Here is a 461373-nt window from a genome sequence, read left to right on the forward strand (position 1 = left end):
CTTACGGAAGAGGAACAACTGCAGATGTTTGGCATGCTGAAGAAAATTGAGCTGAAACTGCTGGAAAAAATGAAAACGTTGGAACAAACGCATCGCTAAATATATGGTGTGTAAAACGCCAGCCTTCAAGAATTTGAGCCCGCTTTGGGACTTGAATCTTGAAGGCTGGCGTTTTAATTTTTTCAATTAAAGATGGAAACGTTGAATGTGATCGGTCAGACCTTCCTGGATCAGAATTTCCTTCTGTTTTTTACCGAGCAGGTCAAAATGGGGGAAAGGCTGACGCCGATGGATGTAACGTGGGTCGAGTCCATGCTCTCTACACCAGTCCTCAAGCCGTTTCAGATCCGAACAGCCCACTTTGGTCACACTGGTAATGCCCGGAAAACGGTTGTCGATCCAGAAATGAGTGAGATAGGCAAGGTCGCCACGAGATACACGTTCTTTCCACTCGGTCAGCTCCTGTCGTTTAATTCCAAATGCCATAGACACCAAGTTCCTTTCCAAACGGGTATTGTCCTGAGCATATTGTAACATCTTATAAACAGAACCAATCAGAAATCTGCAATCGGACTGTTGTCCATTCGCTTTGGACGGGTATTAATATGACAACATTTTTATAATAAACTTTGGTTTATGTTAAAATAAGGTACACAAAATGGTTTTCACCACTTCATTATACGGAAAGGGATTGTCATCATGGAACTATTTATCGCCGTGCTTGTTTTGCTGGTACTGATCGGTTTATCGAATATTTTGAACCGATTTGTACCCTTTATCCCCATTCCGTTGATTCAGATTGTTCTCGGTGTAGCCATTGCACTATTACCTGCGGGTGTGCATCTGCCACTGAATCCGGAATTGTTTTTCGTACTCTTTATCGCTCCGTTGCTGTACAACGACGGGAAGCGAACACCGAGGCACGAGCTGTGGAATCTAAGAGCGCCCATCCTTTTGCTGGCCCTGGGCCTTGTATTTGTAACGGTTGTCGTGGCAGGATATGCCATTCACTGGCTCATTCCAACCATTCCGCTTCCTGCGGCTTTTGCACTTGCGGCAATTCTGTCCCCGACAGACGCTGTGGCTGTAGGCGCTATGGCAGGTCGTGTGCATTTACCCAAGAGCATACATAGGCTTCTTGAGGGAGAAGCATTAATGAATGATGCATCCGGTCTGGTTGCATTCAAATTTGCGATTGCCGCCACGGTTACAGGGGTATTTTCCCTGGCTCAGGCGTCATTTAGTTTTATACTTATCGCGATTGGCGGGTTGCTGATTGGTGCCTTATTATCGTTCCTGTTGATCCGATTGGGTGTCTGGATTCGGCGTCTGGGGATGGAAGATGTAACGATTCATATGTTATTGCAAATTCTAACGCCCTTCGTCATTTATCTGGTCAGTGAAGAGGTCGGTGTTTCGGGCATTCTTGCGGTCGTCGCTGGCGGGATCATTCATGCAATTGAGCGTGATCGGACCGAGTCTGTACAACTGAAGATGCAGGTGGTATCTGCCAGTACCTGGTCTGTCATTTTATTTATTTTGAACGGATTGGTCTTTGTCATTCTGGGGGTACAGATCCCGGATGTGCTGAGTACCATCTTCGAGAATGTCTCGTTTGATAACCTTCAAGTACTCGGATATGTGGGCCTCATTTCAGTGCTATTGTTGGTACTTCGTTTTGTCTGGATCTATCTGTTCTGGAAAGGAAATGAAAATTCCGGTGAGGCGTTGTCGAGCGGGAAGCCTCGGCTGAAAGAAGTTACGATCATTACTCTTTCGGGTGTGAGAGGGGCTGTAACGCTGGCGGGGGCCTTCTCCATTCCTTATGTTCTCCAAGACGGGTCTCCTTTTCCTGAAAGGGATCTGATCATTTTCCTGGCCGCAGGTGTGATACTGTTCACTCTGATTGCTGCAAGTGTGTTCCTTCCTATTCTTGCGAAGAACGAAGATAAAGCGGAAGAAGGTACACCGCAAACGACGGAACGAAAAGCACAGGATATTATGCTTAATGCTGCCATTCGTGCAGTGAAGTCGGAAATGAACGACCAGAATAAAGCTGCTGCGCTTGCGGTTGTTTCCGATCTGTCGAAGTATATCAGGCAGGCGGCTGGCGAGCTTACTGCCGGTAAGCGCAAGGACATTTTAAAACAGGAAACAGCAATTAATCTCATCGGTACACGGGCTGAACGCAAAGAAATTGAGAATATGATGGATGAAAATGTAATTGCTTCGGAAGCCGCCTTTAGATGTAACAGTTGGTTGGATCGAAAGGAAATGATGCTTGCAAACCGCACGAATACACAGATGATGTTCTCACTCAGTGAAATTGGACGATTGTTTGGACATGTGTTTACGAATCGTTCACGGAAGCCGGATCAGCCATTTATGATTGAAAATGCAGATCTGTTCCGTCAAGTGAAGATGCGTACCTCTGAAGCAGCGATCAAGGCGATTCGTGCTCATATGAACGATAGTAACCGGATTGTGGCTCTGTCGGTCATCTCCAGATATGAGCGGGTAATTGCCAAATTACGCACCTGGAATCAGGGCAAAACGGAAGATCCATTTGATCAGGAAAAGCTGGAATTGCAAATGGTGGCGATGCAGGAGCAGCGCAATACCATACAGCAGCTATACGAAAATGGCGAAATTAACCGCGATGTGGCTGCAAAACTCCGCCGTTTCATCAATGATGTGGAAGCTACAGCGCTGAAAAACACCTAATCCGATAAACCCGATATTTTAAATATGCTTAAGCCTCTGATATAATATATGTGAGTTACCAACGCTCAGAAAAGGAGATGGATGAGACATGGCAGAACAACGTACTCGCTTGGGCAAAACCGAACTGATTGTTAACCCGATTGGATTGGGGGCTAATGCAGTAGGAGGACATAACATCTATCCGAATATGCTGAATGATGAGACAGGTAAGGATGTCGTTCGTACAGCTTTGAAACAGGGCATTAACTTTTTGGATACTGCTTTCATCTATGGACCTGAGCATTCAGAACGCTTAATTGGTGAAGTGCTGAAAGAAACGGGTCAGCGTCAAGATACTATTATAGCAACAAAAGCTGCACATAAATTCGTGGATGGTAACGTAGTCTTTGATAACTCGCCTGCTTTCCTCAAAACCTCTGTAGATGAGGCATTGAAACGCTTGCAGACAGATTATATTGACTTGTTCTATATTCATTTCCCGGATGAACTTACACCGAAGGATGAGGCTGTAGGTGCGCTGAAACGTTTGAAGGACGAAGGTAAAATCCGTGCCATCGGAGTTTCCAATTTCTCCATTGATCAGCTGCGTGAGGCAAATCGGAATGGAGATGTGGATGTGCTGCAGTCTGAATATAATTTGTTCAAAAGAGAAGCGGAGAAGGAATTGCTGCCCTATACGGCAGAGCATGACATTTCTTTTGTACCTTACTTCCCTCTGGCAGCAGGTCTGCTGGGTGGCAAATATAATCGTGATACAACCTTCCAGGATGGACGGGCGAAGAACCCGTTATTCACAGGGGAAGCCTTTATTCAGAATCTGGACAAGGTGGAACAACTACGCAGTATTGCACAGTCCAAGGATGCTGAGGTCGCCCATCTCGTTCTGGCCTGGTACCTGACTCAGCCGTCCATTGATGCGCTCATTCCTGGTGCCAAGAAACCAGAGCAGGTCATCAACAATCTGAAAACACTGGATGTTGAGCTCACAGCTGAGGAAATTGCAGTCATTGATCAAATATTTCGTTAAATAGTTCTGGTGAATCGGGAAATGCTAACAGGGAGTTTACGTTTGAAGATAAAGAGAGGACATAAACATGAACCTGAAGGCAGCCCGATGCATCGGATTGTGTACGCTGGTTTTTTTGCTTGGCAGCAGTTCTGCCTACGCCAAACCTGTGCAGAAGAACCGACAGTATTATGAGGAACGGGGAGAGATTGTGTGGGAGGTTCCCACACATGACAAACTCATCGCACTGACCTTTGATGATGGGCCAGATCCGGTCCAGACCCCGCAAATTCTGGCTTTACTCGAGCAGTATCAGGCCAAAGGCACTTTTTTTGTGCTTGGCAAATGGGCGGAAAAGTTTCCTGACCTGATCAAACAGGAGCAGCGGGAAGGACATGAAATCGCCAATCATACGTATGCACATACGTACGCGGTCAGGTCAACAAGGGCGGATAAGTACAGCCATGAAATGAACATAGCGGAGAAATCCATTGTTGGAGCAGGGGCGCAGCGTCCGACGTTGTTTAGACCCCCGGGAGGCTATTACAATGACATGGTCATTCAGGTCGCCAAGCAGCAAGGCTATACGATTGTGCTATGGTCCTGGCATCAGGACACACGTGATTGGGCTTCACCAGGCGTATCAGCCATTGTGAACAAAGTGCTGAAGAACGCACGTAACGGGGACATTGTTCTGTTTCATGACAAGGTGGAGGGCAAGTCCCAGACGGTTGCTGCGCTAAAAACGATTCTGCCTAAGCTGCAGGAGCAAGGTTATCGTTTTGTAACCGTATCGGAACTGCTTGCTGTTAAGGCGAGAGAGGCTGCCAAGGATGACAATTCATCCTTACCCCAGCATCCATAGCGCAAGCCAAAAACCGCAGGTCTCTGGATTAAAGAGACTTGCGGTTTTTTATTGTTTCAATTGATCTAAGTGAAGCTTGCGGATCTGATCTGTGATACAGGGTTGTATAGGGGATATAGGGTGGTCCAACGCCATTTTAGCGTTCAGTTTTGACTTTACGAGGACGGGAGCGAGCCCGCCGCAGGAATAACGACAGAAACAGACCAATGATCGAAATCCAGGTCGCTACAATGAAAGCATCATTAATGCCTTCAATGGTTGACGTCTGAACAGCGATACCATAGAGCTGCTGTAATGCTAGACTGGTGCCTTGTTCAGGCGGCATTCCTGCCGCAGTAGCCATTTGCGTGCCAAGCATACCGACTTGTTCTGTCAGTGCTACATTGGTTGTAGTCACGGTGTTGCTGTAATCCGCCAAATGAATACCTGCACGTGTCGCCATCACAGTAATGAGCAGGGCGGTCCCGATTGAACCTGCGACCTGTCTGACCGTATTGGACATGGCCGTACCATGACTGGTGAGATGAGGCGGCAATTGATTTAACCCCTCTGTCTGTACAGACATCATCAGCATGGACATGCCGAAGCTCCGGAACGTGTATAGCATCATGATGTGACCATAAGGCGTCTCCCCCGTCAACTTACTAAACTCAAAGGTGGTGATGGCAGTAATGATCAAACCGACAATGGCTAGGGGGCGAGAGCCAATCCGGTCAAACAGCGCTCCTGAGATGGGAGACATGACGCCCATTAGCAATGCACCAGGCAGTAACAACAACCCGGATTGCAGGGGAGAGAATCCCCTTATATTTTGCAGATAGATCGGTAGCAGCAGCATCCCGCCAAAGAGTGCCATGTTAATCGTTGCACTGACCAGCGTCGAGATGGTGAAGATGTCGTATTTGAATACACGAAATTCCAGCAGGGGGTTCTTCATAGCCGTTTCTCGGAGAACAAAGAAGACGATGAAGAGCACGCCGATAATGAGTGTCAACAGCACTGTCGCGCTGGTCCAGCCTTTATCTCCGGCAGAGCTGAATCCATATAACAGAAAGCCGAAACCGATGGTGGAGAATAATGCGCCAAAACCATCAAATTTCGGCGAAGTAAGCTTGGACACATTTCTCAGCCAAATGAAGGCAAACAAAATATCAAGCAAGGCAAGCGGAATGACCATATAGAACAGAATGCGCCATGTATAATGTTCCACGATCCATCCAGATAATGTCGGGCCAATAGCCGGAGCAAACATCATGGCAATACCCATCGTGCCCATGGCAGTTCCCCGTTTCTCAGGAGGGAAAACAGTCAGAAACACGTTCATAACCAAAGGCATAATAATACCAGCCCCACTGGCTTGTACGATACGACCGATGAGCATGACCGTAAATCCAGGACTGATGGCACAGATCAGCGAACCTAACGTAAACAACAGCATCGCAGTCACGAATAATTTGCGGGTTCCGAACGATTCAATCAAGTAGGCGGTAATCGGAATGAGTACCCCGTTCACCAGCAAATAGGCTGTGGACAGCCACTGCACGGTCGTTGCTGATACGTTAAAGTCATTCATCAGATGGGGGATGGCTACATTGAGCAAAGTCTGGTTCAGAATGGCGATAAAGGCGCCGAGCAGCAGGACAGCGATGGTTTTCCCAAGAGGTACTTGATTATCCATCAGCAGCCTTAGATATGAACGCGCACGGTAGCGCTCATGCCGGGAACCACACCCAGTCCTTTATATCCTTCGATCGTAATGATGATCGGGATGACTTGTGTTACTTTGGTGTAATTCGCATTGGTATTGGACGACGGCAGTAGTGAAAAGGAGGACGCAGTGGCAAGTCCGATCTGGTCTACTTTGCCAGTCAATGTGGTGTCTGGAAAAGCATCGACATATACATCGACGATCTGACCCGCTTTAATTTTATCAATCGCGGTCTCGTCTACATTGGCCGTCACGTACAGGTTATTGAAATCATAGGCCCGTGCGAGGGGCGTACCTGCAGATACTAGTGAATTTTCGACGGCGGTCTGTTGTACAATGGTGCCATCAACAGGCATCGTCACGGATGTTGATTTTCCCGCAGCGGTGACGGTGGCAACGGTATCGCCTGCATTAAATGTTGTACCTACCTTGCCTTTCCAGGATCGAAGCTCACCGCCTACTGCGGAAGCCACGGAGATAGGCTGCCCGGTAACAAGCGCATTATCGGTTTTAACGTAGCTGGTGGATTGGTTGTAATAGTAGATCCCGGCAGCCCCGGCTCCCAAAATCACCAGTATAACAATGATATTGATCAAAATGGCACGTGAATTCATGCTGATCATTCCTCCTCAATTCGGTTTTCTGTAAACCTTCTCTTTGATTGGTGCTGAAAGTCTTCTGCTGACAATCCTGTTTGGAGCATTCCCGCTACTTTGTCGCTCTATACGAAACAAGGTGAAATATTATTCGCAGAATAGGGCACCAATATATTGATTAAGGCTGCCTACAGGCGGATGATAAGGAGGATGCTCATATGTTGATCATTTTGGTGGTAATTGTTGTTATTGGGGTTGTGTTTCTGATGATTTATAACTCCAGATCGTCCCGCAAGGCTGCAGAAGCAAGAGCTTCCAAAATAACAGAGATGGATGAAGGGCCTGTCCTGCTGCATGAAGAAGATCGATCCCGGAAGGAAGACAGAATTTACGAACAGGCAGAGCATAAAGAAGTTTTGGAACATGAGGATCGTAGGCAAACAGAAATTCATCAGATGGATTCTACATCGGAAGTGACCCCTTCACCACAGAAAAGAGAGACGCAGACTACAGATGGTGATCAAGCTTATCGCCAAGCATTGCTTCATTTCCGTAAACCTGCCGAAGTGGAAGACGAAACGGTGCTGACGGAGACAAAAGAACCTGAAAAGAGTGCAGATGAAGTCTATCGATCGGCTCTGAAAGTGATGAAAAGCAAATCTTCTGATCCCTCTTCAAAGCGGAAATAACAGTTCAGTTATGTTTTTGAACATTGGTCATGGCTTTCGTTTTCAATCCAAAACGTCTACAATAGATGAAGCTTTCTAAATTATGGCTACATGACATGGAATACGTTGAAGAGGAGAGGGAAACCCATGAATGGACAACAACGAGTAAATATCAAACCGGGTCTTGAAGTGGATATCGTGCTCAAGCAAGATCAGCCGACAGGCAAACTGACACGCGGTATCGTGAAGGATTTGTTGACCAAATCGCCCACACACCCGCATGGGATCAAAGTGCGTTTGACCAGTGGACAGGTGGGTCGAGTGAAACAAGTCGTTACAGGAGCGTCAGAATGAGCCGCTACCCGAGGGTGTGACATGATTACAACTACGGATGTAATGGCACATTTGGCCTCGGGGAACGAGCGTCAGCAGGATGCGTATAAGGTGTTGCAATCCAGTGGATTGTTAAGCATATTGGCAGCTTATCAGCCTTATCCGGCTGGAACAGTGCCGATTGATATTGATATTCCTGGAAGTGATCTTGATCTATTATGTGAGGCAGCGGATCTCGAGGCGTTCCAAACATTGGTGCACCAACATCTGGGCGGAATGCAGGGTTTTCGATGCGACAGGGGGGATGGCCATGCTGGCCAGCGTCCTTATGTGACCTGTAGTGTGGAAATTGGAAACTGGCCTGTAGAGATTTTCGCTCAGTCCCTATCTGTACGCAGGCAGAATGCTTATATTCACATGCTGGTAGAGTGGGGATTGTTGCAACTCTGGGGTGCAGCAGGACATCGGGAAATTCGCAAACTGAAGCTGGAAGGCTTGAAGACGGAGCCTGCATTCGCTACTGTATTAGGACTTCAGGGAGACCCGTATGAGGAAATGCTTCATCTGGCCGCAATGAGTAAGGATGAGCTTTGGCAATGGGCCCGCTTGCGTACGTCTTTTCACTTCGAATAGCACGGTTAAGTAATCAGATTAGAAAGATAGCAACGATAGTAGTAACTGTTAATCCCAGCAGTACCGGTTTCAGATTGCGTCGTGCCAGTTCAAATGGACTGACTCCACAGATGGCAGCAGCTGGAATTAAGGCCCATGGAATTAAGGTCCCACCGCCTACCCATATGGCGGCGACCTGACCCAGTGCCGTCAATACAGGTGCGGAATCTGCCGAGCCTGCAAACATGGACGCAATGGAGCCGACCAGGGATATTCCAGAGAACCCCGAACCATCCATTCCCGTGACCGCTCCGGTCACAGTCATCGTTATAGCACCTACCGTATTATTCAATGGCACTAGCCCTGCAAGAGCAACCCCTAAATCATTCACAATCCCGTGTGATCCAGCAGGCAGCGGGTTGTTGAACAGTTCTGTGATCGCAGCATCCCCAAGATAAAAGAAAGCGGCAATCGGGATAACAGGACCAAACACCTTGAATCCGAACTGAAATCCTTCAATTAAATAGTTTGTTGTTTCTTCCGGACCTGTATGACGATGCGCGGCAAGTGATACGGCAATCAGAATGAGCACGGCCGTTCCACCAATTAGTGCTGTGGCATCACCGCCTTGTAATTTAAGTAAAAACATCAGAATGACGTCGACTAAGAATAACAATGGGATGATCAGAGCGAATGCCTTTTGCAAACGTGGGGGCATTGCTTGACGTTGAACGGCTGGCTCCTCGGAAATCGGCGCAGAGTCTGACGAAGGTGGATGAACGGTTACTGCTTCACCAGAGATCGGATCACTGAGTTTAACGGGGGAACCTGACTTCATCTCCTTGCGCAGCATCCAGAATGCCGTTACGGTAGACACCGTCCCCATCACTATGACAAGTGGGATACTTGCAGTCATAACAGCGGTAACGGGAAGGCCAGCTGCATCAGCTGTCAGTTTGGGTGCCCCTTGGATAATGTAATCCCCTGATAAGGCAATGCCGTGACCGAACAGATTCATGGCAATGGCAGCGCCGATGGGAGGAAGTCCGACTCGTACTGCTACCGGAAGAAGTACAGCTCCAACCAGGGCAACGGCAGGAGAGGGCCAGAAAAACAATGATACGATCATCATAATGAATCCAATTCCCCAATAGGCGACCTGTGGAGAACGGATGAACCGGGTGAGTGGTGTCACCATGACTTCATTGATCCCCGTCCGGATTAATACCCGGCTCATGGCGACAATGATCGAGATGATAAAAATGGTGCTGAGCAGCTCCTTGGCTGCGTAGATAAAACTGCTGAAGATTCCGGAAACCGATCCGCTTAATGTTTCAGTCGCCAGGAGTCCAATGGTCATGATACCTGCGACACAAATGATGGTTGTGTCTCTACGCCGAACCATGACGGCGATAATCAAGACGATAAAAGCCAGATATACATAATGCAATGGGACGAGTTGTATATTCATCGGACATGCCTCCTTACATCCTTGATGTCAATCCAAGGAGTGATATATCGTATGCATGTCATCACCGGGCGTTCGTGGAGTGTGGAGCAGGATTTTTTTTACAGATGGAGAACTAATTAGAGCATGGACCCTCGAACACGTACTGAAAGCCAAAAGCAAGTCACCAGAATTGACACTGACAGGTCACGGAACCACATAGACAGATGCAAGCAAGTATGACTACAATAAACATGCCATTATAAGGAAGAAGATGGAAGAAATACAGTGGTGGAGCATCAAAAAAAACAGGAGAAATCGCTTGATCTTGATAGCGGTTACAACAATGTGCAAAAGAACTGAAATCTAGATTAAACAAAAGGGCGGGAATTCATGAATTTCATCCGTTCACTGCGCTTTAAGTTTATTGTGGGTCTGACATTGATCATGCTGCCACTATTCATGCTGCTATATTACAACAACGTATATGCCATGAAAGTTGTACGTGATCAAGTGTCTCTCACCAATATGAATCATCTTGCAAAAAGTGTGGAGCAGAACGAGCGTGTGCTGCAGGAGACCAATCGGTATTTATACAGTCTGGGCGAGCGAGACCCGGACATTATTTCCCTGTTTTTTCTCAAATACGGCAGCGGCGATTATATTATTGCCAAACAGCGTATTATGAACAAATTCATGACCGATATCGGATTTTATAATCTGATCGATTCATTTTTTCTGTACGATGCCGTGAATGACGATCTGTTACTCGCTACCTCGGGCAATTATGATGTCAAAATGTCGATTGTGCAGGAGAGCATGCCGGTCCAGATGCAGCAGCTGGAGGGGGAAATCCAGAAGCCAGAGTGGAGCATCGTTCGGGGAGGCACATGGAATGCCTTGGTCAAAACGGTGCGGATCAACGCCCAGTTCTATGCGGGGGCGCTGGTGGACATGAATGCACTGAATCACCCCGAGCAATTCACGGAGTCCGGTGACCGGGGAGGTGCAGTCATCGTGGGAGCAGATGGCGGGGCGCTGTCCGATTCAGCCCTGAACTCGGCACAAATCAAACTGGCCGCAGCCCATATCACTGGATTGAATAATCCGTACCAGGTGATCTCTGAAGTGACGTCTATAGGCAGTGCACGTCAGTACCTGATGCTTGGCATTCCCTCAGCCATGTCTGAGATGAACTATGTTGTCCTGCTGCCCGAGGAGGATATGATGCGAAACCTGCCATTTTTTCAGCAGATCATTCGCCTGCTTCCAATTGGTGCAGCGGTCATTCTGATCACAGCTATGATTTTTCTCAGGCAGCTCCTATTCCGTCCGATGAATGTGCTCATACGTGGGATGAGAAGGGTTAGCCGAGGAGAACTTGATGTGAGGCTTGAGACGCCGTCTTCATCTGAACTGGAGTTTGTCACGCACAGCTTCAATCAGATGACAAGTGAGATCCAGCATCTGAAGATAGATGTGTATGAGGAACAATTGCGCACAAGAGAAGCAGAGTTTAAACAATTGCAGATGCAGATTAATCCTCACTTTTACCTGAATTCATTGAATATCATTCATAGCCTGGCTTCGTTGCAAAAGCATGAGCTGGTGCAGCAGATGGCGGGGCATCTGGCAGATTATTTCAGGTTCAGCCTGCGTGCAGGCAAACGTGTTATTCGATTGGATGAAGAATTGGAACATATCAGTCATTATTTGGAGATCCAGAAGCTGCGGTTTCCAAACAAGCTGGATTTCGTTCTGGATGTCGGACCGGATCTGGGGCATTATGTGCTGCCGCCTTTAACGATTCAGCCTTTTGTGGAGAACGCCATTATTCATGGCTTCCAGCGGCGCAAAGAGCCTTTTGTTATTTGCATAAGAGCATGGAAGTCGAAAACGTTATCTGATCCTGAACCGTCTTCGGTTCTTCAACTTTCAATTACAGATAACGGTGTTGGATTTGAGCAAGAAATACTGGAGCGCCTGCAACAGGGGCAATACGCCGAAGATCCGGGTGGACAGCACATTGGCATCTGGAACGTTATTCATCGGCTGCTTGTAAAGTACGGCGAACATGCCGGATTGCAGTTCAGCAATCAGACTGAAGGAGGGGCAGCAGTCCATATTCATATGCCCGCTCAGACGGAAGAAGAAGAAGGGAGAGCCTATGCGGAACCTGTTGATCGTGGATGATGAAGTATACGCCTTGCAAGCGATGGTGGAAGGGGTGAACTGGAGCCTGGCCGGAATCGACCAGGTATTCAGTGCTGGTGATGCGGAAGAAGCGAGAATGCTGATGAAATCCCATCCCATTGATATTATGATCTGTGATATTGAGATGCCGGGTGAAACGGGACTGGATCTGCAAAGCTGGGTGTTAAAGCATGATCCCGGCATGCAGACGATTTTTCTTACAGGTCATGCCCTGTTCGATTATGCCCAGACGGCAATCAAGCTGAACAGCTTCGATTATGTGCTGAAGCCTGCTCCCGCAGACCAGCTGATCAAGGTTGTTAGCCAGGCAATGGACAAAATCAAGGATGACGAGAAGCGTTCCCGCACCAATGAAGTATATGAGACGGTGTACAAACGCTGGCAAACGCATAAACCACTGTTGACCGAGCGTTTCTGGAAAGACGCCATCTCACAGCGCGTAACCTTAACCCAGCAAAAGCTGCAGGAGCTGGCCGAGGTCTATGGAGCCGAGATTGATCCGCACGTGCGCGTGTTGCCGATTGTCATTTCCGTCGAAGAATGGGTGCGAGACTTCGATCTGCGTGACGAGGAGGTGCTGGAATATGCGCTCCGCAATGCTGCCAAGGAAATGCTGCTTGGTGACAAACCTGGGGAAGTGTTTCAGGATCACAGTGGACTAAATATTGTGCTTGCATACGAACAGGACGGGATCATACCTACGGCGAGTGAGATGGCACAAGGATGTCAGAGTTATATTCAAGAGTGCGGTACCTACTTTTATTGCCGATTGTCCTGTTACGTCGGAGTCCCGGTAGCAGTTACAGATTTACAGGGGATGCTGAATGAGCTGATGGACATGGAGCGTCGCAATATCAACGAGCTTGAAGGGGTCTTTATCTATGACGAGGTGGGCCGAGATACGGAGGATCGTTTTCTGCCAATACCGTGGTTCTCCGAGCTGTCCATCCTGTTCGAAACGGGAAAGTTTGACGACCTGCGCGAGCGTGTGGACGAAATCTTTGAATTACTGGCTTCACAGGAGCGTTTGTCACCGGAAATTCTGCGCTTGTATTATCATGCGATGCTGCATGTAATCTACCCGTTGCTGCATCAGAAAAATGTATCTGTACGCAGCCTGTATCCTGGAGAACGGGAGCCGGAAGAAAACGTTGTGACACGTTCGCTGCCCCAACTGAAACAGTGGACATCAGATCTGATTAGTCGTGCCATCCCGGTATTGTATCCGGACGATCACAGTCCAATGACGATTGTGGACCAGTTATGCATTTACATTGAAAATCATATTGGTGAAGAGCTGATGCGAGAAGAACTTGCATCCTTTGCCGGATTTAATCCGGCCTATCTATCCCGCCTTTTTCGTAAAGAAAAGGGCATGTCACTTTCCGAATTCATTCTCCAGCGCAGAGTAGCCAAAGCGAAGACATTATTGTCCCAGTCTACTGTGAAAGTGACGGATATCGCAGGCAAGGTCGGTTACTACAATTACTCTCATTTTACGAAAATGTTCAAAAAGTGCACGGGCATTACCCCACAGGAGTTTCGCAAACAGTCCCGAACGGTACAGATTTGACGCAGCATGCTGCGTCTTTTGTTTTTTTGTGCCCTAAAGTCATAATTTGATCAATGAACAGGTCACCACAGCAGATAGTGGACCTGAACGCCTCGCCGTATACTTGAACCACAGGAGACACAGCGGTGTTTCATCCTGAGGATGAAATTCAAGAGGAGTGAGGGAGAACAAGTTATGAAGACACAACCCCAGGCGGGTAAGGCAGCACGTCTATCGGATGAAAGGGACATAACGGTTCGAAAACGAAAGTCTGTCCTATACAATCTAGGTAAATTCAAGGTTTTGTATCTCATGTTTTTGCCAGGCATTCTGTTTCTGCTGGTGAACAACTATATGCCGATGTTCGGCGTTCTGATTGCATTCAAAAATGTAAACTATGCCGACGGTATTTGGGGCAGCCCGTGGAGCGGCTGGGATAATTTCAAGTATTTGTTCTCCACCAGCGATGCTTGGGAGATCACACGTAATACGCTCGCCTATAACACCGTATTTATTGCGCTGAATTTAGTTGTAGGTGTAGGGCTTGCGATATTGTTGAATGAAGTGAAGAACAAGGCAATGTCCAAATTGTATCAGTCACTCATGCTGCTTCCGTATTTTCTGTCGATGATTGTAGTCAGCTATTTGGTGCTCGCGTTTCTAGGCAAGGATTCGGGCTTCATGAACTCAACGATTCTTCAGCTCTTTGGCGGACAGCCCATTGACTGGTATTCGGAGCCTAAGTATTGGCCGTACATTTTGCCACTGGTGAACACATGGAAGAATATCGGTTATTATGCCGTCATTTATCTGGCAGCAGTGGTAGGCATCGATGAGGAATATTATGAAGCAGCCGTGCTGGATGGCGCGAGCAAGTGGCATCAGATTCGCTTCATTACCGTTCCGTTTCTCGTACCGCTGATCGTGATTATGACATTGCTGCAGATCGGTCGTATTTTCTACGCGGATTTCAGTCTGTTCTACCAGGTTCCGCTGGAATCGGGCGCATTGTTCCCGGTTACGAACGTTCTGGATACTTATGTGTACCGAACCTTCCTTATTGGAGGCGATATCGGGATGTCCTCGGCAGCCGGGCTGTATCAGGCTGTTGTCGGATTTGTACTTGTTCTCGTATCCAATACCATCGTTAGGAGAATGGACAAAGATAATGCATTATTTTGAGAGGAGGCAAGCCAGCTGTGAAATCACGTGATCCATTAGCCGTGTCGCGGCGTTCCGCGTCTATCATACACGCTATGTTTATATTCTATGCCATTGCCTGCATTGTGCCGATCCTGCTTGTCTTCGCGATCTCATTCTCGGACGAGACGACGGTCATTGCGAACGGGTATAAGCTGATTCCGGAGAAGTTTAGCCTGACTGCCTATGAGTTTCTGTTCAAGGACATGGATCAGATCATCCATTCCTATGGCATTTCAATTATCGTAACCGTGATAGGTACAATAACGAGTGTTGCGCTGACTGCATTGTACGCATATCCGCTTTCCCGAAGAGATTTGCCGTATCGCGGGTGGTTCGCCTTTTTCATCTTTTTCACCATGCTGTTCAATGGCGGTCTGGTCCCGTGGTATCTCGTCTATGTAAACGTACTGGATTTGAAAAACTCGATTCTGGCACTGATCATGCCGCTGCTGTTGTCACCGTTCTTCGTGCTGGTCATGCGTACGTTCTTCGCCAATTCCATTCCGGTATCGATTCTTGAATCGGCACGGATTGATGGAGCGGGTGAATTGAGAACGTTTACACGTATCGTGCTTCCGCTCTCCCTTCCGGTGATGGCGACTGTTGCACTGTTCAGCACATTGAATTACTGGAACGACTGGTATCTCAGCATGATTTTTATATCTGATAACCGGACGATCAGTCTTCAGTACCTTATGTACCGGACGCTGCTCGATATTCAATATTTAACATCCAACTCCAATGTCTCTTCACAGATTTCGTCACAGGGCGGATTGCTGAATCTGCCGAATAAAACACTGCAGATGGCGATGGCTGTTGTCGGTATTGGTCCAATCGTACTGGCATATCCATTCTTCCAGCGGTATTTCATCAAAGGCCTAACCGTAGGCGCAGTGAAGGGGTAACTCCGGCCGGTTAGCGGAGAGGGCAACGGATAATCGAAGATGGACCTGAGAGGGCATATACAAAAAGCAGCGAGTACAGACACGCCGGAGGGCCGGCAAGCGAACGGACTTTTGCAGATTGGGGAACATTGCGAATTGGGGCAATCGGTTGCAGGGTCCAACATATGACGGGAGGGGTTCACTTGGTTAGAACGTTTAAGGTATGGCCGCGTTTCGCGGCAGCAGTTATGGCGCTGAGCCTGGTGCTGGCAGGTTGCTCATCAGACAAAGGCGGAACAACACCGGAAGCACAGGGTGGCGGTGGAGCGGAGACTGGGGGCAAGCCCTATGAAGTGACGTTGTATTATCCAGGGACACCACAGAAAGATGTAGCTCTGGTGGAAGCCGAGATCAACAAAAAGATGGAGCCAAAGATTGGGGCAACACTCAAGATTAATGCGATCGACTGGGGTCAGTGGGATAACAAGCTGAATCTTATGATCTCTTCCGGCGAAAAATCAGACATTATTTTCACAGCGGCTTGGCAAAATTATACGGTCAATGTGGCAAAAGGAGCTTTCTTGCCGCTCAATGATCTGCTTGACAAGTATGGGCAGGATATCAAGAAAAATCTCGATCCAGCCTTTCTGGAAGGTTCTCAGGTGGATGGCGTAAACTATGGCGTTCCTACCAACAAGGAGTTAGCTGCGACGCGTGGTGTACTCGTACGCAAAGATCTGGCTGACAAATACAAGCTCGATCTGACCGCAGTAAAAACATGGGCTGACCTGGAGCCGCTGCTCAAAACAATCAAGGAAAACGAACCAGGCATCACTCCATTCTATATGTCCAATACCAATGGTAACGGGCTGTTAGAAAATCTGGACTGGGATTATCTTGGTGATGCATCCGTTCCAGGCGTCATCTCCAAAACAGCGGGTACAACGACGGTACTGAATGAAGTGGAGACCCCTGAATTCAAGGAAGCGGCTGAGCTTGCACGCAAGTGGTATCAGGCTGGATACATTAACAGTGATGCAGCAACTTCCAATGTATTCCCGAAAGATCAGGCGAAGGCAGGCAAGGCCTTCCTGTGGACCGATGGCATGAAGCCGGGCAAGGATAAGGAAGAAGAAGGGTATGTCGGATATCCATTGACCCAGATCGAGATGACACAGCCTACGATTACAACCGGGGATGCTTCCGGTGCGATGCTCGCGATCTCCCGCTCCTCTGAGCAGCCTGAGAAGGCGATGCAAGTCATTAACTTGCTGCATTCCGACAAAGAAATCAACAACCTGCTCAACTTCGGAATTGAAGGCACACATTATGTGAAGAAAGACGGCCAGGACAACATTATTACCTTGCCGGAAGGTGTAGATGCGAACAGTCGCACATATAATCCTGGTGCACAATGGCAGCTGGGTAACCAGTTCCTGAACTACCTCTGGGATAATGAAGATCCGCAGAAATGGGAAAAGTTCAAAGAGTTTAATGCCAAAGGCGTTAAGTCACCTGCACTGGGCTTTACGTTCAATAGCCAATCCGTAAAAAACGAAATTGCTGCGGTCAACAACGTGAACAAACAGTTCAAACCGGGTATGACATCGGGTGCAGTAGATCCGAACGAGATGATCCCGAAATATCTGGAGAAGCTGAAAGCCGCAGGTATTGATAAAATCATTGCAGCTAAACAAGAACAGCTCGACGCATTCCTGTCGAAAAAGTAGAATTGAGTTGCAAAACCAAAGACGTTTTCGGTTAAAAACCGGAGCGTCTTTTTTTATTTGGATCGTAAACCATAATAAGGAAATATATGATATAATCAGGTGGTTGATTAGGGGGTGTTCGTGTGTCGAGAACCAGACTTGTGTTCTCTGCGATGTTATTGCTGTTTGGCATCATTTTTACGTTTAAGCATCACCTCGGTTTCTCTGTGGGGGACACGATGTTGTCTGCTATAGGCATGTCGCCTTATACCACATCCTATGTAAGTGGTGTGCATATCACGTTATTTTTTGGAATGGGTATATTAGCGTGCAGCTACTATCTTACACGCAAAGAAATCATGCCATTATATCCGGTTCTGGCCAAACGGCTCTGGCTGATCGTTCTCGCTATTGTTCTCAGTTATTCCTACATGACGGATAAATTGATGTATGTAGCCAAATGGGGGGCATCCGGTATCAATGGTGTTTCCTATGTCCAAAACGATAGCTCCTGTACCTATGATGTACTGGAAAATGGCATTACACGAGTAAACTGTGACCTGACACTCAAAAATTACACCAGAGAGCCTGTAGCAGCTGTGCTTTTGCCTGACTTGGCCCGCAGTTACAAACACCAGGATGATCCGCTCTATGAATCCCTGCAATCTGTCCAGCTGAAGCCTGTGCATATAGAGATTGAGCCGCATGGAACATTTAAAGGTCAACTGGCGTTTTCCGGTTTGGCTGCCTCCCCGCTGCAAGTCAAAGGAAAGCTAACCGATATTGTAATGGATGTCGCCGTAGATGGAGAGAACACTGTGTTTGACTACGATATTCCATAATGATTTTGCGTTAGCAAGATAGAATGAATACATAAGAAGAGCATTGCGAATTAGAAGAAATTAATCAATATATAGTGTTTAGAAAAGAGCTGGCGGTTGCCAGCTCTTTTTTGCGTGGAAGTTGCAATTAGTGCAGAAAAGTTGGTTTTGTCACCTTTATGTATGTATATGGTAACGCTTACGATATATAGAGAGTCTCTTTAAAGAGATTAAGTCAGGAATAACAGATGAGCTGTGGAGCGGATCCGCCCAGAAAAAATAGTTTATGTTTAACGCTTTCATCGTTAAAATTAGATTCACTGACTAATGAAGGCAAGGTGAGGTAAGCAGATGTCATACCGGACGAATCTATTTTCCAAAATGGTCATTTTAATTCTAATTATGCTGGTTCCAGTCGTACTGCTGTACTGGTATTCCAACCATAAAACGACAGCAGTTCTGCGAGATGAACTCAATCGCTCCAACAGTAACCAACTGGAATTTTTTCAGAATCAAGTGAACACACACATCGAGTTGTTATCCTCGTGGCCGAATCTGCTCATCCATGATCCCGATATTGCGAGCTTCCGTCGGATCTACGCCGACAGTAAATATTTCGATCTGGATACGATCAATTTGGTTAAACGTATTCAGAACAAGCTGAGCATTCAGGAGAGTTCATCCAACTGGACAACGAAATTGTATCTCTATTCGCCGACGCTGGGCAGAGTCATCTCTGAAAGAGATGCTGGCTATTATGATCAGCAGACGCTGAGAGGCAACATATCATCCGGATGGAATGTTCGAAAGACTCAGGAAGGTGAAGATGATAAATTCATCTTCAGCTGGATCACCGTATCTCCGTACGGCATTAGCGATCCCGCAGCCAATGCGCAAACCGTGATTAAACTAGAATTCGACAGTGACAACATTCGAGATATGTTGGACAAATTCAAGGACGATGGTCGCCATGATCCATTTTATTACCGGGAAGAGACGGGGGTCATCTATAACCGCACCTCGGATCGTGCCCTGACAGGTCAGCTCATGGACAAGCTCGCCATTGATAAGCTTAAGGATGTGGATAACCGGACGGTAGTCATTAACGGCGAGCCTTATATGGTTAATACGGTAAAGTCCAGCACGACCGGCTGGTATCTGGTCGATTACATGCCACTATCAGCTATTCTGAAGCCGATTCATCAATCCAATATATTGTTTTATTCCGCAATGATCTGTCTGCTATTGATGAGCTTTGCCGTAGCCTATCTGTTATATGTACAGGTCCAAGTCCCTGTCAAACAGTTGATTCGTGGATTCCAACGATTGAAGCAGGAGGATTATTCAGTCCGAATTACACCCAAAGGACGCAATGAATTCAGCTTTTTGTCCGAACGATTTAACTCCATGGTGGCGCAGATTCAGCAGTTGTTTGAACACGTGTACCTGGAACAGATTCATGTGCGTGAAGCCCGTCTGAAACAGCTGCAATCGCAGATTAATCCACACTTTTTCTATAATTGTTTCTCATTCATTACGAGCATGGCCAAGCTGAAGCGTGTCGATGCCGTCGTTGCCATGTCGCATAATCTGTCCCGATACTATCGGTATACGACGAGGCAGGAGCGTGATGTGGTACCGCTCACAGAGGAAATTGAGTTCGTCACCTGTTATCTGGAGATTCAGCAGATGCGTATGGACCGAATACGTTTCAAAATTGACTTACCGGAAGACCTCTTAAGGCAAGAGGTGCCTCCTCTAATCGTACAGCCACTGGTGGAAAATGCGGTCATTCATGGAATTGAAGCCGATGCCGAAGCTGGGGAAATACGGGTGTCCGGAGAACAGAGAAATGGCATGATGATTCTTACCGTAGATGACGACGGGCAAGGTATGGATGACTTGGCCCGGCAGATGCTGCTCCACAAACTCACAGGCGGTATGGACCAAGAGATGGGATGTGGGTTGTGGAACGTTAACCAGCGTCTTCAGCTCAGGTATGGGGAGCAGGCGGGAATTAGCGTCACGGAATCACCGCTTGGTGGGCTGCGTGTTACCTTGTCCTGGCCTACTGACGAAAAACATCTTATTGAATAGAAGGATAGAAATAGAGACGCCATATGACCACAGAATTAGAACTATAGAAAGAATGCATTGCATAACGAAGCAGATAGGGAGTGACTGTCTTGATTGATATCTTATTGGTGGATGATGAAACGTATGTAACGGAAAGTCTGGAATTGACCATTCCCTGGGGAGAGCTCGGTGTTACGACGGTTTTGCGTGCAGCATCTGGCAAGGAAGCGCTGCAGATCTTGGAAGAGAATGCAGTGGACCTTGTGGTGACCGATATTCGAATGCCGGGCATGTCCGGGCTGGAACTGGTGGAGGAGGTAAGCAGTCGATGGGCGCATATCCGCTGTATTCTGCTGACCGGGCATAGTGATTTTCAATATGCCAAAAAAGCAATTCAGCTGCAAGCTGCCGATTATATTCTCAAGCCAGTGAACGATGAGGAATTCATGGCTTCGGTCTCCGCTGCCATCACGTCCCTTCGGGATGATTGGGATGAATTTGATAAATACCATCGGTTGTTATATAGCCGGAAGTCAGATTATAAAATTTTGCGGGAGAATCTGATGCATGATCTGTTGCTGGGCCGCGAGATTACAGCACGGGCACTGGGTGAACAGCTTGAAAAGTATGAGATTGTGCTTCAGCCGGATCAACCGGCAGTTATGATGTTGGTTCGCCTTACAGGCCGGTTCTCGGCAATGGACCAGCAATCACTGGATTTGATGGAGTTTGCGGTTGGCAATATTGCCGAAGAGGTGTTTGGTCCCCAATTCAACGTATGGTTTGGACGAGGTCCTCATGAGAGTTTGGTCATGATGATACAGAGTCAGGACTGGACGGAGCCTGCTCAGACGAATGTGGATGAGCTGAAGCAGCCAGTTGGGACTTTCCGCGAGCATGTCATTCGATATCTGCAAGGTGATCTGTCCATGGTGGTCACTGCACCGTTTCAATTTGCCGAACTGACGACCGCTTATCGTAAAGGTTTGGGATCACTCGTACTATCGGGTCCAGAGGAAAATACAATCATTTACATGGATAAAGAGCTGTCCAAACGATCGGAGAACGATGCGGCACAAGCGCTTGAAGAGCTCTATAAGCCACCCGTTCTGCCTCAATTGCTTGAAACCAAACAGTGGGAGGCTGCGGCACGTAAACTGAATGCTGTCTTTGATGCAGCGGACCGTGTATGTCTCTCCAGAGAGCATGTATATGAGATGTATTTGTCTGTAACGAATGCTTTTATGTACATTGCGCACAAGCAGGGGCATCTCGTACATGAGATTGATCATGCGGGATTTGATCTGCTATTGGCACATCAGTTGATTCAATCACCTGACAAGCTTCGACGCTGGGCGACTGAGATGCTTGCCAAGTTGCAGGAGGAACTGTCGGATCAGGAAGGCGTGCAGAGCCGCAGACACGTCATCAAGCAGGTTCAGGAGATGGTAACCAGAGACGCAGGACAGGATCTATCCGTGAAGATGATCGCAGACAAGGTGTATTTGCATCCCGTTTATTTGTCCAAGATCTACAAAGCCGAGACAGGTGAGGGGCTGGGCGATTATATGATTCGCATGCGGATGGAGCGTGCATTGTATTTGCTCAAATACACCAACAAAAAGATATACGAGATTACCAGTGAACTTGGGTACCAAAATCCGCAATATTTCAGCAAAATGTTCAAAAAACATTACGGCATGACACCGAATGAATATCGGGATCAGGCATAATTTCAACATCATTCCAATATATAGGTTGCCAAAGGTGCAGAAATCTTGTTTTCGTGACATAGGCTGAAAGACCCGGCAGGCCTATAATGAAAGGGTAACCAAAATGATTGAAGGGGGAACAACATTGAGAGCGAAATCCACGAAAAAGAGATTACTGTCGCTTCTCGCAACGGCGGTGTGTCTGACCGGCGTCCTTGCAGGCTGTACAGGAGGAAATAGCGGAGGAGATAGCGAGGCATCAAGTACGCCAGCTATTGAAAACGAATACAAAGAAAAATATGATCCTGCAGTAACGATTACAACGGCATGGGGAATTGATCCTGAGCTAAAATTCAAAAATGGCGAATCGATGGAAAATAACGTAGCAACCAAGTGGGCCAAAGATCAATTTGGCATCGACATCAAATCCTTGTGGTCTGTAACGGATACGAACAACGCATTTGCGACAAAACTTCGTCTTGCTATGTCATCCGGTCAGGAGATGCCTGAAGTGGTAATGGTAGGGGACAACCTGCTTGCACAGGATCTGATTGATTCTAGCATGTACCAGGAAGCGGGTCCGCTGTTCGACAAATACGCTTCCGACACATGGAAAAAAGCGATGGAGCAGGATCCCAATGTATGGAACCAGTATAGCCGTGACGGCAAAAGAATGGGTATTCCCGTACTGGACTATGCGTACAACAATGATTACCTGCTGTGGATTCGCCAGGACTGGCTGGACAAGCTGAATCTGGAGGCGCCAAAAACAATCGATGAACTGGAAAAAGTCATGGATGCGTTCAAAAATCAAAATCCGGATGGCTTAGCTCCAGATAAGGTCATTCCGCTCAGCATTGGTTTCAAAACATCCATGAACACATGGATGGGAGATCCATCCTGGATCTTTGGTGCATACGGAACATTGCCGTTCCAATGGAATGTAGCTGAAGACGGCAAGCTGGAGTATGGTTCCATCAATCCTGGCATGAAGCAAGGTCTGACCAAATTGAGCGAATGGCTCAAAAAAGGTTACATCCCGCAGGAAGCAGCATTGTGGGATGAAAACAAAACAGCCGAGCCAGCAGTGGCAGGTACAGCCGGTATTATCCCAGGTCCATACTGGATGAGTGGATGGCCGCTTCTGGATACAGTGAAAAATGTGCCAAGTGCCGTTTGGAAACCGATTGAAATCCCGACCGGTCCAGAAGGCAAAGCTATGCGTCATGGTACACAGTTTGTTAACGGCGTCATTCTGATCAAGAAAGACATGGAGCACCCTGAAGCGTTCTTCACGTATGAGAACTACCTGTTCGACAATTATGCAGACCCGGCACCGGGTAGCCAGTATGATAACGGTCTATTTGCAAAGTATGACTATCAATTGGATGCCAATGGCAAACAATTGCCGATTGACCAAATTGAAGGCGGATATGTGAACGTTGTACGTTATTTGCTCGTTCGTGACGGCGCCCGTATTCCCGATGCTCAGATGAAAGCCCTGCTCAATCTGGCAGATGGCAAAGAGCCTGAGACGAAGCTTGAGAAGGATGTTGCTGTCAACTACGGTAAAGAGACCCCTGCCGCAGCGAAAGTGTTGCTCAGTCAGGAAGAAATCTCCTACAAAAACATGTTCACAGGTCCTACAACAGCGACAATGAAATCCAAGCTGGACTACCTGAACAAAATTGAGAATCAAGCCTTCAACGAAATTATTTATGGCAAAAATCCGGTAGATGCGTTCGATACATTTGTACAAACGTGGAAATCGGGTGGCGGCGACCAAATCACACAAGAGGTCAACGAATGGTATGACAGTGTGAAAAAATAAGGATACAGCAGCGTGCAGACCAACCAGGTCTGTGCGCTTTTTTGTCGTTATGAGAGCCTGATTTGCTTCGGGGAGTTGCGGGTCAGCAGTGGATGAATGACTGGAATGACAGCGAGTCCAAACTGGTTGCTTTTGTGCCATTTATATTGCTTTTATGTGCTGTTTGACCTATGCAAACGGTTGATATAATCGCAGTATAAGCCGCTCAGGGAGCACTTGAGTAGGAAGAATTACAGGGGGAGCAATCATGAGAACTTTAAAACGAACTTGGCCATTTCACGTAATGCTGCTGCCAGCCATCATCTTTTTGATCATATTCAGCTATGTGCCTATGGGCGGAATCGTTATGGCATTTCAGAACTACAAACCATGGCTCGGCATCAGCGGCTCGGAGTGGGTCGGGCTAGATAATTTTAGATATTTGTTTGAACGCGAAGACAGCCTGCAAGTCATATGGAATACTCTGATCATTGCTGTACTCAAACTCATTTTTAACTTGTTTGTCCCGTTTGTGTTCGCGATTTTGTTGAATGAAGTTCGCAAGATGGCGATCCAGCGAACGATCCAAACCTTGGTGTATCTGCCTCACTTCTTGTCTTGGGTTATCCTGGGCGGAATTCTGATTGATCTGTTATCCACCGGAGGACTGGTGAACCGGGTACTCGGAACATTCGGACTTGGGCCATATTTCTTCCTTGGAGATAACAGCTGGTTCCGACCGACGATCATTCTAACGGATGTGTGGAAAGAATTCGGCTATAACATGATTGTCTTCTTGGCTGCCCTTGCCGGCATTAACCCAGCGCTGTATGAAGCAGCAGAGATTGACGGAGCGGGTCGCTGGAAACAGACACTGCATATTACCATCCCGTCTCTTGTACCGATGCTGATGGTGGTTGGAACACTGGCACTGGGTAACGTGCTTAACGCTGGGTTCGATCAGATTTTCAATCTGTACAACCCGCTCGTATATCAAACGGGCGACATTATTGATACATTCGTTTATCGCTCGGCGCTGGAAAACGGAGAGATGGGCTTCGCGACCGCAATTGGATTATTTAAATCGGTCATCAGCATGGTCTTGATCCTTGTATCATACAGCTTAGCCAAAAAATACGCCGGATACCGCATATTCTAATCGAATGAACAGAGAAAGAAGGGACCACGATGTATCATAAATCAACGCCTTATCGCGTGTTCAATGTCATCAATATTTGTTTTCTCATTTTGGTTGCCATTATGTGTATTGTACCGATGATTCACGTTCTGGCTGTATCCTTCAGTAACAAGGCTGCCGCAGATGCCAATCTCGTTAACCTCTGGCCGGTAGGGTTCTCACTTGAAGCATACAAAAAAACGATGAATAACCCCATTTTCCTAAACTCTCTCTGGATTTCCTTGCTTCGGACAGTCATTGGTACGGGAATTACGTTGCTGATCACCTTTTTGGCAGCGTACCCGTTGTCGAAAGAAAATAATGAATTTAAAGGAAGAACCGTCTATTCATGGATTTTTGTTTTTAGTATGATCTTCAATGGGGGACTCGTTCCCTTCTATATGGTCATCCAGAAGATCGGCCTGATGGATTCCTTCTGGGTGCTGGTGCTTCCGGGAGCGGTTAACACCTTCCTCGTTATTCTGATGCTAAACTTCTTCCGGGGTATTCCGAAAGAGCTTGAGGAAGCGGCGCTGATGGATGGAGCCAATCACTTCAGAACGTTGTTCAGTATCTTCCTGCCGATTTCCATGCCATCTATCGCAACGATTGCATTGTTCAGCATGGTGTTCCACTGGAACTCATGGTTTGACGGATTGCTCTACATGAACAATGCCAAGGATTATCCGCTGGCCACTTTCATGCAGACCGTAATTATCAAACGTGATATGAGTACGATGGCCATGAACCCGAAAGAGATGGAAACCATTTCTCAAACCACAGTAAGAGCGGCACAAATTTTTATTGGAAGTGCGCCAATCCTCATTGTGTATCCATTCCTGCAGCGCTTCTTTGTCAAAGGTATGACCTTGGGTTCAGTTAAAGGCTAAACCTGCATCTAAATTAAACGGAGGTTGATGAAGTGAGCAATTTAAAGGAAGAGGCATTCATTCTCGGAATGGATGTGTCATTTATGGATGAAATTGAGCAGCATGGTGGGACCTATCGTGATGAGCATGGGCAGCAGGCGGACTTGCTGACCCTTCTCAAGCTGGGTGATGCCAATGCAATCCGGTTGCGAATCTGGAATGATCCTGTAGGCGGATTCTGTAATCTGGAGCGGACGGTAGCGGTAGCCAAACGGATCAAGGAACAAGGATTACAATTTTTGCTGGATTTTCATTATTCGGATCGCTGGGCTGATCCAGCCAATCAATGGAAGCCGAAGGCATGGGAGAAGCTGTCCTATGAGGAACTACAACGTGAGGTATGTACCTATACGGCGGATGTGCTGAGAACACTCAAGGAGCATGATGCATTGCCGGACATGGTGCAGGTGGGGAACGAAATAACACCTGGCATGTTATGGGATGAAGGACGTGTTGGTGGGGAAGAGCATGATACCGATGAACAGTGGGAGCGTTTTGCTGGACTTGTGAAGTATGGCATCGCTGCTGTTAAATCGGTTGATTCGGAAATCAAAATTATGATTCATATAGACCGCGGTGGTGATAATGCGGAGAGTCGCAAGTTTTATGATCGGTTTGAGGCGCTAGGTGTGGAGTTCGATATCATTGGGCTCTCATATTACCCTTGGTGGCATGGAACACTGGATGCACTGCGGGATAATCTGCATGACTTGGCTGAACGCTACGGCAAACCAATCAATGTTGTTGAAACCGCTTATCCTTGGACATTGGAGCAGCCTGAAGGTCACGAGTGGATTCTGAATCAGGAAGAACTGTTGCTGCCCGGGTATCCGGCAAGTGTGGAAGGACAGACACGTTATTTGAAGGATTTGCTGCAGATTATTCGTGAGGTTCCCGGAGGTCTAGGAGCGGGATTCTATTACTGGGAGCCTGCCTGGATTCCTAGCAAGGAAGAGTGGTCTGTTGGACATCCGAATAACTGGGGCAACCTGACGATGTTTGACTTCAAGGGTCAGAAGTTGCAATCGTTTTCAGCGCTGAAGGCTGGAGAGGAAAATGACACTACATTGGATGAGCAGCCGAGTGCTGCATTGATCAAATAGATAATTAAAATGAAATGAATAAGGAGTTGTCAGCATGACATACAAATATCCACCTGTGAGTTCCAAAGCACCTCATATGTTACATGGTGCAGATTATAACCCGGAGCAATGGCTACGCTATCCTGAAGTCCTTGAGGAAGATATCCGATTGATGAAGCTTGCCAAATGTAATGTGATGTCCATTGGCATCTTCTCATGGGTATCCCTTGAACCGGAGGAAGGCGTGTACACGTTTGAATGGCTGGATCAAGTGCTGGATCGTTTTGCGGCCAATGGAATTTATGCATTTCTGGCTACCCCAAGCGGTGCAAGACCTGCCTGGATGTCGGCCAAGTATCCAGAAGTGTTGCGTGTTGGGGCCAATCGGGTTCGCAACCTGCATGGCTTCCGTCACAACCATTGTTACACATCTCCGGTATACCGAGAGAAGGTTACTGCAATCAATACAAAACTTGCAGAACGTTACTCGGATCATCCGGCAGTAATTGGCTGGCACATTTCCAATGAATTTGGCGGGGATTGCCACTGTGATTATTGTCAGGATGCTTTTCGCGGCTGGGTGAAAAACAAATATGGCACACTGGACGAGTTGAATCACTCTTGGTGGACGACATTCTGGAGCCATACCGTGACAGACTGGAAACAAGTGGAGTCTCCTGCCCCGCATGGAGAGACACAGGTCCATGCGATGAATCTGGACTGGCGCAGGTTTGTCACCGATCAGACCGCTGATTTTATCGTGCACGAAACGAAACCGCTGAAGGCCAAAAATCCCGATCTGCCGGTAACGACCAACCTGATGGAGTTTTATGAAGGATTGAACTACTGGAAATTCGCTGACATTCTGGATTTTCTGTCATGGGACAGTTATCCGACATGGCATGATGCGGACGAAGAAGATACACTGGCATCCAGAGTGGCGATGATGCATGATATCGTTCGTTCCATCAAGGGCGGGCAGCCGTTTTTATTGATGGAGAGCACACCAAGCTCAACTAACTGGCAAGAGACCAGCAAATTGAAACGTCCAGGTATGCATTTGCTGGCATCTCTGCAAGCTGTAGCACACGGCTCGGACAGTGTACAGTACTTCCAGTGGAGGAAGAGTCGGGGTTCCAGTGAAAAGCTTCATGGAGCGGTTGTAGATCATGTTGGTCATGAACATACCCGCGTGTTCCAGGATGTAACTGACGTAGGAGCGGCACTAGAAGGAATGCAAGCGGTGGTTGGAACGTCCGTTCCGGCTGAGGTTGCCATCATCTTCGACTGGGAAAACCGCTGGGCAGTAAAGGATTCCCAAGGGCCGCGTAACATCGGAGTGAAGTACGAGCAGACGGTCGAATGGCATTATGATGCCTTTTGGAAAGAAGGTGTGCCTGTGGATGTCATCGACATGGACGCTGATCTCTCCAAGTACAAACTGCTCATCGCACCTATGCTCTATCTGGTACGTGAAGGCGTGGGCGAACGCATTGAGCGATTCGTGGAAAATGGCGGTACATTTGTGGCCACGTATTGGTCAGGTATCGTAAATGAGAATGATCTGTGCTTCCTTGGAGGATTCCCTGGACCGCTTCGCAAGACACTAGGGATCTGGTCAGAAGAGATCGACGGCTTGCATGACCGTGATCTGAATGGGGTTGTGCCTGTGAAGGATAATGAGCTTCAACTGAATGCCGAATATGATGCTTTCGAATTATGTGACCTGATTCATCTGGAAAGTGCAGAAGCTCTGGCGACATATCGCTCCGACTTCTATGCCGGACGGCCTGCTTTGACCGTTAATCGTCTTGGCTCAGGTAAAGCCTATTATATGGCTACACGTTTCAAAGCTCCATTTTACGATGATTTCTATGGCAGTCTAATCGCTGATCTGGGTATAGAGCGTGCTCTTGAAACTCAGCTTCCTGCTGGTGTTACGGCACACATTCGTACAGATGGCACAGCGGATTATGTATTTGTGCAGAACTACACACCGGAGACGAAGCAAGTACAACTGGACAACCAGTCCTATCGTGATCTGCTGAGTGATGATGCTGTAGAGGGCAGCCTGGATTTGCAACCATATGATATCCGAGTACTGCGCAGAGCGGCTGAGCGTAAATAATATATTTGTTACTCATTTGGCTGAAAAATGTAGGGATAACAGCGATCGGAAGGTTGTTCTATCATCGGAGTGGCAAGTGTAAATATTCTTTAGTTTAACTTATATAGTGTGCAGAAGGGCCACCCTTAACGTCTCGATCAGACGGAGAGGGTGGCCCTTTTTGTCGTATTTAGATCACACTGAGCACTTTTTTTGGGCAAGATAAAGGATAAACGTGTCCGCGCAGCGAAGACAAACAGGTAACATTGCAACTCATGACTTTCAGTCTGGGAGGAATTGGAATGAATCAAAGGAATTTAGACGGTAACAGCTTTATTATTCGGCTGGAAATGACAACAAAAGACATCAAGTTTGGTGAAGTGGCCTCGGCCATCTCGGAAGCTGGCGGAGACATTATCGCCATCGACGTAATTTCGACCAATCAGGATGTAAGTGTGCGCGACTTAACTGTCGCTGTAACGGATGCACAAGATAATAGCAAAATTATAGAAGGGGTGCGCCAGCTTAAAGGAGCATCCATCATAAACGTATCGGACCGGACGTTCCTGCTGCACTTGGGCGGCAAGATCGAAGTTACGCCGAAGGTCCCGATTCATAACCGTGAAGACCTGTCACGTGTATATACACCGGATGTGGCCCGGGTATGTTCGGCTATATCAGAAGAGCCTGGAAAGGCATTTTCGCTGACAATCAAGCGGAATACGGTTGCCGTAGTATCCGATGGTAGTGCCGTGCTTGGCCTTGGCAACATTGGACCACGTGCCGCGATGCCAGTCATGGAAGGTAAAGCGATGTTGTTCAAACAGTTTGCAGGAGTGGACGCTTTCCCGATCTGCCTGGATACACAGGATACCGAGGAAATCATTCGAACTGTGAAAGCGATCTCACCAGCGTTTGGCGGGATTAACCTAGAGGATATTTCTTCACCACGTTGCTTCGAAATTGAGCGTCGCCTGAATGAGGAACTGGACATCCCGGTATTTCATGATGACCAGCACGGTACAGCAGTTGTGTTGTATGCAGGTCTGATCAATGCGCTCAAGCTGGTTGGTAAATCCATCACGGATGTCAAAATTGTCGTTTGTGGTATCGGTGCAGCAGGTGTGGCATGCAGTAATATTCTGCTGTCCGCGGGTGCGAGTCGGGTTGTCGGGGTGGATCGTGATGGTGCGCTGGTACGGACGAATACCTATGAAAATGAAGTATGGAGCGACTATGCGGCTCGTACCAATCCGGAACTGGAGACAGGTTCACTTCGTGACGTGATTCGCGGAGCAGATGTCTTCATCGGTCTGTCGCGCGGTAACCTGTTAACCCGTGAAGATGTGCAAACCATGGCCGCTGATCCAATTGTTTTCGCCATGGCGAATCCGGTACCGGAGATTATGCCGTCTGTGGTGGAAGACATCGTGGCTGTCATGGCGACAGGCCGCTCAGATTATCCGAATCAGATCAATAACGTATTGTGTTTCCCAGGTATGTTCAGAGCCGTTCTGGATTGCCGTGCCAGTGAGATTAATGAAGAGATGAAGCTCGCAGCAGCTCAGGCGATTGCTTCAGCCATTTCCGATGAAGAGCGCACCCGCTATTATATTATTCCGAGTGTGTTTAACGATAAAATCGTCAAATCGATGCGCAATCGCGTGATTGAAGCAGCGGTCAAAACGGGTGTGGCAAGACGTATACCACGTGAACAAACTCGCGAAGGCGGGGACGTGTAAGATGCAAGAGAATTCCCCTCAACATCTGAACCTACACACGCAACAATTAGGGCATGGGGATCAGGTTGATGGAACGTTAACAGGAGAGGCTATTCTTCGGGCGGCTCGTGCTTTTGTACAGGGAGATGCGGCCGCACATACGGATGGTCATGACTGGCCGCATATCGAGCGGGTGACCGCACTTGCGGTCGAGCTTGCACACCGTATGGGTGCCGATCCCTTTATCTGTGAACTCGCTGCATTGCTTCATGATGTGCCGGATGAGAAGCTTAACGAAAGTCTTGAAGCCGGAATGGCGAAGCTGAATGCATGGCTGGATACCCAGCCGCTTGAAGCGGGTACACGGGAAGCTGTGGTACGCATCACTAGTTCCATTTCCTATGCAGGAGGGCAGCGACCTGCCGTCTCATCCCTGGAAGCCCAGGTGGTGCAGGATGCGGATCGCCTGGATGCGCTGGGCGCTATTGGTATTGCGCGTACGTTTGCTTTTGCCGGCGCGAGAGGTCGTGAGATGTATGATCCCGCCCTTCCGCCACGAGAGCAGATGACGCGGGAGGAATACCGGAATGGACGCAGTACAACGATCAATCACTTTTACGAAAAGCTGTTTAAACTAAAAGATCTGATGAATACGTCCTATGGCAAGGAACTGGCAGAGCAGCGTCATGACTTTATGGTGCAGTTTGTGGAGCAGTTCAAGCGTGAATGGGAAGGAAGGTTTTCATAACTTTCTCCGTTTGAGTTAAACATACAATACCCCCTACTTCCGAGAGTGGAGTGTGGGGTATTGTTTTGTGTACATAGAAGTAGTAGGGAATGGAATTTAACTCATCAACAGGATACAGGGCATGGTAACCCAAAGGCTTCCATGATACAATAAATCGTTCTCCTGAATTGATTTCGGGCAAAAAAAGAAATATGGGGTAATAATGATAATGATCATCCAACGAATGAAATCAGTTTCGAAAAAGAGGAGGGGTCACCATGTCATTTGGTGCACGTGTACTTAAGACAGGGATTGCGGTCACGCTGGCCCTGTACCTTAGCAGCATGTTCCTGAACCCGCAATCCCCCGTTCCCGCCGCAATTGCGGCCATCTTTGCGATGCAGCCATCCATTTATCGTTCCTGGAAGTATTTCCTGGATCAGCTGCAGACCACCACACTTGGGGCAATTGTGGCTCTGCTGGGAGGCATGGTGCTGTCCAATGAGCCCATCGCCGTCGGGTTAATTATTGTGCTGGTTATTATGATTTGTCTTAAATTGAATATGGGCGAAACGGTTGGCCTGACGCTGGTAACCGTTGTATCAATTATGGAAGCGTCGGGTGACTGGCATTTTGCATTGAACCGTTTCCTGCTGACACTTGTCGGCATTGTATCTGCTTTTCTTATTAATATTACCGTATTTCCACCCAAGCCGAAGATTCAGTTCGTGAAACAGATTCAGAGTGTGTTCAGTGGCATGTCACTGCTGCTGCGGACATCGATCTCGGATGAGATTAAGGAAGTGGTGTTCCGGGATGAGAAAAATAATCTGGGCGGTTCCATTAAATCTTTGTCAGATAAATATAATTTGTTTGAAGAAGAACAGAAGAAGATGAAACGTTCCAAATTCAGCGAGACCCGGCAGATGGTCGTATACAAACAGATGCTGCTGAGTCTGCAAAAAGGATTCGATGTGCTGGATTCGGTAGAACGCCATTATTTCCAGGCATCGCGAACACCGGAAATGGATCAGTTCTTTGATACACATCTGGAGCTTGTCATCAAATTCCATGAACATGCGCTGCTCAAATTCGAGGATAAGCTGAAACCGAACGGGGAAGAGGCGGCACAGTTCATTTTGGATAATGATCGCTTCATGGAGCAGGCCATTTCCCAGTTTGATATTGATCAGGAAGGGATGCTGAGACTGTCCATCGTAGCTGCCGCGATCTATGACTATGGCTATCAGCTGGAACGATTGAACCGGCTTGCCGAACATGTGCATAGTGCCAGTGAAGACAAGGAGTCACAGGATAAAATTCTGAATTGGCTTAAATGGCCGTAAACATGGTAATACGGTTTGCGGTGATGTGGTTTCATCATATACAATGGAACCACAACCAGCCCGGACAGCATGTCCGGGTTGTTTTGCATACATAGCGCAAACCTTGCGCAACCAACTCAATCGAACCGAGGTAGATACGTATGAATTTAACACAGCTTGACCCTAAATGGACGCAGTGGTTCAATGGACAGGATCTGGAGCAGAAGCAGCACGAAGCGATGCAATTACTGACTGTGTCCGAAGATGGCTGGACACATCAGGCGATGATCAGTATGGGGGAAGTTATTGCCGTCACGCCCAACCTGCTGAGACTGGCTTTATGGCCGGGAACACAGACAAGTATGAATATGAGTCGAACAGGCAAGGCTACCTTGATTGCTGTCCATCAGCAATGCTTGTTATCTATTCGTCTGGATGTGACTTCACTGCCACAACTCATGGCAGCTGTGCATCCGAGAGATCGTTTCGAGGCTCAGGTGTTAAACGTTCGTGTAGATCATGCACCTTATGCGGAGATTACTTCAGGGATAACATTTCAGTTAAAAGATGAGTCTGGGGCCATCACACGCTGGAGAGAGACCATTGAAGAATTACGACAATAGTATAGGAGCGTTCTATATTCAACCAATTTGAGGGTAATAATAGAATGAAGACAACAAAAAACGCCTCCGCTTGCATCGGGACGTTGTCACTGGTACAATAAAAAATGGTTTTCAGAAAATTAGAACTAATTAACATAAAATAAAAATGTTTACTTTCTAATTAATTATACCATAGCCTTTTCGGGCTTGTCAAATGGGCTTTTGAGGACACAATCCGGGGAAAGAGGGGCGTATTAATATATGAGTACAGACCAGCAATGGAGCGAGGAGCAACAGCGGGTCAACATTGTAACAGAACAGATCGATCGGAAAATCGACATCCTAGAAAAAGAGGTAGGTTCCTTCAGGGACGAAGTTGTGGGGATGAGAAAAGATTTCTGGGACGAAGTCACCATGAACTTCAGCGAAGCGGATGACGTGGGTGAGACCTCCACCAGTATGAGGCAGCAATCACAGGTTCTATCGGATCGGGAGCGCAGTCATCTGAATACGGCAGCAGCGCTAGACAAAATGAAACGGCTGCATCATTCACCGTATTTTGGACGCATTGATTTTAAGGAAAGTGGCTATCCAAATGCAGAGCGAATCTATCTAGGGATCGCATCATTGCTGGATGAGAAGGAGGAATCCTTTCTTGTCTATGACTGGCGTGCACCCATATCGAACCTGTATTACGATGGTGCGCCAGGTCCGGTCACGTATCATACACCGAGTGGTGAGATCCGTGGCGATATTGAGATGAAGCGGCAGTTTGTTATTCGGGACGGACGTATCCGTTTTATGTTCGACACCGGAGTTACGATTGGGGACGAACTGTTACAGGCCGTTCTCAGTCGAACCTCGGATGCACAGATGAAAAGCATTGTGGCGACCATCCAGAAGGAGCAGAATCGGATTATCCGTAATGACCGGACTCGCATGCTGATCGTTCAGGGAGCTGCTGGCAGTGGTAAAACATCCGCTGCACTCCAGCGTGTGGCGTATCTTCTCTATAAATACCGCGAGCATCTGCAAGCGGATCAGATGGTCCTTTTTTCGCCAAACCCAATGTTCAACAGTTATGTTTCTACCGTACTACCTGAGCTTGGGGAGGAAAATATGCTGCAAACGACCTTCCAGGAGTATCTGGAACGCCGTCTGGGTCGTGAATATCAGCTGGAAGACCCATTCATTGAGCTTGAATATGTACTGACCGGAACAGAAGATCCTCAGTATGAAGCACGCATGTCCGGCATTCGATTCAAGTCATCCGAATCTTTCCTGAAGGTGATAACGCGTTATAAGGACAGCATGATGTCGGAAGGCATGAAGTTCAAGCCGGTTCGTTTCCAGGGACGGGCTGTGGTTACAGCTGAGGCCATGGCAGAGAAATTCTATAGCTTCGGGCCATCCGTCAAACTGGTGAATCGATTGGAAATCCTGCGGGACTGGATGCTGAAAGAGTTATCGGCCTTTGGCAAAGGTGAATTGGAAGCCCCTTGGGTAGATCAACAAATGGATCTAATGGAGCCGGAAGATCTGCAGCGGGCCTATCAGCGCCTCAAGCGAAAGCAAAAAGGGAAGGCGGACACGTTCGATGATTTCCAGCAGGAACGGGAGATCCTTGCCCGGATGGTGGTCAGTGATCGGCTCAAGCCTTTACGCAAATGGATCAAATCGCTACGTTTTGTCGATGTCCGTCAACTGTACGCGCACTTATTCAACGACCGGGCCCAGATGGTTCGCCTGTTGGGAGAGGAAGAACTGCCTTCACATTGGGAAGAGATTAGTGAGATGACACTTCGCAGACTGAAAGTACAGGAGCTGGCCTATGAGGATATCACACCTTATTTGTATCTGCGTGAGTTGCTGCTTGGTTTCCATATTAACTCCAATATCCGCCATGTGATCATAGACGAGGCGCAGGATTACTCTGCCTTCCAGCTGGCCTTTATGAAAAGATTGTTCCCGAGATCGAAAATCACCGCACTTGGAGATTTTAATCAAGCTATCTATGCTCACTCTTCGGTATTGAGTGGTACGGGACCGCTGACTAACCTGTATGGACCGGAAAATACGGAAGTGATCGAGCTGACGAGAAGTTATCGTTCAACACAGGAGATCGTGGAGTTTACACGCGGCATGGTTCCCGGTGGAGAAGAGATCGTTCCATTTAACCGAGGCGGGGAGAAGCCGAAAGTGATCGTTTCTTCCAATGAACAGGAGCATCTGGATGTTATTACAGCCGATCTCAAGCATCTGATTCAGGAAGGGTATGAATCAGTTGCGGTCATCTGCAAAACCGCGGAAGAGAGCAAGGACATTCATGAGGCGTTAAGCAAAGTACTGCCTGCGGCACCGAAACTGATCAAGAAAACAACACTTGCCTTTGAACGGGGTGTTCATGTCATCCCGGCGTATCTGGCCAAAGGTGTGGAGTTTGATGCCGTTCTGATCTATGACGGATCTGCATCACAATATGCGCAGGAACATGAACGTAAGCTGTTCTATACGGCATGTACCCGTGCAATGCATTTACTGCATGTCTATTGCATGGGTAAACCGAGCCCATTTATTACATCCCAGTCCGAGGAATTGTATGATATGGGCAAGGTATCTGCGGCTCAGGCCGATTGACTTCGTCTTTCAGGTTCATGAAGAAGGCTTCCGTTCGATGGGACGGGAGTCTTTCTGTGTATTGCGGAATATGATGTGGGGAATAAGAAGCTCCATGGGGATGGTCTTTGGTGTGAGAAGTATGGAGTAGAACACTGGACATAATTGGACATAGTAATTTCATCTCTTCTGACATGAGATCAGGCGGATTAGGTTTCATGGATAAAAAATGATCCATCCTTTGTGTTCATGTACAATAGGTGTGAATTTTCTTTACACATGACGGCGAGACTCATATAATCGTAACAATCTATTTTTTTTTGGATCGTTTATTTAATGAAGGAGGCAGCAACATGAACACACCATCTTTTGAACGCCCATTAATGGCGGATTGCGTACCGGATCTGGTGGCAACAGCACGGGGAGACTTGCCTGCTACCTTGGTCATTCGGGGCGGAACGCTGGTTAATGTGGTTTCGGGTGAAATTTTGCCGGGCATGTCTGTAGCGGTACAGGGAGCCCGGATTGCATATGTTGGTAAAGATGTAAGCCATACCATTGGAGAGAATACACGCATCATTGAGGCTGAAGGCAAATACATTGCTCCCGGATTGCTGGATGGGCACTGTCACATTGAAAGTACACAAATGAAAGTAACGGAGTTTGCGAGAGCCGTTCTACCTTCCGGTACAACGGGAGGGTTCTTTGACCCGCATGAGATCTCCAATGTGCTTGGACTCAAAGGTCTGCGATTGATGCTGGATGAAGCACGGACGACGCCAATGGCTGCTTATATGCAGGTGGCTTCCTGTGTTCCTTCCACACATCCTGGACTGGAGACAACAGGCGCTTATATTGGACCGGAAGAAGTGGCGGAAGCCCTCTCCTGGGGTCCGGATATGATTGGTCTCGGTGAAGTGATGAACTTCCCTGGGGTCGTGTACGGGGACGAGACGATGATCGGTGAGATTCAGGCGACGCTCCGAGCGGGCAAGGTGGCAGACGGTCACTTCACCTGGGCAGCGGATGACTGGCGTCTGCCAGCCTACGCAGCAAGCGGCGTTACGGGGGATCATGAATGTGTTACGAAGGAAGATGTAGTGGAACGCCTGCGGCTTGGCATGTACGCCAAAATGCGTCAGGGCTCTGCTTGGCATGACGTTGCGGAAACGATCAAAGCCTGTACAGAGCTTGGCCTGGATACACGTCGCATGATGCTGGTGACTGATGACCGGAGTTCGGAATCGCTGCTCAAAGAAGGCCATATGGACTTTGTTGTGCGTTTGGCCATTTCTCAAGGAGTGAAGCCGGTTACCGCTTTCCAGATGGCAACGATTAATACGGCTGAACGTTTCGGTGTAGCACGCGATATTGGTGCGGTTATTCCGGGGAATATCGCCGACATTATTTTGCTGGATGGACGCTTGGCTGATGTCCGTGTAGGCATGACGATTGCCGCAGGGCATATCGTGGCAGAGAACGGCAAAATGACAGCGGTCTGGGACAGCTTCACATATCCGGAAGAGGCGCTGAACACCGTGAAACTGGAAGCCAACATCCGGCCGAAGGATATGGAGCTGTCTGCGCCGATTACCGAAGGTACGATTGGAGCGAAAGTCATTCATGTGACGGAGAATCATGTGGATACCAAGGAGAAGCATGTTAATGTCACGGTAGAACATGGCAATGTCGTCGTTTCAACATCAGGTGAAATCTGCAAAATTGCAGTGCTGGAGCGTCACAAACAAACGGGCAATCGCGCCGTTGCTCTTGTTGGGGGCATAGGCTTCACAGGTCCTGCGGCCATTGCGATGACCGTTGCGCATGACAGCCACAATCTGCTCATTATCGGGAATGATGACGCATTGATGGCTGAAGCGGGCAACCGGGTCATTGGAATGCAGGGCGGCGTAGCTGTCGTGACTGCCTCTGGTGTGACTGAATTCCCGCTGCGCATTGCAGGCTTGATGTCCACGGAATCTTTTGAAGTGGTAGCAGCTCAATCTGCGGCTGTCAGTGAAGCGTTACAGTCTGCGGGCTGTACGTTAAATAATGCGTTTATGACGCTATCTCTGCTGGCACTTGTTGTTATTCCGGAATTGCGCTTGTCTGATAAAGGACTGGTACGCATTTCGGCAGAAGGCATTGAGCTGGTATCCCTGTTTGATGAGATGGTGGAGAATACACCGGCTGCTCCAGCTGGTAATTAATGAATAATAGCGTATCCATTCTTCCTTGAAATGGGAAGAGAAGTGTAGGTCGCCTTTGGGCGGCCTTTTTTTATTTTCAGAGGAAAACGCTTACTAGGTCTTGAGTCGTCTGTTGTACATATGCAAAAAATGACCCATGTTAGGGTGGAATTAGGCTTAAATTAAAAATCTTTTCATAAATGAGACTTTAGAACTATAAATACAGAAGTGTGAATACCCGAAATAATGTTATATGATTCTTTCGTCGTGAGTCTAAGAGATGATGTTGCATATAAAAGCAATGTAAATAGTCGTACATCGAAATCGTATCTAATGAATGAATATAAAACGACAGAATTTCATCGAGATTTGCACGATAGAGCTGCATAACATCAAAGGGAGTGTACAAATATGAAAAGCAAAAGAAGATACCAATTCATCTTGTTAATTAGTTGTTTCATGCTGTTTGTAGGGAATACTTATGTTTGCAAGGCCACTGCACTTGGCTCAGTCGACAGTTATGAAACCATCCATGGAACGGTACAGGGAACCGTAAGAGCAACCTGGGTATGGGACACGACGCAGATTCAAAGTAACCCTCAGCTAGTGCTGAAGTTTGCCACAACGAACAAAATCAATACGATCTACCTACAAATGAATCGGGATGTAAAGCTTCCGTACTATACGGATTTCATTCGTAAGGCCAGAGAGAAAAATATTGCCGTGGACGTTATGGATGGAAGACCTGCTTGGGGACTGACGGAGAGCCGGGATCAAATTGCAGATTTTCTGGACTGGGTTGAAGCGTATCAAAATCAAGTAGAGCCCAATGAGAAGTTTGCCGGCATCCATTTGGACATTGAACCTCATGTACATCCAGAGTGGAAAACCAATCAAGCCAGTGTGATTACGCAGTGGCAGGGGAACGTTCAATACATTGTCGATCGAGCCGCACGGATGAAGATGCCTGTTGCCGCTGACCTGCCTTTCTGGCTGGATGGTTATAAAATTCCGGGTTCCACGATGAATGTAAGCAGCTGGATGATCCGCAAGTTTGACTCGATTACCATTATGGCTTACCGGGATACCGCTACGGCCATCTATAATGTAGCGAAGGATGAGCTTGAGGAAGCGTCACTTTTGGGTAAAACGGTATCGATCGCCGTGGAGACCAAGCAAAGCAAGGAAGGCGATTTTATTACCTTTTATGAAGAGGGTACATCGTATATGGAAGCACAGCTTAAGCTGGTCGAGAAAATGGCAAGTGTGCACTCGTCCTTTAACGGATTCTCGGTGCATGAGTATAGCTCATGGGAAACATTAAAAAAGTAAAATGGAATTCCATTCATCAGAATGATAAAGAAGGTGCTTACGGCCGAACAGGCTGTAGCACCTTCTTTGCATCTTCTATCTGAAATATAAGTGGAGAGCATTGAACAATCGTCAATTCAATGTGCTGAGTGCCGCACCGGATAGGAGTTTAAGCTTAGACCAGTGCAGGTTCCATCGCCACTTTCTCATAAAACATTTTGCGATATTGGGACGGGGTAATGTTCTTGTGTTTCTTGAATGTTGTAATGAAATAGCTCAAATGCTCAAACCCGACGTCCATGGCAATATCCACAATTTTGTGATCGGTATTCTCAAGCTGAACACAGGCCTGTTGGATACGATAATAGTTGATATAGTCGACCGGACTTTTCTGCACCATCTGTTTGAAAAAGCGGCAAAAATGTCCTTCGCTCATGTTGGCCTCATCTGCCAGTTCTTTTAACTTGAGTGGTTCGGGGTAACGATTGTGAATATAGCTTAGCACTGATTTCAGGCGCTCCACTTTATCGTGGCTGCCTGACGGAACGGTCCCTTTGAGTGCAGCAGGTCTCATATGTTCAAACATTTGTGCAAATATTAAATAGAGGTAAGCTTTGGTTGTCATCTCGCAGGTTGGTGTGCCAGCGGCATGATCGGCGAAAATTCGTTTCAAATGAAAAATGATTTCTTGCCCCCACGCTTCATCGGTTTGGATATGGTAAGGGGGAAGAACTGTTTTGTGCACTAGCGGGCCAATGAACTTCTCCTGTACGGCATCAAACGTCCGACTGCCTAACAGCTCCGGATTAAATACAATGGATGAAAAAACACAGGGGACATCGCCTTTAAGGTAGCCTGCGTGAATTTCCCCCCGATTAATAAAGATGGCTTCTCCCGCCTGAACCTCTACCGTATTCATATCAATTTGAAAAACAGCACTGCCCTGAGTCACCATGGTGAACTCCATCTCGTCATGCCAATGGCAATCGAGAATGCTGTCGCCATTCAATTGTTGAATATCCGGGTACACACTGACGGGATACATGGCATTGCCGTGAATCCGGTCTTCCCGTAATCGTTCACGTTCCATATGAGAATCTCCTTTTGCATCATTATTAATGTAAACGTTCCCATAGATTGGTGGTGTTTATAAAGAATCGGATATGAAATATCAGAATCGTGATATATTTGGTCAAAATATGAGAAGAAATTCGTTATTAATGTCAATATTATTATAGTATAACCGAAGGGGGAAAGAAAACATGAAATTTACTGATGGATTCTGGATGACTCGTGAAGGGTACCACGTTCAAAACCCGACTGACATTCGTGATATTGTGCAAAAAGAGGATTCTTTAACCGTACATGCGGCTACTAAATATATTCGTACCAAAGGCGACACGTTGAACGGTACATTACTTAAAGCAACATACAGCTCCCCTATGCCTAACGTTATTCGCGTAACCTTGAATCACCATAAGGGCAGAGTGAAAAAAGGGCCTGAATTTGAGCTTAACCATCAAGATGTGAAAGTAGACATCTCGAAAAATGAACAAGGCGCTGTTTTGAAAAGCGGCAATCTGGAAGTTCAAATCGACAAAACGAACGGTTGGGACGTCAGCTTCCTGTATGGAGGAAAACGGATTACAGGTAGCGGTCAAAGAGCGGCTGGTTATATTACTGGTCCAAGTAAGGAAGCGTACTTCCGCGAGCAGCTTGATCTCGGCATTGGTGAATACGTTTACGGACTTGGTGAGCGCTTCACACCATTTGTTAAGAATGGCCAAGTGGTGGACACTTGGAATGAGGACGGCGGTACAAGCAGTGAGCAGTCCTATAAGAACATTCCTTTCTACTTGTCCAATAAAGGATATGGCGTATTTGTAAATCATCCTGAACGCGTATCGTATGAGATTGCATCTGAGAATGTATCTAAAGTGCAGTTCAGCGTAGAAGGCGAGACTTTGGAATACTTCATTATCGGTGGGGACAATCCAAAGGATGTACTTGATAATTATACGAAATTAACAGGTAAACCAGCGCTTCCACCGGCATGGACGTTTGGTCTGTGGCTGACAACATCATTCACTACGGATTATGATGAAGCAACGGTTAACCATTTCGTAGATGGCATGGCTGAACGTGATCTTCCGCTTTCTGTATTCCATTTTGACTGCTTTTGGATGAAGGAATACCAATGGTCTGATTTCGTATGGGATGAAGCGATGTTCCCAGATCCGGAAGGTATGCTTGCACGTCTGAAAGAAAAAGGACTCAAAATCTGCGCGTGGATCAATCCATACATTGCAGAAAAATCCTACTTGTTCGATGAAGGTATGGAGAACGGTTATCTGGTAAAAACAGCGGATGGCAGCGTATGGCAATGGGATTTGTGGCAAGCAGGTATGGCACTGGTTGATTTCACGAACCCAGATGCTGTTAATTGGTATAAGAGCAAGCTGGAAGTCCTGCTTGATCAAGGTGTTGATTCATTCAAAACAGACTTCGGTGAAAGAATTCCGACAGATGTCGTGTACTTCGATGGCTCTGATCCGGTTAAAATGCACAACTATTATACACAGCTCTATAACAAAGCTGTATTTGAATTGCTCGAAGATAAGATTGGCAAAAACGAAGCTGCCCTGTTTGCACGCTCTGCAACAGCAGGTGGTCAACAGTTCCCGGTTCACTGGGGCGGAGATTGCTCTTCTACTTATGAATCCATGGCTGAATCACTTCGAGGCGGCCTCTCACTTGGACTTTCCGGTTTCGGGTTCTGGAGCCATGATATTAGCGGCTTTGAAAGTACAGCGACCCCTGACGTATACAAACGCTGGGTACAATTCGGACTTTTATCTTCTCACAGCCGCCTACACGGAAGCACTTCGTATCGTGTGCCTTGGCTGTTTGACGAGGAATCCGTGGACGTTGTTCGTGACTTCACCAAACTCAAAATCAGCCTGATGCCGTATCTTTACAATTCTGCGGTCGAGTCGACTGTAAAAGGTATTCCAATGATGCGCGCTATGCTGCTTGATTTCCCAGAGGATCCAACAACATACAGCCTGGATACACAATACATGTTTGGTGATTCGATTCTGGTGGCTCCAATCTTCAACAAGGAGGGTGATGTTCGTTATTACCTGCCTGAAGGTACATGGACCAACTATCTGACAGGTGCCAAAGTTGAAGGTGGACGCTGGATAAGCGAAAACCATGACTTCAAAACACTGCCAATGATGGTTAAGCCAAACAGCCTGATTGCTGTTGGTGCTGTGGATAGCAAACCGGATTATGACTTTGCGGACAATGTGTCCCTTCACTTGTTCGAACTGGCTGACGGCAACTCCGCTCAAGCGGTGGTTGTAAACCAAAGTGCTGAGCAGGAGCTGGTTGTTAACGTATCACGTAACGGTTCTGTTCTGGAAGTTCGTGCTGAAGGTGCAGGCAAACCATGGAATCTCGTGCTGCGTGGCATTGAGAGTGTATCCGGCGTAGAGGGTGGTTCCCAAATGTCTGGTGCAAATGGTGTTGTCGTTACGGCAGCAGCAGGTGCTAGCTCGCTTACAATTCAACTGTAATGTTTATTGGATGAACAGAAGGACGGTACCGCAAGGTGCCGTCTGTTTGTCTACTGTCTACTGTCGTGCCATGGAAGTATGGTTCTAACAAAGAAATGGTAGTATCATTTAGTTGCTAGCGACAGATAAAGATAGGGGATTATATCAAATGAGTACAACGAAATCAGGTTTACACCAAACCATTACAGCAGAGATGCTACATCAGTTGGTTGAGAATACTTTTGGAACCGCTACCATTGTGAAGAGTTTTGCACTGTTGCAGGGTGGACTTTTTAATACAACGTATCGAATTCAGCTTGAACATGCGTCGTACACGGATGTGATATTACGTTTGGCTCCAGAGCGTGTAGAATTGCCATTGGGCTCTGCTGGAGATCCGTTATTTTCATTTGAACGGACAATGATGTCTGCTGAACCTGTCGTTTATGAATATTACCGTAAAGCAGGCATTCCTGCTCCAAACATTATTGCCTGTGATGACAGCAGATTGATCATTCCGAGAACCTACATGTTTATGGAGTTTATACCCAGTAAGCAATTGGATCATCCATCGATTTCGGAGTCAGATAAAGAGCAATTATATCATCAGCTCGGCGCTTATACCGCTGTCATGCATCAGATTGAGGGTGCATCGTTTGGCTGGCCGCAAGGGAATGGGACGATTAAAGGCTCGGATCATTGGTCCGAGGTGCTACACTCTTTTGCAGAAGAGACGGCACTCAAAGCTTCACAAGCCGGGTATATGCCAGGTGTGGGAGAAGAAATCGCAGATATGTTCATAACCAATAAGGATTTATTTGATCAGGTGAATGTTCCGGTTCTTGTTCATAATGATCTGTGGGAAGCCAACGTGCTTGTTCATGAGGAGAACGGGCAGCTAAACATAGCCGCCATCATTGATGGGGATCGTTCCATGTTTGCGGACAGGGCGTTTGAGGCGATTTTATCGACAGAATCATCAGCTGGTTTTCATGAAGGTTATGGCCGGCCACAGGATATGTCCGATAAGGGACAGGCACGCCTTCTTGCCTATCGCATACTTTCCTCTTACTTTAACGCATATGTGCATGAACATCAGGTGGATCAGCCGGAGGCAGGAGAGAAGTATCGTGAGCGTACACTGGATCTATTGAAAGAATGGAAGGGACTCAAACTTAACGAATAAGAAGGAGGGTTTAGTATGAAAGAGTATATGCAATATCCGATGTGGGACGCAGCATTACCATTGGAAGAACGATTGAATGACTTGATTGCGCGTCTGACAACGGAGGAGAAAATCCGGTTAATTCCTACACGCGAAGCCGCAGTACCCCGATTGGGAATACCCGGTTACAATGTGGGAGGCGAAGCGGCTCACGGGGTTGCCTGGATAGGTGAGGCTACCGTTTTCCCGCAGCCACTCGGTCTGTCGAGCACCTGGAATACCAAGCTCATGCGCGAAATTGGTTCCGTCATCGGAGATGAAGCCAGAGCATACCACCATCGTGCACCGGAGCGTCACGGCTTGACCTTATGGGCGCCAACTGTCGATCTGGAACGTGATCCCCGTTGGGGGAGAACGGAAGAAGGATATGGTGAGGACCCCGTACTGACAGGTGAAATGTCGGCAGCTCTTGTGAAGGGTATGCAGGGTAATCATTCTTTCTATCTTAAAATGGTAGCGACGTTGAAGCACTTTTTTGCCAACAATAACGAGAAGGATCGGTTGAATTGTTCATCCAGCATCGATCCGAGGAACTTGCGTGAATATTATTTAAAAGCATTCGAGACGCCTTTCGTAGAAGGCGGGGCCTTGTCCATGATGACAGCCTACAATTCGATCAACGGTACTCCCGCCATTGAAAGTCCTTACGTGAATGATGTGGTCAAGAGTGAGTGGGCTATGCCTGGATTTATCGTGTGTGACGGGGGAGATTTGTCTCAGACGGTCAATTATCACGGTTATCATGCTACGCATGCGGAATCGGCAGCAGGGGCTATAAAGGCAGGTGTGGACTGTCTGACGGACGAGGTTGACTTGGTAGTATCTGCCTTGGAAGAGGCGCTTGAGCGTAACTTGCTGGAGGTCGAGGATCTTGACCGGGCCATTCGTAATATTTTTGGCGTGCGGATGCGGCTTGGACAACTGGATCAGACGGGACTTAACCCGTATGCTTCAATATCGGAATCTGTATTGTGTGCGCCTGAACATGCCAAATTAAGTTATAGAGCAGCAGCCGAGTCTATCGTTTTACTCAAAAATGACGGACTGCTTCCTCTCCAATCGGAAAGATTGCAGAAGGTTAGCGTAATCGGTCCCCTCGCGGATGTGGTCTATACCGATTGGTATAGCGGCACACTGCCTTATCGTGTTACCGTTTTGGAAGGACTGCGCAAGCAGCTTGCTGGAGCTGAAATATCTTTTGCAGATGGGAATGATCGCATCAGCCTGAAGACAGCCGATGGAAAGGTGATCACGCTCGGTGCTGAAGGAAAGCTTGTAGCCGTGCCGGAAGGTAGTGCGGAGGCCGCTGAGTTCATCCATCAGGACTGGGGCTGGGGAAGTCATACGCTTCGCAGTGTGAAAAATAATCGCTATGTTTCGTTAACCGAACAGGGCATCTATCAGGCGAATGCGCCGGAGATTGGTGGCTGGTTCGTCAAGGAAGTGGTACAGATTGATTCACAAGCGGATGGAACCAGCACGTTGCGTACGTGGAACGGACTGCCACTGAGGCTGGATGAACATCAGGGGCAACTGGTGCTGTCCCCAACGCCGGAACAAAAAGACGAGGACTTGAGTTCATCTGGTAATCCGGATGCCGTAGAAGGGAAGCAGAAACCTCCTGTGTTCAAGCTGGACATTGTTGCTAACGGAATAGAGCAGGCGAAAAAAGCTGCTCAGAATAGTGACGTTTCTATCGTTGTTGTAGGTAATAGTCCATATATTAACGGCAAAGAGGAGATCGATCGCCCAAGTCTGCTGCTTCCGCCTGAGCAGGCCCGACTGGTAAGAGAAATCTGCCAAGTGAACCCGAATACGGTCGTTGTCATTGTTGGCAGTTATCCATTTGCACTGCAAGAGTTAAAAGACGTGGCTCCGGCAATCGTATACCTGACGCATGCAGGCCAAGAATTGGGGAATGCGGTTACGGATGTTCTGCTCGGTAATTATGCTCCTGCTGGTAGACTGAATATGACATGGTATGAGGATGAATCACAGCTGCCTGACATCATGGATTACGACATTATTCATAACGGTACAACCTATATGTATCATGAAGGTCCAGTCCTGTATCCCTTTGGTCATGGGTTGACCTATTCGGAATTTGAGTATAAGGCGATTCGAGTGGAGCGGGCACAGGGATCTTCTGGAGATGATGTGCTGAAGATTGAAGTGCAGGTCGAGAACAAAGGGGCACGTGCCAGCGATGAAGTGGTGCAGCTGTACGGGCACGCCCAAACTTCACGGGTAAAGCGACCACAACGTCAGTTGATCGCTTTCCGACGTATTCATCTTGCTTCAGGCGCCGTGGAAACTCTATCTTTCGAAATTCCTGTTCAAAAACTGGTCTTCTGGGATGTCACTCGTGACAGATATTGTCTTGAAACAGCCATCTGGTCGATCATGGCTGGACGTTCCTCGGCAGATATTCGTCAGACCGCAGAAATTCTCATCGAGGGTGAAACTATTCCTGCACGCGCGCTGAATCTGCCTACGTTTGCGGAAAATTACGATGCATATGCAGGCGTTCTGTTGGATGAGTGTCTGGAAGGTCGTTCAGCCGTCCGAGCCATTGCTTCAGGCGAACCGCTGTATCATGAAGGTCGTTCTTCCTGGATTTCATTCCACGACAATGTTTTCCGGCAAGCTAGTGCGTTTGAGGGTCGGGTGGCAGCCTTCGGAGAGGGTGGCGAATTGGAGATTCGGGCGGAAGGTCCGGAAGGCCCACTGCTCGGCACTTGTGTCATTCCTGGTCCCGCTGGAACAGTCAACGGGAAGAATCTTCAGTGGAGCACAGTTCGCTGTTCCCTGAAGGGAGAGCGTGAGATTGACCAGCTCTGCATTGTTTTCAGGGGCGGTGCAGCCCTTCAGCAATTTGTGTTGAAATAAGTTGATTTGCTGATCTTCATAATGCATGGCCAAAAGGCTGTCCTGGCACTGAATTTAGTGCGGCAGCCTTTTTGCGCTGTTATCCCCAGTGACCTTTTTTACATAGGCCGTATATTCAACTGCAGAACAACCCACAATAACGTTGTTGTTTTCTGATTCTGTAAAGGTGGTTGAGGTATGAAAGATAAAAAGTGGGACCTCGTCGCACTCGCTTCCATCCCGGTTATTATGACACTGGGTAACTCTATGCTGATCCCCATCCTTCCGCAGATTGAGCGTGAATTGAAAGTGTCCTCATTCAAGGTCAGCATGTTAATTACGGTTTATGCGGTCGTCGCAATCCTGCTCATTCCACTTGCAGGATATCTGTCGGATCGATTCGGCAGGAAAGCCGTTATTATCCCCAGTCTCATCATTGCAGCCGCAGGAGGCGCGGTAGCAGGAGGAGCAGCCTGGATGCTGGATGGAAATGCGGCATATTGGAGTATTCTCGGTGGCAGACTTTTGCAAGGGATAGGAGCAGCAGGGGCTTTCCCGATTGTCATTCCATTGGTGGGTGATATGTTCGATGATGAAAACGAGGTAAGTAAAAGCCTTGGCATTATTGAAACCTCGAATACCTTCGGCAAGGTACTAAGTCCGATTTTGGGTGCAGCTTTGGCTGTATGGATTTGGTATTTGCCTTTTATGGCTATTCCGGTACTTTGTGTGCTTTCATTGGTTCTGGTTATTTTCCTGGTGAAAACACCCAAGAGGAAGGAAGAACCAAAGAGCTTTCCCGAATTTGTTGCTTCCATCCGCAGTGTGCTGAAAGAAAAGGGCCGCTGGCTGTATGCGATTTTTGCGATTGGCGGTATTTGCATGTTTGTTCTCTTTGGTGTGCTCTTTTATCTATCGGAGACGTTGGAATCGGAGTTCAAATTAAAGGGTGTACTTAAAGGACTTGTACTTGCTATACCACTGGCAGCCTTGTGTCTGGCGTCTTTCTTTGCTGGAAAATGGATAGGAAAGAACAAGACACGGATGAAATGGCTTGGTTTTATCGGACTTGCTGTTTTAACTGTATCTCTTGGCGTGATCGGGCTTTTTGACAACATTTATGTAGTTGTTGGTTTGTTCACCCTTGGTGGAGCGGGAATAGGCGCTACACTGCCATGTCTGGATGCTATGGTTACTGAAGGGGTGGACAAGGAACAACGCGGCACCATCACGGCGTTATTCAGCAGCATGCGTTTTATCGGTGTGTCTCTCGGTCCTCCTGTCGTGTCATTGTTGATCTCTTCCCACCATTTCCTTCTGTTTGGTATTCTCGCCGCGTCGGGGGCGGTGGGAGGTCTACTCACGTTATTGGCAGTCAAGCCAGATAAGGGAAATCAGCCCACATCAGGCAGTGGTCAAAATCAACGTGAACGTGATTATGATGAAGTGAAACAGCCCAGTGGTTATCTGCCGGGGCGGAGAAAGAAAAGTCCACTCTGAATTAAAATATAAAAACGCGTTTACTCTGAGGGATGTATCTTTCCTCACAGAGTAAACGCGTTTTAATGAATCGAAGGATAACAGTGTAGTTACATCAATTATCTTTTTGCTGAGTAGTTGTGTTATTCTCGGTTGCAGTCTCGGTAAGCTCATGCCGATCGGAATCCTGGGCAGCGATATGTGTATGCGTCAATAACGGATGCACAGGCACCGCAAACCCTCCATTTCGTTTCCCTTGAATCAGGTATATCAGGAGGAATAGAATCATGAACACAATGGAATAACGGTACATATCGGTATAACTGGTTATGGAAGCAATAGCGCCCAGCAGAAGTGCTCCCAGAGCAATCCCCAGATCCAGCGTATTCAGAAACATGCCGTTAGCCATACCGCGCTGTGAAGGGGAGACAATCTGAATCATCCAGGTCTGCATGGAAGACTGTATTGAACCATATCCAATTCCATATAAAAATGCAGCGACAAACAAGATGGACATCGACGAAGCGTAAGAGAGCGTGATCAGTCCAGCAGCGATGAATATCGCTCCGGGAATCAGTAAGGCTTTTGGACCTTTACTGTCATAGATCCGACCTGCAAACGGTCTAACCAGCAGTACAGCGAGAGCATTAAACAAAAAGAACAGTGCAGGGTTAGCCAGGTTGGCTTCCTTTCCGTACAAAACGATGAATCCGACCAGTCCGCCATACGTGATGGACAGTAAACAATTCAGTACACTTGGCAGAATCAGTTTGCGGTTGAAAGGCGTCTTTACTTTGGTGCCTGATATCGCAGCTGTTCCAACAGGAGGTGTTGGTATCACCTCATCATTGACCCTACGAGCTTTCTTGCGTGTCAGTGAATAGCTGAGCGGATAGATGACCACAATAACACCTGCCGTACATAACATGAGTGTCATGAACCCGGCACCCTGAAGCAACGTGACCCCAATAATGGGACCCATGGACATGGCCAGACTTGTAGACAGGCCGAAATAGCCCATACCTTCACCCATCCGTTTCACAGGCACAATATCCGACGCCATAGTCGGGAAAGCCGTGCTACTCATACCGAATCCGATACCGAACACCATGCGCAGCAATAACAGGACCGCAATCCCGGCAGCAAAATAATATCCAAGTGTAGCGAGTAAGGCAACTGTCAGGCCAATATAGATCATGGCATTACGAAGACCCTTCTCCAATGCTTTGGCTGAATAGAGCCGGGCAGCAATGGCGCTAAGGGCAAAAAGACAGGTAAAGAGGCTGACTTCAAAGGCATTGGCGTGAAAACGGTCCTGCACATAAGAAGGCAGTGGGGATACAATCATGTGGAGTTGTAGAAAGAGTAGAAAGTTACATAACATGAGCAGGATAAAATCGGTGGTCCATAGTTTGACTTGCGATGATTGTGATTTCATTAGTTGTTCATTCCCCCTGGTGTAAAATTCGTTACAGGTTGCTGTTCATGAGGGAAAGAGTATGTCTAAATGCTTCCATCTGGTCTTCGGGTATACCTTCAATCAGATTTTTATTCATTTCTCTTTCGAGCGGAACAAGCTGGTCAAGCAATATCTTTCCTTCATCGGTCAAGTAGAGCAAGTAGGCTCTGCGATCCTGTTCGCTGGTCCGGCGTTCGACCCAGCCTTTCTTTTCCAACAGATCAATAATGCGGGCAGTTGTGGGCTGGTCCTTATAAACGCGATTGGCGACTTCCTTCTGGTTCACGCCTTCGCCTCTGCCGATATTGAACAGAACGGAAAACTGCTCTGTCGTAATATCATATGGTTTGAATCGTATGGCTAGTACAGCCGACGCCTTGCGATGTGTCATGCCCAGCATGAATCCAATGGATTGATCGAGTGAATAATCGTTCCCCATATAATCCTCTCTTTCTTAAAATAAAAATAGTCTCAATTCATTTACTTGTTATAACAACTATATGCTAAACAATTAATTTTGTCAAAACGGATTTATGAATATCGGCGTCATGATAATACCCTTTCATATGAGATTGGCAGTGGAATAATGTTTTATGTGAACATTGAAATATGCAAACGTTGGTAAATACTGATAAAATAGAAGTGCCGCTGTATCGCGGTAATTGGGCCACATGATGGTTGAGGTTACGAAGACGAATCCGCTCCAGCTGATTCTGGAGCTGACTGAGGAGAGCTGAGTATGCTGAAGAACATTCCCGCAATAATACCTCCGGAACTGCTGAAGATCATGTCTGAAATGGGTCATGGAGACGAACTAGTACTGGCTGATGGCAACTTCCCCGCAGCCAGTCATGCCCAGCGGTTGATTCGCTGTGATGCGCTGGGTACCGTGGAGTTACTGGATGCCATTTTAAGTTTGTATCCACTCGATACGTACGCTGAGCGGCCGGCAGCCGTTATGCAGGTCCTCAAGGGGGATCAGGTGGTGCCCATCATCTGGGAAGACTATCGCAGGCTGATCCTTGACCATGAGGGCATCACGGATGCCTTTGATCATGAAGAGCGTTTTGCTTTTTATGAGCGGGCTTCTCGCGCCTATGTCATTGTTGCAACCGGTGAACGTGCGCAGTATGCCAATTTGATTTTGAAAAAAGGTGTCATTTTTCCAGATACAGAGCCTTACCCACAAGCGAAAAAAGTTGAACTGAACTGAATCAAACTCAAGGCGACGGGGCGGCAGAAGCCTCGCTTGCCTTTTTGCTTTTCCCAAATCGCAGCCAGTAAACAACAACATATAATATAGGCATACTCTCGATAAGCACGGCATATGTAGCAATGGCATAAGAACGAATGGCTAATTCATAGGAAGCCGCGTCTTTTGCATATTGAAGCACATAAGAAGCCGCAGTTCCGGCTAGCAAGTAAACTACCGTTTTTTCCTGCCGAACTCCGGTAAGTTTAGCAAGACAAACGGAGGCGACGTATAACAGAAACGAGCTGCGAGTAAACATGGTCGTAGACCAGATGGCAATTAGGAAAGGGTCCAGGTTATCCAGAAAATCGCCGTAACGGGCAAAACGTATCATCTCCAGCAAAGGGTAGCGAAGACTGCTGGCTTCGTAAGGTCCAAAATTCATTAACGTAAACATCCAGAACACGATAATGAATAATGCAAGCGTAGAACCTGCAAATAACATACTTCGTAGAAGCGGCCGCCTGAAAGCAATGGCAGGGGCGAGGAACAGGAACATCATCCATTCGGAAAACCAGGGCATGGTTGAAATCGAGCCTGTTAAAATTTCTTTCAGATCATGATGCGTTACCATGGCAAGCAGTACATCAGGATTCCCCCCACCCATTACAGCAGGCATGAGAAAAGTAGAGGTGAAGATTTGCACCAGAAATATCCCTTCTGATAAATAGACAATGGTAATCAAACCTGAGCGCGCTGAAAGACTAATACATAAAATAGTTACGGTTGCTGTCAGCCATATGGGTGTCTCGGGTAAATACATGGATTGCAGAAAAACGATGAAATTCTCTACGTCAACGGATATCAAATACAGGCACAGTAACACAATGAGACCGAGGAACAGCTTGTGAACGGCCTTGCCCACAATTTCTTCACCGAAATCAATCCAGGGTCGATCCGGGTAAACCGCTCCCAATCTGTATGTGAAAAAGAGAAGAATCAGACTGATCGCAAACCCGCCAAGGATGGATATCCATCCTTGATAACCGCTCATTTTGAACAAGCGCTGCAGAAGGAAAGCGATGGGTTCGGAATACAGGTAGACAAACATAAAACGGTACGCTTGTCCGGCAGACAATTTGATCATGGCGTGCTCCTTTCTTAGCCAAACAAGCGGTCTGCCCAGCCAAAGACCAGCCTGATGACATCATTGGGATTAGGCCAGCCCGGTACAGAGACAGCCAACGTATTCCACAGCAGAAATATCCCCAGCAGAATGAAATAGGCCCGTTTCATCCCTTTTTTGCTGGACTTGATCATGGGCCACTCCAGTATGTACAGTACGGCAAACAAAACAACAGCAATCATTGGTTTACCTCCTAAAGTGGCCTGAAGCTTTCCTCTGTTCCTATCAGTAGCTGGATTCCGAACCTACGAACTGGATGTTGATTTGGGCATGCACGTTAAACTGCAATTCGTTTTTGACATAATCATTCCAAACGGGACGCAACTTTTCCCAGATCTGAGGATATGCCCATTCCAGGCGATAACCGAGCATTAGAATATCGGCGTTCTTGCGTTGGCCACTCCTTATTGCGTCGGTTAGATAGGCACTCACTTTTTCATTGGCCTTTTGCTCGATCTGATTCACGCCCACAATATCTTTGACCTTGAGAATCGGAATCACGGAATTCAGTTCTGCCTGCCCCCGCAAAGTGATGTCGAAGAAAGGCTGTCCGTTGACAAGCCTGACCTTAATTTTGGAATTCATATTATAGATCGTCATGCTCGCTTTTTCTTTATCGGTTTCCACGGAAAGGGCCACGGAATCCAATTTGCGATTGGCCCAGGCTATGGTCCTTGCTTCATTCGCCGAGATTGAATCGACCATCTTCATCTGTTTGAAAAGAGCACCACCTATTTGACTGGTCCATTGCTTTCGTTTATTATCCTCACTTGCCATCGAGGTTCCTTTCGATTCCAGAAAGGGGGCGGCAAAGCCCTGATTCATTTTGTCAGCCATAAGTACACTGAGCATTTGCGTCTTTAACATGTTTTCTTGGGTTGCAAATTCTCTTAACACATCACTAGGTGTTTCCTCGAAAACGGGAGTCAGATCAGCCACGTCTCTGGCTCTGCCCTTCGCAACCATGACGTAACTGCTAAGATGGAACAAAGGTTCACGTGAGATCCATTCCATCGCATCTTGAATGCCCTCTCTGGCGTATGCCTCACCGAATACCACTACCCGTGTGTGCCCCCAGGAAATCTTTCGTGTGAGATCGGTTTGGATTTTCTCTATGGCGTCAGCGATGGTGGATGCGGTAGCTGAAACGAGAGCATATGGATTTTTTCCGGGTCCGCCCGTACCTTCCGGAGAGAGACGGTTGGGAAGTGGCATACTTAATGAAATATCGATTTCACCCGGTTTTTCACCCTTATCCACATACATGGTTGTAATAAACGTACGTTCATTTATTTCAACTTTGGACCAGCAGCCACTGCAAAGTAACACGCATACCAAAACGACACTCAGTTTGGGCATAATCATCCACGTTTTCATGTTTTTTGCCTTTTCTTATTCGCATCTTCGTAAGCTGCTGGTCGCTTCTTCATTAGGAACCAAGGCACACGAACGATAGTATCCTTGATATCACGCAGCACGAGGGGGGCAAATGGCTGCATGTATGGCACGCCAAATGAACGCAGACTAACCATATACCAATAGATCAGATAGATCGAGATCACGATACCGAACAGACCCAGCGTTCCACCCATAAACAGCACCGGAAATCGAAGCAGCCGGAAGGCCAGTCCGAGCTCGAAGTGCGGGATGATAAAGGCGGCAATACCTGTGATAGATACGACAATAACCAGTGGTGCTGAGACAATTCCAGCCTGTACAGCCGCCTGACCAATAACAATCCCACCGATAATAGACACCGTTTGGCCCAGTGGCTTCGGAATACGAATCCCCGCTTCGCGCAAACCTTCAAAGGTCACTTCCATAATGAGCGCTTCAATCAAGGCAGGGAAAGGAATGTTTTCTCTAGCAGAAGCGATCGTAATCAGCAGGTTGGTCGGAATGATTTCCGGGTGAAATGTAGTTACGGCGACATAAAAGGATGGAAGCAGGAAGGCTATAAAGGCAAACAACAGACGAATAAGTCTAATAAAGGAGGCAGAATAAAATCGTTGATAATAGTCTTCCGAAGACTGCATTAAAGAGAAAAAAGTAACCGGAATGAGCAGGGAGAACGGTGTTCCATCCTGCATGACCCCAATCCGTCCTTCAACCAGTGCAGCAGCCACCGTATCCGGTCTTTCCGTATATTGATATTGTGGAAACGGAGAGAGAGGATGGTCCTCCAGAAATTCAGATAGATAACTTACACCCAGGCTGCTATCCATATCGATATTACCAAGACTTTCCAATACATTTTCCAGAATGTCTGGCTTGCATAACCCTTGGATATATACAACGAACACCTCGGTTTTGGTGTATTTTCCAATGGTGAATTTGATCATCTTCAAATCAGGGTGTTTGATTTTGTGCCGAAGCAGAGACATGTTCACATGAATATCTTCAATGAAGGCTTCCTGAGGGCCAACAATTACAACTTCATTGGTTGATTCCGCTACGGAACGCCTTTGATAATTTTGAAGTGCAAAATGAATCATTCCCGAAATACCCTCGATATATAAGGCTGCATTACCTGACACGATATCATCCACAATTGCTTCTGGTGAATTCGAGTGGTGGCTGTTAAGGGTGAAAAATGATCCGGTCAGGACTCGGGTAATGAATTGATGATCTATTTCATTTCTCGAGGCTTCCTCAAGCAGTGGTTTGACGATGGCTTCCCGCATAGTAGGGGTATCTACAATGGACTGAATATAGATGAGTTCACAATGGAAAGGTCCAATTTGAAAAGGCTGATAGATTATGTCGGCAACACCCAACAGATTAGCTCTAACCTGTTCATAGATATTGTCTTTTTCCATTTCAGTTTCGCCTCCCTATGCTGTAATGCCGAGCCTGTAATCTGACTATAGTGTGCGACGCTTCCAATGAAATATACTTTTAAGTTTGGATTATCGAAATATATTACAAACTTTGATGCAGATGATGAATGGGGAGATCATCAGATCTGCCTTAAAATAAGAGGATGGAATGAAGTAAGTAGAGGATTTATATAGGAGTTGAGGGAAGATGGCGTATCGGATCAGACTTGCTGAGCTTAGCGATGTTAACGGAGTGGCACAGTTGTTCAATGACTATAGAATGTTTTACGATCAGCCGACAGATCTGAAGGGAGCAAGTGAATACATAAAAGAACGAATGGAACGGAATGAATCCGTTATTTTGGTTGCCGAATCGGAATTGGAGACAGAAAAGGAAGAGGAGTGCAGTTTGACGAATAAACCCTTAGCGGGTGAGTTTGGTGGATTTATACAGCTCTATCCTAGCTTTAGTTCAGTGTCCATGAGGCCAATCTGGGTACTAAATGATCTGTACGTACATGCGGATCATCGCAAGCGAGGAATTGCGCGTAAGCTGCTGGAAGCTGCACGACTATGGGGAAATGAGAGTGGGGCTGTACGAATAGTGCTCTCTACGGCGATAAGCAACAAGAAGGCTCAGGTATTATATGAGTCGGAAGGCTATACGCTGGACACCAAGTTCATGTATTATGAACTTCATATATAAGATAGACTTTGAGAAACCTGAAGTTGAGGATAAGCAGGAGGGATTAGCACAAGATGATGCAATGGATAGCCATGATTACGATGTTGATCGATCATATAGGAGCCGTCTTTTATCCACAGGTCGGTGAGCTGCGAATCATTGGTCGAATTGCTTTTCCAATCTATGCTTTTGCCGTTTATATCGGTTATAAACATACTCGCAACGTACAAAAATACATATGGCGTTTGTTCTGGATTGCAGTGATTTCTCAATTGCCGTTTATGGTGGCTTTTAATCATTTTTCGCTGAATGTGGTATGGACATTGTGGTCTGCCCTGCTTGTATTGCTTGTGCTCGATAAACTTCCGGTCCGTTTGCTGGGAATTCCGATTGTGATCGTGGCTGGTTTGGTCATGGAGATGACCCATATGGATTATGGTATGTATGGCTTACTGCTTGTATTGCTATTCCGTTACTTCCAGGGCCCAGTACTGGTAATGGCTCATTTGCTCTTAAATGTGCTGTATATTTACCTGCACAGCAGCTCTATTCAGATGTACAGCGTGATTGCTACAGCAGGAATTGCAATAGCCCAGTATTATAACGCAGGCTTCCGTCTGAAAGGTCCGCGTTGGATTTGGCGTTATTTTTATCCTGCACATTTGGCTGTCATTGCTTTGATCCGCTTGATTTGAGAATTCTTCACGAAGAAAAGAAGCCACCTTATCCGTCATCACTGACGTTGAGGTGGCTTCTTTATATTCATTAATGGATGCAATACAGGCATTCACTTTATTGGAGTTATTCCATTGTTGGCGAAGTACCAAACTGCGGTCGGACGGCCTTAGGGAAATAACCAATCTCGATGGCATGTTCCAGCATTTTTGAGATGAAACGATCATCAGTTTTGGCGCATATAATGCCGGCTGGTTCTACATAGGCGGTTGTTACAGGAGAAGCATATACGTAGGCAGAATCCTTGGCACCGTCTCCTTCAAGCTGGGCGATAGCCAGTTGAAGTGCCTCAGGGTCCTTGCTGACACTGCCATCGAACAACCAGTTGGTGTATTCTGCAAAAGGCAGAGTCTCTACTTCATAACCGGCCCGATTCACAGAACGAATCAGATCATCGTAGCTGATAGGTTCCGGATTACAGATATGGAATACACGTCCTGCTGTGTCCTGGCGTAATGCCAGATGCACAATGGCCTGACTTGCATAATCAATAGGTGTAAAATCAACCATCCAGTCGGCTGCCGGTGCCTTGCCCAGCAATAACATTGCTTTAATCATGCGATAAAAGGCGTTGCTATCAATATTAGACTGGAAACGTCCCGTCTCGGAATGACATGTCAGGTTACCTGCACGATAGATGCTAACAGGTACACCTTCTTCAGCAGCAATCATAAGCACTTTCTCGGCTTCAAGCTTGCTGTCCGAGTACAGGTTGTCCACGTGCAGGTCCGCTGGGAAGCGATCATATTGCAATGATGACTCCCACTGTCCACTGAGTGCAAGATCTTCCGGTATCCCCATCGTGGATACATGGTGGAAGGAGGCACCTGGTTTGTTGCGAACGAGTTTGAGCAATGCAGTGGTTCCATCCACATTGGTTTTGGCGAATTGTGCTGCATCCCCGAAATGTCGTACATCCGCGGCGCAGTGTATCACACGGTCAATTCGTTCTTGCACGTAAGTTGTCTGCTCGACTGAAAGACCAAGATTCGGTTGCTCCAGATCGCCTTCAATAATCTCGACGCGGGATGCGAGGAGAGGTAGAAGCTCCGGTCCAAAGTAACCTTTCATGACGCTGCTTAGTCGTTCCATCGCAGAGCTTCCGTCTGCGGGACGGCGCACAAGAGTATAGATGCGTGTATTCGAAGTTAGAATCAACTGTTGCAGCACATGGGATCCAAGATATCCGGTAGCCCCGGTGAGGAGTACATGCTCGGGATTCAGAATTTCAGGATATCCAATCTGGGATCTCAGCTCTACAGGATGTTCTGACAATTGGGTGATCATGCCCTCATTCACTGAGGAATGGGCAGTTTCTTCTGTAGTTTGAGCCAGCTTCTCCACACGTTGTGCCAAGGCACGAACCGTCTTCTCGGCAAAAAAGTCGGCAATTTTCAGCTGCGGATAATGCGGCTTCAGAATAACCAGCACATGGATGACCCGAAGAGAATCACCGCCAATGGCGAAGAAGCTATCCTCCACACCAAAGTCATCGTGCTGAAGAATTTCTTTCCATGCTTCCAGAATAATCGCTTCGGTTTCCGTCTCCGGCTGTACCCGATCAGGTCGATCTTCATGACGCTCTACGTGAGGCAGAGCTACCATCGCTTTACGATTGATTTTCCCTGTCGGTGCGATTGGCATTTCATCGAGCTGACAGATCCATTTGGGTACAAAATAGGAAGGAAGCTTCACCGTTAGCTCCGCTTTAATATCCGCAACGGAAAGTGTACTGCCGTCCTTGGATGTAAAGTATCCTACGAGCATGTTTTGACCATCCGATTCCTTCTTGGGAATCACGGCCACATCCTGAACCTGATCCAGACGGGCAAAATGATCCTCGATCTCTCCAATCTCAATCCGGTGACCCCGGATTTTTAACTGGGAGTCGCTGCGTCCGACATATTCCAGCAGTCCGGTATCGAGCATTTTGGCAATATCGCCAGACTTATAGATTTTCTCATCGATGGCAAATGGATTATCAATGAATGCCTGCGCTGTACGCTCTGGCTGGTTCAGATAACCTTTGGCCAGGGCGGGTGTTGCTATATATACCTCGCCGGGAACGCCTACCGGGCATAATTGCTGTTCTTCATTGACGATATACACTTTATAGTTATGAATCGGTCTGCCGATTGGAATGTTAACAACACTTTCCGGAACTTGCTCACTAATTCGGTGAGTCGCTGTCGCTACTGTACATTCCGTAGGTCCGTATACATTGACGATATCAATCTGGTTGCCGAATTTGCGCTGGAAGGCACGAACCTGTTCACCGTACAGTGCTTCTCCAGCCACGGTAATGATTTTGACTTTGGCCAGCTTGTGGAAGCCTTCATCAGACAGGAAGGAAGCAAGCTGGTTGAAAAAGATGGTTGGCAGTATCGTAATAATTGTTGTGCCTGTGCGCTCAATTGCACTCGCAAATTCTTCAACGGATACACGTTCTTCCGCCGACAACAGGTACAGTTCTGCTCCGTAGAACAAGGCGCCAATCGTATCCCACACTGATGCATCGAAGCTGTATGTAGCAAACTGGGTTAATACGTCACCTGGTTGAATATCGCAATCTCGCTGCACCACACTACCAAGATTGGCTACACCCCGATGGGCAATAAGCGCACCTTTGGGCTTGCCGGTAGATCCCGAGGTATAAATGATATATGCCAGGTCGTCTGGCTCAATATCGAGATTGGGGTTACTTGCAGCGAATCCGGCAAGGCGTCCATCTACGGCCAGGATTTGGCGAACGCTAGTAATTCCTGAGAATAACCGTGAAGCTTCAGGTAAAGAGGACTCTTTGGTCAGGACAAAGGATGAAGCTGTATCTTCGACAATATAACTGTTGCGTTCTTGTGGGTGCTCAGGATCGACAGGAACGTATACTCCGCCAGCTTTGAGAATACCGAGCAAAGAAATAATTGTTTCCAAACTCCGCTCCATAAAGATGCTGACGAATTCTCCTTTTTGCAATCCGTTGGATAACAGCACACGGGCAACCTGATTGGCACGTTCATTCAATTCTCTATAGGTGTACCTGCCAGTTGGTGAAGTAATTGCTGGAGATTCAGGATATTCGGCTGCTGTTGCTTCGAACCAGCCATGAATCGTCTGATGTTCTGGTTCGTGAACGGCGGTATCATTCATTTCTCGGTATAGCAACCGGTCTGAAGCGGATAAAATGTCCACTGTGCCGATGGCCTTGTCTTGGTCACGCAACATAGCCAGTAAAAGAGTCTGATAATACTCTGCATATCTTGTGACCGTAGATTCATTTAGAAGTGAACTGTCATAGAACAGATCCAGCGTGAGCATATTCTGATCATCACGAATATTCCAATTTAACAATTGAGGAGCTTTAGGGAGCTGTACACTGTTAAACATGAACAGCGTTTCCGGATTACCTCCCGCTTGCAGCGTGTAATGCAGCTGGAGTTGATCTGAAATCTGATGAATCAGTTCGATAAAGGTTAATTTTCCTTGAATCTGCAATAACACATGGGAGGCTACCTGATCGGGAGCCAGCGTGCCGATGGCAAGTTCCTGCTCAGCTGATAAACGGAACAACAAGGCTGCGTAGGCAGACAATAATGCTGGATAAACGCCCTCTGAACCGAATTTTTGTTTCAGTTCCCGACCCAGGGACGATTCCAATGAAATATGAGCAGACTCATAAGTGAATGCTTGTTGACGGCGCCCAAAATCCAGTGGAATCTGAAGAACCGGCAGGCCAGATTCCACTGTTTGGGTAGATGATGATTGATTTTCGACCACTTCAGTTGTTCCTCCTTGGTTCAAACCGTTCAAGTTGTGGGTTGAATTATTGTTTACTTACATTAAAATGCGAAATCAGTTCTTGCAGTTCCTCAGACATGTTGTTCAAACGGGTAGAGGAATCAACAAGTGTAATCAGAGATGCTTTTTGTTCATCTACGGATGAAGAGATCCGTTCACTGTTGTCAGCTGTCTTACTCACACTCGCAGACAAATCATCCGCAGTTGCGGTCATTTCTTCTGTACCTGCAGAGATTTCTTCTGTAGCACTCGATACTTCTTGAATCTGATTCGATACTTTCTTGGCTGCTTCCAGAATCTCTTTGAACAATTGACCGGTTTGATCAGCTACGCTGAGTCCGGTATCCACTTCAGACGTTCCTTGTTCCATCGCACGAACGGCTTGTCTGATTTCAGCCTGGATCTCTTGGATCAGTACAGCAACCTGGCTCGTGGATTGTTCGGACTGCTCAGCAAGCTTACGTACTTCACCTGCTACAACTGCGAATCCTCGACCTTCTTCACCAACACGTGCTGCTTCAATAGATGCGTTGAGTGCAAGCAAGTTCGTCTGGCTGGAAATGCCTGAGATGATATTCAGAATATCGCCAATTTCCTGAGAGCGGCTCTCCAGAACCTGAATGGCCGAAGCGGTGTTTTTAACAGATTCCGTAATCAGATTCATCTGTTCGGATACCTGACGAACCACACTGTTTCCTTGTTGGGATCGACGTTCCATCTCATAGGCCTCGTCAGCTACACTCGCTGAACTGCTGGCAATAGTCTGAATGACGATAGCCATTTCGGACATCGCACGGGCACTATCCCGGGTTGCCTGTTCCTGTGCACGAATGTTGGATGTAATCTGAGTAACGTTGCTATTGATAGAATCAGCATTCTCGCTGTTTCTCTCCGAGACTTCATACAGTTCCTTAGCAGACTCGTTAACTTCTTGCGAAGTGATTTGCACTTTGACGATGGTATCGTTGATCTTGCGAACCATTGTATTGAACTTTTCGTTCACAATGCCCAGATCGTCTTTGCCTGTCGGAATTTTGACATTCAAATTACCCCGGCTTACGTCATCAATCCCTTTGATCAGGTGACGAATAGGGGAAAGCGTGTTTTTAACAACAAGATATTGGATAATCAGGAACAACAGTAGGAACGCTACCAGGATGATAATTCCGTTCTTGAGCAATTTGTTCAGTCCGGCAGGTACTGCTGATGCGTCTGCATCGACTGCAAAGTAAGAGTAAATCTTGCCGTTGCTATCCTTGATAGGGTAAGCAATGGTTGTCCAGGTTCCGAAATCATCGGAATAAAATGTGGTGAACGTTGGGCGATCGGTATTCACCATTTCTTTCAGTGCATTTGCCACAACGACTGGCTGTTCATACATGTCGCCGATATTTACATTTTCACTCTGGAAGGCTTCCTTCAGATTGGTTGGCATGGCAACAAGGGAAGTTAACCGTTGGTTATCTCCACCCAGCTCGACGCCAAAGATGTAGGCTTGTGCAATGTTAGGATAATATTGCTGCATTTCATCGAAATAGGCACGCAATTTGGTTTGGGTTTTTCCATCATAATTGGCTTCTGCAATAGCAGCCTGCACTTCGGTGGAATCAATGCCTTCTGCCCATTTTTTAGTAATTTGTTCTACCTGACCATGTAGTTGGTCTACGAGGATTGTTTTTTGAAAGTAATAGCTGCTGGCAATAAGTGCCACGCCGATGATAATAATGTTAGTAAATGAAAGCAACAGATTTTTGGAGAAAAAAGACATGCTTTTCCAACTTAATGATTTCACTAAAGTCCACTCCTGATCTTCTTTGAATTGATAATATGTTGGTGCCTTCATGTTGCAAATTAAGTCATTCCAGTATCCCCTCCAAAGGCATAATGTGCGACCATGGTCTTGGGTTCCTGGTCGCTATGTAGAGATATTTTTACCTAGATACCCATAGGTGTCTAATTATTAAAACACATCTATACTTAATATGTCGTATAAAATGTCGTCAAATTGAATAGTTTTGTTAAAACTTTTTTAATATTTTACGTACTTATGGACATATGAAAGTGAAAAGTAGGTATTTAGAACTGTTTATTTAAAATAATTCCCATTTTTTAGTTTCATTCTGTATTCTATAACATGGTGGGTTAAAAAACATCCTAAAACATTGAAAAAATAGTGAAAACGACAGAAAACGGACTTTCTTTTGCCACACAAATCAGATATCAGGGAGGAGAATCTAACCAAGAATGTACATAAGCAACATTATTGATACATGTGAAGCAGAGAAACAGGCCAAGTTTCCCAGTTGAACACGTCATGCACAGATATACATCGGAAGCGGTTTTATCTATAATAACTACAGTATGCATTTCTCAAATCATGAGCAGGCGGGGGTTTATAGATGAATCTTAAACAGATAGCAGCTGAGCGCGCGGCAGAGTATGTTCAAGATGGAATGAAGGTTGGATTGGGTACAGGGTCAACGGCGTATTACGCTATTTGTCGAATTGGTGAGCGAGTACGTGAAGGGTTGAACATTCAGGCTGTAGCTACTTCGGAAGCATCGGACAAGCTTGCCAAAGAGTGGGGAATTCCGATCGTTCCCTTTGATCAAATTGGACGTCTAGATCTGACCATTGACGGTGCAGATGAAGTAGATCCTGAGTTTAACCTGATCAAAGGTGGCGGCGGTGCGCTTTTGCGTGAGAAAATTGTAGCTGCAAACAGCGACAAACTGATTATTGTAGCGGATGGCAGTAAAGCCGTACAAAAGCTAGGAAAATTCCCGTTGCCAGTTGAAGTGGTTCCGTTTGCTTCAGAGTGGACCTTCCAAGCGCTGGAGAAACTCGGGTGTCACCCAGAATGGCGTATGGATGGGGATCAACGTTATCTTACGGATAATGGCAACCTCATTGCAGATTGCCGCATGGAAGCCATAGAGCATGCTGCAGAGCTTAACATTCAGTTAAATATGCTCCCAGGTGTTGTCGATAATGGACTGTTTATTAAAATGGCGGACACCGTCATTCTTGCGAAGGATGATGGTAGCATCGATGAGCGTCATCGTTCATGAACGGAAAGTGAGGTCATTGCATAGATGAGGGAAAACCCGTTAGTGGATGGTGAGATTGTTCTTCGATGTGTGGAGAAAGAGGATCTGACTGAACTCTATGAATTGATCTACAGTGAAGACGTACCGGAATGGAAACAATGGGATGCGCCATATTATGCCCTTGAACATGAGAGCTACGAAGACTTCGAACGGAGCATGTTAAAAAGACTTGAAGCAACTCAGAACAATTCTGATCCGGACTCCATTCGAATTATTGAGCTGAATGGCCGAATCATCGGTACAATCAGCTATTATTGGGAACATCGTCCATCCATGTGGCTGGAAATGGGAATAGTGTTATATCGATCAGCCCAATGGGGGCGCGGGATCGGCACGCGAGTACTTCAGATGTGGTCCAGTCACTTATTCGAGCAATTGCCCGTGGCCCGGGTTGGATTGACAACCTGGTCGGGCAATGAACGGATGATGCGTTCAGCTTCGAAGGCGGGAATGCAGGTGGAAGGACGTATGCGCAAATGCCGCATCGTGGATGGCAAACATTATGATTCAATTCGTATGGGAATGCTGCGCGAAGAGTGGGAGCAGATGCAATCTGCAGGAGCAGGTCGAAATGTAAACAACTGATGGAGGATTAAGAAATGCCGAACAACGAGGACAATCGGGAACTGTCTTTACAATTATTTGTGGTTCTCGCTCGCGCATACAATTCCGTTACATCCAGGTCCAACCGGGATATCCAGAGTCATGGACTGAATACAACAGAATTTGGCGTGCTTGATTTGTTATACCATAAAGGGCCGCAGGCGTTGCAAAAGATCGGTGAGAAAGTGTTAATGTCCAGTGGCAATATCACGTATGTGGTGGACAAGCTTCAGAACAAAAATCTGCTGATTCGTCGAGCGTCCAAGGAAGATCGACGTGTCATATACGCTGAATTGACGGAGGAAGGAAGACATCTGTTTACACAAATCTTTCCTCAGCACCACCAGGTGATCATTGATGCGGTGGATGGGTTGGAACCTTCGGAAAAGGCAGATGCGATTCGTTTGTTAAAAAAGCTTGGACTCGCCGCAGAGGGGAAAACTGACTTGCGTTAATAACGCAGGTCAGTTTTTTTATATGAATGTATGCCATTCGTCGTTCATGTATAATGAATAGATGGATTGTATTTGAACGGGGAAGATCGAAGCTGCCGAAGCTTTTGCAAACGATTGGATGAGTGAAGCCTTCGTATAAGCAGTATGGCATAATTCGCGATTAGGAGAGTGATCATGTGATGTCTAATGAACATGGAAAGATGAAATCATCGCACAGAACGATTGAATCGTTATCCAATCAGATGATTCGCGGTAAGGAGAACCAGAAGCAGATTCGTACATCCCTTCCGATATCAATCTTGCTAGCAGACGATAACGTCATCAATCGGCAGGTTGTGCAGATGCAGCTCAAAAAGCTGGGCATGACCGAAGTGCATACCGTCTCCAATGGGGAAGAGGCTAGTGAAGCTTTTCTCAGCAATAAATATAGTATGATCCTGATGGATAACATGATGCCTGTAATGGATGGACTGGAGGCGACACGCCATATCAGAGCTTTAGAACAGGATAAGATGTGGCATCCCACTCCGATTATTGCGATGACAGGAAATGTGATGGATGGAGAGAAAGAGAAATGTTTTGAAGCCGGGATGGATGATTTTATTGGTAAACCCTTCACCCTTGAAGCTCTAAACAACGTGATTCAGAAGTGGCAACCATCATCCGTGTCTGAAGAAATTACGAAACGATAAATAATATACATACATGTTTCACGTGGAAGATCGACTGAAAGAGAGGAAAATGTTCATGTTATTATACAGCCTTGCCGTTCTGGTCCTAATCGTTCTTGCCTTACTATGGTTAGGTGGACTTTACTTCTTCAAAACCGCCATTCGGCGTGCTCCAAAATCATTTTTGGTTGATAATCCGAATCTGATGCCCGAACCGGATAACGAAATAATCAGCAGTGCTTCTGACTTGACGTGGCTTGATACGCAGCCAACCGAAGATATATATATTGAATCACATGATGGATTAAAGCTGCATGGAACATGGCTTCCTACCCACTACGGATCGCAGCGACCAACGGTTATCCTGGCCCATGGCTATTCGGGAAAAGGCAGAGAAATGGCGGGTTTTGCCCGCTTTTATGCTGAAAAACGGGGCTACAATGTGTTGATGCCGGATGATCGGGGTCATGGCCAAAGTGAGGGCAATATCATCGGATTCGGCTGGCTGGATCGTAAAGATTATGTTCAATGGGTCCATTGGGTTCTGAGCAAGGTTGGTACGGAGACGGAGATCATTTTGCATGGAATTTCGATGGGAGGCGCTACAGTATTGATGACAGGTGGTGAAGCTCTCCCTGATCAGGTAAAGGCCATCGTATCGGATTGTGCTTATACCTCCGTGAAGGAGGAGCTGACCTTCCAGCTCAAGCAGCTATACAAGCTGCCCGCATTTCCGTTTATTCCCGTTACAAGTTTCATTTCCAAATGGAAGGCGGGCTACTTCTTTGGGGAGGCATCGGCACTAAATCAACTCGCCAAAGTTCAAGTTCCGGTTCTTTTTATTCATGGTGAGGCAGATACGTTTGTACCGACGGAAATGGTCTATAGACTATTTGAAGCATGTCCGACAGAAAAGGAACTGTTGACTATTCCCCGTGCGGGTCATGGAACAGCATTTCAAGTGGATCGTACCCGATACGAGCAGGTACTTGAATCCTTTTTGACCAAGAACCAGCAGCATTCTTCTGATTCCAATTAAGCATCCTGGGTATTAAGTAGAAGATGTACTTAAGGGGAGGTGCGAGATGCCATATACACCTAGAGTTTGTTCATATTGTCATGAAAAAATGGCAGAGGATGAGTTCAAATGCAAATCTTGCGGCAATCTGGTTACTACCAAAACGGTTCAGCCTGAACAACCGTACATGATTGAAAATGATGAATTTATATTGGATCGATATTCAATTGTGTTACTTGTTCTGATGACACTGTTTCTTCCTCCCGTAGCCATGACCATTGGCGGCCTGATGTTATTTAATGACAATACGTATAAGCAGGATACAGGTAAATTGCTCGTCACCGGGGCATTTGTAGTGATGGTTATTCTCACCGTTATTCTGTTTGCAGGTTCGGGGACATTGACGATTAACATCTAAGCTATGGAGGTGCTTGTATGGCAAATGAACAATTTGAGGCTGCACGGAAAGCAGAGGCAGGTTACCATTCTAACTTCTATCAGAATAATGAATTATTCGCGTCCGGTACCTGGATGGCGAGACCCATGCCGATGGTTATGGATATGCTTGAGCGTTTGCTTACCCATAAGACAGAGCTGCGTGTTCTCGATTTGGGATGTGGTGTAGGCAGACATACGATACCCATTGCGCAGCGTCTTGGGCAAACAAATAGTGAAGTTATCGGGGTGGATTTGCTGGATGAGGCTGCAGATGGACTTCGTAAATATGCGAAAGAATATCAGGTTGATCATATGGTGCAAGTAGAGAAGGCGGATGTTGAGCATTACGCTGTCAAGCCGGATCATTTTGATTATATTGCTGCTTGCTCTTGCCTGGAACATGTTTCAAATAAACAAGCCTTAGTGGAGGCTATTGAACGTTTGCAAGTGGGAACTCGTACAGGCGGCATTCATTGTATCACGATGAGTACGAGTGTAGAGGAAAAGGAAATCAACACAGGCCGGGAGATTGAGCCGTTGATTGAATTGAATCTGCCCACAGCTGAGGCTATAGCATTACTGGAGAAGGCTTATGCTAATTGGAACATTCTGCTTCAGGAACATGTAACACAGACGATCGAAGAGGAAAAATATGATGAACCGACACAGTTCCGTTGTGAACTGCTTCGTTTCGCTGCACAGAAGCAATAGTAGCCTGCCGGGATCGCGTAGTAAGGTCCCGGTAGTTCGTATTACTCCGCAGCTTAATAGAACATCACGAGAAGCATCATGGGATAGGGGACATCATCACACCAGAACATGGGGGATCAGAATGAGTACATATGTGATTGGCATGGATGGCGGGGGAAGTCATACACGTGTGGCATTGGCCGATGAGAACGGAAAGGTTTTGTCTTATGTGCAAAAAGGCGGTTGCAACCGCTATCATGATGCCAATGCAGAGCAGAACGTATTGGAGGGCATCGCTGAAGCTATTCGCAGAGCTGGGCTAGAAGTGGATCAGATTGCTTCCATTCAGGCGGGGATGGCAGGCCTGGATCAGCCAGAAGATACAGTCTGGGCTGAAGCTTTACTCGCTCAAACCGGGATATTAGGCAGAATCAGCGCAGTAAATGACACGCATATTGCACATACGGCAGCCTTTGGCGGTGAGCCAGGCATCGTAGCTATTGGGGGCACAGGCTCTCTGATTCTCGGTAAAACGGAACAAGGGAACTGGCTTCGCAATGACCAGTTCGGCCACTATGCGCCAACAGCAGCTCGTTTTTTGGCTTATGACGCGGTGCATTCCATCCTTGCGGGACGTTATGGTCCGCAGGACCAACCCTGGATCGAACAGATATTAGCCTATTGGAATGTAACTTCGATTCAGGAGCTTGCTGCACTAGGCGTATCAGGTTTTGCTGAAAATAGACAGGCCATCAATCGGATATTTGGTCAAATGGCTCCTTTGGTTACCGAAGCAGCAGCCGAAAATATTCCCCTTGCGGTCAGAGTATGCGATTCAGCAGCGGATACGGCCGTTGTGGGTATTCTCATGCTTTTTAAAGATCAGCAGGTGCGCATGACGCTTACAGGAAGTTGTCTGAGTACACCTTATATGGTGGAGGCCGTTCGAAATGGGCTGAATGCAGCCTATAAACCGGGTGGACAACAGATTCATTACATTACCAGCCATGTGCCGGCAGTCGGTGGTGCGCTGCTGGATGCATATCATTTGGCAGGAATTCAGGTGCCTGAAGGTATCACGTCTGATCTCCAATCGGAGCTGAAACGGCATACGACTTGAACTTTTAAAGGCTAACGACTACAATACGATAACGGAATCAAGCAAGTTATAGGAGGAATCAGGGTGTTAATTCAATTGAAATCACGCATACAGGAGCCGGAAGTGCAGGAGCTGTTGTCCTACTCGGTCTTTCCCGACCCGGATCACCTGAATCGTGCGTTACAACAGTATGTTAATAAGGACGAGCTGCATTTGGACGGTTATGAAGACGAAGGCCAGCTGATCGGTCTGATTGGATATGAAAGTACAGGAACGAGTGAGATCACTATTCATCACATCGCTGTCCTGCCTGAGAACCGTTTTAAAAATTATGGTCGTGGCATGATTTCACAGGTGCTGGCCAAATATAACCCCGACAGACTAATCGCTGAGACCGATGTGGAAGCGGTAGAGTTTTATCGAAATACGGGATTCGTAGTGTACAGCCTGGGTGAGCTGTATCCGGGTGTGGAGCGATTCCGCTGTGTATTAGAGAAGGACGAGGAGCAAGACGAAGACTAGTAACTGTCTACTACTGTGTAACGTAAAGAGAGCATAATCATAACAGGATGTTGGATTTGGCGAAGCAGCTGAGTCGGACGTCCTGTTTTTTTGTCGTTTGTTTGAAAAAATAGGAAAAACGTATTGCTTTGCAATATAGTTTCATTATAGAATAGTTTCATTGAAGAATAGTTCTATGAGTGAACTATATTTTTAGGGAAGGAGAATGAAGAATGAACACACCGGATGCTAGAAGTTTGGTTAACCGCTATTTGGATGCTTCTTTCCTGGTAACCAAACGGTTTGATACCCAGATACGTGAACGCCTGGGCCAAACCATTACCACAGATCAGTTCTGTGCACTTCGTATGATTGAGGAGAAACCGTTATGTACGCCTTCTGATCTGGCAGAGCTTTTGTGTGTAGGCAAGAGCAGTATCACTGCTCTGGTCAACAAGCTGGTGGATCGGGATCTGGTCCATCGGGCCGGGGATGAGCGTGACCGCAGAGTTGTTTATTTGACCCTGACGGACAATGGACGTGAAGTATACAGGGAAACGGAACAGGAAATACAGCAGCTTCTGGAGCCGTATTTGGTCCATTTCAAACCGGAAGAGGTTCAGAATTTCATTGAATCTTTTGAGAAGCTCGCAGCTTTGCTAACGCATGAAGGAGGACAGGAGAACGAATGAGAACGATTTTGAAAGCGCGATGGTGGTTGATGGGGCTATGGGTCATTGTGGCCGCCGTATTAATGTTCACCGCCCCTAACATGAGTGAATTGATTCGGGAAAAGGGACAGTTTTCGGTTCCTGAAGGACACTCTTCCACCCAGGCAGCGGCGATTCTGGAAGAAGCCGCTGCACAAAAGGGTGAGCAGCAGGGCAGCCAGTTGGCTCTTGTATTTTATAATCCGGATGGTTTGGGTGCCGAGGGTAAAGAAGAGGCAGAACAGGCCGTTAAGAAACTGGAGGCAGAAAAGGAGAAGCTTGGCATTCTGTCCATACTGGAACCTTTCTCTCAGCCTGAATTATCAGACAAAATGATCTCTGCGGATGGCAAGACGATCTTGACGTCGCTTTCTATTGATCAGGGAGACCGTACAGTCAAGGAAATGCGCGAAGACCTCAATGAAGCTTTGTCATCGGTCAATGTGGAGCATTACATAACCGGTAAAGGTTTGATTGATGAGGATACGGTGGAAAGTTCCCAAGAAGGACTCAAAAAATCGGAGTACATTACTGTAGTATTTATTTTGCTCATCCTATTCCTTGTATTCCGCTCTTTTGTCGCTCCATTTGTTCCACTGCTTACGGTGGGGATCAGCTACATTGTTTCACAGCAGATTGTCGCGTTCCTTGTGGACGGTCTAGACTTCCCTATTTCGACATTTACGCAGATCTTTATGGTGGCAGTCATGTTCGGGATCGGTACGGACTATTGCATCCTGTTGATTAGCCGGTTCAAGGAAGAATTGGCTCATCATGAAAATACGTGGGATGCCATTATTGCTACGTACCGTACAGCAGGCAAAACGGTATTCTTCTCCGCACTCGCCGTGCTGGTTGGATTCATTGCCATTGGTTTTGCACAGTTTATGTTGTATCGTTCCGCGGTAGCGGTTGCTGTCGGTATTGCCGTGATGATGCTGGCATTAGTCACGATTGTTCCATTTTTCATGGCAGTGCTGGGCAAAAGACTGTTCTGGCCTTCCAAGGGTTCACTGGAACATGCCGAGAGCAAGATTTATGGTGCAGCCGGTCGTTTCTCCCTAAAACGTCCATGGGCAGCCCTGCTCATCGTTGCAGCGGTATGTGTGCCATTGCTGGCAACTTACGACGGCAAACTGTCGTTTAACAGTCTTGATGAGATTGGTGAGAAATATGATTCGGTCAAAGCATTCAATATCATTTCGGACAGCTTCGGTCCGGGTGAATCCTTGCCGGGTCAGGTCGTTATTCAAAATGATGAAGCTATGGATAACGCCAAGTATATGGCGCTCGCCGAAAAGATTAGCCGGGAAGTGGAGAAGGTGCCAGGGATCTCTGGTGTCCGCAGCATGACACGTCCAACCGGTGATGAGATCAAAGATTTTGAAGTGACACAACAAGTAGGGACATTATCTGATGGTTTGGGCGAAGGCAAATCGGGTCTGGATAAAATCCGTGATGGTCTGAGCGAAGCCAGCAGTCAGTTAAGCAAAAATGAACCACAACTTAAAGAAGCTGCGGATGGGGCTGGAGAACTGACCAAAGGTACTTCCCAACTGCAGTCTGGTATTACACAGTTGTCGGAAGGACTTCAGCAGATTGAAAAAGGAATTCGTGACGGCTCCTCGGGCGCCGGTGATCTAAAAGCAGGTCTGCAGAAAGCCAAAACGAGTGCAGATCAACTTGCACAGGCCAACAATCAGCTGCTTCAAGCCTATCGTCAGGCAGGAGCAGGTGTCGCAGCGCTGGGTGATGGTGTAGGTGAACTGCAACAACAACTCAAAGGTGTATCTACAGCGTTGACCAGCTTGAATGAATCGTTCACAGCGCTTGAAGAGCGCTATCCTGATTTGCTGCAAGACGCCGATTATCAGCGGGTCAAAGGCACCCTTGGTGAAACAGGTACCGGCACAGCACAGCTCGCTCAAGGTTTGGGTCAAATTCAAACCAAGCTAGGCGAAGCCGCGGCTGGAATCAATCAGGCTAACAAAGGCTATGCCTCCGCAGCTTCCGGACAGAAGGCACTTGCCGATGGTCTGGGTCAGATTGTGACGGGAATCAGTCAGTTACAATCCGGTCTCAAACAGGCCGCTGACGGTCAAGGTAAAGTGATTAGTGAAATTCCTTCCATCCAGAACGGACTTGGTCAGCTTCAGGGTGGTCAGGAGAAAATTCAGCAAGGCTTCTCGGATCTGAGTGGTCAACTGACTCAATTGACAGATGGTCTTAATCAGAGTGTAGATGGAATCGAACAGGTTTCAGGTGGACTCGATTCAGCACAGGACTACCTGACACAATTGCAAAACTCTCCTGATTCGGATCTGGCAGGCTGGTATGTTCCTGAAGAAGCACTGAATAGTAAGGACTTCACACAGGTATTCGATACGTATCTGTCCAAAGATCGGAAAACGATGACGATTGACGTTATTTTTGCCGAGAATCCATATGGAACTGAAGCGATTGATCGTGTTCCGGATATCGAAGCTGCTGTACATCGTGCTGTACAGGGAAGTGCGCTTGAAAAAGCAGATATTGCCATTGGCGGGGTAACCAGTACATTTGCAGATCTGCAGGAAGTCTCCAACAATGACTACACACGCACAGTTATGCTGATGCTTGCAGGAACGTTTATCATTCTGGTCCTGCTGCTCCGTTCGGTTATTATGCCGCTGTATCTGATTGTCTCGTTGTTGCTGGCTTATTTCACATCCATGGCCCTGACGGAAGCGATCTTTGTGAATATACTTGGGTTCGCGGGCATCAGTTGGGTTACGCCGTTCTTCGGCTTTGTCATGCTGATTGCACTGGGAGTGGATTACAGTATCTTCCTGATGGACCGTTTCAATGAGAACAAAGGTATGAGAGTACAGGACGCCATGTTGTATGCCATGAAAAACATGGGTACGGTTATCCTGTCTGCAGCCGTCATTCTGAGTGGTACCTTTGCCGCAATGTATCCATCGGGAGTTCTTTCGATGATGCAGATTGCGACGGTTGTACTCAGCGGACTGATCTTGTATTCTCTGTTGTTCCTGCCATTCTTCGTTCCTGTAATGGTGAAAATGTTTGGCCGTGCCAACTGGTGGCCATTCCCGAATAAGGAACAGGCAGATTCCGTTGATTCGGATCGTAACATAGGCATGTAATTAAATGATATATGAACAGCCCCACTGGATTCCCGGCGGGGCTTTCTGTATGGTTTTGAACAATCCTTTATGAAACGGACAAATAAATGTGTATGCCTACGGACACCATCCCGCGCCTTGTCTCCGTTCCTCTCATACGATATATAGGAATTGTATATGGAGTAGTTTATAACACAGCAGAGAGGGGCGGCGGGATGGTATATCGATATGTGGCTATAGGAGATTCATTAACGGTAGGTACAGGAGCGCTGCTGGGCACCGGCTTTGTTCCTTTATATCGGAGAATGGCAGAAACGAATGTGCGTACGTTTGTATCCATGGATAATTTGGGCGTGAATGGACTTACGTCAGGGGAAATGCTGCAGATGATATCCAACAATCCAAGAGTGCGGCAATCGCTGCGTGAGGCGGATATTATTACGTTGTCGATTGGTGGGAACGATCTGATTCGTACATTCAAAGCGAGTGGCGGGATCCCGAATGCAAGTAAGATGACACAGGTGCTTGGGGATACTCGCAGTAACGTGTCCCAGATTATGAGGCATATCCGGCAGTTGAAAGGAAACAGTGTATATATGGTCCGTACGATTGGGTTGTACAACCCATATCCGCAAGCGGCGGAAGCTGCATATTGGGTGCGGCAATATAATTCCTTTCTGAATAGTGCAGGATCGGGGAACTATGCCTGTGCTCAGGTCTATGACCGGTTTGAAGGGCGTGAACGTGAACTGTTATTTTGGGACAGGGTTCATCCAAATGCAAAAGGATATCGCGTGATTGCAGAACAGTTGAATCGTACAGGATACTATCCATTTGCCTAATCAGCTGGCAGTGAAGCTTAGAATGACTATTACCTCGAAGCTGACTAGACCGAAAGAAATACTTCCGTTAAGATGAGGACATATAGAGGTTGTATTACGTGAGATAAAGGAGTTATTTTTGGTGCACATCATCGATTCAGGTTCCCTAAACGATTCAGAACAGCAGCTCATATCCACCGTTTTATCCTCATATGGCTTCACGTCCAACTGGAAAGCTCAGCGTGGAAAGGGAGGCATGAACAACTCTACCTTCATGGTAGAGATGGGCCAAGAATGTTACGTGCTGAGGCAGTATGAAACGCATAATGATCAAATGAAAATTGCTTTTGAACACGAGGTGCTGTCTGCCTTGTCACGTTCAGAGTTTGAGCTTGATGTGCCTGCGCCCGTTAGCCTTCCTGATGAGAAGCATGCAACATTTCTTGCTGTGCAGGATCATTCCTCGGGCCGGAGCAAAATCGTGACGTTGTTCCATTATCGTGAGGGTCATAATCCCGTGTGGAATACACCCGATCAGCTCAGTGGGCTGGGCAGGGCGGGTGGCATGCTGTCTTCCGTTATGGCGCGCCTTCCCATAACCCTGGATCCCGTTTATCCACCCTATTATCAGATTCAGGAGGCTTACCCGCTCTGTTCACCGGAGAAATTGTTACAACTATGCACCTCACCCCCGGATACGCTGATGGCATGTGCAGATGACTTGCAGAAGCTGAAGGTTGTATTGCCAGACTTATTCAATACGCTGCGAGGCATGGAGCTTTTACCACATCAACTGGTACATGGGGATTTGAATGCATCCAATGTATTGGCAGACTCTCAGGATATCATATGTGCCATTTTGGATTTTGAATTCGTCACATGGGATCTGCGGGTAATGGAGCTTGCTGTGCCCATGTCTGACCTTCTGACGATGGACAAGGAGCAGGCATGGATGTGGGAGGCTTTGGAGGGATTGATTCAGGGATTCAGGCAACAGGTCAGCCTGGAACCAGAGGAGCTGAGCGTGATTCCAGCGCTTATTTTGCTTCGAAGTCTGGATGTCGTGATGCATTTTATCAGTCGATTGTTCGAAGGTACAGATGAGCCTGATGTGGCTGTGCAGCAAATCAGGAAGCTGAGAGAACGGATAGACTGGATGAAAGGTAATGAGGAACGACTGCGTGAGCTGCTGACCTAGCTCTGCAACATGGGATGTATGACAAAAGTGCACTGATTTCTGCCTTGAGGCAATTATCAGTGCACTTTTTATTTGGTGAAATTTTTTATCACGAATGAATGGAATGGATGCGTACATTTCAAATTCACGACGTCGAATCCATTGCTCAATCTGACGTAATCAAACAGCTTTACAGTCCACGCTTGCGGAACCAGCTGCGAACAGCCCAGCGACGTTCCTGGCGCTTCTTATATTTTGGCAGGGAGCGATACACGTTCAGTGATTGCTCGTAGGCTTGTTTTGCATCAGCAGTACGTCCAAGGGAGCGGTACACCGAGCCGAGCAGATAATATGCTTCACTGGATGAAGAATGAATCTCCTGGAATTGCTGAACGTATGCCAGCGCTTTGTCCCGGTGAGTATCCTTGAAAGCACCTGCAAGTGTTAGATAAGGACGTCCATATTTCACTCTTGGATTAATATCCAGTGCCTGCAAAATATGACGTTCGCCTTCTTCCGTTTGGCCCAGATGAAGTTCAGTTGTGCCCAGCGCCTCCCAATATTCGGCTGATTGCTCGTAAGGACGTTCCAGTTCCAGCAGCAAGGCATGAGCTTCGCTATAACGTTTGCGTTCAATCAACAGACGCGCCAAATCCAGCTTGGAAGAGACTTCATTCGGACTCATGGCAAGCTGCTGCCGGAGCCGTGAGATGTTACGCATACGTTTAAGTGGCTTCATGAAGCTTGGCATCACCCCAACATAGCGACGATCCAGGAAATACAGAATGATGAGGAAAATAATAACCGCCAAGAACGGATTGCCTACAATCCGCCACAGCAGGCCAAAGATTAGAAATTTAATCAGCACGACAAAGTCAACTCCAATTATGATGTAATCGCATTTCGAACACTTAAAATATATTTGGATTGGTCCAGCGGGTTAACTCCTCTGCGTTTCCGCGTATGGGTCTGATCCGAAGGACAATCCTGGTACCCGGCAAAAGAAGTCGTGAGCACCCCGCGTCCGCTCGTCTCTGAGCGGAGCTTCACCGGATAATCCATGGAGCTTGCCAGAGGCATACGTCCTTCAACGATGCATCGACCGCCTCCGATGATCGGCGCTTCAAAGGTTGCTCGCATATGTACCAGATCACTGAGCGCTTTACCGCCGTACTCCTCGGGGACCGTTAACCGGAAATTAAGAATGGGTTCCAGCAGGGTCGTGCCTATGCTTGCCAACCCGTCCATAATCCCCATCGGCGTGGCTACCACAAAATCCAGTGGATGGGTATGCCAGACATGATGCTCACCTTCGATTAGCGTAATGCGCAGGTCGGTAACCTCCCACCCCAATAACCCCTGAGATAGCGCTTCGGGAATGCGGCGCTCCACTTCATTCTGATAACGAAGCAGAAGATGATCCGTCCGGACGGTGGATGAGTAGATCAGACCGCTACCACGTGGCAAAGGCTCAATGCTGAATCGAAGAATGGCCCAGCAAGGCTTGGGCATCGTATACGCAATGAATCCTTCCCCTGAAGAACGAGGAGTCTCCTTATAGATGACGGACGGCGGGTCAAATACGACATCCAGTCCGAAACGACTCATCAGCAGGCTGGACAGAATTTCAAGCTGGATGGTTCCCATGACTTTAAGATGCAGTTCCCGTTCTTCAGGCAACCATTGCAAATCGAGCAGGGGATCTTCATCCGTCAGCTCTTGCAGTGCCGCTACAAGGTCAGGATAACGAGCCGTGTCTTTACCATGTACCTGCACGGTCAACAAGGGAACAGCCAGCTGGGGTACAGGAGGCACACCTTCGGGGCTGCCAATAATATCACCAACATGGGTTTCGCTTAGTCCGTACAGTGCGGCGATCTGTCCAGCATGAACAGCACCCGTATCCGCCCATTTCCGACCATCCATTCGGCGAATCTGTGTCACTTTCTCTTCCAGCTCCCGAGTGGAGTTATAGATCGTATCCCGATTATACACACTGCCACCATACATGCGAACATAGGCTGTACGGCCCATCGTTTTATCCCGTTCAATTTTGAATACAACCCCGGATACTGAAGGTTCTTGAGGCTGCGCAGGTGCAGGAAGAAATTCGATGATGGCATCCAGCAGCTCCGTTATGCCGATTCCTTTGCCCGAAGCACCATAACAAATGGGGAACACTTCGCCCTGATGCACCTTTTTGCAAAATGCTTCATCTAGCTGGTCAGCTGGCAGCGTTTCACCATTAATGTAGGCTTCCATCAGATCTTCGTCGAGTTCGGCCAATAATTCAAAAAGGCCGGGGATAGAAGAAGAACCCTGCACTTGCGCTTGGCTCTCATTCCATAAAGAGTCAATGCCCTCGAACACCTCTTCATTCATCCGAAAGGTTTGGATTTCGCATACGAAGGGAGAGAGACTGGAGCGGATCTGATCGATAACCGTCTCAGCAGAAGCGCCAACCCGATCCATTTTGTTAATATAAATCAGGGTAGGAATTCCAAGCGAGCGGAGAGCATGCCAGATGGTCTCGCTTTGGGATTGGACCCCTTCCACGGCGGACACAATCAGTACGGCTCCGTCCATAACGCGCAGGGATCGCTCTACCTCAGAGCTGAAATCGATATGACCCGGCGTATCAATCAGATCAATAATCGTATCTTTCCAGATCAAAGAGGTCATAGCCGCCTGTACGGAAATGCCTCGTTCCTTTTCAATATCCAGAGAGTCTGTGGCTGTTGTTCCATCATCTACGCGACCTGGACTACGTACGACACCGCTTTGAAATAACATATGTTCTGTCGTTGTTGTTTTCCCTGCATCGACGTGTGCGAAGATGCCGATATTTCTGCGATTCAATTCGTTTAACATGGGATGTAAGGCTCCTCTGGCAGCAGAAACGCATCGTTTCCGACATTGTAATTCAGTATTATAACATACCACACGAATAGTATGGAAGAATATGTTACACACAGACAAATCTCTACATTTCAGGATGTTGTGACAATCACGTTTGATGCTGATTCTTCATGGTTTTACGGTAGGCAGCGGGTGTGGTACCCGTCAGTTTCTTGAATTGTCGATAAAAATGGGGCAGGCTCTCAAAGCCGCAGGCATCGGCAACAACGGTCATTGTCTCATCACTTCGAAGCAGGTGCTCTTTCGCCATAATGACCCGGCGGGCCAACGCATAGTCAGTTAGTGTCATACCAGTATACCTTTTGAACGCACGGCTGAAGTGCGCCGGGGATACGGCTGCCTGCCGTGCCAGTTCCGGCAAAGAAAGGCCACTGCGCAGCTCTTCATCCATATGAGTCAGCGTAGAGGAGAGCCAGCTTGGTCCAGGAACACTTCTGGCAGGACTTGCAGGACCAACTGCCTCCAATCGCTCCAGATAAATAAGTAAGAGTTGCAACCGCAGCAGAGCGGCGTGGGCACTCAGGTGATGTTCTAACTGGAATTCTGCATGAATGTCGTCAATTAATGCAGCAACCTGGGCTTGCTCCTTGGCATCCAGATGTCTCTTGTACACCCTGCGTTTGCGGCAGCGTTCAAATAGAGAGAGCATGGCTGACGCATTGCCTCCCGCTGTGGAAGCCAGTAATCCTGGACTGAAGAATAAGGCCGACGAAGTCACCAGATTCCCGGCATCAGGCAATGCGCGATGTACCGTGCTGCCAGGAATGATGAACAAATCACCCTCCTGCATGTCTTCAAGACCGTTATCAATGAAAATGGTGCCTTGACCCCTATATACATAAATAATTTCATGCCAGTCATGAAGATGATCCGGCAACTCGTTCTGGGGGGACTTGGTATCTGCATACACCAGACGAAAGGGAATCCCCGATTCCGCCTGAATGGTTGTACGAACGGGCGAACGTTCCATTCGATCTCCTTTCAAAACAGTGCTTACAAAAAAAGTGGTTATTTCTGATCATGAAAGAGTACATTTACCGCAATATAAGCAATTAAATTTCCTTTTATTGATGATACAATGAATTTAAAGCGTTTTCAATGGAAGCTAAGCGGCTGGGTACCGTGCAGCGGGACATCTGATGTTGACAAATAAAACGATGAGGTGAGTGTTCATGTCGGCGAGCACGAAAAGACCAAGGCTAAAGCTGAATCTGCTTGGAAGTGATAGCCAGCGCAAGTGCAAAGAAGTGATGGAACGTCCCGTAAAGGTACTACAGATTGGGGAAGGCAACTTTCTGCGTGGGTTTGCAGATTGGATGCTTCATGAGAGTGCCAGACAAGGCAAATTCCATGGTAGTGTTGCGGTGACCCAGCCTCGGCCTGGGGGAAAGGCAAAGCTGGAACAAATTCGTGATCAGGACGGATTGTATACGATGATTACCCGGGGGCTGTCTCAGGGAGAAGCAGTGGAACGGACGGAAATGATCTCGATTTTTTCACAGTGTATTAATCCATACGAAGAATGGCAGGATTTTCTGAAACTAGCGGAATTGCCCTCCCTGGAGTTTGTCATCTCCAATACAACCGAATCGGGATTGAAATATACGCATTCAGAGTACACGCAGGGTGAACCGATACTATCATTTCCGGGTAAGCTGACGGTCTTCTTGCATCAACGTTATCTGCGGTTTGATGGGGACCCATCCCGAGGGTTGATTCACCTGCCGTGTGAGTTGCTTGAGGGCAACGGGGATGTACTGCGCAGTTGTGTGCTGCAGCATAGTGAAGATTTCGGTTATTCTGAAGGCTTCCGTTCATGGATTGAGAACCATAACTTGTTCCTGAACAATCTGGTTGACCGGATTGTCACGGGTGCACCGACTTCGGAAGAAGCCGATTCCCTGACCAATCGCTGGGGATACGAGGATCAACTGGTCAATACGGCAGAGCCATATCATTTCTGGGCCATTCAGGCAGATGAAGCACTGGATAAGAAACTCCCCCTGAAACAGGCGGGACTCAACGTACATTGGGTGAAGGATTTGAAACCTTTTCAGCTGCGCAAGGTTCGTATTTTGAATGGTGCTCATACCCTCATGTCTTCGCTCGGCATTCTGCAAGGCAAGGAACATGTGAGAGAAACGATGGAAGACCCAGAGTTTGGCTCTTGGGTCAGAGAAGCGGTACATCAGGAGATCGTGCCTGCACTGGATATGCCGGATCATCATCTGGATCAGTACGCAGGGGAAGTGTTTGAACGTTTCCTCAATCCGTATATTAATCACAAGCTGCAGGATATTGCATTAAATACAGTAGGAAAGTTCAAGGTCCGTGTGCTGCCTACACTTTTGGCCTATGAGCAAAATCAGGGAACCTGGCCGGCTCGGCTCGTGAAAGGATTTGCGGGATTATTGTGTCTGTATCGTCCAGTGAACACGCCGGACGGTTATATGGCACAACGATTGAACGGTGAGTCTGTCCTGCTTCGGGATGATGCGGATGTACTGGCTGCACTCGCCATACATTGGGATCGTTATGATCCTCTGAAGAGGGATACGCAGCAATTAGACCAGAGTGTCGCTGCTGTATTATCTGATGTATCGATCTGGGGAGAGAATCTGGATGATCGACAGGGGCTTCGCGAAGCACTCGTTCACGAAATTGGTTTGCTGGAAGGTGAGAGTTAATGAACACAACACGTACAGTCAATGACTGGATTGCGATTCAACCGCAGGATGATGTCATTATAGCTCTTCGGGATTATGTAAAAGGGGAAAGTATTATACTGCCAGACAGCACTACTTTTACACTAAGGGATGATGTGCCCAAAGGTCATAAAATTGCTGTACATACCCTCGCACCGGGCGAGGATGTGATGAAATATGGTTTTTCCATTGGGATAGCCAAGGAACAGATCGAACAGGGGAGCTGGATTCACAGTCACAATCTGAAAACAGGACTTCACGGTTTACTTGAATACCAGTATCAGCCGGGACCATCTGTCCAGACGGACATGCCTCCGGAACATCTGCGTTCATTTGATGGGTATCTGCGCCCTAACGGTGAAGCAGGCATTCGTAATGAAATCTGGATTGTGAATACGGTCGGCTGCATTAATAAAGTATGTGAGGCTTTGGCTCGGATGGGCCAGTCGCAGTTCGGCAGCAGGGTGGATGGTGTATATCATTTCCCACACCCATTCGGATGCTCGCAGCTTGGAGATGACCTGAAATATACGCAGCAGGTATTGGCTTCCCTAGTGGAACACCCGAATGCTGGCGGCGTGCTGGTCATTGGTCTGGGTTGCGAAAATAATCAGGTAGACCAGTTCCGCGAATGTATCGCACCCGAATATCAGGGGAAAGTCCGTTTTCTCAAAGCGCAGGAAACAGATGACGAGCTTGAGGAAGGACTGCGTCTGATGGAAGAGCTCGTGGAGCTCGTCGAACATGAACAGCGTCAGCCGCTGCCTCTGAGCAAGCTCAAAATTGGATTGAAGTGCGGCGGTTCGGACGGTCTGTCCGGGATTACGGCGAACCCGCTCGTTGGCTCTGTTGCCGATATGCTGGTTGCTGCCGGAGGTACGGCTATTTTGACCGAAGTTCCCGAGATGTTTGGTGCAGAGACCATTCTGATGAATCGGGCGGCCAATGAGCAGGTGTTTGATAATTTGGTAGACTTGGTGAACGGCTTCAAGCAATACTTTGTGAACCACGGTCAGAATATATATGAAAATCCTTCACCAGGGAATAAAGCAGGCGGGATTACCACGCTGGAAGAAAAGTCTTTGGGATGTACGCAAAAGGGAGGACGTTCTTCCGTAGTTGATGTACTTCGTTACGGCAAACGTGTCACTCAAACCGGCCTGAACATCGTGGAGGCTCCGGGGAATGATCTCGTGTCTGTTACAGCACTGTCAGCTGCGGGTGCGCACATTGTTCTTTTCACGACAGGTCGCGGAACGCCGTTTGGAGGCCCGGTACCTACTGTCAAGATTGCAACCCAATCTGACCTCGCAAATCGGAAAAAGCACTGGATCGATTTTAACGCAGGTCAACTGCTGGAAGGTAAGACGATGGAAGACGTGAAAGTGCAGCTGTTCAGTCAACTGATCGATATTGCTTCAGGACGGGCGCATACGCTTAGCGAGCAGCATGGATTTCGGGAAATTGCGATATTCAAGGATGGAGTTATCCTGTAATTGTACTCGTTCGTTGCTTTATATCTGTTGCATGTATGGTAAAGGTATATACAGCAAATCCCGGTGGCCCTCTTCGGCTTCCGGGATTTGTCGTTTATAAGTATTTCAATCAATGTATCGCAAAAGATTTTTTGATTTTGGTCAGTGCGGCAGCAGAAGTGTGTTTCTCCAATTGCTGTACCAGGAGTTCGCTCGCATCTGCAACGCTGCCCTCAAACGGTTCAATACCTTGACGCTTCATCCAGCAGCCTGAGGTCTCATAAGCAGAGCTGTTCCAAGCGACCTTGCCTTCAGCGAGGCCTTCTTTTTCTTTGGTGCCGCAGATGACAATGGCGCTAATGCCTTGAAGGTCCAGCAGCCCCTGGTCAAATGCTTTTTTGTCCTCTTTGGCTCCAAAACCTGCTTGTGAACGCAGCGTCCGTCCATCAATCCCCTCATGCTTCTCGATTATCTCATACAGTTTGAATGCTTCTCGAGAGAGCAAACCCGCGTCATATTGTTCCTCCATGACTCTGGAGTCCGCTAGCAGACGGTGTACCCATGGGAAATATTCGCGTGAGACAAGAATGGCTTTCTTTTTGAGAAATTTGCCATAAGCAGCGATCCCTTCCTCAGCCAGACGTGAACGCCACAACCAGGGATCAAGCGCGTTATCTTTGTGCCAGTTTTCTTGAGGCGTTATGGAGGACAGTGAAGGGTATTCAGGAAATAAAGGGGCGAGTGGGAGCAGTCCCACAGCCTCTATTCGCTGCACAGCTTCTTCGTAAGTTACGATCGATTCATGCTCATTCATCATGATTTTGGCAAGCTCCTTTTTAGCGTGTGCTACAACGATTATTGTTGGAGGTAAGATACATCTGGTATACTTCCTCGGCATGTTTGCGAATCTCGCAGCGAAGGTTCTCGGGTTCAAGTACTTCTGCTTCACTTCCAAGTCGATAAAAGAATCGTACGGCCCAAGCCCACTCACCGGGAGGGCAGAGAAAGGACAGTTCCCATACATCCGGAGCAATCTCGGTCATCCGTTCGCCAATATGCTTGTCCTGTTCTGCCTCGATCATTCCGCTGTAACTCAGACGTGCGGTAACACGTGTCGGAGAAGGTTCGGGAGATTTCGGCTTGCTGCGCTGTCGCTTTGCCTGTTCTGCCAGCTGTTGTGATTCAAGCATCTCAACCGGTGTAATGTCCAGAATGCGGTCTGCCCTGAACAGGCGCTGTTTACCGTGCTCCTCTGAATACGCTTCACAATACCAGAAACCGGCTGAAGCATACACTCGAATGGGGCAGATCGTTAGCCAGCGTTGACGGGAAGCAGAGCGGTACAACATACGCAGCCACCCTTGTTCCGGGATACAAGCCATAAGCGGTTCCAGATGATGAAGGATGTAGTTTCGTTCGGGAACATCATGCTTCAGTTGTTTGAGCATAGGATCCATCCTTGCTTTGACATCATCCGGAATAATGCTTTTGATTTTGTCCATTAATGTCCAGCGTTTCTCTTGAAAAGGGGTATCTGCATAATGGCTTAGGCCTTCGAGAGCAAAGATGAGAGTAGCTGCTTCAACCGGGTCTAATTGCAGTGGGGGCAGTACAAACCCCTCCATAAGTCTGAAGCCGCCTCCGGGACCGGAGATAGCAATGATCGGGACATTCATCTCTGAGAGAGATTGGATATCCCGCAGGATGGTACGGCGGGAAACTTCAAACTTTTCTGCAAGTGAATGTGCCGTTTCGTGACCGTGCTGCAATGCCATAACGATGGCGGCAAGCCGATTTGTTCTATTCATGTCAGCCACTCCGTTTCGAGGGTTGCGCCGCCGGAAAGGATGCTGGAGTGTTCCTCCCATTGTAGCAGTGTATAAGTGACATCATGATTGTCACCAATATTTCGCAGCAATATATTATTTATTCTATACAGTGCAGCGACTACTTTCGAAGGGGCGCTTCCTTTTCCCGGCGGGGCGTCGTTAAATTGTGTGTCTCGTCCAATTCGCTTCGCTTCTCGGTATTTCCTTCTAACCGATAGCCTCACAAATAATGACAAAAACCCGTATCCGGTCTAAACGGATACGGGAAGTAGCAGATTGAAACAAGTTCAATCATATAATACTTTAAATTTTAACAATTGACACGCTTTTAAGCCACAAATAACGATCAGTGCGATCTCCATGTAACATGTTGTATCATCGATTTTCGAATATTATTTCATTTCAAGCAGTTGTACACCGCGTCCTTCAATCTCGATCGTACCTGAAAGGGACCGATCTGTGAGCAAATCATGAGCCTCTGCTTTACCCAAATCATAGGATTGAGCGGTAGCATTGTGATTCATGACAAACAGGTACTGTTGTCCATCCTTGGTACGAGCAGTCACTTCGACACCTTCCGGAGTATCCAGAAGAGAAGCAATATTTTTGGTTGCAGCCAGTTGTCCCAGCAAGCCGTCCAGGAATCGATCTTCCGGGTCGGAAGCTACGTACCAGGCTTCACCTTGACCAAATGTGTTACGGGTTACCGCAGGCATGCCTTTGTAGAAGTCGTCTCCATACTCGGCAATGATCTCTGCACCTTCACTGTGCAGCAAGTCACACAACATGCCGCAACCATAGTCTCCTTGAAGATCGCCATAAGCCTCTTTCATGACCATACGGTTTCTTTGCTCAGGCAGCAGTGCATCAATTTCTTCAACCCAGATACCGAGCAGTTTGCGAAGTTCACCCGGATAACCCCCGGTTGTTACGATATCACTCTCATTGACGATACCACTGAAGAAGGTTGTCAGGAATGTACCACCTGCTTCAACGAACTTCTCCAGTTTGGCCGCAAAGCCTGGTTTAACCATATAGAGCACCGGAGCGAGCACGATGTCGTATTTGCTGATATCGGTATCCACACTAACGATGTCCACCTGAATGTTGCGGCGGAAGAAGGCAGCGTAGTATTTGTGAATTTGATCTACATAGTTCAGTGCAACCGTAGGTCCGCTGGATTTCTCGATTGCCCACCAGTTATCCCAGTCAAACACAATCGCGACTTTGGCATCCACAGTAGCATCCAGCGTTTTGTCTCCCAGCAACTGTAACTCCTTGCCCAGCTCCGCGACTTCACGGAATACACGGGTATTCTCATGTCCTACATGTTCAATGACTGCACCGTGATATTTCTCGCAGGCGCCCACAGAGCGGCGGAGCTGGAAGAACATGATCGTATCCGCACCATGGGCAACGGACTGGTAGCTCCACAGACGCATGACGCCGGGGCGTTTCAATGAGTTATAAGGCTGCCAGTTCTGCTGGCTTGGTGTCTGCTCCATGAGCATGAACGGCTGTCCGTCCTTCAATCCACGCATCAGATCATGAGCCATAGCTGTGAAACTTACCGGAGTCGCAAGACCCGGATAGCTGTCCCAGGAGACGATATCCATATATTTGGCCCATTTGAAATAGTCCAGCTGTTTGAAGAATCCCATCAGATTGGTCGTAACGACCGAATCCGGGATATGTTTTTTGATCGCATCATATTCCAGACGGTAACAATCGAGCATACTGTCGGAGTTGAAGCGGGAGTAATCAAGTGAGATGCCCTGGAAGGTGGAATTGTTGTTTCCCCAGTGCTCGCTCAGGTTACTTGGCAGTACAATCTCATCCCAATCGTAGAATGTATGCCCCCAGAAATTGGAGTTCCATGCTTTGTTGAGCTGCTCCAGGGTCCGATAACGTTCTTTGAGATACACGCGGAACGCTTTCTCGCAGTTATCACAATAACAGTCGCCGCCATATTCGTTGGAGATATGCCATACAAGCACACCAGGGTGATCCTTATAACGTTCCGCCAGCTTGTCTGCAATTTTCTCGGAGTATTTGCGGTAGGTTGGGCTATTCGGACAGGAGTTATGCCGTCCACCGAATTTGCGTTTACGTCCATCTGCATCCACACGCAGTACATCCGGGTATTTCTTCGCCATCCATGCTGGATGAGCAGCAGTGCTTGTCGCTAGGCAAATGTAAACGCCGCTTTCATAGAGACTGTTAATTAACTGGTCGAGTCCTTCAAAATTATAAGTGACTTCATCAGGCTGAATCAGTGCCCATGAAAATACGTTGATGGTCGCAATATCAATACCTGCCAATTGGAACATGCGCAGATCTTCAAGATGAGTCTCATGATCCCATTGTTCAGGGTTATAGTCGCCGCCGTAGAACATTTTGGGTAACTTGCTGCTAATCAAATGTGTTCACCTCTTGTATAAGAATAAATCTATACTATATGATGGATATGACTTTTAAAATATAAGAAAAGTAATGAGACATATAAGAATACGGAACTGTAATTTTGCTTTTTGTTCAAAGGAGAGAATCCCTATGCTCATCACACCCGATCATCGGCGCTATTTTATGACCCCACGGGATCAGCCGCTTCCGCTCTACATCGAGAGTATAGGGTATAACGGCAATCAGGAGAATGTGTATAGACCTGCCGGATATCCTTGTTATCACTGGCTTCAGACGGTGAAGGGGGCTGGAGAGTTCAGGTTTGCAGGTTCAACTGTACAGCTAGGGGAGACATCCGGCATTTTGCTGCCGCCGAATGAGCCTCACGAGTATGTACGGTCGCAAGGAGAATGGGAGACCCTCTACATTACATTTGGAGGCTCCCAGTGCCCGGCCATTACAGAGTCGCTTGGTTTGGGGGAGGCAGCCCTTCACCAGTGGGACTCAGAGAGCCCGCTTGAACATTATGGCAGGGAAGTGCTGGGTTCCATCAGCAGTGACCAGGATTTATCCGGTTTGGAAGCGTCAGCGGACATGTACCGATTTCTGATTTTGCTCAAAAAACATGGCATGACGGGCAGTCGTTCTTCGATCTCCCATGCCGTGGAACGGCTGGCTCCGTTAATTTCATTTATGAATGAACACTATGCCGATCCCGAAATCGGTCTTGAACAGATGGCCGCCATACCAGGCATTACGCCTAGGTATCTGAATACCCTTTTCAAACAATCCTTTGGCATGACCGCCTACAGTTATTTCATTCTCCTTCGTATTCGCAAATCGAAAGAATGGATGACAGGGGACAGCAAACTAACCGTCAAGGAAACGGCAGCGAAGGTTGGTTTTCGGGATGCGAGTCATTTTGTGGCTACGTTTCGGCGGATTGAGGGCGTAACTCCTGAGCAGTATCGAACGTTATATTAATCATTCTGAGGTTTAAATGTGCTATAAAACACTGTTCAAGTATGAGGATTCCGTGTAACCTGTTACAAATTGAACAAAAAGTGATGCCAGGAAGGTATTGATGCGCAAGGGTGCTTCCCGTTATGATGATATCGATTCCTTAGATTGGAAAATGACTATACGGATCAACGTATCCGTTCAACTTAGAGAGGATGATAGAAGTGATAACAACTATACCATTGTGGGACCATGCAGCACCTTATGCGGCCAAGGGTCATGAGGATGAAATGCCCCATCTGATTCCATTTATTCAGCCGGGTTCCGAGAGCGCTGTCATTATATGTCCGGGTGGGGGTTATGGATTTTTGGCCGATCATGAAGGAGCCCCAATCGCTGAATTGCTGAACCGTGCTGGAATTAGCGCATTTGTGCTGAAGTACCGTGTGGCGCCCCACCAGCATCCGGCACCCATGACAGATGGTCAGCGTGCGATTCGTTATGTACGGGCTCATGCCGAGCAATATGGTATTCAACCTTCCAAAATTGCCGTACTTGGTTTCTCGGCGGGCGGTCATCTTACAGCCACGTTGGGAACCTTGTATGACGAGGGTCAACCAGATCACGAGGACCCTATTGAAAGGGAGAGTTCACGCCCGGATCGGGTTATTCTTTGTTATCCGGTAATAACGATGGACTCCTATGGACATGCCGGTTCTCGTGAAAATCTGCTTGGGTCAGATGTGTCTGCTGAACAGATCAAGGCTTTCAGTGCAGAGCAGCAGGTGAAAGCAGACGCTCCTGAAGCATTCATCTGGCATACGAGTGATGATCAAGCGGTCCCTGTAGAAAACAGTTTGCGTTACGCGCTTGCTCTGGGTGCACACGGCATTCCTTATGACTTGCATGTATTCGAAAAAGGTTCACATGGTCTGGGATTGGCAGAGGATGATCATGCCGTTCGGGCTTGGTCTGATCTGTGCCTGACCTGGCTTAAGAATCAAGGGTGGTAACCCGGCACTTGGCTGATCTATGTCTTTCCTGAATATGAAATGTGAATACGAGTGATCTCACATATTTTAACGCTTATGAGAGCGAAGGAGAAAACGACAATGAAATTGCAAAAGAATGATAAGCTGCTTTTTATCGGAGATTCAATCACAGATTGTGGCCGTGAACATCCTGTTGGTGAAGGGAGTTCTGGACTGGGGCACGGCTATGTGGCGCAAGTGTATGCCTTGCTGCGTTCCATATATCCGGAATTGATGCTGCGGATTCAGAATGTGGGTAATAGTGGGAATACAATCCGGGATTTGAAGCAGCGCTGGGACCGTGATGTGCTTGATCTCAAACCGGATTGGCTAACGATTATGATCGGGATCAATGATGTATGGCGTCAATTTGACAATCCGTTATCCACAGAATCGCAAGTTTTTCTGGAAGAGTATGAATCCACACTACGAGATCTGGTTGCTTCTGTTCGTCCTGGGTTGAAAGGACTTGTTCTGATGTCTCCTTATTATTTGGAAGCCAATCCGGAAGATCCGATGCGGGCTACGATGGATATATACGGTGAGGCTGTTCGTAGAGTAGCCGCTGAAAATGACGCCATTTTCGTGGATACACAGGCTGCATTTACTCCATTCTGGGATCATTTCTATACGTCTGTGCTGACTTACGATCGGGTTCATCCCGATGCAACAGGCCATATGGTTCTTTCCAAAGCGTTCTTGGATGCCATTGGTTTCGAATGGTCAGGCGGCGTCAAATCTTAAAAAGGACGTGATGGCATGAGCGATTTGAACATTGCAGTACATACCCCGGCACTGTTGGGCGAAGGTCCTAGCTGGGATGCTGAACACAATCGATTATTATGGGTGGATATTGAAAGCTACAAGATCCATGTATACGTTCCAGCTACAGGAGAAGATCGGACTTATGATGTTGGCGAGCATGTAGGTGCGGTTGTGCCATACCATGATGATGAGGTTGTCGTTGCTTTGCGCAGTGGCTTCCACAGCTATAACTTGCTCACGGGAGAGTTACAGCCGATTGAAGATCCGGAGAAAGGCAAGGACAACAACCGTTTCAATGACGGGAAGTGTGACGCTCTTGGACGCTTCTGGGCAGGGACGATGAGCATGAACAATGAAAGCAAGGCAGGGGCATTTTATTGCCTGGAGGAAGGACAGCCTGTTCGAACGTTGTTCAGGGATGTATCCACATCCAATGGTTTGGGCTGGAGCCCGGATCAACAGAAGATGTATTACATTGATACGCCGACACGATCCATTGACCGTTTTGATTTTGATCTGGCTGCTGGAGAGATAACGAACCGGACAAGTGTAATTGCTATACCGGAGGAATTTGGCTATCCGGATGGAATGACTGTAGACAGTGAGGGAATGCTGTGGGTTGCCCACTGGGGCGGAGGAAGAGTTACTCGCTGGAATCCGCATACAGCAGAGCTGATGCAACAGATTGAGGTACCTGCAGATCAGGTGACATCCTGCTGTTTCGGAGGGCCGGAGTTGGAGGACTTATATATTACGACTGCCCGAATCGGTATTCGAGAAGAGCGGCTGACGGAGACGCCGAATGCTGGATCTCTATTTGTAATTAAACCGGGTGTGAAAGGGCAGAAAACCTACGCTTTTGGCGGGGGAGCACAGTCGGATACCGAATAAATGAAGGACATAGTGTTACTAGAATTTTGTTCTTCGTCTATAAAATATTTATCAATGGAGAAGGGTGCTGTTTAAACAGCATCCTTTTTTTATGTTTTCAAAAGCGATATGCAGAAAAAAATACAAAAAATAGAATTTGGGCAGAAGGGGTTTTTTAATTGCCATCGAATGTTATTTATTGCAAGGTTAATCCAATGAATGGTAATCAAAATTGATTTATGAAAGCGTTTTATAAAAATAGAGAGGAGGTGGGGCTGGTTGCCTGTTCCAATGCATTAAATGTCTGACACTGCACTCATCAACATGATGACACAGCGGGGTTTACCGGATGCGATGAACATATTGAAGAGGAGGCTAAGTAATTATGAAAACGTTTTTGGGAAAGCTGCGGGTGATGAGTTTGACGGTTGCTGTTGCAGCAGTTTCGTTGGGAGTACTCGTTGGAACAACAGATGCGGCACCGAGTGATTCATACCAGTGGAAAAATGTCGTGACCGGGGCTGGTGGGGGTTTTGTGCCGGGGATTATTTTCAATGAGTCAGAGAAAGATTTGATCTATGCCCGGACGGATATTGGGGGAGCCTATCGCTGGAATCCTGCGAATGAGAGTTGGATTCCACTCACCGATTTTGTTGGCTGGGATGATTGGAACAAAAACGGTGTCGATGCGCTGGCAACAGACCCGGTTGATCCGAATCGAGTGTATATGGCTGTCGGCACGTACACGAATTCATGGGACAAAAACAACGGCTCCATCCTGCGCTCTACGGACCGCGGTGATACTTGGCAGACCACTACTCTTCCGTTCAAAGTCGGCGGTAACATGCCGGGACGTTCCATGGGGGAACGCCTGACCGTTGATCCGAATAAAAATAGCATTTTGTATTTTGGTGCACGTAGTGGCAACGGACTCTGGAAAAGTACGGATTACGGCGTAACCTGGAACAAAGTAACGAGCTTCCCGAATCCCGGTACGTATGTAGAAGACCCGTCTTATGAATATACCAGTGACATCGTGGGTCTTTCTTGGATCACGTTTGACAAATCATCAGGTTCTGCTGGACAGGCAACACAGACCATCTATGTCGGGGTAGCCGACAAAAATCAAAGCATATACCGCAGTACAAATGGAGGCGCAACGTGGACTGCTGTTGCTGGACAGCCTACAGGGTATTTACCTCATCACGGAGAACTGGATGCCAATGGAAATCTCTATATTTCATACAGCGATGGTGCAGGCCCTTATGATGGGGAAAAGGGAGACCTCTGGAAACTAAATACGACTACAGGGGTATGGACCAACATTAGTCCAGTGCCGAGCAGCAGCTCGGACAATTATTTTGGATACGGCGGACTGGCTGTAGATGCTCAGCATCCTGGTACACTGATGGTGGCAACCCTCAACTCTTGGTGGCCTGACGCGAATCTGTTCCGCAGTACGGACAGTGGAGCTACTTGGACCCGCATTTGGGAATTTGAAGGATATCCAAACCGTAAAATGCGCTATACACAGGATATTTCGGCCGCTCCTTGGTTGACCTTTGGGACGAATCCTGCACCGCCTGAAGTTTCTCCAAAGCTGGGCTGGATGATTGGCGATCTGGAGATTGACCCGTTTGACTCTGACCGCATGATGTATGGAACAGGTGCGACCATCTACGGCACGAAAAATCTGACAGACTGGGATGACGGCAACAAAATCAATATTTCAGTGATGGCCAAAGGGGTCGAGGAGATCGCGGTTCTGGATCTGATCAGCCCGCCAAGCGGTGCACATTTGTTAAGTGGGGTAGGGGATGTCTCGGGATTCCGTCATAACAATCTGGATCAGTCACCAGCTACGATGTTTACCAGCCCCAACTACTCTTCTACGGAAAGTCTGGATTTTGCAGAGTTAAGTCCGAATACCATGGTTCGCGTTGGTAAAGCAGACTATACTGCTGATCCGAATGCAAAATCCATTGGTTTATCCAGCGATGGTGGGACCACGTGGTATAAGGCAAACGCAGAGCCTGCCGGTACAACCGGAGGAGGAACCGTAGCTATCTCGGCAAATGGTAATCGACTTGTATGGAGCACGTCGGACAAGGGTGTGCATTATTCCACTGGCGGCAACTCATGGACAGCGAGTTCAGGTATACCCGCACAGGCAAAAGTGATCTCCGACCGGGTAAATCCGAACAAATTCTATGGATTTGCTGCCGGTAAAGTCTATGTGAGCACCAATGGTGGTGCCTCCTTCACTGCATCTGCGGCAACGGGGCTTCCGGTAGAAGGTAACGCGGATCTGGACGCTGTTCCAGGAACGGAAGGCGAACTTTGGTTTGCAGGCGGCAGTGAAGAGGAAGGGCCATATGGTCTGTGGCATTCCACCGATTCAGGAGCGACCTTTACCAAGCTTGCAAATGTGGAGGAAGCGGACAGCATCGGTTTTGGTAAAGCTGCACCTGGGCAGAACGTGGTCGCGCTGTACACGATTGCTAAGATTGATGGAACACGTGGATTTTTCCGTTCCGATGACGGCGGGGCGAATTGGGTACGGATTAACGATAATCAGCATCAATATGCACGTGTGACCACGATTACAGGTGATCCACGTTTGTATGGAAGAGTGTATCTGGGTACGAATGGACGAGGCATTTTATATGCTGACCGTATTGGTGGGAACAATGGCGGTGGAGAAGGTGGAGGCGAGACTCCGGTGAACAGTTCGGCCATCACACCAGTGAATGCGGAATTTGATAAAAATACAGGCAATCAGGTAGATATTCCTGTAACGTTGACACTGAACGGAAACACTTTTAGTGCAATACGTAATGGCAATACAACGCTGGTTTCAGGTACGGATTACACATTATCGGGCAATCAGGTCGTGTTGAGTAAAACCTATCTGGCTTCTTTGTCCAAGGGAAGCGCCGCGTTAACCTTTCATTTCAGTGCAGGCAATGATGCGATCCTAAATCTGACGATCAAAGACACGACGGCTGTACCCGCAGGAGCCATTCGAATTGAGATGTTTAATGGAACGACTTCAGCAACGGGGAACTCCATTAATCCTAAGATCAAATTAACGAATACAGGTACTTCGGCCATTAATCTTTCCGACGTCAAAATTCGTTACTATTATACGATCAATGGCGCTCAAGCCCAAAACTTTTTCTGTGACTGGGCAACAGCTGGAAACGACAATGTTACAGGGGCGTTTAGCGCACTGTCGACCCCAGTGACCGGAGCAGATTCCGTGCTGGAGATTGGCTTCAAAACTTCTGCGGGTTCATTGGCAGCGGGGCAAAGTACTGAAATTCAGGCACGGTTCTCCAAAACAGACTGGACCAACTACACTCAGACGGATGATTATTCGTTTGCTCCAAGTCAAACAGCCTATACTGACTGGAACAAAGTAACGGGATATATTGCCGGAAGTCTTCAATGGGGTATCGAACCTTAGACCTGAACTTGAAATGAAAGTATGACTTAATTTAAACGTATATCGATAAGAAGTCCTGGCTCGCCGAAAATGATTCATGGCGGGCCGGGGCTTCTTATTTTGTCGAAATATAGTGTACACTAAAGTGAGTTTCCGTTAGCATTTTGCATTATTCGAATCAACTCACTCCCGGGTACAAGATAAAGACGAATAGATGCATTTCGATCTATATCTTGCTGATTGAAAGTCGCTCTATGGATTTATGCAAAATGCCTACCATTGCTTAAACGTTCATTTTGAGATATAAAAAGAAGTACAAAACTTTTAAATTAATGTAACCGCTAACACGGGGAAGCCATTCTATCCGATATATGATGGTATATCTTGAACAGACATAGAAGAAAGATTAGACAAGGGGGTCAAGGGTCATGAACCGGTTGTGTAAGGTGCTGATTGTTGACGATGAGTTTCTTGTAAGGCAAGGCATTAAGCACCATATGAACTGGGAAGCTGAAGGTTTTCAGATTGTAGGTGAAGCTTCCAACGGGGAAGAAGGGCTTGAACAGGTACACTCATTACAGCCGGATATTGTCATTACGGACATCGTAATGCCTGTGATGGATGGGGAAACATTTGTCAGGACGTTAAAAGCCAGTCATCCGCAGATTGAGGTTATCGTACTTAGCAGCTTCAGTGAATTTGAATATGTACGTTCAACGCTCCAAAATGGAGCAGCAGACTATATATTGAAACCGAAACTGGATACTAATGAATTATTACAAGTACTTCAGCGTACGGCTGGCAAAATTCCCGAATTGCAGTTTGAGCCTTCTCATGATGGGTGGAGGCTCGGACAACTGATGGAGAAAATGCTGTCCGGTTTTACGTTGGATGAGGATAATGAGTTGCTTATGATTAGGGAGACGTTTCCTCACCGATGCTTCCGCTTACTCGTATATAAGCCGCAGGATACACAAGTACGTGTGCACAAGCTGGATAACGAGCAATTGGAGTCCAGGTTACGGGATCTGCTCCCCGACGTGGAGTGCGCAATCGTTCCGGCCGAAGGTACCTCGCCAGTGGTGCTCCTTAATGTTGAGTCTGCGAAGGATGAGTGGATGGTGCAGCGAATTAAGGAGTTGGCGAGCGAGAATAAGGACGGGCAGGACGGACCTTGCTGGGTGCTGAGCGACAGCTTCTCTTCATTTGAAGAGATGGGGGACGTATATCGAACACGTCTGATCAAGCTAATGGAGTATCGCTTTTATTATGAGGACCGATCTATTCTGGTGTATGGCGAACTTCCGCCTCTTCACCCTGCAGGATATCAGTTCAATGTGAACATGTTTTTGCAGCATGTGAAGCGAAATCGAACAGAAGCCGCAAGAGAATATTTGCAGGAGCATGCCCTTACGTTGGGGCGGGATTATATTGCGGATGTGTTTGAAATTAAGTCCTTTCTGGGCAATCTGATCTTTAACGTGACCATTACCTTGGCTGATATGGATGTGCAGTCCGCTGCACTGGAAGAGAGCAAGTATGCCTATTTCAAACATGTGGATGGCGCCTCTAGTCTAACAGAAGCGATGAATGTGCTGGATCAGTTCATGGCTGAGGTACAGGAGTGCACGACTGGAGAGGGCGCAAGACGAAGTGATCCGAATATGAAAATGCTGCTGGAATATATGCATCAGCACTTTGATCAGCCGCTCGGACTTGCCGAAGTAGCCAAGCATTTTCATTTTAATCCATCGTACTTGTCCAGTTATTTCTCTTCACACAAAAAAGAAGGCTTTAACGAATATTTGAATAAGATTCGGATTGAAAAGGCAGAGGAACTGCTCCGCTCAGACGATGTTACCATTTCCGAAATTAGCAGCATGGTAGGGTATTCCGACCACAGTTACTTTTGCAAGGTGTTCAAAAAATTTACTGGACTGTCACCGAGCCGATACCGGCGAAAATTCTGGGCATAACGTCAGAAGGAAGAAATAAATGAAGAAATGGATGAATGCATTCTCAAGGCTTGGACTTTTCCCAAAACTGTTCCTCGTTATGTTCGTTAGCATCATTCTTGTCTCCGTGCTCATTCTATGGACATCGATTCATATGTCGACCAAGCTGTTTACCGAGACGTTCAGTATTACGAACTCCAAGGTACTTAGCCAGATCAAAACGAACTTTGAATCCTTCAACGATGCGATTGCTGCTGTATCCAATAATGTTAGCCAAAGCGGGGCAATTCGTGGTTATCTGTCTGAGGGGGAGGGTGACTCCCTCACGATGGCAAAATCCTATTATAATATGAGAGAAACGATGGACCGGATTCAATCAATTACGGAGTCCTATGAAGTTGGTATAACGATTAGCGGTATTAATGGGCGTACGTATTCCACCGATCGATCTCATCTTCGTTTATCAGCAGATGAATTGAAAGAGCAGCCGATTACGCTGGAAGCAGCGGCCAGTCCGAACCGGATCATTTTTGACGACTATCAGACGAATGATGAGACTGCCCAGCAGATGATCTCAGCGACCAAGGCATTGACGGATCGTGCTGAAAACCGACTCTATGGTACGTTGTATGTCACCATGAGAGAGAACGCATTTCGTCAGTTCTATAGCAGTTTCACGAGCAGGGGCAATGATGTGGTTATTCTGAATGATACGGGTGAGATTGTATCGTCCAATCGTGAAGAGTGGATCGGCACCACTCAACTCGAATTGCTGACCTATGCCAGAGAAATGAATAACGAAAGTGTAAAAGGTGTAAATGCACGGGTCATGGATCAGGACAGTGTGGTATTGTCCGAGTACTTACCATTTTATCGGTTTTATATTGTAAACGTCGTCGATAAGGATCTCGCGATGGGGCAGCTGATTGACATGAAGACAATTGCTCTGATCTGTGCAGCCATTGTAGCCGGAGCTCTCATACTCGTGTTCCTTATTACGAATCAGATCACGAAGTCGCTGCGCAGACTTGTGAAGCAGATGTCCAATATAACCAAAAGTGATCTGGACAACTATATTCCAGTCAGTGGGAGTTATGAGAGTCGACAGTTAGGTCACGCCTATAACTACATGCTGGACGAACTTCATGACTATGTGGATCAGCTGGTACTTACACAGCGGGAGCAACGAAATGCCGAGCTGGCGGCGCTGCAAAGCCAGATTAATCCTCATTTCCTGTACAATACCCTGGCTTCCGTGAAAGTTCTGGTTCAGCAAGGCAACAAGGATAGGGCTGCCGAAACCATCAATGCGTTAATCTCCTTATTGCAGAATACGATTAGTAACGTGAGTGAGACGATAACGGTGGAGCAAGAGGTCGAAAACCTGAAAAACTATGTATTCATTAATCATGTCCGATACGGAGGGCGCATTAAAGCAGCCTTCTACGTAGCTCCGGATTGTACACATTATCATGTACCCAAACTGGTGATTCAGCCCTTTATCGAGAATGCCTTCTTCCATGGATTCATTTCCAAGGAAACAGGCACTATTCATGTGATGGTCTCCAGAGCCGGAGAGTCATTGATTTGCGAGATTATGGATAACGGGGACGGGATAGAAGGATTCTCCATGGGTGAGTCGCTGCCCAATCCGAAGAATAATCGGCAATTGTTTAGTGGTATTGGTATCCGGAATGTACATGATCGCATAGAGCTATTGTACGGGGCACCTTATGGTGTAACCATAATGAGCAAACCGGGAGAGGGTACAAGGGTTACTGTTACACTTCCGTTGATTACGAGCTAATAATAGCTTTTGAGTGAATACAAGGTCGTTATTTTTATGAAAAGGTGGCTTTATAGAAGGTCTTCCTGGGTTGTCGTTGACAACACGGGAGGGCCTTTTTGGTGCTCAGAGCGTAAGAATTCAGCCAGACTTGTAAAATATTCAGATTAAAAAAGTACAAAATCAAAAGAAATTACAAAAAAACAAATTTAATGCAAGCGGTTTCTGTAAAGGTTTTCATTGTGGCAATAATATGACAAATCAACACAAAATTATTACTAACGAATGAAGATTTGGGAATGATAAGATGAATTCATCGAGAGCAAACGCTTTCAGAAAACGCAAACAAATTACACACAAAGAGGTCGAAGGGGAGTTGAATCGTTTGAAAAAAATGTGGGTACTGATGCTCGTTACTGTCCTGCTGTTGTCTGCATGTTCTTCCGGTGGTGGAGGGAACAAGGCAAGTGAGGGTGAAAAAACCGCTAATGAAATTACGATCTGGGCTTGGGATAAAGCGTTTAACGTCGCTGCATTAGAAACAGCAAAAGAAGCCTATCAAAAACAAAATCCTGATCTGAAAATCAACATCATTGAATATGCTCAAGCTGATATTATCCAAAAGCTGAATACAGGTTTGAACTCGGGAACAAGCAGCGGCCTTCCGAACATTGTTCTGATTGAAGATTACCGTGCACAAAGTTTCCTGAACGCTTACCCTGATGCATTTAAAGATATGTCCTCTACAATCAAAGCTTCCGATTTCGCAGAGTACAAACTGGGACCAACCGCTTTTGATGGCAAACAGTTTGGTGTTCCGTTTGACTCTGGTGTAACAGGTCTCTACTACAGAACAGATTTGCTGGAGCAAGCAGGCTACAAAGCAGCTGACCTTCAGGACATCACATGGGATGATTACATCAAAATCGGTAAAGATGTGAAAGCCAAAACTGGCAAAGATCTGATCACACTTGATCCTAACGATTTGGGTCTGATCCGTATGATGATTCAATCCGCAGGTTCATGGTATTCCAAAGAAGATGGTAAAACACCTGATCTGGCTGGCAATGCAGCACTGAAAGAAGCATTTGTAACGTACAAAGCAATGATGGATGCAAATATCGTTAAGTTGAACTCCGACTGGAGCCAATTCGTGGCAGCATTCAACAATGGTGATGTTGCTACCATTCCTACAGGAAACTGGATTACACCATCCGTGCGTCAAGAAGCATCGCAATCTGGCAAATGGGCGGTAGCACCACTTCCTAAAATGGCTGGACAATCGAATTCTGTACACGCATCCAACTTGGGTGGCAGCTCTTGGTACGTCATGAATAATGTTGCTGGTGCAGACCAAGCGGCTGACTTCATGGGTAAAACATTCGGTTCTGATAAACAATTGTATCAAGATTTGCTGAACAACATTGGTGCAATCGGCACGTACAAACCGGCGGCAGAAGGCGAAGCATTTGATAAAGCCGACGAGTTCTTCGGTGGACAAAAAGTGTTTGCTGATTTTGCAAAATGGACACAAGAAATCCCTAGCGTAAACTACGGTATCAACACATATGCCATCGAGGACATTCTGGTTGTTGAAATGCAAAACTTCCTGAACGGCAAAGCGATTGATGACGTTCTGGCTGATGCACAGAAACAAGCTGAAGCACAATTAAACTAAGATGATCCACGGTAACTTATAGAACCCAAGGAAGCATCGGAGCCGTTCCACTGTCTGGCACAAGCAACAGCCGACCCGGACATGGTGGAGGCTCCCTGGGTTCTATCCATGTTACACGGAGAGAGAGGAGCCATACTGTGAAAGCCAAAGCCATGAATACAGGAGACAGTCTGCAAAAGAAAAATAATTTGACTGGATGGGCTTTTATATCGCTCGCTGTTATCGGGATCGTTGCATTTTACTTCTATCCGATGCTGCAAGCGCTGCTCTTATCGTTCAAGTCTGGTGTAGGAGCCAATCTTGAATTTACGGGCCTGGATAACTATAAAAGATTATTCATTGATACAACGTTCCGTACTGCTGTATCCAATACATTTCTGTACTTGATCATTCAAGTGCCTGTCATGATTATTCTCGGTTTGTTTATTTCCGTTTTATTGAATGACAGTACGTTGCGCTTCCGTAGCTTCTTCCGTACTGCTATCTTCCTACCTTGCGTAACCTCATTGGTTGCCTACTCTGTCGTATTCAAATATCTGTTCTCTTCTGACGGTATGGTTAACCAATTCCTGATGAATTTGCACGTGATTGCTGAACCGATTCAATGGATCACTGACCCGTTCTGGGCTAAAATTACGATTATAATCGCTGTTACTTGGCGTTGGACCGGATATAACATGATTTTCTATCTGTCATCTCTTCAGAACATTGATCAGTCGATCTATGAAGCTGCACGGATTGATGGAGCAAATGCTTTCACGCAATTTTTCAAAATTACCGTTCCATTGCTCAAACCGATTATCCTGTTCACCTCCATTACATCGACGATTGGTACATTGCAAATTTTCGATGAGATTATGAACATCACAAAAGGTGGTCCGGGTAATGCGACGATGTCCATCTCCCAGTACATCTATAACCTTTCGTTCAAATATTCACCGGACTTCGGATATGCGGCAACCGTTTCGTATTCCATCGTGCTGATGATTATCGTATTGTCCATTATCCAGTTCAAAGTGGCAGGTGAGAGAAATGGCTAAAGCAAAAGCAAAACGTATATTCACATATGTCTTCTTGTCCATCGTTGCATTTGTGTCCATCTTCCCATTCTTCTGGATGCTTGTCAGTTCGACCAATGCTTCTGTAGATGTCACCAAAGGCAGACTGCTTCCTGGATCTGCTTTCCTTGATAACTTCAACAAATTGCTGGATTCGACCAATCTGGTACAGGCTCTTGGAAATTCGGCGATTGTTTCCGTTATTTCCACGATTCTTGCTTTGCTGATTGGTTCCTTGGCCGGTTATGGATTCGAAGTATATCGGACGAAATCACGTGATATCGTATTTAACATTCTGTTGCTGTCGATGATGATTCCTTTCGCAGCGCTGATGGTTCCTTTATACCGGATGTTTGCTACGATCTCTGGTTTTGCACCGTTCATCGGTATCAACACCATGGCCGCAGTTATTCTGCCGACCATCACAACGGCGTTCCTAATCTTCTTCTTCCGTCAGAACACCAAAATGTTCCCGAAAGAGATGCTTGAAGCTGGCCGGATTGATGGTTTGAGCGAAATTGGGATCTTCCTGAAGATCTACATGCCAACGATGAAAACAACATATGCAGCCGCTGCGATCATCACATTCATGAGCAGCTGGAATAACTACCTGTGGCCTCTCGTGGTGCTGCAAACGCCAGACCAACAGACGATTCCGTTGTTAATCTCGAACCTCGGTTCCAGCTATTCACCGGATTATGGTGTCATCATGACCGCCATCGTCATCGCGACATTACCGACAGCCATTGTATTCTTCATTATGCAAAAACACTTTGTCGCAGGTATGGTTGGTTCCGTTAAGTAATGCATCATCATTAAACCGTCTGAATGGACGTCAATGTAGAAGAGAGAGAAGAGGACGCCAGACATGGCGTGCCTCTGTCTTTCTGTTTGTTTATGTTTGTTTCGTAAAAGGAAAATAAGAATCTGTACTGAATAAGTAATAAATATATTTGTTTCAAGAGGGAGAGAGAGCCGAATGAAAGCAACACAAGCAGATATTAACTGGCTGGGCGATGTAAGCGTTTTTGAAGTAAACCGCCTTAACGCTTACTCGGATCATCGCTATTACCGTACTATGGAAGAAGCGAAATCATCCGGTGCAATGGCTATGCGCTACAACCTTAACGGAACGTGGAAATTTAATTATGCGATCCGTCCGGATTGCCGCCCCGAAGCTTTTTACAAGCAGGAATTCTCCAGTGGCGGTTGGGATGATATTGAAGTACCGGGGCATATTCAGCTCCAAGGGTACGGTCAGATCCAATACGTAAATACTCAGTATCCTTGGGATGGGTTAAACGAATTGCGTCCACCTGCATTACCGCAGGACCAAAACCCGGTAGGCAGTTATATTCGCACATTCCATTTGCCAACAGGCTGGCAGAACAGTCCGGTATATATTTCGTTTCAGGGTGTAGAATCTGCATTCTATGTATGGCTTAACGGACAGTTTGTCGGGTATGGGGAAGACAGCTTTACACCATCCGATTTTGATCTGACACCATTTCTCCAGGACGGAGAGAATAAACTGGCTGTGGAAGTGTATCAACGCAGCACAGGCAGTTGGTTGGAGGATCAGGATTTCTGGCGGTTCTCAGGCATTTTCAGAGATGTGTATCTGTATACTGTTCCGGCTGCGCATATTCGCGATGTGCGGGTTGTAACGGATTTGGACAAGTCTTATACCCATGGTACGTTAAACGTGGATCTGAAGCTTGAAGGAAAAGCTGCTGCTGGAGCCAAAGTGAACGCTGAACTAAGGGATGCTGAAGGCAACACGGTGAAAACATTTGGCGGGATTGAAGTTACCAATGGTCTGGTGAGTCTTCGTGAGGAGATTGGCCAAGTAAACCTGTGGAGCGCGGAGATTCCTTACCTGTATCGGCTGTACATTCAAGTATATGATGCAGCGGGCGAGCTGTTGGAGGTTGTACCTCAGGCGGTTGGCTTCCGTACATTTGAAATGATCGATAAAGTGATGCACATCAATGGTAAACGTATTGTCTTCAAAGGGGTAAACCGTCACGAATTCAATCCGCGTCGCGGACGCGCTGTAACCAAGGAAGATATGCTGTGGGATGTTCAGACGATCAAACAAAACAATATGAACGCTGTTCGTACATCTCACTATCCAAACCAAAGCCTATGGTATGAACTGTGTGATGAATATGGATTGTATGTGATTGATGAAATGAACCTGGAGACACACGGATCATGGCAAAAACTGGGTGCAGTTGAGCCTTCGTGGGTTATTCCTGGCGACCGTCCAGAGTGGCATGATATCGTTATGGATCGTGCGGTGTCGATGGTAGAGCGGGATAAAAATCATCCGTCCATTCTGATCTGGTCTTGTGGTAACGAGTCTCATGGTGGTGAAGTGATTTATAAAGTTTCGCAATATTTCAAATCGGCTGATCCTACACGTCTTGTTCATTATGAAGGTGTGTTCCACGATCGTCGCTTCAACGACACGAGCGATATGGAATCACGTATGTATGCCAAACCGGCCGACATTGAGGAATTCTTGAACGCGAATCCGGAAAAGCCATATATCAGCTGTGAGTATATGCATGCCATGGGTAACTCCATTGGCGGTATGCATAAGTATACGGAACTCGAAGACAAGTATCCGATGTATCAGGGCGGATTCATTTGGGATTACATTGATCAAGCCATATACAAAAAAGATCGTTACGGCAAAGAGTTCCTTGCTTATGGCGGAGATTTCGGTGATCGTCCTTCGGACTATTCGTTCTGTGGAGACGGCATTGTGTACGCAGACCGCAGAGTGTCTGCCAAGATGCAGGAAGTCAAATTCCTGTACCAGAACATCAAGCTGTTCCCGGATCGGGAAGGCGTGAAAATCGTTAACGATAATTTGTTTGCAGACACATCTGAATTCGAACTGGTATACAGTCTGGATCGGGAAGGTCACGAAGTGCTGCATGGAACGTTTGAGGTAAACGTGGGTCCACAAAGCGAGACCGTTGTGAAACTTCCACTTGATGTGGAATCTCTTGCTGGCGGGGAATACGCAGTGAATACCGCGTTTGTATTAAAAGCAGCAACATTGTGGGCAGAAAAAGGCGAGGAAGTTGCTTTTGGACAGTTTGTATTTGCTCAGGAAAAGTCGGAAATTGTAGAGTCCGATCTGAACCTGACAAATGAAATTCAGGTCGTTGAAGGGGACGTTAATATCGGGGTAAGGGTAGGTCAGACCCATGTCCTGTTCTCCAAGGCTTTCGGAACATTGGTATCCCTGAAGCTGTCAGGTCAAGAGACGATTGCACAGCCTCCAATGCCATTGTTCTGGCGTGCGACCACCGATAATGATAAGGGTACTGCTATGGGCTTCGAGCTTGGGGCTTGGTATGCTGCAAGTCTGCTGCCTAGATGTGTGAACTGGAAAGCGGAACAAAACACGGATCAATATCGGATCGAATTCACGTACAAACTTAATATTTCGGCAGATGTACAAGTGAAAGTGGCTTATACCGTCCGTGCAGATGGTAGTGTGCATGTGCATAATACGTATAAAGGAACGGCAGGTCTGCCAGATCTTCCGATTCATGCGCTTTCCTTCAAAACTTCACCGGAATTTGAAAATGTTGAATGGCTGGCGATGGGACCTGAAGAAAATTATGCGGACCGTGCATTTGGCGCTCGTCTGGGTATCCATGACAGCAAGGTAGCAGATACCGTTGCTCCATATCTTGTACCGCAAGAGTCGGGCAACCGTACGGGTGTACGTTGGGCCAAATTGACCGACAACGCGGGACGTGGCTTCAAAATTGAATCGGCTGGAGTTCCGGTCGAGCTGAATGTATCTCCATATACGGCATTTGAGCTGGAGAATGCAAAACATGCATATGAGCTGCCTCCGGTGCATTATACGGTTGTAACGGTAGCCGGCAAACAAATGGGCGTTGGTGGTGACGATAGCTGGGGCGCACCGGTTCATCCGGAGTACCGCATCGACTCGGACGGCGAACTGCAATTTGAATTTGTCATTCGTGCGCTGTAATAGCGCTATATAAGATGTAGCTAAAGGACAGAGGTCTCCAAAACTGGGGGCCTCTGTTTGCTGTTATCAGATGATGAGCTATGAAACCGCTACCGTACCTGTCTCGTACTGTACTGGACATGGATAAAGGAGGGGTTTATTTTGAGCAGAAAAGCAAAGACGGGTGTATGGGTAACGGTACTCGTTATACTAGGCATCATTGTGGGATGCTTCATCTGGTATTTCAATACGGCTTCAGGTGAACGTGCGCTGAAAACGATGCGATCCAACAACTCCGGGGGTCTGGAACGTGTGGTTAACGTATACAGTAATTCGGGAGAATTGATTCATACGTATGAGGGTAAGATTGATTTGCAAGATACGGAGTATGGAAATAAGGTACTTTTTGATCTGGATGGCAAACGGATTGTGATCTATAACGCGACAGTGATTAGTGAAGAGAAGTAAATGAGGGGCGGTGCAAGAGTTCAGGCAGGAGCATTCCGATGACACTCTTTCGCTCATATGGTAAAATTAAGGAAATGAAGTGGAGAGGTGATGAGAGGCATGTTCATGGAGATGTTGTTGGCCCTGATTGCCATACTCGGAATGGTCGCATTCTATTGCTTAATCGCTTATTTCCTAATTCGTCTTATTTCCAGAAAAGCATTCAAGCGTACGTTAACCAAGTATGAAACAATTGAAATATTGGTATGGGCAGCAATGGTGTTCTTTGCTATTGTGATGATTAAGAATCAGTCATGGAATATGTTGCTGCCTGTAGTTCTCCTTATGGTTTCAATGATTAACCTGCACCGTTCAAATCGGAAATACAGAGAGATGAGCAAAGAGATGAACAAAGAGGGACTTTAATATGATACTGGATAAGTCGACAGACACCTCAGGGTTAACACAGGTTGCCGCACTTTCGGATGAATTGCAGCCTGTGTTTGATAAAGCAGAAAGTAAATATCAAGCGTGTGGCATTGAGCTGTTCTTTGTTTTCAGATGTCTGCCTGAAGAATATGAAAGAAAATCGACGGTCAGATACGCTAAGAAGGACAATACGATTTACTTTGATATGACAGTCGGTGAGGATCAGTATAAAACGTTTAGCAAAAACAGACAGCGATATGAGCTGAGTCATTATTTCTATGCTTTTCTGAACGACAAACTAAAGAAATATAAGATCAAACACTTGGATCATACGGAATTTATGAATGACATGGAAGAATGGCTGAAAGATATTGGATGGTTACAATCGCAATTCGAGGCCAGTATGGATGAATATGGGCAATAGGTTGTCTGAAGGCGGTTTTATAATTAGTCAATGGGGTTATGGTACATAATAAAGATAACAAAAAGAAGCTCTCTTTCGAGAGCTTCTTTTTCATGGGAGAGGAGAAACCGGACGAAGAGCTTATGGGGAAACGTAAGTCTTCTCCGCGGTTGTCTACGACACTTGTGATGTCGATAATTACAGGATGGCCGGAAAGTTTCCTTTTTATACATATCCGTCAACAATTGCGTCAACAATTTTCTAGAGAGAAAGCAGACGCACTATTTTTCAAACTGAACCCGATTGTGGTACGATAGCTTTATCAATAAACTTACATAGAGAGAAAAGGTGACTCATCAGTGAGAGTGGTATCTGGGAGTGCGAAAGGCAGACCGCTGAAGGCTGTTCCTGGCACAGGGACGCGGCCGACCACCGACAAGGTGAAGGAAGCGTTGTTTAGTATGATTGGCCCTTATTTTGAGGGCGGTACAGCATTGGATCTGTTTGCAGGCAGTGGAGGTCTCGGTATTGAGGCGCTGAGCCGCGGCATGGACAAGGCTGTTTTTGTTGACTTGGAATCGAAAAGTATTGAAGTGATCCGTGCAAATCTGAAAGCAACCAAGCTGGAAGATCAGGCGGCCATATACCGGAATGATGCCAGTCGTGCATTGAAGGCGCTCGCCAAGCGAAACACACAATTTGATCTCGTATTTCTTGATCCACCCTACCGTATGAAAAATGGGGACGAGTTAATGCTTACGATGCACGAACTGGATCTGCTTGAACCGGAAGCGACCATTGTGCTTGAATATGAATCCAAATATAGTTACCCTGAGCAATTCGGCCCGTTTGAACAAACGCGCAAGGCATTGTATGGGGAGACAGCTGTATCCATCTATTATTATGCACCTGCTGCAACAACAGAAGATGGAGAACCTAGCGCAGCGGAAGGGGAGGCTCCTCATGAGTGAAATGATACATCGTCAGGAACGAATTGCCGTATATCCAGGCAGTTTTGATCCCGTAACTATGGGCCATCTGGACATTATTGCCCGGGCGTCGAAGCAGTTCGATCGCGTCATCGTGGCTGTGTTGAATAATATGAGCAAAAATCCATTATTTACGGTGGAAGAACGCAAGAGTCTTATTACGGAAGTCACGAGTCATCTGCCTAATGTGGAGGTGGACAGCTTCCGTGATCTGACGGCAAATTATGTACGGCAAAAAGATGCTCAGGTCATTGTCCGTGGTATCCGCTCGGTGACGGATTTTGAATATGAGCTTCAGCTGGCTTCGACGAACAGCAAGTTAAATCCGGATGCGGAAACCATTTTTATGATGACCAATCCGAAATATTCTTATCTGAGCTCCAGCATCGTCAAGGAAATTGCCCACTACCACGGAGATGTCACCGATCTGGTCTCACCTGAAGTGGAAGCTGCGCTGCGTCAGAAAATTAGCGAGAAAACCGGCGGTTAAACCAGAAGGTCAGCCCGGATAGGCAGATCATGACGGTGAGCAGCAATGCCAGACCGATACAGGCAGCAGGGAAACCATTCCAGACGGCATCGATGATGTCGGAGGTGTTCATGCCTACCAGGGACTGCTTGGTTAGGAAAGGTGCCAAACCATTGCCCGGATTGTTCTGAAACGTAGCCCAGACTTCGGAACTGTAACGGCTGAATGGCAGCCACAGCAGCAAGCTGATGAAAAATGCAACCAATGCATGAAGCAGGCGGATTCCGGCAAAATACAACATGGACGTTGTGGCAAGTCCCGCAGCTTTCAGCACGGCGGAGACTTGCAGATGAGAGCACAGACCACCCCAGCCGAGAACAGCTGCAAGCAAAGACATTAGCAGAACGGGTGTCAGTGGGCTCTGACTCAGATGATAAGTTCCGAGATGCAGTTCCAGCAGTGAGGGCCAAAAAGCAACTGAAGTACCGGGGGTGATATAGAGAGTGAGCAGCCGAACAAACACGGCAAACACAATCATATATCCTCCGGTCATCATTAAAGTTTGTACAGCTTGGGAGACCGTGTCTCCAAGCAATTTGCCGAACCCGCGTCCGTCACGTTTCTGGGCTTCGCGGGCTGCAAACATCATTTGTGACCATAGGCTCCGTCGTTTATACGAAGAAGGGTTTGCAGTTGGGAATTCTTCCTCTTTTGATTCCTTGGGTAGGAGTCGTACTCCGATCATGGCTGCAATCCATCCACTAACCCAGTGAACGATCAGAAGGAAATATCCAGCAGTAGGCTGATGAAGAAAAGCTGCACCGATGACAAGTATAATCATCAATGGATTGGCAAAATGAGATGCTGATGCGACAATACCCGCCTGTTTGGCGGTAATTTGTTGATCCTGCACTAGGCGGGAGGCGGTATCTGCTCCTGCCGGAAAGCCGCCACACATGCCGACAACAATGGCCAGTCCGGCTTTGCCCGGCAGACGGAACCAGCGCTGCATTAATGGCCCTAATAAGACGCCAAGTGCGTGGGTAAAGCCGAATGCAGTCAGCATTTGGGATAACATCAGAAATGGAAGCATGGCAGGAAAGATGATTTTCCACCAAATGTCTAAACCTTGAATAGAGGCATCGAATGCATCTTTCGGAGATACAACTACTGCAATTACCAGCAATAAAGCGCCTGTACTCATAAGTACCGTTCGTAACGGTCCAGAGACCGTAACTTCGCTCTGCATTGTCATTGTTTCACCTCATATGGATCGTGCCGCATACACTCGGCCAGGATTAGTTGTGGACGGCCGAATGACGTCCGTGGACGCTTCGGCCTTGGCCGGATAAGCTACTGTAAACAGCGGCCTATCCGGCCTGTACCATTGTATGCAAAAGCATGAGAGTGTTAGACTTATAATTATTGAAAGATACGCAAAGAACGGGGGCTCATGCAATGAATCGGATTCGGAAATCTGGCGGATTCAGAGCTTCGATCTTTGTGATCGTGGTGGCTCTGGTCGTCTATGTTGCGGTATATATGCCAACGCCATATATCATTTATATGCCTGGTAGTGCCGACGAAGTAAAACCCATGGTTACCGTGAAAGAGGGAGATAAGGAAGAACGTGGTGTGTTTATGATGACGACAGTGTCGGCAACATACGCCAATGTGTTTTTGCTAGGAACCTCCTTGTTTAACCGAAATGCACAAGTGGATAAAAAAGAAGATCGGCTGCGTGGCAAAAGCGAAGCAGAATATTCTGCCGAACAGGTCTGGTTCATGAGTGATTCACAATCCTCGGCAATGGAGGCGGCTTATGAGCAGGCGGGAGTGAAATACTCCATTGTTCCTGAGCATATTTTTGTATTTGGGCTGTCCGAAGATCCAAAACCTAAGGGAGATATTGAGCCCGGAGATATTATTTTGGGTGTAAACGGAACGGCAACACCGGACAATACAGTGCTGTCTGAGCAGTTAAAGAACAAAAAGGTCGGAGAAACGGTTGAGATGCAATTAGAGCGAGGCGGAGAGACCATCAGCCGCGACGTTCAACTGATTGAAGTGAAAGATAGCAAAACCGGTGAAGTTCGCCCGGCACTGGGTGTTATGATCGGAGCGGTTCAGAAAGTGAAAGCAGAAGATCCGGATAAACAGATTTCCTTCACGGATACTCAGGTAGGTGGTCCATCTGCCGGACTGATGTTCACCCTGGAGATTTACAATCAGTTGACCCCTGGAGATTTGACGAAAGGTCACCGGATTGCTGGCACTGGAACTATTAACAAAGAAGGTGTGGTTGGCGCAATTGGTGGCGTTGTGCACAAAATTGTTGCGGCAGACCGGAAAGAAGCGGAGTTTTTCTTTGTGCCGAAGGATAATTATAAAGAAGCTGAAACTAAGGCTGAACAAATTGGCACCAAAATGAAACTCATTCCTGTTAGCACAGTGGATGATGCGCTGGCTTATCTGAAAACCTTGTCTGTCAAATCCTAAAACAATTATTCGCAACGAATAATGCTTGAACCAATATGAGAATGATGTGAAATCCCCCTATTGCAACGATGCCGAATCGGTGTGCGATAGGGGGATTTTGTTTGAGTAGTCGATATTAAACAACGCATCATCAACAGAGTTTGATTAATCTTATACCCGTAGATCAGGATTGCATCAATCTATGCGTAAGCGTTGGCTCCCGCAAAAACTTGTGAGTCGATCCATTGAACTTGGGGCTTCGAAATCGTTTATGTTGAACCAGCTATGGATATGACTGAACGTAGAGTTAAAGTCTCACAGGTGGTTCATAGTAGTCGCTGTACATCATGCGTGTATCGATGTGTTCACAGGCGAGTGCATATGCTGCCTGAGCTTGGACATCCAGTTCCAACTGGTTATGGACAAAGGTTGATGGTTTCAGCAGAACGGGCAGAGAAGCCGTCTTTTTCATCTGTTTCAAAAGGCCCTGTCCTTGTGCATTAAACCCGAGCACTCGAAGATACGCTGGCCCTTCAGCCAGCTTCTCGGGCGAACATTCGGCCTTGGTATGATTCAGCAGGATATGGGTCAGCATGCGCTGTAGCTTTGTGCGTGTGTACCGTTTCGTTTTAAGTGCGTTCAGCAACGCCTCGACTGAAGGCTCCGGGAGCTGAGCAAGTGAACGGCTCAGCCTGTGTTCGAGTCCTTCCGTGACCTCGGCGATCTGCTCCAGCTCGGAGGCACGGCGTGTGGCCGCGATGTGCAGCAGCGGCTGTGCAAAGCGCTCCCAGTGCACGGGAGCGCGCCCTTCCTGCCATTCGCGCCGCAGAATGGCAAGGGTTGCCGCCGGCACGTATGGCGCGGCGGCTTCGGGCCCGTCCGCCATCAGCAGGCGGCGGACGGCGGTTGCACTGGCGATCGCCCCCGGTCCGGGCGTCGCCTCATGATACGCGGCACCGGTACGCGCCGCCGTAAAGGGCTTGATCGCGCTGCCCAGCCGTTGCAGCGCGATCAGGTAATGCAGCCCAAGCGAATTGTTGGGCTGCCCCAGCAGTGCAGCGGCGTCGTCTGCATCGACGCCGCCAGGCGCCAGCGCTGCCGCCGCACCTGCGTATGCGGCGGGGTAGCTGGCGCCTTCCCGCAGGCGGCGCGCGATATCCTCGCGCAGCCCTGCGGGCTCCACAGCCAGCACGCGCGCAATGCGCTGCAGGCTGTCCAGGTCGCCGGACTCGCTGCCAAAGCAGAGCGAGTCCACCACGCCTGTGCGGTGCAGAAGTGACACCGCACCAAAGGCGAACCACTCGGCCGGTTGTACAGCATAGGCAACCGGCAGTTCAAGCACCAGATCGGCGCCAGCATGCAGCGCCATCTCAGTGCGTGCCCTTTTGCCCACGATGGCGGGTTCGCCGCGCTGGAGGAAAGGGCCGCTCATCACAGCCACAACAACGTCTGCTCCACTGAGCCGCCTTGCTTCACTCAGATGGTAGACATGTCCGTTATGTAAAGGGTTATATTCAACAATGACGCCAACGGCTTTCATATGAGAACGCGCTCCTTTCGGTAAATATTCAAATGGGGATCAATCTTTCTCTTCCTAGCCCGATAATATGTGAGCTCATCTTGTTCCATAATAGGACATGGATATACCTTTGTTCAAATCATATCGCAGTGTGTACAACGAAAAAGAAAAGAATCCTTCAGATCGATATAGCCCGAACCCGCCTTCAAAATGCATGACTTGTAGTTTAACTTACAGTAAGCCTATAATGTATCAGAGATCGAATGCGGATTAGGATCGTCAATTTCAAAAAGGGTGTAAAGTTAAAAGTGTTGACAAACGTCTTGGAAAATCGGTATAATGATTTTTGTTTGTTAAGTCAATTTCATAATACTTTTAACGATGAATCGTCAGATTACATACAGTCAGGAATTTGATGTGTTGCAAGAGTCAGGTTTGACCTGTATAACTGTCGTTAGGCGTTTAACTTTAATTATGAGATTGGTTTCGTTTGGAGTGATGGGAAATGTTAATGCCATTTCGCAAAGTGGCTACCAGTGATGGTCCCCTGCAGTTTAATGAACAGTGGGATATCAAGGAACTGGTTTCTAACCGACAAGATATCACAGCCGTTACCCCGCTGACTGCAGATTTATCTGCAGAGTTCAGAGAGGGAGACGTTGTGGATGTTCATGGCAAGCTGACAGTAGGAGTGGACATGTTGTGCTCCCGGTGTCTTAAGCCGATTAATGAACATTTTCATATTGATTTTCATGAGCAATTCAAGAAGGGAAAGCAGCCAGAGGAATTGCACGAAGACGACGATACTTTCTATGTGGATGGAGATAGCGTTGATCTGAAGGGTTATGCTGAGGAAGCTTTTCTGCTGAATCTTCCGTTTATACCGCTGTGTAGCGATACATGCAAAGGGTTATGCCCCAAGTGTGGCCATGAGCTGAACGAAGGTGACTGCGGTTGTGATAACCAAGTTATCGATCCGCGGCTTGCAGGGCTCAAGGATTTTTTTAAATGAGCATGATTGAAAATCGAACATTGTAACAACTACCTGCAAAGGTTTATTTTGATAAGGAGGTGGGAATAATGGCAGTACCTCAACGGAGAACATCCAAGACGCGTCGCGACAAACGTCGCACTCACTTTAAATTGGCAGTACCGGGTATGGTGAAATGTGAACAATGTGGCGAGCTGAAGCTTAGTCACCACGTATGCAAAGTGTGCGGAACGTACAAAGCAAGAGAGATCATCTCTCAATAATAGCTAGACATCAAGTAGCACTTCATTTCGATGAGGTGCTACTTTTTTTAGACTATAGCATCGCAAAAATAACTACCTTTACCTGTATTCTATCTTCGTGAATATAGTTCAATATACGTTTTTGATATTTTAGTAAGGCTCGTTACTGGTTGTGTTCGGGGCTGTGAAGCCAGGCTCCGCAAGGCAGGATTGTTTTTGTTCACCCAGCCTTTCTTTTTGACACGGGATGAGATATACTATAGTTTAGTACCAGGTTCTAAGATTTGACGTTACATAAACATGAACCATGATTCGTGTGAGAACGACCCTGCTGAACAGGGATGCAACTATAGAAGCAACGTGAAAGAGTATTGAACTGACCGGATTGGGCGGTTCCTTAAACGATACAGCGGGGGGTGTCAGGCATCGAACGTGTACCGAAGAGACAGAGGCAGCAGCAGTTAACCAAAATGATCGAAGACAACCCGTTTGTGACGGATCAGGAACTTACACGCCAATTGAAGGTGAGTATTCAGACGATTCGTCTCGACAGACTGGAGCTTGGGATTCCCGAGCTTCGGGAGCGGATGAAACTGATGGCGGAGCGTTCCTATGATCAGGTGCGCTCGTTGCCCCTGCATGAGATTATCGGTGATATTGTGGACTTGCAACTGGACAAGAGCGGGATTTCCTTGTTTGAGATTAAGGAAGAACACGTATTTTCGAGAACGGGCATTGCTCGAGGACACTATGTTTTTGCACAGGCCAACTCGTTGGCTGTAGCCGTTATTAATGACGAGATTGCTTTGACGGCGTCCGCAGACATTCGTTTTGTTCGTTCGGTTCATTTGGCCGAGAAATGTATTGCGAAGGCCTATGTGAGATCGATTCCGGGTCAAAAGGGCAAAGCCAAAGTAGAAGTGTTCACTTATGTGGGTGAAGAAATGGTGTTTCAAGGCAACTTTGTAATCTACCATTCAGGTGGAGAAGACAGCGTAGAAGGAGGTCATTTGGGATGAAAATCGTCATTGATGCCATGGGAGGCGATAACGCACCTGCGTCAACAGTAGAAGGTGCGATCGCCGCGGCTACGGAATGGGCGGATACACAGATCGTCCTGGTCGGCGATGAAGCCAAGCTGGAACCTCTTCTGAGTCAGTCAGGTGCCAAACCTGCTAATCTGACGATTCGGCATGCTTCCGAAGTGATCGGTTCGGATGATGAACCAGTAAAGGCAGTCCGTCGTAAGAAGGATGCCTCCATGGTGGTTGCAGGTCGTATGCTTAAGGAAGGCGAAGCAGACGCCATGATCTCTGCGGGCAATACCGGAGCGCTGATGACAGCCGGCTTGCTTGTGGTAGGTCGTATGGAAGGTATTGAGCGCCCGGCGCTTGCACCCATGATTCCAACGATCGATGATGTGGGTGTACTTGCACTTGATCTTGGTGCGAATATGGATGCCAAACCGGAACACCTCGCACAGTATGGTCTGATGGGGAGCTTGTATCGGCAAAAAGTGCAGGGAATCGCGTCACCAAGAGTGGGCCTGCTCAATGTGGGAACGGAGCCCGGTAAGGGGAATGAGTTGACCAAACATGCCTATCCTTTGCTGGAGCAACTTCCGATTCGTTTTGTTGGTAACGTAGAGGCCCGTGATGTGCTTACAGGTGCGTGTGATGTGCTTGTATGTGATGGATTTGCCGGAAATATATTGCTGAAATCGCTCGAAGGCACAGCAGGTGCCATTTTCGCTCTGCTTAAGGAACAATTCTCATCATCGCTCAAAAGCAAACTGGCTGCTGCTGTGCTCATGCCTGAGCTGCGCGGTTTGAAACGGAAACTGGATTATACCGAGCATGGTGGTGCACCACTCCTCGGCTTGAGCAGACTTGTGGTGAAAAGTCATGGATCGGCTGATGGCAATGCCATCAAAAATGCTGTGCGCCAAGCACGGATTGCAGTACAGAACCAGCTGGTGGAGAGCATATCTAAGGAAATTAGCGGGAAGTGAGTGAAGACATGAATAATTTGCGCCCGGTAGGGGTTATCGGTACTGGTAAATATGTACCTGAGAAAATTTTGACAAACAGCGATTTGGAGAAAATGGTAGATACGAATGATGAGTGGATCGTCAGTCGTACAGGAATCAAGGAGCGTCACATCGCTGCACCGGATCAGGCGACTTCAGATCTGGCATACGAGGCAGCTATCAAAGCACTTGAGTCTGCTGGCATGACTGGCAGCGATCTTGATCTGATTATTGTGGCAACTATTACACCGGATTCTTCATTCCCTTCTACTGCTTGTATTTTGCAAGATAAGCTTGGTGCCAAGGGCGCTGCGGCATTTGACTTGTCTGCTGCCTGCTCCGGATTTGTATACGGTCTGGCAACAGCAACGAGCTTTATCCAAAGCGGCATGTACAACAATGCACTTGTTATTGGTGCAGATTGCTTGTCTCGCATTACTGACTATACCGACCGTAATACCTGTGTGCTGTTTGGCGATGGCGCCGGTGCGGTTATCGTTGGTGAAGTGCCGGAAGGCCGTGGATTTAAATCATTCGATCTCGGAGCTGAAGGTGCGGGCGGAAGCCTGCTTCAAATGGAGGGCGGAGGTTCCCGTCTGCCTGCATCCGTAGAAACGGTTGAGAACAAAAAACATTATATTTACATGAATGGCCGTGAAGTGTTTAAATTTGCAGTACGGGTGATGGGTACAGCGACGATCGAAGTTCTGCGCAAGGCTGGCCTGGAACGTACGGACGTGGATCTGTTTGTTCCTCACCAAGCCAATATCCGGATTATCCAATCTGCAATGCAGCGACTTGAGCTTCCTGAAGAGAAAGTTGTAGTCAACGTGGATAAATACGCCAACACATCTGCAGCCTCCATTCCGCTTGCTCTGGTAGAAGCTGCTGAAGAAGGCCGCATGAAAGCCGGAGATACTGTGCTCATGGTTGGTTTCGGTGGCGGATTGACGTGGGGCGCATCAGTACTCGTTTGGTAAACTAGACAGCTGGGAGAGATGAATTGGATGGGTAAAATAGCATTTGTATTTCCCGGACAGGGATCGCAGGCTGTGGGCATGGCCAAGGACGCGTATGAGTCTGTGCCTGCGGCAACAGAGATTTTTCGCACAGCCGATGAAACGCTAGGTTTCGCGCTGAGCAATCTTGTTTTTGAGGGACCAGAGACCGAGTTGAAACAGACATCGAATACACAACCGGCTCTGCTGACAGCAAGTATTGCATTGCTTGAGGCTTTTAAAGAAAAAGGAATTCAGCCTGATTATACGGCCGGACACAGTCTGGGTGAATACAGTGCACTGGTCGCGGCGGGCGTTCTTTCGTTCGCGGACGCGGTAAGCATTGTGCGGGCACGCGGTCAATATATGGAACAGGCTGTTCCTGGTGGACAGGGTGCAATGGCTGCGGTATTGGGTGCGGATCGGGAAGCGCTGGGGGTGCTTTGCCGGGACGTATCCGAAAGTGGTCATGTGGTTGAACTTGCCAACATCAACTGTCCGGGACAAATCGTGATTTCCGGTGTGAAGGAAGGGGTATCTGCTGTCGCTGAACGGGTCAAAGAAGCGGGCGGCAAACGTGCCATCACACTTGAAGTAAGCGGTCCGTTCCATTCTTCCTTAATGAAGGATGCAGCAGAGAAGCTGGCTGAGAAACTGAAAACTGTTTCGTTCTCACCTGGGGATGTCCCTGTAGTTGCAAATGTGACTGCAAGACCTGTGGAGGACGGTAAGGTTCAGGATTTATTGACAGCTCAGGTCTATTCTCCGGTTTTATGGGAAGACAGTGTGACATGGCTTATTGAGCAAGGTGTAGATACCTTTATCGAGATTGGTTCTGGCAGTGTGTTAACAGGTTTGATTAAAAAAACAGATAAAACCGTTAAACTGTACAATGTAAACAGTCTTGAGACGCTCGAAGCAACGGCAGCTGCACTAATTTGATTAACCATGATTAGATTTGGGGAAAGGAGGAATGATTATGTCTAAACCATTACAAGGCAAAAATGCGCTCGTTACCGGTGCATCCCGTGGTATTGGGCGCAGTATTGCACTCGCTTTGGCCGAGGCTGGCGCCAACGTGGCCGTGAATTATGCGGGCAGTCAAGCGGCAGCTGAGGAAGTAGCGGAAGCGATTCGTGCCAAAGGTGTCCAGGCAATTACGATTCAAGCGAATGTGGGCCAGATGGACGAAGCCGAACAAATGGTCAAAGCTACCATTGAGGCATGGGGCAACGTTGATATTCTTGTCAACAATGCTGGAATTACCCGTGATAATCTGATCATGCGTATGAAGGAAGAGGAATTTGATCAGGTGATCGAAACCAACCTCAAAGGGGTGTTTAACTGCCTTAAGGCGGTTACACGTCCAATGATGAAGCAACGGTCTGGTAGAATTATCAATATCTCCTCTGTTGTGGGTGTGCTCGGAAATGCTGGACAAGCAAACTATGTTGCTGCCAAGGCAGGGGTCATCGGTTTGACGAAGGCATCTGCTCGTGAGCTTGCCTCCCGCGGCATCACAGTTAACTGCGTTGCACCAGGATTTATTGAGACCGATATGACGAAGGAATTGTCCCAGGAGATCGTGGACAACATGTTGAACGGTATTCCGTTGTCCCGTCTGGGCCAACCGGATGAAATCGCCGGTGTTGTCACGTTCCTGGCTTCAGAAGCTTCATCTTATATGACAGGGCAGACACTGCATGTTGATGGTGGCATGTACATGTAATTCTTCCCGGACTTGAACAATAGTCGGGGAACAGGCGCTGGACGATCCGAAATGCCGGAAAAAGGCCGGGTTCCCCGGCCGGGAGCCGCATATGTCTTCTATGGCATTTTGCCTGCGATTCTCGTATAATACCAAGGAGGAGGTGAACCGGATGTCCGATGTATTGGAGCGTGTAAAACGCATCGTCGTCGACCGCTTGGGCGCAGACGAAGCTGAAGTTACACTTGAAGCATCTTTCAAAGAAGATTTGGGTGCTGATTCTTTGGATGTAGTGGAATTGGTCATGGAATTGGAAGATGAATTCGATTTGGAAATCTCTGATGAAGATGCAGAAAAAATCACGACCGTAGGTGAAGTTGTAAACTACATACAATCTCATACCTAAAGTCAATTCAGTCCCGCACCTGTTTTCGAACAGGCGGGACTTCTCATCATTCATTGGTTTTTCTCATTCCGCAAGCGGCGCTGGTCAAACGGATCTCCGGGTCCTGCTTGGCTAGACGTCTGCTTGCGGATATTCCCACAAAATAATTGCGTAATGCAGTCGATATAGAGGTGAGTCGGTTTGAAACAAAGAGTTGTAATTACCGGAATGGGCGTAATGACATCGCTCGGAAAAGATTTGGAAACGTTCTGGGGCAGTTTAATGGCAGGTAAGTCCGGAATCTCTCAGATTGAGGCGTTTGATGTAAGTGAATATACCACTCAAATTGCAGCCGAGATCAAGGATTTCAACCCGGAAGAATACATGGATCGCAAAGATGCACGTAAAATGGACCGTTTTGTTCAGTTCGCTGTAGCAGCTGGTTTCAAAGCCGTTGAAGACAGTGGTCTGAAAATTGACGAGAACATTGATGCAGAGCGTTTTGGTGTGTCGATCGGATCGGGTATCGGTGGATTGGGTACTTGGGAGGACCAACATAATGCATTGCTGCAAAAAGGTCCTAAACGCGTAAGCCCATTTTTCATTCCGATGATGATCTCCAACATGGCTTCTGGCCAGATGTCGATTTCTCTCGGGGCGAAAGGTCCTAACATCAACGTGGTAACGGCATGTGCTACAGGAACACACTCCATTGGAGATTCCTTCAAGCTGATTGCAAACGGTGATGCGGATGCAATGATTTGTGGCGGTGCGGAAGCAACCATTAGACCAACTGGTCTGGCTGGGTTCTGTGCAATGCGTGCCATGTCTACACGTAATGATGATCCGGCTAAGTCGAGCCGTCCTTTTGATACAGAACGTGACGGGTTTGTTATGGGCGAGGGCGCGGGAGTTCTGATCCTTGAATCCCTTGAACATGCTCAAAAACGTGGTGCTCGTATTTATGGCGAAGTAATTGGTTACGGTCTCACTGGCGATGCACATCACATGACGGAGCCTGATCCGGACGGAGCAGCTCGTTGCATGAAGATGGCTCTGCGTAATGCGGGTATCGAACCAGAAGAAGTGGACTATATCAATGCACATGGTACATCAACACCTGTAGGTGACAGATCCGAAACGCTTGCGATCAAAAAAGCGTTTGGCGATCATGCGTACAAGCTTGCTGTGAGTTCAACCAAATCGATGACAGGTCATATGCTCGGTGCTGCTGGTGGCGTGGAAGCTGTAATCTGCGGATTGTCGCTGACACATCAGACGCTTGCTCCAACAATCAACCTGGAAAATCAGGACCCGGAATGTGATCTGGATTATGTTCCAAACGTTCCACGTCAAACTAAAGTCAACATTGCCATGTCCAATTCATTTGGGTTCGGCGGTCACAATGCCACCATTATTCTCAAAAAATTTGAAGCATAAGGGGCTAGTTCGTTTGAGTGAAGATCTGAAGCAGTTACAACACAAACTTCAAATCAAATTTGACAACAGGCAGCTTTTAAAACAAGCGTTTACCCATGCTTCTTATGTAAACGAACACCGGTTCAGTCAGCATCAGGATAACGAGCGTCTGGAGTTTCTGGGCGATGCGGTACTGGAACTGACTGTGTCGGAATACTTGTATCACTTGTTTCCTAACCGGCCGGAAGGTGAATTAACTAAGCTGCGGGCATCCATTGTCTGCGAGCCTTCCCTCGTCAAATTTGCTGAAGCGTTGGGTTTTGGGCAGTATGTACTTCTTGGTAAAGGTGAGGAACTGACGGGAGGACGAACTAGACCGGCTTTGTTAGCGGATGTGTTTGAATCTTTCATCGGTGCATTATATCTGGATCAGGGATTGGCGCCTGTCCGGACATTTCTGGATCAGCATGTATTTCCGTTGATCGTTCTGGGCAGCAAATTGCAAATGAGCGATTACAAAACGGAATTGCAGGAACTCACTCAGCATCACAATATGGGAGCTCTGGAATACCGTATTGTTGAGGAACGGGGCCCTGCCCATGAACGGGAGTTTGTCTCCGAGGTCCATATGGGTCAAGAACGGCTTGGCAGAGGTACAGGACGTTCCAAAAAGGAAGCCGAACAACAGGCTGCATCCGCAGCACTGGATCGACTGAAGCTTCCGGAAGCCTGAGCTTTACCGTAAGCGCATAGACAAACGAAGAGCAAAGAGCAGCCCGCGGGTCCGCCTGGCGGAATTTATCGGCCGGACTGCTTTTTGCTCTTTTTTTTGTAAGGAGGATCAGGATTTTCTTTTCCTGTTCGATAACTAGGCGCTGAATGCAACATTTGAAATTTGCAAGAGGAGGTGACGGGAAACCCTATGTTTTTGAAACGGATTGAACTGGGTGGATTCAAGTCATTCGCCGACAAAACGGAAATGGAATTCGTTCGTGGCATAACCGCTGTTGTGGGCCCGAACGGAAGTGGCAAAAGTAACATTTCAGACGGCATACGCTGGGTTCTTGGGGAACAAAGCGCCAAATCACTGCGTGGTGGCAAGATGGAAGATATCATTTTTGCCGGCAGTGATGCACGGAAGGCTGTTAATTTTGGTGAAGTTTCGTTAACGCTGGATAACGAAGATCATGCGCTTGCTTTGGATTTTGGTGAAGTAACGGTAACGCGTCGTGTACATCGCAGCGGAGACAGTGAATATTTTATCAACAAGCAGTCGTGTCGGTTGAAGGATATTACCGAATTGTTTATGGATACCGGGATCGGAAAGGAAGCTTACTCGATTATTGGACAGGGGCGAATCGAAGAGATTCTGAGTACCCGTTCAGAGGATCGCAGGGGGATCTTTGAAGAGGCATCAGGTATTGTTAAATATAAATCTCGCAAACGGGATGCTACTCGCAAACTGGATGAGACGGAACAGAATTTATTGCGTATTCATGACCTTGTCACCGAGTTGGAAGACCAGATTGGTCCGTTAAAGGAACAATCGGAGAAAGCAATCCATTATAAGGAATTACGTGGACAGCTGAAATCGCAGGAAATCTCTATGTATGTGTATCAGATTGAACAAATTCACGCTTCCTGGAGCAAAGCAAACCAACGACTTGAATCGTTGAAACAGGAAGAAGTCGGATTGGCGGCTATCGTCTCCACTCATGATGCCAAGCTGGAAAGTGACCGGAATGCACTGCGTACGCTGGAGACGGAGACGGAACAGCTGCAATCGGCCTTATTGCAATTCAGTGAAGCAACGGAGAAGAGCGAAGGGCTAGGAGAACTGCTCAAGGAGCGTTCGCGTCATCTGCAGACGAACCAGGAACAGCTTAAAGTGACGCTTGCAGCGAGTGAAGAGAGACATCGGGAGCGTGAAGCCGAGTTACTTGCATTACGCGAAAAGTTTGCCAAGCTTGAACTGGAATTGAGTGACGTAAGAAACCGCCTATCCGAAGAAGAGGCTAAACTTGTCGGTGTTACTGGCGGCATTAGCCAACAGCAGGAGGAAAGCCTTAAGGGCAACTTGCTGGAACTGATGAATCAGATGGCTCAGACACGAAATGAAATTCGTTACGCGGACCAACAGAAAGAAACGCTGGAACGGCGAATGAATCGCGCGACAGAGGAATCCGGCAAGTGGGAAGGCCAGAAGGAAACGCTGGAAGCCCGCAAATCGGAGATTGAGAAAAAAGTTGTTCGCTTGGGCAAGGAAATCAGTGATCTGCGCGGTGGTTACATTACGGAAAGTGAACGTCTCCAATCGTTGCAGAAGCTGCTCGAAGAAAGCCGGGGAACTGTTCGTAAATGGGAGCAGAAGCGTGAAGCCCAGGTCTCCCGTCGCGATACAATGAAAGAGATGCAGGATGATTTTGACGGTTTCATGTTGGGTGTCAAAGAAGTTCTTAAGGCATCACGCAAAGGTACACTGAACGGGGTTCATGGAGCCGTTGCAGAGCTCGTTAAAGTGCCTGAAAAGATCGAACTTGCGGTAGAGACAGCGATGGGCGCTTCCCTGCAGCATGTCGTCATGGAGAATGAATCGGTTTCCAGACAGGCGATCGCTTTTCTGAAACAACGTCAATTGGGCAGAGCTACGTTCCTCCCGCTGGATGTTATTCGTGCACGTACCATTGGTGCGGGTGAACGTTCGATGATCGAAGGCATGGATGGTTTTGTGGGAATTGGTGCGGATCTCGTACAATACGAAGAACGTTATGCTGCGATCATTGGAAGCTTACTCGGAAATGTCATTATTGCGGAGAAGTTGGAGGATGCCAATAAGATCGCGGCTCGCTGCCAATATCGTTTCCGGGTCGTAACCCTGGAAGGCGATGTGGTTAACGCGGGTGGTTCGATGACTGGTGGTAGCCAGCACAAGAAAAATGTAAGTCTGCTCAGTCGCAAACGGCAGCTGGACCAGCTGGACCAGGATATTTTGGATACCGAAAATCAGATCGTAAAACTTCATCGCAGTGTGGATGATGTAAAAACTCAACTGGAGCAGTGCCAGGACAAGCTGGACGAGCTGCGTCAGTCTGGAGACGACACCCGGAATGCAGAACAGCAGGCTTCAATGGAAATGAAGCAGGTTGAGCATGAGCTGCGTCACGTGCTGGAACAGGTTGCCGTAGCTGGGCAGGAGAAGAGTGGCTTTACCGAAGAAATCAAAGAGATGGATACAGCTCGCGATGTTGCCGTGAAGAAGCTGGAGCAGCTTGAGGAAGAAGAGAAGGCGACCCATAGGGCCATTCATGCCGCAGAATTTGCGCGTAAAGCGAATGAATCGGCGAAGGAGGAATTGCAGACCCAACTCACTGATCTGAAAGTCCGAGAGGGGAAACTGGATCAGGAACGATTCTCCAACGAGGAGCAATTGCGTCGTCTGGAGCGCGAAGTGGATTCACTGGTGAAGGATCTTCGTCAAAATCGTACGTTGCTAGCCTCCATGGAAGCCGATCTGAAGAAAACAGAGACTGAGAGTGTTAAACAGATTGAAGATCTTAACCAATACAAGCTGAAAAAAGCGGAATCTGCACAGGAGCTGGACTTCAAGCGTGCTGCCCGAAGCGAGCTGTCGAAGAAGCTTGAGCTTGCCGAGAGCGAAACGAAGGAACAGCGCACACAGCTGAAAGCTGTGGAGGAACAGATGCGACAAACGGAAATTTCCGTGAACAGACTTGATGTTGAGTTGGAAAATATCCTGCGCAAACTGATGGATGAGTATGAGCTCGGTTATGAACTCGCCAAAGAGCGTTATCCAGTACCGGAAGATGTGGAGAGCACACAAGCTGAGGTTCAGAAACTGAAGCGCAGCATTGCAGCTCTTGGCGATGTCAATCTGGGAGCCATCGAGGAATTCCAGCGGGTTAACGAACGGTATGAGTTCCTCAGCACGCAGAAGAATGACCTGGTTGAAGCCAAAACAACGTTGTATCAGGTTATTCGAGAAATGGAAGACGAGATGGCCAAACGATTCAAGGCAACATTTGATGCGATTCGCCGGGAGTTTGGGGCTGTCTTCACCAAGCTGTTTGGCGGAGGTCGCGCGGATCTTGTATTGATGGACCCTGAGCGTTTGCTCGATACGGGCATTGATATCGTCGCACAGCCACCAGGCAAAAAGCTGCAAAACCTGCAGCTATTATCCGGTGGGGAACGAGCGTTGACCGCGATGGCTCTCTTATTCGCTATTCTGCATGTTAAGCCGGTACCGTTCTGCGTACTGGATGAAGTGGAAGCGGCGCTGGATGAAGCCAACGTGGTGCGTTTTGCCCAGTATTTGCGTGAGTTCTCGGAACAAACACAATTCATCGTTGTTACACATCGCAAAGGCACAATGGAAGAAGCGGATGTGCTGTATGGTGTCACGATGGAAGAGGGCGGAGTATCCAAGCTCGTTTCGGTTAAACTGGAAGATGAGGAAGCTGTCATTGCCTAATCTTTGAGTTTGTTGTCACGCATGAACTCATCTAATATCATTTAAACTAAGAAATGTACACGATGGAGGGGCTTTATGAGTTTTTTTAAAAAGCTGAGAGACAGCATTGCAAGCAAAACGGAGTCGGTTACCAAACAGTTCAAGGACGGATTGGAAAAGACGCGTAAAGGCCTTGTAGAGAAAGTATCGGATCTCGTTATCCGTCGCAAAAAAATCGACGAGGAATTCTATGAAGAGTTGGAAGAGATTCTGATTGGAGCCGACGTAGGTGTCAATACGGTCATGAAACTGATTGAAGATCTGCGTGATGAGGTCAAAAAACGTAAAATTGAGGATGCGGCTGAACTACAGCCTGTATTGTCCGAAAAACTGACGGGTTTGCTTCGTGGCGAGCAGAATAATGAACTGAAAATGAATCCGGATGGCATTACGGTCATTTTGTTTGTTGGTGTTAATGGTGTTGGTAAAACAACAACGATTGGTAAGCTGGCCCATCGCTTCAAACAGCAGGGTAAAAAGGTCATTATGGCAGCAGGTGATACGTTCCGTGCCGGAGCGATCGAACAACTCGAAGTATGGGGACAACGTGCTGGTGTGGAAGTCATCAAGCAACAATCAGGTTCTGACCCTGCAGCTGTAATGTATGATGCTGTACAGGCTGCAAAGCAGCGGGGTGCTGATGTATTGCTCTGTGATACAGCAGGCCGTCTGCAAAATAAATCCAATCTGATGGACGAACTCAACAAAATCTATCGTGTCATTCAACGTGAAATTCCGGAAGCGCCTCATGAAGTATTAATGGTGCTGGATGCAACTACAGGTCAGAATGCACTGAATCAGGCCAAACTCTTTGGAGAGAAGAGCGGGGTAACTGGACTTGTACTGACGAAGCTGGATGGTACCGCCAAAGGTGGTATTGTTGTTGCAATTCGTCAGGAGTTGGATCTGCCTGTGAAGCTGGTCGGACTGGGTGAGAAAATTGATGATCTGCAGCCATTCGACTCGGAGCAATTCGTACATGCGTTGTTTGCCGGATTGATTCAAGAACAGCCAGCTGAAAGTGCTGAAGAAGAGGAAGCTAATTCCTAGAATCATTAATAAATAGGATAGCGTTAACCGTATTGCCAGTGATATACGTGATAAGTGTCACGTGTAATGTCACTGGCAATACGTGTATAATGGGAATAAAGCAGGCAATGCTAAAGGGTTAGAAAGGACGGTTGAAAATGGCCAATACTCATACCTATTCTCGCCGTGAAGAAGTCGCCAATGCGGTGACACATGGAATCGGCGCTGCACTCAGTGTAGCTGCACTGGTGATATTGATTGTATTTGCAAGTATGAAAGGCACGGCTTGGCATGTGGTCAGTTTCACGATCTACGGGATCACCATGCTGCTGCTATATACGAGCTCTACACTCGTGCATGCATGGAAAGATGGAAAAGTGAAAGACTTATTTGAGATTTTCGACCATTCTTCCATATATTTGTTTATTGCGGGATCGTACACTCCACTTTTGTTTATTGCTGTTCGCGGCACACTTGGATGGACCCTGTTCGGTATAATCTGGGGAGTCGCATTATTCGGCGTAATCTTTAAGGCGTTTTTTACGAAAAGGTTTCTGTTCATGTCCACGATTTTCTATATTGCGATGGGCTGGCTCATCGTTATTGCCTGGCAACCGCTTATGACTGCCATCCCTACAGGGGGAATTGTGCTGCTGGTTGCTGGAGGTCTGATGTATACACTGGGGACGCTTTTTTATGTTTGGCGTGGATTTCCGTACCACCATGCGATTTGGCATCTCTTTGTGCTCGCAGGCAGTATTCTTCATTTCTTTATGGTACTTCTGTACCTGACACCACTTCGGTAGGCCACGGTAGATAGCGTAAAACGAATCGGCTCCATCTGTGGAGACCCATTCGTTTTTTTTGTTCTATATAAATGACACAGCAGGCTGAATTCTACTGTAGATGAATGGCTAAGATCAACCTTGTAGGCACGAAAAATGAGTGTAAAATGAACGTTTTTATCGTGACAAGTATTTTTGCTTGACAACCTGATTTGTTTTAGGTATTATTAGGAACGTTGCAAGAGTGTAAAGTGTTTTTCCTTGACGAAGGGAGTGCCCCGTTATGAGTCAAGAAAACCGGCTTGAGAAGACAAACCGGATTAACTTGCTGTTTGCTTTCTATGAACGGTTGCTTACCGAGAAACAGCAGACTTTTCTAAAGTATTACTTTCATGATGATTTCTCGCTGGGCGAGATTGCAGCCGAGTTCGAGATCAGCCGCCAGGCGGTATACGAGCATATCAAGCGTGCCGAACAAGTGCTGGAAAATTACGAAAGCAAGCTTGGCTTGCTGGAGAAGCACGAACGGCGTAACCGTAATCTTGAAGATTTGCAAAATGCATTGGAGCGCGCAGGCGTTTTCATTGATAACAACAAACAAATAAACGATATTATTCATCAACTCAGAGAGTAGTTCGTAAGAGTTGAATGAAACGTATCGGTCCTGAAAACAGTATTACAGCTTAAGGAGGTGGGATCATGGCATTTGAAGGATTAACGACCCGATTGCAGAATGTGTTCAGCAAGCTGCGTGGCAAAGGCAAGGTGTCTGATGAAGATGTTGCCGAAGCTATGCGCGAGGTACGTCTGGCATTGCTCGAAGCGGATGTAAACTTCAAAGTGGTCAAGGAATTCATCGCCAAGGTGAAAGAGAAGGCTGTTGGCAAAGAAGTGATGGAGAGCTTCACGCCAGGAATGGTCATTATCGACATCGTAAACAAGGAACTGACGGATTTGATGGGTGGAAGCCAGTCGAAGCTGGCTAAAGCGAACAAACCGCCTACGGTACTGATGATGGTTGGTTTGCAGGGTGCAGGTAAAACGACCACATCCGGTAAACTGGCTAAAATGCTGCAAAAGCAGAATAGTAGACCGTTGCTTGTTGCAGGAGATATTTATCGTCCAGCAGCGATCAAGCAGTTGCAAGTGCTCGGCGAGCAGATCAAAGCGCCAGTATTTACCCTGGGAGATCAGACAAGCCCTGTAGAAATTGCACGTCAGGGTCTGCAGCATGCCAAGGACAACGGCAATGACTATGTCATTATCGATACAGCTGGACGCCTGCATGTCGATGAAGAACTGATGGAAGAGCTTCGTCAGATTCACAGCGTAGTAAATCCCGATGAAGTATTGCTTGTCGTAGACAGCATGACAGGTCAGGATGCAGTTAATGTGGCAGAACACTTTAACCAGCAGCTTAATCTGACGGGTGTCGTTCTGACAAAGCTTGACGGAGATACTCGTGGTGGTGCCGCGCTTTCCGTTAAAGCAGTCACCGGTTGCCCAATCAAGTTTGCTTCCCTTGGTGAGAAACTTGATGCACTGGAACCTTTCCATCCGGAGCGTATGGCTTCACGTATTCTTGGTATGGGTGATATGCTCTCTCTGATTGAGAAAGCACAGTCCAACATTGATACCGATAAAGCCAAGGAAATGGAACGGAAGATGCGTAATGCAGAATTCACGTTTGAAGATTTCCTGGAGCAAATGGATCAAGTGAAAAAGCTGGGGCCAATCGATCAGATCATGGATATGATTCCTGGTATGGGCAAGATGAAACAAGCCAAGGACCTGAAGGTTGATGATAAACAGATGGGCCGGATCGAAGCGATCGTGTACTCCATGACGACCGAGGAGAAACGTAACCCTGATATGATCAACCATAGCCGCCGGAAGCGGATTGCTACAGGTAGTGGAACATCCCTGGCCGAAGTAAACCGTCTGATCAAGCAGTTTGATGAGATGCGCCGCATGATGAAACAGTTCTCAGATATGATGGGACCTAAAGGCGGCAAGAACAAAGCGATGAAGCAGCTCAAGGGTTTGGGCAAAGGAATGAAGTTTCCTTTCCGTTGATTCTGGGAGCAGCTGAACGATATACAGATTTCATTGAAGGAGGTGAATTTTCAAATGGCAGTTCGTATTCGTCTGAAACGTATGGGTGCTCACAAAGCTCCTTTCTACCGCGTAGTGGTATCGGATTCCCGTTCCCCACGTGACGGTCGTTTTATCGAGGAGATCGGTTACTACAACCCGGTTGAACAACCGGCTGTTGTTAAGATCGATGAAGATAAAGCATTGCAATGGCTTCAAAACGGTGCACAAGCATCTGACACTGTCCGCAACTTGCTGAGCAAAGCGGGCGTGATGAAGAAGTTCCACGAGTCTAAATTGACTAAATAAGGTGCTGATTCGGAGGGTCCTCTATGGAAGAATTAGTAAGCATAATTGCTAAGGCTTTGGTCGATCATCCGGAAGATGTGGCGGTTCGGACGGTTGAGAAAGACCGGCTTGTCGTTTATGAGTTAACCGTTCATCCTGACGATGTTGGGAAAGTGATTGGTAAACAGGGGCGAATCGCAAAGTCTCTTCGTACAGTCGTCACATCAGCAGCAGTTAAGATGGATAAACGGGTAACCGTTGATATCATATCTTAAAGATATACGAAAGGGGGTTAGGATGCATGTCCTAGCCCCTTTTCGTGCATGCTGAAACTTAAATAATAGGATTGAAAAAGCTCGTCAAGTATGATTATCTGCGGAAGTAGTGAAGGGTACGGAATCGATCCCAAGAAGCGTTAGGATAACAGCGATGCGAAGAACGATCCGTAACCAGAACGGCTGCGGGAGATCATCACATATAAGTACCAATATGAATGGATTGTAGGAGGAAAGTATGGCAGAGTTTATGAATGTAGGTAAAATCGTCAATACGCATGGAATTCGTGGCGAGGTGAGAATCATGCCTTTAACTGATTTTCCGGAAGTGCGTTTTGCGAAAAATGCAGAGTTGTTTTTCTTTACACCAGATAATCATCCAGTTATGGTTAACGTGGAATCTGCACGTTTGCATAAGAATATGTATATTCTTCGTCTGAAAGAGTATGGCAACATTAATGAAGTAGAGAAGTTTAAAGGCGGCATGGCCAAAGTGTTAAAAGAGAATCTGGCAGAGCTGGAGGAAGGTGAATACTACTTCCATCAAATCGTTGGGTGTTCTGTCATCACCGAAGAGGGTGAAACACTTGGAACCATCTCTGAGATCTTGACTCCTGGAGCGAATGATGTATGGGTTGTCAAAACGCCGGCAGGCAAAGAAATTCTGCTTCCGGTTATTGATGATGTTGTTCTTGATGTGGATGTTACAGAGAAGCAAGTCAAGGTTCACCTGATGGAAGGGCTGCTATAACATGAAAGTGGATGTATTAACCCTATTCCCGGAAATGTTTGACGGTGTATTCGGAACCAGCATTCTGGGCAAAGCCCAAACCAAAGGGCTTGTATCTCTGGGAGCAACAAACTTTCGGAATTTTGCGACCAATAAACATAATACAGTTGACGATGCACCTTACGGCGGTGGGGGAGGGATGGGATTAAAGCCAGATCCGATCTTTGCTGCTGTTGAGGATGTATTAGAACAACGGGGCGAAGCTGCGGCAACGATGAAACCGCCACGTATCATTCTAATGTGCCCGCAAGGTGAGACGTTCACACAGAAAAAAGCAGAAGAACTTGTACAAGAAGATCATCTGATTTTTATTTGCGGACATTATGAAGGCTATGATGAGCGTATCCGTGAGTTTCTCGTGACGGACGAATTGTCGATTGGTGATTACGTGCTGACGGGTGGCGAACTGCCTGCGATGGTGGCGATTGACAGTATTGTACGCCTTATTCCGGGTGTACTGGGTAATGAGACAAGTGCTGTAACGGATTCATTCAGTACCGGATTGCTCGAGTACCCGCACTACACACGTCCTCCGGAATTCAGAGGTATGAAGGTGCCCGATATGTTGTTATCCGGACATCATCTGAATATTGAGGCATGGCGCAGGGAGCAATCCTTGCTTCGTACGCTGGAACGTAGACCGGATATGTTGGAGACGGCGGATTTGACGGACAAAGAACGAATTTGGTTAAACAAGCTTCGTTCCGATCGTGAAAAGAATGCAGAGTAATTTGATATTATCTCGTTTGAGCTCGTAAAATAATCTCATTCGAAATCTTGAAAGACCAACCTTGTGATATGAAGGTTGGTCTTTTTCTGTATTGAACACTTTTGCCGCTTTGAACATTTTTGCATGTTCCGAAATAGGGTTGTATAAATTGAAAAATTTCTTCATGGTGATCTCAGCTAGAAGCGTATGAAGACGACATGCTGAGGAGGAAGATTATGAATCATCAGCCTTATGAAGTTGGCAGAGTGGATATTAGCGAAGCTGGAGAGCGTTGCAAGATGCTTCTGGGAGATCTAAATGGAGATGGCAGGCTTGAGATGCTGTTGGTGCAGGCAGATGGGGGCATAGACGACCGTTACGTTCCGCATCAGGTATGCTGTTTGTCGGCATATGATCTGGATGGAACATTAATGTGGCAGGTCGGAACACCGGACCCGGATGCAGGTGGTCCAGGATCAGACTATCCCGCTCAGATTGTAGATTGGGATGGGGACGGAAATAATGAAGTGCTGTGTGTAATGAACAAACAATTTCTTATTCTGGACGGAAGAACCGGAGAGATAAAGAAACGTCATGATTTGCCTGGAGAGCAAGCGCATGACTGTCTTATTCTTGCAAACCTGACTGGTGACCAACACACGATGGATATCCTGCTGAAGGATCGGTATAAGACGTTATGGGCATTAGATCACGATTTCAATTTGCTATGGAAGCATGAAGGCAATATAGGTCATTTTCCGTGGGTCTACGATATCGATGGGGATGGCAAGGATGAAGTGATGGCCGGGTATGACATGCTGGATCATGATGGAACATTATTATGGTCCTGTCAGAATCTTGATGATCACGCAGACTGTATATGGTTTGGCGATGTGGACGAGGACGGGGAGGTTGAAATTGTTATCGGTGGCAGTGTCACGGTGATGATGGATCGGTACGGTAATGAAAAATGGCGTTATGAGGATTCGATTGAATCACAGCATATTGCACTGGGGAAATTTTATAGAGAAAGACAAGGATTACAGATTGCTGGCCTGGATCGGATTATTCGTGGAGATGAGAATGGCAAGGATGGAATTTTTATGCTGGATAGCGACGGAAAAGAACTGTGGAAAGAAGATCGTAAAACTCGCGGCTGGTTAACCATTATTGAGCCTGTACGCAACTGGGATGACAGCGAGCTTGACTATATCATGGCTTATCGCCGAGGTGGGGGTGTCCTGCCATCTTTGATCAATGGTAATATGCAAACGGTTGCAACGTTCGGAAAAGATGGCTATGCCGTACATGCCGACTTGTGTCAGAGCGGAAGGGAACAGATCATCATCTATGATGCACATGAAGCCGTAATCTATTCCAGCTCAGTGATGGATGTAATCACTCCAACCTCTTTGGACATAAAAAGAGCCCAGCTTCAGCCAAAAAGGCTGTATAGCTCGACTCTTTATCCAGGCGGGGAAGTTTCAATCTAGCTTAATGACTGATCTCTACGACAGGAAGGATTTCCTGTTGGTCTGATTCAGGATGGAGCAATGCAGCCAAATCGGTTCCTGTCGTAACCGTTAATCGTGGGAGCTTCATAGGATTATCCCCAGGTCGAACAAAGCCTGAACGTACGGAAAAGGCCATACGATAGCCGTTTTGCTGCAGTTGATAGATCATCTGCGTGCTGGTATAACCGAAAGGGTAGGCAAGATACGGCGTATCAATACCAGTTTCTTTCATTAGCTTGACGTCATTATTCAGCAGTTTTGTGTCGAGTCCGACGGGCACGTTGTCGCCGCAACGCATATATCCCTTGTGATGCAGATTATAGGTATGGCTGTTGAACTCAAAGACGTCTTTAGCGGCCTGCATCTCCTGTTTGGAGATAAACGTTTTTTTGGCTGGATCAAAAGCCGAAGGCTGATCCTGAATTTTGCTGCCGATTACAAACAGGGAAGCATGGAAATTATATTTTTTGAGCACAGGGTAGGCTAAAGTATAATTGTTCTGATACCCATCATCAAAGGTGATGACAATCGACTTTTTGGGTAGGGAGATCTGTCCATTCACGTATTGTTCAAGCTGCTCCAGTGTAATTGTGTTGTAGCCTTCTTCATGCAAATATTTCATGTTTTCTTCGAAGTCTTCCAGATTAATGATCGATTTGTTGTTTGTTTCATGATTATTAATTTTGGGCTGTATGTAATGATACATCAGTACAGGTACTTCAGTAGCTGAACCTTGTGCGATGTGAAAGGTAGCCAGATCAAGTGCAGGTTTGCTGGAATAATCGGAGTGAGACATTAGAAATGCCTTACGTTTGACCATATCCCAGGACGTGCATGCTTTGTGAGACATTGCATTGGTAGGATGAGTTACCGCATACGCATACATTGTAATGGTACAAGTGAGTAATGCGAGTGCAGCAAGAGCAATTTTTTTGAAGTATTTCATAATTCGTTTGGTTCTCCTTTTGCCATTTCATTTCTGCGTGGAATTACATTTAGATGCATCAGCACGTAATCCAACAAGCTATATCATAGACGATCTTTCTTGACAGAAAGTTACAGTATTTTTTCCGTCTAATGCTTGACTTATTCAAGAATACTAATTATGACAATCCGAGGGGCTGAAGCTTTTATGTGCATAAAGGAATTGTGTAGAAAAGCGCATGGACAGGTGTATTTTAATGGAATTGTAATGACACTATAATAAAATTCAGGACGTATTTAAGATGAACGTATAGCGGATAACGTCTAATTGGAGTAAAGGAAAATAATGAGGATTAAAGGGCATTGAAGAACCAAAGAGTTCTGTCAGCAATTTGTTTATTTTTCCTTGTGTTTTGTTATGGTGCGTGATACAATAAGTCTGTTATGTGGAATACGGCGGTCCTCTATGGATAATGAAGGAGACAAGGTGTTCTCTGGAAGAAGTATGAACGCCTGTACGGAAGGAGGGAGTCATAGATGAATATCGTTCAAGCGATTACACAAGAACAACTTCGTAAGGATATTCCGAGTTTTCGTCCTGGTGACACTTTGAAAGTGCACGTTAAGGTAATCGAGGGAACTCGTGAGCGTATCCAATTGTTCGAAGGTGTTGTGATTAAACGCCGTGGTGGTGGAATCAGTGAGACTTTTACAGTTCGTAAAATTTCTTACGGTGTAGGTGTGGAAAGAGCTTTCCCGCTTCATTCCCCTAAAATCGATAGAATCGAAGTGGCTCGCCGTGGTAAAGTGCGTCGTGCGAAGCTTTATTATCTTCGTGAACTACGCGGTAAAGCAGCGAGAATTAAAGAAATTCGTTAATATAACGGATACCGGGGAGGGCTTGGAGACAAGCCCTTTTCGTTTTTGTCCGGGAAAAGTTGAACCGGAGGTGCACTTCCGAGTAAAATGGTATGGCGGCACACGCGCGAATAGTCCGGGAGGCTTGTGAAATCAGTTATTGAGGGACATTTGAATTGTGGATTAAATGTACTGGTAATGCTTGCGTGTAAGATTACATAACTGATGATGTGTAAAAACTGCTATAACATGTACTGTGAAGAGAGGAAGATCATTAATGGAACAGGAAGTTCAACAGGACCAGGGCAATACTGCCGAAGAGAAAGGCAGTCGATCCAAAAAAGCCAAAAATGAAATTTTCGAATGGCTCAAAGCCATCGTGATCGCACTAGTACTTGTCATTTTGATTCGGTGGTTACTGTTCAAACCGTTTGTTGTGGACGGGCCTTCCATGCAGCCGAATTTTCATACAGGTGAACGTGTGATCGTCAATGAAATTTTATATGATATCAGAGAACCACAGCGCGGAGAAGTAATCGTATTCCACGTTCCAACCGAAGGCCGTGATTTCATTAAACGTGTCATTGCTGTCGCTGGTGATACCGTTGAGGTTCAGGACGATACAGTTCTCGTCAATGGTAAAAAAGTCGATGAGACTTACATTCAGGGAGCAATTGATGCTGCTGAAGCGAACGGTGGAACCTATAACGTGAAGGACTTCCCTAATGAGCAATTCCCGGATGGGAAAGTACCTGAAGGTCATGTTTTTGTAATGGGGGACAACCGTCCGAACAGTACAGATAGCCGTATGATCGGTTATGTGTCACTGACGGATATTGTAGGTCGTGCAGATGTGATTTTCTGGCCGATCGGCGATATCAAATGGATTAACCATTAATATGAATGCAGGATATATAAGCAAAATATAAAGTGTACACCAAAACGTAGAGGGCAGAACTAATCTGGGGATAATAGAAATCTAAGATTGTTTTGCCAGCGAAATGATGCGGTGTGCATGTCGTAGAAAAAGCTTGTATATCAACAAATAATGAGGTGAAGACAAGGTGACGATTCAATGGTTTCCAGGTCATATGACCCGAGCCAGACGCCAGATTCAGGATAAGTTAAAGCTGATTGACGTGGTCATCGAACTGCTGGATGCCCGTCTGCCTGTCTCCAGCCGCAACCCGATGATTGACGAGATTTTACAGGGCAAACCCCGGATGATTTTGTTGAATAAGTCCGACTTGGCGGATGCGAAAGTGACGCAAGAATGGATTGAATATTTCAAAAAAGAGGGAATCAATGCTTTCCCTGTAGATGCTTCAACAGGTACCAACGTGAAAGACATCCCAACGCAAGCGAAGCTTCTCCTTAAAGAAAAAATTGATCGTCAAATAGCTAAAGGGATTAACCCGAGAGCGGTTCGTGGACTGATTGTTGGTATTCCAAACGTGGGTAAATCCACGCTAATTAACCGACTAGCTGGACGGAACATTGCGGCAACGGGAGATCGTCCTGGTGTGACGAAGGGACAACAGTGGATCAAAGTTGGTAAAGAAATGGAACTGCTGGATACCCCGGGTATTCTTTGGCCGAAATTTGAAGATCAAAACGTGGGTTATCGTCTTGCGGTAACAGGTGCAATTAAGGAAGAGATTCTGAATGCAGAAGACATCGCCTTTTTTGGCATCAGTTATCTAATGCGTTATTACTGGGATTCTCTTGAAGAACGCTATGGTCTTCAGGAGTTCTCCAAGGATGCGGATGATTCGGACAGCGTTGTTGCGATTATGGAACAGGTTGGTCGTATACGTGGTTGTGTGGTAAGTGGTGGGCGTATCGATTTGGAAAAGGCATCGCGAGCATTTCTGCGTGAATTGCGTGCGGGCAAAATGGGACGTTTCTCTATGGAAGCTCCTTATTAAATAAGAGACAACTGCCGAAAGAAGCGGCCGTTACCGGATTACCGGGAGCGGTCGCTTTTTGCCATACTGGAATTTAAAATAAAGGAACTTTGATTGATCTGGAAGGTGATTCTAGAAAATTGCACTTTATGGGATTGTATTGAACGTATATCTGGGTCTCTTAAATCATGCTATGATGAGTGATGAAGATTTAGCCTGCTCAATGCTGAATATCTTCAATTTAAGCGATCAGATACCGATAAAATAATATCTCATCATCGTATTATCATATATGCTTTACAGAATCTTATTTCTTATTTAATAGGATCTGATACAACAAAAATCGGGAATCTACGTCTATATAATAAAATGATATAAAAGTGATGTGTTGAAGCAAGAGTGGGCAGAGGAGATGACACCGTAATGAATGAAATGAATGAGTTAATTGAATTGACGCAACTGGATGCCCTGGTTGAACCGAAAAAGAAGAAAAAAGAAATGGTGGAGTCCAAAGATCTGCTGATTTATGAGCGTGAATATTGGGAAAGTGGATTTGAAAGTATTGCCGGAATTGATGAAGTGGGACGCGGTTGTTTATTTGGAGATGTAGTAGCGGCAGCCGTTATTTTACCTCGTGATCTGATTCTGGAAGGGGTTAATGATTCCAAGAAATTAACGGAGAAAAAGCGCGATGCATTATATGACATTATAATGGAAAAGGCGTTGTCAGTGGGAATCGGTTATGCAGATGCGGAAACGATTGATCAATTGAATATTAAACAGGCTGCAAGGCTTGCCATGAAACGTGCGGTAGAAGCACTTGAGGGCGTGCCTGACTACCTGTTGGTAGATGCCGAAAAGGTAGATGTGAATATACCGCAGTTGTCCATTATAAAAGGCGATGCAAACAGTCAATCCATTGCGGCAGCATCCATTATTGCGAAGGTTACCCGGGATAGGCTTTGCAAGGAGGATTGGGATACGTTATATCCGGAATATGGTTTATCGATACATAAGGGATATGCAACGAAATTTCATCGTGAACAAATTATGGCTCGTGGTGCTACACCCATGCATCGTCGCAGTTTTCTCGGCAATCTGCTCGGAGAACAGCACACTTTATTTTAATTAAACCATTCACGGAGGGAGGGGTAAGGGTATGAATATAAGTTCCGTGATTCGTGGGCTGCTGGGAGATAGTAAACCGGGAAATGCCAAGCCACTGGAGTTAAAGGAAGGTCAGGTTGTAAGGGGTTCTGTGGTTAGTGTATCCGATGATGGAGCAGATGCGGTTCTTCAGATTCAGGGTGTACAGGTGCGTGCAAAATTAGAAACTCCGCTTCGGCCAGGTGAAACAACACTGCTTCAGGTCCAGCCTCCAGGTGAAAATGGCGTAACGGTAATGAAACCGCTGACGGGTACATTGGCAGAACTGCCACAGGCATCTTTGAACAATTTGCTTCAGGAGGTAGGTTTGCCAGATACCAAGGGGAATCGGGAACTGCTGTTAGCTATGCAGCGAAGCGGATTACCTTTAACCAAGGATAATGTAGCCATGGTTCAAAATATGATGACAACCAAACCTGCACAGGTGCCTGTTGAAGAATGGGTGCAGGCAACAGGTATTGCTTTTCAGCGTGGTCTTCCGGTTACAGCGGAAACGGTAAAGGGTCTACATCAAGCTGTTTTTGGCCCGCCACTACATCAGTTGTTGAAGGGTTTGGCTGAACAGCTGGAGTCCATGCTGACACAAACCGCGGGTAAAACGCTGCCGACTGGTGAACAGGCAGCTACGGTTAAGAATAACATTATGGCTGGAGTGCCTGTACCGTTAAACGGAGAGCTGGCGGGAGAAACGGTAGCTGCGTCAGGCAGTAACCGTCAGGTAGGAGGGGCAACCGGATTGTCCGCGCAACTCGTGCCTGGTGCAGTCGCTGGTGATGCTCAAATGGCAGATGGATCTGTGGATACTGCTGGTGGCGCGGTTAAAGGCAATGGACAGACTGGTGCAGGAAATGCAGAGAATACTGGGCTTAAAGCAGGGGCCAGCCATGTTGAAACTGCTGGCAAGGTGGGTACAGGTATTCCGGCAGGAACCGGAATACCTGGTGAGAGCCCGCGTGCAACTGACGCGGGCGTTGCTGGGACCCGCCCGGGCACGACGGGGGCGGCAGTGGATGTTGCGGCTGGCCGAGTGATAGCGGGCCAGCCTGAGGGTGGCGCGGCCGGGCGAACCGACGGCCGCGCTGAAACGCCTGCTGCTGCGGGGCATACCGCTTCCGCAGCAGGGCAGGCGGCGCCAGCAGCTCCATCGGCAGCGCAGCTGGCGCCCAAGCTGCTGGCGCTGCTGGACGCGCTGCGCAGCGCGTCCACAGCCGCACCGTCACAGCCGGGTGCGGCGACACATGCCGCCCCTGCATCGCAGGGCGGCTCGGTGGCTGCGGCTGCCGGAGGCGTGCCGCAGCCTTTGCCAGCCGGCGCGGATGCGCTGCCGGCTGGCGGTAGTGCCGCAGCACCTGCGGGAGCTGCGGCGGCGCCTGTCACCCACGAGGGGGACCCGTGGGTGGGGCGCGTGTTGAAGCTGCTCGGTGCGGAGCACGAGCAGCAGGCAGTGCACGGCGCGGCTGCGCAGGCGCGCGTGGGGGATGTGGCGAGTCCGGGAACCGCGGACACGCTAAAGGGCTTGCTGCTGCAGCTTGCCAGCAGCGAGGGTGCACCTGCGGCGCTCAAAGATGCCGCCGGACAGGCTGTGCAATTTCTAACAGGTCAGCAGTTATTGCTAACAACAGATCGCAGTGCTACCTTTGCCCAGATGCACTGGTTTATCCCCATTACCGGTCCTGACGGAGAAGAGACGGCTTCCGTTCAGATTCAATCACGCCGTGGGCAACGCGGTGAATTGGATGCATCCAACTGCCGCCTTTGGTTTGATCTGGACATGAAAAGTCTTGGTCCAACGCTGGTGGATGTGCATGTTGTTAATAATATCGTCAGTCTGCGTGTACTTAATGACGGCGAAGGAATGGGACCGCTCTTGGAAAGTGGGCGCGAAGAGATCCATAAGGCGCTGGACAAGCTGGGTTATCAGTTGTTGACTTTCAAGGCGGAACCCTGGCCTGTTGGCCAGGAACCGGGTGCCGAACGGAAAATGACTGCCTCGGACTACAGTCCTGAACGATACAAAGGGGTGGACATGCGGGTATGAAAGAGGATTCGCAACCGGACCTGATGTCCAAAAAGGCCGTTGCTTTAAAATATGTACCTGGTGAGAGCGAAGCACCAGTGGTCGTAGCCAAAGGCCGTGGCAAAGTGGCAGAAGCCATTCTGGATAAAGCCAAGGAAAATGGTGTGCCTGTTCAGGAGGATGCTGCACTTGTCGAAGTGCTTTCCAAACTGGATTTGGATGAACAGATCCCGTCGGAACTGTATCAACTGGTGGCCGAAGTGTTGACCTACATTTATCGTGCTGACCGTCTGGCTTCTGGACGAGAGGAAGAGGAATCATGGTAGAGCACAGATCAGAACAGGGTCCAGCTTCAAAACTGACACGTCAGCAAAAAGGGCGATTGGGTGAAGAAGCTGCTTGCGACTGGCTTCGTGAGCATGATTATCGCATTTTGAAGCGCAATTGGCGCTGCCGAAGCGGAGAGATTGATATCGTTGCTTCCCATGAAGGCATGATTATTTTTATTGAAGTCCGCAGTAGAAGTGGAACTGGACTGTATGGAACACCCCAGGAGTCGGTAGATATTCGTAAAATGCAGCAGGTACGTGCAACTGCATCTGTATATTTGCAAATGACGGGAGAGACAAATCATCAAATTCGTTTTGATGTGATCGCAGTCATGTTGGATAAAGCAGGCGAAGCCGTTTCGGTCGATCATATCATTAATGCATTTTGAGTTCCTACTATACGCGATTCTTCTGATGTGTTAACCCACAAGAAAGACACTTGAAAAAGTGACTCTCTTGTGGGTTATTTTTTTGGCAGGTTATAGGATAGAAAGAAATTAAGGAAATAGCTATTTCACATGCAGTAAAAATGATACAATTCGTATCTATAAGTGCAGGTAATTAAAATTATATTTGGAGTTAATATTTCCTTTTTCCGATCGTTAATGGACTACATCTAATTAATAATTCTCTAAATAAGAGCTCAAACGATATGTTTGAATTCAGTATACGAAAATGAGTTGCCTGTTATAATGTGCACTCTTTCTCCTTACCATGTATGCCCTTTTACAAGTTCTTTCTATTCCATAAACAATGAAGCCTTGCTGTGTTTTCTAACACTGTTGCTAGTCGACAAAAAGACTGGAGCACTTAAAATAAATAGATACAAAATGTATCGTTTATAATAGAATGAGAAAAGTAAATATGAAAAAGAGGTGTGAACTATGAAAGAAATTCAATCTGCTGCGGCAAAGAAAATGAAACAGGAGTGGGTGACACCGCAATTGGAAGTGCTGGATATTAGCGAAACCATGAACGGTGGTGAAGGAATTTGGCAATATGTATGGGGCGGGGAATTTTGGAAGCTCGAAATGTTGGTCAGTTAGATAGATAAAACGAGTTCATAGGGTCACCGGACTTACTACTATATTTGGATGAGGTGAACGATTGTCATGAGTATTCAATGGAAATGGATGATTCGTTTAAGTGTGTTTTTAATATTTTTCGGGGTGTGTGGTCTGCTGTATTCTGGAACGACATATGCTGCATCCAAAAATGTTTCTGCGGAGGGGCAAGTTAATAATCTTGCTCAAACTTCAAAAATTTATGGAAAAATTACTGATATGGATGGTTTTCCGGTGAAAGATGTAAATGTAAATATTAAGATGTACACATTCGAAAACAGCGAAATAGCAACCAAAACAATTAAAACCAATTCCAAGGGAGAGTACAATTTTGAAACAACGTTAAGTGAAGGCATACGCATCAAGATTAGTCTGGTTGCCAAGGGGTACTTGGACACCGACAAAAATTATATTAGCTATTATTTGATTCCGGGAGAAACAAGGGCATTTAATTTTTCCCTCTATGAACCAGCAACAGTTGTAGGCAAAGTTACTGATCAATCAGGAAAACCAGTTGTGGGTGCTGTCATTAAAGCAACAACTGTCAGCCAGTCTGTGAAGACGGACAAGGATGGAAACTACGCAATTACAGGTATTAATCCTTATTACGCCCCTGATATTGTGGTTTCGGTTGATGCAGATGGGTATGTTCCTTACACAAAATATCTTTTTCTATATACCGGTGTTACAGAGAAGTTGAACATAACACTTCAAGAGGCCGCCAAGGTGAGTGGCTTGGTGCAAGATGAACAGGGGAGGCCAGTGGCTGGGGCCACGGTATCTATTAATAATCTTAAGATGATAACAGACAAACAAGGCAAGTATTCAATGGATCGACTGTCTCCGGGAATAAGCATAATCTCTGTTGAAGCGGATGGTTATATCAAGCAAACGATTAGGGTAACTTTGGTCAAAGGACCTAAAAATACTTTTGATTTTATTCTCAAGAGTAATGTAGACAAAACCCCTCCTGTAACCAAATATGCTTTAATTCCTCTAACAGAGGTATCCAACGGAAAACAATATATTAATGGATTTAATTTTAAGTTAAAGGCAACGGACGAAGTTGACGGATCTGGCTTGAAAATGACCCAGTACAGAATCAATGGTGGGCAATGGATCACGTTTACCGGACCAATAAAAATCTATGCTCCTGAAGTCAAAACAGTGGAGTATTTCAGTACGGATGTCGCCGGGAATCAGGAAAAGATAAACAAAATGGATTTTGTGAATGGGAAGTATGAAGGAGCAGGATCATACCCGTATTGATTAAATAGCTATCTATAATGAAAAAAAAGGCGACGTTGACTCTAAGAATTCCTCCGCTGGGGAAGAGTCGAAGTCGTCTTTTTGCATCCTAAATAACTAGAACGAGATAATGTTATCCACATTCCTTTGAATCCAATGAACCGATCAGTGTATAATCAGGATTGTAATCTAGTTTTGTTGCACTGTTTGATTTTTCATAAATGAGTTGATTCGCATCGCAGGCTTGAACTGCGGTCATGGATAATTTTTTATAATCTGGGAGGCATGGTCATGAGTAAATCTACCCAAACGGGTAACGTTGTAAGAGAAGCCATTCAAAATCGTCGTACCGTCAAAAAGTTTAAAAAAGAAGCTGTCCCCACACAGCAGATTATTGATTTGTTGGATACAGCCGTATGGGCACCCAATCATAAATTGCGTGAGCCGTGGCGGTTTTTATTGTTTAGCGGAAGTGGACTGAACAAGCTGGCAGACGCTATTGATGCAGAGATGGGAGAGGATAACAAGTTCTCTGCCAATATCAAACAGGTCCCTTCCGTCATGCTTGTCGTTATGGAAGAAGATCCGCGCCAGAATATCTGGGATGAAGATTTTGCTGCAGTGAGTGCATTGGTACAGAACTTTCTACTCGCTGCATGGAGTGAAGACATTGGTACGTTCTGGGTAACCAAGCCTTTCTTGTACGGACCAAAATTCCGTAAGTCCCTTGGCGTTCAGGCTGGGGAAAAAATTATCGGCATGGTTTACATGGGGTATCCAGATGTTATTCCTTCTGCCAAAGAACGTACACCAGCCAAGGATAAGCTGACTATATTTGAATAATTGATATCTTGTTCGCCACTTATTCAAAAGAAGATGTTCTATGAAAAACCCCTGCACATATCCCTCCTATACAGAGGAAATTTATGCAGGGGTATTTGACTTGTTAATTTATATAACCTTAAGTTTGAAATCTACAGATATCTCGTTTGAACCTATCATAATGTTGAATGGTGAAGGCACGTATTTCCCCTTATAGCATTTATCGCCTGGATGACTCTCGCTCAAAATAAATTCAAATCCAGTTGACGATACTGTATCGCCTCAGCCACATGAGCTGTCAAAATGACGCCTTCATGGTCCAAGTCTGCGATCGTCTGGGCCATCTTAATAATTCGATCATGTGCACGCATGCTCAGGTTCAGTGCTTGCAGTGTCTGCTGGAGCAGTTGGTCTGCTTCTTCAGGCAGACTGATCGTTCGGCGCAGAAGAGTTCCTGATAACTGACTATTCCAGCGAACTGAACTATTAACATATCTTGCAGCCTGAATATGATGAGCATGAATGACTTTGGCCTGCATTTCCGCAGATGAAGGAGACGCGCCAGCCTTGCGCCACTCCCCAGGAGGAGGAACTTCGACCTGAAGGTCGATGCGATCTAGTAGTGGTCCCGAAATTTTGGCACGGTACGCAGCCACGCGTGCAGGACTGCATATACATCTTTGATCCTCCGATTGGGCAGAGAGATATCCGCAAGGACAGGGATTCATAGAGCAGGCGAGCATAAATTGTGCTGGAAATGTGAACGCGGCTCTCGCCCGACTAATGGTGACTTTACGATCCTCCAATGGTTGTCTTAGCACTTCTAGGACTTGCCGCTGAAACTCAGGCAGCTCATCCAGAAACAATATCCCCCGGTGAGCAAGACTTACCTCGCCCGGTTTGGGGATGCCGCCGCCTCCAATCAGACCTGAAGTAGATATCGTATGGTGTGGAGAGCGAAAGGGTCTATCTGCGATGAGACCATTCGAGGTATCTTTAAGCTTGCCTGCGGCACTTAGCACTTTGGTTACTTCCAGCGCTTCGTCTTCGGACAATGGTGGGAGAATCGTAGGCAGTCGTTTAATTAACATCGTTTTCCCTGTTCCTGGTGGTCCGACGAGCAGAATATTGTGCATGCCTGCTGCGGCAATCATGAGTGCACGCTTTACGTGATGTTGTCCCAGAACATCACTATAATCATCGTCCAACGATGGAGATCGCATTGGACGCTCATGGCGCTCCATATCACCGACATTGGGATGCAGAGCAGACAGATGGGCGTAATCTTTTAAAACAACAGGCCCGGTATTCTGCAGCAGTTCTTCCTTGTTCTTTGAATTCGTTTCCTGTTCAGGTACGATATCTTGCAAGTGACGAATACCATATATCTGGATACCCCGAATTAGCGAAGCCTCTTCCAGATTATCGGCGGGCAGAAGAAAGGAGGGAAAACCTAGCCGTTTCGCCAAATCTACCATGGATAAAATGCCAGGCACAGATCTCACTGAACCGTCCAATGCCAACTCACCCACCACCAATGTCCGTTCCTGTGCAGGAAGTACTAGCTGACCACTTGTCGTAAGTAAACCAATAGCAATGGCAAGATCAAAAGAAGATCCTTCCTTGCGCAGATCAGCGGGGGCCAGATTAATCGTAATCCGCTGCAAGGGATACTGGTAACCACAGTTTTTTATAGCGGCACGAACACGTTCAACCGCTTCACGAATAGCCGAATCCGGCAATCCGATAATAGACGTCTGGGGTAGCCCATTCGACAAATCTGTTTCCACTTCAATTAAAACGCCGTCAATTCCATATAAACAGGCACTATGCAGTTTTCCGTACATAATAAAAGAAACACCTCACTTCGTCCTTGGCGCGCATAATACACGCCAGTCTACGAATTAAGGTGCTTCCTCAGCTTCTAACAAGCATTTTATATAAAAGAAATCAGGGCGTCAACCCGTCATTGTCATAGCTGCTGTATATCTATCCCTGACTCCTAAATTTTTTGCAGTTACCGCATGAAGTTTCTAGCAGAAGTATAGAATGTTCAGTTCTGAATCAATGTCGCACTGTTAGGAAAAAAGGATGTAGACGCTGGTTTAGTTGTTTCAACATATCAATAGTTTTTTGTTACGTTGTCATATGATTTCGATCGTATATACCCCAAATTATATTTTATACAATTCAATTTAACACTATTAAATTGAAAAGTAAAATCATTTGTGCTCAATTATTCTGTTTTTCTTCTAATTTATGATAAGATAGATGAAGGGCTCCTTATAATTCGCCGAATTATAGCGGATATAACAGTTGTAAGCCTCTATTATTAAGGTATATAGAATGCACAATAGGTAGGTGAGACAGTTATATGCAGAATGAAAGTTTGAAGCTGGATAACCAATTATGCTTTGCCATATACGCTTGTTCACGTGAAATTACGAAGATGTACCAGCCCTACCTTGAGGTGCTTGGTGTAACTTATTCTCAATACTTGGTCTTGATGGTATTGTGGGAACGTGAAGAATGTACGGTTAAGGAAATCGGAGAGGCACTTTACCTCGATTCAGGGACTTTGACGCCTCTTCTGAAACGTTTGCAGTCAGCAGGACTTATTCATCGTGAACGTTCAGCTCAGGACGAACGGAAAGTATTGATTACCCTTACAGACGCTGGGCGGGAACTTCGCCATAAAGCCTTGTCTATACCTGAAGCGATTCAGGAAGATGCATGTCTGAATAGTTCAGAGTTTGAATCTCTACTGGGACAGTTCAAAGGCCTTCTGGAGAAAGTCCATCAGACCAATACCAAAGTAGCCAGAAAATAAAATGCATCATTAGTAATACTATTAAAAAAACCTTGGCTTATTAGCTAAGGTTTTTTCCATTAATATCCAAGCATTCACAATATGGGATCATACCCATATCAAAATACTGTCTATTAACCATTACTTTTTTAAGGAAAGCGTTTTAAAAACATGTTACAATGAATTGGGTTTAAGTGAAAATAGTCAACATTTGTCTTTTGTTAGTCTACCAACCCGCCTTGTTGCAGTCATGTTGATAGGAGGATTCGAGAATGAATATCCATGAATATCAAGGAAAAGAAGTACTGAAACAGTATGGAGTCACCGTTCCAAACGGAAAGGTTGCTTATACAGTCGATGAAGCGGTTGCGGCCGCAGAGGCACTGGGCAGTCCAGTGACTGTAGTCAAAGCGCAAATTCATGCAGGTGGCCGGGGGAAAGCCGGCGGTGTGAAAGTAGCGAAAAGTATCGACGAAGTTCGTGCTTACGCATCCGAAATTTTGGGGAAAGTATTGGTAACACACCAGACTGGATCTGAAGGTAAAGAAGTGAAGCGTCTTCTGATTGAAGAAGGATGCGATATCCGCAAAGAGTATTATGTGGGTGTTGTTGTGGACCGTGCCACAGGCCGCGTCGTAATGATGGCTTCCGAAGAAGGCGGTACAGAGATCGAAGAAGTAGCTGAAGCTACACCTGAGAAAATTTTCAAAGAAATTATTGACCCTGCAATTGGATTGCAAGTGTTCCAGGCACGTAAACTGGCCTACAGCATTCGTATTCCGAATGAATTGGTGAACAAAGCAGTTAAGTTTATGCTTGCGTTGTACAAAGCATTTGTCGAAAAAGATTGCTCCATCGCTGAGATCAATCCACTTGTTGTTACCGGAGATGGAAACGTTATCGCGCTGGATGCAAAATTGAATTTTGATTCCAACGCCTTGTTCCGTCACAAAGACATTCTGGAACTGCGTGACCTGGATGAAGAAGACGAAAAAGAAATCGAAGCTTCCAAATACGACCTGAGCTACATAGCACTTGATGGCAACATCGGCTGTATGGTCAATGGTGCGGGACTTGCGATGGCGACGATGGATATCATCAAATACTATGGCGGCGACCCGGCTAACTTCCTCGATGTTGGGGGCGGTGCTACAACAGAGAAAGTGACCGAAGCTTTCAAAATCATTTTGTCTGACGCCAAAGTGGCGGGTATTTTCGTTAACATTTTTGGCGGCATTATGCGTTGTGATGTCATTGCCAATGGTGTTGTTGAAGCCGCGAAGCAGCTTGGCCTGACTAAACCGCTGGTTGTTCGTCTTGAAGGAACTAACGTGGAGCTTGGTAAACGTATTTTGGGTGAATCCGGCCTGAATATCGTTCCTGCTGATTCCATGGCCGATGGTGCACAGAAAATTGTTGCCCTCGTAAAATAAGTTCATTCCTGGGCAAATTGCTGCCTTAGTTCCGGAGCTGTCCGGCACTTGAAAAATAACCGTAAGGATGTGAAGCAACGTGAGTATTTTGATTGATAAAAATACAAAAGTCATTACGCAAGGCATTACGGGTTCAACGGGAATGTTCCACACGAAGGGCGCATTGGACTACGGAACCCAGATGGTAGGTGGCGTTACACCGGGTAAAGGCGGAACCAATGTTGATATCACGCTGGAAGATGGCAAAGTAGTCAGTCTGCCGGTGTTTAATACAGTACAGGAAGCGAAGGAAGCTACTGGCGCAACAGCGAGCGTCATCTACGTTCCTCCGGCATTTGCAGCGGATTCCATCATGGAAGCTGTTGACGCAGAGCTGGATCTCGTGATCTGTATTACAGAAGGTATCCCGGTACTTGATATGGTCAAGGTTGACCGCTTCATGGAAGGAAAAGATACCGTTCTGATCGGACCAAACTGTCCGGGTGTTATTACACCAGGTGAATGCAAAATCGGCATCATGCCAGGTTATATTCATATGCCTGGTCACGTTGGCGTGGTTTCCCGTAGTGGAACACTCACCTATGAAGCCGTTCATCAATTGTCTGCGCGTGGAATTGGACAATCTTCTGCTGTGGGAATCGGTGGTGACCCGGTTAAAGGATCCGAGTTCATTGATATCCTGAAACGGTTCAATGAAGATCCGCAGACACGTGCTGTTATCATGATTGGTGAAATCGGTGGTACGGCTGAAGAAGATGCTGCAGAGTGGGTACGCGATAACATGACCAAACCGGTAGTTGGCTTCATCGGTGGTGTTACGGCGCCTCCAGGCAAACGTATGGGTCATGCGGGTGCTATTATCTCTGGCGGTAAAGGTACAGCCAAAGAAAAAATTGCAAAACTGGAATCTTGCGGAATCAAAGTTGCTCCGACGCCAGCTGAAATGGGCTCGACTCTTGTGAGCGTACTTGAAGAACGCGGAATTCTGGATTTGTGCACGACACATTAATTCTTTTTCGTTATAATAGAAGAAACGGTGCAGGGAAATTATTTTTCTGGTGAGCCGACTATTGATAATGCGGAAAAGGTAAGCAACCTTTTGTCCTGAACAGGGCGAAGGGTTGCTTTTTTGCGTTTTTTTACGGGGTATAAAAGGGAGCTGTTGTCTGCCTGTAAGAGTAAACGCTTGCAATCCGTTGTCACTTAACACACAATATGAGGGAAGATTTTCTTCCCGCTATGGGAGGTTTCTGATTATGGAAGAGAGATGGATTTTGGTTGGACTGCATGAAACGGATGGTATTGGTAAGAAAACAATCTCGAAACTGCTATCAGGACAACATCAATTGACGGATTTTCTAGATTATAAAGAAGGAGATTGGATTGCCGCGGGTTTACGCAAGGATCAGGCTGTGCGTCTAACCAAGCAATTCAATATCGACTGGATTGAGCAGAGAAAAGAGGGTGTTTATAAACAGGGAATTGAGATCGTTACATATCTGGATCAAGACTACCCCATATTAATGAAGGAAACCGTTCAGCCACCCTGGGTAATGTACGGTCGAGGAGATATGAATCTGTTGCACGCTCAATCCATTGCAATGGTAGGAACACGTATGCCTACTGTATACGGACGTAAAATTGGTGAAAAGCTGGCAGAGCAACTATGCAAGGCAGGGCTGACCATTGTAAGCGGGCTTGCCAGAGGAATAGATAGTGTGTGCCACGATGCAACTCTTCGTGCAAACGGCAAAACCATTGCGGTATTTGGGACAGGAATTGATAACATCTATCCGCCGGAAAATACAAGTCTTGCCGAACGAATTGCCGAAACAGGGCTGCTTTTATCAGAATATCCTCCGGGTACACGTGCGCGTCAGGGATTATTCCCGGAACGTAATCGGATCATTGCAGGGTTAACTCTCGGTACGCTAGTCGTTGAGGCTGATATCCGAAGTGGATCACTCATTACAGCAGATGCTGCACTCGAAGCGGGAAGAGACGTGTTTGCAGTCCCAGGTCCCATTACATCTCCCAAAAGCCGAGGCTCGCACAATCTGATTCGTCAGGGGGCAAAATTGGTGACCTGTGCCACAGATTTATTGGAAGAGTTTCGATTGGACTTGCCAAAAGCCGAGCAACTTCCTTACAATAGAGGACGTTCGGCGGAAAGCAGTGAAACTTCCAATCAAGGAATATTCCCTGTCGTAAAACTATCTTCAGATGAACAACGTGTTATTTATCTGCTAGAGCAGGAAGAGCAATCACTGGATCAACTTGTGGAACAGCTCAACTGGGATTTTGGACATTTGCATTCAGTTCTGTTATCTTTAATCATAAAAAAGCAGATTAGCCAATTACCTGGAACCAAATACGCGAGGGTATGACGATGCTGCGATCAAGGCAGCATGTGAAAATAGATTATTAGCGGAAGTTAGTCCTGCTGCTAATGAAGTATGAATCATAAAAACAAGCAGCAGTTTCATGACTGAGAGGAGGATGGACCTATGGCGGATGCACTCGTAATCGTGGAGTCGCCCTCAAAGGCGAAGACGATCGGCAAATATTTAGGCAGCAAGTTCATCGTCAAAGCTTCGATGGGGCATGTACGCGATTTGCCAAAGAGTCAGATCGGCGTTGAGGTAGAGAATGATTTTAATCCGAAATATATTACGATCCGCGGTAAAGGTTCAATTTTAAAAGAACTGAAGGATGCACGAAAGAAAGTGAAAAAAGTGTATCTCGCAGCTGACCCGGATCGCGAAGGTGAGGCTATTGCTTGGCATTTGGCCCATGCACTTGAACTGGATGAAACTGCGGATTGCCGAGTAGTATTTAATGAAATTACGAAACAGGCTGTCAAAGATGCGTTCAAAACGCCGCGTAAGATCAATATGGATCTGGTTAACGCGCAGCAGGCCAGACGTATTCTGGATCGGCTTGTAGGATATAAAATTAGTCCGTTATTATGGAAGAAAGTCAAAAAAGGATTGTCCGCTGGCCGCGTTCAGTCTGTGGCCGTCAAAATCATTTTGGATCGTGAAAATGAAATTAATGATTTTGAACCGGAAGAGTACTGGAGCATTACTGCCAAACTGACAGCGGACGGAAATCCGTTTGAAGCCAAGTTCCATCAGTTGAACGGTACCAAAACCGAACTTGGCAGTGAGGCAGAAGTGCAGGCCATTTTAAAACAGATCGAGGGCGCTTCTTTTACAGTCAAAGAAGTTAAAGAGAAGGAACGCAGCCGTAACCCTTCTGCTCCGTTTACAACGAGTTCCTTGCAGCAGGAAGCCGCACGTAAATTGAATTTTAGAGCTTCCAAAACGATGTCTGTCGCCCAACAGCTGTATGAAGGCGTAGACCTCGGAAAAGAAGGCACAGTCGGTCTCATTACGTATATGCGTACGGACTCTACCCGAATTGCAGCATCGGCTCAGGAAGAAGCCAAGGAATACATTATTGGCAAGTACGGTGAGCCATTTGCACCAGAGACGCCTAGAAACTATTCCAAAAAAGCAGCCAATGCTCAAGACGCGCATGAAGCGATTCGTCCAACGTCGATTTTGCGTGATCCGGATTCCATTAAATCGTTTATGAGTCGTGATCAATTCCGGTTGTACAAACTGGTTTGGGAACGTTTTATAGCGAGCCAGATGTCATCTGCCGTTCTGGATACACTCTCCGTGGACATTGCTGCAGGAGATACGATTTTCCGGGCAGCGGGTTCGAAAGTTCGTTTCCAGGGATTCATGAAGGTGTATGTAGAAGGTAACGATGACGGTACAACGGAAGAAGATCGTCTGCTGCCTCCGCTGAAAAATGGAGATGTGCTGGAGAATCGGGAGATCGAGCCGAAACAGCACTTTACACAGCCGCCACCACGTTATACGGAAGCAAGGTTGGTTAAAACACTTGAGGAGCTGGGCATAGGGCGTCCGAGTACATATGCGCCAACGCTGGAGACCATTCAGAAGCGCGGATATGTTGCTATTGAAGAGAAGAAATTCATGCCAACGGAACTGGGCGAACTGGTCATCGAACAGATGGAGGAGTTCTTCCCGGAGATCCTGAATGTGGAGTTTACCGCCAACATGGAAGGTGATCTTGACCATGTGGAGGAAGGGTCGGAGGATTGGGTCAAAGTACTCGCAGAATTCTACGAATCTTTTGAGAAACGGCTTGAGTTTGCAGAAGAAGAAATGAAAGAAATCGAGATTGAAGATGAAGTATCGGATGAAATATGTGAGAAGTGCGGCAAACCGCTTGTTTATAAGCTGGGTCGTTTCGGCAAGTTTCTCGCATGTTCCGGGTTTCCGGATTGCCGGAATACCAAACCGATCATCAAGGATATCGGTGTGACTTGTCCGAAGTGTAAGGAAGGGCATGTTGTTGAGCGCCGCAGTAAAAAGGGACGGATTTTCTATGGTTGCGACAAGTATCCTGAATGTGATTTTGTATCATGGGATAGACCGTCAGCGAAACCATGTCCAAGTTGTGGATCACTAATGATTGAGAAACGGAACAAACAGGGAACACGATTACAGTGTACTTCATGTGATCATCAAGAGCCGGTAGAGGAACCGGAAGAAGATTGAGCGGATTAGCATAATGGGGGTAAATGATTTTGACGAATGAACAACAAGTAACCGTTATCGGTGCCGGGTTGGCAGGAACAGAAGCAGCTTGGCAGATCGCAAGTCGCGGTGTGCGCGTAAAACTATACGAGATGAGACCGGTTGTGAAAACACCGGCTCACCATACAGATAAATTTGCAGAACTGGTATGCAGCAACTCGCTTCGTGCGAATGGGTTGACTAACGCAGTCGGTGTATTGAAGGAAGAAATGAGAATGCTCAATTCTCTGGTATTGGGTGCAGCAGACCGTCATGCTGTTCCAGCAGGTGGAGCACTTGCTGTGGACCGGGACGGATTCTCAGGCGAGATCACATCTACACTTCATGAGCATCCACTCATCGAAGTAGTTAATGAAGAGCTGACTTCTTTGCCGGAAGACGGAATCGTTGTTGTTGCAACGGGGCCTTTGACTTCACCAGCATTGTCAGAGCAAATCAAGGCTCTTATGGGTGAAGAATACTTCTACTTCTATGATGCGGCTGCGCCAATTATCGAAAAAGATTCCATTGATATGAATAAAGTTTATCTGGCTTCACGTTATGACAAAGGCGAAGCAGCGTACTTGAACTGTCCGATGACAGAAGAGGAATTCGATGTATTCTATGAAGCGTTAATCACAGCGGAAGTTGCTCAACTGAAAGAGTTTGAGAAAGAAATTTACTTCGAAGGCTGTATGCCAATTGAAGTCATGATGAAACGTGGTAAACAAACGGCTTTGTTTGGTCCGATGAAACCTGTAGGACTCGTCAATCCGCATACTGGAGAACTGCCTCATGCTGTTGTTCAGCTTAGACAGGACAATGCAGCAGGAACGCTGTACAATCTGGTCGGATTCCAGACGCATCTGAAGTGGGGAGAACAAAAGCGTGTCTTTTCTTTGATCCCTGGACTTGAAAATGCGGAATTCGTCCGTTATGGCGTTATGCATCGTAATACATTTATCAATTCTCCCAAACTGCTTCGTCCAACGTATCAGTTCAAAGAGCGTCCGAACCTGTTCTTTGCAGGTCAAATGACGGGAGTAGAAGGTTATGTAGAATCTGCGGCATCCGGTTTGATCGCGGGTATGAATGCAGCCAAAGCAGCGCTTGGACAGGAACTGGTGGTATTGCCGGTGGAGACCACGCTGGGCAGTATGGCACAATATATTACAACAGCTGATTTCAAACACTTCCAGCCAATGAACGCAAACTTCGGATTGCTGCCGAAGCTGGAAACTAAAATACGCAACAAAAAGGAAAAGAATGAAGCACTTGCGCAGCGTGCACTGGACGGCATTGCCCGTTTTGCAGCAGCAGAAGGTCTAACCATTCCGGAACGCGTGTAAATTAATCGTGGGAGGAGACTGATATCATGGATATGTCATTTCATGCTACAACGATCTGTGCAGTTCGTCATAATGGCAAAGCAGCCATTGCCGGTGATGGTCAGGTGACCATGGGGCAAAGTGTTGTGATGAAAAATACAGCCAAAAAGGTAAGACGTTTATATCGTGGACAGGTTGTGGCCGGTTTTGCCGGTTCCGTGGCGGATGCCATTACCTTGTTTGAGAAATTCGAAGGCAAGCTGGAGGAGCACCATGGTAATCTGCAGCGTGCAGCGGTAGAACTTGCCAAGGATTGGCGCCAGGATCGGATTTTGCGCAAACTGGAAGCACTCCTTATTGTTATGGATAAGACAGGTATGCTGCTGATTTCTGGTGGTGGCGAAATAATCGAGCCGGATGATGATGTTATCGCTATTGGCTCGGGAGGAAACTTCGCGTTATCTGCTGCGCGTGCGTTAAAACGTCATGCGGTGGATCTGGAAGCAAAAGACATTGCTCGTGAATCACTCCAGATTGCTTCAGAGTTATGTGTATATACCAACAATAATATTATTGTTGAAGAGTTGTAAGGAAAGCAATCTCCCGTGATGGGGCATGATGATTAAATCGGCTCCAGTTACTCCGTGGAGATTCTTTGTCCTTGTAGGTAAAATTTATAACGTTATATCTCATAAACAAGGTTCGCATACTGGTAGGAGGGAAGCTATATGGATACTCAAGCATTAACGCCAAGACAAATCGTTGCAGAGCTTGATAAGTACATTGTAGGTCAAAAACAGGCTAAAAAATCGGTAGCGGTCGCCCTTCGCAATCGTTATCGCCGTAGCCTTTTGCCCGAAAATACCCAAGATGATATTGTACCTAAAAATATTCTGATGATTGGACCTACTGGTGTTGGTAAAACTGAGATTGCACGCCGACTGGCTAAGTTGGTAGGAGCTCCATTCGTAAAGGTGGAAGCTACGAAGTTCACGGAAGTGGGCTATGTTGGCCGTGATGTGGAATCTATGATTCGTGATTTAATTGAAACATCGCTGCGGATGGTCAAGCTGGAACGCACAGAAAAGGTCAAGGACAAAGCGGAAGAGGCTGCCAATGAGCGGATCGTACATATTTTGGCCCCTTCACAATCCAAATCCAAAAATCAGCGAAATCCGTTCGAAATGATTTTTGGCAATAATGGCAACAACACGCCAGAAACCGATGAGCAAGAACCGGATACGGGAGTAGCTGAACGGCGGCGTAAAATCAAATTTGATTTGTTATCTGGCAAGCTGGAAGATGAATTGATCGAGATTGATGTGGAAGATACCACGCCTAACATGATGGACATGTTCGCTGGTCAAGGAAATGATCAGATGGGGATGAATATGCAGGAGATGTTTGGCAGTTTATTGCCTCGTCGTACCAAAAAACGTAAACTAGCGATTAAGGAAGCTCGCAAAGTATTAATTCAGGAAGAAGCGGGCAAGTTGATTGATATGGACGATGTTACTCAGGAGTCCATCCGCCGCGCAGAACAGACAGGTATCATATTCATTGACGAAATTGATAAAGTTGCCAGTCAGGGACGCGGCAGCGGCCCCGATGTATCCCGTGAAGGTGTACAGCGTGACATTCTGCCAATCGTGGAAGGATCTACGGTAATGACGAAGTATGGCCCTGTCAAAACGGATTATATCCTGTTTATGGCAGCCGGTGCATTTCACGTAGCCAAACCCTCGGATCTCATTCCAGAGCTCCAGGGGCGTTTCCCTATCCGTGTAGAACTGAACAGCCTGACGCTTGATGAATTTGTATCAATCCTTACGGAACCTAAAAATGCGTTAACCAAGCAGTATGTGGATTTGCTGCGTACAGAGAATATTGAGATTGAATTCTCGGATGATGCCATTCGTGAGATTGCCAAGCTGGCTGAGAACGTGAATCAGAATACGGAAAATATCGGTGCACGGCGTTTGCATACTATTCTGGAGAAACTTCTTGAGGATCTGTCTTTTGAAGCGCCAGAACTTACGCTGGAGCGTATGGTAATCACTCCGGAATATGTACGTGAGAAATTGAATGATATTGCACTTGATCGTGATTTAAGTCAATATATCTTGTAACACAGGTGTAGTAGAGCTCTGTTCATGGTGTGATTGTAGGTTGGATGACGGTATACAATGGATGAATAAAGATCAAACAACTACACGGAAATAGGATATTTGGTCCTGGTTCTGACTGTAGAAGACTTTATTCGATCCAGATGTATGCCGTTTATTTTTGTTTTAGCCTAATATAATGCCGTATTGCAACCGATAAAAGAGATGAAGTTGTATAAGATGAAAGATAATCTAGGACTTGTGCCGCAGAGATAATGTAATTAAACCCTAAAGACGTGCTGACAACTCATATTTGATAATTCTATAAATTCCAATAAAAGGATTTTGTTTTTCCAAGTCTGGTTATCGGTTTAATCAGAAGCTTGAGAAAGATTTGCATAAATACGCAAAAAGTGAACGAGATGGTATTACGGATGTGACAAAATATTCTTGTGAAATTTAAATAAGCTTGCTCTGTTTAAATGTTAAAAAAGTGTTTTAGATATTAAGCTGAAACAATTAAATCGAAATGGATATTTTGTCAATTAGCATTTTCATAGAATAGAAAAGTTTCCAAGGAAAATTATAAGAAAGCTTATTATATCGGTGAATATTTCTAACAGGAAATCGTTTGAAGCTTTTCGTTGGATTCCTTGTTTGTATTATTATGATGTACTGAATCGTATAGAAGCATAGTATAAATTTTAAGAATGTTTAAGAGCTCATATTGAGCACTTAAGCTTATTTTTGTTTTGGGCCCCAACATTTACGAAAAAATTCATAATTTGCAGAAAATACACAAAAAGCTCTGTCTTTCAGAAAAGATAGGGCTTTTTTCTTATTGTAATATATCCCAATCTCGAAGAAACTTATGTTATACGACAACATCAGAGTTAATTCTACTTAAGTCCTAGAAAACCGTGTAAAAGCGAATGTTTTTTGTCGAAAAAACATAAGCATCCTGACGGGAAAAGATTGAATCTATTTCCATAATTTCTAAAGAGAGGAGGGCGATTATGAATCTTTTGAATGATATTAGTTTTCAAAGGTTACAAGGTGCACTCGATGCCTCCAACATTAGACAACGAACGATTGCTGACAATATTGCGAATGCGGACACCCCGTATTTCAAGCGTTCGGACGTTGCTTTTGAAGAAATGCTGCAGGAACAAATGAATGGAGACATGCCTGTTCTTAAAGGAAAAGTAACGGATTCAAGGCATTTTGTCATAGGTCCTTCCTCTTCCATACCTACACCAGTAGTTAATATGGACCAGTCAACATCCATGAATAACAACCAGAACAACGTCGATGTAGACAAAGAAATGAGTCTTCTGGCGGAGAACCAGCTGCGTTACAACGCTTATATTCAGCAAGTGAATGAACAGATCAAAATGATGCGTGTTGGAGTCGAAGGGAGATAACTTAGGTGAACATCAGTAACAGTTTCAGTATTAGTGCATCGGCTCTAACGGCTCAGCGTTTGCGGATGGACGTTATATCTTCCAACATTGCCAACGCGGAGACGACGCGCGCGAGTGTAACCAACGGCGAGGCAGTTCCTTACAAGCGCAAGATGGTTGTGCTTGAACCTAACAAAACTTCTTTCAACAGCTTGCTTCAAAATCAGATGAAAAGCGGTGGGTCTGGAGAGGGAGTTAGAGTGTCGGAGATTCGTGAAGATCAGTCCCCTCTGAAACCGGTCTACGACCCTACACATCCGGATGCCAACGCTGAGGGGTATGTGTATATGCCTAATGTGGATATCGCGAAAGAAATGGTGGACATGATTTCGGCTTCACGCTCATATGAAGCAAACGTCACAGCTTTGAACTCAACCAAAGCAATGATATCCAAAGCATTGGAGATTGGAAGAGCCTAGTTAACGGCTTAAAGGTGGAAATATCCATAAAACCAAAGAACAGAAATGAAAGGGAGGGACATTAATGATTCAGAACAACATGTTTAGCACACAGGGGATTCAACCGCTTCAGATGCAAAGTACGGCACAAAGTAAACCATCTACACCAGCCGAAACCATTCAGAGCTTCGGTACATACCTACAGGATGCGCTAGGGTCTGTAGCTGCACAGGAGACCCAAGCACATGAAATGTCAAATCAATTCCTGGTTGGAAAAGTGAACGTTGATCAGGTGATGATCGCTTCTGAACAGGCCCTGTTGAGTCTTCAACTTACGACTCAAGTCCGAAACAAAGTAGTCGAAGCATATCAGGAGATTATGCGTACGCAATTGTAAATTGGCTTAAATGCGCTTCGACAACAGCGCTGATTACTACAACAAGCAGCTGCGATGCTGCTCCTGACCGTTAAACTTTAGAACCTATAGAGATTGCGGAGGGACAGACCAAGCAAAGTTTCGGATGGGGTGACAGAGTGAATGAGAGAATTGCCCAATACAGGGATAAGGCATCCCAGTATTGGAATAGTTTTAGCAAAAAGCAAAAAGTATTATTTATTTCCACATTCCTGTTTTTAATTTTGGCTGCAGTTGTACTAACCATGCAATTGTCAAAGACGGAATATGAAGTTGCTTTCACGGATTTGAATGCAAGTGACTCTGCAGGCGTCATTAGTTATCTTGATTCCTCCAGTATTCCATACAAATTAAGTGCAGACGGTAAGACCATATCTGTACCGAGCACGGATGTTGCTATTGCAAAAGTAAATATCGGATCACAAGGAATTATTCAGAATGGTTCATTAGGATATAAGTCATTTGAGGAGTCATCATCTCCAATCGGGATGACGGATAAAGAGTTCGATGTGAAGTATAACAACGCATTGAACGGAGAAGTGGAGCAGTTGCTTCAACGGATGCAAGGCATACAGGATGCTAAAGTACTGGTCAATATGCCAAAAGATAATATCTTTGCTGGCCTAGAAGAGCAGGATAAAGCATCAGCATCAGTGGCCCTGCAGTTTAAACCGGGTTATCACCCCAATCAGGCTGCGGTAGATGGATATTTTAATTTGGTCAAAACAGCCATTCCCAATCTACCTATAGAAAACATAACGATTACGAACACGGATGAAGCGGAACTGATTCCTACGGCCCGAGGTGGTAGCGGGGGATTATCTTCTGAAGTCCAAGAAAACATGGCGTTACAGAAGAAATTCGAAAATGATGTTCGCAATAATGTGAAACAATTTCTTTCACAGATTGTGGGTGACGAGAACGTCAATGTTCTGGTTGCTTCCAAGCTTAATTTTGACAAGGAAACACGGAAAGAAAACCTGGTTGAACCGGTCGATGTAGATAATATGAAAGGCATCGAGATTAGTGTGCAAGAGATTCAAAAGAGTTACACTGGGGCAAGCAATCCGACAGGTGGTGTTGCTGGCACAGGTCAAGAGGAAGTTCCGGGTTATCCATCATCGGATGCATCAGGCAACTCAACCTCGGAGGAAACATCCAGCACCAAAAACTACGATGTCAACCGAATTGTTAAAGATATCGTTTCTAGTCCATATACTGTAAAAGATTTAACCATTAACGTCGCGGTTGAACCACCTGCAGGACAAACAGAATTACAAGCTCCGGTTCAGGATGCAATTGAAAATATCTTGGTTAACATTGTTCGTGCATCATTGGCGGACTCAGGCACTGTAATAAGTGACGCAGACTTGGCCAAAAAAGTTTCGGTAATGTCTCAAGGTTTCCAGACTGCTGCGGCAACAAATACAGGCTTCAAGCTTTCCACCGGAATGATGTGGGGCATAGGAGCACTGGTGGCAGCATTGATTGCAACGGTTGTTATTTTGTTAGTGCGCCGTCGTCGCAAACAAAACGAAATAGAAGAAGAGGACATTCCTCTTCCAGTAGCAACAGAGTTTCCGTCCATTACGTTGGACAGTGTAACGAACGAAAGTCAAGTGCGCAAACAATTGGAGAGTTTGGCCAAGAAAAAGCCAGACGAATTCGTCAATCTGCTGCGTACGTGGCTGGCTGACGAATAGAGGTGAACGCATTGGCGAAGGCAAGCAGTCAAGGTCTGACTGGAAGACAAAAAGCAGCAATTTTGTTGATTACATTAGGTCCGGAAGTATCCGCGCAAATCTTCAAACATTTGCGGGACGAGGAAATCGAACAACTGACGTTGGAAATTGCCAATGTTCGCAAAGTGGATGCTTCTGAAAAAGATATGATTATGTCTGAGTTTCACCAGATCTGTTTGGCACAGGAATATATCTCTCAGGGCGGTATTACGTACGCGAGAGAAATTCTGGAGAAAGCACTCGGGTCGCAAAAAGCACTTGAAGTTATTAACCGTTTGACAGCTACGCTGCAGGTTAGACCCTTTGACTTTGCGCGTAAGGCGGATCCGAATCAAATATTGAACTTCATTCAGAACGAAAGCCCGCAAACGATTGCTCTGGTATTATCGTATCTGCAATTTGAGCAGGCAGCAGCAATCTTGTCCTCGTTACCACAAGAGAAGCAGGCCGATGTAGCACGCAGAGTTGCTGTTATGGACAGTACGTCTCCAGAAGTCATTTCTCAAGTGGAACGGGTGCTCGAGCAGAAATTATCTTCTACTGTTACGCAGGATTATACAAATGCGGGTGGTATCGAATCCATCGTTCAGATCTTGAACGGCGTCGACCGTGGTACGGAGCGTACTATTCTCGACTCGTTGGAAATTCAAGATCCGGAACTTGCAGAAGAAATCAAAAAACGCATGTTTGTATTCGAAGATATCGTCAATGTGGACGATCGTTCGATCCAGCGTATTATCCGGGATATCGACAACGCAGATTTGCAGTTGGCACTCAAAGTGGCGAGCGAAGAAGTACGGGATGCTATATTCCGAAATATGTCGAAACGGATGTCCGAGACATTCAAGGAAGAAATGGAATTCATGGGACCCGTTCGGTTGCGTGATGTTGAGGAAGCTCAGACCCGTATCGTAGGAACGATCCGTAGATTGGAAGAAGCTGGTGAGATCATTATCGCTCGCGGTGGAGGAGATGATATCATTGTCTAATTTGATTAAATCTTTCCAGTATGTACCGGTTGATGACCGCAAACGACTCGAAAATCATCATCATTATGGTGGACCGGAGTCTGATGCGGAGTTAGATGGTGAACGAGCTGAAGGTTCTGAAGCTGAGATGCTTCAGGCACGCGTGGACGAAGAAACACAACGTCTTACCGCGGAGATGCTGGAGGATGCCAAGGAGTTTGCAGAAAAGCAGGTACGTGATGCTTCGGAGGAAGCGGAGCGATTGCTTCAAGAAGCCCGTGAACAGATAGATAGCTGGTGGCAGGAGCAGCGTCAGCAGGATGAACATCTGACTGAAGCGCTTCGTTCACAAGGTTTCCAGCAGGGTTTTGAAGAAGGCAAAGTACAGGCTGAACTGGATCTCCAGGTGAAGATCGAAGAGATGATGAAGGAAGCACGCGGGGTGCTTGAAGAAGCTTACGTTGCCAAAGATCAGATTATTCAGGAAGCAGAGCCTTTCCTTGTGGATCTCGCCTGTGGTATCGCTGAGAAGGTGATTGACAAACAACTTTCGGTTGAACCAGAACACACGCTTGAACTAATTCGTCAGAGTTTGTCTCGCAAACGTGAACAGGGGATGATCACCTTATGTGTGGCACCTGATCAATTTGCTTTTGTGCAGGCTGCACGTGAAGAGTTGGCTATGGCAATTGACTCTCAGGCAGAATTGCAGATTTTGCCTGATGCTACGGTAAAGGATAAGGGATGTGTTATACGGTCGTCGTTTGGAAGCGTAGATGCCAGAATTGATACCCAGCTCGCTGAAATTAAAAAAGAACTGATCCGCATAGCACTTGAGGATGAGGGGCGAAAAAATCAACATGAAGATTCTTAGCTCACAGCGATACATGGAACATCTTAAGCAATTTGATCCCGTTCGCATTAACGGTAAGGTCACTCAGGTCATTGGTCTTATGGTTGAGTCGGAAGGTCCGGATGCCAGCATTGGTGATGTATGTTACATCTACCCTGGAAAATCTGCCAAGCCACTTCAGGCAGAGGTTGTCGGGTTTCGGGATAACAAAGTTTTGCTCATGCCACTTGGTGAACTTCAATCCATTGGTCCTGGGTGTGATGTGGTCGGAACGGGTAAACCACTTGGGGTACAGGTTGGATCAGAATTGCTTGGTAAAGTGTTAGATGGATTGGGACAACCTTTGGACGGTTCCTTGTTACCCTCCAGAATGCCGATGTACTCCACATCCAATAGGCCAGTGAATCCGATGGACCGACCACGGGTACTCGAAACGATGAGTGTAGGTGTGAGAGCCATTGACGGTCTGTTGACGGTTGGCAAAGGACAAAGGGTCGGTATTTTTGCCGGATCAGGTGTTGGTAAAAGTACGCTTATGGGTATGATCGCCCGCAATACAGCAGCAGACGTCAATGTAATTGCTTTGGTAGGCGAGCGGGGCCGTGAGGTTCGTGACTTTATTGAACGGGATCTGGGTCCGGAAGGACTGGAACGATCTGTCGTTATTGTCGCTACCTCTGATCAACCTGCTCTGATTCGAATCAAGGGCGCGGTCATCGCAACTACGATTGCGGAGTATTTCAGAGACAGAGGCATGAATGTCATGTTGATGATGGACTCCGTTACACGTTATGCCATGGCACAGAGGGAAGTGGGACTTGCCGTGGGAGAACCTCCTGCAATGAGAGGATACACTCCTTCTGTTTTTGCGAGTTTACCCAAGTTGCTTGAGCGAGCGGGGACTGGACCCACAGGTTCGATTACTGCTTTTTACACCGTCCTTGTCGACGGGGATGACATGAACGAGCCGATTGCAGATGCGGTGAGAGGTATTTTGGATGGTCATATTGTACTGAATCGGTCCATCGCAAACAAAGGTCATTTCCCTGCCATTGATGTGCTTGCGAGCATTAGTCGGGTTATGAAGGATATTGCCCCTGAAGAGCAGCTGGAAGCAGTTAATAATATGAAGAGACTGATGGCTGTGTACAAGGAATCAGAGGATTTAATCAACATTGGGGCTTATCAAAGAGGTTCAAATGCTGCCATTGATGAATCGATAGACCAGATTGATAGCATCTGGAATTTTACAAGGCAGAAAGTCGATGAAAAAGTAACGCTGAGTGAAGTGCAGGAACGTTTGATTCTTGAATTTGCAAGGAGATGAATGGGTAAACGATGAAATTTCGATATCATTTCCAGAAGGTTGTTGACCTGAAAAGCAATGAAAAAACGCAAGCGGAGTGGATGTTATCCACAGCGATCGGGAAACTTCAGACTGAGGAAGAGCATCTTTTACAACTATTGAATGATAAAAAGGAACTGATTGATGTCATTCAATCCACTACGGAAAGTACGGCTTCCGTATCCAGCTTGCAGGAGATGCAGCGTTATGTCCATCACCTTGACGAGTGCATTTCACGCAAAAGTAGTGATGTCAGACATGCTGAGGTCAATGTGCAACGGAATCAGACGTTTCTGAACGGCAAAATGATGGACGAAAAAGTATGGCTTGGGGCGAGAGACAAGGCCAAAATCAAATTTCAGCAGGAGATGCTCCTCCGGGAACAGAACGATCTGGACGAGATGGCTACTGTACGCTTCGCTGCCAAAGCCGGACGCGCGAATTGATGTGGCCGGACGCGAAGTCGTCTCGTGAAGGAGGAAAGAACAATGGCTGTTAAAGACACAGATATGGAAAAAGAGTCGAGCGGCGGTTGGGAAAAGTTTCTGATGATTTCAATCCCAATTGTGTTCACTGTGGTTTTGTTGGGTGTTTTGCTCACTCTATTTAATGTAGATATTCGCAACAACCTGCTTGGAGTAGCTAACAAAATTCCTATCGTAAAGGACTGGGTGCCTGATCCTGTGCTAGATCCGGAGAAAAAGAAACTGGAGAAGAGCGAGCAGCAGGTCGAGAGTGCAGAAGCGACAATAGATAAGCTGAAGGCACAAGTAAGCGAGAAAGAAACAGAGCTTAAAGCAGCGAAGGATGCCACGACCACAGAGGCGAAAAAAGCAAGTGATTTGCAAAAGAAATTGGATGATGCGGAAAAAGCGGTTGAAACCGCTGTGCGGAATCCAGAGACCGAGTCTGATTATCAGAAACAAATTAAAGATTTGGCTAAGATGTATGCGGACATGAGTCCCAGTAAGGCCGCACCGATTTTGCAAAATATGACGAATGAAGAGATGGTGCTGCTTCTGAGTGCGATGCAATCGGCTGCACGAACCAAGGTGCTGGAAAAAATGGACCCAAAAACAGCGGCTGATGTCACGATGATGATGAAGGATGCGAAACCATCCGGTGATCTTGCCCTGGACGCACTGCAATCCCGCTTAAAGAAAGAGACTGCAACTACATCTACAGCATCTACGACTAACTCCAAAAATTTGGATAAAAATCAGCTTAGTCAAACGTTTGCTTCCATGTCGGCCTCTAGTGGAGCCAAGCTGTTACTCGAAACTTATAAGCTGAGTCCGGACAAAACCTTGACCATTTTAAATTCTGTAGATGATGCTACACGGTCTCAATTGCTTGAAAATATGTCGACTGAAAATTCAGTTGAAACTGCAAAAATATTAAATAAATTAATGGGTAACAAGTAAGAGTAGTAGCGTCTGTTTATTAAGGAGAGGAGGTGAAAACAAATGTCGATTGTATATCAAATGACATCCACATCATCCGCCAAGACAACAGGAGCAGCTCAGACAGCTGGAACTGGTTCCAAAGGTGCAACTGCTGGTAGCGGTGATTTTCTACAAACTCTTGCCCAATCATTGAATGGTGGTGCAACGGGGGAGAATAGCTCGGCTGCAGCAGGGAGCTTAACAGCGAATCCGCTTATGTTTACCTTTGCAGCTAGTGAAGATGGAGAACAAACATCGATCACCGATATCTTGAGTTCGTTATTCGCAGATTTGGATTCGCTAGATGAAGCTTTGGAAAATGATCCGTCACTACTAGGGGATTTACAAAGTCTGATTCAGCAGATGTATGCTCAATTAGATGCTAATCCTGGTACTCAAGCCGAAGGTTCTGATGAGCCTACAAGTGAAGCGGGTAATGCAGCATCAGCAATTGATCTGGCGGAACATCCAGCAGCAGTGCGCTTTGTATTACAGGATGTGCTTACACAGTTAATTGCGGGTATGAATGAGCCTGATAGTACTGTTGTCAAGAACGCTCCAGAATTCAAGCACCTGCTTCAATCTCTTCAAAGTCAGTTGCAAGATTCTGGCGTTGACACCAGTCTTAACAAAGGGTGGACTGAACTTAAATCCATTCTGGATACATTAGCGGTGACTAAGGACCAGGCTGTGCAAGTGGCTCCAACGCATCCCGTTCAAACATCCAAGCAAGACTCAGTGGTACCACAAGTTCTTGTTGCAGTCGCTTCAAATACTGGAACTAAAGTTTCAGTTGAAACGGATTCAGCACCTACAGCGAATGAAGTAGGAGAAGTGGACCATTCAAGTATCATTACGGCAGGAGAGTTGTCCTTACGTTCATCAGGTACATCAGCGGGTAAACCGGCTGAACCTGTCATGCAAGCATCCCAGTTTGCAAAAGAGATGACACAATTTGTTGTGAACAAGCTGGATATCGTGCAGCAAAAGGGTTTTTCAGAGGCAACTATCTCACTACGTCCGGAGCATCTAGGTAAGCTGGATGTACAAATTACTTTGCAAAACGGACAATTGGTTGCACGGTTTATGACTGAGCATACGATGGCGAAAGACATGCTGGAACAGCAAATGATGCAACTGCGTAGCTCGCTTCAAGCTCAAGGCATTCAAGTGGAACGACTTGAAGTTACTCAGAACAGCTCACTTGGTTCACAAATGTACCAGGATGGGGGACGCCAGCCAGGAAGCAATTCTCAGCAGCAACGTCGCTCACGCGAACGTGAAGAACAATCGGATGATGCTGTAACTACAGCAACTCTCCAGGAAGAATTGCGCAACTGGCGTAGTGAACATGAGGAAGGCAACGACCTGCGGAGAGACACGTTTACAGCAGAAGCTTAAATAGAAATGAGGTGAAAATATGGCTAATGAAGCGATTTCTACCAATAATACCTGGCCTAACTATTCGGCAGCGAATAAAGCTACAACAAGCGCTGCAACAAAAGAGCTGGGCAAGGATCAGTTTCTTAAAATATTGATCACTCAGCTACAAAATCAGGATCCGATGCAGCCAATGGAAGATAAGGAATTTATCGCTCAGATGGCTCAGTTCAGTTCGGTAGAACAACTGGTGAATATCTCGTCTCAGCTCAAGACTTTGAATCAGTCTCTTGGGACAGTGTCTGGCATGATTGGCCGCGAGATCAGTTGGCTTTCTTCTAATAAAGAGGATAACGGAACACTCCGTCAAGGTATTGTGGATTCTATTATCGTACGAGATGGTGTTCAGTACGCAAAAGTGGGCAAAGACGAAATTAAGCTGGATGAAATTATTCAGGTAACCAATCCAACACAGGCTGAGGAAAATGAAAATCCTGTTCAGAACGCTGAAGATTCAGCTGAAACGAACGAAACCAATGAACAAGAACCATCAGCACAGCCTGAAGATAACGGAAACACGTTATGAGTGATCGGATAACAGTAGGCCAACTGTATACAGGTCCAATTACACCGAATTTGCATAATCGCTCCAAAGCAGGAGAAACGTCTAATGTACCTGAACGCCCTTTTGCACAGGTATTGGAAGACAACCTCCTGAAATTGAGTAATCATGCTGCCAAAAGGTTGGAACAGCGCGGTATTGAACTCAAGACTGAGCAGATGCAGCAGATTGGAACTGCACTGGATAAGGCTGCTGCCAAAGGAGCCAAGGAATCCTTGATTTTGATGAAAGATATGGCTTTTATCGTTAATGTCAAAAATCGTACTGTCGTTACAGCCATGGATAGTGAAAGCATGAAGGATAATGTATTCACCCAGATTGACAGTGCTGTAATCATTTCTTGACCGGCTGGCCCTTCTCGGGAGCCGGAATGCCGCTGACCGACTGACGCGGTAACCAAATTAAGGCTGGGAGGATTTTTAAAAAATGTTGAAATCAATGTACTCAGGCGTTTCCGGGATGCGGGGTTTTCAAACGAAACTTGATGTTATCGGTAATAATATTGCGAACGTGAACACGGTTGGTTTTAAAGGTAGCCGTGTTATGTTCAAAGATATTATGAGCCAAACAACGGCGGGGGTAACAGCGCCTGGAGATGATAACGGTGGTGTAAATGCAAAGCAGATTGGTTTGGGTGTATCGGTAGGATCGATTGATACGCTGCATCTTGCGGGCAGCCCAATGACAACTAATAATCCAACTGACCTGCGTCTAAATGGTGATGGTTTCTTCCTGGTGACCCTAGGCGGGGAACAAGAAGTTCCTTTTTTGACCCGTGCAGGAGATTTCCATGTGGATGCTAACCGTAACCTCGTGACATCCGATGGTCTGTTCGTTGTTGATAGTGGTGGAGAACCTATCACTTTGGATGAAGCAGTAGTTTCTTTCACTATTGGTCAAGATGGAATTATCAACCAGACGATGGATGATGGAACAACTGAAGCTGGAGCACAACTGGGCATAGGGAAAGTAACAAATCCAGAAGGTCTAGAAAAAATCGGTGGTAACTTGTATCGTATTACTGCAAATGCCAATGCTGACGGGGAATTCGAAATTGTCACTGCAAATAGTACTGAATTTGGTACAGGCTCCGTTATTGCAGGACAACTTGAAATGTCCAACGTGGATCTAACAGGTGAATTCACAGAGATGATCGTGGCTCAACGTGGATTCCAGGCGAACTCACGTATTATTACAACGTCCGATGAAGTGCTTCAGGAAGTTGTTAACCTGAAACGTTAATAACTGATTAGCAATTTTTAATGCGTGGGGGGGCTTGCTCCTCCACTCTGATCGAGGGGGCTTAGCATGATTTCGGTTACGCGGTTAAATGGTTCTCCCATGTGGTTAAATGCGCTGATGGTTGAAATTGTGGAAGAGACACCAGACACGTATATTACTCTGGTAACCGGAAAGAGACTTATTGTGCTTGAGAAGGCCGATGAGGTTATTTCCAAAATTAAAGATTACAACCGTGAAATCGGGGTTCAGGCAGCCACTATTAAAGTGCAGCAAACGGAGGAGTCCTGATGAAAAAGATGTTGCCATGGCTTGCAACAAGCTTGCTAGCTATAACACTGATTGTGGTGGTTGTGTTTGTATTTATGACAGGACAGAACGGAAATAAGAATGATACACATACGGCAGCCGCTGCTGCAGAGAAGAAGATGACTGCGGATGAGATTGTTGCAGTTTCCTCAGAGCTTGGAGAAATTAAAACCAATTTGGCTGATATAGACCATGTTGTAGTTGTAAGTTTTTCTTTCAAATTGTCCGACAAAAAGGCTAAAGAAGATTTTGAGAAAATCAAGGAAATTACAGTGAAGCCTATTATCATCCAGACTTTTGCGGATACCAAGTCGGATGAGCTGGCAACAGCGAAAGGTCGCATTCAATTTAATAAAAAATTGACCGAGCTTATTAATGAAGCTTTGCCAGAAGGTAAGCTGGCCAGCACTAGTTTTTCTGCTTTTGTGATGGCGCCAATGTAATGAACAGGACACGCTGTAAATCTGTAAGGGGGTGAGAACATGGTGGATGTATTATCACAAAATGAGATTGACGCCCTATTAGCTGCCCTTTCCTCTGGTGAGATGGATGCCGAGGAATTGAAAAAGGAAGAAACTCAAAAGAAAATTAGATCGTACGATTTTAAGCGGGCAGTTCGTTTTTCTAAAGATCATATTCGAAGCTTGACCCGTATTCACGAAAACTTTGCACGCTTTCTCACCACTTATTTTTCAGCCCAACTGCGGACGTTCGTTCAGATCAATGTCGTTCAGGTTGAACAGTTGCCTTATGACGAGTTTATCCGTTCTATTCCGAAGATGACGATATTGAACATATTTGAGGCGGAGCCATTACAGGGACGGATGGTGATGGAGGTTCATCCCAACGTGGGTTATGCAATGCTGGATCGTCTGCTTGGCGGAACAGGAAATGCACCGACAAAGATCGCATCGATGACGGAAATTGAGACGACGATTATGGAGCGGATTTTCAGCCGTGCGTTTGAGAGTTTGCAGGAAGCATGGAAGACGGTGCTGGATATTTCTCCAAGGATGGAAGCGCTGGAGACCAATCCGCAATTTATGCAGATTGTATCTCCCAATGAGACCATTGCTTTGATCTCACTGAGTACCAAAATCGGTGACACCACAGGCATGATCAATTTGTGTATCCCGCATGTCGTTCTTGAACCTATTATGTCTCGGTTGTCGACTCATCAGTGGTTTGTTTCGGAGAAAAAGACGAGAGCTCCGGAAGAATATGATGCTCTCAAAGAGCGTGTGAACAAAGCCAAATTACCCGTTGTTGCGGAGTTGGGAGAATCCAGAATTTCGATTGCTGAATTTTTGGGTCTGTCTGTTGGCGATGTCATTACGTTGAACAAACCCGTTGATGAGGGACTGTCCATTAAAGTTGGAGACAGGCTGAAGTATATGGGTAGCCCGGGAACGATCAAGGATCGTGTGGCTGTGCAAATAGACAAGATTGTCACCGAAGGAGTTGAAGAATTTGACGAGTAAGGATTATTTATCCCAAGAAGAAATCGATGCTTTGCTCAGACAATCGGAATCGATGAATAGTTCGGAACCGGCTGAGAAAACAGTTGATGATTTTTTGACCGAGCTGGAACAGGATGCCTTGGGGGAGATTGGTAACATTACATTTGGTAGTGCGGCTACAGCTTTGTCCACGCTCTTGGGCCTAAAAGTAGATATTACAACACCTAAGGTGTCCATCATCAGTCGGACACAGTTTGATGAAGCCTTTCCTAAGCCTCACGTTGCAGTACATGTGAATTATGTGGATGGATTTGAAGGGATCAACTCGCTAGTCATCAAAAAACGGGATGCTCAAGTCATAGCCGATCTGATGCTTGGCGGCGAAGGAAATCCGGTTGATGAAGAACTAAATGAAATCCATATCAGTGCAGTACAGGAAGCAATGAATCAGATGATGGGTTCGTCTGCTACTTCCATGTCCACAATCTTTAACCGTTTCGTGAATATTTCTCCTCCGGGAATTGATATTCTCAATATGGAAAGTGGTGAGGGAGTCAGCAATCTTCCAGAAGATGAGACGTTGATCCAGGTATCATTCCGTCTGTTGATTGGCGACCTGATTGATTCCAATCTCATGCAGCTGCTTCCAGTGCATTTTGCCAAAGAAATGGTAGAGATGTTGATTGGAGGGGCTCAAGAGTCTACTGCTAGTGCACCAGTTGCGTCTACTCCAGAGCCAGTACCAGCAGCAGTACCGGTTGCCCCTGAGCAACCTCCGGTTCAGCAACAGGCACCGTCACAGGCACAACAGCCGCCTGTTCAAGATTATAATGGCTATGGACAGGCTCCAATGGGGATGCCGCAAGGAATGCCGCCACAGCAGCCGTATGGCATGCCTCCGCAGCAACCTTATGGTGTACCGCAGCATTACGGCGGTGTGCCGAATAGGAATGTAAACGTACAACCGGTTCAATTCGCCAATTTGCAAAATGGGGCGTTCGGCCAGGTAGACGAAAACAATTTGAATTTATTGATGGACATTCCCCTTAAAGTCACCGTAGAATTAGGAAGGACCCAGAAGCAAATTAAGGATATTTTAGAACTGTCACAAGGTTCAATTGTCGAGCTGGACAAGCTGGCCGGTGAACCTGTCGATATTTTGGTGAATAACAAGTTAATTGCCAAAGGTGAGGTTGTCGTAATCGACGAAAACTTTGGTGTTCGTGTTATAGATATCGTAAGCCAATGGGACCGAATTCAGAAATTACAATAAGCACAATTTAGGGAGGACTTGAATCAAGATGGCAAACCGAATTTTAGTCGTGGACGACGCTGCATTTATGAGAATGATGATCCGGGACATTTTGTCCAAAAACGGATACGAGGTCGTTGGCGAAGCACAGGATGGATCACAAGCAATTGAGAAGTTTAAGGAGCTTCGTCCTGATCTGATTACAATGGATATTACCATGCCTGAGATGGATGGTATTGCAGCTTTGAAAGAAATCAAAAAAATTGATGCTAACGCAAAAGTGATTATGTGCTCTGCGATGGGTCAACAAGCGATGGTTATTGATGCAATCCAAGCTGGAGCTAAAGATTTCATCGTGAAACCGTTCCAATCTGACCGCGTTATCGAAGCAATCAGCAAAACGCTGGGCGTTTAAGAGACATGATGATGGCTCAGGATAAGATTCCAGATGATGTGGGCACGGGAGTCAATTATTATTTTCAGCTTGTATGGGTGATTGTTGTCCTGGCCGTCATTCTGGTTCTTATAGTCTATCTGATTCGTTTTCTGAACAAACGGAATCAGCGATGGTTCCGGAACGGCACAATTCGTATTTTGGGTGGGGTCGGACTGGGACCAAACAAGTCGCTGCAAATTATAGAAATTGGCGGTAGTGTTTATCTACTCGGTGTGGGTGATGACATACAGCTGGTGGATAAGGTTTCGGATCTTGAAGAGGCACAGCGAATCATTGATTCATTTGAACGGGATGCTTCAGCTCAACAGGGAAGCCTTTCGCCTCTCATTGCAAAGCTGGCAGCCCGCTTGCGCAAAGATGAACCGCCACGGGAAATGGAACTCGAGGATACAACCTCTTTTCACGAACTGTTTGAATCTAAACTTCGGCAGATGCCTAACCGTAAAGAGAAGATGGAGAAGGTCCTGGAAGAAGACAATACTACAGATCGGTCGAGGGATTCATGAAGAAAAAGATTTGGTTGGCGTGTTTTTTCATAGGACTCATCAGTCTGGCCTCGGTCACTGTTGCCTTTGCCGAACCGATTCCGAATATTGATATTCAAATTGGTAACGGGGATGGGGGTACACCAAGTACGAGTTCACTGTCCATTATCCTGTTGATCACAGTACTTAGTATCGCACCAGCCTTGCTGGTACTGATGACCAGTTTTACACGGATTGTTATCGTTCTCGGTTTTGTGCGGACATCCTTGGGTACGCAGCAAATGCCACCCAATCAGGTGCTGGTCGGTTTAGCACTTTTTCTGACACTTTTCATCATGTCACCGACGTTGTCGTCCATCAATCAGGTAGCGCTTCAGCCCTATCTCAAGGGAGACATCACACAAACCGAAGCGTTGGAAAAAGCTGCGGATCCCATGAAGAAGTTTATGTTCTCTCACACTAGGGAGAAAGACCTATTGCTGTTTATGAAGTACAATCAAACCGAAAAGCCAAGCACATACCAGGATATTCCGATTACTGTGATGGTACCGGCATATGCAATCAGTGAGTTGAAGACAGCATTCCAGATGGGATTCATGATCTTTATTCCATTCTTGGTTATAGACATTGTAGTTGCGAGTACACTCATGGCTATGGGGATGATGATGCTTCCACCTGTCATGATCTCATTACCGTTCAAAATACTGTTATTTGTACTTGTCGATGGCTGGTATCTGGTCGTGAAGTCACTGTTGCTGAGTTTTAACACTTGAGCCGGCATATTAAAGGAGGACGGTCATGACTTCGGAGTTTATTATCGGTCTGGCCGGGAAAGCGGTCTATACTTCACTGCTGGCCAGCGCACCCATGCTTATTCTAGCTCTGGTTGTAGGACTCATTATCAGTGTGTTTCAGGCAACCACTCAAATTCAGGAGCAAACCCTGGCCTTTGTGCCTAAAATCATTGCTGTACTTCTGGCAGTACTTTTGTTTGGTCCTTGGATATTGAATATACTGGTCGATTTCACGTATAACATTCTCGATAATTTATACAGATACATAGGGTAGGCTGTTGCAGATGGAGACATTGTTGCAAAGTTTTCCTGTCGCTCTGCTTATGTTTTGTCGAATAGCATCATTTTTTGTAACTGCGCCGGTCTTCTCGGCTCGGAATGTGCCGAATTCTCTTAAAATTGGTTTATCGGCATTCGTAACCTTTACGGTGTATATGGTATACGGCATAGACCAGGTTGTACCTACAGATCTGAGTTATATCCTGCTGGTTATCCGAGAGATATTGATTGGCTTGCTCTTAGGCTTTGTTGCTTATCTGTTAATGACGGCTATACAGACCGCAGGAACCTTTATTGATCTTCAGATTGGTTTTGGTATGGCCAACGTATATGATCCAATGACAGGCGCTTCTGCACCACTTACAGGTAACTTCAAATATGCTTTTGCGGTATTGCTCTTTCTGACAATGAACGGACATCATTATCTGCTCGATGCCATTGTATACAGTTATCGCTGGATTCCGTTGTCGAATGTATTCTTTCTACGATTGGCAGATGGAAGTATTGCTGAATTTTTGGTGCGTACCTTAGGTCAATCATTTATGTTGGCTTTTCAGATGTCTGCGCCGATTGTAGTTGCTCTGTTTTTGACAGATGTAGGATTGGGATTCTTGGCGAAGACGGCTCCTCAATTTAACGTATTTGCCGTCGGAATGCCACTGAAAGTACTCGTAGGGCTTGCTATTTTGCTTTTGCTGGTTCCCAGTTTTGCCTTTGTGTTTAGTCAATTGTTCGAAGTAATGTTCAGATCCATGGAAAACTTGCTTGGGACCATTGGACAGAGGCCGGGCTGAGTGAAACGGAGGACAAGATTCGAATGAAATATCAACTCGACCTCCAGATGTTTGCGGGGGAAAAAACAGAGAAGGCTACCCCGAAAAAAAGACAGGATACGCGAAAAAAAGGACAGGTTGTCAAAAGTATGGAGCTGTCCGGCGCATCCATTCTCCTATTCACGTTTTTGATCATGATGATGTTCAGTAACTTTTATAAAGAACGAATAGTTCGACTGTTTACGGACATCTTCATAAATCGACTCAGTATGGAGATCACGGGGGAGAATGTTGTCGCTCTGATGATGCGATATGGTATCGAGATAATGCTGTTGCTTGCTCCTGCTTTGCTAGGTGCGGTACTTGTTGCGTTAATCGTTAATTACATGCAGGTTGGTTTTCTTCTTGTAGGGGAAGGTTTGAAGCCAAAACTTGAGAAGTTGGATCCGATCAAAGGGTTCAAAAATATTTTTTCTCTCCGCTCTTTGGTGGAATTCGCTAAATCGATTCTAAAAATGTCAATTATCGGTTTTCTCGTTTACAGTACAATCACAAGTTACCAATCAGATATTGCTTCACTATCACATTTTTCACTGGATGCTATTCTTCATTTTGCTGCTTCGATTACCTTAAACTTGGGAATTAAAATTGCCGTAGCACTCCTGGTACTTGCAGTATTCGATTACATGTATCAGAAGTATGATTATGAGAAAAACATTCGGATGTCCAAGCAAGACATCAAGGACGAATACAAAAAAATGGAAGGTGACCCACTGATCAAGGGGAAAATCAGGGAGCGTCAGCGTCGTATGGCTGTTCAGCGTATGATGCAGGAAGTTCCCAAAGCGGATGTGATTATCACCAACCCGACTCACTTTGCCGTTGCGCTTAAGTATGAAGGCTCGGAGATGGAAGCGCCGCAGATTATAGCTAAAGGTCAGGATTACGTCGCCTTGCGTATTAAGGAAATTGCCAAAGAGCACGGTGTCATTACAATGGAAAACAAGCCGCTGGCACGGGCATTGTTCCAGAGAGCCGAGATTGGTGACGCCATACCGGCTGATTTGTTTCAAGCGGTAGCCGAAGTGCTGGCTTATGTATATAAATTAAAGGGCAGAACGAAATAACAAGGGATCGGAGGCCGTACATTCATTGAAAACAAAAGATATAGCTGTCCTTGCGGGTATCATCGGCATCGTGTTGATGATGATTCTCCCGATCCCAACCTGGTTGTTGGATATGTTGCTTGTCATCAATATCTCAATTGCACTGATGATATTGCTTGTTGCAATGAACAGCAAAGAGGCACTGCAATTTTCCATCTTTCCTGCATTGTTGCTGATCACGACGTTGTTTCGATTAGCACTCAATATATCGACAACGAAACTGATTCTGGGAGAAGGAGACGCAGGTTCGGTAGTCGCTACCTTTGGTAGCTGGATAGCTGGTGGACAGATCGCAATTGGATTCATTGTGTTTCTGATTCTCGTCGTGGTTCAATTTATCGTTATTACGAAGGGATCAGAGCGTGTAGCTGAAGTCGCAGCACGATTCACCCTCGATGCGATGCCTGGTAAACAGATGAGTATTGACGCAGATTTGAATGCTGGTCTGATCAACGAGCAGCAAGCACGTGAACGTCGTTCCAAAATTGAACGCGAAGCTGACTTCTACGGCGCCATGGATGGAGCGAGTAAATTTGTAAAAGGAGACGCTATTGCGAGCATCATTATTCTCCTGATTAATCTCATTGGTGGATTTATCATCGGAATGACGGTTCATGGTCTCGATTTTGCAGAATCACTGTCTACCTACTCTGTGTTAACGATCGGGGATGGACTGGTCAGCCAGATTCCTGCACTCCTGATATCTACAGCAGCAGGTCTTATTGTAACTAGAGCATCATCGGAAGGGAATTTGGCCGATGACATTACGGGACAATTGTTTACATACCCGACGCTCCTTTATATTGTAGCTTTTGTAATAGCAATGCTCGGTTTTTTCACACCGATTCATATTATTACAACGTTGCCGCTTGCAGGTTTGCTGGCTTTTGCTGGATGGAGGATGCAGAATAATCTGAATCAGAAGCAAGAGGCAGAGGAGCAAATGGAAGAGGAGCAGCAGATTGAAGAAGTTAGAAGTCCGGAGAGTGTAATCAACCTTCTTCAGGTTGACCCTATTGAGTTTGAATTTGGTTACGGTTTGATTCCTCTGGCAGACAACCAGCAGGGCGGAGACTTATTGGATCGGATCATTATGATTCGTAGGCAATGTGCTCTTGAACTGGGGTTAGTCGTTCCGGTTATCCGGATTCGGGATAATATCCAATTAAGACCGAATGAATATGTCATCAAAATTAAGGGTAATGTTGTTGGCGGCGGAGAACTGTTGTTGAATCATTATCTGGCCATGAGTCCGGGTTATGAAGAAGAATCTGTTACAGGGATTGAAACGACAGAGCCAGCTTTTGGCCTTCCAGCCTTATGGATAGATGAAGTAAACAAAGACAGAGCTGAACTTGCAGGATATACAGTTGTAGATCCTCCTTCAGTAGTAGCCACACATCTGACTGAATTGATTAAGAAGCATGCGCATGAGTTACTTGGCAGACAAGAAACGAAAGCACTTGTGGATAATCTCAGAGAGAATTATGCTGCGCTGGTGGATGAACTCATCCCATCCGTCCTGTCCATCGGAGATGTACAGAAAGTACTCGCCAAGTTGTTGCGTGAGAAAGTTTCCATTCGTGATATGGTTACAATCTTCGAGACACTGGCGGACTTCGGAACGTATACCAAAGACCCGGATGTGCTGACGGAATACGTGAGACAATCCCTATCTCGTCAGATTACCCAGCAATTCTCCCAAAAAGGGGAGACGCTCAGAGTAATAACTGTTGGACCTGGTCTAGAGAAGAAAATTGCTGAGAGTGTACAGCAATCGGATCAAGGCAGTTACCTTGCATTAGATCCAGCTTCAACACAAAGTGTATATCAAAAGTTGACTGAACAAGTTAATCGATTGATCCAGTCGGGCCAGCAGCCTGTTGTATTAACTTCTCCAACCATTCGTATGTATCTGCGTCAGGTGATTGAACGCACCATGCAGGATATACCAGTTCTTTCCTATAGTGAGTTGGAGCCGAATGTTGAAATCCAAAGTGTCGGGGTGGTGAACTTATGAGAGTAAAACAATACGTCGTTGAGACCATGCCCGAAGCTATGCTTCAAATTCGCAAAGACCTGGGAAGTGATGCCGTCATTCTGTCCACCAAGGAAATCAAGGTAGGCGGTGTGCTGGGGATGTTCCGTAAGAAAAGGATCGAAGTTGTAGCAGCAGTGGATAAGGAAGAAAAAAAACAGGCAACAAAGCAAGTGCAAAACCAATTTACACCGGTACCTCGCGCATTTGTACCTGAGGCATATCGACAAACGGCTCGTTCGTTTGTCGTTGCTTCTGACGAAGCGGCTGCCAGTATCGCTGAAAAAAATGTGCAAGAGAAAACTACGGATGCCACAGCTGTGTCTGAATCGAGTAAACTCGGTTCAGACATGAGCAACGGCAGATCTTCTTTGAGTATCGAGCATAAACCGCGACCGCAAGGGGCGGATTTTTCGGGTTTAACATCTGCCAGTGGGCAGCAGGAGCAGGCGAACGATCCGCAGCAGGGCCAACTGATGTCTGAATTGCAGGAGCTCAAACTGATGATGACCAAGTTGTCTAAGCAAGGAGCAACGGCAGATCCGTTACCAGAGGAGTTCCACGCTCTTCGAGAAAGGTTAATGGAGCAAGACATTTGGCCAGAAGTATGGGAATCTTGGTTTGACGTTGTTCAGACGAAGCTCTCTGAAAAAGAATTAGATGAAGCAGAAGCCGTTCAGGCAGTGCAACTGGAAATATCAAATTTTTTGGAGAAACGTATCGACGTGGGTATTTTGCCAACTACACGCATTGTATATGTAGCTGGGCCAACTGGCGTTGGTAAAACAACGACCATTGCCAAACTGGCTGCTGAACAGATGTTCAACTATCAGCGAAAGGTAGGGTTCATCACTTCGGATACTTATCGTATCTCAGCGGTAGAACAACTTAGAACGTACGCATCCATTTTAAATGTCCCGCTAGAGGTCGTACAGTCCCCAGGTGATACACAACGTGCAATCTCCCGTCTTGAGGAATGTGATCTAATCTTCATGGATACAGCCGGAAGAAACTACAGAAATGAGTTGCTTGTTTCAGAACTGCAAAGCCTACTCGCGCCTGTGGAAAATAGTGAAACTTTTTTGGTTTTGAGCATGACTTCCAAAAGTGCCGATATGGTTCAAATAACGGAGCATTTCAGCAAATATGGGCTGGATAAGGTCATTTTTACGAAGATGGATGAGACCGGAAGCTGTGGCCCGATGTTTAACCTGCTGCATCGTTTTCCACTTAAACTTGCTTATGTGGCTAACGGACAAAATGTACCGGATGATCTACTCAAGCCTGATGCGGATTCGCTGACCAAACAATTGTTAGGAGAGCTTGTACGATGAAGGACCAGGCAGCCTCACTCAGAAGTATGGTCTCCATGCCTAACGGAGTGGAGGGAAGAGGACGTGACTCACGCTCCTCCAAAATCATAACCGTTGCCAGTGGAAAGGGAGGGGTTGGTAAATCCAACTTTACACTTAACTTTGCACTGAGCTTACAGGCAATGGGGCAAAAGGTATTGGTGTTTGATGCAGATATAGGGATGGCTAATATCGATGTCCTAATGGGAGCCTCTTCTCCTTATAATCTGTACCATCTGTTATACCGACAGAAATCCATACAGGAAATCATACAGCTTGGTGCAAGCGGGTTGCCTTATATCGCCGGAGGTTCGGGGATGAAAGAATTGTTCTCATTGTCAGATCGAGATCTGGAGTTTTTTGCTGGACAAGTTGAAGAGATTGCACAGGAGATGGACTATGTCATTTTTGATACAGGAGCAGGACTTTCCAGAGAAAATATGAAATTCATCGGTGCAGCCGATGAATGTCTGATCATCACCACACCTGAACCGACTTCAATAACCGATGCTTATGCTTTAGTTAAAGTTATGCATGGCCAGGAAAATGCCACACCCTTTCGGATGATCGTTAACCGGGCTGAAGACCAGCAAGAGGCGGAACGGGTGGCGGATAAAATAGCTGGAGTGGCAAAGAGATTTTTACAGATCGATATCCCGCTGCTTGGATATATTTCCGAAGATGCTCAGGTTGTAAAGGCAGTTAAAAGGCAAGTGCCATACAGTCTGGCATATCCGAATGCAAAAGCTTCCAGGGATATAGAGAAACTCGCACATCACTATTTGGCTGTACCTGCTGCTCCGGGATCCGAAACCTTGACAGGAATCAGAGGATTTATGAAAAAGTGGCTGAAGCGGACAACATGATTTCTGAATAAAGGAAACAGGGGTGGAAACAACATGGCGGTGTATCAAGTATTGGTTGTCGATGATTCCGCTTTTATGCGTAAAATTGTTTCAGATTTAATTGAAGCAGATTCGGAGTTTAAGGTTACGGCAACAGCATCAAATGGTAAGGAAGCTATTCAAAAAGCAATAGATTTGAAGCCCGATGTCATCACAATGGACGTTGAGATGCCTGAAATGAATGGATTGGACGCATTAAAATCGATCATGAAGCAATCTTTCGTCCCGGTGATTATGCTCTCGGGTATCAATGAACAAGGCATGAAAGAGACCATCATGGCGCTCGAGGCCGGTGCGTTTGACTTCATTCGTAAGCCATCGATTGTGCATGATCAGGATATTGCCCAAGTAGGTAAAGCATTGGTTGAGCGGATGCGAGCAGCTATGGATGAAATCAAGCGAAAAGCCGATCGTGAAGCATCGATGAAGAAACGGGATGAAGCACAGAGCAAACTGCTGCAACAGTCCCAGCGAGTTCAGGTTGATCCACCTCCTTTACAAGACCGAGAAGGTGCTTTGAAGAAAAAAATAGAACCTGCCCAGCCAGAAGCGCGGTTTGGCAGTGGACAAACTGAATCCTTACGAGCAAAACCGAAGCAACCTACTGTTCCACTGACGAAGCAGAATACGGGACGTCTGGACAAAAAGTTGGAGCCTTTGCGAGATTCAAATCGAGCTTCGAATGCCAGTACTGACAGAATAGCTAAGGCAAACAAGCCAACGCAATCTCCCAAGGAAAACCGTTTGTCTTCTCGATTGGCAGAACAGGAGACAGCTGCAGCTTCAGCTGAACCATCCAAAGATATTGCCAAGGTAATTCCGTCTCATAAGGGAGCAGGAGGACCGGAAGGATCATTTAACAAACTTGTGGCTATTGGTTGTTCAACTGGGGGACCGAGAGCCCTCAAAACTTTGCTGGAACAACTGCCAGGTGATTTACCTGCTCCAGTCATTATTGTTCAGCATATGCCACCCAACTTTACCCGATCCCTTGCCCAGCGATTGAATACGTTCAGTGAACTGCATGTGGTTGAAGCTGAGGAAGGCATGGTTCTACGAAAAGGAACGGCCTATATTGCTCCTGGCGGCTTTCATGTCAAAGTCAACAAAACTGCAGATGGAAGGTTCACCATAAAGCTGACAGAGGAAGAACCAGTCAATGGACACAGGCCTTCAGTCGATACAATGTTTGAGTCGCTGCTGCCGTACACGTCATTGCAAAGACATCTGGTTTTACTGACAGGGATGGGCAGTGATGGCGCTCGTATGATGAAAAAATTGTATGAAGCGGGTGTCACTTCAACCTTTGCAGAGAATGAAGAAACTTGTGTTGTGTATGGTATGCCGCGTTCTGCTGTAGAGCTGCAATGCGTGCGTCATCTTCTGCCATTGCAGGAGATTGCGCCTAAACTTGTTCAAGCTGTGAAATAAACGGAGTTAACTCATGGAGGAGGTGCCTCACAATGGACATGAATCAATATTTATCTATGTTTATTGATGAGTCTAATGATCATCTGCAGTCCCTTAACGAAAATATGCTTCAACTCGAAGGCAGTCCGGAGGATCTGGGAATTGTTCAGGTCATATTCCGCTCTGCTCATACGTTGAAGGGTATGGCTGCTACAATGGGTTTTGAGGATTTGGCATCATTGACGCACAAAATGGAAAATGTGCTGGATCTGGTGCGCAACGAAAAGTTGAAAATGCAGGATTTCATTTTTGATACCCTGTTCAAGAGTTTGGATGCTTTGGAAACAATGGTTCAGGATATTACCGAAGGCGGAGAGGGTAAAGCGGATGTTTCCTCCATCGTAGCTTCTCTCCAAGCCATTGAGAGTGGTGAATGGACGGGAGGTACTGCTCCCGTAGCCGCAGTAAACCAATCACCAAGTACAGCAACACCAAGTGCGGTTGAACTGGACGAATTCCAGTACTCCGTATTGGATCAGTCCATAGCCGAAGGCCACCGTGTGCTCTATGTTGAAGTTCTTGTCAGCGAGCAGAGCCAGCTGAAGGGCGTACGTGCTTATATGGTCTTTGATCTATTAGAACGCTCGGGTGAGGTTGTTAAATCGTTCCCAACAGTTCAGGATATTGAGCAAGAGAAGTTTGAGCGCAGTTTCTCGTTGTATTACATAACGACCAAAGAGGCGCAGGAACTTGAAAAAGGCATTATGAGCATCTCAGAAATTGAGAGTGCCAAAGTCATTCAGCTGGATCAAGAGACTCTTCAGCAGATGACCAATCAGGCAGCGGCAACAGCTGAAGTGGAAGCTGCACCTGTTCCTGCTCCAGTAGAAGCATCATCGGAACCGAGTTCTTCATCGAAAGAAGAACCAAAGAAACCAGTAGCCACCAAAACAGCTGCACCAAAACAAGCTGCTACACCTTCACGTACCATCCGTGTGGATATAGAACGTTTGGATGTACTGATGAACTTGTTCAGCGAGTTACTGATCGATCGTTCACGACTGGAGCAGTTGGCCAGCGAGACGGGTAATAATGATTTATCAGATACGGTAGCTCATCTGAGCAGAGTCAGTACAGATTTGCAAAATATTGTACTGAAATTGCGGATGGTTCCTGTGGATACGGTATTCAACCGTTTCCCGCGTATGATTCGTGACCTGGCTAAAACACTCGACAAAAAGATTGATCTGGTCATTACGGGTGCCGAAACGGAACTTGATCGGACGGTAATTGATGAGATCGGCGATCCGCTGGTGCATTTGCTGCGTAATGCAGTTGACCATGGTGTTGAATCGATCGCAGAGCGTGTGGCAGCTGGTAAACCTGAATTGGGAACAGTTAATCTTCGGGCTTTCCACAGCGGAAATCATGTATTTATCGAAATCGAAGATGATGGTAAAGGCATTTACCGCGATAACCTATTGAGAACAGCGGTCAAACGTGGGGTTGTTACCGAAGAACAAGGTGCCAAGATGAGCGATGATGAAGTGAACCAGCTGTTGTTTGCACCAGGCTTCAGTACCGCTGATAAAATCTCGGATATCTCCGGCCGTGGAGTAGGATTGGATGTTGTGAAATCCAAAATCACTTCTCTTGGTGGTAATGTAACCATTCATTCGACACCGGGTAAAGGCACCAACTTCTCTGTTCAGTTACCATTGACCCTGTCCATTATCGCTGCGATGCTTGTTCGACTTGGATCCGAGAAATACGCCGTTCCTTTGTCTTCCATTGTAGAGACAGCCATTGTACAACGCGAACAGGTTCGTAATATTCATGGCAATAAAATGATTACGTTCCGTGAGTCTCTAATTCCGTACCTGTCATTGAGCGAAGTTTTCGGAGTGCCTGATTTCAATGATGCGAACGAACAAGAAACTGAGATCGTGGTCATTCGCAAAGGTGAACGTCTTGCAGCTGTAGCCGTTGAAGAATTTATTGGGCAGAGTGAGATTGTTCTTAAATCGATGGGTACTTATCTTCCTTCCATTGAAGGGATCTCTGGTGCAACGATTCTGGGAGATGGTCAAGTAGCTCTGATTCTTGACCCTAATGCATTTATTAAATAAGCACACAAGATAAGTCTTACATTTAATAGGGAGGTTTTTTCCATGGAAGAAGAGTTGAAAGTCATTGTCTTTAAATTAGGTTCCGAAGAGTACGGTATTGAAGTAGACAAGGTTCAGACGATTGAGCGTATGATGCCTATTACCCGTGTACCTAAGACCTTCTCTTTTGTAAAAGGAGTTATTAACTTACGTGGTGTTGTTATTCCCGTCATTGATCTACGTGGTCGATTCTCTTTGCCAGAAACAGAATACACCGATCAAACTCGTATTGTCATTGTAGGTGTGGACGATATGCAAGTTGGCTTTATCGTTGACTCTGCCAATGATGTTATTGACATCAAGCGTGACGCTATTGATAGTCCGCCTGAAGTGGTTGGTGGAGTTAAAGCAAGATACCTGCGCGGTGTAGCCAAGCTGGAGGATGCGCGCTTGTTGATTATGCTTAACCTGAACGAAGTATTAAATAAAAGCGAGGTTGTACAGCTGGAAAGTATTGAGGGCTAACACCGTGGAACTGTTCAACCGATTTGAGGGATTCCAAATGGATGTGCTCAAAGAGGTCGGTAACATTGGAGCAGGCAACGCCGCAACGGCGTTGTCTCAGCTTCTCAATAGACCGATTGACATGGGTGTGCCTACAGTACAGATGCTTCCTTTTGAAGAAGTTGCTGAAAAAGTGGGCGGAGATGAACGTATTGTTGTTACCGTATTTCTTCGTGTTGAAGGCGAAGCACCAGGCAATCTGTTCTTTATGATGGCACCTGAGGCTGCCAAAATGCTGTTGAACCGGCTTGCCGGTTTTGATTTGAAGGAAGGCCTTGCATTCACGGAAATGGAACAATCGGCTTTATCCGAAATCGGGAATATTTTGGCCGGTTCATACCTTTCTTCTTTGGCAGATTTCACGAAACTATCTATGTATCCGACCGTTCCTGGACTTGCTATTGATATGGCAGGTGCCATTTTGAGTTATGGTCTGTTGCAGTTTGGTGAAATGGGCGACGATGCATTATTGATTGACACATCTTTCTTTGAAGGTGAAGATCAGGTAGAGGGTCAATTTTTCCTGATTCCGGATCCGCCTTCATTTGCTAAGATATTTGAATCTCTAGGGGTGCCACTGGATCATGATTGAGGACAAAAGCGTCGTTAAAGTCGGTATGGCGGATTTGAACATTGCTCATCTACCCGGCGTAATCCGTACGACTGGCTTGGGCTCTTGTGTGGGATTAACGATGTATGATCCGCATTTGAAGCTTGCCGGAATGGCGCATGTCATGCTCCCCACTTCAGAGATAGCTCGTGAAGGAACGTTGAACAAAGCCAAATATGCGGATACGGCATTGCCGGAATTGTTACAAAGAATGATACAACTCGGTGCATCTCGTTCACGTATTGTGTCCAAAATGGCTGGAGGGTCTCAGATGTTTGCCTTCGCGGGGGCAGGAGATACAATGCGTATCGGACCGAGGAATGCGGATTCTTGTCGGGAATGGTTAGAAAAGCTTGGGATTCCACTTCTTGCCGAAGATACCGGTGGGAATTACGGACGAACGATTGAAATGGACTGTGAAACTGGACTTTTGACTATTCGAAGTGTCCAAATGGGTGTAAAGGAACTATAAGACATGATAGGAAACTACCGTATTAATCTTGGAGCAGGCATAGTCGGATTTATTCTGACTTTTTTTGTAGCATACAGCAGCAATGTGTTGTTGACCAGTTTAATTCGCGGGTTAATCGGCTTTGTAGCCTGGTTTGTCCTTGCTTATGGTTTACGCTGGGGACTGGGATTGCTGCTGAACCCTTCATCAGAGGGGAATGGGTATGGTTATGATTCACCGGGCGCTCAAGAACTAAGAGGTTCACAGGTGGACATTAAACTCGAAGACGATGGACAAGAGCTGAACGAATTGCTCAAACATGGACAGAACGCCTCCTCTGGGGAGAACCTTCCACCATCTGAGACGAAAGCTCCAACGGGATTTGCCCCTTTGGATCCGCCTAAACTTGTCCGGACCAAAGATCCGGAGGAGTTGGCGCAGGCCGTTCGTCACCTGACAGACAAATAAGGAGGGTGAAAGCAATTGAACGAGCGTAAAGCTTCACATTTGAACCATGCTGACTTGTGGGAAAAGTGGAAAGAACAAGGCGATCTTGATGCCAAGAAAAGTTTGATCGAAAAATATCTTCATATTGTAAACTATGTATCCGGGCGTTTGGCTGTCGGTCTGCCCAAAAATGTCCCGAAAGATGATCTGGAGAGCAATGGAGTTATGGGATTGATTGATGCGTTGGAGAAATTTGACTATGAACGTGGTCTTCAATTTGAGACGTACGCATCCTGGCGGGTGCGCGGTGCGATCCTTGATGGTTTGCGTCAGGGAGATTGGGTTCCTCGTTCCGTGCGGGAGAAAGCAAAGCGGATTGAAGATGCTTACCAGCAGCTAGAGCAGACGTACTTGCGTTCTGTTAGTGACGAAGAAATGAGCCAGTATCTCGACGTGTCTACGAAAGACTTTCAACATATGCTTCAAGAAGTGGCAGTTATGTCGCTTTGCTCTCTGGAAGACCCAATCCGGGAAGAAGAGTCCGAGACTCGACTTTCATTAATGGTCGATGAAAAAGCAAAAAACCCGGATTATAAAGTAAATGAATTCTACTTAAAAGAAGCTCTAGTGCAAGGGCTTGAAAAATTGACGGTCAAAGAGAGAACGGTTGTTTCACTTTTATATTATGAAGATCTCTCTCTTAGTGAAATTGCTGAGGTTATGTCTCTTTCTCCGTCACGTATCTCGCAGCTGCACTCAAAGGCCATCTTACGGTTACGTGGAACGCTGGATAAACAAAAAGACTTGCTTATGCGTAAAGATTAATATAGTAATATATGAATAGAGAGCTTTAACATTGGATATTGGGGAGTGGAAAGTCTAAAGGGGGAAGAAATGCATTGACACAGCAGACTGTTTTGGAACAGTGTTTGAGCATTGTTTTATCAGATGATAAAAGTACGGCCTACCTTGAATTTTCCAAACAGGAAGAAGGTTTTACCTGTACACCGGATGAACTCGAAAAATTTATAGCGAGTCAGGGTATTAAGTATGGTGTGCTGCGCGAAGCGTTGCTTGTTTTTGTGAGTCATCCTGAGACTTATGTGAAGGATCGATACAAGATTGCCGAAGGAATTAAACCAGTACCGGGAACGAATGGCTTTATTAAAGTGCTAGTGGGCATGGACGATTCCAATGAACGGCGACCTTTGGAAGCAGAGAACGGAACAGTCGATTACAAAGAAGTGACTCGCTTAAACAATGTTCGAACAGGTCAAATCATTGCCGAACGAATTCCTCCTGTTGACGGCACGGTGGGAAGGGCTGTAACAGGTGAAGAAATACCATTTCGTCCAGGGAAAGAAGCACGCTTCAAAGTGGGGAAAAATGTTGTCGTTAACCCTGATGGATCTGCGATGTATGCCGCTCTGGATGGATTGGTTACCAAAACAGACGGCAACAAATTGAATGTGTTTCCGGTATACGAGGTCAATGGCGATGTGGATTATAACACCGGTAACATCGATTTTGTGGGTACAGTTGTCATTCGCGGCAATGTGCTTACCGGATTTAAAGTAAAAGCGGCAGGGGATATACGTGTCGTCGGAGGTGTCGAGGGAGCGGAGCTGGAAGCAGGTGGCTCTGTCGAAATTACCGGCGGTATTATTGGTTATAACAAAGGGCTTATACAAGCAGGACATAATGTGAAATGTACCTTTATTCAAGAAGGCAACGTCGATGCGGCTGAAAATGTCCTGGTATCCCAAAGTATTATGCATTCCACGATTCGTGCAGGTCATGCGGTAATCTGTGAAGGCACCAAAGGACTTATCGTTGGCGGGTCGATCCAGGCTGGAGAAAACGTCTCAGCACGCGTCGTCGGCAACAGTATGTCTACTGTGACTTCCATTGAAGTAGGGGTATTGCCTAAGCTCCGTAATGAGTTGAGTGACTTGCGTAAGGAAGTCAGAGAGCAGATGGATGCTTTGGATAAAACGAAAAAAGCTTTGACATTATTGGATCAGTTAGCTGCTGCAGGCCAACTGAGCCCGGATAGAATGTCCATGCGAATTAAACTGAGTGCTACACAAAAATCTGCCCTTCGTCTTAGCGAGGAAACCAAAACACGTATCTTTGAAATTGAGAAGGTTCTTGAAGATACAAGCAGGGCTCGCGTTGATATTCATAAGATGATTTATGGAGGCTCTAGAATAGTTATCGGCAGATACACCAAATTTATTAAAGATCCGGTAAGTCGAATATCTTTTTATTATCATGATGGGGATATAACAATGGTTCCATTCGTTTAAGTACAGCATTCAAGCACATGAAGAAATCCATTCGATACCGAGAGGTGAGCGTATGAGTTTCAAAGCGGTTGAGTTGCAGATTGCCGTACCTAGAACAAGTGAGGCGGGGCGTTATCAGAATGAAGCCCAGCAGAGACCGGTCATTGACCAGACCCTGCTAGCGGAACAAACGGCCAAAGAAGCAAATGAAGCAAGGCAACGAAGCGAGGCACTGGATGAAACAGCGCACACAGATGTACGCGATGGTCAATCTAGAAACAAAGAGCAGCAGAGCGGCTCCAACGAACCTGAAGCTACTTCAGCGCTGGAAACTGTCAAACCTGCCGAGCATCCATACAAAGGAAAACATATTGACCTGTCGTTGTAATGGATGACATGTGACTCACATGTAGTCTTGAGCACCGATGGCTGCATTAAAAGGAGAGAACCCAATTTGTCACCATGGATCATTATTGTCATATTAGGAGCCTGCGCAATTGCATATGCGCTTATCATGCCCAAGAAAAACAAAGTGCAGGAGCCTGGGCATCACCTGGTGCAAGAGATGGAATCTACGCTTGAACATTATATGGCTGAGATAGAAAACGACAATGATGCTCTCATTCAGCGTGTTGCTGAAATGAAGGGTGAGGCGACGGCGGCAGATCAGCGTATGCAATCACAGCTTCAGGAATTACAGCGGAGGCTGGATCAACTGGAAGAAAGTAAAACGACAGAAGCAGACGCATCCTCCAATATAATTCCGGTACATAGCACAAGCGGATTGCAAGCTCAAGCGCTTGTAGACAGTGTGCGAGCAGATTCGGCCCAACAGGTGTCAGAAGCAGAAGAGCAGACCTCTGAACAAGAATCTACGCCTCTACGTGAATCCATTAAGGACCGATATGCAGAGTTGTTTAATTTATATGCCGAAGGAAAGTCAGTGGATGCTATTGCCAAGCAGACGGGCATACAACGTGGAGAAGTACAGCTGATTTTGCAGCTGGCAGAACGGGAGGAGAGCTAACAGATGGACAAGCGCTCCTTATGGATTGGACTTGGAAGTGGCATGATTGTTGGTGCGGTATTGCTGCAGCTGGCAACGGTTGGACAAAACGCATTGTCTGAGAGTAGTCTCGACCCCGAGCTGGCTACAGCCAACCTGACGAAGGAACAGCTGGAATCGGCCGCCAAGAGCATGGATATGAAGCTTATAGCTTCTGATGATGAGCTGTATACAGAGGCTGAGTGGGTAAATAAGAAGAAACAGGAAAGCAGTGAACTACAGGGAAAAACGGCAACGGCACCTGAAGCCACAGATTCTGCTGTGAAACCGGAGCAACCCGACAATCCAAAGCAACCTGTCAACAATGAAAGCGACAAACAGAACGAAGTCACTCAGCCAGAGACGATCGAGCCGTCAACTCCTAACAGTCCCGAAGTTGCGGCTACCGTATCTTTCAAAGTACGTTCAGGAAACAGTCTGGCCATTGTGGCGGGGAATTTGGAGAAAACCGGGATTGTAGATAGTGCACAAGCTTTTATTAAGGCTGGCAGAGCAGAGCGAATTAATACCAAAATACAAGTCGGGACCTATGACTTGGAAAAAGGCGAAAGTTTCAAATCGATTATTGCCAAGATTACAAAAGAACCGTCAAACTGAGTGCGCTCAGGCAGGGCGGTTTTTTTTGTATAAATAATGACAAGTTTTGTGTCGCCATGAAGGAACGGAAATTTGCTTTGAAAGACTGTTGCATCAGGCAATCAGTTGTGCTATATTAGATAACGGTGTTAAAACACACGCATGTGCTAATTTTGTTGAGGGTGCTTTCCTGATGGAGAGTCTTGGCGAAAAATGATGCCGGCGGAGGACACAATAAAACCATATTAGGAGGTGTGTGAAGATGGCAGTAATCTCCATGAAGCAGCTTCTCGAAGCTGGGGTACACTTCGGTCACCAAACTCGTCGTTGGAACCCAAAAATGGATCGTTATATCTTCACTGAAAGAAACGGAATTTACATCATCGATTTGCAAAAAACGGTGAAAAAAGTCGAAGAGGCTTACAATTTCGTTAAAGGAATCGCAGGAGAGAATGGTAAAATTCTTTTCGTGGGTACTAAGAAACAAGCTCAAGATTCCGTTAAAGAAGAAGCTGAACGTGCTGGTCAATTCTACATTAACCAACGCTGGCTCGGCGGTACCCTGACTAACTTCCAAACTATTCAAAAACGTATTGATCGTTTGAAACAGTTGGAAGCTTGGGAAGAAGACGGTACATTCGCTGTATTGCCTAAAAAAGAAGTAATCTTGCTTCGCAAAGAAAAAGATCGTCTGGAGAAATTCTTGGGCGGTATTAAAAATATGAAAGGCCTGCCAAGCGCCCTGTTCATCATCGATCCACGCAAAGAGCGTATCGCTGTTGCGGAAGCTCGCAAATTGGGTATCCCAATTGTAGGTATCGTTGATACTAACTGCGATCCGGACGAGATCGATTATGTTATCCCAGGTAATGACGACGCGATCCGCGCTGTTAAATTGCTGACAGGTAAAATGGCTGACGCAGTAATCGAAGCTAACCAAGGCGAAGAAACTTCCGCTTAATAGATTCGAACATATGTTATAAACTAAATGAAAAGGGTGGTTGGCAGGTGGATAACCTCTCACTGCCCTTTTTTTAGAGTGTACGTACAATACTTAATGTTGGAGGGAATTTATAATGGCAGTTAATGCGAGTGCAGTAAAAGAACTTCGCGAAAGAACGGGCGCTGGTATGCTCGATTGTAAAAAAGCACTGGAAGAAGCAAACGGTGATGTAACAAAAGCAGCTGAATTGTTGCGTGAGAAAGGTCTTTCTGCAGCAGCAAGCAAAGCAGGCCGTGCAGCAACTGAAGGCGTTGTAGAATCTTACATCCACGCTGGTGGACGCATTGGTGTCTTGGTTGAAGTTAACTGTGAAACTGACTTCGTTGGTAAAACGGATCAATTTAAGGATTTCGTTAAAGATGTAGCTATGCAAATCGCTGCAGCTAATCCTAAATTCGTTAAACGCGAAGAAGTTCCTACAGATGAGCTGGAAAAAGAAAAAGAAATCCTGAAAGCTCAAGCTCTTAATGAAGGCAAACCAGAGAAAATCATTGAAAAAATGGTTGAAGGCCGTATCGGTAAATACTACGAAGAGTACTGCCTGATGGAGCAAACTTTCGTTAAAGATCCAGACAAAACGATCTCCCAATTGCTGAACGAAAAAATCAGCCAAATTGGTGAAAATATCTCCATCCGTCGTTTCGTTCGTTACGAACTGGGTGAAGGTCTTGAAAAAAAAGTAGACAACTTCGTAGAAGAAGTAATGTCCCAAGTAAACAAATAAGACGGTTTTACTAAACCGGCAAGCAGGATTGATTTTCGAAGATATAAGAATGATGAAACTTCGAAGCGTAAACTCCCTTATATCTCAGGAAAACAGTGCCTTACCGGTTAAACGTTTTTCCTAAAAGAGCGGAACACAACTGTGTTCCTTTCTTTTTAAGCAGGAGGCCATGCGCGAGGAGTTTTGTTGGTTGAACATCGAGCGTGTTCAATTCAAAGTGGAGGGTGAATAATTGGAACAGCCAGTATTTAAACGTGTTGTCTTAAAGGTCAGCGGAGAGTCTCTTTCCGGTCAAAATGGCTACGGTATTGATGCAGAGACGATCTCGTCGATTGCCCAGCAAGTAAAAGAAGTAGTTGAATTAGGTGTACAGGTTGCTATCGTATGCGGCGGCGGAAACATCTGGCGCGGAATTGCCGGTAGCGAAAACGGCATCGATAGAGCAACTGCCGATTATATGGGGATGCTGGCGACGGTTATGAACTCGCTCGCCCTGCAAGATGCACTGGAACAGATTGAAGTGCCTACACGCGTACAGACATCGATTGCCATGCAACAAATTGCAGAGCCTTATATTCGTCGTAGAGCTATTCGTCATCTGGAGAAAGGCCGGGTCGTTATTTTTGCAGCAGGTACAGGTAACCCGTTCTTCTCCACCGATACAACAGCAGCACTGCGCGCAGCAGAGATCGAAGCAGAAGTCATCTTGATGGCCAAAAATAAAGTCGATGGTGTATACTCAGCAGATCCGTTTAAGGACAGTACAGCTGTGAAATTTGATCAGTTGACTTACATGGATATTCTTAACAAAGACCTTGGTGTAATGGATTCGACGGCATCCTCGCTTTGTAAGGACAACAACATCCCGTTGATCGTATTTGCCATTACGGAACAAGGTAACATCAAGCGTGTTGTTCTGGGTGAACGTATCGGAACAATCGTTAAAGGGAGTGTAGATTAATGCCACAAGCGGTTAAACAACATGCCGAAGAGCGTATGGAAAAAGCAATTCAAGCATTGCGTCGTGACCTGGCTACTTTGCGTGCAGGCCGCGCAACTCCAGCTCTTCTGGACCGAGTTCAGGTAGAGTATTATGGGGCTATGACGCCATTGAATCAACTCGCTAATATCAGTACTCCGGATTCCCGTACACTGATGATTCAACCTTGGGACAAATCTTCCATGGGTGATATCGAGCGTGCCATCATGAAATCGGATCTGGGTCTTACTCCAGCCAATGATGGTAGCATGATCCGTTTGTCTATTCCGGCATTGACGGAAGAACGCAGAGCGGAACTTGTGAAGCTGACGAAGAAGTTCGGTGAAGAAGGTAAAGTAGCGATTCGTAACATTCGCCGTGATGCGAATGATGACATTAAGAAAATGGAGAAGTCAGACATTTCCGAGGATGAATCCCGGAGACATCAGGACGATATCCAAAAATCGACCGACAAGTTTATTGCTGAAGTCGATAAGGTACTCGCTGCCAAAGAAAAAGAAATCATGGAAGTGTAAGACAAGCGCAGCCCCTCCAATACGGTGGGGTTTTGTCTCTTTTTCCAAGCTTCAGGTGAAGAAACTTCAGGGATTTTGGAGGAACAGGAATGATCAAACGGGTTCGGTCGTGGTGGAATGGGGCTGACAAGCAGGAAACGCTGACTATATCCGAGGATAATATCCCGCAGCACGTCGCCATCATTATGGACGGCAATGGACGATGGGCGAAACGTTTGGGTCTCCCACGAATAGCTGGCCACCAGAATGGGATGAAGGCGGTCAAACGTGCGACCATCGCGGCGGATGAACTGGGCATCAAATATCTGACGATGTACGCTTTTTCGACAGAAAACTGGACGCGTCCAAAAGAAGAAGTGGATTTTCTGATGCGGCTTCCGCAAGAATTTTTGGCGATAGAGCTGGATGAGCTTATAGAAAAAAATGTACGCATCCGTATGATGGGCCAGGAGGAGCACTTGCCTTCCCATACTATTAATGCTTTGCGTGAAGCTATTCGTCTTACGGAACATAACACAGGGCTTGTTTTGAATTTTGCAATGAACTACGGAAGTCGTCGCGAAATGACGGACTGTGTCAAACAGATCGCTCTGCAGGTAAAGTCGGGGGAACTATCGGCAGACGACATTACGCCTGAACTCATTGACAGACATATGCTCACTGGAGATATGCCTGATCCGGATTTGCTGATCCGGACGAGCGGAGAGTTGAGATTAAGCAATTTCATGCTTTGGCAGCTTGCATATAGCGAATTATGGTTTACGGATATATACTGGCCCGAATTTGGCAAAAAGCATTTGCTTGAAGCAGTAGCCGAATATCAGCGCAGAACAAGGCGTTACGGCGGTTTGAAATAGATGGAGGATGAAGCCGTTGAAACAGCGATTAAAGACAGGAATCATAGCAGGTGTATTGTTTTTGGGTTTTTGCATGCTGGGCGGACCCTGGTACCATGGCTTGGTACTGCTTATGGCTCTCATCGGTTATTATGAATTTGTAAAAATGACCGGGGTACAGCCTTTTTCAGGTGTAGCCCTAATCGGTTATGCAGGTATCTTTGCGATTGTGTTTCCTTGGGAAATGGTTTGGGAAGCCAGACCACTAACGTTATTCCAGATCGGATGGCTTGTGATGCTTGTATTAATGACGGCCTCTGTGGTAACTAAAAACAAGATTCCTGTAAACACTGTTGCCATGCTCTTTCTTGGAGTAATGTATATTGGGATCGGTTTTTATTACATCGCGGAATCGAGACATTTGCATCATGGGTTGTTCTGGACGTTTCTGCTTCTGGGCTCCATATGGGCAAGTGATGCAGGTGCATATTTTGTAGGGAAACTTATCGGGAAGAACAAACTTTGGCCGTCGATCAGTCCTAACAAAACGGTGGAAGGTGCACTGGGTGGTGTTGTGATCGCGGTAGTCACTTCTGTTGTTTTTGCATTGGTGTCAGACGGCTTGTTGTCTTGGCAAAGAGCGGTATGGATTGGAATTGCATGCGCGGTTGTAGGACAAATGGGAGATCTGATTCAATCTGCTTACAAACGTGTGTATAACATCAAAGATTCCGGCACTTTGCTCCCGGGGCATGGCGGTATTCTGGATCGATGCGACAGCTGGATTGTCGTTTTTCCATTCGTACATATACTAATGCTTCTGCCCTATTAAAAATGAGCACAAGCCATATGACGAACTATTCGTCATAGGCATTGGATAAATAAAGATGAGGTGCAGCATGAAAAAAATTGCGATTCTCGGGTCAACCGGTTCCATTGGAACTCAGACACTGGATGTAGTCGATATGCATCCCGAACGCTTTCAAGTAGAGGGACTGGCTGCTGGTAGCAATATAGAGCTGCTGATTGAGCAAGCAAAGCGTTATCGACCCAAAAAGGTATCAGTTGGCTCAAAAGAGTTAGCAGAGACCGTGGCACCGCACTTACCTGTCGAAACACAGCTTTTTTATGGCAAAGAAGGACTGGTTGAAGTTGCTGCCGGAACGGATGCAGATACGGTTGTTACTGCTGTAATGGGGAGTGTTGGGCTTGAGTCGACCCTGGCTGCTATTGATGCAGGCAAACAGATCGGACTGGCTAACAAAGAGACGCTAATTACAGCAGGACATATTGTTACTGCCAGAGCGGCTGCGAAAGGGGTACCGATTCTGCCTGTGGATAGTGAGCACTCGGCTATCTTCCAATGCTTGAATGGTGAACCTCGTGAACGTGTGATGGGAATTACACTTACGGCCTCTGGAGGATCATTCCGTGATTTGACTCGTGAACAGCTAAAGGAAGTTACTGTAGAAGATGCACTCAAACATCCGAATTGGTCCATGGGATCGAAGATCACGATAGACTCAGCAACGATGGTGAATAAAGGTCTGGAAGTTATTGAAGCGCATTGGCTTTTTGGACTAAGTTATGATCAGATTGATGTATTGCTTCACCCGGAGAGCATCATTCATTCCTACGTGGAGTTTAATGATACGAGCATTATTGCGCAGCTTGGCAATCCGGACATGCGCGTTCCCATTCAGTATGCACTGACCTATCCAGACCGCTTACCATCGCCTTCACAACGTCTCTCCCTAACGCAAGTGGGCAAGCTGCATTTCCGTGAGATGGATATGGAACGGTTCCCTTGTTTAAGAATGGCATACGAGTGTGGTAAAATGGGGGGGACCGCAACAACGGCGTTTAATGCAGCCAACGAGGTTGCCGTAGCGCGTTTCTTGCGTAAAGAGATTTCGTTCCTTAAAATAGAGGATATTATTGCTTCTGTGCTGGAAGCACACCGCAATGTGGACGGGCCTGATCTAGAGGAAATCGCAAGATGTGATCAGGAGAGCCGTCAACTTGCGTTCAGTCTGTAATCTCTTTTTTCAAGATAAAATGGAAGAAGTGATTCTCTTGTGCGGCATCAGAGAATAATGATAATCTAAAGGGACAGACTGCGGTTCGTGCCGTGAAGGAGGATGGATAGGGATTGGAAACCATACAAGTGGTATTTCTAACGGTGCTCATGTTCTTTGTCATCGTGACGGTTCATGAATGGGGACATTATTATTTTGCCAAACGCGCCGGTATTCTTGTACGGGAATTTGCGATCGGTTTTGGTCCCAAATTGTTCTCATATAAAAGAAACGAGACCCAGTTCACACTGCGTTTGCTGCCTTTTGGCGGATATGCACGTATGGCTGGGGAAGACCCGGAACTGGTAGAAATTCAAGAAGGTCAGACCATTGCAGTAAGGTCGGCTGATGACCAAGTCAAAATGATCTACCTCGATCAATTGGATAATCGCAAAAATGTAATTCGTGGTGAAGTGATCTCTATTGATATGGAGAATGCATTGAAATTGCAACTCGATGTGGATGGTGAAATTCAGCAGTACCGGATACATCCGCAAGCGATGTTGGTTAGTCGTGGAAAACAAACCCAGATTGCACCGAAAGATCGCCAATTTGGCAGTAAAACGGTGGGTCAGCGGGCAATGGCGATTTTTGCCGGACCACTCATGAATTTCATCCTGGCATTTGTTTTATTTGCAGTCTATGCACAAATGGCTGGGGTTCCAGTTGAGAATCCGAAAAATCTGGAAATTGGTGAAGTGCTTGAAGGTGGAGCTGCCTACCAGGCGAATTTGCAAAAGGGAGATATCATTGAGACGATCAATGGTACTGCTATTGGTACGGATTCTCAAAAAATGGTGACGATGATTGCCGATTCCAAAGACAAACCGATGGAATGGACACTGCGTCGGGGGAATGAAACGTTTAATATAACGATCACACCTCGTGCAGTAGAAGGTCAAGAAGGCGGTAAGGTCGGAATTGTGCCAACACTGCCAACCCGATCTGTTGGATTTGTAGAAACCTTTAAAGTGTCAGGGATAGCGATGGTCGATACAACCAGAGTAATCTTTGAAGGCTTCAAACATTTGATCAATCAGTTTAACATGGATGATATTGGTGGTCCTGTGCGTACTTTTGAAGTAACAGGCCAAATTGCGAAGCAGGGTATTGAACAGTTGACGAGATGGGCAGCTATTCTGAGTCTGTACCTCGGTATTTTCAACCTGTTGCCGATTCCTGCGCTAGACGGAAGCCGTCTTGTATTCCTCGGAATTGAAGGTCTGCGAGGCAGACCTGTTGACCCCAACCGGGAAGGCATGGTTCATTTTGTCGGCTTCGCGATGTTGTTTGTACTGATGCTAGCAGTAACATACAATGATATATTACGATTAATTAACGGATAATTATGGTTTGACTACGCTCTGACTATTCAGAGATAGTCGTTATGGGAGGACGCTGGAGTCTTATGTCAAAGGAAAATGATAAACAGTTCGTGACTGAAATTACACCTCAGGGCGAGGATTTCTCACGCTGGTACATTGATGTTATTAAAAAAGCTGATCTCATGGACTATTCACCCGTACGCGGTTGTATTGTTTTCAAACCAGACGGTTTCGGAATCTGGGAGCATATCAAGGATGAGATGGACCGTCGTTTCCGTGAAACGGGTCATCGTAATGCCTACTTCCCGATGTTCATTCCCGAGAGCTTTTTCCAAAAAGAAAAAGAACATGTTGAAGGCTTCAATCCCGAATTGCCTTGGGTAACGGAAGCCGGCGGAGAAAAGCTGGAAGAGCGTCTGGCGATCCGCCCAACCTCGGAAACCATCATTGGTCACATGTACTCCAAGTGGATTAAGTCGTATCGTGACTTGCCGGTGCTGATCAACCAATGGGCGAACGTGGTTCGCTGGGAGAAGAGAACACTGCCTTTCCTTCGCACAACCGAGTTCTTGTGGCAAGAGGGCCATACGGCGCATGAGACAGAAGAAGAAGCACGTGAAGAGACGATGAAAATGCTTGAAATCTACCGCGAAGTTGTGGAAGAATATCTGGCGATTCCCGTCATTACAGGTCAGAAAACAAAATCCGAGAAATTTGCAGGTGCTGTAGACACCTTCTCCATCGAAGCGATGATGAAGGATGGACGTGCGGTACAAGCCGGAACTTCTCATTATATGGGTACGAATTTTGCAAAAGCATTTGAGATCCAGTATCTTAGCCGCAACAATGTGTTGGAACTGGCTCACACCACTTCATGGGGAACAAGCACACGTCTGATCGGTGCGTTAATCATGGTTCACGGGGATGACCGTGGTCTGGTTCTTCCTCCTAAAGTTGCACCAACACAAGTGGTCATGATTCCAATTGGACCGCCAAAAACACGTGATGCCGTTGTAGGCCGTGCGGACGAGTTGTTCGCTGAACTGAAACAAGCGGGAATTCGTGTGAAAATGGATGATCGCAGTGATGTTCGTCCAGGCTGGAAATTCAACGAATATGAGATGCGTGGTGTTCCGATTCGTCTCGAAATTGGCCCGCGTGATATGGAGAACGGTGTGTGTGTTCTCGTTTCCCGGATTACGGGAGAGAAGAAAGTCGTTGAACAAGCAAATCTGGTGGAAGAAATCCAGACTATGCTGACTCAAGTGCAAGCCGATATGCTGCAACGTGCTCGCACGTTTATGTCGGACAACTTCTACTCTGTAGATACGCTTGATGAGATGAAGGAACTGATGGAGAACAAACGCGGGTTCACACTGGCTGGATGGTGCGGTTCAGAAGCTTGCGAAGATAAAGTAAGAGAAGTAACAGGTGCAACAAGCCGGAACATTCCGTTCCAGCCTGCGGAAGAAAAGCATACGTGCTTGGCTTGTGGTGAACAAGCGAAACACACGGTAGTGTTTGCAAGAGCGTATTAAGTCAGGATAACCTGACTATATAGATTGAACTAAACATTTACATGAGAACGTAGAGAACAGAAATAACCTGAAGAAGCGGAGCTAAAAGCTTTCTGAAAGAAAGCTACATCGGAAGCATACGCTGCGCCTTTATCCCCGGATTTTCCCCTTTGTAAAAGGGAATCAAAAAATCTGGGGATAACAGCGATCGGAAGGTTGTTCTGTTATCGGAGTGGTAAGTGTAAATATCTTTTTGTTCAATTTATATAACGGCACATACGGACTGTAAGAGTAAGGAATGGAGAGCTTCTGTCGGATAAAATGAGTCGGTGCGGGTTCGGATCGGGGACATTTTTGAATGCAGAGGCTTTTCCTGTTTTAAGGGGGTACAAGGAGGAACACGATGAGTGGATTCGAGGAGAAGAGAAAACGATTTGAGTTGTTGATGAAACAGACGGAGCTTCCAGCTGGCCTAATAGAGCCCTACTTTTTGGATGGATGGATTGAACGGGTGGAGACAAGCCGTAGCAACCGCGACTGGACTATTGTGATTGCAAAGGATACCTTGGTTCCTGCTCCAATCTATCGAACATTTTGCCTGCACATTCAGGAGAAAATGAATCATATTTCCAAGATTACGTTTGGTTTCAAATATAGTGAGCAGGTCGAGATTGGTGATATTGTCAGTGAGTATTGGAACTTGTTCCTTGAGTGGGTTACACGGGAGATTCCATCTGTTAATGGTTGGATGAATCGTACCAAGTTCGAATGTGAAGCGGATCTGCTGCAATTGACTATGAGTGATGCCATGTCGATGGAGCTCGCGAAGAAGAAGCAGATCGATCAGGCTATAACTACTTTTTACGATAAGTATTTTCAACTTCCCTTGCGGGTCAAATTGCTGGTTGGTGAGGTTGAAAGCAACAAAGAGGCAATGGAACAATTCCAGCTCAAGAAGCGGGAAGAAGAGCTTCAAGTTATCGAACAGATGATGAGTGAAGTGGACTCCGAAATGCCTGAAGAGGAAGAACAGGGCGATGTTCGCTTACAGATGGGATATGAGATCAAGGAACCACCTGTACCTATGCAGGAAATTCAAGATGAAGAGAAAAAGGTTACGTTGCAGGGAACGGTCTTCGGTCTGGATCGCAAGGAATTGCGGAACGGGAATACCTTGTTTACTTTTTATCTGACGGATTTCACAGATTCCATGCAAATGAAGATGTTTGCCAAAACAAAAGAGGATGTCAAAATCCTGAGCCTACTAGCCAATGGAAAATGGGTGAAAGTGCGTGGCCGTGTAGAATACGACCGGTTTATGCAAATTCCGGAACTTGCCATGATTCCTTCAGACTTGGTAGAAGTAAAGGCACCACCATCCCGTAAGGATAATGCAGCAGAGAAACGGGTTGAGTTCCATTTGCACTCCACAATGAGTACAATGGATGCCGTAACTTCGATCGACAAATACGTAAAGACTGCAGCGGAATGGGGACACAAGGCTATCGCCGTAAGTGATCATGGCGGTGTGCAGGTGTATCCGGAGGCATCCAAAGCGGCCAAGAAAAACGGAATTAAAATGATCTACGGCCTTGAGGCCAATGTGGTGAACGATTCAGTTGCTGTTGTACTGGCACCACAGCCATTGGAACTCAAATCAGCGACATATATCGTCTTTGATATTGAGACCACAGGTCTGTCTGTAACCCAGAACAAGATTATCGAAATTGCGGCTGTGAAGGTAGAGGACGGTAAAGAAATTGACCGCTTTGCTACGTTTGTAAATCCGCATGAGCGCATCCCATATAACATTCAGCAGTTGACTAACATTAACGATGAAATGGTGAAGGATGCACCTGAGCTAGAACCGGTTATCCGTGATTTTGTGAAGTTTGCCGGAGATGGCGTATTGGTTGCGCATAATGCGCGATTCGATATGGGCTTTATTCAGGCTTCGCTGAAACAGCTTGGTATGCCTGAGCTTCTGAACCCTGTCCTCGATACGTTGGAATTGGCACGGTTGTTATATCCAAAAATGAAGAACCACCGTCTGAATACGCTGGCGGATAAATATAAAGTAGCACTGGAAAGTCATCACCGGGCGATTGATGATACGATTGCGCTCGCAGGTATACTGAATGGATTGGTTAATGATGCCGCCCAGATGAAAGGCCTGACCATGCTTGATCGGCTTAACGATTATGTCGGAGTTGATCTCTCTAACACGCGTCCATTCCATTGCGGCATCTATGCTTTGAATGATGTTGGTAAAAAGAATCTTTATAAACTGGTATCACTTTCCCATACGGAGCATTTCAAACGGGTGCCTTGTATTCCAAAGTCGAAGCTGATCAATTTGCGTGAAGGTCTCATTATTTTATCCGGTTGTGAAAAAGGTGAGTTTTTCGAGGCTGTGCTAAACAAATCGCTTGAAGAGGCGGAAGAGATAGCGCATTTCTATGACATTCTGGAAATCCAGCCTCTGACAATGTATATGCATTTGGTGGACAAAGGGCTGGTGGCTACACCAGAGGAATTGAAGCTCGCTGTTCGTAAAGTGGTTGACATTGGTCAAAAATTGGGGAAACCGGTAATAGCCACAGGTAACGTGCATTATCTGGAGCCGCGCGATAAGCTATATCGGGATATCACCATTCACGGAATTACAGGGTTCAGCCCACTCAAAGATCAACGTAAACCGGATGCTCACCTAAGAACGACGGATGAAATGCTGGAAGAGTTCCAGTACCTGGGCCAAGATAAAGCCTACGAAGTCGTTGTTACGAATACGGTTGAATTGGCGGATCGGTTCGAGGAAATCAAGTTGTTCCCGGACAAGCTGTTCACCCCGATTCTGGAAGGTGCGGACGATGAAATCCGTAATACCTGCTATAATACTGCCAAGTCGATTTATGGTGAGGAACTACCGGAAGTCATTGTGGCACGACTGGAGAAAGAATTGAATCCAATCATCAAATACGGTTTTTCTGCCAACTATCTGATCTCAGAACGTTTGGTTAAAAAATCGAATCAGGACGGCTACCTAGTCGGCTCCCGGGGATCGGTTGGTTCGTCTGTAGTTGCTACTTTCCTAGGCATTTCCGAGGTTAATCCGTTGCCAGCACACTATATTTGTGTGAATCCGGAGTGTAAGCACAGTGAGTGGTTCCTCGACGGCAGTGTGCCGAGTGGATTTGACCTTCCTGAGAAAGAATGCCCTGATTGTGGAGGCCGGTTAAAAGGCGAAGGGCAGGATATTCCGTTTGAGACTTTCCTTGGCTTTAAAGGGGACAAGGTTCCCGATATTGACTTGAACTTCTCGGGTGATTATCAACCGCATGCCCACAACTATACGAAGGTGCTTTTCAGCGAAAAGAGTGTGTTCCGTGCGGGCACAATTGGTACGGTAGCTGAGAAAACAGCATTTGGTTTTGCCAAGAAATATGAGGAAGAACATCATAAGAAATGGCGCGGAGCAGAACTTAACCGTTTGGCCTCCGGTTGTACCGGGGTTAAACGTAGTACAGGACAGCATCCCGGTGGTATTGTTGTTGTACCGGATTATATTGAAGTGGAAGATGTAACGCCTGTACAATTCCCGGCGGATGACGTTAATGCGGAGTGGAAAACAACACACTTTGACTATCACGCCTTTGAAGAGAATTTACTAAAACTCGATATTCTGGGGCACGATGATCCAACCATGATGCGGATGCTGCAGGATTTGACAGGTATCGATCCAACGACCATTCCGATGAATGATCCTAAGGTTATGAGCATGTTCAACTCTACCGAGGCACTCGGCGTTACGCCAGAGCAGATTCGTTCACCAGTTGCCACTTTTGGTGTACCAGAGATGGGGACGAAGTTTGTACGTCAGATGCTTATCGAATCCCAGCCTTCGTCTTTTGCCGATCTACTCCAGATCTCTGGATTGTCTCATGGTACGGGGGTATGGCTTGGTAACGCACAAGATCTAATTAAAAATGGAACTTGTAACATCAAAACGGTGATTGGTTGCCGGGATGATATCATGTTGTTCCTGATCTATAAAGCAGGCATGGACGCCAGTCTTGCCTTTAAAATTACGGAGAGTGTGCGTAAGGGACGTGGTTTGCCGCAAGAATGGATTGATGAGATGAAAAATTGCAAAGTGCCGCAATGGTACATTGATTCCTGTCTTAAAATCCAGTACATGTTTCCAAAGGCCCACGCAGCCGCTTACGTTATCTCTGCAGTACGTACAGCTTTCTTTAAGCTGTATCACCCAATTGAATACTACGCGACATACTTCACAGTTCGTGCGGATGAGTTTGATATTGAACTGGTATGTCAGGGCTATGAGCCTATCTATCGGAAGATCGTAGAGATTGAACAATTAGGTTTCCAGGCACCGCCAAAAGAAAAAAATATGCTGCCTGTCCTTGAGATGGCTTTGGAAATGGCAGCACGTGGATTCTCGCTCAAGCCGATTGATCTGTATCGTTCGGAAGCGACGAAGTTTATTGTTGACGGAAATTCACTTATTCCTCCGTTTTCGGCCCTGGGAGGAATCGGGGATAATGCTGCACGCAATATCGCTGCGGCAAGAGAGCATGGAGAATTCCTTTCGATTGAAGATTTCCAGCAGAAGTCCAAAGCAAGTAAAACAATTGTTGAATTGCTGACGAGCATGGGATGCTTCCGCGGTTTGCCGGAAAGCAATCAATTATCCTTGTTCTAAAATGACATTTTGAGTACCCATTTATGGTCTTTGATGTGATTACGTAAATTTTTCTTCATTAGTAGTTAAAATGGCTGAGTGATCGCTTACTTGTCACTATTACCAGACTATGTTATAATTTTTGAAGTGAACGAGATAGTACGAATTTCTAAAGAGTGGGGAAACCCACTCTTTAGTCTTTGGTATACAAGAATCTTGGGTAATGAAGAAATTGCCAGTCATTATTTGCTGGTGTAACCTAAGTTGGAGGTTATCGGTTTTGAGCACAACGAACATTAAATCTACCGTGGAAGAAATGATCCAACCCTACTTGAACGAACAAGGCTTCGAGCTGGTTGACATCGAATACGTCAAAGAAGGCAGCAACTGGTTTTTACGGGTGTATGTCGACAAAGAGGGTGGCATCGACATCGATGATTGTGTCTTGATCAGCGAAAAGCTAAGCGCCAAGCTGGATGAGAACGATCCGATTCCGACCATCTATTTCCTTGAAGTGTCTTCTCCCGGTGCGGAGCGTCCACTGAAAAAACCAGAGGACGTTGCCAAATCCGTAGGTAAAAATGTATTTGTTACAACCTACGAGCCGGTAAATGGAATAAAGGAATTTGAAGGCAAGCTGCTTTCCTTTGATGACGGGGAACTTGTGATCGAAGCAGGCAAGAAACAGCATGCCATTCTTTATGACAAGGTTGCGAGTGCGCGCCTGGCCATTCTGTTTTAAGTGCCTTGTTCACTTATTAATGAAAAAAGACACATCTCACGATAACGGCAAGGTGCTCATGAGTCTAGAGCCTTTCGCCGTTTTACGTATGAGATGCCATGTTTGAAAGGGGGATCAACATTCATGAGTATGGATTTTATTGAAGCAATGAATGAATTGGAGCGGGAAAAAGGGATCAGCAAGGACGTGCTGTTTGAAGCGATCGAGGCAGCACTCATCTCCAGCTACAAGCGTAATTTCAACACCGCCCAGAATGTGCGTGTTGACATGAACCGCAATACGGGTGTTATCCGGGTGTATGCCCGCAAATTGATCGTGGAAGAAGTCCTGGATTCACGTACCGAAATTTCATTGCCTGCTGCACGCGAGATCAACCCACACTTCCAGCTGGAAGATATTGCGGAGATTGAAGTTACGCCGCGTGATTTCGGACGTATTGCCGCACAAACTGCCAAACAGGTAGTGACCCAGCGGATTCGTGAAGCCGAACGCGGCCTGATCTACAACGCTTTCGTTGATAAGGAAGAAGATATCGTTACGGGAGTGGTGCAGCGTCAGGATTTGCGCAATATCTACATCGATCTGGGCAAAATCGAAGCGGCATTGCCGCTGACCGAATTGATGCCGAACGAGAAGTTTGTTCATGGTGACCGTATTAAAGCTTACATCACCAAGGTCGAGAATACGACCAAAGGGCCGCAAATCATTTTGTCCCGTACACATCCGGGCTTGTTGAAACGTCTCTTTGAACTGGAAGTGCCTGAAATTTTCGATGGTGTGGTTGAGATTCGCTCCGTCGCACGTGAAGCGGGCTTCCGCTCCAAGATTGCTGTTCATTCCCGCAATGAGGAAGTTGATCCGGTTGGATCATGTGTAGGTCCTAAGGGAATCCGCGTGCAGACCATTGTGGGTGAGCTGCGCGGTGAAAAAATTGACATCGTTCGTTTCTCCGATCAGGTAGACGAATATGTGGCTAATGCACTTAGTCCTTCCAAAGTATTGGAAGTTCAAGTATTCGAGGAAGAAAAGATGGCTCGGGTTATTGTTCCTGACTATCAGCTGTCCCTCGCCATTGGGATTAAAGGCCAAAATGCCCGATTGGCAGCCAAACTGACCGGCTGGAAAATCGACATTAAGAGCGAGAGCCAGGCGGAACAGGAATTCGGCAGAGAGAAAGATTCTTCTTCGGAAATGCACCAAGATTCCGTCTCCGTCGACTAAAGTAAAGCACGGGGGGGCGCTAACGTATGAAAACTAAAAAAGTACCGCTGCGCAAATGTGTGGCGTGTCAGGAAATGATGCCCAAAAAGCAGCTGATCCGTATCGTTAAAACGCCAGAGGATGAAGTGCTGATCGATTTGACTGGCAAAAAGTCCGGACGTGGTGCTTATTTATGCGGCAAAGAGTCCTGTTTTAAGCTTGCACTCAAAAACCGGTCTTTGGATCGGGCGCTAAAGGGCAAAGTCTCACCGGAAATTTATGAGCAATTGGCAGCTGATTTCGTTGCGGTAGAGGACGAATTCATAGCAGCACAGGAGCGTGAACATGATGAATAATAAAACATTGTCTTATCTGGGACTCTCCATGCGTGCAGGCAAACTTGTGACAGGTGAAGAAATTGTACTTAAAGCGATCCGTTCTTCCGAAGCTAAAATGGTTATTGTTGCGGGTGACGCCTCGGCCAATACACAAAAGAAATTTCGCGACAAATGCGGGACATATAAAGTTCCACTGGTGATCGGATTTGACCGGGATAGTCTGGGTTCAAGTATCGGTAAAGAAACGCGGGTTGTTCTTGCAGTAACGGATCGAGGGTTTGCAAAAATGATCTCCAAGCAAGTCGGTATAATGTCGGAGGTGGAGTATATTGAGTAAACAGGAAAACAAGGATAAATTGCGAGTTTATGAATATGCGAAGTCCCTCAATATGAGTAGTAAAGAAATTATAACCATTCTTAAAAAGCTGGATATTCCCGTAAACAATCATATGAGTGTCATGGAGAATGGTTCAGTCGGTAAGGTGGAACAATTTTTTAAAGATATAAAATCCACTGCCGCTTCCAAACAAAGTAACGAAGCAAAATCCGTTGCTACTTCGTCAGTGCGCAGTGACAAAACAGTGGACAGCAACAAGCCGGCCGGCGGAGTGAACACGCCGAATAGCAGCAACCCATCCGGTAGTCCCGTACAAACAAAAATACAACAGGAAAAGCAGGTAGGTATGAACAATAGACCAAATTCCAACAATAACAATGGCTCCCAAAGACCTAGCGGCCAAGACAGCCGCAACAGAACGAACTCTTCCCAAGGCTCAAGCCAAGGAGGACAATCAAGTAATCGTCCAAGACCAGCTCAAGGTGGACAAAGCAGTACAGCATCCCGTCCGCAAAGTACGGGTCAACGTCCATCGAATAGCGGTGGCGGTCAAACAAGAAGCGCAGGACCGACTAGCAGTGGCAACACTGGCACTGGCGGCAACCGTACTGGTGGCCAAGGACAGAGCTCAGGACAAGGCCAACGCAGAGGCGGCCAAGGTAATTCCGGCAACAGCAACAATAATAGCGGCAACCGTTCGAACAGCGGTGGCGGTGGACGTCGTTATGACGATAACCGTGGCGGCAACTTCCGCGGTAATCGTGGCGGTAAGAACAATCGCAACAGAAATCAACAACAGTACCAACAACGTGAGAAAATTGATAACACACCTAAGAAAATCATCGTACGTGGTGACATGACAGTTGGTGAAACAGCGAAGTTGCTCCATAAAGATGCTTCCGAAGTTATCAAAAAACTCATTGCGATGGGTGTAATGGCAACGATTAACCAAGAGCTTGATATCGAAACAATCCTGCTGCTTGCTGGAGAGTTCGGTGTTGAGGTTGAAGTGAAAATTGTCCTTGAAGATGACCGCTTCGAAACACTTGAAGAGAATGATGATCCTGCTGATTTGCAGTCTCGTCCTCCGGTAGTTACGATCATGGGTCACGTTGACCATGGTAAAACAACATTGCTTGATGCGATTCGTTCAACGAATGTAACGGGCGGAGAAGCAGGCGGTATCACGCAGCATATCGGTGCTTATCAAGTTGAAATTAACAACAAAAAAATTACGTTCCTAGATACACCAGGTCACGAAGCGTTTACTGCTATGCGTGCACGTGGAGCACAGGTTACGGATATTACAATTATTGTTGTAGCTGCAGATGATGGTGTTATGCCACAAACCGTTGAGGCGATTAACCATGCCAAAGCTGCTGGGCTGCCAATTATCGTAGCTGTCAACAAAATTGACAAGCCGGGTGCAGATGCGGATAAAGTAAAACAAGAATTGACCAACTATGAACTCGTTCCGGAAGAGTGGGGCGGCGACACCATCTTTGTTAACGTTTCGGCGAAACAAAGAATCGGTCTAGAAGGTCTGCTTGAAATGATCCTGCTCGTTGCAGAAGTGAATGAGTACAAAGCAAACCCGGACAAACGTGCCCGTGGTACAGTGATCGAAGCCGAGCTGGATAAAGGACGTGGCCCAGTTGCCCGTATTCTCGTACAGCACGGTACACTGAAAGTCGGAGATGCTTTTGTTGCAGGTAACTGCTTCGGTCGCGTACGTGCGATGGTAAATGACAAAGGTCGCCGTTTAAAAGAAGCTGGACCTTCAACACCTGTAGAAATTACTGGTCTGACTGAAGTTCCAGGTGCGGGAGATCCGTTTATGGTGTTTGAAGATGAGCGTAAAGCGCGTTCTATCGCCGACAAACGTGCCATTACACAACGTGAATCCGATTTGGGTACAAATACACGTGTGACATTGGATGATCTGTTCCAGCACATCAAAGACGGTGAAATCAAAGATCTGAACGTAATCATCAAAGGTGACGTACAAGGTTCGGTTGAAGCATTGAAAGGTTCCCTTGCGAAGATCGAAGTTGAAGGTGTACGCGTGAAAATCATTCATAGCGGCGCTGGTGCAATCACAGAGTCTGACATCATTTTGGCTGCAGCATCCAATGCCATCGTGATTGGTTTCAACGTTCGTCCTGATAATCAGGCGAAAGCGACTGCAGATCAAGAGCAAGTAGACATTCGTCTGCATCGCGTTATCTACAGCGTTATCGAAGAAATTGAACAAGCGATGAAAGGTATGCTTGATCCGATTTACAAAGAAAAAGTAATCGGTCATGCTGAAGTTCGTAGCACGTTCTCCATTAGTAAAGTCGGTACCATTGCTGGATGTATGGTTACCTCCGGTAAAATTACGCGTTCCGCGGAAGCACGTCTGATTCGTGATGGCATCGTCCTTTACGAAGGCAAGCTGGATTCCCTGAAACGTTACAAAGATGATGCCAAAGAAGTAGCCCAAGGTTACGAGTGCGGTATCACGCTGGATAAATACAATGATCTCAAAGAAGGCGACGTTATCGAAGCCTTCATTATGGAGACAGTACAACGATAAGCAAGGAAGCATGAGGTGAACAACAATGGCTAAGATTCGTACAGGTAGAGTGGGCGAGCAGATCAAGAAAGAATTAAGTCTGCTTATCCAGTCTGAACTGAAAGATCCTCGTATCGGCTTTATTACCGTAACGGGAGTCGAAGTGACAGGCGACTTGTCGCAAGCCAAAGTTTATCTGAGTGTCTTCGGTGAACAGGAACAAAAGGATAATTCGCTTAAAGCGCTGGCAAAAGCAAATGGATTTTTGCGTTCAGAACTGGGCAAGCGTATCCGTTTTCGACATGTTCCCGAGTTGATATTCAAGATTGACGAATCTATTGCATATGGCAGCCGAATTGAGAAGCTGCTTGGTGATATCGGTACCGACAAGAACGAATCCCAGTAACAGAATAAAGGAGACGGCAATGCACACTTATGAACAGGCGCTTCAGGACGGAAAGCAATTTCTGCTGGAGCATGATGATTACCTGGTCGTGTCGCATGTACAGCCGGACGGTGACGCAGTCAGCTCGACGGTAACGGTGGGCTGGCTGCTGTCATGTCTGGGCAAGACATTCACGATGATTAATGAAGGTGAAATTCCACAACGCATGAATTTTCTGTGGGAAGCTGGCAAGATCGTGAACATGACCGAACAACCACCGGCGCGGAAATATAAGGCGATTATCTGTGTGGATTGTGCAGACTTTTCCAGGGTAGGCCTGACTCGTCATTATTTCGAAGAAGATGCTGTCATTTTAAATATTGATCATCATCCGACCAATGACGCGTATGGAACAGTAAACATCATTAAGCCAGACGCAGCAGCAACGGCTGAAATTCTGTTTGATTTCCTCAATCTTTTCCCAGTGAAGTGGAATAAAGATGTGGCTACAGCAGTCTATACAGGATTGCTAACAGATACAGGTGGATTCCGCTATGCGAATACGAGTCCTAATGTGATGACCACTGCATCCAAATTGCTTGAACATGGTGTGGATGGACCTTATCTTGCACAGATTTTGCTTGAGCAGGTTACGCTCCCACAAGTCCGTATATTGAACCAGGCACTCTCAAGCCTGCAAATGACTGACGATGGCAAGATTGCCTGGGTGGTCATTACACCTGAAGACATGATTGCTTGTGGTGCAGCTAATGAAGATCTTGAAGGGGTAGTCAATTACCCACGTAACATTCAAGGTGTGGAAGTGGGCATCTTTTTTAAAGTAATCAATGATAATGCGGTGAAAGTATCTCTCCGGTCAGCTGGTAAAGTTGATGTTGCCTCGCTTGCACAGAACTTTGGTGGAGGCGGACATGTACTCGCAGCTGGATGTCGCGTAGAGGGCAAGTTGAAAGATATCGTGGAACTAGTGCTGAAGCAGGTGAATGCTCAATGGTAAAACCATTTGAAGGTGTACTTCCGGTGTATAAACCAGCGGGATTTACTTCTCATGATGTTGTGGCCAAAATGCGTCGCATTCTCAAAATGAAACGTATTGGTCATACAGGCACTTTGGACCCGCAAGTTACTGGCGTACTACCGCTTTGCCTAGGACGTGCAACACGTGTGGTGGAGTACATGCAGGAGCTTCCCAAGGAATACCTGGCAACGCTACGACTGGGTCTGTCTACTGACACGGAGGATATGACAGGTGAAGTTATTGAGCGGTCGGAGACGGCTGTTAAGGTGACACAGGAGCAGGTTGAGCAGGTGCTGGAGCAATTCCTGGGCACCATCTCACAGGTTCCACCTATGTATTCTGCAGTCAAAGTGGATGGGAAACGTCTTTACGAGTTAGCTCGTGAAGGAAAAACGGTAGAGCGCAAGAGTCGGGAAGTTACGATCTATGAGCTGGAATTGACAGGAATTGAGAATCAAGGCGACACTACGGATATATCGTTCCGTGCTTTATGTTCCAAAGGGACATACATTCGAACGTTATGCGTGGATATCGGCAAAAAATTGGGATATCCGTCCACCATGCTACACCTGGAGCGTACGATATCGGCTGGGATTTCTGCTGATCATTGCCTTCATTTTGAAGAAGTGGAACAACGCATGATCGATGGAACGTTAGCCGAGGTGTTGATTCCAGTTGATGAAGCCATCTCTTCCATTCCGGCTCATACGGTGGGTGCGGATCAGACCAAGGGAGCACTTCAGGGCCAGAAATTATCGGCGCGTTTGCTCGAACCGCCTGCAGAACAACCTGGTCTACTGCGGTTATATGATCAGGATGGGACGTTTCTGGGGATATTTGAGCGGGATGAATTGAAAGCAACGGTGAGAGCTGTTAAAGTCTTTTTGCCGGAATAAAGAGGTTCCTGGTTTGAGTGGTGGTACTCAAGCCTGGCCTATCAAGTGAAATGCAGGTGAATGATTGTGAAAACCGTAATGCTAACCTATCCGCAGACGTTACAATCGGCTGTTCAGGGCACACATCCCCAAGTGCTCGCGATCGGTCAATTTGACGGGCTGCATCTCGGACATGCAAGTGTCATTTTGTCAGCTGTCCGCATTGCACGCGAAACGGGCATGCAGGCAGCGGTGATGACCTTTCATCCTCATCCGAAGGAAGTTATGCGCAAAGGGGATTACGAGGGTTATCTAACTCCCTTGAGAGATAAAGAAGACATCCTGGCAGGGATGGGTGTAGACGTGCTCTACGTGGTCGAATTCAATGAGGAGTTCTCAAGGTTGACGCCGCAGCAATTCGCACATGATCTGCTGCTTCCGCTTCAGACTCGAACAGCGGTAGTTGGTTTTGACTTCCGCTTCGGTCACAAGGGAGCAGGGGATGAGCAGCTTCTTCGCACATTGGGAGAAGGCGAAATGACGGTGGAGACTGTGCCTCCATTCCTGTTAAATGGCGAGAAGGTAAGCAGTTCTCTCATTCGTGGCCTGTTGAAGCGTGGAGAAATGGACGAAGCCAGTCAATGGCTCGGACGACCTTACAGCATCAGGGGAATCGTAATTCATGGAGAGAAGCGTGGGCGGACCATTGGTTTCCCTACCGCTAACCTTGAACTTACGGATCATTATGTTACGCCAGCGAAAGGTGTTTACGCTGTTCGTGTGCAGTATGGGGAGCAAGAACTGCGTGGCGTCATGAACCTTGGTGTGAAACCTACCTTTCACGAAAACGGGATGAAACCTACGTTTGAGGTGCACTTGCTTGATTTTGATGGGCAGATATATGACCAGGAATTAAAGGTTGATCTCGTTCACTACATTCGTGCAGAGCGAAAATTTGACTCGATTGATGCTTTGATCAGTCAGATTCGTGAAGATGCATTAACCGCCGCCCGCCTATTATCGTAAGGCTCAGGACAAAATACATGTTTACATTTACTTTGTCTGGGCAACTATGATATAATGTACTACGTTGTCGTTTGAGACAACACATAACCTTGGCTTGGTTACTTGCTCTCACCGGCGGTGACGAGGCTAATGGCGATTATAATGAAGGAGGTGAATAGGATGGCATTGACTCAAGAACGTAAACAACAACTGATCGACGAGCACAAAACTCATGAGTCCGATACTGGATCACCTGAGGTGCAAGTTGCTATCCTTACGGAAAACATCAGAAGTTTGACAGACCACTTGCGTACACACAAGAAAGACCACCACTCACGTCGTGGACTTTTGAAAATGGTAGGTCAACGTCGTAAGCTTTTGGCTTACGTGAAAAACAAAGATGTTAAACGTTACAGCGCACTGATCGAAAAACTCGGATTGCGTCGTTAATTATCGTACATGTTTTCAAAATCAACCTGGCTGTTATCCGTCATTCCTTTGTCTAAAAGGACAAGCGGAGCTTACAGCCGGGTTGTTTTGTAGATGAACATGTTGCCATATATTTGTAGCTGATGGCTCCGCAAGGAGCTTTTGTTTTGCAAGTGAGCATGTTGCTGTGGAGTTAATGAATGCAGGACAAGCAGGAAATACTGTGAAAATGCAGAATCCATTGTGTTAGGAACGAATAAAAGGAGGGATTTCATGGAACAGCGTGTTGAAATGCAGCTTGGTGGAAGAACGCTTACGCTTGAAACAGGGCGTTTGGCCAAGCAGGCTAATGCTGCCGTTAAGGTAACGTACGGGGATACCGTTGTATTGTGTACCGTGACAGCATCAAGTGAGCCTAAAGATCTGGACTTTTTCCCATTAACGGTAAACTATGAAGAAAGATTGTATGCCGTAGGTAAAATCCCAGGTGGATTTATTAAACGTGAAGGCAGACCAAGTGAGAAAGCGATTCTTTCGAGCCGTTTGACAGACCGTCCGATTCGTCCTTTGTTCCCGGAAGGTTTCCGTAATGATGTACAAGTTCTGAATATCGTTATGAGTGTGGATCAGGACTGCGAACCGCAAATTGCTGCCATGATCGGTACATCGGCTGCACTGAGCATTTCGGATGTCCCATTTAGCGGACCGATTGGTGGTGTAAAAGTTGGACGTATTAATGGTGAGTTCATCATCAACCCAACGATTGCACAGCTAGAGGTAAGTGAGATTGAACTCGTTGTAGCAGGAACCAAAGATGCCATCATGATGGTTGAAGCGGAAGCGAACGAAGTTCCGGAAGAAGTAATGCTGGAAGCAATCATGTTCGGACATGACGAGATCAAGAACATTGTTGCAGTCATCGAACAACTCGTACAAGTGGCTGGTAAAGAAAAAATGGCTGTGAAATTGCATGCCGTTAATGCTGAAGTTAACAGCAGTGTACGTGAGTTCGCCAGTGCTCGTCTGGTTGAAGCTGTTAAAATTGCTGAAAAACATGCGCGTCAGGATGCAATCGATCTTGTGAATGACGAAACCGTTGCTCACTTCGAAGAGAAGTATATTGAGACTCCAGAACTGCTCAAAGATGTGAAAGAAGTGCTGCACGATATCGTCAAAGAAGAAGTGCGCCGCCTTATCACACATGATAAAGTTCGTCCGGATGGACGTGGACTCGCTGAGATCCGTCCAATTGAATGTGATACTTCCCTGCTGCCACGTACTCACGGTTCAGGTCTGTTCACTCGTGGTCAAACACAGGCGCTCAGCATTTGTACACTTGGTGCACTGGGTGATGTTCAAATTTTGGACGGAATCAGTCTTGAAGAAACGAAACGTTTCATGCATCACTATAACTTCCCACCGTTCAGCGTAGGTGAAGCTCGTCCATTGCGTGCTCCAGGCCGTCGCGAAATCGGACATGGTGCTCTGGGTGAGCGTGCTCTTTCCAAAGTAATTCCTTCCGAAACAGACTTCCCATACACAATTCGTCTGGTATCCGAAGTATTGGAATCCAATGGTTCAACTTCCCAGGCAAGTATCTGTGCCAGCACATTGGCTATGATGGATGCAGGTGTACCAATCAAAGCTCCAGTTGCGGGTGTAGCTATGGGTCTGATCAAAGACGGAGATCATGTATCCATCCTGAGTGATATTCAAGGTATGGAAGATCACCTCGGTGACATGGACTTCAAAGTAGCAGGAACACCTGATGGTGTAACAGCTATTCAAATGGATATCAAAATTGATGGTATTGATCGTCAAATTTTGTCCGAAGCATTGGCTCAAGCCAAAGAAGGTCGTATGCACATCTTGAGCAAAATGACCGAAGTGATGAAAACTCCACGTGAGCAGTTGTCACAATATGCACCTAAAATTACAACCATGCATATCAATCCGGACAAAATCCGTGATGTTATCGGTGCAGGTGGTAAAATTATCAATAAAATCATCGAGGAAACCGGTGTTAAAATTGATATTGAACAAGATGGACGTGTCTTTATCGCTTCTTCCAACCAAGAGATGAATGATAAAGCCAAATCGATTATCGAAGGCATCGTACGTGAAGTACTTGTCGGCGAGATTTATGTAGGTAAAGTAAAACGTGTTGAGAAGTTTGGTGCATTTGTTGAAGTGCTGCCGAACAAAGAAGGTCTGGTACACATCTCACAATTGTCCACAGAGCGTGTCGCTAAAGTGGAAGATGTTGTTGCCATTGGTGATTCCATTACGGTAAAAGTAACGGAAATTGACCCACAAGGCCGTATCAACTTGTCCCGCAAAGCCGTATTGACTGCCGAAGCTCCAGCTCAATCATAGGCTGCGTGCCATCGTTTTTTTGAAAAGATAGATTGAATGAAGAGACAGAATGTGAATTTCTGGCTCTTTTTTTAACGTTTAAATACCTTTATGAAATCGTTTGTCTACCCATAAGGCCTCTGAATCCAGCTTTGAAGATACTTTACATGAACAGCTTGTTTTATTCATATTCTTGCACTTGTCCTCATATGATGGGGACAAAGACGGCGGGAGGATGGAGCTGTGAGAAACCAATCCAAAAAGCTGGCGGCTGTTCTGGTAGGTATGGCAGCTGTCATACTGGTCGGACAAGTGGGCAGTGTACGTACATACATTACGGAAATCCGTGATGGGCCAGGCACGCAAAATGCATTTGATATGTTCAAAGAGGCAACCGGAGAAGATCAGCTGTTGTCGGCGATCCGGGATAAAGCGGCCGAAACGAAAATCGCTCCGGTAAATGCCAGAGTGGATCGGGTCTGGAAAGCGATACCCGGGTATAACGGAATAGAAATTGATGTGGAAGCCACGTATCGCAAAGCACTTGGTGGGACGCTGAATACTAAGATAGCGTATGTCTATCGGCAGACTGTACCTGAAATCCAGCTTAAAGATTTGGGTGCACACCCGATTTACCGGGGGAATGCCGAGAAACCAATGGTGTCTTTCATGATTAATGTAGCGTGGGGCAATGAATTCATTATCCCGATACTAGATACGCTTGACGCCGAAAAAGTCAAAGCTACTTTTTTTCTGGATGGAAGCTGGTTGAGCAAAAACGAAGAACTGGCTAAAGAGATCCAAAAGCGTGGACATGAGTTATCAAATCATGCATACTCACATCCGAATATGAGTCGGTTGAGTACGGAGCGAGCCAAGCTGGAAATCAGTAAAACCCAGGACCTGCTCAAAGAAAAATTGGGTGTGGAGAACCACTGGTTTGCTCCACCTTCCGGTGATTTTAATCAACAAACAGTCGACATTGCTTCCGGCATGGGACTTCAAACGGTACTTTGGACACTGGATACGGTGGATTGGCGCAAACCAAGTTCTGCTTCTGTTGTAGCCAAGATCGCCAAAAACGTAGAAGCCGGTACATTAATTCTGATGCACCCCACGGCTGCTTCTTCAGGAGCTTTAAAAGGAATGATTGATTCCATACGGGCCAAGGGTTTGACGCTTGGAACCGTTAGCGAAACGTTGTCATCCGAGCGCGTGAAGGGATCAGCGGTTGAGTGAATGATGTTTTTTTGTTACTATCAAACAGTTGGAACCAAATGTCGATTTCAATTTTGCGTTGAAATCCAGGCAATTATAGAGATGTAGGAGGGCCAACCGTGAAAAAAATTCAGCTGGGCAATGGCCTCAGAGTTGTCATGGAACAGATTCCGACCTGTCGTTCCGTGTCATTTGGAATATGGGTCAAGACAGGTTCTCGCAATGAGCAGCCTGCAAGCAACGGAGTGTCACACTTTATTGAGCACATGCTGTTCAAAGGAACGGATCGTTATGATGCCAAAGCGATTGCGGAGCAATTCGATGCCATTGGTGGTAACGTGAATGCGTTCACTTCGAAAGAATACACTTGTTATTACGCCAAAGTATTGGATGAACATCTGCCAATAGCTGTCGATGTGTTATCCGATATGTTCTTCCGCTCTAAAATGGATGATGGTGAACTGCTTAAGGAGAAAAACGTCATTCTGGAAGAAATATCGATGTATGAGGATACGCCGGATGACATGGTGCATGATCTTATGGCTTTGGCCGCCTATGGTGAGCATCCGCTCGCTTACCCAATTCTGGGTACTGAAGAGCGTCTCAAGGCGATGGACTCCAGCCATCTGCGTGCATATATGAAGGAGCACTATACGATTGAGAATACCGTTATTAGTATTGCAGGGAATATTGATGACAGTGTGATCGATTTGATGGAAAAGCATTTTGGTGCTTTTGATGTCAATGGTGTATCTGAACAAGTCACGCTGCCTGCATTCCAGAGCGGACAACTCTTTCACAAAAAGAAAACGGAACAGAATCATATCTGTATCTCGTTCCCGGGATGTAAGATCGGAGATCCGCTTCAGTTCGCGATGGTCGTGCTGAATAATGCGATTGGCGGAGGTATGAGCTCCAGACTGTTCCAGGAAATTCGGGAGAAACGCGGCCTTGCTTATTCCGTTTATTCGTATCATAGTTCCCATGCGGATAGTGGACTCTTCACCATCTATGCAGGTACAGCGCCGAAACAGACGAAAGAAGTTCTGGATCTGACCAAAGAGGTTCTGAACGATCTGGCTGTAAATGGATTGTCAGAAGATGAGCTGCGCAAAGGAAAAGAACAGCTGAAAGGCAGTTTGATCCTCAGTTTGGAAAGCACGGGCAGCCGCATGAACCGTCTGGGCAAAAACGAGCTGATGCTGGGCAGACACCACACGCTGGACGAAATGATTGCCAAAATTGAAGAAGTAACGATGGACGATGTCGATGCTGTGCTGGACCTGATGTTTGCCGAGCCATTTGCGCTCGCTATGGTCGGTGCTTCGGATCGTACGATCGCTGGATTAAGAAGGGATGATTTTGTTGCATTACGTTCAAATTCAAAAGTTACCGGGCAATGAAGATATTAAGTTGCCTCAAAAAATGTCAGAGCTGGCCTCCGGCTTTGATGTAGTTGCGGCATTACAAGAAGAGGTTGTATTGCAGCCGGGACAGCGTACGTTGATTCCTACGGGACTCGCGATGGCTATGCCAGCTGGATTGGAGGCACAGGTTCGCCCTCGTAGCGGTCTGGCTTTCAAACATGGGATTACGTGTCTGAACACACCGGGCACCATTGATGCCGATTATCGCGGGGAAGTTAAGGTCCTTCTGATCAATCTGGGTCAGGAGCCATTCACGATTGTACGTGGGGAGCGTATTGCCCAAATCGTCTTTCAAACTGTTCCAGCAGTTGAATTAACAGAGGTAGCTGAACTGTCGGAAACTGTACGTGGAGAAGGCGGATTCGGTCATACCGGGAAATAAAGGATTCGAAACCAAGCTGTAAATAAGAGCATCTTCTGTAATAAGAGCTTCACAGTTTAATATACTGAGCATGTTCTCGAAGAGTCGTCCCCGAGGGGGCGGCTCTTTTTTCTTTTTTTGAACGATAGAGATAATTTTTTCTTTGCATGCTTCAATTTTAATGTTTCACCCCCCTGTGGGCCACTGCATACGATAAGGCATACATGTGGTGAAAGGAGTGACGTCCCGATGCTGACCGGTGTCCGGATTATAGTCCTGGGCGGAGATGCGCGGCAGCTTGAAGTCATTCAAAAATGCGCAGAGCTGGATGCTACGGTAAGTGTGGTGGGCTTCGACAAGCTGGAGCGTTCCATTCCGGGTATCGAACACCAGGAATTGGAGGACGATGTATTTGCTTCGGCAGATGTGCTGGTGCTTCCTGTGGTCGGGTGTGATGATCAGGGGAAAGTGAGCACTTCGTTCAGTGATACACCGATTTTTCTGAAAAAGGAACATGTTGCGGCATTGCCGGAGCATTGTATTGTGTTCACAGGTATGGCGAAGCCTTTTTTACGTGATTTGTGCAGGGAAAATGGTCTACGGCTTGTTGAAGTACTCGATCGTGATGACATCGCGCTCTACAACTCCATTCCGACAGCTGAAGGCGCCATTGCCATGGCGATTCGGGAGACGGACTTCACGATCCACGGCTCGGAATGCATTGTGCTTGGCTTGGGTCGAACAGGTTTCACAATGGCCAAAACGCTTCAGGGACTTGGGGCAAATGTACGGGTAGGAATCAGGCGCGAAGAGGATGCTGCTCGAGCAGCCATAATGGGCTGGAAGCCTTTCATGACAACGGATTTGGCCGCTCAAACCGGGGAAGTTGACTTGCTTTTTAATACGATACCGACTATGATAATCACAGCACAAATCCTGTCCAAAATGCCGCAAAAAGCAGTCATTATCGATCTCGCATCCGCTCCTGGCGGCTGTGATTTCAGATATGCTGAAAAACGCGGTATCAAAGCGCTACTTGCGCCTGGCCTCCCCGGCATTGTTGCTCCCAAAACGGCTGGCGGCATTATTGCCGACGTCTTAATCCGTTTGCTTTTGGAAGAACAAAACGCACGGGAGGTTGAACAATGAACTGGCAGGGAAAAACGGTAGGTTACGCAATTACAGGTTCTCATTGTACGTTTGAAGAGGTTATGCCGGTGATTAGCCGCTTCGTAGCCGAAGGTGCCAATGTTGTCCCGATTATTTCCAATTCGGTTCTGACTACGGATACACGCTTTGGGACCGCGCAAAATTGGCAAAAACAGTTGAAAGATATAACGGGGAATGATATCATTTCTACAATTGTTGAGGCAGAGCCGTTAGGTCCTTCCAAGTTGCTCGATGTGCTCGTGATTGCTCCATGCACAGGCAACACGACGAGTAAGCTGGCTAACGCGATGACGGACAGTCCGGTTTTAATGGCAGCCAAAGCTCAGATGCGAAATCAGCGTCCGCTGGTACTCGCCATTTCCACCAATGACGGCCTTGGGTTGAATGCTGCGAACATCGCCAAACTGCTGGTGGCCAAATATTTGTATTTTGTGCCATTTGGGCAGGATGATCCAGTGAAAAAACCGAACTCGTTAGTGGCCAAAATGGAGCTCATTCCGGAGGCATGCTGGAGTGCGCTTGAAGGCAAACAGTTACAGCCAATGATTGTGCAGCGCTCTGCACAGGCTTGATAGTTCTTGGGTCCGCCGTAACATTAGTTTGTTATAGACATGGTTCTGTACAGACTCAGTTACGGGGATAACGGTTATTCGCTTGAAGAAATGAAGATGGTTCGAGAGACAAAGAAAATCATGAGGGACGTTATGCTGGTATAAACAGCTACCTGTGTCCACGTTCCTTTCATTAAAAGGGAATTCCTGCTTGCAACGATAAGGTTAGGCAAGCGGGATCAGTGCACGGGGAACGTGTGCGTCATGATCTCGATAACAACCGCGGCCTTCATATGGGATTGTTTCACTAATCTTTGATGAGGAGCGGCATGAAATGCCGTATAAAATGCTGAAATTATCGCATCGGAACGCTCCCTAGGGTGATCCATTTGTTGATTGACCCGTGTCCAGTCTTCTTGCGTACACAAATGGAGGAATAAAGATGCGCATCATGGTACAGAAATTCGGAGGTACATCTCTCTCTACCGTTCAGGCGAGAGAGCATGTGCTCCGTCATGTTAAACGTGAACTTGAAGCAGGATTGAGTCTGGTCATTGTTGTGTCAGCGATGGGTCGCCGCGGTGAGCCTTATGCAACTGATACGTTACTGGACTGGGCTGCACAGAACGGAAATGCACTCTCCGCACGCGAAAAGGATTTACTGCTGTGCTGTGGTGAAATTATTTCTGCGACGACTTTGAGCAGTCTGCTCGAACATGAAGGCATTCCAACTACAGTGCTGACCGGTGCACAAGCAGGTTTTGTGACGGACGACAATTTCGGGAATGCCCGAATTTTGGATGTCCGTCCTGTTCGTGTGCTGGAGCAGCTACAGAGTGGGCGTGTTGTCATTGTTACAGGGTTCCAGGGTCAGACCGAGAATGGTGACTTTACGACCCTTGGTCGTGGAGGAAGTGATACGTCAGCCACAGCTCTTGGTGCAGCTTTACACGCTGAGATGGTGGACATATACACCGATGTAAATGGGATACTGACAGCAGATCCACGTATCGTGGAGGACGCTCGTCCGTTGACTGTTGTGAGTTATGCCGAGATATGTAATATGGCCCATCAAGGAGCCAAGGTAATTCATCCGCGTGCAGTCGAGATTGCAATGCAATCCCAGATTCCAGTGCGTGTACGGTCTACCTTTGCAGATAGTGAAGGGACGCTGGTAACGCATCCAGAAGGATTTCAGGATGTGCAGACAGGCATTGTCGACCGATATGTAACAGGGATTGCCTATGTAAGTAATGTTACGCAAATAACGGTGGAAGTGCCGGGCGGTGCAGATCGTTTGCAGCTAAAAGTGTTCAAAACGATGGCTGAAAATTCGATTAGCGTAGATTTTATTAATGTTACCCCCCTGGGAGTTGTCTATACCGTTTTCGATAGTGATTCCGAGAAAGCTATACAGGTACTGCAGGAAATTGGTCTTAAACCGCAAAGTCTTTCCGGATGTGCCAAAGTTTCCGTCATCGGCGGAGGGATCAACGGAGTGCCAGGCATTATGGCACGGATCGTGGAATCCTTGACACTGGCGGACATCCAGATCCTGCAATCTGCAGATTCCAATACAACGATTTGGGTACTTGTGAAAAAAGAAGATATGGTTCAAGCTCTGAGGGCGCTTCACGCCTCATTCGAACTTCACTTGTAGTACTTTGAAGTCAGCGGAGCCGGACCTGTTTTGAAGGAGGAATCGAATTGGACTTTGGAAGATTGATTACAGCAATGGTCACTCCGTTCAACGAACAAGGGGGGATCCATTGGGAGGAAACTGCACGTCTGATAGACTATTTGATTGAAGATCAAAAGTCAGAGACGCTTGTTATTTCAGGAACAACTGGAGAATCTCCCACGCTTAGCGACAAAGAAAAAGTAGAACTATTCGAATTCGCAGTAAAACATGCGGCTGGACGGTGCAAAATCATTGCTGGAACGGGTAGCAATAACACCGCTCATTCAATCCATCTGACACAGGACGCTGAACGTGCTGGTGTAGATGGTGTTTTGCTTGTTGTTCCTTATTACAACAAACCAAGTCAAGAGGGAATGTTTAGACACTTTGAAGCGATCGCGAACGCGACGAAACTGCCGATTATGTTGTATAACGTTCCTGGACGTACAGCAGCCAGCCTTTCGGCTGCAACAACGCTTCGTTTGGCACAGATTCCTAACATTGTAGCTACGAAGGAATGTGTATCGTTGGAGCAAGTCACGCAGATTGCTGCGAGTGCACCGGGACATTTCAGGGTGTATTCCGGTGACGATGCTTCTGGCTTGCCAGCCATTGCTGTAGGTGCTTACGGGATCGTTAGTGTTGCTAGCCATGTGGTAGGCGCTGAGATGAAACAAATGATTGATTCATACTTCGGTGGTGCACCTGTACAGGCGGCTCAGATACATCAGAAGCTGTTTCCGGTGTTCAAAGGTCTATTCGAGTGCCCGCAGCCTTTACCGAACCCTGTAGCGGTGAAATACGCTTTGACATTGCGCGGTCTGAACGTCGGATCTGTTCGCCTTCCGCTTATAGCCGCAACAGAGGATGAGCAAGGTTTTATTCGTGCCTTGTTCAACTAGCAATAATACGATATTGAACTGATTTGTTAACTTTTATAAACCCATAGAAATTGCAGAAGAACCGTTCCTCATTTAAGAGGAGGCGGTTCTTTTTTTTGACGATGATTGTTAGGTTTCTTTTCACAACTGGAGGCAAACGTAGAGGTTAACGAGAGAGTGACTTGTTTTTTTTGTTTTTAATCATGTATAATGATGTCAAGTGACTGGGTGCGGTATTTTTTTGAAATTGAAAGCGACATCGTTTCTTGGTGTAGCTTTGTGGTGAAAAAGGAAGGAACGGCTAAGAAGGAACATTTCAAAATCCATCTTGTTGGTGAAGGGGAATAACTTCGAAGAACTTCTTCCAAATATCGTGAATAAAGGTGCTCTTTTGCATTCATCCCTATTTACGGGCATGGGTGTGATGGACTGCTTTTCTTAACTTACAATAAAATAATAAGGTACGACGTCCAACTACCATAGGAGGTTTAGATTCATTTGTCTAAGAAAAATAACAACGATAAACTGATGATTTTTGCTTTGGGCGGCGTAGGCGAGATTGGTAAAAATATGTACGTCATCCAATACGCGAACGACATTGTAGTCGTAGATGCTGGTCTTAAATTCCCGGAAGAAGATATGCTTGGAATCGACATTGTCATTCCTGACATCTCTTATCTAACTGAAAACCGTGACAAAGTAAGAGGGATTATTTTGACTCACGGACATGAGGATCATATCGGTGGTCTGCCATATGTTCTGAAACATTTGAATGTTCCTGTATACGGAACAAAGCTTACTCTCGGACTTGTGGAGAACAAGCTGAAAGAAGCCAATTTGCTGGGTGAAACAAAACGCATCCTGATTGATGCGGATTCCGAGATTCAACTCGGCTCTGTATTGAAAGCAACGTTCTTTGCTACTAACCATAGTATTCCGGATTCCGTCGGCGTATGTGTCGAAACACCGGAAGGCGCTGTTGTTCATACAGGTGACTTCAAATTTGACCACACTCCAGTCAATGGTCAATATGCAGATCTCCAGCGTATGGCACAGATCGGAACCAATGGCGTACTTGCCCTCTTGTCCGATAGTACCAACGCAGAGAAACCTGGATTTACACCTTCGGAGAAAAATGTGGGTATCGTTCTGGAAGATATCTTCCGCAAAGCAAGCCAACGTGTCGTTGTAGCAACATTTGCTTCCAACGTACACCGGATTCAACAGGTTATCAATGCAGCTGAAGTAACTGGACGTAAAGTCGCAGTTATTGGACGCAGTATGGTAAATGTGGTGGGTATTGCTTCTGAACTGGGTTACCTTGAGATTCCAGACGGCATGATCATTGAGCCGGAAGAAGTAGGCAAAATGGCTGCAGACCGTGTAGTAATTCTCTGCACAGGTAGCCAAGGCGAGCCGATGTCAGCATTGACACGGATGGCTCGTTCCACTCATCGTAAAGTAGATATTTTGCCTGGTGATACAGTAATTATTGCTGCAACTCCAGTTCCAGGTAATGAGAAATATGTAGGCCGTACGATTGATGAACTGTTCCGTCTGGGTGCCAACGTGCATTACAGCGGTGCAAACAGTGGCGTTCACGTATCCGGTCACGGTAGCCAGGAAGAGCTCAAGCTGATGCTTAACCTGATGAAACCAAAATATTTCCTGCCGATTCACGGTGAATTCCGTATGCAGCGCCGCCACGCGGTACTGGCTGAATCTGTAGGTATTGAACCAGACAACATTTTCATTACGGATATTGGTGAAGTTGTTGAAATTCAAGGTGGAGCAGCACGCAAGGCAGGTAAAGTTACTGCAGGTAACGTGTTGATCGACGGCTTGGGTGTAGGCGATGTAGGTAACATCGTATTGCGTGACCGTAAATTGCTGTCACAGGATGGCATTCTGGTTGTCGTGGTAACACTGAGCAAACAGGATGGCAAAATTGTTTCCGGTCCGGACATCATCTCCCGTGGATTTGTCTATGTACGCGAATCGGAAGGACTGCTTGATGAAGCGAATCGCATCGTCAGCAGCACATTGCAGAAGTTGATGAGTGAGAACGTTAACGAATGGGCTTCACTCAAAACGAATGTTAAAGATGCACTCGGACGCTTCTTGTATGAGCAAACTCGTCGTAGACCGATGATTTTGCCAATCATTATGGAAGTTTAAAATAAATCAAACAAAAACATAAATTCAGGCACACAGTCGCCCCTTCTCTACGAGTAATATTGGACGGTTCCTCGTAGAGAAGGGGCTTTTTTTGTTTTTTTTCTGGCCTTACACCAGATTATGGAGAAATTGATGAGTAATCGGGTATAAGTCAACTGGAACATTCCCCATACTAAGGAAATACATTACATGTTTCTGGAGAAGGGGAGTAATCGAATGAGCGAATATATGAAAAACAAGCAAACACCCAAATCGGAACAACCGGGTACCGAGACACCGGAAGTGCCTGCACAAGAGGAAAAGGCGATGTCACCTGTAACGGAGGCTATTCAGCAATTTGGACAGACGCAATCACCTGCAGCTGAATCGAACATTTTCTGTATGACCATTATCGGTCAGGTGGAAGGGCATTTAATTTTACCTCCGCAAAACAAAACAACAAAGTATGAACACCTCATTCCTCAGCTGGTTGCAGCAGAGCAGAATCAGCGAATCGAAGGAATTCTGATCATTTTAAACACGGTAGGAGGAGATGTGGAGGCGGGCTTGGCTATTGCTGAAATGATTGCTTCACTCAGCAAACCTACGGTTACTGTCGTCATTGGAGGAGGGCACAGCATCGGGGTTCCAATCGCAGTTGCTTCAACCTATTCCCTGATTGCGGGTAGTGCAACAATGACCATTCATCCGATCCGTATGAACGGACTCGTGATAGGCGTGCCTCAGACGTTTGAGTACATGGAGAAGATGCAGGAACGTGTCGTAAGATTTGTTACGTCGCACTCCAATATCTCTGAAGAAATGTTTAAGGAACTGATGTTTAAGACAGGTGAACTCAACCGCGATATCGGAACAGCTGTGGGTAGCGCAGATGCGGTTAAATATGGATTGATGGATGCCGTAGGCGGGATCGGCCAGGCCATCGCTCAATTGAATCAGCTCATAGGAGACAAAAGACAGACGCTGCAGGCAGGGGGTTATACCCAATGACACTCTACACAGTGATGCCACCTGAACTGTTGTGGTCAGGGATGTGGAATGAGGGAGAAGACACCCGGGAGATCAAGATGAACGGATTATTGATGCAGGTCAGACCTGTTAATGAAAATGAAGCTGTCATTGTACGTTTACTTGAATGCCCCTTGGAAGCTTATCTGAATCCCGCCAATATGCCCGGATCGATCGTTCCACTTTCGGGTAACCCGGGACCAACATAACGTGACCAAATAAGACAAATTGAGCAGAAAAAGAACATATGTACGGATTATATTTGTATGGTATAATATTCTTCTGGGGGTGACCTGATTTTGGCCAGAAGAAAAAAGAGGAAAAAAAAGGCCGCAGCATTTAGCGGCGTTTTAAAATATGAAATTTACGGCATTGTGCTTATTACCCTTGCTGTCATTGCCTTGTCGGGTGAAGCAACCGTAGGGCGCTCGCTTTCCAAGATGTTTGGATTGATGCTTGGCAAGTTCTATTTTGCGATTCCGCTTATAGGGATTTATTATGGCTTAATGGTGATGATTCATCGAAAATGGCCAAGTGGCTGGACAACGCGCAAGACAGGGCTCGTATTGCTGGTGTTTGCTTTAACCCTGATGAGTACCGTCTCTGCTATGCACCAGAAGCTTATACCGGTTGGAGCCCTTGAGCCTGGTGCTGTACTTACACAGATACATAATGATATGCAAACCGAGTTACTCACGCCTGCTGCGCCAGGCGAACGGGATTCGATGCTCAATAAGGACATTAGCGGCGGTTATATAGGAGCGGCGCAGTTTGCCTTGTTCTTGTGGTTGTTTGGCAGCTTGGGAGCACGATTGATTATGATCGTGATGTTCGTTATCAGTTTCATGCTAATTACCAATCTTTCTTATGTCGATCTGATTCGCATTTTCAGAACCAAGATATGGGATGCAGGAAGTGCGATGTACAAAAAGCTGGAAGCTAGACCAGCAGCACGTGCCACTTCAAGCTCTGCGGGCAAGAAAAGCGGGAATGTTCGCAAAGTGGTGCCTGTTCCAGTGGACGACGAGGAAGATGATGACGATGATATGCAGGATCAGCAACTACCGAAACGAAAAGCACCAATATTTTTCCAACTCTTTGGAAAATGGGGTTCTGATCGGGAACGGACGAAGGCTGAGCGTGGAGTGGCCGAGGATGATTCTTTAGATACGGAACATATCGTCTACCGAGCCGAGCAGGAAACGCCTGCAGATTCATGGCATGACGAGCCAATCATCGCATCCGATGTTATGGCTCCCGCAGCAGTTCCTGTGCAATCAAGACCTAATTCGGCTCCAATCATCCGTGACTTCTTTGAGCATGTCAGATCCGAGGATGCGGGTAAAGATGATGATCTGGATGATGCGTATCCTTTCCCAGATGATCTAACGGCTAACATGCAGGGAGAAGGGATCCCAATCAAGATCTCAGATGAACTTGTGGATAACAATGAGTGGCCTGGAGCGACGGATGCTGTTGAGGGTAGTTCAGACGTTGGGTCTACGTTGAGCAATGGGGCTCAAGGTTCGGTTGTTTCAGATACGGAGGGGCAGGAAGTGCAGCCAGTTAAGCCTCCACCACCACCTCCGAAACCTTATAAACTTCCGTCATTCAGGCTTCTTTCCAAGCCGAACAATGGAGGTAAGGGTGGCGACCAAAAGGATTATATGCAGACTGCACGCAAGCTGGAAGCAACGCTGGAAAGCTTCGGTGTTCGTGCCAAAGTACTTGAAGTAGTCAGAGGACCTGCTGTTACACGGTATGAGATCCAACCGGATATTGGTGTGAAGGTTAGCAGAATTGTAAGTCTGACAGACGATATTGCTTTAGCCCTGGCGGCAAAAGATATCCGAATGGAAGCACCCATTCCTGGTAAATCCGCTATCGGTATTGAAGTACCTAATGGAGAGGTATCCGTAGTAACAATGCGGGAGGTTATGGAGACAGCCACATTCCAGGAAGCTGAATCCAAAGTGACCATTGCATTTGGACGAGATATCTCAGGACAGACGATCATCGGTAATCTGGCTCGTATGCCCCATTTGCTGGTGGCTGGTGCGACGGGTTCAGGTAAATCCGTATGTATCAATGGTATTATTACGAGCATCCTGTACAAAGCGAAGCCGGATGAAGTGAAATTTTTGATGGTCGATCCCAAAATGGTCGAGCTAAACGTATATAACGGAATTCCGCATCTGATGGCGCCAGTCGTAACGGATCCTAAAAGGGCTTCACTTGCTCTCAAAAAGATCGTTGTTGAGATGGAGAAAAGATATGAGTTGTTCTCCAAATCCGGTACACGTAACGTTGAAGGTTATAACAATCTGATGAAAGACAACCCAGCGGCGGTTTTGCCTTACATCGTTGTTATCGTGGACGAGCTGGCTGACCTCATGATGGTTGCCGCCGGTGACGTAGAAGATGCGATTGCTCGATTGGCTCAGATGGCGCGTGCAGCGGGTATCCATCTGATCATTGCCACACAGCGCCCTTCTGTGGATGTTATCACTGGTGTAATCAAAGCCAACATTCCGTCCCGGATTGCCTTTGGTGTATCCTCTCAAGTGGATTCTCGAACCATTCTGGATATGGGTGGGGCCGAGAAGTTGTTGGGTCGGGGAGATATGCTGTTCATGCCAATGGGAGCTTCGAAGCCGGTTCGTGTACAAGGAGCTTTCATGAGTGATGAGGAAGTTGAAAATATCGTGAATTACGTGCGTGGTCAAGGTGAAGCGCAGTATGACGAATCCATTGTGCCAGAGGTGGACGATTCCGTTCAGGCAGCAGATGAAGTGCAGGATGAGTTATATGAACAAGCAGTGCAGATTATTTTGGAGGCGAAGCAAGCTTCCGTTTCTCTACTGCAGCGCCGAATGCGAGTGGGTTATACCCGCGCAGCACGTTTGATTGACTCCATGGAGGCCCGAGGTGTAATTGGTCCTTACGAGGGCAGTAAACCAAGGGAAGTATTGATCTCACTGGAACAGTATCAACAGAATAAAATAAGCTCGTAATACACAGCATGTGTAAACGATCCAAGCCCTTAACCTTATTGGTTGAGGGCTTTTTGCATGCCATTTGACTGAAGATTTGCCATGATGTCCAATGATCGGAGGATTTGGTGCATAGGAACGAAGTATGCTTGTCATAATAACCTTAGCGATTCTGTTAATCCCACAAGAGAAAGGTAGAGCACAGTCGATGCGAAAAATGAACATATGGCTTTTCACTGCTATTTTGCTGATGTCCGCATTGGGAATTCGTTATTTGCTTCCTGGGAATACAGCAACCGAAAGTCCAAACCCAAGTACCCCGCAAGTCGAAGAGAAGTCGATACCCACCTTTAGCACCAATGCTGTGAAATATGGAAGTTACGGTCAGGATGTATACGAGCTTCAAGGCCGACTGAAGTATTTGGGATTTTACAATGGTAAAATTGACAGTAATTTCGGCAGCACTACATTGAAATCGGTAAAATGGTTTCAATCGGAATTCGGCATGAAGGCAGATGGTGTCGTTGGAGCCAAAACCAAGCTGAAACTTTACAATGCTTCAAAACAATGGTCGCCAACAGAAACACCGTTGCACAAAGATCAAACTTCAGGAGATAGTGGGAAAAATAACAATACTGCGGATAAAGAGCAGGACAATATGGGCTCAGCCAATTCCATGGGGTTGTCGGAAAACGAAATCAAAATTATGGCTAACGCCGTATATGGTGAATCTCGCGGAGAGCCATTTGAAGGTCAAGTTGCAGTAGCGGCAGTTATCCTGAATCGCGTGAAATCACCGAGTTTCCCGAACACACCGTCAGGAGTAATTTTCCAGCCGGGTGCGTTTACTGCCGTTGCAGACGGACAGATTTATCTTGAACCGAATGCACAAGCTAAAAAAGCAGTTGAACAGGCGATGAATGGTTGGGACCCATCCGGTGGATGCCTCTATTATTTTAATCCGAAGACAGCTACATCCAAATGGATATGGACACGTCCTCAGGTAAAAACAATCGGGCAGCATATATTCTGTATGTGATGATCTTGGAAGCAACCAGAAGGCGTGACTTCGGTTGCTTCTTGCCTTTTGAATGGGTTAAAATGGTTGTTACGTTTAAGCTTCACTTCTTGCACGATAAATGACGCCGTAAAGGGGTTTTGACATTTGAATACATCAGGATTTGAACGAGGAAACCGGAAAGAATTCCGCATACATGTTCTTCCTACGAAACGTTTTAAGACATTTGCGATCTCACTTTACGCAGGGGTTCCCCTGCAGGAAGATACGGTTACCAAAGTAGCCTTAACACCTTTCGTACTTCGGCGTGGGACCGAATCCTATCCGGAAACAACGCAATTTCGTGAACAATTGGAACATTTGTATGGAGCGGGTTTTGGTTTTGATGTCTATAAACGTGGCGATTACCAGATCGTACAGTTCCGTATGGACACCATTAATGATTCCTTTGTTGGTGGGGACGAGCAGCTGTTGGATCGTTCTTTTGCTTTTTTGGGAGAGGTGCTTACACGCCCTGCACAGGAGGATGGACATTTCCGAACCTCTTATGTTCAAGCTGAGCGGGAGACTGTTCGCAAAATGCTGGAGTCCATCGTCAATGACAAAATGCGTTATGCTGCGGAACGTAGTATTGAGGAGATGTGTAAAAACGAACCTTACCGCTTGCACCCGCTTGGTGAGCGAAAGGATTTGCCGGGCATTGATCCAGATACATTGACAGCTTCGTATCAGGAATGGTTACAGCAGGCAAGTATGGACTTGTATGTGGTGGGCGACACCACACTGGAAGAGGTAGAGAATCTGGTACAGCGTTATTTCAATGTAGAACGTGCCACCTCTTCCGACTATCATACACAGGAAGCTATTCGTGGAGATAAAGAAGTGGAAACCGTTGTAGAACGGCTTAATGTTAATCAGGGTAAGCTCAATATGGGGCTTCGCACGTCTATCACATATGGTGACCCTCAGTATGCGGCAGCATTGATGTATAACGGCATTCTCGGAGGATATCCTCATTCCAAGCTGTTTGTTAATGTTCGTGAAAAAGAAAGTCTGGCGTACTATGCCTCATCGCGTTATGACGGACATAAGGGTATTGCAACGATCCAATCCGGGATTGAAATCCCCAATTACGAAAAAGCAGTCATGATTATCAAGCAGCAGCTGGATGAAATGAAGAACGGGAATATTACTGACCTGGAGATGTCTCAGACCAAAGCGATGATCCGTAATCTGCTCAAGGAAATGCAGGATTCTGCGTTTGAGCTAATTGCTTATGATTTCAATCGACAGTTATCCGGCAAAGAGCGGACCGCCGAGGAACTGCTGGCCCAGGTAGAACAGATCAGCAAAGAAAATGTTCGTGAGGCGGCAGAGAAATTCCGTCTGGATACGATTTATTTCTTGCGTGATGAGAAGGGGGAATAGTCGGTGGAGAGCATAACATACGATCGTTTGCAGGAAACGCTGTATTACGAAGTGATGGATAACGGGCTGCATGTTTATATTTTGCCTAAACCGGGTTTCCAAAAAACTTATGCCACGTTTGCAACCAAATACGGTTCGGTCGACAATCATTTTAAAGTTGAAGGACAGGAAGAAGTAAAGGTTCCGGACGGAATTGCTCATTTTCTGGAACACAAAATGTTTGAAGAACCGACAGGTGATATTTTTGCCACATTTGCTTCTCATGGAGCTTCTGCCAATGCTTTTACCAGTTTCGATCAGACTGTTTATTTGTTTTCGGCGACGGAATATGTCAATGAAAATATACAAACATTAGTTGATTTTGTGCAAAATCCTTACTTCACCGATCAGAATGTAGAAAAGGAAAAAGGGATCATCGCACAGGAAATTAATATGTATGCGGATAATCCAGATTGGCGCGTTTATTTTGGCCTGATCGAGGCGATGTATCAGAAACATCCCGTGCATATTGATATCGCCGGAACCGTTGAATCCATTGGCACCATAACCAAAGAAACGTTGTACACGTGTTACAACTCTTTTTATCATCCAAGCAACATGCTTCTGTTTGTCGTGGGTGGAGTAGACTCGCAGGAAGTGATCGATATGGTTCGTTCGAACCAGGCAAAGAAAAATTATAAACCTCAAGGGAAAATCGAGCGGATATTTGAACCGGAACCTGAGCAAGTGGGGGAAGCCAGACGTGAATCCAAGTTGGCCGTTTCCCTGCCCAAATGTTTGTTTGGATTTAAGGAAACCGATGTGGGACTAACTGGAGAAGACCTGCTGCGCCGGGATATGACAACCAAACTAATGATGGATCTGTTATTTGGTTCCAGTACCTCGCTATTTCAAAAATTGTATGATGAAGACCTGATTTCGGACAGCTTTGGACATGAATATAACAGTTCGCCGCAATACGCTTTTTCTGCTATTGGCGGGGACACCAAAGACCCTGATCAACTGCTTGCGCGTATCCGTGAAGAAGTCGATGCTATTGTGGAAAAAGGCTTTGATGCAACCGATTTTGAGCGCGCACGCAAAAAGAAAATAGGTGGATATTTGCGTATGCTCAATTCACCAGAAAACATTGCAAATGAATTCACGCGGCAGCAATTCCGTGGTGGTGATTTTTTCAACATGCTCCCGTTGTATGAATCGCTTACACTGGAAGAGGTAAACCGCAGATTGAAAGAGCATATTCGTTGGGATCAACTGGCGATATCGCTTGTCGTGAGTCCTTAATATGGAGAGGGGAACAGGACAATTGAAGCCAATTGGAGAAATGACGGTACTTGTAACGGGCGCGAGCGGAGGCATTGGAGCGGCCATCGCAGAGCGTTTTGCCAAGGTGGGCATGAATGTAGTGATTCACTATATGAAATCGCATGAAGCAGCTAATGAAGCTGCGAGAAGATGCATGGAACAAGGCAGTGGTAAAGTCATGACGGTGTCTGCTGATCTTCGCAGTCGGGAGCAAATTGAACGTATGCGTGAGAAGCTGGAATCACATGGGCTGATGCCGGATATTCTGGTGAATAATGCAGGGATATCTCATTATGGAATGCTGTCCGATGTTACGGAAGAAATCTGGGATGAAGTGATGGCGATCAACCTGAAAGGCACGTTCTTGTGTACACAGGAAATGATGCCTCACATGATCTCCCAAAGATACGGTCGAATCATTAACGTTTCGTCTATCTGGGGACTGTCGGGTGCCTCTTGTGAGGTGTTGTATTCTACAACCAAAGGTGGTGTAAATGCATTCACCAAAGCTCTCGCCAAAGAGTTGGCTCCATCTGGCGTAACGGTGAATGCTGTAGCTCCAGGCGCGGTTCAAACATCCATGTTGAACCATCTGGATCAGGATGAACTAAAAATGCTGGAAGAGGAAATTCCGGCAGGAAGACTCGCCCAGCCAGATGAAATCTCCTCACTGGTCTACTTCCTTGCACTTCCCGAGTCCGGCTATATTAATGGGCAGATTATAAGTCCAAATGGTGGCTGGCTCACGTAATATATGGGTGCGCGAATTCAATTTTGTTTTAACTTCGTAGGTATTGCCTTGATGGAAATTAATGATTTGTAGATGATCTTCAATTAATTCAAAAATGCTCGTATATAAAATGTCCGGGAAGCACATATTACAACTGTTGATTTTAAATCTCATGCGTCAAGCAAAGGAGGATTTATCATGTCAACAGAAAAAACGGTGCTCACGAGTTTTGACACTTGGAAGAAGTTTTTGGGTGACCGCGTACAGCAAGCAGAGAAGATGGGAATGAATGAAGAAACCATCAACAAACTTGCGTATGAAATCGGTGACTTCCTGGATGAGAAAGTAGATCCGGCGAACCCTTCCAACCGGGCATTGAAAGAACTATGGGAAGTCGGCGACGAGGATGAACGTCGTACGATTGCGTGCCTGATGGTCAAATTGGCCAAACAAAACGCATAAGATTACAGATGGAGAGCTCCCGCAAGGGGGCTTTTCTCTAATGATTACACATTGATTACAGACCTGTTCTTGTAATTCATTTTCTTTTTATATATCATTAACGTGACCCATTTTTAGAAGATATCTCAGATTGTCGTCCAATGGACGCGTTCTGTTACTGTCGAATAATGTGGAATAATGCTTTACGGGGTGTTTAAATGGAATCTAAACAATGGTATATGGAGTATAAAATACATAAGAACAGACCTGGCCTTTTAGGGGATATTGCCTCTATGCTGGGGATGCTTGAAGTAAATATATTGACCATCAACGGTGTAGAAGGCAAAACCCGGGGGATGCTGCTGGAATCGGACGATGACGAGAAGATCCGTCTGCTGGGTGAAATGCTTGGCAAAGTGAACAGCATAACTGTGTCTGCTTTGCGTCAACCGAAACTGGTAGATATTCTGGCTGTGCGTCATGGTCGTTATATTGATCGTGATTCGGATGATCGCAAAACATTTCGTTTTACGCGGGACGAACTTGGGTTACTTGTGGACTTTTTGGGTGAAGTATTTAAGAGGGAAGGCAATCAAGTCATTGGTTTGCGTGGAATGCCGCGTGTAGGGAAAACAGAATCCATTATTGCAGGCAGCGTATGTGCGATGAAGCGCTGGACGTTTGTTTCCTCCACACTTCTTCGTCAGACCATAAGAAGCCAGATGTCCGAGGACGAATTGAATCCAAACAATGTGTTTATCATTGACGGAATTGTCAGTACGATTCGTTCAAGCGAACGGCATTATAATCTGTTACAGGACATCATGACGATGCCAAGCACCAAGGTTATTGAACATCCGGATATTTTTGTGCAGGAGTCTGAATATGATTTTAATGATTTTGACATTATTATTGAACTGCGCAACAATCCGAATGAAGAAATTATTTATGATACGTTTACGGCCAGCTACACCGACGAACTGTAACGCTCCGTACGGGATCATGAAATAGATAAGCAACAACCATAGAGATAAACATAAGGAGGAGATGGCATGTCTGAACTGGGTCAGCAGTTAAGAGAGGCCCGGCTGCAAAAAGGGATGAGTCTTGACGATGTACAGGAAATGACTAAAATTCGCAAGAGGTATTTGGAGGCAATAGAGGCAGGAGACTACAAAGTGCTGCCTGGTAGCTTCTATGTGCGTGCATTTATCAAAACCTATGCGGAAACGGTGGGACTAAATCCTGATGAGCTGCTGGAGGGACATAAGAAAGATGTACCTGCAGAAGAAACGGAAGCAACCATGGAGCCGGTTATTCAAAAGCGTTCAAGCCGCCCGGTAGAGCGCAGTAACCGCTGGATGTCTGTTGCGCTGATGTGGACTTTTCCGGTATTAATTCTTGTGCTGTTGTACGTGTATGTAGTGATGAACAGGGATGATTCGGATACACAAGGGCTGGATCAGACGAAGATCACAGACAGCCAGCAGCAACCTCAAGATAAACCGGATGAGCCTACAGATAATGGTCAAGCTTCCAATCCTCCAGCGAATGAATCAGGTAGCGGAGAAACGAATGAAGGCGAAGCAGGCGGTAACGGTGGCGGAACAGCAGAGGGGCAGCCTGACGGACAAACTGACGGACAGACGGATGGGCAAACGACGGGTGAAAATGAAGAGAACCCAACGGATAATACGCCAGCTTCTGTAACTGTTGCTGAAGACGGAAAATCAGGCAATATTACGAACTTCAAAGTAAACGGCAGTGCAGGGCAGCCTGTGACCGTTACAATTAAAGCAACGGGGCATAGTTGGCTGGAAGTATACAAGGGCGAGAACTCTAGTGGAGAAAAGTTAGAGTACGGAAACACCGCTGAAGGAGACAGTTATACTTTTGAATTGGACAGTGCAGGAATGTACATTAAGTCCGGTTACGCTGCAGCGACCACAATTGAGGTTGCAGGGCAGGTTGTGACAGACGGGAAAGCGACAAACCGCATTCGGTTAAGACTTGGTGAGGATACGTCCTCCGCAGGTACTGAAGGCACTACGACGAATGAAACAGGAAGCACTACCGAAGGAAGCACCGGCACTAACGGCGAATAACCAAAGTTTCTGCGGGAGACACTAACCTTGTCTTAACTTGCAGTCAACTTTTGGTGAAGTGAGGTGGATGGCTGTGACAGTCAGCTGGATCGTAACAGGTTTGGGGATCATTGTCAGCCTCCTGGGTTATTACTTGACCCCAACTGCCTGGGGTTACGGTATTTTGGGTTTTGGACTTGCACATGTACTTCTGGGTGTGCTTGACATGTTCAGACAGCCTAATCGCAGCCGTTATTAGAATGGCAGCCGCACGGTAAGCATTTTTGGCAACCACCTCAAGTGGCAGCCAAAAATGCTTTTTTTATTTTGAAAAACCTCATAAAATTAGACTTTTGCTTGGCGTATCCTCTATAATGTTACAGAACATATGATTAACTGAAAGGGTGACTGGTTTGAGTTCAGAAAATTCATTTGATATCGTGTCCAAAATGGACTTGCAGGAATTGACAAATGCCGTTACACAAACGGAAAAAGAAATTGGCACGCGTTATGACTTCAAGGGCAGCAAGAGCAGTCTGAAACTGGATAAGGATGCGTTAACGATCGTATCTGATGATGAGACCAAACTCAAGGCTGTTATCGATGTACTGCAATCCAAGATGGCTAAGCGGGGTTTACCTTTAAAAAACATTGATTATGCAAAAGTAGAACCAGCTTCTTCAGGTACAGTCCGCCAGCGTTTGAATTTCAAGCAGGGGATTGATCAGGATATCGCTAAAAAAATTAATATTCTGATTCGTGACTCCAAGATGAAAGTGAAGAGTCAGATTCAGGGAGATCAGCTCCGGGTAACAGGTAAAAGTAAGAATGATTTGCAGGCAGTTATGCAGTTGTTGAACGGTGCCAATCTACCTCTAGATCTGCAATATACAAACTTTAAGTAAGATCTCCTCATTGTAGCTAGGTATGTTTTTTGACACTGCAATTGGCGTATATTATACTAAGTGTGCATTGCTGGCAGATAAGCATCAAAGCCCAGTCATCATCGTTTGCTGACTTTGTGAAAAGCAGTACATCTTCTGAAAGTCACCGGAACGTTTAAAACGGTTTTGCGTTTGAACGGTTGACTTTATTTTTTGCGTTTTTACATAGTGAGAGCACTTTTAGTGCTGATTGACAGTGAAACTGTAAATTTCATGTTCCGGATGATGAATACGGGATTAAGATGAATGTTTGGAGTAATGGAGGATAAGAGGGAGGGCGTCTTGTGAATTTACCCAACCGGATTACGCTTGCACGAATTTGCTTAATCCCTTTTTTGATGGTGTTCCTGCTCGTAGATTTTCCGTTCTATCCAGAGCCGTTGCAATTTGGAAGCTTATCGCTCCCGTATAATCAGTTGATTGCTGCTGTCATTTTTATCATTGCAGCAAGCACGGATGGAATTGACGGCTATCTGGCGCGGAAAAATAATATGGTCACCAACCTGGGGAAATTGCTTGATCCGCTGGCTGACAAGTTGTTGGTTACTGCGGTGCTAATTTCTCTTGTGGAAATGGGCAAGTTGGATTCCTGGATTGCTGTGGTCATTATTAGTCGTGAGTTTGCGGTTACCGGCTTGCGTCAGATTGCGTTATTGGATGGTTCGGTTGTTGCGGCAAGTGCCTGGGGCAAACTGAAAACCGTCGTGCAAATTGTGGCGATTGTACTGCTGTTGTTGAATAATTTCCCGTTCTCATTCACGGGTATTCACATGGACGTTATTGCCGTTTGGGCTGCAGCGATTATTACGATTTGGTCAGGTATTGATTACTTTATCAAAAACAAAAATTTGCTTCATTTATCGAAAGCGTAACGTTTGAGGTTAAATGGGTAAGTATGAAGAAATCATTTGTACGAAGGGCAATAGGAAATTATCCTATTGCCCTTTGATCACTCACCACGTGTACAGGAGGATGCTGAATGAAGGCAGAAATCATTGCAGTTGGCACAGAATTGTTGCTTGGACAAATTGTGAATACCAATGCTCGATATCTATCCCGTGAATTGGCTGCAATCGGGATTGATGTATATTTCCAAACGGTGGTTGGTGATAATCTAAATCGACTTAGTGACGCTATTCGCATCGCTCAGGGTCGTGCAGACGTCATTTTATTTTCTGGGGGCATAGGTCCTACACAGGATGACCTGACCAAGGATGCGATCGCGGCGGTCTTGAACCGCAAGCTGCATATAGATCGAATGGCCATGGACAAGATCGAGAGCTTCTTCCGAGATCGTAATGTAGACATGACCGAAAACAATCGTCGTCAGGCCATCGTTATAGAAGGCGGGACACCGCTGGCGAACGAAACAGGCCTTGCCGCAGGAAATGCGATTTCTGACAATGGCAAGCATTATGTAGTGATGCCTGGACCACCGAAAGAGCTAATTCCTATGTTTGAACAGGAAGTTAAGCCTTGGTTGTTCCAGCATGTACTGACAGAAGAAATGCCGATCTACTCGAAAATGCTGAAGTTTGCAGGAATTGGCGAATCGGCATTGGAAGACCGACTCCTTGATCTGATTGATACACAGACAGATCCTACCATTGCTCCTTATGCAAGTGAGGGAGAAGTTACGGTACGTGTATCTACAAAGGCTCCAAGTGAGAATGAGGCAAAGCTGAAGCTGGATGCAATGGAAGTTCAGATTCGGGAACGATTGCCAGAGCATCTCTACGCGAACGAGGATGTGCCTATAGAGTACACAATTGTAACGATGATGTCTGATATGGGTCTGACTCTTAGCGCGGCTGAGAGCTGCACAGGAGGGCTCGTCATGCAAAGTCTGACATCAGTTCCTGGCAGTGCGTCGATGCTTAAGGGCGGAATTGTATGTTACTCCAATGAAATTAAAGAGAAGCTGCTCCATGTGCCGCATTCCTATCTGGAAGGTGAAGATGCACCGGGCGCAGTGAGTCCGGAAGTGGCCAAAGTGCTGGCAGAGCAGATTCGAATGATTGGGGATGCCGACTTCGGTCTGTCAGTGACAGGTGTAGCGGGACCTGGTTATTCCGAACGCAAACCGCCAGGTCTTGTCTTCATCGCTCTGGCAGAGCGTGGTAAAGAGACAGAAATTCATGAACTGCGCATTAATGGCAATCGGGAGACGGTTCGGATTCGTTCAGCGAAAGCGATTCTTTACCGTTTGTGGCGCAAGCTTGTGGAGATGGACTAGTTAAGAGCTCGGATTGCATTTGCCAAGGCAAGCAAGTATAATAAAGGAAGACGGAAGAACCGTAAAATCAGGCTTTACAGCCTTGTTTACGGTTCTTTTTTCTGTTTAATGGAAAGTTTCCTTGAGGAAGAGGCGCCTCGGCCTTTACAAAAAAAACGAATGTATGTTCGAAAAAAAGCTTGGCAAACGTGTTAAAACAAGGTATCATTATCTTATAAACAGTAAAGGGTGTGAGCTTATTGTCAGACCGTCGTGCCGCGCTTGATATGGCGCTCCGTCAAATAGAGAAGCAATTTGGTAAAGGATCCATCATGAAACTGGGTGAGTCGACTCACATGAATGTGGAAATTATACCCAGCGGTTCCTTGGCTTTGGATATTGCATTAGGAACAGGCGGCTTGCCTAAAGGCCGTATTGTTGAAATATATGGACCTGAATCTTCTGGTAAAACAACCGTAGCATTGCATGCTATCGCTGAAGTACAAAGAGTGGGTGGACAAGCTGCATTTATCGATGCCGAGCATGCTCTTGACCCACAATACGCCAGTAAACTGGGTGTTAACATTGACGAATTGCTTCTGTCTCAGCCAGATACGGGTGAGCAAGGGCTTGAAATTGCAGAAGCTCTTGTACGTAGTGGTGCTGTGGACATTGTCGTTATTGACTCTGTGGCTGCATTGGTACCGAAAGCAGAAATCGAAGGCGAAATGGGTGATTCCCATGTCGGTTTGCAAGCGCGTCTGATGTCTCAGGCACTGCGTAAACTGTCTGGTGCAATCAGTAAATCCAAAACGATCGCCATCTTTATCAACCAACTTCGTGAAAAAGTCGGGGTTATGTTTGGTAACCCAGAAACAACACCTGGTGGTCGTGCCCTGAAATTTTATTCCACGGTACGTCTGGATGTACGCCGTATTGAGAGTATCAAATCAGGAAATGACATGATTGGTAACCGTACGCGTATTAAAGTGGTGAAAAACAAAGTAGCACCTCCGTTTAAACAAGCGGAAGTGGATATCATGTACGGTGAGGGTATTTCGAGAGAAGGCAGTATCATTGACATTGGTACTGAGCTGGACATCGTCAATAAAAGTGGTGCATGGTACTCATACGAAGGCGAGCGTTTAGGACAAGGCCGTGAGAACGCGAAGCAGTTCATGAAAGAGCATAAAGATATTGCTGAAATCATTGAACAAAAAATTCGTGTAGCCAGTAACTTGACTACTGCAGTTCCTGCGCCAACTAGCGAAGAGCAACAAAAAGAAGCAGCAGAAGAACAAGAACTATTTGAAATTAACGAGTAACCCTCCCTTGTAGGAAGGGCCCTAGAGGGCCTTGCCCTCTGAACTCCCAAAGCTTGTCTGATTGAGCTTGCTCGATCTAGCTTGGGGTATGGTGTGTGCGCTCGCGCTGTCCAACAGCCTCTGTCCGAATGGGCAGAGGCTGTTGGCGCGTTTACTATTAGGGAGAGGCCGGATATTGTTTCCGGCCTTTTGTATTAGCGTCTGATGTCTCTGTGAAGTTACGCTAAACGTATTCAGTGTAGCTGTGTTATCTCCGTCGGAGATGTATTCGAGGAAGTCTTTTATTTTGCTATGTACTTGTCAGTTAGGCCGTGCAGTTCAGACGCACAAAATGACATGGAAGGGGAGACCGAAATGGATCAACATGAAGATGATTTATATGAAGAAGCCGAGCTGGAGGGAATCTCCCAATTCCCGGATAACGAAGAACTTACCATTACACGAGTTGAACGAACGAAGAGCAGGGAAGCTCGTTACCGAATTACCTTTGGTTTATATTCAATTACGGTGCTTGAAGATGTAATGATTAAATATCGTATGACCCGGGGAAATACGTTTCTGAAAAAAGACTTGGAAGATATCATCGTAGCTGACGAGCGACAGCGGACGTATGTGCAGTCTTTGCGATATCTGGAGCATAAACCTCGGACACGCCACGAATTAAGTCAGAAGCTTCGTCAGAAAGAGTTTGCTGCACCGTTGATTGAAGAGGCCCTGGATCGGCTTGAGCGTGAGAATTTGGTCGATGACGAACTGTTTGCGAAGGAATGGACTCGTCAGCGTATGGAGGGCCAGCGGAAGGGAAAACTGTGGATAAGGCAAGAGCTGCGTCAGAAGGGCATTGCCAATGATCTGATTGCTGAAGCGCTGGAAGGTGTAAGTACAGATGCGGAATTTGAGACGGCTCTAACCGCCGGACGCAAAAAATGGAATCAGGTCAAAGGAGACATCCAGGAGAAGAAACGTAAAACGCTTCCCTTCTTGATGCGACGAGGTTTTTCCATGGATATGGTGCGTCGGGTCGTGAATTGTTTAATTGAAGAAGACGAGGTTAAAGACCCCGAAGAAGACGAAGCGTTGTTATGGGATTAGCAGACTGGACTCACTATACTGCATTCTCTTGACAATTTCTTTCGTCAAATACTAAAATGGACATGAGTCTGTAAGAAATGGACAACCCTTTTTCCTTCCAAAAAAGCGGTTTCTGTTTTTTAAGATTTATACCATTCATGATTATGGGTTCGTCGGAGACGGCGGATAGTGCGTGGAGACATGTACACTTGAAATGAAAATCGGCGGGGGATCGCCGTGAGTATTCGTTATTCCCAAAAATATGTAAGGCTTGAAAACAACAAATTGACCCAAGGAGTGCCTTGGAGGAACCAACGAGGAGGTGAACAGTATGGACATCGTAATCACGATCGTTCTCGTTGTGGCCGCGCTCGTTATTGGGTTCGGAGTAGGGTATTTTATTCGCAAATCTCTTGCAGAGGCTAAAATCTCCAGTGCGGAACAAGCTGCCGTGCAAATCGTGGAGAACGCGAAGAAAGAGGCAGAGGCACTGAAGAAAGAAACGGTGCTGGAAGCGAAGGACGAAATCCATCGCATTCGCGCCGAAGCTGAAAAAGACACTCGTGAACGTCGGAACGAAATTCAACGACAAGAAAGACGATTGTTGCAAAAAGAAGAGTCGCTGGATAAAAAATTGGAATCACTCGAACGTAAAGAAGAGCAAGTGGCTAACAAAGAGAAACGAATTGATGAGACACAGCAGCAGATCGAGATGATCTACAAAAACCAGGTGACGGAGCTGGAGCGCATATCCAACCTCACTATGGAAGACGCACGCAGTATCATACTGTCCAACGTAGAACAGGAAGTTCGTCATGAGACGGCTCAAATGATCAAGGACATTGAACAGCAAGCGAAGGAAGAAGCGGACAAAAAGTCCCGCGAGATTATTACACTCGCCATCCAACGTTGTGCGGCTGATCACGTAGCGGAGACAACGGTATCCGTTGTTACTTTGCCAAATGAAGAAATGAAAGGCCGGATTATCGGTCGTGAAGGACGTAACATCCGTGCGCTTGAAACCCTTACAGGGATTGACCTCATTATCGATGATACGCCAGAAGCTGTTATTCTGTCGGGCTTTGACCCGATTCGCCGTGAAATCGCCCGTACTGCCCTCGAAAAACTGGTGGCTGATGGACGTATTCACCCGGCACGGATTGAAGAGATGGTGGAGAAATCCCGCAAAGAAGTGGATGAGCGTATCCGTGAATACGGTGAGCAAGCTACCTTTGAAGTGGGCGTGCATGGTCTGCATCCGGACTTGATTAAAATTCTGGGCCGGTTGAAGTTCCGTACAAGCTACGGTCAAAACGTCTTGAAACATTCGATGGAAGTCGCTTATCTGGCTGGATTGATGGCTGGCGAACTCGGAGAAGACGTAACCTTAGCAAGACGTGCAGGTCTATTGCATGACATCGGTAAAGCGCTGGATCACGAAGTGGAAGGATCACACGTCGAAATCGGCGTGGAACTAGCGAAGAAATACAAAGAACATCCGGTTGTAATCAACAGTATCGCGTCCCATCACGGGGATTGCGAAGCGACTTCGGTTATTGCCATGTTGGTTGGCGCAGCAGATGCGCTCTCCGCAGCAAGACCAGGCGCACGCCGCGAAACGCTGGAAACGTATATCAAACGACTGGAGAAGCTGGAAGAGATCTCGGAATCGTTCGAAGGTGTCGAGAAATCGTATGCCATCCAGGCCGGACGCGAAGTTCGCGTTATGGTACAGCCTGAGAAAATCGACGATGCTGAAGCCTTCCGCCTCGCGCGTGACATCACGAAGATGATCGAGAACGAACTCGATTATCCGGGTCACATCAAAGTCACCGTCATCCGGGAAACCCGTGCGGTTGAATACGCAAAATAGAGCATTACGGAAAAGTGGCCGCAGTAGTGGGCCACTTTTCCTTTTGATAGCTTGTTAAAAGGCATTTAATAAAAAAAATGGTGAGCAAGAGATAGAGGTCCTGCGAAGTTTCGGATGCTTTGAAGAAGGCTGCGCTTAGTAGGGTTTAAGGAGGCAGTAAAATGAAAGTTTTGTTTATTGGTGATATTGTGGGGAACGTGGGGCGTAAGGCATTGAAGGAAAACCTCCCCTACCTCAAAACGAAGTATAAGCCACATGTAGTCATAGTAAATGGTGAAAATGCAGCGGCAGGCCGGGGCATTACCGGCGCAATTGCGAATGAATTTTTTAACTGGGGTGTGCATGGTATCACCCTTGGTAACCATACCTGGGACAATAAGGACATATTTGATTTTATAGATGATGAGCCACGTATGATTCGTCCTGCGAACTTCCCGCCGGGAACACCAGGCAGAGGATACACCGTAGTCAAAGGAGAAGGCAAGGAGCTGGCGATTGTCAACCTGCAAGGCCGGACATTCCTGCCTGCTCTGGATTGTCCATTCCGCGTTGCCGATGAAATTGTGGATGAACTGCGTCAAGACCACAAATGTATTCTGGTTGATATGCATGCTGAAGCAACGTCTGAGAAGATTGCTATGGGCTGGCATCTGGATGGACGTGCGTCGCTGGTCGTAGGTACACATACACATGTGCAGAGCAACGATGATCGTATTTTGCCAGGAGGAACAGCTTATTTAACCGATGCCGGTATGGTAGGGCCGCGTGATGGCATATTGGGCATGGAGCGTGAAGCGGTGCTTCGCAAGTTCTACACTCAGCTTCCGGTACGATTTGTTGTGGATGATGGCAAATGGCATTTCCACGGTGTATTTGTGGAGATCGATGAAGCCACAGGTGCTGCAACACGCATTGAGAAAATTCGTCTGATGGAGGACGAGTGGCGTATGGAATAGGGGTATTGTCCCAATTTGCAGGGAAACCCGTCTAAAAAGAAGGAATTTTTTTGCCTCCCGCGAATAACATCTAGTAAGTGGAAACAAACATTCAACATTCCCAGGGAGGTACTTACCATGGAAGTATTAAAAGTTTCAGCAAAGTCCAATCCCAATTCCGTAGCCGGCGCTCTTGCAGGTGTTCTTCGTGAACGTGGAAATGCTGAACTGCAGGCAATTGGAGCGGGAGCACTGAACCAAGCCATTAAAGCGGTAGCGATAGCCCGGGGATTTGTAGCACCAAGCGGAGTTGACTTGATTTGTATTCCAGCTTTTACAGACATTGTGATCGACGGCGAGGACCGAACGGCCATTAAGCTGATTGTGGAGCCCAGATAATACATGCGTTTATGCATTGAACCTGTTTACGAAGTAGACAGGTTTTTTTGCGTTTTATTCCATAACATAACCGTTTAGAAGGAGAGATTGTGATGCACAACTGCCGAGTAGCCGATTTTCATTGTGATGCTTTGAGTAAAATGCTGATGAACCCTAGCCATTCATTTGAAAATGCTTCACAGCTGGATGTGAATCTGGAACGTATGAGAGAAGGTAACATTGGTTTACAGGCCTTTGCAATATATTTGCCCGAAGTGCTTGGCAGAGGAAAGTTTGAACATGTGATGGGCCAGTTGGACACCTACCGCAAGCGAGTGGAGATAACCAAAGAACGAGCTGAAGGCACAAATACATTGTTATGGCGAGAACAGCTTACGCAGATCGGGCAGACGGACAGACCATGGGGACTACTTACACTTGAAGGTGTCGATGGACTGGAGGGCAATCTCTTTTATCTGGAGTTATGTTATCAAATGGGTGTGCGGATCGTTGGCCTTACCTGGAACTATGCCAATTGGGCAGCTGATGGTGTATTGGAGAAACGTGGGGCGGGACTTACGGAGAAGGGCAGAGAGCTGGTTCAACTGTGTAACCAAATCGGCATGCTGCTGGATGTATCACATCTGACCGAGAAAGGCTTCTGGGAGCTTGCTAACCTTAGTGAACGTCCTTTTATCGCTTCGCATTCCAACAGTTATGCCATATGCCCGCATGTGCGTAATCTGAAGGATGATCAGATACGGGCCATTATTGCCCGGGAAGGGCGTATTGGGCTGACGTTTGTACCGTGGTTTGTGAAGCAGGAAGGCGAAGTATGTATTGAAGATCTATTGCCTCATATTGAGCAGATATGTTCTCTGGGTGGGGAGCATCATCTGATGATGGGGTCTGATTTTGACGGAATTGCTACGTATATCCATGACCTTGAACATACCGGGCAGTATCCGAAGTTGATAAATACGCTGCTCAAGCACTACGACGAATCACTCGTTCACGGTTGGATGTGGGGCAATGCGATGAGTTATTTAGGAGAAAACTTGCCAAGGGAAAATTTGTAGGTGGAACATGGTAATCATGATACCGATGGTCGCTGAAGAAAACGAGCTGGAAGGAGTATCCGTCCATGTTCAGATGGATTTACCAAATGCAGGGGATTAATGATTGCAAAATAAGTGTATTTCATGAATTTTCAGCAGTTCGTTTTCATTTCACTTCAAAAAGGGGTATAATACCATAGGATTGTTAAGAGCCTGGCTACAGGCCATAGATAAACAAGGAGTGAAATTCACAATGAGCAAAACAGTACCTGTGGGCGTATCTGCCCGTCACATTCATGTATCTCAAGAGCACGTTGAAATTTTGTTTGGTAAAGGCTACGAATTGACCGAGTTTAAACCTCTGTCCCAACCAGGACAATATGCTGCTAACGAAACAGTAGCGGTTATTGGTTCGAAAGGACAGTTTGATAAAGTGCGTATCCTTGGACCTGTTCGTCCGGAAACACAACTGGAAATCTCGATGACAGATTCTTTCGCTATTGGTGTTAAGGCACCTGTTCGTGAATCCGGAAGCATCGAAGGTACTCCAGGTATTACGATTAAAGGACCTGCTGGCGAAGTTACGATCGATAAAGGTGTTATCGTTGCTGCTCGTCATATCCACTTCCATACTTCTGATGCTGCTAAATGGGGCATTGAGGACAAACAATTGCTGAAAGTTCGTCTGGGTGGAGATCGTGGTCTGGTACTGGAAAATGTACTGGCTCGTGTATCGGATTCCTTTGCACTGGACATGCATATTGATACGGATGAAGCTAATGCAGCTGGCGCTCGTAACGGCGATACTGCTGAAATCATCGACTAATCACATGGAACAATCTTCAGCCGTGATCTTGGCGGTTTGAATGAACGTATAAACCTGAGTATATCCACGCGTCGCTACATTCGACCTGGGATAGCTCAGGTTTTTGTGTATTGTCGGGCTGTTTAGCAGACCTGCGCAGATTTCGGGATAGGCGAAGGGGTAGCGGCTTTGGATGTGGAACTACAGCCCAATTCATGTTATAATTTGCTGTAATGCTCTTTTGATGTATAAAGCGTGCAAATCACGTGAAACAAGATGAAATAACGATTTTTTATTAATAGAGGCTGTAAGGAGTGACCGAAGGAAATGGCTAAAGACTCAAAAAAGGATTACTCCCAATATTTTGATTTCTCCGATGCCAAAGTAATTTCGCAAGATGAATTCAGCAAAAAGATAAGAATCCGGGGCCGGGAGATTAACATCAAATCCGAACCTAATCATCGTCAGGAGAAACAACGGGGCAAGGAAGACGTCCAGGTGCTTTACGAAACAGCCGTACCCGAGGAACTGAAAAACGTGGGGAAAGGCAAACACTATATCGTATATACGTATGGATGCCAGATGAACGAACATGATTCGGAGACCATCAAAGGATTGCTTGAATCGATGGGCTATCAGGCTACCGAGGATCGCAAAGAGGCAGATATCATTCTGTTAAACACATGTGCGATTCGAGAAAATGCGGAAGATAAAGTGTTTGGTGAGCTGGGCCATCTGAAAACCCTGAAAACCGAACGTCCAGGTTTGTTACTGGGTGTGTGTGGCTGTATGTCGCAGGAAGAAGGCGTCGTGAACCGGATCATGCAGAAGCATGGTTTTGTGGATATGATTTTTGGTACACACAACGTACATCGGCTGCCACACCTGATTCAAGAAGCGCTGTTCAGTAAAGAAATGGTTGTTGAGGTATGGTCCAAGGAAGGCGACATCATTGAGAACCTACCGAAAAAACGTGAGGGCATGCGCGGCTGGGTGAACATTATGTATGGTTGCGACAAGTTCTGTACATATTGCATCGTCCCGTTCACACGGGGGAAAGAGCGCAGTCGACGTCCAGAAGATGTTATTGCCGAAGTTCGTGAACTGGCAAGACAAGGCTTCAAGGAAATCACGCTGCTCGGCCAGAACGTCAATGCTTATGGCAAAGACTTCACGGATCTGAAGTATAGCTTCAGTGACCTGATGGATGATATCCGCAAAATCGATATTCCACGGGTTCGGTTTACAACCAGTCATCCACGTGACTTCGATGATCATCTGATTGAGGTGCTTGCGAAGGGCGGGAACCTGGTGGAACATATCCATCTGCCTGTGCAGTCTGGTAGCACGGAAGTGCTGAAACGTATGAGCCGCAAGTACAGTCGGGAACACTACCTGAAGCTTGCTGACAAAATTAAAACTGCAATTCCAGATGTCGTGTTAACCACTGATATTATCGTTGGTTTCCCGGGGGAGACGGAAGAGCAGTTCGAAGATACGCTGTCACTGGTCAAGGAAGTTGGCTACGATTTTGCCTACACATTCATCTACTCTCCGCGTGAAGGTACACCGGCTGCGGTGATGGAGGATAACGTGCCGATGGACGTGAAGAAGGAACGTTTGAAACGCTTGAACGAGACGATCAACGCATACAGCCATAGCAGCAATGAAAAGCAGCGCGGCAAGGTTGTTGAAGTGCTGGTCGAAGGTGAGAGCAAACGGAATTCCAATGTTCTGGCAGGACGTACACGCAGCAACAAGCTGGTGCACTTTGAAGGACCTAAAGAATTGATCGGTACTTTTGTACATGTAGAAATCACCGATCCAATGACTTTCTATATTCGGGGCAACCTGCTCTCAGAGCCAGTAGCCGCCAATCAGTAATACACAAACCTAATAAGATGAATGTCTTTTTGCACTTGGCGGGTTACGGCCCAGCGTAGCGAAGGTGACGGAATCGATTCTGTAGAAGCGAAGCGTTCGCCTTTGTCTCCAAATTTTATCCACAGACTATTACAATCAGAAAAATTTGGAGACAACAGCGATCGAAAGAACGATCCGTAACCGCAGCGGTCACTCAAGCAGTTAACTAAGCTTAGTGCAACATCGAGTATTTCATCTTATATCATCTCATAGAATGGAGCGATTTCGAGTGGCGCAGGAAGAAGTGCAGTACAACCCTTATGGAATGCCTACCTACGATACGCGCGATCTGGTTATACGCGACGACATTATGGGAAAAGCCAAAGAATTGGCTGATATGCTTGGAACGAGCGAGGAAGTTAAACAGTTCCAACAGGCTGAGTCCAAAATTCGCGATCATGAGCGCATCCAACAATTGATTGCAACGATTAAGAAGAAACAAAAGGAAATCGTTGCTTTTGAAAGCTTCAAAAATGCAGACATGGTCAGCAAAATTGAACAGGAAATTGAGGATCTGCAGGCAGAGTTGGACGGCATTCCACTCGTTACGGAATTCCAGCAAAGTCAAAGCGATATCAATTATTTGCTTCAGCTTGTTATTTCTGTAATTCGGGATACCGTCTCCGAGAAAGTGAACGTGGAGGCAGGTACGGATTCACCTCCGACCAGCTGCGGGTAAGTGAACGGAAGGGTGCGGACGCAGTCCGCGCCTTTTTTGATCATCTCAGACTCCACGTGGTGGGGTTATTTTGTGTGGTGGCCTGATCAAGACAACTTCACTGGATAAGACCTGTTCCGTAAGAGCAGGCTTAATATAATAACGAAGCACTTTAGATCAACTACGAAAAGAACCAATGCTGGTAAAATCATCAACAACATACATCATGGGCTTTATACTTAAAGTGCACTAAAGGGGAAATCAATATGGGTATTTTGGACAAAATGGTTGCAGAAGGAAATGGAAGATTTTGGGGATTTCTCGGTTGTCGGTTTATTAAAGGTGACGGAGAAGAAGTACAGATCGCGCTGACAGCGGGCGAACATCACACCAACTCCATGGGGATTATTCATGGTGGAGTGCTGACGTCCCTGATGGATCAGGCGATGGGCATGGTAGCTACAGCGGCAATGGCAGTAGACAGTTGTGTGACCACCAATCTGAATGTTCATTTCTTGGCACCTATGAAACAAGGGGAATTAATCGTGACATCAACGATCCTGCATCAAGCGGGGCGTAGTGTGACGGCACAATCTGAGGTCCGGGATGCATCTGGAACGTTGGGATGTATGGCAACAGCTACATTCCGTATAGCGCGAGTAAAAGCGCAAAACACGGAATCTCAAGGTTGACAAAAGATATTATTATGTCATAATGAAAATATCAAAATGAGAATAGTCGGTGGTGCCCATGAGCGAAAACTACGAACAATTCAATGCTGAAAGCGATGAACAGGCAGCACGTGCCTATAGTTCCAAGAAATATCGTACACCCGATGGTGTTCCTGCGGATATCGTCATGTTTACCTTGACCAAGCGGGAACGCAAGACGGTAACCAAGACACTCCCAATCCGGGAGTTGAAGGTCATGCTGATCAAACGCAAAGGTTGGCCTTTTGCGGGAAGATGGGCGTTGCCCGGTGGATTTTGTCAGGAAAATGAATCCATCTATGGTGCTGCAAAGCGCGAGTTGATGGAAGAGACAGGTGTGGACGGCGGACATCTGGAGTATTTGAATGTATATAGTCAGCCTGGGCGTGACCCCAGAGGATGGATTATCTCACATGCGTTTTTTGCACTGGTAGAGGAATGGATGTTGGAACACCGTCAGGCTGCAGATGATGCTGAGGATGTTGGATTATTTACGATTCAGGAAGCTTTGCAAGAGCTCGAGCTTGCCTTTGATCACCGGACGATTATAGAAGATGCGTACCGGCGTATTCAACAGCAAATGCTGGAAACGACGATTGCACGACAGTTCCTGCCTCGTGATTTTACACTAAGCGAGTTATACCAAGTGATTCAGAGTGTTGTACCTGACTTTGAAGAACCGAATTTCATTCGGAAGATCACTTCTACACGCAGCCGCAAAGGCATTGTGGAAGAGGTTCGGGATGAGGAGGGCAACCTGCTAAGCTCCAATCAATATTCACAGCGTCCGGCCCAGCTATACCGTTTTACGGAGCTTGTACCTCGTCTTTCCATCTATACTTAATTCGCAAGCGAATCATGATGGATTGAATCAGGATCAACCTATTCTCAAAAAGGGAGTGTGGACGATGAAAGCACTGATTGTAATCGATTTTACACGTGATTTTGTGACAGGTTCGTTGCCTGTAGGCGAGCCTGCTGTGGAGATTGAGGAGACGATCGCAGCTATAACGGAGGCTTATTGCAATAACAAGCATGAGGTTGTTATGGCCGTGGACTTGCATGAAGAGAATGATCCTTACCATCCGGAAACTGCTCTTTTTCCTCCCCATAACATTAGAGGTACGGAGGGAAGACAGCTTTATGGTCGTCTAGCCCAGGTTATGGAAGAACGGGAATCTCAGATTCGATGGATGGATAAAACAAGATACAGCGCATTCTGCGGTACAGATCTAGAGCTGCGCCTGCGTGAACGTGGAATAACAGACATTGCACTGATCGGTGTATGTACGGATATTTGCGTACTGCACACGGCAGTGGATGCTTATAATAAAGGTTTTCACATAACGGTATATGAAGACGCCGTGGCGAGCTTCAATCAAGCGGGACATGATTGGGCGCTTGGACATTTTCGTTCCAGTCTTGGGGCCCAGGTGGTCAAAGCGAGCGATACCGTTCTCGCAGGCTTGAACCTGTAACTGAACCTGTAACTGAACCTGTGATCATATCCATCATATTCTGTTGGTTGAACAAGTGTTATGTTGCTGGGGAATATGGTGAATAGGAATAAACCGGAGACTTATGCAATGGTACGTAACCAGAATCATGAGCAATGAGTCTCCACATGTTGACCCGTGTCTGCAAGGCTAGACCTGCCGACACAAGCGGAAGTCAGAGAGGATGAGACAAATGCAGACGACTAGCCTGGCTTTACATACGGATAAATATCAAATCAATATGATGTACGCCCACTGGGTGAATGGAACTCACAAACGGAAAGCGGTGTTTGAAGCCTATTTCCGCAAGCTTCCTTTTGGCAACGGATATGCCGTATTTGCCGGATTGGAACGCATTGTGAATTATATCAGCCAGCTTCGGTTTACGATGGAGGACATCAAATATTTATCTAAGCAAGAGGAAAATTACGATCCGGTCTTTCTGGAAGAGTTGCTCCAGTTTTCATTTCAGGGGACGATTCATTCCATGAAGGAAGGGGCGCTCGTTTTCCCTGATGAACCGCTCATTCGGGTAGAAGGCTCCATTATGGAGACACAACTGGTGGAGACGGCGATACTTAACTTCATGAATTATCAGACGTTAATTGCAACGAAGGCTTCCCGGATCAAACAGGTGGCAAGTCAGGACACGTTGCTCGAATTCGGAACACGACGTGCACAGGAAGCGGATGCGGCCATTTGGGGGGCGCGTGCCTCGTATGTGGCAGGATTCCATGCAACGTCTAATATGCTGGCTGGAGAGCGCTTTGGAATTCCGACAGCAGGGACACATGCCCATTCATGGGTGCAGAGTTTTATGAGTGAGCAGGAGGCGTTTGACGTCTATGCCAAAGTGCTGCCAGATCAAGTGACACTGCTGGTGGATACTTTTGATACATTGAACAGTGGTGTTCCTCATGCAATCAAGACCGCCAAGAAGCTGGAGAGCCAGGGCAAAAAGATGAACGCCATTCGTCTGGATAGCGGGGACCTTGCGTATCTATCCATTCAAGCTCGGCAGATGCTGGACGACGCCGGATTGGATTACGTGAAGATTGTAGCTTCCAACGATCTGGATGAAAATACAATTTTCAACCTTAAGGCGCAAGGAGCTCGCATCGATACATGGGGAGTGGGCACACAGCTAATTACCGCTTCCGACCAACCTTCTTTGGGTGGCGTGTACAAATTGGTGGAGCGTGAAGTGGATGGTGCCATGCTGCCTACGATCAAAATTTCGGCCAATCCCGAAAAAGTCTCCACACCAGGTAAAAAAGAAGTCTTCCGGATCATTGATCCGAAACATGGTAAGGCGATTGCAGATTATATCTGCTATCCAGGAGAAGAGCAGCCGCTACAGGGCGGGCCGCTCAAGCTGTTCAACCCGCTACACCCTTATCTGAAAAAGACGGTAACCCGCTACGAAGCAGTAAATATGCTGGAACCGATCTTTGTGAATGGGCGAAAAGTGTATGAACTGCCTACCCTGGATGAGATTCGCAGTTATCACCGCGAGCAGATGGATCTCTTCTGGCCGGAATATCTGCGTAAACTCAATCCTGAGATTTACCGCGTAAATATCAGCCCTGCGGCGTGGAATATGAAGCAGAAGCTCATTGCTGAACACGTGCAATCTACCGAAGAATAAATCAAATAAAGGGGCATAACCGGAAGGAAGTAGGCCGGGTTATGCCTTTTTGGTTTCCTCTTTCTTGCTGATTGTCCCGTATGACGAATGGATGGTGTGTGAAACATCATGGACAGACAGTCCTTGAACTGCGGTATACTATACCTTCAACGGACGCAGGTTTACAGGGAAATGAAGCCATTATTTCTCGGGAAAGCGCAGGAGACGTCAAATACTGCATCTTTCCGAGCTTGCCTTTCGACAGGATCTGTTTCTATGGCTGTTTCAATTGCGTATCTGCCGGGGATGAATGAAAGAGGAGGTGCAACCATGAAATGGATTTTGGCACTGACCTGGCTGGCTTTCATTGCGTACGCCTGGATTTGGGTACCTGGGCAGCCTCTTGGGAGTGACCCTGTGTTTAAAGAGCTGGTCACACTGCAAAGCAAAGAACCTTGGCTACTAACGGTATTTTCGTGGCTTGGGATTTATCCGGCTATTTTCGCTTGCCTGCTGTTAAGAAGGTCAGGGAAAGCGAGAGGATCTCGTGTACCGGCGTGGCCTTTTGTGTTGCTGTCTTTTGGTTTGGGAGCCTTTGCGTTGCTGCCTTATTTTGCGTGGTCCTCGCAAACACACAGAGGTTCGGGATACGAACGCCTCTCCTTTGGTAGTAAGCGTGAATCGGGTATTGGACGTGTGGCAGCTCATAAGCTGACCCATGTGGTTCTGCTGCTGCTTACATTGGGCACAGGCTTCTATGCAGTGACTCAAGGCAATCCTGATGTATACATGGAAGCGTTCAGGGAGTCTTCCTTTGTACATATTATGACAATTGATTTCGTCATCCTAACTTTGCTTTCCGTGATCGCATTGTTCAGGGATGCTTTTAACAATCGTCGTTCTCGCGGGTGGGCAGTTGCAGGGGTGATCCCATTGATAGGTCCGCTCATTTATTTGATGACCAGCCGGAGAGATTGAGTTCGACGGATGTCGCCCTTATACTTGTTTAAATTGAATGCGAACAATTCATGATATGAATAGAAAAATAAGTAAATTTATAACTGAGGAGAGGATAACGAATGAAGAATACTTTTCCTGCCTATGTCGTGCGTAAAGAAGAACAGGGTGGCGTGAAGGCTGCTATGGAGCAGCTGACGAAAGAGGACTTGCCTAATGGTGACGTAACCCTACAGGTTCAATACTCAAGCGTCAATTTTAAAGATGGTCTCGCCACAACTGAAAAGGGCGGTGTGGTTCGCGAATATCCGATCGTACCGGGGATCGATCTTGCAGGGATTGTAGAGGAATCCGTGAGCGGTCGGTTTGCACCGGGGGATCGGGTGATCAGCACAGGCTTCGAACCGGGCGTTTCTCATTTTGGAGGGTACAGTCAATATGCGCGTCTGCGCAGCGAATGGCTTGTTCCTCTGCCGCATGGACTCAGTGAGAAGGAAGCGATGGCAATTGGAACGGCAGGGTTCACTGCGGCACTTTCGGTAGATGCTTTGTTGCGGGCTGGAGTGACTCCGGAGATGGGCAATATTCTTGTGACCGGAGCAACCGGAGGAGTAGGGAGTATGGCAGTAGCTATTCTGGCGAAGCTGGGATTTGAAGTGACAGCAAGTACAGGCAAAAAAGATCAACAGGAGCAGCTGCTTCGGAATCTGGGTGCCTCACATGTCATTTCACGCGAAGAAGCGGACGCGTCAGCCAAGGGAGCAATGGGCAAACAGCTCTGGGCAGGTGTTATTGATCCTGCAGCAGGTCCTGCACTGGCCGAACGTCTGAAACAGATTCAATACGGAGGCGCTGTCGCCGTATCAGGCTTAACCGGAGGGGCTGCGTTCGAGTCCACCGTATTTCCGTTTATTTTGCGGGGGATTCAATTGATTGGGATTGATTCAGTCTATTGCCCGATGGAACGGCGGGAACGGATATGGAAGCTGCTTGGCGGAGAATGGAAGCCGGATCGGGCGCTGGAGCTAGGGATTCAGGAAATCTCATGGGTACAACTGCCTCAGACACTCGAAACGATCCTCAAGGGAGGTGCTGTAGGTCGTACGGTAGTTAATACGATGTCCGATACGCCTGCCGAATAAGATCCTTTTCTCCTAGACATGCTAACTCTACCTGAGAGCGTCACCGTGCATGTGGCGGGAAAGGAAGGATGAGTATGCGTGTTAACGGAAAAGGATTGCATTATAGATCTGGGCGTGTAAAGTCTGGGCTGGTTAGTATGGTCGTGGTGCTATGTACAATATCGGTAGTAGCGTGTTCAGCATCGAATGTGGAGCAGGAACGGAAAATATATACCCGACAAGCGACAGATGAAGGAAATGTTCGGGCAAAGAGTCAGGGTCACGGGTTAAATGGTCCATTAATTCAGGAGCTGGATGAAGCTTTTGCTGCAAAAGGCATAAAGTTAATGAATAATATGTCCGCTGATGATGGTGAGGACGGAATCTCTTATATGTACCTGCTGAATGGAAGTGGCAGACATATTGTAAAGGTCCAAATTTTCAGTGATGCCCCTACAAGAGTAGCCCGGATGAACGAAATGTACGGTAATGATGGCGATGAGGCTGTGATGGAAAATGTACTTGGCAAAACAACGATTCGCAGCAAAGACTACGTGTCACTGGTCTATACGGCTTCAGGTGGAGAAAAGGACGATTATGAAGAAGACGTCATGCAGATATTCCAGCATGTGCTTGAGCAACTGAAGTAATCGACTCCACTAAAATAAATCTGATAAACCCGTCTGATTATTCAGACGGGTTTATATATTTCACGCATGACATGCCTCAGTTCAGGCAAAATGAGTTTTTCCATTGCCAGTTTGACAGCTCCCTTGGAGCCCGGCATGGAGAATACGGCCGTACGCCCAATCGTACCGGCTACGGCCCGGCTAAGAATGGCAGCAGAACCGATATCCTCGGTATAGCTGAGGAAGCGGAAGATTTCTCCAAACCCCGACAGCTCCTTATCGAGTAGTGAAGACACTGCCTCGTATGTTGTATCTCGGGGTGCAATTCCGGTCCCACCGCTGAGCAGCACGGCTTCGATATCGTCACGAACGGCTGCATCCTGCAGGATGCTTCGAATGGTTTCAGTTTCATCCGGTGTAATGATATATTCGACGATCTGGTAGCCTGAATCGGTCAGCAACTTATGCATAAGTTGTCCGCTTGTATCAGTGTCCTTGGTACGGGTATCTGAAACGGTTACAATCATACAGGATACCGTGTCAGGGGCTTCCTGACGATGTTGTTCCACTGAATTGGTCATAATACATCCTCCTCCAATCAACATGTTCTCATAGCATAGACCATTCAGTAGAATGAGGCAATGGACTTGCGAATAGAAGGCCAGGATTGCGCAAAGATTGCAGGATAGTGTACACTCGCTAGGATAGAGATAGACCAGTACCATTGGATAAATTGAGAGGTGAACAACGATGAGTGAATTAAAAACAAATGAATCATCCATACCAGTATATATATTGTCAGGCTTCTTGGGCAGTGGCAAAACGACACTGCTTGTTCAACTGATTGAACATTGGCAGCAACAAGGTCTCCGGCCCGCCGTTGTCATGAATGAACTGGGTGAAGTGAATCTGGATGGTCAGATTGTTGATGCTTCCGTGCCCATGACGGAAATGTTGGGAGGATGCATTTGCTGTACCGTGCGCGGTGACTTGGGGCTGCAACTTGCTGATCTTGTGCAGGAGGAATCGCCTGATGTCATTATCATCGAAGCAACAGGAGCAGCCAACCCGATGGAGATTCTGGATGCAGTAACGGAAACATCCCTCTATATGCGACTTGAACTGAGAAGCCTAATTACTGTAGTAGATGCCGCGCATCTGTCAGGGCTGTACCAGGAGCAGAAGGGACAAACCTTCAAGCTGATGCAGGAGCAGATTCGCTGTGCGTCTGTACTTCTCCTGAATAAAACGGATCGGGTGAATCAGCAGCAGTTGGCAGATCTGCGGGACCTGTTGGCCCGCTGGAACGGTTTTGCTCCGGTACTGCCTACGGTGAAGTGTGAAGTTGATATGGATGTGCTGCTCCGCAGTGGAGACAATGTGCATGCTTATCAATCTGTTGAGGAAACTAGTAAAAACGCGGAGAAGGAACATCACGTGCATTCTGAGGCTTGTGCAGAGCATGGATGCAGCCAGGATCATGGACATGAACATCATGAGCATGTGGATCATGATCACGAAGGACATCAACATTCTCATGGGAATGTCCATGCACATCCTCATGACCACAACCTTAGTCATAGTCATCCCCATGCTTCGCATGAGCATGTTATGGTGTATACACACTATTTCACCCAGCCGGTGAACAGTGAGGCTTTTGAGCGCTTGATAGCTGAGTTACCACGCGACGTGTACCGGGCAAAAGGGATTTTATCTTTTAGCGATACGTCCAGTCGGTTCTGGTTCCAATATGCTTACCGGGAATCGGATTATATGAAGATCACACCTCAAGGGGATGTGCCTAATGTCGCTGTGTTTATAGGTGAACATTTCGATCAGTCGGTTATTCGCAACCAATTGCTGGAATTAGAGGCGGCAAATCAGGTTTAATGATTCAAGGTTCCTCCAGACGGGGTATTAAGAAGCATAGCAAACTTAGTCTGGGAGGTAACTTTAAATGACACAACAACAATATCAACAATGTATCGATGCTTGCCTGGAGTGTATGAATGCTTGCAATGTATGTTACATATCGAGTCTGAAAGAATATGATCTGGCGATGCTGCGTGATTGCATTCGTTTGGATCGGGAATGTGCAGAGATCTGCAATTTTGCTGCTCAATCCATGACACGCGGAAGTGATTTCATCGCCGAAATTTGCGAACTGTGTGTGAAAGCATGTGAAGCTTGTGCTGCTGAGTGTGGCAAACATCAACATGATCATTGCCAGGCTTGCGCAGAAGCTTGCCGCAAATGTGCAGAGGCTTGCCGCATGATGGCCGCAGTAGCGTAAATATAACTCGATTGAATTAAATTGGGTTAAAAATAAAAAGCCTGAGCAATGTGCCAGATGCCAGGCTAATCCCCTCACAGAAGACAACGTAATAAGACATCCGATAAGATGTACTTCAACGTTGTCTGCTGGAGGGGATTTTTTATGGATATAGCATAGTAACATTCTTCACCATCGCAGGCGAGAACTTCTATCGCCAGCAGGCTCTCCATTGGCAAATGCATGTAACAGGTTGCCAAAGCAGAGCGTGATCTGTATAATGATGGCAATGAATTGAAACGATGAATATCCGTGATCGGGAGAGTAGCCAGAATCCATGCATAACAGCGAGCCGGGGCAGGTGGAAGCCGGTATGACATGACCTGAGTGAAGCGCACCCGTGAGATGGTTGTCCGAAGGAATGTTTACACTTTTGAGAGGGTGTAGAGCAGGTAGTAGAGGACAATCCGGCAGGCGACCGTTAATCGCAACGAGCGGAGCACGCTGTGAATGTACTAAGATGTACATTTGCTGCAGGCTCACCTAGAGTGGTACCGCGGGAACTGTGAAGATCAGCTCTCGTCTCTGATATAGAGACGAGGGCTTTTTTTGTTTTCTATAGCATGGCTAAATACGATAATGACTAGGAGTGTTCGACATGTTGATGAATCAGGCAGCAGCACAACTTGCTCCGTTAACGGGAATGAAGCAAGACGAGGTGTTGAGATTACTGGAGGTTCCACCACAGGCGGAGATGGGTGACGCCGCGTTTCCCTGCTTTATTCTGGCCAAGTCGTTGAAAAAAGCACCCGCGGTTATCGCCGCTGATATCGCAGCCGAATTACAGACCGTTGGGCTGGATGCTTCGCCAGCAGGACCCTATGTAAACATCCGTTTCAATCGGGAAGATCTGGCGCCGAAGCTGCTGCAAGAACTGGGACATAAAACATTTGGCAAGCTGCAGCTGGGGGCAGGTGCACGCGTCGTGATCGACATGTCGTCGCCTAACATTGCCAAGCCGTTTGGAATCGGTCATCTGCGCTCCACCGTGATTGGGGCAGCATTGTATCGGTTATATAACGAGGCAGGCTATACTTCGGTGAGTGTGAATCATCTGGGGGATTGGGGAACGCAATTCGGCAAACAGATTGCAGCCTACAAACGTTGGGGTAATGATGAAGCGCTACAGGCTGCGCCAATTCGTACCTCATTGGAGCTGTATGTGCGTTTTCACGATGAGGCGGAGAATGATCCATCTTTGGAAATCGAGGCACGAGATTGGTTCCGCAAGCTGGAGCAAAGAGATGAAGAGGCGCAGCGGTTATGGACCTTTTTTGTAGAAGTGAGCATGAAAGAATTCAATCGGATGTATGAGCGTCTGAATGTACAGTTTGACCATACGCTGGGTGAGAGCTTTTATAACGACAAGATGGGTGCAATAGTTGAAGAACTGAAAGCAAAAGGATTGCTCGAAGAGAGCGAAGGCGCATTGGTGGTACGTTTGGAGGAGGAGAATATGCCACCTTGCCTGATTATCAAAACCGATGGAACAACCATCTATCCAACACGGGATTTGGCAACAGCCGTTTATCGTCATGATGTGATGAAGGCAGATAAAATGCTGTATGTAGTCGGGGGAGAGCAGAAGCTTCATTTCCGTCAGGTCTTTGCGGTATTATCCCGGATGGGGTATGCATGGTCTGAGATTTGTGAACATATTCCGTTTGGCTTGATGCGTTTCGAAGGACGGAAGATGTCTACCCGCCGGGGAAAAGTCGTCTTTTTGCAGGAGGTATTGGATGAGGCGGTTGCTCGGGCATTACAGATTATTCAGGAGAAAAATCCGAATCTGCCGAACTCGCAGGAGGTTGCGGAAGCGGTTGGTGTAGGTGCGATTGTATTCGGAGATCTGCGCAATAACCGGTTGAACGACGTCGATTTCTCGCTCGAAGATGCGGTGAGCTTTGAAGGCGAGACAGGACCTTATGTGCAATACACACATGCCCGGATTAACAGTGTGCTTGCGAAGGCAGCAGAGGCGGGGCGTGTGGAAAATGAAAATCAATTAGAGAATGTTCCTAGCAGTGTTAGTAACAATGCTGCGGCCAACACTCAGAATAAGCCGGTCATGATCGGTGACACTTCATGGGCATTGCTGAAACTGCTGGCGGATTATCCGCAGTATCTGGAAAAAGCAATTCATCGCAACGAGCCTTCGGTCATTGCCAAGTATGCGATAGATGTTGCCCAAGCGTTCAACCGCTTTTACCATGCGGAACGAATTGCGGATGCGCCGGCTGACGTCAAACCCTTCCGTGTGGCGTTAACAGAGCGTACGGCGGAGCGTCTTGCCTACAGCCTATATTTACTGGGCGTTCAGGCCCCTGAACGGATGTGATTCTATGGGATGGAGGACAAGTAGATTATTCGATAAAGCAGGAAAAGCAACAGCAGACTTAAACGGACGAATCATATCGCTACAGCAGGTGAGCAAACGACTTGGGGATGTGCAGGTATTGAATGATATCAATCTGGAAGTAGGTCAGGGTGAGTGTATCGTCCTGGTGGGCAGGAATGGCTCAGGCAAAAGCACGTTGCTGCGTGTGCTGGCGGGTATGTTACTGCCTGACTCAGGCTCGCTGCGCAAGCCCAGGCATGGACGGATTATGTATACACTGGATGGACTGTCACGCCTGCCCTTCACATCAAGAGAGTACCTGTGGGAAATGGGACGTATTCGAGGCATGCGCCCTGAAATATTGCGACAACGGATAGGCGAATTGAGTGAGCTGTTATTCGTGGGCACGGCGCTGGATCAGAACCTGCCTCAGTTATCCAAAGGTACTTTGCAGAAGGTGAATTTGATTCAGGCTTTGCTGCCTGGACCTGATGGGTTATTGCTGCTTGATGAACCATTGTCCGGTCTGGACGTTCCGGCACAGGAAGCAATTGTAGCTTTGCTCAGACAGTGGAAAAAGGAAGGAAGCCAGATCGTTACAGCTTGCCATGAGCCATTGCTGATTGAACGTCTCGCAGATCAGGTCATCGTGTTACAGAAGGGAACGGTGCTGCGTCGCTGGAGTCAGGAAGAATTGCAGCAAGCTGGTGAGCCCGCTGTGAGTATCCAAAGTGTGATGGAAGGGCTGGAACAATCCGTTATCAAATCGCTGCTTGTTGATCAACCGGGAATCATTGCATGCCATTGCGGCATGGTTCGTCAGGATTATGGTCGAGAAGTATGGGATTGGAAGGTGTCACGCAGTTCGGTAGATCGGATTATTGGAATGATTCTGGCAGCTGGCGGTTCCATTGTGTCTGTACAGCCGGAAGAGAGCCGATTAAATATGGAAGGATTGATGGAGGGGCGGCACCCGGGTGAGGTTATAAGCAGGGAAGTTGCTGAGAACCTTTCCTCCATATCTACGGCAGGAGGCGACCTCCAATGATCTACTTGACTCGTTATTTGTTAAAACATTACATACGTTCACAGAAATATGTTGCGCCGGTGATCTTTTATATCATTACGATGCTTCTTATCTATTCCTACAAACCTAATCCGGTTGCGGATAGTTATAGCGTTACGGCCATGCTGCTCTTTTTTGGTGCGGCCTGGCTGGGCTTGACGGTATTGAATACGGAACCTGCGGGGCAGTATCAATTGCTTGTTCTGCATGCAGGAAGCAAACGCAAGGTTGTCTTCGCACAACTGATCTGTGCGTTGATCATGCAGTTTGGTCTGACTGCAATTACCGTGTTATACCCGGTTGTTACGGGCATGTTTGGAAGGCTACCGAGTACTGGAGAGTGGATCATGGCTTGGGCCGGACATTTGGCGTTGTCGCTCTTGGGTCTGGGGCTCAGTGTTTTCTTCCAAAAATCATACATTCCCATGCTGAGTCGCAGCATGCCGCCTTTCATTGTGGTGATGTTATTATCGTTTGTCCAAGGTTCATTAAGCGGACGTTTGCCTGAATCCATACAGTGGGTTGTTAAGATTCTGCCACCGGCATTTTATTTAGTGCGTGAGATGATGTTATTTGAAGAATCGAAGTTGGGGGCTGTTGTTCTGACGACAGTGTGGGCTATACTCTATGCCATAGTTCTACTCATCATTCATATATGGTTATCGGGAAGAAGGGATATACGGAGTTAGAGGGCTATTATTCCGTTTAACTTGAATGTTGGTCCATGTTTCGTTACCATAGAGGGACGTTAGAATGGAATGTATTGTACGGAGATAAAGGGGGCTCGCTTATGCAAAAGATAGACATGCAGCATGGTGACATGCTGGACAGCGAACACTCCAGAGAATTGTTTGCATACTACGGATTGGCTGTATATTATGGACAGGCGCTTGAACAGCAACTGGTCAATCTGATTTTATTAATGAAAATGTCCCAGGGCAAAGTTGTTTCCGAAGAAGATCTGGAAGATCTGTACGAACGGAAGATGAGCAGTTCACTCGGGCAACTCATTCATGAGGTGCGTCATCATTTTACTTTTTCGGAGGAAGAGACTCGTCAGTTGAATGAACTATGGAAGCAGCGTAATAGCATTGTACATCACTATTTTAAGGAACGAATTCATGAGACATTCAGTCCTGAAGGACGATCACGTATGATCAAGGAGCTGGAAGATTTCAAAGACCGTGCACAGGAACTGGAGATTAGTCTTCAGCAGTACACAGGTGCCTGGATTGCAGAGCTGGGGCTGGATGCTGAATCCGCGGCAGCGCTGCAGACACTCGAACGTATGCATGCAGAGAGCATGCACGCCCGGGCACTGGAAGAGGATGAATCATTGTGATGAAAGGCAAGGCCCGGATACGTAAAATAAAAAGCAGACACTGGCTTGTAATCTCCATTGCATCGCTAGTACTGATAGGAGTCATATGGACAATAACTACAGCATCGCTCATCTGGGCCTACACCGATGAGGAATCATCCAGACAGAGTGATGCAGCCATTATCCTTGGTGCAGCCGTAGAAGGGGACAACCCATCACCCGTATTTCGCGAACGTATTGAGCATGCCATTTTATTATATCGCCAGGGGACGATCAGCCATCTGCTCTTTACTGGTGGTTCTGGCAGTGCAGGAGAGCGTGCCGAAGCCGAAGTAGGACGAGATTATGCTGTTGCACATGGTGTAGATCCGGCAGATATTCAAATGGAGACGGAGTCGAGAATTACGGAGGAGAATCTGGTGAACTCGCTTAGCGTTGGGAAACAGGCAGGGTTTCGCACCTACACCATTGTAAGTGACCCGCTACATATGAAACGGGCGATGAAGCTCGCTAGCGGACTCGGCATGGATGCCGTCCCGTCCCCAACACGAACGACGGCTTACCAGACCTGGCGCAGCCAATTTCCTTTTCTGGCAAGAGAAACAATATTATATATGGGATATATGGTCAAAGGATGGATAGACAATCCGCAGCAGCACGGAAAGTGACTGGTCTGCGCGATTGTCTTTTTTTGCTCATGTTGATGCGGCGTTTCTATGTTCCGGGATAATTAATCGCTGCACTAACCAGTGCAGCCACCCCAAAACCGATGAACCACCAAGGCCAGCGCCGATGATTGTTTTTACGTATACCGATGAACAAACTGATGATCCCCGCAAGTAATACCACGGTAGCCAAGCTGCTGCCAACAATCCAGCCGATGCTCATATGTTTACCTCCTCTATATGGAATGTTAAGAAGAGCTCCCTATGGTGAGCTTCCCACCTCTGACCTCTGCTTGAAATGGATAAATACCGTTACGATACGTATGTTGATTATGATTGGATTGAAGCGGGAGGTCACTGCTGAATCGGCCCCCAGCCTGCTTGAAGTCTAACTTGAATCCATCGTTATCTGCTGGGATTCGCACTTCAACGTTACAACCTGTGGAGCGGCTATCCAGAGATTGAAGCATCGTTGAGGAGTGAATAGTGAGTTGGCTGCCTGCCACTTTGGATTGAATATGGGTGAACTGACCGGATAACTGAACAGGTGAAGAAGTGGATTGCAGTTGCATATGTTCGGCATGGAGGTCTGTTGCTGTCACCCGACTGCCCACGGATCGTAGACGGATATGCTGGGCATGGCCAGTTAAGATGAGCTTGCCGGATGTACAGTCACAATCCCATTGTTCCGAAGAAACGTTATCTACAAGAAAGTGAGAACCAACTCCGTTGATCGATAGCCTTTTCAAGACCGCAGGCGGCAGTACAATGTGGAGCGATGTGCGGCGAAAGTTAATGCCCAGCGGAAAAGCTTGTTTTCGTCCATCGATCAGATGTAATAAACCGTGGCTGACGTTAGCTTCAAAACATCGAGTTCTTGGAAAACGAGCGGAGCCCCATTGAGTAACACGAATAACCGCTTCTGTACCTTGGCTGATATGCACTTCGCCTTGCATCCATTCCAGAGAAAGGGCGAGAAGGGGTTCTTCGGACAACCATTCCTTGCAAATCATATGTCTATTAGGTTTCAAAATGGTTATCCCTCATTTCTGTCATCCTCTTCATCCAGAATAGGATAAGCGCCCATCGCAGCATGTTGGTCTAGAATACGTTCAATTAGCGATTCACTCACAATATCGGCACCAAGCATGTTCATCAACCGCTGTAAAAAATAAAGACGTTGCTTCGTTTCGGTCGAATTGCGGTCAAACAGTGTTGGATTAATCCATATATTGACCAGCATCATGAATACTTCTGCACAAGCTTCGGGATCTTCGGTATGGATAGATCCATCTGTAATGCCTTCACGCAAAATCGCTGCAATCACCGGTGCATCGATTCGCACGGCTTGTTGAATCCCTCGTACAATGAACACTGGATTTTTGATCTGGGCTCGAAGTACGCGATCCAAGGAATGAGCCTGTTGATCAGAGACGACATGCTCCAAAATCTGAACTAACTTGTCTCGTGCTGGGGTGGTCGTTGTATTTGTAACTAAGTGATCCAGCATTTGAGCCGTATAGTTGAACTGTTGCTCCATGACCGCCTCCAGTATTTCCTCTTTGGATCTAAAGTGATGATACACAGCTCCCTTGGACATGCCTAGGGTAACAATGATGTCCTGGATACTCGTCTTTTCAAATCCTTTATCTGTGAACAACTGCGCAGCGACGTTCAGAATCTGCTGTACCGTCTGCTCAGGGTGCTTGTTTCTGGCCATAATAACCTCCTTATATTTTAGATACCGACCGTTGGTATGTATAATACAGAGAGATGTTTCCATTGTCAATAAGAGGAAATCAGAAGGAGTGAATACACGAAGGAAGTTTATATCGATCAAATCTTGAGTTTATTGAGAAAAGGTAAGATCAAGAAAAGATAAATAAGCGCGGAGAAAAGTAAAGTGGGACCAGAGTAAAGTAGATTGAGCAACCAACCTTGTTTCGGATTTTGCGTCATGGACAAAATAAAACCGATCTGCCGCAGACCAAGAGGTCCGCGGGCATATCGGTTGGTTGTTGAAGTGTATTTACATTTATTCCTGTTTTACTTACACGCTGCCTCCAGCAAAGGAAGAAGTGGTTCGAATGGCCTCGCCCAGTGGGTTGTTTCCATTCGTATCCGGTGCTGCTTGAGCACCTTGCTGTAACTGATACATCTGATAATAGCGACCTTTAAGTTCCATCAATTCATCATGAGCACCTTGTTCAACGATCCGTCCGCGATGCAGAACCAGAATCTGGTCTGCTGAACGAATGGTGGACAGACGGTGGGCAATGATGAAAGTGGTCCGTCCTTTTTTGAGGACTTCGAGTGCATTTTGAATCAATGCTTCCGTTTCCGTATCAATGTTCGCTGTAGCTTCATCGAGAATCAGGATGGCTGGATCGAATGCCAGTGCACGAGCGAAGGAGATCAATTGCCGTTGTCCGGCAGATAATGTGCTTCCTTTTTCGATAACCGGCTCGTCGAATCCTTGCGGTAGATGGGCGAGAATTCGCTCAGCACCTACATCGCGCAGCGCCTGTTCAATCTGTGCACGAGTAATCTGCTCATCCCCGAGACTGACATTGGAAGCAACTGTACCCGTGAATAGGTACGGATCTTGCAGTACAATGCCCATATGTTCGCGAATCCACTGTTTAGGCAGATCCTTCACGTTCTGACCATCAATCGTGATCTTGCCCTTCTGTGGATCATAGAACCGGAACAGCAGGTTGATGATCGAGCTTTTACCGGAACCGGTATGGCCCACTAGGGCGACCGTTTGACCTTGTGATGCTTTGAACGAGATGTTATTCAGCACATAATCTTTTTTATAAGCAAAGGATACATCGTCAAACACGACATTTCCTTTGTATCTCGGCATTGAGCCATCGGTTACCGGTTCACCTTTCTCATCCATCAGTTCAAATACACGTCCGGCCGATACCATAGAGGAGTCCAGGTTCGCGAGTTGGTTCACCATACCTGTAATTGGCTGGAACAAACGTCCGAGAACGTCAACGAATGCATACAGCACACCCAGTGAGATGATACTCGTACCGTCCAGCACACTGGAACCGAAGTACCACAGAACAACTGCAAAAGCGATATTCCGCAGGACGTTAACCAGGTTGTGTGAGGTGAAAGCGTTCAGGTTAAGCATTTTATTCTGGTGTTTCATATAATCATCATTCAGATCCTCGAACTCCTGCTTGGTCTGTTTCTGATGACGGAATACCCGGATAATGGACATCCCTTGAATGGACTCGTTAATAATCGCATTAATCTCGCTCAGACGTGAACGAATAATCGTATTGTAACGAGTGGCGATTTTACGATAAAGCACAATCCACAGAACCAGCATCGGCACAACGAACAGCGAGATCAATCCGAGGCGGAAATCCAGCAGGAAAAGCGCAATGTACACTCCAGTAATCGTAATGATGCCTGAGAAAAAGTTCGAAAGAACCGCAACGAACAGATCCTTGACGGCTTCGGTATCGTTGGTAACCCGAGAGACCACTTTACCTGCGGGCAGGTTATCGAAAAAGTGTACCGGCAATCGCTGGATATGTGCATACACATCGTTACGAAGTCTTTGGATGACTTTGTTGGCAGATGATTGCAGCCAGTATGTTTTACCAAACTCCATAATGACAGAGATAACAAGGAAGATCATGTAATACACAATCAGCTGATAGATGCTTGGCATTTCCGGTTTGTAAAAGGCAAAGAGTTCACCAGCGGATAAAGGCACCGCCGCATATTGACCCATCACTTCGCCTGCGCGTGTAACTGTCAGTGTTCCGTCCGCGTAGGTTCGATCTCCATCGGGGGCACTTACGGATTCATTCACAAAATAAAAACTTCTACCGGCTTGCAGTAAGCGTACCTCGGTACCTTTCGTTTCATCCGGTTCAAACCGGCCTTCACGTTTGTAGTTCTTTCCATTGTAGACCGCCGCTTCGCTTGAAGCTGTAGTCTCATAGAAAGGTTGCTCAATAGCGAGCAAATGATTGTCGATCATGGACTTGGCGATGAAAGGGCCGGCAAGTTCAGCCGCAACTCCAATCGTAAGCATAATTAAAGCGGCAATAAACGTACCTTTGGCTTTTAGGGCGTATTGAAGCAGCCGTTTGCCTGTATTAGACTTCAAAGCGTTGACCTCCTACGTGGACAAATTAGACTCCACCTGCTGCCGTTCATACTGTTCACGGTACCAGCCGTTCATAGCAAGCAGTTCCTGATGGGTTCCTTCTTCCGTTATTTTCCCTTGCTCCAGTACGATGATTCGGTCAGCGTGTTCAATAGCGGACAGGCGGTGAGTCGAGATCAGCGTTGTTTTGCTCGAGCGTTTATTGCGTATATTTTCAATAATTTTAGCTTCAGTTCGTGCATCGACGGCAGATAGAGCATCGTCCAAAATCAAAATGTCTGGATCGGCGATAAAGGCACGCGCCAGCGATACACGCTGTTTCTGTCCACCGGACAGCGCAATTCCTTTTTCACCAACGAGTGTGTCCAGACCATCGGATAAAGTGCCCAGATCTCCATCAAAGGCTGCGGTGCGAATCGCTTCCATAATTACATTATCATCAGCACCTGGCTTGCCGAATTGAATGTTCTGACGGACTGATTTGGAGAACAGCACCTGTTCCTGTGGAACATATCCAATCCAGCTGTGTAGGTCATCTTTGGCGATATCCTGAATCGGATGACCGGAGATGCTTAACTTACCCGATCCGGCCGGGTATTCATGAAGCAATTGTTTGAGCAGGGTGGACTTGCCGCTACCTGTACGTCCCACGATGCCCAGTGTCTGCCCGCGACGAAGTGAAAAGCTGACATGACTGAGATTATCGATGGTAGAACTAGGATAACGGAAGGTAACATCCTGCATGGCGATCTCTTCCGGATTAGTAATATGAGCAGGCTGCTCAACATCTTTCACGGCAGGTTCTACAGATAGTGTCTCGTTAACCCGATCGAGTGAGGCACTACCACGCTGCATCAGGTTAATCAATTCGCCAATCGCAAACATTGGCCAGATCATCATCCCCAGGTACATATTGAACGATACGAGATCCCCTAGGGTAATTTCATTATGAAAAACAAGATAAATGCCGTAGGCAAGTGCAATCACATAACTAAGTCCGACACATAACCGGATGGTAGGTTCGAACAGTGCATCCATCTTGGCAACGGCCAGATTTTTGCGGTACACATCTTCAGTGACATCAGCGAACCTTTTCTCATCCAGACGTTCTTGAACATAGGCACGCACGACTCGAATGCCGGCAATAGACTCAAGCACCTGATCGTTCATATCCCCGAATGCATCCTGTGCCAATGTGTATCGTTGATGGACGGCTTTACCATAGATCATCATGGCGATGGCGATAAAAGGCAGAGGCAGAATTGCGGCTAGGGTCAGTTTCCAGCTAACCAGAAAACCCATGGCGAATAATACGGTTGCCAGAAAAGCAGTGGAGTCGGTTAACGTCAGCATGCCGAAGCCTGCTGTGGTAGCAATGGAACGAAGATCATTTGTGGCACGCGCCATCAGATCGCCGGTTCTGTTTTTCTCAAAAAAGGGCGGGGTCATTCGCAGCAAATGGTCCATAAAGCGTGACCGCAGCAAGCGTTCAACCAGATTGGCACCGCCAAACAGTTTGTGCATCCATATGTACGTTGTCAGATAAATAATGATGACCGATCCTAGAATAAGTAAAATGTAACGTGTAAGTGAGGCGCCGGTGATGGAACCGCGTACAATCTCGTCAATGGCATTGCCCAGAAGACGAGGTGGCAGCAGTTCGATGATGCCCACCATAATAAGCAAGGTGACACCAATGAGGTATCGTTTGCGCTCCAGCCGGAAAAACCAGGCTAGATTTTTAAGTACAGAGAACAAGTGGTATCCCTTCCTTTCAAGTTCGTGAAATGCATGTTCCGTTCATGTTTAGCCATTTGAGCCCACAAAAAAAGACATACCGCACGCAGGCGGTATGTCTTGGGTATCATTCATACGGCAGCATGGCTCCGAGAGCAGAGCCACCACCGTAGATAAAGTTCGATTGTGAGAGTACAAAACAGCAAACCTGATTAGAGGCTTCTGTGATGCGGTCTTATGAACGGAATAACGATTTCATGGGTGCTCCGGTATTTAGTTGTATGCTGAATTGATGTAGATCGTCATTGTTAAACACCGTAACCACCCTTTCTTTTTTGGTAATAAATTGCATGTAGATCTCGTATGTTTGCATCTTAACACCGACTTTTACAATCTGTCAAACGTTTTTCCAAAACAGAAGATGCTGCGCATTATGATGGAATTATGACAAGTGAATGAACTTTTTTTGCGTATTTGGGGTGGATGAGGTTTGTAATCAGGCCATTGTAGCGATATGATGGAACATATATATAGAGAAGGAGCTGACACCAAATGAGTACCATACATGTATCTGACCGCGCTGCTCGCTGGTATAAGGAAGAACTGAATTTGAACGAAGGAGACAGCATTCGCTTCTTCGCCCGTTATAGCTCCGGCGGAGGTCTTCATCCAGGCTTCTCCCTCGGAATCGCCGTGGAGGAACCGAGACATCCTGCTGATCAAACGAAGGTATCGGGTATCCAATTTTTTATGGAAGATCATGATTACTGGTATCTGAAGGGTCATCAACTACATGTAGATGTCGTTGAAGAAGGACAGGATATCGAATATCGCTACACCGAGATTTAACGTAATATCTCTGCGTATATAGAATGGCTCATCACCGGTCGCACCGATTTTCGAACAGGAGGAGATACGACATGAATCCGCCAGCCCGAGATTTGGCCCAGTATATCGCGAATCGCTCTCATATTGTTGTTAAGGCGGCGGTTCGGGCCGAGAATGAACAAGGTGAATTATTGCTGATCCAGCATGCTGAACACGGACATTGGCGTATTCCTGCGGGACAGATGCGCCCGGGAGAAGCCATTGAGGACACCGCGCACAGGGAACTGTGGGAAGAGACGGGGTGGACCACCAATCATATGACACTTGAAGGTTTGCATTCCGGTCCGAATCTGAGACATTTGCATGCCAGTGGGGATGAAGAATATTTTGTCATTGCCATGTTCAGGGCACAAATTGTTCAGGATTCGCTCGTAGAATCCCGAGTAAATAGCGAAGCAGGGCTGAAGTTTTTTGATCTCAAATCATTGCCCAGGCTGAATGATCTTAGCCGCTTACTGCTCAGGTTTTCCGAAATAGAATAAACACAACAAAGAAGACGCCTTTCCTGAAGGGAAGGCGTCTTCTTTGTTGTGGCAATCAGTAATCTATGGCCTAATATCCATGATTACGATGATCATTCTTGTGAAACAGCAGGCCCCGGTCCTAACTAGACTTGATCAAGCGGTTCTTCATCATCCATCGCAAAATCAAAGTCGTCAATATCAAAGACCTGCACAAGAGATGCCGATTCAATAATACGTGCGATCAATTCGACCTGATCGGTAAGTATGGGGGTATCCAAACGCTGTGAAGTGAGAAGCAGTTCAGTCTCAATGGGATCAAAATATTCACCATATTGTGCGGTATCAACCGCATTAATGATGGCGATGGAGACCTGATCACCAAACAGAATGGACGGACTCTTAGCCCAGGGAATAGCCAGGGCGCGCTCTATTTTTTTCTTATTCAACGGTTCTTCAAAATAAGAAATCATTTCGTTAATCTTGGATTTCACATGCTGGTCATCCGCCGGATTATCCATCAAAGGGTCAGGGCTGGTCTGAAATTCATATAACTCAAGGATGGTGGTGTAAGGAACAATATATTCAACAGGCGCCGGCGGCGCGAGTAATTGACCGTAAATAGCCACCATCACGGCTTCTGTTACAAACTGACGTGACATGGTTCCTGAATCCTCCTGCGGCCATTAATAGTTGCGAGGTGAATCAATTTTCTTTTTGTATGAAGGATCATCAAATTGATTTCTCTGCTATGGACTTGAGTGCTTGAATTGCATGAATAGAAGTATATCATACAACGATGGGAAAAACAGCCAGTCAGCAGAAGGATGTCAAGTCCCAACTTTTATCATGATTTTCCGAGCAGTAAGGATAAAATTCCTGCTGCAATCAGAGGACCGACCGGTACACCCTTGAACAAGGCAACCCCAAGCACCGTACCAATAAGCAGCCCGGCAACGACGGTAGGCTGTGTACTCATTAGCGTAGCTCCTCGTCCGCCCAGATGAGCGACAAGTAATCCTACACCGATGGCGAGCAGCGACTTCCAGTGCAGAAAAGACTCTCCAATCGTCTGCAAACTGATCTTGCCGCTGGCGAGAGGTGCCATAACACCAATGGTCAGGATGATGATACCGATCGTAAGTCCATACTTTTCAAGCCACGGAAAAGCCTGATTAAGGTTCAGCACCCGCAGCAACAACAGAAATACCATGGCTACGGTTACGGGCGTATTACTGCTGATAATACCTAGCGCGGCAAACACGAGCAACAGCAGTGAGGTCATATCCATCGATTTCATTCCCCTTCGGTCTGCCCGCGATGACGACCTACAATATGTTCTGCAATATATCTTCCATGCCAGCGTCCGGATTCAATAAACACTTCATTGGCATTGCGGCCTGATGCAATTACTCCACCAACGTATATGCCTGGTACGCTGCTCTCCATTGTCTGTGGGTCATATACGGGTTTATCCATATCCTCAGACATCTCCACACCTACGGAAGAAAGCAACTTGCGGTCAGGACGGAATCCGGTCAAGGCCAACACAAAGTCATTGTCGAGTTCACTTGTGGATCCATCGGAATGCAGCAAACGAATGGAATCGTCCAAAATTTCATTTACACGTGAGCCAAGGTGCAGTGAGATTTTTCCTTTTTGCACCATGCTTTCGAACAATGGACGAACCCAGGGTTTAATATGTTCCGAAACACCGCTCCCACGATAAACCATGTCAATATGTGCACCGACACGAACCAGTTCCATGGCAGCATCGACAGCTGAATTACTGCCTCCAATAATGGCGACACGTGTGCGTGTGTAAGGATGAGCTTCACGGAAATAATGAGTGACTTTATCTTTGTCTTCTCCGGGAATGCCAAGATAGTTAGGGTGGTCAAAATAACCTGTAGCAACAACGACATTTCGTCCTTCATGAACGATTGTCTGCCCACGCCGATTGACCGTATGTATCTCGAACGTGCCATCGTCTTTGCGTTTGATTTCTTGGGCTTCCTCATAGTTATGAACACGCAGGCCGAAATGTTCGGCTACCTTGCGATAATAGGCGAGTGCCTCGTAACGAAATGGTTTGTCGTTCGGTGTGCTGAACGGAACATTCCCGATCTCAAGCAATTCCGCTGTACTGAAAAACTGCATATGGGTTGGATACAGATAAATAGATTGGACGATATTGTACTTCTCAACAATTACAGCGGAAAGTCCCAGCCGCTCGCATTCAATGGCAGCAGATAGACCGCATGGGCCTCCGCCGATAATAATGACATCTTCCATGTTCTTAATCCTCCTTATTTCAAGCATTATAATCCTACCGTAAATATGGGTTTAATGCCAGTTCAAGAAGGATACGGACGTAAAGAATTGATCTTGATCCTGGGGAATTGACTTAGAAGAGGAAAAAGACTAGTATCAAATTAGATGATTATCTAAACGAAAGCGAGTTGAACGAAATGCAACTGGAGAAGATTGTGGCTTACCATAAAGCCCTGGCTGATCCGACCCGACTTCGGATGCTGCTGCTGTTATCCCAGGGAGAACTGCATGGTCAAGCGCTTGCCGAGAAGCTTAACTTGTCTCAGCCAACCGTTACGCATCATGCATCCAAGCTAAGAGAAGCGGCGCTAATCAAGGAACGCAGAGAGAAAAATACGGTGTTTTTCTCACTCAACCCCTATTTTATCCGGGAGCACGCGCAGGCTTCAGTTGATTTTATTTTTAGACAAGAGGAGGTTGCCGATATGAGTGATGTGAATGAGACGCTGAAGGCATCGGTGATGCGGAATTTCTTCTCGAAGGATGGACGATTGCGTCAGATCCCGGCTCAATACAAGAAAAAGCTGATTGTACTGGGTCATTTGGTAGAGCAGCTTGAATTCGGACGGAAATATACGGAGAAAGAGATCAATGCATTCATTCAAAACTATCATGAGGATTTTGCCACTATTCGTCGGGAGTTTATCATGCACCAGTTCATGTACCGGGAAGATGGGATCTATGAACTGAATCCGAAGGAAATGTGGACACGGTGGGATCAAGTAAATTAAGTGAAAAATAATTAGACTTGACAAAAGCGGTTGAAGCTGTGTAACATGATGGATAAATCTACAAGGGAGGCGATGTTAAATGACAAATCTAATGGCAGTATACGTTAATTTGAATATGAACAGCGTCTCCGGAACGGATCAATGCATGTAATTTTACGGCAGTTGGGCAGTATTGTTCGCAATATTGTCCATATGTACGTAACACAGAATAACATGCACAGATGAAGCCACGGGTGACGTACCCGTGGCTTTTTTGTATGCCGAAAATGGGTTGTTTCTGGATAACGAGTATCGGATTGTCGTAATGATGCGTCCGATATGAATGCCATACAAACAATCATCCATTCAGCTAACTTCTTATTTCCGCGGGTGCAGTGCTGCTCGTGGCTTATTTGGTTTTGATGCCGGAACGGAGCGTTCACTGTTGATTGTTGTCAATGTCAATGAAGGATAACACACCATTTATCGGGAGGAATTTTTATTTTGAATAACACGATGGAGAAATACGGCTGGTCTGCAAAGTGGCAGGAGTTGTGGCAGCAGACGGGTATGGAAGAACAATTAAGAAAACCAGCAAGAATTATTGCGGATCATGGGCAATTGCTTCGCCTGATTACGGCTGAGGGAGAATGCTGGGGACGGGTATCCGGTCGGATGCGTCATGATCATGAGGAGACTGGCATTGTACCAGCCGTTGGGGATTGGGTCGCTGTTACAGGGCAAGCTGGAGAAGAAGCCATCATTCACAGCATTGTGCCACGTCAGAGCAGGGTATCCAGACAAGCCGCTGGTCCAGTGACCAAAGAGCAATTGATTGCGGCGAATGTGGATACATTGCTGATTGTTGCCGCTCTTAATCATGATTTTAATCTGAGACGGCTCGAAAGATACATTATGATGGCCTGGAATGGTGGAGTCAGACCAGTCATCATTCTAAGCAAAAGTGATCTGAGCGAGAATGTGGAAGAACAAATTTCGCTGGTGGAAGGCATTGCTCCGGGGATTGAAGTGTTGGCGATATCGGCTGTTCAGGACCAGGGCAAATCTTTACTTGAAAAATTCCTGTCTCCAGGCACAACTGTTGCCTTGACGGGTTCTTCCGGTAGTGGCAAGTCTACTCTGGTCAACTGGATGATGGGCGAGAGTGTACAGCTCACGCAGGCCGTTCGTGAGGACGACAGCCGTGGACGACATACGACCACTCATCGGGAAATATTTGTACTGCCGCAGGGAGCGGTATTGATTGACACGCCGGGAATGCGTGAACTCAATCTGTGGGATGAAGGTCAGGATGGTTTGTCACATGCCTTTGGTGAAATTGAGCAGCTTGCAACGGAGTGCAGGTTTCAGGATTGCACGCATACCCGGGAAGCCGGTTGCGCCGTGAAAGAGGCTATTCAGGAAGGTTCATTGGATGAAAAAAGGCTGGGCAACTACTTGAAAATGCAAAAGGAACTGAAGTTTCAGCAGCGTAAGGAAGAGGCCGCATCCAAACGACGGACTGCTTCAAGCAAACCCGTCAGTTCCCGCAAACCGAAACATGTCCGCAGTACAAAAGACTGGGAAGAGGCCTGAGGCCTGGTGGGCATCCCTCTGTATCCTGCATAGGATAGGTAAGGAGGGATGTCATCATGCCAGATTACAGCATCATCGTAGACCTGTCGGATCACATGTTATATCTTTTGGATGGCCCGCAGGTGGTTAAGGGTTATCCTGTCGCTATAGGCAAGATACTCACGCAGACGCCTAATGGCGTGTTTACGATTATTAACAAACAAGAGAACCCAGGAGGACCATTTGGCGTTCTTTGGATGGGGTTGTCGGCGCCGCATTATGGGATTCATGGAACCAATGATCCTTCATCCATTGGTAAGTCCGTTTCTCATGGATGCATACGCATGTATAACTCGGATGTGTTGGATCTGTCTTCCAAAGTGTCAGTGGGCACACAAGTAACGATCCGGCCCTAGGGCCGGATTTATCCAAAGAAGGGATTCTAAAGTCACGGCGTGGCCGAGAGAAAGGGAGTAATAACATGCGAATCAGACCAGCGCGTGAAGGGGATGCGGAAGCCGTAGCCCATGTACATACAGAGAGTTGGAAGACGACATATCGAGGGATCGTGCCGGATGATTTTTTGGACAATCTGACTACGGAATCAAGGTTGTCCCAATGGGAACGAAATATCCGTTCTGGCGAAAAGGATCAGATTCTGGTGGTAGCTGAACAGGAAGATGGGAAAATTGTCGGATTCGCCTGCGGTGGAAAGGAACGTGAAGGCAAATTGCCTTACGATGCTGAGTTGTATGCTATTTATTTACTGAAAGAAGTGCAACAAAAGGGTATAGGTCAGCAACTGGCGAGACACGTCGTTCGTTATCTCCATTCCCTGGACATGAGGAACTTGTTGATCTGGGCACTGGAGCAAAATTCAGCCTGTCGTTTCTATGAAAAAATGGGCGGAATCCCTGTACAAACACAGTATATCCGGATTGGCGGTCAAGATCTGTTAGAGGTTGCTTATGGTTGGGAGAACTTGACCCTTTTTGGAGAGAAACGGTTCCCGGTAGTTGAATAAATGCAAATTTGGCTGAATGTGTTGGGCATTGAGGAGCATTTTCCCGTCAGAGGATGAAAGGATTCAGCTATTTTTCACGTTTGCGCAATCCTTAACAAGGTTAATGAACTACTACACCGCTTTGAGGTGAGACATTCAATCTTGTTTGGGAGGCGTTATTCAGATGACTTTAATGGAGACAGAACATACAACATGGACGAAACAATTTATTAATGGCGAATGGGTAGAAGGCTCCGGCGAGAAAATAGTGGAAAATAAAAATCCGTACACGGGAGAGGTCATCGCAACCTGGCGATCCTCGAACAAGGAAGATATAGATCAGGCATATGAGGCGGCCCGAAAGAGCTCGGTGGAATGGAAGAAATCCCTGCCGGCGGTAAAAGAGGATGTGCTTCGCAAAGTTTCGGCTTTAATGGTAGAGCGCAAAGAGGAAATTATAAAATTGCTGATTACGGAATCCGGGAGCACACGCATCAAAGCCGAGGCGGAGTTTGCTTCTGCGAAACGGATTGTGGATGAAGCTGCTTCGTTCCCTTACCGAATGAAGGGGGAGATTCTACCTTCAAACACACCAGGGAAAGAGAATCGTGTTGTGCGGGAGCCCAAGGAAGTTATCGGCGTTATCGGTCCTTGGAATTTTCCTTTGCACCTGTGTCTGCGTTCCGTAGCTCCGGCTATTGCTTTGGGTAATGGAGTCGTTATTAAGCCTGCGTCCGATACGCCGATTACAGCTGGTTGGCTTATTGCTGATCTATTCGAGCAGGCTGAATTGCCTGAAGGTGTACTGAATGTGGTTGCTGGTAGCGGGAGTGAGATTGGGGATTATTTTGTAGCACATCCGGTACCCAAAGTCATTTCCTTTACAGGCTCCACAGAGGTGGGGCAGGGCATCGGCAAACTGGCGGGTGAGCATCTGAAAGAAACTGCGCTTGAACTTGGCGGCAACAATGCGATGGTTGTCCTGGAAGATGCGGATATCGAACCTGCTGCTGAGTCTGCGGTGTTCGGGAAATTCCTGCATCAGGGGCAGATCTGTATGGCACTTAATCGTATTATTGTGCATGCTGATATTTACGATAAGTTTGTGGAGTCCTTTGTTAACAAAACGAAAAAAATTCAGGCTGGTGATCCTGCTGATGCCCAAACGCTGGTAGGTCCGCTCATTCGTGAGAAGGAAGTGGAGCGCCTGCTGGACTTGATTAAGGGAGCCGAGGCAGAAGGTGCAAGATTGCTGCTGGGTGGCACTAGCAAAGGCAATGTGCTGGAGCCCACCGTGCTCGCGGATGTGAAACCAGAGCAGCATATTGTGCAACAGGAACTGTTTGGACCTGTCGCGGTATTAATGAAAGCGCAGGATGAGCAGGAGGCCGTGCGTTTGGCGAATGATACGCCTTATGGATTGAGCGGTTCCGTATTCACCGGAAATCTGGAAAGAGGGTATCAAGTTGCCCAGCAGATTGAATCGGGCATGGTGCATGTAAATGATCAATCCGTGAACGATGAGGCTCATGTGATGTTTGGTGGTGAGAAATCATCGGGTATTGGCCGTTTCGGTGGCGATTGGGCTATTAAAAAGTTCACGCGGACACGCTGGATCAGCATTCAGCATCAATATCGGGATTATCCGGGAGTGCAATAGTTCGACAGTGAACATGGATTAGAAAATACTTTATTTTATAATCAGATAGGGTTCGAGAAAGAGTGACAAAGATTGCGCAGAGTCCGCCTCATGCTTGATGGGGCGGACTTTTGCATGTTTTTACACGTTTGAAAAATAGGTGAGGAAATGGTGTGAAAAAGCTGTTTGGTATACCTGTAATCTGGTTATTTATGGATACACGGGCAGAACAGATCCGTAAATCCAATAGGTAAAGGGGCCTGAACTTCATGTCCATTGACCGTTTCATTCTGAGAAAGCTGAATACTTGTCAGGAAGAAAATACACGTGATAATCTGGTTCGGTTGTTTGTCATTCGAATCCAAAAGGCCGAGATGGAAGAAGAACACGAAAATGCTTATGTCGTCAGCCGATTGCATTAGAAATAGATAAAAGAGATTCTGTACACAAAAAAAGGAAGCTTGTCCTTAGCGGCAAGCTTCCTTTTCCTTATGTTCGCGAATGAATGAATTCGCAGTTTCCATGTTGAATTAAACAACTGACTCATCTTAATAAAGCGATAAGGCGAGGGAGTCATTTTCGCTACGGCTGTGAAGAATGGCTTCACCACCGACAATCTCAATACTAATCAATGATTGCAGACATTTCTGTAAAGCACGTTTACCATTGCTAATTTTGTTCTCAAGTGCACTGCTAAGCAATCGTAGTGTCTTTTGTACAGGTTGTTTGTTTTCTTGATTGAAATATACAGGGATTGATTTGTTTTGAAAAGTTATTAGTGTTCTCACTAGAAATCACCTCACGAGAGTTATTTCTTACTGGTTATATTAAATTCCAATGCTTAAAATTACCTTAAAATCAGCTTATGAAAACATAAAGGTGTGCAATGTTTGAAAAGTGTTCACAATTCAATTGTGGGCGAAGCATTAAAAAGTCCCGAAAAATCAATTTACAGATTCCATTTATATGGAAGAAAGACATGTAGTTTCGCATCCTTGCAATAATTAACGTGACTACTGCCTCGAAAGTTCTGAGTCGAATGGACGATATTTTAATATATACGTGGGTCATATGTAACAAAATTACAGGTTGCACATTGCAAACAGGGTGTTTATGTAAGAAAATAGGGATGGAATATCGTTTCATCTGCATTTTTTTGATTTAATTTGACACTAGGACAATTTACATATGAGACCATGGGAGGGATTATTTTGATTCTTACCGTGTATTCCGGCCGGGAGGAAGGCGAGTGGTTCGACATCGAGGTCCCGGATGAATGTACTATTGAACATCTGAAGACATTGCTGGGAGTCCGCATCTTCGGGCAGGCACCGGGAGAGGGCATTCAGTACATCCTTGAAGCCAAATTTCCGGAAGGATTGTGGTTCTCGCCACAGAACGCACAACAGTTAATGGAAACAGGGCTGCGTCAAGGAAGCTGTGTGCGAATCCAGCGGGCGTTCTCTACCACTTCTGAAGAAGCACCTGTGTATGGAAGACGTTCATTGTTTCAACAGGACAGCAACGAATGAACAATCTAGGCGTATATATTGATTACGGCAATGAAATATAAGGAGGTCTTCTCTTCGTGAATGTGTTATATCAGCGTTCTCCAAGAATGACACCGGTTCTCAAGGAAGAAAGGCTTGAAATTCTGAGGCCTCCGGCAGAACCAAACAAACCTACATTTTCAATGATTTCTATTATTGTACCGATCATGATGACGATGGTCAGCATCGGTTTCTACGTATATATCAATATGAGCGGCAAAATGAACAATAGCAATTATATGATGTTTCAGATGATGACGGTTATGATGATGCTTACGTCATACACGATTCCGTTTTTTGTGTATCTGAGCAACAAGAAGACCTATCGCAAAAAGCTGGAAGAGCGTACTACTATGTATCGAGCACAACTGGAGAAGCATCGTGAAGAGCTGAAGGAAGCTCAAGCGGAGCAAGTGAAGAGTCTGTACGAAATTCATGGTGATCCGAATGTATGTCTTCAGTTGGTGAAGAATCGCAACAGTTCGTTATGGGAACGTTCTCCTGAAGATGATGACTTCCTGCAGGTACGAATTGGCACAGGCGAGATTCCGTTTCGGATCAAACTTCAGGTTCCTCGTGTGGACGGTTACGAAAAGGATGAGTTAATTGAAGCGGCTCATGAATTGGCAGCTGAATTCGAGACGGTGCCCGAAGCATCGATTACACTGCCTTTATTTCAATCGAAAGTGATGGGTCTGGTCGGCAATCGTGAGGAAGTTCTTTCTTCACTTCGAGTGATTATCTCACAACTGACCGTTCGTCATTCACCGGATGAATTGAAGATTGCTGCCTTTTATGAAGAAAAGGAATCGAAGGAATGGGATTGGCTACGCTGGCTGCCCCACATTTGGGATGAAGATCAAGGACAACGCTATATGGCCGACAGGCACAGCGGTGCGCATCAATTGGCGGACAGCTTGTTTTCCGTGTTGAACCGTAGGCGCAATAATAAGGAAGATCGCTACAAGAAAACCGTGCAAACTCCATGTTATGTGGTGGTTCTCTCGGATACTCAATTAATAGAAGAAGAGCCGCTGCTTCCTCTGCTGCTGGAATCAGCTCAGGAGATCGATGTATGTACCATCATATTGGCAAACCGTAAGGAATCGCTACCCATGCATTGTCAGTTAATTATGGAGGCTTCCAAAGGCAAAGGGCTTTATATCAAAAAAACCGAGGATGCCGACGTGATCAGGCAAGCGTACACGCCAGATGTGATCTCCAGAGAGTCCGCAGAGGCGCTCTCGCGTTATATGTCACCGATCCGTCTGAAACGATCATCCGCTTCGGATATACCACAGGTGCTTCCGTTGTTCGACATGCTAAGTACATCACGAGTAGAGGATCTGGATGTGGTCGCACGCTGGAGCCAGACACGATACCCGGACACACTTCCCGTACCTATGGGCGTGCGAGCTGGGGGTAAGAAAATTGCGATTAACTTACATGATAAAATTGAACGTCAGGGCCATGGCCCGCATGGCCTGATCGCAGGGACAACAGGTTCAGGCAAAAGTGAAGTTATCCAGTCGATTGTGGCCTCTTTGGCTGCCGAGTTCCATCCGCATGATCTGGCTTTTATGTTAATTGACTATAAGGGCGGCGGGATGTCGAATACATTTGTGGGCTTGCCTCACGTCGTCGGCACGATCACCAATCTGGATGGGAATTTGATTGAACGAGCCAATATCTCACTGCGGGCCGAACTGGTCAGAAGGCAAAAAATATTAAATGATGCAGGAAATCTCCAGCACATTGATGAGTACTACAAAATTCTGCGTTCCAGACATGAACAGCCTCTGCCGCACTTAGTTATCATCATTGACGAGTTTGCGCAATTGAAGCGGGATCAGCCGGAGTTCATGGATGAATTAATCAGCATAGCGGCCATCGGCCGGACACTAGGTGTACATCTTATACTGGCAACTCAGAAGCCTGCAGGTGTGGTCGATGATAAAATCTGGAGCAATTCGCGTTTCCGTATCTGTCTTCGCGTTCAAAGCGAAGGGGATAGTCGGGATATGATCAAAATTCCGAATGCGGCCTGGATCACCAAGCCGGGTCGTGGATACTTCCAGGTAGGCAGTGATGAAGTGTTTGAGGAAATGCAATTCGCCTGGAGCGGTGCGCCATATAATCAGCAGGAAGATACAACGACGGTACTGCCTGTTATGGAAGTTCGTTTGAATGGGAAACGTGAGCCACTATTGACTGGAGAGCGCAGAGCTGTGCTCAAAGGGGAGGATGTGCCCAAGCAGCTTCAGGTATTCATTGATTATGTGGCGGAAGCGGCAGCAGAGGCGGGGATCACCCGATTACCGGGACCCTGGTTGCCACCCTTGCCTGAGACCCTGGAATGGGAAAGTCTCAACGACTGGCAGGAAGAAGAGAATCGTGAGGCATTGCTTGACGGGGGTGCCAGTGGCCTGAAACCTGTAGTTGGACTGCTGGATGATTTGCCTAATCAACGACAGCAGCCGCTCGCACTTCCGGTGGATCAGGGACATCTGGTTGTATACGGTATGCCTGGTCTGGGGAAAACGACGTTTGTGCAAACCTTGCTGATGTCACTGGCCCGTTCTAAGCGGACTGAACCTTGGCATGGCTATATTATTGATATGGGCCGGATGATGAAGGATTTTGCTAGTTTGCCTCAGATCGGTGGGGTAATGATGTCTGAAGAGGAAGATCGGATCAAGCGGTTATTCCGGTACATCCTGAAACTGTCGGCACAACGCAAGGACATGATCTCGGAAGCCGGGGTTAAGACAATATCAGCCTACCGTCGCACAGCCCATGCAGCTGTGCCGCAAATTGTAGTTGTTATTGATGGTTATCTTTCTTTCCGAAATGCGTATCCCGAGGAGAATGAACTTCTGGAAACGATCCTTCGTGAAGGCGGCAGTCTGGGAATCACATTTATCCTCACGGCCAACCGTGTTACGGATGTATTTGAGAAATTCAGAAGCAATATTCCCAATGCGGTTTCGTTTGAATTATCTGATCCAAGCGACTATTATTACGCAGTGGGTCGGCCGTCCAAGGCACCTAGCCAGCTTCCACCAGGAAGAGGACTGGTCAAAGGACAGGTTCCTCCATTGATGTTCCAGGCGGCGTTGCCGTCATCCGGAGCAGATGAAGGCAAACGTTCTTCCGCTCTGCGCCGCACGATTGCAGAGATCAGAGAAAGCTGGAACGGAGAAGAAGCGCCGCAGATTGCGCCGCTCCCGGAAGAGGTTAAGCTCAAAGATGTGCTTATCCGCACAGGAACCTTCGGGCAAGTTGGAGACGTATCATCCTTAACAGTACCCGTAGGTTTGCTAACCGATGATCTGGAACCCTTCCAGTTAAATTTGCGTGAAGGGCCACATTTCATGGTTACGAGTCCGATGGAAGGTGGAAAAACGACATTTTTGCTGACCTGGATGTTATCCCTTGCCTATCATGCGTCTCCTGAAGACGTGCAAATATACACGGTAGATATGCGGTATGGTTCCGGAGGACTGGGGGAAATCAGCAGTTTACCCCATGTCCGTGGACATGTATCCCGTGAAGAACAGCTTGCACCTGTGATCCAACAGTTGTACGATGAAGTTCTAAAAAGAGGCGAGTTAACCGGTGGACCGGAGATCGTTCTCGTTATCGACGATGCGGATACGTTATCCAAGCAATTAAATGATTTTAATGTGAAGGATCAATTGGGAGCGATCGTTCGTCAAGGAAGGGATCGAGGCATACATGTGATTCTGTCAGGAGTTCCGGCAGACTTCCCAACCTTTGGTTCTGACTGGGTGAACGATGTGAAGGCTTCCCAGAGCGGATTGTTGTTCGGGACTTTAGACCCTAATGATCTCTCGTTCTTCCGTATACCTTATTCGGAATCCGGAGGGAGTTCAACTGGGCTGAAGGTACTGCCTCCGGGTCAAGGTTATTATGTTAAACGTAAATATTCCAGGGTTAAAGGTGCAATTCCATGTGATGGCACCTGGAAAATGACCGATTGGATTTCTGAAATTCGTGACCGATGGCATGTTGTAGTTTGAGGGGAGGTGGCTCATAATGTTGACGGTTCATGATTCCAAGCAAAAGGTAGTCACTTTGCAAATAAAAGAGCTTTTTTTCCTGGCCGGTATTCTCGGTTCAGACCGATTGCTTGGCGTGGAAGATCCGTTCCGCGGATATATGGCGGAAGACATTGCTTTGGAGTGGGAACGTGTAAAAACATCCCTGCTCGACAAAGGATATCTGATTCAGGATCAGGACAGCAATGAGTTGATCATGACACCGACCGTATTCTCCAGGGTAGCCATTGCGGGACTGTCCGACAGGGCTTGCTGGATTCGCTACACGCACAGCGGCAAGTCGTATGAAAGTTATGTGCACTGCACGGATGAACGGGTCGTTGAAGTATCCCGTGTTGCAGACGAACCGGATTCGTTCCGGCTGAGTGATTTGGGGAATGTTCGTGAAGCGATTGATTTTCTGATTCAAAGAATGAATTGGAGTGGTCATTCTCCGGCGGAAAAGCCGGCTCTGATGTGCTCCAAGAAAAAATTCTATGATGTGATGAATGATCTGAAGAACAAAGAATTACAGGCAGTGGCTGATGAGTTAGTAACAGAGACGAGCGATCCCGAGGGATCACTTGCACTTGCGCGCTGTCTGGTGAACAAGGAATCAGAAGGGGAACTACGGTTGCTTGTATGGAACGGAGAAGGATGGAAATCACAGTCTGCGGCTTTCGCTGCAAGTACGGTATCCAACTGGCTGTTTCGCATGAGTACATCGGCTTCGGATGATTGGCTTGTTGCAGCACTGACGACGAGAGAACAGTTTCACGAGATGCTGCTGGACTGGCTTAAACAGCCTGCAGGGGAAGAGGAAAGGTGATGGTAAATGCGCATTCGTGTGGAACCGGATGTGCTTCGGGCACTGAGCAGGCAGATTCAGTATGCGGCGGAGCAAATACAGCAAAAGATGACAGTATTGGATCAGGCCATTCATTCGCTGGAGTGGGATCTTGAAGCCCGCGCCGCGATCATGAATGAATGGAATCACAGTAAGCGACTCTGTGAAGCAGCAGTACGTCGTTTTATGGACTTGAGCGTACAGCTGGGACGCAAGGCCTTGTTATTCCAGCAAGTGGACATGGAGTATCGTACAGTGTTGAGTCATGTGAACACAGCCTATGGCAATGCGGTCAATATGTTGAATGTTCTTCAGACGGAGCGTGCAGGAGAGATTATGCCTGCGCATTCGGCAACTGCTGCTGTTGTATCCGATCCATTTTCCGCGGTAGCGGCAGTGTACCGTGTACAGGATGCCGCACCGCCTGATGGCTCACCGGCGACCCTGATTCAGGCCATGCAGCCTGAACCTGTGGCGTGGAGATTCACAGATCCCTCCTTTCGTGGGAGAAGAGGAACCGAACCTGTGGTTTCCTGAGCTCACGGGTACAAGGCTGAATAAGCAAGACAGCAGAAAGTGAATTTTTTTATAAATAGGCTGTTAGGCGAAGTTTCGAATGCCAAAAATGGGGTAAATAGGATTAGGTCCTTCGGCTTTTGTCCGATCGATCCTTGTATAGTACAATTTGAACAAGTGAATTTAATTGCACAAACCAAGGAGGAATTTACAAATGGCAGGACGTATTTTAGTTACCCCAGAACAGCTTGATCAGGTTTCCAACCAATTTAAACAAAGCGGTGAGCAAAGTCAGCAAATCGTTTCTACATTGACTCAATCCATCACAAGTATGGAAGGACAATGGGAAGGTATGACGAAACAACGCTTCTTCCAGGAATTCCAGGAAGCCAGCAAACAAATGCAATCTTTCGTTCAAACGCTAAATAGCATCAGCGCGGAACTGACGGCTATTGCCAACAAATTCCGTACGGCAGACCAAGCTCGCTAATCTGCGATACATAGTTCGGGCAGGTTCCATATCCGAATTCGCCCAGAATCATATGCAGGAAGCAAGCTGAAGATTTACAACTACAGCAAAAACCGGGCGTTTTCACAACACCCGGTTTTTGTTGCACTATGACAGAATGACAGAGAGAGGGATGAGTATGTCTTTTCAACCAAATCCCGGGGATGAAGTGGTGATTAACGACATTGCCTATATCATTGGGCAGCATCCGGCTGCACCTGGTCTGGCTTACGCCCAAGCTGGAAGGCAGGGTATCGTCTATCAGTTGTTACCCCGTAACGGTTCCGTAAGTGGGGCCAAAGCACTAAAAGTATTTTTCCCTAAATTCCGTATTCCGGCTATGGTGTATCAGTCTGAGCATATGGAGTCTTATAGTGAACTGCCAGGTTTGCAGGTATGCAAGCGTGATGTGCTCACTCCGGAAAGAAACGGAGCGCTCATTGGAGAACATCCTGATCTGTTGTACGCGGTATTGATGCCGTGGGTACATGGTCTGACCTGGTTCGATGTAATCAGCGATCAGAAGCAGCTGACAGCAGAGGAGAGTCTGAAGCTGGCGAGAGCTCTGGCCGGGATCGGCTCGGCCATGGAACAGCGTGGGCTGGCTCATTGTGATTTGTCCGCACCCAATGTGATGATTCCGTTTTTTTCCGAAGTGGAGAACCTGAGAGGGGTTTCAGCAGTTGAACTGGTAGATGTTGAGCAGATGTATGGTTCCAGAATGGATCGTCCGGATGCTTTGCTTGCCGGTTCACCGGGGTATGCGGCCCATCGGACAGTGCACAGCGGTTTGTGGAGTGCGTATGCCGATCGTTTTGCCGGAGCAGTTATCATTGCTGAGATGTTAAGTTGGTCTGATGCAGCGATTGTGGAGAAAGCATGGGGAGAAAGTTATTTTGACCAGCACGAAATGCAGACAGTAAATGAACGTTATTATGCCATGAGAGAGTCGCTGCAGAAGCGCTGGGGCTCGAAGGTGTCCGATCTGTTTATTCGTGCCTGGGAGAGTCATGATCTCAGCAGTTGCCCTACGTTTGGCGAATGGTTTGTGGCGCTGGCTGCTGTGGACATCCATCTGGCAAGTGCAGCATCTGTTGTAGAATCTGAAGTCAAGGCTTCAGACCAGACAAATGCAGTCGAGACGAACCAGATCAAAGGGACAGGAGCAGCAAGCGGTATATCGGATAAGCAGGGAAATACGGATCAGAACGTGCCCGCTGTGGAACCTTCTCCTGGTCAGGAAGCGGTAGTGAATCGTCTCTTCCTTCAGGCGAGAGCATTGGAGAATGAAGGCAAACCGGCTGCGGCGCTCGAAGTGTATCGTTCACTACATCATTTCATTCCGGATAACAGTGCGATGCAGATGGAAGTTGAGGCTGCGATTCAAGAGCTGGACGCGAAGCTAAAACCCAAGCATGATGATGCAGCTCAGCCAGCCAAGATTCCTTTTTACCGATCCAAAAAGTTTATGATTTCTTCGGCTGTGCTGATTGTTCTGTTAGCTGGAAGCGTGCCAACGGTTAAAATATTGGCTGATCAGGCCGAGGTTAAACAGAAGGAGCAGGAGGCGGCTGCCAAGCAGGCCGAACTAAAGGCTGCGGAAGAGGCCGAAGCTGCGAGGGTGACTGCTCTGAGGCAGCAGGAAGAAGAAAAGAAACAAAAAGAAGCAGATGCGGCGAAACTTGATGCAGAGGAAAAGAAAAAGCTGGCTGAAGCGGAGAAAAAGCAGGCAGAGGCCAAGAAGAAAGAAGAAGAGCGTAAAGCGCTTCAGGCCAAGTATGATAAGCAAGCGAAATATGAGGCTTATCTTGCCAAGCAGAAACAAGAGAAGCTTGAAGCAGCCAAGAAGGCTGAACAGGAAAAGTACGACAAACAGGTAAAATATGAAGCCTATCTAGTCTGGAAAAAAGAAAATGACGCTAAAATTGCGAAGCAGGAAGCCGAGCGTAAGGCAGCAGCCGAGGCTCAACGCAAACAGGAAGTAGCCCAGAAAGCTGCGCTCAAGAAAAAACGTGCCCAGAATGTCGTCACACTGATTGCCCATTACAATAAAACGTATAATGCGCAAAAAGGCAGAAAAATTGAGAATGCGGAATCATACGCGCGTGATTTCAAAAATCTGTACAACACCGACGCGACCTATTTCAAAGGTGTCGGTAAAGTGGCAGCACGAATGAATGCGATCAATAAATTCCTAAGCAATACGGATTATACATTACCCAACTTGTAAAATAATGTGAACGACGGAGGTGACACATCCCAGATGAACTACACAATTCAAGCATCCCAGCGCACACCTGCACTGATTATCTATTTAATTGATATTAGCGCCTCCATGAATATGGTTCTGGACAACCGTCGGCGGATTGATGTCGTCTATGATGCCTTATCTCTGGCTATTCGCCAAATGGTGTTTCGTTCGACCAAGGGAAACCGATTGACACCCCGTTACAGGATCGCGATTCTGGCATACAGCGATGATGTGTACGATCTGTTGAACGGGATTAAGGGCATCGACGAGATTGCTGCTGTGGGTTCGTTGCCGGACTTAACGCCGAAAAGATTCTCGGATTCAGCGAAGGCTTTCCTGCAAGCCGAGAAGATTCTACAGGCTGAAATTCCCAATATGCAAGATTGTCCTGCGCCGCTTGTATGTCATATGACTGATGGGGTAGCTACAGGTGAAGATCCGGAGCCTATTGCCAAAAGAATTATGGGTATGAGTGTGCCTGATGGCAATGTACTCGTCGAGAATATTTTTATATCCGATCATCTGCTGGAAGGCCCTATTCCGGAGCCCCGAAGATGGAAGGGAATATCCCAGGAGACGGTCCTTCAGGATGAACATGGGGAGAAGCTGCGCAATATGTCCTCGGCTCTGCCGGAAAGTTATCGTGAAATGCTGGTTGAGGCAGATTATTTGCTTTCACCTGGTGCACTGATGATGCTTCCTGGTACTTGTGCAGAACTGGTATCCATCGGGTTTCAGATGTCCGCTGCTACGCCTGTGAGATAGGAGGGGAAATCATGAGAGCGATGCGTTTGGCAACATTGTCTGCTGGAGATAAGGGAAGCCGTGCGGACCATTATCAGAGCAACTTTCGCTATGTGAGTGTCCAGACGGGGGAACAGCCGTTGACCCGTTATCAAGGTACATTCAAGTGCAGGTACGGTTATGGAAGAGCGGCGGAGACCGTTAATCAGGGAGACACCGGACAGGATTTTGCTGCTGTTCGCATGAATGGTAATGTGTGTACTTTCGTATTATGTGATGGGGTAGGCATGAGTTACCTTGGTGATTTTGCTGCACGCTTTCTGGGAAACGCCTTGTTGGAGTGGCTGGAAACGACTCAGCATCCTTCTTTGGATGTTATGGAACGTCTGCTTCATGATTTGACCAGTCCGGCATCCGAACAGCTGGAGAAGTTGCAACCTTTGGAAAATTCGCCTGTACTGCTGCGGGAAGTGCTGATGGAGAAGCGGAGCAAGGGAAGTCAGGCCATGTATGTGTGTGGACGCATCGAGCTCACGGAAGGCAATCGAAAAAGCAAGGTGTGGCTAGCCTGGCAGGGGGACTCCCGCATCCGTCTTTGGCGTAACGGTCAGGAGGAATCGGCAGCATTTCAGGTGAACTGCCTTACGAATGAACGTTGGTCTACACTGGAGGGTCCGGTTGGTGGCAAACCGCATATCTATGAGGCTAAACTGTCTGCCAATGAAGTAGTTCGTCTTCAACTGTACACGGATGGCCTGAATGACCTAGATGCGATTCAGGCTTATATACCGGATGAGCACATCCAGGTACTGCTGGATGCCAGACATACGGGTGGGCTTGAAGATGATGCCGCTTTCATTGAGCTGGAATGGTGAGATCGGGTGAAGCATTACAGGATGATCTAATCATGCTGCTAAAAATGGTGAGCATCACCTACGAAAAAACTTGTCCGTATTGATTTAAAAGACACTCTTTTTGGGTAATCTTGTGAAGAATCTACTTACAGATATTGCATGAACGTACATTCTTACATAATTACTGAGCGAGAAGGAGTGGAATGGATAATGACACAACATAACGGCAAGTCACGGTTCGAAGGCAAAGTCGCCATTATTACTGGTGCTGGTTCAGGAATTGGCAAAGCGGCAGCGCTCAAACTGGCGAGTGAGGGAGCACATGTTGCGCTGCTTGATCTGGTTAATGATCGGATTTCGGAGACGGAAGCCGAAATTAATAAGCTGCGTGCAGGTGCCGCAAGAGCTTTCGATGTAGATATTTCCGATCCTGCCCGGGTGGAAAAAGCAGTCCTGGAGACCATCGAATTGTTCGGCGGTCTGGATATCGTTTTTGCCAACGCAGGTATTAATGGCGTATCGGCACCAATTGAGGAAATTCAGGTTGAGGATTGGCAGCAGATTATTACGACGAATCTGAACGGGACTTTTTTTACGATCAAATATGCACTGCCTCATATGAAGAAACGTGGTGGCGGCAGTATCATTATCACGAGCTCCATTAACGGTAATCAGCGCTTCTCCAGCTTCGGCATGTCGGCGTACAGTACATCTAAGGCGGGGCAGGTTGCTTTTGCGAAGATGGCTGCGCTGGAATTGGCGAAGTTCAAGATTCGTGTCAATGTCATCTGTCCTGGAGCGATTGCAACGAATATTGACCAAAGTACGGTCAAAACGGATGAGTTGCAGCAAATTGTCATTCCAATGGAATTCCCGGAAGGCCAGCAACCGCTTGCGGACGGACCGGGTCAGCCAGAGCACGTCGCTGATCTGGTAGCGTTCCTGGCTTCTGCGGAGTCCAGACATATCACAGGTGCGGAAATTGTCATTGACGGTGCAGAGTCGCTGCTGAGCTAAATGAGCATTTTGTATTCATCCATAGAGCTACTTTCAATCAGCGTTTTGAGCGAGTTAAATGGAAGGATGTAAAATGTTGAAATGGATGTATGTATGAAGTCGTTCCTCTGGAACGGCTTTTTTTGTTATAATGCTAACATTCGAATAGACACGTGGAACATTAATTAGGAGAGATGAGATGAAGACGGATTTACCGATACAACAGATTATTCCTGAACTAAGGCAGTTATTTCAGGAGAAGGATACAGGTGTGTTAATTGCGGAGCCGGGTGCGGGTAAAACGACCGTAGTACCGCTGGCACTGCTGGAGGAGCCATGGGTTGCTGGACGGAAAATCATTATGCTGGAGCCCCGCAGACTCGCCGCTCGCTCGGCAGCTGCACGAATGGCAGCTTCACTAGGTGAAAAAGCAGGACAGACCGTAGGGTATCGGGTGCGGATGGATACGCGTGTAAGTCAGTCCACTCGCATAGAAGTGGTGACGGAGGGTGTATTGACCCGGATGCTTCAACAGGACCAGGGCCTGGAAGACACGGCGATGATTATCTTCGATGAATTTCATGAGCGGCATCTGCATGGTGACCTTGGTCTGGCGCTTGCGCTTGAATCCCGGGCCATGCTGCGTCCTGATCTGAAACTGCTGGTGATGTCGGCCACGCTGGACCCTGTTCCTGTCTGTGCGCTGCTTGGCGAGGGAACCAGATGGATTGACTGTCCTGGACGAACGTTTCCGGTGGAAACCCGATATGTATCCAAACCGGCATCTGAGCAGATCGAGACTTTTACAGCTCAGGCCGTCGTTAAGGCACTGGTAGAACAGGAAGGGGATGTGCTGGTTTTCCTACCGGGCGCAAAAGAAATTCATCGCACAGAGCGAGAGCTGTCAAACCTCATGCTTCCTGCTCATGTTGAGGTACATGCTCTATATGGCAGCATGCCTGTAGAACGGCAGGATGAAGCTGTGCGACCCGCAGATGAAGGAAAACGGAAGGTTGTACTGTCCACGTCCATTGCTGAATCCAGTCTTACCTTGGCTGGAGTTAAAGTCGTGGTGGATGCGGGACTGAGCCGTGCCTCGGTATTCTCGCCGCGGACCGGCATGAGTCGGCTCGTCACCCTGCCGGTGTCCAAGGCGTCAGCCGATCAGCGGCGGGGGCGCGCGGGGCGAATTGCACCGGGCGTGTGTTACCGGCTATGGAGCGAAGAGGCCCATGGCGTACTGCCTGATGCAGCAAAGCCGGAGATTGCCTCCGCGGACCTTGCGCCGCTGGCGCTGGAGCTTGCCGCCTGGGGTGTCCAGTCCCCTGCAGAGCTGCAGTGGCTGGACACCCCGCCTGCCGCAGCCTACGGCCAGGCACAGGCGCTGCTGCGCCAGCTGGGCGGCCTGGATGACGCAGGCCGCATCACGCCCTTCGGGCGGCGGATGAACACGCTTGGCGTGCATCCGCGACTGGCCAGCATGCTGCTCCGCACGGCGGAGCTTGGGCTGGCCAGCTACGCCAGCATGCTGGCGGCACTGCTGCAGGAGCCTGCCGGCCTCCGCAACAGTGGCAGTGCAGGCGCGGGCACCGATCTGCGCCCGCGCGTGGAAGCGCTGCTGACTGCGGACAGCAGCGGCATGCCGCAAGCGGCAGCGTCTGTCGCAGACGGTGCTGCTGTGCGCCGCATGCTCCAGGAGAGCCGCCAGCTGCGCTCGGCGCTCGGCCCGGCGGCCGATCCGGTACGGCCGGATGAGGACAGCTGCGGATGGCTGCTGTCCTTCGCTTATCCGGACCGGATCGGGCAACGCCGGGAGGACGGCCGCTATCTGCTGAGCAGCGGCCGTGGGGTACGGCTCGCAGCGACAGAATCGCTGAGCCGTTCAGCCTATCTGGTCGCAGCCGAAGCCGACGACCAGGGCGCGGATGCGCGCATCCTGCTGGCTGCGCCAGTGCAGGAGAAGAGATTGCTGGACTTTGGTCCACATCTGCTGCATGAAGAGGTTCAGGTGGCCTGGGATAGAAACACCCGCAGTGTGCGGGCACATAGAAGGCTGCGAATTGGAGCCATTACGTTGAAAGAGAGCGGCATTGCACAGCCACCCGAAGATCAGGTGCTCGAAGCATTACTATCGGGAATACGTATCGAAGGGCTGGATTGTTTGCCTTGGACAAAATCATCACGACAGCTGGCGGACAGGATGCGCTTTTTACATCATCATTTGCCAGAATGGCCTGATCTCATCGAAGATCATCTGACCGAAGAACTGGCAGAACATCTCAGCCCTTTTCTGACAGGCATGAGATCTGCTGCGGATCTTAAGAAATTGTCGATGCAGGATGTGCTGCTCGGCGGACTCAGCTGGGAACAGCGACAGCAATTGGATCGTGAAGCTCCTACACATATTCAGGTGCCTAGTGGTTCGCGCATTCCAGTGGACTATAGCCGACCCGAAGATCCTACACTCGCGGTGAGACTGCAGGAGATGTTTGGACAGCAGGAGACCCCGCGTATTGGCGGTGGTCGAGTACCACTGACCATACATTTGCTTTCCCCGGCGCAGCGGCCTGTACAGGTCACACGAGATCTGGCGAACTTTTGGCGGGAAACTTATTTTGAGGTCAAGAAAGACTTGAAAGGTCGTTATCCCAAGCATTATTGGCCGGATGACCCGCTGGAAGCGATTGCTACTAACCGAGCTAAACCACGAGTTTAGCTAGAATGTGTTTGCCAGCCTCGGTCTGGAAGTTGGGTCTGAACGTGCTCTGAATGGGCGAGTATGCGATCGGCAGATTAGGCGTCTTGAGCACTAACGAACCACGTGCAGGCCCTAGCGCGGTGACTCGCCGCATATCAATGGTCGGCCATCCTCCTAGGCCTTCAAGGATAAGATATTGTGGTGGAAGCGTTTGAAAGAAAACAAAGCGGGTAATAACATAGCGAACCATTCAATTAGATGAGGAGGGATTCACTATGCAGAAGAAAATCGTAGGTGTGTTTAATACAGAACGTGAGGCATCATCCGCAATCGAGGGACTGAAAGCGCAAGGATTTACTTCAGATGAAATCTCGGTAGTTACACAGGATCGGGATGAACTGAAGGCCATTCGCGAAGAGACGGGTACAAAAGCACCCGAAGGTGTAGCTGCAGGTGCGGCAACAGGCGGAGTGCTAGGTGGAGTAGCTGGATTGCTCGCTGGCATTGGAGCATTGGCGATTCCGGGCATCGGTCCTATTCTGGCGGCAGGCCCTATTGCCGCAGCCTTTACGGGTGCAGCTGTAGGTGCAGGAGCAGGCGGACTTGTAGGTGGACTCGTGGGTCTCGGCATTCCGGAAGAGGATGCAAGGCAGTATGAGGAATACGTGCAAAGTGGTAAAATCCTGCTACTCGTGGACTCTACGGATCGGGACACGGATGTTTATGACGTGTTCAGCAGTAACAGTTATGTGAACCGGGACAGAATCGATGTCAATCGGGATGATGTTACGGTTGAGCGCACGGATCTCGATATGGAAAATCAAAGATTGGAAGCTCGGGATAAGGCCGCTCGACTTGGCAACAATACTTTTCTATAATAAATCGGTTCAGTAAAGACAGGAATCTTCAACTGGAATGACATAAGTGAGCCACCAGGTGGTCATCAGCCGGTTTCCTTTAGAGGAAGCCGGCTTTTGTCCCTGTTTTAACTTCCTGCTGTAGCAAGGTTCAGGTGTTAAACCTGCCAAGCAGGGAATAACAATACATACAGTAATACGGCCAGGGCCAGTCCAATCACCAGCAACATCAGTGTCAGGAACCGAATTAATTTCGTGGATGCCTGGAATGTTTGTGAATTAATCTGATTGCGTTTTCGGTGGTAAGCGGCTGCAGAACACAGGATGATCAGAATGCCGCTGACCAAGGAAGTAATACCAATGATGATTGCTGCGATATGGGCCATCCGATCATAGGCCGTTGAACTGAAGCCGAAGCCAGCTGCGAGAAAGCCAATGCCAACCATGGCAATGCCTGTACGAACCCAGGCCAGAAAGGTCCGCTCGTTAGCCAGATGCTGTTGTACATATTTGGAGTCAATGGTAGTTATGTCTTGGTCTGTATCTGAGATGTGAATCACCCCGTTCATCAATATATGGCTTCATTGTACGTCGTTTTCATGGCAAAACCAAGAAAGGAGGCTGTCTGTTATGCCTCGTAAAGAACGAATTACAGAAATCGAGAGTCTGAGGGGAATTGCTTTTGCGGCGGTCGTCCTTCAGCATTCCATAGCACATTATTCCCTGGTCCCAGAAGCGGGACTGGAAGATGGCGTATTGCTCGCCATCCTGCTGATGCTGTCCAAATTTGCAGTACCTCTATTTATTTTTATCACAGGCATGGTGCTTTTCTATAATACAGGAGACAAGTTGCATTATGGACGTTTCATGCAAAAGCGATTAACCGATGTAATCGTCCCCTATATTATTTGGTCACTGATCTACTTCACACTCGCGCCTCGCGGCTGGAACGGATTTGGTTGGCAGGATATTCCTGACCTTGGTTTAAAATTAATCACGGGTAAGACGACCTCGCATTTTTGGTACATTATTATGCTTATTCAGTTTTATCTGTTGTTTCCCCTGTTTTTGCGGGCAATCCGTTATGTCTATAACCGATATGAGGCGAAGGGGCGCACAATAGCTCTTCTGATTTCCGGTGTGGTGTACCTTGTGCTCGCGGATCAATTGCGAAATATCGCCAGGTTCATGGAATGGTTGAATGTCCCGGTGCTGACCGATGCCTTTACAACCTATGCCGATCGAAATTTTCTGTATTTCTTTTTTTATTTTGTGCTTGGTGCGGCAGCCGGGCTATCGGTTCAACGCTGGAATGAGTGGATTCAACGTTTGCGCTGGGGATATTGGACCGTGTTTATAGTCCTTGGTCTTCGGTTTATATATAAGTTAATGCAAGAGTTCCAGAAGCCGGAGGGCATACAGATTACATTCTATACCGTCAGTCTCATCCGGCCGGATATGATCTTATTCCTCATTGCTTCCATCATGGTGATGTACCAGCTGGCTGGCAAGCTCCACAATATCAGAGTAACACGATTGCTGGCGTGGATTGGCGGGGGTTCGTACGGGGGCTACCTGATGCACATGCTGATGTTGCGCTACAGCTACATTCTGGATGAACAGTTTTATGTGGCATTGGGTTTAAACCCCGTAGTGCGCATGATCATCACCTGGCTGCTGGCGCTTACGTTATCCTGCGTACTCACATGGCTCATCTCTCGCGTAAGCTGGGGCAAGTGGATTGTGGGAACTGTACCGAAGTCCAAACCTGATTAACAGGTGAATACATCATTATATGAAAAATTCAGAACAACAGTGAGTTGAAGGCCGATAAAGAGGACCGATAAAAATGAAGGCAGTAACCTGAAAAAAAAGTGACGCCAATACCACGACGAACACTTTTGAAATAAATTTTAAAATTTCATTACCTGAAAAATTCATAACTGAAAACTTCAAATCCCGCTCTACCTTACGTTTCTGCCTATCCATCATTTCTCCTTCTTGCCTTCCAACGCCCATGGATTAAAGGGAGAAAGACGGATAAAGATGGCAGAAGGGGAACATAAGTTTTATAATACTAGATATATAGAGCTGACAGGAGGGGAATGAACGTGGCTTTTATGATTGCGCAGCGGGCATTTATTAAGCTGTATCTGATTACGATGGTTGAACAGCATAGGGGATACGGCTATGAAATGCTGGAGGCAATGAAGCAGGAATTCAAAGCCTACGGTTATGTACCACCCCAGAGCGAGATATACCGGGCGCTGCATGAATTGGTTCAACAGGGTGTTTTTTATCGTACAAAGAAGCTGAAGGGCAGTGATCCCAAAGTCGATTTTCAGGAAATCGTTTTATATCACTTCACGGATGATGGTGCGGAGAAAGCTGAATTATATAAAAAACAGGTTAAGGCCGATCTCGATCGTTGTCTCGGCATGTTACACAAGGCAGAAGAGGACAATTACGGAGTGAAAGGGAGATAAGCATGGACAGACACTTACAGTGGGGTGTACTTGGTACATCCACAATCGCGAAAAATGCAGTCATTCCGGCGATTCAACAATCCGAACGGGGTGAGGTCTTGGCGATAGCCAGCCGCAGCAAGGAGAAGGCGGAAGCTCTTGCGAATGAACTCGACATTGCCAGAGCGTATGGCAGCTATGATGAACTCATTGCGGACCAGGATATTGAAGCTGTGTATATTCCTCTGCCTAACCATATGCATAAGGAGTGGACGATTAAGGCTGCTCAGGCTGGAAAACATGTATTATGTGAGAAACCGGCTGCTCTGAATTCAGAAGAAGCGGCGGAAATGATTGAGGTATGTCAACAGCACGGCGTACTATTTGCAGAAGCCATTATGTATCGATACCATCCAAAGCATAGACGTGTGCATGAGATAATAGCCAGTGGGGAGATTGGTACGGTCAGAGCCCTCCATGGCAATTTCACCTGCAATACCGCTGACGATAAAGACAATGTAAGGTTCAAAAGGGAGATGGGCGGAGGATCATTATTTGATCTTGGCGTATATCCAATCTCGGCAGCCCGCATGTATCTGGGGCAGGAGCCGGAAGCGGTAACGGTACACGCTCTTTTTTCGGAAGAACATGATGGCGTCGATATGATGGCTTCAGGACTTGTGGAGTTTCCCAATTCAGTAGCATTAACGTTTGACTGCGGCATGTGGGCCTCTGGACGAGCCGAGATGGAGATTCTCGGTACCGATGGGCGGATTGAACTTCCTAAGGTGTTCGGCTGGGAGAATAGTGATATTCCACCACAGATTATCGTGCACACCGATTCCGTCAGCCGTGAGGAACGTGTATCGGTATCCAACTCCTATGTTTTGCAGGTGGAGACCTTTGCAGCCGCAGTGCTTGAAGGAAAAGCGCTACCGTTCAGTCCGCAAAATACCATTCAGAATATGCGTGTCATTGATGCATGCCTGGAATCGGCGCGAACCCGTCAACGGGTGCAATTAGTGGATTAAAGCAGGAGCTAACATGCTAGCATGTTAGCATGTTAGATGATAGGAAATGATCGAAATGGCAGACTCCATCCCCCGGGATGTGAGTCTTTTTTTATATTTAAATGTTATATTTATATATTTTTACAAAAATAGCAGTTGAATTTGATCTTTCCTCCAAAATGATGTGATATAAATAGTAAATAGATGGCTTGTTCACTATAATCTAGCAGAACGTACATCCAGGCAGAATTTACATCTCATATCACTTACATAGTGGCAACGTTCATCCATTTTAGAGTCATTGGGAGGCTGGATTTATGAAAAAGTTTTTGTCTACAGCTCTGCTAGCGGTTATGTTAACGATTGTTTTCTTCACAGGTTCACAGATCGCTCCGGTTGGACAGCAGAAGGCTTCAGCTGCAACGTGTACCATTATCAATACGTTTACTGGTGTGGCCAACTATCTCAGCGCCAACGGGCAACTGCCATGCAACTACATTACCAAAGCACAGGCAACGGCACTAGGCTGGGTATCTTCTCAAGGCAACCTCGCTACGGTTGCTCCGGGCAAAAGTATCGGTGGAGACGTGTTTAGCAACCGGGAAGGCTTGCTTCCAGCAGCGAGTGGCCGTACTTGGCGTGAAGCGGATATCAACTACACTTCCGGTTTCCGTAATTCGGACCGCATCCTGTATTCCAGTGACGGCTTGATTTACAAAACGACAGACCACTATGCATCATTTACTCGCTTGAAATAAGGAAGGACAGGACAGACATGAAGAGGGTAGTACTTAACGGTGAGGACTTTTACAGCACAACAGAATTGCATGAGCTATTGAAGAAAAAGCTTGAACTGCCAGACTTTTACGGTGCAAATCTGGACGCCTTGTGGGACTGCCTTACAGGCATGATTGAGCTGCCGCTTGAATTAACCTGGACGAACTACCAGATCAGCAAGGAACGGCTGGGTAGTGAGGCAGAGATGGTATACAAGTTGATGCTGGAGGCAGAAGAAGAGAGTATCGGATTTCAATTCAAGACAGAGGACTAGTACATGAACTACGAATCATAGCAGCAAATTTTGGTGCAAAGAGAACAGACCCTTCGGTCTGTTTTTTTGTGTTTTATAGGGATATACACAACGTTAAAAATATTTTCACGAAAGGGTTGATTTTCGCATATCATACGTTAAAATAAAATTAACATTAAAAATATTTTCACGTTGAGAGGCGGAGTAATCATGAGCGAAGGTACAGTCGCACGCAAACAAGGGATCGGGGAATTAATTCGGATTAAACCGTATGTGCAGTTTATGGTGAGCAAGGTAGTATCCAGATTCGGCGATTCGATTGATTCCATTGCCTATAGCTGGATGGTGTACATTTTGACAGGTTCAAAGCTGCTGATGGGAACACTGCTGGCAGTTAACTTTTTGCCAAGTATCTTTCTGGGGCTGTTTGTCGGAGCACTGGTTGATCGCATGTCTCCCAAAAAGGTGATTGTGCTCACGAATACTGGTCGAGGCTTATTTGTTGGCATTACAGCACTATTGTTTGGTCTGGGTGAGCTGCAAGTCTGGCATCTGTTCGTCATCACCATTCTGAATTCCCTTCTGGAATGTTTCGCGTCACCCGCTGAGGTATCCACTGTACCGCGATTACTTCCCAAATCAATGCTGCTGTCTGGTAATGCCATGGCATCATCTGCAACCCGGGTTGCAGAACTCGCAGGACTTGCAGTGGCGGGAACGTTAATTGCAACGGCAGGGATCACGTGGACGATATTGATCGATGCGGGCTTGTTTGCCTTAAGTGCACTCCTGATGAGCCGTGTGGGGTACCCGAAAACATCAACATCATCTAACAATGATAATACGTCATTTGATTCATCTGATTCTCCTCCAGCAAGAAAAAGTATATTCTCTGAAATGACAGAAGCCTTTCATTTTATGCGTAAACATGTGTTGTTACTGATCGTCTCCATTCTGTTTGCCTTTGTTAACTTTTGTCTGATGCCATTCAATGTTCTTCGCACGCCATATGTCATTGAAACGTTGCACGCCGGAGCGGGAGGATTAAGTCTACTCAGTGGGCTGATTGTGGCAGGCATGGTACTGAGTGGCTTGTGGCTGTCTCATCGAGGATCGAATTACCGTAAAAGTGTGCTGGTCATTGTAGGTATTGTCATGTTGGGGCTCAGTTATGCCATGACCGCACTCCCGGCTTACATGACGTCCTACCAGCTGCCTGTTGCTGCTGTCTTTTGTCTGATGATGGGTATGGGGATTCCACTTGCTACAACACCCCTTGCGTCCTATCTCATGGAAGTTACGCCTTCCGAGATGCTTGGCAGAGTGTATGCCCTTCAAACTATGCTCGTCGTGAGTGTTGCTCCATTAGGTAGCTTGGTTTCAGGAGCCCTTGCCGATTGGGTGGCATTGCCGATTCTATTTATCGTGTTTGGTGTTTTGCTTGCCATGTCAGCCGTTTTGGTGCTTCTGAGCAAGACTTTCCGCACCGTTCTATAAAAAGGCTTCCTCAAACGTGTTATCGCGAGCCTGTTTTGACCGTAACCCTGTCCGGACGGTATAATATACACATGATGGGCAACAGGTACCCCGGAAATGAGGATACAGGTATGCAGCGCAAAGTACTTTCAACGATTGAAGAAATCAAGGTCTACTCCGATCCGTATCGGATACAGATCTTGAATATGTTTAATAAACAGGGCAGACCCTCTACGGTTAAAGAGATCGCAGACCAGATGGGCGAAGTGCCAGCCAAGGTACATTATCATGTGAAGAAACTGGAGAAAATCGGTTTGCTTACCATCGTATCCACTCGTGAAATTAATGGAATCATCGCCAAATATTATGAGCCCTTCAAGGGAGAAATCCAGCTCCGTAACGAAGATGAAGAGAACTCACCTTTGAAGGAGGTATTTCGTTCCGAAACCTTCAAATTGTTAAATGAAATGTTTGAGCAGAGCCGTCGGAGATTTATGAATCAGGCGGAAAACGGGGACCGTATGTTTATCTCAGATATGACGTTGTATGCTAGCCGGGAAGAAGTAGAGCAGTTGTACAACAACATTACGAAGATGTGTGAACCCTATTTAACGAAAGACAGGCATGATGCGGACCAAGAGGTCTTTCATTTATTCAGTTCCCTATCCAAAGATACGGTGAATAAGCCCGTTTCGGAAACCGCTGGAAAATTGAAAAAGAAGGCTTCACCCGATAAGGGCAAGTCTGTTGCGAAAACGTCAAGACCTGCTAAAAAGCAGAAGGAATCCTCGTCTGGTGGTCAGGCGGAAGAGTAATCGAAGCATATTCATCGTCATATTGAAGTTTCATCTGTGTAAAGATGATATGCTACCAAGAAAAAAGCCGCCATTGGCGGCTTTTTCATGCGTAATTTGGCATGATGGAAGACATGTACCTATTTTAGCGCAAACGACCTTAATTCGTTCATAAACTACATGTTTTCATCATAGTCTTTCACGTCACGTTTGGCTGCGGTTGCGGGGGAGTTCGATGTGCCATATTCCTCGACGGCTTCCCAGGCGTCAGCGTTATCGAACTTGCCAGCATTGCGCTGTCTTACTTCTCCGGCACCGCTCGGCGGCATCGTCATGACTTGCTCCTCAACAGGCCGTTCGTTGCTTAACTCGCGGTTAGGCGTATCATCGATACAGTAGGCTGTGTAAGGGATCGCTTCGAGTCGTTCAAAAGGAATATCCTTACCACACGTCACACAGGAGCCATACGTTCCTTGTTCGATTCGCTCCAACGCTTCATTCACCTGATTGAACTCGTCGGTCAACGTATCATCTATCGCTAAGTCACGGCTTCGCTCAAACGTCTCCGTACCAGCATCTGCCGGGTGATTATCGTATGATGACAGCTCACCAGTTGAATCTTTCAGGGACTCTGCTGGAGCACCGTCTTCCATGCTGGATTCAAAATGGCGCTGTAGGTTTTCACGTTGTTCCAAAAGAGCGTTTTTCAGCTCTTGAAGTTGATCTTTGGTTAATGTACTCATAAGGACATGCTCCTTTCCCGCAATGGGGTTGTAGTCAGTCCTTACCCGAATTTCATAAGAAGCAATCAGTTTCGTGTGTAAAGAGGTTCGTTCGATTTTATATCTGACGGATAATGTGTTATAAAAAATATAGAGAGAAAATGCGGCGGTATCGAAGATCTTCTTGTGCTTACCGCGGCGCGTTTGATAATGGAGGGTTGTCAATATGGATGAGCATATGAAACGAAGATTGGACAAACAAAGACAATTGTTCAAGCAATTGGGCGTGCAGCTCGACGCTTTATCGATTCATGAAAAACAATTCAACTATAAACTTCGTGGTTATGATCCGGATGAGGTGGATGCCTATCTTGATTTGGTTATTAAAGATTACGAACGTTTCTATGCCAATATAGCGGATCTGATGGACAAGTGGCAAGAGCAGCAGTTAACGATTCGGGATCTGAAGTCGTCGGCGAAGCCAGTGGAAGATCCAACGAAGATAGATCGAAAACAACTGGATGATATTGTGAAACAATTGGAGTACAGCGTTCGGCAATTAAAAATCCGAGCACGCCCTGAACAGGACCTGTTCTCCGAGTAAGTCTACACATCCGGGATGATATAAAATCAGCATTATAATGCTCAAATAAAAGGTGGTTAATCATGAGTACTCATTTTTCGGTCAGTGTGCATTGTTTGTTGTTGTTGTCTTTCAGCGCGCCTGAACGAATCACTTCGGCACTGATTGCAGGTAGTGTGAATACCAACCCTGTCGTGGTCAGACGTATTCTCGGTGGGTTGAAAAAGGCAGGACTTGTGGACTCCTCACCAGGAACAAGAGGATTTTACCTCGCCAAACCCTCAAGCGAAATCACATTAGCCATGATCTATCAGGCTGCCAAGGATGAAGGGCCATTGTTTCCGATTCATGGTAACTGTAATCCGAATTGTGATGTTGGCCTTCGTATTGACAGCCTTCTGACCAATCTGTATCAGGTTGCCGAAGCAAAGGTGGAACAGTTCTTCGCATCCATTACTCTTGAAGATATGGAGCGTTCCTGTTCCCAGCTTGAAGTTCCATCACATGCCGAATAAAGCGTAATGTAAGGGAAAGGGAAGGTGTGCTGTACTATGAAAATTATTGTCATCTCGGACACTCATTTACCTCGAAAAGCACGTAAGTTACCCGATCCCTTGGTTGAGGCGCTATCAGATGCTGATCTGATTCTCCATGCCGGGGATTGGTCGGACTGGAGTGTACACAAGCTGCTCAGCGCTTACGCCCCCATTGAAGGTGTTGCAGGCAATACGGACCCGCCTGAAATAGGTCAAAAACTCGGGTTCTCCCGCATCGTTGAAGCGGACGGTTTGCGTCTTGGTCTTGTACATGGTCATCTGGGATCGAAGTCTACAGAGCAGAATGCGATTCACACTTTTGCAGGACAGCAGGTGGATGCTGTGATTTTTGGACATTCGCACATTCCAGTGATGCATACGGTCAATGATGTGCTGATATTTAATCCGGGCTCTCCTACGGATCGGCGCTTTCAGCCCCAATATTCTTTTGGTATCATGACTACAAATTTAGGGAAATTGCAGGCGGAACATGTTTTTTATGATGTAAAATAGAAGTTGCAAACCAGGCATCTCGAATCAGAAGGATCTTCTGTTATTCGGGGTGCTTTTTGTTATGTATGCATTCAAAAGGGAACTTGCAAGTTATCTCTGAATGGGGAATATGGTCCGCTGTTTATCTGTCATTCATCTCTTCTCGTTGCCCCCTATGGTGGCCTTCGTATGAATGATACAATGCGTTTACAACAATAAATTGAATACGTTTACATAAGGAGATGAATGTTGATGAAATTGTCTGTATTCACTGTTGCCACACCGGACTTGACCGCAGAAGAATTGGCTTCTGCTGCAGCCGCAGCAGGCATTGAAGGGATCGAATGGAGATATCGTGGAATACCGGCGGATGCTTTGTCCGAAGAACCTTCTTATTGGAGACATAATCGTTGCTCGATAGATCCGGATCAATGGGAGGAACAGGTACCGGAATTTCGTGAAGCGGCAAAAAAGCATGGCAGACAGTCGATTGCATTGGTGCCATATCTGAGCTGTGGAGATCTGCTTGCCACGGAGCAAGCATTTCAAACTGCACAAGCCTTAGGAGCATCCATAATGCGTGTTGGGGTTCCCGGTTATGATCGCAAAACCAGCTATCCTGAATTATACAAACAAGCTGTGCATTATCTGAACGAGGTTCAAGAGATGGCCCAACAGTATAAGGTAAAAGCTGTAGTAGAAACCCATCATCAAACGATTGCCCCCACTGCATCACTAGCTTATCGGCTCGTGCAATCGCTGGATTCACAGCATGTAGGGGTGTTGTACGATCCAGGCAACATGGTGCATGAAGGATATGAGAACCATCGTATGGGACTGGAATTACTGGGACCTTATCTGGCACATGTGCATGTGAAGAATGCGGCTTGGTTCAAGGATGAATCAAACAAGAATTCGAATTCCAGTGTGAATGAACAAAATACAGAAATCTTGCTAACATCAAACTGGCATTGTCAGTGGGCCCCCTTGACTGAAGGCGTGGTGAACTGGTTGCAAGTATTCCGTGACCTTAAATCCGTTGGGTATGATGGATATTACGGGATTGAGGATTTTAGCGGGGTCTTGCAATCGAAGGCGATGTTACAGCATTTTGCAGATGTTTTTGCCGAAATTGAACGTCGTGCGGAAGAGGAGGTACAGGTATGAGTTTGGTTCGAGTAGCCGTTATTGGAATTGGGAATATGGGTGCAGCCCATGCCAGAACGTTGGTAGCAGGAGAGGTACCTGGTGCAGAGCTGGTGGCTGTGTGTGATGTGAGACAAGAAATGGAGAGCTGGGTATCCAGCAATCTTCCGGCTTCAGTCACCTATTGGCAGGATGCGGAGCAGATGATGTCATCAGGGACGATTGATGCGGTAATTATAGCAACCCCGCATTATGACCATCCCGAAAAGGCCATTCAGGCTTTTCAGAATGGTTTGCATGTCATGATTGAGAAACCTGCCGGAGTATACACCAAACAGGTACGCAAGATGAATGAAGCCGCGGCTGCCAGCGGCAAAGTGTTTTCCATGATGTATAACCAGCGAACCAACCCTTTATATATCAAACTAAAAGATCTAATTGCCTCGGGAGAACTGGGTGAGATACGTCGCACCAACTGGATTATTACGAACTGGTATCGCTCCCAGAGTTATTATGATTCAGGCGGCTGGCGGGCGACGTGGGCTGGTGAAGGGGGCGGTGTCCTGATCAACCAGGACCCTCATCAACTGGACCTATGGCAATGGACCATCGGCATGATGCCGGTGCGTATGCGTGCCTTCTGTTCATTCGGCAAATACCGGAACATTGAAGTAGAAGATGATGTAACGGCATATGTCGAGTATGAAAATGGAGCAACAGGTGTATTCGTGACCACAACGGGTGAAGCACCAGGCACCAACCGATTCGAGGTCAATGGGGATCGTGGGAAAATTGTCATTGAAGATGGTCAGTTGACCTTTTGGCGTCTTCGTGAACCCGAGCCTGAATTCAATCAGAGATTTACCGGAGGATTTGGACAGCCGGAATGCTGGAAATGCGAGGTGCCGATTACCGGTGTGGAAACCGGACATCCTGGCCTGATTCGTAACTGGATCGATGCCATCTTGAACGGGACACCGCTCATTGCTCCGGGAGAAGAGGGTATCCATGGTTTAACATTGTCCAATGCCATGCTGTTGTCAACCTGGACAGATAACTGGGTAGATCTGCCGATCGATGAGAATTTGTTCTATGAGCATTTGCAGCAGCGGATTGCCAGTTCAAATACAAAGAAAGACAAGGCAGAGAGTGGCAGTCAACCTGCTGATCTGTCAAAGACATTTAAGTAAGTGGAACTTATACACCAAGCTGAACTTAAGGCGTGTACAGGATAACTGAACCGATAAACGGAAAATCCAATTGAATTGGAAAGGTGGAGAAGGTATGGCTAAAGACGGCATGTTTTATGCACCAAAGAGTCTGAAAAAAGAGATCGTATGCGGTCCAGGTGAGTTTACCATTGCTGCTGTAGCGTTGGACCATGGACATATCTACGGTATGGTTGGCGGGCTGGTGGAGGCTGGGGCAACGCTCAAATGGGTATATGATCCTGACCCAGCTAAAGTCGAGGCTTTTCGGAAACAGTTCCCGCAGGCACAGATCGCGGCATCTGAAGCGGAGGTACTTGCTGATGATGAAGTGCAGCTCGTAGCCGGAGCAGCCATTACATCGGAGCGTGCGCCACTCGGCATGAGAGTCATGGCCGCAGGCAAAGATTATTTTACGGACAAAGCTCCTTTTACTACACTGGATCAACTGGCCCTTGCGCGTGAAGAGGTTAAACGCACTGGGAAGAAGTATATGGTCTATTACAGTGAGCGTCTGCACGTGGAAAGTGCGATCTATGCCGGACAACTGATCGAACAGGGAGCGATCGGCAAGGTTGTACAGGTTATGGGGACAGGACCGCATCGATTGAATGCGGGTGGTCGGCCTGAATGGTTCTTCCAGCATGAAAAGTATGGCGGCATCCTCTGTGATATTGGAAGTCATCAGATCGAGCAGTTTCTGACCTTTGCTTCATGTACCGATGCAGAAGTGGCCTTCAGTCGGGTGAACAATTTCAATCATCCACAATTCCCAGAACTAGAGGACTTTGGCGAAGCATCACTTATCGGCAACAACGGGGCTTCCGGTTACTTCCGCGTAGACTGGTTTACACCGGATGGTCTGGGTACATGGGGCGATGGGCGAACGGTTATTTTGGGAACGGACGGATACATTGAGCTGCGTAAGTATATCGACGTGGCCAGAGAGCCTGAGGGTGATCAGGTGTACCTGGTTAACCATGAAGGGGAATACCATTATAGCGTCAAAGGAAAGGTTGGTTATCCATTCTTCGGTGAACTGATCCGGGATTGTCTGGATCGAACAGAGAATGCGATGACACAGGAGCATGCGTTTAAAGCGGCAGAACTCTGCTTAATTGCACAGCATAAGGCAATGAGTGAGAGAGTGGTATGGAGCAGTGGTACGAAGTAAAGGGTTTTATTTAAGATAGTAATAGAATATGTAGGTGGAGAGCGGCCTGATGTAATGGCCGCTCTTTTGTTTGTTGTATACCTTCGCAAATGGAACAATATGGTTTATTATGTATGTAGTTCAGAAATTGACTTGAATGTGTGGTGTTTATGAAGTACATAAATTAGATGTTAAGTGAAATTACTGAAGAGAGGCAAAGTACTTGATTTTAGAATATTTAGATAAATATGCTCAGAAGGCTTATCGAGAGGTTACTTCAATAATAACTTGTCCAACTTTTTTGTTTTCTAGTGACCCTAATCTAACCAGAAATGAAGCAAATTATAATTACGTGTACATCCATGGATTCAATAGACTTATAAAGAATAATAGAATATCATCAGATCAATTGATTGAAGTGTTTTCTTTTCTTGAGAAAGAAATTGAGATATACCTTATGAAGCACTACACAGGTAAAAATTTTATGTATTACTTGAAGGCGGATGCTCTAGTCCCGGCATTTACAATAACAATTGTATCGCATTATGAAGATAAGGAGGTGCAAGAAAGTGTATCTTTATTTGAATTAATTGATTGGTACAAAGAAAATGCATGTTTTGATGGATTGGAGATAATTGCGAGACAGATAAGTGATGAAAGTAAAGAAGCAGAGTCTAAAGGAGCTTTTCCGGATTCAGTAAAAACATATACAAAGACAATTAATACCTAGACAGCAATTCAAAGAGGTTCGTAACTCCACTTAACATAATATTCACACATCGGGCATACGCCCTCGGTGCGGCTGAGGGATTTCAGGGAAGCAGGAGCAGGCGGACACTTCCGACTCCGTCGGACGTCGTGAATACAGGAATGTTATATGTAATAGCTGCAAAGAAATAATAAAAAAAATTTAAATTACTTTGGAGGTAAGTCGAGATGGAAAGCAGAAAAATCGATAGTAATGAATTCCCGATATTGGAATTTGATGAATCGCGAGTTGCAATAATAGAAGCAACTAATTTTATTAAGCCAAAAGAAGAATTTGAATACTGTGTAATAACATTTTTTCGAGATGTAATTGAAAAAATGAAAACGGAGGGAAAGTTGAAAGAAGTTGCATCTCTACATTGCGAGACTGTAGATTTGCCAATATATGAAACATATTATCAAGGAAAAAAAGTACATATTACTTTGGGGTATTTAGGATCTGCAGGTTCAGCAGGATTCTTAGAAGAACTGATAGCCTATGGTTTTCTGAAATTTATAGTATGTGGTGGTGCAGGTGTATTACAAAAAGACATTGCTGTTGGACATGTAATAGTACCAGTTTCGGCAGTGAGAGATGAAGGAGTATCATACCATTACATTAAGCCATCAAGAGAAGTTGAATGTAATCTAGAGGTATTAAAATTCATAGAGGACGATTTTAATATACATAATATAAGGTATATTAAGGCCAAAACTTGGACGACAGATTCATTTTATAGAGAGACTAAAGAAAAGGTTGAGTTGCGGAAAGCAGAAGGGTGTATAACTGTAGAAATGGAAGCAGCAGCATTTATGGCTGTCTCACAATTTAGAAATGTAAAATTAGGTGTTATCTTGTATGGCGGTGATGATTTAAGTGGTGTCGAATGGGATAGTCGAAGTTGGAATAGCAGATCAGAAATAAGAGAAAACCTTGTTCAAATATCAATGCGGATATGCAGTTCTTTATAACTGAAATAGCTATAATCCATTTATTAATGCAATTATTAAAAGGGAAATGCTACATAGACAACACCGTATTCACGCTGCGGCCCCTGATGGGTCTTTGGTCTGCAAGGCGCATTTTGGAGAAGTGGATTCAGCAGACAATCCTGCGAGGCTAAGTGGCGGAGCCACCCGGTCTTAGCGGACCTTAAGCCTCTCGGGTTCTTGAATACAACAACGTTATGCGCCACTACCGGTAAATATTAAAGATAATCTTTAAGGAGATAATTTATGAAAGGTAAGATACTCCTCTTATTTTTTATTACGATAATGTTTTCATCTTGTCAAAATATTAGTCAATCGACTACTTTGAATAGTGAAACTAAATCAATAATGAATTTTGAACTGCCTCCTGATGTAGAGAGTAAAGGTAATGGAACAGAATCGAAAGAAATAACTGAAGGTCGATCAGAGCCTTCTAACAATGAAGTGTTATCCATGAGAATTGGGAACTACGATTTGAAAGGAGAATTTTATGATGAAATGCTTCGAAATCCTATAGATCATGATTATGAAGTAGAATTTAATGAATTTCAAAATTCCAAAGAGATTATTACAACAATGGAATGGGGAGCGTTGGAAAGCAAATATACAGAAATTTGGGATAAAGAGTTGAATCAAATATATAAAAAGCTTCTTTCTAAGTTGGATAGAGAACCAAGAGAAGCACTAATCGAATCGCAGAAAGAATGGTTACAGTATCACTTAAGGGAAACAAAATTTGTAGAGAAGACATTTATTAATAATGGTTACCTTGGATCAAAAGGATCGGTAAGCCTAGGCACGGTTATACGGGAGATAATTAGGGAAAGAACAATGCAATTATTTGAATATCGATATTTGCTAGATAGAGAAGTTGAGTTTTTATACCAAAGTATAAAATAGAGTTGGAATCTTGATCAAAGGTTTCTAGGTGATGCTTCGAAGACAGTAACGGCGCATAACAATATATTCATGTTGCGGGGATACCACTCCTTGGCTGCTAGATGTATACTCATGGAAGAACACTCAGACAACAAACGAGCCAGCCTAAGATAAGAGCTATCTAAGGCTGGCTCGTTTCGTGAATACAAGAACGTTATGTGAAAGATATTCAGATCTAAATCAGAAGGGAAGTCAAACATAATGATCAGAGTCGATGTAGCTTATTCCTTAATTACTGACCCAACCAATTCCAAAATATTAATGGTAAGGAATGTAGATGATTCTAGTGACCGATGGTCACTTCCAGGCGGCGCTGTTGAAAGAGAAGAATCATTAGACCAAGCAGCAATAAGGGAAGCTAAAGAAGAAACTGGACTAGATATTAAAGTTCATGGAATAGTGGCAGTAAATGAATGTAAATTTCCGGAAAAAGAAGAACATGTAATATTTATAACATTTAAAGGTGAGGTAATTGGTGGGAATGAAGAAATAGTTAGACCTAATGAAATTTCTGAGATAGCTTGGATTGATATAGAGAAGGCTGAACAATTAATGCCTTATTATAAAGAGGGATTAAGAAGATTAATAGATGGATATGAAATAACATATTTTAACGAAGGCAATAAGTAATTTTGTTAGTTGTTCGAAACGGCATATCCTCCATATAATAAAATATTCACCTGCGGGCCATTCGTCCCTTGATCTGTTCCAGGAGTGTTTTCGAGGAAGAAGAATCGGGCAGATACATCCATTCCCTTAAGATAAGAGCTATCTAAGGGGAATGGACGTCATGAATACAGAAACATTAGCTAGAATTCCAGCAATTATTTATTTAGAGGTGTAAATTCAGAGATGTCTTATACAAAACCTGTTATTAGAGAACCATATTATGATTGTCCAAAATGGTTTGACAATGATGTGCATCGTTCAGAGTTACTAACGCTTTCGGGCAAGTGCACATCTTCTGAAGTTGAACTCTTTTTAATACATTTATTTGGATATTGCAATATAAATATAGATCAATCAATGGAAGACACTTTCAATGAACTATTTGCAAATGACTCTGTAGCTATTTTGGGTGGTGTTGCTTTTTATGAAAGTGAAGAAAAATTTATTATGCCAAATTGTTGCTGTGGTCTAGAACAATTTAGGGAGATTTATAATTCTATTCTTAATAGAGAGAGTCCTTGGCTTGGACATGATCCCTCACCGGGAATAACTTATAAGGGTAACATGGCCATCGTCTGGTCTGATGATCCAGATTCTAGTGATAGATCGGACGTTTTCCATATTGATTTTGAGTTTGAAGAAATTTTATCTTGTCTTGAGAAATCCAAATATGATTTGAAAGATTTCATTGATAAGCCACTTTTTGAATGGATTTATCGAAGAGATCGAGATACAGCTAAAAAAATGAAAGATAGAATGTATGAGTGGTTTCTTTAGGAAATGTGATTATTAGTATTTCTAAGAAGGCAGGAACATCAGCTAACATTATATTCATGCTGCGGCTCGGCTGTAGCCGAACCTTGATCCGTCAGAATGTTTTGACAGAGAAGCAGAATCAGGCGGATAACCCTGCGAACCTTAAGGCAGCTGAAGCTGCCTTAAGGTTCGCAGGGTTCATGAATACAGAAACGTTATCGGAAAATACGCAAATATATAATTTAATATCAAAGAAGGCTAAACCATCTGATAACACCATATTCAAGCTTCGGGGCATTTGCCCCTCGGTCCGGCAGAAGTTAGAGGAATATTCGGGGCTAGATTTTCAGTAGCAAGGAAGTGGAATCAGCCGGACACATCCAATCGATTAAGTGCGCTGATGTGTACCCGGCAGCTTTGCTGTCTAAAGTCGATAGGACGTCGTGAATACCCGAACCATATACGAAACACTTCGAAAGCGGGAATAACATAAAAACAAATAAGGCAATGAAGAATTTATTGGATGAGTTATCTCAATCAAATAAATTCATAAATTCGGATTTATTAAATCCCAATTTTATTGAATGGGATAATTGTATCTTGATTCTAAGTTCTACAATCGAAGGAGAAGATGTGGTAATTAGATTCTATCAATCAATCTAGGGATAATGAACCTGAGTGGATTAATCTAAACGATCTTGAAGGATATAAAGAAGAAGCGATTTTAGTAATTGAGATTCTGAATGTAGTTCAATGATGAGAAGTGCTTCGTATAACTAAATATTAAAGCTTCGCGCCATTCGGCTTTTGGTCCGGCAGATGCTTATCGCGGATATGAAAGCAGTCGGACAAATCTTAACCGACTAATTGCATTGCGGCCAGCTCCTGACGGAGACTTAAGTCGGTGACGTCGTGAATGCGTTATACAAAATAGGCATAAAGATAATACCGCATTGGAGGCGATATTATGGTGGCACACAAAATTGAATTATCCCAAGAATCACTAATTGGTTCATTCACTAAAGAAGTAACTCCAATCATTTCAGTGTCATCGGGTGATTCCATACGTTTTGAAACATTAGACGCAGGTTGGGGTACTGGGAGAAGTAATGGTGAAAGAAGGAAACCATTTTCAAGAAAAGAAAAAATATATGGAGGTCACGCCTTGTTGGGACCTATTTATATTGAAGGTGCTAAGAAAGGGATGACTTTAGAGATTGAGTTTAATGATATTATACCTGGGCAATATGGGTTTACTGCTGCAGGTCAATATCCTAATTGGCAAAACCAGAAGTTACATTTGACCGAATATAAGGAAATTAGCCTGGATTGGAAACTCGATAATAAATCCATGGTGGGAGTATGTGAAATCAACGGCAACTCCTTCTCAGTTGCATTACGACCTTTCATGGGCGTTATTGGAATGCCTCCAGATGACATAGGAATTCACTCTACTTGGCCACCTCGATATTGTGGTGGGAATATTGATTGTAAAGAGCTTGTGAGAGGCAGCAAATTGTATCTTCCTATTTCTGTCGATGGGGGTTACCTTGCTATAGGTGATGGTCATGCTTTGCAAGGGGATGGAGAAATCAGTTGCCAAGCTATTGAATGTCCGATGGAAGTTGTTGATATAACTGTAAATTTGATTGAAGGCATAGATTTGTTAAACCCCCGTGCTAATACTCCCGCAGGGTGGATTACTTTTGGGTTTCATGAAGATCTTAATGAAGCAACCGTTCAAGCTTTAGATGGAATGCTTACCTTGATGGGTGAGTTGTATGGTTTAAATCGTGTTGAAGCTATTGCTTTAGGGAGTTCAGTTGTTGATCTACGTATAACGCAAATTGTAAATGGGGTTAAAGGGGTACATGCCTGTCTACCACATGGAATTTTAAAGTGATTCGAATGTAACTCAGTACCTGAAATAAAGAAAACACATATGAATATCTTTCATGATTTTAATGTTTAGTGGTCTCAACTAATCATTAAGGAGAACCAGGCAAAAACGTACGATTAGTCATACGATTTCATGATGAATAGGGATAAAAAAGAAAGGTGGGGGTTCGCTTGTATGCTATAGAATTACTCTTCAACAAAGAATTCGATGAGTACGTCAGAAAAGTATGGATGCACTTTGACAAAGTTGGGATCAGTCATTTTATGAATAGATTTGAGAACTTAAGTCCCCATATAACACTTGCCGTATATACGGATATATCCGATTTGAAAGGATTTAAAGAACAACTTGAAATCTATTTTGATAATGTTTCTCCTCTTCGTTTACGATTTGATATCGTAGCTACCTTTCCAACCTCGGGAACGATATTTTTAGCCCCAACCATGACGGATGAACTTCAACGTTTACACAAGGATTATTATAATAAGTTAGACAAATATAATAATCAAGCGAGTATATATTATAGTCCAAATCAAAGGAATCCACATTGTACCCTGGGAACACAATTAAGTAGAGAAGCGATAGCTAAGGGAATTCATGATGTAGTAAAGGAATTTGAACCTATGGATGGGATCATAGAAAGAATGAGTTTAGTGAAGATTGAGCTGTCAGAAGAAGGGAACAGGAATATAACCATATTTGAACAATCTTTTGAAAGTTAATTCAAAGAGGTCAGTTACTGCGTATAACATTATATTCACGCTGCGGGTATTCGCCCTGGTTCCGAAAGGAGTCGGAGCATACGCTGGGTAGTAAAACACAAGGGAATGGACGTCGCGAATATATCAACTTTATGTGAAATCATAGTGTGACATTTAATGAAAGCATCTAAAGGAGGCTTGTATGAAGACAATTATCTATATGGTTAGGCATGGAGAATCACCATACAACGAAGGAAATGAAAGAACAAGAGGGCTTACGCCAAAAGGAAAGATCGATATTGAAAAAGTAACGAAGTTATTTATAGGTGAAGGAATAGACATGATTATATCAAGTCCTTATACTCGAGCAATTCTGAGTGTTGAAGGATTGGCCAAGCACTTAAAGTTAGATATTAAAGCATTTGAAGATCTTAGAGAACGACATTTTGCATCTTATGATATTGAAAATGCAGAGTTAATGTCTAGTATCAGAGAGAGTTTTAATGATTTTGATTATACCTTGCCGGGTGGAGAGTCCAATGCTGATTGTCAGAAAAGAGCAATCTCAGTTCTAAAACCCTTACTAAAAGAGAACAGAGGGAAGAAAATAGCAATCGGGACTCATGGTCTTGTGATGACTTTGATGATGAATCATTTTGATTCAGCTTTTGGTTTGGAGTTTTTGAATCAATTAAAGAAACCAGATATTTATAAAATGCAATTCGAGGACTTAGAATTAGAAGAAGTAACAAGAATGTGGAATGATTAGATTTCCTAAGGTATATAAAGAATACTGTGACATTACATGTCAGAGTATTCACGCTGCCTTGGTCTTGCTGGAAGCAATTCGGTGAAGTGTGAGCAGGAAGACAATACTGAGAGGCAAACTGAGCAAGCGCAGCCGGATTTTTTGGTTCTTAAACTTCTCGGCGTCGTGAATACAGGAACGTTATATGAAAACATCCAAAAACATCTAAGAAGGATGAAAAGAAAAAATGATAAAATCTATTAGTATTGATGCATGGAATGGGGCCACATTTAAGGAAGAAATCGTTGTGAATCCTACATGGACGGACACTTTAAGTATTTTAAGAAAACTCGATGGAGATAAATTTACATTAGTATTTTTTGAGGTATCAGACACCGATTCAGCATTAGTTGGGGGCGGACCTGAATATTTCATTGTGTCTATTACAATTGATGATTCTATATATACTCTTATGAACGATAAACAGGGTAACAGTGAAATTCCCCTGGTTGCTGGTGGTCAGTTAGGCAATTATTGTGATAACATTTGTATAGAATTAATTCCCATGCTTGAAGTAATACGGTATTTTTATGAAACCGGAAAACTACTCGAATTACATAAATGGAAACAAGAATAAAATTACTCTGAATGTAACTCGAAGAAATGAGTGACATCATCTAATGGGCAGCAGGGTTCGTGGTCCGGAAGAGCAGATTCACCGGACACTTTCAACCTGCTAATTGGCAAAGCCACCTGTCACTAATTGCCTAAAGCCACTTAAACATTGCGACTTAAAAAAACTGCGAACGCTTACATAAAGGCTATGAAATTATGCGTTACTGCAGGGAATGATGATGCTCCTAATAGCCTTGTTTTTAAAAGTAGGTTGAGGTCTCAATTTTAGAAAAGGATGGTGTTTCTTGTGTCGAACAACAGACAACTTACAAGATCTCAGAACGCAGCGATTGAATATATAAGTAATGACGCAAGATCCCAAAAAAGAGAAGCTCAAGCATCACTCAAAGAAATTTTTCATTTTTCGAATATTCCTTGGAATACCTATGAAGAAGCAGTTCATAAGATTAAATCCCATGCAAGGGTGGCTTTGCATTTTCATCCGGATCGTCCGGTTTTAGATATGAAAAGTGTTGCTCAATCTTTATTAGAGCAGGGAATCTATAAAAGTCAGTTCGAGACATTCATATCCAATGGGAGCGTATCTGCATACGTAGGTGGTGCAAGAGATCTTTGGGAGGAAAAACTATTTGGTGGAGCATATCAGTTAGAAGGTGCAACCAACTTTGAACGGCCAAAGTATGGTGCTCTTCATTTGTTGTTACATCCGGATGGACCGTCTCCACGATTCGGCTCTTGTTATTTTCTTTTAAAACCGAATGCTTCATATCGCTGTACGTTCACTTACGGTGGCTCTCAAGATGCTCCAAAGGAAAAGGGGACATATGAGGAATTAGACGATATTTTATCTGCGCTTTTTACGGATGCTTTCTTTCGGGATTATGCTATTGGAGAAAAAGATCTTACTCCTAAAAAATTGATAGATCAGCTATTGTACAATCTGGAACGTCCGTTAGAGGATCCGTCAAAACTGGCCCCACATCGGAATCTTAACCATTTTATCGAAACTCAAATTCATGGAGATATATATCTTGAAGATGATGTGGAAATTTTAGTGGCTGACCCATCGTTCAAAGGAACGGAAATAGGGAATTATTTAGAGCAAATCTGCATCAAATATTCCATTGAACTATTTTGGCATATGGGATTTGCGATGCGTGTAGAGGAAGTGCCCTCTGATTTTAGGGGTCCAACCATGCCATCATTAGCGAAGCGAATTGCAAGGAATGGTCACATCGACGCAAGTGTGATCGGGAATGCTGTCAACGATTTGAAACGCAATCCTGATCTTTGGTCTGACAGAGGTAATTACGAAGAAGTGCTTCAGGAATTAAAATACATGTGGCATATACTCGTTCGATATGGTAAATCGATTGCTGACCAGAGTAATTAATTTTTACTGGAAATACTGGTTGAATCAGTGAAGGCGGGGTTCGGAAGTACATTTTTAGTGGAGATCATAAGAATCATAGACACTTTAAATATAACTCGTGCAAAGGAAGATGAGAAAATGGATAAAGGGAAAATTATATTTCTGAATGGGGTAACCAGTTCTGGTAAAACTTCAATCGTAGAAGCGATGCAAAATTACGATGAACCCTTTTTTTATGTTGTGGCCAATGATCTTTTTGAAAATACGATTGGTGATAAACATTTGCAAACAGACTACTGGAAGTATTTAAGTGAAGCCATCATTCTAATGTATCATACAGCAAAATTATTTTCCGATCATGGAAAGAATGTTTTAATCGATGGGGTACTTGTTGAAAGACCGGAATTAAAGCCACATTATGATAAAGTCCAAGATATATTTGATGGATATCCTTTGGATATCGTTGAGGTGTACTGCCCGTTAGATCTTTGTCGTAAGCGAAATATAGAACGTGGTGACAGAAGAGAGGATCAATCCGATGAGCAAAATAAAATAATGTCGCAACACATTCGCTATAGCTTTTCAGTCGATACGAGTTTGAATACGCCGGAAGAATGTGCAGAAATGATTATCACATCACTATTCAAGAAATAATGATTTGAAATATCAGTTTAAGGAATCAGAATCAGGTAAACAGACTTCAAACTTTCATTAAGGGGAGGAAGAAGTATGGGTTCAAGAATAATGCATCTGATTGTGGCGAATAGAATTGCAGATTCCTTATCTATTGTAGATAAAACGCCTTTTTTACTTGGAAATATTGCACCGGACGCAGTTATAACAAAAGATTCATCACATTTTTTTGCTGGTGAAATTCAGGATTATTCAAGGAACGTAGACTATAAAGGATTCTTACATAAGTATCGATCACAGGTAGAAGACCTTTATGTTTTGGGTTATTTCACACATTTAATTGCGGATGATATATGGTTAAAAGGTTTTAATTTACCTTGGTTAAGGAACAGAATGGAAGCTAATGAGGAACTATATAATCAGTATCATAACGACTTTAGATTATTGAATGGGAAGTTGCTTGAACATTATGGATATAAAGAGGAATTAAGAAACAGGCTTAATCACATTCCAACAATACCGGATTTAGAGGAAGTTAAATCTACAGATGTCAAAAAGTTTGTGCCATATATATTTGACGATTTGGATTATGACAAAGAAATTTTGATAGAAGCCCTTAATGTTTTTACTTTTGAGCAGATCATTGGTTACTTAGAGACATCAGTCGATATGGGAATATTGAATATGAAGTATATAAAAGTAAAGTACAATTTGTAAATAATTCTATGAAGTCGCATGGTAGCTGCACGGTCTAAAGATATGAGAGCAAGTCAATCCGCAATGTCATGTGGCTCTAACGGAGATTAATGGTAAATGAAGGAGTGAACTATAATTCGCCGAATACTATTTAGGTATAAATAAGAAAAGGAGGATTATATTATGTGGTTTTGTTGTGTGTATAAAAAACCGATAAGAATCCGTAATCACCCTCAATATTAAAAATTGAGGAGGAATAAAATGAGAATAAATAACAATTATTTAAAAGAACAATTAAAGCATGTGTATTGGTTAAATGGTGGTTGTTGCGCGGGAAAGACAACGATGACAAAGAAATTTGTTGCAGAGTTAGGATTTCAAACATTGAGCGATAATGTCTTGAAGTATAGACCATTCACTAATCCGACTGAATATCCTGCTCTTCAATATCCCCATCCAGGTTTAAACTGGGAAGAGTGGTTTAATAGGCCTACTGATGTGTCTTTTCCATGGCTTTGTGAAATTGTTGTAGAAATGATGGAATTTTTCGTTATTGATTTATTAAAGATGCCAACGGATAAACCAATCATTATCGATTTAGGAATAATGCCTGAACACATTTTACCCTTTATTCCTAAAGAAAAAATGATGTGTCTTTATACATCTGATGATGAAATAGAAAAGCTATATTACTTTAGAGAAGACCATAAGATGATTTTGGATGTTATTAACCTTACATCAGATCCAGCGGAAACGATTAAACATGGCAACAAAACAATGGTGAAATTCTCCAATGAAATTAGAAATGCCTGCGTTAATAACAATATCAAAACACTTGAAAGAACACCTGACTTGGGTATAGAAGAACAATTCAGATTAGTTTGTGAGCATTTTGAATTATGATATGAGCATCCTTTGTTAATTTTATATGTAATACGGGTCAGGCTACCGATATAAGGTAGCCTGTTTAAATAACGGGACATGATAGTTTGGTCATAGTGAATTATATAAATCATGCACCTCCTGACGTCCTGTCTTTAGTCAAAGATATGAGCCGTAATCAGATAACAATATGTTTACGCAGCGGCTCCCTTACGGAACCTTGGTCTGCGGAATGAATTTGAGGGAAGTTGGCTCAGTGAAACATTCGACTTCGTCGAACAACGTTAATACAGGAGCTTTATGTGAAATGCCGGATATATATACAAGGAGCGAAAAATGAAAAAATGTATAGTGTTTATATTATTCATTTCAACCTTATTAATGGGGTGTAACAAGAACGAGCTAATATATAACGCCCCAACCAATGAACAAATCACTGATTATGTAAATAGTCATCGTTTAGATTTACAAGATAGTATATGGATTAAGGACTCAGCAATCATTTTACTCGAAAATTCATTAATTACCCTTTATACAGATCAACATGGGAAGGTATATGACCAAAAACTATCGTGGGGAATAAATTATTCAGATCCTGTGACTGTAGGAAACGGAAATCCATATATAGCAGTCATAATTAATAACAAGATGTTAAGTTCTGGAGCTGCTTGTATTTTTATTACTTATACTGATGGTAAGTCCTATTCAAGAGGGATTACGGAAAAGAAGGGTTATCTGATTCCTAATACTCAAATTAATGAAGTAGAAAACTTAGTAATATTCGACAATAACGGTAAAGAAATTTACAAGAAGTAAACGGAGTAGCCCCCTTCAGTTACGAATTGATCTTTACCACCGAACTTGGAGAGCAAGAAATATAGTTTATGTAACGTGTATAAGGCGCATTAGTGTTTTATTCTTCACTGGAAAATTTATATTTTATGGGGGATTGAAATGGAGATTGTTTTTAGGGATAGCAACCTATGACCACTATTTTGATGAAGCATTTTTTGCTACTAAACCAGGGTTTGAAGAATTGGAAAAAGATATATTAGAATATACCACTACTACTTTCAGTAATGAAAATGGCCTTGGGATTGCGGTGAATGACAAAGATACTCACACTCTAGATTTATTACGCAGTAAGAAGTTTGTGGAGAATGATCTGACTGAAAACATACTTGAACTTACACTACAGAATGTTAGCCTTGATTATGTAAATCCTGAAGGCGTAATTTTAAAGAATATGGATGTTAATAATGATTTGTTTAAGTATCGGAAATTATTATGGAAAGGCTTTAATCATGAAGGTCCTGTGCCTGATGATGAAATCACCATTGATAAGAAAAAAAGAATGTTGTCAGCAAGAAATATGAATTCATTCCTACATATTGTTGCTGAAAATGAAGATGGGGCATACGTTGCTTATTGTGGCTTATGGTACAGTCAAAAAACGGATTATGTTTATGTTGAACCTGTATGTACAATTCCGGAGTATCGGCAGAAGGGGCTTGGAAAAGCAGTGGTATTAGAAGCCTTGAAAAGAGGTCGGTCCTTAGGTGCTGAAAAAGCATATGTTATTTCGGATAGTTCTTTTTATAAATCATTAGGCTTTCAACAGCATTCTCATTATACTTTCTATTGGCATAACATTTGAAATTTACTCAAGCCTCTCGGGTTCGTAAATGTAGGAAACGCTATTTAAAAGTGGAAGAATTGTGAGAAAGGATGAATGCATGAATATTCAGGACCTCCCAATTGAAATAACAGAACTAATCGGAAAAGTTCAGGGGGCTGCAAGATCAATTACGAAGAGGCATTAAGTAAACGAATGGAGCTGCGAACAAAATTATATTGAGGGGGTTATCATGGTGAATAAACATAGTGTTTATGAAACAAACAGCTCCTATTGGGATACGAAAGGAAATGACTTTTGAAGAGCAATCGTGCTTCCTTTTTATGGAGCATTTGTAACAGAGGAAAAATGCCAACTTTTTGGCGATGTCTCAGGAAAAAAGATGTTAGAGATCGGCTGTGGAGATGGTCAATCTTTGCAATATCAGGGAGAGCGTAAGGCTGCTGAACTATGGGGGATGGATATATCAGAAAATCAAATTGAAAAGGCTAAGCAACATCTGACAACGTGTGGTCTTTCAGCAAAATTAATTTGTTCTCCTATGGAAGAAGAATCTAACATCCCTGTGGATTATTTTGATTTTGTTTATTCGATTTACGCCATAGGCTGGACAACAGACCTAGAAGGTACCTTTTGTCGGATCGCTTCATATTTAAAAAAAGATGGCATATTTATTTTTAGTTGGTCTCATCCAATTCACAAATGTGTTGTTGAAGAGAATAATAGATTGGTTTTTAAAAAGTCTTATTTTGATGAATCTTGGTATTCGGTCGCTCCTGATTTTGTTCAAGGCGAGCTAACTTTGTCTGATCGTAAACTATCAACCTATATAAATGCGTTAGCGAAAGCAGGGTTTGTTATTGAACAAATGATTGAAGAAACCGAACAGGAAATAATCCAATTGCATGATGAAAATAATGATCTCGTAAAAAGAGCGAAGATGTTTCCTGTAACCTTCGTTATCAAAGCAAGAAAACTTTGAGTCTATGGGGGTTACTCATGGTAACGTTAAAATTACATACAGAGAAACCGATTCTACAATCTGAACTAATGGGTCTTTATCAAGATGCTGGTTGGTGGCCTAACCGAGATGAGAATGGAATATTACAGCTACTTGTTAGTGGTGTTGCAGTAGGAGCTTGGAAAGATGATATATTAGTTGGCTTCTGTAGGTCTATTTCAGACGGAATATATCGGGCTTATGTAGAAGATGTTGTTGTATTAAGTATGTACAGAAATAAAGGAATAGGAGAACTAATGGTCAAAAGACTTTTAGATGAGTTAAAAGATATTGACGTTATTAGTTTGTTTTGTACAGAGGATTTGGGTGGTTTTTACGAATTGTCAGGTTTTAAACGGACAAAGCAAATTGTAATGCATTATAAGAATCAAGGGAATTAAAATATTTATTCAAAGAAGATGGGTACTTACTTAGGAATAAGGGAGAATGCGACAATGTTTAAATACGAAATGGATGATTCTTCTTATTTATCGCTATTGGAAATTAAAGATGCAGAACAATTATATAATTTGATTAACAGTAATAGGGATCATATAGGTGAGTGGTTGAAGTTTCCTAGTATTACTGTAGAAGCAGATGATTCAAAAACCTTCATAGAAAGAACACGGATAAGATATGCCAAGGAAGAAGGTTACTGGTTAGGAATATGGAGTGAGGATAAACTTGTGGGTTCTATTGGTTACTTATATCTAGATCAAGAGAACAAAAAAACTGAAATCGGATATTGGCTAAGTAAAGAATATGAGGGTAAGGGATTAATTACTAAATCTATTAAAGTACTAATAAATCATGCTTTTGACGAACTGAAATTAAATAAAATTGAGATAGGAGCAGCTACAAACAATTTAAAGAGCCGTGCAATTCCTGAGAAATTAGGGTTTAAACGTGAAGGTGAACTAAGAGATTACGAGTATATCAATGGAAGGTTTCTAGATAGAATAATCTATGGATTGAAAGCTAATGAATGGATAACGGAATAGTATTTTTTATAGAAAGCATATGACATCATCTGAGATTAAATTTTTACGATTGGGCTTATGCCCTTGTCGTTCAATGAACAATCAGGGAAGTTGACTCTGACGACATGCGAGCGGACCTAAGATGGTGCTATCTAAATCTAATATAGTGACAGGAGGCGAAAGTTTGATTTCACATAAAAAGCTTAAACGGGTTGAACTTGTTCGTACTCTTGTTCTTGAAACGCTACATACTATAGAGAAAACCTCAAAGAATGAAGAAGCATTGTTTAATCTCTTCGGGGTTTCTAGCTTGGCTTCTTTACTTGCCATACGAAGAGAACAAAATTCGGAAATTGCTGCGATCGCAGGGTTGCTCCATGATTTTTATTTCTATAAAACCGGCATAAAATACTTCCCTGGTCCTAACAGTGCAGATTCGGTAAGACCGATTTTGCGTAGCACCCAAATCTTTACCGACGAAGAGCTATCTGTCATTCTTCGATCTATCTTTTATCAAAACGATAAACATCAGGTCCATGGACCATATGAAGAAATTATTAAAGATGCCATACTTATACAGATGTACGTTCAGAATCCGGAGGAGTTTTTTTCTGATATTGAGATAAATAGATTACAAAAAGGTCTTGTTGAATTAGGGATTCAAATAGAACACGTAGAGGCAAAGCACAAGATTAACAGAGGAACGATAATCAAAGGAACTGAAGATAGACGTCTTAAGTTGGCTGAAATTGCGGAAGCGCTTGCAGTTCAAAGGGTTATGGGAATTCCAGAGGATGAAGGCTATCGGGAAATATGCAAGTACTGGCCTGACTCGGATATCTATAAAGTACTGGAATCAAATTGGTGTGCCGCATTCGTATATTATTGCTGTATGCAGGCTGGCATCATACTCCCTATTCGATACCCGAATCACAGTTATCGATTAGCTGGGGTTGGCGCCTGGTTAGATTGGGCTCAGCTACCTGAAACAAATTTTTTATATCAAGATGGATACCAGGGTTTTAAACCAAAGCGTGGCGATATTGTCATTTTTGAAAAGCTTCTATCCGATAATTCTCATGATCATATTGGAATTGTTTTGGCATGTGAGGGAAACCGATTATTGGTTGCAGAAGGTAACAAAGACAATAAAAACTTCTCCAGCGTTGTTTACAGGAATAGAGAACATTGTATTTACGGATATATACGTATAGACAACAGCTATCAATTTCATTTTGAAGGGGATATATACCAATTGTTTCTAAATTGAGTAAAAAACTTTAAAACCGAAGGAGATGGTCACTATACTCCTAGTATATTTGCGGTATTATCTTTATGTTTTGGATCATAAATTAAACGTTCTTATCGAATGTTGGAAAGAAGGATTATATCTTCAGGGGATAATCCATGACATGTCTAAATTCTCTCCTCACGAATTTTTTCCTTATGCACGTAAATTCTATTCAAATCAGAAGGACGAGGATACCGAGCTGAGATGGAAGAATGCGTGGCTGCACCATCAAAATCATAATAAACACCACTGGGAGTATTGGATAGTAAATAAAAATACTAGAGAAGCCTTACCAATGCCAAAGAAATATTTGATAGAAATGGTATGTGACTGGCGGGCTTTCTCAAGAAAATGGGGGCGTAAAGTTAAAGAAACTAATTTACCAGAAAGAATGATGACATCTGAAAGTATAATATTACACCCAAAGACGAGGGAAGAACTTGAAAATTTCATGAAGAAAAAACAACAACAATAACACAGTGAAGAAGGTGCACCTTTCATTGCTTAACCTAAAAATATCAAATAATAAAGCATTCATTGAACTGAATGATTATGTCTTACAGGTAAAGAATAAAATATCTGCTACCGCTGCTGCGACATATATTATTCATAATGATCGTATCGTGAATGAATGGTACTCAGGAGTACATGACAATTCTAAACCTAGTCGATTAGTTGATGAGGAATCACAATTTAATGTTGCTTCAGTTCGAAAAACATTTTTAGGATTTGCTATTAGTCTTGCTTTACTTGAAGGTAAGGTCAGAAGTATAGATGATCTTGTGGTGGACTACTTGAATGAGTTAGATAGGGAAGCACTAAGGCATATAACAATACGACATTTGTTAACCCATACTCATGGTTTAAGTGATCTGCATAATAGATTGTTTCTTCAGGGAACTGACTGGAAGTACAATAATATTGGTGTTAATCTGCTAATTGAGATTATTCGGAAATTATAAAAATCCCTTTATCACAATTACTCGCAGAGCGTTTATTCTCACCTATGGGCTTTAGCCAAACAGGATGGAGAAAGGGAAATAATGAAAAATTAGTATGGCTTAATGAGCAATATAAGGATGATCAAGGTAACCTGGCCAACTTATTTATGAGCACAAAGGAACTAGCATATTGGGGTTATATGCATTTGAATAAGGGAGCTATAAACGGGAATCAGATACTTCCTAAAGAAATATTTGAGCAGACAACCACTATAATTAGTCCTCCTGATCTGGAACAACAATTGCCGAGAAACGGTTTTTTTTGGTTTGTGCAAGATGAACCGCGGTCTTTTACAGAATTAGGTGATAAACTTCCACACGGTTCTTTCCAGTCTCTGGGCGCCACTGGATGTGCCTGTCTTGTCATTCCTAAGTGTAAAACTGTTGCAGTAAGAATGTATAATCAGACTGGACAAAATCCGTTAGGGTATGACTATCTTAAGGATATCAAAACATTTGGGGATTTGGTCTGTAAGTACATAGAAGATATATAAACCGTGAACTTGGCTTAAATGATAATGATAAATTTTTACTGGATAAGAATATATGTTCTGATATAATTGAACTAAGAATAGTAAATCTCTTCCTCTAAATTTGGTTACAAATAAAAACAGTGAGGTGAGTGAGATGGAACAAAGAAATGCGCCAGAGGTAAGAATTGAACTATGGGACGAAGGAGATTTAGATTTGCTTCGCCAATTAAATTCGCCTGAGATGACAGTACACTTCGGAGGACCAGAGACTGAGGAGAAAATCCTAGCTCGTCATAAGCGCTATTATGAAATCGCACAAAATGGAACAGGGAAAATGTTTAAGATCCTCTTGCTTCCGCATCTTGAAGTCGTGGGTAGTGTAGGGTATTGGGATCAGACCTGGAAAGAAGAATCTATTTACGAGATAGGCTGGAGTGTTTTATCGGAATATCAAGGTAGAGGAATAGCGACAGAAGCAACAGCGAAGGCCATAGCTTCTATCCGTTCTGAAAAGAAGAAACATAAATTCATTCACGCTTTTCCTAAAACCAAGAATCCCGCTTCAAATGCCATTTGTCGCAAGCTGGGCTTTTCGTATATTGGCGAGTGTGATTTTGAATATCCTATTGGGAATATCATACGATGTAACGACTGGAGATTGGCAGTCGAGGAAAATTAAGATCAAGAGCATGGAGGGGGATTTTAAATCAGTTGCACGACTTTCTCCATATTTCAGGGCAGATGAGAAACCATCTGCTTTTTTTTGCTTGATTTACTTCATATATGTAATAATATGGTTAGTGCTTAGTGCATATAATTTGCTGATTAAAGGACATGTTGGTGCCTAGTTTCTATGGATTTATTTTTATTTGGATTCTAGAGACGCTGAGTGAAACTACTTAACTATTAAGGAGAACTAAAATGTCGCAGTTTCCCAAGTTAGAAACAGAAAGGTTTGTATTAAGAGAACTAACACAGAATGATTCCAGAGATATATTTCAATGTTTTTCATTGGATGAAGTTACGAAGTTTTATGATGTGGAGAGTTTTACAACCATTAAACAAGCAGAAGAATTAATTCAAAGATGGAATGAAAGATTTGAATCAGGTCAAGCTATTCGTTGGGGAATCACTTTGAAGTCTGAAAACAAAGTCATCGGAACATGTGGCTTTCATGGATGGATGAAAAATCATTATAAAGCTGTCATTGGATATGAACTAACACCAGAATATTGGCATCAAGGTTTTATGACTGAGGTAGTTGAAAAGGTAATTGAATATGGATTTAATACGCTTGGCTTAAACCGAATTGAAGCATTTGTAGAACCAGCAAATGTGGGATCAAGAAAGGTTCTTGAGAAAATCGGCTTCAGAGAAGAAGGAATATTGAAGGAAAATTATTATTGGAAGAATCGATTTGTTGATAATGCCATTTATGCATTTCTCAAGAGTGACTATAAAGTTTATTAATAGCTAACGAAAGAAGGATAACCAGATGATTACAATCAGATTTGTTTCAAATGAGGATATCCCACACATTCAATCCATAGCTCAAGAAACATGGAATTATACTTATAAAGGCATATACTCCGAAGGCTACATACAAAATTTTCTAAGTAGAGCATATTCAGATGAGAATTTAAGTCGATCTGTCGAGAGAGATCTTCAAAGTGCCAAACGGAGTTTTTTAATAGCTGAATATAATGGCGAAGTCGTTGGATATGCTCAAACAAGACAAGTGAATGAAGAAGAATACGAATTGCTAAGAATCTATATACGACCTGAAAATCACAAAATGGGGATAGGTAAAGAGTTCATTTGGAGATTCACTCAAGTTTTAAAGCCAATAAATAAACTGTTTGCCTGGGTAGGGAAAGAGAATTATATAGGAAGAGCATTTTATGAGAAAAGTGGATTTAAAGAAATAGAAGAAATGATCGAAACCATAGAAGGGCATAGTAAAACGCAAGTTAAATATGAATTGGAAATCTCCAAGGGAAAGGTGGTTTCATAGATGTTTTTTCTTCAAATGGCGGGATTTCCTGGTTCTGGTAAGTCAACTCTTTCAAGACGGATAGCTAAAATAACGGGTGCCATAATTATTGATCATGATATCTCAAAGTCTTCCATATTAAAATCCATTGGGAATAGTAATTTAGAATTAAAAGTTCTAGGTATGACTTCATATAATATCGATTGGGCCCTGATAGAGTTTTATCTCTCCCAAGGCTATGACGTAATATTCGATAGTCCATGCTTTTATCCTGAGATGATTGAAAGAGGTTCATCATTAAGTAAGAAGTATAATGCTAAATATAAGTACGTTGAATGTTACCTGAATGACTATCAGGAAATAAGTAAAAGATTACAACATCGAGAACGGATGATAAGTCAGATTTCGGATACATCTGAAGAAGAGTTTAAAAATAATGTTAATGAAAGTAAGAGACCTAATGATATTCAATGTTTGCGTGTTGATTCGTCACAACCTATAGAGAAGTATTTAAATAACGTTTTAAATTATATTGATGAAGAATAAGGGATGTCTCGTGAAATCGAAGATCTAATGAGAAAAAATGCAAACGCTTTAAAAAAAATCGACAGTCGTAACTCTAGAAATAAAGAAAGAAGTATGTTGGTTAGACAACGTTATTGTATCCAAGGATTTAGAGGAAAAGGTGCTGCTAATTACTTGTTGAAAACGATGATAATGAAGGCGAAATCGATTTTTAAAGTTAAACACTTATTATTATCATGTCATAGCACGAATTCAAGAGGACTAGCATTTTATCACAAGCATGGATTTAAACCCATTGATATGCGAATAACGAATTTAGATGAACAAAAAATAATAACTATACAAATGAAGTTAGAGATTTAGAATGCATTCAAGAAGAACGAAACCGCATATTATACGTGTAATGTTGGGAACTAACATAGAAGCAAAACATTAAATTAGCTTTAATAACGGAGGATGATATGAAATGGAAATCTCATTATCCAAAGCAGGACTTAAAGAAGCTTCAATCATTCACGAAATGCAAATAAAAGCATTCATGCCTCTATTAAATAAATATAAAGACTATGAAACAAGCCCAGCAAATCAAACGGTAGAACAAATAGAAGATCGAATAAATCAAAGCTATACAGATTATTACCTAATAAGAGAAGCAAATATTCCTGTGGGGGCCATTAGAGTAGTAAAAAAGGAGAATAAAATCTATCGAGTAAGCCCTGTATTTATTTTACCCGACTACCAAGGGAGAGGGATTGCACAAAAAGTATTTTCAATAATTGAAGATAGGTATAGCGATGCGAGAATATGGGAGTTGGCTACAATCTCAGAAGAGCAGAGGAATTGTTACCTTTATGAGAAATTAGGATATAGACAGAAGGGAGATACGAAACAAATTAACGACAAGATGACAATTGTGATTTATGAAAAACGAATGACTTAGGTTATCAAAAAAAGGTCAAAACATTGAAACTGATGAGCAGTTGAGATTTATTAATGGAGAATCCATTAGATTTTTCTGATGTTGATCGTGCTGGAATTAAGTATTACTTGAATCATCAAGGATTTTGAGAGGAGCTGGGATTGATGGATTTTATATATGGAGAATATCTTATCAGTGAAAACAAAGAACTTATGGATATCCATGCGGTAAAGGGTTTCTTAGCTAGAAGCTATTGGGCCAATAAGAGATCCGATGAAAAAATTGAGAAGTCCATACATTCTTCAGTATGTTTTGGGATTTATAAGGAAGAAATTCAAGTTGGTTTTGCAAGGGTTGTCACAGATGATGCGACAATGTATTGGCTTTGTGATGTTTTTATTCATGAGGAATATAGGGGCCAAGGACTTGGTAAGAAACTAATTGAAGTGATTACACAATCGGATCGCTTTAAAGATTTAATGGGGTTACTCGGAACATTGGATGCACATGAATTATATGAACAATATCAATTTAATAGAAATAGTGAACGCTTCATGATAAGACTTCCTGATTATTTGAGGGCGTGATGACATTGAAGAGAGCTGTTTATTTTCTTTCTTTGATCATCGGGATAATTTTTATAGCCCTTGGAGTAATACCAGCTATTTTTGACTATCCCTACAGTGATGAACCAAACTCCGGGCCGGCAAGCTTTTGGGAACTGATTCTAATCATTAGTTACGCACAATGGATATTGTTTCTGATTGTTGGTCTGATATTAAGTCTTTTTCCTGCGTTAAAGCTACGGAAGACATGAAGGGGGATTTTATCAATGTATAAACTTAAAACAAAAGAAACAGACAACAGTGTCATTGAATTTATTGAAAGTGTTGAGAATCCCAAAAAGCGTGAAGACGCGTATCAACTATTGGATATTTTCACTGAAACAACAGGGTATAAAGCAAAGATGTGGGGACCGAGTATTATTGGATTCGGCTCCTATCATTATAAATATGAATCTGGTCATGAAGGAGATGCACCACTGGTGGGCTTTTCTCCTCGAAAAGCAAAAATCAGTTTGTATTTTGCTACAGGTGATGCAGAACGAGAGAATCTATTAAAGGACTTTGGAAAACATACGACAGGAAAAGCATGTGTATACGTCAATAAAGTTGCAGATATCAATTTAGATGTATTACAAGCGTTGATCAACCAATCCATCAAGTTCTTGAAAGAAACCTATCCGGATCATTAATTTCTGTACACTGTTATTATTGGAGGTCACGTGATGAAAGAAGAGAACATTCATATACGTTGGGCGAACGAAAATGATGCAGAGGACCTTCTTAAGCTCAATGATGCTTTTAATGGCATAGGTACATCCGTAGAAGAAGTAATAGATAGCCTTGCTTTATCTAATGAGTTGATTGCTCTAGCTGTGATTGACGATCAGGCAGTTGGATTCGCTTGTGCTCAATATTTTAAATCTTTTTGTTATCGTGCACTCCAGGGAGAAATCACAGAAATGTATATTACCGAAGTTGCCCGGAGAAGAGGATTAGCTACGTTACTAATTGCTTTTATAGAGGAGGAACTCAAAGCACGAGGTGTTACCAGTGTAAAAATTCTGACAGGCCAAAGTAATGAAAGGGCTATAAAGACATACGAAAAATCAAACTATGCCAGAACGGAAGAAGTATTGCTACAAAAGAAACTATAAGGAGCATAATCGAATGTCTGAATATTATTGGGATAATAAAATTGAATACCTTAAAAATACGAGATGGCTTTACTATAATGACGATTACCTTCAATTTTTAGTGCATTTTGTTTGGAAGATAGATAAACCTGTAAGCGTTATCGATTATGGGTGTGGGTTTGGTTATTTGGGTCTTAAACTGCTGCCTTTGTTACCAAAAGGGTCAACCTACACTGGAGTAGATAAGGGTGAAACATTAATCAATGAAGCTAAGACGATCTTCTCCCAACTTCCCTATGAAACAGAGTTTATTACTTGGGATATAGAAGACGTTGTATTGAAGAGGAAGTATGACATTGCATTGAGTCATGCTTTTTTATTACATATGGATGACTCTGTGAAAATACTCCAAAAGATGATTGAAAGTGTACTGGAGGGTGGAAGAATCATCTGTTTTGAACCTCATTGGATTGGGAGTATGGCGAACTATCATGTGGAGGGCGTTGAACAAAGTGAAATCATTAAACTAGGCGTTTTACAGAGATTATTTGAACAAGATCATATACGTACAGGTAAAGATGGAAATATTGGAATGCGATTACCTATATTAATGAGTCAATTGGGATTAACGAATGTGGAATGTAGAATGAGTGATAAGGTCAACTTTCTAGATCAAAACATGGACTCTACCCAAAAAAACATTCTCTATCACTCAATTAAAGAAGATGGTATAGGACAGGATCCTGGCGATTCAGTAGAGGTAACCAAACGATTATCAACTCGGGGCTTAACGCAAAATGAAGCAAAGGCGCAGTATGAAGCGGAATTAACATTTTCCAAAGTATTTGTTAATGAATCTTGGTTGACTTATGCAGCCAGCATGAAGATTTCATTTGGAACGGTCCGTAGAGATGGGAGTTAAGAACTGTGGTTCACGGATTGCACTTTATTATTGCTAATCGAATTGCAGAGGACCTTTAGATTAAAGGAGCTTATTACTTTTACTCGGAAGCATTGAATCTAGAACATAAAAAGGGGGGCTTTAAATGAAATTTATTGTGTCTGCAAGTGTGATTGTCCTTAATGAGAACGATGAAATCTTACTTATGAAGGGACGGAGAGGCTGGGAAATGCCTCAAGGCTGTGTGGAAGAAGGCGAGACCATCACACAAGCTGCTATTCGAGAGGTGAAGGAAGAGACTGGCATTGATATTGAACTTATTAAGTTTTGTGGCCTATATCAGAATACTACGCGGGGAGTATGTAACAATATATTCACTGGAAAACCGATTGGAGGAACTCTAACTACAAGTATTGAAAGTGATGAGGTTGGTTTCTTTACATTAGAACAAGCCAATGAAATGATAACCTGGGGGAATTTCAAGGAGAGAATTCACAAAGCATTGGATGAGAGCACTCATCCCATTTTAGTTGAGTTCTCTGAATAACATATGGATGAAGGTATCTTGAATCATAGCTAAACAATATGGATTCAAGTAAGTCAATAATCTACTCCAACGAAATATAATTCGGCAAACGAAAGGGATATTTGAATGAACCCAATTACTATAGAACCAATCGATAAAACGAATTGGGAAGAGGCGATCGCGATATCATTACTTGAAACGCAAGTCAATCTTGTACCGACGGTCATTGAATCTTTAGCATATGCCTACGTGAAGCCGTGGGATGCTTATTGAATTGGAGGATTTCAAATAGATAAGGACTATCAAGGAAAAGGATTAGGAAGTCAATTACTTTATATGATACTGGAAAGTATTCAGGAAAAGCATCCACAATGTCAAATCATCTCACTAACCGTAGAAAAAAATAATGCACATGCAAGAGCCTTATATGAGAAGATAGGATTTATTGATCAGGAATTGGAAAATCAGGATGGTGAAGTCGTATATAAAATGAAATTGAAATAAACAGAAATCGGTCATTTTGAAGGTGCAATGATCCATTTTCATGTAAAAGGCGGGGATAGTATGGTGTACAACGATCTCACTACAACGATGACCACAGAAAGGCTGCTGTTAAGATTATTTACGAAATCAGATGCTGAAACCGTTACCAGACTATGTAATGACTACAACATTTATAAGAGCACACTCACATTACCCTACCCATATACATTAGATTGTGCAGTGTCTTGGATAGAGCAACATAACGAAAATTTTAATGCGGATAAATTATATGAATTTGCTATTTGTGATAGGGAAACAGGTGATTTATACGGGGCAATAGCATTATCTAATCAACAACGTTACGATAACGGGGAGTTATCTTATTGGGTAGGTCAGCCGTTTTGGGGAAAAGGTTATGCAACGGAAGCAGCTAAAGCCATGTTAGACTTCGCTTTTGATGTGAAAAAATATCATAAGGTATATGCGCGACACTTTGCTTCTAACCCGGCATCCGGACAAGTTATACAGAAGATTGGCATGATAAAAGAAGGAGTACTGGTGGATCATGTCAAGAAAGAAGACCGGTATGAGGATCTGATTTACTACGGAGTAGTGAGAAATAAAGTGGAAATATAAAATTCAAACCCAACGCGGAGGAATACATAATGATAATTAAACCGGGTAAAAAAGTTTTACTTTCATGGATGGATTGTTATGTACCGGAAAAAGATTTGTTTTTCCTATCAAAAGAACATCTTGATTATGAATTTGACTTTACCGATGTACTATTAATGCCAAAAGAGGAGTTCTATAACCACAGCACTTATAGGCAAGTGAATTATGTGAATGGTTATGAGTACTGGAATATTAAGAACGTTGATTATGTAATCATTGCGGATAAAGAATGGATAGAAACCATTCCTGAAGAACAGAAACGATTTTTATTAAATGCACAAGTGCAAAGTGGAAGAGGGCTTGTTTTCCCTGTTACATTTGTACATGATTTGGCGGAAATACCTGCAAGGTATGTGATTGATGGGGACGTTATCCTTCAGCGCTACATGTGGGAAAAGCTGAACAAATCATGCAAAGAACAGATACTTACGACATTGGTTTACGAATGGTGGGATAAAGGGGAATGTGAGAAGCCGCCTGAGTCGCTACCTGATTTTCTAAAACCATATGCCAATTCGTTTGCAAGTTCCCAAGGTGCAAATTGCCTCGCAGCAGTTTTGTTTGCAATCTCCAAAGGGAAACAGGAGTGGTTTATCTATGAATGGGTACATCAAAAAACGTTTCTAGAGAAATTAAAACAGTATGATCACGAGGAGTTATTAACTGACGAACTACATCACGGGGACGTTGTCCTATGGACAGATGAGAATGGGATCATTCAACATGCAGCATATCATCTGGGAGAAGAACTATACTTCAATAAAGATGGGCAAACGATATTCAACCCGTGGAAGATACTCTCTAAAGAGCAACTGTATAAGGAGTGGGAGCATCTTACCATTGTAAAGTATAGGCCATGTAATGAATTATTTTGATGGGAATTAAAATGGAGTTCCCGTACTTTTATTTGGAGGTAAAGACATGAATCGACTGATTCCATCCATAGATTTAATTAAAGAAATTGAACTCTCTGAAATCGATTATATGACAGATCGCATGCTTGCTATACAGAGTCGGGACAAAAATCCAGAAGGAATTGAGATTCAGCAGTTTGGAAATGCCGTCTGTTTCTACAGTAAGACCATGCCATGGCCCACGTTTAATACGGTGAAGGGCTTAACAAATAATGATCTGGGACACCTGGATGCTATCATTGATTTTTATAGACAGCTTGATCGGAAGGTTCAGTTCGAAGTTATTCCATCTGTGGTGGATCAGAACTTCTTGAAACGTTTAACCGACTTAGGCATGTATGCGTCGGGATTTCATTCATCTCTGATCATCAAACCAGAAGAAAAAAAGAATCACTCAGATCATATCCAAATTCAAGAACTTGAAGAGGATCAATTCGAGCTATACGCGACCATTCATTGCAGGGGGACCGGTTTGTCGGATGACGGTATCCCTTACGTCGCCCAGAATAATAAGGTTCTTTATCACCGTCCAGGTTGGAAATTTTACATCGCATATGTCAATGACATCCCTGCAGCGGTAAGTGTTCTGTTTATTAAAAATCAAAAGGCATCCTTAACCTTTGCAGCAACATTACCTGAGTTTAGAAATCAGGGTGTACATCAGCAACTTTTGAATAGAAGAATAACGGAAGCCTTGAATAAGGAATGTAATCTGGTGGTAGGGCAATGTTCATTTTTATCTCAAAGCCATCGAAATATGGAGCATGTTGGCATGAAATTGGGATATATCCGAACAGCATGGACTGAAAGATAAGAATCAATTTGAATTAGGAGGCAGCTCATGAACAATACCAATAAAATCCTGGGTGCGGTTCTCATGATTAGCAGTATTTTTATTTCAACCTTAGATAGAATTTCCGTGAGAATATCTACAGCCATAGTGGAAGCGGGATACGCTTCAGGTGGGAAAACACGCGAGATAATCCCAGCAAGTGATAATGGTTTCACGGGTTTTCTCGTATATTTCTTATTTTTCGTCGGATTTGTGTTATTGATTGCTGGATTCCCTGGGAATCCCAGAAAGGATAAAACAAATAGGTACACACAAAACAGATCTTAGGAGGGGTTCATTTTGCCTGAGTACGAAGAAGCCCTAAACGGAGGCAATGTGAATAAGGTTGTAAAAGTAGGTAGCACAGTTCGTCGTGACGCTATACCGAATCCGTATGTATATGAATTGCTTAAGCACCTTGAAAAGGTGGGCTATGCGCATTCCCCTAGATATTTGGGAGTAGATGAGCAGGACAGAGAAATCCTTTCTTACCTGAATGGTGTGGTTTCGGGAAATGACTATCCTGAGATTGAAAGTTATATGTGGTCTGATGAGACCTTAGACAAAGTAGCGAGGCTTTTAAAAAGCTATCATGATGCTACAATGGATTTTGTTTCATCTACGGTTTCTTTAAATAACTGCCCAAAGGTATCTTCAAAGGAAGAAGTAGTCTGCCATAACGATTTTGCATTGTATAACGTTGTGTTTAAAGATCGGCTTCCTGTAGGAATCATTGATTTTGACATGGCAGGGCCTGGTCCGCGTCTATGGGATATTGTTTACAGCTTGTATACCTCTGTCCCATTAGCAGGTTTTTCACCGGGTAAAGATGAAAGAGAAGTTGGTCCATATAATAAACAGGATCATGCATCTGAGCGGAAAAGACGTATAGCGTTATTTTTTAACGCTTATGGTATGGATGTGCCGACAGATCTGAAGGAATGGGTGATTTCTCGAATTCATTTCATGTGTACCACACTATCTGATCGGGCGGTGTCTGGAGAAACAGCTTTTATCAAAATGATTGAAGAGGGTCATTTGGCTCATTATGAGAAGGAAGTAAGGTTCCTTGAGAAGCATTTCGGTGATTGGAGTTAATCAAAAAAAGAAACGGAACGAGTGATATTATTGTGATCAGATTAATACCTACTACAAGAGAGAACTGGAAAGATGCATTAAACTTACAAGTTCAAGCCAATCAAAATCATTATGTTCCATCAGTAGCCGAGTCCCTAGCGAAGGTGCACATTCTTCCAGATGGGGATGAGTACAAGTATATGCCATTTTGCATATATAACACGGAGGATAGCTTAGTTGGTTTTGTCATGATCACAGTCGATGAAACAACAGCTTGGTCCTATTGGTTGAATGGTTTTATGATCGATGTAAGCTATCAAGGTAAAGGATATGGAAGAGCAGCGATAGATGCAGTAATTAGCTATATAAAAGAGAACTATGTCCATAGCAAGTGTTTGAATTTAACGGTATGTGCAGAGAATGAAGTTGCCAGGAAGCTTTATGATAAAATGGGTTTTTCAGAGACCGGAGAAGTATATGATGATGAAATTGTATATCGATTCGTTTTTTAAAAAGCATTTTAACTTACTCCTACTTCTGCTTAACCAGTACAACACCGATGATGATGACCACAAGTCCAATCCACGTTTTCCAAGAAGGAACTTCCTTCATGAACCAGTATCCCATCCATATGGAGATGAGCACTTCTATGCATTTGGCAATGACCAGGACATAGCCCAGTTGACTGACAGCTTTCATTCCAAACTTGACGCCGTATCCTACGCTCAGATTAGCGGCTAGAAATAAAGGCAGCATCCAAAGATGGAATTTAAATGTGGACCAGAACTGAGTGTCAATATGCTTGCTTTGATATGAAAAAATAATGTTGATACAGGCTAAGCCAGCAAACATGAGCACAAAGCTGATAAGGTACAGCATAACATCACTCCCAAGGATAAGTAGTATGATTAATGTTTCCTTGAACCAAAAAATTTATCCATGGGCATGAAATGATGTTAGCGAAGATGAGTGGACCAGCTAAACCGATGATAGTGAGGTTGTTTCGATGGGTCAATGATTCCAAAAATCACACAGTAAACAGGCGATATTCGTTACGTTCAGTCAAGTAATCTGGAAAACATTTCTATGATGAATTTTACATAAAAGCAATATAGAATTCATTAAATTCCACACGTCCTTTTATATACTTAGTTTGTTTGACTCAGCGAACTAAAAGGACTAGGTGGTCGTTTAAATGTTGAAAAAACGAGACTTGCACGAATGCCACTCACTGTATGATTTGATGGTGGACCCCGCTGTTTTTCCATACGTTCGTCATAAGTGCCGATCTTATGAGGAATATTTATTTGCAACTAAACAGGTGATTGATGAAGAAGAGCAAAACACATGTATTTCCAGAACGATCCTTAATGAGCTGGGACATCCCATCGGAACCATTGATTTATATCACATGGAACATAAGACAGGTTTTCTTGCGACATGGATTGGAGCCCCTTATTTCGGAAAAGGTTACAATCAACGAGCAAAGGAAGCCTTTTTCGCTGAGTTGTTTCTTCAACGTGAAATTGAAACAGTCTTTCTTAAAATTCGAAAACAAAACATTCGATCCAAGAAAGCGGTTGGGAAATTGCCTTATGTCAAATTAGCCACTGATATATACCACGAAGTGTATAAGTTGATAAACAATACGGAACAAATTTATGATTTGTATTACGTGAATCGTTCTGACTTTATGGCAAGTGAAGAGATGAAGCATGTGGTTGCTACGTATTAACTAAAAACGTCTTTCGATATCTATTCAAACGAAATCCCGCCAGGTTTGTCCTGTCGGGATTAATATTATTTTCTTTGACAGTCCATAATTTTGTGGATAGGAAACAATAAGTAAGGATGCAGGAATATGGAAATTAAGGTCGAAAGAAGAGATATAAGCAAGAATGAAACAACGTTATAAGCAAGTCGCGAAGTATTTTAATGTCGAGGTGAAGTAATGGAGATCAAAAAAATAGAGAATCTATCCAATGAAGATTGGCTTCAACTTGGAAGCTTTGGTTATAAATCCACTCAAAAATATGAGCTTACCAAACAGGAGACACAATGTTCCTTTAGTATGCATTTAACGTTAATAAATCTGGATGACATCTACGAAAAAGAAGAATTGAACAGTACAGATGATTTGGAACGATATGAAGAAATCATACAACTGGGATTTTCTTATGCAATATATATAGATGGGAAAATCATAGCGCTCGCAATTTGTGAACCACAAGCTTGGAATAATACGCTGATGATATGGCATCTTCAGGTTAATGAAAAATACATAAGAAAAGGATATGGAAGATTGTTGATCAATAAAGTGAATGAGATTGCCCAGGAACAAGGCTTCAGAGCGATCACGTTAGAAACTCAGAATACGAACGTTCCAGCCATTCATTTTTACATGCAATGTGGTTATCAAATTGAAGGAATTGATGTATCACTATATTCAAATAATCATAGCCAAAACGAAGAAATAGCTTTGTATATGAGAAAGAAGATCAAACAGAGTATCTAGGTATTATCTTGAAACCGCTTAAATCTATGATGTTTGGTGAGGAGAGAGTCTGCATGATAACGCTCAGAAAAATAACACTGGATAACCGACGTTCTATATTTAACCTGGAAGTTTCAGAAGAACAGCGACAATATGTTGCATCAAACCTTTCAAGTGTTGCATCGTGTTATATTCTTGCAACCAATGGCGGCTCACCGTTTCCACTTGCCATTTACGCAGATGAGCAGCCTGTAGGTTTTGTAATGATAACTTACGGAATCACGGGTTATGATCTTCCTGTGATTGCTGACAATAGCTATTGTATTTTGCGACTGATGATTGACAAGCAGCACCAAAGCATGGGCTATGGCCGGGAAGCATTAAAGAAAATATTGGAGTTTATTCGAACTTTCCCAGCTGGAACTGCAAGTTATTGTTGGATTCCATATAGTCCTGATAACTTGGCTGCCAAAAAGGTATATGAGAGCTTTGGATTCCATGAAAATGGTGAAGTGTGCCATGACGAGCTCATAACAGATTTTTAGAGGGGGACTTTATAACAAAGATTCACGCTCAATCTAATAGCTTTTGCTTTCCTATGTCGTAAAATAGAAGTTCAATAGTTGTATTATTTTACCATACATGATAACGTGATATTAAAACCAACTAATTTAGTTGGAAATGTATTTTGGAGGTATGATCATGACTAATATCGCAAAGAATCTCACAGATCTGATTGGAAATACACCGCTATTGGAGCTTTCTAATTTTGCGAGAAAGTATCAAGTCGAGGCGAAGATCATTGCTAAATTGGAATACTTTAATCCAGCAGGTAGTGTAAAAGATAGAATCGGATATGGAATGATTAAAGATGCTGAAGAGAAGGGGTTAATTAACCAAAATTCAGTGATAATAGAACCGACGAGCGGAAATACAGGTGTAGGACTTGCTTTTGCAGCTGCAGCATTAGGATACAGATTAATCATAACACTACCTGAGAGTTTCAGTGTAGAACGTAGGAAGCTGTTGATCGCTCTGGGAGCAGAACTAGTTCTTACACCTGCCACAGAAGGAATGTCTGGAGCCATTAAAAAGGCTGAAGAAATTGCGGCTACAATCCCTAATTCATTTATACCTCAACAGTTTAAAAATCCAGCAAATCCACAAGTGCATAAGGTAACAACCGCAGAGGAGATTTGGAGAGATACCGAAGGCAAAGTGGACATTTTTATTGGTGGTGTTGGTACAGGCGGAACCATATCAGGAGTTGGCGAAGCACTTAAACAAAGAAAAGAAAATGTGGAAATTATAGCTGTAGAGCCTTCGGATTCCCCGGTGCTTTCTGGAGGAACTAAAGGAGTGCATACCATTCAAGGAATTGGTGCCGGTTTTGTTCCCGACAATTTTAATAGATCTGTAGTTGATGAGATCGTACAGGTGAGAAATGAAGATGCATTTGAAACAGCTCGTTTTTTAGCTAAATCCGAAGGATTATTAGTCGGTATTTCGTCTGGTGCTGCTGCATATGCAGCAGTGCAAATGGCAAAAAGGCCAGAGAATAAAAATAAAAGTATAGTTGTACTATTCCCGGATACAGGGGAACGATATTTATCAACAGACCTTTATCCAGAAGCATAAGGTGAAAATATTAAGCTGCCCTCGCCGCTTAAAAGCATCGTTGCCGTTTCTTTGAAGAATAAACTGGTGAGGGCATGGATTCACAAACGTAATACGCAACCTCGGAAATCGATAAGTTTTGGAGGCAGCGTATATTCAATTCAATCTACATGCGTTGTAGTGACGAAAAAATAGTATAAGGGTGAAAGCGATGACTGTTGGAAGAAAGGTTTTTGTTTTAAAGGAAGAATCACGTATTGATCCGATAAGTAAGGAAACCAGAGAAGTGCTCATTAGTATATACTATCCTTCCAATCCAGTGGAGCATGAGTCGAAGTATATTTCGTTATTTGAACCTAATATCTCTTCCGCTGTTGGTATGCTCTCTAGTATGGGAGTGGATAAGGATTATATTTGTAATCTGGATACAAAAATACATAATGATGAGAGTGTTGATATTACGGCTAAAAACTGTCCCATTATTTTTGTAGCCCCGGCTTTTGGTGTAGTTAGAGATATGTATTCCTTTTGTGTAGAACATTTAGTGGGGTGCGGATTTGTTGTCATTACTATAGGAGCCACTCATGAATCTATATTTTCCATTTTTCCTGACAGACGTTTTGTCCAGCAATCCAATGTGATATCTGAAATAGACAGCTTAGATATTCATTCTTGGAAACAATTATTGAAGCTTAGAGTAGAAGATATGAGTTTGGTTATGAAAAACGTAGATAAGGTCTTGGATTCAGATAAGGATCTTAGGGCCATAGTCGATGTGAATGAAATGGGGATCATTGGTCATTCATTAGGTGGGGCTGCTGCTTATGAATTGCTTAAAAGAGAAAAGAGAATTAAGGCTAGCATTCTATTAGATCCTAGTTTCCATTTAATGACCACGAATAAGGAAGAGGGAGTATCTGTTCCGTTATTGGTAGCTCGGCAAGAGAAATGCTCGTTTGAAGAACTGGAAAATGAAATCTCTCCAGACCTATTGCCTTTGTTGCTGACTGGGTATGAGTCTTTGTTTAACTCGAGTGATCTGAATAGTCCATTTATTAAATTAAACGGTGCTCATCATATGACTTTTAGCGATATCCCGATACATTACAACGAAGATGGGATAGAACACAAGCATTCCACTATTAATAAGTATATCTCTGCTTTCCTTGAGGAGCATTTAAAGAAGGAAGAAAATAAGTTTCATGAGCTGCTGAAAAATAAGATTAATGATGGAATTGATCAAGTAAATAGTAAAGGACATGTTATTTAAGGAGGGGGACTAGAAATGTTTAGATAACACACGCCTTAAATATTTTATAGGTAGTTAGCATTGATGAGGAGGAATGACGCATGGAATTAAATAATTGGTCTGAGGAACTTAATTCTTATGATTTATCAAATGAATATTCCATTCAAAAGGCTGAGCCCGAAGAATGGGGACTGTATTGTTCAGTCTATTATAATATGGCCTATACTGGATTTTTTAGAGAGGAAGGCTACTTCAATGTTTCGCGGAATAACTCTTTTTGGATTTATAAAGGAGAGTCAAAAATCGGTGGGGTAAGGATGGCACCCAATACGTTATATCATCTATTCTTTATGCCCCCATTCAATGATTCATTTGAGGTACTGAAACTTCTTAAAACAATACTCATAAAATGGTCTGATGCAACGCAACGTATCAAGATATATGAAATTCTCCCCGATCAAGTACATTTATTTACGAGGGCTGGATTCTGGCCAGATGAGTTCAGATGTCGCTGGATGCAGCGCCCGACAGATCATTTCAATGTGCATTGGGATCATGATTTTATAGTTAAGAGCCCCGAAATTATCGAGAATGAAACAGGTGCTAAGCAATACATTAATGAAGATGAAATCGCTCAGTGTGACTTTGACAGCTTTGTAGGAGGTTTTGAAGCCTTACGCAGAAAGAAAACATCCCTTGAAGACTTTATCCCGAACGAAGAAATCTATTTTACCAATGAGAACCTAACTCAAGCTTCTACGCTTGTATATGATAAGGTTACTGGACAGCTCATAGCCAACTGTCGCCTATGTTTGCAGGATAATCAAGCAGCAGTATATAGCATCGGAGTCAACTCTGCTTACAGAGGAAAAGGACTTGCTACACGCATGCTGCAAAGAGCCTTGACTGAACTTAAAGACAAGTATCCAGTTCTAAGGTTATATGTCATGGAAGGCAATGATGCCGAATCAGTTTATTTTAATCTTGGATTTGTTCCTGGCGTTCAAGAGATACAAACGATGTATGTTCCAGTACATGAGTAGTCACAGTTAAATTAATCAACTATTAACCCGAGTGGATCTTTTGGAATGGGGCAGCATCGCTGTTTCTAATCTCTCGGGTTTCTGTTGCTTGAGGAAAGGATGGTTATTATTGGGACTATATTAATATTGGTAGTGTCTTTGTTTTTTGGTATTTTTGTTGTGAAAATCGGAATGGATAATTCCAAGAGTAATCAGTACACCAAAGAAATATTGCAAGAATTAAGAGAAATCAAGGAGATTCTAAGGGAAGAACGATGAAGACAACCTCAAGGAGGCGTTAGGGTGCTTTATGATTTAAAAGGCGAAGCCAATATGTCACCTGTTGTTGGGTTGTTATTTGCTGCGGTTATAGAAAACAGCCAACGACTCCAACGAATCACGGAAGGTATGTCGCAAGAAGAAATAGATTATAAAGGACCTAATAACAACTTCAATAGTACCGCTCAATTAATAAAACATATCACCTACGTCGATCTGAATTGGGCTTATCGAATAAAGGGATTACCACTTCCTCAAAACTTAAAAGAGCAACATGGCCCTATGATTGATGAAAATGGCAGTCTTCCGATGGTTCAAGGAATATCTTTGAGTACACTTATGTCGACATATGAAGGTGTCATAACCATGTTGAAGGACGCGTGTACACAATTAACGGATGATGATCTAGCGAGGATTGTCACTTTTGGGCATGAAAATGAGAAGCAAGCAACCGTACGCTGGGGTATGTGGCATATCGCTGACCACAGTCGTTATCATCAAGCTCACATTAATCAACTTCGAAGATGGTATCAAGAAGCTCACTAAAGAATGATGAGAAAGCGTTATTCGTATTGCATTTTTCTTTGAACAGCTAACTGCTCATAGAAAAAAGCCGAACTTATAACATTGGAAGAGCGTCTAATATATAGCATCGTTTAAATTTCGGTTATTAGGAGCTATTCAATAATGAAGAAAATAAGAACCTATATTATAGTTTTATTAACATTGAGCTTAATCATTCTTGGTTTTAAATTTGTTGAATCTCAAAATCAAAGAAAAGAGCTTCAGAATTCTATTGATAATTCATTTAGATATGAAATAAGTAATGTTCAGCACAGCTTTAGTATGGTTCTTAATGATTATACGTATAGATCAATGATATCAAGTGTGTCTAATGCAGCTGCGATATCGGAACTAACTTCTTTTGAGAAACTGAATGATGATTTAGATATTAGTTTGTACCAATTATATATCTCACTTAGAGAGGAAAGATCCAAAGACAAAGTCTTATTACGAATAGAAGAACTTAGAGAAATATTTAGTATGTTGGTCAGGGATCCGATAAACCATGAGGCAACAGACAGAATAATTCAGATCAACAATGATACATTTTTTAATACAAAAGAAGAATGAGCGTCTGATGAGATGAGGAACATTCAGTTCATGTGAAAAACAAAGGAGGTGATTCCGTTGGTAAACAAATAAAATGAGAAAATCTAAATGTTGATTTAAATAAGCATGCAGATTTTCTCTCTTATGGATCAAGAATTTATCATAGAGGAGAATGAACATGCTAAATCAATTAAGTGAAACGATCTATTATCTATCTAACCAAAATGATAAAGAAAGACCAACATTGGGGTTAGTTTGCGGTGATAAATATAGCCTTGTCGTTGACGGTGGAAATTCGGTTCAACATGCCAGGGATTTCTTACATGAAATAGAGAAGTTAAACGTTCCGCCCGTTAAATATGTGGTCATTTCTCATGCCCATTGGGATCATTTTTTAGGAATGAATGAATACGGAGCTACAATTATTATGAATAGTCTAACTAGCCAAAAGATGAATGATTGGCGGAACTATTCTTATGATGATCGCTCTCTACAGGAGTATGTGGATTCCAAGAAGATGACTTCACATTGTATGGAGACGATACAAAATGAAATACCGGAGAGAGACACATTTCAGTTATGTCCTCCGGATATTATTTTTGAAAAGTCACTCCATCTGGACTTGGGCAATAAAGTTTGTGTGCTTGAAACCATTCGTAGCACCCATACCGATGATTCAACCATTGTATATATTCCGGATGAAAAGGTCATTTTTCTGGGCGATAGTGCTTACAATACAACTACCAATTCGTTATATCATATTAAGCAAGACAAGTTATTGCCTATGATTGAGGACATTCAGCAATATGATGCCGTTCATTTCTTGCTTGGTCATGAGTCGATCTGTGACGTGGAGGAGATGGATACGTTTTGGAGAGAGCTCATCTCAGCCAATGATGTTGTGAAATCCACATCATTAGAGGAAGCAATCGAGCGTTTTGAAGCAGCCAATAATCGAACAGCCAATGACAATGAGCTTTTCTTCTTACAAGGATTCGTGAATGATCAGATATTACAATTAAAAGCAACGGAATAAAAGAAGATCCATGAAAATCCATTTCAATTGATCCATGTGAAGTTCTCTGATATACTTTTCGCATGATATTTGATTGGGGGTTACTCAGATGGCAATGCTGAATTGCTCGTTAGCTAGAAATAACTCATGCAAAGCCTGATCGGGGGCGATACTTTGCGTGGGGCGCGATAGCTTAGATTCTTTCGCCCATACTTAATTTTATCGTTTCTAATAACAGGCTTTGCCCTTATTGATTTTTTTCTATGAAAAATAAGGAGCTGAAAGCTATGAGTACACCATTTATTAGAAACCACCAATATAATTTGATTAAAAAACAAGCGGAATTTGTTCGCAAAACCGTGCAATCCGCCGCGGATCGCAGGGTCCTGGAGACTGTTAGATACAGTGCTGCAACAAACATTGTTGAAGCATTTACGGATCTGACAGAGAACCAGCAGCAAATGCTGGAGCAAATCTCGTCGCTGGAGACAACAGACGATTTTCAACGGTATATGAAAGCATTGGAACCATATCTGGAGTTGTATCCATCGATTACGTTGAAACAAATTCAGAAGTTATTTCCGAAGAACAAAAAGATGAAAATGCCTGATCTACCATCCATTGATTTTCGATATGTAACGTACCTGAGCTGGGTAGATATTGCGACGAACAAATTATTCGTTGTATATCCGTTCGAAGGACAGTTTATCGGTATTGAGGGAAGAATAACGCCGACACACAAGAAGGGGTACTGCCTATTCTGTAATCGGCATCAAGAGCTTGCATTCTTCACGGTCAAGACCAAGAACGCTTTACCGGATAATTATTCTGCGATTGGTCAATACGTATGCATGGAGAACCAAGGATGTAATCACAGCATTACCAATACAGAATCGCTGGAGAAGTTCATTCTCTCCGTTCGTAAATAAGGTTATATTAAGTAAAGGCTGCCTGCAAAGGCGGCCTTTTTTGCTTATGCTTTCATTCCTCAAGGATACTCAGAAATCATTGGAAAAAGAGGTTGATAATTGTTAACATGTAATCATACGGTGTGTAAATGGAGAAGAGGTAGGAAATTGGAAATCAAAGATCGTCCGAAGATAACAATCCCAAAAACGTTACTGGAAAAAACTTTAGATATCACAACCATCATTTTATTTATTATTGGCATTATATACTGCTTGCAACAATGGATGACCTTACCGGATCAGATACCGATTCATTTTAATATGAAGGGGGAGCCTGATGGCTGGGGAGGAAAGTGGGGAGTATGGCTGCCCTTAGTCATTGGGCTTATTTTATGGATTGGACTTTCGCAACTGGAGAAGTATCCTCATACGTATAATTACCTCAATTTGAATATGGAGAATGCGGAGAGACAATATAAAAATGCACGGCTCATGATTAATCTGATGAAGACGGAGATATCCATATTTTTTATTTATATCAGTTGGATGATTATTGAGTTTTCAAGTGCGGATAAAGTCACTCATCATAATTGGTTGCCCGTTGTCATATTCATTATCGTTTTATTTAGTTCCATAGGTTTCTTTATATACAGATCATTTAAACTCAAATAACGTTGGAGCTAGGGTCTTATTGAAGAAGTGAAGACAAATACTATGAAATCGTGAGGATCTGAAAAATGAATAACCCTGCTGTTAACGATGAATTGAAAATTGTATTTGAAGATCATGAACAGGATTACCATGCTGTATGTAGCAATCTGTATCAATACAATCTAAGAGAAACAAAGGGTTTGTTAAAAAAACCTGGAAAAAGCATCAATTTGTTTCTAAGGGATAAGACTGGCAAAGCAGTAGGTGGGATCTTCTGTGCTACGTACTGCTATACTTTATATATTGATAACTTTTGGATTGATGAAGAATACAGAGAAAATGGGTATGGGAAATCATTAATCATGCAAGCAGAAAGCATTGCTGTTAGTGAGGGCTGCAAACTTTCACATACAAGTACATTTTCTTATCAGTCTCCTGAATTTTACAAGAAGATGGGTTATGAAGTGTTTGGAATGATAGATGAATACCCGGAAGGAATTATTCAGTACTTCCTGAAGAAAAGATTATAGACTTACATAGGAATCTCAAAAATATCATATAACATATATAAAGGAGAAATGATATGACGGTCGTTGGAATATTGGGGACAATTCATAATCAAGAATTAAGAGAAAAATATAATAGTTCTCTTACCTTGTATGAGGATCTGATTACAGAATTCAACCCGGATATTATCTGTGGTGAAGTGCATCCCCAGAGTTGGATGAAGTATATCAAGGATAAACAGGATAAGGGATATTGGGGTGAGCCAGCCAGTGAGTATTGGGAGCTTATCTTTCCATTATGTGAAGAACGGAATATAGAGTTTGTGCCTATTGACTGGTTTGAGTTAGATGTCTGGAATGATTTTGATCCATTGAACAGCTTCTCAGAAGAGGAGCGTAAAGCGTTGGAGAAGATCGATGATGAATGGTTTGCTAAACAAATGAATACACATGACGTTGGAACGATTCCCTTTAATTCGGTTGCGTTTGATACTATGACCAAACAAAAATATGAATGGTTGGATCAGATTAATCCAAAAGCAAATAACTTTAGATGGATCGTACGAAATCAGATCATGATTCAACGTGTGAAGAACACGTATCATTCGAATCCGGGTAAGAAAATTTTATGTGTTGTGGGAGCAGATCATAATTATATTTTCAAAGAGGAATTAATTAATGAACCTATTGAATTGGTATATCCATTACGATAGTTCAATTAATAGACTATAACCTTCAGGAGGTTTATTCCATGATCAGATTGTGCAACAGTATGGACGCAGATGCAATGGTTGAGATCATTAATGATGCAGCAAAGGCATACCAGGGTGTAATTCCTGAGGATCGCTATCATGAACCCTATATGCCATTGCAAGAATTGAATCAGGAAATTCGTGATGGCGTCGTATTCTGGGGCTTTGAAGAAAATAATAGATTATGGGGCGTTATGGGAATTCAGGATAAAGGTGATGTTGCTTTAATCAGGCACGCATATGTAAGAACTCACCAACGGGGGAGCGGAATAGGCACAAAGCTGCTGGCTCATCTGGTGGCATCAACCGATAAACCGATATTAATAGGAACCTGGGATTCCGCAGAATGGGCTATAAAATTCTATTTGAAAAATGGTTTTACCCTAGTTTCATCGGATGAGAAGAAGCAGTTATTAACTAGATACTGGAACGTCCCCGAAAGACAAATCGAGACCTCTGTTGTTTTATGTGACGGGAAGTGGGGCGCCTGAATGCTTTATCATTTTAGCGAGGTTTCAGATATCCAAGTTTTTATTCCAAGAGAGAAACAAGACAGAGCTGAATTTCCAGCAGTGGTGTGGGCTATTGATGAAGAGCATGAATATTCATATTACTTTCCAAGAGATTGTCCAAGAATCATTTGTAAAAAGACTGACACGATAAGTGATGAGAATAATGAGAAGTTTTTTAAACATTCTAATGCGGATATCATCGTTACGGTTGAAAGTTCATGGTATCCGAGGATTATGAATCAGGTTATATACAGGTACCACTTCGATGACACCAATTTTGAACTCTTTGATCCAACGGCGGGCTACTATATTTCTTATCAGGTTACAAAGCCTCTACATATAGACCGCATGGAGGGTTTAATAGAGAGATTATTTGAAAAAGGAATCGAACTCAGATTTACTCCAAATCTGTATCCACTGAGAGAGGCGATACTTACATCGGATTTCAAAGAATTTGGAATACATAGATTCAATAACGCAACGAAAGTATAGAGCGATTACTTTTCGCTATGATGTGAAGGTACGAAATCATAAGGCGCTTACGACATGTTGTAAAAGGATGGGGATCATATATGGAAGCTAAAGTTGTAAATTTGCCCGCTTTCAGGTGGTAGGGTACAAAATTGAAGCCACGGTTGCCGTGTTTGAGTCGGGTCTTGGAAAGATCCATCATGAACAACTGGTCAATAGAAAAGATGAGATTCAGCATCGGAAAAATGATAATGTCATGTTGATGCAGATTTATCCTATGGACGCAAATTTTAATCCCAAGGAGGATGTGTTTACACATCTGATTGGTCATGAGGTGCTCGCAGACAGCGCTGCCCCACCTGACATGATTCTTCACGCATTCAAGGAAAGCCAGTATGTGACTTGCACACACAAAGGGCTTGAATCGGAGCTTGATGCTACATATGATTATTTATACGCTCAATGGATTGGTGAAACGGGATATGAACTGAAGGACTATGATTTTGAAATTTGGGATGAACGATATCAACCTGATCATCCCGATAATGAGATTGATTTGTTCGCAGCGTTGCAGTAGTTATAGGCTTTTTTACGATACAGAATCTTCTATTTCGTATATAATAGAAATTCATATGAGTCTGTATAACTACATAACATCGCGAGGTGCACCAATCTTATGCCAACCATCTATGACTTTAGCGTAACCAAAACGAGTGGAGAACGTTTCCCGCTCTATCAATACGAAGGAAAACCTGTACTGATCGTAAATACAGCGAGCAAGTGTAAGTACACACATCAGTTCGACGACATGCAGAAACTTTATGATCGATATAAAGAGCAAGGACTTCAAATCATTGGTTTCCCGTGTAATCAGTTTGCGGAGCAAGAACCGGGAAGCAGCGAAGAGGCGGAGACCTTTTGTCAGATTAACTATGGTGTGAAATTCCCCATGTTCTCCAAGATGGATGTCAATGGAGAAGCAGCGCATCCGCTGTATGACTTTTTGAAAAAGTCGGGACCTTTTGCAGGTTTTGATGAGTCAGATGTGCAAGCGAAACTGCTAAAGCTGATGGTGGCGGACAAAGCACCGGAATGGTTGCATGGTGATGCGATCAAGTGGAACTTTACGAAGTTTCTAATTGATGCCGAAGGGCATGTGGCTAAACGTTTTGAACCTGTTGATTCGATTGACGAGATTCAGGCGAGTATAGAACAGCTTCTGTAAGTTATTTTTCCCAATCTCCCAAAGGGCCATGACACGTACCGTGCAAACAAGCGGATATGTGCATGGCCTTCTATATTTCAAAGTCTGTCCAGTACTATCCGACATGATGTGAAACGGGTAAAATGGTAAGAAACCTCTCCAGAACAGGAGGTACTTGAACGTGCCAAGTGTAATGCAATTTAGTGGTCCATTGGAATATAGCTATCGCTCCACCAGCACGTACGACCCTGGAGCATCGGACGGATTTCATTCGCATCCACAATATGAGGTGTACTATTTTCATGATGGCGAATGTACCTATCTGATTGGAGATCGAGTCTACAACCTTGAACCGGGTGACCTGGTCCTGATGCATGGCATGACCCTTCATCGGCCACATCCCATGCCTGGCAGACCTTATGTGCGAACGACGCTGCACTTTGATCCCTCGGCCATCCGCAGCAGTCTGCACCCGGACCGGGTGAGCGAAGTGTTAAAGCCGTTCGAAGAACTGAGAAACTGCCGGATCAATCTGACAGGCAATATTCGCTCCGAATTCGAAGCCTTGCTGTTGAGTCTGCATCAGCTTACCGTGAATTCGGGGGATTTCAAAGAGGAACGCATGAACGTTCGTTTATGTGACCTGCTGTATGTTATAGCTGGAATCTGCCGAGGAAGGGTCGAGGACCACCTTCCCTCTTCCGAGAAGGAGCGGCATGTACAGCATATCATTGCTTATGTCGAAACCCATTATATGGAGGACATTGGGCTGGATGATCTGGCAAGTGAGCTTCATCTGTCCAAGCCTTATCTGGCCGGATTGTTTAAAGAAATGACGGGTAGTACCATATTTAAATATGTGTATGACCGTCGCATTAATCAGGCCAAGCTGTTATTCCAGTTCCAGCCGGATATCAGTGTGACAGAGGCCAGCCGGTTGGCAGGGTTCAAACGTTTATCCCATTTCAGTCGAATGTTCAAACAAAGTGTAGGGTGTGCACCAGATCTGTACCGTAGTCGATTACATCGTTCGTTTGATTAATGTAGCGTTACGGATCAAAAATTTTACATGCTGCACAGCCTGAGGAGGTTACTGAATGCAATCAGAACAACCATTCAAGCTTAATTACCGAATTGGATCAGCCGATGCCGATTACAGATCACAATGTCGTCCATCTGCTTTACTGGAGCATATGCAGTTGGCAGCAGACCGCGATTTAGCAGGTATGGGAGTTACCGTATCGCAGATGCTGGATCAGGGATTGGGTTGGATGCTATTAACGACAGATGTCACGATCATACGCCCAGCCCGATTGGAAGAAGAAGTATCCTTGCAGACGTGGCATAAAGAAAATAAAGGTGTGACATGGTTAAGGGATTATATCCTTACAGATCGAGAGGGAACACATCTGGCTGAGGCTCGTACAGCTTGGGCGTTGGTCGATCTGAAGAGACGCAGAGTCGTCAGACCTTCAGCTTTACCTTTTGAAGTGAAATCGCATCCTGATTTATCCTTAGGTGAAGCCCCTGCTAAAGTGACGGTCCCTTCTGAACTCAGCTTGCAGGAACAATATCGTTTAACTGTACAATACAGCAGCACAGACAGTAATGGTCATATGAACAACGCCCGATATGCAGACGTATGTTGTGATGCATTAACACTGGATGAACTGGCTGCAGGTATGATCCGTCTGCAAATTTCATATCATCGTGAGATTCGTATGCAGGAGTTAATGATTGTTGAGCGTTCAGAGGTTACAGAGGGAGCTGTGTGGGTTCGAGGAAGATTGGCTGAAGAGAATGATAGTATTATTTTTGAAGCCAAATTAAGTCTCGCAGACTCAACCGTTTCGCCCAGCAATCAATAAAATGGAACTGAATACAAGTAGATGAAGTCAACCAGTCCGTTCTGGTTGGCTTTTTTCTATTTTTACCTCCTGATGCAGATATAGATGCACCTGTTACGTTCATCGCATATTTCGCGCCGTGTTTAGAAGCCAGACAGAAAAGGTAAAAGAAGGGTAAATGAAAACTGAGGAGGAATCACGAATGAAAGAGCGCACACCGGATCAAAATAACAAGGATGCACATAAGGATCGTTCCCATGATAATCCGGAGCAGTATCCGACAGAGCAGGAAAGTTTGCTTGACCAGCATGAAGAAGAGCAGACCGTGGACCCCATTCCGATGGAAGATCTGAATATGGAGAAGCAGGAAGAGAAGAATAAGGATCAGACCAAAAGCAATTCGTCATCGGAAGAGAAATATCGAGCAGATTATCGTGAGTCGCAGTGATCAGAATCAATTCAATTGCTGTTAAAAATGATACTTAAATCCCCCTATTCAAAAGGAAATGACTAAATGTACATTTAGTGAAAATAAAATAGTTTGTTGACTAATGTATGTTACTATATTATAGTTACTATGTTGGCAATTTAGGAAATACCATTTTGGGAGGCGAATATTTATGTCTAAATCTTTCTTTGAAGCGTTGAAAAACAGAAGATCTTATTATGGAATCAGCAAGGAATCCACAATCTCGGATGCTAAAATCCAGGAAATCGTGGAAGAAGCGGTAAAATACACTCCGACTTCATTCAACTCACAAACATCTCGTGCCGTAGTATTGCTCGGTGAACAACACGATAAACTGTGGAATCACACGGAAGAAATTTTGCGTGAAGTGGTTGGCAATGCAGAAGCTTTCCAATCTACAGCTGAGAAAATGGCTGGATTCCGCAGCGGATATGGTACAGTACTCTTTTTCGAAGACAACAATGTGATTGCGCAGCTACAACAAAATTTTGCGGCTTATGCGGATAACTTCCCGATCTGGGCGAACCAATCTAACGGTATGTTGCAACTGGTGATCTGGACTGCTTTGGAACAAGAAGGTCTGGGCGCTTCCCTGCAGCACTATAACCCGCTGATTGATGAGAAAGTCAAACAGGAATGGAATATTCCGGAGAACTGGAGACTGATCGCTCAAATGCCATTCGGCAAACCAACAGCAACACCAGGCGAGAAAGAATTCCAACCGATTGAACAACGTGTAAAAGTACACAAGTAAGACTTTTACCTGGATCGAACGTCGACCTTAATTGAAAAGATTGAGGTGCCTCGTTTCAGCGAATTTCCCATTATTTAACCACATACGGCCTCGCTTCAATTTGATACGATGATGTAGATCGTACTCCAATGAAGCGAGGCTTTTTGATGTGAATAATAGAATATACAAACGTACCCGCCGAAAGCTATGGAATGCTATTTTGTGCGGCGTACTGGCGATAGGATCAATCACCATCGGTGAATCCACAGCTCAGGCAGCATCTGCTCAGCAGGTGTTCAAGGATACAACCTCCAGTTATGCCAAGGATGCCATTGCACATCTGGTAAAGGCGGGAATTGCTGCCGGAACCTCCGAGAATACGTTTGAACCCAAAAAGGCAGTCACTCGTGCTGAATTTGCAACATTTGCCGTGAGACTGCTAGGTTTGAAGCCCGTTAAAAACAATATTAATCCCTATAACGATGTCAGCATGAACGCTTGGTATTACGGCAACGTTGCAGCCATGACCAATCTTTCCATTCTTGAGGGCAAGAGTCAGGGCGTGTTCCAGCCAAACGCCTCCATTACTCGGGAAGAAGCGGCTGCACTGCTGGTGAGGATGCTGAAACAATCTTCCAAATCAACGAACCTTCTTTCATCCACATATGACGATGCAACTGAGATATCTGACTGGGCACGTCCTTATGTGCAGACCGTATATCAGCTTGGATTGATGCGCGGCAGTGATGGCAAGTTTCGCCCGCATGACCAAGTGACTAGAGAAGAGGCAGCAGTGATGCTGGATGCCATTTTGCAAAAGAAAACCTGGTCAGACCAGCTGAAAGGTGAGGATCAGCTCGGTATTCAGCTGGGATGGCAATATAACGCCTCTACAGCTGAGTTCAAGAAACAGATCGAACAATCGGAAGCCAACACACTGGTTCCCCGTTGGTTCTTCCTGAATAGCAGCATGAAAGTCACGGATCTCACGGACACATCGTTATTATCATGGGCATCTGCTACGGACAGACAGGTATGGCCGTTGCTTGGCAATCGTTCGAACCCGGACCTTACCCACCAGATGTTATCGAGTACAGCCAACCGGGCGTCGGTGATCTCACAGGTCACCTCTTTGGTGAAAACATATAAACTGGATGGTATTAACGTGGATTTTGAGAACGTACTGCCAGCTGATCGTGAAGGAATGACCGCATTTATTACTTCCCTGGCAACGGCTCTGCATGCGCTAGGCGCTTGTGTCTGTAGATGTATCACCCGATCTGGGGACAGATTGGACCGATGCATTTGATTATGCGCAATTAGGCGCTGTATCGGATTACATGGTACTGATGGGATATGAGGAACATTGGAACGGCGATCCGCAAGCAGGGTCTGTGGCATCTCTTCCTTGGGTCGAAAGGGCTTTGGATACGATGCTCGCTGAGGTAGTTCGCGCCAAAACAATTCTGGCTCTACCCTTATATACACGGGATTGGTCTTCCGCTAATCCGGCAGCCAGTTCATGGGATATCACCCTCGCAGAACAGGGAACTCGTGCACGAGCTTCAGGTTCCGTGAGACGATGGGATGCAGATCTGGTCCAATATGTCATCGGCTATAACAGTAACGGTACGCCGAGATATATATGGGCAGAGGACAGTCGTTCATTGTCCGCGAAAGTAATGATGAGCGGAGAGCGTAATATTGCCGGATTGGCCTACTGGTATATGGGCGGAGAGACGGCAGATGTATGGAATGCCATTTCGAACGCTTCACGATTTGAATCATACATTTTCTAAATTCCGAAATTATAATTCTTTCTTAAACCGACCCAAACACACCGTTATTCAGACGGATGGTTTGGGTTATTTTATTTTGGTAAAAGCTAAGTTGTAACGGATTACGTTTGATTTTGGTTGAACGGTGTAAATGGATAGAAGGATAGTGAACTGTCCAATAACATATAAGAGATAGAAGCATAGGAGGGAGATGGAGCATGCGAGAGTATGATTGCATTATAGTAGGTGGAGGACTCGCAGGACTTCAGGCAGCTATTCAGATGGGGCGTTACTCTTCTCATCGGGTGTTGGTAGTGGACGCAGGAGAAGGCAGATCAACGTTATGCCGAACCTATCATAATATTCTTGGTTTCCCCGATGGAGTATCCGGTGAAGAGCTGCGCTCCAAAGGCAGAATGCAGGCTGAGCAGACTGGAGTAAATTTTGAGAAAGACCGTATCATTAAGGCAGGACGCCGGGGAGAACAGATTCAATTGTTCGGTTCTTCCGGCTCTGAATATATGGCGAAAACAGTCTTACTGGCAACTGGACTAACGGACAGGATACCGGCGATTCCGGGATTAAGGCCTACGTTGGGAAGAACAGTATATGTGTGCCCGGATTGCGATGGATATGAGATTCAGGATCAGCGCACGATATTGCTGGGTGCAGGCGAAGCCGGTGCAAATATGGCTATGGTTTTGATTCAACGTACCAATGAGTTGTTGTATATCAACCATGAGCAGTCGCCAATCTCCGCTGAGCTTCATCGAAGTATGAAAGAGGCAGGAGTTCGTTACCTTGAGGCCGCCGTCCAAGAAGTGCAACAGATGGAAGATGGCCATATTACGGGTGTGCTGACGGAAGATGGACAGATTTTTGAGTCAGAGCGTGGATTTGTTGCGTTTGGAGGCAATCGTGTACATTATGAACTGGCAGAGCAGCTTGGAGCCGTCATCGCGGATAATAAACACGTCGAAGCCAACGTGCGAAGCATGCAGGCCGCGCCTAATGTATGGATTGCCGGAGATCTGGGCTTGCACGCGGAACAAGCTACGGTTGCCATGGGCGAAGGTTCGATTGCCGCGATCTGGATTCACAAGGCATTGCAACAGATGAAAAAGGAAAATAAGGTGAAGCAGATCTAAACGCAAATTAAAACGCAGATGGTGAACAGCCCCATTCATAGAAAAAAACAATTTTAAAGTCCCCCGACCGTTAAGACAAAGGTTGGAGGACTTTTTGCGTTGTACGCAAGCTGTTTACAAAAGTATGGTCTGAAATTATTTGCTGTTTGTATTGCGGGTCTCTGTTGTTTTGGCTTTGTGAGGATGGGTGATATTGTCTACGATTTCTCCTACGGCTTCTTCAATCATGTCCGTTGGGCCGGGGTTGTTCGGGTCGGGTTGAATAATTGTATTCACACCAGGCTGTAGATCTTTGTTTTTTCGTTCTTTTTTATGTTCATTCATGGAAAATTCCTCCTTATTCGGGTATGTTTAAGGTGTTCCTTAACATATCCAATCCTTGTGATGTATATGTAAACGATTAACCAATCAAATCAAATTGAAACGCTAGGTGTTAGGGGAGGAGGAGTTCATCTGTTCAAAAAAACGAGCATGCTCCTGTTACTTCTGATTTTATGTGTGTGGACATATTGGAGAACGGATAGCGATGATCAGAATCCGTATTTGATTACCGACTACAGCCGCCTTCATCCGGTTAAGGTTGAACGTGTGGTCGAGGGTCATGAAGAGCAGCAGCTCGTTGAACTGCTCAAAGAAGCCCGAGAGCAGAATCTGACGATATCGATTGCTGGGCAGCGCCATAGTCAGGGAGGACACACTTATTATAAAGACGGCATTGTCATAGACATGACCTCGTATAACAAAGTGCTGGAAGTCAATACCGATGCCAAAAAGGTACGTGTGCAGGCTGGGGCGACCTGGGCTGACGTACAACGAGCCATTAACCCATATGGACTGGCGGTCAAAAATATGCAGTCCCAGAATATTTTCACCGTAGGCGGATCTATCAGTGTAAATGCACATGGTCGGGAGCTTCATCAGGGTTCCTTGATTGAAAGTGTCGATTCCTTTCATCTCTTGACGGCAGATGGTCAGATTCGGCAAGTGAGTGGCACGGAGAATGCAGAGCTTTTCCCGCTTGTGCTTGGGGGTTACGGACTGTTTGGCGTGATTTTGGACGTTACGTTGACGTTAACGGATGACGAAGTCTATCGTCTCACAACTGAGCAGGTGCAGGTTGAGGACTACCCGACTTATTTTCAAAAGAATGTCCTGGGAGACCCGATGATGCGTATGCATCTGGCCCGAATTTCAGTTCAGCCCGGTGAAGGCTATTTTCACGAGATGTACGCATTGAATTATGCCTCTGATCCAATGGCTTCACTGGATGATTATGATCATCTGGATGAACGTGAAAGAGGCGTGCTTACCAGCAAACTTCTGTTCAACCTGAACCGTGAATTCCAATGGGGGCGGGCCTGGTTTTGGCCGCTGCAACAGCGGTATTTCGAGTCACAGGATGGCAAGAGGCTCAGTCGCAACAATGCGATGGCTTCTGCGTCTGCCTTCATGGAGTATCATCAGCCGGGTGAAAATGATCTGCTGCAGGAATATTTTATTCCGGTGGATGTCTTCCCCGCATTTGTACAGGAGATGGGAGAGATTGTATCCCAGGAGCAATTGGATTTGCTCAACATTACAGTCAGGTTTGTGAAACATGATGAAGAAGCTGTGCTTTCTTATGCGACGCAGGATATGTTCGGCCTTGTCTGTTTATTTCACGCTTCATTGTCTGAGGTAGAACAAGAGAAGTTCAAGGGCAGTATGCAGCAGCTGATAGATGCAGTCCTTCGATATAACGGAACATATTATCTGCCCTATGCAGGTTATGCAACTTCAGAGCAATTCGAACAGGCTTATCCTCGGAAGAATGAGTTTTTTGCAGCCAAAGAAAAGGTGGATCCGAATCATTTATTTATGAACTATTTTATGGAGCAGTATGGAGGAAATCATCCATGAATATCAAGTGGCTTGTTCGATCTCAAAGTATCGTTACGCTCGCTTCGGGCATGATTTATCCGTATTATCTTTTGTTTCTCAAAAATCTGGGTAACAGCTTCTCCAAATATGGGCTTGCCTTTGCCGTATTTACAATCAGTTCGGCTGCTGCTTCGCAATGGCTCGCTCCCCGGATGGATCGACACGCCAAGCAGTGGCTCATTGTAAGTTCGGTGGGGATGGCCGCAGCCATGATTGCATTTCCGTGGGTCATTTCCTACATTTGGGTGCTGCTGCTGCAAATGATGATGGGGACATGCAATGCGATGCAGCGAATGAGTGAACGGGTGCTGCTCGCCGATTATACGGTGGCTGGGCAACGGGGCCCAGCTGTAGGTAACTATCATTTCTGGACATCTGCTGCTTCAGGATTTGCGGTTATTGTTGGCGGTGTGCTGATTGATTGGCTGACGATCGATGTATTATTTTATCTGAGTGCCATGCTGTATATGTGGGGAGCTCTGGCAGTATGGCGATTACGAAGCATTTCTGAGGAAGCAGCTGATGGCTAAAGGATAGAAATGGTCTGATTAATCTCCAGCGAGAAGTTTATATTATAGATAACCTGGTATGATTAAGCATTTTGCTTACATTCCACAAAGCGAGTATTCTCAAGGAGGTTTTTCAGATGAATGAACAAAATCATGTTATCCATAAAGATGGACAAGTTTCAACCGACAAGGTAGACAATGCGATTGATAAGATTGCGCCGGAGGAACGGGAACAGATTTTACAGAACTTTGATGCCTTTAAAGGATATCTGGGCAAACGAATTGCAATGGGAGAATCGATTGGACTGGGTGAGGAGCAGATGGCCAAAATCGCTGAGAAAGTAGCCGACTATTTGGCAGCCCGGGAAGAGCCGCGTAACCGTGAAGAGAAGTTGCTGCAAGAACTGTGGAATGTCGGGAAAGAGGAAGAGCGCCATATGCTGGCTCATATGCTAGTGCGTCTGGCACAAGGTTCAACCCCGAATCATTAAGATTGAGCTGAAATTAAAAGCTAAGCCAATAGAGACTCTGGATGCCATGGCATTCAGGGTTTCTTTTTGATGACACCTATTGTAACTATTTTTCATCTGGCTGATACTTTTGCAGTGTGTACACCCGGTATGATAGGGAGAGTAAAAGAAAGATTAAATATTCATATGAGCGTTTGAAGAGAAAGCCTTCCGGTTAAGGAATAGTAACGTTCATAATAAGGAGAGATGCTGCCTATGAAGAACGCGGCGAAACAATGGAAATTACGAATGCTGGGTGCGGCTGTTGCATTGCTTGGCATGATTGTGCTTGCTACATATTTACTTACACCAGCGAACGCTGAGGAGAGCACGGACTCTGTACAGGCTTCTGCCAAAGCGCAGGCTGCAAACTCCGAGATGTTTACAGCGTATGTGGAAGACATACAGCATGAGAATGGTAAATTGTACTTGATTGTAGACAAGATTGGCTGGTACCAAGGTGCAGAGGCTGATAAAGTTTTTGAACAACGCAATCCGGGCTCTGGTATAGATGGTGCTCCTGATGGTTATTATATTGTCAATGACAGCAAAGAGCAGGAAAAGGTAGAAGTAAGTGCTAATGCTGAAGTGTTGATGCAGTTATATGATCGCGATGGTACAGTGTCGGGCACCACTATTCAATGGAATGAGTCAGTGGCGCTCAGCAAATTCGAATCTTTGTATGACAATACCAATATTCTTGATCTGTCCGTATTCCCGTATCACCTCACTGTACAGGACGGAAAAGTGATCAAAATTGTACAGCAATACATTCCATAAAATTAGATCAAAATGCAACGGTTAAGCATTCCTCCGGTTCCATTGAACCGGCAGGGATGCTTTTTGGTTATGACAAATTCATGAAGGAGATTGTAATTCATGGTATGTACATGTATCATTATAGGAATGGTGTTTTTACATAGTTCAGGAGGCTTCTCATGCTTAAAGACATGATTGCATTAACGAAACCCGGACTTTTGCGGCTGAATGTGTTTGCGGTAGCGGTAGGGTTCTGGGTCGCTTCAAAATGGGATATCTCGTGGATATCTCTGCTCATGGTGTTGATTGGATCAACCTTGGTCATCGCTTCGGCATGTGTTATTAACAACTACTGGGATCGTGAGTTGGATCAGAAGATGGAGCGCACCAAAAAACGGATTGATTACATCAATCATCTTAAACCCAAGTTTGTATTGGGGTATGGAATTGTTCTTGGTGTGGTTGGTTTTGTGCTGCTGTACTTCCTGGTCAATCCGTTATCCGGTTGGATGGCACTGCTCGGATGGTTTGCTTATATCGTGATCTACACGATGTGGCTCAAACGCAGCTCGACCTGGAGTACATCATTGGGTGGAATTGCGGGGGCGATGCCGCCTGTAATCGGTTATTGTGCGGTAACCAATCAGATTGATGCAGGTGCCTGGTTGCTGTTTGCGCTGTTATTTCTGTGGCAGCCACCTCACTTCTGGTCACTCGGGATTCGCAGAGTGGAAGAATATCGTGCAGCCGGTTTCCCACTGTTGCCGGTAGTCAAAGGTGTGAAGCGCACAAAGGTGCAGATGATTCCTTATGTATTTCTGTTGCTTCCTGCTGTATTTCTGTTGTATTACTACAACTACGTTGGGCTTGTGTTTCTACTTGTATCCGTCATTGGTGGTCTGATCTGGTTTGTCCATACACTAAGCGGATTGAAAACTCAGGATGATGAGAAATGGGCCAAGGTTAACTTTCTGATCTCCGTCAATTATCTCATGGTTGTATTCATTGTCATGGTAGCAAACACAACCTGGTCCTGAGCGAAACATCACTTTTGTAAAATATTGGAATATGAAGATGCCAAGTTAGCTGGCACCTTACGAAAAAGCACGCTGTAGAATAGACTTGGACAACCTGTGGTTGTTCCGGCATACTTCTCGGGGTGTTTTTTTGCTATAATTATACTTTGGAAAATGATTTTGGAAGAATGGGAAGTGGAGTAGATGAAGGATTTACAGCAGGCTATCCTCTTGAGAACGGAGGGGAAAATGCAGGAGGCGATAGAGCTGCTGCAGGAACTGGCGTTACAGGAACCAGACAATGCACAGGTTTGGTACCAGCTGGCTTGGGCTCATGATTCACTTGGACTGGAGCGGGCAGCGGTACCGCATTATGAGAAGGCTCTAAGTCTAGGGCTTTCGGTTGAGGACAGGACAGGTGCCATACTCGGACTTGGCAGCACATATCGGACTCTGGGGCAGTACGAGCAGGCGAAGGCCTGGTTTGAAAAGGGATTAAGTGAATTCCCGGAAAACCGGGAATTTGAAGTTTTTCTTGCCATGGTGCTCTACAATTTGGGCGAGCATGCGGAGGCAATGAAGCGGTTGCTGGTACAACTGGCTGATACATCAAAGGATAAGGGAATAACCGACTACAGCAGAGCCATCCGTTTCTATGCAGACCAGCTGGATCGGGTATGGGATTAGGTTGAGGCAACGGAGGACCGATTATAACGATGGAGTTAGCCATTCCTGTACCGCTTCAATAAAACGACGCGAAGCGGGGGACAGATTGGTGAGAGACGGGCAAGCGATGCCAATGGTACGATAAGGATCTCCAGTGAGTGGAACAAGAGCGAGCTCGTTCGTATGGTGTTGAAGAACCATTTCAGGTAAAAGACTGATGCCAAGACCGTTTCGAACCATCGCCATGATGGCCTGATCTTCGGCGACCTCATAGACCACATTCAGCTTGGCCGCATGCTGTCGGATCAACCGTTCAATCTCGTTATCACCACCCCATTTAGGTAAAATAAAGGGCTGTTCCAGCAATACATCAAATGAGACAGACTTCTCCGTAGAGAGTGGATGTTCCAGAGGCAGGATGCACATCATCCTGTCTTTTTGTAATGGAATTGTCTCAAAAGGCGAAGAATCGCCAAGGGACAGAAAGCCAAGATCGATGGCACCTCCAGCCAGCCAGCCTTCAATTTCTGCGTAGTCGCCCTCCCACAGCTTAATCTCGATTCCGGGATGACCGAGGCGAAATTGCTTCAGGATGCCAGGCAGCCACTGCGTGGATACACTGGCGAATGTGCCAATACGAACGGTTCCAATCTCGGCGCCGCGAATTAATGAAATTTCCTGGTTCATCAGTTCCGTCCAACGCAGAATTTCACGAGTATAGCCCAGAATACGTTCCCCTTCAGCAGTAAGTCGTACACCAGAGCGGCCTCGATTCAGCAGCGAAAAACCACACTCGGTCTCCAGACTGGCGATCGCATGACTGACCGCTGATTGGGTAATATTCAATGCTTCTGCTGCTTTGGTGAGGCTGCCGTATTCCACTACGGCATTCAAAATTTCGTATTTGACCAATGACATGAAAGATTCCGTTCCTCTCTTCATTTAATACATGAGTTTATTTCATATTAACTATTATAAATATTCATTTTTATAATGCAAAGAGATCGTTTATACTTGCCAAGGCGAGTTAGTTCGATAGAGCCTCGGATAGATTATAATACATAGAATGAAGGTAGAAGCAAGATGAACGGAGTACGTGCACCACAAGGTCAAGCATCAAGAAGAGCGGATTTACAGATGCTGCTCGCAACGGTAATATGGGGATCATCCTATCTGTTTATGAAATCAGGACTGGAGTCCATGCAGGAATTGAATCTGGTCGCTTTCCGGTTTGGAATTGCCTTTATCGCGGCAGCTGTCCTTTTCCATCGGCGACTGTTCAGAATGGATCGAGGAACGCTTGCAGCAGGGGCTATTATGGGAACAGCGTTATTTGCGGCCTTTGTATTTATCACTTATGGAGTACAGCGCACTACGGCTTCCCAGGCAGGATTTTTGATCAGTTTGGCAGTGATCTTTGTGCCCATCCTGACGACAATTCTGCATCGCAGAATGCCAGACTTGCGGTTAACGATAAGTATTCTCGTGGCGGTAATTGGGCTCGCATTGTTGACACTTCAACATGAGCTTAGCCTGCATATGGGGGATATCCTTTGCATTCTCGCAGCATTAATGTACGCGATCTACATTATGATTGCTGGCAAGTATACGCCGAAGCATGATCCGCTAACGCTGGGAACGGTGCAACTGGGCGTTGCAGCCCTGTGGGGGCTGGCTGCTACATTTGTGCTGGAGACACCACGTTTACCTGACACACCTCAATCTTGGGCGGCCATTCTGGGTCTGGGAGTACTGTGCAGCGGCATTGGCTACATTTTACAGACTCTTGCCCAGCGGCATGCTTCACCAACGAGAACGAGTCTGATCTTTTCGCTTGAACCACTGTTTGCAGCAGCATTTGCATTTACCTTTCAAGGGGAGTCCCTTACTCTGCAAGGGTATGCGGGTGCAGCACTTATGCTCATTGGTGTTCTGATTACAGAGATCAGAGTCCCTTATCCGGTATTCTGGCGCAGAAAGCGGACAGCATTACAGACCGAACTGGGAGATCAGGGAGCACCGGGCGTATAATTTTGAAATAAAGCAAGAGTTCTTCCATCAACTTCATTGTGAAGATGTTGGAGGAACTTTTTTTGTTATTTATTCGGGAAATATTCAGCATCCATAGCAAATCCACTACCTAACAAAATTAAACTTTTCATAACTTGTTTTGTTGAATCCCTTTTTTTATGCTACACTAAATGAAAAATAAAGGAAAAACGGGTGAGAAGGATGGCCAAAAGAGTAACCATGCAGCAAATTGCCGATGCTGCGGGGGTATCCAAATTCGCAGTCTCTCGTGCGTTGACCGGTAAACCTGGTGTCAGTGAACATACCCGGGAGATGATTGTTAGAACGGCAGGACAGCTCGGATATTTCAAAGCTGAACCGAAACGTTTCCTAGTGGAAACCCCTGCTGAACAGGAGATGAAGATAGACAGACAGGGGACTATTCTGATCTTGTTTCCTAACATTCGTTCGCAGAATCGATCTTCCCTGTACTGGGGTCCCATCTTTGAGGGAATATCTGCACGCCTGAATGAGAAGGGCATGGATATCCTGACCTTGACGGAACCTTCCTCAGATCGCATGTTTTCGGTGCTGAATCCTGAAGCCATCAGCGGTATTATAACTGTCGGTTCCATTTCCACATCCGTATTGCTCGAGATTTATCGACTGCATATTCCACTTGTGATGGTTGATCATGAAGACCCGGCAATTCATGGAGATACGGTGTTTACAGATAACATGAAATGTATGCAGGAACTGGTGTTGATGCTCGTTGGAAAGGGTTACAGACGGCTACAGTTTGCTGGCGAATTGCCTGATGCAGCCAGTTTCAGAGAACGATGGCTCGGCTATCGTTCAGTACTGGAAGAGATGCAGCTGCAGGTCTCGCAGCAAGCAGATTTGCTGGGACCTGATCTGGATCACATTCGGGAATCGATTATCGCCATGAAGATGGAGGATATCCCCGAAGTGATGGTATGTGCCAACGACCACATGGCCGCTGTTGTGATTGGTGCACTCCAAAGCAGGGGCATCGAGGTGCCGGAGCGCTGTGCAGTAACCGGGTTTGATAATACCCGTGCAGATGAGCCTATTCTTGCTACGGTGCATATCGATAAGGAGAATCTGGGCAGACGTGCGGTGGACCAGTTATTATGGCGGTTGGAGCATCCGGACGGGCCTTTTGAAAGAAAGCTGATCTATTCGGAACTAATCATTCGTGATGAGTACAATGCTAGTTTAACGTGAAGCTAACGAACGTAAATTTAGAAATGTAATATTAACACACGCCAGGACCCTATAAACTTGGGGTGAAAAGACATGGAGAGATTGGGCTTCATGTCTTTTTTTGTTATCGGATATGTTTTTTTGAAATAATCCACAAAACAGATTGACTGAATTGAGCATATCATGTTAATTTTGTTTTGTAAGTTATTTGTTTTTATAATAACAAAACCTAACAAAATGTTTTTTTAAAAAAATAATTCAATGATAACGGAGGCTGTCATGAGCAAAATACAATCGCAGACTTTTCAGAATTGGACGTTCAAGGCTTGTGAGGATCAGGAATGGATGCCGGCTCACGTACCCGGCTGTGTGCATACGGATTTGCTGAAACTGGGTAAAATACCGGACCCTTTCTATGGAACTAACGAAAAAGAAATTCAATGGGTCGATAAGAAAGACTGGGAATATCGCACGGAATTTGATGTGAATGAGGCACTATTGTCGTCGCAGCATCTGGAGCTGGTCTTTGATGGTCTGGATACATATGCAGATGTGTATGTGAATGAACAACATCTGTTGTCGGCAGACAATATGTTCCGGGTGTGGACAGTCGACGTGAAATCTGTTGTAAAGGCAAGTGGCAACGTACTCCGAATACGTTTTCGTTCTCCGATCAATGAAGATCTGCCGAAGCTGGAGAAACTAGGATATGCCCTGCCTGCATCGAATGATCAATCTGACGTGGGGGGATTAGGCGATAAAACAGTGAGTATTTTTGCACGGAAAGCCCCGTACCACTATGGTTGGGACTGGGGTCCACGTTTTGTAACCAGCGGAATCTGGCGCGAAGCACGCCTTGAAGGCTGGACGGACGTACGAATTAATGATGTATTCATTCAACAAAATGAAGTAACCGCTGCTTCCGCTTCGCTCACTGCGGTCGTGGAAGTGGAGTCTACGCAATCGATAGAAACAGTTATTCGAGTAGGAACGGATGAACAGAGTTGGGAGCAGGCTGTAACCCTGAAACCGGGCGTCCAAACTGTGGAGGTTCCAATCTCTATTGTTGAGCCGAAGTTGTGGTGGAGCCGCGGATTGGGTGACGCGCATATGTATTCTTTCCATACGGAAGTGATTCAGGGCGAACAGGCTGTGGCTGAGTCTACAGTCAAAACGGGTATTCGGTCCATTCGTCTGGTTCGTGACAAAGATGAAGCGGGAGCATCCTTTTATTTTGAGTTAAACGGAGTTGCTGTGTTTGCCAAAGGTGCGAACCACATTCCCAATGACAGCTTCATAACAGAAGTGACGCGTGAGCGCTATCTGCATGAGATTGTATCTGCTGCCGAGTCGAACATGAATATGCTCCGTGTATGGGGTGGTGGCTTCTATGAAGAAGACGTATTCTACGAATTGTGTGACGAATATGGTTTGCTCGTATGGCAGGACTTTATGTTTGCATGCAGCATGTATCCTGGAGACGAGGCATTCCTGAACAGTGTGAAGCATGAGGCGATTGATAATGTGAAACGTCTGCGTAATCATCCAAGCATCGTGCTGTGGTGTGGTAATAACGAGATTGATTCAGCGTGGGCACATTACATTGAGGATGGCGGCTGGGGTTGGAAAAAAGATTACAACGCGGAGCAAAGAGAGCGCATTTGGGCGGATTACGAAGCTATTTTCCATGATCTTTTGCCGGAAGTGGTGGAAGCCTATGCTCCTGGTGTGGATTATTGGCCTTCTTCACCACTGGTATCACTGTCGGGAGACGAGAAACAGCATGCTCACCCATCCACATCAGAAGGGGATATCCACTATTGGGGTGTGTGGCATAATGTGGAGCCCTTTGAGAACTACAACGTTCATGTTGGTCGCTTCATGAGTGAGTATGGCTTCCAGTCCTTCCCTGAATACGATTCGGTTCGCAAGTATGCGGAGGAAGAGGATCTGGCATTGGAGTCTGAAGTCATGCTGGCGCATCAGAAGAACGGGGCAGGTAATCGTCTGATCAAACAATACATGGATATGTACATGCATGAACCGAAAGATTTCCCATCCTTCCTCTATATGAGCCAAGTGCTTCAGGCTGAGGCGATGAAAACAGCCATTGAGGCTCACCGTCGTCGCAAACCGTTTTGTATGGGAACGCTCTACTGGCAGATGAATGATTGCTGGCCGGTGGCTTCCTGGGCGGGTATGGATTACTTCGGACGTTGGAAAGCATTGCAATATTACGCGAAACGCAGCTTCAGTGATATCTTGGTATCGGTAGATGGTACGAAGGAAGATGTGACAGATATTTACCTCATCTCGGATCAGCTTGAACCTGTGAAAGGCAAACTCCAGATACGCCTGATTGGCTTTGATGGCACAGTATATCGTGAGGAAGAGCATGAAGTCGCTCTGGCATCCAACTCTGGTCAACAGGTGCTGTCATTGAGCCAGGCGGAATGGCTGGAAGGTCGCGATGCTGCAACAACATTGCTGCGTATTGATCTGAAGCAGGATGGGGCATCCGACATCACACAGGAACATTATTTTGCACCTTCAAAGGATATTGCATTGCAACCAGCGCAAATTAAGGTTACCGAAGTTACCGAGAATGATGGCGTGCATCTGGTCCTGGAAAGTGATGTACTTGCAAAACAAGTATGGATTTCTACTGAGGCAGAAGGGGTGTTCTCGGACAATTTCTTCGACCTCATTCCGGGTATTCCTGTGAAGGTCAAGTTCACCGCCAGAGGGGAATTGCAAGGATCTGATGGTGCTGTCTCCAAGGCGGGGGCCATCCAGGTTCGTTCCATGGCTGACTTTATCAAATTGTAATCAAGTAAGATTGGTTTATGTTGTTAACGCCCAATTCTTTAAGGCTCGGATGCACTTGATGTGCATACCCGGGCCTTTTCATGGTTCATTTTGTTTTAAGCGCAGAGATGTTACATATTATTGAATCTCCAAGATTTCGATATCATACGGCTCCAGTTCCAATCGAGGTCCTTTCATAGTTCCATTCAATGCACTTTTGTATGATGCTTGCAACGGAATGGAGACAGATTCAGGACTTAAATTCAGGATGAAACGAAACGTTCCATTCGGTCCTGAGCGGGTTGTCACCTGGACACCGTCTGGCAGGGTTTGAATCCCGGATAGGCCACATTGTTCAGCGATGTTTTGCAGTAACTGGCTCAGATAAGCTTCATCCGGCTGGGTCGCTACATAATAGACAGCACCTTTACCCCAGTTGTTTTGGGTGACAGCCGCACTTTCGGCATAAAATTGATCCGCATAAACCGCAATCGCCTGTGCCGTGTCCAGTTCCAACACATCAGCCCATTGTGAAGCAGCATATGTATTGCCCTTCTCATCCCGAATCTGAATTTGGTCACCACCGACGGGATCATATTCGGTAACACGCACGCCCGAGCAAGAAGATAACATACCTGGAAGTGGCTCCATGACACAGACGTTGTTATCGTTTTTGACACCGGTGCGATGCGTTAAGACCAATATGCCACCATCCGCTGCAAAAGCTTGCAGACGTTCCGCGGTGTTCTCATCTAGCAAATACAAGTGCGGAGCGATGATGATTTTGTAGCAATCCAGCGCTTCCGAGGAATGGATGACATCTGTACTGATTCCCCATTTGGTCAGGGCACGATGCCATACTTTTATATTTTCGTAGTACTCCAGTCCATCCGCCTGTGGCTGAATTCGTAGAGCGTTTAACTGATCATGCGAATGCAGGATGGCGACTTCGTTCTGCAATGTAGAGCCTTGCAGGCGTTCACCCAGACTGTTCACTTCGGTACACAGTTGCTGAAACTCCTTGAACCGTCGCCCTGGAACATTGCTGTGATCAATCAGTCCGTGCCAGAACTGTTCTGCTCCTTTAGTGGCACTGCGCCAGCGGAAATGCACGACCGCATCCGCTCCACGGGCAATAGTCTGCCATGAGTAAGCACGCAAGAAGCCGGGCTGAGGTGTACGCCACATCGGAAACCAACATCCTGGAGGTCCGCTAAGCTGCTCCATAATCCAGAAATTGCGGCGTTTGATGCCACGTGTCAGATCTAGCGACAAAGCGCCACTGTAAGGTGCGGTGTCCGTTTTGTTGGGTGAAGGGTTGGGATAGTAATCAAAAGAAGCGAAATCCAGATCCTGACCGATTTTATATTGATCTGCCTTTTGCGGATAGCTATGAAAATTATGAGTGACAAAATGATCGGGACAGTTATGCCGAATGATCTCGATTTGGATGCTTTGAAAAGCCACAATGGAATCCGACTGAAAACGGGAGTAGTCCAGCAGGAACGAAGGATTCTGAAACGGAGAACCGCCATATGGTGGCGTCACCTGTTCCCAATCGCTGTATTCTCCACTCCAGACAACAGTACCCCAAGCCTGGTTGAGCTGCCCTAGTGAAATGTAACGGGCTCGAACCCACTCGCGAAAAGCCTCTGAACAAGCAGTGCACTGACAATCCGTGAAACTGAATTCATTATCAGTCTGCCAGCCAATTACAGCCGGATGTCCTGCATATCGCTCGCTCAGCTTCTGAACAATTCGTGCACTGTACGTCCGCATGCTCGAACTGTTATAACAGCGGTGGCCGCGGACTCCTTCATGGTACAACTGTCCACTTGGCAGCATCGGCAGAATATCAGGACACTTTTCGGTGAGCCAGCGTGGTGGTGTCATCGTTGGTGTACCGATCACCACCTGAAGCCCATTGCGATGAAGGGTATCGAGCGCCTCATCAAGCCATGTCCAATCGAATTGTCCATCGGCAGGCTCCATTCGGCTCCAGGCAAATTCACCCACACGTACAATACGTACACCACTATCGGCCATTAATCGGGCATCCTGCTCCCACAGATTGGGGTCCCAATGTTCAGGATAATAATCAACACCGATTTGAATAGGTCGGTTTTGGTTCATGTATGTTACTCTCCTTTGGTCTGGAACATAATGATTTTCATGCACGGTCAAGGCCGTGCTTAATGACTCCACTATCATCATCTTGTGGAAGAGCGTCGAGTCTATTTCATTTTATAATGGATAATGAGAGGGGAATATAATAACATGTTGCGATAGGGTATCATGATCTTGCTATTTTTGGGGGAAGAACATATGCGAAACCATTGGTTTATGCCGGAGCCCGGGCATGCAGGGTATGCATGTTATCCAGTAGCCTACGGAAGATATCTCGATCCAGAGCACAAGGAACATCGTCCGCACGGAATACGAGAGTATAATTTGCATCTGGTTTTCAACGGACAGGGTGAAGTGAGAACCGAGCAGGGTAGCGTTCGATTAACGGCTGGACAAGGTTTTCTATATGCGCCGGGACAGGCGCAACAGTATTATGCCGATCCATCTGATCCCTGGGATATCAGATGGATTCATCTGCAAGCCCACGATCTGGAGCGGCTGCTAGGCTTGCGGAATCCGGATAAAGTGTGGCTCTTTTCATTCTCTGGCGAGGAACGTTTCGAGGAGTTGCATGAACAATTATGCCAGCTCGGTGAAGGTTATGAGAGTGTGCATGAACCGAAGTTGTCGGCGGTACTGTATGAGTTGCTAGTTGAATTGGCACGAAATTCGGAGTCAATCGAAGGGACGTCATTACTGAACCATCAGGATACAATCCGCTCAACAGCCGATTATATTCGTCGTCACTGCACACAACCGCTAAGTCTTGCTGAAATGGCGGATATAGCGGGATACAGCGTGTATTATTTTAATCGCATGTTCAAGAGTATCATGGGTGTTCCGCCCGGCAGGTATCTGCTGGACTGCCGCATTCTGGCCGCGAAGAAAATGCTCGTAGACTCGGAACTATCCGTGAAACAAATTGCTTCTCAGTGTGGATTTACATACAGCAGTTATTTTATTCGCATGTTTCGGACCTATATCGGGATGACCCCGCAGCAATTCAGGCTTCTCTATAGCTCAGGCACTGGGAAATAGGAAGATTTCACACGATTACTAATGCTTTCTATACAAGCATGCATAATTTCCCTGCTATTACAAACAATACAATCAAATTCAATTCAAGCAGGGAAAGGAAGTGCCTGAGCATGTGTAACCGTTTTTCATTGGCAGCCGATTTGGATGAGGTCAGGGATCATTTTAAGATTCAACGGGTGATGTATTATTACAAAAACCGTTACAATATCAGCCCAACCCAGCATACACCGATTATTTTGCATCAGGATGGTGAGCGGGTATTGGACGAGTTCCGATGGGGATTCATTCCGTTCTGGGGACGCGATGCAGTCAACGCCAATCTCATGACAGTGCATGAGAATCCAGCCTACTACAAGCTGGTAGAGACGAAGCGTTGTGTTATCCCATGCAATGGTTTGTATTACTGGCGTCAAGAAGGCAAGAAAAGCTATGCGGTGCGAGTGGTTATGCCGGATCGCGGATTGTTTGGTATTGCGGGATTATACGAGGTATGGAAAGATACGCGCAAACAGCCACTGCGTACCTGCACGATGCTGATGGCGGGAGCGAACATGGTTACACGGGAGTTTGGAAGCAAAATGCCGGCGATTCTGTCTGAAGAAGAAATCAATACCTGGCTGGATCCGGCGAACACACGCGTGACACAGCTGCTGCCGTTGTTGAAATCCTACAACAGTACAGAGATGAATCTGTATCCGGTTACTCCGATGGTAGCCAATGATGAGCATGACTGCTATGAATGTGTGGAAGAAATGGACCAGAAGCTGGCATACGTACGCAGTTTCTAAGCTAACCAAGCAGTTTTATGAGGCGGAGAGTTGTAAGACACTCCGTCTTTTTGGGTTGAGAAAGAAGAAAAAAGTGTAATGGACAAAAGGCGGAGAGTGAATGGAGCAGTGAGCTTTAAGCATCGAATGGATAAGGGGTGAAAATGAAAAGTTGCAATGTGAGTGAAACGTAACTATAATCATTACAGTAAGCGAACGCATATATTCATATATCTATTAAAAGAGATATTAAATCAGGAGGGAACCACGAATGAATCCAAAGTATAGCCCAATGTTTGAACAAGTTTCACTGCCAAGCGGCATTACGCTGAAAAACCGGATCGTGCTCGCTCCAATGACTCATATGTCCTCAAATCAAGATGGTACTGTATCAGACGCTGAACTTGCTTATTATGCACGTCGTACTGGCGGTGCTGGTATGTCTGTTACAGCGGTAACCCATGTAACTGCGAATGGAATTGGTTTTCCGGCTCAATTTGGAAGTTATGACGATAGCTTTATTCCCGGTCTGAAACGTCTGGCCGATACGATTAAGCAGCAAGGTTCCAAAGCCGTACTGCAAATTTTCCATGCAGGTCGTCTCACGCCAGAACAAGCGGTGCCAGCGGGTCAAGTCGCTGCTCCAAGCGCTGTTGCCAGTGAGCGTCCGGGATCTCCTGTACCAAGAGAGTTGTCTGATGACGAAATTACGTCCATCATCAAGGACTTTGGAGAAGCAACCCGCCGCGCCATTGAAGCTGGCTTCGACGGTGTTGAGATTCATGGTGCGAACGGTTATCTGATTCAGCAGTTCTTCTCTCCGCATTCCAACCGACGTGAAGATCGTTGGGGTGGAAGCATCGAGAAACGTCTCACATTCCCACTGGCTGTGGTGGATGAGGTCCAGAAGGCTGTAGCTACACATACGAAACTGCCGTTTATCGTTGGATACCGTTTCTCCCCAGAAGAGCCGGAAACACCGGGACTGACCATGGAAGAGACGTATGCATTGGTTGATGCGCTGAAAGATAAAAATCTGGATTACCTGCATGTATCCGTCAACGAGTTCTGGTCCAAGCCAAGACGTGGTGAAGCAGATACTCGCTCCAGAATTGAATTTATCCTTGATCGCGTGGATGGTAAACTGCCTGTCATTGGCGTAGGTGCCATCCATACGGCAGATGAGGCAGCCGAAGCTCTTCAGAGTGGTGTGCCATTGCTTGCGATCGGTCGTGAGCTGATTATCGAGCCTGACTGGGTTGAGAAAATCGAAAGCGGACGTGAAGAAGATATTGAGACGATTCTCACCAAATCGGATCAGGAACGTCTGGTTATCCCTGACGGTCTTTGGAATGCAATTATTCACACACCGGGCTGGTTCCCTATGGCTGACGATAAATAAGACACAATTTCATTCGAAATGGAGGGAGCGTAAGCTCCCTCTTTTTTGCACCCTCTGCGCCCTTGATGAAATTCTACTTCCGGGGGCACTGTGGTATGATGGGATGAACAGGATTCATCTTGGATAATCAACGGTTTGGAGTGAATGAAGATGCTCGTGGCTGAACGTTATGAGAAAATTGTGGAATGGGTAGATTCCCAGGGAAGTATGCGCGTAACCGAGCTGAGTGAGCGCTGCGGTGTGACGGAAGAGACGATCCGTCGTGATCTGGACAAGCTGGAGCAGGCGGGAAGGCTCAGACGTTCCCACGGCGGGGCTGTCAGCGTAAAATATAAAGAAGAGGGGCAGTCGGAGATCCCTTATCCGGAGCGGGCTGTAACTCATGCAGAAGAGAAACGCAGAATTGCGGACGAAGCGTTGAAAATGGTAGAGCACGGTGACCGGATAGCGCTCGATGCCAGTACAACTGCGTGGTATATGGCGGCTGGACTGCCGAACATACCACTCACCGTGTTGACCAACTCCATTAAGGTCGCAGCGGAGCTGAGTAACAAGGAACAGATCCGTGTAATCGCGACAGGCGGGCAGCTTGCTTCGAAGTCCCTATCGTTTGTAGGGCCGCTAGCTGAACGGTCGCTTGATGCGTATCATGTGGATAAAGTTTTCTTATCCTGCAAAGGTGTACATTTGACCAAGGGCATCAGTGAGTCGAATGAATTGCAGGCGCTGGTGAAGCAGAAGATGATCAGCATAGCTGATGAAGTTATTTTGCTGGCGGATTCGAGCAAGTTTGGCGTGCAGGCTTTTACAAGAGTGGCTGAACTCAGCAGTGTGGCAAAAGTAATAACGGATCTGGGCTTAGAGGAAGAGCAGGTTAGCGCACTGAACGAACAATCCATAGCATGTGTCCGTGTCTAATTAGAAAGGAATGAATATAATGAAACATCCTTTTCACCTGAAAGCTACTTGGAATGGTGGACGTAACAGTGAAGGGCATATTGATGCAGGCGGGTTAAAAACAGTCATTTCGATTCCACAGGAGATGGGTGGTCCGGGTACCGGTACCAATCCGGATGAAATGCTGCTGGGTGCAGCGTCCACCTGTTATTTGATTACGCTGGCAGCAATGCTGGAGCGATCGGAGATTACACCGGATGAGCTGACACTGGAGTCCGAAGCGACAGTGGATGTTACCAATAACGTATTTACGTACGAACGGATCACACACAGACCTCGCATTGTGCTCAAAGCGGATGCATCTGATGCTGATGTAACGAAGGCGGAGCGCTTGGCACATAAAGCAGAAGAGTCCTGCATGATCTCCAGAGCGGTAGCAGGTAACGTCGCCATTGAGACACAGCCAGTGATTATAACAGCAGGCGTTAACGCGGTGTGATATACTGAAGAGTAGGCGGCTTCAGCCGTCATTTGTGTAAGATAAGGGGAAGTTCGGTATGAACCTACAGAAAAGCAAAAACTCACGTTTTGCGCGTTTAACACGTGCTTTGAAGCTTAATTTTCTCAAATTGTTACGTGCTCCCGGCGGGGCACATAAAGTATCTACCGGATTTGCTTTGGGTTTTGGTTTGGAATTGATCGTCATTTCCACAGCATCACTGGTATATCTCGTGTTCTATCCGATTGTACGTTTGTCCGGTGGTTCACTGCCAGCGGCTATTGTGGGCAACGTGGTCGGCAAGCTAACTTTCCTGCCCATCATATTGATGCCACTTGCCAAGCAAATTGGTTCCTGGATATTGCCGGCGCACAGCATGGGGCAGGGGCTTGTTCATGAGAGTGCCTTTATGGAGCTGTTTCGCGGTAACTGGTCCGCGCTAAGTGAACTATTGCGGGGTGGTCTGGATATTCTGGCAGGCATGTCCGTCTTTGGGGTCATCCTGGGTGTGATTTCTTACTTTGTCGTCAAGTTCTTCTATGTCAGAGCACTGAAACGTCGCTTTGAACGTCGGTTGGAGAAACGCAAGCAAGCAGCGATGTCTCCAACTTCAGCTTCCGTGCTGATCAGGAAGACATCACAATCATGATCGGCAGAATGACCATGGACGCAGCAGTTGTCCACAGAATACAGCGGGACACAAACTGCGGAGACGCATTGAATTGCTCGGCCAAAATTACGGCGTTCACTGCGGTCGGCATGGACGCTAGGATCAGCAGCACACTGAATAACGTTCCTTCAATTTGAAGTGCAGTCAGGATTAGATATGAGAGTACTGGTGCTGCAGCAAGCCGTACTATAAGTCCAGTCCAGAACGCTTTGCGCACGTTAGGTTTCCAAGGTTCGACGGAACCACGTGGTCTGAGCATCTGTGCACCGAGAATGGCCAGTACGACAGGAGAGTAACCGGCTGCGAGCATGGAGATGCCTCCATCCAGTGCCACTGCTAAGCTCAGATTGGATGCACGTAGGATGATGGCTATCGCAGCAGCATAGATGGAAGGCATACGGAAGACGGATAGAATCGCATTTTTGACCGTGAATTCAGATCTGGCGGCAAAAAAGATACCTACTGTGTTTACAATGATCATCTGTCCGATGACATATACCGAAGCCTTATCCAATCCAAGCTGTCCAAAGGCAAGCAACACAAGCGGGAGCCCATAATTCACGCAGTTCGTAAACGTGGAGACAAGGGTAAGTCCCGCTTTTTCGCTTGCCCCAAGATGGAATATTCGGCTCAGCAGTTCAGCAAGTGCCCACAGGGCGATCAGATTGATGATGGAGAACCAGAATGTGCCGGTTACGTCTGTCCATGTAATATCAGCATGCAGCAGTGTATCAAAGATAAGCGCAGGGCTCAAAATATAGAGGGAAAAGGTCGACAGCGGCCGAGTATCCCAATTTTTGAACCGTTTTAACCATATGCCTCCGATTACGGGAAGCGATATGGGCAGAAATACATGATATAACGTGAGCAGAAATGAATTAAACAATCGAAATTCAGTCCTTTCTGGATGAAAAACCTATTTTATCATAGCAGAAGTTGACCTTTGTCGGAATGGATATTGGTATTGTCTTACGTCATGAGCGATGTGAATGCCACTTCTTTGATGGGATGCGCAGGGGCGGTGGATTGCTATTTTGATATGGCAGATTTATTATAGAAGAGGTGCAACCAGATTACATACACATAGAGGAGGAAACTGTAATGAGTGAATCAAAACGCTTGCTCGTATTGGTCGGCTCTTATGCCGAAGCGGAAAATGAGGGCATTTACGCATATGAATTGAATGAGGATACAGGTAACCTCTCCAAGCTTGACGGCATCGCGGGCGTGAAAAATCCAACGTTTGTAAACGTGGATGCTGAAGGTAATAAACTGTATGCGATCGGTGAGACGGCGTCTGCCGAAGGTAATAAAATGTCTGAAGCTGTAGCTCTGAGCATTGATCCTTCAACAGGAAAATTGTCATTGCTGAATCGTCATGACTCCATTTCGGCTCCACCATGTCATATCCAACGTGATCCTTCCGGACGTTACTTGATCCTTTCCAGCTACCACGGTGGTCTGGTGGGTCTGCAAGCCCTGACGGATAACGGTGAAGTTGGCGTGCTTCTGGATGAAAAGAAACATGAAGGCAAAGGTGCGCATCCTGAACGTCAGGACAAGCCGCATGTGCATTCTGCATTCTTCAGCCCGGATGGAAAATACATGATGGTACAGGATCTGGGTGCGGACAAAATCGCAATCTACTCCATTGATGCAGGCAAGAATGAACTCGTACTGCACAGTGAAACCAAAACACATCCGGGTGCAGGACCTCGTCACTTGGCATTTCATCCGAACGGTCAATTCGCCTATGTTATTAACGAAGTGGATTCTTCCATTACGACTTTCCGTTATGATGCAGCAGCAGGCACGTTGACAGAGGTTTCCACCGTGTCCACATTGCCTGACGGCTATGACGGCAGTGAAAACACAACAGCTGAAATCGCCGTATCAAACGATGGTCGTTTCGTATACGGTTCGAACCGCGGGCATGACAGCATCGTGGTATTTGCAGTAGACGCTGAAACAGGACATTTGAAACTGGTTGAGCATGTATCTGCTGAGGGTGAACACCCACGTCACTTTGCTTTGACTCCGAATGGCAAACTGCTGATCGCAGCTAACCGCGATACCAACAATATCGTTTCCTTTACAGTGGATCAGGAGAGCGGGCGTCTGAAATACACAGGCCACAGCACAGGTGTATCCAAGCCGGTATGCGTGAAACCTGTTTATCTGTAAATCCAAGATTTGAATGATTAACCGAGAGGTTTAAATACGTTTTCAGGATCAATTTGTATAATCTTGTTGACTTGATACTTTGGAAAGACCCTGTCCTTGTGGCGGGGTCTTTTTTGATGAGAAGAGGAGCACATGAATTCGCAGATAACCACATATGTGGATTGTGAACGATAACTTATTTTCAAATTTAAGTTCATATAACAATGTAATTTAATCAATAGTATCGTGCAAGTAACTACCTGACTTCAAAGTGCGTACTTCCTTAACGGATAGTCGGATTCTACAATGAATGAGTAGCCATGACAAACATTGCATGCATCTGAACTGGCTGAACGGTGCAGGCTAAATATTTTAACATCCTTTACAGGATATACTCATACTCGAACAACAAAAGGAGAAATGAATCGTGAAATTGCAATTGGCATTGGACTTGGTAAACATCCCTGAAGGTATTGCACTTGTTAAAGAAGTTGAACAATATATCGATATCGTTGAGATTGGTACGCCAATCGTTATTAATGAAGGTTTGCACGCGGTAAAAGCGATGAAAGAAGCATTCCCTAATCTGCAAGTTCTTGCAGACCTTAAAATTATGGACGCTGGTGGTTATGAAATCATGAAAGCAGCTGAAGCTGGTGCGGATCTGATCACTGTGCTTGGGGCAACCAATGATAGTACGATCAAAGGTGCAGTAGCAGAAGCGAAGAAACAAAACAAACAAGTTCTTGTGGACATGATCAACGTGCCTAATCTTGAACAGCGTGCTCGCGAAGTTGATTCGCTTGGCGTAGATTACATCTGTGTACACACAGGTTATGACCTGCAAGCTGAAGGACAAAGCCCGTTCGAAGATTTGCAAACGATCAAACAAGCCGTGAAAAATGCAAAAACAGCTGTAGCTGGTGGCATCAAGCTGGAAACATTGCCTGAAGTGATCAAAGCACAACCGGATCTGGTGATTGTGGGTGGCGGTATCACTGGACAAGCAGACAAAGCTAAAGTTGCAGCTGAGATGCAACGTTTGGTTCAACAAGGGTAAGACAGATGAGCAGCCGACAATACGCAGTGGACATCTTGAAGGAGCTGGAACGTACGCTGAGCCAGATCGACGACTCGGAGATGCAGGCCATGGCGGAACATATTCTGGCTGCCGAACAGGTTTTTGTGGCAGGCGCAGGCCGATCCGGTCTGATGGGAAAGGCTTTTGCGATGAGATTGATGCAGATGGGTCTGCGGGTATATGTAGTTGGGGAGACCGTTACGCCAGGGATCTCTCCGAAAGACTTCCTCTTGTTATGCTCAGGCTCAGGGGAGACAGGCAGTCTGGCAGCGATGGCTCAGAAGGCCAGTAAAGCAGGTGCTCCTGTGGGTCTGATCACAATTAAACCAGAGTCCACCATTGGACAGCTGTCCGATACCGTGGTTCGTCTTCCTGCCTCTGCCAAAGAGGATACGGCGACCGCCGGAACCGAAGTGACCATTCAGCCGATGGGCTCTCTGTTTGAACAGGGGCTGCTAATGAGCATGGATGCACTGGTGCTCACCATGATGGAAATGAAGAGTATGACTGGAGCAGACATGTTTGGGCGTCATGCCAACCTGGAATAGACCATATGTCATAAACTTGATGAAGTAGAATAGATGGAAGACCGGAATACCCTTAAACTTGAGGGAGTTCCGGTCTTTTCTGCTATCGTTGTTTGTGGTCTGATTCGGGGTTTGCTTAACATCAGAGTCTTGCTGTAGTAGAATGTATACAAGCTGTATCGAACCAATGAACCCGTTATATGATACAAGGGAGCGGCAAGTTCTCCTGTTGCGGAGTGTTCTTGTGATATGCGAAATGCATTTTAGCGATATAATATTGAGTGGAAGAAAAGGGGGCTCGGAGCCATGGCAACCGAAGTCAAGGAACGCATCAACTTGAAAGAGATCAACTGTGAGAAAGAATTGACCCTTGCTGTTATTGGCGGCAAATGGAAACTGATTATTTTATGGCATCTGGGTCTTGAAGGCACCAAACGTTTCAGTGAATTGAAGCGATTGATTCCTCATATTACCCAAAAGATGCTGACCAACCAGTTGCGTGAGCTGGAGGAAGACAAGCTAATTGAGCGCAAGGTGTATGCAGAAGTACCTCCTCGTGTGGAATATACGATGACGGATCACGGACAGAGCCTGATGCCCGTGCTGCATGCGATGTATAACTGGGGTAAAAACTATGGTGAAAATGTAATTTGGAAATCAGAATAAGTTATAGTCAGACGAACCGCCTGGTAAATGGACACTTCCATTACCTGGCGGTTTTTCTTTCCCTCTAATTCACTGACAGTTTTAAAAAAGTTTTCTTGAAACGTAGAAGGCAGAAATAGCCTGAAGAAGCGAAGCGTTCGCCTAAAAGCTTTCTGAAAGAAAGCTGCATCGGAAGCATATGCTTATCCCCGGATTTCCCCTTTAGAAAAGGGATCAAAAAATCTGGGGATAACAGCGATCGGAAGGTTATTCTTCCGTCGGAGTGGTAAGTGTGAATATTTTTTAGTCCAATCTATAATCCCTTGAACCAAAAGGCTCATTTTAGGATATGTAAGGCATAAATGCTCCGAATATGATACGATGAGAGATATTGGAAATGCAAGGAGGAGGACATTTAACGATGGAAAAAATACGTACACGCGATGAAGTAAACCAAGAGACTACCTGGGACTTGCGAGACTTGTTTGGGACTGACGCAGAGTGGGAGCAGGAGCTTAGATCACTGCCTGAAGCTGCTGCCCATATCGAAACATTTAAAGGACATCTGGGCGAAGGCGCTGAGCAGCTGCTGGCCTGTCTGGATGCCCGCGAAGCTTTGCAGGAACGCATTAGCAAAACAGCTTCATATGCCCGGCTGAAACAGTCGGAGGACAGTACCAATCCCGTGAATATTGAGAATTCAGCCAAGGCGGGAGACATCTTATCGAATTTGTCGTCGTCCTTGTCTTTTGTGAATTCCGAGATCGTGGATCTTCCGGATGGAACGGTTAAACGTTATATTGAAGAACTTCCGGGTTTACAGCCGTATGCCCGCAGTTTAGATCGTCTAATTCAGGAAAAGGCACATCGTCTTTCGCCCGAAACGGAGAAGGTACTCGCTTCCCTCGGGGAAGTGCTGGACTCGCCATACCGGATCTATCTGCGTGGTAAATTAGCAGACATGACGTTTGACGATGCACTTGATGGCGATGACAATAACCGCCCGCTGTCCTGGTCATTCTATGAGAATAATTATGAAATGTCATCGGATACAAAGCTGCGCCGCTCTGCGTATGCTGCATTCAGCTCCAAGCTGAATGATTACAAAAATACGTTTGCTGAAGGTTACGCAACCGAAGTGAAGAAACAGGTCGTCATGTCCAGGCTGCGTGGATATGATGATGTTACGGATATGCTGCTCAGCCCGCAGCAGGTAAGCAAAGAGATGTATAACAATGTACTGGACATCATCCAGCAGGAACTCGCACCTCACATGCGCAGACTGGCAGCTCTCAAGAAACGTGAGTTAGGTCTGGACAAGCTGATGTTCTGTGATCTGAAAGCACCACTGGACCCTGAATTCAGCCCTGCCATTACATATGAGGAAGCCTGCACGCTCATTCGTGAAGCTCTTGCCGTGATGGGACCGGAATATGGCGACATTGTGGAACGTGCATTTAGTGAGCGGTGGGTAGATTACGCTGATAATGCGGGCAAATCGACAGGAGCTTTTTGTTCGTCCATATATGGTTCTCATTCCTATATCCTGATCTCATGGGCAAACAATATGCGCGGAGCATTTACACTTGCCCATGAAGTCGGACATGCCGGACATTTCATGCTTGCCGGGCATTACCAACGTCTTACGAATACACGACCGTCCCTCTATTTCATAGAGGCGCCTTCGACAATGAATGAAATGCTGCTGGCAGATCATTTGTTGAAACGTTCTGATAATCCGAGAATGCGTCGTTGGGTCATTTTGCAATTGCTCAATACGTATTACCATAACTTTGTTACGCATCTGCTTGAAGGTGAATTGCAGCGTCAGGTGTACGCACTTGCAACCAAGGATGAACCTATCACAGCGAAGACATTAAGTCAGCTGAAAGGCAACATCCTCTCCGAGTTCTGGGGGCCTGACCTGGTGATTGACGAAGGGGCCAAACTGACGTGGATGAGACAGCCTCATTATTATATGGGATTGTATCCATATACCTATGCAGCAGGTCTGACGGCATCTACCGCTGCTGCACAGCTGATTCGGGAAGAGGGGCAGCCTGCCGTAGACCGCTGGCTTGACGCATTGAAAGCGGGAGGAAGCCTTGATCCGCAAGAGCTGATGAAGCTTGCGGGTGTGGACATGTCTGGACCTGAGCCGATTCGTGCTGCTGTTGCCTATGTTGGCAGTCTGGTCGATGAACTTGAACGTCTGTATTCGTAATCAGGTTCATATAGTATACGGACAAGGCTTGTAGGGTTGTCTGCGTGCACCGTCTCCTTGGCAGGGGGCGGTGCATCTTAATTTGCAGGGAGAAGGGAACGATGATGAATGACGTCATTGAGCATATCTTCATCACTGGGCTGGTTAAGCATGGATGGCTTCGGTATTTTTGATGACATGAATGATGTTCCGGGATTTGAGGGCAATCAGAGTGGTTTTTTTGCTGGATTCAATGAGTTTGGAGCAATGAGTGCGTTTGGATCCATTTTTATCGGTGGCGTTTTTCTCATCATTGCCGGTGTCATTGTTTATGCCATTATTTCAGGGGTACGCACTTGGTCATCGAATAATGCATCAGCGCTGTTAACCTTGCATTCAACGATTGTGGCAAAGCGAACTAGAGTTAGCGGGGGAACAGGGGACAGCAGGGCTTCCACTTACTATTACATTACATTTGAGCTCGACAACGGTGAACGGGTAGAACTGAACGTAGGTGGGAGTGACTACGGTATGCTTGTGGAACATGACCGAGGCATGCTGACATATCAGGGGACAAGGTTTAAGCATTTTGAAAGAGATGTGCAGCCCCAGTCCGGTGTTAGTAAAAACAGCTTTTATACGTAAAATAACAGGAAGGCGGCTCCTCCCGAGTGGAGAGAGTCGTTTTTGGTATGGGTAAAGAAACTAATCACAGGGTATTCAAACGCTTACAATGATGATATACTCGTAAAATAAAGCAAAACAGTATAAAACAAAAATAAACAAACAACAAAATAAAGAATAAAGTGCAGAGCAGCTATGATTGAAATCAAGAAATATTCAAGAGCGAAAATATAGTATGGGATGAAGGGCTGGTGAAGAGCGGTGAGTGTGCTGGCGTATGATTTGGGTGCTGGAAGCGGGAGAGCACTGCTGGGTCATCTGAATGATCGGGGAATGGAAACGATGGAGATCCATCGGTTCAAGAATGAACCGGTAAAAGCGGGGGAGCGGCTGCACTGGGATATATTGAGGCTGCACCATGAATTGCTGGAAGGGCTGAACCTTGTTAAACAAAAGGGAGAGCAGCCTGAAAGTCTGGGGATTGATTCCTGGGCGGTTGATTTTGGACTACTTGGGAGTCATGGTGAATTGTTGGGCAATCCATATCATTACCGTGATGCACAATTTAACGGCATGATGGATCAGGTGCGTAAGGAATTGACCTCTCAGCGAATTTTCGAACGCACAGGCATCCAGTTTCTTAGCTTTAACACACTGTACCAGTTGGCTACGCTTAAGCGGAAAGGCTCCCCACTGCTTAACGAAGCGGAGCGTTTCCTCATGATCCCCGATCTGCTTCGTTACTTTCTGACCGGTGAAGCGGTGAATGAGTTTACCAACGCCACCACAACACAGCTATACAATCCAACCATAGGGCATTGGGACAGTGAACTGCTTGCACATATCGGTATTTCGGAGACACTGTTCGGAGAAGCAGTCATGCCAGGTACTCGAGTGGGGCAGCTGCGCAGCAGCATTTGCAGTGATCTTGGCTTATCTGCCATTCCGGTTATTGCGGTTGCAGAGCATGACACAGGTTCGGCGGTTGTGGCTGTTCCGGCAACAGAGCGTTCATTTGCTTACCTAAGCTGCGGAACCTGGTCACTTATGGGAACGGAGATTAATCAGCCCGCCATCAGTTCCGAGAGTCTGGCGCTCAACTTTACGAATGAGGGCGGGGCAGGCGGTACGTTCCGTTTGCTCAAGAACATCATGGGCTTGTGGATTTTGCAGGAATGCATGCGTGAATGGGAACGGAAGGGACAGGGAATTAGCTATGCGGAGTTACTGAGCAGGGCGGAACTTGCTCCTCCATTTGCGAGTCTGTTTGATCCCGATGATGAGCGGTTTATGCCAGCAGGGGATATGACCTCTCGCATACAACAATATTGCCGTGATACAGGGCAGGCTGAGCCGCAAGACCAGGGGGCCATTGCCCGTACTATTCTGGAGAGTCTCGCACTGAAGTATCGGAGGGTGCTGGAATGGACAGAACAACTGTCCAGACAGTCTTTTAATGGATTGCATATGGTCGGTGGGGGCATTCAGAATCGCCTGTTATGTCAGTGGACAGCCAATTCCATTGGCAAACCGGTATGGGCGGGGCCAGCAGAAGGTAGTGCGATCGGGAACATGGCTGTACAGTGGATGGCAAGCGGAGCCTTTAAGGATATATGGGAAGCCCGCAAGGTCATTCGCGATTCATTCCCAGTTACTGATTATGAACCAAAGGACAGACCCATCTGGGAAGAGGCCTACGGCAGATTCATAAGGTTGACGGCTTCGCCCAAATCACAAGCCGGGAGCGAGGTGTAACATGCTGGCAGCAGAGCGCTATGACCGGATTGTGGAGATGGTTAATGTTAAGGGCAGCATGCGTGTATCCGAGCTTAGTGAGCACTGCCGGGTAACAGAAGAGACCATTCGGCGTGATCTGGATCGGCTGGAGCAAGCAGGGCGACTGCGCCGTTCCCATGGCGGCGCTGTCAGCGTGAAGGAAGAGCAGCCGGAGATTCCTTACCGGGTAAGGGAAACAACACATGCAGAGGAAAAGAAAAGAATTGCCCAGTCGGCTCTATCCATGATTCGTCCGGGTGATCGAATTCTACTGGATGCCAGCACGACAGCAGGGTATATGGCGGCCAATATGCCGGATATGCCATTGACTGTATTAACCAATTCCATACAGGTAGCCACTGAACTTAGCAGCAGGGACAAGATTGAAGTCATTTCGACTGGTGGCCAGTTGGCCCAACGATCTCTGTCTTTTGTTGGACCGCTCGCCGAACGTTCTCTGGAGACATATCATGTCGATAAATTGTTCCTGTCTTGTAAAGGTGTGCATCTGGAAGGTGGAGGAATCAGTGAATCCAATGAGCTTCAGGCACGGTTGAAGCAGAAAATGGTCGGCATATCCGACCAGGTCATTTTGCTTGCAGATACGAGCAAGTTTGGAGTTCGTGCATTTGCCCGGGTAACCGGGTTAAATGCGGTTCATGCGGTGATCACAGATCAGTCGCTTGATGATGATTTGATAGAACGACTGAACAGCTATGATATCTCAATCACAAGGGTATAAAACAATACGGTATTTGATACTTATATGCGTTATAACAACAATTCATCAGTTATAGGAGCGTGTAATCATGAAGGTCTCCTTATTCATTACCTGCCTCAGCGATGCCATATATCCCCGCGTGGGGGAGGCGATGGTGAGATTGCTCGCCGCTCATGGCGTTCGGTTGGATTTCCCGCCCGTGCAGACCTGCTGCGGTCAGCCTTCCTACAACAGCGGGTATTGGGATGAGACACGGGTAGCCGCCAAAACGATTCTGGAAGCCTTTGATGATAGTGATTTTGTCGTCTGTCCCTCGGGCTCCTGTACGTACATGATTCATCATTATCCCGAGCTGTTTGTCGATGAACCTGTATGGCTGGATAAGGCTAAACGTTTGGAAGCCAAAGCCTACGAATTCACGCAGTTTCTCGTTCAGGTGCTTGGCATCACGGATTTGGGTGCACATTTTCCACATAAGGTTACATATCATCCCTCCTGTCATGGCAGCCGTTTGTTAGGCGTAAAGGATGAGCCTATGGCATTACTTTCGGCAGTAAAAGGTTTGGAATTTGTTCCCCTTCCTTACGGAGAGGATTGCTGCGGCTTTGGTGGTACCTTTGCCATCAAAATGCCGGATATATCTGGTGCCATGGTCACAGAAAAGGTAGATCACATCAAAGAAACGGAAGCTGAAGTATTGGTAGGACTGGATATGGCCTGTCTAATGAATATCGCAGGTAATCTGCGGTATAGGAATGAACCAGTGCGAGTGATGCATTTGGCCGAACTGCTGTATGAGGGGGTGCAAACAGGATGAGTCAACCCGGTGTAATGGATGTTACCGTCAAAGAACGTGCAGAACTGGCTTTGAATGATGACTTCCTGCGGAAAGCCGTCAAGTTTACGACAGAGCGATTGCGTAATGGCAAGAAGTCCGCATCCGAAGAACATGGCAACTGGGAAGAATGGCGCGAACGTGGACGTCAGATTCGTCTGCATACGATCGCACATCTGGATTATTACCTGAATGAATTCGTCAATAATGCACGTGCCAATGGGGTTCATATTCATTTTGCGGATACTTCGGTAGAGGCAGCCGCAATAGCACTTGATATTGCGGCTCACAAGCAGGCTTCCACCGTGGTGAAATCCAAGTCCATGGTGTCCGAGGAAGTACATCTCAACCATGTATTGGAATCCGCAGGCATTGAAGCGATAGAGACCGATCTGGGCGAATACATCATTCAATTGGCGGGTGAAGCCCCATCTCATATCGTCATTCCGGCTATTCACAAAAACCGTTACCAGATTGCGGACCTGTTATCCAAGGAAGCGGGTGAAACTCTGGAACCGGACACCACCGTACTTGCTGGATTTGTACGCAAAAAGCTGCGTGAGAAGTTTCTTGAAGCCGATATTGGCATGACCGGCTGCAATTTTGCCATTGCTGAGACGGGTTCCATGGTCCTATTTGAAAATGAAGGCAATGCCCGCATGGTATCCACCGTGCCAAAAACACAGATTACCTTAATGGGCATGGAGCGTATCATTCCATCCTGGACGGATCTCGAGGTGATGGCAACCCTGCTGCCACGCTCCGCGACAGGTCAAAAATTGACGATGTATATGTCAGGCATAACCGGCCCTCGTCGAACAGAAGACGGGGACGGACCAGATGAAATGCACATTATTATCGTGGATAATGGACGTTCACTTCAGTTGGGTGATCCCGAATTTCAGGAGCTGTTGAACTGTATTCGCTGCGGAGCCTGTCTGAACGCTTGTCCAGTGTATCGTCATATCGGCGGGCATGCCTATGGTGGAACCTACAGCGGACCGATCGGAGCGGTACTTACACCTGCACTCAATGGCAATATCGATGAATGGAACGACATCGCGGGTGCTTCCAGCCTGTGCGGAGCCTGTTATGAAGCCTGTCCGGTCAAAATTCCGCTGCATGATATGCTCGTATATTTACGCAGACGCAAGGTGGAAAAGGGCCATGGCAATAAGCTTGAGAGCGCTGGTATGAAAGGTTTTGCAGCGGTTGTATCCAATTCTAAACGATTCGGAGCGGCTATACGTCTCGGACAGATTGGTCAGAAAGCCGTTGTTCGGAATAACGGAATTTCACTTAAACTTGGGCCCCTCAAGGGCTGGAACAGCTATCGGGTTGCGCCAAGCCTCGCGAAGCGTTCCTTCCGGCAGCAATGGAACAAGTTGGATCAGGAGCTGAATCAGGAGAAGAAAGAAATGGATTCTTCCGTTCGGGACCGAATGGAACAGATTCTTCGTGAGCGCGAGGGGGGTGGTGGTCAACATGAACACTGAACATCAGGAATGGCTGGAGCAATTGGAGAAGAAGTCTCGTGCGAAGCAAGAGAACTTTATGAATGACATCGCCTCCAAATTGAGAAGACCTCGGCAGACACATGCTCCGACTCAACCTTTTCGCGGTGCACCCGCATTCTGGACGGATTTGGAGTGGGACATAGATAAGCGCATACAGGCATTCACCGATAATTTTGTGAGTGTAGGTGCTCATATTGCACGGGTAAAAGACATTGGCGAAGCCTCGGACTTTATCGCTAATAAATCTCATGAATTGAGTGCGAAATATATCATACGCCAGAATGAACAGGCGCTTACGGATCTTGGATTAGAAGAGCAACTTCCCGATGTGCAGATTTCTGTATGGAATAGCCAAGCAGAGGAGAACTGGAAGGCACGGGCAGCCGAGGCAGATATCGGTGTAGTGATGGCGGATTATGCCACAGCATATACGGGTTCCGTCACGGTGCTTTCTTCGCCAGAAAAAGGGCGCTCAGTGAGTCTATTGCCGACCGTACTTATCATTATTATTCCAATTGAACGGCTCTACACCAGACTTGGTGAAACGCTTGATCGATTCGATGAAGCGGGAAGAGAGAATCTTCCGGCAGGCATACATTTTATTTCCGGTCCTAGTCGTTCTTCTGATATTGAAAATGATTTGACCATTGGGGTACATGGACCGGGGATTGTATATGGTCTTATTATGGGATAACACCATTTCTAAATGCATAACCTCGCGAATGACTGTCCAAAAGCAGCTTTTTGTCTGCGAAGGGCAGTTTTTTCTATGTCTAGTATGTCCATTATGAAAGGGATAATGAGCCATTCAATCATATGGCAGTAGATAAAAATATTCTATAGATAAAAACTATTAATATTATAATTATTATATATTTAACCTATCAAGAGAAGCGGCGTATAATCCATTTCAAGATAGGTTCATGTGAGAACCGACCAAGGAGGCGTTATGAATGAGTATATTTTCTTATCAGGTTTCCATTCATGGATGGACACGTGGGCGATTTATCTGTTTTTGAGGGGAAAGTGCTACTTATCGTGAATACAGCCAGCAAGTGCAGTTACTCTCGACAATTTACGGAGCTTCAACACCTGTATGAGCAGTATCGTGATCAAGGGCTGGAGATCCTGGCGTTTCCCTGTGATCAGTTTAATCTGAAGGAGCCGGGCAACAATGATGAGATAGCTCAGTATTGTAGGAATCATTTTCATATATCCTTTCCGATTTTTGAGAAGATCGAGGTTACCGGACAGTCCATACATCCTTTGTTTCGCTATCTGGTCGATACAGCCCCATTTGAGGGTTATGACGTGGAATCGGAAGAAGGTCGGTGGATGGATCAATTCCTAGAGGAGAAACATCCCGAATTATACCGGGGAGACGGGATCAAATGGAATTTCACCAAATTTTTGATTAATCGAACCGGGGAAGTGAGTGGTCGCTATGAGACTACGGTTGCACCGATAGAGATGGAGTCCGCGATTCGGAACCTGCTGAGACAGGCCTAGTTTGAGTTTAATGAACTGTGTATATTCGAAATTCTAGTATTCGTTCAGAGCAAAATAATCTCTATATGGAGGGACCAAAGGGGAAATTTACTCATGCCAATTCGGATGGATACCCATTGGTCCTACGACTTTGAGACTGTTGAAGATTAGGACTGGAAATGTTAGGGTAAAAGAAAGATAACGAAGGAACCCATTTTTTTTAATCTAAACTGACCAATATACCATTTTGGTCAGTTGGTTCCGTTATGAATTTCAGGTTATCTGGATGAAATATGAAAATTTGCAGAAAATGTAGTCATGTCTGTTGATCTGAAGTCGTAGTTGAACGAAGGTATTATTTTTTAGTCGAACGTAACACTTGGAAGAGGAGTGAGTATTATGGCGCAAATTTCAGTTCCCCAACCCAAAACTTTTGGGCCTTTAGGAAACTTACCACAGTTAAACACCGATGAGCCTGTACAATCCCTAGTGAAACTCGCTGAAGAGTATGGCCCCATTTTTCGAATGGATTATCCTGGCCGAAGTGAATTGTATATTTCAGGTCATAAACTGGTAGCTGAGGTTACCGACGAATCCAAATTCGATAAACGTGTATGGGCACCGCTGGAGAAGGTACGTGCATTTGCCGGAGATGGCCTGTTTACGAGTTGGACTCAAGAACCGAATTGGAAAAAAGCTCACAATGTGTTGCTGCCCAGCTTCAGCCAGCGTGCGATGCAGGGATATCACAACAAAATGATTGATCTCGCTGTACAGCTCGTGCAGAAGTGGTCCAGATTAAACCCGGATGAGACGGTTAACGTACCTGATGATATGACTCGTCTCACCCTGGATACGATTGGATTGTGTGGATTCAACTACCGATTTAACAGCTTTTACCGGGAAGAACCGCATCCCTTCATTACCAGTATGGTTCGAGCACTGGACGAATCGATGAGTTCGTTGCAGCGTTTGCGTCTGCAAGACAAGCTGATGATCACCAAAAAGAAACAGTTTGAGCAGGATATCCGTTCGATGTACTCTCTGGTGGATCATATTATTGCGGAGCGCAAGGAGCAGCCCCAGGAAGGGGCGGACGATCTGTTGTCCCATATGCTTAGTGGCAAGGACCCGGAAACCGGGGAAACGCTGGACGATGAAAATATCCGTTACCAGATCATCACCTTCCTGATTGCTGGACATGAGACGACGAGTGGCCTGTTGTCCTTTGCCATCTATTATTTAATGAAAAACCCGGATACCCTTGCCAAGGCTCAAGCTGAAGCAGATCAGATTCTGAAAGATCCGGTTCCAACATACAATCAGGTCCGCAATCTGAAATATGTTCGTATGGTTTTGAACGAAGCATTGCGGTTGTGGCCTACGGCTCCGGCATTCTCCTTATACGCTAAGAAAGATCTTGTTCTGGACGGGAAATATCCTTTGCAAAAAGGGGATAGTGTCAGTGTACTCATTCCCAAGCTGCATCGGGACCGCGACGCGTGGGGTGACGATGTGGAGGAATTCCGACCGGAACGGTTCGAAGATCCGAGCAAGGTACCACATGACGCCTATAAACCATTTGGTAATGGCCAGCGGGCCTGCATCGGTCAGCAATTCGCCCTTCAGGAAGCAACACTTGTGCTAGGAATGGTCCTGAAGCATTTTGAATTCATCGATCATGCGGACTATCAGTTGAAAGTGAAAGAAACGTTGACGCTCAAACCCGATAACTTCACGATTCGTGTTCGTGCACGCGGGGGGCAACCGGTCATGGCTGTTCCGGGTGTTGCCGTGGAGGAACCGACTCCGGTTGCCAAAAGACAAGAGCCGGATACAGCAAATGCCCATCACACTCCGATGCTTGTCCTATATGGATCTAATCTTGGGACTGCGGAAGGCATTGCGCGTGAAATCGCAGATACCGCAAGATATCAGGGCTTCCGCAGCGAGGTGGCTACCCTGGATGATCGTGTAGGCAAACTTCCGAAGGAAGGCGTCGTCATCATTGTGAGCGCATCCTACAATGGTCAGCCACCAAGCAATGCCAAGGATTTCGTCGATTGGATTGAACATGCGGATGCAGGGGAATTCCAAGGCGTTCGATTCTCCGTTCTCGGATGTGGGGATCACAACTGGGCCAGCACGTACCAGCGTATCCCGCGTTTGATTGATGAGCAGTTATCTTCCAAAGGAGCAGAACGGTTATCACCGATCGGAGAAAGTGATGCCAGCGGGGACTTTGAGAAACAGGTTGGAGACTGGACCGAGCAACTATGGCCGGATTTGGCACGAACTCTGGGCCTCAAGTTGAACACAAGCTCAGGTAGTGAGCGCAGTTCCTTGTCAGTACAGTTTGTCAGCGGACTGGCGGTAACGCCGCTCGCGGATACGTATGATGCACATGTTGCTGAAGTGCTTGAGAATCGGGAACTTCATGATGCGGGCAGTGAACGAAGCACACGTCATCTGGAGATTAAACTGCCTGAAGGCGCAACGTATAAAGAAGGCGATCACCTGGGCATTTTGCCTCAAAACCCGTCTGAGCTCGTAGAACGAGTACTGAAACGATATGGATTCACAGGTACGGAACATCTGGTTCTGGATGCCTCTGGTCGCAGCGCAGCTCATCTGCCATTGCACCAACCGGTTAGTCTGGTCGATCTGCTCAGTCACAGTGTGGAGCTTCAGGAAGCGGCAACTCGGGCCCAACTGAGGGAGCTCGCGGCGTACACGGTGTGCCCACCGCATAAGAAGGAGCTCGAAGCGCTTCTTGATGAGTCTGTTTACATGGAAGAAGTGCGTAAGAAACGCATATCCATGCTGGATTATTTGGTGAAATACGAAGCATGTGAGCTGCCTTTCGAACGGTTTTTGGAACTGCTGCCTTCCCTGAAAGCCCGATATTATTCAATCTCCAGTTCACCGCGAGTGCAGCCTGAGCAGGCCAGCATAACCGTCAGCGTAGTGCGTGCTCCGGCGTGGAGTGGTCAGGGAGAATATAAAGGTATAGCGTCCAACTATCTGGCGAACTTGAAGCCGGGTGAAGAGGTTGTCATGTTCATACGCACGCCTGAGTCCGGGTTCGAACTGCCAGAAACTGCAGAGGCTCCGATCATTATGGTTGGTCCGGGGACGGGAGTAGCTCCATTCCGTGGTTTCCTGCAGGCAAGACGTGTACTGAAGGAACAGGGTGAGCAGGTTGGCGAGGCGCATCTGTATTTTGGATGTCGCAACCCTGAACATGATTATTTATATAAAAATGAACTCGAAACTGCGGAGCAAGAGGGCCTTGTCCAGCTTCATACCGCCTTCTCCCGCGTGGACGGGGAAGAGAAATGTTACGTGCAGCATCTAATGAGAGATGATGCCCACAAACTGATTCCTCTGCTCGAACAGGGTGGACATCTGTATGTTTGCGGCGATGGCAGCAAGATGGCACCTGATGTTGAAGCAACACTCAAGAAAGCGTACACTGATATCAGCGGTAACTCCACGGAGCAAGCGGATGCGTGGTTAGAACGTTTGCAGCAGGAAGGTCGTTATGCCAAAGATGTGTGGACAGGCATCTGAGTGATACGTTCCTGATTCCAATGATTATTGATAGGCATCTGCGCGGTGAGACACAGAAAGGTTCTGTGCTCACCGCTTTTTGCTATGGCACAATATCCGAGCAGACCAATGCAGGTATGAGTTATACTAGGGAAGAGAAATATGCATATCATGACATGGGGTTGACCCAGGGCATGGATTGTTTCTCTCATTGGGCGATTGCTGGCACAGATATGAATTCAGCGATGTCTGGTCTCATTATTTCTTCTTTTTATTCGTTGGACGATAGATCGATTCGACCTGAGTTAGCGGAAAGAGAATACGTGAGGAGAATTTACCTTTACCCTGCAGCTCAATGTAATCCAGTCCAACACCAACAAGTCGGATATTGTTAAATGCGTTTCCGGATGGGAATACCGTGCGGATGCCTACCCGTATGCCTCGCCGTGCTCGTGGTACATCAAATACACGAATGGAAAACAAACTGAGTGGAATAAATAACTGCCGATTGACCTTGATAAAATTGCGCGGAAATACTTTTCTAATTATTCCAGGTTCCAGACCGGACAATGGAGCATTCAATTCTGCCAGATGTCCCTGGAACTCGGCCAGACGCTGTTGAAGTGTTTTTCCTGTATGAAGTTGGTGCCAATTCATAAGCAATCCTCCGTTCGCCATTTATACCTACTATATGAATGGACGAGGGCAAGAGGTGAGCAAAATGGCGCCCATGTTACTCATGATAAGGTACAAATTAAGATATAGGGAGTGATTCAGATGGACGTGGAAATGTATAAAGACCTCATTCGGGATGAACGTGGCAACTATTATATCGCGGTACAGATAGAGGGTAATGAGCTTACGCTTGTCAACGCATTTGTTGAAGCATCGTTTACACCGGAACTGATCTATAATGAAGAATTTCGTAATAAACATAAAGAGATGGAAGGCGGCTTTGTAGGCAAAATTGCAATGGACCTTCTCCGGCATGATGTGGTCATGGGTTTGAAACAAATGGACAGAAAGCTGCTGGAGCTGTCGGAAGTTGAACAGAAGTACACGGTGAACTATATAGATACGATTGAGTTCTATCGCCACCCTGCGTGGGAGCGGAAAGCATAAGCGAAGGCTCATTTTCGTGGACAGTCCATTAGGATAGTAAAATCGTAAAAGCGCAAGTACAGGGGAGCTACCCTTGCCACTTGCGCTTTTGGCGTTGCACCTATTCATCGGGAAACGCACTATTGATAGGAAGGATAGATGATGCCGATATCTCGTTCAGTTTTCAAGCTTCCCTCAATATACCGCTGGAGTTCATTTCCTTTGATTCGAATCGGAATGGATGTTCCTCGATAGATCAGTTCACCCTCAATCGTGCGCACGCTCATTCCGATGACGCCTTCCAAATGTCCACCCTGATCCGTAATTAACCGAATTCCTGCTGGCCCCTCCATAAGAATCTTACCATCCTGATATACCGTTACCCGTTCTGGCGTGTTCACCAATTCAAAATGCAGCCCACTCACCGTACGGCTGTACGCCGTATGACCAGCGATTTCTTCGCCATGATCCATGTCGATGGGGAGAAGACCGGTAAACCACAGTTGATCCGATCCAACCGGCATGATGCCGCATAACCGTTCCACATAATCAAGCAGGCAAAGAATGGAGGGGGAATAGGTTTCCGTAAAACCCTCCTCCCCGGTCCATGGGCTTAAAGCCTGCGCAAAGCGCGTTGCTTTGGAAAGGGACGACAAGATGGGTTGCAGTACCCAGGTCAATTCCACATAGCGATGGTGATATTCAAAAGCATGTGGTGCACGGATCAGACTCAGGAAGTTAGATGCTCCACCCCAGCTGTTATAAGAGGAGAACGGATCGAACCGTGGATCATCTATCGACATGGAGGTGAACGGGTATTTGGCAAAAAACTTACTTGTATTCAGCAAATACCGGCGCAGCATGTTATCAAACAATTCACGGTCGCCCACCTCGCAGGCCATCACGCGCAGCAGCACATCGGACTGTACCCTGACGAATTCGTCATTGCGATCCCTGTCGTAGAAGAACATATCCTCTTCGTCATAACAGTAGCGGAAGAGACTTTCCAGACTGGCTTCAGCTTTTGCTTTCCAATCACCACCAGACTCCCCAAGTTCCTCAGCCATTCGGGATAAATACATGCGCTGGCAATATATATTGGCGGTTAAGTCTGGTGCCAAAAAAGGCAGGACCGGAGAGTCCGGATGGTAGGACGCAGCATCATTCATATAAGGTGTATCCGGGACATGCCAGAACCGTGGGGACAGATCATGCCCGGTATCAAAGGTACTAAATGCCTCCACACAGCCGGTCCCTCGGGTATTGCGATACGTTGCAATCCATTCGTCGTATTGTACCATGGCCTTGTACATGGTCTTCAGGAAGGAACGGTTCTTTCCATGAAGTTGGTAGTGGTTCCATACGCTTCGTGCCAATGGTGTAACGAGCTGAATCTGGCGAAAGGATGGACCGTTCTCCGTTAGCTTATAAGGTAGCAATCCATCTTCTCTTTGGTGTCGGGCAAAAGCAAGATAGGTCGTTTCCGATACGGAAGGAATCAGACGTGACAGCAGTTCCGCATTAATGGTGCCCGTACTCTCCAGCCAGCAACCCAGATAGATGCCACCTTCCTGAAGAATGGGCTCAATGCCGTTCAGGGGCACAATGCAAGTCAGTAACTTCTCCAATGCGGAATAATAAGTTGCTTCCAGTCTTCCACCAGTTGCCGCGAATTGAACACCCGACGCCTGCCATTCCTGTATTAACTTTTGATCTTCCGGTTTACTTGGCTGCACATGATCGTGGATCGAGATCTGACGCAGCTTGTTCAGCAGGGCTTCTGTCATGTCGACCTCCTTATAGCTAGCGGTTATTTATTGATTGGATTCAAAGATTCGTACGGTGCCATTATAGAAGTCAGTCACGGCTTGCTCCACACTTTTTCGGCCAAAGCCGATTTCCTGGTTGGTTGTCTGGGCCAGCTTGGAGAATTCAGCGAATCCCGGTGGATTATAGCTCACGTCAAAAGGCTCCGTTTTTGTAGCTTCAGATACAAAGCTGGTGTAATTATATACAATCTCCTCAACAGGTCCCGCTTCTTGCTGAAGCAGATTGCGGTTGGCTTCCGTAACGGGCACGCCGCGGTCGTTGCCGAGAATTTTGGCTGCGTCCGGATCATTAATCCAGAAATCCATCAGGATCGCGACTTCTTTTGCATGTTTGGTATTTGCATAACCTGACAACCCCTGACTGGATTCAAATACAACCCCAGTTCCTTTTGGACCCCGTGGTACAGGCAAAAGAATTAACTTATCTTCTGTGAGACTCTGGAAAGCAGCCAGTTGATTCGAAGGAAGCAGGCTCATAGCCGCCTTGCCCGTAATAAGCAAGGATTTACTCGTATCATCCGGTGGGTTGGAAACCTGCAATTCAGGCGTGACCACACCTCCGGATTTGGAAGCCTGCTCCCAGTAAGTGAACCATTCCAAAATGTCTTCTTTTGCAAATCCGAGCGTGCCATTCTTCATATCATATAGCTGTTTGCCGCGTTGTTTCAAAAAGATGTCCATACCGTCAACTGTGAAATTATAGGTTCCATAAAAGCCCTTACCGAGCTTGTCGGACAGCTCTTTGCTGATTGCAGCATAATCTTCCCAAGTCCAATCCGAAGCTGGCAAAGGGATTCCCGCTTGATCGAATAGCGCTTGATTAACGACAATACCCCGTGCATTCGCACCTGCGGAAATATGCTGCAGCTTCCCATCAAGACGCCCATATTCAACCATGGTGGCATCCATGCCATCCAGATTCAGTTCACTACCGACATAAGGGTCCAGGTTCAAAAGCACATCCTTTTTGGCGTAGTCAACCACATTACCCCCAAGGAAGAAAATATCCGGTGCTGTGCCTGACGCCAGCTGTGTATTCAACTTGTCGAAATATCCGGAGGAAGGGGCAAATTCACCTACAATTTTAATATTCGGATGTTTCTCCTGAAAAACCTTCAGGGCTTCGTTCGTAATATCTGCCCGTTTTTGATCGCCCCACCACATCATGCGTAGTTCGACTTGCCCGTCTTCAGCGGTCTTTGTTCCTTTCTGCTCATCAGCGCCGGTATGATCCGTTCCAGAGCAGGCAGTCACCGATAACAGGAGTGAAGCTATAACAGTGATCATTAATCGTTTGAACATGAGAAATCCCCCTGACAATGGATAATGAAAAACATAATATCTGTTGTACACGTATTGCGTCTGGACAGGTATTTTCGTAATTTCGTAATCACTTCAGCCCAGTCGTTGCAATTCCCTCTAGAAAATAACGCTGAAATACCAGAAAGATGATGGTCACAGGCAGCAGAGACAGCGTGGACATGGCGAGCAGTGCGCCCCAATCCGATTGTCCCGATGGATCAAACAATGACCGAATCCCAAGCTGTACGGTAAACAGATCAATTTTGCTCAGGTAGATCATCTGGCTAAAGAAGTCATCCCAGCTCCAGATGAAGGTGAAGATCGCTGTTGTGATCAGTGCAGGAACGAGAAGAGGCACCACGATTCTGAAAAAAATCTGGGATTGCCCGCAACCGTCAATGGTTGCACTCTCGTCCAGCTCCCGTGGGATTCCACGGATGAATTGAACCATGAGCAGAATGAAGAAGGAATCCTGTGCCAGCCACTTGGGCAGAATGAGCGGGAAATACGTATTAATCCAATGCAGCTCGTTATACAGAATGTACTGAGGTACCAGGGTTACATGGTAAGGAAGCATGATGGTGACCAGCATAATGCTGAACCACAGGCCTTTGAACTTGAACTTCAATCTGGAAAAGGCGTAGGCTGCAAGGGAACAAGAAATCACATTTCCCAACACACTCATGACTGAGATCAGCGCCGAGTTGCCGAAGAAGCGGCCAAACGACACCCCTTGCAATCCTTTCCAGCCATTCACAAAATGATCGAGGGTGAAGCTGGTTGGAATCAGGCTGCTATTGGTGAAGATGAGATGATTCGGTTTAAATGAACTGAGAATTAACCATAACACCGGATACAACATCAACAGACCGAAGAGGATAATGGCGACATGCCTCCCGGCTTGAACCAAACGTCGCTTTAGTGGCATGTGTACTATCTCCCTTCCTGATTGTCGCCGTAGAACACCCAGAATTTCGAGGTGAGGAAGACGATTGCGGTGAATACCCCGATAATGACCAGCATGATCCACGCCAGGGCAGAAGCATAACCCATATCAAAGAACGAGAAGCCTTTCAGATACAGATACAAGGTATAGAACATTGTTGCGTCGAGCGGGCCTCCGCGTCCATCCCCGATCACATAAGCGGGTGTAAAGGCTTGAAACGAATTGATCATGCTCATGATCAGGTTGAAAAAAATAACAGGCGAGAGCATCGGAAGTGTGATGCCGAAGAATTGGCGTACCTTTCCTGCCCCGTCGACGTCCGAAGCTTCATATAAATCGGCTGGAATTTGCTTTAGGCCAGCCAGGAAGATAACCATGGCCGAACCAAACTGCCATACAGAGAGTGTGACGATCGTATAGACTACATAATCGGGATGGGCAATCCAGGCGGGTCCGGTGATTCCGAACCAGCTCAAAAACTGATTGACCAAACCACTTCCCTCAAAAATCTGACGCCAGACGATCGCAATAGCGACGCTGCCTCCCAATAGGGAAGGGATGTAATACACGGTCCGGTATAAGCCGAGTCCCCGAATCCCTTTGTTCAGCGCCATCGCTACAAGTAGGGCGAAGGCAAGCCTTAACGGAACGGATAGAAATACATAATAAAATGTTAGCCCCAAAGATCTGCGAAAGGTATCGTCTTCGGTAAAAATCTGGACATAGTTGCTGAGCCCCGTCCACGTTGGTGATGTTAACAAATTAAATTTCGTCAAGGACAGGTAGAGCGACGCAACCATCGGTCCGAGTGTCAGACAGAAAAGTCCGATGAGCCAGGGCAGCAGAAACAAATAGGCAGTCATATTCTGCTGGCCGTATAACGGCTTGGACAGCTTTCTCATCATAGGCCTCCCTTCAGGGTTGGATGTGAATTCGTGATCACCGCAGAATTGAATCCGCTTACAATATTTACGGTGATTCTCTTGGTAAATTCATCATACCGGTGAGGGGGAGAAGCCGGAATCTCATTTCTTCGGATCATGATTATCAATTTTTTCGGAATGCAGCAAACGATAATCCGAAGGACTTATGTTGAACATTTTTTTGAATTTTGAACTGAAATAGCTTGGGGAACGGAAGCCTGTCAGCTCTGTAACATCCCAAACGGTTAGTTGGGTTTCCTTCAGTAAACGTATGGCATGTTTCATTCGCACCTCGGTTACATATTGAATAAAAGAGATGCCGGCAGCTTCTTTGAATATCTCTGAAAAATAGGTAGAGTTGTAGTTATATTGCTCAGCTAACGAAGTTAATGTCAGTTCCAGCATGTAATTTTCCTCGATATATCGTTTGGCCGATTCAATGACCGTATCTTCTCCAACCTCGGATGGCTGCTGTTGATTCACAAAATCTTCCGCCCAATGCATCAGCAGTAGTTCTGCCTGGTCTGGAGTCTTTAGCCAAAGCACCCATTCCGGGGAAATCCACGAGGATTTCTGTTCGAACAATAATGAAATTTGAAAAAGGCTTCGGATCATATGGGAAGTGGATATCCGAAATGAGTAAGCAAGCTCCTTTCGAATCACGCTGCGGAAGGTATCCAGCTCTCCACGAATGAGGCAACGATGCAGCATGCGACTGGTTTCCTCAGGCAGTAATGGACTATGATCTACTTCGGGTACACGGTCCTGTGCACCTTTGCGTCCAGCAGAGTTCCATGCCAATAGGGAATGAATATAGCCTTCTTTCCAGCGCTCAAACCCAGACACGGACAATCCCAATCCAACTTGTACATCCATCGTTAAAACAGAGCGGGTCTGTGCTGTGATCTGCTGAGCAAATTCGTGCTGAATACCTTCCAATGTTATGAAATGCATAATTCCAGGGTGGGCTCCGTCATGGAACACTTGCACATTATCTGGATAGGACTGGGCCATTTCGTGACAAAGCAGCTCAAAGGGAAGGTAGAGCTTTTCAGGAACACGTTCCACTGAGGCAGTCTGTACATCGGAGTTTCGCATGCCAGTGGTGATGAAACAGACGCTGTGATCCTGCCAGGATTCCAGATGAAACAGTCGTATCCGTTCTGGCAGTGAAGAAGGTGGGAGGCGGTGTCCCCTAACAAGATCAAGCAGCAAACGTTGCTTCATTTCTTTGTAATACTGGGAGAGACGCCATTGCATCATTTCGGAATCGCCGTGCAGCTGTTTCTTTTTATCCAACTCATCTTTGATTTTATTTAAAGTGGTTTTCAGTTCATCCCGGGTTACAGGCTTCAGCAAATAGTCCATGGCCTGGCTGCGCACACCTGCTCTGGCATAGTGGAAATCTTCATATCCTGTGATGATCATAATTTGAATGGAAGGATTAAGGCTTCGGCAAACGTCCAGCAATTGGACGCCATCCATGACAGGCATGTTCATGTCTGTAATTAACAAGTCAAAATGTTCAGCTTTCAGAAGCTCTTCCGCTTCGATGCCGTTTGCTGCTTCACCTGAAATGATAAAGCCCATGTCTTGCCAGTTCACTTTCAATTTTAGTCCTTCGCGAACCTCGATCTCGTCATCTGCGATCAATACGTTGTACATCATATTCCTCCTGTGCGGGTAGAATCAGTTCAATAGACGTGCCGTTATGCTCTCCGTTCTCGATCTGAATGGCAAACAGACTTCCGTAATGCAAGCGGCAGCGTGCAACCACATTACCGAGCCCAATGTGCCAGCTTTGGCTTCGCAATAGGGGTTCGAGCTGAGATGCTTCAACAGGATCATGAATTTTCTGGATGATTTCGGCTGGAATCCCGGGCCCATTGTCTGAAATGTTGAAATGCAGGCGGTTATTCCGTCTGGAGATCCGGATGTGTACTTCTGCCGTCGTCTGATGCTGGAAGCTGTATTTGACGGCATTCTCAATAAGCGGCTGAAGAATAAATTTGATGATGACCAGGGAATCCAGCCTGCCTTCCTGTGTCAGAGTAATGTCCAGCTTATGACCGAAACGGGTTTGCAGAATGGAGATATAGTGCCGGATATAAGCCAGTTCCTCTGCAAGCTGTACCCTGTCGTCACTTGTATTCATGGAGAATCGCATCATTTTGCCCAGATCCTCAATGACCTGAACTGTATCATCTGTTCGGCGCTGCATGGCGAGACTGCTCACCAGTTCCAGCGTGTTAAACATAAAATGGGGATTAATCTGCATGAGCAGCGCTTTATACTCAGCTTGCTGGCGGAGCAGCTTCAACTCGAATTCATTCTGGATGTGCTGTCGCAATCGGCTGATCATGTAGCGGAAAGTGGAGATGACATAACTGACTTCGCTTTTTACATTTTTGTCCGGAGGTAGAAGGGACTCTGCTTGATCGAATGCGCCGCGTTGTACCTGTCTCATGGCCAATACCAGTCGTGTTAAAGGTTTGGTGACGCCATAAGAGAGCCAGGCAGCGGCAAACAAAGAGACGAGAATGAGAACAATGGTGACCACCAGAATGGTACTCTGAAGTTTGTGAAGAGAAGAATATAGCTCTTTTTCCGGTGCCAGACCCGCCAGCATCCAGCCCGTACGCCCTAGCTTTTTGTATACCAGAATGTCACGCTGTCCTTCATCATTGTTCAGGTACACCACACCCGATTTGAGCGAGTTGTTCCGAATCTGATCGATTTCTGCTAAAGCTTCGGCACCAAGCTGATTGGCCTGTTGGGAAAGAATAGGGCTTCCTTGTTCGCCCAGCAGAAAAATAGTGCTGCTTTCGGCCAGATGGATTCGGTTAAGCGGTTCCAGAAAGTAAGATTCGCTGACATTAATTTTCATCACATTTTGGGCTGTAGCATGGTGAAAGGTCCCAATGGGCATCAGCAGGCTAACTACCGGGTTGCCGTGATCCCTTATATTTTCATGTTGATCGGTATGTGCAGGCAGCCAGTGATTCCCTGAGATAAAGAAATTTTTGTACCATAATTCTTGCAAGAAGAGAGGGTCGGTCGTTACTTGATTTTCACTGCCAATCCTCAGCCCGTTTCGTCGATAGATGGATACATCGGAGATACTGGTGTAGCTGTTCGTGGCCTGGGTCAGAAAACGGCTCATCGCCAGATTGACAAGCATCTTTTCCCCTTCAGGAAGGTTGGGGTCACTCATCGCGTTATCCCAGTTCTTGGCGGTATCGCTGTTGAAAACAAGAGAAGCTACATCATAGATCTGCATTTGAACCATATCGACATAGGAGCCGTATTCCTCCATCTTCTCAAGAGCAGAGGATTCAATGTAAGAGCGGATCACGGTACGTGATTCCTTAAAGAGTAGGAAGGAGAGTGTGCCAAAACAAAGAACGAAGAGCACAACGATAAAGGCGATCAGGCGGCTTTTTAATGAGAAAAACATGGGTTCCTCCTTAAGCGAATAGACTTCAAGACCGTCGTCAAAATGGGAAAAAGACTGCGTATTATACGCAGTCTTTGAATTAAATGTGGTTGGAGCTGCCTTGCGTTCCTAGAAACGAACCAGATTGTTGATGCGAACAGGTAAACCAGTTGCGATAGCGCGATTGGCTGCAATTCCGGTGAGGATGGATCTTGCTCCGTCGAATTGGTTGGCAGCGCGGTGGTAGGGATCTTCCGCTGGCTCTCCAAACAGATCATTAAGAAGTACAGGATCACCTCCGCCATGACCGCCTTCTTTTTCCTCGACCTGAACCTCGTATGGGGCATCGAACATGGGAAGGACACGCAGTGTTTTCCCAATCAATGCACCTTCAAGATTTTTGTCACCCAGCGAGTTAACATAGGATTGTTCCACAATATTCATTTCGATCCGGCCTTTGGTGCCGTTAATGGCGATGCGATAACCTTCCCACGGCTGGTATGCAACCAGTGAATAGGTCAATATGGCTTTATTCTGATACTGGACAAGAACGCCCATCGTATCCTCGATGTTGATGCCATCTCCGAATACGCTTTGATCCCGCTGGTAGCCGTCTTCCGGCTCAGCATCCAGATACATGGCTTTGAGATGTGCATCCGAATCCAGGTGTAGGGCAAAAGGATCTTCTTGCGCAAGCGGGTTGCCTGTTGCACGAGTGTAAAACTGGGTCACGCCTCGTTCCTCTGCGTTCTCTCTACCATAATACATGAGATCGCCGAATGCGAAGACGGTCTCAGGCTGCGAACCGATCCAAAAATTGACCAAGTCGAAGTGATGCGTGGATTTGTGTACGAGCAGTCCGCCACTATTACGCTTGTCCCGGTGCCAGCGGCGGAAGTAATCTGCGCCATGGCGCGTATTCAACAGCCATTCGAAGTGGATCGAAGTCACTTTTCCGATCGTGTCATTCTGAATCAATTCCCGTATTTTGGTATGGTGCGGCGCATAGCGGTAGTTAAAGGTGACGCGTATGTTTTGTCCAGTCCGTTTGACGGCATCAAGAATATCCTGACATTTATGCTCATCGATGGTCATGGGCTTCTCAGTCACAACATCACAGCCAAGCTCCATTGCTCGAATGATGTATTTGTGGTGGGTGCGGTCGATACTGGTTACAATGACGAAGTCCGGCTTCTCGTTTTCAATCATCTGATCGAACTGATCTGCAGTATAGGTTGGCACCTCATTGTATTTATATTTTTCCCTCAGCAACTGATTGGCGTAATTCATGCGTATCTGGTTAATATCGCAAAAAGCTGCAAGTTCGGATGTTTCCCTGAAATTTTGGGCTAATGCTCCATAGAAAAATTCAGCACGGCCGCCTGTTCCGACCAATACATAGCGTTTTTTGTTACTCATGTCTATCGCCTCCTTGAATATAGCTCTAGACTATAACAAGGAAGCACTTCTTTCGCCGCTTTTTGTGCGTAATCGCTTTCAAATGCCGCTTATTTTGCTATAATTCAACTAAAGGGGGCAGCTGCATGATACAGACATTTCGAGCGGATTACAATGATCCCACCGGATATTTGAATATCGAATATGATCGTCGCATTGGATATTTTTCCATGACGGATGACCATCTGCATGACCATTATGAGCTGTACTACCTGCTATCGGGTGAGCGCATATACTTCATCAAGGATCGAACTTACCGGGTCCAAGCCGGAGATTTCGTATTCATTAACCGGAATACCGTTCATAAAACGATGGAGAGTGGAAGGCCAGATCATGATCGAATTGTTCTGTATATCAAGCCAGAGCTGTTCACCGAATTAGCCGTTGTACCTGAGCTGGTAGAGGGGCTTAAGGAGCCATTCGGCTGGAATATTCCCATTCTGAGGCTTCCTTCACAGGTAAGTGAAACAGCGGAACGAATGGTCAGTGAAATGATTGATGAGATGGTCCATAACAGAGCTGGAAGCAGCCTGCTGCTGCGTCACCGATCCGTTGAACTCCTGTTGTTTGCTTACCGCAATAAACATTTGGGCACCGTGCACTCGGCCGATAGTGAGCCGGTTCTGCATCCCAAGGCACAGGCAGTGGTGCGTTATCTCAACGATAACTATCATCAGGATTTAGCGCTGCCGGAGGTTGCTGAATTATTTCGAATTAGTCCCCATTACCTCAGCCGTCTGTTCAAACAGACCACAGGTTTCACGTTCAGCGATTACCTCAATCTGCTTCGGGTGAAGGAGGCACAGCGGTTGCTGCGTGAAAGCGAGGATTCCATAACGGAGATCGCTCTGCGATCGGGATTCAACAATTTTTCACATTTCGGGAAGATGTTCAAGCGCACGGTTCAGGTGTCTCCGAGGACATATCGACAGGAGTTTAGAGAAGTAGGTTCGACGAGAGTGCTGAAATAGGGTGGGTTTATTTCAAACGTTGGAGTCCCTTAATAATGATGTTTGTTTTATCACTTACCTTTTGTAATTCTTTCAATGAAAGCTTCGCATAGGCTGGAGGGACCACATGCCAGTACTGATGGAAAAGGTCACTTCGTTCAGTATATAACCTTTGGGCTGTTCCATCGACCATATTAGTAATGAGCCCATAATATTCGAAAGCGTTCTTAATATTGTTCGTATAGATGCTCAGGTTTGTTTCATCTGTTGTTTTGTTGCTTTTGATGTATCGATCCAGCTCTTTTTTATAATGTATACTTTCCAGAATAACACTGCGGTAAGCTGAGTCGGCAGAAGACTCGATACGATGTTTGAGTTCACGATACTTATGAAAAAAGATGGATGCAATAATCAGAATGATAGTGAATAAAATCAGAATAATATGTTGTGTTTTTGTACTCATAAATACGTCCTTGTTTATGTATTTAGTATTTTCCCATTTTGAAAATGGAGTTCTACATAATAACATGTAACGACACTTAAACCTATAGGTAAATACAGGAAGGGAATTCTTGACGACACGCGATCCGAAGTCGAACATGTAAAAAAAGAACCTGAGCAATCCTGCGTGCGCAGACATAGGTTCAGGTCCTTTATTATGACGTTGTATAACTGTGTTTAAATCTCACTTTAGGAACAACGCAGCTCAAACCGAAATTTGACTTGTATCGTTCTCCGGTCGCAACTTCATCTGTAACACTTCATCCCGTGGACAGACCAACACACCATCAATGACATCGAGACGTGCGGCCTGAATGGAGGAACGACGTGCGGGTTCGCTGGCATGATCGATACCTTCGATCCGGTCCGGGTGGGTAAAATAAAAGATATAGGCTTCATCATCCTGTACGACGACATCTGCATGCAAACCGATTACACCATCATCCTCACGATTTCCTGGCTGATCGAGAATCAGACTGTTCCATTCCCAATTCTCCAGGTCATCCGATTTGTAAACGGCCTGTCCTCTCCATTCGTCAACAATCATCCAATACGAATCACCGAAACGAAATACGTTCGGCCCTTCATGCGCACGTCCTGCAATAACCGGTCCAATCACATCCCATTGATAGAGATCCGGGCTATCTGCTGCATACGTATGGGACGAATTAGCTTCATCCTTGTACCACATCCGGAATTTTCCGTTCGGCAGCGGGTAAATACACGCATCAATCACACGATCCGAGCTAAGCTCCAGTTTGCCGTGAAAAGTCCAACATATCAGATCCGTACTGGTGTAATGCAAAATGTGCCGATCATGGTCCGCCCAGTCATGGGGCACCCCTTGAATGTAACTGACATACATGTGATACGTGCCTTCATGCCAGAAAATTTCTGGAGCCCAGAACGTATTATGTCCCCATTCATGCTCCAACCCGGTTAACGTACCGCGATAAGTCCAAGACTGTCCACCGTCAGCTGAAGAAGCTACGCCCAAATCCGTGCCATGCACCCAGGCGAACTTTGGCCCTCCGGCTGTGGCTCTGCGATTGGTATAGATCATCCACCAGGTTTGCTCGGAACGATTCCATACAACGACCGGATCAGCAGCTCCATCAAAGATGGGATCACGAAACAATGGTGCACTCATGAAGATTCCTCCTTATATTCAATCCCATTGATTTTGAGAGTTATTGCTTCTATCGTAAAAGAAATGATTTGAAATTACAATATAACGTTTTCAATATTTAAGGAATTATATATTTGTTAATTCATTTAATCTTTCAATTAAAAATCTAACATCGTAAACTGTACCCTGTGTTCTAGTTTGGAGTATTTAATGCTGATCGAAATCTGGAATGTAATTAATTACTTATATAGTAGGAAAATATCTATTCAGCCCATTTTACATCTTGCGGTTCAGGAGCAACCGGCGTATATTGAGATTTAACTAAATTAGGAATAATTTGAAAGATTGATAGCTTGTAAAGACATTTTTGTACATAAAGGAGAAGCCGATGATACAGACCAGATTGGACAAATTGGGCATTGTATTGCCCCAAGCAAGTACGCCGGCAGCAAAGTATACCAATGCGGTGATTGTAAATGGAATCATGTATGTGTCCGGTAAAGGGCCGGATACGCGAGAGCGTGGTAAACTCGGGGAGCAGTTTACGACGGAGCAGGGATATGAATTTGCCCGAAATGCTGCCATCGAGGTGTTGGCTGTCGTTCAGGAAGTGCTTGGTTCGCTGGATCGGGTGAAACGGGTGGTTAAAGTGCAGGGGTTCATCAATGCCACTGCCTCGTACGAGGAGCACCATAAAGTGTTAAACGGGTTCTCGGATCTCATGCTGGATGTGTTCGGAGAACAGGGAGTACACGCCCGTTCCGTTTTTGGTGCTGTATCCGTAAGGGATAACTTGCCGCTGATCATTGACTCGATATTCCAGGTGGAGGAGTAGAGTTCATGACCAATCCCGCTTCGATTAATCCGTTAATGCTGTCTTTTCCAGAAAGTTTCGAAACACCACGTTTGACTATTCGTGCCCCGAGGTGGGGAGATGGAGCGGCAGTGAATGAGGCCATTCGTGAAAGTGTGGAGCAATTACGTTTGTGGCTACCTTTTGCCGAGAACATACCTTCACTGGAGGAATCGGAAGCGAATGCTCGCAAAGCCAGACTGCAATTTCTGGAGCGTACCGACATGATGCTTCATTTACGTGACCGATTTACGGATGAATTCGTGGGCAGCAGTGGACTGCATCGAATCGACTGGAATGCCCGTTGTTTCGAGATCGGTTACTGGATTAGAACTTCTCGTGCCGGTGAGGGTCTCATGACGGAAGCAGTCAGAGGTATAGAGCAGTTCGCAATATCTTATCTGGAAGCGAATCGGCTGGAAATCCGCTGTGATGCCCGCAATGTGCGAAGTGCCAAAGTGGCTGAGCGCGCAGGTTATACGCTTGAAGGTGTACTGCGCAAGATGCGGCGTGACAGTACAGGTACGTTAGTAGATATGATGGTCTTTGCCAAAGTAAGAGGCGATGAGTTCGAATAGAATAGTTTGAAATAAGATAAGAAATGAATCGGAAAATGATTTGAAAGAAAGAAAGAAAGAAAGAAACGGCTCCTGGAAGAACACGTTGTGTTGTTCTCCAGGGCCGTTTTTTGGTGTGCAAATATTGGAGGCTGGGAGGTACTTAATAGACTGCTGAATGAATTGGAGCAGATAAAAGGAACCTCCTTACCTCATTGGATTGGGAATGTTGACGTATAGCGGCGTCTCACCACGCTGATGGAACCGGCTGAGCAGATTGGCTTTGGCCGGTAAGGTCTTGGTGGTCAACAGATCACGAATGACGTCGTTGATGTGCGAGGACTCGGCTGTCTTTTTCCGAAGCTCCTCTAACGTATTTCTCACCACCCTCCAGTATGGCTGCTCCTGTTGACCAGTATAGTATGCCAGACGCTGCACCACATGACTGAGGTGATTGACAAAGAAATAATATTTCAATCGATGCCGTGATTCTTCCTCCGTATACAGGACAGGACTGTTGGCGTTGACTACCTGATAGATCCAACCGTGCTGTTCCGCTAAGACTCGATTGACACTGATGCCCTCCAGATCCCTAACCACAAAAGTGGCAGGCATGCCATCTTCAAGACGCAGCATGGAATTCTGTACATGAGCTTCCAGACTAATTCCTGTCTCGGCATACAGTTCCACAAGTGGAACCATGGACAACTCCAGATATTGACGAAGCCATTCATACCAGTCTGTCTGCACTCTCATATCATTTACACGATCCGGCGACAAAGATGATTGAAGACTTTCCCGGACAGCCCGGAACAACAAAGGTTCAGTTTCTCCGGGAAGCACTTCCATGAGAGAGGCCACAACATAAGGGGCCCCTGTAGCAGAGCTGCAAGACTCTGGTGCTTCGCGCAGGATCATGGAGAAGCCGGAGATCAACGCCTCCTGAGTGGACGAAGGTATCTCCGGTACCTTCAAGCTACGGTAGCCTTTTTCCAGCAAAATTTGAAATTTCTCTGACGTCCAGCGATCCTGAATCTGCTGTACTATTCTGGATGCATCTAGTGTGCGCAGCAACTGCTCTTCATTGTTCTCGCGAATAAAGTTTGTAATTCGAATATGAAGAGACAGCTTGTAGAAACAACCTTCCTTCGGATTCCAGACCGTGCGCACCGATGAGGTAGGATACACCGAAGGCCCGGTAGTGCCTAGATCAATCAAAGTGCCTTGTCGTAATAAGGACTTTACAGGTTCAAGTGTCCGCAAATAGGCGGCCTGCCAAGGATGACAAGGGAGCAGGACATAATGTTTGCTTTCCAGAGAGAGGTGCTTCCAAGCGGCCTCGGCCATTTCCGCAGGAACCCAGGGTGCTTCACTGCCATAGTCCACGGTATTCAGCCAATCCTCGAACACAAGTTCAGGTGCTGCGGCAAAACAACTGAGAGGAAAGCTAACGCCAAATTCTGGCGAATAGGCATGCGAATCCGAAGAACTGAAGCCCTCCAGACTTTTCGGAGTTGGATGAAATGGATGACCACATAGCAGTGCCTGTTCCAGATAGCGAAAATCCAATGTTACAGGAGATGTTGTACTCAGGGCATGCTCCAGATAAGAGGTCATATGCTCCAAACTGTTGTAAACCATCTGCTCCAGCTCTGCTCTTTTCAACATTCGGGCTTCAAGATTGGGTTCTACAGATGATATTTCATCGAGCAACAGCGTCGTTATTTGTTCAAAAGAAACCTCTCTCCAACCATCGGGCTGTGCCTCGTCTGATTTTGCAATATGAAACTTGTCACCATAGACATGATGTCCAGCGGCGGAACGATGAAGCAGATTTCCATATATCCGCTGACCAGTACGCGGAAGCTCAATAACAAGCGAAAGGTCTGGCCGCGTGGCAATTCGAACATAAGGATCATGCTGCTCGGTTTCTCGAAGATAGGCGTTCAATATACGGCTTAGCATCTCCTGACGGGCAATTCCGCTCGGCGATACTAAAGAGGGATGAACAGTCTGCTGGAATGGATCGATGGTGACGTTATCCTTGGTCATGATTGATTATCATCCTTTCACAAATTATTGGAGTGGCAGTTGTACGGGAGCTTTTGGCTCATGAACCGCTGGGCGGCGTACAGCAAGCGAAGCGGCGAGCATGACTGTCCCCATGACAAGAAATACAGCTGGAATTCCCCAGATACCTCCGATTAGAACCCCAATGGACGGACCGGCAATCTGACCAGCCATTAACATGCTGTTGGTAGCTCCGATGCGCACGCCCCGATCCTGATCGGTGGAGGATTTGAGCACGTTGAGCATGACCGTCTGCAATAGGGCGCTGTAGAAGAATCCTTGCAGAAAACGTACAACCAGCAGCCAGGCCACCCCGAGTGGAAGTGTATGTGCAAGCAGGCACAAGCCGCATAACAAACCAGCCAGCCGGAGATTGCGTTCGGGTAAGTAACGATCGTTTCGCTTACCCCACCACGATGCGCCAACCAATTCACCAACCGAAGACATCGCGAGCAGAACCCCGACGGTAAGTGCAGCTGCACCTGAGGAAGGGACGATTTCACGAATAAACGGAGTAAACATCGTAAATGTTGCAAAATCTGCGAGCTTGAAAATGATGCCTGCGATAACGAGTCTTCGGGCAATCGGATGTGTAATCAGCGAAACGAAGGCATGGATAATTCCGCTCTTGTTTTTGTTTTTGCTATGGTTGTTCAACATAGCGACCGAAGGCTGGTGCTGTTCCACAGGAGATACTTGAGTATTGTTCTTGGCCGTACGAGTCCGATGCGTCGTCGCCCCCGTTAATACGATTGCGGCAAGCACAGCAAAACTCAACGTCAACGAGGCCGTAATGAACAATAGCGGACGACTTCCCCATGTGTTTACACATATGCTTCCTAGCAGTGGTCCCACGAGCAGACCTGCTGCCGATGCCCGCTCCAACTGTCCGAGCGCAGAACCCTGCTTTTGGTCAGGGGCATGGGTTCCCACAAACGCACTGCTCGCATCAGATATGCCACCGAAAGCCCCCTGGCAGAGACGGAACAAAAAGAATTGAAAGGGCGTCTGGGCAATGCCCATCAGAAACATGCTAAGGGCCAGTCCGACCAGCGCTCTGACAACCATCCATTTTCGACTCCAACGATCTCCGATCTTACCCCAAAAAGGGGTTAGCAGTGCGTAGGATAGAGCAGGTGCAGATACGGACAGACCTGTCCACATCAGCACTTCTTCCGGCGTTCCCGCGTTCAGATGCTCCATGTAGTACGGTATAAAAGGGCTGATTCCAGTCAGCCCGGCACTGGAAAGAAAGCGCCCACCCCACAAAATGCGGACGCTCTGTTTCCATGCCATTTGAGACATCATGTGTCCACTTCACCACCTTGATTTTGGCAATTTGAAACCAATTGCTGATCAGATTATCAAGAATGATTCTCAATGTCAATCTTATTTTTTTCAAAAACTTTCCAAAAATTTTAGTGTTGACAGGAAAAAAAAGGATATGCATAATAGGCCCTGTGTCCAAATGTGAAAATGATAATCATTATCAATAAAGCGATTTTGGACAACAATATGCCCAGAAAGCTGGTGTAAACACATGGAACAAAGTACCCTGCAAATCAAGGATCGCTCGCTTAAAGTTGCGGATTCCATTATCGATTGTATTGGTCAAACACCACTGGTTCGCTTGAATTCCCTGTTCGGATCTTCAGGAGCATCGGTGTATGCCAAGCTGGAAATGATGAACCCCGGCGGCAGCATGAAAGATCGACCTGCAAGATACATTATCGAGCAGGGTCTGCGAGACGGAACGATCAAACCGGATACGCATCTTATCGAGAGCACTTCAGGAAACTTGGGAATCGGTCTCGCATTAACCGCCAAACGATATGGCCTGAAATTCACCTGTGTGGTTGATCCAAAAATCACATCAACGAATCTGAGAATGATAACCTACCTCGGGGCACAGGTTGACATGGTTACTGAACCGGACGAACACGGAAGTTATTTGCAATCCCGTATTCGCAGGGTCAAGGAGTTAGCCAGTCAGGACCCGGCAGGTTACTGGATCAACCAGTATGCCAACCCTTTGAACTGGCAAGCTCACTATCATGGTGCAGGTCAGGAGATTGTGGAGCAGATGGATGGACAGATAGACGTACTAGTGTGTGCAGTGAGTACGACTGGAAGTATTCTGGGCATATCCCGCCGTGTGAAAGAGGCAAATCCGCATGCGCTAATCGTAGCCGTTGATGCAGTTGGCTCGATCATTTTTGGCACACCATCACGTCAGCGTGAATTGCCGGGTATCGGCGCCAACCGTGTCCCTGAGTTATTCAGCCCGAACGAGATTGACCAAGTTATTCATGTGGACGATCGGGAATCTGTGCTGGGCTGCCAGAAGCTGCTGGAACGGGAAGGCATTTTTGCAGGAGGTTCGTCCGGATCACTGGTTGCTGCACTGGAAAAACTGGTTCCAACCTTGCGGCCTTCAGCCAAGGTGGTTACTGTTTTCGCAGATCGTGGAGAACGTTATCTGGACAGTGTGTATGACGAGCAATGGGTTAATCAATTGCCGCCAAGCCAAACGATCAAGAGTATATAAAAAATTATCTCGGAGGAGAGATCAGATATGAGTACCGTTCAGGATCATAGCCTTTTGTATATGAGTAAACAGGATATTATAGATCTGGGAGGGCTGTATTCAGAGCCATATGTCAAAGCAGTAACCCGTGCACTGGAGCTTCATGCCAAGCGGGATATCGTGCAACCGTTGAAGCCTTATCTGCGGGTTAACGAGGAGAGCGGTCATATTGCCGATCGCATTATTGCGATGCCTGCGTATGTGGGTGGCGATGTAGCGATCAGTGGTCTCAAGTGGATTGGGAGCAAACATGATAATCCGGCCAAGCGTCATAAGGAACGTGCAAGCGCTCTTATTATCCTCAATGATCCGGAAAGCAACTATCCGGTGGCGGTGATGGAAGGCAGCGTGATCAGCGGGATGCGTACGGCGGCAGTTACAGCTATCGGGGCAAGGTATTTAGCCAGAGAAGGTTTCCGCACAGTGAGCGTGATTGGCTGCGGGGTGATCGCCAGAATGCAGATCACCTCGCTGCTTGAACAATTTGACTCCATTCGGACCATCCATTTGTATGACCTGAATGCCGATACGGCCCGCCAGCTTGCCGATGAAATTGGTTCGCGTTTTGATCAGGTTGAAGTACGGGTGGAAGATTCGTCAGAACAAGCGGCACGACAAGCGGAAGTACTCGTAACAGCTACGGTAGCCTCATCGCCGCATATTCCGTATGAATGGATTGCCAAAGGTACATTTGTCAGCAACATCTCGATTATGGATTTGCACAAGGATGTATTTACGCAGGCAGACAAAGTAGTCGTGGACGATTGGGATCAATCCAACCGGGAGAAAAAGATTATTAATCAGCTGGTGCTGGAGGGCAAATTCTCCCGTGAGCAGCTTCACGCTGAACTCGGCGAGATCCTGATAGGGGAAAAGCCAGGACGCGAACATGAGGATGAGATTATTGTGCTGAACCCGATGGGGATGGCGATTGAGGATATTTCCAGTGCGGCAGAGATGTATGCAAGAGCCGTTGAACAAGGAAAGGGCACACGTTTATGGCTATAGAGCTGAATACAGGGCGTATGCCTCAGGTTGCAAGAGTCCGTGAGCATTTATTGGCACTGAAAGAACAACAGACCGAACCGGTATGTGCCTACATCCGGGATGTAACAGCACTCGTCGCTCATGTGCATCAGCGTGTACAATCCATGCCGGAATCTAGTCAGCTGTTCTATGCCATCAAAGCCAACTCGGAAGAAGAGGTGCTTCGAGCGCTGGCCCCTGTAGTTCATGGCTTTGAAGTGGCATCTTTGGGCGAGATCGTGAAGGTGAGACAAGTCTCAGCGGATATTCCGATTCTGTTTGGTGGACCAGGCAAGACAGAAGCAGAGCTTCGGGGAGCGATAGATCATAAAGTGCAGCTTATTCATGTGGAAAGTATGCATGAGATAAACAAGCTGAACGAGATTGCGAGTCAAAATGACGTTCGGGTATCCGTATTGCTGCGGATTAACCTGAAAGGTCCACTGCCTCAGGCGACACTGGCGATGGGCGGTCGTCCGACCCAGTTCGGAATCGACGAGGTCATGCTGCCACAAGTCATGAACCAGCTCCGACACTTGCCACATATTCAGGTGGAAGGGTTTCATTTTCACTCCCTTTCGAACAATCTAGATGCGGAGCAGCATGTGAAACTGATTGAGTATTACTGCACCATCGCGCGGGATTGGGCGAGGCAATATGGTTTCACGCTTCGGTATTTGAATGCCGGGGGTGGAATTGGTGTGAACTATGCGCATCTGGAGCAACAGTTCGACTGGAACACATTTGTGAATGGTATTGCACCGGTATTGCAAAAGGAACTGCCTTCGGAAACGACTTTGTTGTTCGAATGTGGGCGTTACCTTACGGCATCGAGTGGGTATTATGCAACCGAGGTGCTGGACGTTAAAGTCAACCACGGCAAAACATATGTCATCGTGCGTGGCGGTACACATCATTTTCGCCTACCCGTTTCTTGGCAGCACAGTCATCCGTTCGAGGTGATTGAGGTGGAGAACTGGACGCATCCGTATGACAGACCCGAGGTGAAGCAAAACGCTTTTACAGTGGCAGGCCAGCTATGTACTCCGAAAGATATTTTGGCAAGTGATATTACGTCAAGCGGGGTTCGGGCAGGAGACATTTTGCTGTTCCAATATGCGGGCGCTTATGGCTGGGCGATCTCGCATCATGACTTTTTGAGTCATCCACATCCGCAGCACATTTATTTGCAGTAACACGTAAACGGTTTGAGGCAGTGCAATTATGGGAGGTGTCATATGAACGGTCTAACAGCAGCATTGGTCAGGTCCGAAGAGTGGATAATGGTGCGGCGACGTATCTTCAGGCAATTGGTGGAGTCGTTTCTGTATGAGCAAATCTTGAGTGAACCGGTGATCGGGCCTTATGCGGAGGCAGAGTATACACTGCAAGGGGAGACGGAGACAGGAGAGAAGGTGGAATACACCTTTTGGGCTGTTCGAAAAGAGAGCTTTGACCGCATTCGGTTGTCAGATAAACCAATTATGCGGGTAACATCGAAAAATCGAGCGGAAGCAGATTCCATTCCTCGTTTTTTACTGGAGATGGCTGCGCATATTCCCACATCCGAAGCTCAGCTGGGGCAATTCATGGATGAGCTTCAGCAAACCCATCTGAAGGACACGCTGTCTGTGCGATGGCGTGCTGGTCAGCCCGAACCTCGGGTATCGGAATATGACGAGTGGGAATCTGCCCTGATTGAAGGGCATCCGTATCATCCTTGTTACAAATCCAGAGTTGGATTCACGCTCTCTGACAATGAAGCCTATGGACCGGAGTTCGGACCGGAATTCAAGCTGGTCTGGATTGCGGTTAAACAGAATGCAGCCCAAATTTCCATTTCGTCTTCACTGGACATGTATGCTGAGTTTATCCATAACGAGCTGGGGCAGGAGCTACAGACATTCAAGTTGATTTTGCAGGAAGTTATATCATCTGCGAACTTGAAATTGAACTCGGTTGCTGATGCCGAGGTGAAGTTGAATACGGATGGGGATGCAAGTGTGGACGAATATGTATTTGTTCCTGTGCATCCCTGGCAGTGGGAGCGAATCATATCGGTGGCGTGTGCGGAGCAACTTCGAACAGGGGAGATTGTGTATCTGGGTCAAGCAGGTGACACCTACCGTCCTCAACAATCCATTCGCACATTGACGAATGTGAGTCATCGTGATAAACCGTATGTCAAACTGCCGCTGAATATGGTGAATACGTCATCCGGTCGAATTCTCGCACAGCACACAATCATGAATGCGGCCCGTATCTCTGATTGGCTTGGTCGTGTGGTGGCAGAAGATTCGTTTTTACAGGATGAGCTTGGTCTGATTGTGCTGAAGGAGATTGCGGGGGTATCGTACCATCACCAGAAACTGCCCAATATGCTGGAGCAAAAAATATACGGATCACTCGGGGCTATCTGGCGGGAAAGTCTGCATCCGCGCTTAATGGCAGGAGAAGAGGCTTTGCCATTCAATGCTCTGTGTCATCTCGATCAGCAGGGCACTCCGGTCATTAAACCGTGGATAAACGAATATGGCCTGGATCGCTGGACCCGGCAATTGCTAAATATTGCGGTGGTACCGCTGATACATCTGCTGTACGCACATGGGGCGGCGCTGGAATCACATGCGCAAAATATGATCATCGTGCTGAAAGAAGGATGGCCCAGCCGGATTGCGCTTAAGGATTTCCATGACGGTATCCGTTACTGCCAATCCATTCCTCACCCGTTTGGATACCCGGAAATTGAATATCCGCCTGCCAACCATCAGCGGGTGAATCGCAATTCGTTTGTGGAGAAAGAAGACCCTTCTGAGGTGAAGGACTTTATGTTGGACGCGTTGCTTTTTATCAACCTGACCGAAGTGGCATTTTTTCTGGAGAAGCACTTTGATCTGAGCGAAAAGCAATGGTGGCGCATGGCTACCGAAGTAATTTTTAATTACCAGGAGCGGTTCCCGGAGTTACAGGCGCGATTTGAACAGTTTGACGTTTTTGCACCCGAGATCGAAGTGGAACAGCTGACTAGACGGCGAATTCATGAAGGGCCGGGGGATTGTGTGCATCGGGTAAGTAATCCACTGCATGTCTACAGGCCAGTTCGGCAGAATTAATCAGGGGGGAGGAGAGCATGCGCATGGAAAGTACGAGAATATCTGAATATCAGAGCCATGATGAGGATCAGGAGAGGCAACCGTTTTGCAAAGAGGACTCCTTTAGCCATCCAGAAAATGTTGTTGCAAGTTCTAGACTTGGAGTGGAGAAGGAGCATTGGCAAAATCAACAAAGAAAACTGTACACCGCAGCGCTGTCTTCATACCACTATACCGATGCACGCAGACGCATATTCAGACAGTTGGTTGAATCCTTGATGTACGAAGGTGTTATGGAATATACCTCAAGGGAGGAGCAGGGGTTCAACGTTTGGGAAATGGAGGGTACAGGGCTGAATGGTGAACGGGTCATCTACGCATGCAAGGGAACAGGGCATCTTACCTTTGGTCGTTTGCGGTTGAACCATGAACCGATTACAAGACGTGTCTATGTGGATGAGACTCCGGCTTCGAAAAGTAACAGCATTCAAAAGAGAGAACCTATTCTGCCTGGAACTACAGCCGGCCAAGAAGCGGAGTCGATTTCTCTATTTTTGCTGGAAGTTGGACCAGCGATAGGCGCCGATGAAGGGAAGCTGCTACATTTTGTTAAAGAACTGGAGCAGACGCTGATCAATGACACACTGGCGCGATATGTACGGGCTGAGCGACAGACTGATCTACATGCTCTTCCCGATGAAGACTGGGAAAGTGGAATCATTGAGGGTCATCCATATCATCCAAGTTATAAATCCCGTATCGGCTTCCGAATTGAAGATCAGCTTGAATATGGCCCCGAGTTCGGCGGATATATTAAACCGATATGGGTCGGAATTCATAAGCAAAACGCACGGATAAGTCATGGCACGAATGAACATGGACCGGCTACAAGGGAATGGCTTCAGGATCAACTTGGCGAACAAGTGTTGGAACGCTTCCTCATGGCACTACAGGAAATGGGTGCTGATCCGGCAGAGTATGTGATGATGCCAGTCCATCCGTGGCAATGGCGAACAACGATCAGTTCTGTTCTTGCAGAAGACATTCGTAACGGGAGCATCGTACCGCTTGGCAGCAGCGAAGACCGATATACTGCTCAACAGTCGATCCGCACGCTAGCTAACCGATCACGTCCCAATTCACCGTACTTGAAGCTGTCGCTGAGTATGATCAACACATCAACTGGTAGGGTGATCGCCCCACATACGGTTGAGAATGGACCTCGCATTACCGACTGGCTGCAGGGAATTAGCAAGCAAGATCCCTACTTGAGGGATGAACTGCGTGTCATTCTTTTGGGAGAGATTGCTGGCGTTGCATACGACAATCATCAGATACCGGATGTTTTGAAGCCACTCTCGTATGGTGTACTGTCCTGCATTTGGAGGGAAAGTGTATATTCCCGGCTGGAACCGGGTGAATCAGCGATTCCGTTTAATGCATTGTCTACACTGGACTATGCAGGGCGCCCGGTGATTGATCCTTGGGTGAAAAAGTTGGGTGCTGATGAATGGTTGTCCGAGCTGTTACTGACTTCGGTACGACCGCTCATTCACTGGTTATTCGCTCATGGGATTGCGCTGGAGTCTCATGCACAGAATATGCTGCTAATTCACCGGGAAGGCAGACCCTCACGCGTTGCGCTGAAGGATTTTCACGATGGAATTCGATTTACAAGAGAGGCACTTGCCGATCCAAAGCTCTGTCCAGCGCTTGTCGAGGTACCGGAATATCACCGCCGTGTGAACCGTAATTCATTCCTGGAGACGGAAGAACCGACAGAAGTGCGGGATTTCATACATGATGCCTTTTTCTTTATCAATCTTGGAGAGCTGGCTTTGTTCATGCACGAGCATTACCAGATCAGAGAGCAGACCTTCTGGAACAAAGTTCGTAAGATTATTACCGACTATCAACAACGTTTCCCTGAATTTCATGAGCGTTACGAACGGTATTCCTTGTTTGATCCTGAGATCGGAGTAGAGCAATTGACCAAGCGACGTATGTTCCCAGATGATGAATTGCGCATTCATCAGGTTCCGAATCCACTGGCGCACCGGATTATGGATAAATTTGGGTCTAGTGAGGATGAATTAAAAAATAGTATATGAGATCAAAAGAATATTGCATGGACAGAAACTGGAATTGTGGGATATTGTTTTAATAATGATAATCATTATTGATTAGGTTATTAAATAGGATCAGGGGGTTGGATGGAATGCAAGTAGAGAGAAAGAGGATTGGAATGAAATCATGGGTACATTTTGCTATGTTGGCAGTACTGATGCTGGTGCTAGCGGGTTGTGGAAATTCGGGATCGGGTGCAGCCAATGGTACAGCAGCGGAAACAGCTCCAACCGAACCAAAGCAAGAAGAAACCGTAGCCAATACTGGCGATACACGTACCGTCAAAGATGCATATGGTGAGGTACAGGTTCCAACCAATGCAAGTCGAATTGTGGTACTGGACATTGGGGCCTTGGATAATTTGCTCGAGTTGGGCATTAAACCTATAGGCGCACCTTCCATCCTGGCAGCAGGCGATCCGTATCCGGCTTATCTAAAAGGCACAGAAGGCATTGAGAATATCGGATCGGTGAATGAACCAAGCCTAGAGGCTATCGATGCACTGAAGCCGGACTTGATCATTGGTAATAAAGATACACATGATGCTATCCATGATCAGTTAAAACAAATCGCGCCTACGGTGTTTGTAGAAACACTTGGGGTTACCTGGAAAGAAAATCTGCAGCTTCATGCCGATGCTGTAAACAAGCTGGAAGATGGCAAGAAGCTGTTGGATACATATCAGCAGCGCATTGAGGAATTGAAATCTACGCTTGCAGGCAAAGATGCCAAGGAAGTATCGCTGTTCCGTCCCCGTGAAGACAAAATTCAGGTCTATCTGAAAGAAACATTTGCAGGTACGATTATGGAAGATTCCGGAATTGTTCGTCCCGTAGCACAGCAGGATGCAGGCTTCTCCAAGGATATTACGGAAGAACAGATTGCTGATCTCGATGGTGACGTAGTCTTCTGGTTTAACCGTGAGCCGGATGCATTCGCCAAACTGGAGAAAAGTAAACTGTGGGCAACGTTGAAAGGAGTCCAAAACGAAGCTGTGCACCCGGTTGACTGGGAGTACTGGATGAGTGGCCTGGGCATTCAGGCTGTAAACAAGGTCGTGGATGACCTGAACACCTATGTAGCCAACTAAACGCAAAACATGCAGGACCTTTTCTAGCGGCAATGGATTGATATTCAGCACTTATCAATTGCAATTATGCTTCCAAGTGGTCATAGCTTAACTGTAAAATTGGGTCGTCGAATGTGACGATCCAATTTTTCTGATTTTTCTGCATAGGGCTCGTTCCATGTTATATTCGTGCTCTATATTTGTTCTTATATAATAGAAGGAAAAATTTTGACAGTTCGTTTTTTCAAGTGATTTATACAACATATTGAAGTACATAAATCAAGCAGCATGCAGGTTGGAGGCGTAGAAAAATGAACACAAACACCAGGTTTAAAATCACTGGTTTAGCAACGATCATCGTGTTGACACTTCTCGCGTTTCTATTCAGCATCATGTATGGCATTGTACAGATTCCATTGCGTTCTGTTGTGGATACGTTCTATGCCTTTGACGGATCGCGTGAACACCTAATCATTCAAACCGTTAGGCTGCCAAGAGCGGTTATTGCCGCAGTGGTTGGCAGCTCACTGGCTGTGGCCGGGTGCCTAATGCAGGCGATTAGCCGCAATGCTCTGGCAGGCCCTGAACTGTTCGGTATTAATTATGGCGCGGCACTTACCGCGGTGCTTGCTTCCTTTTGGCTGGGAACGACGTCTCTACAATTATTTGCATGGTCTGCGCTGTTGGGGGCCGCGGTTGCAGGCGTGATGGTTTTCCTTCTCAGTTCCACGGGCAGACAACCCTTATCTTCCGTAAAACTAGTTCTGGCAGGGGCTACATTAAATTTGTTATTTGCTTCATTGACACAAGGCATTCTTATCCTGAATGAGCAGTCCCTGGATACGATGCGTTTCTGGTTGGCGGGTTCATTAACAGGCAGAGATCTTGATCTGTTTATTCAAATTCTGCCTTATCTGATCATTGGCATCATCTGTGCGTTTGCATTAAGCAGTCAATTGAACATTTTTGGCTTAGGAGATGAAGTGGCTCAAGGATTAGGACAGCGAATGAAGATGATTAGGATCATCTGTATTATCGCCATTGTTCTGCTGGCTGGCAGTGCCGTCGCACTTGCCGGACCCATCGGGTTTATCGGGTTGGCCGTTCCGCATATTGCAAGATCGATAACAGGCAGTGATTATCGCTGGGTAGTTCCTTACTCTGCTGTTCTCGGAGCACTACTGCTGCTCACAGCAGATATTGGGGCGAGATTTGTCTTGCCGGGGCAGGAAATTCCTGTTGGGGTGGTTACAGCCTTCTTCGGTGCTCCTTTCCTCATCTATCTGGCCCAAAGAAAGGAGAGATCGATATGATTTCTTCTATTATAAAGAGACGTGCATTCACCATTATTCTGATCCTCTTGATGTTGAATGTGGGAGCGCTTGTGCTTAATGTGATGTTGGGAGATCGCTCCATCCCTTCGGGAGAAGTATTGCGTAGCTTGATAGGCAGGGGAGATCAGGAATATCACTTCACCATTCATCAGTTAAGGCTGCCCCGGGTACTGACCGGTTTTCTGGTTGGATGCGGTCTGGCATTGGCGGGTACAATCCTACAGGTCATTACGAGGAATCCTCTGGCATCACCTGGCGTGATTGGGCTGAATTCGGGTGCGGCTGCGGCGGTGGTTGCCGTCATGGTGCTGGTTCCTACTTTTCCAATGCGTCATATGCCGTGGATTGCATTCATTGGAGCCTTTCTCGCGGCCGCGGTAATCTATGGATTGTCATGGAGAAAAGGAGAGGCGAGTTCCACGGTTCGCATGCTGCTGATTGGTGTGGGCATCTCTTCAATGGCAGGTGCGTTAATCACGTATTTGCTAACGGTGGGCAAAATATTCCGGGTCTCCCAGGCTTCCGTGTGGATGGCAGGTAGTCTATACGGACGAACGTGGGAACACTTTTGGCCTTTAATGCCGTGGCTGCTGATCCTGTTTCTTCTATTAATATGGATGTCCAGATGGCTGGATATGTTTCTGCTGGATGTCCAGTCGGCTGCTGGACTCGGTCTGCGGGTGGAGACGATGCGGGTGTTGTTTCTTCTGATGAGCGTAGGGCTCGCCGGGTCTGCGGTGTCGATGGCAGGAACGATTGGATTTGTCGGCTTAATGGCCCCTCACATGGCAAAACATCTGGCAGGCAGCCGGAGTCTGGTTCGCTTGCCGATTGCGGCGTTGCTTGGAGGACTGATCGTCATGCTCGCAGATCTCGCCGGACGGACATGGTTCGCTCCGTATGAGATTCCAGCCGGATTAATTACGGCGATTATCGGGGCTCCGTATATGATGTATTTGCTGTTACGACGCAGAGGGATATAATGAAGAAAAGGATTCAGAATGCAAGAAAGGCTGGTGCATTTTTTCATGCCATCATATGTGAACGAAGCCAATCTAATCTATCTTTTATCTTCAGTACGTAAACGAAAGTTTCCCATGACCCGACAAGCCAAACATGTTCGGGTTCCTGTATACATATTATGCTTTATTACAGAGGGCGAAGGGGTTGTTGTACTGGATGGTGCGCTACAGAAGGTTCGTCCTCTCCAGTTATATTTGCTTGTACCCGGCATGATTGTGGAATTCCCGGAACAAGGTAGTACGTTCGAATATTATGGTGTATGGTTTGAACCGATTCGGCTAACCAAGACCAGAGGTAGATATGAAACATTGCCTTCCCTATCCTTATCCGGTGCACTCTCACCAGGGCATATTCCCGTTCATCATCCACAACAGATCCTCCAACAGATCGTGCAGTTGTATCATCACAGTCGGCAAGAACGAAATCGGGATTCATTGAATTTGAGAATTCAGTTAGAGCAATTGATCCAGAATATTATGAAGAATGAACCGGAACAGCCGGATACCGTAATGGATGAACGGGTTGAACGGAGCATCCTTTATATGGAGCAGCACTATACGGACAAAGTAAGCATTGAACAGCTGGCTGAAGCAGCAGGTGGCATGCCGCCGGTTGCTTTTTCACGTTTGTTCCGAAGTGAAACAGGTCTGCCACCAGTCGAGTACCTGAGCAATGTGCGCATGACCCATGCGAAACAGATGCTGAATACAAAGAACAGTCGAGTGAAGGAAGTGGCAGCTGCAGTCGGGTTTCGAAGTGAATTTTACTTTAGTCGCATGTTTCAGCGCATGGTGGGTGTATCCCCTACATTATATATGAAGCGAGGCAAGTTAAAGGTAGCTGTAGCATCCTCACTCGGATTCGAAGACCATCTGAAATCAGTTGGAATCGAGCCGGTCTGTGTGGTGGATTTATTCCAGTATCCAGGTCAGAGCAATGAGCAGTATGCGGAACAATTGCACAGCCAACTGCTGGAATTGGAGCAGTCCAATCCGGATATGATCATCGCCGATCATTATCATACAGAGTTCAGAGAGCAGTTTAAACAAACGGCTGCGCCTGTATTTCTGGATTTCTCTGTGTGGGACTGGAAAGGAAACTTTGAGAAAATTGCCGAGTTGGTGAACCGGGAACGTGAGGCTGCGGAGATGCTGACTCGTCTGGATGTGCAAACTGAGACAACAGGCCAGACATTGCGCCGTATACTGGGCCAGGAACGGATGACCATCATGCAAGTGAGCCACCGGACGATTGGCATTCAGGGCAGGGTGAATCATCCGCTCAATGAATTGGTATACGGCGAGCTTGGTCTGCGCCCGGGTAATCAGGCTCCAGCAGAACTGTGGCGTATGGAGCTGCAACCGGAGGCCATGCCTGTATTGGAGACGGAACATTTGTTAATTCATCATCATCATATTCTCGCCGGTAGTGACAAAATGTATGACCAGTTGACCAGAACGGCAGCATGGCCCCAGATTCCGGCGGTGAAGGATGGAAAAGTTAAGCGCATTCCCAATTGGTTTGTGATGAGCTGGACTCCACTGGGGAGACAACGAATCATGAATGAATTGATGGCAGCCGTGGGTGAACATCAACAGCGATAAACAGCACTGAACTGGTAGCGTTACAACAGGGATCGTACTGCAATAGGTAGTCTACTCATGTTAGGGAGAGTGAAGAATGAGACGTATTGGGCAAGGACGAACGGCTGAGATCTATGAGTACCCATCAAATCAGATTATGAAATTATACCATGCGGATTTTTCTGCCGAAGCCGTCCAGAATGAGTTTCGAATTACCGAGGCAGTATTCCAAAAGGGCTTACCTGTTCCACAAGCAATGTTGTATATGGATGATGTAATGCGCAAAGGGATTATATTTGAACGGATTGAAGGCAACACGATGTTATCCCTTATGATTCAGGAACCCTCGCTGATCGAAGAACTATCGCGTCAAATGGCAGACTCTCATCATAGCCTTCACGCCCAGCAGGATGATGAAGGAGCACTCCCCACACAAAAGCAGATTCTTACTGGGGCCATTCAAAATACCTCTCTATTGTCGGAAGAAGATAAGGTGCAGGTTATCAATTATATGTCGTCTCTTCCAGAGCGAAAGCAAATTTGTCATGGCGATTTTCATCCCGATAATGTCATGTTAAATGAAACGAGAGATCAATATTGGGTTATAGATTGGATGACAGGCATGTCGGGTGATCCAGCGGGTGATGTGGCACGAAGCTGGGTAATATTAATGAGCGGCACGTTGCCGGAGGATACAGACCTGGCTGTTCATAGGGGATTTGAATTGGCTCGCAATGTAATGCTGGATCATTATATCCAACATTACATCCAGATTTCCGGAATATCTCGCCAGGAGATGGATGCCTGGATTTTGCCTGTCGCGGCTGCACGTCTAGACGAGAGGTTACCTGCAGTGGAAGCGGATCAGTTAATCAAGCTTGTGCAGGATCGTATTCGTCTGCTGAAATGACATATCTAGCTTAACTAACAAGGATAACGAGGTGAAGAAATCAATGCTAAACGCACTAAAGACCATACAATCTTACAAGTCAGGCCATCTCCCGGAGGGGGAGCAGCCACTGTGGCTACAGCTGCTGGCAGCGGCAGAACAGCCGAATATTAACCTGGAACGCATTTTTTCTATAGCTGAGCTGGAAGGCACGAATCCGGTACTGGATTACGTAGAACGCACACTCCAGGTGCTGGAGCAGCTTCAGGTTTCTTTTTGGATGCGAGAAATTCTGGAGGATGTGCTGGTCTGGTCGGAAACGGCAAAGGCAGGATCACCGAAACAGCGGCGAAAATGGCAGAAACAGGGGGTTAACCTGTTCGTGCACAATGTGGGTTCAGCACAGGTATATGACATGTACGGAAGTATTGGACATTTGCATGGCAAGCAAGGACATCGTGAGGAGAAACATTCATCTCGATTGGAATCCCCGAGTGATTTATCAAATGATGATCCAAGTGGTAGTACACAAATTGTGCAAACAGCATATGGTTCACTCCCACCTCGGTATGAGATCATTCGTACCCTTATTGCCACACACGGACTTATTGGTCAGTACATAAGAGGAGAAATTCCATTTGCCGAAAATGCCCCACTGCACTCGTTCATAACGCAAGGGTGGCTGACCGCAGATGAAATGCAGGCCATCCTGATCGCATTAAATGAATGTATCATTGCTGGCGTTGACCCAGCGTTGTGGAATCAAGTTCAGGCTGAAGTGCAGCGTATCGTAGGTTGGATTATTACAAAGCCGGATCATACAGACTGGAATGTGAAGGAGCGGCTGTCACGCTTACGGAGCTCATCTATACGTCAGGGAGAAGCGATGGATGAAGCATATGCGAAACTTCAAGCTCAGCTTGAGATAGAGAAACTTCTCGCTCCTCTGTCTCATCGGACCTTATGGTATGTGGAGTCAGCGATGCATGATTTTTCATTGCAGGAGATGGTTAAGATATTCCTTTTGACGCTGCACAGTGAAGCTATGGTGGTATCTGGAGATGACTCGATGAATAACAGCACAGGTATTGGCATAGAAGCCGACGAAGAAGCAGTGGGCTCGAATTCGACTTCGCAGGAGCAACAATGGGATGTGGTAAGGCATATCAGCTTCGAACCATTAATGAACACGATGTATTACGATTATAAAGGTGTCAAGAAACTGAATGTTTACAAGAAACGAATGATTGAAAAGTATTTGGAGCAATATTCGTGGGAGCAGATTGAAGCAGGTGAGACGATTACTTACCCCCATCTGACACATCGGATTGAACGGCACCCGGATTTGAGGGATACGGTATTTGTGACATTTGAATTTTCCCCGGCGGCCGAGAAGCTAATTGCTTTTTGTATTGAAGCAGAAAAGTCTCCGTTATACGAAAAGGCTGTGCTGTTGTTATTTGACCTGTTTGGACTCCGTCGGGATGCGTATGATCGGTTCCATAATGAAGAGACGTATCTGGCCGACATGAACGGCTCAGGTGATTACAAGAAAGTACTGCTGGATTACATGGTTGGCAAACGTGTGCTCGATATCGGTCCCGGCGGTGGAATATTGCTCGATCTGATTGAGCAGGAACGACCTGAGATGGAACCAATCGGCATTGATATTTCAGCGAATGTCATTGAGGCGTTGGAGCGCAAAAAGCAGCGGGAGGCACATCGCTGGCAAGTATTGAAGGGAGATGCTCTTCAACTGGATCAATACGTACAGTCAGGCACGGTGGATACGGTTATTTTTTCATCCATTCTGCATGAACTGTATTCGTATATTGAACGTGACGGACGAAGCTTTAACAGCGATACGGTCGTTGCTGCGCTGAGAAGTTCATTTAACGTGTTGTCACCCGGGGGCCGGATTCTGATTAGGGATGGTATCATGACTGAACCCGAAGCGCAGAAGCGTCGAATTCGTTTCCTCGAACCGGATGGGATGCGATGGCTGGAGCGGTATGCGCAGGATTTCCAGGGACGCAGCATTGAATTTGAGCAGATCTCTGAGGACGAGGCGGTGCTGGATATTAACGATGCTATGGAATTTCTGTACACCTATACATGGGGCGAAGAAGCATATGTCCATGAGATTCAGGAGCAATTTGGCATATTTACCCCATCGGCATATGAACACTGTATTCGCGAAGCGCTGGGTGAGCAAGCCGAGATTATTACATTCAGGCACTTTCTTCAGGAAGGATATACGGAGGCGCTTGGAGAACGAATTATATTTATGGATGAACAGGGTCAACCTGCACCTTTGCCAGACAGCACTTGCCTAATTGTGATTGAAAAGAAGAAAGGAATGGCGGACAGATGACGAATGAAGCCAACACGGCTTTATATTTTGTAAGGCACGCGCAGTCTGAATATATGGAAGGGCAGGAACGCGAGCGAGGTCTGACGGAACAAGGAAAAAGGGATGCGGCGACCGTCGCGGGTCTGCTCCACCGGGAGCAGATACAATCGTTTTATTCCAGCCCGTATAGACGGGCCGTGGATACGATTCAGGGGTTGGCTGAAGTGTCAGGTGGCATTGTGGTCACCGAAGAGGATTTGCGTGAGCGTGAGCTGTCAGGTCCTGAAGTGAAGCATGAACATTTTCGTGAAGCCAAACAAAGGCTCTATGATGATCCTGCATTTGCTTATTCAGGTGGAGAATCCGGCGAAGTCGCTGGGGCGCGGGCAATCGCTGTTATACAGCGTATCCTGGATAGGCATCCGGGACAAAAAATAGTGATTGGCACCCATGGGGACATCATGACCCTGATTTTCAATTATTATGATCCGTCCTATGGTTATGACTTCTGGGCAAACACAACGATGCCGGACATCTACAAACTGGAGTTTGATCGTGATGGTAGGTTGGTTCAGGTAACACGATTGTGGGAAGAGCAGGTGTAGTTTCTCTAGGTAACACGTTCTAACGACGTTAGGAGGCGATGATACTGAACCTCAAGTTGGTAGAGTCCTTTATGGAGCAACAAATCCGTTTTAATGACAATAAAAGTTTATTTTATAATGGAGGCAAGTCTACATTAGGGCCATCTCCGCGAACGTTGTGCTGGCTAATGGAATATCGCGCTCAAGTGGCAAAAGCATTAGAACGTATTTTTACAGATGGATTATTGAATCATTTTACAATTAAACTAGCAGAGCAAGGAGTCCGCCATTTTATCCAGGTGAACCAGTTTATGCAGTTTACGAGCAATGACAAGTTGCAATTGGCAGAATTATATAAAGATCAATTTATGCGGATCTGGTCTCTTTTGCAGAATGAGAGGGCAGAGGAAGAGGTATTACAGCAATTTTTCCAGAAGCATTATCAACAGTTAAGAACATTTCTAATACAGACCAATGGCGAGGAATTGTTTAAAAAATATACAATTGATCCACTTCTGTTCTGGGTGCCTTGTGAGGAGTATTCGGCGGATCTGCAGGTATCCTGGCTCGGCTTGGATATAGAGCACCTGCATCCGCCGGTGCTTGATCTTGGCTGCGGCCCGCAGGCCAATTTGGTCCATTTTTTACGTGGAAAAAAGATAGAAGCTTATGGGATGGACAGACAGGTGGAGGAATCGGAAGAGCGGCCGTTTTTGCGACGTGTGGGCTGGATGGAATCTTCTTTTGAACAAGAACAGTGGGGGACAATAATATCCCATTTGGCATTCTCCAACCATTTTACACATCATCATCTCAAGGCAGACGGCGAACCGGAAGTATACGCTCAGAAATATATGGAGCTTTTAAGAGCGCTAAAACCAGGAGGTTCCTTCTTCTATGCGCCGAGTGTTCCTTTCATAGAGTCATTCGTAAATCAACTTCCCCAGTACTTTGTATGTCGAAGCTGGATAACACCAACACAGCAAATGACGCGAATTACACGGCTGGACTAGATGAAAAAGGGGGAGAGCCAAATGAAGATTACGTTTATGCCGGATAAGTACACTGTTGAAGAGCTAAAAGTCCCTCACTTGCAAGATAGGATGTACTGCATATTTGATCTAGAGGGCACAGGGATTAATCCGGGAGAGGAGAGTGTGACCCAATTTGGTGCGATGAACTACAAAAAAGGAGAATCATTAGATTCATCGTTCTCTTCACTTGTTCGTGCCTCTAAACCCATTCCGGAAGCGGTGGCGAAGTTAACGGGCATTTCAAATGAAGAAATGATCCAGGCCCCTTCGTTCGCAGAAGCATACCAGGCTTTCCTGGAATTCATCGGGGATAAGGTATTAGTCACGCAGGCGGGTTATGAGTATGATTTGCCCATATTGAAACGACATTGTGATATGAATGGGCTGATGATGTTTTCCAATCCGGTGTTGGATACAAAAGCGATGTTTACATATATTCATCCTGAAATCTCCGAGGTCATCTCTACCGATTTCCTGATCCGGTATTACGAGCTGAATACAGACGGAATTCACAGGCATGATGCCTTGGCCGATTGTAGTGTGATTGCTCGTATATTTGAACATGTCCTGAACGAATATCAGGCTCTTGCATTGGATCATTTTACTGCGGATAGGGAACGTGAGATGAAGCGTTTTGTGATTCCTGAGATGTATTTAACAGCACCGATCGGAGGAGGGAAGCCAGATGAGCAGAGTGGATGCAGATAAATTGCTGGCTGATTTGAATGCGGGGCTGATGATTAATCAGCAGACATTCGAAGGACTGGAAGTGGAAGCCTATCTGGATCAACGGGATGCTTCCGAATTTGCCGATGAGTGGATGCAGGCATTTGAACGGATTGCTCAGAATTCTGACGTCGTGGAAGAAGAAGTGCTTCGTGTTTGCAGGGAACTGGCTTTCAAACGAACGATTGCTCTTGCGGGCGATCCGGAACTAGCGGGATATGTCAGTGATGATATTGGTTTGATTGGTGCTGCTCTATTACAGGATGAAATGCAGAATTTATTTGTTAAGCAATTACTTGAACGTTATCAACAAGGTACATTACCCCTGCGTTAAGCGGGGGTGACGGTTGTATATTCTTTTCGTTTGTATAAAAAAATAGCTTCGAATGTGTATTGTGAGTTTTGCACAGCATAAGGTACAATTCATCTAAGCATTGAGTGAGAATGATAATCATTATTTATAAAACATGTTCTCACCGATACAACAACAGATTACATAGGGGTGAAGGGTATCATGGTAAGGTTCAGTAAAGGCTTCAAAGGGTGGACGATCATTCTGCTACTCATGGTTGTAGTAATATCGGGCTGTAGTGCAAATTCTGAGTCAAAAGCAGAACAGGCTCCTTCATCTGAGACAACGGTTTCGGATGGCAGTACATCTGAAACAACAGAAAAAGAAGCAGAGACACGTGTCGTTCAGGATGAATTCGGTGATGTGACGATCCCGGTGCATCCGCAGCGGATTGCTGGTATCTATGTGGAAGATTATCTGAAAGCACTGGATATTACACCGGTAGTTCAATGGTATCACCCGTTGTGGGGAGTGCAGGAATATCTGGATCTGGATGTGCCTCAATTTGATACTACAGGAAGCATTGAGGCTTTGTTGCAATATGAGCCGGATCTCATCATTGTGGATGGCGGAGTGGACATGGAGAAATATGAGATGTATTCAAAGGTGGCACCGACGTATCGCCTGCCTGAAGATATTCTACAGGATTCCAATAAAATTTTAACGACCATTGCGGATGTTGTTGGTAAACCGGACAAGGGTAAAGAAGTTGTTGCGGCATTTGAAGCCAAGATTGCAGACGCTAAGGCGAAGCTTCAGGAAGCCGTTGGGGATGAGACCGTAGCGGTTGTCCGATTGAATATCAGCAATAATACATTGGCATTGTTCGGTGTGAAAAATCGATTTACCGGATTTATTTATTCGGAGCTTGGTCTAACACCTCATCCATTGGTCGGCAACATGGAAGAATATCAGGAAATACTGTCCGAAGAGGCTTTTCCAGAGCTTGATGCGGATCACATTATTGTATTTCCATCCAATGGAGAGTGGTCATCTCCAGAGAACAAGGAAGCTTTGAAGGTGCTGGATAGCAAGTTGTGGAAATCTCTCCCGGCAGTCAAAAACAACCATGTGTACATGATGGAAAGATCGTATTGGCAATCAGGTGCGATTACGGCAAACACATTGAAGATTGATGATCTCTTGCAAAAAATGACACCATAAGCCTTTTCCATAAGAAAGTTCTTCCCTCAGGGTTGAAGAGCTTTCTTTTTTCGTTTACACTGTTGTAAATGATAACAATTCTCAATTAAGGAAGATGAATATGTGTCCCACGATTGTACAACTGATTCCCAAGCCCTGGTTATGCATGCTTCAACATATGAAATACATGGATTATAGCCAAGTCGATATCGCCAATAGGCAGACATATAACATGACATCATCACACGCCCTTTTCGTAGTGACGGGTGGGCATGGCTCAATAGATTCTTTGGATAATAGGGACACTCGCCTGGAAAAAGGGATGATTCTGTTTGTTCCGGCAGGACGTACCATTGTGATTGAAGGCTCCAGTGAGTTGCAATATTACAGACTTGAACTGATGGTAGCTGAGGTAAAAGAAGATACGTCCAGTAGGTTGAGTATAAGAGACGAAACGGCGCAACAAGGGCTTCCAGTCTTGATTTCAGATCCAGATCGGTTGCCTCTTATTGAGCTGAATTATAGTCCATGGAGTTCCTGTCTGAAATCGGTAGAACAGATATCGCGTGGGCAGACTGCTCATGATTGGCTGGATCAATGGGAGATGCAACTGCGTTTCCAGGAGTGGTTCCGAGTGCTGCTTCGGCAAAATGATCCCGAGATTGAATCGCCGGATGACCGTGCCCGGCTTCAAAGCTCGATTCGTTATATTCGCGAACACTACGATCAGCCCATAACAGTTGATGATCTGGCAGCAGAGATCCGGCTTACCAGATCCAGTTATACCCGACGATTCAAGGAGATCACAGGCAAGCTTCCGCTTGATTATGTAAATGCTGTACGATTGGAGCATTCCAAACTGCTGTTACAGATGACCGATGATCGCTTGCATGATATTGCACAGAATGTGGGATTTAATAACGAGTATTATTTCGGCCGCCGATTCAAGCAATATGCAGGTGTTTCACCAGGGGTATATCGGCGCCATTACCGTCAAGAAGTACGTGTGTTTGCACCGTATCTAGAGGATTTTGTACTGGCTCTTGGAATAAAACCCGTGTTGCAGTGCTCCCATCGCTCATGGGGCAGGCAGCATTATTTGGGAATGGAAGATATCCCTGAATTCGATGTTACTCGGATAGATGCAGGTTTTAATGAAACGAATGTGCCTGAATTTATTATGTTGAACGACGGGTATAAACGCTGGAATCTGGATCGGTTTGAGCAAGTAGCACCGACGTTTTATATGGAGCACGAGGGTGAGGACTGGCGTTCCATTTTGAAATCCACAGCGGATGTGCTGGGAAAGGTAAGTCGGGTGCAGGATGTAATAGGTGATTATGAGGAAAAGGCGCAGGAAGCCAAGAAACGTTTGACACGTCATATGCGTGGCCAAACCGTCGCTTTTTTGCGTATTTCTGCATCGGAAATTACACTCTATGGAAATCAATACGGTTATGTAGGACCTGTGCTGTATCATGATCTCGGATTAACCCCGCATGTTCGTGTTCAGCAATGGGCGAGTCAAAGTAGAAGAATCGGTATTGGGCTTGAGCAGCTATGTCAGCTTGAGGCAGATCATCTCTTTATCACATTTGATAATATGGATTCTGCCTACCCCGGAGAGGAACGGAAGCTCCTGGAGAGAGAGGAGTGGAAACGGCTGCCTGCCGTAAAAAGTGGTCACGTATATGAGGTGGATTTTATGACCTGGATGAATTATGGTGTTATATCCCATGGGAAGAAGATCGATGATATATTGCGATTTATGGCCTGAATTAGACTTGAGTAATGTAAAATCTCCTGAACCACTATACTTCCAAGGTAGTTGCATTCCCAATCCTTTTATTTCATTTTTTTCTTTTTCTTGCTCTTAACAGCATTTAGCGAATTGACGAAGGCAGTTGTCTTGTTTTCGATCGCACATAATCGCTGACATGGCTGAGAATAAATCAAAGGCGTGGTCGCCTGACAACCAGAATAAGATTATGGAAGCATTAGAGCTTAATGATATATCTCAATTAATTCATTATGAAAAGGAGCAGAGGGATAATCTCGCTGCTTCTTTTTATTCTTAACTGACCTCATTGATCAATTCCTCGTTATTATTTCTCACATTACCTACTGCAGAATCCACCTTGTATGCTATCATTTCATCGGCATCATGCGGGCTGAGAAGCCTCAGAACGCTTTCCTTGTCTGATTCCTTGTTTAGCCAATCCGCTTCATCTTGCGGCCGGAGAATGACTGGCATACGATCGTGGATGTCCGCCATAAGACTGTTAGGTTCCGTAGTAATGATAGTGCAAGTTGAAAGCTTGTTATCTTCTGGATCAATCCAAGTATCGTATAGGCCAGCAAGCGAGAAGATGGAGTCATCTTTCATTAAAATCCGCATTGGTTGCTTTACGGATCCATCCTTTTTCCATTCATAAAATCCCGAGCATGGGATATTACACCGCTTGGAACTGATCAGGCGTTTAAAGGCTGGTTTCTCTGTGAGTGTCTCTGCACGGGCGTTAATCATCTTATTGCCTATTTTTTCATCCTTGGCCCAATTAGGAACTAGACCCCATCGGAGCGCCCCCAATCGATTACCGTCTTTGCTACCGATAATTGTCGGGATGAATTGCATAGGCGCAGCGTTGTAATTAGGTTTGTACTCAAATCCTTCAGCAATAGAAGCATAGTACCTCTCCATAATTTCTTCAATTGGATCTGTAATCGTGAATCTTCCGCACATATCGAAGCCTCCTTTAAAACGCTATAGTATGTAATTTAACTCAAATCTTTAACGTTAGAAACGGGTAATATGTGGAGTTTATGCGAAACAACATGGGAAAACAGCAACGTATGCAGGCAGGTTTGCATATGAGCAAAATATATAGAAAAAAGCCTGTTCACTACTGAACGGGCTTTTTGGTGTGGTATTACTCAGGTGATCCAGGAGATTTAGTTTTTCTCCATAACAGCAAAGTAATTGTTTTCATCATCTGCAAAGTTGAATACTCTTCCACCAGGCATCGTTACAATCTCGCCAACCGTAACTTGTTTATTGGATAAGTGAGTGTAAAGTTGATCCAGGTTATCTGTGAAAAGCATAAGAGATGGTGTGCCAAGGTTTAATTCAGGGGACATTTTGGCAACGAATTCTTTGTCGTGCAGGATAATGGTGGTTTGAGCATCCTTCACAGGAGCAATCTCGATCCAGCGCATTCCATTCCCATTGACTTCGTTAACGATATGGAAACCTGCTTTTTCTGTCCAAAATTGAAGAGCCTTATCCTGATCATTTACATACAACATAATTTGTCCGACTTGAGTAAACATTGATTTACACTCCTTATATACGTAGTTGATCATGGTTGAAGCAGGTATGCCTTTGGATGTAGCTTTTTAGTTTGAGTCAAGCTTTATATTACCATATATGAGCACCTGTCATACAACTTCAATTCAAGCACAAAAAGAGGAAGCATATGTCCTTGACTGCCGCATTGCGACATACCATTAGATAAAGGACAATTCGAGCGAACGAATTACCTTTTAAGCACAGCCATGTAATGGCAGATGGGAGCGCTGTAATGACGAAACGGGTAGTTCTATTGGAAGAAGGTACGGCAGAGATGAAAGGGCTAATGGGTATTAAAGGGGCTGAACTTGCGGCGTTGCTCCAGGCAGGTTGGCCCGTTCCGGCCGGATTCATTGTAACAAAGGAAGGCTGTCGCGCATTCTGTACCCGTCTTGCACATCTTTCAGCTGAAGGAACCCAAGAGATTGGCAGCGCAATTCAGCATCTTGAGCAGCAATCCGGCAAATTCTTCGGCGATTCCTTAACACCGCTGCTGCTTGCCGTCCGGTCAAGTGAATCGAGTTCCCGTAATACGGCATCCCATGCTTTGCTTCATGTAGGACTGAATGATGTGACGGTGGAGGGGCTCGCTAAGCAAACGAATGATCGTCAGTATGCCCTTAATTGTTATCGAATTTTATTACAAGATTATGGTCAACTGGTGTACGACATTCCGTATGATCTATTTGAAGAAAAATTGGAAGACATCTCGATACTCGATGAAGCGAATCTAGAATTCACCATCGCGGAATATAAACGTTTAATAGAAGAGAGAGGACGTCATCCGTTCCCTCAGGATGTGCAGTTACAGTTAAAACAAGTGATGCGTGCAGTTTCTGATTCACAACGTGTTATAAGGCCCAACTCCCAACAAGAACTTCTTCGTAATCCTTCTCATTTCTCCGATGAAACTCAAGGAGCAGCTGTTCTTATACAGGTGATGGTCAATGGCGAGCGTGGTGACCGCAGCGGGTTCGGAACGGTATATTCTCGTCATCCAGGTACCGGGGAACGAGGTATGACAGGGGATTACATTTCAACTGATGCTTCTCGGCGTTCGAATGAAGGACTGGATCAACTGCGGAATGAAGAGTCTGAACTGTATGGTCTTTTGCAGGATGCTTGCGGTTATCTGGAGTCCCACACGAGAGAAGTACAGGAGATTCAATTTGTTGTGGATTCTGGGACCTTGTATCTTGTGGAAATTAGTGAAGCAAGGTTAACCTCACAGGCGACGCTGAGGAGTACTGTAGATCTTGTGGATGAAGAGGTAATCACCAAAGAGGATGCCATATTACGTATCCAGCCTTGGCATGTGACGGAATTGCTGAAAGCATCTTCAAATTTATCATCCGAGTTACAGCTCCTACTTGAATGGGCAGATGAAATGAAGGGGCTTACAATACTTTCGAATGTGGATCATCCAAAGGACGCCGTGAAGGCCCGCTCGTTAGGGGCTGAGGGCATTGGATTGTGTCGGACAGAACAACTGTTGTTGTCTGCTTCGAGATTTCCTTTTGTACAGAAAATGATTCTGGCAGACAGCGAAGCAGAGCGCAAACGTGGACTGGAACGTCTGTTGCCGATGCAACAGGCTGATTTTGAACAACTCTTCGAAGCGATGGATGGTTATCCGGTAACCATTCGATTGCTTGATCCGCCGCTGCATGAGCTGCTGCCTGATATTGAAAGGTTAAAAGAACGACGTGAGCAGTTGGCTCTCAGGAAATTAGAGGAAAATAACACCGAAGTGCAGGAGCTTGAGCATGTTATTCGCAGGGTGCTGGAATTGCATGAACAATATCCGTTGCTAGGACAGCAGGACTGTCGACTGGGAACTGTGTTCCCGGAAATCTACGATATGCAGCTTGAAGCCATTTTTCGTGCAGCGGTGAAGGGCATCCGCCAAGGGTTATGGGTGCGGCCTGAGATCATGATTCCTTTGGTGGGTCATGCCAATGAACTTCAAGTCATGAGAGATCTGGTGGATCATGTAGCGGACCAGGTGCTTGGAGAGGAGAAGCGTCACTGTCTTTACAGAGTGGGAGCACGAATTGAAGTTCCTCGAGCGGCATTGACTGCAGCTCCTATCGCGCGTCATGCGGACTTCTTCTCGTTTGGCACCGATGAGCTGACACAGATGACGTTTGGTTACAGTCGTCATAATACGGAGAAGCGTTTCCTTCATTTTATTGAGTCACAACGCTCACTGCCCAGCAATCCATTTCAGGTACTGGATATTGACGGAGTGGGGCAGTTGGTGGAGATGGCCCTCGTTCAGGGCCGAATTCGGAAACCTCATCTAAAAGCAGGCATCTGTGGCGAGAATGCAGCCGATCCGGCTTCCATTGCTTTTTGCCACCGGATTGGTCTGGATTATGTGAGCTGTCTGCCAGAACAGGTACCGCTTGCCCGTATCGCTGCCGCACAGGCGGCACTCCTTGCTCAGAAGCAGGACCCAAACGAAAACAAGCAGGACGGCGATATATCGACGATTGCGTAATGTTTCTGGTAAGCGATTAATGAGGTAATTGGATCGGCAGATGGTATAATACGGAAATGATAGAGAGACAAAAGCTTTCGTGGACATAACTTGTTTATGTTGTTCACTTGTCTGCTGTCAACGTATGACTACTACCTCGCGGATTCGTTACCTCTTTTTAATTTGAAATAAAAAAACGGAATCCAGTTCGTCCACAATGAGTACAAGGAGAGACATCCAATATGACTACTTATGATTATCCCCCTATACAGGCTATCTTTATCGACCGGGATGGCACCATTGGAGGAACAGATGAAATACGATACCCTGGTGAACTGGAGCTATATCATGGAGTTGAAGAATCCATCCGGAAACTATCTGGACAGGGTATCCAATTGTTTGGATTCACGAATCAACCGGGCATTACAAACGGTAAGTCAACGATCAAAGCTTTTCAGCAGGAGATGAGGCTTTTTGGCATTGAGCACACTTATGTTTGTCCTCACCCTGCTGAGGCTCAGTGTGAATGCCGTAAACCACGACCAACGATGCTCAAACAGGCAGCACTAGAACATGATTTGAATCTTGAACGATGCATTGTTATTGGAGATCGGTGGTCTGACATGACTGCTGCGCGTGCAGCTGGCTGTTTATGCATATTGGTGTTGACCGGAGCAGGCATAGAGTCGCTTGAGGAGAACCGTACCCGATGGGAAGCGCTGGAAGCAGACTTTTTGGCTACTGATTTTAACGCTGCGGTACAGTGGATTTTACAAATTAGGGAGAAGCCAATCGAGGATATTATTATTCGCCAAGCCTGTGCCGAAGATGCGCCTCGTCTGCTGGAACTACATCGGGCACTGGATCGTGAAAGTACTTATATGCTCTATAATCCGGGAGAGCGCAAGACCACGTTGGGCGGGCAGGCTCGTTTTATAGATCAGTTGAAAGCTACTTCGAATAGTTCAATCTGGATCGCGGAGCATCGGGGCAAGATCATTGGCCATCTTACGGTCATTGGGGGCACAGCAGAACGTATCCGACATCGGGCGAGTATTGTTATTGGAATAAGACAGGCTCATACCGGCCAAGGCATTGGCAAAAAGCTAATGTCAGCAATGGAAGAATGGAGATCTACTGCGGACATTACTCGCCTTGAGCTGACTGTTATGAGCCATGATTATAATGCGATAGCTTTATATCATAAGGTTGGTTTTAAACAGGAAGGAATCAAGCCTAAGTCTTTATTGGTAAATGGTACATATGTGGATGAATTTATTATGGGTAAGCTTTATGAGGACAATAACAAGAGTAGCTTAACTCTTTAGAAAAGAGAGGTTTTCAAAAAAACGTAGTTTGTTTAAACTTTTTCTAGTCTGCTGCATCCCCTCATGGAATACCAACCCTAAAACTGTTATACTGAAATATGCGTTTTGTAAAAGGAACGTAAAAATTTCAGATAAGGGTTGAAAGCGACCATGTTTAATTCCAAAAATGAGCGGACCTCATCACGGACTTTATTTGCCGTGTTATTTATTCTTATGCTGCTGAAGCTGTCGCTTTTGCGGTATTTCTTTTTCCAGGGTCTGTCCGGCATCGGTTTCGTTACTGACGCATTGGGGGCCCTGACAGTGGTATGCATCCTCGATCTGATCGTGCCCAAAGGGTGGAAGCGTTCAGTGTACGCAGGTTTTAATGTGTTGTTCTCGCTGGTATTGTTCGCGGCGACACTCTATAACGTACATTTCAGTTCGGTTCCCACATATACGGCACTCAGCGAACTGGGCCAAGTCGCCCAAGTGAGGGGCAGTATCGGGCCTTTGGTGCGACCTGAGCACTTCCTGTTTTTTGTGGATATCGTACTCGCTCTGCCCGTATGGTTTATCTTGCGCAGTCGACGTGCCTCAGCTCGTAACAGCAGCTATCGTGACAGTGGACTCCATTTCGGCAGAAGCCGGAGACGGTATTGGGGCAAGTTGGGTGTAGCCCTTACGGCTGCTTTTTGCATCGTGCTGTCCGGCAGCTTCATTGTCAAAGGGGAAACCATTGATAATGAACTGGTTCGTGCCGAAAATCTGGGCTTTCTGAATTACCAGGTGTCATCGGCGATCCTGACGAGCAAAGAGAATGAAGCCATTGCGAATGGCAACATTAACGAAACCATCGACAAGATTAATCAACTGGTTAGCAAGTATCCGTATCAGGATAAGTCGAGTCAAGGCACAGCTATCAAAACCAAATATTTTGGTCAGGCCAAAGGAAGCAACCTGATTGTCCTCCAACTGGAGTCATTTCAAAACTTCCCGATTAATGCTTCTCTCGACGGTCAAGTACTAACCCCGGTTCTGAATGATCTGGCCAAAGAAAGCTATTATTTCTCTCATTTTTTCCAACAGATCGGACAGGGAAATACATCGGATGCTGAGTTCATGTCGAACACATCCATCTATCCAACCGGAATTGTACCTATGTCAGCAGGGTATAGTGACCGTGATCTGCCAAGTCTTCCGAAACTGCTTGGGAAAGAAGGATATGAATCTGAAACGTTCCACGTTAATGACGTCACCTTCTGGAACCGGAACAAAATGTATCCTGCGCTTGGATTCAATCGGTACTTCGACAAACCCAGCTTCAAGAATGATAAGTTTAATGATTTTGGACCATCGGATGAGGAGCTATATCGTGTAGGTGTGGAAAAAATGGCTGCGCATCAGGCTGCTAATCAGCCGTTCTATGCTCAGTTCATTACAGCATCCAGCCACTCACCGTTCACGGTTCCTGCAGACCGGGCGAGAATTACCATCCCGGCCACTATCACCAATACGTTGCTGCGTGATTACCTGCAGGCGATCAATTATACGGATTATGCAGTAGGTCAGTTGATCGATGAACTCAAGGCAAATGGGTTGTGGGATAACACAACACTCGTTATATATGGTGACCATTTCGGTCTGCCGGCAAACGATGAGATTACTCAGCAGATCCAGACCAATCTGGGCGTGCCCTATGACGGTAAAGTTAGTCGTTTCAACATCCCGCTCTTGATCCACACGCCGAAACAGGCGAAAGGTCAAGTTATAGAACAGCCTGGTGGTCAATTGGATATATTGCCAACGGTGATGAACCTGATGGGTGTCTCTTTGAAGGAAGAGAAATTCACAGCCTTTGGACACGATCTGCTTAACATGGACCATAATGCGTTCGGTATCCGGTATTACTTGCCGACAGGTTCATTTGTGAACAATGACATTATGTTTATTCCGGGTGCGGGCTTTGATGATGGAACAGCCTACTCGTTAAAAACGTATGAACCCGTCACGGATCTCGAGCCGTATCGTTCTGACTATGAGCACGTGCTCAGCTTGATGAAGCTGTCTGACGAGTATGTGAAGCTGTTACCCAAACGTGCACCGTAATTGAATTTTTAAATGTATGAAATACTATAACGTCACTGGCTCACGAGCTGGTGGCGTTATTTGTTTATTCATCGTAAATCGAAACGTGTAATGAAAAGGAGATAACCTTTGAAACTGTAATCAATAATGTTACAATGGAAGATGCAGCCACTAACGCAGATGACGAAAGGAATGAATATAGATGAAACTTAGTGTACTTGAACATGGACATATTAATGAAGGACGGACGGTACAGGATACCCTTCGGGAGACGGTAACTCTTGCCAAACATGCGGATGAACTGGGCTTCTCCCGCTTCTGGATGTCGGAGCATCATGGCAGCGGGGCACTGTCATTTTCCAGTCCGGAAGTTATGATTGCACACGTTGCAGCACATACCGATCGAATTCGCGTAGGTTCAGGCGGCATTATGCTGCCCCATTACAGTGCATATAAAGTTGCCGAGAACTTCCGTTTGCTGGAAGCACTACACCCTGGCCGAATCGACCTTGGTATTGGCAGAGCCCCGGGAGGCATGCCGATTGCCAGCAGAGCTCTGAATGAAGGAAAGTCATCGAATGTGCAATTCTTCCCGCAGCAGATTGCCGATCTGGGTGGATATTTTCATGAACAGCTGCCGGAGGATCACCGTTTTGCTTCCCTAGTAGCTGGGCCATCTGTAACCACTGTTCCCGAAGTATGGTTGCTCGGCTCCAGTTCCGAAGGTGCACGAATTGCTGCAGCACAAGGGACCGCTTACGCGTTTGCCCAATTTTTCGGAACGCCGGGTGGAGAGGAAGCGATGAAGCATTATCGCAGACATTTCAAGCCTTCTATCCTGAATGACAAACCACATTCCATGATTGCGGTGTCGGCATTCTGTGCAGAGACTGAAGAAGCGGCCGCTGAACTGGCTCGCAGCAATGAATTATTCTTCCTGCGGCTTGGCCGGGGTCTGGAGCAGAACTCATTCCCATCCCTGGAAACGGTGAACAACTATCCATTTACGGCCATGGAGATGGAACAGATCCGTCAACGCCGTTCTTTTTCCATTGTAGGTACACCGGATCAGGTAAAAGACAAAATTACAGCAATGGCTGAACGCTATGAAGCGGATGAAGTTATTATTGCATCTGCGATTCACTCATTCGAGGATCGTTTGCGTTCATTCAGCCTGATAGCGGAAGCCTTTGGTATAAAGCAGGATTAATCGGTACTGAACGGGAATTAGTATTCTGAAATGGCTGGAGCCTTGCTTAGCAAGGTTCCGGTTATACTCTTGCGTGATCAGGGAGAGGAGAGATTCACATTCGCAGATGTGTCGTTAGTGATATTCATGGCTGTTACGACGAATTCAATGCTCTGCTTGAGCAGGCAGCATACGATCCGGAGCAGGACGAGCTGATTTTGTTAGGTGATTATGTCGACCGCGGACCGAAGAGTAAAGAGGTCGTGGAACAGATTATGCAGATGCACGAGCAGTACAATATTATTGTGATCAAAGGAAATCATGATGCGATGATGGTCAAGGCGCTGAACCATGATGTCGAGGACTATGACAAACACTGGATTCGTAATGGAGGTTTACAGACGCTGGCCAGCTATGTTGAGGTTTCTCTGGATGATGAGCAGTTGGACTGGGATGTTTATACTGAAGCCAAACAGTGGCTCCGTACACACTATGAGCATCATCTTCGTTTTTTGGAACAGCTTCCCCTTGTATACGAAATTCCTGGTTATATCTTTGTACATGCCGGGATTAATCCGGATGTGGAGGATTGGAGGACTCAGTCAGAGCGTGACTTCATTTGGATTCGGGAGCCGTTCTATTCAAGACCAACATCGCTCAAGGAGACCGTGGTATTCGGTCATACTCCAGTCAAAAATTTGCATAACGAGCCAGGTGTCTGGTTTGACCCCAGTGGAGACAAGATTGGCATTGATGGCGGATGTGCTTATGGTGCTCGATTGAACTTGCTGGAGATCAGCGAAGACGGGAGTCTACAGACTCTTTTTGTGAAAAGAGGAGAGACCCGTCAGGGTCCCGAGGTTTAATCCACGCGGCGAATTTCAAATAAATCTCTTTAAACAAAAGTATAAATTAAATCCCGTTGAAGCTCTAACCTTTTACTTTCTTGAGAATGTGGATTGGTATACATACCGACAATGGATCGAAGCTGGCGGAACGGCAGAGTTGTGCATTCGTTTACGGAGTATAAAGGCAAGACCTGACATGATTTTGTAATTAATTCGCTGTAAAGGGATTGGAATTAAGCCTTATTAACGCTATAATCAGTAAGGGTATGCTTGAATTATTAAATTTATTAATCTAAATCAGAATTGACGGAGGGCTATTAATATGGAAAAAGCATTAATCTTCGGTCACAAAAATCCCGATACGGATACGATCTGCTCGGCCATTGCCTATGCAGACTTGAAAACAAAATTGGGTCAGGACGTTGAAGCTGTTCGTCTCGGCGAAGTAAACGGCGAAACTCAATTTGCATTGGACCAATTCAAAGTGGCAGCGCCACGTCTGATCAAAACAGCAGCTAACGAAGTGAACAAGGTCATCCTGGTTGACCACAACGAGCGTCAGCAAAGTGTCAGCGATATTGAGGACGTGACGGTGGTTGAAGTTATCGACCATCACCGGATCGCGAACTTTGAGACAAGCCAGCCTCTGTATTTCCGTGCAGAACCTGTAGGTTGTACAGCAACCATTTTGAATAAATTGTACAAAGAAAACGGCGTGGAAATCAGCGCACCGATTGCTGGTCTGATGCTGTCCGCGATTATTTCCGACTCCCTGTTGTTCAAATCTCCAACATGCACAGAGCAGGATGTAGCAGCAGCACGTGAACTGGCTGCCATTGCTGGTGTAGATGCAGACAGCTATGGTCTGGATATGCTGAAAGCGGGCGCAGACCTGAGTCAGAAAACGATTGCTGAACTGATCTCCCTGGATGCAAAAGAATTCGCTATGGGCCAAGCAAAAGTGGAAATTGCACAAGTGAACGCGATTGACGTGAATGATGTGCTTGTGAAACAACCTGAGCTTGAAGCAGCGATTGAAGCAATTATTTCCAGCAAAGGTCTCGACCTGTTCGTATTTGTCGTAACCGACATCCTGAACAACGATTCCGTTGCATTGGCTTATGGTGCTTCCACCAAAGCTGTAGAAAAAGCGTACAATGTAACATTGTCGGATAGCAGAGCGTTGCTCAAAGGTGTAGTATCCCGCAAATCGCAAATTGTTCCAGTTCTGACCGAAGCGTTCAACTCGTTGTAAGATGCACAAAACCGACGTATAACCATTACGTCCAGATATACGATGAATATTCAGTTACAACATCCAAGCCTGCTCTTGATCTGTCATAGGTCAGGACAGGCTTTTGTTGTAGAGGAGGATGTACCATGATCAAAAATGAAAAAATTAAAGCGACTGAAGTCCAGCTGACCGGCCTGAACGGTGAAGATCTCGGCATCATGTCTACTCGTGACGCACTTGCACTTGCGAAGCAGCATAAGGTGGATCTGATTTGTATGTCTCTAATGACCAGCCCGCCGCCATGCAAACTGATGGGCGCTGGAGCAGCGAGACAGGAAAAGCAGCAAGAGAAGAAGAAGGCGGTAAAATCCCCGGATAAACGTAAAGTGAAAGAGATTCGACTGAACCTGCAGATGGAAGACCACGATCGGGAGACCAAGCAATCTCAGGCAGAGCGTATCCTGACGAAGGGGGACTCGGTGAAGCTCGTCATCCAGGTGCATGGAGCCAAGGAAGGAACAGCAGGCAAGGAATGGGCAGAACAGCTGTGCAAATCTCTGGCTGAGTATGGCAGTAAAACGACAGGTATTCAGGTGAGCGGCAAACAGGTCGTTGTACAGTTAGACCCCATTGGATAACAAAGATGAACGAATTCAGCTGAATAACAAGGAACTGTGAGACAATACGGTCGTTATTGGGCTGGCTTTCCCTAATGTTCTAATAACCCCGTGAAGCAACAGTTGACCTGCTGCTCTACGGGGTTTTCAGCATGAAATATCGGTATAGCAATTCTGTACTCCTAATGATAATCACGCTTTAAGCTGTTTAGACTCGCAAGTAACGGCTGCCGCCGATGCGTACATACAACTGTCCCGGCAAGACCGGAGTAGATGAGGCTGTTTGTGAATTCGAGTTACTGTTCTTGGCGTAGCGGGATAGATATAGAAAGTCCGGATAAATTACCGTATCCATCAAATAGGCTGACACTGTACTTCCAGGAATGCGGTTTTGATTCAGTGAACGAATGATTTCTTCCCCGCTTGCAATCCCGATTCCATGACCATAATATACGTCTTCACGAAGCATAATGGTATTCTCTCCCTGCCACTCTGGTGTTTCAGGGGAAACGTCCGGATTTTTGAAGTACAATACGTCTCCAGGAAGCGCAGAGTCGCTGCCGTTCTTCTCCGTTAATCGCAGATCACTGTCATAGTGCCAGTCGTAGAGCAGCAGGTTGCGGAACAGTGAATTGAAATCATCTTCCCGAATACTGTTCAATACTCCGCCATAAAGGACAATTACAGTCGCTGTTGCACATTCAAAGGCATACAAATGACCATTCTTCCAAATGTCCCGGATTCCTTCCGCAGGCGTTACCTCAGATCTTAGCTCAAAGCCACCTTCAGCATTTCGGTTCCAATAGGCAGGATTACATCTGGATTTCTCGAACGAGGCAAAGCTGACCCCGCTTCGATCGAGCGCTTCTGCTGCATCCACCAGAGACTCGCGCAACGTCCATTCAAAGTGAAGATGATCCATGGATTGATATGTGTATACTGTTGGACTGTTCTGTAGTTGCTGTAACCAATGCCATGCAAAAGCAGACCAATCCGAACGTACCAGCTCAATCGGTTGATTCGCAACAATGATCATAATCATAACCTCCAGTATCATTTGGATGTTCAGCCTTGTACAAACCGGTATGCACGCGTATTCTGTAGTATATGACGACACTTATGCGATTTTGTATGTCTACAAGTACAGACAGCATGAACACACGATAAGAATGTCGATTATTGCCTGGAATTTTTGTTGATCTCGTTTATAAATCATGATATTTGGGGTACTACTCTTATAGATGAAGTTATGTTCAGGTCGATCTGTTCATACGGAATATATTCAGATTCCCCATAAAGGAGGATATGTGGTGTCGAATCCAATTGCAGAGAATCGCTCTCTGTTCGAGCAGTTATATACACATGCACCGATCGGCATTGCTGTTGCTTCGCATGTGAACGGACGTTGGCTTCAGCTTAATCCGGCATTTTGTGAAATGCTGGGATGCAGTGAAGATGAATTGATTGACTCACCAATTGTACATATGATCTATGAGGAAGACTTAGAGATGGAGGAGTTCAGAGCCCATTTCTGGGATATGACCAATGGATTAAGTCTGATGTATGAAACTGAGTTACGGCTTAAGCGTAAGGATGATTCTCTTCTCTGGGCGACGGTAAGAGCCTGCATCGTCAGGGATGAAGTGAGCGGCGAGCCGCTTTATTTGCTTGTTCAGGCAGCGGATATTTCGAAGCAGAAGGACGCGGAGAATCGATTGATTATACAGCGCAAGCAGTTGGAGGAGAGCAGTAGAATCTCAAGATTGCTGGCCGAGTCCTCGCTTGACCTGATTGCCATACACCATGCCGATCCGGAGCGGACGTTCAAGTACGTATCTCCAGCCAGCAAAAGTATGTTGGGATATGATCCAGAAGAAGTTGTTGGTCAACCTGGCCTGTTCTGCATTCACCCCGACGACGTGCGTCTAGTTGAAGCTTTCGTGGCTGGTCAAATCCAGGGCCTTGCACCTGATCGAATTAGCTATCGGCTCCAGCATAAGGATGGTTCTGTTATATGGGCGGATACCATCACTCATTATGTATATGACATACAGGGAAATCTGCAGGAAATGATTGGAGTGACCCGTGATATTACAGCGAGCAAGCAGCAGCAATTAAGTCTTCAGGAGTACCAATCATTGTTCGACAGTAACCCTCTTGGAGTTGCTTCATTAGATTTGGACGGAAACCTGCTTAAGGCCAATGCAGGTCAAGAGCAATTGACAGGTCATACCAAGGAGGAACTTCTTAGTTCATCCTTTGATCATCTCATTGACCCGGTGGACCTGGATAAGACGAGGTATCATTTTGAAGAAACCGTAAAAGGAACCGCACAGAGCTATGAAGTGGGGTTGATTCACAAAGACGGACAGCGCATTGAAACAAGTGTGATTAATGTTCCGATTTTGCTCGAGGATCGTGTCGTGGGCGTCTATGGAATAACTAGTGATATTACGGAGTCTAAAAGGTATGTAGAGGAAATTGAAAATCTCAGTTACGAAAGAGCATTGATTCTCAATGCCATGTCTGAGGGAGTCATTGGCCTCGATCAGAATGGTAACCTGATATTTGCCAATCCGATTGCAACGGAGATGATGGATTTCTGTCCGTCTGAGATGAATGGCAAGCCACTTGAAGAGATCATGTTACAAATGCAAAGTGAGGGTATACCTTATCCGTCCAATAGCACTCCTATTCTTCAAGCTGTACGTGAAGGGCGAAGCCTGCCGCGATCTGAGTCTGTATTTTGGAAGCAGGATGGCTCCAGCTTCCTGGCGGAGTTCCAACTGAAACCGATAATGGAGCAGGGGGAGAATCGTGGAGCTGTACTGGTTTTCCGCGATATGACATCGGTGAAGGACATCATTCGTGCCAAGGAAGTGGCAGAACATGCGGACCGAGCCAAGTCCGAGTTCCTGGCGATTATGAGTCATGAGCTTCGTACACCTCTGAATGGAATTATGGGCATGGCCCATCTGTTAAAAGAAACAGAGTTGGATGAGGAGCAGAACGGCTTCGCCGATATCATCATCGACAGTGGTGAATCACTGCTGCACATTCTGAATGAGATCTTGGATTTCAGTAAGATTGAAGCAGGAAAAATGGATCTTGAACGCCAGCCAGTGGATATTAAATCGGTTCTTGGCGGGGTCATGGAACTATTTGCGCTTAGAGCTTCCGAAAAGAATATTGAACTATACTGTGAAATGTCAGAGCAGATTCCCGAACGCGTACGAGGCGATGAAACTCGCATTCGTCAGATTCTGATTAATCTAGTAGGCAATGCCATCAAATTCACGGAGAAGGGAAGCATTCAGGTTCACGTGAACGTTAAGCCAGCGGAATTTTACAATGAGAATCATCTGATCTTGTCCGTTTCGGTCAAAGATACGGGGATTGGCATTCCGTTCAATAAGCAGCATCAACTGTTCCAGTCTTTCTCACAGCTCGATCCGGCTATCAATCGCAAATATGGAGGCACAGGTCTGGGGCTGGCCATCAGCAAGAAGCTGGTGGAACTGATGGGCGGCGCCATTGGTGTACAGAGTGAGACAGGTGAGGGGGCGGATTTCCACTTCACCCTGTTACTTGAACGATGGCAAGATGAGTCCACGGATCAGATTGAAGAGGTGGCTGATCACAACCTGAAGCTGGATCGAACAAGTCTGGCAGCGGGGATCAAAATTCTTATAGCTGAGGATCAGTCATTGAACAGCCATTTGCTGGAGGAAATGCTTCGTAAGCACGGCGGTCTATGTGATATCGTGGAGAACGGTGCAGAAGCGGTGAAAGCATTGGAAAGGGAAACATACGACCTTCTCTTTATGGATATCCAAATGCCTGTTATGGATGGGATTGAAGCGACCTGCCGGATTAGGCAAACCCACCCTGAAATTCCGGTCATTGCTGCCATCACGGCATTTGCAGGAGCGAACGACCGTGAAGCTTGTCTGAAATGCGGTATGCAGGACTTTATCAGCAAACCGTTCAGCTCTACGGAAATAAGTCGTGTGCTAAACACATGGGTTCCGTACATACGCTCCCAGCATGAGCGCTGATGGGCTGCATGTCTCAAGTTATCAAAAAAAATAACCTGCCTCTGAAATTCAAGGGCAGGTTATTTTGGTCTTCCGTGGGTGTTGGTAGTAGCCTGACAGATGTCAGGACCATCCTCCAATTAATCCCGAAAGGGTTACACACTCGTCATCTTCCAGTTCTGCAATTAGGGTAAGTTCTTCGTTGTCATTGGGGTCCACCGAGAATAATTCACGGCGTCCGTCTTCGTGGACAATAATGACCAACTTATTACCGCTTTTTGTATCAAACTGGTACTTCACTCCGATACCAGGCAATGGGCATTCCCGGATATTCATGAAACCTGTCACCTCTTTAGCTTTTCCATAGTTAAGTTAACCGTTCACACAGTACGGATGTATTCTACTATTCATAACACCATTTGGCAAGTCAGAAATGAAATAGTAGTCATCTCCTCCAAGCTTCTTGCGCTGTGGTTAGTTAAGTTAGTTATACATTCCGACTCTGTCGGGTTCGTCTGCGACGGACCATGAACCAGATAAGTAATGCAATGATCAGCACCAAGGCAATGCCCCCCGTAATTATGATGTTCCGAATATTCGGGACCTGTACGGTCAAATCTAGCTTATTCGTATTCAGTGGTGAGACGTGCCAAATTAGGGTTTTTCCGTGATCTTCGACCAGATCTGCATTGGAATCCTGCACTTTGATTGGCAGCGTCAGCTTGAAATCAAAATTGACATCTTTCAGTAGCAGGTTTTTGAGAAATCCGGGGACCTTATTAATTTGGTCTTTGACCTCACCATCGGGTATGGTCTGCATCAGGTCTGCTTCCGCAGCAATATGCAATTTGGAAGTGAAAAATCCAGGTGTAGTGGATTGCTCCATTTTGATTCCATCAGGCAGATCCGACGTGCTGAAGGTAGAGACGGTATTACTTTTCTCATAATGGGTCGTCGCTTTGAGTTGTGTCCGATCTCCCTGGTCCGAAACTTCGGCCTGGAAATTATTCTGCTTCAACGTATTTGCGAGCATTGTCATGAGATTGTCTTGTCCCATCATTCCCAGGGCTGAGTCGGTTACGCTGAGATTCAGGGCCAGATCGGATGAACCGTCCATATTAACCGTGACATGTGCTTCACCATCAGCGCAGGCGGATAGTATAAACAGCATAAGAGTTAGTAAAAAAGCGAGTAATAGCTGACGATAATAGGGTATGCGAGTCGACATTCAGTTCAAACCTTTCTGCGTATGATCCAATTCCAATTCATAGAAGTATAGTATACACCGTAAGGATGGCGGATGAAACTTTGTTCACTATAAGAGCAAGGTAGATCGTACGCTATGATATGATATATCTATAAAATTAGAGTAAAAAAGTAGGCTCCGAAGCATTAAAGGAGAGATTGGATAATGACAGCAAGTGAACATTTGGATGCAGATCCGGTGATGTGGAATAATCGAATGAATGACAAACCGGTTGGAATTACAATGAAAAAGGACACGATATATGGAGTGGAAATGAAGATTTCGTATTTTTGTCAATGTTCAGTCAATTCAAAATGGGTTTCACCGTGTAAACTGATAGTAGTGTGAAGAAATACGGAGCAGGGGGGTTACATTCATGACATATATCATTATTATGGGTATCATTATGGTTGTGGGAATGGTCGGAATGGGCTGGTTCTACAAGATTATGGACAACGATCAACACTAGGGTATATTGAAAAGAAACGTGAAAAGACAAGCCTATAAGCTGGCTTCGCAATGGATGCGAGGCGGGCTTATTTGTATATAATGCCAAAAAGTCTAAATATAGCATGAAAAAATGTCGGATTTAAGTGGTATGCTTGTACATGGAAATGTTTTACACTTATATCTGTAAGCGTTTACATTAAAATTTACGGGAGGCTAACATTATGGGTTTGAAGATGAAAAAAAGATCAGGCAAGAAAGCATGGATGCTGCTGGTCATGTCATTACTGATTGCGGCCGTTCCAATTACAGCCAGCGCAGCATCGGATTCCACAGCGTATGCCAAACTTAATTTCAGCAACAACAAGTATTATATATTCAACAATAGCTGGGGTAGCTCAAGTGTCAGTGGCTGGTCCCAGTCCGTGTATGTGAACAGTAATACTGATCTGGGTTACGTTTGGAACTGGCCAACGACTGCCGGTGGAGTCAAAGCTTATCCTTCTCTTGTCAGCGGCTGGCACTGGACTGAGGGTTTCACGCCAGGCAGTGGGCTGCCAACGCGATTGTCTGCGAACAAAAGTATCAATACCGGAGTAAGTTATTCTAAGGCGTCCAACACTACAGGGGAATATAATAATGCGTATGATATCTGGCTGCATGACATCGGCAATGCGACCTGGTCAAGCACACCCACCGAGGAGATTATGATCTGGAACGATTGGACTTCCGGTGTAGGTCCTATTGGTTCCAAAGTGTTCTCGGATGTATCCATTGGTGGACAAACCTATGATCTGTATCGCGGCGAGATTACCGACAACGGAGTGCATCAATGGTGGGTATACTCGTTCCTGAAGAAGTCAAAATCCCCTAACAACTTTAGCATCAACGTCAAAAACTTCACTGATTATCTGATCTCCAAAAGTTACTTTACCAACAGCAAATATGTAAGCAGTGTTGAGTATGGAACCGAAATTACGAAAGGCAGCGGCCAGATCAATTACTCTAACTGGTATGTGAACGTGCAGTAACGGCTCTGTTTATACGCTTATTCCTGATTTAATGAGATGCTGCTCGGAGGAAAACCCATTTCCTGCTGACGCAGCATCTTTTACTTGTGTATTGGACCTAACATTCATGCGTAACATAGGTAACGAGTGATGTAGCTGCATTTGACCGATGGACAAATATTTTTCGTAAAGTTGGGATTTTTAGGCTGCTCTTTTGTATAATAGGGTTTAGTTCAACTCGGGGAATCCCGAAATATGCCTAACAGGAAAGGGTGTACATAAATGAAATTTAGTGAGTATACGTATACACGTCCCGATCTGGAACAAATCAAAACGTCATTCCGTGAGCTTCTGAGTGGTTTTGAAGCCGCGACTACGGTTGAAGAGCAGAGTGGATATATGGACAAGATTAACGCTTTGCGAAGTGACTTTGAGACTCAGGCACAATTGGTCTACATCCGTCATTCGATTGATACCAATGATACATTTTACAAAGAAGAAAATGAATTTCTGGATGAAAGCTCTCCAATCATTCAAGAATACATCACCGATTATTATCGGGCATTGGTAAACTCCAAATTTCGTGCTGAACTGGAACAAAAATGGGGTTCACAGCTGTTCCAGCTGGCGGATCTGTCCCTGAAAACATTCAGCCCTGAAATTATCGAGGACCTTCAGAAAGAGAACAAACTTTCCACGGAATACAACCAGCTGATTGCTTCGGCCAAAATTCCGTTTGAAGGTGAAGAACGCACATTGCCGCAGTTGCATCCTTTTGAGTTGTCCACGGATCGCTCCATGCGGGAACGTGCATCGGAAGCAAGATATACGTTCATGGCTGAACATGAGGCTGAATTCGATCGCATTTACGACGATTTGGTGAAAGTGCGTACACAGATCGCGAAGAAGCTGGGATATCCAACGTATGTGGAACTCGGTTATGACCGTATGAACCGTACGGATTACAACGCGGAGATGGTGTCCAATTTCAGAGCACAAGTCCGTGATTATATCGTGCCTGTAGCGACGAAGCTCAGAGAGCGTCAGCGCAGCCGGATTGATGTGGATACCCTCTATTTTTATGATCAGGGCTTCAGCTTTAAGACAGGGAACCCGACACCTAAAGGCGATGCAGACTGGATCATTGACAATGGTAAGAAAATGTACGCTGAATTGTCACCGGAAACGGATACGTTTTTCCAGATGATGACCGACAATGAATTGATGGATTTGGTGAGCAAAAAAGGCAAGCAGGGCGGGGGCTATTGCACCTTCCTGAACGATTACAAAGTGCCGTTTATTTTCTCCAACTTTAACGGTACATCAGGCGATATCGACGTATTGACACACGAAGCAGGTCACGCGTTCCAGGTATATGAGAGTCGTCACTTCGAAGTACCTGAGTACAACTGGCCGACGTATGAATCCGCAGAGATCCATTCCATGAGCATGGAATTCTTTACATGGCCGTGGATGGAATTGTTCTTCAAGGAAGATACGGACAAATACAAATTTGATCACCTGTCTTCCGGATTGCTCTTTATTCCTTATGGCGTAGCAGTCGATGAATTCCAGCATTTTGTCTATGCAAACCCGGATGCAACACCAGCGGAGCGCAAACAGGCATGGCGCAATATTGAGAAGACTTATCTGCCGCACATCAATTACAAAGATAACGCCTATTTGGAACAAGGCGGATTCTGGCACAAACAGGGTCATATCTTCTCGTCGCCGTTCTATTACATTGACTACACACTGGCACAAATCTGTGCATTCCAGTTCTGGAAACGCAGTAACCAGGATATGAAGTCCGCATGGGCTGACTATCTGACATTATGTAAAGCCGGAGGAAGCCTGTCCTTCACAGGATTGGTAGAACTGGCAGGTTTGAATTCTCCGTTTGAAGACGGCTGCGTATCCTCCGTCATCGGCGATATCGAAGCCTGGTTGGACGCAGTAGACGATAAAGCACTGTAAGCGAAAAATAAAAATAAAGGTCGAAGAGGTGAAAGGGAACGAGGAAAAAACCTGACGTTACAGCATTCTGAGGCAGGGCGGATTTGAATGTATTCATTTCCCTACCTATACAAAGAATGCGAGGTTATACCATGTTGGTTTTACTAGATCAACCGTCCCAAAGGAAGCAATTAGCGCCCTTCATCACGGGAACGTACGGGCATGTGGTTATGGGTGGAGTGATTGCGGGACTTCAACGCGGCCGTGTCTATGCAGACCAGCTTCATGCGCCGAAAAGCGCCCTGATTTGGGCCGAAAACGAAATGTTTTATCTGATCGGAAGATCGGATAATGAACAGTTCAATAGCCTTGTTAGGGAGGTACTTGTTCAGGAGCTATTACCTGAAGCGTTAGATGCTGGCGAAGACATGCTGAATCTTGAAGTTTACCCCGAGCCCGGCTCAGATTGGTCTCCCGTCCTGGATCACATGTTCAATGGGCGTTTGCGAGAAGGATTGCGAGTTCCTTTTCAATTCAATCTTGCGAAGTATGAACAGTGGATGGAACGCAGTTCCAGCTCCTTGTTCGTTCCTCCGGGATATAAGCTTCAAATTATCGATCGAGCTGTAATGCTGGAGGACGACAAAAGCTGTATCATTGAACAGGAAATTTTGAAATTCTGGCATTCGGTGGAGGACTTCTTCCGATACGGAGCAGGCACATGCACGGTATATGAAGGGCAGGTTGTAGGTACATGTATCTCAGTGTTTGTCAGTGACATTCACCATGAAACAGGCATCAACACCTACGATTCGATACACCGTGGCAAGGGCCTGGCTACGGCCATGGCAAGCGCTTATGTGCAATCCGTTCTAGAACGGAATTGTGTTCCACACTGGACGACAGAGGAATTCCGTCATGATTCCATCGCGATAGCGGGTAAGCTTGGTTTCGATCAAGGCAGAGCTTATCCCGTCTATTACATGCCGATTCAGGAGCTTCTAAATTACTGAATATCTGTAGGGGCTGTCCCGAAGTCATGAAAATGACCAGGGATAGCCCCTGTTTTTTGATTCGAGCGGTGAAACTTGTGAATCCAAGATCAAGTTACCCTTTTTAATTCAAGCACAGATAAGCAAGTTACTGAAGAGCATTCATGATTATTGGATAATTCTTAGATAATTCCGTGCAAATGAAACATTTATCAACTCGGTTGTGATTTATTTCACTATATCTGAAAACGGATTCAGTTACAATAAAGATAGTAAATCAGGGGTAACAGGAGGCTGGTTCAGATGGCAACACACGCTTATTATGTTCCGCCCGTGAACTTGATGGGCAGAGGATGTTTACACGAAGCAGGCAAGATGATTGAGAATATGGGTATTCGCAAAGCGCTTGTCGTAACTGATCGTCGATTGATTTCTTCCGGCGTTGCTGAACAAGTGCTGTCTATACTAAGAAAATCAGGGTTAGACTATGTGGTATATGATGAGGTTCAGCCCAATCCCACCTGTCAGAATGTACATGACGGACTTCAGGTATTTCAGGATCATGGCTGTGACGCCATTATATCGATAGGCGGAGGTTCACCTCAGGATGCTGCCAAAGGAATTGGCATTGTAGCAACCAACGGTGGACATATCCGTGATTATGAAGGTTTGCATCAATCGAAACACAAGTCCGTGCTGCTTGTTGCCATTAACACAACGGCTGGCACGTCGAGTGAGGTGACCATGAACTACGTGATTACAGATGAGGAACGTAAGGTGAAAATGGTGATGGTGGATCGAAACAGTCTCGTTGACTTGTCGGTGAACGACCCGGAACTGATGCTGAGCAAGCCAGCCAGTCTTACAGCGGCCACGGGCATGGATGCATTGACCCATGCGGTGGAAGCCATGGTGACGCCTGGCGGGTTCACGGTGACGAGTGCTACAGCGGCTGCTGCCGTTGAGCTGATCTTTGAATATTTGCCCAGAGCGGTCAGGGATGGTAGTGATCTGGAAGCAAGAGAGCATATGACGTATGCGTGTTTTCTTGGCGGGATTGCTTTTAACAATGCAGGCTTGGGCTATGTACATGCGATGGCCCATCAACTTGGTGGAGTCTATGACCTTCCGCATGGGGTATGTAACGCGATGTTGCTCCCTTATGTAGAGGAATTGAATGCAAAGCATGTGCCAGGTAAATTCCGTCATATTGCCAAAGCAATCGGTATGGATGTAAAAGGAAAACGGGATGAGGAGTGCTCGGAGTACGTGATCGAAGCCATTCGTCAGCTCTCCAAGGAGGTAGGCATTCCTGAGAAACTGTCAGAATTGGGTGTGAAAGATCCTGATGTTGAATTGCTGGCGGATAATGCCATGAAAGATGCCTGTGCACCGGGCAATCCGTATCAACCTTCCAGGGATGAAGTGATGGAGCTATTCCGCAAAATCATATAAAGTTAAGAACAAAGAGAGAGCCAGAATATATTCTGGCTTTTTTGGTGTGACACGTGCTTCTGAGCCTTATAAATACGGATTCATTTCCTTCATTGGATAAAATAGTTTTATCTCGCAATAGTCATTATTTTTTGTTTGACAGAGGGGGTGCTTTAATCCATAATCAATCCATACTAAACACATAAGCTTTATTGGAAGGGGAGAGTCAGTCATGTCACAGTTTAAATCATCAACGAGAAAGTCATTATGGGTAGGAGCGTTAGCCGTTCTATTATTGGTAATCGTTAGCGGTTGCTCCGGATCGACCAATGATCCTGCTCCCAATGCAGCAGCCCAGCCAGGCACGAGCCAAGGTACGGATGAAAATTCAAAGACGGACGAGACTGCAACGGGGGGGACTTTTGTATATGGTCGGCCGGCTTCCGTAACCTCGTTTGATTTGCATAATCAGATTACATCGAACAATGCTTTTGCCATTGATAAAGTATTTGAACCTTTGGTTGCTTTTGACAACAAGGGCGAGATTGTGGACTGGCTTGCCAAGTCGCATAACATCAGTGATGACGGTTTGACGTATACGTTTGTGTTGCGTGATGGCTTGAAGTTCTCCAACGGCACAGATGTTACGGCAGAGGATGCCGTATTCTCGCTGGAGCGGCACTTGAAGGTTGGTGGCCCATTGGCAATATCGGCCAAGGTAGACACTGTCAAAGCAACGGATAGCCATACATTGGTGATTACGCTTAAAGAGCCGTATACGCCATTTATCTCTGAGCTTTCCAACTTCTCGAACGGTATTATTCCGAACAATTTTGGCGGAGTTACCGAGGAAGAATTTTTCAAGAAGCCGGTAGGTACAGGACCGTTCGTGGTTGAACAGTGGGACCCTGCAGGCGATGTGACCTTTACGAAGAACACTCACTACTGGCAAGAAGGAAAGCCATCGGTTGATAAGCTGGTTTACAAGTTGATAGAGGACGACAGCCAAGCAATCAACCAGTTGAAGGCGGGAGAAGTAGATGCGATTGAGTCGCTGGCTCTGCAAAATGCTGATGAAATCAAAAATGGCGCGGATACAACCGTTGTAACCAACGGCAGCTGGGTGACAGAGCAATTGTTCTTTAATACGTTGGATAAGCATTTTTCCGATGTGCATGTTCGCCGGGCATTGGCTCTGGCACTTGATCGTGACGGTCTGACTAAGGCGCTTACCTTTGGTTACGCACAGACTGCTAATTCATTGCTGCCTACAACGATTCCTTACAATTCGAATGATACTCTCAAGGCATTAAATTTTGATGTAAATGCAGCCAAAGCGGAACTGGCCAAATCGGCCTTCCCTGATGGATTCACTACAAAACTGCTTGTAGCTTCCGGCAACAGCACCAGAGCGCAAGAAGCGCAAATCATTCAGGCAGCGGGAAAACAAATTGGCATTAATATCGAGATTGAATCGATTGAACTGGCTACCTTTCGTGAACGATTCTTTGCTTATGATTTCGCAGCGATGCTGAACAGTGGGCAAGCCGATTCTCCGGAAGCGAACTCAATCGTTGCGTTCCAGACTGACCCTGATGGCTTCAGCAAATCTTACTGGACGCATTACACCAATGATGAAGTAACCAAGCTTCTGTATAAAGGTCAACAAACACCGGACGGCGATGGCCGTGCCGAAATTTACTCCAAATTGCTTCAAACGCTTGCCGATGAAGTGCCTTACATTCCGCTTTATTATCCGGATATTCTGATTGGCGTTCGTTCTTCAGTAGATGGCATTGTTGTTTTGCCTAATGGCAGTGTGCGTTTTGAAGACGTTCGTATTCAGAAATGAATAAGTTCTGGTTGATCAGTACTGTGGGAAGAGCGTTGGCAGTGATCCTTTGTGTGATGACAGCAGTCTTTTTTCTCATCAGAATGGTACCAGGAGATCCTGCTAAAATGATTCTTGGCGAGTACAGCACCCCCGAGGCCGTGGAGAGCATGCACCATGCTCTCGGGCTGGATCTGCCGCTGGGGGAACAATTCATAAGGTTTGTGAAGACACTGTTCACTCAGGGGGATACCGGCAACTCTATTATTAACGGAACCTCCACTAGAGAATTAATTGCTGATCGTGCACCCGTTACCTTGCTGCTCATTGGCATGGCATGTGCATTGTCAATTGTCATTGCACTCGTGCTTGCTACATTGGCCGCTACACACAAGGATAAGCTGCTGGATCATTTGATACGTATTTTTCCTACGGTAACGCTAGGTATGCCAATCTTCTGGGTTGGCATCCTTTTGATTCTGCTGCTGAGTGTTCATCTTCACTGGTTTCCCGTTGGTGGAGTTGGGGAAGGGTGGTGGGGCACCTTATACAGTTTGACACTTCCCGCCATTACCGTGGCTTTTTCACAGATTCCGACATTGGTTCGTTCATTGAGAGCCCAGATGCTTGAAGTACTGGAATCTGATTTTGTAGTTACATTGAAGGCTGCGAGATTACCGAGCCGGGTCATTCTATTCAAACATGTCCTACGCAATGCGGCGCTACCGACGCTGATCCTTCTTGGCGTTAATATTTCTTATCTCATTGGCGGCACATTGGTCGTTGAACAGGTATTTGGTATCAAAGGAATTGGCAGTCTTTTGTTTAGTTCCATTTCCAAACGGGATTTCCCGGTCATTCAAGGCATAGCCCTTTACTGTGCTGTATCTGTCGTGATCATCAGTCTCCTGATAGAGCTTCTTTCCAGGTGGCTTGATCCCAGAACGAAAGGAAAACCATGAAAACGATACAAATAGAACCTCAGTTATATGAAGACAGCCAAAACACCAGTCTCATGAATCGTATATTGAAAACTCCTTCCCTGCTTGTGGGAAGTGTGATGTTTGCCGTGCTGATCATCTTGACTGTAATCATACCGTGGATTAGTCCTTATGACCCTTCGGAGCAAAATTTGAGTGCCTTTTTGCAACCTCCGTCTGCTGAACATTGGTTGGGCACAGACCAACTGGGACGTGATTTGTTCACTAGACTGATTTATGCCGCGCGAACCGATTTGAGCATTATGGTGCTAGCGGAAATTGTACCTTTTTGCATGGGCGTATTTCTAGGGATGCTCGCAGGGTATTACGGAAAATGGACTGATAAGATCATATCGTTGGTCACCGATACATTTATCGCTTTCCCTTTTTATCTCATCGTCATTATCGTGGCTTTTGCCAGTGGAGCAGGTGAGCGGGGGATTTATATTACGTTTATGCTCGTTGGCTGGATTGTCTTTGCACGTGTCGTCAGGGGGCTGAGTGCATCGTACCGCAAGCAGGAATGGATCGCATCCGCACAGACGTTGGGCTTGCCGGGAATACGGATTATCCTTCGTCATCTCCTGCCCAATGTATTACCTCAGGCGATCGTTGTCCTCATGACGGATATGGTGGGGCTGCTGGTGGCGATTGTTACACTTGGATACCTGGGCATTGGCATCGCACCACCGACCCCGGATTGGGGCACGATGATCTCGGATGGACAATCCTTTATCACGACAGCCTGGTGGCTCTCGGCAGTTCCGGGATTTGCAGTCGTTTACACGGGAATTGCTTTGTCGCTTGTCGGTGATGGATTGGCCGATGTATGGAGGAAAAAATAATGTCCACTGAACCGATTCTTGAAGTCAAGGCACTATCTCTGTCAACCAAGTCAAATCAAAAATTAGTTCAAGATGTACATTTCTCGCTTGGGCGAGGGGAGAGCCTGGGATTAGTAGGTGAATCCGGCTCCGGTAAATCACTAACTCTTCGTTCCATTCTGGGACTGTTACCAAGCGGTGTGGAGCAGACGGGTGGAACCATTCGGAGTGGTGTGAACAGCGCCATGGTGTTTCAAGACCCGAGAGGTGCGCTCGATCCGCTCTGTCCCGTTGTTAAACAGCTGGCGGAAGTTGTCTATTACAGGCAAAAGTTAAGCAGGAAGGCCTCCAGGGTAGCAGCGCTGGAATTACTTGAACTGTTGGGGCTTCCCGACTCATTGAAGCGTGAGGATCGATACCCTAGCCAGCTGTCAGGTGGGCAGTGTCAGCGGGTAGTCATTGCATTGGCTCTGGCGTGCAAGCCAGGCATTCTGCTCTGTGATGAGCCAACAACGGCACTGGACGTTACTGTGCAGCGTCAAATTATAGAAACGATCCAACGTTTGCAGCGTGAACTGGGATTCGCCATGGTGTTTGTAACACATAATCTGGCGATTGCAGCGACGCTGTGCTCGAAGCTGTGCGTGATGAAGCAAGGGCGGATCGTGGAGCACGGGGATTCGCTTGGCCTTTTGCAAAACCCGCAAGATCCTTACACCGAGATGCTTATTAACTCGGTGCTTCCTTTACCGAAGCTAGAAGGGAGCGAATAACTATGGAACTAGCTTTGCAGGTTCAGAATGTAACGGTTCAATATGGTGACTTTACTGCGCTGGATAACATCACACTAAATCTTCAGAGGCATACCACGCTTGGTCTTGTTGGTGAGTCCGGTTCGGGCAAATCTACCCTTGCGAGAGTCATTGCCGGGTTAATTACGCCAGATGAGGGGCAGATTTTGCTGGGAGATCAGCAATTAAAGAAGAAGAGAAGTCGTGAGCAGTATAAAAGCATACAGATGATTTTCCAAAATCCTGATGCTTCACTGAATCCCAAACATTCCATTCGGCAGATTCTTGCTGAAGCGCTGTTGTTTCATCGCATTGTAGACCGTTCACAGGTGGAGAAAAGATCGAGAGATCTCTTGGCCCGTGTTCAGTTGGAAAGCAGGGCACTGGACAAGTATCCGCATGAATTCTCCGGCGGTCAGCGCCAACGGATCGCCATTGCACGCGCTTTAAGTGTAGAGCCGAGTCTGCTAATTGCGGATGAGCCGACAAGTGCACTGGATGTTTCTGTGCAGCGGAGTGTGCTCGATTTGTTCAATTCACTTAAGAGGGAACTTAATCTTACGTTTCTGTTCATTTCTCATGATCTTGGAGTTATCCATGCCATTAGCGATACGGTAGCAGTCATGCGGCAGGGTCAGCTTGTGGAGATTAGTCCCAAGGATCAATTCTTCACACGACCTGAAACGGCATACAGCCGAGAGCTGCTGTCCGCAGTTCCAAAGATGCCGAAATCAAGTTCTATAGGAGGTTTATATGAGCCAACAATATAAAGGAAACATACCCCTTACCCTGTCGGAATACGATACGCTTACACAATTGCTCTCCAGGCTCTTGTCTACGAGGTATCCTCCTGTGATCATCCCGGGTGAGGCCATCTTGGGCATAGAGGCCGTGGCAGCTGGAATATCTGCACCGGGTCGTACGATAGTTAATGTCGTAACAGGGCCTTATGGCAGTTTGTTTGGTCAGTGGCTTGAACGTGGAGGGGCAACGGTTATTGAAGTCAAAGTTCCTTTTGATGAAGTTGTACCTGTGGAGAAGGTAGCTGCTGCGATTGAAAAGTATCAACCGTCCGCACTATCCTTTGTTCAAGCAGAGGTGGTTACAGGTGGATCGAATCCCGCAGAAGAAATCATAAAGATTGCGCGTGCCCATAACCTGATTACGGTGAGCGACTCTGTATCAGCGATTGGGGGAGAGCCTCTGCTGGTCGATGAATGGGGCGTTGATTTTGTAGCTGTGGGTGCACAAAAAGCCCTGGCCGGGCCTAACGGCATCAGCGCAGTAAGCATTTCGCCGCGTGGATGGGAATTTCTCGAATCCAATGCACATGCACCGCGCAACTCCATCCTGTCTTTGCTTGATCTGAAGCCACCCGGCGATGGGGCTGCACCCGTCCGCGTTCCTCCCAACATTCCAACGCTGGAAGCCAGAGCACTGATTTTGGCTTTGACAGCTATTGAGTCTGAAGGCTTGGAGCAGGTGATCAAGCGTCATGAACAGGCTGCGTTATCTGCTATAGCGGGAATTCAGGTCCTGGGTCTGGAGCCTTGGCAAAAAGATAACAGAACATATTCGACACTGACTACGACGGTTCGAATTTCCGGGGAGAAGAAGTTGCATATCGATCAGCCGATTGGCATCGTTGCTCCGGGGGATGGAGAACTTTTTGGTCAGCTTCTGCGAATTAATCATTTTGGAGTTAATGCGTCCTTGGCAGGTGTGGAGGAAGCTGTTGCGACCATTGCGGTATTATTGAATCAGGACCATGAGCAAGCAGTCCATGCTGTTCGCCTCGTTTGGGGGAAATGAATATGACCCAGGTAAAATCGGAAGAGCAAAGCTTCAAACATATCTTTATAGCAGGCATTGAAGGCAAACGGTTCGATATCTCGATTCAGAATGGCCGGTTTGCATCTGTTACAGAATCCGTGCCGCAGAATGATAACTCATCGCTTCCGGGTACAGATATATGGATAAGTCCCGGAGTTATTGATCTTCATACGCATCTAGCCTGGACAGACTTTGACCATGCGGATCAATTAAAGCGTGACAGCCACGAGGTTGAAGTGATGCAAGCGCAAGCTTTTGCAGCCACCCTCCGGACGGGAGTAACTACGGCTCGTGATGCAGGTGGAATGTTACCAAGCACTGCTCGACATCTCGCTCAGCACTATCAACACCCCTTAAGAGTTGAAACCAGCAGTGAAATGCTGGGAGCGGCAGATGCCCGTGGTGTGAAGCATCTAGAACAACGGCTGAACGGAATTTTTGATACAGGCGCAGGATGGGTTAAAATTATGGCTACAGGTGGGCTGGGAGCCCCTACGGAACAAGTGCTCGATCCTGTATTTTCGGAGGAAGAGTTCGCATTCATCGTTCGACATGCCCATGCCAACCATAAAAAGGTGCTGGTTCATACCTGGGGTGGAGTGACGATAGACTGGTCTATTCAGGCCGGGGTGGAATCGGTGGAACATGGAATGTTCTTATCAGAGGATCAGGCGGGCAGGCTTGCGCAGTCCCGAACGGCCTTTGTGCCGACCACATCGATATATCGTATTGCCGCAGATCCAAAAGGCGTGCTGGCGTTGCCTACTGTCATCAGTGATCGTGCAGCGCGCGCTGCAGAAGCTCATTCTACTGCCATCGGATATGCCAAAAGAGCAGGAGTCCGTTTCGGTTTCGGTACCGATTACGCCACACCTTCACTGCATGGCTATAATCTGCAAGAGCTGGATACGCTGATCGATTATGGCCTGACTCGGGCAGAGGCGTGGCAATCTGCGACGTCAAACGCTGCTGATATTCTGGGTCGTGGCAACGAATTGGGACAGATTGCAGAAGGTTATATTGCGGATGCTATTATTTTCAATGCCGATCCGTATCAAACGAAAAATGCAGATCAGTTGCGAAAGAGCATCGTGTCCGTAATTATTGGAGCGCAGAAACCATAACTTGGTTTCTGCGTTTTTTCTTTACTCGTGAATGCAGTGAGCGCTATGTTGCTTCGAAGGAGTAGGTTTTCTGGCGAATATTAAGCGATAAATAAATCCCCAAAAGTTTTCCAAAAGGATTTTGCAGACTCATCAGCGAATACAATGTTTAATAACAGCGGCATAAAGGAAGGAGTGATATCCACTTAAACTTTTGTCGAAGTTTTCCAGCAAGATTCCTCAGCCCGTTTCGTGTTTAATGTTATATAGGAGTAGTGTATTGCATTTTACACGGGGTACACCTTGATTTTTACATCCACCTATCACCTCTACACAACAAGTACAGGCAATTCTGCATGTATCATCTACTTTCAGACATTACAAAGAATAACGTTTGGCTGGAATTTCCGAGCAACATAGTCTGTACAGCATGCTCCTAATCATGACAAAAGTGTCCACACAACAGCATATCGGATTATGGGCTCTGAAATGATTTAGAACGAATGCACATGGAGGAGGCTGTAATGATGGCAAAAAAAGAAGTTGTAGCGATGCTGCTCGCTGGAGGGCAAGGCAAAAGATTAAAGGGACTGACCAAATCACTGGCCAAGCCTGCTGTTTATTTTGGCGGAACCTACCGCATCATTGATTTTCCTCTAAGTAATTGCTCCAATTCTGGCATCGACACGGTCGGTGTATTGACCCAATACGAACCACTGGTGCTGCACTCTTATATCGGCATTGGCAGTGATTGGGATCTGGACCGCAAAAATGGCGGGGTATATGTACTTCCTCCTCATGAACGTGAAGACGGCAGTAGCTGGTACCGCGGTACGGCGGATGCGATCTACCGTAACCTGAATTTTATCGAACAATTCGATCCTGAGCATGTGCTCATCTTGTCAGGGGATCATATCTATAAAATGGATTACGAGAAAATGCTTCAATACCATAAAGAAAAGGATGCAGATTGCACCATATCGGTCATTGACGTTCCGTTGGAAGAAGCCAGCCGGTTCGGGTTGCTCAACACCCACGATGATTATCGCATCTATGAATTCGAAGAAAAACCTCCTGAACCCAAGAGCACGCTTGCTTCCATGGGTATCTATCTCTTCAAGTGGGATGTACTGAAACGCTTCCTGATCCAGGACGAACAGCAGGCATCCACCTCCTATGATTTTGGCAAAGATATCATTCCCTTGCTGCTTGAAAATGAAAAATCACTATACGCTTATCCATTTGAAGGGTATTGGAAGGACGTCGGTACAATCCACAGTCTGTGGGAATCCAATATGGACCTGCTGGATGAGGAAACGCCGTTTAACCTGAACGATCCGGATTGGCGTATCTATACTCGTAATCCGAATCAGCCTGCGCAATATATTTCACCATCGGCGAAGGTACGGAATTGCATCATCAGTGAAGGTAGTGTGGTACATGGTGAGGTTAAACACTCGGTGTTGTTCTACGGTATTGAGGTGGGAGAGAACAGTTCCGTAACCGATTCAGTGATCATGCCAAAAGTGAAGATCGGTCAAAATGTACGCATTCACAAAGCTATTATTGCCGAAGGATTGGTGATCCCGGATGGAGTACATCTGTCACCCGCCCCTGAGGATGAGAGTGATATATTACTGGTCGATCAGGAAGAACTGGAACGTCAGCTTCTCGAGGGAATGACAAGTAAAGCCTAATCTAAACCCCAAAGGACGGTGCATGCGATGAAACCATTGATCGGAGTTATTAACCTTGACCATGAGCTTGAGGAATTGAAGGAATTGACGTACTTTCGCTGCGGAGCCGCGGTGCCTTATGCCGGGCGTTACCGTCTGATTGATTTTGTATTATCCAATATGATGAATGCTGGCATTGAGAGTATCGGTGTATTTGTGCGTCGCAAGTACCGTTCACTCATGGATCATCTGGGAGACGGTAAGCCGTGGGATTTGGATCGCAAGCATGGCGGCATGTTTATTTTGCCACCGGACTGGAACGATCCGACCGATACGTCACAAGGGGATTTGCAGCATTTTCACAATAATCTCGATTTTTTCCGCCGGGGTTCAGGGCAATATGTTGTCCATGCAGGTAGTCGGCACGTAACCAAAGCAGATCTGCAGGATGTGTACAGGTACCATATAAGCAAGGGCGCGGATGTAACGCTGGTCTGCAAAAAAGTGGATAAACTGCTGCCTGAACATGACGCCTGTGTCAAAGTTGAAGATGACGGGAACGGTAATGTGGTGGACATTCACCAAAGCGCCGATCACCCGAATATATATACAGAAATTTTCATTATGGAAAAAGAACTGTTCCTGCGCCAGGTGCAGCGCTGCATCGCTCATGGCGAAAGCCATTTCTTCCGTGATGTGATTCAGAAAAATCCGGATGGCTTGAACATTGCTGCATATGCCTATGATGGCTATCACGCCGTGATCAATTCGATTGATAGCTATTACCGCAACAGTCTGGAATTGTTGAATAGCGGATTGTATGAGCAGCTGTTCAAGGAACAGCCTGTTCAAACCAAGATTAAATATGAGGCACCTGCCAAATACCTGGACTCTGCTGAGGTTAAACATTCCTTGCTCGCGAACGGCTGTATTGTGGGTGGGGAAGTGGAGGACAGCATCCTGTTCCGTGGGGTGCATGTGGCGAAAGGTGCCAAAATTAAAGGCTCCATTATTATGCAAAAATGCTACATCGGAGAAGGCGCCGTTCTGGAGAACGTCATTCTCGACAAAGATGTGAAGCTAAGCGGCGGCCAGACGCTGATCGGCGACCCGTCGAACCCTTATATTCTGGCGAAGAGTACTATTATCTAATATCAACACTTAACCGATATCATCTATAAATATATATAAAATAAAAATCCTGTAGGATGGATTTAAGGTTCATGTTTCTTTGAAGCATGGGAGCCACAGCTAAAGCTACGGTTATATGTGCTAACGCAGTGGAGGTGACGAAATCGATTCTGAAGAAGCGTCAGCGTTCGCCTTTGTCTCCAAATTTCAACCTTTTATAAGGTTCATCAAGAAATTTGAGAGACAACAGCGATCGGAAGAACGATTCGTAACCGGAACGGGCTCTTAGCCGAAAGTGTAGCTTTGAAAGGTGTAGCACTCATGTGTAAGAAACAAGTGTGGACCGCCACATCCTACAGGATTTCACCGGGAGGAACCTTCTTTTGTTTGACAACAAGGAAACGTTCAAGAGTATTTTTAGACGCAATCTGGTCAGCAAATTGGGCAAACCATTAGCAGAAGCAACGCAGGAGGATGTCTATCACGTACTTGGAAGCATGATCCGCGAATATGCGGGTCAAGATTGGGCGGCGTCGAATCAGGGGTTTAAGCAGCGCCAGGATAAACAGGTCTATTACTTCTCGCTGGAATTCCTGATTGGACGTCTGCTCGGCAACAACCTGTTAAATGTGAATGAATTGGAACTCGTTCGTGACAGTCTGGCTGAATTGGGTTTCTCTTTGGAAGAAGTGGAAGAACAGGAAGCGGACGCAGGGCTCGGCAACGGAGGTCTGGGAAGACTCGCGGCCTGTTTTCTGGATTCACTTGCTTCCCTTGGCTATGCAGGACATGGATGCGGAATCCGATATAAATATGGCTTGTTTGAGCAAAAAATTATTAACGGCAATCAGGTGGAATTACCCGATAATTGGCTCGAGAAGGGCAATGAATGGGAAGTGCGCCGTCCGGACAAAAAGGTGGAAGTGCAGTTCTGGGGCCGTGTGGAGGCATATGAACAGGATGGGCATTATCAATTTGTCACGAAGGATGCCGAATCAGTGGTAGCTGTACCATATGATGTGCCTGTGATTGGTTATGGCCAGCCCCATGTAAACACCTTGCGATTGTGGAGTGCGGAGCCCAAGCGGGAGACTTCGCTCGATACCCCTTCGAACTATTACGGATATCTGGATTATAGCCGTTCGGTAGAATCGATCTCGGAGTTCTTGTACCCGGATGATTCCCAATACGAGGGCAAGCTGCTCCGTCTGAAACAGCAATATTTCATGTGCTCGGCAGGCGTACAGAGTGCTTTGCGTACATTTAATAAGCTGGAGCTTTCGTATGATCGATTGCCGGATAAAGTGGCGTTCCATATCAACGATACGCATCCAACACTCGTGATTCCCGAACTGATGCGCATTCTGATCGATGTCAAAGGCTACGGATGGGATGAAGCATGGGATATTACGACCCGCACCGTATCATATACCAACCATACAACGCTAAGTGAGGCGCTTGAAAAGTGGCCTGTAGCCATGATCAGCAAGCTGCTGCCGCGCATTTACATGATTATTGAAGAGATAAACAAACGCTTCTGTGGCATGCTGCTCGAACGTTATCCCGGAGACCAGGATCGTATCCAGCATTTGGCGATTGTTGCGAATGATCAGGTACGGATGGCTCATCTGGCGATTGTGGGCAGTCATAGCGTCAACGGTGTCGCGGCATTGCATACCGAAATATTGAAGGAACGGGAGATGGCTCCGTTCTATGCACTATATCCCGAGCGCTTCAATAACAAAACCAATGGCATTACCCATCGCCGCTGGCTGATGCATGCCAATCCGAAGCTGTCGAATCTGATCACAGATACGATTGGAAGTGAGTGGATTAGGGAGCCGGGCAGACTGAATGAGCTGGTAGGCGTTGCAGACGATGCTTCATTCCAGCAGCAGTTCCATTCCATTAAACGTAACAATAAGGAGCGATTGGCCGCGTACATCCTGGATCATACCGGAAAGGCGGTCAATCCGGATTCTATCTTTGACGTACAGGTGAAAAGGCTGCATGGGTACAAACGGCAGCTGCTGAACATTCTGCATGTTATGCATTTGTATAACCGTCTCAAGAGCGATGCTTCGTTTGATATCGTGCCACGTACGTTCATTTTTGGAGCAAAGGCAGCGCCGAGTTATTATTTTGCCAAAAAAATTATCAAATTGATTAACACGGTGGCAGATACGGTTAATCGCGATGCGGCCGTGAAAGATCGTCTACAGGTATTTTTCCTGGAAAACTACTCGGTCTCTCTTGCCGAGAAAATCATTCCTGCCGCGGATGTCAGCGAACAGATTTCAACCGCAGGTAAGGAAGCCTCCGGTACGGGGAACATGAAGTTTATGATGAACGGAGCGTTAACCATTGGTACCATGGACGGCGCAAATGTCGAGATGGCAGAGCAGGTCGGTCAAGACAATATGTTTATCTTTGGTCTGAGTGCAGACGAAGTTCTTGAATATTACCGATCCGGCAGTTATCGGCCGAATGAGATTGTACAGCAGGATGAACGAATTCGTGAGGTCGTGGAGCAGCTGGTACACCCAGGAGTGTTCTGTGAGCGTGATGGTGAATTCTGGGATATCTATGATTCCTTGCTGGCTCATGGTGACGAGTACTTTGTGTTACGTGACTTTGCTGCCTATGCCGATGCGCATGCTGCCATTGATTCGGCGTACCGCGATGTATCGGGCTGGACACGCAAGGCAGTGCTGAATACGGCTCATTCCGGCATTTTCTCCAGTGATCGTACCATCAGTGAGTATGCGACTGATATCTGGGGCATTCATCCGGTGTCCGGACACTGGAAAGCTTAAATAAGTAGTATTTAACAATGAAATCCCCTTGTACATTAGGTTGATCTCTGTTGGGTTCATATACCTTCATCAGAGATCACTCCTTATTGCACAAGGGGATTTTTGTATGAATCAGCCGACTGGTCGTGACACACTTTGTGCGTTAT

At 45.9% G+C, this 461373-nt stretch carries 437 protein-coding genes and 1 pseudogene (2 of these 438 only partly in view); 378 read left to right on the forward strand and 60 right to left on the reverse strand.

What is annotated here, in order from left to right:
- Window positions 1-99 carry the 3' portion of a MarR family winged helix-turn-helix transcriptional regulator gene (locus BLV50_RS00755; RefSeq protein WP_063564745.1) on the forward strand. 384 nt of this gene lie to the left of the window's left edge, so the window shows 99 of its 483 coding nt (coding positions 385-483); its start codon lies off the left edge, out of view; its stop codon occupies window positions 97-99.
- 87 nt (window positions 100-186) lie between these two features.
- Here BLV50_RS00755 and BLV50_RS00760 read toward each other — a convergent pair whose 3' ends face one another.
- Window positions 187-486 carry a hypothetical protein gene (locus tag BLV50_RS00760; RefSeq protein WP_090805258.1) on the reverse strand — a complete coding sequence of 100 codons (300 nt, stop codon included), beginning with the start codon at window positions 484-486 and terminating at the stop codon, window positions 187-189.
- A 213-nt stretch (window positions 487-699) separates the two neighbouring features.
- Between BLV50_RS00760 and BLV50_RS00765 the strand changes: the two genes are divergently transcribed.
- From BLV50_RS00765 to BLV50_RS00775, 3 genes are all read left to right on the forward strand, one after another.
- Window positions 700-2724 (forward strand): Na+/H+ antiporter, encoded by a 2025-nt coding sequence (locus BLV50_RS00765; protein ID WP_063564743.1) that lies wholly within the window; start codon window positions 700-702, stop codon window positions 2722-2724.
- A gap of 88 nt (window positions 2725-2812) precedes the next feature.
- Entirely contained in the window at window positions 2813-3751 is a 939-nt protein-coding gene (locus BLV50_RS00770; RefSeq protein WP_063564742.1) for an aldo/keto reductase, read from the forward strand.
- A gap of 67 nt (window positions 3752-3818) precedes the next feature.
- The gene (locus BLV50_RS00775; RefSeq protein ID WP_063564741.1) at window positions 3819-4595 is read left to right on the forward strand and encodes a polysaccharide deacetylase family protein; all 777 of its coding nucleotides are present in this window, start codon (window positions 3819-3821) and stop codon (window positions 4593-4595) included.
- A gap of 136 nt (window positions 4596-4731) precedes the next feature.
- Here the strand turns inward: BLV50_RS00775 and BLV50_RS00780 are convergent, their stop codons facing one another.
- Together BLV50_RS00780 and BLV50_RS00785 are read right to left on the reverse strand one after the other, a co-directional pair.
- Entirely contained in the window at window positions 4732-6273 is a 1542-nt protein-coding gene (locus BLV50_RS00780) for a DHA2 family efflux MFS transporter permease subunit (RefSeq protein WP_072732332.1), read from the reverse strand.
- Window positions 6274-6281: 8 nt separating this feature from the next.
- On the reverse strand, window positions 6282-6917 hold the full coding sequence (locus BLV50_RS00785) for a biotin/lipoyl-containing protein (protein WP_053783698.1): 636 nt from the start codon (window positions 6915-6917) through the stop codon (window positions 6282-6284).
- Between the two features lie 200 nt (window positions 6918-7117).
- On the opposite strand from BLV50_RS00785, the gene BLV50_RS00790 reads away from it, so the two are divergent.
- From BLV50_RS00790 to BLV50_RS00800, 3 genes are all read left to right on the forward strand, one after another.
- Window positions 7118-7588, forward strand: a complete 471-nt coding sequence (locus tag BLV50_RS00790; protein WP_072732333.1) for a hypothetical protein — start codon at window positions 7118-7120, stop codon at window positions 7586-7588.
- 126 nt (window positions 7589-7714) lie between these two features.
- A complete protein-coding gene (locus tag BLV50_RS00795; protein ID WP_063564738.1) occupies window positions 7715-7921 on the forward strand; it encodes a YwbE family protein in 207 nt (68 codons plus the stop codon).
- A gap of 21 nt (window positions 7922-7942) precedes the next feature.
- Window positions 7943-8533: a DUF4269 domain-containing protein gene (locus tag BLV50_RS00800; protein ID WP_090805261.1), complete on the forward strand. Its 591-nt coding sequence runs from the start codon at window positions 7943-7945 to the stop codon at window positions 8531-8533.
- A 13-nt stretch (window positions 8534-8546) separates the two neighbouring features.
- Here the strand turns inward: BLV50_RS00800 and BLV50_RS00805 are convergent, their stop codons facing one another.
- A complete protein-coding gene (locus BLV50_RS00805; RefSeq protein ID WP_064639155.1) occupies window positions 8547-9983 on the reverse strand; it encodes a hypothetical protein in 1437 nt (478 codons plus the stop codon).
- 369 nt (window positions 9984-10352) lie between these two features.
- On the opposite strand from BLV50_RS00805, the gene BLV50_RS00810 reads away from it, so the two are divergent.
- The 20 genes from BLV50_RS00810 to BLV50_RS00905 all read left to right on the forward strand — a co-directional run bounded on the left by BLV50_RS00810 (window position 10353) and on the right by BLV50_RS00905 (window position 39747).
- A complete protein-coding gene (locus BLV50_RS00810) occupies window positions 10353-12152 on the forward strand; it encodes a sensor histidine kinase (protein WP_090805263.1) in 1800 nt (599 codons plus the stop codon).
- Window positions 12127-13746 (forward strand): response regulator transcription factor, encoded by a 1620-nt coding sequence (locus BLV50_RS00815; protein ID WP_177031093.1) that lies wholly within the window; start codon window positions 12127-12129, stop codon window positions 13744-13746. The genes BLV50_RS00810 and BLV50_RS00815 overlap by 26 nt, the downstream gene beginning before the upstream one ends.
- A 174-nt stretch (window positions 13747-13920) precedes the next feature.
- Complete coding sequence (locus BLV50_RS00820) at window positions 13921-14907, forward strand: ABC transporter permease (protein WP_090805269.1); 987 nt, start codon at window positions 13921-13923, stop codon at window positions 14905-14907.
- A 17-nt stretch (window positions 14908-14924) separates the two neighbouring features.
- Window positions 14925-15833 (forward strand): carbohydrate ABC transporter permease, encoded by a 909-nt coding sequence (locus BLV50_RS00825; protein WP_053783705.1) that lies wholly within the window; start codon window positions 14925-14927, stop codon window positions 15831-15833.
- Between the two features lie 182 nt (window positions 15834-16015).
- Window positions 16016-17542 (forward strand): ABC transporter substrate-binding protein, encoded by a 1527-nt coding sequence (locus BLV50_RS00830; protein WP_063564731.1) that lies wholly within the window; start codon window positions 16016-16018, stop codon window positions 17540-17542.
- 122 nt (window positions 17543-17664) lie between these two features.
- Window positions 17665-18363 (forward strand): hypothetical protein, encoded by a 699-nt coding sequence (locus BLV50_RS00835; RefSeq protein WP_063564730.1) that lies wholly within the window; start codon window positions 17665-17667, stop codon window positions 18361-18363.
- Window positions 18364-18693: 330 nt separating this feature from the next.
- Window positions 18694-20439 carry a sensor histidine kinase gene (locus BLV50_RS00840; protein WP_090805271.1) on the forward strand — a complete coding sequence of 582 codons (1746 nt, stop codon included), beginning with the start codon at window positions 18694-18696 and terminating at the stop codon, window positions 20437-20439.
- A gap of 89 nt (window positions 20440-20528) precedes the next feature.
- Window positions 20529-22151 (forward strand): response regulator, encoded by a 1623-nt coding sequence (locus BLV50_RS00845; protein ID WP_090805272.1) that lies wholly within the window; start codon window positions 20529-20531, stop codon window positions 22149-22151.
- Window positions 22152-22254: 103 nt separating this feature from the next.
- Entirely contained in the window at window positions 22255-23961 is a 1707-nt protein-coding gene (locus BLV50_RS00850) for a type 2 periplasmic-binding domain-containing protein (RefSeq protein ID WP_371129213.1), read from the forward strand.
- Between the two features lie 247 nt (window positions 23962-24208).
- Window positions 24209-25099, forward strand: coding sequence for an ABC transporter permease (locus tag BLV50_RS00855; protein WP_062321959.1), 891 nt, complete (start codon window positions 24209-24211; stop codon window positions 25097-25099).
- A 29-nt stretch (window positions 25100-25128) separates the two neighbouring features.
- Complete coding sequence (locus BLV50_RS00860) at window positions 25129-26007, forward strand: carbohydrate ABC transporter permease (protein WP_064639146.1); 879 nt, start codon at window positions 25129-25131, stop codon at window positions 26005-26007.
- A gap of 32 nt (window positions 26008-26039) precedes the next feature.
- On the forward strand, window positions 26040-27149 hold the full coding sequence (locus tag BLV50_RS00865) for a glycoside hydrolase family 53 protein (protein ID WP_090805276.1): 1110 nt from the start codon (window positions 26040-26042) through the stop codon (window positions 27147-27149).
- Window positions 27150-27183: 34 nt separating this feature from the next.
- On the forward strand, window positions 27184-29256 hold the full coding sequence (locus BLV50_RS00870; protein ID WP_090805278.1) for a beta-galactosidase: 2073 nt from the start codon (window positions 27184-27186) through the stop codon (window positions 29254-29256).
- 281 nt (window positions 29257-29537) lie between these two features.
- Window positions 29538-30977 carry an NAD-dependent malic enzyme gene (locus BLV50_RS00875; RefSeq protein WP_063564724.1) on the forward strand — a complete coding sequence of 480 codons (1440 nt, stop codon included), beginning with the start codon at window positions 29538-29540 and terminating at the stop codon, window positions 30975-30977.
- 1 nt (window position 30978) lies between these two features.
- Complete coding sequence (locus tag BLV50_RS00880; RefSeq protein ID WP_063564723.1) at window positions 30979-31704, forward strand: HD domain-containing protein; 726 nt, start codon at window positions 30979-30981, stop codon at window positions 31702-31704.
- Window positions 31705-31961: 257 nt separating this feature from the next.
- Window positions 31962-33029, forward strand: a complete 1068-nt coding sequence (locus BLV50_RS00885) for an FUSC family protein (RefSeq protein WP_064639143.1) — start codon at window positions 31962-31964, stop codon at window positions 33027-33029.
- Window positions 33030-33169: 140 nt separating this feature from the next.
- On the forward strand, window positions 33170-33631 hold the full coding sequence (locus BLV50_RS00890; RefSeq protein ID WP_090805280.1) for a hypothetical protein: 462 nt from the start codon (window positions 33170-33172) through the stop codon (window positions 33629-33631).
- A 240-nt stretch (window positions 33632-33871) separates the two neighbouring features.
- The gene (helD, locus tag BLV50_RS00895; protein WP_090805282.1) at window positions 33872-36247 is read left to right on the forward strand and encodes an RNA polymerase recycling motor HelD; all 2376 of its coding nucleotides are present in this window, start codon (window positions 33872-33874) and stop codon (window positions 36245-36247) included.
- Between the two features lie 332 nt (window positions 36248-36579).
- A complete protein-coding gene (locus BLV50_RS00900; protein ID WP_072732345.1) occupies window positions 36580-38436 on the forward strand; it encodes an adenine deaminase in 1857 nt (618 codons plus the stop codon).
- Between the two features lie 390 nt (window positions 38437-38826).
- A complete protein-coding gene (locus tag BLV50_RS00905; protein WP_090805285.1) occupies window positions 38827-39747 on the forward strand; it encodes a hypothetical protein in 921 nt (306 codons plus the stop codon).
- Window positions 39748-39901: 154 nt separating this feature from the next.
- Here BLV50_RS00905 and BLV50_RS00910 read toward each other — a convergent pair whose 3' ends face one another.
- Window positions 39902-40816: an AraC family transcriptional regulator gene (locus tag BLV50_RS00910; RefSeq protein WP_090805287.1), complete on the reverse strand. Its 915-nt coding sequence runs from the start codon at window positions 40814-40816 to the stop codon at window positions 39902-39904.
- Window positions 40817-40988: 172 nt separating this feature from the next.
- Here BLV50_RS00910 and yicI point away from each other — a divergent pair, with 172 nt between their 5' ends.
- The 4 genes from yicI (at window position 40989) to BLV50_RS00930 (ending at window position 48879) form a co-directional block, all read left to right on the forward strand.
- Window positions 40989-43307: an alpha-xylosidase gene (gene yicI / locus BLV50_RS00915; RefSeq protein WP_090805290.1), complete on the forward strand. Its 2319-nt coding sequence runs from the start codon at window positions 40989-40991 to the stop codon at window positions 43305-43307.
- A gap of 148 nt (window positions 43308-43455) precedes the next feature.
- Window positions 43456-44472 carry a phosphotransferase family protein gene (locus BLV50_RS00920; RefSeq protein ID WP_090805292.1) on the forward strand — a complete coding sequence of 339 codons (1017 nt, stop codon included), beginning with the start codon at window positions 43456-43458 and terminating at the stop codon, window positions 44470-44472.
- Between the two features lie 15 nt (window positions 44473-44487).
- Window positions 44488-47400, forward strand: coding sequence for a glycoside hydrolase family 3 C-terminal domain-containing protein (locus tag BLV50_RS00925; RefSeq protein ID WP_090805294.1), 2913 nt, complete (start codon window positions 44488-44490; stop codon window positions 47398-47400).
- A 177-nt stretch (window positions 47401-47577) separates the two neighbouring features.
- A complete protein-coding gene (locus BLV50_RS00930) occupies window positions 47578-48879 on the forward strand; it encodes a bacillibactin exporter BcbE (protein ID WP_063564713.1) in 1302 nt (433 codons plus the stop codon).
- Window positions 48880-48973: 94 nt separating this feature from the next.
- On the opposite strand, the gene BLV50_RS00935 is transcribed toward BLV50_RS00930, so the two are convergent.
- Complete coding sequence (locus BLV50_RS00935) at window positions 48974-50296, reverse strand: MFS transporter (protein WP_090805295.1); 1323 nt, start codon at window positions 50294-50296, stop codon at window positions 48974-48976.
- A 31-nt stretch (window positions 50297-50327) separates the two neighbouring features.
- Complete coding sequence (locus BLV50_RS00940) at window positions 50328-50756, reverse strand: MarR family winged helix-turn-helix transcriptional regulator (protein ID WP_063564711.1); 429 nt, start codon at window positions 50754-50756, stop codon at window positions 50328-50330.
- A gap of 300 nt (window positions 50757-51056) precedes the next feature.
- On the opposite strand from BLV50_RS00940, the gene BLV50_RS00945 reads away from it, so the two are divergent.
- Window positions 51057-51530, forward strand: a complete 474-nt coding sequence (locus tag BLV50_RS00945) for an RbsD/FucU family protein (protein ID WP_090805296.1) — start codon at window positions 51057-51059, stop codon at window positions 51528-51530.
- 7 nt (window positions 51531-51537) lie between these two features.
- On the opposite strand, the gene BLV50_RS00950 is transcribed toward BLV50_RS00945, so the two are convergent.
- The 4 genes from BLV50_RS00950 to BLV50_RS00965 are packed head-to-tail and all read right to left on the reverse strand — an operon-like array spanning window position 51538 to window position 55514.
- Entirely contained in the window at window positions 51538-52656 is a 1119-nt protein-coding gene (locus tag BLV50_RS00950; RefSeq protein WP_063564709.1) for a GerAB/ArcD/ProY family transporter, read from the reverse strand.
- A gap of 14 nt (window positions 52657-52670) precedes the next feature.
- Window positions 52671-52877 carry a hypothetical protein gene (locus tag BLV50_RS00955; protein WP_063564708.1) on the reverse strand — a complete coding sequence of 69 codons (207 nt, stop codon included), beginning with the start codon at window positions 52875-52877 and terminating at the stop codon, window positions 52671-52673.
- Window positions 52878-52920: 43 nt separating this feature from the next.
- The gene (locus tag BLV50_RS00960; protein WP_072732353.1) at window positions 52921-54072 is read right to left on the reverse strand and encodes a Ger(x)C family spore germination protein; all 1152 of its coding nucleotides are present in this window, start codon (window positions 54070-54072) and stop codon (window positions 52921-52923) included.
- Entirely contained in the window at window positions 54069-55514 is a 1446-nt protein-coding gene (locus BLV50_RS00965; RefSeq protein WP_063564706.1) for a spore germination protein, read from the reverse strand. Before BLV50_RS00965 ends, BLV50_RS00960 begins: the two co-directional genes overlap by 4 nt.
- A 208-nt stretch (window positions 55515-55722) precedes the next feature.
- Between BLV50_RS00965 and BLV50_RS00970 the strand changes: the two genes are divergently transcribed.
- Together BLV50_RS00970 and BLV50_RS00975 are read left to right on the forward strand one after the other, a co-directional pair.
- On the forward strand, window positions 55723-56220 hold the full coding sequence (locus BLV50_RS00970; protein WP_090805299.1) for a GNAT family N-acetyltransferase: 498 nt from the start codon (window positions 55723-55725) through the stop codon (window positions 56218-56220).
- A gap of 53 nt (window positions 56221-56273) precedes the next feature.
- Window positions 56274-56894 (forward strand): TraX family protein, encoded by a 621-nt coding sequence (locus BLV50_RS00975; protein ID WP_231952585.1) that lies wholly within the window; start codon window positions 56274-56276, stop codon window positions 56892-56894.
- A 106-nt stretch (window positions 56895-57000) separates the two neighbouring features.
- On the opposite strand, the gene BLV50_RS00980 is transcribed toward BLV50_RS00975, so the two are convergent.
- Window positions 57001-60708, reverse strand: a complete 3708-nt coding sequence (locus BLV50_RS00980; RefSeq protein WP_090805301.1) for a non-ribosomal peptide synthetase family protein — start codon at window positions 60706-60708, stop codon at window positions 57001-57003.
- A gap of 46 nt (window positions 60709-60754) precedes the next feature.
- A complete protein-coding gene (locus BLV50_RS00985; RefSeq protein WP_090807422.1) occupies window positions 60755-62497 on the reverse strand; it encodes a methyl-accepting chemotaxis protein in 1743 nt (580 codons plus the stop codon).
- A 631-nt stretch (window positions 62498-63128) separates the two neighbouring features.
- Here BLV50_RS00985 and rpiA point away from each other — a divergent pair.
- The 13 genes from rpiA to BLV50_RS01050 all read left to right on the forward strand — a co-directional run bounded on the left by rpiA (window position 63129) and on the right by BLV50_RS01050 (window position 75168).
- A complete protein-coding gene (rpiA, locus tag BLV50_RS00990) occupies window positions 63129-63800 on the forward strand; it encodes a ribose-5-phosphate isomerase RpiA (protein WP_064639125.1) in 672 nt (223 codons plus the stop codon).
- Window positions 63801-63824: 24 nt separating this feature from the next.
- Window positions 63825-64424, forward strand: a complete 600-nt coding sequence (locus BLV50_RS00995; RefSeq protein ID WP_090805304.1) for a GNAT family N-acetyltransferase — start codon at window positions 63825-63827, stop codon at window positions 64422-64424.
- A 14-nt stretch (window positions 64425-64438) separates the two neighbouring features.
- Window positions 64439-64897, forward strand: a complete 459-nt coding sequence (locus tag BLV50_RS01000) for a MarR family winged helix-turn-helix transcriptional regulator (RefSeq protein WP_024630132.1) — start codon at window positions 64439-64441, stop codon at window positions 64895-64897.
- A 179-nt stretch (window positions 64898-65076) separates the two neighbouring features.
- Window positions 65077-65589 (forward strand): response regulator, encoded by a 513-nt coding sequence (locus tag BLV50_RS01005; RefSeq protein WP_090805307.1) that lies wholly within the window; start codon window positions 65077-65079, stop codon window positions 65587-65589.
- Window positions 65590-65644: 55 nt separating this feature from the next.
- The gene (locus tag BLV50_RS01010) at window positions 65645-66607 is read left to right on the forward strand and encodes an alpha/beta hydrolase (protein ID WP_079694789.1); all 963 of its coding nucleotides are present in this window, start codon (window positions 65645-65647) and stop codon (window positions 66605-66607) included.
- Window positions 66608-66653: 46 nt separating this feature from the next.
- Window positions 66654-67004 carry a hypothetical protein gene (locus tag BLV50_RS01015; protein ID WP_064639122.1) on the forward strand — a complete coding sequence of 117 codons (351 nt, stop codon included), beginning with the start codon at window positions 66654-66656 and terminating at the stop codon, window positions 67002-67004.
- Window positions 67005-67021: 17 nt separating this feature from the next.
- The gene (locus BLV50_RS01020) at window positions 67022-67735 is read left to right on the forward strand and encodes a class I SAM-dependent methyltransferase (RefSeq protein WP_090805309.1); all 714 of its coding nucleotides are present in this window, start codon (window positions 67022-67024) and stop codon (window positions 67733-67735) included.
- 121 nt (window positions 67736-67856) lie between these two features.
- Window positions 67857-68834, forward strand: a complete 978-nt coding sequence (locus BLV50_RS01025; protein ID WP_177031094.1) for an N-acetylglucosamine kinase — start codon at window positions 67857-67859, stop codon at window positions 68832-68834.
- A gap of 63 nt (window positions 68835-68897) precedes the next feature.
- A complete protein-coding gene (locus BLV50_RS01030) occupies window positions 68898-69335 on the forward strand; it encodes a GNAT family N-acetyltransferase (RefSeq protein ID WP_063564697.1) in 438 nt (145 codons plus the stop codon).
- Window positions 69336-69547: 212 nt separating this feature from the next.
- A complete protein-coding gene (locus BLV50_RS01035) occupies window positions 69548-70006 on the forward strand; it encodes a MarR family winged helix-turn-helix transcriptional regulator (RefSeq protein WP_063564696.1) in 459 nt (152 codons plus the stop codon).
- Window positions 70003-73170: an MMPL family transporter gene (locus BLV50_RS01040; RefSeq protein ID WP_090805315.1), complete on the forward strand. Its 3168-nt coding sequence runs from the start codon at window positions 70003-70005 to the stop codon at window positions 73168-73170. The genes BLV50_RS01035 and BLV50_RS01040 overlap by 4 nt, the downstream gene beginning before the upstream one ends.
- Before the next feature lie 194 nt (window positions 73171-73364).
- Window positions 73365-73991, forward strand: a complete 627-nt coding sequence (locus BLV50_RS01045; protein WP_063564694.1) for a GDSL-type esterase/lipase family protein — start codon at window positions 73365-73367, stop codon at window positions 73989-73991.
- A 121-nt stretch (window positions 73992-74112) separates the two neighbouring features.
- Window positions 74113-75168 (forward strand): phosphotransferase, encoded by a 1056-nt coding sequence (locus BLV50_RS01050; RefSeq protein ID WP_090805318.1) that lies wholly within the window; start codon window positions 74113-74115, stop codon window positions 75166-75168.
- A gap of 169 nt (window positions 75169-75337) precedes the next feature.
- Here the strand turns inward: BLV50_RS01050 and BLV50_RS01055 are convergent, their stop codons facing one another.
- The 3 genes from BLV50_RS01055 to BLV50_RS01065 all read right to left on the reverse strand — a co-directional run bounded on the left by BLV50_RS01055 (window position 75338) and on the right by BLV50_RS01065 (window position 79036).
- Entirely contained in the window at window positions 75338-76015 is a 678-nt protein-coding gene (locus BLV50_RS01055) for a tetratricopeptide repeat protein (RefSeq protein WP_063564693.1), read from the reverse strand.
- Window positions 76016-76032: 17 nt separating this feature from the next.
- Window positions 76033-78018: an elongation factor G gene (locus BLV50_RS01060; RefSeq protein WP_090805321.1), complete on the reverse strand. Its 1986-nt coding sequence runs from the start codon at window positions 78016-78018 to the stop codon at window positions 76033-76035.
- A 136-nt stretch (window positions 78019-78154) separates the two neighbouring features.
- Entirely contained in the window at window positions 78155-79036 is an 882-nt protein-coding gene (locus BLV50_RS01065) for an AraC family transcriptional regulator (protein WP_090805324.1), read from the reverse strand.
- Window positions 79037-79238: 202 nt separating this feature from the next.
- Between BLV50_RS01065 and BLV50_RS01070 the strand changes: the two genes are divergently transcribed.
- Both BLV50_RS01070 and BLV50_RS01075 read left to right on the forward strand, forming a co-directional pair.
- Window positions 79239-80753, forward strand: coding sequence for a tagaturonate reductase (locus BLV50_RS01070; protein WP_090805327.1), 1515 nt, complete (start codon window positions 79239-79241; stop codon window positions 80751-80753).
- Complete coding sequence (locus BLV50_RS01075; protein WP_090805329.1) at window positions 80753-82267, forward strand: UxaA family hydrolase; 1515 nt, start codon at window positions 80753-80755, stop codon at window positions 82265-82267. The genes BLV50_RS01070 and BLV50_RS01075 overlap by 1 nt, the downstream gene beginning before the upstream one ends.
- Before the next feature lie 109 nt (window positions 82268-82376).
- Here the strand turns inward: BLV50_RS01075 and BLV50_RS01080 are convergent, their stop codons facing one another.
- The 3 genes from BLV50_RS01080 to BLV50_RS01090 form a co-directional block, all read right to left on the reverse strand.
- Window positions 82377-83063 carry an AlkZ-related protein gene (locus BLV50_RS01080; protein WP_063564688.1) on the reverse strand — a complete coding sequence of 229 codons (687 nt, stop codon included), beginning with the start codon at window positions 83061-83063 and terminating at the stop codon, window positions 82377-82379.
- A 19-nt stretch (window positions 83064-83082) separates the two neighbouring features.
- A complete protein-coding gene (locus tag BLV50_RS01085; RefSeq protein WP_090805332.1) occupies window positions 83083-84054 on the reverse strand; it encodes a helix-turn-helix transcriptional regulator in 972 nt (323 codons plus the stop codon).
- Between the two features lie 413 nt (window positions 84055-84467).
- Window positions 84468-86495, reverse strand: a complete 2028-nt coding sequence (locus BLV50_RS01090; RefSeq protein ID WP_079694778.1) for a beta-galactosidase — start codon at window positions 86493-86495, stop codon at window positions 84468-84470.
- A gap of 133 nt (window positions 86496-86628) precedes the next feature.
- Here BLV50_RS01090 and BLV50_RS01095 point away from each other — a divergent pair, with 133 nt between their 5' ends.
- The 17 genes from BLV50_RS01095 (at window position 86629) to coaD (ending at window position 106793) form a co-directional block, all read left to right on the forward strand.
- The gene (locus BLV50_RS01095; protein WP_090805335.1) at window positions 86629-87462 is read left to right on the forward strand and encodes an AraC family transcriptional regulator; all 834 of its coding nucleotides are present in this window, start codon (window positions 86629-86631) and stop codon (window positions 87460-87462) included.
- Window positions 87463-87653: 191 nt separating this feature from the next.
- Complete coding sequence (locus tag BLV50_RS01100) at window positions 87654-88451, forward strand: alpha/beta hydrolase (RefSeq protein ID WP_371129214.1); 798 nt, start codon at window positions 87654-87656, stop codon at window positions 88449-88451.
- 99 nt (window positions 88452-88550) lie between these two features.
- Window positions 88551-89213 (forward strand): SGNH/GDSL hydrolase family protein, encoded by a 663-nt coding sequence (locus BLV50_RS01105; RefSeq protein WP_063564684.1) that lies wholly within the window; start codon window positions 88551-88553, stop codon window positions 89211-89213.
- Between the two features lie 15 nt (window positions 89214-89228).
- Entirely contained in the window at window positions 89229-90125 is an 897-nt protein-coding gene (locus BLV50_RS01110; protein WP_063564683.1) for an SMP-30/gluconolactonase/LRE family protein, read from the forward strand.
- A 364-nt stretch (window positions 90126-90489) separates the two neighbouring features.
- On the forward strand, window positions 90490-93573 hold the full coding sequence (locus BLV50_RS01115) for a X2-like carbohydrate binding domain-containing protein (protein ID WP_090805338.1): 3084 nt from the start codon (window positions 90490-90492) through the stop codon (window positions 93571-93573).
- Between the two features lie 407 nt (window positions 93574-93980).
- Window positions 93981-95528, forward strand: a complete 1548-nt coding sequence (locus BLV50_RS01120) for a response regulator transcription factor (protein WP_090805340.1) — start codon at window positions 93981-93983, stop codon at window positions 95526-95528.
- 19 nt (window positions 95529-95547) lie between these two features.
- On the forward strand, window positions 95548-97314 hold the full coding sequence (locus tag BLV50_RS01125; protein WP_063564680.1) for a cache domain-containing sensor histidine kinase: 1767 nt from the start codon (window positions 95548-95550) through the stop codon (window positions 97312-97314).
- A gap of 373 nt (window positions 97315-97687) precedes the next feature.
- Complete coding sequence (locus tag BLV50_RS01130; RefSeq protein WP_371121407.1) at window positions 97688-98971, forward strand: ABC transporter substrate-binding protein; 1284 nt, start codon at window positions 97688-97690, stop codon at window positions 98969-98971.
- A gap of 152 nt (window positions 98972-99123) precedes the next feature.
- Entirely contained in the window at window positions 99124-100011 is an 888-nt protein-coding gene (locus BLV50_RS01135) for a carbohydrate ABC transporter permease (protein ID WP_053783937.1), read from the forward strand.
- On the forward strand, window positions 100004-100834 hold the full coding sequence (locus BLV50_RS01140) for a carbohydrate ABC transporter permease (RefSeq protein ID WP_063564679.1): 831 nt from the start codon (window positions 100004-100006) through the stop codon (window positions 100832-100834). The genes BLV50_RS01135 and BLV50_RS01140 overlap by 8 nt, the downstream gene beginning before the upstream one ends.
- A 174-nt stretch (window positions 100835-101008) precedes the next feature.
- On the forward strand, window positions 101009-104056 hold the full coding sequence (locus BLV50_RS01145) for a beta-galactosidase, LacZ type (protein ID WP_090805343.1): 3048 nt from the start codon (window positions 101009-101011) through the stop codon (window positions 104054-104056).
- Between the two features lie 141 nt (window positions 104057-104197).
- On the forward strand, window positions 104198-104503 hold the full coding sequence (locus BLV50_RS01150) for a hypothetical protein (RefSeq protein ID WP_063564677.1): 306 nt from the start codon (window positions 104198-104200) through the stop codon (window positions 104501-104503).
- Window positions 104504-104608: 105 nt separating this feature from the next.
- Complete coding sequence (locus tag BLV50_RS01155; RefSeq protein WP_139209279.1) at window positions 104609-104908, forward strand: hypothetical protein; 300 nt, start codon at window positions 104609-104611, stop codon at window positions 104906-104908.
- Window position 104909: 1 nt separating this feature from the next.
- Window positions 104910-105335: a hypothetical protein gene (locus tag BLV50_RS01160; protein WP_090805346.1), complete on the forward strand. Its 426-nt coding sequence runs from the start codon at window positions 104910-104912 to the stop codon at window positions 105333-105335.
- 92 nt (window positions 105336-105427) lie between these two features.
- The gene (locus BLV50_RS01165) at window positions 105428-105631 is read left to right on the forward strand and encodes a hypothetical protein (RefSeq protein WP_072733440.1); all 204 of its coding nucleotides are present in this window, start codon (window positions 105428-105430) and stop codon (window positions 105629-105631) included.
- A 42-nt stretch (window positions 105632-105673) separates the two neighbouring features.
- Window positions 105674-106285, forward strand: coding sequence for a 16S rRNA (guanine(966)-N(2))-methyltransferase RsmD (gene rsmD, locus BLV50_RS01170; protein WP_063564674.1), 612 nt, complete (start codon window positions 105674-105676; stop codon window positions 106283-106285).
- A gap of 1 nt (window position 106286) precedes the next feature.
- Window positions 106287-106793 carry a pantetheine-phosphate adenylyltransferase gene (coaD, locus tag BLV50_RS01175; protein WP_090807427.1) on the forward strand — a complete coding sequence of 169 codons (507 nt, stop codon included), beginning with the start codon at window positions 106287-106289 and terminating at the stop codon, window positions 106791-106793.
- Here coaD and BLV50_RS01180 read toward each other — a convergent pair.
- Window positions 106771-108027, reverse strand: coding sequence for a nucleoside recognition domain-containing protein (locus BLV50_RS01180; RefSeq protein WP_090805351.1), 1257 nt, complete (start codon window positions 108025-108027; stop codon window positions 106771-106773). The genes coaD and BLV50_RS01180 overlap by 23 nt on opposite strands.
- A 203-nt stretch (window positions 108028-108230) precedes the next feature.
- On the opposite strand from BLV50_RS01180, the gene BLV50_RS01185 reads away from it, so the two are divergent.
- Window positions 108231-109271 (forward strand): SepM family pheromone-processing serine protease, encoded by a 1041-nt coding sequence (locus tag BLV50_RS01185; RefSeq protein WP_064639097.1) that lies wholly within the window; start codon window positions 108231-108233, stop codon window positions 109269-109271.
- A 286-nt stretch (window positions 109272-109557) separates the two neighbouring features.
- Here BLV50_RS01185 and BLV50_RS01190 read toward each other — a convergent pair whose 3' ends face one another.
- The gene (locus BLV50_RS01190) at window positions 109558-110790 is read right to left on the reverse strand and encodes a nucleotidyltransferase (protein ID WP_090805354.1); all 1233 of its coding nucleotides are present in this window, start codon (window positions 110788-110790) and stop codon (window positions 109558-109560) included.
- 484 nt (window positions 110791-111274) lie between these two features.
- Here BLV50_RS01190 and BLV50_RS01195 point away from each other — a divergent pair, with 484 nt between their 5' ends.
- The 20 genes from BLV50_RS01195 to BLV50_RS01290 all read left to right on the forward strand — a co-directional run bounded on the left by BLV50_RS01195 (window position 111275) and on the right by BLV50_RS01290 (window position 130535).
- Window positions 111275-111781, forward strand: coding sequence for a YceD family protein (locus tag BLV50_RS01195; RefSeq protein WP_063564671.1), 507 nt, complete (start codon window positions 111275-111277; stop codon window positions 111779-111781).
- Between the two features lie 68 nt (window positions 111782-111849).
- Window positions 111850-112023 carry a 50S ribosomal protein L32 gene (gene rpmF, locus BLV50_RS01200; RefSeq protein ID WP_017689233.1) on the forward strand — a complete coding sequence of 58 codons (174 nt, stop codon included), beginning with the start codon at window positions 111850-111852 and terminating at the stop codon, window positions 112021-112023.
- Between the two features lie 449 nt (window positions 112024-112472).
- Window positions 112473-113021, forward strand: coding sequence for a transcription factor FapR (fapR, locus tag BLV50_RS01205; RefSeq protein WP_063564670.1), 549 nt, complete (start codon window positions 112473-112475; stop codon window positions 113019-113021).
- A complete protein-coding gene (plsX, locus tag BLV50_RS01210; protein ID WP_063564669.1) occupies window positions 113018-114013 on the forward strand; it encodes a phosphate acyltransferase PlsX in 996 nt (331 codons plus the stop codon). The genes fapR and plsX overlap by 4 nt, the downstream gene beginning before the upstream one ends.
- An 8-nt stretch (window positions 114014-114021) precedes the next feature.
- A complete protein-coding gene (locus BLV50_RS01215; protein ID WP_063564927.1) occupies window positions 114022-115011 on the forward strand; it encodes a beta-ketoacyl-ACP synthase III in 990 nt (329 codons plus the stop codon).
- A 27-nt stretch (window positions 115012-115038) separates the two neighbouring features.
- Window positions 115039-115971: an ACP S-malonyltransferase gene (gene fabD, locus BLV50_RS01220; protein ID WP_063564668.1), complete on the forward strand. Its 933-nt coding sequence runs from the start codon at window positions 115039-115041 to the stop codon at window positions 115969-115971.
- Between the two features lie 37 nt (window positions 115972-116008).
- A complete protein-coding gene (gene fabG, locus BLV50_RS01225; protein WP_063564667.1) occupies window positions 116009-116758 on the forward strand; it encodes a 3-oxoacyl-[acyl-carrier-protein] reductase in 750 nt (249 codons plus the stop codon).
- Between the two features lie 151 nt (window positions 116759-116909).
- Window positions 116910-117143, forward strand: a complete 234-nt coding sequence (acpP, locus tag BLV50_RS01230) for an acyl carrier protein (RefSeq protein WP_024630176.1) — start codon at window positions 116910-116912, stop codon at window positions 117141-117143.
- A gap of 180 nt (window positions 117144-117323) precedes the next feature.
- On the forward strand, window positions 117324-118562 hold the full coding sequence (gene fabF / locus BLV50_RS01235; RefSeq protein ID WP_024630177.1) for a beta-ketoacyl-ACP synthase II: 1239 nt from the start codon (window positions 117324-117326) through the stop codon (window positions 118560-118562).
- A 13-nt stretch (window positions 118563-118575) separates the two neighbouring features.
- Window positions 118576-119274, forward strand: coding sequence for a ribonuclease III (rnc, locus tag BLV50_RS01240; protein ID WP_024630178.1), 699 nt, complete (start codon window positions 118576-118578; stop codon window positions 119272-119274).
- A 189-nt stretch (window positions 119275-119463) separates the two neighbouring features.
- Window positions 119464-123033, forward strand: a complete 3570-nt coding sequence (gene smc, locus BLV50_RS01245) for a chromosome segregation protein SMC (protein ID WP_090805359.1) — start codon at window positions 119464-119466, stop codon at window positions 123031-123033.
- Window positions 123034-123108: 75 nt separating this feature from the next.
- Window positions 123109-124122 carry a signal recognition particle-docking protein FtsY gene (ftsY, locus tag BLV50_RS01250; RefSeq protein WP_063564665.1) on the forward strand — a complete coding sequence of 338 codons (1014 nt, stop codon included), beginning with the start codon at window positions 123109-123111 and terminating at the stop codon, window positions 124120-124122.
- A 137-nt stretch (window positions 124123-124259) separates the two neighbouring features.
- Entirely contained in the window at window positions 124260-124907 is a 648-nt protein-coding gene (locus tag BLV50_RS01255; protein ID WP_063564664.1) for a PAQR family membrane homeostasis protein TrhA, read from the forward strand.
- Window positions 124908-125169: 262 nt separating this feature from the next.
- A complete protein-coding gene (ylxM, locus tag BLV50_RS01260) occupies window positions 125170-125520 on the forward strand; it encodes a YlxM family DNA-binding protein (RefSeq protein WP_090805362.1) in 351 nt (116 codons plus the stop codon).
- A gap of 65 nt (window positions 125521-125585) precedes the next feature.
- On the forward strand, window positions 125586-126962 hold the full coding sequence (gene ffh / locus BLV50_RS01265) for a signal recognition particle protein (RefSeq protein WP_063564662.1): 1377 nt from the start codon (window positions 125586-125588) through the stop codon (window positions 126960-126962).
- 54 nt (window positions 126963-127016) lie between these two features.
- Window positions 127017-127289, forward strand: a complete 273-nt coding sequence (rpsP, locus tag BLV50_RS01270; protein WP_024630184.1) for a 30S ribosomal protein S16 — start codon at window positions 127017-127019, stop codon at window positions 127287-127289.
- 23 nt (window positions 127290-127312) lie between these two features.
- Window positions 127313-127543, forward strand: coding sequence for a KH domain-containing protein (locus tag BLV50_RS01275; RefSeq protein ID WP_024630185.1), 231 nt, complete (start codon window positions 127313-127315; stop codon window positions 127541-127543).
- 238 nt (window positions 127544-127781) lie between these two features.
- On the forward strand, window positions 127782-128294 hold the full coding sequence (gene rimM, locus BLV50_RS01280; protein ID WP_063564660.1) for a ribosome maturation factor RimM: 513 nt from the start codon (window positions 127782-127784) through the stop codon (window positions 128292-128294).
- Window position 128295: 1 nt separating this feature from the next.
- Window positions 128296-129063 carry a tRNA (guanosine(37)-N1)-methyltransferase TrmD gene (gene trmD / locus BLV50_RS01285; protein WP_090805365.1) on the forward strand — a complete coding sequence of 256 codons (768 nt, stop codon included), beginning with the start codon at window positions 128296-128298 and terminating at the stop codon, window positions 129061-129063.
- Between the two features lie 215 nt (window positions 129064-129278).
- Window positions 129279-130535: a hypothetical protein gene (locus BLV50_RS01290; protein ID WP_090805368.1), complete on the forward strand. Its 1257-nt coding sequence runs from the start codon at window positions 129279-129281 to the stop codon at window positions 130533-130535.
- A 1-nt stretch (window position 130536) separates the two neighbouring features.
- On the opposite strand, the gene BLV50_RS01295 is transcribed toward BLV50_RS01290, so the two are convergent.
- A complete protein-coding gene (locus BLV50_RS01295) occupies window positions 130537-131502 on the reverse strand; it encodes a polysaccharide deacetylase family protein (RefSeq protein ID WP_090805371.1) in 966 nt (321 codons plus the stop codon).
- A 515-nt stretch (window positions 131503-132017) separates the two neighbouring features.
- Between BLV50_RS01295 and rplS the strand changes: the two genes are divergently transcribed.
- The 10 genes from rplS to BLV50_RS01340 all read left to right on the forward strand — a co-directional run bounded on the left by rplS (window position 132018) and on the right by BLV50_RS01340 (window position 140913).
- Window positions 132018-132359 carry a 50S ribosomal protein L19 gene (gene rplS, locus BLV50_RS01300; protein WP_024630190.1) on the forward strand — a complete coding sequence of 114 codons (342 nt, stop codon included), beginning with the start codon at window positions 132018-132020 and terminating at the stop codon, window positions 132357-132359.
- A 256-nt stretch (window positions 132360-132615) separates the two neighbouring features.
- On the forward strand, window positions 132616-133236 hold the full coding sequence (lepB, locus tag BLV50_RS01305) for a signal peptidase I (RefSeq protein WP_063564656.1): 621 nt from the start codon (window positions 132616-132618) through the stop codon (window positions 133234-133236).
- 166 nt (window positions 133237-133402) lie between these two features.
- Window positions 133403-134266: a ribosome biogenesis GTPase YlqF gene (ylqF, locus tag BLV50_RS01310; RefSeq protein ID WP_090805373.1), complete on the forward strand. Its 864-nt coding sequence runs from the start codon at window positions 133403-133405 to the stop codon at window positions 134264-134266.
- 402 nt (window positions 134267-134668) lie between these two features.
- Entirely contained in the window at window positions 134669-135373 is a 705-nt protein-coding gene (locus BLV50_RS01315; protein WP_090805376.1) for a ribonuclease HII, read from the forward strand.
- A gap of 31 nt (window positions 135374-135404) precedes the next feature.
- A complete protein-coding gene (locus BLV50_RS01320; protein WP_090805378.1) occupies window positions 135405-137450 on the forward strand; it encodes a TrbL/VirB6 family protein in 2046 nt (681 codons plus the stop codon).
- Window positions 137447-137755 (forward strand): EscU/YscU/HrcU family type III secretion system export apparatus switch protein, encoded by a 309-nt coding sequence (locus tag BLV50_RS01325; protein WP_063566425.1) that lies wholly within the window; start codon window positions 137447-137449, stop codon window positions 137753-137755. Before BLV50_RS01320 ends, BLV50_RS01325 begins: the two co-directional genes overlap by 4 nt.
- Entirely contained in the window at window positions 137749-138147 is a 399-nt protein-coding gene (locus tag BLV50_RS01330; protein ID WP_079694696.1) for a YraN family protein, read from the forward strand. The genes BLV50_RS01325 and BLV50_RS01330 overlap by 7 nt, the downstream gene beginning before the upstream one ends.
- A gap of 495 nt (window positions 138148-138642) precedes the next feature.
- Entirely contained in the window at window positions 138643-138804 is a 162-nt protein-coding gene (locus BLV50_RS32390; RefSeq protein ID WP_256337823.1) for a paeninodin family lasso peptide, read from the forward strand.
- Window positions 138805-138870: 66 nt separating this feature from the next.
- Window positions 138871-140091 (forward strand): carboxypeptidase-like regulatory domain-containing protein, encoded by a 1221-nt coding sequence (locus BLV50_RS01335; protein ID WP_090805381.1) that lies wholly within the window; start codon window positions 138871-138873, stop codon window positions 140089-140091.
- Between the two features lie 270 nt (window positions 140092-140361).
- A complete protein-coding gene (locus tag BLV50_RS01340; protein WP_090805383.1) occupies window positions 140362-140913 on the forward strand; it encodes a nitroreductase family protein in 552 nt (183 codons plus the stop codon).
- A gap of 221 nt (window positions 140914-141134) precedes the next feature.
- Here the strand turns inward: BLV50_RS01340 and BLV50_RS01345 are convergent, their stop codons facing one another.
- Window positions 141135-142739: a YifB family Mg chelatase-like AAA ATPase gene (locus BLV50_RS01345; protein ID WP_090805386.1), complete on the reverse strand. Its 1605-nt coding sequence runs from the start codon at window positions 142737-142739 to the stop codon at window positions 141135-141137.
- Between the two features lie 527 nt (window positions 142740-143266).
- Here BLV50_RS01345 and BLV50_RS01350 point away from each other — a divergent pair.
- From BLV50_RS01350 to BLV50_RS01860, 104 genes are all read left to right on the forward strand, one after another.
- Entirely contained in the window at window positions 143267-143722 is a 456-nt protein-coding gene (locus BLV50_RS01350) for a MarR family winged helix-turn-helix transcriptional regulator (RefSeq protein WP_063566420.1), read from the forward strand.
- A 251-nt stretch (window positions 143723-143973) separates the two neighbouring features.
- Entirely contained in the window at window positions 143974-145134 is a 1161-nt protein-coding gene (gene sucC / locus BLV50_RS01355) for an ADP-forming succinate--CoA ligase subunit beta (RefSeq protein WP_090805388.1), read from the forward strand.
- Window positions 145135-145213: 79 nt separating this feature from the next.
- Complete coding sequence (gene sucD / locus BLV50_RS01360; protein ID WP_063566419.1) at window positions 145214-146143, forward strand: succinate--CoA ligase subunit alpha; 930 nt, start codon at window positions 145214-145216, stop codon at window positions 146141-146143.
- Between the two features lie 247 nt (window positions 146144-146390).
- Window positions 146391-147521, forward strand: a complete 1131-nt coding sequence (dprA, locus tag BLV50_RS01365; RefSeq protein WP_090805391.1) for a DNA-processing protein DprA — start codon at window positions 146391-146393, stop codon at window positions 147519-147521.
- A gap of 120 nt (window positions 147522-147641) precedes the next feature.
- Window positions 147642-149732 carry a type I DNA topoisomerase gene (gene topA, locus BLV50_RS01370; protein ID WP_064639074.1) on the forward strand — a complete coding sequence of 697 codons (2091 nt, stop codon included), beginning with the start codon at window positions 147642-147644 and terminating at the stop codon, window positions 149730-149732.
- A 23-nt stretch (window positions 149733-149755) separates the two neighbouring features.
- Window positions 149756-151099 carry an FADH(2)-oxidizing methylenetetrahydrofolate--tRNA-(uracil(54)-C(5))-methyltransferase TrmFO gene (gene trmFO / locus BLV50_RS01375; RefSeq protein ID WP_371129215.1) on the forward strand — a complete coding sequence of 448 codons (1344 nt, stop codon included), beginning with the start codon at window positions 149756-149758 and terminating at the stop codon, window positions 151097-151099.
- Between the two features lie 26 nt (window positions 151100-151125).
- Window positions 151126-151668 (forward strand): ATP-dependent protease subunit HslV, encoded by a 543-nt coding sequence (gene hslV, locus BLV50_RS01380; protein ID WP_024630205.1) that lies wholly within the window; start codon window positions 151126-151128, stop codon window positions 151666-151668.
- A 138-nt stretch (window positions 151669-151806) separates the two neighbouring features.
- Entirely contained in the window at window positions 151807-153207 is a 1401-nt protein-coding gene (hslU, locus tag BLV50_RS01385) for an ATP-dependent protease ATPase subunit HslU (protein ID WP_090805396.1), read from the forward strand.
- 992 nt (window positions 153208-154199) lie between these two features.
- On the forward strand, window positions 154200-154607 hold the full coding sequence (gene flgB / locus BLV50_RS01390; RefSeq protein ID WP_053783790.1) for a flagellar basal body rod protein FlgB: 408 nt from the start codon (window positions 154200-154202) through the stop codon (window positions 154605-154607).
- A gap of 5 nt (window positions 154608-154612) precedes the next feature.
- Window positions 154613-155065: a flagellar basal body rod protein FlgC gene (gene flgC, locus BLV50_RS01395; RefSeq protein WP_072732395.1), complete on the forward strand. Its 453-nt coding sequence runs from the start codon at window positions 154613-154615 to the stop codon at window positions 155063-155065.
- A gap of 64 nt (window positions 155066-155129) precedes the next feature.
- Window positions 155130-155441: a flagellar hook-basal body complex protein FliE gene (gene fliE, locus BLV50_RS01400; protein WP_024630209.1), complete on the forward strand. Its 312-nt coding sequence runs from the start codon at window positions 155130-155132 to the stop codon at window positions 155439-155441.
- Window positions 155442-155578: 137 nt separating this feature from the next.
- Complete coding sequence (gene fliF / locus BLV50_RS01405; protein ID WP_090805399.1) at window positions 155579-157162, forward strand: flagellar basal-body MS-ring/collar protein FliF; 1584 nt, start codon at window positions 155579-155581, stop codon at window positions 157160-157162.
- A gap of 11 nt (window positions 157163-157173) precedes the next feature.
- Window positions 157174-158190: a flagellar motor switch protein FliG gene (fliG, locus tag BLV50_RS01410; RefSeq protein ID WP_063566412.1), complete on the forward strand. Its 1017-nt coding sequence runs from the start codon at window positions 157174-157176 to the stop codon at window positions 158188-158190.
- Window positions 158183-159043 (forward strand): FliH/SctL family protein, encoded by an 861-nt coding sequence (locus tag BLV50_RS01415; protein WP_064639069.1) that lies wholly within the window; start codon window positions 158183-158185, stop codon window positions 159041-159043. Before fliG ends, BLV50_RS01415 begins: the two co-directional genes overlap by 8 nt.
- Window positions 159030-160349, forward strand: coding sequence for a flagellar protein export ATPase FliI (gene fliI, locus BLV50_RS01420; protein WP_072732397.1), 1320 nt, complete (start codon window positions 159030-159032; stop codon window positions 160347-160349). The genes BLV50_RS01415 and fliI overlap by 14 nt, the downstream gene beginning before the upstream one ends.
- 11 nt (window positions 160350-160360) lie before the next feature.
- Entirely contained in the window at window positions 160361-160813 is a 453-nt protein-coding gene (gene fliJ / locus BLV50_RS01425; RefSeq protein WP_064639068.1) for a flagellar export protein FliJ, read from the forward strand.
- A 42-nt stretch (window positions 160814-160855) separates the two neighbouring features.
- Window positions 160856-161791 (forward strand): MotE family protein, encoded by a 936-nt coding sequence (locus BLV50_RS01430; RefSeq protein ID WP_072732399.1) that lies wholly within the window; start codon window positions 160856-160858, stop codon window positions 161789-161791.
- 42 nt (window positions 161792-161833) lie between these two features.
- Window positions 161834-163213 carry a flagellar hook-length control protein FliK gene (locus tag BLV50_RS01435; RefSeq protein WP_090805402.1) on the forward strand — a complete coding sequence of 460 codons (1380 nt, stop codon included), beginning with the start codon at window positions 161834-161836 and terminating at the stop codon, window positions 163211-163213.
- Between the two features lie 19 nt (window positions 163214-163232).
- Window positions 163233-163778, forward strand: a complete 546-nt coding sequence (locus BLV50_RS01440) for a flagellar hook capping FlgD N-terminal domain-containing protein (RefSeq protein ID WP_063566406.1) — start codon at window positions 163233-163235, stop codon at window positions 163776-163778.
- Window positions 163775-164158 (forward strand): TIGR02530 family flagellar biosynthesis protein, encoded by a 384-nt coding sequence (locus BLV50_RS01445; RefSeq protein ID WP_063566405.1) that lies wholly within the window; start codon window positions 163775-163777, stop codon window positions 164156-164158. Before BLV50_RS01440 ends, BLV50_RS01445 begins: the two co-directional genes overlap by 4 nt.
- 82 nt (window positions 164159-164240) lie before the next feature.
- The gene (gene flgG / locus BLV50_RS01450) at window positions 164241-165056 is read left to right on the forward strand and encodes a flagellar basal body rod protein FlgG (protein WP_072732401.1); all 816 of its coding nucleotides are present in this window, start codon (window positions 164241-164243) and stop codon (window positions 165054-165056) included.
- Window positions 165057-165122: 66 nt separating this feature from the next.
- Window positions 165123-165344 carry a flagellar FlbD family protein gene (locus BLV50_RS01455; protein ID WP_024630220.1) on the forward strand — a complete coding sequence of 74 codons (222 nt, stop codon included), beginning with the start codon at window positions 165123-165125 and terminating at the stop codon, window positions 165342-165344.
- The gene (locus tag BLV50_RS01460; RefSeq protein WP_090805404.1) at window positions 165344-165805 is read left to right on the forward strand and encodes a flagellar basal body-associated FliL family protein; all 462 of its coding nucleotides are present in this window, start codon (window positions 165344-165346) and stop codon (window positions 165803-165805) included. The genes BLV50_RS01455 and BLV50_RS01460 overlap by 1 nt, the downstream gene beginning before the upstream one ends.
- 39 nt (window positions 165806-165844) lie before the next feature.
- Window positions 165845-166843, forward strand: a complete 999-nt coding sequence (fliM, locus tag BLV50_RS01465; protein WP_024630222.1) for a flagellar motor switch protein FliM — start codon at window positions 165845-165847, stop codon at window positions 166841-166843.
- Complete coding sequence (gene fliY / locus BLV50_RS01470; protein ID WP_072732403.1) at window positions 166833-168095, forward strand: flagellar motor switch phosphatase FliY; 1263 nt, start codon at window positions 166833-166835, stop codon at window positions 168093-168095. Before fliM ends, fliY begins: the two co-directional genes overlap by 11 nt.
- 28 nt (window positions 168096-168123) lie before the next feature.
- Window positions 168124-168489, forward strand: a complete 366-nt coding sequence (locus tag BLV50_RS01475) for a response regulator (protein ID WP_017689175.1) — start codon at window positions 168124-168126, stop codon at window positions 168487-168489.
- Between the two features lie 8 nt (window positions 168490-168497).
- Entirely contained in the window at window positions 168498-169037 is a 540-nt protein-coding gene (locus tag BLV50_RS01480) for a flagellar biosynthetic protein FliO (RefSeq protein WP_371121409.1), read from the forward strand.
- Window positions 169034-169789, forward strand: a complete 756-nt coding sequence (gene fliP, locus BLV50_RS01485) for a flagellar type III secretion system pore protein FliP (protein WP_063566400.1) — start codon at window positions 169034-169036, stop codon at window positions 169787-169789. Before BLV50_RS01480 ends, fliP begins: the two co-directional genes overlap by 4 nt.
- A 25-nt stretch (window positions 169790-169814) precedes the next feature.
- A complete protein-coding gene (gene fliQ, locus BLV50_RS01490) occupies window positions 169815-170084 on the forward strand; it encodes a flagellar biosynthesis protein FliQ (protein WP_024630226.1) in 270 nt (89 codons plus the stop codon).
- A 10-nt stretch (window positions 170085-170094) separates the two neighbouring features.
- Window positions 170095-170883 carry a flagellar biosynthetic protein FliR gene (fliR, locus tag BLV50_RS01495; RefSeq protein ID WP_063566399.1) on the forward strand — a complete coding sequence of 263 codons (789 nt, stop codon included), beginning with the start codon at window positions 170095-170097 and terminating at the stop codon, window positions 170881-170883.
- A gap of 23 nt (window positions 170884-170906) precedes the next feature.
- Entirely contained in the window at window positions 170907-171989 is a 1083-nt protein-coding gene (flhB, locus tag BLV50_RS01500; RefSeq protein WP_063566398.1) for a flagellar biosynthesis protein FlhB, read from the forward strand.
- A 25-nt stretch (window positions 171990-172014) separates the two neighbouring features.
- Window positions 172015-174048: a flagellar biosynthesis protein FlhA gene (flhA, locus tag BLV50_RS01505; RefSeq protein WP_090805407.1), complete on the forward strand. Its 2034-nt coding sequence runs from the start codon at window positions 172015-172017 to the stop codon at window positions 174046-174048.
- On the forward strand, window positions 174045-175400 hold the full coding sequence (gene flhF / locus BLV50_RS01510; RefSeq protein ID WP_090805410.1) for a flagellar biosynthesis GTPase FlhF: 1356 nt from the start codon (window positions 174045-174047) through the stop codon (window positions 175398-175400). Before flhA ends, flhF begins: the two co-directional genes overlap by 4 nt.
- Window positions 175397-176284 carry a MinD/ParA family protein gene (locus BLV50_RS01515; RefSeq protein WP_090805413.1) on the forward strand — a complete coding sequence of 296 codons (888 nt, stop codon included), beginning with the start codon at window positions 175397-175399 and terminating at the stop codon, window positions 176282-176284. The genes flhF and BLV50_RS01515 overlap by 4 nt, the downstream gene beginning before the upstream one ends.
- Window positions 176285-176317: 33 nt before the next feature.
- Window positions 176318-177754, forward strand: a complete 1437-nt coding sequence (locus tag BLV50_RS01520) for a protein-glutamate methylesterase/protein-glutamine glutaminase (RefSeq protein WP_090805415.1) — start codon at window positions 176318-176320, stop codon at window positions 177752-177754.
- A gap of 32 nt (window positions 177755-177786) precedes the next feature.
- Window positions 177787-179862: a chemotaxis protein CheA gene (locus BLV50_RS01525; RefSeq protein ID WP_063566393.1), complete on the forward strand. Its 2076-nt coding sequence runs from the start codon at window positions 177787-177789 to the stop codon at window positions 179860-179862.
- A gap of 42 nt (window positions 179863-179904) precedes the next feature.
- Window positions 179905-180366, forward strand: a complete 462-nt coding sequence (locus BLV50_RS01530; protein ID WP_063566392.1) for a chemotaxis protein CheW — start codon at window positions 179905-179907, stop codon at window positions 180364-180366.
- 37 nt (window positions 180367-180403) lie between these two features.
- Window positions 180404-180997 carry a chemotaxis protein CheC gene (locus BLV50_RS01535; protein ID WP_090807429.1) on the forward strand — a complete coding sequence of 198 codons (594 nt, stop codon included), beginning with the start codon at window positions 180404-180406 and terminating at the stop codon, window positions 180995-180997.
- Entirely contained in the window at window positions 180990-181487 is a 498-nt protein-coding gene (locus BLV50_RS01540; protein WP_063566391.1) for a chemotaxis protein CheD, read from the forward strand. The genes BLV50_RS01535 and BLV50_RS01540 overlap by 8 nt, the downstream gene beginning before the upstream one ends.
- Before the next feature lie 3 nt (window positions 181488-181490).
- Window positions 181491-181934 carry a hypothetical protein gene (locus BLV50_RS01545; RefSeq protein ID WP_063566390.1) on the forward strand — a complete coding sequence of 148 codons (444 nt, stop codon included), beginning with the start codon at window positions 181491-181493 and terminating at the stop codon, window positions 181932-181934.
- Window positions 181935-181949: 15 nt separating this feature from the next.
- A complete protein-coding gene (locus BLV50_RS01550; RefSeq protein WP_064639053.1) occupies window positions 181950-182738 on the forward strand; it encodes a FliA/WhiG family RNA polymerase sigma factor in 789 nt (262 codons plus the stop codon).
- Between the two features lie 74 nt (window positions 182739-182812).
- On the forward strand, window positions 182813-184222 hold the full coding sequence (locus BLV50_RS01555) for a DUF342 domain-containing protein (RefSeq protein ID WP_079694677.1): 1410 nt from the start codon (window positions 182813-182815) through the stop codon (window positions 184220-184222).
- Between the two features lie 52 nt (window positions 184223-184274).
- Window positions 184275-184589, forward strand: coding sequence for a hypothetical protein (locus BLV50_RS01560; protein ID WP_063566388.1), 315 nt, complete (start codon window positions 184275-184277; stop codon window positions 184587-184589).
- 66 nt (window positions 184590-184655) lie between these two features.
- The gene (locus BLV50_RS01565; protein ID WP_063566387.1) at window positions 184656-185228 is read left to right on the forward strand and encodes a DUF6115 domain-containing protein; all 573 of its coding nucleotides are present in this window, start codon (window positions 184656-184658) and stop codon (window positions 185226-185228) included.
- Between the two features lie 3 nt (window positions 185229-185231).
- Complete coding sequence (locus tag BLV50_RS01570; RefSeq protein WP_090805418.1) at window positions 185232-185864, forward strand: endolytic transglycosylase MltG; 633 nt, start codon at window positions 185232-185234, stop codon at window positions 185862-185864.
- Between the two features lie 241 nt (window positions 185865-186105).
- Window positions 186106-186804, forward strand: coding sequence for a 30S ribosomal protein S2 (rpsB, locus tag BLV50_RS01575; RefSeq protein ID WP_017689155.1), 699 nt, complete (start codon window positions 186106-186108; stop codon window positions 186802-186804).
- Window positions 186805-186919: 115 nt separating this feature from the next.
- Window positions 186920-187570 carry a translation elongation factor Ts gene (gene tsf / locus BLV50_RS01580; RefSeq protein ID WP_017689154.1) on the forward strand — a complete coding sequence of 217 codons (651 nt, stop codon included), beginning with the start codon at window positions 186920-186922 and terminating at the stop codon, window positions 187568-187570.
- A 232-nt stretch (window positions 187571-187802) separates the two neighbouring features.
- The gene (pyrH, locus tag BLV50_RS01585) at window positions 187803-188531 is read left to right on the forward strand and encodes a UMP kinase (protein ID WP_024630245.1); all 729 of its coding nucleotides are present in this window, start codon (window positions 187803-187805) and stop codon (window positions 188529-188531) included.
- Complete coding sequence (gene frr / locus BLV50_RS01590; RefSeq protein WP_063566385.1) at window positions 188531-189085, forward strand: ribosome recycling factor; 555 nt, start codon at window positions 188531-188533, stop codon at window positions 189083-189085. The genes pyrH and frr overlap by 1 nt, the downstream gene beginning before the upstream one ends.
- Window positions 189086-189174: 89 nt before the next feature.
- On the forward strand, window positions 189175-189942 hold the full coding sequence (locus tag BLV50_RS01595; protein WP_063566384.1) for an isoprenyl transferase: 768 nt from the start codon (window positions 189175-189177) through the stop codon (window positions 189940-189942).
- Between the two features lie 16 nt (window positions 189943-189958).
- Complete coding sequence (locus BLV50_RS01600) at window positions 189959-190753, forward strand: phosphatidate cytidylyltransferase (RefSeq protein ID WP_090805420.1); 795 nt, start codon at window positions 189959-189961, stop codon at window positions 190751-190753.
- 67 nt (window positions 190754-190820) lie between these two features.
- Window positions 190821-191960 (forward strand): 1-deoxy-D-xylulose-5-phosphate reductoisomerase, encoded by a 1140-nt coding sequence (locus tag BLV50_RS01605; protein ID WP_090805422.1) that lies wholly within the window; start codon window positions 190821-190823, stop codon window positions 191958-191960.
- A gap of 113 nt (window positions 191961-192073) precedes the next feature.
- On the forward strand, window positions 192074-193345 hold the full coding sequence (gene rseP / locus BLV50_RS01610) for an RIP metalloprotease RseP (RefSeq protein WP_063566381.1): 1272 nt from the start codon (window positions 192074-192076) through the stop codon (window positions 193343-193345).
- Window positions 193346-193407: 62 nt separating this feature from the next.
- Window positions 193408-194862 (forward strand): proline--tRNA ligase, encoded by a 1455-nt coding sequence (gene proS, locus BLV50_RS01615; RefSeq protein WP_090805425.1) that lies wholly within the window; start codon window positions 193408-193410, stop codon window positions 194860-194862.
- Between the two features lie 382 nt (window positions 194863-195244).
- The gene (locus BLV50_RS01620; protein ID WP_063566379.1) at window positions 195245-199564 is read left to right on the forward strand and encodes a PolC-type DNA polymerase III; all 4320 of its coding nucleotides are present in this window, start codon (window positions 195245-195247) and stop codon (window positions 199562-199564) included.
- A gap of 259 nt (window positions 199565-199823) precedes the next feature.
- On the forward strand, window positions 199824-200285 hold the full coding sequence (gene rimP, locus BLV50_RS01625) for a ribosome maturation factor RimP (protein ID WP_062326086.1): 462 nt from the start codon (window positions 199824-199826) through the stop codon (window positions 200283-200285).
- A gap of 123 nt (window positions 200286-200408) precedes the next feature.
- Window positions 200409-201506, forward strand: a complete 1098-nt coding sequence (gene nusA / locus BLV50_RS01630; protein WP_063566378.1) for a transcription termination factor NusA — start codon at window positions 200409-200411, stop codon at window positions 201504-201506.
- Between the two features lie 26 nt (window positions 201507-201532).
- Complete coding sequence (gene rnpM / locus BLV50_RS01635; RefSeq protein ID WP_053783828.1) at window positions 201533-201841, forward strand: RNase P modulator RnpM; 309 nt, start codon at window positions 201533-201535, stop codon at window positions 201839-201841.
- Complete coding sequence (locus BLV50_RS01640) at window positions 201831-202160, forward strand: YlxQ family RNA-binding protein (protein WP_029880929.1); 330 nt, start codon at window positions 201831-201833, stop codon at window positions 202158-202160. The genes rnpM and BLV50_RS01640 overlap by 11 nt, the downstream gene beginning before the upstream one ends.
- Window positions 202153-204738, forward strand: a complete 2586-nt coding sequence (infB, locus tag BLV50_RS01645) for a translation initiation factor IF-2 (protein WP_063566377.1) — start codon at window positions 202153-202155, stop codon at window positions 204736-204738. Before BLV50_RS01640 ends, infB begins: the two co-directional genes overlap by 8 nt.
- Before the next feature lie 25 nt (window positions 204739-204763).
- Window positions 204764-205123, forward strand: a complete 360-nt coding sequence (rbfA, locus tag BLV50_RS01650; protein WP_063566376.1) for a 30S ribosome-binding factor RbfA — start codon at window positions 204764-204766, stop codon at window positions 205121-205123.
- A 19-nt stretch (window positions 205124-205142) separates the two neighbouring features.
- Window positions 205143-206120 carry a DHH family phosphoesterase gene (locus BLV50_RS01655; RefSeq protein WP_064639046.1) on the forward strand — a complete coding sequence of 326 codons (978 nt, stop codon included), beginning with the start codon at window positions 205143-205145 and terminating at the stop codon, window positions 206118-206120.
- On the forward strand, window positions 206114-207037 hold the full coding sequence (gene truB / locus BLV50_RS01660) for a tRNA pseudouridine(55) synthase TruB (protein WP_063566374.1): 924 nt from the start codon (window positions 206114-206116) through the stop codon (window positions 207035-207037). The genes BLV50_RS01655 and truB overlap by 7 nt, the downstream gene beginning before the upstream one ends.
- 66 nt (window positions 207038-207103) lie before the next feature.
- Entirely contained in the window at window positions 207104-208042 is a 939-nt protein-coding gene (locus BLV50_RS01665; RefSeq protein WP_063566432.1) for a bifunctional riboflavin kinase/FAD synthetase, read from the forward strand.
- Window positions 208043-208201: 159 nt separating this feature from the next.
- Window positions 208202-208471 carry a 30S ribosomal protein S15 gene (gene rpsO / locus BLV50_RS01670; RefSeq protein WP_056700672.1) on the forward strand — a complete coding sequence of 90 codons (270 nt, stop codon included), beginning with the start codon at window positions 208202-208204 and terminating at the stop codon, window positions 208469-208471.
- A gap of 252 nt (window positions 208472-208723) precedes the next feature.
- The gene (pnp, locus tag BLV50_RS01675) at window positions 208724-210826 is read left to right on the forward strand and encodes a polyribonucleotide nucleotidyltransferase (RefSeq protein ID WP_063566373.1); all 2103 of its coding nucleotides are present in this window, start codon (window positions 208724-208726) and stop codon (window positions 210824-210826) included.
- A 222-nt stretch (window positions 210827-211048) separates the two neighbouring features.
- Window positions 211049-212044, forward strand: coding sequence for a polysaccharide deacetylase family protein (locus tag BLV50_RS01680; protein ID WP_072732414.1), 996 nt, complete (start codon window positions 211049-211051; stop codon window positions 212042-212044).
- Between the two features lie 98 nt (window positions 212045-212142).
- Window positions 212143-213426 carry a M16 family metallopeptidase gene (locus BLV50_RS01685; RefSeq protein ID WP_072732415.1) on the forward strand — a complete coding sequence of 428 codons (1284 nt, stop codon included), beginning with the start codon at window positions 212143-212145 and terminating at the stop codon, window positions 213424-213426.
- Complete coding sequence (gene dut / locus BLV50_RS01690) at window positions 213386-213832, forward strand: dUTP diphosphatase (RefSeq protein WP_170867769.1); 447 nt, start codon at window positions 213386-213388, stop codon at window positions 213830-213832. Before BLV50_RS01685 ends, dut begins: the two co-directional genes overlap by 41 nt.
- A 228-nt stretch (window positions 213833-214060) precedes the next feature.
- Window positions 214061-214960: a dipicolinate synthase subunit DpsA gene (gene dpsA / locus BLV50_RS01695; protein WP_063566370.1), complete on the forward strand. Its 900-nt coding sequence runs from the start codon at window positions 214061-214063 to the stop codon at window positions 214958-214960.
- A complete protein-coding gene (locus BLV50_RS01700) occupies window positions 214957-215553 on the forward strand; it encodes a dipicolinate synthase subunit B (RefSeq protein ID WP_024630269.1) in 597 nt (198 codons plus the stop codon). The genes dpsA and BLV50_RS01700 overlap by 4 nt, the downstream gene beginning before the upstream one ends.
- A 421-nt stretch (window positions 215554-215974) precedes the next feature.
- Window positions 215975-217192, forward strand: coding sequence for an aspartate kinase (dapG, locus tag BLV50_RS01705; protein ID WP_063566369.1), 1218 nt, complete (start codon window positions 215975-215977; stop codon window positions 217190-217192).
- Window positions 217193-217239: 47 nt separating this feature from the next.
- Window positions 217240-218115 carry a 4-hydroxy-tetrahydrodipicolinate synthase gene (gene dapA / locus BLV50_RS01710; protein ID WP_072732416.1) on the forward strand — a complete coding sequence of 292 codons (876 nt, stop codon included), beginning with the start codon at window positions 217240-217242 and terminating at the stop codon, window positions 218113-218115.
- Window positions 218116-218592: 477 nt separating this feature from the next.
- Entirely contained in the window at window positions 218593-220272 is a 1680-nt protein-coding gene (locus BLV50_RS01715) for a ribonuclease J (protein ID WP_063566368.1), read from the forward strand.
- A 216-nt stretch (window positions 220273-220488) separates the two neighbouring features.
- Window positions 220489-221262, forward strand: coding sequence for a ClpP family protease (locus BLV50_RS01720; protein ID WP_371121193.1), 774 nt, complete (start codon window positions 220489-220491; stop codon window positions 221260-221262).
- The gene (locus BLV50_RS01725) at window positions 221259-221489 is read left to right on the forward strand and encodes a YlzJ-like family protein (RefSeq protein WP_063566367.1); all 231 of its coding nucleotides are present in this window, start codon (window positions 221259-221261) and stop codon (window positions 221487-221489) included. Before BLV50_RS01720 ends, BLV50_RS01725 begins: the two co-directional genes overlap by 4 nt.
- Before the next feature lie 90 nt (window positions 221490-221579).
- Window positions 221580-224294 carry an FtsK/SpoIIIE family DNA translocase gene (locus BLV50_RS01730; protein WP_063566366.1) on the forward strand — a complete coding sequence of 905 codons (2715 nt, stop codon included), beginning with the start codon at window positions 221580-221582 and terminating at the stop codon, window positions 224292-224294.
- Between the two features lie 187 nt (window positions 224295-224481).
- Window positions 224482-225312, forward strand: a complete 831-nt coding sequence (gene sleB, locus BLV50_RS01735; protein ID WP_063566365.1) for a spore cortex-lytic enzyme — start codon at window positions 224482-224484, stop codon at window positions 225310-225312.
- Window positions 225313-225438: 126 nt separating this feature from the next.
- A complete protein-coding gene (gene yfmF, locus BLV50_RS01740; protein ID WP_063566364.1) occupies window positions 225439-226719 on the forward strand; it encodes an EF-P 5-aminopentanol modification-associated protein YfmF in 1281 nt (426 codons plus the stop codon).
- 3 nt (window positions 226720-226722) lie between these two features.
- Window positions 226723-228003 carry an EF-P 5-aminopentanol modification-associated protein YfmH gene (gene yfmH, locus BLV50_RS01745; RefSeq protein ID WP_090805428.1) on the forward strand — a complete coding sequence of 427 codons (1281 nt, stop codon included), beginning with the start codon at window positions 226723-226725 and terminating at the stop codon, window positions 228001-228003.
- A gap of 1 nt (window position 228004) precedes the next feature.
- Window positions 228005-228775 (forward strand): elongation factor P 5-aminopentanone reductase, encoded by a 771-nt coding sequence (gene ymfI / locus BLV50_RS01750; RefSeq protein WP_076289541.1) that lies wholly within the window; start codon window positions 228005-228007, stop codon window positions 228773-228775.
- A gap of 177 nt (window positions 228776-228952) precedes the next feature.
- A complete protein-coding gene (locus BLV50_RS01755; protein WP_063566361.1) occupies window positions 228953-229216 on the forward strand; it encodes a DUF3243 domain-containing protein in 264 nt (87 codons plus the stop codon).
- Window positions 229217-229413: 197 nt separating this feature from the next.
- A complete protein-coding gene (locus tag BLV50_RS01760) occupies window positions 229414-230181 on the forward strand; it encodes a DUF3388 domain-containing protein (protein WP_024630282.1) in 768 nt (255 codons plus the stop codon).
- Between the two features lie 66 nt (window positions 230182-230247).
- Entirely contained in the window at window positions 230248-231300 is a 1053-nt protein-coding gene (locus tag BLV50_RS01765; protein ID WP_090805430.1) for a helix-turn-helix domain-containing protein, read from the forward strand.
- 37 nt (window positions 231301-231337) lie between these two features.
- Window positions 231338-231538: a hypothetical protein gene (locus BLV50_RS32625; RefSeq protein ID WP_143764708.1), complete on the forward strand. Its 201-nt coding sequence runs from the start codon at window positions 231338-231340 to the stop codon at window positions 231536-231538.
- A 154-nt stretch (window positions 231539-231692) separates the two neighbouring features.
- The gene (locus tag BLV50_RS01770; RefSeq protein WP_017689115.1) at window positions 231693-232184 is read left to right on the forward strand and encodes a YajQ family cyclic di-GMP-binding protein; all 492 of its coding nucleotides are present in this window, start codon (window positions 231693-231695) and stop codon (window positions 232182-232184) included.
- Between the two features lie 323 nt (window positions 232185-232507).
- Entirely contained in the window at window positions 232508-233095 is a 588-nt protein-coding gene (gene pgsA / locus BLV50_RS01775; RefSeq protein WP_090805433.1) for a CDP-diacylglycerol--glycerol-3-phosphate 3-phosphatidyltransferase, read from the forward strand.
- 107 nt (window positions 233096-233202) lie between these two features.
- Window positions 233203-234459, forward strand: a complete 1257-nt coding sequence (locus BLV50_RS01780) for a competence/damage-inducible protein A (protein ID WP_063566358.1) — start codon at window positions 233203-233205, stop codon at window positions 234457-234459.
- Window positions 234460-234698: 239 nt separating this feature from the next.
- Entirely contained in the window at window positions 234699-235763 is a 1065-nt protein-coding gene (recA, locus tag BLV50_RS01785; RefSeq protein ID WP_053783851.1) for a recombinase RecA, read from the forward strand.
- Between the two features lie 354 nt (window positions 235764-236117).
- A complete protein-coding gene (locus BLV50_RS01790) occupies window positions 236118-236855 on the forward strand; it encodes a regulatory protein RecX (RefSeq protein ID WP_079694665.1) in 738 nt (245 codons plus the stop codon).
- A 310-nt stretch (window positions 236856-237165) separates the two neighbouring features.
- Window positions 237166-238707, forward strand: coding sequence for a ribonuclease Y (gene rny / locus BLV50_RS01795; RefSeq protein WP_062326115.1), 1542 nt, complete (start codon window positions 237166-237168; stop codon window positions 238705-238707).
- Between the two features lie 161 nt (window positions 238708-238868).
- Complete coding sequence (locus BLV50_RS01800) at window positions 238869-239663, forward strand: TIGR00282 family metallophosphoesterase (protein ID WP_024630289.1); 795 nt, start codon at window positions 238869-238871, stop codon at window positions 239661-239663.
- Between the two features lie 117 nt (window positions 239664-239780).
- Window positions 239781-240041 (forward strand): stage V sporulation protein S, encoded by a 261-nt coding sequence (locus BLV50_RS01805; RefSeq protein WP_019005392.1) that lies wholly within the window; start codon window positions 239781-239783, stop codon window positions 240039-240041.
- A 92-nt stretch (window positions 240042-240133) separates the two neighbouring features.
- A complete protein-coding gene (locus BLV50_RS01810; protein WP_090805435.1) occupies window positions 240134-241099 on the forward strand; it encodes a dipeptidase in 966 nt (321 codons plus the stop codon).
- A gap of 232 nt (window positions 241100-241331) precedes the next feature.
- Entirely contained in the window at window positions 241332-241904 is a 573-nt protein-coding gene (pduL, locus tag BLV50_RS01815; protein WP_053783855.1) for a phosphate propanoyltransferase, read from the forward strand.
- A 306-nt stretch (window positions 241905-242210) separates the two neighbouring features.
- Window positions 242211-243767: a tRNA (N6-isopentenyl adenosine(37)-C2)-methylthiotransferase MiaB gene (gene miaB, locus BLV50_RS01820; RefSeq protein WP_090805437.1), complete on the forward strand. Its 1557-nt coding sequence runs from the start codon at window positions 242211-242213 to the stop codon at window positions 243765-243767.
- A 253-nt stretch (window positions 243768-244020) separates the two neighbouring features.
- Window positions 244021-244485, forward strand: a complete 465-nt coding sequence (locus BLV50_RS01825) for a YlbF/YmcA family competence regulator (RefSeq protein ID WP_371129216.1) — start codon at window positions 244021-244023, stop codon at window positions 244483-244485.
- Between the two features lie 245 nt (window positions 244486-244730).
- The gene (locus BLV50_RS01830) at window positions 244731-245156 is read left to right on the forward strand and encodes a PaaI family thioesterase (protein WP_063566353.1); all 426 of its coding nucleotides are present in this window, start codon (window positions 244731-244733) and stop codon (window positions 245154-245156) included.
- Between the two features lie 58 nt (window positions 245157-245214).
- Window positions 245215-246018 (forward strand): NUDIX hydrolase, encoded by an 804-nt coding sequence (locus BLV50_RS01835; RefSeq protein ID WP_062326181.1) that lies wholly within the window; start codon window positions 245215-245217, stop codon window positions 246016-246018.
- Between the two features lie 64 nt (window positions 246019-246082).
- Window positions 246083-246652 (forward strand): cysteine hydrolase family protein, encoded by a 570-nt coding sequence (locus tag BLV50_RS01840; RefSeq protein WP_090805439.1) that lies wholly within the window; start codon window positions 246083-246085, stop codon window positions 246650-246652.
- Between the two features lie 211 nt (window positions 246653-246863).
- Window positions 246864-248318 carry a nicotinate phosphoribosyltransferase gene (locus BLV50_RS01845; protein WP_063566350.1) on the forward strand — a complete coding sequence of 485 codons (1455 nt, stop codon included), beginning with the start codon at window positions 246864-246866 and terminating at the stop codon, window positions 248316-248318.
- Between the two features lie 309 nt (window positions 248319-248627).
- A complete protein-coding gene (locus BLV50_RS01850; protein ID WP_090805442.1) occupies window positions 248628-249275 on the forward strand; it encodes a hypothetical protein in 648 nt (215 codons plus the stop codon).
- Window positions 249276-249376: 101 nt separating this feature from the next.
- A complete protein-coding gene (locus BLV50_RS01855; protein ID WP_090805445.1) occupies window positions 249377-250396 on the forward strand; it encodes an acrylyl-CoA reductase family protein in 1020 nt (339 codons plus the stop codon).
- Window positions 250397-250491: 95 nt separating this feature from the next.
- The gene (locus tag BLV50_RS01860; protein WP_218135356.1) at window positions 250492-251025 is read left to right on the forward strand and encodes a hypothetical protein; all 534 of its coding nucleotides are present in this window, start codon (window positions 250492-250494) and stop codon (window positions 251023-251025) included.
- Between the two features lie 41 nt (window positions 251026-251066).
- Here BLV50_RS01860 and BLV50_RS01865 read toward each other — a convergent pair whose 3' ends face one another.
- A complete protein-coding gene (locus tag BLV50_RS01865; RefSeq protein WP_090807431.1) occupies window positions 251067-251588 on the reverse strand; it encodes a MogA/MoaB family molybdenum cofactor biosynthesis protein in 522 nt (173 codons plus the stop codon).
- Window positions 251589-251754: 166 nt separating this feature from the next.
- Here BLV50_RS01865 and BLV50_RS01870 point away from each other — a divergent pair, with 166 nt between their 5' ends.
- Window positions 251755-252894, forward strand: a complete 1140-nt coding sequence (locus tag BLV50_RS01870) for a CobW family GTP-binding protein (protein ID WP_090805451.1) — start codon at window positions 251755-251757, stop codon at window positions 252892-252894.
- Between the two features lie 67 nt (window positions 252895-252961).
- On the forward strand, window positions 252962-253297 hold the full coding sequence (locus BLV50_RS01875) for a four-helix bundle copper-binding protein (protein WP_063566344.1): 336 nt from the start codon (window positions 252962-252964) through the stop codon (window positions 253295-253297).
- A 168-nt stretch (window positions 253298-253465) separates the two neighbouring features.
- Here the strand turns inward: BLV50_RS01875 and BLV50_RS32395 are convergent, their stop codons facing one another.
- Entirely contained in the window at window positions 253466-253804 is a 339-nt protein-coding gene (locus tag BLV50_RS32395) for a hypothetical protein (RefSeq protein WP_143038091.1), read from the reverse strand.
- Between the two features lie 130 nt (window positions 253805-253934).
- Between BLV50_RS32395 and argS the strand changes: the two genes are divergently transcribed.
- The 5 genes from argS to BLV50_RS01900 all read left to right on the forward strand — a co-directional run bounded on the left by argS (window position 253935) and on the right by BLV50_RS01900 (window position 258729).
- Window positions 253935-255674, forward strand: a complete 1740-nt coding sequence (gene argS, locus BLV50_RS01880) for an arginine--tRNA ligase (protein WP_063566343.1) — start codon at window positions 253935-253937, stop codon at window positions 255672-255674.
- A 4-nt stretch (window positions 255675-255678) separates the two neighbouring features.
- A complete protein-coding gene (locus BLV50_RS01885; RefSeq protein WP_090805454.1) occupies window positions 255679-256722 on the forward strand; it encodes an ATP-binding cassette domain-containing protein in 1044 nt (347 codons plus the stop codon).
- The gene (locus BLV50_RS01890; RefSeq protein ID WP_090805457.1) at window positions 256719-257429 is read left to right on the forward strand and encodes a hypothetical protein; all 711 of its coding nucleotides are present in this window, start codon (window positions 256719-256721) and stop codon (window positions 257427-257429) included. Before BLV50_RS01885 ends, BLV50_RS01890 begins: the two co-directional genes overlap by 4 nt.
- A 101-nt stretch (window positions 257430-257530) precedes the next feature.
- Window positions 257531-258082: a hypothetical protein gene (locus tag BLV50_RS01895; RefSeq protein ID WP_090805459.1), complete on the forward strand. Its 552-nt coding sequence runs from the start codon at window positions 257531-257533 to the stop codon at window positions 258080-258082.
- Window positions 258082-258729 (forward strand): YdcF family protein, encoded by a 648-nt coding sequence (locus BLV50_RS01900; protein ID WP_090805461.1) that lies wholly within the window; start codon window positions 258082-258084, stop codon window positions 258727-258729. The genes BLV50_RS01895 and BLV50_RS01900 overlap by 1 nt, the downstream gene beginning before the upstream one ends.
- A 46-nt stretch (window positions 258730-258775) precedes the next feature.
- On the opposite strand, the gene BLV50_RS32630 is transcribed toward BLV50_RS01900, so the two are convergent.
- From BLV50_RS32630 to BLV50_RS01920, 5 genes are all read right to left on the reverse strand, one after another.
- Window positions 258776-258949 (reverse strand): hypothetical protein, encoded by a 174-nt coding sequence (locus BLV50_RS32630; protein ID WP_162842452.1) that lies wholly within the window; start codon window positions 258947-258949, stop codon window positions 258776-258778.
- Between the two features lie 25 nt (window positions 258950-258974).
- The gene (locus tag BLV50_RS01905) at window positions 258975-259739 is read right to left on the reverse strand and encodes a DUF4097 family beta strand repeat-containing protein (RefSeq protein WP_072732431.1); all 765 of its coding nucleotides are present in this window, start codon (window positions 259737-259739) and stop codon (window positions 258975-258977) included.
- 23 nt (window positions 259740-259762) lie between these two features.
- Window positions 259763-260446, reverse strand: coding sequence for a TetR/AcrR family transcriptional regulator (locus BLV50_RS01910; RefSeq protein WP_063566337.1), 684 nt, complete (start codon window positions 260444-260446; stop codon window positions 259763-259765).
- Window positions 260447-260776: 330 nt separating this feature from the next.
- Window positions 260777-262867: an ABC transporter ATP-binding protein gene (locus BLV50_RS01915; protein ID WP_090805463.1), complete on the reverse strand. Its 2091-nt coding sequence runs from the start codon at window positions 262865-262867 to the stop codon at window positions 260777-260779.
- A gap of 12 nt (window positions 262868-262879) precedes the next feature.
- Window positions 262880-264625: an ABC transporter ATP-binding protein gene (locus BLV50_RS01920; RefSeq protein ID WP_072732433.1), complete on the reverse strand. Its 1746-nt coding sequence runs from the start codon at window positions 264623-264625 to the stop codon at window positions 262880-262882.
- Window positions 264626-265156: 531 nt separating this feature from the next.
- On the opposite strand from BLV50_RS01920, the gene BLV50_RS01925 reads away from it, so the two are divergent.
- Both BLV50_RS01925 and BLV50_RS01930 read left to right on the forward strand, forming a co-directional pair.
- Window positions 265157-265453 (forward strand): HesB/YadR/YfhF family protein, encoded by a 297-nt coding sequence (locus BLV50_RS01925; RefSeq protein WP_024630313.1) that lies wholly within the window; start codon window positions 265157-265159, stop codon window positions 265451-265453.
- Window positions 265454-265524: 71 nt separating this feature from the next.
- The gene (locus tag BLV50_RS01930) at window positions 265525-265974 is read left to right on the forward strand and encodes an NUDIX domain-containing protein (protein ID WP_063566334.1); all 450 of its coding nucleotides are present in this window, start codon (window positions 265525-265527) and stop codon (window positions 265972-265974) included.
- A 125-nt stretch (window positions 265975-266099) separates the two neighbouring features.
- Here the strand turns inward: BLV50_RS01930 and BLV50_RS01935 are convergent, their stop codons facing one another.
- From BLV50_RS01935 to BLV50_RS01945, 3 genes are all read right to left on the reverse strand, one after another.
- Window positions 266100-266615, reverse strand: coding sequence for an ADP-heptose synthase (locus BLV50_RS01935; protein WP_072732434.1), 516 nt, complete (start codon window positions 266613-266615; stop codon window positions 266100-266102).
- Window positions 266616-266800: 185 nt separating this feature from the next.
- A complete protein-coding gene (locus tag BLV50_RS01940) occupies window positions 266801-267244 on the reverse strand; it encodes a DUF441 domain-containing protein (protein WP_024630316.1) in 444 nt (147 codons plus the stop codon).
- A gap of 5 nt (window positions 267245-267249) precedes the next feature.
- On the reverse strand, window positions 267250-268248 hold the full coding sequence (locus BLV50_RS01945) for a YpdA family putative bacillithiol disulfide reductase (RefSeq protein ID WP_090805465.1): 999 nt from the start codon (window positions 268246-268248) through the stop codon (window positions 267250-267252).
- Between the two features lie 176 nt (window positions 268249-268424).
- Here BLV50_RS01945 and BLV50_RS01950 point away from each other — a divergent pair, with 176 nt between their 5' ends.
- From BLV50_RS01950 to BLV50_RS32635, 7 genes are all read left to right on the forward strand, one after another.
- Window positions 268425-269018: a DUF2087 domain-containing protein gene (locus tag BLV50_RS01950; protein WP_063566331.1), complete on the forward strand. Its 594-nt coding sequence runs from the start codon at window positions 268425-268427 to the stop codon at window positions 269016-269018.
- Window positions 269019-269340: 322 nt separating this feature from the next.
- Window positions 269341-269472, forward strand: a complete 132-nt coding sequence (locus BLV50_RS33250; RefSeq protein WP_256337824.1) for a hypothetical protein — start codon at window positions 269341-269343, stop codon at window positions 269470-269472.
- A gap of 29 nt (window positions 269473-269501) precedes the next feature.
- A complete protein-coding gene (rsgA, locus tag BLV50_RS01960) occupies window positions 269502-270593 on the forward strand; it encodes a ribosome small subunit-dependent GTPase A (protein ID WP_256337825.1) in 1092 nt (363 codons plus the stop codon).
- 56 nt (window positions 270594-270649) lie between these two features.
- A complete protein-coding gene (locus BLV50_RS01965; protein WP_063566329.1) occupies window positions 270650-270988 on the forward strand; it encodes a L,D-transpeptidase in 339 nt (112 codons plus the stop codon).
- Window positions 270989-271053: 65 nt separating this feature from the next.
- A complete protein-coding gene (locus BLV50_RS01970; RefSeq protein ID WP_090805467.1) occupies window positions 271054-271596 on the forward strand; it encodes a GNAT family N-acetyltransferase in 543 nt (180 codons plus the stop codon).
- Between the two features lie 163 nt (window positions 271597-271759).
- Entirely contained in the window at window positions 271760-273235 is a 1476-nt protein-coding gene (locus BLV50_RS01975; RefSeq protein ID WP_090805470.1) for an aldehyde dehydrogenase family protein, read from the forward strand.
- Window positions 273236-273483: 248 nt separating this feature from the next.
- Window positions 273484-273636 carry a hypothetical protein gene (locus tag BLV50_RS32635; protein WP_170867771.1) on the forward strand — a complete coding sequence of 51 codons (153 nt, stop codon included), beginning with the start codon at window positions 273484-273486 and terminating at the stop codon, window positions 273634-273636.
- Between the two features lie 126 nt (window positions 273637-273762).
- Here the strand turns inward: BLV50_RS32635 and BLV50_RS01980 are convergent, their stop codons facing one another.
- Window positions 273763-274002, reverse strand: coding sequence for a hypothetical protein (locus tag BLV50_RS01980; RefSeq protein ID WP_063566326.1), 240 nt, complete (start codon window positions 274000-274002; stop codon window positions 273763-273765).
- A 423-nt stretch (window positions 274003-274425) separates the two neighbouring features.
- Here BLV50_RS01980 and BLV50_RS01985 point away from each other — a divergent pair, with 423 nt between their 5' ends.
- The 10 genes from BLV50_RS01985 (at window position 274426) to hrpB (ending at window position 288257) form a co-directional block, all read left to right on the forward strand.
- Entirely contained in the window at window positions 274426-274746 is a 321-nt protein-coding gene (locus BLV50_RS01985) for a hypothetical protein (protein WP_063566325.1), read from the forward strand.
- Between the two features lie 56 nt (window positions 274747-274802).
- Window positions 274803-278807, forward strand: a complete 4005-nt coding sequence (gene essC / locus BLV50_RS01990; protein ID WP_090805472.1) for a type VII secretion protein EssC — start codon at window positions 274803-274805, stop codon at window positions 278805-278807.
- Between the two features lie 16 nt (window positions 278808-278823).
- Entirely contained in the window at window positions 278824-279654 is an 831-nt protein-coding gene (locus BLV50_RS01995) for a hypothetical protein (RefSeq protein ID WP_079694648.1), read from the forward strand.
- Between the two features lie 6 nt (window positions 279655-279660).
- Complete coding sequence (locus BLV50_RS02000; protein ID WP_063566322.1) at window positions 279661-280209, forward strand: WXG100 family type VII secretion target; 549 nt, start codon at window positions 279661-279663, stop codon at window positions 280207-280209.
- Between the two features lie 193 nt (window positions 280210-280402).
- Window positions 280403-280678, forward strand: coding sequence for a WXG100 family type VII secretion target (locus tag BLV50_RS02005; protein ID WP_017689071.1), 276 nt, complete (start codon window positions 280403-280405; stop codon window positions 280676-280678).
- 157 nt (window positions 280679-280835) lie between these two features.
- On the forward strand, window positions 280836-282926 hold the full coding sequence (locus tag BLV50_RS02010) for a serine/threonine-protein kinase (RefSeq protein ID WP_090805474.1): 2091 nt from the start codon (window positions 280836-280838) through the stop codon (window positions 282924-282926).
- A 33-nt stretch (window positions 282927-282959) separates the two neighbouring features.
- Window positions 282960-283712 carry a vWA domain-containing protein gene (locus BLV50_RS02015; RefSeq protein WP_090805476.1) on the forward strand — a complete coding sequence of 251 codons (753 nt, stop codon included), beginning with the start codon at window positions 282960-282962 and terminating at the stop codon, window positions 283710-283712.
- Between the two features lie 11 nt (window positions 283713-283723).
- A complete protein-coding gene (locus tag BLV50_RS02020; RefSeq protein WP_083584548.1) occupies window positions 283724-284566 on the forward strand; it encodes a hypothetical protein in 843 nt (280 codons plus the stop codon).
- 189 nt (window positions 284567-284755) lie between these two features.
- Window positions 284756-285562 (forward strand): SDR family oxidoreductase, encoded by an 807-nt coding sequence (locus BLV50_RS02025; protein WP_063566319.1) that lies wholly within the window; start codon window positions 284756-284758, stop codon window positions 285560-285562.
- A 178-nt stretch (window positions 285563-285740) separates the two neighbouring features.
- Window positions 285741-288257 (forward strand): ATP-dependent helicase HrpB, encoded by a 2517-nt coding sequence (hrpB, locus tag BLV50_RS02030; RefSeq protein ID WP_090805480.1) that lies wholly within the window; start codon window positions 285741-285743, stop codon window positions 288255-288257.
- Here the strand turns inward: hrpB and BLV50_RS32640 are convergent.
- The gene (locus BLV50_RS32640; RefSeq protein WP_161490537.1) at window positions 288241-288393 is read right to left on the reverse strand and encodes a hypothetical protein; all 153 of its coding nucleotides are present in this window, start codon (window positions 288391-288393) and stop codon (window positions 288241-288243) included. The genes hrpB and BLV50_RS32640 overlap by 17 nt on opposite strands.
- A gap of 121 nt (window positions 288394-288514) precedes the next feature.
- On the opposite strand from BLV50_RS32640, the gene BLV50_RS02035 reads away from it, so the two are divergent.
- A complete protein-coding gene (locus tag BLV50_RS02035; protein WP_063563227.1) occupies window positions 288515-289117 on the forward strand; it encodes a general stress protein in 603 nt (200 codons plus the stop codon).
- 137 nt (window positions 289118-289254) lie between these two features.
- On the opposite strand, the gene BLV50_RS02040 is transcribed toward BLV50_RS02035, so the two are convergent.
- Entirely contained in the window at window positions 289255-289665 is a 411-nt protein-coding gene (locus tag BLV50_RS02040; protein WP_063563228.1) for a YidH family protein, read from the reverse strand.
- A 61-nt stretch (window positions 289666-289726) separates the two neighbouring features.
- Here BLV50_RS02040 and BLV50_RS02045 point away from each other — a divergent pair, with 61 nt between their 5' ends.
- From BLV50_RS02045 to BLV50_RS02080, 7 genes are all read left to right on the forward strand, one after another.
- Window positions 289727-290872 carry an acyltransferase gene (locus tag BLV50_RS02045; RefSeq protein ID WP_090805482.1) on the forward strand — a complete coding sequence of 382 codons (1146 nt, stop codon included), beginning with the start codon at window positions 289727-289729 and terminating at the stop codon, window positions 290870-290872.
- Between the two features lie 335 nt (window positions 290873-291207).
- On the forward strand, window positions 291208-291582 hold the full coding sequence (locus BLV50_RS02055; RefSeq protein ID WP_063563231.1) for a replication termination protein: 375 nt from the start codon (window positions 291208-291210) through the stop codon (window positions 291580-291582).
- A gap of 2 nt (window positions 291583-291584) precedes the next feature.
- The gene (locus tag BLV50_RS02060) at window positions 291585-292592 is read left to right on the forward strand and encodes a Gfo/Idh/MocA family protein (RefSeq protein WP_090805484.1); all 1008 of its coding nucleotides are present in this window, start codon (window positions 291585-291587) and stop codon (window positions 292590-292592) included.
- 296 nt (window positions 292593-292888) lie between these two features.
- Entirely contained in the window at window positions 292889-293329 is a 441-nt protein-coding gene (locus tag BLV50_RS02065; protein ID WP_064639004.1) for a ribonuclease, read from the forward strand.
- Window positions 293330-293346: 17 nt separating this feature from the next.
- Window positions 293347-293622, forward strand: a complete 276-nt coding sequence (locus BLV50_RS02070; protein ID WP_064639003.1) for a barstar family protein — start codon at window positions 293347-293349, stop codon at window positions 293620-293622.
- Between the two features lie 189 nt (window positions 293623-293811).
- The gene (locus BLV50_RS02075) at window positions 293812-295098 is read left to right on the forward strand and encodes an MFS transporter (RefSeq protein WP_063563235.1); all 1287 of its coding nucleotides are present in this window, start codon (window positions 293812-293814) and stop codon (window positions 295096-295098) included.
- Window positions 295099-295208: 110 nt separating this feature from the next.
- A complete protein-coding gene (locus BLV50_RS02080; RefSeq protein ID WP_063563236.1) occupies window positions 295209-295892 on the forward strand; it encodes an ArsR/SmtB family transcription factor in 684 nt (227 codons plus the stop codon).
- Between the two features lie 155 nt (window positions 295893-296047).
- On the opposite strand, the gene BLV50_RS02085 is transcribed toward BLV50_RS02080, so the two are convergent.
- Window positions 296048-296614, reverse strand: a complete 567-nt coding sequence (locus BLV50_RS02085; RefSeq protein ID WP_063563237.1) for a TraR/DksA C4-type zinc finger protein — start codon at window positions 296612-296614, stop codon at window positions 296048-296050.
- 205 nt (window positions 296615-296819) lie between these two features.
- On the opposite strand from BLV50_RS02085, the gene BLV50_RS02090 reads away from it, so the two are divergent.
- From BLV50_RS02090 to BLV50_RS02320, 47 genes and pseudogenes are all read left to right on the forward strand, one after another.
- Window positions 296820-297197: a DivIVA domain-containing protein gene (locus BLV50_RS02090; protein ID WP_024630343.1), complete on the forward strand. Its 378-nt coding sequence runs from the start codon at window positions 296820-296822 to the stop codon at window positions 297195-297197.
- Between the two features lie 62 nt (window positions 297198-297259).
- A complete protein-coding gene (locus BLV50_RS02095) occupies window positions 297260-297691 on the forward strand; it encodes an Rrf2 family transcriptional regulator (RefSeq protein ID WP_063563238.1) in 432 nt (143 codons plus the stop codon).
- 36 nt (window positions 297692-297727) lie between these two features.
- Window positions 297728-298225, forward strand: a complete 498-nt coding sequence (locus BLV50_RS02100; RefSeq protein WP_064639001.1) for a metallophosphoesterase family protein — start codon at window positions 297728-297730, stop codon at window positions 298223-298225.
- 231 nt (window positions 298226-298456) lie between these two features.
- Window positions 298457-299371, forward strand: coding sequence for a sugar phosphate isomerase/epimerase family protein (locus BLV50_RS02105; protein WP_090805486.1), 915 nt, complete (start codon window positions 298457-298459; stop codon window positions 299369-299371).
- The gene (locus tag BLV50_RS02110) at window positions 299368-300540 is read left to right on the forward strand and encodes a Gfo/Idh/MocA family protein (RefSeq protein ID WP_090805488.1); all 1173 of its coding nucleotides are present in this window, start codon (window positions 299368-299370) and stop codon (window positions 300538-300540) included. The genes BLV50_RS02105 and BLV50_RS02110 overlap by 4 nt, the downstream gene beginning before the upstream one ends.
- 94 nt (window positions 300541-300634) lie before the next feature.
- Window positions 300635-301732, forward strand: coding sequence for a Gfo/Idh/MocA family protein (locus BLV50_RS02115; protein ID WP_079694634.1), 1098 nt, complete (start codon window positions 300635-300637; stop codon window positions 301730-301732).
- A 202-nt stretch (window positions 301733-301934) separates the two neighbouring features.
- Entirely contained in the window at window positions 301935-302441 is a 507-nt protein-coding gene (locus BLV50_RS02120; protein ID WP_090805490.1) for a hypothetical protein, read from the forward strand.
- Between the two features lie 206 nt (window positions 302442-302647).
- Entirely contained in the window at window positions 302648-303430 is a 783-nt protein-coding gene (locus tag BLV50_RS02125) for a nucleoside phosphorylase (RefSeq protein WP_090805492.1), read from the forward strand.
- A 264-nt stretch (window positions 303431-303694) separates the two neighbouring features.
- Window positions 303695-304348, forward strand: a complete 654-nt coding sequence (locus tag BLV50_RS02130; protein ID WP_090805495.1) for a lysozyme inhibitor LprI family protein — start codon at window positions 303695-303697, stop codon at window positions 304346-304348.
- A 240-nt stretch (window positions 304349-304588) separates the two neighbouring features.
- The gene (locus tag BLV50_RS02135; protein WP_090805498.1) at window positions 304589-305017 is read left to right on the forward strand and encodes an NUDIX hydrolase; all 429 of its coding nucleotides are present in this window, start codon (window positions 304589-304591) and stop codon (window positions 305015-305017) included.
- A gap of 222 nt (window positions 305018-305239) precedes the next feature.
- Window positions 305240-305833: a hypothetical protein gene (locus BLV50_RS02140; protein WP_090805501.1), complete on the forward strand. Its 594-nt coding sequence runs from the start codon at window positions 305240-305242 to the stop codon at window positions 305831-305833.
- A gap of 946 nt (window positions 305834-306779) precedes the next feature.
- Complete coding sequence (locus BLV50_RS02150; RefSeq protein WP_090805506.1) at window positions 306780-307715, forward strand: acetamidase/formamidase family protein; 936 nt, start codon at window positions 306780-306782, stop codon at window positions 307713-307715.
- 167 nt (window positions 307716-307882) lie between these two features.
- Complete coding sequence (locus BLV50_RS02155; RefSeq protein WP_090805509.1) at window positions 307883-308434, forward strand: 2'-5' RNA ligase family protein; 552 nt, start codon at window positions 307883-307885, stop codon at window positions 308432-308434.
- Between the two features lie 181 nt (window positions 308435-308615).
- Window positions 308616-309182, forward strand: a complete 567-nt coding sequence (locus tag BLV50_RS02160; RefSeq protein WP_090805512.1) for a histidine phosphatase family protein — start codon at window positions 308616-308618, stop codon at window positions 309180-309182.
- 226 nt (window positions 309183-309408) lie between these two features.
- A complete protein-coding gene (locus BLV50_RS02165; protein WP_090805515.1) occupies window positions 309409-309798 on the forward strand; it encodes a hypothetical protein in 390 nt (129 codons plus the stop codon).
- A gap of 285 nt (window positions 309799-310083) precedes the next feature.
- Entirely contained in the window at window positions 310084-311190 is a 1107-nt protein-coding gene (locus BLV50_RS02170) for a DUF3626 domain-containing protein (RefSeq protein WP_240321295.1), read from the forward strand.
- 117 nt (window positions 311191-311307) lie between these two features.
- Window positions 311308-311823 carry a phosphotransferase-like protein gene (locus tag BLV50_RS02175; RefSeq protein WP_072732462.1) on the forward strand — a complete coding sequence of 172 codons (516 nt, stop codon included), beginning with the start codon at window positions 311308-311310 and terminating at the stop codon, window positions 311821-311823.
- A gap of 75 nt (window positions 311824-311898) precedes the next feature.
- Entirely contained in the window at window positions 311899-312519 is a 621-nt protein-coding gene (locus tag BLV50_RS02180) for a zinc dependent phospholipase C family protein (RefSeq protein ID WP_072732463.1), read from the forward strand.
- Window positions 312520-312759: 240 nt separating this feature from the next.
- Entirely contained in the window at window positions 312760-313401 is a 642-nt protein-coding gene (locus BLV50_RS02185) for a DEAD/DEAH box helicase family protein (RefSeq protein ID WP_064638983.1), read from the forward strand.
- 315 nt (window positions 313402-313716) lie between these two features.
- A complete protein-coding gene (locus BLV50_RS02190; RefSeq protein ID WP_090805518.1) occupies window positions 313717-314196 on the forward strand; it encodes a hypothetical protein in 480 nt (159 codons plus the stop codon).
- Window positions 314197-314329: 133 nt separating this feature from the next.
- Window positions 314330-315037, forward strand: coding sequence for a GNAT family N-acetyltransferase (locus tag BLV50_RS02195; protein WP_256337826.1), 708 nt, complete (start codon window positions 314330-314332; stop codon window positions 315035-315037).
- Window positions 315038-315248: 211 nt separating this feature from the next.
- Window positions 315249-315998: pseudogene (locus BLV50_RS02200) on the forward strand (class I SAM-dependent methyltransferase).
- Between the two features lie 17 nt (window positions 315999-316015).
- Window positions 316016-316417 carry a GNAT family N-acetyltransferase gene (locus tag BLV50_RS02205; protein ID WP_090805523.1) on the forward strand — a complete coding sequence of 134 codons (402 nt, stop codon included), beginning with the start codon at window positions 316016-316018 and terminating at the stop codon, window positions 316415-316417.
- 54 nt (window positions 316418-316471) lie between these two features.
- Complete coding sequence (locus BLV50_RS02210) at window positions 316472-317017, forward strand: GNAT family N-acetyltransferase (RefSeq protein ID WP_177031095.1); 546 nt, start codon at window positions 316472-316474, stop codon at window positions 317015-317017.
- Window positions 317018-317180: 163 nt separating this feature from the next.
- The gene (locus BLV50_RS02215; RefSeq protein ID WP_256337827.1) at window positions 317181-318266 is read left to right on the forward strand and encodes a CHAP domain-containing protein; all 1086 of its coding nucleotides are present in this window, start codon (window positions 317181-317183) and stop codon (window positions 318264-318266) included.
- Window positions 318267-318291: 25 nt separating this feature from the next.
- On the forward strand, window positions 318292-318762 hold the full coding sequence (locus BLV50_RS02220; RefSeq protein WP_090805532.1) for a DUF5662 family protein: 471 nt from the start codon (window positions 318292-318294) through the stop codon (window positions 318760-318762).
- A gap of 25 nt (window positions 318763-318787) precedes the next feature.
- Window positions 318788-319249, forward strand: coding sequence for a serine hydrolase domain-containing protein (locus BLV50_RS33255; protein ID WP_256337828.1), 462 nt, complete (start codon window positions 318788-318790; stop codon window positions 319247-319249).
- A 44-nt stretch (window positions 319250-319293) separates the two neighbouring features.
- Window positions 319294-319782 carry a serine hydrolase gene (locus tag BLV50_RS33260; protein ID WP_256337829.1) on the forward strand — a complete coding sequence of 163 codons (489 nt, stop codon included), beginning with the start codon at window positions 319294-319296 and terminating at the stop codon, window positions 319780-319782.
- Between the two features lie 133 nt (window positions 319783-319915).
- Window positions 319916-320440, forward strand: a complete 525-nt coding sequence (locus tag BLV50_RS02230; RefSeq protein ID WP_090805535.1) for a GNAT family N-acetyltransferase — start codon at window positions 319916-319918, stop codon at window positions 320438-320440.
- A 242-nt stretch (window positions 320441-320682) separates the two neighbouring features.
- Window positions 320683-321231 (forward strand): GNAT family N-acetyltransferase, encoded by a 549-nt coding sequence (locus BLV50_RS02235; RefSeq protein ID WP_090805538.1) that lies wholly within the window; start codon window positions 320683-320685, stop codon window positions 321229-321231.
- Window positions 321232-321256: 25 nt separating this feature from the next.
- Window positions 321257-321775, forward strand: a complete 519-nt coding sequence (locus tag BLV50_RS02240) for a GNAT family N-acetyltransferase (protein WP_090805540.1) — start codon at window positions 321257-321259, stop codon at window positions 321773-321775.
- Window positions 321776-322300, forward strand: a complete 525-nt coding sequence (locus BLV50_RS02245) for a P-loop nucleotide/nucleoside kinase family protein (RefSeq protein ID WP_090805543.1) — start codon at window positions 321776-321778, stop codon at window positions 322298-322300. It abuts the gene before it with no gap.
- A gap of 3 nt (window positions 322301-322303) precedes the next feature.
- Window positions 322304-322642 carry a GNAT family N-acetyltransferase gene (locus tag BLV50_RS02250; protein ID WP_090805546.1) on the forward strand — a complete coding sequence of 113 codons (339 nt, stop codon included), beginning with the start codon at window positions 322304-322306 and terminating at the stop codon, window positions 322640-322642.
- A 103-nt stretch (window positions 322643-322745) separates the two neighbouring features.
- Entirely contained in the window at window positions 322746-323219 is a 474-nt protein-coding gene (locus BLV50_RS02255; protein WP_090805548.1) for a GNAT family N-acetyltransferase, read from the forward strand.
- A 143-nt stretch (window positions 323220-323362) separates the two neighbouring features.
- Window positions 323363-323785: a GNAT family N-acetyltransferase gene (locus BLV50_RS02260; RefSeq protein WP_079694609.1), complete on the forward strand. Its 423-nt coding sequence runs from the start codon at window positions 323363-323365 to the stop codon at window positions 323783-323785.
- Between the two features lie 245 nt (window positions 323786-324030).
- On the forward strand, window positions 324031-324453 hold the full coding sequence (locus BLV50_RS02270; RefSeq protein ID WP_090805553.1) for a DUF1801 domain-containing protein: 423 nt from the start codon (window positions 324031-324033) through the stop codon (window positions 324451-324453).
- Between the two features lie 33 nt (window positions 324454-324486).
- On the forward strand, window positions 324487-324918 hold the full coding sequence (locus tag BLV50_RS02275) for a GNAT family N-acetyltransferase (RefSeq protein ID WP_090805557.1): 432 nt from the start codon (window positions 324487-324489) through the stop codon (window positions 324916-324918).
- A gap of 13 nt (window positions 324919-324931) precedes the next feature.
- Window positions 324932-325819, forward strand: coding sequence for a class I SAM-dependent methyltransferase (locus BLV50_RS02280; protein WP_090805559.1), 888 nt, complete (start codon window positions 324932-324934; stop codon window positions 325817-325819).
- A gap of 124 nt (window positions 325820-325943) precedes the next feature.
- Complete coding sequence (locus BLV50_RS02285; RefSeq protein WP_062324469.1) at window positions 325944-326345, forward strand: NUDIX hydrolase; 402 nt, start codon at window positions 325944-325946, stop codon at window positions 326343-326345.
- 105 nt (window positions 326346-326450) lie between these two features.
- Entirely contained in the window at window positions 326451-326597 is a 147-nt protein-coding gene (locus tag BLV50_RS33265; RefSeq protein ID WP_256337830.1) for a hypothetical protein, read from the forward strand.
- A complete protein-coding gene (locus BLV50_RS33270; RefSeq protein ID WP_305367658.1) occupies window positions 326598-326828 on the forward strand; it encodes a GNAT family N-acetyltransferase in 231 nt (76 codons plus the stop codon).
- A 60-nt stretch (window positions 326829-326888) separates the two neighbouring features.
- Window positions 326889-327443, forward strand: a complete 555-nt coding sequence (locus BLV50_RS02295; protein WP_090805562.1) for a GNAT family N-acetyltransferase — start codon at window positions 326889-326891, stop codon at window positions 327441-327443.
- A 29-nt stretch (window positions 327444-327472) separates the two neighbouring features.
- Window positions 327473-328357 carry a hypothetical protein gene (locus BLV50_RS02300; RefSeq protein ID WP_090805565.1) on the forward strand — a complete coding sequence of 295 codons (885 nt, stop codon included), beginning with the start codon at window positions 327473-327475 and terminating at the stop codon, window positions 328355-328357.
- Between the two features lie 46 nt (window positions 328358-328403).
- Window positions 328404-329210: an N-acetyltransferase gene (locus tag BLV50_RS02305; protein ID WP_090805568.1), complete on the forward strand. Its 807-nt coding sequence runs from the start codon at window positions 328404-328406 to the stop codon at window positions 329208-329210.
- 27 nt (window positions 329211-329237) lie between these two features.
- Entirely contained in the window at window positions 329238-329516 is a 279-nt protein-coding gene (locus tag BLV50_RS02310) for a hypothetical protein (RefSeq protein ID WP_063563283.1), read from the forward strand.
- Window positions 329517-329528: 12 nt separating this feature from the next.
- Window positions 329529-330326, forward strand: a complete 798-nt coding sequence (locus BLV50_RS02315; protein WP_090805571.1) for an aminoglycoside phosphotransferase family protein — start codon at window positions 329529-329531, stop codon at window positions 330324-330326.
- Window positions 330317-330817, forward strand: coding sequence for a GNAT family N-acetyltransferase (locus BLV50_RS02320; protein ID WP_256337831.1), 501 nt, complete (start codon window positions 330317-330319; stop codon window positions 330815-330817). The genes BLV50_RS02315 and BLV50_RS02320 overlap by 10 nt, the downstream gene beginning before the upstream one ends.
- Window positions 330818-330836: 19 nt before the next feature.
- Here BLV50_RS02320 and BLV50_RS02325 read toward each other — a convergent pair whose 3' ends face one another.
- Window positions 330837-331157, reverse strand: coding sequence for a hypothetical protein (locus BLV50_RS02325; RefSeq protein WP_306291800.1), 321 nt, complete (start codon window positions 331155-331157; stop codon window positions 330837-330839).
- Window positions 331158-331500: 343 nt separating this feature from the next.
- On the opposite strand from BLV50_RS02325, the gene BLV50_RS02330 reads away from it, so the two are divergent.
- From BLV50_RS02330 to BLV50_RS02445, 25 genes are all read left to right on the forward strand, one after another.
- Window positions 331501-332040, forward strand: a complete 540-nt coding sequence (locus BLV50_RS02330; protein WP_090805573.1) for a GNAT family N-acetyltransferase — start codon at window positions 331501-331503, stop codon at window positions 332038-332040.
- A 216-nt stretch (window positions 332041-332256) separates the two neighbouring features.
- Entirely contained in the window at window positions 332257-332820 is a 564-nt protein-coding gene (locus tag BLV50_RS02335; RefSeq protein WP_090805576.1) for a GNAT family N-acetyltransferase, read from the forward strand.
- Window positions 332821-332873: 53 nt separating this feature from the next.
- A complete protein-coding gene (locus BLV50_RS02340; protein WP_090805578.1) occupies window positions 332874-333344 on the forward strand; it encodes a GNAT family N-acetyltransferase in 471 nt (156 codons plus the stop codon).
- Window positions 333345-333501: 157 nt separating this feature from the next.
- Entirely contained in the window at window positions 333502-334437 is a 936-nt protein-coding gene (cysK, locus tag BLV50_RS02345; protein ID WP_090805581.1) for a cysteine synthase A, read from the forward strand.
- A gap of 190 nt (window positions 334438-334627) precedes the next feature.
- Window positions 334628-335686, forward strand: a complete 1059-nt coding sequence (locus BLV50_RS02350) for an alpha/beta hydrolase (RefSeq protein WP_090805583.1) — start codon at window positions 334628-334630, stop codon at window positions 335684-335686.
- 80 nt (window positions 335687-335766) lie between these two features.
- Complete coding sequence (locus tag BLV50_RS02355; protein WP_090805586.1) at window positions 335767-336708, forward strand: GNAT family N-acetyltransferase; 942 nt, start codon at window positions 335767-335769, stop codon at window positions 336706-336708.
- Window positions 336709-336840: 132 nt separating this feature from the next.
- On the forward strand, window positions 336841-336966 hold the full coding sequence (locus BLV50_RS33275; protein ID WP_256337832.1) for a hypothetical protein: 126 nt from the start codon (window positions 336841-336843) through the stop codon (window positions 336964-336966).
- Between the two features lie 24 nt (window positions 336967-336990).
- Window positions 336991-337512 (forward strand): DinB family protein, encoded by a 522-nt coding sequence (locus tag BLV50_RS02360; protein WP_090805588.1) that lies wholly within the window; start codon window positions 336991-336993, stop codon window positions 337510-337512.
- A 141-nt stretch (window positions 337513-337653) separates the two neighbouring features.
- Entirely contained in the window at window positions 337654-338100 is a 447-nt protein-coding gene (locus tag BLV50_RS02365; protein WP_090805590.1) for a hypothetical protein, read from the forward strand.
- A gap of 157 nt (window positions 338101-338257) precedes the next feature.
- Entirely contained in the window at window positions 338258-339115 is an 858-nt protein-coding gene (locus BLV50_RS02370; RefSeq protein WP_063563294.1) for an MBL fold metallo-hydrolase, read from the forward strand.
- 266 nt (window positions 339116-339381) lie between these two features.
- Complete coding sequence (locus BLV50_RS02375; RefSeq protein WP_063563295.1) at window positions 339382-340023, forward strand: FusB/FusC family EF-G-binding protein; 642 nt, start codon at window positions 339382-339384, stop codon at window positions 340021-340023.
- Window positions 340024-340170: 147 nt separating this feature from the next.
- Window positions 340171-340674, forward strand: a complete 504-nt coding sequence (locus BLV50_RS02380) for a DUF1648 domain-containing protein (RefSeq protein WP_063563296.1) — start codon at window positions 340171-340173, stop codon at window positions 340672-340674.
- A gap of 65 nt (window positions 340675-340739) precedes the next feature.
- Window positions 340740-341183: a GNAT family N-acetyltransferase gene (locus BLV50_RS02385; RefSeq protein WP_072732484.1), complete on the forward strand. Its 444-nt coding sequence runs from the start codon at window positions 340740-340742 to the stop codon at window positions 341181-341183.
- A 53-nt stretch (window positions 341184-341236) separates the two neighbouring features.
- Window positions 341237-341872, forward strand: coding sequence for a hypothetical protein (locus BLV50_RS02390; protein ID WP_063563298.1), 636 nt, complete (start codon window positions 341237-341239; stop codon window positions 341870-341872).
- Between the two features lie 38 nt (window positions 341873-341910).
- Window positions 341911-342402, forward strand: a complete 492-nt coding sequence (locus BLV50_RS02395; protein ID WP_090805594.1) for a GNAT family N-acetyltransferase — start codon at window positions 341911-341913, stop codon at window positions 342400-342402.
- A complete protein-coding gene (locus tag BLV50_RS02400) occupies window positions 342403-342915 on the forward strand; it encodes a DUF6886 family protein (RefSeq protein WP_090805597.1) in 513 nt (170 codons plus the stop codon).
- Window positions 342916-343030: 115 nt separating this feature from the next.
- Window positions 343031-343471 carry a GyrI-like domain-containing protein gene (locus tag BLV50_RS02405; protein WP_256336125.1) on the forward strand — a complete coding sequence of 147 codons (441 nt, stop codon included), beginning with the start codon at window positions 343031-343033 and terminating at the stop codon, window positions 343469-343471.
- A 99-nt stretch (window positions 343472-343570) separates the two neighbouring features.
- A complete protein-coding gene (locus BLV50_RS02410; RefSeq protein ID WP_079694587.1) occupies window positions 343571-344119 on the forward strand; it encodes a glutathione peroxidase in 549 nt (182 codons plus the stop codon).
- 160 nt (window positions 344120-344279) lie between these two features.
- Complete coding sequence (locus BLV50_RS02415) at window positions 344280-345140, forward strand: AraC family transcriptional regulator (protein WP_090805600.1); 861 nt, start codon at window positions 344280-344282, stop codon at window positions 345138-345140.
- A gap of 55 nt (window positions 345141-345195) precedes the next feature.
- Window positions 345196-345966, forward strand: coding sequence for an acyl-[acyl-carrier-protein] thioesterase (locus BLV50_RS02420; RefSeq protein ID WP_090805604.1), 771 nt, complete (start codon window positions 345196-345198; stop codon window positions 345964-345966).
- A 181-nt stretch (window positions 345967-346147) separates the two neighbouring features.
- Window positions 346148-346393, forward strand: a complete 246-nt coding sequence (locus tag BLV50_RS02425; RefSeq protein ID WP_090805607.1) for a hypothetical protein — start codon at window positions 346148-346150, stop codon at window positions 346391-346393.
- A 172-nt stretch (window positions 346394-346565) separates the two neighbouring features.
- A complete protein-coding gene (locus BLV50_RS02430; RefSeq protein WP_063563305.1) occupies window positions 346566-347168 on the forward strand; it encodes a nitroreductase family protein in 603 nt (200 codons plus the stop codon).
- 148 nt (window positions 347169-347316) lie between these two features.
- Window positions 347317-348456, forward strand: coding sequence for an S-layer homology domain-containing protein (locus BLV50_RS02435; protein WP_090805610.1), 1140 nt, complete (start codon window positions 347317-347319; stop codon window positions 348454-348456).
- A complete protein-coding gene (locus tag BLV50_RS02440) occupies window positions 348404-348946 on the forward strand; it encodes a glycosyl hydrolase family 18 protein (protein ID WP_143038092.1) in 543 nt (180 codons plus the stop codon). Before BLV50_RS02435 ends, BLV50_RS02440 begins: the two co-directional genes overlap by 53 nt.
- 197 nt (window positions 348947-349143) lie before the next feature.
- Window positions 349144-350073, forward strand: a complete 930-nt coding sequence (locus BLV50_RS02445; RefSeq protein ID WP_072732491.1) for an NAD(P)/FAD-dependent oxidoreductase — start codon at window positions 349144-349146, stop codon at window positions 350071-350073.
- A 135-nt stretch (window positions 350074-350208) separates the two neighbouring features.
- Here the strand turns inward: BLV50_RS02445 and BLV50_RS02450 are convergent, their stop codons facing one another.
- Complete coding sequence (locus BLV50_RS02450; RefSeq protein ID WP_063563307.1) at window positions 350209-350397, reverse strand: hypothetical protein; 189 nt, start codon at window positions 350395-350397, stop codon at window positions 350209-350211.
- A 147-nt stretch (window positions 350398-350544) separates the two neighbouring features.
- Between BLV50_RS02450 and BLV50_RS02455 the strand changes: the two genes are divergently transcribed.
- The 6 genes from BLV50_RS02455 (at window position 350545) to BLV50_RS02480 (ending at window position 355473) form a co-directional block, all read left to right on the forward strand.
- On the forward strand, window positions 350545-351972 hold the full coding sequence (locus tag BLV50_RS02455) for an FAD-binding oxidoreductase (RefSeq protein WP_090805616.1): 1428 nt from the start codon (window positions 350545-350547) through the stop codon (window positions 351970-351972).
- Window positions 351969-352523, forward strand: coding sequence for an MFS transporter (locus BLV50_RS02460; protein ID WP_064638937.1), 555 nt, complete (start codon window positions 351969-351971; stop codon window positions 352521-352523). Before BLV50_RS02455 ends, BLV50_RS02460 begins: the two co-directional genes overlap by 4 nt.
- A gap of 116 nt (window positions 352524-352639) precedes the next feature.
- Window positions 352640-352993 carry a DUF3243 domain-containing protein gene (locus tag BLV50_RS02465; RefSeq protein ID WP_072732493.1) on the forward strand — a complete coding sequence of 118 codons (354 nt, stop codon included), beginning with the start codon at window positions 352640-352642 and terminating at the stop codon, window positions 352991-352993.
- Between the two features lie 234 nt (window positions 352994-353227).
- Window positions 353228-353791 (forward strand): hypothetical protein, encoded by a 564-nt coding sequence (locus BLV50_RS02470; RefSeq protein WP_063563311.1) that lies wholly within the window; start codon window positions 353228-353230, stop codon window positions 353789-353791.
- 158 nt (window positions 353792-353949) lie between these two features.
- Window positions 353950-354807: a heme o synthase gene (gene cyoE, locus BLV50_RS02475; RefSeq protein WP_063563312.1), complete on the forward strand. Its 858-nt coding sequence runs from the start codon at window positions 353950-353952 to the stop codon at window positions 354805-354807.
- Window positions 354808-354990: 183 nt separating this feature from the next.
- On the forward strand, window positions 354991-355473 hold the full coding sequence (locus BLV50_RS02480; protein ID WP_063563313.1) for a tetratricopeptide repeat protein: 483 nt from the start codon (window positions 354991-354993) through the stop codon (window positions 355471-355473).
- Window positions 355474-355494: 21 nt separating this feature from the next.
- Here the strand turns inward: BLV50_RS02480 and BLV50_RS02485 are convergent, their stop codons facing one another.
- Window positions 355495-356370, reverse strand: a complete 876-nt coding sequence (locus tag BLV50_RS02485; protein ID WP_090805619.1) for a LysR family transcriptional regulator — start codon at window positions 356368-356370, stop codon at window positions 355495-355497.
- 165 nt (window positions 356371-356535) lie between these two features.
- On the opposite strand from BLV50_RS02485, the gene BLV50_RS02490 reads away from it, so the two are divergent.
- From BLV50_RS02490 to BLV50_RS02500, 3 genes are all read left to right on the forward strand, one after another.
- Window positions 356536-357483 carry a DMT family transporter gene (locus BLV50_RS02490; RefSeq protein ID WP_090805621.1) on the forward strand — a complete coding sequence of 316 codons (948 nt, stop codon included), beginning with the start codon at window positions 356536-356538 and terminating at the stop codon, window positions 357481-357483.
- A 201-nt stretch (window positions 357484-357684) separates the two neighbouring features.
- A complete protein-coding gene (locus BLV50_RS02495) occupies window positions 357685-358710 on the forward strand; it encodes a LacI family DNA-binding transcriptional regulator (RefSeq protein ID WP_072732497.1) in 1026 nt (341 codons plus the stop codon).
- A gap of 258 nt (window positions 358711-358968) precedes the next feature.
- A complete protein-coding gene (locus BLV50_RS02500; RefSeq protein WP_090805624.1) occupies window positions 358969-361518 on the forward strand; it encodes a beta-mannosidase in 2550 nt (849 codons plus the stop codon).
- 117 nt (window positions 361519-361635) lie between these two features.
- Here the strand turns inward: BLV50_RS02500 and BLV50_RS02505 are convergent, their stop codons facing one another.
- The gene (locus BLV50_RS02505) at window positions 361636-363630 is read right to left on the reverse strand and encodes a beta-galactosidase (RefSeq protein ID WP_090805627.1); all 1995 of its coding nucleotides are present in this window, start codon (window positions 363628-363630) and stop codon (window positions 361636-361638) included.
- A 192-nt stretch (window positions 363631-363822) separates the two neighbouring features.
- Here BLV50_RS02505 and BLV50_RS02510 point away from each other — a divergent pair, with 192 nt between their 5' ends.
- The 6 genes from BLV50_RS02510 to BLV50_RS02535 all read left to right on the forward strand — a co-directional run bounded on the left by BLV50_RS02510 (window position 363823) and on the right by BLV50_RS02535 (window position 368876).
- Window positions 363823-364662, forward strand: a complete 840-nt coding sequence (locus BLV50_RS02510) for a helix-turn-helix transcriptional regulator (protein ID WP_072732499.1) — start codon at window positions 363823-363825, stop codon at window positions 364660-364662.
- A 110-nt stretch (window positions 364663-364772) separates the two neighbouring features.
- Complete coding sequence (locus BLV50_RS02515) at window positions 364773-365450, forward strand: SOS response-associated peptidase (protein WP_063563320.1); 678 nt, start codon at window positions 364773-364775, stop codon at window positions 365448-365450.
- Between the two features lie 250 nt (window positions 365451-365700).
- Complete coding sequence (locus BLV50_RS02520; protein ID WP_090805630.1) at window positions 365701-366831, forward strand: NADH-dependent flavin oxidoreductase; 1131 nt, start codon at window positions 365701-365703, stop codon at window positions 366829-366831.
- A 150-nt stretch (window positions 366832-366981) separates the two neighbouring features.
- Complete coding sequence (locus tag BLV50_RS02525; protein ID WP_090805633.1) at window positions 366982-367749, forward strand: DeoR/GlpR family DNA-binding transcription regulator; 768 nt, start codon at window positions 366982-366984, stop codon at window positions 367747-367749.
- 19 nt (window positions 367750-367768) lie between these two features.
- Window positions 367769-368227, forward strand: a complete 459-nt coding sequence (locus BLV50_RS02530) for an OsmC family protein (RefSeq protein WP_079694564.1) — start codon at window positions 367769-367771, stop codon at window positions 368225-368227.
- 58 nt (window positions 368228-368285) lie between these two features.
- Entirely contained in the window at window positions 368286-368876 is a 591-nt protein-coding gene (locus BLV50_RS02535) for a DUF2062 domain-containing protein (protein WP_063563324.1), read from the forward strand.
- Here the strand turns inward: BLV50_RS02535 and BLV50_RS02540 are convergent.
- On the reverse strand, window positions 368854-369783 hold the full coding sequence (locus BLV50_RS02540; protein ID WP_090805636.1) for an AEC family transporter: 930 nt from the start codon (window positions 369781-369783) through the stop codon (window positions 368854-368856). The genes BLV50_RS02535 and BLV50_RS02540 overlap by 23 nt on opposite strands.
- A 215-nt stretch (window positions 369784-369998) precedes the next feature.
- Here BLV50_RS02540 and BLV50_RS02545 point away from each other — a divergent pair, with 215 nt between their 5' ends.
- The 13 genes from BLV50_RS02545 to BLV50_RS02605 all read left to right on the forward strand — a co-directional run bounded on the left by BLV50_RS02545 (window position 369999) and on the right by BLV50_RS02605 (window position 386050).
- A complete protein-coding gene (locus BLV50_RS02545; RefSeq protein ID WP_072732503.1) occupies window positions 369999-371081 on the forward strand; it encodes a lactonase family protein in 1083 nt (360 codons plus the stop codon).
- Window positions 371082-371487: 406 nt separating this feature from the next.
- A complete protein-coding gene (hxlA, locus tag BLV50_RS02550; protein WP_063563327.1) occupies window positions 371488-372120 on the forward strand; it encodes a 3-hexulose-6-phosphate synthase in 633 nt (210 codons plus the stop codon).
- A gap of 5 nt (window positions 372121-372125) precedes the next feature.
- Window positions 372126-372689: a 6-phospho-3-hexuloisomerase gene (hxlB, locus tag BLV50_RS02555; RefSeq protein ID WP_090805637.1), complete on the forward strand. Its 564-nt coding sequence runs from the start codon at window positions 372126-372128 to the stop codon at window positions 372687-372689.
- A 285-nt stretch (window positions 372690-372974) separates the two neighbouring features.
- Window positions 372975-373334: a winged helix-turn-helix transcriptional regulator gene (locus BLV50_RS02560; RefSeq protein ID WP_063563329.1), complete on the forward strand. Its 360-nt coding sequence runs from the start codon at window positions 372975-372977 to the stop codon at window positions 373332-373334.
- Between the two features lie 400 nt (window positions 373335-373734).
- Window positions 373735-375537 (forward strand): oligoendopeptidase F, encoded by a 1803-nt coding sequence (pepF, locus tag BLV50_RS02565; RefSeq protein ID WP_079694556.1) that lies wholly within the window; start codon window positions 373735-373737, stop codon window positions 375535-375537.
- A 117-nt stretch (window positions 375538-375654) separates the two neighbouring features.
- Window positions 375655-376161, forward strand: coding sequence for a DUF2500 domain-containing protein (locus BLV50_RS02570; protein ID WP_256336127.1), 507 nt, complete (start codon window positions 375655-375657; stop codon window positions 376159-376161).
- Between the two features lie 240 nt (window positions 376162-376401).
- Complete coding sequence (locus BLV50_RS02575; RefSeq protein ID WP_090805639.1) at window positions 376402-377895, forward strand: rhamnulokinase; 1494 nt, start codon at window positions 376402-376404, stop codon at window positions 377893-377895.
- Between the two features lies 1 nt (window position 377896).
- Window positions 377897-378658, forward strand: a complete 762-nt coding sequence (locus tag BLV50_RS02580; RefSeq protein WP_072732506.1) for a DeoR/GlpR family DNA-binding transcription regulator — start codon at window positions 377897-377899, stop codon at window positions 378656-378658.
- 67 nt (window positions 378659-378725) lie between these two features.
- Window positions 378726-379454, forward strand: a complete 729-nt coding sequence (locus BLV50_RS02585; protein ID WP_072732507.1) for a (Fe-S)-binding protein — start codon at window positions 378726-378728, stop codon at window positions 379452-379454.
- A complete protein-coding gene (locus tag BLV50_RS02590; protein ID WP_090805642.1) occupies window positions 379451-380968 on the forward strand; it encodes a LutB/LldF family L-lactate oxidation iron-sulfur protein in 1518 nt (505 codons plus the stop codon). Before BLV50_RS02585 ends, BLV50_RS02590 begins: the two co-directional genes overlap by 4 nt.
- Window positions 380958-381683: a LutC/YkgG family protein gene (locus tag BLV50_RS02595; RefSeq protein ID WP_090805644.1), complete on the forward strand. Its 726-nt coding sequence runs from the start codon at window positions 380958-380960 to the stop codon at window positions 381681-381683. The genes BLV50_RS02590 and BLV50_RS02595 overlap by 11 nt, the downstream gene beginning before the upstream one ends.
- 290 nt (window positions 381684-381973) lie before the next feature.
- Window positions 381974-382498, forward strand: a complete 525-nt coding sequence (locus BLV50_RS02600) for a glutathione peroxidase (RefSeq protein WP_177031096.1) — start codon at window positions 381974-381976, stop codon at window positions 382496-382498.
- Between the two features lie 378 nt (window positions 382499-382876).
- The gene (locus BLV50_RS02605; protein WP_090805646.1) at window positions 382877-386050 is read left to right on the forward strand and encodes a bifunctional cytochrome P450/NADPH--P450 reductase; all 3174 of its coding nucleotides are present in this window, start codon (window positions 382877-382879) and stop codon (window positions 386048-386050) included.
- A 237-nt stretch (window positions 386051-386287) separates the two neighbouring features.
- Here BLV50_RS02605 and BLV50_RS02610 read toward each other — a convergent pair whose 3' ends face one another.
- Window positions 386288-386686 carry a hypothetical protein gene (locus BLV50_RS02610; RefSeq protein WP_064638911.1) on the reverse strand — a complete coding sequence of 133 codons (399 nt, stop codon included), beginning with the start codon at window positions 386684-386686 and terminating at the stop codon, window positions 386288-386290.
- A 120-nt stretch (window positions 386687-386806) separates the two neighbouring features.
- Here BLV50_RS02610 and BLV50_RS02615 point away from each other — a divergent pair, with 120 nt between their 5' ends.
- Window positions 386807-387151 (forward strand): hypothetical protein, encoded by a 345-nt coding sequence (locus tag BLV50_RS02615; protein WP_063563339.1) that lies wholly within the window; start codon window positions 386807-386809, stop codon window positions 387149-387151.
- 119 nt (window positions 387152-387270) lie between these two features.
- Here BLV50_RS02615 and BLV50_RS02620 read toward each other — a convergent pair whose 3' ends face one another.
- From BLV50_RS02620 to BLV50_RS02650, 7 genes are all read right to left on the reverse strand, one after another.
- Window positions 387271-388917, reverse strand: a complete 1647-nt coding sequence (locus BLV50_RS02620) for an MGH1-like glycoside hydrolase domain-containing protein (protein ID WP_090805649.1) — start codon at window positions 388915-388917, stop codon at window positions 387271-387273.
- 27 nt (window positions 388918-388944) lie between these two features.
- Entirely contained in the window at window positions 388945-390261 is a 1317-nt protein-coding gene (locus tag BLV50_RS02625; RefSeq protein ID WP_090805652.1) for an ABC transporter substrate-binding protein, read from the reverse strand.
- A gap of 88 nt (window positions 390262-390349) precedes the next feature.
- A complete protein-coding gene (locus BLV50_RS02630) occupies window positions 390350-391189 on the reverse strand; it encodes a carbohydrate ABC transporter permease (protein WP_072732514.1) in 840 nt (279 codons plus the stop codon).
- Between the two features lie 5 nt (window positions 391190-391194).
- Window positions 391195-392109 carry a carbohydrate ABC transporter permease gene (locus BLV50_RS02635; RefSeq protein ID WP_063563343.1) on the reverse strand — a complete coding sequence of 305 codons (915 nt, stop codon included), beginning with the start codon at window positions 392107-392109 and terminating at the stop codon, window positions 391195-391197.
- A gap of 123 nt (window positions 392110-392232) precedes the next feature.
- Window positions 392233-393795, reverse strand: a complete 1563-nt coding sequence (locus tag BLV50_RS02640; protein ID WP_090805655.1) for a response regulator transcription factor — start codon at window positions 393793-393795, stop codon at window positions 392233-392235.
- Entirely contained in the window at window positions 393770-395587 is a 1818-nt protein-coding gene (locus tag BLV50_RS02645) for a cache domain-containing sensor histidine kinase (protein ID WP_090805658.1), read from the reverse strand. Before BLV50_RS02645 ends, BLV50_RS02640 begins: the two co-directional genes overlap by 26 nt.
- A gap of 108 nt (window positions 395588-395695) precedes the next feature.
- Window positions 395696-396985 carry a Gfo/Idh/MocA family oxidoreductase gene (locus tag BLV50_RS02650; RefSeq protein WP_090805661.1) on the reverse strand — a complete coding sequence of 430 codons (1290 nt, stop codon included), beginning with the start codon at window positions 396983-396985 and terminating at the stop codon, window positions 395696-395698.
- Between the two features lie 125 nt (window positions 396986-397110).
- Between BLV50_RS02650 and BLV50_RS02655 the strand changes: the two genes are divergently transcribed.
- Window positions 397111-397995: an AraC family transcriptional regulator gene (locus BLV50_RS02655; RefSeq protein WP_090805664.1), complete on the forward strand. Its 885-nt coding sequence runs from the start codon at window positions 397111-397113 to the stop codon at window positions 397993-397995.
- A gap of 7 nt (window positions 397996-398002) precedes the next feature.
- Here BLV50_RS02655 and BLV50_RS02660 read toward each other — a convergent pair whose 3' ends face one another.
- Window positions 398003-398437 carry a hypothetical protein gene (locus tag BLV50_RS02660; protein ID WP_090805667.1) on the reverse strand — a complete coding sequence of 145 codons (435 nt, stop codon included), beginning with the start codon at window positions 398435-398437 and terminating at the stop codon, window positions 398003-398005.
- Between the two features lie 243 nt (window positions 398438-398680).
- On the reverse strand, window positions 398681-399625 hold the full coding sequence (locus BLV50_RS02665) for a glycoside hydrolase family protein (protein WP_063563349.1): 945 nt from the start codon (window positions 399623-399625) through the stop codon (window positions 398681-398683).
- Window positions 399626-399992: 367 nt separating this feature from the next.
- On the opposite strand from BLV50_RS02665, the gene BLV50_RS02670 reads away from it, so the two are divergent.
- Together BLV50_RS02670 and BLV50_RS02675 are read left to right on the forward strand one after the other, a co-directional pair.
- Window positions 399993-400439 carry a RidA family protein gene (locus tag BLV50_RS02670; RefSeq protein WP_063563350.1) on the forward strand — a complete coding sequence of 149 codons (447 nt, stop codon included), beginning with the start codon at window positions 399993-399995 and terminating at the stop codon, window positions 400437-400439.
- Between the two features lie 5 nt (window positions 400440-400444).
- Window positions 400445-401035, forward strand: a complete 591-nt coding sequence (locus BLV50_RS02675; RefSeq protein ID WP_177031097.1) for a GNAT family N-acetyltransferase — start codon at window positions 400445-400447, stop codon at window positions 401033-401035.
- 186 nt (window positions 401036-401221) lie between these two features.
- Here BLV50_RS02675 and BLV50_RS02680 read toward each other — a convergent pair whose 3' ends face one another.
- Complete coding sequence (locus BLV50_RS02680) at window positions 401222-403066, reverse strand: IucA/IucC family protein (RefSeq protein WP_090805670.1); 1845 nt, start codon at window positions 403064-403066, stop codon at window positions 401222-401224.
- A 24-nt stretch (window positions 403067-403090) separates the two neighbouring features.
- The gene (locus tag BLV50_RS02685) at window positions 403091-404392 is read right to left on the reverse strand and encodes an MFS transporter (protein WP_063563352.1); all 1302 of its coding nucleotides are present in this window, start codon (window positions 404390-404392) and stop codon (window positions 403091-403093) included.
- Window positions 404393-404624: 232 nt separating this feature from the next.
- Here BLV50_RS02685 and sbnA point away from each other — a divergent pair, with 232 nt between their 5' ends.
- The 17 genes from sbnA to BLV50_RS02770 all read left to right on the forward strand — a co-directional run bounded on the left by sbnA (window position 404625) and on the right by BLV50_RS02770 (window position 425783).
- The gene (gene sbnA / locus BLV50_RS02690; protein WP_090805673.1) at window positions 404625-405632 is read left to right on the forward strand and encodes a 2,3-diaminopropionate biosynthesis protein SbnA; all 1008 of its coding nucleotides are present in this window, start codon (window positions 404625-404627) and stop codon (window positions 405630-405632) included.
- A 27-nt stretch (window positions 405633-405659) separates the two neighbouring features.
- A complete protein-coding gene (gene sbnB, locus BLV50_RS02695; RefSeq protein ID WP_090805676.1) occupies window positions 405660-406679 on the forward strand; it encodes a 2,3-diaminopropionate biosynthesis protein SbnB in 1020 nt (339 codons plus the stop codon).
- The gene (locus tag BLV50_RS02700) at window positions 406670-407893 is read left to right on the forward strand and encodes a type III PLP-dependent enzyme (protein WP_256337833.1); all 1224 of its coding nucleotides are present in this window, start codon (window positions 406670-406672) and stop codon (window positions 407891-407893) included. Before sbnB ends, BLV50_RS02700 begins: the two co-directional genes overlap by 10 nt.
- A 42-nt stretch (window positions 407894-407935) precedes the next feature.
- Complete coding sequence (locus BLV50_RS02705) at window positions 407936-409810, forward strand: IucA/IucC family protein (RefSeq protein ID WP_090805679.1); 1875 nt, start codon at window positions 407936-407938, stop codon at window positions 409808-409810.
- A 23-nt stretch (window positions 409811-409833) separates the two neighbouring features.
- A complete protein-coding gene (locus BLV50_RS02710) occupies window positions 409834-411900 on the forward strand; it encodes an IucA/IucC family protein (protein WP_177031098.1) in 2067 nt (688 codons plus the stop codon).
- Between the two features lie 134 nt (window positions 411901-412034).
- Window positions 412035-413006 (forward strand): ABC transporter substrate-binding protein, encoded by a 972-nt coding sequence (locus BLV50_RS02715; RefSeq protein ID WP_177031099.1) that lies wholly within the window; start codon window positions 412035-412037, stop codon window positions 413004-413006.
- A 290-nt stretch (window positions 413007-413296) separates the two neighbouring features.
- Window positions 413297-414298: a FecCD family ABC transporter permease gene (locus BLV50_RS02720; protein WP_090805688.1), complete on the forward strand. Its 1002-nt coding sequence runs from the start codon at window positions 413297-413299 to the stop codon at window positions 414296-414298.
- Complete coding sequence (locus BLV50_RS02725; protein ID WP_072732527.1) at window positions 414295-415302, forward strand: FecCD family ABC transporter permease; 1008 nt, start codon at window positions 414295-414297, stop codon at window positions 415300-415302. The genes BLV50_RS02720 and BLV50_RS02725 overlap by 4 nt, the downstream gene beginning before the upstream one ends.
- 57 nt (window positions 415303-415359) lie before the next feature.
- Window positions 415360-416946: a helix-turn-helix domain-containing protein gene (locus tag BLV50_RS02730; RefSeq protein WP_218135357.1), complete on the forward strand. Its 1587-nt coding sequence runs from the start codon at window positions 415360-415362 to the stop codon at window positions 416944-416946.
- Window positions 416947-417022: 76 nt separating this feature from the next.
- The gene (locus tag BLV50_RS02735; protein WP_090805693.1) at window positions 417023-417835 is read left to right on the forward strand and encodes a phosphotransferase family protein; all 813 of its coding nucleotides are present in this window, start codon (window positions 417023-417025) and stop codon (window positions 417833-417835) included.
- A gap of 43 nt (window positions 417836-417878) precedes the next feature.
- Complete coding sequence (locus BLV50_RS02740) at window positions 417879-420188, forward strand: class I SAM-dependent methyltransferase (RefSeq protein WP_090805696.1); 2310 nt, start codon at window positions 417879-417881, stop codon at window positions 420186-420188.
- Window positions 420185-420772 carry a histidine phosphatase family protein gene (locus BLV50_RS02745; RefSeq protein ID WP_072732531.1) on the forward strand — a complete coding sequence of 196 codons (588 nt, stop codon included), beginning with the start codon at window positions 420185-420187 and terminating at the stop codon, window positions 420770-420772. Before BLV50_RS02740 ends, BLV50_RS02745 begins: the two co-directional genes overlap by 4 nt.
- Before the next feature lie 38 nt (window positions 420773-420810).
- Window positions 420811-421764, forward strand: a complete 954-nt coding sequence (locus BLV50_RS02750) for a class I SAM-dependent methyltransferase (protein ID WP_090805698.1) — start codon at window positions 420811-420813, stop codon at window positions 421762-421764.
- Between the two features lie 21 nt (window positions 421765-421785).
- Entirely contained in the window at window positions 421786-422493 is a 708-nt protein-coding gene (locus BLV50_RS02755; RefSeq protein ID WP_177031101.1) for a 3'-5' exonuclease, read from the forward strand.
- Window positions 422471-422845 carry a hypothetical protein gene (locus tag BLV50_RS02760; RefSeq protein ID WP_090805703.1) on the forward strand — a complete coding sequence of 125 codons (375 nt, stop codon included), beginning with the start codon at window positions 422471-422473 and terminating at the stop codon, window positions 422843-422845. The genes BLV50_RS02755 and BLV50_RS02760 overlap by 23 nt, the downstream gene beginning before the upstream one ends.
- A gap of 180 nt (window positions 422846-423025) precedes the next feature.
- Window positions 423026-424027, forward strand: a complete 1002-nt coding sequence (locus tag BLV50_RS02765; RefSeq protein WP_090805705.1) for an ABC transporter substrate-binding protein — start codon at window positions 423026-423028, stop codon at window positions 424025-424027.
- Between the two features lie 100 nt (window positions 424028-424127).
- Complete coding sequence (locus BLV50_RS02770; RefSeq protein WP_244552058.1) at window positions 424128-425783, forward strand: AraC family transcriptional regulator; 1656 nt, start codon at window positions 424128-424130, stop codon at window positions 425781-425783.
- A gap of 297 nt (window positions 425784-426080) precedes the next feature.
- Here the strand turns inward: BLV50_RS02770 and BLV50_RS02775 are convergent, their stop codons facing one another.
- Window positions 426081-426749, reverse strand: coding sequence for an SOS response-associated peptidase (locus BLV50_RS02775; RefSeq protein WP_090805709.1), 669 nt, complete (start codon window positions 426747-426749; stop codon window positions 426081-426083).
- A 209-nt stretch (window positions 426750-426958) separates the two neighbouring features.
- Complete coding sequence (locus BLV50_RS02780; protein ID WP_053779906.1) at window positions 426959-427336, reverse strand: VOC family protein; 378 nt, start codon at window positions 427334-427336, stop codon at window positions 426959-426961.
- A gap of 251 nt (window positions 427337-427587) precedes the next feature.
- Here BLV50_RS02780 and BLV50_RS02785 point away from each other — a divergent pair, with 251 nt between their 5' ends.
- The 7 genes from BLV50_RS02785 (at window position 427588) to infC (ending at window position 437141) form a co-directional block, all read left to right on the forward strand.
- Window positions 427588-429858, forward strand: a complete 2271-nt coding sequence (locus BLV50_RS02785) for a putative PEP-binding protein (protein WP_090805711.1) — start codon at window positions 427588-427590, stop codon at window positions 429856-429858.
- 221 nt (window positions 429859-430079) lie between these two features.
- Complete coding sequence (locus BLV50_RS33720) at window positions 430080-431165, forward strand: HAD-IIIA family hydrolase (protein WP_177031102.1); 1086 nt, start codon at window positions 430080-430082, stop codon at window positions 431163-431165.
- A gap of 150 nt (window positions 431166-431315) precedes the next feature.
- Window positions 431316-433253 (forward strand): LTA synthase family protein, encoded by a 1938-nt coding sequence (locus tag BLV50_RS02795; RefSeq protein ID WP_090805714.1) that lies wholly within the window; start codon window positions 431316-431318, stop codon window positions 433251-433253.
- A gap of 181 nt (window positions 433254-433434) precedes the next feature.
- Complete coding sequence (locus BLV50_RS02800; RefSeq protein ID WP_090805716.1) at window positions 433435-434442, forward strand: LLM class flavin-dependent oxidoreductase; 1008 nt, start codon at window positions 433435-433437, stop codon at window positions 434440-434442.
- Window positions 434443-434540: 98 nt separating this feature from the next.
- Entirely contained in the window at window positions 434541-435287 is a 747-nt protein-coding gene (locus tag BLV50_RS02805) for a metallophosphoesterase family protein (RefSeq protein ID WP_090805718.1), read from the forward strand.
- 304 nt (window positions 435288-435591) lie between these two features.
- Window positions 435592-436524 (forward strand): manganese-dependent inorganic pyrophosphatase, encoded by a 933-nt coding sequence (locus tag BLV50_RS02810; protein WP_090805721.1) that lies wholly within the window; start codon window positions 435592-435594, stop codon window positions 436522-436524.
- 125 nt (window positions 436525-436649) lie between these two features.
- Window positions 436650-437141, forward strand: coding sequence for a translation initiation factor IF-3 (gene infC, locus BLV50_RS02815; protein ID WP_063563371.1), 492 nt, complete (start codon window positions 436650-436652; stop codon window positions 437139-437141).
- A gap of 187 nt (window positions 437142-437328) precedes the next feature.
- Here the strand turns inward: infC and BLV50_RS02820 are convergent, their stop codons facing one another.
- Window positions 437329-438156, reverse strand: a complete 828-nt coding sequence (locus BLV50_RS02820) for a protein-glutamine gamma-glutamyltransferase (protein ID WP_072732542.1) — start codon at window positions 438154-438156, stop codon at window positions 437329-437331.
- A gap of 274 nt (window positions 438157-438430) precedes the next feature.
- Here BLV50_RS02820 and BLV50_RS02825 point away from each other — a divergent pair, with 274 nt between their 5' ends.
- The gene (locus BLV50_RS02825) at window positions 438431-441178 is read left to right on the forward strand and encodes a hybrid sensor histidine kinase/response regulator (RefSeq protein WP_177031103.1); all 2748 of its coding nucleotides are present in this window, start codon (window positions 438431-438433) and stop codon (window positions 441176-441178) included.
- Between the two features lie 102 nt (window positions 441179-441280).
- Here BLV50_RS02825 and BLV50_RS02830 read toward each other — a convergent pair whose 3' ends face one another.
- Both BLV50_RS02830 and BLV50_RS02835 read right to left on the reverse strand, forming a co-directional pair.
- Entirely contained in the window at window positions 441281-441493 is a 213-nt protein-coding gene (locus BLV50_RS02830) for a cation:proton antiporter regulatory subunit (RefSeq protein ID WP_053779896.1), read from the reverse strand.
- Between the two features lie 151 nt (window positions 441494-441644).
- Window positions 441645-442385, reverse strand: a complete 741-nt coding sequence (locus tag BLV50_RS02835) for a hypothetical protein (RefSeq protein ID WP_090805728.1) — start codon at window positions 442383-442385, stop codon at window positions 441645-441647.
- Between the two features lie 689 nt (window positions 442386-443074).
- Between BLV50_RS02835 and BLV50_RS02845 the strand changes: the two genes are divergently transcribed.
- The 14 genes from BLV50_RS02845 to BLV50_RS02910 all read left to right on the forward strand — a co-directional run bounded on the left by BLV50_RS02845 (window position 443075) and on the right by BLV50_RS02910 (window position 461227).
- Window positions 443075-443881: a glycoside hydrolase family 12 protein gene (locus BLV50_RS02845; RefSeq protein ID WP_231952556.1), complete on the forward strand. Its 807-nt coding sequence runs from the start codon at window positions 443075-443077 to the stop codon at window positions 443879-443881.
- Window positions 443882-444142: 261 nt separating this feature from the next.
- Entirely contained in the window at window positions 444143-445837 is a 1695-nt protein-coding gene (locus BLV50_RS02850) for a M3 family oligoendopeptidase (RefSeq protein ID WP_063563374.1), read from the forward strand.
- Window positions 445838-445968: 131 nt separating this feature from the next.
- On the forward strand, window positions 445969-446829 hold the full coding sequence (locus BLV50_RS02855) for a GNAT family N-acetyltransferase (RefSeq protein ID WP_177031104.1): 861 nt from the start codon (window positions 445969-445971) through the stop codon (window positions 446827-446829).
- A 282-nt stretch (window positions 446830-447111) separates the two neighbouring features.
- Window positions 447112-448263, forward strand: coding sequence for an iron-containing alcohol dehydrogenase (locus BLV50_RS02860; protein WP_090805736.1), 1152 nt, complete (start codon window positions 447112-447114; stop codon window positions 448261-448263).
- Between the two features lie 211 nt (window positions 448264-448474).
- A complete protein-coding gene (locus tag BLV50_RS02865; protein ID WP_072732546.1) occupies window positions 448475-450094 on the forward strand; it encodes an ABC transporter substrate-binding protein in 1620 nt (539 codons plus the stop codon).
- Window positions 450091-451035 (forward strand): ABC transporter permease, encoded by a 945-nt coding sequence (locus tag BLV50_RS02870; RefSeq protein WP_231952554.1) that lies wholly within the window; start codon window positions 450091-450093, stop codon window positions 451033-451035. Before BLV50_RS02865 ends, BLV50_RS02870 begins: the two co-directional genes overlap by 4 nt.
- Window positions 451032-451898 (forward strand): ABC transporter permease, encoded by an 867-nt coding sequence (locus BLV50_RS02875; protein WP_090805739.1) that lies wholly within the window; start codon window positions 451032-451034, stop codon window positions 451896-451898. Before BLV50_RS02870 ends, BLV50_RS02875 begins: the two co-directional genes overlap by 4 nt.
- A complete protein-coding gene (locus BLV50_RS02880) occupies window positions 451898-452650 on the forward strand; it encodes an ATP-binding cassette domain-containing protein (protein WP_079694508.1) in 753 nt (250 codons plus the stop codon). The genes BLV50_RS02875 and BLV50_RS02880 overlap by 1 nt, the downstream gene beginning before the upstream one ends.
- Before the next feature lie 2 nt (window positions 452651-452652).
- A complete protein-coding gene (locus BLV50_RS02885) occupies window positions 452653-453438 on the forward strand; it encodes an ABC transporter ATP-binding protein (RefSeq protein WP_063563380.1) in 786 nt (261 codons plus the stop codon).
- Complete coding sequence (locus BLV50_RS02890; RefSeq protein WP_090805741.1) at window positions 453422-454480, forward strand: pyridoxal-phosphate-dependent aminotransferase family protein; 1059 nt, start codon at window positions 453422-453424, stop codon at window positions 454478-454480. The genes BLV50_RS02885 and BLV50_RS02890 overlap by 17 nt, the downstream gene beginning before the upstream one ends.
- A gap of 2 nt (window positions 454481-454482) precedes the next feature.
- Window positions 454483-455625 (forward strand): amidohydrolase family protein, encoded by a 1143-nt coding sequence (locus BLV50_RS02895; protein ID WP_090805744.1) that lies wholly within the window; start codon window positions 454483-454485, stop codon window positions 455623-455625.
- Window positions 455626-456131: 506 nt separating this feature from the next.
- Window positions 456132-457301 carry a glucose-1-phosphate adenylyltransferase gene (locus BLV50_RS02900; protein ID WP_090805747.1) on the forward strand — a complete coding sequence of 390 codons (1170 nt, stop codon included), beginning with the start codon at window positions 456132-456134 and terminating at the stop codon, window positions 457299-457301.
- Between the two features lie 27 nt (window positions 457302-457328).
- Window positions 457329-458432: a glucose-1-phosphate adenylyltransferase subunit GlgD gene (gene glgD / locus BLV50_RS02905; protein WP_063563384.1), complete on the forward strand. Its 1104-nt coding sequence runs from the start codon at window positions 457329-457331 to the stop codon at window positions 458430-458432.
- A gap of 362 nt (window positions 458433-458794) precedes the next feature.
- Window positions 458795-461227 (forward strand): glycogen/starch/alpha-glucan phosphorylase, encoded by a 2433-nt coding sequence (locus tag BLV50_RS02910; protein WP_090805749.1) that lies wholly within the window; start codon window positions 458795-458797, stop codon window positions 461225-461227.
- Window positions 461228-461338: 111 nt separating this feature from the next.
- Here the strand turns inward: BLV50_RS02910 and BLV50_RS02915 are convergent, their stop codons facing one another.
- Window positions 461339-461373, reverse strand: partial view of a CPBP family intramembrane glutamic endopeptidase gene (locus BLV50_RS02915; protein WP_090805751.1) — the 3' end only. The gene runs 775 nt beyond the window's last position; only the last 35 of its 810 coding nucleotides appear in the window; its start codon lies beyond the right edge, outside the window — the gene reads right to left on this strand; it ends in the stop codon at window positions 461339-461341.

Source organism: Paenibacillus sp. 276b (assembly GCF_900107875.1).
Classification (GTDB): domain Bacteria; phylum Bacillota; class Bacilli; order Paenibacillales; family Paenibacillaceae; genus Paenibacillus; species Paenibacillus marchantiae.

Excerpts from the sequence above, each read along its gene's own strand:
- BLV50_RS02800 (WP_090805716.1), top strand. The coding sequence starts at position 433,435 with ATGAAACTTAGTGTACTTGAACATGGACATATTAATGAAGGACGGACG.
- BLV50_RS02110 (WP_090805488.1), top strand. The coding sequence starts at position 299,368 with ATGAGTTTGGTTCGAGTAGCCGTTATTGGAATTGGGAATATGGGTGCA.
- fliE (WP_024630209.1), top strand. The coding sequence starts at position 155,130 with ATGATTCAGAACAACATGTTTAGCACACAGGGGATTCAACCGCTTCAG.
- BLV50_RS02270 (WP_090805553.1), top strand. The coding sequence starts at position 324,031 with ATGTATAAACTTAAAACAAAAGAAACAGACAACAGTGTCATTGAATTT.
- BLV50_RS02190 (WP_090805518.1), top strand. The coding sequence starts at position 313,717 with ATGAAAAAATGTATAGTGTTTATATTATTCATTTCAACCTTATTAATG.
- BLV50_RS33260 (WP_256337829.1), top strand. The coding sequence starts at position 319,294 with ATGGGCTTTAGCCAAACAGGATGGAGAAAGGGAAATAATGAAAAATTA.
- BLV50_RS02305 (WP_090805568.1), top strand. The coding sequence starts at position 328,404 with ATGAATCGACTGATTCCATCCATAGATTTAATTAAAGAAATTGAACTC.
- BLV50_RS02520 (WP_090805630.1), top strand. The coding sequence starts at position 365,701 with ATGAATCCAAAGTATAGCCCAATGTTTGAACAAGTTTCACTGCCAAGC.
- BLV50_RS01515 (WP_090805413.1), top strand. The coding sequence starts at position 175,397 with ATGAAGGACCAGGCAGCCTCACTCAGAAGTATGGTCTCCATGCCTAAC.
- BLV50_RS02705 (WP_090805679.1), top strand. The coding sequence starts at position 407,936 with ATGAACGGTCTAACAGCAGCATTGGTCAGGTCCGAAGAGTGGATAATG.
- sleB (WP_063566365.1), top strand. The coding sequence starts at position 224,482 with ATGCGAAAAATGAACATATGGCTTTTCACTGCTATTTTGCTGATGTCC.
- BLV50_RS01900 (WP_090805461.1), top strand. The coding sequence starts at position 258,082 with ATGAAAGGCAAGGCCCGGATACGTAAAATAAAAAGCAGACACTGGCTT.
- hslV (WP_024630205.1), top strand. The coding sequence starts at position 151,126 with ATGGATATGTCATTTCATGCTACAACGATCTGTGCAGTTCGTCATAAT.
- BLV50_RS02530 (WP_079694564.1), top strand. The coding sequence starts at position 367,769 with ATGAAACATCCTTTTCACCTGAAAGCTACTTGGAATGGTGGACGTAAC.
- BLV50_RS02880 (WP_079694508.1), top strand. The coding sequence starts at position 451,898 with ATGTCCACTGAACCGATTCTTGAAGTCAAGGCACTATCTCTGTCAACC.
- BLV50_RS02725 (WP_072732527.1), top strand. The coding sequence starts at position 414,295 with ATGATTTCTTCTATTATAAAGAGACGTGCATTCACCATTATTCTGATC.
- BLV50_RS00955 (WP_063564708.1), bottom strand. The coding sequence starts at position 52,877 with ATGATTGCTGTTGTTTTGTTTGCCGTACTGTACATACTGGAGTGGCCC.
- BLV50_RS02655 (WP_090805664.1), top strand. The coding sequence starts at position 397,111 with ATGATACAGACATTTCGAGCGGATTACAATGATCCCACCGGATATTTG.
- BLV50_RS01835 (WP_062326181.1), top strand. The coding sequence starts at position 245,215 with ATGAGCGAAAACTACGAACAATTCAATGCTGAAAGCGATGAACAGGCA.
- BLV50_RS01140 (WP_063564679.1), top strand. The coding sequence starts at position 100,004 with ATGGCTAAAGCAAAAGCAAAACGTATATTCACATATGTCTTCTTGTCC.
- BLV50_RS02625 (WP_090805652.1), bottom strand. The coding sequence starts at position 390,261 with ATGTTCAAACGATTAATGATCACTGTTATAGCTTCACTCCTGTTATCG.
- BLV50_RS01700 (WP_024630269.1), top strand. The coding sequence starts at position 214,957 with ATGAACTGGCAGGGAAAAACGGTAGGTTACGCAATTACAGGTTCTCAT.
- BLV50_RS02445 (WP_072732491.1), top strand. The coding sequence starts at position 349,144 with ATGCGAGAGTATGATTGCATTATAGTAGGTGGAGGACTCGCAGGACTT.
- BLV50_RS02830 (WP_053779896.1), bottom strand. The coding sequence starts at position 441,493 with ATGAATATCCGGGAATGCCCATTGCCTGGTATCGGAGTGAAGTACCAG.
- BLV50_RS00810 (WP_090805263.1), top strand. The coding sequence starts at position 10,353 with ATGAATTTCATCCGTTCACTGCGCTTTAAGTTTATTGTGGGTCTGACA.
- BLV50_RS33250 (WP_256337824.1), top strand. The coding sequence starts at position 269,341 with ATGCCATACAAACAATCATCCATTCAGCTAACTTCTTATTTCCGCGGG.
- BLV50_RS02255 (WP_090805548.1), top strand. The coding sequence starts at position 322,746 with ATGGAAATCTCATTATCCAAAGCAGGACTTAAAGAAGCTTCAATCATT.
- hrpB (WP_090805480.1), top strand. The coding sequence starts at position 285,741 with ATGAAGACGGATTTACCGATACAACAGATTATTCCTGAACTAAGGCAG.
- BLV50_RS01970 (WP_090805467.1), top strand. The coding sequence starts at position 271,054 with ATGCGAATCAGACCAGCGCGTGAAGGGGATGCGGAAGCCGTAGCCCAT.
- acpP (WP_024630176.1), top strand. The coding sequence starts at position 116,910 with ATGTCCGATGTATTGGAGCGTGTAAAACGCATCGTCGTCGACCGCTTG.
- fliJ (WP_064639068.1), top strand. The coding sequence starts at position 160,361 with ATGAAATTTCGATATCATTTCCAGAAGGTTGTTGACCTGAAAAGCAAT.
- BLV50_RS02385 (WP_072732484.1), top strand. The coding sequence starts at position 340,740 with ATGAATAACCCTGCTGTTAACGATGAATTGAAAATTGTATTTGAAGAT.
- BLV50_RS02645 (WP_090805658.1), bottom strand. The coding sequence starts at position 395,587 with ATGTTTTTCTCATTAAAAAGCCGCCTGATCGCCTTTATCGTTGTGCTC.
- BLV50_RS02820 (WP_072732542.1), bottom strand. The coding sequence starts at position 438,156 with ATGATCATTGTTGCGAATCAACCGATTGAGCTGGTACGTTCGGATTGG.
- topA (WP_064639074.1), top strand. The coding sequence starts at position 147,642 with ATGGCGGATGCACTCGTAATCGTGGAGTCGCCCTCAAAGGCGAAGACG.
- BLV50_RS01535 (WP_090807429.1), top strand. The coding sequence starts at position 180,404 with ATGGATGTGCTCAAAGAGGTCGGTAACATTGGAGCAGGCAACGCCGCA.
- BLV50_RS02500 (WP_090805624.1), top strand. The coding sequence starts at position 358,969 with ATGAGCAAAATACAATCGCAGACTTTTCAGAATTGGACGTTCAAGGCT.
- BLV50_RS00945 (WP_090805296.1), top strand. The coding sequence starts at position 51,057 with ATGCTGAAGAACATTCCCGCAATAATACCTCCGGAACTGCTGAAGATC.
- BLV50_RS01440 (WP_063566406.1), top strand. The coding sequence starts at position 163,233 with ATGGCTAATGAAGCGATTTCTACCAATAATACCTGGCCTAACTATTCG.
- sbnA (WP_090805673.1), top strand. The coding sequence starts at position 404,625 with ATGGAACAAAGTACCCTGCAAATCAAGGATCGCTCGCTTAAAGTTGCG.
- BLV50_RS02735 (WP_090805693.1), top strand. The coding sequence starts at position 417,023 with ATGAGACGTATTGGGCAAGGACGAACGGCTGAGATCTATGAGTACCCA.
- BLV50_RS02005 (WP_017689071.1), top strand. The coding sequence starts at position 280,403 with ATGGCAGGACGTATTTTAGTTACCCCAGAACAGCTTGATCAGGTTTCC.
- BLV50_RS00780 (WP_072732332.1), bottom strand. The coding sequence starts at position 6,273 with ATGGATAATCAAGTACCTCTTGGGAAAACCATCGCTGTCCTGCTGCTC.
- BLV50_RS02165 (WP_090805515.1), top strand. The coding sequence starts at position 309,409 with ATGATAAAATCTATTAGTATTGATGCATGGAATGGGGCCACATTTAAG.
- BLV50_RS01605 (WP_090805422.1), top strand. The coding sequence starts at position 190,821 with ATGAAAAAAATTGCGATTCTCGGGTCAACCGGTTCCATTGGAACTCAG.
- BLV50_RS02090 (WP_024630343.1), top strand. The coding sequence starts at position 296,820 with ATGGATGAGCATATGAAACGAAGATTGGACAAACAAAGACAATTGTTC.
- BLV50_RS01330 (WP_079694696.1), top strand. The coding sequence starts at position 137,749 with ATGGTAGAGCACAGATCAGAACAGGGTCCAGCTTCAAAACTGACACGT.
- BLV50_RS01255 (WP_063564664.1), top strand. The coding sequence starts at position 124,260 with ATGGCCAATACTCATACCTATTCTCGCCGTGAAGAAGTCGCCAATGCG.
- BLV50_RS02040 (WP_063563228.1), bottom strand. The coding sequence starts at position 289,665 with ATGAACGGGGTGATTCACATCTCAGATACAGACCAAGACATAACTACC.
- BLV50_RS01185 (WP_064639097.1), top strand. The coding sequence starts at position 108,231 with ATGAATCGGATTCGGAAATCTGGCGGATTCAGAGCTTCGATCTTTGTG.
- BLV50_RS00970 (WP_090805299.1), top strand. The coding sequence starts at position 55,723 with ATGGCGTATCGGATCAGACTTGCTGAGCTTAGCGATGTTAACGGAGTG.
- pduL (WP_053783855.1), top strand. The coding sequence starts at position 241,332 with ATGAGCAAAACAGTACCTGTGGGCGTATCTGCCCGTCACATTCATGTA.
- BLV50_RS01045 (WP_063564694.1), top strand. The coding sequence starts at position 73,365 with ATGGTATATCGATATGTGGCTATAGGAGATTCATTAACGGTAGGTACA.
- BLV50_RS02410 (WP_079694587.1), top strand. The coding sequence starts at position 343,571 with ATGCCAACCATCTATGACTTTAGCGTAACCAAAACGAGTGGAGAACGT.
- BLV50_RS02510 (WP_072732499.1), top strand. The coding sequence starts at position 363,823 with ATGCGAAACCATTGGTTTATGCCGGAGCCCGGGCATGCAGGGTATGCA.
- BLV50_RS02745 (WP_072732531.1), top strand. The coding sequence starts at position 420,185 with ATGACGAATGAAGCCAACACGGCTTTATATTTTGTAAGGCACGCGCAG.
- BLV50_RS00770 (WP_063564742.1), top strand. The coding sequence starts at position 2,813 with ATGGCAGAACAACGTACTCGCTTGGGCAAAACCGAACTGATTGTTAAC.
- BLV50_RS01935 (WP_072732434.1), bottom strand. The coding sequence starts at position 266,615 with ATGTCACGTCAGTTTGTAACAGAAGCCGTGATGGTGGCTATTTACGGT.
- BLV50_RS02490 (WP_090805621.1), top strand. The coding sequence starts at position 356,536 with ATGAACGGAGTACGTGCACCACAAGGTCAAGCATCAAGAAGAGCGGAT.
- BLV50_RS32390 (WP_256337823.1), top strand. The coding sequence starts at position 138,643 with ATGAAAGAAATTCAATCTGCTGCGGCAAAGAAAATGAAACAGGAGTGG.
- BLV50_RS32395 (WP_143038091.1), bottom strand. The coding sequence starts at position 253,804 with ATGTACATCTTAGTACATTCACAGCGTGCTCCGCTCGTTGCGATTAAC.
- BLV50_RS01295 (WP_090805371.1), bottom strand. The coding sequence starts at position 131,502 with ATGAAATACTTCAAAAAAATTGCTCTTGCTGCACTCGCATTACTCACT.
- BLV50_RS02585 (WP_072732507.1), top strand. The coding sequence starts at position 378,726 with ATGAAGGTCTCCTTATTCATTACCTGCCTCAGCGATGCCATATATCCC.
- BLV50_RS00855 (WP_062321959.1), top strand. The coding sequence starts at position 24,209 with ATGAGAACTTTAAAACGAACTTGGCCATTTCACGTAATGCTGCTGCCA.
- BLV50_RS02250 (WP_090805546.1), top strand. The coding sequence starts at position 322,304 with ATGTCTCGTGAAATCGAAGATCTAATGAGAAAAAATGCAAACGCTTTA.
- BLV50_RS01890 (WP_090805457.1), top strand. The coding sequence starts at position 256,719 with ATGATCTACTTGACTCGTTATTTGTTAAAACATTACATACGTTCACAG.
- BLV50_RS00760 (WP_090805258.1), bottom strand. The coding sequence starts at position 486 with ATGGCATTTGGAATTAAACGACAGGAGCTGACCGAGTGGAAAGAACGT.
- BLV50_RS01435 (WP_090805402.1), top strand. The coding sequence starts at position 161,834 with ATGTCGATTGTATATCAAATGACATCCACATCATCCGCCAAGACAACA.
- rpiA (WP_064639125.1), top strand. The coding sequence starts at position 63,129 with ATGAATCTTAAACAGATAGCAGCTGAGCGCGCGGCAGAGTATGTTCAA.
- BLV50_RS02900 (WP_090805747.1), top strand. The coding sequence starts at position 456,132 with ATGGCAAAAAAAGAAGTTGTAGCGATGCTGCTCGCTGGAGGGCAAGGC.
- dapG (WP_063566369.1), top strand. The coding sequence starts at position 215,975 with ATGCGCATCATGGTACAGAAATTCGGAGGTACATCTCTCTCTACCGTT.
- fliR (WP_063566399.1), top strand. The coding sequence starts at position 170,095 with ATGGAGACATTGTTGCAAAGTTTTCCTGTCGCTCTGCTTATGTTTTGT.
- BLV50_RS01480 (WP_371121409.1), top strand. The coding sequence starts at position 168,498 with ATGATGGCTCAGGATAAGATTCCAGATGATGTGGGCACGGGAGTCAAT.
- BLV50_RS00790 (WP_072732333.1), top strand. The coding sequence starts at position 7,118 with ATGTTGATCATTTTGGTGGTAATTGTTGTTATTGGGGTTGTGTTTCTG.
- BLV50_RS02115 (WP_079694634.1), top strand. The coding sequence starts at position 300,635 with ATGGCTAAAGACGGCATGTTTTATGCACCAAAGAGTCTGAAAAAAGAG.
- BLV50_RS01035 (WP_063564696.1), top strand. The coding sequence starts at position 69,548 with ATGAACACACCGGATGCTAGAAGTTTGGTTAACCGCTATTTGGATGCT.
- BLV50_RS01130 (WP_371121407.1), top strand. The coding sequence starts at position 97,688 with ATGTGGGTACTGATGCTCGTTACTGTCCTGCTGTTGTCTGCATGTTCT.
- BLV50_RS02465 (WP_072732493.1), top strand. The coding sequence starts at position 352,640 with ATGAATGAACAAAATCATGTTATCCATAAAGATGGACAAGTTTCAACC.
- BLV50_RS01025 (WP_177031094.1), top strand. The coding sequence starts at position 67,857 with ATGAGTACATATGTGATTGGCATGGATGGCGGGGGAAGTCATACACGT.
- flhF (WP_090805410.1), top strand. The coding sequence starts at position 174,045 with ATGAGAGTAAAACAATACGTCGTTGAGACCATGCCCGAAGCTATGCTT.
- tsf (WP_017689154.1), top strand. The coding sequence starts at position 186,920 with ATGGCAGTTAATGCGAGTGCAGTAAAAGAACTTCGCGAAAGAACGGGC.
- BLV50_RS02425 (WP_090805607.1), top strand. The coding sequence starts at position 346,148 with ATGAAAGAGCGCACACCGGATCAAAATAACAAGGATGCACATAAGGAT.
- BLV50_RS00800 (WP_090805261.1), top strand. The coding sequence starts at position 7,943 with ATGATTACAACTACGGATGTAATGGCACATTTGGCCTCGGGGAACGAG.
- trmD (WP_090805365.1), top strand. The coding sequence starts at position 128,296 with ATGAAAGTGGATGTATTAACCCTATTCCCGGAAATGTTTGACGGTGTA.
- BLV50_RS01335 (WP_090805381.1), top strand. The coding sequence starts at position 138,871 with ATGAGTATTCAATGGAAATGGATGATTCGTTTAAGTGTGTTTTTAATA.
- BLV50_RS02275 (WP_090805557.1), top strand. The coding sequence starts at position 324,487 with ATGAAAGAAGAGAACATTCATATACGTTGGGCGAACGAAAATGATGCA.
- BLV50_RS01975 (WP_090805470.1), top strand. The coding sequence starts at position 271,760 with ATGACTTTAATGGAGACAGAACATACAACATGGACGAAACAATTTATT.
- BLV50_RS02045 (WP_090805482.1), top strand. The coding sequence starts at position 289,727 with ATGCCTCGTAAAGAACGAATTACAGAAATCGAGAGTCTGAGGGGAATT.
- rpsO (WP_056700672.1), top strand. The coding sequence starts at position 208,202 with ATGGCATTGACTCAAGAACGTAAACAACAACTGATCGACGAGCACAAA.
- BLV50_RS02635 (WP_063563343.1), bottom strand. The coding sequence starts at position 392,109 with ATGAGAAAGCTGTCCAAGCCGTTATACGGCCAGCAGAATATGACTGCC.
- BLV50_RS01120 (WP_090805340.1), top strand. The coding sequence starts at position 93,981 with ATGAACCGGTTGTGTAAGGTGCTGATTGTTGACGATGAGTTTCTTGTA.
- BLV50_RS02430 (WP_063563305.1), top strand. The coding sequence starts at position 346,566 with ATGTCTAAATCTTTCTTTGAAGCGTTGAAAAACAGAAGATCTTATTAT.
- BLV50_RS32630 (WP_162842452.1), bottom strand. The coding sequence starts at position 258,949 with ATGAGCATCGGCTGGATTGTTGGCAGCAGCTTGGCTACCGTGGTATTA.
- nusA (WP_063566378.1), top strand. The coding sequence starts at position 200,409 with ATGAGTATGGATTTTATTGAAGCAATGAATGAATTGGAGCGGGAAAAA.
- fliI (WP_072732397.1), top strand. The coding sequence starts at position 159,030 with ATGAAGATTCTTAGCTCACAGCGATACATGGAACATCTTAAGCAATTT.
- BLV50_RS00960 (WP_072732353.1), bottom strand. The coding sequence starts at position 54,072 with ATGAAAACGTGGATGATTATGCCCAAACTGAGTGTCGTTTTGGTATGC.
- BLV50_RS01135 (WP_053783937.1), top strand. The coding sequence starts at position 99,124 with ATGAATACAGGAGACAGTCTGCAAAAGAAAAATAATTTGACTGGATGG.
- BLV50_RS02065 (WP_064639004.1), top strand. The coding sequence starts at position 292,889 with ATGAAAAAGTTTTTGTCTACAGCTCTGCTAGCGGTTATGTTAACGATT.
- cyoE (WP_063563312.1), top strand. The coding sequence starts at position 353,950 with ATGCTTAAAGACATGATTGCATTAACGAAACCCGGACTTTTGCGGCTG.
- rpmF (WP_017689233.1), top strand. The coding sequence starts at position 111,850 with ATGGCAGTACCTCAACGGAGAACATCCAAGACGCGTCGCGACAAACGT.
- BLV50_RS01060 (WP_090805321.1), bottom strand. The coding sequence starts at position 78,018 with ATGTTAAACGAATTGAATCGCAGAAATATCGGCATCTTCGCACACGTC.
- BLV50_RS01995 (WP_079694648.1), top strand. The coding sequence starts at position 278,824 with ATGTTGACGGTTCATGATTCCAAGCAAAAGGTAGTCACTTTGCAAATA.
- BLV50_RS02720 (WP_090805688.1), top strand. The coding sequence starts at position 413,297 with ATGAACACAAACACCAGGTTTAAAATCACTGGTTTAGCAACGATCATC.
- lepB (WP_063564656.1), top strand. The coding sequence starts at position 132,616 with ATGGAACAGGAAGTTCAACAGGACCAGGGCAATACTGCCGAAGAGAAA.
- BLV50_RS01325 (WP_063566425.1), top strand. The coding sequence starts at position 137,447 with ATGAAAGAGGATTCGCAACCGGACCTGATGTCCAAAAAGGCCGTTGCT.
- rplS (WP_024630190.1), top strand. The coding sequence starts at position 132,018 with ATGAATATCGTTCAAGCGATTACACAAGAACAACTTCGTAAGGATATT.
- BLV50_RS02770 (WP_244552058.1), top strand. The coding sequence starts at position 424,128 with ATGTGTCCCACGATTGTACAACTGATTCCCAAGCCCTGGTTATGCATG.
- BLV50_RS02600 (WP_177031096.1), top strand. The coding sequence starts at position 381,974 with ATGGATGGACACGTGGGCGATTTATCTGTTTTTGAGGGGAAAGTGCTA.
- BLV50_RS01595 (WP_063566384.1), top strand. The coding sequence starts at position 189,175 with ATGATCAAACGGGTTCGGTCGTGGTGGAATGGGGCTGACAAGCAGGAA.
- BLV50_RS01085 (WP_090805332.1), bottom strand. The coding sequence starts at position 84,054 with ATGAATAGAACAAATCGGCTTGCCGCCATCGTTATGGCATTGCAGCAC.
- BLV50_RS00900 (WP_072732345.1), top strand. The coding sequence starts at position 36,580 with ATGAACACACCATCTTTTGAACGCCCATTAATGGCGGATTGCGTACCG.
- BLV50_RS02175 (WP_072732462.1), top strand. The coding sequence starts at position 311,308 with ATGGATAAAGGGAAAATTATATTTCTGAATGGGGTAACCAGTTCTGGT.
- BLV50_RS01455 (WP_024630220.1), top strand. The coding sequence starts at position 165,123 with ATGATTTCGGTTACGCGGTTAAATGGTTCTCCCATGTGGTTAAATGCG.
- BLV50_RS01885 (WP_090805454.1), top strand. The coding sequence starts at position 255,679 with ATGGGATGGAGGACAAGTAGATTATTCGATAAAGCAGGAAAAGCAACA.
- BLV50_RS02450 (WP_063563307.1), bottom strand. The coding sequence starts at position 350,397 with ATGAATGAACATAAAAAAGAACGAAAAAACAAAGATCTACAGCCTGGT.
- BLV50_RS02535 (WP_063563324.1), top strand. The coding sequence starts at position 368,286 with ATGAACCTACAGAAAAGCAAAAACTCACGTTTTGCGCGTTTAACACGT.
- BLV50_RS01095 (WP_090805335.1), top strand. The coding sequence starts at position 86,629 with ATGCTCATCACACCCGATCATCGGCGCTATTTTATGACCCCACGGGAT.
- BLV50_RS02455 (WP_090805616.1), top strand. The coding sequence starts at position 350,545 with ATGCTCCTGTTACTTCTGATTTTATGTGTGTGGACATATTGGAGAACG.
- BLV50_RS02210 (WP_177031095.1), top strand. The coding sequence starts at position 316,472 with ATGTTTAAATACGAAATGGATGATTCTTCTTATTTATCGCTATTGGAA.
- BLV50_RS02370 (WP_063563294.1), top strand. The coding sequence starts at position 338,258 with ATGCTAAATCAATTAAGTGAAACGATCTATTATCTATCTAACCAAAAT.
- BLV50_RS00950 (WP_063564709.1), bottom strand. The coding sequence starts at position 52,656 with ATGATCAAATTGTCTGCCGGACAAGCGTACCGTTTTATGTTTGTCTAC.
- BLV50_RS02015 (WP_090805476.1), top strand. The coding sequence starts at position 282,960 with ATGAACTACACAATTCAAGCATCCCAGCGCACACCTGCACTGATTATC.
- sucC (WP_090805388.1), top strand. The coding sequence starts at position 143,974 with ATGAATATCCATGAATATCAAGGAAAAGAAGTACTGAAACAGTATGGA.
- BLV50_RS32635 (WP_170867771.1), top strand. The coding sequence starts at position 273,484 with ATGTCCATTGACCGTTTCATTCTGAGAAAGCTGAATACTTGTCAGGAA.
- BLV50_RS02765 (WP_090805705.1), top strand. The coding sequence starts at position 423,026 with ATGGTAAGGTTCAGTAAAGGCTTCAAAGGGTGGACGATCATTCTGCTA.
- BLV50_RS02460 (WP_064638937.1), top strand. The coding sequence starts at position 351,969 with ATGAATATCAAGTGGCTTGTTCGATCTCAAAGTATCGTTACGCTCGCT.
- BLV50_RS01790 (WP_079694665.1), top strand. The coding sequence starts at position 236,118 with ATGGATCAACATGAAGATGATTTATATGAAGAAGCCGAGCTGGAGGGA.
- yicI (WP_090805290.1), top strand. The coding sequence starts at position 40,989 with ATGAAATTTACTGATGGATTCTGGATGACTCGTGAAGGGTACCACGTT.
- BLV50_RS02685 (WP_063563352.1), bottom strand. The coding sequence starts at position 404,392 with ATGATGTCTCAAATGGCATGGAAACAGAGCGTCCGCATTTTGTGGGGT.
- BLV50_RS01290 (WP_090805368.1), top strand. The coding sequence starts at position 129,279 with ATGAATCATCAGCCTTATGAAGTTGGCAGAGTGGATATTAGCGAAGCT.
- BLV50_RS00775 (WP_063564741.1), top strand. The coding sequence starts at position 3,819 with ATGAACCTGAAGGCAGCCCGATGCATCGGATTGTGTACGCTGGTTTTT.
- BLV50_RS00935 (WP_090805295.1), bottom strand. The coding sequence starts at position 50,296 with ATGAAATCACAATCATCGCAAGTCAAACTATGGACCACCGATTTTATC.
- rpsP (WP_024630184.1), top strand. The coding sequence starts at position 127,017 with ATGGCAGTTCGTATTCGTCTGAAACGTATGGGTGCTCACAAAGCTCCT.
- BLV50_RS33720 (WP_177031102.1), top strand. The coding sequence starts at position 430,080 with ATGACTACTTATGATTATCCCCCTATACAGGCTATCTTTATCGACCGG.
- BLV50_RS02610 (WP_064638911.1), bottom strand. The coding sequence starts at position 386,686 with ATGAATTGGCACCAACTTCATACAGGAAAAACACTTCAACAGCGTCTG.
- trmFO (WP_371129215.1), top strand. The coding sequence starts at position 149,756 with ATGATTTTGACGAATGAACAACAAGTAACCGTTATCGGTGCCGGGTTG.
- BLV50_RS02775 (WP_090805709.1), bottom strand. The coding sequence starts at position 426,749 with ATGTGCGGAAGATTCACGATTACAGATCCAATTGAAGAAATTATGGAG.
- BLV50_RS02330 (WP_090805573.1), top strand. The coding sequence starts at position 331,501 with ATGTTGAAAAAACGAGACTTGCACGAATGCCACTCACTGTATGATTTG.
- BLV50_RS01065 (WP_090805324.1), bottom strand. The coding sequence starts at position 79,036 with ATGGAACGTTCGCCCGTTCGTACAACCATTCAGGCGGAATCGGGGATT.
- BLV50_RS02630 (WP_072732514.1), bottom strand. The coding sequence starts at position 391,189 with ATGCCACTAAAGCGACGTTTGGTTCAAGCCGGGAGGCATGTCGCCATT.
- dpsA (WP_063566370.1), top strand. The coding sequence starts at position 214,061 with ATGCTGACCGGTGTCCGGATTATAGTCCTGGGCGGAGATGCGCGGCAG.
- BLV50_RS02615 (WP_063563339.1), top strand. The coding sequence starts at position 386,807 with ATGGACGTGGAAATGTATAAAGACCTCATTCGGGATGAACGTGGCAAC.
- BLV50_RS02390 (WP_063563298.1), top strand. The coding sequence starts at position 341,237 with ATGACGGTCGTTGGAATATTGGGGACAATTCATAATCAAGAATTAAGA.
- BLV50_RS02355 (WP_090805586.1), top strand. The coding sequence starts at position 335,767 with ATGGAATTAAATAATTGGTCTGAGGAACTTAATTCTTATGATTTATCA.
- rny (WP_062326115.1), top strand. The coding sequence starts at position 237,166 with ATGGACATCGTAATCACGATCGTTCTCGTTGTGGCCGCGCTCGTTATT.
- BLV50_RS01945 (WP_090805465.1), bottom strand. The coding sequence starts at position 268,248 with ATGGAAGATGTCATTATTATCGGCGGAGGCCCATGCGGTCTATCTGCT.
- BLV50_RS01105 (WP_063564684.1), top strand. The coding sequence starts at position 88,551 with ATGAAATTGCAAAAGAATGATAAGCTGCTTTTTATCGGAGATTCAATC.
- BLV50_RS01755 (WP_063566361.1), top strand. The coding sequence starts at position 228,953 with ATGTCAACAGAAAAAACGGTGCTCACGAGTTTTGACACTTGGAAGAAG.
- BLV50_RS02670 (WP_063563350.1), top strand. The coding sequence starts at position 399,993 with ATGATACAGACCAGATTGGACAAATTGGGCATTGTATTGCCCCAAGCA.
- BLV50_RS00905 (WP_090805285.1), top strand. The coding sequence starts at position 38,827 with ATGAAAAGCAAAAGAAGATACCAATTCATCTTGTTAATTAGTTGTTTC.
- BLV50_RS01965 (WP_063566329.1), top strand. The coding sequence starts at position 270,650 with ATGCCAGATTACAGCATCATCGTAGACCTGTCGGATCACATGTTATAT.
- BLV50_RS00940 (WP_063564711.1), bottom strand. The coding sequence starts at position 50,756 with ATGGGGAACGATTATTCACTCGATCAATCCATTGGATTCATGCTGGGC.
- BLV50_RS01155 (WP_139209279.1), top strand. The coding sequence starts at position 104,609 with ATGGAGATGTTGTTGGCCCTGATTGCCATACTCGGAATGGTCGCATTC.
- BLV50_RS02525 (WP_090805633.1), top strand. The coding sequence starts at position 366,982 with ATGCTCGTGGCTGAACGTTATGAGAAAATTGTGGAATGGGTAGATTCC.
- ftsY (WP_063564665.1), top strand. The coding sequence starts at position 123,109 with ATGAGTTTTTTTAAAAAGCTGAGAGACAGCATTGCAAGCAAAACGGAG.
- BLV50_RS02150 (WP_090805506.1), top strand. The coding sequence starts at position 306,780 with ATGGTGGCACACAAAATTGAATTATCCCAAGAATCACTAATTGGTTCA.
- BLV50_RS01460 (WP_090805404.1), top strand. The coding sequence starts at position 165,344 with ATGAAAAAGATGTTGCCATGGCTTGCAACAAGCTTGCTAGCTATAACA.
- pepF (WP_079694556.1), top strand. The coding sequence starts at position 373,735 with ATGGAAAAAATACGTACACGCGATGAAGTAAACCAAGAGACTACCTGG.
- BLV50_RS01925 (WP_024630313.1), top strand. The coding sequence starts at position 265,157 with ATGAGTACCATACATGTATCTGACCGCGCTGCTCGCTGGTATAAGGAA.
- fliQ (WP_024630226.1), top strand. The coding sequence starts at position 169,815 with ATGACTTCGGAGTTTATTATCGGTCTGGCCGGGAAAGCGGTCTATACT.
- BLV50_RS01345 (WP_090805386.1), bottom strand. The coding sequence starts at position 142,739 with ATGTACGGAAAACTGCATAGTGCCTGTTTATATGGAATTGACGGCGTT.
- BLV50_RS01190 (WP_090805354.1), bottom strand. The coding sequence starts at position 110,790 with ATGAAAGCCGTTGGCGTCATTGTTGAATATAACCCTTTACATAACGGA.
- BLV50_RS02495 (WP_072732497.1), top strand. The coding sequence starts at position 357,685 with ATGGCCAAAAGAGTAACCATGCAGCAAATTGCCGATGCTGCGGGGGTA.
- BLV50_RS01905 (WP_072732431.1), bottom strand. The coding sequence starts at position 259,739 with ATGATTTGCAAGGAATGGTTGTCCGAAGAACCCCTTCTCGCCCTTTCT.
- BLV50_RS01525 (WP_063566393.1), top strand. The coding sequence starts at position 177,787 with ATGGACATGAATCAATATTTATCTATGTTTATTGATGAGTCTAATGAT.
- BLV50_RS01725 (WP_063566367.1), top strand. The coding sequence starts at position 221,259 with ATGACACTCTACACAGTGATGCCACCTGAACTGTTGTGGTCAGGGATG.
- BLV50_RS02180 (WP_072732463.1), top strand. The coding sequence starts at position 311,899 with ATGGGTTCAAGAATAATGCATCTGATTGTGGCGAATAGAATTGCAGAT.
- BLV50_RS02325 (WP_306291800.1), bottom strand. The coding sequence starts at position 331,157 with ATGTTTGCTGGCTTAGCCTGTATCAACATTATTTTTTCATATCAAAGC.
- cysK (WP_090805581.1), top strand. The coding sequence starts at position 333,502 with ATGACTAATATCGCAAAGAATCTCACAGATCTGATTGGAAATACACCG.
- BLV50_RS33265 (WP_256337830.1), top strand. The coding sequence starts at position 326,451 with ATGAACCCAATTACTATAGAACCAATCGATAAAACGAATTGGGAAGAG.
- miaB (WP_090805437.1), top strand. The coding sequence starts at position 242,211 with ATGGCTAAAGACTCAAAAAAGGATTACTCCCAATATTTTGATTTCTCC.
- BLV50_RS00880 (WP_063564723.1), top strand. The coding sequence starts at position 30,979 with ATGCAAGAGAATTCCCCTCAACATCTGAACCTACACACGCAACAATTA.
- BLV50_RS02845 (WP_231952556.1), top strand. The coding sequence starts at position 443,075 with ATGGGTTTGAAGATGAAAAAAAGATCAGGCAAGAAAGCATGGATGCTG.
- rbfA (WP_063566376.1), top strand. The coding sequence starts at position 204,764 with ATGGCTAAGATTCGTACAGGTAGAGTGGGCGAGCAGATCAAGAAAGAA.
- BLV50_RS02070 (WP_064639003.1), top strand. The coding sequence starts at position 293,347 with ATGAAGAGGGTAGTACTTAACGGTGAGGACTTTTACAGCACAACAGAA.
- fapR (WP_063564670.1), top strand. The coding sequence starts at position 112,473 with ATGATCGAAGACAACCCGTTTGTGACGGATCAGGAACTTACACGCCAA.
- BLV50_RS01475 (WP_017689175.1), top strand. The coding sequence starts at position 168,124 with ATGGCAAACCGAATTTTAGTCGTGGACGACGCTGCATTTATGAGAATG.
- BLV50_RS01780 (WP_063566358.1), top strand. The coding sequence starts at position 233,203 with ATGAAGGCAGAAATCATTGCAGTTGGCACAGAATTGTTGCTTGGACAA.
- BLV50_RS02010 (WP_090805474.1), top strand. The coding sequence starts at position 280,836 with ATGTCTTTTCAACCAAATCCCGGGGATGAAGTGGTGATTAACGACATT.
- BLV50_RS01560 (WP_063566388.1), top strand. The coding sequence starts at position 184,275 with ATGAGTTTCAAAGCGGTTGAGTTGCAGATTGCCGTACCTAGAACAAGT.
- BLV50_RS00820 (WP_090805269.1), top strand. The coding sequence starts at position 13,921 with ATGAAGACACAACCCCAGGCGGGTAAGGCAGCACGTCTATCGGATGAA.
- BLV50_RS02810 (WP_090805721.1), top strand. The coding sequence starts at position 435,592 with ATGGAAAAAGCATTAATCTTCGGTCACAAAAATCCCGATACGGATACG.
- BLV50_RS02650 (WP_090805661.1), bottom strand. The coding sequence starts at position 396,985 with ATGAGTAACAAAAAACGCTATGTATTGGTCGGAACAGGCGGCCGTGCT.
- BLV50_RS02560 (WP_063563329.1), top strand. The coding sequence starts at position 372,975 with ATGGCAACCGAAGTCAAGGAACGCATCAACTTGAAAGAGATCAACTGT.
- BLV50_RS00785 (WP_053783698.1), bottom strand. The coding sequence starts at position 6,917 with ATGAATTCACGTGCCATTTTGATCAATATCATTGTTATACTGGTGATT.
- BLV50_RS02620 (WP_090805649.1), bottom strand. The coding sequence starts at position 388,917 with ATGACAGAAGCCCTGCTGAACAAGCTGCGTCAGATCTCGATCCACGAT.
- BLV50_RS02140 (WP_090805501.1), top strand. The coding sequence starts at position 305,240 with ATGTCTTATACAAAACCTGTTATTAGAGAACCATATTATGATTGTCCA.
- BLV50_RS02135 (WP_090805498.1), top strand. The coding sequence starts at position 304,589 with ATGATCAGAGTCGATGTAGCTTATTCCTTAATTACTGACCCAACCAAT.
- hslU (WP_090805396.1), top strand. The coding sequence starts at position 151,807 with ATGGATACTCAAGCATTAACGCCAAGACAAATCGTTGCAGAGCTTGAT.
- BLV50_RS00920 (WP_090805292.1), top strand. The coding sequence starts at position 43,456 with ATGAGTACAACGAAATCAGGTTTACACCAAACCATTACAGCAGAGATG.
- BLV50_RS02640 (WP_090805655.1), bottom strand. The coding sequence starts at position 393,795 with ATGTACAACGTATTGATCGCAGATGACGAGATCGAGGTTCGCGAAGGA.
- BLV50_RS02285 (WP_062324469.1), top strand. The coding sequence starts at position 325,944 with ATGAAATTTATTGTGTCTGCAAGTGTGATTGTCCTTAATGAGAACGAT.
- frr (WP_063566385.1), top strand. The coding sequence starts at position 188,531 with ATGCCACAAGCGGTTAAACAACATGCCGAAGAGCGTATGGAAAAAGCA.
- BLV50_RS02080 (WP_063563236.1), top strand. The coding sequence starts at position 295,209 with ATGCAGCGCAAAGTACTTTCAACGATTGAAGAAATCAAGGTCTACTCC.
- BLV50_RS01080 (WP_063564688.1), bottom strand. The coding sequence starts at position 83,063 with ATGATGAATGAGCATGAATCGATCGTAACTTACGAAGAAGCTGTGCAG.
- BLV50_RS02580 (WP_072732506.1), top strand. The coding sequence starts at position 377,897 with ATGCTGGCAGCAGAGCGCTATGACCGGATTGTGGAGATGGTTAATGTT.
- argS (WP_063566343.1), top strand. The coding sequence starts at position 253,935 with ATGTTGATGAATCAGGCAGCAGCACAACTTGCTCCGTTAACGGGAATG.
- BLV50_RS01195 (WP_063564671.1), top strand. The coding sequence starts at position 111,275 with ATGTTAATGCCATTTCGCAAAGTGGCTACCAGTGATGGTCCCCTGCAG.
- BLV50_RS01720 (WP_371121193.1), top strand. The coding sequence starts at position 220,489 with ATGAGCGAATATATGAAAAACAAGCAAACACCCAAATCGGAACAACCG.
- BLV50_RS02595 (WP_090805644.1), top strand. The coding sequence starts at position 380,958 with ATGAACACTGAACATCAGGAATGGCTGGAGCAATTGGAGAAGAAGTCT.
- BLV50_RS02680 (WP_090805670.1), bottom strand. The coding sequence starts at position 403,066 with ATGACCAAGGATAACGTCACCATCGATCCATTCCAGCAGACTGTTCAT.
- BLV50_RS02480 (WP_063563313.1), top strand. The coding sequence starts at position 354,991 with ATGAAGGATTTACAGCAGGCTATCCTCTTGAGAACGGAGGGGAAAATG.
- BLV50_RS01540 (WP_063566391.1), top strand. The coding sequence starts at position 180,990 with ATGATTGAGGACAAAAGCGTCGTTAAAGTCGGTATGGCGGATTTGAAC.
- BLV50_RS02420 (WP_090805604.1), top strand. The coding sequence starts at position 345,196 with ATGCAATCAGAACAACCATTCAAGCTTAATTACCGAATTGGATCAGCC.
- BLV50_RS02020 (WP_083584548.1), top strand. The coding sequence starts at position 283,724 with ATGAGAGCGATGCGTTTGGCAACATTGTCTGCTGGAGATAAGGGAAGC.
- BLV50_RS02505 (WP_090805627.1), bottom strand. The coding sequence starts at position 363,630 with ATGAACCAAAACCGACCTATTCAAATCGGTGTTGATTATTATCCTGAA.
- BLV50_RS01830 (WP_063566353.1), top strand. The coding sequence starts at position 244,731 with ATGGGTATTTTGGACAAAATGGTTGCAGAAGGAAATGGAAGATTTTGG.
- BLV50_RS01110 (WP_063564683.1), top strand. The coding sequence starts at position 89,229 with ATGAGCGATTTGAACATTGCAGTACATACCCCGGCACTGTTGGGCGAA.
- BLV50_RS02875 (WP_090805739.1), top strand. The coding sequence starts at position 451,032 with ATGAAAACGATACAAATAGAACCTCAGTTATATGAAGACAGCCAAAAC.
- glgD (WP_063563384.1), top strand. The coding sequence starts at position 457,329 with ATGAAACCATTGATCGGAGTTATTAACCTTGACCATGAGCTTGAGGAA.
- fliM (WP_024630222.1), top strand. The coding sequence starts at position 165,845 with ATGGTGGATGTATTATCACAAAATGAGATTGACGCCCTATTAGCTGCC.
- BLV50_RS02485 (WP_090805619.1), bottom strand. The coding sequence starts at position 356,370 with ATGTCATTGGTCAAATACGAAATTTTGAATGCCGTAGTGGAATACGGC.
- BLV50_RS02885 (WP_063563380.1), top strand. The coding sequence starts at position 452,653 with ATGGAACTAGCTTTGCAGGTTCAGAATGTAACGGTTCAATATGGTGAC.
- BLV50_RS01000 (WP_024630132.1), top strand. The coding sequence starts at position 64,439 with ATGCCGAACAACGAGGACAATCGGGAACTGTCTTTACAATTATTTGTG.
- BLV50_RS01315 (WP_090805376.1), top strand. The coding sequence starts at position 134,669 with ATGAATGAAATGAATGAGTTAATTGAATTGACGCAACTGGATGCCCTG.
- BLV50_RS02025 (WP_063566319.1), top strand. The coding sequence starts at position 284,756 with ATGACACAACATAACGGCAAGTCACGGTTCGAAGGCAAAGTCGCCATT.
- BLV50_RS01870 (WP_090805451.1), top strand. The coding sequence starts at position 251,755 with ATGAGTGAATTAAAAACAAATGAATCATCCATACCAGTATATATATTG.
- BLV50_RS01840 (WP_090805439.1), top strand. The coding sequence starts at position 246,083 with ATGAAAGCACTGATTGTAATCGATTTTACACGTGATTTTGTGACAGGT.
- BLV50_RS01930 (WP_063566334.1), top strand. The coding sequence starts at position 265,525 with ATGAATCCGCCAGCCCGAGATTTGGCCCAGTATATCGCGAATCGCTCT.
- BLV50_RS01145 (WP_090805343.1), top strand. The coding sequence starts at position 101,009 with ATGAAAGCAACACAAGCAGATATTAACTGGCTGGGCGATGTAAGCGTT.
- BLV50_RS02375 (WP_063563295.1), top strand. The coding sequence starts at position 339,382 with ATGAGTACACCATTTATTAGAAACCACCAATATAATTTGATTAAAAAA.
- infC (WP_063563371.1), top strand. The coding sequence starts at position 436,650 with ATGATCAAAAATGAAAAAATTAAAGCGACTGAAGTCCAGCTGACCGGC.
- BLV50_RS02100 (WP_064639001.1), top strand. The coding sequence starts at position 297,728 with ATGAAAATTATTGTCATCTCGGACACTCATTTACCTCGAAAAGCACGT.
- rimM (WP_063564660.1), top strand. The coding sequence starts at position 127,782 with ATGGCAGAGTTTATGAATGTAGGTAAAATCGTCAATACGCATGGAATT.
- BLV50_RS02470 (WP_063563311.1), top strand. The coding sequence starts at position 353,228 with ATGAAGAACGCGGCGAAACAATGGAAATTACGAATGCTGGGTGCGGCT.
- BLV50_RS00925 (WP_090805294.1), top strand. The coding sequence starts at position 44,488 with ATGAAAGAGTATATGCAATATCCGATGTGGGACGCAGCATTACCATTG.
- BLV50_RS02895 (WP_090805744.1), top strand. The coding sequence starts at position 454,483 with ATGACCCAGGTAAAATCGGAAGAGCAAAGCTTCAAACATATCTTTATA.
- BLV50_RS01855 (WP_090805445.1), top strand. The coding sequence starts at position 249,377 with ATGAAGAATACTTTTCCTGCCTATGTCGTGCGTAAAGAAGAACAGGGT.
- hxlB (WP_090805637.1), top strand. The coding sequence starts at position 372,126 with ATGAGCAGCCGACAATACGCAGTGGACATCTTGAAGGAGCTGGAACGT.
- BLV50_RS02295 (WP_090805562.1), top strand. The coding sequence starts at position 326,889 with ATGGTGTACAACGATCTCACTACAACGATGACCACAGAAAGGCTGCTG.
- BLV50_RS01655 (WP_064639046.1), top strand. The coding sequence starts at position 205,143 with ATGCACACTTATGAACAGGCGCTTCAGGACGGAAAGCAATTTCTGCTG.
- BLV50_RS01910 (WP_063566337.1), bottom strand. The coding sequence starts at position 260,446 with ATGGCCAGAAACAAGCACCCTGAGCAGACGGTACAGCAGATTCTGAAC.
- BLV50_RS00890 (WP_090805280.1), top strand. The coding sequence starts at position 33,170 with ATGAATTTAACACAGCTTGACCCTAAATGGACGCAGTGGTTCAATGGA.
- BLV50_RS02780 (WP_053779906.1), bottom strand. The coding sequence starts at position 427,336 with ATGTTTACTCAAGTCGGACAAATTATGTTGTATGTAAATGATCAGGAT.
- BLV50_RS00965 (WP_063564706.1), bottom strand. The coding sequence starts at position 55,514 with ATGGAAAAAGACAATATCTATGAACAGGTTAGAGCTAATCTGTTGGGT.
- BLV50_RS02095 (WP_063563238.1), top strand. The coding sequence starts at position 297,260 with ATGAGTACTCATTTTTCGGTCAGTGTGCATTGTTTGTTGTTGTTGTCT.
- BLV50_RS01950 (WP_063566331.1), top strand. The coding sequence starts at position 268,425 with ATGCAACTGGAGAAGATTGTGGCTTACCATAAAGCCCTGGCTGATCCG.
- BLV50_RS00930 (WP_063564713.1), top strand. The coding sequence starts at position 47,578 with ATGAAAGATAAAAAGTGGGACCTCGTCGCACTCGCTTCCATCCCGGTT.
- BLV50_RS01850 (WP_090805442.1), top strand. The coding sequence starts at position 248,628 with ATGAAATGGATTTTGGCACTGACCTGGCTGGCTTTCATTGCGTACGCC.
- BLV50_RS02795 (WP_090805714.1), top strand. The coding sequence starts at position 431,316 with ATGTTTAATTCCAAAAATGAGCGGACCTCATCACGGACTTTATTTGCC.
- BLV50_RS00875 (WP_063564724.1), top strand. The coding sequence starts at position 29,538 with ATGAATCAAAGGAATTTAGACGGTAACAGCTTTATTATTCGGCTGGAA.
- BLV50_RS02890 (WP_090805741.1), top strand. The coding sequence starts at position 453,422 with ATGAGCCAACAATATAAAGGAAACATACCCCTTACCCTGTCGGAATAC.
- BLV50_RS00860 (WP_064639146.1), top strand. The coding sequence starts at position 25,129 with ATGTATCATAAATCAACGCCTTATCGCGTGTTCAATGTCATCAATATT.
- BLV50_RS02240 (WP_090805540.1), top strand. The coding sequence starts at position 321,257 with ATGATTACAATCAGATTTGTTTCAAATGAGGATATCCCACACATTCAA.
- BLV50_RS01875 (WP_063566344.1), top strand. The coding sequence starts at position 252,962 with ATGACACAACAACAATATCAACAATGTATCGATGCTTGCCTGGAGTGT.
- coaD (WP_090807427.1), top strand. The coding sequence starts at position 106,287 with ATGATACATCGTCAGGAACGAATTGCCGTATATCCAGGCAGTTTTGAT.
- BLV50_RS01015 (WP_064639122.1), top strand. The coding sequence starts at position 66,654 with ATGCCATATACACCTAGAGTTTGTTCATATTGTCATGAAAAAATGGCA.
- BLV50_RS01020 (WP_090805309.1), top strand. The coding sequence starts at position 67,022 with ATGGCAAATGAACAATTTGAGGCTGCACGGAAAGCAGAGGCAGGTTAC.
- flhB (WP_063566398.1), top strand. The coding sequence starts at position 170,907 with ATGAAATATCAACTCGACCTCCAGATGTTTGCGGGGGAAAAAACAGAG.
- BLV50_RS00765 (WP_063564743.1), top strand. The coding sequence starts at position 700 with ATGGAACTATTTATCGCCGTGCTTGTTTTGCTGGTACTGATCGGTTTA.
- BLV50_RS02185 (WP_064638983.1), top strand. The coding sequence starts at position 312,760 with ATGAGAATAAATAACAATTATTTAAAAGAACAATTAAAGCATGTGTAT.
- ffh (WP_063564662.1), top strand. The coding sequence starts at position 125,586 with ATGGCATTTGAAGGATTAACGACCCGATTGCAGAATGTGTTCAGCAAG.
- BLV50_RS02235 (WP_090805538.1), top strand. The coding sequence starts at position 320,683 with ATGTCGCAGTTTCCCAAGTTAGAAACAGAAAGGTTTGTATTAAGAGAA.
- BLV50_RS01845 (WP_063566350.1), top strand. The coding sequence starts at position 246,864 with ATGCAGACGACTAGCCTGGCTTTACATACGGATAAATATCAAATCAAT.
- BLV50_RS00975 (WP_231952585.1), top strand. The coding sequence starts at position 56,274 with ATGATGCAATGGATAGCCATGATTACGATGTTGATCGATCATATAGGA.
- BLV50_RS01075 (WP_090805329.1), top strand. The coding sequence starts at position 80,753 with ATGAACACAACACGTACAGTCAATGACTGGATTGCGATTCAACCGCAG.
- BLV50_RS01340 (WP_090805383.1), top strand. The coding sequence starts at position 140,362 with ATGAGTAAATCTACCCAAACGGGTAACGTTGTAAGAGAAGCCATTCAA.
- dprA (WP_090805391.1), top strand. The coding sequence starts at position 146,391 with ATGGAAGAGAGATGGATTTTGGTTGGACTGCATGAAACGGATGGTATT.
- BLV50_RS00795 (WP_063564738.1), top strand. The coding sequence starts at position 7,715 with ATGAATGGACAACAACGAGTAAATATCAAACCGGGTCTTGAAGTGGAT.
- BLV50_RS00885 (WP_064639143.1), top strand. The coding sequence starts at position 31,962 with ATGTCATTTGGTGCACGTGTACTTAAGACAGGGATTGCGGTCACGCTG.
- BLV50_RS01760 (WP_024630282.1), top strand. The coding sequence starts at position 229,414 with ATGGAATCTAAACAATGGTATATGGAGTATAAAATACATAAGAACAGA.
- BLV50_RS02035 (WP_063563227.1), top strand. The coding sequence starts at position 288,515 with ATGCAGAAGAAAATCGTAGGTGTGTTTAATACAGAACGTGAGGCATCA.
- BLV50_RS00840 (WP_090805271.1), top strand. The coding sequence starts at position 18,694 with ATGTCATACCGGACGAATCTATTTTCCAAAATGGTCATTTTAATTCTA.
- BLV50_RS02850 (WP_063563374.1), top strand. The coding sequence starts at position 444,143 with ATGAAATTTAGTGAGTATACGTATACACGTCCCGATCTGGAACAAATC.
- flgB (WP_053783790.1), top strand. The coding sequence starts at position 154,200 with ATGAATCTTTTGAATGATATTAGTTTTCAAAGGTTACAAGGTGCACTC.
- BLV50_RS02105 (WP_090805486.1), top strand. The coding sequence starts at position 298,457 with ATGAAATTGTCTGTATTCACTGTTGCCACACCGGACTTGACCGCAGAA.
- BLV50_RS02665 (WP_063563349.1), bottom strand. The coding sequence starts at position 399,625 with ATGAGTGCACCATTGTTTCGTGATCCCATCTTTGATGGAGCTGCTGAT.
- BLV50_RS02310 (WP_063563283.1), top strand. The coding sequence starts at position 329,238 with ATGAACAATACCAATAAAATCCTGGGTGCGGTTCTCATGATTAGCAGT.
- BLV50_RS02675 (WP_177031097.1), top strand. The coding sequence starts at position 400,445 with ATGACCAATCCCGCTTCGATTAATCCGTTAATGCTGTCTTTTCCAGAA.
- BLV50_RS02785 (WP_090805711.1), top strand. The coding sequence starts at position 427,588 with ATGACGAAACGGGTAGTTCTATTGGAAGAAGGTACGGCAGAGATGAAA.
- BLV50_RS01160 (WP_090805346.1), top strand. The coding sequence starts at position 104,910 with ATGATACTGGATAAGTCGACAGACACCTCAGGGTTAACACAGGTTGCC.
- rpsB (WP_017689155.1), top strand. The coding sequence starts at position 186,106 with ATGGCAGTAATCTCCATGAAGCAGCTTCTCGAAGCTGGGGTACACTTC.
- BLV50_RS01215 (WP_063564927.1), top strand. The coding sequence starts at position 114,022 with ATGAATAATTTGCGCCCGGTAGGGGTTATCGGTACTGGTAAATATGTA.
- BLV50_RS01165 (WP_072733440.1), top strand. The coding sequence starts at position 105,428 with ATGGGAGAGGAGAAACCGGACGAAGAGCTTATGGGGAAACGTAAGTCT.
- BLV50_RS01115 (WP_090805338.1), top strand. The coding sequence starts at position 90,490 with ATGAAAACGTTTTTGGGAAAGCTGCGGGTGATGAGTTTGACGGTTGCT.
- BLV50_RS02700 (WP_256337833.1), top strand. The coding sequence starts at position 406,670 with ATGGCTATAGAGCTGAATACAGGGCGTATGCCTCAGGTTGCAAGAGTC.
- BLV50_RS00995 (WP_090805304.1), top strand. The coding sequence starts at position 63,825 with ATGAGGGAAAACCCGTTAGTGGATGGTGAGATTGTTCTTCGATGTGTG.
- BLV50_RS00870 (WP_090805278.1), top strand. The coding sequence starts at position 27,184 with ATGACATACAAATATCCACCTGTGAGTTCCAAAGCACCTCATATGTTA.
- BLV50_RS02125 (WP_090805492.1), top strand. The coding sequence starts at position 302,648 with ATGGAAAGCAGAAAAATCGATAGTAATGAATTCCCGATATTGGAATTT.
- BLV50_RS01620 (WP_063566379.1), top strand. The coding sequence starts at position 195,245 with ATGAGTGGATTCGAGGAGAAGAGAAAACGATTTGAGTTGTTGATGAAA.
- BLV50_RS01010 (WP_079694789.1), top strand. The coding sequence starts at position 65,645 with ATGTTATTATACAGCCTTGCCGTTCTGGTCCTAATCGTTCTTGCCTTA.
- rnpM (WP_053783828.1), top strand. The coding sequence starts at position 201,533 with ATGAAAACTAAAAAAGTACCGCTGCGCAAATGTGTGGCGTGTCAGGAA.
- BLV50_RS02280 (WP_090805559.1), top strand. The coding sequence starts at position 324,932 with ATGTCTGAATATTATTGGGATAATAAAATTGAATACCTTAAAAATACG.
- plsX (WP_063564669.1), top strand. The coding sequence starts at position 113,018 with ATGAAAATCGTCATTGATGCCATGGGAGGCGATAACGCACCTGCGTCA.
- BLV50_RS01640 (WP_029880929.1), top strand. The coding sequence starts at position 201,831 with ATGATGAATAATAAAACATTGTCTTATCTGGGACTCTCCATGCGTGCA.
- fabD (WP_063564668.1), top strand. The coding sequence starts at position 115,039 with ATGGGTAAAATAGCATTTGTATTTCCCGGACAGGGATCGCAGGCTGTG.
- BLV50_RS01545 (WP_063566390.1), top strand. The coding sequence starts at position 181,491 with ATGATAGGAAACTACCGTATTAATCTTGGAGCAGGCATAGTCGGATTT.
- BLV50_RS02605 (WP_090805646.1), top strand. The coding sequence starts at position 382,877 with ATGGCGCAAATTTCAGTTCCCCAACCCAAAACTTTTGGGCCTTTAGGA.
- BLV50_RS02395 (WP_090805594.1), top strand. The coding sequence starts at position 341,911 with ATGATCAGATTGTGCAACAGTATGGACGCAGATGCAATGGTTGAGATC.
- BLV50_RS01430 (WP_072732399.1), top strand. The coding sequence starts at position 160,856 with ATGGCTGTTAAAGACACAGATATGGAAAAAGAGTCGAGCGGCGGTTGG.
- BLV50_RS01810 (WP_090805435.1), top strand. The coding sequence starts at position 240,134 with ATGCACAACTGCCGAGTAGCCGATTTTCATTGTGATGCTTTGAGTAAA.
- BLV50_RS02870 (WP_231952554.1), top strand. The coding sequence starts at position 450,091 with ATGAATAAGTTCTGGTTGATCAGTACTGTGGGAAGAGCGTTGGCAGTG.
- BLV50_RS01805 (WP_019005392.1), top strand. The coding sequence starts at position 239,781 with ATGGAAGTATTAAAAGTTTCAGCAAAGTCCAATCCCAATTCCGTAGCC.
- fliP (WP_063566400.1), top strand. The coding sequence starts at position 169,034 with ATGAAGAAAAAGATTTGGTTGGCGTGTTTTTTCATAGGACTCATCAGT.
- BLV50_RS00815 (WP_177031093.1), top strand. The coding sequence starts at position 12,127 with ATGCGGAACCTGTTGATCGTGGATGATGAAGTATACGCCTTGCAAGCG.
- BLV50_RS01570 (WP_090805418.1), top strand. The coding sequence starts at position 185,232 with ATGGACAAGCGCTCCTTATGGATTGGACTTGGAAGTGGCATGATTGTT.
- BLV50_RS02000 (WP_063566322.1), top strand. The coding sequence starts at position 279,661 with ATGCGCATTCGTGTGGAACCGGATGTGCTTCGGGCACTGAGCAGGCAG.
- BLV50_RS01040 (WP_090805315.1), top strand. The coding sequence starts at position 70,003 with ATGAGAACGATTTTGAAAGCGCGATGGTGGTTGATGGGGCTATGGGTC.
- BLV50_RS02855 (WP_177031104.1), top strand. The coding sequence starts at position 445,969 with ATGTTGGTTTTACTAGATCAACCGTCCCAAAGGAAGCAATTAGCGCCC.
- BLV50_RS02660 (WP_090805667.1), bottom strand. The coding sequence starts at position 398,437 with ATGAGTACAAAAACACAACATATTATTCTGATTTTATTCACTATCATT.
- BLV50_RS02710 (WP_177031098.1), top strand. The coding sequence starts at position 409,834 with ATGGAAAGTACGAGAATATCTGAATATCAGAGCCATGATGAGGATCAG.
- BLV50_RS02740 (WP_090805696.1), top strand. The coding sequence starts at position 417,879 with ATGCTAAACGCACTAAAGACCATACAATCTTACAAGTCAGGCCATCTC.
- BLV50_RS32640 (WP_161490537.1), bottom strand. The coding sequence starts at position 288,393 with ATGCGGCGAGTCACCGCGCTAGGGCCTGCACGTGGTTCGTTAGTGCTC.
- BLV50_RS01180 (WP_090805351.1), bottom strand. The coding sequence starts at position 108,027 with ATGACAATGCAGAGCGAAGTTACGGTCTCTGGACCGTTACGAACGGTA.
- BLV50_RS02515 (WP_063563320.1), top strand. The coding sequence starts at position 364,773 with ATGTGTAACCGTTTTTCATTGGCAGCCGATTTGGATGAGGTCAGGGAT.
- BLV50_RS01320 (WP_090805378.1), top strand. The coding sequence starts at position 135,405 with ATGAATATAAGTTCCGTGATTCGTGGGCTGCTGGGAGATAGTAAACCG.
- BLV50_RS02245 (WP_090805543.1), top strand. The coding sequence starts at position 321,776 with ATGTTTTTTCTTCAAATGGCGGGATTTCCTGGTTCTGGTAAGTCAACT.
- BLV50_RS00805 (WP_064639155.1), bottom strand. The coding sequence starts at position 9,983 with ATGAATATACAACTCGTCCCATTGCATTATGTATATCTGGCTTTTATC.
- BLV50_RS02715 (WP_177031099.1), top strand. The coding sequence starts at position 412,035 with ATGAAATCATGGGTACATTTTGCTATGTTGGCAGTACTGATGCTGGTG.
- flgG (WP_072732401.1), top strand. The coding sequence starts at position 164,241 with ATGTTGAAATCAATGTACTCAGGCGTTTCCGGGATGCGGGGTTTTCAA.
- BLV50_RS02835 (WP_090805728.1), bottom strand. The coding sequence starts at position 442,385 with ATGTCGACTCGCATACCCTATTATCGTCAGCTATTACTCGCTTTTTTA.
- BLV50_RS02590 (WP_090805642.1), top strand. The coding sequence starts at position 379,451 with ATGAGTCAACCCGGTGTAATGGATGTTACCGTCAAAGAACGTGCAGAA.
- BLV50_RS01940 (WP_024630316.1), bottom strand. The coding sequence starts at position 267,244 with ATGGATATGACCTCACTGCTGTTGCTCGTGTTTGCCGCGCTAGGTATT.
- smc (WP_090805359.1), top strand. The coding sequence starts at position 119,464 with ATGTTTTTGAAACGGATTGAACTGGGTGGATTCAAGTCATTCGCCGAC.
- BLV50_RS01100 (WP_371129214.1), top strand. The coding sequence starts at position 87,654 with ATGATAGAAGTGATAACAACTATACCATTGTGGGACCATGCAGCACCT.
- pnp (WP_063566373.1), top strand. The coding sequence starts at position 208,724 with ATGGAACAGCGTGTTGAAATGCAGCTTGGTGGAAGAACGCTTACGCTT.
- BLV50_RS02160 (WP_090805512.1), top strand. The coding sequence starts at position 308,616 with ATGAAGACAATTATCTATATGGTTAGGCATGGAGAATCACCATACAAC.
- BLV50_RS02060 (WP_090805484.1), top strand. The coding sequence starts at position 291,585 with ATGGACAGACACTTACAGTGGGGTGTACTTGGTACATCCACAATCGCG.
- BLV50_RS02365 (WP_090805590.1), top strand. The coding sequence starts at position 337,654 with ATGAAGAAAATAAGAACCTATATTATAGTTTTATTAACATTGAGCTTA.
- BLV50_RS02400 (WP_090805597.1), top strand. The coding sequence starts at position 342,403 with ATGCTTTATCATTTTAGCGAGGTTTCAGATATCCAAGTTTTTATTCCA.
- BLV50_RS01070 (WP_090805327.1), top strand. The coding sequence starts at position 79,239 with ATGTCGGCGAGCACGAAAAGACCAAGGCTAAAGCTGAATCTGCTTGGA.
- fabG (WP_063564667.1), top strand. The coding sequence starts at position 116,009 with ATGTCTAAACCATTACAAGGCAAAAATGCGCTCGTTACCGGTGCATCC.
- BLV50_RS01520 (WP_090805415.1), top strand. The coding sequence starts at position 176,318 with ATGGCGGTGTATCAAGTATTGGTTGTCGATGATTCCGCTTTTATGCGT.
- helD (WP_090805282.1), top strand. The coding sequence starts at position 33,872 with ATGAGTACAGACCAGCAATGGAGCGAGGAGCAACAGCGGGTCAACATT.
- BLV50_RS02130 (WP_090805495.1), top strand. The coding sequence starts at position 303,695 with ATGAAAGGTAAGATACTCCTCTTATTTTTTATTACGATAATGTTTTCA.
- BLV50_RS02220 (WP_090805532.1), top strand. The coding sequence starts at position 318,292 with ATGGTCACTATACTCCTAGTATATTTGCGGTATTATCTTTATGTTTTG.
- BLV50_RS02350 (WP_090805583.1), top strand. The coding sequence starts at position 334,628 with ATGACTGTTGGAAGAAAGGTTTTTGTTTTAAAGGAAGAATCACGTATT.
- BLV50_RS02260 (WP_079694609.1), top strand. The coding sequence starts at position 323,363 with ATGGATTTTATATATGGAGAATATCTTATCAGTGAAAACAAAGAACTT.
- proS (WP_090805425.1), top strand. The coding sequence starts at position 193,408 with ATGTCAAAGGAAAATGATAAACAGTTCGTGACTGAAATTACACCTCAG.
- BLV50_RS01125 (WP_063564680.1), top strand. The coding sequence starts at position 95,548 with ATGAAGAAATGGATGAATGCATTCTCAAGGCTTGGACTTTTCCCAAAA.
- BLV50_RS02085 (WP_063563237.1), bottom strand. The coding sequence starts at position 296,614 with ATGAGTACATTAACCAAAGATCAACTTCAAGAGCTGAAAAACGCTCTT.
- BLV50_RS01530 (WP_063566392.1), top strand. The coding sequence starts at position 179,905 with ATGGAAGAAGAGTTGAAAGTCATTGTCTTTAAATTAGGTTCCGAAGAG.
- BLV50_RS02300 (WP_090805565.1), top strand. The coding sequence starts at position 327,473 with ATGATAATTAAACCGGGTAAAAAAGTTTTACTTTCATGGATGGATTGT.
- BLV50_RS02205 (WP_090805523.1), top strand. The coding sequence starts at position 316,016 with ATGGTAACGTTAAAATTACATACAGAGAAACCGATTCTACAATCTGAA.
- ymfI (WP_076289541.1), top strand. The coding sequence starts at position 228,005 with ATGGAGAGGGGAACAGGACAATTGAAGCCAATTGGAGAAATGACGGTA.
- BLV50_RS02545 (WP_072732503.1), top strand. The coding sequence starts at position 369,999 with ATGAGTGAATCAAAACGCTTGCTCGTATTGGTCGGCTCTTATGCCGAA.
- BLV50_RS02860 (WP_090805736.1), top strand. The coding sequence starts at position 447,112 with ATGGCAACACACGCTTATTATGTTCCGCCCGTGAACTTGATGGGCAGA.
- BLV50_RS01445 (WP_063566405.1), top strand. The coding sequence starts at position 163,775 with ATGAGTGATCGGATAACAGTAGGCCAACTGTATACAGGTCCAATTACA.
- ylxM (WP_090805362.1), top strand. The coding sequence starts at position 125,170 with ATGAGTCAAGAAAACCGGCTTGAGAAGACAAACCGGATTAACTTGCTG.
- BLV50_RS01765 (WP_090805430.1), top strand. The coding sequence starts at position 230,248 with ATGTCTGAACTGGGTCAGCAGTTAAGAGAGGCCCGGCTGCAAAAAGGG.
- BLV50_RS02335 (WP_090805576.1), top strand. The coding sequence starts at position 332,257 with ATGGAGATCAAAAAAATAGAGAATCTATCCAATGAAGATTGGCTTCAA.
- BLV50_RS01800 (WP_024630289.1), top strand. The coding sequence starts at position 238,869 with ATGAAAGTTTTGTTTATTGGTGATATTGTGGGGAACGTGGGGCGTAAG.
- BLV50_RS01350 (WP_063566420.1), top strand. The coding sequence starts at position 143,267 with ATGCAGAATGAAAGTTTGAAGCTGGATAACCAATTATGCTTTGCCATA.
- BLV50_RS02750 (WP_090805698.1), top strand. The coding sequence starts at position 420,811 with ATGATACTGAACCTCAAGTTGGTAGAGTCCTTTATGGAGCAACAAATC.
- BLV50_RS01005 (WP_090805307.1), top strand. The coding sequence starts at position 65,077 with ATGTCTAATGAACATGGAAAGATGAAATCATCGCACAGAACGATTGAA.
- BLV50_RS00850 (WP_371129213.1), top strand. The coding sequence starts at position 22,255 with ATGATTGAAGGGGGAACAACATTGAGAGCGAAATCCACGAAAAAGAGA.
- BLV50_RS02230 (WP_090805535.1), top strand. The coding sequence starts at position 319,916 with ATGGAACAAAGAAATGCGCCAGAGGTAAGAATTGAACTATGGGACGAA.
- BLV50_RS02340 (WP_090805578.1), top strand. The coding sequence starts at position 332,874 with ATGATAACGCTCAGAAAAATAACACTGGATAACCGACGTTCTATATTT.
- BLV50_RS01895 (WP_090805459.1), top strand. The coding sequence starts at position 257,531 with ATGCAAAAGATAGACATGCAGCATGGTGACATGCTGGACAGCGAACAC.
- BLV50_RS01275 (WP_024630185.1), top strand. The coding sequence starts at position 127,313 with ATGGAAGAATTAGTAAGCATAATTGCTAAGGCTTTGGTCGATCATCCG.
- BLV50_RS02755 (WP_177031101.1), top strand. The coding sequence starts at position 421,786 with ATGAAGATTACGTTTATGCCGGATAAGTACACTGTTGAAGAGCTAAAA.
- BLV50_RS02760 (WP_090805703.1), top strand. The coding sequence starts at position 422,471 with ATGAGCAGAGTGGATGCAGATAAATTGCTGGCTGATTTGAATGCGGGG.
- truB (WP_063566374.1), top strand. The coding sequence starts at position 206,114 with ATGGTAAAACCATTTGAAGGTGTACTTCCGGTGTATAAACCAGCGGGA.
- BLV50_RS00985 (WP_090807422.1), bottom strand. The coding sequence starts at position 62,497 with ATGTCTTTTTTCTCCAAAAATCTGTTGCTTTCATTTACTAACATTATT.
- sbnB (WP_090805676.1), top strand. The coding sequence starts at position 405,660 with ATGAGTACCGTTCAGGATCATAGCCTTTTGTATATGAGTAAACAGGAT.
- BLV50_RS02865 (WP_072732546.1), top strand. The coding sequence starts at position 448,475 with ATGTCACAGTTTAAATCATCAACGAGAAAGTCATTATGGGTAGGAGCG.
- BLV50_RS01825 (WP_371129216.1), top strand. The coding sequence starts at position 244,021 with ATGGAGCGATTTCGAGTGGCGCAGGAAGAAGTGCAGTACAACCCTTAT.
- BLV50_RS00910 (WP_090805287.1), bottom strand. The coding sequence starts at position 40,816 with ATGGAACGTGAACGATTACGGGAAGACCGGATTCACGGCAATGCCATG.
- BLV50_RS02075 (WP_063563235.1), top strand. The coding sequence starts at position 293,812 with ATGAGCGAAGGTACAGTCGCACGCAAACAAGGGATCGGGGAATTAATT.